Annotated in this window: 456 protein-coding genes, 3 tRNA genes and 4 pseudogenes (2 of these 463 only partly in view); 224 read left to right on the forward strand and 239 right to left on the reverse strand. The window is 67.0% G+C overall.

The window, feature by feature from the left end; genetic code table 11:
- Positions 1-35, forward strand: partial view of an N-formylglutamate amidohydrolase gene (locus OF829_RS01365; protein ID WP_406701397.1) — the 3' end only. The gene continues 814 nt to the left of window position 1, outside the view; 35 of the gene's 849 nt are visible here — the last part of the coding sequence; its start codon lies beyond the left edge, outside the window; it ends in the stop codon at positions 33-35.
- A 310-nt stretch (positions 36-345) separates the two neighbouring features.
- Here OF829_RS01365 and OF829_RS01370 read toward each other — a convergent pair whose 3' ends face one another.
- Positions 346-1,122: a SapC family protein gene (locus OF829_RS01370; RefSeq protein ID WP_264938153.1), complete on the reverse strand. Its 777-nt coding sequence runs from the start codon at positions 1,120-1,122 to the stop codon at positions 346-348.
- Positions 1,123-1,171: 49 nt separating this feature from the next.
- Entirely contained in the window at positions 1,172-2,614 is a 1,443-nt protein-coding gene (locus tag OF829_RS01375; protein WP_264938154.1) for an FAD-binding oxidoreductase, read from the reverse strand.
- Between the two features lie 97 nt (positions 2,615-2,711).
- Between OF829_RS01375 and OF829_RS01380 the strand changes: the two genes are divergently transcribed.
- The 4 genes from OF829_RS01380 (at position 2,712) to OF829_RS01395 (ending at position 5,510) form a co-directional block, all read left to right on the forward strand.
- Positions 2,712-3,185, forward strand: a complete 474-nt coding sequence (locus OF829_RS01380; RefSeq protein ID WP_264938155.1) for a hypothetical protein — start codon at positions 2,712-2,714, stop codon at positions 3,183-3,185.
- A 136-nt stretch (positions 3,186-3,321) separates the two neighbouring features.
- A complete protein-coding gene (locus OF829_RS01385) occupies positions 3,322-4,725 on the forward strand; it encodes a DEAD/DEAH box helicase (protein ID WP_264938156.1) in 1,404 nt (467 codons plus the stop codon).
- Positions 4,726-4,809: 84 nt separating this feature from the next.
- A complete protein-coding gene (locus OF829_RS01390) occupies positions 4,810-5,325 on the forward strand; it encodes a thioredoxin family protein (RefSeq protein WP_264938157.1) in 516 nt (171 codons plus the stop codon).
- Positions 5,313-5,510, forward strand: a complete 198-nt coding sequence (locus tag OF829_RS01395) for a DUF1289 domain-containing protein (RefSeq protein ID WP_264938158.1) — start codon at positions 5,313-5,315, stop codon at positions 5,508-5,510. Before OF829_RS01390 ends, OF829_RS01395 begins: the two co-directional genes overlap by 13 nt.
- Before the next feature lie 48 nt (positions 5,511-5,558).
- On the opposite strand, the gene OF829_RS01400 is transcribed toward OF829_RS01395, so the two are convergent.
- Positions 5,559-6,185 carry a glutathione S-transferase family protein gene (locus tag OF829_RS01400; protein ID WP_264938159.1) on the reverse strand — a complete coding sequence of 209 codons (627 nt, stop codon included), beginning with the start codon at positions 6,183-6,185 and terminating at the stop codon, positions 5,559-5,561.
- Positions 6,186-6,248: 63 nt separating this feature from the next.
- Complete coding sequence (locus tag OF829_RS01405) at positions 6,249-7,121, reverse strand: dienelactone hydrolase family protein (RefSeq protein ID WP_264938160.1); 873 nt, start codon at positions 7,119-7,121, stop codon at positions 6,249-6,251.
- Between the two features lie 88 nt (positions 7,122-7,209).
- Here OF829_RS01405 and OF829_RS01410 point away from each other — a divergent pair, with 88 nt between their 5' ends.
- Entirely contained in the window at positions 7,210-8,025 is an 816-nt protein-coding gene (locus OF829_RS01410) for an arylamine N-acetyltransferase family protein (RefSeq protein WP_264938161.1), read from the forward strand.
- Positions 8,025-8,390, forward strand: coding sequence for a VOC family protein (locus tag OF829_RS01415; protein WP_264938162.1), 366 nt, complete (start codon positions 8,025-8,027; stop codon positions 8,388-8,390). Before OF829_RS01410 ends, OF829_RS01415 begins: the two co-directional genes overlap by 1 nt.
- A gap of 32 nt (positions 8,391-8,422) precedes the next feature.
- Here the strand turns inward: OF829_RS01415 and OF829_RS01420 are convergent, their stop codons facing one another.
- The 3 genes from OF829_RS01420 to OF829_RS01430 all read right to left on the reverse strand — a co-directional run bounded on the left by OF829_RS01420 (position 8,423) and on the right by OF829_RS01430 (position 11,089).
- Positions 8,423-9,094: a DUF1013 domain-containing protein gene (locus OF829_RS01420; RefSeq protein ID WP_264938163.1), complete on the reverse strand. Its 672-nt coding sequence runs from the start codon at positions 9,092-9,094 to the stop codon at positions 8,423-8,425.
- Between the two features lie 88 nt (positions 9,095-9,182).
- Positions 9,183-10,205: a glycosyltransferase family 4 protein gene (locus OF829_RS01425; RefSeq protein ID WP_264938164.1), complete on the reverse strand. Its 1,023-nt coding sequence runs from the start codon at positions 10,203-10,205 to the stop codon at positions 9,183-9,185.
- 14 nt (positions 10,206-10,219) lie between these two features.
- Positions 10,220-11,089 (reverse strand): UDP-2,3-diacylglucosamine diphosphatase, encoded by an 870-nt coding sequence (locus OF829_RS01430; protein WP_264938165.1) that lies wholly within the window; start codon positions 11,087-11,089, stop codon positions 10,220-10,222.
- 180 nt (positions 11,090-11,269) lie between these two features.
- Between OF829_RS01430 and OF829_RS01435 the strand changes: the two genes are divergently transcribed.
- Complete coding sequence (locus OF829_RS01435) at positions 11,270-13,198, forward strand: acyltransferase family protein (RefSeq protein ID WP_264938166.1); 1,929 nt, start codon at positions 11,270-11,272, stop codon at positions 13,196-13,198.
- Here OF829_RS01435 and OF829_RS01440 read toward each other — a convergent pair.
- The 3 genes from OF829_RS01440 to OF829_RS01450 all read right to left on the reverse strand — a co-directional run bounded on the left by OF829_RS01440 (position 13,195) and on the right by OF829_RS01450 (position 15,782).
- Positions 13,195-13,824 carry a glutathione S-transferase family protein gene (locus OF829_RS01440; RefSeq protein WP_264938167.1) on the reverse strand — a complete coding sequence of 210 codons (630 nt, stop codon included), beginning with the start codon at positions 13,822-13,824 and terminating at the stop codon, positions 13,195-13,197. The two genes, OF829_RS01435 and OF829_RS01440, sit on opposite strands and share 4 nt — an antisense overlap.
- 370 nt (positions 13,825-14,194) lie before the next feature.
- A complete protein-coding gene (locus OF829_RS01445; protein WP_264938168.1) occupies positions 14,195-14,794 on the reverse strand; it encodes a hypothetical protein in 600 nt (199 codons plus the stop codon).
- Positions 14,772-15,782 (reverse strand): NAD(P)H-quinone oxidoreductase, encoded by a 1,011-nt coding sequence (locus OF829_RS01450; protein WP_264938169.1) that lies wholly within the window; start codon positions 15,780-15,782, stop codon positions 14,772-14,774. Before OF829_RS01450 ends, OF829_RS01445 begins: the two co-directional genes overlap by 23 nt.
- A gap of 111 nt (positions 15,783-15,893) precedes the next feature.
- Here OF829_RS01450 and OF829_RS01455 point away from each other — a divergent pair, with 111 nt between their 5' ends.
- From OF829_RS01455 to OF829_RS01470, 4 genes are all read left to right on the forward strand, one after another.
- Complete coding sequence (locus tag OF829_RS01455; RefSeq protein ID WP_264938170.1) at positions 15,894-16,091, forward strand: DUF1192 domain-containing protein; 198 nt, start codon at positions 15,894-15,896, stop codon at positions 16,089-16,091.
- Positions 16,092-16,222: 131 nt separating this feature from the next.
- Positions 16,223-18,544 (forward strand): ATP-dependent Clp protease ATP-binding subunit ClpA, encoded by a 2,322-nt coding sequence (clpA, locus tag OF829_RS01460; protein ID WP_264938171.1) that lies wholly within the window; start codon positions 16,223-16,225, stop codon positions 18,542-18,544.
- A gap of 69 nt (positions 18,545-18,613) precedes the next feature.
- Positions 18,614-18,832, forward strand: coding sequence for a CopG family transcriptional regulator (locus OF829_RS01465; RefSeq protein WP_264938172.1), 219 nt, complete (start codon positions 18,614-18,616; stop codon positions 18,830-18,832).
- Between the two features lie 3 nt (positions 18,833-18,835).
- The gene (locus tag OF829_RS01470) at positions 18,836-19,102 is read left to right on the forward strand and encodes a type II toxin-antitoxin system RelE/ParE family toxin (RefSeq protein WP_264938173.1); all 267 of its coding nucleotides are present in this window, start codon (positions 18,836-18,838) and stop codon (positions 19,100-19,102) included.
- On the opposite strand, the gene OF829_RS01475 is transcribed toward OF829_RS01470, so the two are convergent.
- Positions 19,099-20,289, reverse strand: a complete 1,191-nt coding sequence (locus OF829_RS01475) for a DUF418 domain-containing protein (protein ID WP_264938174.1) — start codon at positions 20,287-20,289, stop codon at positions 19,099-19,101. The genes OF829_RS01470 and OF829_RS01475 overlap by 4 nt on opposite strands.
- 67 nt (positions 20,290-20,356) lie before the next feature.
- On the opposite strand from OF829_RS01475, the gene OF829_RS01480 reads away from it, so the two are divergent.
- The 14 genes from OF829_RS01480 (at position 20,357) to OF829_RS01545 (ending at position 31,987) form a co-directional block, all read left to right on the forward strand.
- The gene (locus OF829_RS01480) at positions 20,357-22,042 is read left to right on the forward strand and encodes a sensor domain-containing diguanylate cyclase (RefSeq protein ID WP_264938175.1); all 1,686 of its coding nucleotides are present in this window, start codon (positions 20,357-20,359) and stop codon (positions 22,040-22,042) included.
- A 40-nt stretch (positions 22,043-22,082) separates the two neighbouring features.
- Positions 22,083-22,289, forward strand: coding sequence for a hypothetical protein (locus tag OF829_RS01485; RefSeq protein ID WP_264938176.1), 207 nt, complete (start codon positions 22,083-22,085; stop codon positions 22,287-22,289).
- Positions 22,290-22,326: 37 nt separating this feature from the next.
- Positions 22,327-24,033: an AMP-binding protein gene (locus OF829_RS01490; RefSeq protein ID WP_264938177.1), complete on the forward strand. Its 1,707-nt coding sequence runs from the start codon at positions 22,327-22,329 to the stop codon at positions 24,031-24,033.
- Positions 24,030-24,404, forward strand: coding sequence for a plastocyanin/azurin family copper-binding protein (locus OF829_RS01495; RefSeq protein ID WP_264938178.1), 375 nt, complete (start codon positions 24,030-24,032; stop codon positions 24,402-24,404). Before OF829_RS01490 ends, OF829_RS01495 begins: the two co-directional genes overlap by 4 nt.
- Before the next feature lie 48 nt (positions 24,405-24,452).
- Positions 24,453-24,698, forward strand: a complete 246-nt coding sequence (locus OF829_RS01500; protein WP_264938179.1) for an exodeoxyribonuclease VII small subunit — start codon at positions 24,453-24,455, stop codon at positions 24,696-24,698.
- A gap of 12 nt (positions 24,699-24,710) precedes the next feature.
- Positions 24,711-25,610 (forward strand): polyprenyl synthetase family protein, encoded by a 900-nt coding sequence (locus OF829_RS01505; RefSeq protein WP_264938180.1) that lies wholly within the window; start codon positions 24,711-24,713, stop codon positions 25,608-25,610.
- Positions 25,611-25,732: 122 nt separating this feature from the next.
- Entirely contained in the window at positions 25,733-26,287 is a 555-nt protein-coding gene (locus tag OF829_RS01510; RefSeq protein WP_264938181.1) for a GH25 family lysozyme, read from the forward strand.
- A gap of 69 nt (positions 26,288-26,356) precedes the next feature.
- Positions 26,357-26,860 (forward strand): pantetheine-phosphate adenylyltransferase, encoded by a 504-nt coding sequence (coaD, locus tag OF829_RS01515; protein WP_264938786.1) that lies wholly within the window; start codon positions 26,357-26,359, stop codon positions 26,858-26,860.
- A 69-nt stretch (positions 26,861-26,929) separates the two neighbouring features.
- Positions 26,930-27,649 (forward strand): peptidylprolyl isomerase, encoded by a 720-nt coding sequence (locus OF829_RS01520; protein ID WP_406701384.1) that lies wholly within the window; start codon positions 26,930-26,932, stop codon positions 27,647-27,649.
- A 15-nt stretch (positions 27,650-27,664) separates the two neighbouring features.
- Positions 27,665-28,690, forward strand: a complete 1,026-nt coding sequence (gene queA / locus OF829_RS01525; RefSeq protein WP_264938183.1) for a tRNA preQ1(34) S-adenosylmethionine ribosyltransferase-isomerase QueA — start codon at positions 27,665-27,667, stop codon at positions 28,688-28,690.
- A 13-nt stretch (positions 28,691-28,703) separates the two neighbouring features.
- A complete protein-coding gene (locus OF829_RS01530) occupies positions 28,704-29,216 on the forward strand; it encodes an EF-hand domain-containing protein (protein ID WP_264938184.1) in 513 nt (170 codons plus the stop codon).
- A 182-nt stretch (positions 29,217-29,398) separates the two neighbouring features.
- On the forward strand, positions 29,399-30,310 hold the full coding sequence (locus OF829_RS01535) for a cation diffusion facilitator family transporter (RefSeq protein WP_264938185.1): 912 nt from the start codon (positions 29,399-29,401) through the stop codon (positions 30,308-30,310).
- A complete protein-coding gene (locus OF829_RS01540; protein ID WP_264938186.1) occupies positions 30,303-30,965 on the forward strand; it encodes an HAD hydrolase-like protein in 663 nt (220 codons plus the stop codon). The genes OF829_RS01535 and OF829_RS01540 overlap by 8 nt, the downstream gene beginning before the upstream one ends.
- A 122-nt stretch (positions 30,966-31,087) precedes the next feature.
- Positions 31,088-31,987, forward strand: coding sequence for a bifunctional helix-turn-helix transcriptional regulator/GNAT family N-acetyltransferase (locus OF829_RS01545; RefSeq protein WP_264938187.1), 900 nt, complete (start codon positions 31,088-31,090; stop codon positions 31,985-31,987).
- 116 nt (positions 31,988-32,103) lie between these two features.
- On the opposite strand, the gene OF829_RS01550 is transcribed toward OF829_RS01545, so the two are convergent.
- A complete protein-coding gene (locus OF829_RS01550; protein ID WP_264938188.1) occupies positions 32,104-32,418 on the reverse strand; it encodes a cupin domain-containing protein in 315 nt (104 codons plus the stop codon).
- Positions 32,419-32,595: 177 nt separating this feature from the next.
- Between OF829_RS01550 and tgt the strand changes: the two genes are divergently transcribed.
- From tgt to OF829_RS01565, 3 genes are all read left to right on the forward strand, one after another.
- Positions 32,596-33,735: a tRNA guanosine(34) transglycosylase Tgt gene (gene tgt, locus OF829_RS01555; RefSeq protein ID WP_264938189.1), complete on the forward strand. Its 1,140-nt coding sequence runs from the start codon at positions 32,596-32,598 to the stop codon at positions 33,733-33,735.
- Positions 33,736-33,768: 33 nt separating this feature from the next.
- Positions 33,769-34,089, forward strand: coding sequence for a hypothetical protein (locus OF829_RS01560; RefSeq protein WP_264938190.1), 321 nt, complete (start codon positions 33,769-33,771; stop codon positions 34,087-34,089).
- 158 nt (positions 34,090-34,247) lie between these two features.
- Positions 34,248-35,237 (forward strand): cell wall hydrolase, encoded by a 990-nt coding sequence (locus OF829_RS01565; protein WP_264938191.1) that lies wholly within the window; start codon positions 34,248-34,250, stop codon positions 35,235-35,237.
- A gap of 262 nt (positions 35,238-35,499) precedes the next feature.
- Here OF829_RS01565 and OF829_RS01570 read toward each other — a convergent pair whose 3' ends face one another.
- Positions 35,500-35,913, reverse strand: a complete 414-nt coding sequence (locus OF829_RS01570; protein WP_264938192.1) for a hypothetical protein — start codon at positions 35,911-35,913, stop codon at positions 35,500-35,502.
- A 255-nt stretch (positions 35,914-36,168) separates the two neighbouring features.
- A complete protein-coding gene (recN, locus tag OF829_RS01575) occupies positions 36,169-37,824 on the reverse strand; it encodes a DNA repair protein RecN (RefSeq protein WP_264938193.1) in 1,656 nt (551 codons plus the stop codon).
- 103 nt (positions 37,825-37,927) lie between these two features.
- Here recN and OF829_RS01580 point away from each other — a divergent pair, with 103 nt between their 5' ends.
- Complete coding sequence (locus tag OF829_RS01580; protein ID WP_264938194.1) at positions 37,928-38,545, forward strand: hypothetical protein; 618 nt, start codon at positions 37,928-37,930, stop codon at positions 38,543-38,545.
- Positions 38,546-38,548: 3 nt separating this feature from the next.
- Here the strand turns inward: OF829_RS01580 and OF829_RS01585 are convergent, their stop codons facing one another.
- Positions 38,549-39,349 (reverse strand): outer membrane protein assembly factor BamD, encoded by an 801-nt coding sequence (locus OF829_RS01585; RefSeq protein ID WP_264938195.1) that lies wholly within the window; start codon positions 39,347-39,349, stop codon positions 38,549-38,551.
- 273 nt (positions 39,350-39,622) lie between these two features.
- Between OF829_RS01585 and OF829_RS01590 the strand changes: the two genes are divergently transcribed.
- Together OF829_RS01590 and OF829_RS01595 are read left to right on the forward strand one after the other, a co-directional pair.
- Entirely contained in the window at positions 39,623-40,447 is an 825-nt protein-coding gene (locus tag OF829_RS01590; protein WP_264938196.1) for a class I mannose-6-phosphate isomerase, read from the forward strand.
- 99 nt (positions 40,448-40,546) lie between these two features.
- Entirely contained in the window at positions 40,547-41,116 is a 570-nt protein-coding gene (locus tag OF829_RS01595) for a glycine zipper 2TM domain-containing protein (protein WP_264938197.1), read from the forward strand.
- A 73-nt stretch (positions 41,117-41,189) separates the two neighbouring features.
- Here the strand turns inward: OF829_RS01595 and OF829_RS01600 are convergent, their stop codons facing one another.
- The gene (locus OF829_RS01600) at positions 41,190-41,411 is read right to left on the reverse strand and encodes a hypothetical protein (RefSeq protein WP_264938198.1); all 222 of its coding nucleotides are present in this window, start codon (positions 41,409-41,411) and stop codon (positions 41,190-41,192) included.
- 45 nt (positions 41,412-41,456) lie between these two features.
- Positions 41,457-42,068: an SOUL family heme-binding protein gene (locus OF829_RS01605; RefSeq protein WP_264938199.1), complete on the reverse strand. Its 612-nt coding sequence runs from the start codon at positions 42,066-42,068 to the stop codon at positions 41,457-41,459.
- A 155-nt stretch (positions 42,069-42,223) separates the two neighbouring features.
- Here OF829_RS01605 and OF829_RS01610 point away from each other — a divergent pair, with 155 nt between their 5' ends.
- The 8 genes from OF829_RS01610 to OF829_RS01645 all read left to right on the forward strand — a co-directional run bounded on the left by OF829_RS01610 (position 42,224) and on the right by OF829_RS01645 (position 47,223).
- Complete coding sequence (locus OF829_RS01610; RefSeq protein WP_264938200.1) at positions 42,224-42,955, forward strand: hypothetical protein; 732 nt, start codon at positions 42,224-42,226, stop codon at positions 42,953-42,955.
- Positions 42,956-43,013: 58 nt separating this feature from the next.
- Positions 43,014-43,388, forward strand: coding sequence for a fluoride efflux transporter CrcB (crcB, locus tag OF829_RS01615; protein ID WP_264938201.1), 375 nt, complete (start codon positions 43,014-43,016; stop codon positions 43,386-43,388).
- Positions 43,385-44,482, forward strand: coding sequence for an RluA family pseudouridine synthase (locus OF829_RS01620; protein ID WP_264938202.1), 1,098 nt, complete (start codon positions 43,385-43,387; stop codon positions 44,480-44,482). Before crcB ends, OF829_RS01620 begins: the two co-directional genes overlap by 4 nt.
- Positions 44,483-44,581: 99 nt before the next feature.
- Positions 44,582-45,097: a hypothetical protein gene (locus OF829_RS01625; RefSeq protein ID WP_264938203.1), complete on the forward strand. Its 516-nt coding sequence runs from the start codon at positions 44,582-44,584 to the stop codon at positions 45,095-45,097.
- Positions 45,098-45,156: 59 nt separating this feature from the next.
- Entirely contained in the window at positions 45,157-45,666 is a 510-nt protein-coding gene (locus tag OF829_RS01630) for a hypothetical protein (protein WP_264938204.1), read from the forward strand.
- A 28-nt stretch (positions 45,667-45,694) separates the two neighbouring features.
- Complete coding sequence (locus OF829_RS01635; RefSeq protein WP_264938205.1) at positions 45,695-46,297, forward strand: FMN-binding negative transcriptional regulator; 603 nt, start codon at positions 45,695-45,697, stop codon at positions 46,295-46,297.
- Between the two features lie 18 nt (positions 46,298-46,315).
- The gene (locus OF829_RS01640) at positions 46,316-46,537 is read left to right on the forward strand and encodes a hypothetical protein (RefSeq protein WP_264938206.1); all 222 of its coding nucleotides are present in this window, start codon (positions 46,316-46,318) and stop codon (positions 46,535-46,537) included.
- Complete coding sequence (locus OF829_RS01645; RefSeq protein WP_264938207.1) at positions 46,534-47,223, forward strand: ATP12 family chaperone protein; 690 nt, start codon at positions 46,534-46,536, stop codon at positions 47,221-47,223. The genes OF829_RS01640 and OF829_RS01645 overlap by 4 nt, the downstream gene beginning before the upstream one ends.
- Here OF829_RS01645 and OF829_RS01650 read toward each other — a convergent pair.
- The 6 genes from OF829_RS01650 to OF829_RS01675 all read right to left on the reverse strand — a co-directional run bounded on the left by OF829_RS01650 (position 47,220) and on the right by OF829_RS01675 (position 52,077).
- On the reverse strand, positions 47,220-47,786 hold the full coding sequence (locus tag OF829_RS01650) for a hypothetical protein (protein ID WP_264938208.1): 567 nt from the start codon (positions 47,784-47,786) through the stop codon (positions 47,220-47,222). The genes OF829_RS01645 and OF829_RS01650 overlap by 4 nt on opposite strands.
- Before the next feature lie 22 nt (positions 47,787-47,808).
- Positions 47,809-48,459, reverse strand: a complete 651-nt coding sequence (gene gmk, locus OF829_RS01655; protein WP_264938209.1) for a guanylate kinase — start codon at positions 48,457-48,459, stop codon at positions 47,809-47,811.
- Between the two features lie 51 nt (positions 48,460-48,510).
- Positions 48,511-49,899 (reverse strand): class II fumarate hydratase, encoded by a 1,389-nt coding sequence (fumC, locus tag OF829_RS01660; RefSeq protein ID WP_264938210.1) that lies wholly within the window; start codon positions 49,897-49,899, stop codon positions 48,511-48,513.
- A gap of 49 nt (positions 49,900-49,948) precedes the next feature.
- The gene (locus OF829_RS01665) at positions 49,949-50,704 is read right to left on the reverse strand and encodes a sulfotransferase-like domain-containing protein (protein ID WP_264938211.1); all 756 of its coding nucleotides are present in this window, start codon (positions 50,702-50,704) and stop codon (positions 49,949-49,951) included.
- On the reverse strand, positions 50,701-51,471 hold the full coding sequence (locus OF829_RS01670) for an aminotransferase class IV (protein WP_264938212.1): 771 nt from the start codon (positions 51,469-51,471) through the stop codon (positions 50,701-50,703). Before OF829_RS01670 ends, OF829_RS01665 begins: the two co-directional genes overlap by 4 nt.
- Before the next feature lie 123 nt (positions 51,472-51,594).
- Positions 51,595-52,077, reverse strand: a complete 483-nt coding sequence (locus OF829_RS01675) for an SspB family protein (RefSeq protein WP_264938213.1) — start codon at positions 52,075-52,077, stop codon at positions 51,595-51,597.
- Between the two features lie 130 nt (positions 52,078-52,207).
- Here OF829_RS01675 and hisB point away from each other — a divergent pair, with 130 nt between their 5' ends.
- From hisB to OF829_RS01720, 9 genes are all read left to right on the forward strand, one after another.
- Positions 52,208-52,795: an imidazoleglycerol-phosphate dehydratase HisB gene (hisB, locus tag OF829_RS01680; protein WP_264938214.1), complete on the forward strand. Its 588-nt coding sequence runs from the start codon at positions 52,208-52,210 to the stop codon at positions 52,793-52,795.
- On the forward strand, positions 52,792-53,064 hold the full coding sequence (locus OF829_RS01685; RefSeq protein WP_264938215.1) for a YciI family protein: 273 nt from the start codon (positions 52,792-52,794) through the stop codon (positions 53,062-53,064). Before hisB ends, OF829_RS01685 begins: the two co-directional genes overlap by 4 nt.
- Entirely contained in the window at positions 53,061-53,663 is a 603-nt protein-coding gene (gene hisH / locus OF829_RS01690; RefSeq protein ID WP_264938216.1) for an imidazole glycerol phosphate synthase subunit HisH, read from the forward strand. The genes OF829_RS01685 and hisH overlap by 4 nt, the downstream gene beginning before the upstream one ends.
- Positions 53,660-54,382 carry a 1-(5-phosphoribosyl)-5-[(5-phosphoribosylamino)methylideneamino]imidazole-4-carboxamide isomerase gene (gene hisA / locus OF829_RS01695; RefSeq protein WP_264938787.1) on the forward strand — a complete coding sequence of 241 codons (723 nt, stop codon included), beginning with the start codon at positions 53,660-53,662 and terminating at the stop codon, positions 54,380-54,382. The genes hisH and hisA overlap by 4 nt, the downstream gene beginning before the upstream one ends.
- Before the next feature lie 109 nt (positions 54,383-54,491).
- A complete protein-coding gene (gene hisF, locus OF829_RS01700) occupies positions 54,492-55,250 on the forward strand; it encodes an imidazole glycerol phosphate synthase subunit HisF (protein ID WP_264938217.1) in 759 nt (252 codons plus the stop codon).
- Between the two features lie 133 nt (positions 55,251-55,383).
- The gene (locus OF829_RS01705) at positions 55,384-55,575 is read left to right on the forward strand and encodes a hypothetical protein (protein ID WP_264938218.1); all 192 of its coding nucleotides are present in this window, start codon (positions 55,384-55,386) and stop codon (positions 55,573-55,575) included.
- A 31-nt stretch (positions 55,576-55,606) separates the two neighbouring features.
- Entirely contained in the window at positions 55,607-55,921 is a 315-nt protein-coding gene (locus OF829_RS01710; protein ID WP_264938219.1) for a phosphoribosyl-ATP diphosphatase, read from the forward strand.
- A gap of 109 nt (positions 55,922-56,030) precedes the next feature.
- Positions 56,031-56,408, forward strand: a complete 378-nt coding sequence (locus tag OF829_RS01715; RefSeq protein ID WP_264938220.1) for a histidine triad nucleotide-binding protein — start codon at positions 56,031-56,033, stop codon at positions 56,406-56,408.
- 85 nt (positions 56,409-56,493) lie between these two features.
- Entirely contained in the window at positions 56,494-58,053 is a 1,560-nt protein-coding gene (locus OF829_RS01720; RefSeq protein ID WP_264938221.1) for an amino acid permease, read from the forward strand.
- Between the two features lie 72 nt (positions 58,054-58,125).
- On the opposite strand, the gene OF829_RS01725 is transcribed toward OF829_RS01720, so the two are convergent.
- Complete coding sequence (locus tag OF829_RS01725; RefSeq protein ID WP_264938222.1) at positions 58,126-58,602, reverse strand: Hcp family type VI secretion system effector; 477 nt, start codon at positions 58,600-58,602, stop codon at positions 58,126-58,128.
- Between the two features lie 9 nt (positions 58,603-58,611).
- On the reverse strand, positions 58,612-59,610 hold the full coding sequence (locus OF829_RS01730; protein WP_264938223.1) for an adenosine kinase: 999 nt from the start codon (positions 59,608-59,610) through the stop codon (positions 58,612-58,614).
- Between the two features lie 55 nt (positions 59,611-59,665).
- Here OF829_RS01730 and OF829_RS01735 point away from each other — a divergent pair, with 55 nt between their 5' ends.
- Together OF829_RS01735 and OF829_RS01740 are read left to right on the forward strand one after the other, a co-directional pair.
- Positions 59,666-60,364, forward strand: a complete 699-nt coding sequence (locus OF829_RS01735) for an EI24 domain-containing protein (RefSeq protein WP_264938224.1) — start codon at positions 59,666-59,668, stop codon at positions 60,362-60,364.
- The gene (locus OF829_RS01740; protein WP_264938225.1) at positions 60,364-60,738 is read left to right on the forward strand and encodes a hypothetical protein; all 375 of its coding nucleotides are present in this window, start codon (positions 60,364-60,366) and stop codon (positions 60,736-60,738) included. The genes OF829_RS01735 and OF829_RS01740 overlap by 1 nt, the downstream gene beginning before the upstream one ends.
- Here OF829_RS01740 and queG read toward each other — a convergent pair.
- Entirely contained in the window at positions 60,725-61,777 is a 1,053-nt protein-coding gene (gene queG / locus OF829_RS01745) for a tRNA epoxyqueuosine(34) reductase QueG (RefSeq protein WP_264938788.1), read from the reverse strand. The genes OF829_RS01740 and queG overlap by 14 nt on opposite strands.
- 37 nt (positions 61,778-61,814) lie before the next feature.
- Between queG and OF829_RS01750 the strand changes: the two genes are divergently transcribed.
- The 4 genes from OF829_RS01750 to msrB all read left to right on the forward strand — a co-directional run bounded on the left by OF829_RS01750 (position 61,815) and on the right by msrB (position 65,796).
- Complete coding sequence (locus tag OF829_RS01750) at positions 61,815-62,744, forward strand: ABC transporter ATP-binding protein (RefSeq protein WP_264938226.1); 930 nt, start codon at positions 61,815-61,817, stop codon at positions 62,742-62,744.
- On the forward strand, positions 62,741-63,982 hold the full coding sequence (locus tag OF829_RS01755; protein ID WP_264938227.1) for an ABC transporter permease: 1,242 nt from the start codon (positions 62,741-62,743) through the stop codon (positions 63,980-63,982). The genes OF829_RS01750 and OF829_RS01755 overlap by 4 nt, the downstream gene beginning before the upstream one ends.
- A gap of 37 nt (positions 63,983-64,019) precedes the next feature.
- The gene (locus OF829_RS01760; protein ID WP_264938228.1) at positions 64,020-65,252 is read left to right on the forward strand and encodes a cytochrome P450; all 1,233 of its coding nucleotides are present in this window, start codon (positions 64,020-64,022) and stop codon (positions 65,250-65,252) included.
- 64 nt (positions 65,253-65,316) lie between these two features.
- Entirely contained in the window at positions 65,317-65,796 is a 480-nt protein-coding gene (gene msrB, locus OF829_RS01765) for a peptide-methionine (R)-S-oxide reductase MsrB (protein ID WP_264938229.1), read from the forward strand.
- A 182-nt stretch (positions 65,797-65,978) separates the two neighbouring features.
- On the opposite strand, the gene OF829_RS01770 is transcribed toward msrB, so the two are convergent.
- On the reverse strand, positions 65,979-66,494 hold the full coding sequence (locus OF829_RS01770) for a CHAP domain-containing protein (protein WP_264938230.1): 516 nt from the start codon (positions 66,492-66,494) through the stop codon (positions 65,979-65,981).
- A 468-nt stretch (positions 66,495-66,962) separates the two neighbouring features.
- Here OF829_RS01770 and OF829_RS01775 point away from each other — a divergent pair, with 468 nt between their 5' ends.
- The gene (locus tag OF829_RS01775; protein WP_264938231.1) at positions 66,963-67,517 is read left to right on the forward strand and encodes a hypothetical protein; all 555 of its coding nucleotides are present in this window, start codon (positions 66,963-66,965) and stop codon (positions 67,515-67,517) included.
- A gap of 78 nt (positions 67,518-67,595) precedes the next feature.
- Here OF829_RS01775 and OF829_RS01780 read toward each other — a convergent pair whose 3' ends face one another.
- The 8 genes from OF829_RS01780 to OF829_RS01815 form a co-directional block, all read right to left on the reverse strand.
- Positions 67,596-68,030, reverse strand: coding sequence for a hypothetical protein (locus OF829_RS01780; protein ID WP_264938232.1), 435 nt, complete (start codon positions 68,028-68,030; stop codon positions 67,596-67,598).
- Between the two features lie 36 nt (positions 68,031-68,066).
- The gene (locus OF829_RS01785; protein ID WP_264938233.1) at positions 68,067-69,449 is read right to left on the reverse strand and encodes an RNB domain-containing ribonuclease; all 1,383 of its coding nucleotides are present in this window, start codon (positions 69,447-69,449) and stop codon (positions 68,067-68,069) included.
- Positions 69,446-70,177 carry an extensin-like domain-containing protein gene (locus OF829_RS01790; protein ID WP_264938234.1) on the reverse strand — a complete coding sequence of 244 codons (732 nt, stop codon included), beginning with the start codon at positions 70,175-70,177 and terminating at the stop codon, positions 69,446-69,448. Before OF829_RS01790 ends, OF829_RS01785 begins: the two co-directional genes overlap by 4 nt.
- A complete protein-coding gene (locus OF829_RS01795) occupies positions 70,174-70,932 on the reverse strand; it encodes an NUDIX hydrolase (RefSeq protein WP_264938235.1) in 759 nt (252 codons plus the stop codon). The genes OF829_RS01790 and OF829_RS01795 overlap by 4 nt, the downstream gene beginning before the upstream one ends.
- A gap of 131 nt (positions 70,933-71,063) precedes the next feature.
- Positions 71,064-72,080, reverse strand: coding sequence for an SMP-30/gluconolactonase/LRE family protein (locus tag OF829_RS01800; protein ID WP_264938236.1), 1,017 nt, complete (start codon positions 72,078-72,080; stop codon positions 71,064-71,066).
- Between the two features lie 10 nt (positions 72,081-72,090).
- The gene (locus OF829_RS01805; RefSeq protein WP_264938237.1) at positions 72,091-73,437 is read right to left on the reverse strand and encodes a GntP family permease; all 1,347 of its coding nucleotides are present in this window, start codon (positions 73,435-73,437) and stop codon (positions 72,091-72,093) included.
- The gene (locus OF829_RS01810) at positions 73,434-75,713 is read right to left on the reverse strand and encodes a glycoside hydrolase family 3 N-terminal domain-containing protein (protein ID WP_264938238.1); all 2,280 of its coding nucleotides are present in this window, start codon (positions 75,711-75,713) and stop codon (positions 73,434-73,436) included. Before OF829_RS01810 ends, OF829_RS01805 begins: the two co-directional genes overlap by 4 nt.
- Positions 75,710-76,837, reverse strand: a complete 1,128-nt coding sequence (locus tag OF829_RS01815; protein ID WP_264938239.1) for a Gfo/Idh/MocA family protein — start codon at positions 76,835-76,837, stop codon at positions 75,710-75,712. The genes OF829_RS01810 and OF829_RS01815 overlap by 4 nt, the downstream gene beginning before the upstream one ends.
- 150 nt (positions 76,838-76,987) lie before the next feature.
- Here OF829_RS01815 and OF829_RS01820 point away from each other — a divergent pair, with 150 nt between their 5' ends.
- A complete protein-coding gene (locus OF829_RS01820; protein ID WP_264938240.1) occupies positions 76,988-78,247 on the forward strand; it encodes an endo-1,4-beta-xylanase in 1,260 nt (419 codons plus the stop codon).
- Positions 78,248-78,277: 30 nt separating this feature from the next.
- On the opposite strand, the gene OF829_RS01825 is transcribed toward OF829_RS01820, so the two are convergent.
- The 3 genes from OF829_RS01825 to OF829_RS01835 form a co-directional block, all read right to left on the reverse strand.
- Positions 78,278-79,618 carry a sensor histidine kinase gene (locus tag OF829_RS01825; protein WP_264938241.1) on the reverse strand — a complete coding sequence of 447 codons (1,341 nt, stop codon included), beginning with the start codon at positions 79,616-79,618 and terminating at the stop codon, positions 78,278-78,280.
- Between the two features lie 13 nt (positions 79,619-79,631).
- The gene (locus OF829_RS01830) at positions 79,632-80,363 is read right to left on the reverse strand and encodes a response regulator (RefSeq protein ID WP_264938242.1); all 732 of its coding nucleotides are present in this window, start codon (positions 80,361-80,363) and stop codon (positions 79,632-79,634) included.
- Positions 80,364-80,431: 68 nt separating this feature from the next.
- Positions 80,432-81,775 carry a dicarboxylate/amino acid:cation symporter gene (locus OF829_RS01835; RefSeq protein ID WP_264938243.1) on the reverse strand — a complete coding sequence of 448 codons (1,344 nt, stop codon included), beginning with the start codon at positions 81,773-81,775 and terminating at the stop codon, positions 80,432-80,434.
- A gap of 62 nt (positions 81,776-81,837) precedes the next feature.
- On the opposite strand from OF829_RS01835, the gene OF829_RS01840 reads away from it, so the two are divergent.
- From OF829_RS01840 to OF829_RS01850, 3 genes are all read left to right on the forward strand, one after another.
- A complete protein-coding gene (locus OF829_RS01840; RefSeq protein WP_264938244.1) occupies positions 81,838-82,326 on the forward strand; it encodes a YbaK/EbsC family protein in 489 nt (162 codons plus the stop codon).
- A gap of 41 nt (positions 82,327-82,367) precedes the next feature.
- A tRNA-Leu gene (locus OF829_RS01845) sits at positions 82,368-82,454 on the forward strand.
- 229 nt (positions 82,455-82,683) lie between these two features.
- Positions 82,684-83,889, forward strand: a complete 1,206-nt coding sequence (locus OF829_RS01850) for a tyrosine-type recombinase/integrase (protein ID WP_264938245.1) — start codon at positions 82,684-82,686, stop codon at positions 83,887-83,889.
- 186 nt (positions 83,890-84,075) lie between these two features.
- Here the strand turns inward: OF829_RS01850 and OF829_RS01855 are convergent, their stop codons facing one another.
- The gene (locus OF829_RS01855) at positions 84,076-84,357 is read right to left on the reverse strand and encodes a hypothetical protein (RefSeq protein ID WP_264938246.1); all 282 of its coding nucleotides are present in this window, start codon (positions 84,355-84,357) and stop codon (positions 84,076-84,078) included.
- Complete coding sequence (locus OF829_RS01860; RefSeq protein ID WP_264938247.1) at positions 84,341-84,808, reverse strand: hypothetical protein; 468 nt, start codon at positions 84,806-84,808, stop codon at positions 84,341-84,343. The genes OF829_RS01855 and OF829_RS01860 overlap by 17 nt, the downstream gene beginning before the upstream one ends.
- 132 nt (positions 84,809-84,940) lie before the next feature.
- Between OF829_RS01860 and OF829_RS01865 the strand changes: the two genes are divergently transcribed.
- Positions 84,941-86,215 carry a phospholipase D family protein gene (locus tag OF829_RS01865; RefSeq protein ID WP_264938248.1) on the forward strand — a complete coding sequence of 425 codons (1,275 nt, stop codon included), beginning with the start codon at positions 84,941-84,943 and terminating at the stop codon, positions 86,213-86,215.
- Between the two features lie 105 nt (positions 86,216-86,320).
- On the forward strand, positions 86,321-87,268 hold the full coding sequence (locus OF829_RS01870) for a DnaJ domain-containing protein (RefSeq protein WP_264938249.1): 948 nt from the start codon (positions 86,321-86,323) through the stop codon (positions 87,266-87,268).
- Positions 87,269-87,274: 6 nt separating this feature from the next.
- On the opposite strand, the gene OF829_RS01875 is transcribed toward OF829_RS01870, so the two are convergent.
- The 4 genes from OF829_RS01875 to OF829_RS01890 all read right to left on the reverse strand — a co-directional run bounded on the left by OF829_RS01875 (position 87,275) and on the right by OF829_RS01890 (position 90,464).
- Entirely contained in the window at positions 87,275-87,811 is a 537-nt protein-coding gene (locus tag OF829_RS01875) for a hypothetical protein (RefSeq protein WP_264938250.1), read from the reverse strand.
- A 537-nt stretch (positions 87,812-88,348) separates the two neighbouring features.
- The gene (locus OF829_RS01880) at positions 88,349-88,555 is read right to left on the reverse strand and encodes a helix-turn-helix transcriptional regulator (RefSeq protein WP_264938251.1); all 207 of its coding nucleotides are present in this window, start codon (positions 88,553-88,555) and stop codon (positions 88,349-88,351) included.
- A 209-nt stretch (positions 88,556-88,764) separates the two neighbouring features.
- Positions 88,765-89,796 carry a nucleotidyl transferase AbiEii/AbiGii toxin family protein gene (locus tag OF829_RS01885; RefSeq protein ID WP_264938252.1) on the reverse strand — a complete coding sequence of 344 codons (1,032 nt, stop codon included), beginning with the start codon at positions 89,794-89,796 and terminating at the stop codon, positions 88,765-88,767.
- Positions 89,793-90,464, reverse strand: coding sequence for a type IV toxin-antitoxin system AbiEi family antitoxin domain-containing protein (locus OF829_RS01890; protein WP_264938253.1), 672 nt, complete (start codon positions 90,462-90,464; stop codon positions 89,793-89,795). Before OF829_RS01890 ends, OF829_RS01885 begins: the two co-directional genes overlap by 4 nt.
- 163 nt (positions 90,465-90,627) lie before the next feature.
- Here OF829_RS01890 and OF829_RS01895 point away from each other — a divergent pair, with 163 nt between their 5' ends.
- Complete coding sequence (locus OF829_RS01895) at positions 90,628-90,837, forward strand: helix-turn-helix domain-containing protein (protein ID WP_264938254.1); 210 nt, start codon at positions 90,628-90,630, stop codon at positions 90,835-90,837.
- A 218-nt stretch (positions 90,838-91,055) separates the two neighbouring features.
- On the opposite strand, the gene OF829_RS01900 is transcribed toward OF829_RS01895, so the two are convergent.
- From OF829_RS01900 to OF829_RS01915, 4 genes and pseudogenes are all read right to left on the reverse strand, one after another.
- On the reverse strand, positions 91,056-91,271 hold the full coding sequence (locus tag OF829_RS01900; RefSeq protein WP_264938255.1) for a DUF2274 domain-containing protein: 216 nt from the start codon (positions 91,269-91,271) through the stop codon (positions 91,056-91,058).
- A 10-nt stretch (positions 91,272-91,281) separates the two neighbouring features.
- Positions 91,282-92,481 carry a TrbI/VirB10 family protein gene (locus tag OF829_RS01905; RefSeq protein ID WP_406701398.1) on the reverse strand — a complete coding sequence of 400 codons (1,200 nt, stop codon included), beginning with the start codon at positions 92,479-92,481 and terminating at the stop codon, positions 91,282-91,284.
- 5 nt (positions 92,482-92,486) lie between these two features.
- Positions 92,487-93,392, reverse strand: coding sequence for a P-type conjugative transfer protein TrbG (gene trbG / locus OF829_RS01910; RefSeq protein WP_264938257.1), 906 nt, complete (start codon positions 93,390-93,392; stop codon positions 92,487-92,489).
- Between the two features lie 5 nt (positions 93,393-93,397).
- Positions 93,398-94,018, reverse strand: a pseudogene (locus OF829_RS01915) (type IV secretory system conjugative DNA transfer family protein); the annotation flags it as partial.
- 258 nt (positions 94,019-94,276) lie between these two features.
- Between OF829_RS01915 and OF829_RS01920 the strand changes: the two are divergent.
- Both OF829_RS01920 and OF829_RS01925 read left to right on the forward strand, forming a co-directional pair.
- Complete coding sequence (locus OF829_RS01920; protein ID WP_264938258.1) at positions 94,277-95,191, forward strand: hypothetical protein; 915 nt, start codon at positions 94,277-94,279, stop codon at positions 95,189-95,191.
- Positions 95,192-95,563: 372 nt separating this feature from the next.
- Positions 95,564-98,548: an NERD domain-containing protein gene (locus tag OF829_RS01925; protein WP_264938259.1), complete on the forward strand. Its 2,985-nt coding sequence runs from the start codon at positions 95,564-95,566 to the stop codon at positions 98,546-98,548.
- Here OF829_RS01925 and OF829_RS01930 read toward each other — a convergent pair.
- From OF829_RS01930 to OF829_RS01965, 8 genes are all read right to left on the reverse strand, one after another.
- Positions 98,511-99,314 (reverse strand): hypothetical protein, encoded by an 804-nt coding sequence (locus OF829_RS01930; protein WP_264938260.1) that lies wholly within the window; start codon positions 99,312-99,314, stop codon positions 98,511-98,513. The genes OF829_RS01925 and OF829_RS01930 overlap by 38 nt on opposite strands.
- Before the next feature lie 43 nt (positions 99,315-99,357).
- Complete coding sequence (locus OF829_RS01935) at positions 99,358-99,579, reverse strand: hypothetical protein (protein ID WP_264938261.1); 222 nt, start codon at positions 99,577-99,579, stop codon at positions 99,358-99,360.
- Positions 99,580-99,708: 129 nt separating this feature from the next.
- Entirely contained in the window at positions 99,709-99,885 is a 177-nt protein-coding gene (locus OF829_RS01940) for a hypothetical protein (RefSeq protein WP_264938262.1), read from the reverse strand.
- Positions 99,886-99,947: 62 nt separating this feature from the next.
- Positions 99,948-100,457: an Hsp20/alpha crystallin family protein gene (locus OF829_RS01945; RefSeq protein WP_264938263.1), complete on the reverse strand. Its 510-nt coding sequence runs from the start codon at positions 100,455-100,457 to the stop codon at positions 99,948-99,950.
- A 68-nt stretch (positions 100,458-100,525) separates the two neighbouring features.
- Positions 100,526-101,020, reverse strand: a complete 495-nt coding sequence (locus tag OF829_RS01950) for an Hsp20 family protein (protein ID WP_264938264.1) — start codon at positions 101,018-101,020, stop codon at positions 100,526-100,528.
- A gap of 144 nt (positions 101,021-101,164) precedes the next feature.
- Positions 101,165-101,554, reverse strand: coding sequence for a hypothetical protein (locus tag OF829_RS01955; protein WP_264938265.1), 390 nt, complete (start codon positions 101,552-101,554; stop codon positions 101,165-101,167).
- Positions 101,551-101,820 (reverse strand): usg protein, encoded by a 270-nt coding sequence (locus tag OF829_RS01960; RefSeq protein ID WP_264938266.1) that lies wholly within the window; start codon positions 101,818-101,820, stop codon positions 101,551-101,553. The genes OF829_RS01955 and OF829_RS01960 overlap by 4 nt, the downstream gene beginning before the upstream one ends.
- The gene (locus OF829_RS01965) at positions 101,817-102,056 is read right to left on the reverse strand and encodes a hypothetical protein (protein WP_264938267.1); all 240 of its coding nucleotides are present in this window, start codon (positions 102,054-102,056) and stop codon (positions 101,817-101,819) included. The genes OF829_RS01960 and OF829_RS01965 overlap by 4 nt, the downstream gene beginning before the upstream one ends.
- A 267-nt stretch (positions 102,057-102,323) precedes the next feature.
- Between OF829_RS01965 and groES the strand changes: the two genes are divergently transcribed.
- Positions 102,324-102,638: a co-chaperone GroES gene (gene groES, locus OF829_RS01970; RefSeq protein ID WP_264938268.1), complete on the forward strand. Its 315-nt coding sequence runs from the start codon at positions 102,324-102,326 to the stop codon at positions 102,636-102,638.
- 51 nt (positions 102,639-102,689) lie between these two features.
- Positions 102,690-104,309 (forward strand): chaperonin GroEL, encoded by a 1,620-nt coding sequence (gene groL / locus OF829_RS01975; RefSeq protein WP_264938269.1) that lies wholly within the window; start codon positions 102,690-102,692, stop codon positions 104,307-104,309.
- Between the two features lie 834 nt (positions 104,310-105,143).
- Here the strand turns inward: groL and OF829_RS01980 are convergent.
- The 4 genes from OF829_RS01980 to OF829_RS01995 are packed head-to-tail and all read right to left on the reverse strand — an operon-like array spanning position 105,144 to position 110,611.
- Positions 105,144-106,346, reverse strand: coding sequence for an NnrS family protein (locus tag OF829_RS01980; protein WP_264938270.1), 1,203 nt, complete (start codon positions 106,344-106,346; stop codon positions 105,144-105,146).
- A 31-nt stretch (positions 106,347-106,377) separates the two neighbouring features.
- A complete protein-coding gene (locus tag OF829_RS01985) occupies positions 106,378-108,603 on the reverse strand; it encodes an adenosylcobalamin-dependent ribonucleoside-diphosphate reductase (RefSeq protein ID WP_264938271.1) in 2,226 nt (741 codons plus the stop codon).
- Positions 108,600-109,850, reverse strand: a complete 1,251-nt coding sequence (locus OF829_RS01990; protein WP_264938272.1) for an MFS transporter — start codon at positions 109,848-109,850, stop codon at positions 108,600-108,602. The genes OF829_RS01985 and OF829_RS01990 overlap by 4 nt, the downstream gene beginning before the upstream one ends.
- On the reverse strand, positions 109,847-110,611 hold the full coding sequence (locus OF829_RS01995) for a helix-turn-helix domain-containing protein (RefSeq protein ID WP_264938273.1): 765 nt from the start codon (positions 110,609-110,611) through the stop codon (positions 109,847-109,849). Before OF829_RS01995 ends, OF829_RS01990 begins: the two co-directional genes overlap by 4 nt.
- A gap of 153 nt (positions 110,612-110,764) precedes the next feature.
- On the opposite strand from OF829_RS01995, the gene OF829_RS02000 reads away from it, so the two are divergent.
- The 9 genes and pseudogenes from OF829_RS02000 to OF829_RS02040 all read left to right on the forward strand — a co-directional run.
- Complete coding sequence (locus OF829_RS02000; RefSeq protein WP_264938274.1) at positions 110,765-114,493, forward strand: nitrate reductase subunit alpha; 3,729 nt, start codon at positions 110,765-110,767, stop codon at positions 114,491-114,493.
- Complete coding sequence (narH, locus tag OF829_RS02005) at positions 114,490-116,025, forward strand: nitrate reductase subunit beta (RefSeq protein ID WP_264938275.1); 1,536 nt, start codon at positions 114,490-114,492, stop codon at positions 116,023-116,025. The genes OF829_RS02000 and narH overlap by 4 nt, the downstream gene beginning before the upstream one ends.
- A 2-nt stretch (positions 116,026-116,027) precedes the next feature.
- Complete coding sequence (gene narJ, locus OF829_RS02010; RefSeq protein ID WP_264938276.1) at positions 116,028-116,732, forward strand: nitrate reductase molybdenum cofactor assembly chaperone; 705 nt, start codon at positions 116,028-116,030, stop codon at positions 116,730-116,732.
- Positions 116,733-116,742: 10 nt separating this feature from the next.
- Complete coding sequence (narI, locus tag OF829_RS02015; RefSeq protein ID WP_264938277.1) at positions 116,743-117,480, forward strand: respiratory nitrate reductase subunit gamma; 738 nt, start codon at positions 116,743-116,745, stop codon at positions 117,478-117,480.
- Positions 117,477-118,628 (forward strand): peptidylprolyl isomerase, encoded by a 1,152-nt coding sequence (locus tag OF829_RS02020; protein ID WP_264938278.1) that lies wholly within the window; start codon positions 117,477-117,479, stop codon positions 118,626-118,628. The genes narI and OF829_RS02020 overlap by 4 nt, the downstream gene beginning before the upstream one ends.
- Positions 118,629-118,772: 144 nt before the next feature.
- Positions 118,773-119,132, forward strand: coding sequence for a carboxymuconolactone decarboxylase family protein (locus OF829_RS02025; RefSeq protein ID WP_264938279.1), 360 nt, complete (start codon positions 118,773-118,775; stop codon positions 119,130-119,132).
- An 87-nt stretch (positions 119,133-119,219) separates the two neighbouring features.
- Complete coding sequence (locus OF829_RS02030; protein WP_264938280.1) at positions 119,220-120,383, forward strand: ATP-binding protein; 1,164 nt, start codon at positions 119,220-119,222, stop codon at positions 120,381-120,383.
- Positions 120,384-120,829: 446 nt separating this feature from the next.
- A pseudogene (locus OF829_RS02035) lies at positions 120,830-122,062 on the forward strand (tyrosine-type recombinase/integrase).
- Between the two features lie 107 nt (positions 122,063-122,169).
- A pseudogene (locus OF829_RS02040) lies at positions 122,170-122,538 on the forward strand (nucleotidyl transferase AbiEii/AbiGii toxin family protein); the annotation flags it as partial.
- Positions 122,539-122,592: 54 nt separating this feature from the next.
- Here OF829_RS02040 and OF829_RS02045 read toward each other — a convergent pair.
- The 3 genes and pseudogenes from OF829_RS02045 to OF829_RS02055 all read right to left on the reverse strand — a co-directional run.
- Positions 122,593-122,877: pseudogene (locus OF829_RS02045) on the reverse strand (TrbI/VirB10 family protein); the annotation flags it as partial.
- Between the two features lie 155 nt (positions 122,878-123,032).
- The gene (locus OF829_RS02050; RefSeq protein ID WP_454877238.1) at positions 123,033-124,376 is read right to left on the reverse strand and encodes a glycoside hydrolase family 130 protein; all 1,344 of its coding nucleotides are present in this window, start codon (positions 124,374-124,376) and stop codon (positions 123,033-123,035) included.
- Positions 124,369-125,034, reverse strand: a complete 666-nt coding sequence (locus tag OF829_RS02055) for a DUF998 domain-containing protein (RefSeq protein WP_264938281.1) — start codon at positions 125,032-125,034, stop codon at positions 124,369-124,371. Before OF829_RS02055 ends, OF829_RS02050 begins: the two co-directional genes overlap by 8 nt.
- Positions 125,035-125,161: 127 nt before the next feature.
- Here OF829_RS02055 and OF829_RS02060 point away from each other — a divergent pair, with 127 nt between their 5' ends.
- Positions 125,162-125,626, forward strand: a complete 465-nt coding sequence (locus tag OF829_RS02060; protein WP_264938282.1) for an NUDIX domain-containing protein — start codon at positions 125,162-125,164, stop codon at positions 125,624-125,626.
- Between the two features lie 39 nt (positions 125,627-125,665).
- Here OF829_RS02060 and OF829_RS02065 read toward each other — a convergent pair whose 3' ends face one another.
- Genes OF829_RS02065 through OF829_RS02075 form a run of 3 tightly spaced genes read right to left on the reverse strand, consistent with a single transcriptional unit; the run spans position 125,666 to position 131,415 of the window.
- A complete protein-coding gene (locus OF829_RS02065) occupies positions 125,666-127,144 on the reverse strand; it encodes a CYTH and CHAD domain-containing protein (protein ID WP_264938283.1) in 1,479 nt (492 codons plus the stop codon).
- 57 nt (positions 127,145-127,201) lie between these two features.
- A complete protein-coding gene (locus OF829_RS02070; protein WP_264938284.1) occupies positions 127,202-130,423 on the reverse strand; it encodes an efflux RND transporter permease subunit in 3,222 nt (1,073 codons plus the stop codon).
- Positions 130,420-131,415 carry an efflux RND transporter periplasmic adaptor subunit gene (locus OF829_RS02075; RefSeq protein WP_264938285.1) on the reverse strand — a complete coding sequence of 332 codons (996 nt, stop codon included), beginning with the start codon at positions 131,413-131,415 and terminating at the stop codon, positions 130,420-130,422. The genes OF829_RS02070 and OF829_RS02075 overlap by 4 nt, the downstream gene beginning before the upstream one ends.
- A gap of 171 nt (positions 131,416-131,586) precedes the next feature.
- Between OF829_RS02075 and OF829_RS02080 the strand changes: the two genes are divergently transcribed.
- The 11 genes from OF829_RS02080 (at position 131,587) to OF829_RS02130 (ending at position 140,169) form a co-directional block, all read left to right on the forward strand.
- Complete coding sequence (locus OF829_RS02080) at positions 131,587-132,918, forward strand: NAD(P)/FAD-dependent oxidoreductase (protein WP_264938286.1); 1,332 nt, start codon at positions 131,587-131,589, stop codon at positions 132,916-132,918.
- The gene (locus tag OF829_RS02085; RefSeq protein ID WP_264938287.1) at positions 132,915-133,118 is read left to right on the forward strand and encodes a YgaP family membrane protein; all 204 of its coding nucleotides are present in this window, start codon (positions 132,915-132,917) and stop codon (positions 133,116-133,118) included. The genes OF829_RS02080 and OF829_RS02085 overlap by 4 nt, the downstream gene beginning before the upstream one ends.
- A gap of 61 nt (positions 133,119-133,179) precedes the next feature.
- Positions 133,180-134,076 carry an MBL fold metallo-hydrolase gene (locus OF829_RS02090; RefSeq protein WP_264938288.1) on the forward strand — a complete coding sequence of 299 codons (897 nt, stop codon included), beginning with the start codon at positions 133,180-133,182 and terminating at the stop codon, positions 134,074-134,076.
- Between the two features lie 28 nt (positions 134,077-134,104).
- Complete coding sequence (locus OF829_RS02095; protein ID WP_264938289.1) at positions 134,105-134,539, forward strand: TIGR01244 family sulfur transferase; 435 nt, start codon at positions 134,105-134,107, stop codon at positions 134,537-134,539.
- Position 134,540: 1 nt separating this feature from the next.
- Entirely contained in the window at positions 134,541-135,323 is a 783-nt protein-coding gene (locus OF829_RS02100; protein WP_264938290.1) for a sulfite exporter TauE/SafE family protein, read from the forward strand.
- A gap of 211 nt (positions 135,324-135,534) precedes the next feature.
- Entirely contained in the window at positions 135,535-136,185 is a 651-nt protein-coding gene (locus OF829_RS02105) for a BON domain-containing protein (protein ID WP_264938291.1), read from the forward strand.
- Positions 136,186-136,319: 134 nt separating this feature from the next.
- Positions 136,320-137,660 carry an erythromycin esterase family protein gene (locus tag OF829_RS02110; protein ID WP_264938292.1) on the forward strand — a complete coding sequence of 447 codons (1,341 nt, stop codon included), beginning with the start codon at positions 136,320-136,322 and terminating at the stop codon, positions 137,658-137,660.
- Between the two features lie 3 nt (positions 137,661-137,663).
- Complete coding sequence (locus OF829_RS02115) at positions 137,664-138,314, forward strand: dienelactone hydrolase family protein (protein WP_264938293.1); 651 nt, start codon at positions 137,664-137,666, stop codon at positions 138,312-138,314.
- Positions 138,315-138,324: 10 nt separating this feature from the next.
- Positions 138,325-138,993, forward strand: a complete 669-nt coding sequence (locus OF829_RS02120) for a phosphoribosyltransferase (RefSeq protein WP_264938294.1) — start codon at positions 138,325-138,327, stop codon at positions 138,991-138,993.
- Between the two features lie 4 nt (positions 138,994-138,997).
- The gene (locus tag OF829_RS02125; RefSeq protein WP_264938295.1) at positions 138,998-139,177 is read left to right on the forward strand and encodes a hypothetical protein; all 180 of its coding nucleotides are present in this window, start codon (positions 138,998-139,000) and stop codon (positions 139,175-139,177) included.
- Complete coding sequence (locus OF829_RS02130) at positions 139,174-140,169, forward strand: prenyltransferase/squalene oxidase repeat-containing protein (protein ID WP_264938296.1); 996 nt, start codon at positions 139,174-139,176, stop codon at positions 140,167-140,169. Before OF829_RS02125 ends, OF829_RS02130 begins: the two co-directional genes overlap by 4 nt.
- A gap of 42 nt (positions 140,170-140,211) precedes the next feature.
- Here OF829_RS02130 and OF829_RS02135 read toward each other — a convergent pair whose 3' ends face one another.
- The 4 genes from OF829_RS02135 to OF829_RS02150 are packed head-to-tail and all read right to left on the reverse strand — an operon-like array spanning position 140,212 to position 145,873.
- The gene (locus OF829_RS02135; protein ID WP_264938297.1) at positions 140,212-141,423 is read right to left on the reverse strand and encodes an efflux RND transporter periplasmic adaptor subunit; all 1,212 of its coding nucleotides are present in this window, start codon (positions 141,421-141,423) and stop codon (positions 140,212-140,214) included.
- Between the two features lie 2 nt (positions 141,424-141,425).
- On the reverse strand, positions 141,426-143,804 hold the full coding sequence (locus tag OF829_RS02140; RefSeq protein ID WP_264938298.1) for an ABC transporter permease: 2,379 nt from the start codon (positions 143,802-143,804) through the stop codon (positions 141,426-141,428).
- Entirely contained in the window at positions 143,798-144,547 is a 750-nt protein-coding gene (locus tag OF829_RS02145; RefSeq protein WP_264938299.1) for an ABC transporter ATP-binding protein, read from the reverse strand. Before OF829_RS02145 ends, OF829_RS02140 begins: the two co-directional genes overlap by 7 nt.
- Before the next feature lie 27 nt (positions 144,548-144,574).
- Entirely contained in the window at positions 144,575-145,873 is a 1,299-nt protein-coding gene (locus OF829_RS02150) for a glycosyltransferase family 4 protein (protein WP_264938300.1), read from the reverse strand.
- Positions 145,874-145,998: 125 nt separating this feature from the next.
- On the opposite strand from OF829_RS02150, the gene ppsA reads away from it, so the two are divergent.
- Positions 145,999-148,455: a phosphoenolpyruvate synthase gene (ppsA, locus tag OF829_RS02155; RefSeq protein WP_264938301.1), complete on the forward strand. Its 2,457-nt coding sequence runs from the start codon at positions 145,999-146,001 to the stop codon at positions 148,453-148,455.
- Positions 148,452-149,420: a 1-phosphofructokinase family hexose kinase gene (locus OF829_RS02160; protein WP_264938302.1), complete on the forward strand. Its 969-nt coding sequence runs from the start codon at positions 148,452-148,454 to the stop codon at positions 149,418-149,420. Before ppsA ends, OF829_RS02160 begins: the two co-directional genes overlap by 4 nt.
- Before the next feature lie 6 nt (positions 149,421-149,426).
- On the opposite strand, the gene OF829_RS02165 is transcribed toward OF829_RS02160, so the two are convergent.
- A complete protein-coding gene (locus OF829_RS02165; protein WP_264938303.1) occupies positions 149,427-149,792 on the reverse strand; it encodes a host attachment family protein in 366 nt (121 codons plus the stop codon).
- A gap of 185 nt (positions 149,793-149,977) precedes the next feature.
- A complete protein-coding gene (locus tag OF829_RS02170; RefSeq protein WP_264938304.1) occupies positions 149,978-150,628 on the reverse strand; it encodes a BON domain-containing protein in 651 nt (216 codons plus the stop codon).
- A 196-nt stretch (positions 150,629-150,824) separates the two neighbouring features.
- Between OF829_RS02170 and OF829_RS02175 the strand changes: the two genes are divergently transcribed.
- On the forward strand, positions 150,825-151,823 hold the full coding sequence (locus OF829_RS02175; protein WP_264938305.1) for a zinc-dependent alcohol dehydrogenase family protein: 999 nt from the start codon (positions 150,825-150,827) through the stop codon (positions 151,821-151,823).
- 52 nt (positions 151,824-151,875) lie between these two features.
- Here the strand turns inward: OF829_RS02175 and OF829_RS02180 are convergent, their stop codons facing one another.
- Positions 151,876-152,022 carry a hypothetical protein gene (locus OF829_RS02180; RefSeq protein ID WP_264938306.1) on the reverse strand — a complete coding sequence of 49 codons (147 nt, stop codon included), beginning with the start codon at positions 152,020-152,022 and terminating at the stop codon, positions 151,876-151,878.
- A gap of 266 nt (positions 152,023-152,288) precedes the next feature.
- Between OF829_RS02180 and OF829_RS02185 the strand changes: the two genes are divergently transcribed.
- Positions 152,289-152,609, forward strand: a complete 321-nt coding sequence (locus OF829_RS02185; RefSeq protein ID WP_264938307.1) for a hypothetical protein — start codon at positions 152,289-152,291, stop codon at positions 152,607-152,609.
- A gap of 482 nt (positions 152,610-153,091) precedes the next feature.
- On the opposite strand, the gene OF829_RS02190 is transcribed toward OF829_RS02185, so the two are convergent.
- Entirely contained in the window at positions 153,092-155,167 is a 2,076-nt protein-coding gene (locus OF829_RS02190) for an alpha-L-arabinofuranosidase C-terminal domain-containing protein (protein WP_264938308.1), read from the reverse strand.
- Between the two features lie 166 nt (positions 155,168-155,333).
- On the opposite strand from OF829_RS02190, the gene OF829_RS02195 reads away from it, so the two are divergent.
- Together OF829_RS02195 and OF829_RS02200 are read left to right on the forward strand one after the other, a co-directional pair.
- Complete coding sequence (locus OF829_RS02195; RefSeq protein ID WP_264938309.1) at positions 155,334-156,407, forward strand: alpha/beta hydrolase; 1,074 nt, start codon at positions 155,334-155,336, stop codon at positions 156,405-156,407.
- On the forward strand, positions 156,404-158,302 hold the full coding sequence (locus OF829_RS02200; protein WP_264938310.1) for an NPCBM/NEW2 domain-containing protein: 1,899 nt from the start codon (positions 156,404-156,406) through the stop codon (positions 158,300-158,302). Before OF829_RS02195 ends, OF829_RS02200 begins: the two co-directional genes overlap by 4 nt.
- Before the next feature lies 1 nt (position 158,303).
- Here OF829_RS02200 and OF829_RS02205 read toward each other — a convergent pair whose 3' ends face one another.
- The 3 genes from OF829_RS02205 to OF829_RS02215 all read right to left on the reverse strand — a co-directional run bounded on the left by OF829_RS02205 (position 158,304) and on the right by OF829_RS02215 (position 162,944).
- Positions 158,304-159,080: a FadR/GntR family transcriptional regulator gene (locus tag OF829_RS02205; RefSeq protein ID WP_406701385.1), complete on the reverse strand. Its 777-nt coding sequence runs from the start codon at positions 159,078-159,080 to the stop codon at positions 158,304-158,306.
- 71 nt (positions 159,081-159,151) lie between these two features.
- On the reverse strand, positions 159,152-161,758 hold the full coding sequence (locus OF829_RS02210) for a glycoside hydrolase family 3 protein (RefSeq protein WP_264938312.1): 2,607 nt from the start codon (positions 161,756-161,758) through the stop codon (positions 159,152-159,154).
- A gap of 127 nt (positions 161,759-161,885) precedes the next feature.
- Complete coding sequence (locus OF829_RS02215; RefSeq protein ID WP_264938313.1) at positions 161,886-162,944, reverse strand: LysR family transcriptional regulator; 1,059 nt, start codon at positions 162,942-162,944, stop codon at positions 161,886-161,888.
- Positions 162,945-163,030: 86 nt separating this feature from the next.
- On the opposite strand from OF829_RS02215, the gene OF829_RS02220 reads away from it, so the two are divergent.
- The gene (locus OF829_RS02220) at positions 163,031-163,342 is read left to right on the forward strand and encodes a PqqD family protein (RefSeq protein WP_264938314.1); all 312 of its coding nucleotides are present in this window, start codon (positions 163,031-163,033) and stop codon (positions 163,340-163,342) included.
- A gap of 51 nt (positions 163,343-163,393) precedes the next feature.
- Here the strand turns inward: OF829_RS02220 and OF829_RS02225 are convergent, their stop codons facing one another.
- The 4 genes from OF829_RS02225 to OF829_RS02240 all read right to left on the reverse strand — a co-directional run bounded on the left by OF829_RS02225 (position 163,394) and on the right by OF829_RS02240 (position 167,303).
- Complete coding sequence (locus tag OF829_RS02225) at positions 163,394-165,091, reverse strand: Dyp-type peroxidase (RefSeq protein ID WP_264938315.1); 1,698 nt, start codon at positions 165,089-165,091, stop codon at positions 163,394-163,396.
- Entirely contained in the window at positions 165,088-166,062 is a 975-nt protein-coding gene (locus OF829_RS02230; protein WP_264938316.1) for a hypothetical protein, read from the reverse strand. The genes OF829_RS02225 and OF829_RS02230 overlap by 4 nt, the downstream gene beginning before the upstream one ends.
- A complete protein-coding gene (locus OF829_RS02235) occupies positions 166,055-166,921 on the reverse strand; it encodes a hypothetical protein (protein ID WP_264938317.1) in 867 nt (288 codons plus the stop codon). The genes OF829_RS02230 and OF829_RS02235 overlap by 8 nt, the downstream gene beginning before the upstream one ends.
- A 306-nt stretch (positions 166,922-167,227) precedes the next feature.
- Positions 167,228-167,303: transfer RNA gene (locus OF829_RS02240), tRNA-Ala, on the reverse strand.
- 216 nt (positions 167,304-167,519) lie between these two features.
- Here OF829_RS02240 and OF829_RS02245 point away from each other — a divergent pair.
- Positions 167,520-168,326, forward strand: a complete 807-nt coding sequence (locus OF829_RS02245; RefSeq protein WP_264938318.1) for a DUF2171 domain-containing protein — start codon at positions 167,520-167,522, stop codon at positions 168,324-168,326.
- A gap of 43 nt (positions 168,327-168,369) precedes the next feature.
- On the opposite strand, the gene OF829_RS02250 is transcribed toward OF829_RS02245, so the two are convergent.
- The 3 genes from OF829_RS02250 to OF829_RS02260 are packed head-to-tail and all read right to left on the reverse strand — an operon-like array spanning position 168,370 to position 169,894.
- Positions 168,370-169,278 carry an alpha/beta fold hydrolase gene (locus OF829_RS02250; RefSeq protein WP_264938319.1) on the reverse strand — a complete coding sequence of 303 codons (909 nt, stop codon included), beginning with the start codon at positions 169,276-169,278 and terminating at the stop codon, positions 168,370-168,372.
- Positions 169,275-169,484: a helix-turn-helix transcriptional regulator gene (locus OF829_RS02255; protein WP_264938320.1), complete on the reverse strand. Its 210-nt coding sequence runs from the start codon at positions 169,482-169,484 to the stop codon at positions 169,275-169,277. The genes OF829_RS02250 and OF829_RS02255 overlap by 4 nt, the downstream gene beginning before the upstream one ends.
- Entirely contained in the window at positions 169,481-169,894 is a 414-nt protein-coding gene (locus OF829_RS02260) for a hypothetical protein (RefSeq protein ID WP_264938321.1), read from the reverse strand. Before OF829_RS02260 ends, OF829_RS02255 begins: the two co-directional genes overlap by 4 nt.
- A 430-nt stretch (positions 169,895-170,324) precedes the next feature.
- Here OF829_RS02260 and OF829_RS02265 point away from each other — a divergent pair, with 430 nt between their 5' ends.
- Complete coding sequence (locus tag OF829_RS02265; RefSeq protein ID WP_264938322.1) at positions 170,325-170,510, forward strand: hypothetical protein; 186 nt, start codon at positions 170,325-170,327, stop codon at positions 170,508-170,510.
- On the opposite strand, the gene OF829_RS02270 is transcribed toward OF829_RS02265, so the two are convergent.
- Positions 170,507-171,892 carry a glutamate ligase domain-containing protein gene (locus OF829_RS02270; RefSeq protein ID WP_264938323.1) on the reverse strand — a complete coding sequence of 462 codons (1,386 nt, stop codon included), beginning with the start codon at positions 171,890-171,892 and terminating at the stop codon, positions 170,507-170,509. The genes OF829_RS02265 and OF829_RS02270 overlap by 4 nt on opposite strands.
- A 181-nt stretch (positions 171,893-172,073) precedes the next feature.
- Between OF829_RS02270 and OF829_RS02275 the strand changes: the two genes are divergently transcribed.
- From OF829_RS02275 to OF829_RS02300, 6 genes are all read left to right on the forward strand, one after another.
- Positions 172,074-172,895, forward strand: a complete 822-nt coding sequence (locus tag OF829_RS02275; RefSeq protein WP_264938324.1) for an LD-carboxypeptidase — start codon at positions 172,074-172,076, stop codon at positions 172,893-172,895.
- Between the two features lie 277 nt (positions 172,896-173,172).
- Complete coding sequence (gene thrS, locus OF829_RS02280; RefSeq protein WP_406701386.1) at positions 173,173-175,167, forward strand: threonine--tRNA ligase; 1,995 nt, start codon at positions 173,173-173,175, stop codon at positions 175,165-175,167.
- Positions 175,164-175,823, forward strand: a complete 660-nt coding sequence (locus OF829_RS02285) for an AraC family transcriptional regulator (protein ID WP_264938326.1) — start codon at positions 175,164-175,166, stop codon at positions 175,821-175,823. Before thrS ends, OF829_RS02285 begins: the two co-directional genes overlap by 4 nt.
- 26 nt (positions 175,824-175,849) lie before the next feature.
- Entirely contained in the window at positions 175,850-176,977 is a 1,128-nt protein-coding gene (locus tag OF829_RS02290; protein WP_264938327.1) for a hypothetical protein, read from the forward strand.
- Between the two features lie 179 nt (positions 176,978-177,156).
- Positions 177,157-177,693 (forward strand): translation initiation factor IF-3, encoded by a 537-nt coding sequence (gene infC / locus OF829_RS02295; RefSeq protein ID WP_264938328.1) that lies wholly within the window; start codon positions 177,157-177,159, stop codon positions 177,691-177,693.
- A complete protein-coding gene (locus OF829_RS02300; protein ID WP_264938329.1) occupies positions 177,690-178,550 on the forward strand; it encodes a glycoside hydrolase family 16 protein in 861 nt (286 codons plus the stop codon). The genes infC and OF829_RS02300 overlap by 4 nt, the downstream gene beginning before the upstream one ends.
- Here OF829_RS02300 and OF829_RS02305 read toward each other — a convergent pair.
- From OF829_RS02305 to OF829_RS02350, 10 genes are all read right to left on the reverse strand, one after another.
- The gene (locus OF829_RS02305) at positions 178,547-179,110 is read right to left on the reverse strand and encodes a hypothetical protein (RefSeq protein WP_264938330.1); all 564 of its coding nucleotides are present in this window, start codon (positions 179,108-179,110) and stop codon (positions 178,547-178,549) included. The genes OF829_RS02300 and OF829_RS02305 overlap by 4 nt on opposite strands.
- The gene (locus OF829_RS02310) at positions 179,107-179,493 is read right to left on the reverse strand and encodes a glyoxalase superfamily protein (RefSeq protein ID WP_264938331.1); all 387 of its coding nucleotides are present in this window, start codon (positions 179,491-179,493) and stop codon (positions 179,107-179,109) included. The genes OF829_RS02305 and OF829_RS02310 overlap by 4 nt, the downstream gene beginning before the upstream one ends.
- Positions 179,490-179,879 carry a VOC family protein gene (locus OF829_RS02315; protein WP_264938332.1) on the reverse strand — a complete coding sequence of 130 codons (390 nt, stop codon included), beginning with the start codon at positions 179,877-179,879 and terminating at the stop codon, positions 179,490-179,492. The genes OF829_RS02310 and OF829_RS02315 overlap by 4 nt, the downstream gene beginning before the upstream one ends.
- Before the next feature lie 11 nt (positions 179,880-179,890).
- Positions 179,891-182,641 (reverse strand): [protein-PII] uridylyltransferase, encoded by a 2,751-nt coding sequence (locus tag OF829_RS02320; RefSeq protein ID WP_264938333.1) that lies wholly within the window; start codon positions 182,639-182,641, stop codon positions 179,891-179,893.
- Between the two features lie 79 nt (positions 182,642-182,720).
- Entirely contained in the window at positions 182,721-183,113 is a 393-nt protein-coding gene (locus OF829_RS02325) for a hypothetical protein (RefSeq protein WP_264938334.1), read from the reverse strand.
- A complete protein-coding gene (gene grpE, locus OF829_RS02330) occupies positions 183,110-183,670 on the reverse strand; it encodes a nucleotide exchange factor GrpE (protein WP_264938335.1) in 561 nt (186 codons plus the stop codon). Before grpE ends, OF829_RS02325 begins: the two co-directional genes overlap by 4 nt.
- Positions 183,671-183,691: 21 nt before the next feature.
- Positions 183,692-184,735, reverse strand: coding sequence for a heat-inducible transcriptional repressor HrcA (gene hrcA, locus OF829_RS02335; protein WP_264938336.1), 1,044 nt, complete (start codon positions 184,733-184,735; stop codon positions 183,692-183,694).
- A gap of 38 nt (positions 184,736-184,773) precedes the next feature.
- On the reverse strand, positions 184,774-185,274 hold the full coding sequence (locus tag OF829_RS02340; RefSeq protein WP_264938337.1) for a hypothetical protein: 501 nt from the start codon (positions 185,272-185,274) through the stop codon (positions 184,774-184,776).
- Positions 185,271-185,789, reverse strand: a complete 519-nt coding sequence (locus OF829_RS02345; RefSeq protein WP_264938338.1) for a DUF6438 domain-containing protein — start codon at positions 185,787-185,789, stop codon at positions 185,271-185,273. The genes OF829_RS02340 and OF829_RS02345 overlap by 4 nt, the downstream gene beginning before the upstream one ends.
- Before the next feature lie 14 nt (positions 185,790-185,803).
- On the reverse strand, positions 185,804-186,325 hold the full coding sequence (locus OF829_RS02350) for a hypothetical protein (protein ID WP_264938339.1): 522 nt from the start codon (positions 186,323-186,325) through the stop codon (positions 185,804-185,806).
- A 94-nt stretch (positions 186,326-186,419) separates the two neighbouring features.
- On the opposite strand from OF829_RS02350, the gene rph reads away from it, so the two are divergent.
- From rph to OF829_RS02365, 3 genes are all read left to right on the forward strand, one after another.
- Entirely contained in the window at positions 186,420-187,133 is a 714-nt protein-coding gene (rph, locus tag OF829_RS02355; RefSeq protein ID WP_264938340.1) for a ribonuclease PH, read from the forward strand.
- Positions 187,130-187,765: an RdgB/HAM1 family non-canonical purine NTP pyrophosphatase gene (gene rdgB, locus OF829_RS02360; protein WP_264938341.1), complete on the forward strand. Its 636-nt coding sequence runs from the start codon at positions 187,130-187,132 to the stop codon at positions 187,763-187,765. Before rph ends, rdgB begins: the two co-directional genes overlap by 4 nt.
- Before the next feature lie 96 nt (positions 187,766-187,861).
- The gene (locus tag OF829_RS02365) at positions 187,862-188,029 is read left to right on the forward strand and encodes a hypothetical protein (RefSeq protein WP_264938342.1); all 168 of its coding nucleotides are present in this window, start codon (positions 187,862-187,864) and stop codon (positions 188,027-188,029) included.
- Between the two features lie 59 nt (positions 188,030-188,088).
- Here OF829_RS02365 and OF829_RS02370 read toward each other — a convergent pair.
- Positions 188,089-188,174, reverse strand: a tRNA-Tyr gene (locus OF829_RS02370).
- A 124-nt stretch (positions 188,175-188,298) separates the two neighbouring features.
- Between OF829_RS02370 and rlmB the strand changes: the two genes are divergently transcribed.
- Together rlmB and OF829_RS02380 are read left to right on the forward strand one after the other, a co-directional pair.
- Complete coding sequence (gene rlmB / locus OF829_RS02375) at positions 188,299-189,048, forward strand: 23S rRNA (guanosine(2251)-2'-O)-methyltransferase RlmB (RefSeq protein WP_264938343.1); 750 nt, start codon at positions 188,299-188,301, stop codon at positions 189,046-189,048.
- 20 nt (positions 189,049-189,068) lie between these two features.
- Positions 189,069-189,803, forward strand: a complete 735-nt coding sequence (locus tag OF829_RS02380; protein ID WP_264938344.1) for a hypothetical protein — start codon at positions 189,069-189,071, stop codon at positions 189,801-189,803.
- Positions 189,804-190,051: 248 nt separating this feature from the next.
- On the opposite strand, the gene OF829_RS02385 is transcribed toward OF829_RS02380, so the two are convergent.
- Positions 190,052-190,369 carry a 2Fe-2S iron-sulfur cluster-binding protein gene (locus tag OF829_RS02385; protein ID WP_264938345.1) on the reverse strand — a complete coding sequence of 106 codons (318 nt, stop codon included), beginning with the start codon at positions 190,367-190,369 and terminating at the stop codon, positions 190,052-190,054.
- Between the two features lie 63 nt (positions 190,370-190,432).
- Between OF829_RS02385 and OF829_RS02390 the strand changes: the two genes are divergently transcribed.
- Positions 190,433-191,056: a DNA-3-methyladenine glycosylase family protein gene (locus OF829_RS02390; protein ID WP_264938346.1), complete on the forward strand. Its 624-nt coding sequence runs from the start codon at positions 190,433-190,435 to the stop codon at positions 191,054-191,056.
- On the opposite strand, the gene OF829_RS02395 is transcribed toward OF829_RS02390, so the two are convergent.
- The 3 genes from OF829_RS02395 to OF829_RS02405 all read right to left on the reverse strand — a co-directional run bounded on the left by OF829_RS02395 (position 191,049) and on the right by OF829_RS02405 (position 196,527).
- Positions 191,049-192,374 carry a glycoside hydrolase family 27 protein gene (locus OF829_RS02395; RefSeq protein ID WP_406701387.1) on the reverse strand — a complete coding sequence of 442 codons (1,326 nt, stop codon included), beginning with the start codon at positions 192,372-192,374 and terminating at the stop codon, positions 191,049-191,051. The genes OF829_RS02390 and OF829_RS02395 overlap by 8 nt on opposite strands.
- A complete protein-coding gene (locus tag OF829_RS02400; protein ID WP_264938347.1) occupies positions 192,371-193,255 on the reverse strand; it encodes an ROK family protein in 885 nt (294 codons plus the stop codon). Before OF829_RS02400 ends, OF829_RS02395 begins: the two co-directional genes overlap by 4 nt.
- A 95-nt stretch (positions 193,256-193,350) precedes the next feature.
- Positions 193,351-196,527 (reverse strand): TonB-dependent receptor, encoded by a 3,177-nt coding sequence (locus tag OF829_RS02405; RefSeq protein ID WP_264938348.1) that lies wholly within the window; start codon positions 196,525-196,527, stop codon positions 193,351-193,353.
- 318 nt (positions 196,528-196,845) lie between these two features.
- Here OF829_RS02405 and OF829_RS02410 point away from each other — a divergent pair, with 318 nt between their 5' ends.
- The 3 genes from OF829_RS02410 (at position 196,846) to OF829_RS02420 (ending at position 200,175) form a co-directional block, all read left to right on the forward strand.
- Positions 196,846-197,880, forward strand: a complete 1,035-nt coding sequence (locus OF829_RS02410) for an aldo/keto reductase (protein ID WP_264938349.1) — start codon at positions 196,846-196,848, stop codon at positions 197,878-197,880.
- Between the two features lie 99 nt (positions 197,881-197,979).
- Positions 197,980-198,528 carry a dihydrofolate reductase family protein gene (locus OF829_RS02415; protein ID WP_264938791.1) on the forward strand — a complete coding sequence of 183 codons (549 nt, stop codon included), beginning with the start codon at positions 197,980-197,982 and terminating at the stop codon, positions 198,526-198,528.
- Between the two features lie 150 nt (positions 198,529-198,678).
- The gene (locus tag OF829_RS02420) at positions 198,679-200,175 is read left to right on the forward strand and encodes an alpha/beta hydrolase (protein WP_264938350.1); all 1,497 of its coding nucleotides are present in this window, start codon (positions 198,679-198,681) and stop codon (positions 200,173-200,175) included.
- Here OF829_RS02420 and OF829_RS02425 read toward each other — a convergent pair.
- The 3 genes from OF829_RS02425 to OF829_RS02435 are packed head-to-tail and all read right to left on the reverse strand — an operon-like array spanning position 200,172 to position 202,340.
- Positions 200,172-200,639 (reverse strand): DUF1203 domain-containing protein, encoded by a 468-nt coding sequence (locus OF829_RS02425; RefSeq protein ID WP_264938351.1) that lies wholly within the window; start codon positions 200,637-200,639, stop codon positions 200,172-200,174. The two genes, OF829_RS02420 and OF829_RS02425, sit on opposite strands and share 4 nt — an antisense overlap.
- Complete coding sequence (ada, locus tag OF829_RS02430) at positions 200,636-201,676, reverse strand: bifunctional DNA-binding transcriptional regulator/O6-methylguanine-DNA methyltransferase Ada (protein WP_264938352.1); 1,041 nt, start codon at positions 201,674-201,676, stop codon at positions 200,636-200,638. Before ada ends, OF829_RS02425 begins: the two co-directional genes overlap by 4 nt.
- 49 nt (positions 201,677-201,725) lie before the next feature.
- Positions 201,726-202,340: a hypothetical protein gene (locus tag OF829_RS02435; RefSeq protein WP_264938353.1), complete on the reverse strand. Its 615-nt coding sequence runs from the start codon at positions 202,338-202,340 to the stop codon at positions 201,726-201,728.
- A 116-nt stretch (positions 202,341-202,456) separates the two neighbouring features.
- Between OF829_RS02435 and OF829_RS02440 the strand changes: the two genes are divergently transcribed.
- The 4 genes from OF829_RS02440 (at position 202,457) to OF829_RS02455 (ending at position 207,270) form a co-directional block, all read left to right on the forward strand.
- On the forward strand, positions 202,457-202,987 hold the full coding sequence (locus OF829_RS02440) for a TetR/AcrR family transcriptional regulator (protein ID WP_264938354.1): 531 nt from the start codon (positions 202,457-202,459) through the stop codon (positions 202,985-202,987).
- A gap of 116 nt (positions 202,988-203,103) precedes the next feature.
- Complete coding sequence (locus tag OF829_RS02445) at positions 203,104-204,090, forward strand: glucokinase (RefSeq protein WP_264938355.1); 987 nt, start codon at positions 203,104-203,106, stop codon at positions 204,088-204,090.
- A 100-nt stretch (positions 204,091-204,190) separates the two neighbouring features.
- A complete protein-coding gene (locus OF829_RS02450) occupies positions 204,191-205,642 on the forward strand; it encodes an MFS transporter (RefSeq protein ID WP_264938356.1) in 1,452 nt (483 codons plus the stop codon).
- Positions 205,639-207,270: a glycoside hydrolase family 43 protein gene (locus tag OF829_RS02455; protein WP_264938357.1), complete on the forward strand. Its 1,632-nt coding sequence runs from the start codon at positions 205,639-205,641 to the stop codon at positions 207,268-207,270. The genes OF829_RS02450 and OF829_RS02455 overlap by 4 nt, the downstream gene beginning before the upstream one ends.
- 5 nt (positions 207,271-207,275) lie before the next feature.
- On the opposite strand, the gene OF829_RS02460 is transcribed toward OF829_RS02455, so the two are convergent.
- Positions 207,276-207,734: a PilZ domain-containing protein gene (locus tag OF829_RS02460; RefSeq protein WP_264938358.1), complete on the reverse strand. Its 459-nt coding sequence runs from the start codon at positions 207,732-207,734 to the stop codon at positions 207,276-207,278.
- Between the two features lie 46 nt (positions 207,735-207,780).
- Positions 207,781-208,710, reverse strand: a complete 930-nt coding sequence (locus OF829_RS02465; protein ID WP_264938359.1) for a 3-keto-disaccharide hydrolase — start codon at positions 208,708-208,710, stop codon at positions 207,781-207,783.
- A gap of 136 nt (positions 208,711-208,846) precedes the next feature.
- Between OF829_RS02465 and OF829_RS02470 the strand changes: the two genes are divergently transcribed.
- The 4 genes from OF829_RS02470 (at position 208,847) to OF829_RS02485 (ending at position 211,875) form a co-directional block, all read left to right on the forward strand.
- Positions 208,847-209,302 (forward strand): hypothetical protein, encoded by a 456-nt coding sequence (locus OF829_RS02470; protein WP_264938360.1) that lies wholly within the window; start codon positions 208,847-208,849, stop codon positions 209,300-209,302.
- Complete coding sequence (locus OF829_RS02475) at positions 209,299-209,898, forward strand: hypothetical protein (protein WP_264938361.1); 600 nt, start codon at positions 209,299-209,301, stop codon at positions 209,896-209,898. The genes OF829_RS02470 and OF829_RS02475 overlap by 4 nt, the downstream gene beginning before the upstream one ends.
- Before the next feature lie 3 nt (positions 209,899-209,901).
- A complete protein-coding gene (locus OF829_RS02480) occupies positions 209,902-210,075 on the forward strand; it encodes a hypothetical protein (RefSeq protein WP_264938362.1) in 174 nt (57 codons plus the stop codon).
- A 183-nt stretch (positions 210,076-210,258) separates the two neighbouring features.
- Complete coding sequence (locus tag OF829_RS02485; RefSeq protein WP_264938363.1) at positions 210,259-211,875, forward strand: DEAD/DEAH box helicase; 1,617 nt, start codon at positions 210,259-210,261, stop codon at positions 211,873-211,875.
- 117 nt (positions 211,876-211,992) lie between these two features.
- Here OF829_RS02485 and OF829_RS02490 read toward each other — a convergent pair whose 3' ends face one another.
- The 4 genes from OF829_RS02490 to OF829_RS02505 all read right to left on the reverse strand — a co-directional run bounded on the left by OF829_RS02490 (position 211,993) and on the right by OF829_RS02505 (position 215,041).
- Positions 211,993-212,667: a dienelactone hydrolase family protein gene (locus OF829_RS02490; RefSeq protein WP_264938364.1), complete on the reverse strand. Its 675-nt coding sequence runs from the start codon at positions 212,665-212,667 to the stop codon at positions 211,993-211,995.
- A gap of 5 nt (positions 212,668-212,672) precedes the next feature.
- Positions 212,673-213,317: a hypothetical protein gene (locus OF829_RS02495; RefSeq protein WP_264938365.1), complete on the reverse strand. Its 645-nt coding sequence runs from the start codon at positions 213,315-213,317 to the stop codon at positions 212,673-212,675.
- 11 nt (positions 213,318-213,328) lie between these two features.
- Entirely contained in the window at positions 213,329-213,976 is a 648-nt protein-coding gene (locus OF829_RS02500) for a hypothetical protein (protein WP_264938366.1), read from the reverse strand.
- 141 nt (positions 213,977-214,117) lie between these two features.
- Positions 214,118-215,041, reverse strand: a complete 924-nt coding sequence (locus OF829_RS02505; protein ID WP_264938367.1) for a tetratricopeptide repeat protein — start codon at positions 215,039-215,041, stop codon at positions 214,118-214,120.
- 115 nt (positions 215,042-215,156) lie between these two features.
- Here OF829_RS02505 and OF829_RS02510 point away from each other — a divergent pair, with 115 nt between their 5' ends.
- The 6 genes from OF829_RS02510 to OF829_RS02535 all read left to right on the forward strand — a co-directional run bounded on the left by OF829_RS02510 (position 215,157) and on the right by OF829_RS02535 (position 220,616).
- Entirely contained in the window at positions 215,157-215,405 is a 249-nt protein-coding gene (locus tag OF829_RS02510) for a hypothetical protein (protein WP_264938368.1), read from the forward strand.
- A 132-nt stretch (positions 215,406-215,537) separates the two neighbouring features.
- Positions 215,538-216,092, forward strand: a complete 555-nt coding sequence (locus tag OF829_RS02515) for a F0F1 ATP synthase subunit delta (protein ID WP_264938369.1) — start codon at positions 215,538-215,540, stop codon at positions 216,090-216,092.
- Positions 216,093-216,103: 11 nt separating this feature from the next.
- Positions 216,104-217,633, forward strand: a complete 1,530-nt coding sequence (gene atpA / locus OF829_RS02520; protein WP_264938370.1) for a F0F1 ATP synthase subunit alpha — start codon at positions 216,104-216,106, stop codon at positions 217,631-217,633.
- A 101-nt stretch (positions 217,634-217,734) separates the two neighbouring features.
- The gene (locus tag OF829_RS02525; protein ID WP_264938371.1) at positions 217,735-218,619 is read left to right on the forward strand and encodes a F0F1 ATP synthase subunit gamma; all 885 of its coding nucleotides are present in this window, start codon (positions 217,735-217,737) and stop codon (positions 218,617-218,619) included.
- A 24-nt stretch (positions 218,620-218,643) separates the two neighbouring features.
- Positions 218,644-220,194, forward strand: coding sequence for a F0F1 ATP synthase subunit beta (gene atpD / locus OF829_RS02530; protein ID WP_264938372.1), 1,551 nt, complete (start codon positions 218,644-218,646; stop codon positions 220,192-220,194).
- A gap of 167 nt (positions 220,195-220,361) precedes the next feature.
- A complete protein-coding gene (locus OF829_RS02535; RefSeq protein ID WP_264938373.1) occupies positions 220,362-220,616 on the forward strand; it encodes an ATP synthase F1 subunit epsilon in 255 nt (84 codons plus the stop codon).
- Here the strand turns inward: OF829_RS02535 and OF829_RS02540 are convergent.
- Both OF829_RS02540 and OF829_RS02545 read right to left on the reverse strand, forming a co-directional pair.
- On the reverse strand, positions 220,613-221,140 hold the full coding sequence (locus tag OF829_RS02540; protein WP_264938374.1) for a hypothetical protein: 528 nt from the start codon (positions 221,138-221,140) through the stop codon (positions 220,613-220,615). The two genes, OF829_RS02535 and OF829_RS02540, sit on opposite strands and share 4 nt — an antisense overlap.
- A gap of 62 nt (positions 221,141-221,202) precedes the next feature.
- Positions 221,203-221,661, reverse strand: coding sequence for a DUF6265 family protein (locus OF829_RS02545; protein ID WP_264938375.1), 459 nt, complete (start codon positions 221,659-221,661; stop codon positions 221,203-221,205).
- An 84-nt stretch (positions 221,662-221,745) separates the two neighbouring features.
- Between OF829_RS02545 and OF829_RS02550 the strand changes: the two genes are divergently transcribed.
- Complete coding sequence (locus tag OF829_RS02550; protein WP_264938376.1) at positions 221,746-222,456, forward strand: AraC family transcriptional regulator; 711 nt, start codon at positions 221,746-221,748, stop codon at positions 222,454-222,456.
- Positions 222,457-222,497: 41 nt separating this feature from the next.
- On the opposite strand, the gene OF829_RS02555 is transcribed toward OF829_RS02550, so the two are convergent.
- Positions 222,498-222,926, reverse strand: coding sequence for a hypothetical protein (locus OF829_RS02555; protein ID WP_264938377.1), 429 nt, complete (start codon positions 222,924-222,926; stop codon positions 222,498-222,500).
- 222 nt (positions 222,927-223,148) lie between these two features.
- Between OF829_RS02555 and OF829_RS02560 the strand changes: the two genes are divergently transcribed.
- On the forward strand, positions 223,149-224,723 hold the full coding sequence (locus OF829_RS02560; RefSeq protein ID WP_264938378.1) for a CpaF family protein: 1,575 nt from the start codon (positions 223,149-223,151) through the stop codon (positions 224,721-224,723).
- A 134-nt stretch (positions 224,724-224,857) separates the two neighbouring features.
- Here OF829_RS02560 and OF829_RS02565 read toward each other — a convergent pair whose 3' ends face one another.
- The gene (locus OF829_RS02565; RefSeq protein ID WP_264938379.1) at positions 224,858-225,043 is read right to left on the reverse strand and encodes a hypothetical protein; all 186 of its coding nucleotides are present in this window, start codon (positions 225,041-225,043) and stop codon (positions 224,858-224,860) included.
- A gap of 50 nt (positions 225,044-225,093) precedes the next feature.
- On the opposite strand from OF829_RS02565, the gene OF829_RS02570 reads away from it, so the two are divergent.
- The 3 genes from OF829_RS02570 to OF829_RS02580 are packed head-to-tail and all read left to right on the forward strand — an operon-like array spanning position 225,094 to position 227,548.
- On the forward strand, positions 225,094-225,900 hold the full coding sequence (locus tag OF829_RS02570) for a class I SAM-dependent methyltransferase (RefSeq protein WP_406701388.1): 807 nt from the start codon (positions 225,094-225,096) through the stop codon (positions 225,898-225,900).
- Positions 225,897-227,105, forward strand: coding sequence for an aspartyl protease family protein (locus OF829_RS02575; RefSeq protein WP_264938380.1), 1,209 nt, complete (start codon positions 225,897-225,899; stop codon positions 227,103-227,105). Before OF829_RS02570 ends, OF829_RS02575 begins: the two co-directional genes overlap by 4 nt.
- A 50-nt stretch (positions 227,106-227,155) precedes the next feature.
- Entirely contained in the window at positions 227,156-227,548 is a 393-nt protein-coding gene (locus OF829_RS02580) for an SseB family protein (RefSeq protein WP_264938381.1), read from the forward strand.
- On the opposite strand, the gene OF829_RS02585 is transcribed toward OF829_RS02580, so the two are convergent.
- From OF829_RS02585 to phaR, 3 genes are all read right to left on the reverse strand, one after another.
- Positions 227,545-227,808: a hypothetical protein gene (locus OF829_RS02585; RefSeq protein WP_264938382.1), complete on the reverse strand. Its 264-nt coding sequence runs from the start codon at positions 227,806-227,808 to the stop codon at positions 227,545-227,547. The genes OF829_RS02580 and OF829_RS02585 overlap by 4 nt on opposite strands.
- 11 nt (positions 227,809-227,819) lie before the next feature.
- Positions 227,820-228,161 carry a DUF6481 family protein gene (locus tag OF829_RS02590; RefSeq protein ID WP_264938383.1) on the reverse strand — a complete coding sequence of 114 codons (342 nt, stop codon included), beginning with the start codon at positions 228,159-228,161 and terminating at the stop codon, positions 227,820-227,822.
- 76 nt (positions 228,162-228,237) lie between these two features.
- The gene (phaR, locus tag OF829_RS02595; protein ID WP_264938384.1) at positions 228,238-228,813 is read right to left on the reverse strand and encodes a polyhydroxyalkanoate synthesis repressor PhaR; all 576 of its coding nucleotides are present in this window, start codon (positions 228,811-228,813) and stop codon (positions 228,238-228,240) included.
- Between the two features lie 89 nt (positions 228,814-228,902).
- Here phaR and OF829_RS02600 point away from each other — a divergent pair, with 89 nt between their 5' ends.
- The 3 genes from OF829_RS02600 to OF829_RS02610 all read left to right on the forward strand — a co-directional run bounded on the left by OF829_RS02600 (position 228,903) and on the right by OF829_RS02610 (position 234,641).
- Complete coding sequence (locus tag OF829_RS02600) at positions 228,903-229,895, forward strand: alpha/beta fold hydrolase (protein ID WP_264938385.1); 993 nt, start codon at positions 228,903-228,905, stop codon at positions 229,893-229,895.
- Positions 229,896-229,928: 33 nt separating this feature from the next.
- Positions 229,929-231,110, forward strand: coding sequence for an acetyl-CoA C-acetyltransferase (locus tag OF829_RS02605; protein ID WP_264938386.1), 1,182 nt, complete (start codon positions 229,929-229,931; stop codon positions 231,108-231,110).
- A gap of 132 nt (positions 231,111-231,242) precedes the next feature.
- Positions 231,243-234,641 (forward strand): TonB-dependent receptor domain-containing protein, encoded by a 3,399-nt coding sequence (locus OF829_RS02610; protein ID WP_264938387.1) that lies wholly within the window; start codon positions 231,243-231,245, stop codon positions 234,639-234,641.
- A gap of 194 nt (positions 234,642-234,835) precedes the next feature.
- Here the strand turns inward: OF829_RS02610 and alr are convergent, their stop codons facing one another.
- Together alr and OF829_RS02620 are read right to left on the reverse strand one after the other, a co-directional pair.
- Positions 234,836-235,864 (reverse strand): alanine racemase, encoded by a 1,029-nt coding sequence (alr, locus tag OF829_RS02615; RefSeq protein WP_264938388.1) that lies wholly within the window; start codon positions 235,862-235,864, stop codon positions 234,836-234,838.
- Positions 235,865-235,903: 39 nt separating this feature from the next.
- Positions 235,904-237,265, reverse strand: a complete 1,362-nt coding sequence (locus tag OF829_RS02620) for an MFS transporter (RefSeq protein ID WP_406701389.1) — start codon at positions 237,263-237,265, stop codon at positions 235,904-235,906.
- A 101-nt stretch (positions 237,266-237,366) separates the two neighbouring features.
- On the opposite strand from OF829_RS02620, the gene OF829_RS02625 reads away from it, so the two are divergent.
- Positions 237,367-238,776, forward strand: a complete 1,410-nt coding sequence (locus tag OF829_RS02625) for a transglutaminase-like domain-containing protein (RefSeq protein ID WP_264938389.1) — start codon at positions 237,367-237,369, stop codon at positions 238,774-238,776.
- Here the strand turns inward: OF829_RS02625 and OF829_RS02630 are convergent.
- The 3 genes from OF829_RS02630 to OF829_RS02640 are packed head-to-tail and all read right to left on the reverse strand — an operon-like array spanning position 238,763 to position 240,203.
- The gene (locus tag OF829_RS02630; protein ID WP_264938390.1) at positions 238,763-239,227 is read right to left on the reverse strand and encodes a hypothetical protein; all 465 of its coding nucleotides are present in this window, start codon (positions 239,225-239,227) and stop codon (positions 238,763-238,765) included. The two genes, OF829_RS02625 and OF829_RS02630, sit on opposite strands and share 14 nt — an antisense overlap.
- Before the next feature lie 12 nt (positions 239,228-239,239).
- Positions 239,240-239,701 carry a hypothetical protein gene (locus OF829_RS02635; protein ID WP_264938391.1) on the reverse strand — a complete coding sequence of 154 codons (462 nt, stop codon included), beginning with the start codon at positions 239,699-239,701 and terminating at the stop codon, positions 239,240-239,242.
- 49 nt (positions 239,702-239,750) lie between these two features.
- Entirely contained in the window at positions 239,751-240,203 is a 453-nt protein-coding gene (locus tag OF829_RS02640) for a hypothetical protein (protein WP_264938392.1), read from the reverse strand.
- 112 nt (positions 240,204-240,315) lie between these two features.
- Between OF829_RS02640 and OF829_RS02645 the strand changes: the two genes are divergently transcribed.
- Positions 240,316-241,680, forward strand: a complete 1,365-nt coding sequence (locus tag OF829_RS02645; RefSeq protein ID WP_264938393.1) for a GGDEF domain-containing protein — start codon at positions 240,316-240,318, stop codon at positions 241,678-241,680.
- Between the two features lie 31 nt (positions 241,681-241,711).
- Here the strand turns inward: OF829_RS02645 and OF829_RS02650 are convergent, their stop codons facing one another.
- Positions 241,712-242,158: a hypothetical protein gene (locus OF829_RS02650; RefSeq protein WP_264938394.1), complete on the reverse strand. Its 447-nt coding sequence runs from the start codon at positions 242,156-242,158 to the stop codon at positions 241,712-241,714.
- A gap of 150 nt (positions 242,159-242,308) precedes the next feature.
- Here OF829_RS02650 and OF829_RS02655 point away from each other — a divergent pair, with 150 nt between their 5' ends.
- The gene (locus tag OF829_RS02655; RefSeq protein ID WP_264938395.1) at positions 242,309-242,608 is read left to right on the forward strand and encodes a fucose-binding lectin; all 300 of its coding nucleotides are present in this window, start codon (positions 242,309-242,311) and stop codon (positions 242,606-242,608) included.
- Between the two features lie 35 nt (positions 242,609-242,643).
- On the opposite strand, the gene metH is transcribed toward OF829_RS02655, so the two are convergent.
- From metH to OF829_RS02675, 4 genes are all read right to left on the reverse strand, one after another.
- Positions 242,644-245,250 carry a methionine synthase gene (gene metH, locus OF829_RS02660; RefSeq protein ID WP_264938396.1) on the reverse strand — a complete coding sequence of 869 codons (2,607 nt, stop codon included), beginning with the start codon at positions 245,248-245,250 and terminating at the stop codon, positions 242,644-242,646.
- 100 nt (positions 245,251-245,350) lie between these two features.
- Positions 245,351-246,397, reverse strand: coding sequence for a homocysteine S-methyltransferase family protein (locus OF829_RS02665; protein WP_264938397.1), 1,047 nt, complete (start codon positions 246,395-246,397; stop codon positions 245,351-245,353).
- The gene (gene metF / locus OF829_RS02670) at positions 246,394-247,314 is read right to left on the reverse strand and encodes a methylenetetrahydrofolate reductase [NAD(P)H] (protein ID WP_264938398.1); all 921 of its coding nucleotides are present in this window, start codon (positions 247,312-247,314) and stop codon (positions 246,394-246,396) included. Before metF ends, OF829_RS02665 begins: the two co-directional genes overlap by 4 nt.
- Complete coding sequence (locus tag OF829_RS02675; protein WP_264938399.1) at positions 247,311-248,270, reverse strand: ArsR/SmtB family transcription factor; 960 nt, start codon at positions 248,268-248,270, stop codon at positions 247,311-247,313. The genes metF and OF829_RS02675 overlap by 4 nt, the downstream gene beginning before the upstream one ends.
- A 107-nt stretch (positions 248,271-248,377) precedes the next feature.
- Here OF829_RS02675 and OF829_RS02680 point away from each other — a divergent pair, with 107 nt between their 5' ends.
- The 6 genes from OF829_RS02680 to OF829_RS02705 all read left to right on the forward strand — a co-directional run bounded on the left by OF829_RS02680 (position 248,378) and on the right by OF829_RS02705 (position 252,132).
- On the forward strand, positions 248,378-249,286 hold the full coding sequence (locus tag OF829_RS02680; RefSeq protein WP_264938400.1) for an IS1595 family transposase: 909 nt from the start codon (positions 248,378-248,380) through the stop codon (positions 249,284-249,286).
- 243 nt (positions 249,287-249,529) lie between these two features.
- Positions 249,530-249,661, forward strand: a complete 132-nt coding sequence (locus tag OF829_RS02685; protein WP_264938401.1) for a hypothetical protein — start codon at positions 249,530-249,532, stop codon at positions 249,659-249,661.
- A 357-nt stretch (positions 249,662-250,018) separates the two neighbouring features.
- A complete protein-coding gene (locus tag OF829_RS02690; protein WP_264938402.1) occupies positions 250,019-250,483 on the forward strand; it encodes a DUF4145 domain-containing protein in 465 nt (154 codons plus the stop codon).
- A gap of 262 nt (positions 250,484-250,745) precedes the next feature.
- Complete coding sequence (locus OF829_RS02695) at positions 250,746-251,012, forward strand: lipoprotein (RefSeq protein WP_264938403.1); 267 nt, start codon at positions 250,746-250,748, stop codon at positions 251,010-251,012.
- The gene (locus OF829_RS02700; protein ID WP_264938404.1) at positions 251,009-251,179 is read left to right on the forward strand and encodes a hypothetical protein; all 171 of its coding nucleotides are present in this window, start codon (positions 251,009-251,011) and stop codon (positions 251,177-251,179) included. The genes OF829_RS02695 and OF829_RS02700 overlap by 4 nt, the downstream gene beginning before the upstream one ends.
- On the forward strand, positions 251,176-252,132 hold the full coding sequence (locus OF829_RS02705; RefSeq protein ID WP_264938405.1) for an aldo/keto reductase: 957 nt from the start codon (positions 251,176-251,178) through the stop codon (positions 252,130-252,132). The genes OF829_RS02700 and OF829_RS02705 overlap by 4 nt, the downstream gene beginning before the upstream one ends.
- Here OF829_RS02705 and OF829_RS02710 read toward each other — a convergent pair.
- Together OF829_RS02710 and OF829_RS02715 are read right to left on the reverse strand one after the other, a co-directional pair.
- Complete coding sequence (locus tag OF829_RS02710; RefSeq protein ID WP_264938406.1) at positions 252,129-253,007, reverse strand: AraC family transcriptional regulator; 879 nt, start codon at positions 253,005-253,007, stop codon at positions 252,129-252,131. The genes OF829_RS02705 and OF829_RS02710 overlap by 4 nt on opposite strands.
- A 71-nt stretch (positions 253,008-253,078) precedes the next feature.
- Positions 253,079-253,483: a GFA family protein gene (locus OF829_RS02715; protein ID WP_264938407.1), complete on the reverse strand. Its 405-nt coding sequence runs from the start codon at positions 253,481-253,483 to the stop codon at positions 253,079-253,081.
- Positions 253,484-253,573: 90 nt separating this feature from the next.
- On the opposite strand from OF829_RS02715, the gene OF829_RS02720 reads away from it, so the two are divergent.
- Genes OF829_RS02720 through OF829_RS02735 form a run of 4 tightly spaced genes read left to right on the forward strand, consistent with a single transcriptional unit; the run spans position 253,574 to position 255,885 of the window.
- Positions 253,574-254,275: a helix-turn-helix transcriptional regulator gene (locus OF829_RS02720; RefSeq protein ID WP_264938408.1), complete on the forward strand. Its 702-nt coding sequence runs from the start codon at positions 253,574-253,576 to the stop codon at positions 254,273-254,275.
- The gene (locus OF829_RS02725; protein WP_406701390.1) at positions 254,272-254,673 is read left to right on the forward strand and encodes a nuclear transport factor 2 family protein; all 402 of its coding nucleotides are present in this window, start codon (positions 254,272-254,274) and stop codon (positions 254,671-254,673) included. Before OF829_RS02720 ends, OF829_RS02725 begins: the two co-directional genes overlap by 4 nt.
- Positions 254,670-254,984 (forward strand): DUF1905 domain-containing protein, encoded by a 315-nt coding sequence (locus OF829_RS02730; protein WP_264938409.1) that lies wholly within the window; start codon positions 254,670-254,672, stop codon positions 254,982-254,984. Before OF829_RS02725 ends, OF829_RS02730 begins: the two co-directional genes overlap by 4 nt.
- A gap of 4 nt (positions 254,985-254,988) precedes the next feature.
- A complete protein-coding gene (locus OF829_RS02735) occupies positions 254,989-255,885 on the forward strand; it encodes a serine hydrolase domain-containing protein (RefSeq protein WP_264938410.1) in 897 nt (298 codons plus the stop codon).
- On the opposite strand, the gene OF829_RS02740 is transcribed toward OF829_RS02735, so the two are convergent.
- Both OF829_RS02740 and OF829_RS02745 read right to left on the reverse strand, forming a co-directional pair.
- A complete protein-coding gene (locus tag OF829_RS02740) occupies positions 255,867-256,526 on the reverse strand; it encodes a hypothetical protein (protein ID WP_264938411.1) in 660 nt (219 codons plus the stop codon). The genes OF829_RS02735 and OF829_RS02740 overlap by 19 nt on opposite strands.
- Positions 256,523-256,993, reverse strand: coding sequence for a DUF1801 domain-containing protein (locus tag OF829_RS02745; protein ID WP_264938412.1), 471 nt, complete (start codon positions 256,991-256,993; stop codon positions 256,523-256,525). Before OF829_RS02745 ends, OF829_RS02740 begins: the two co-directional genes overlap by 4 nt.
- A gap of 144 nt (positions 256,994-257,137) precedes the next feature.
- Between OF829_RS02745 and OF829_RS02750 the strand changes: the two genes are divergently transcribed.
- The gene (locus OF829_RS02750) at positions 257,138-257,896 is read left to right on the forward strand and encodes a hypothetical protein (protein ID WP_264938413.1); all 759 of its coding nucleotides are present in this window, start codon (positions 257,138-257,140) and stop codon (positions 257,894-257,896) included.
- Positions 257,897-258,096: 200 nt separating this feature from the next.
- On the opposite strand, the gene OF829_RS02755 is transcribed toward OF829_RS02750, so the two are convergent.
- On the reverse strand, positions 258,097-259,473 hold the full coding sequence (locus tag OF829_RS02755; protein WP_264938414.1) for a helix-turn-helix domain-containing protein: 1,377 nt from the start codon (positions 259,471-259,473) through the stop codon (positions 258,097-258,099).
- Between the two features lie 256 nt (positions 259,474-259,729).
- Here OF829_RS02755 and aceA point away from each other — a divergent pair, with 256 nt between their 5' ends.
- On the forward strand, positions 259,730-261,013 hold the full coding sequence (gene aceA / locus OF829_RS02760) for an isocitrate lyase (protein WP_264938415.1): 1,284 nt from the start codon (positions 259,730-259,732) through the stop codon (positions 261,011-261,013).
- Between the two features lie 12 nt (positions 261,014-261,025).
- Positions 261,026-261,181, forward strand: coding sequence for a hypothetical protein (locus tag OF829_RS02765; RefSeq protein ID WP_264938416.1), 156 nt, complete (start codon positions 261,026-261,028; stop codon positions 261,179-261,181).
- A gap of 126 nt (positions 261,182-261,307) precedes the next feature.
- Here the strand turns inward: OF829_RS02765 and OF829_RS02770 are convergent, their stop codons facing one another.
- Positions 261,308-262,744 (reverse strand): MFS transporter, encoded by a 1,437-nt coding sequence (locus tag OF829_RS02770; protein WP_264938417.1) that lies wholly within the window; start codon positions 262,742-262,744, stop codon positions 261,308-261,310.
- Positions 262,745-262,887: 143 nt separating this feature from the next.
- Between OF829_RS02770 and OF829_RS02775 the strand changes: the two genes are divergently transcribed.
- Together OF829_RS02775 and OF829_RS02780 are read left to right on the forward strand one after the other, a co-directional pair.
- Positions 262,888-264,033: an acyl-CoA dehydrogenase family protein gene (locus OF829_RS02775; RefSeq protein ID WP_264938418.1), complete on the forward strand. Its 1,146-nt coding sequence runs from the start codon at positions 262,888-262,890 to the stop codon at positions 264,031-264,033.
- A gap of 125 nt (positions 264,034-264,158) precedes the next feature.
- Positions 264,159-264,947, forward strand: coding sequence for an SDR family oxidoreductase (locus OF829_RS02780; protein WP_264938419.1), 789 nt, complete (start codon positions 264,159-264,161; stop codon positions 264,945-264,947).
- Here the strand turns inward: OF829_RS02780 and OF829_RS02785 are convergent.
- Both OF829_RS02785 and OF829_RS02790 read right to left on the reverse strand, forming a co-directional pair.
- Entirely contained in the window at positions 264,944-265,258 is a 315-nt protein-coding gene (locus tag OF829_RS02785) for a hypothetical protein (RefSeq protein WP_264938420.1), read from the reverse strand. The genes OF829_RS02780 and OF829_RS02785 overlap by 4 nt on opposite strands.
- A gap of 62 nt (positions 265,259-265,320) precedes the next feature.
- Positions 265,321-267,582, reverse strand: a complete 2,262-nt coding sequence (locus OF829_RS02790; RefSeq protein WP_264938421.1) for an NADP-dependent malic enzyme — start codon at positions 267,580-267,582, stop codon at positions 265,321-265,323.
- A 125-nt stretch (positions 267,583-267,707) separates the two neighbouring features.
- Between OF829_RS02790 and mutS the strand changes: the two genes are divergently transcribed.
- On the forward strand, positions 267,708-270,287 hold the full coding sequence (gene mutS, locus OF829_RS02795) for a DNA mismatch repair protein MutS (protein WP_264938795.1): 2,580 nt from the start codon (positions 267,708-267,710) through the stop codon (positions 270,285-270,287).
- Between the two features lie 2 nt (positions 270,288-270,289).
- Here mutS and OF829_RS02800 read toward each other — a convergent pair whose 3' ends face one another.
- The 10 genes from OF829_RS02800 to uvrB all read right to left on the reverse strand — a co-directional run bounded on the left by OF829_RS02800 (position 270,290) and on the right by uvrB (position 279,905).
- Positions 270,290-270,592, reverse strand: coding sequence for a hypothetical protein (locus tag OF829_RS02800; protein WP_264938422.1), 303 nt, complete (start codon positions 270,590-270,592; stop codon positions 270,290-270,292).
- Positions 270,593-270,700: 108 nt separating this feature from the next.
- Positions 270,701-271,459 (reverse strand): Stf0 family sulfotransferase, encoded by a 759-nt coding sequence (locus OF829_RS02805; protein ID WP_264938423.1) that lies wholly within the window; start codon positions 271,457-271,459, stop codon positions 270,701-270,703.
- A 522-nt stretch (positions 271,460-271,981) separates the two neighbouring features.
- Positions 271,982-272,131 carry a hypothetical protein gene (locus OF829_RS02810; RefSeq protein WP_264938424.1) on the reverse strand — a complete coding sequence of 50 codons (150 nt, stop codon included), beginning with the start codon at positions 272,129-272,131 and terminating at the stop codon, positions 271,982-271,984.
- A 47-nt stretch (positions 272,132-272,178) separates the two neighbouring features.
- A complete protein-coding gene (locus OF829_RS02815) occupies positions 272,179-272,946 on the reverse strand; it encodes a class I SAM-dependent methyltransferase (RefSeq protein ID WP_264938425.1) in 768 nt (255 codons plus the stop codon).
- A gap of 59 nt (positions 272,947-273,005) precedes the next feature.
- Positions 273,006-273,551: a hypothetical protein gene (locus OF829_RS02820; protein WP_264938426.1), complete on the reverse strand. Its 546-nt coding sequence runs from the start codon at positions 273,549-273,551 to the stop codon at positions 273,006-273,008.
- 60 nt (positions 273,552-273,611) lie between these two features.
- Entirely contained in the window at positions 273,612-274,040 is a 429-nt protein-coding gene (locus OF829_RS02825) for a hemerythrin domain-containing protein (protein ID WP_264938427.1), read from the reverse strand.
- 150 nt (positions 274,041-274,190) lie between these two features.
- Entirely contained in the window at positions 274,191-275,333 is a 1,143-nt protein-coding gene (locus OF829_RS02830; protein WP_264938428.1) for a glycoside hydrolase family 5 protein, read from the reverse strand.
- A gap of 11 nt (positions 275,334-275,344) precedes the next feature.
- Positions 275,345-276,457 carry a glycoside hydrolase family 5 protein gene (locus tag OF829_RS02835; protein ID WP_264938429.1) on the reverse strand — a complete coding sequence of 371 codons (1,113 nt, stop codon included), beginning with the start codon at positions 276,455-276,457 and terminating at the stop codon, positions 275,345-275,347.
- Between the two features lie 26 nt (positions 276,458-276,483).
- Positions 276,484-277,515, reverse strand: coding sequence for a glycoside hydrolase family 5 protein (locus OF829_RS02840; protein ID WP_264938430.1), 1,032 nt, complete (start codon positions 277,513-277,515; stop codon positions 276,484-276,486).
- 197 nt (positions 277,516-277,712) lie between these two features.
- On the reverse strand, positions 277,713-279,905 hold the full coding sequence (gene uvrB, locus OF829_RS02845) for an excinuclease ABC subunit UvrB (protein WP_264938431.1): 2,193 nt from the start codon (positions 279,903-279,905) through the stop codon (positions 277,713-277,715).
- Between the two features lie 77 nt (positions 279,906-279,982).
- On the opposite strand from uvrB, the gene OF829_RS02850 reads away from it, so the two are divergent.
- Positions 279,983-280,525 carry a DUF3617 domain-containing protein gene (locus OF829_RS02850; protein WP_264938432.1) on the forward strand — a complete coding sequence of 181 codons (543 nt, stop codon included), beginning with the start codon at positions 279,983-279,985 and terminating at the stop codon, positions 280,523-280,525.
- A gap of 1 nt (position 280,526) precedes the next feature.
- On the forward strand, positions 280,527-280,913 hold the full coding sequence (locus OF829_RS02855) for a VOC family protein (RefSeq protein ID WP_264938433.1): 387 nt from the start codon (positions 280,527-280,529) through the stop codon (positions 280,911-280,913).
- 25 nt (positions 280,914-280,938) lie between these two features.
- On the opposite strand, the gene OF829_RS02860 is transcribed toward OF829_RS02855, so the two are convergent.
- Positions 280,939-281,385 carry a hypothetical protein gene (locus OF829_RS02860; RefSeq protein WP_264938434.1) on the reverse strand — a complete coding sequence of 149 codons (447 nt, stop codon included), beginning with the start codon at positions 281,383-281,385 and terminating at the stop codon, positions 280,939-280,941.
- Positions 281,386-281,538: 153 nt separating this feature from the next.
- Between OF829_RS02860 and OF829_RS02865 the strand changes: the two genes are divergently transcribed.
- Positions 281,539-282,054, forward strand: a complete 516-nt coding sequence (locus tag OF829_RS02865) for a DUF3617 family protein (protein ID WP_264938435.1) — start codon at positions 281,539-281,541, stop codon at positions 282,052-282,054.
- Positions 282,055-282,057: 3 nt separating this feature from the next.
- On the opposite strand, the gene OF829_RS02870 is transcribed toward OF829_RS02865, so the two are convergent.
- The 3 genes from OF829_RS02870 to OF829_RS02880 are packed head-to-tail and all read right to left on the reverse strand — an operon-like array spanning position 282,058 to position 284,188.
- Positions 282,058-283,230 carry an MBL fold metallo-hydrolase gene (locus OF829_RS02870; RefSeq protein WP_406701391.1) on the reverse strand — a complete coding sequence of 391 codons (1,173 nt, stop codon included), beginning with the start codon at positions 283,228-283,230 and terminating at the stop codon, positions 282,058-282,060.
- Positions 283,227-283,763 (reverse strand): hypothetical protein, encoded by a 537-nt coding sequence (locus OF829_RS02875; RefSeq protein ID WP_264938437.1) that lies wholly within the window; start codon positions 283,761-283,763, stop codon positions 283,227-283,229. The genes OF829_RS02870 and OF829_RS02875 overlap by 4 nt, the downstream gene beginning before the upstream one ends.
- A complete protein-coding gene (locus tag OF829_RS02880; protein WP_264938438.1) occupies positions 283,718-284,188 on the reverse strand; it encodes an SAM-dependent methyltransferase in 471 nt (156 codons plus the stop codon). The genes OF829_RS02875 and OF829_RS02880 overlap by 46 nt, the downstream gene beginning before the upstream one ends.
- 59 nt (positions 284,189-284,247) lie before the next feature.
- Here OF829_RS02880 and ligA point away from each other — a divergent pair, with 59 nt between their 5' ends.
- On the forward strand, positions 284,248-286,380 hold the full coding sequence (gene ligA / locus OF829_RS02885; RefSeq protein ID WP_264938439.1) for an NAD-dependent DNA ligase LigA: 2,133 nt from the start codon (positions 284,248-284,250) through the stop codon (positions 286,378-286,380).
- A 211-nt stretch (positions 286,381-286,591) separates the two neighbouring features.
- Positions 286,592-289,384 (forward strand): TonB-dependent receptor, encoded by a 2,793-nt coding sequence (locus OF829_RS02890; protein WP_264938440.1) that lies wholly within the window; start codon positions 286,592-286,594, stop codon positions 289,382-289,384.
- 221 nt (positions 289,385-289,605) lie between these two features.
- Here OF829_RS02890 and OF829_RS02895 read toward each other — a convergent pair whose 3' ends face one another.
- Positions 289,606-290,211, reverse strand: coding sequence for an HD domain-containing protein (locus OF829_RS02895; protein ID WP_264938441.1), 606 nt, complete (start codon positions 290,209-290,211; stop codon positions 289,606-289,608).
- A 127-nt stretch (positions 290,212-290,338) separates the two neighbouring features.
- Here OF829_RS02895 and OF829_RS02900 point away from each other — a divergent pair, with 127 nt between their 5' ends.
- The 7 genes from OF829_RS02900 (at position 290,339) to OF829_RS02930 (ending at position 297,139) form a co-directional block, all read left to right on the forward strand.
- Positions 290,339-291,427, forward strand: a complete 1,089-nt coding sequence (locus OF829_RS02900) for a sensor histidine kinase (RefSeq protein WP_264938796.1) — start codon at positions 290,339-290,341, stop codon at positions 291,425-291,427.
- Positions 291,424-292,227, forward strand: a complete 804-nt coding sequence (locus tag OF829_RS02905) for a LytR/AlgR family response regulator transcription factor (protein ID WP_264938442.1) — start codon at positions 291,424-291,426, stop codon at positions 292,225-292,227. Before OF829_RS02900 ends, OF829_RS02905 begins: the two co-directional genes overlap by 4 nt.
- Positions 292,228-292,462: 235 nt before the next feature.
- Positions 292,463-293,383: an ABC transporter ATP-binding protein gene (locus OF829_RS02910; protein WP_264938443.1), complete on the forward strand. Its 921-nt coding sequence runs from the start codon at positions 292,463-292,465 to the stop codon at positions 293,381-293,383.
- Positions 293,380-294,144, forward strand: coding sequence for an ABC transporter permease (locus tag OF829_RS02915; protein ID WP_264938444.1), 765 nt, complete (start codon positions 293,380-293,382; stop codon positions 294,142-294,144). Before OF829_RS02910 ends, OF829_RS02915 begins: the two co-directional genes overlap by 4 nt.
- A gap of 75 nt (positions 294,145-294,219) precedes the next feature.
- The gene (locus OF829_RS02920; protein ID WP_264938445.1) at positions 294,220-294,663 is read left to right on the forward strand and encodes a hypothetical protein; all 444 of its coding nucleotides are present in this window, start codon (positions 294,220-294,222) and stop codon (positions 294,661-294,663) included.
- A 63-nt stretch (positions 294,664-294,726) separates the two neighbouring features.
- Entirely contained in the window at positions 294,727-295,491 is a 765-nt protein-coding gene (locus OF829_RS02925; RefSeq protein ID WP_264938446.1) for an isocitrate lyase/PEP mutase family protein, read from the forward strand.
- Positions 295,492-295,627: 136 nt separating this feature from the next.
- Complete coding sequence (locus OF829_RS02930) at positions 295,628-297,139, forward strand: DUF4153 domain-containing protein (protein ID WP_264938447.1); 1,512 nt, start codon at positions 295,628-295,630, stop codon at positions 297,137-297,139.
- Positions 297,140-297,154: 15 nt separating this feature from the next.
- On the opposite strand, the gene OF829_RS02935 is transcribed toward OF829_RS02930, so the two are convergent.
- The 3 genes from OF829_RS02935 to OF829_RS02945 form a co-directional block, all read right to left on the reverse strand.
- Positions 297,155-299,413, reverse strand: a complete 2,259-nt coding sequence (locus tag OF829_RS02935; protein ID WP_264938448.1) for a TonB-dependent receptor — start codon at positions 299,411-299,413, stop codon at positions 297,155-297,157.
- A gap of 209 nt (positions 299,414-299,622) precedes the next feature.
- The gene (locus tag OF829_RS02940) at positions 299,623-299,907 is read right to left on the reverse strand and encodes a DUF3297 family protein (RefSeq protein WP_264938449.1); all 285 of its coding nucleotides are present in this window, start codon (positions 299,905-299,907) and stop codon (positions 299,623-299,625) included.
- Between the two features lie 20 nt (positions 299,908-299,927).
- The gene (locus OF829_RS02945; RefSeq protein ID WP_264938450.1) at positions 299,928-301,583 is read right to left on the reverse strand and encodes an FAD-dependent oxidoreductase; all 1,656 of its coding nucleotides are present in this window, start codon (positions 301,581-301,583) and stop codon (positions 299,928-299,930) included.
- Positions 301,584-301,635: 52 nt separating this feature from the next.
- Here OF829_RS02945 and OF829_RS02950 point away from each other — a divergent pair, with 52 nt between their 5' ends.
- Positions 301,636-302,037, forward strand: coding sequence for an EVE domain-containing protein (locus OF829_RS02950; RefSeq protein ID WP_264938451.1), 402 nt, complete (start codon positions 301,636-301,638; stop codon positions 302,035-302,037).
- A 186-nt stretch (positions 302,038-302,223) separates the two neighbouring features.
- Here OF829_RS02950 and OF829_RS02955 read toward each other — a convergent pair whose 3' ends face one another.
- The 7 genes from OF829_RS02955 to OF829_RS02985 form a co-directional block, all read right to left on the reverse strand.
- Positions 302,224-303,099 (reverse strand): rhamnogalacturonan acetylesterase, encoded by an 876-nt coding sequence (locus OF829_RS02955; protein WP_264938452.1) that lies wholly within the window; start codon positions 303,097-303,099, stop codon positions 302,224-302,226.
- A gap of 206 nt (positions 303,100-303,305) precedes the next feature.
- Positions 303,306-303,908, reverse strand: a complete 603-nt coding sequence (locus OF829_RS02960; protein ID WP_264938453.1) for a hypothetical protein — start codon at positions 303,906-303,908, stop codon at positions 303,306-303,308.
- A 63-nt stretch (positions 303,909-303,971) separates the two neighbouring features.
- Complete coding sequence (locus OF829_RS02965; RefSeq protein ID WP_264938454.1) at positions 303,972-304,361, reverse strand: DUF805 domain-containing protein; 390 nt, start codon at positions 304,359-304,361, stop codon at positions 303,972-303,974.
- A 47-nt stretch (positions 304,362-304,408) separates the two neighbouring features.
- Positions 304,409-306,733, reverse strand: a complete 2,325-nt coding sequence (locus OF829_RS02970; protein ID WP_264938455.1) for a glycoside hydrolase family 95 protein — start codon at positions 306,731-306,733, stop codon at positions 304,409-304,411.
- A gap of 96 nt (positions 306,734-306,829) precedes the next feature.
- A complete protein-coding gene (typA, locus tag OF829_RS02975) occupies positions 306,830-308,650 on the reverse strand; it encodes a translational GTPase TypA (protein ID WP_264938456.1) in 1,821 nt (606 codons plus the stop codon).
- A gap of 73 nt (positions 308,651-308,723) precedes the next feature.
- Positions 308,724-309,218: a hypothetical protein gene (locus OF829_RS02980; RefSeq protein ID WP_264938457.1), complete on the reverse strand. Its 495-nt coding sequence runs from the start codon at positions 309,216-309,218 to the stop codon at positions 308,724-308,726.
- Positions 309,215-310,786: a hypothetical protein gene (locus OF829_RS02985; protein ID WP_264938458.1), complete on the reverse strand. Its 1,572-nt coding sequence runs from the start codon at positions 310,784-310,786 to the stop codon at positions 309,215-309,217. Before OF829_RS02985 ends, OF829_RS02980 begins: the two co-directional genes overlap by 4 nt.
- A 122-nt stretch (positions 310,787-310,908) precedes the next feature.
- Here OF829_RS02985 and OF829_RS02990 point away from each other — a divergent pair, with 122 nt between their 5' ends.
- On the forward strand, positions 310,909-311,478 hold the full coding sequence (locus OF829_RS02990) for an NADPH-dependent FMN reductase (RefSeq protein ID WP_264938459.1): 570 nt from the start codon (positions 310,909-310,911) through the stop codon (positions 311,476-311,478).
- 265 nt (positions 311,479-311,743) lie between these two features.
- Here OF829_RS02990 and OF829_RS02995 read toward each other — a convergent pair whose 3' ends face one another.
- On the reverse strand, positions 311,744-312,466 hold the full coding sequence (locus tag OF829_RS02995) for an AraC family transcriptional regulator (RefSeq protein WP_264938460.1): 723 nt from the start codon (positions 312,464-312,466) through the stop codon (positions 311,744-311,746).
- Between the two features lie 98 nt (positions 312,467-312,564).
- Between OF829_RS02995 and OF829_RS03000 the strand changes: the two genes are divergently transcribed.
- Together OF829_RS03000 and OF829_RS03005 are read left to right on the forward strand one after the other, a co-directional pair.
- A complete protein-coding gene (locus tag OF829_RS03000) occupies positions 312,565-312,951 on the forward strand; it encodes a VOC family protein (protein WP_264938461.1) in 387 nt (128 codons plus the stop codon).
- A gap of 49 nt (positions 312,952-313,000) precedes the next feature.
- Positions 313,001-313,333, forward strand: coding sequence for a hypothetical protein (locus tag OF829_RS03005; protein WP_264938462.1), 333 nt, complete (start codon positions 313,001-313,003; stop codon positions 313,331-313,333).
- Between the two features lie 126 nt (positions 313,334-313,459).
- On the opposite strand, the gene OF829_RS03010 is transcribed toward OF829_RS03005, so the two are convergent.
- The 3 genes from OF829_RS03010 to OF829_RS03020 are packed head-to-tail and all read right to left on the reverse strand — an operon-like array spanning position 313,460 to position 316,612.
- Complete coding sequence (locus OF829_RS03010; protein WP_264938463.1) at positions 313,460-314,680, reverse strand: glycoside hydrolase family 27 protein; 1,221 nt, start codon at positions 314,678-314,680, stop codon at positions 313,460-313,462.
- Positions 314,681-314,738: 58 nt separating this feature from the next.
- Positions 314,739-315,689, reverse strand: coding sequence for a hypothetical protein (locus OF829_RS03015; RefSeq protein WP_264938464.1), 951 nt, complete (start codon positions 315,687-315,689; stop codon positions 314,739-314,741).
- The gene (locus tag OF829_RS03020) at positions 315,656-316,612 is read right to left on the reverse strand and encodes a tetratricopeptide repeat protein (protein ID WP_264938465.1); all 957 of its coding nucleotides are present in this window, start codon (positions 316,610-316,612) and stop codon (positions 315,656-315,658) included. The genes OF829_RS03015 and OF829_RS03020 overlap by 34 nt, the downstream gene beginning before the upstream one ends.
- 151 nt (positions 316,613-316,763) lie before the next feature.
- Here OF829_RS03020 and OF829_RS03025 point away from each other — a divergent pair, with 151 nt between their 5' ends.
- Genes OF829_RS03025 through OF829_RS03040 form a run of 4 tightly spaced genes read left to right on the forward strand, consistent with a single transcriptional unit; the run spans position 316,764 to position 320,105 of the window.
- Positions 316,764-317,966 (forward strand): toxic anion resistance protein, encoded by a 1,203-nt coding sequence (locus tag OF829_RS03025; RefSeq protein ID WP_264938466.1) that lies wholly within the window; start codon positions 316,764-316,766, stop codon positions 317,964-317,966.
- Between the two features lie 6 nt (positions 317,967-317,972).
- Positions 317,973-318,686 (forward strand): HAD family hydrolase, encoded by a 714-nt coding sequence (locus tag OF829_RS03030; protein WP_264938467.1) that lies wholly within the window; start codon positions 317,973-317,975, stop codon positions 318,684-318,686.
- Between the two features lie 31 nt (positions 318,687-318,717).
- Positions 318,718-319,125: a DUF7674 family protein gene (locus OF829_RS03035; RefSeq protein WP_264938468.1), complete on the forward strand. Its 408-nt coding sequence runs from the start codon at positions 318,718-318,720 to the stop codon at positions 319,123-319,125.
- 2 nt (positions 319,126-319,127) lie between these two features.
- Positions 319,128-320,105 carry a hypothetical protein gene (locus tag OF829_RS03040; protein WP_264938469.1) on the forward strand — a complete coding sequence of 326 codons (978 nt, stop codon included), beginning with the start codon at positions 319,128-319,130 and terminating at the stop codon, positions 320,103-320,105.
- On the opposite strand, the gene OF829_RS03045 is transcribed toward OF829_RS03040, so the two are convergent.
- From OF829_RS03045 to ubiA, 4 genes are all read right to left on the reverse strand, one after another.
- On the reverse strand, positions 320,102-320,512 hold the full coding sequence (locus OF829_RS03045) for a hypothetical protein (protein ID WP_264938470.1): 411 nt from the start codon (positions 320,510-320,512) through the stop codon (positions 320,102-320,104). The two genes, OF829_RS03040 and OF829_RS03045, sit on opposite strands and share 4 nt — an antisense overlap.
- Positions 320,513-320,588: 76 nt before the next feature.
- Complete coding sequence (locus tag OF829_RS03050; RefSeq protein WP_406701392.1) at positions 320,589-321,371, reverse strand: 3'(2'),5'-bisphosphate nucleotidase CysQ; 783 nt, start codon at positions 321,369-321,371, stop codon at positions 320,589-320,591.
- A complete protein-coding gene (locus OF829_RS03055) occupies positions 321,364-322,710 on the reverse strand; it encodes a TldD/PmbA family protein (RefSeq protein WP_264938471.1) in 1,347 nt (448 codons plus the stop codon). The genes OF829_RS03050 and OF829_RS03055 overlap by 8 nt, the downstream gene beginning before the upstream one ends.
- Positions 322,711-322,741: 31 nt before the next feature.
- Entirely contained in the window at positions 322,742-323,653 is a 912-nt protein-coding gene (gene ubiA, locus OF829_RS03060) for a 4-hydroxybenzoate octaprenyltransferase (protein ID WP_264938472.1), read from the reverse strand.
- 126 nt (positions 323,654-323,779) lie between these two features.
- On the opposite strand from ubiA, the gene OF829_RS03065 reads away from it, so the two are divergent.
- Positions 323,780-324,181, forward strand: coding sequence for a DUF2147 domain-containing protein (locus tag OF829_RS03065; RefSeq protein ID WP_264938473.1), 402 nt, complete (start codon positions 323,780-323,782; stop codon positions 324,179-324,181).
- A 123-nt stretch (positions 324,182-324,304) separates the two neighbouring features.
- Here the strand turns inward: OF829_RS03065 and OF829_RS03070 are convergent, their stop codons facing one another.
- The gene (locus OF829_RS03070) at positions 324,305-325,309 is read right to left on the reverse strand and encodes an NAD-dependent epimerase/dehydratase family protein (RefSeq protein ID WP_264938474.1); all 1,005 of its coding nucleotides are present in this window, start codon (positions 325,307-325,309) and stop codon (positions 324,305-324,307) included.
- A gap of 47 nt (positions 325,310-325,356) precedes the next feature.
- Between OF829_RS03070 and OF829_RS03075 the strand changes: the two genes are divergently transcribed.
- Positions 325,357-326,103 (forward strand): 16S rRNA (uracil(1498)-N(3))-methyltransferase, encoded by a 747-nt coding sequence (locus OF829_RS03075; RefSeq protein WP_264938475.1) that lies wholly within the window; start codon positions 325,357-325,359, stop codon positions 326,101-326,103.
- 65 nt (positions 326,104-326,168) lie between these two features.
- Positions 326,169-327,545, forward strand: coding sequence for a glutamate--cysteine ligase (locus tag OF829_RS03080; protein WP_264938476.1), 1,377 nt, complete (start codon positions 326,169-326,171; stop codon positions 327,543-327,545).
- An 84-nt stretch (positions 327,546-327,629) separates the two neighbouring features.
- Here OF829_RS03080 and OF829_RS03085 read toward each other — a convergent pair whose 3' ends face one another.
- The gene (locus OF829_RS03085) at positions 327,630-328,937 is read right to left on the reverse strand and encodes a methyltransferase family protein (protein ID WP_264938477.1); all 1,308 of its coding nucleotides are present in this window, start codon (positions 328,935-328,937) and stop codon (positions 327,630-327,632) included.
- Between the two features lie 294 nt (positions 328,938-329,231).
- On the opposite strand from OF829_RS03085, the gene OF829_RS03090 reads away from it, so the two are divergent.
- From OF829_RS03090 to OF829_RS03110, 5 genes are read left to right on the forward strand one after another with little or no spacing between them, the layout of a single operon-like run.
- On the forward strand, positions 329,232-331,121 hold the full coding sequence (locus OF829_RS03090; RefSeq protein ID WP_264938478.1) for a M61 family metallopeptidase: 1,890 nt from the start codon (positions 329,232-329,234) through the stop codon (positions 331,119-331,121).
- A gap of 30 nt (positions 331,122-331,151) precedes the next feature.
- On the forward strand, positions 331,152-331,691 hold the full coding sequence (ppa, locus tag OF829_RS03095; protein WP_264938479.1) for an inorganic diphosphatase: 540 nt from the start codon (positions 331,152-331,154) through the stop codon (positions 331,689-331,691).
- Positions 331,688-332,380, forward strand: coding sequence for a hypothetical protein (locus OF829_RS03100; RefSeq protein ID WP_264938480.1), 693 nt, complete (start codon positions 331,688-331,690; stop codon positions 332,378-332,380). Before ppa ends, OF829_RS03100 begins: the two co-directional genes overlap by 4 nt.
- Before the next feature lie 10 nt (positions 332,381-332,390).
- Positions 332,391-333,041: a DUF1345 domain-containing protein gene (locus tag OF829_RS03105; RefSeq protein ID WP_264938481.1), complete on the forward strand. Its 651-nt coding sequence runs from the start codon at positions 332,391-332,393 to the stop codon at positions 333,039-333,041.
- 6 nt (positions 333,042-333,047) lie between these two features.
- Entirely contained in the window at positions 333,048-333,746 is a 699-nt protein-coding gene (locus OF829_RS03110; RefSeq protein ID WP_264938482.1) for a hypothetical protein, read from the forward strand.
- Between the two features lie 174 nt (positions 333,747-333,920).
- On the opposite strand, the gene OF829_RS03115 is transcribed toward OF829_RS03110, so the two are convergent.
- From OF829_RS03115 to OF829_RS03145, 7 genes are all read right to left on the reverse strand, one after another.
- On the reverse strand, positions 333,921-334,277 hold the full coding sequence (locus tag OF829_RS03115) for a TfoX/Sxy family protein (protein WP_264938483.1): 357 nt from the start codon (positions 334,275-334,277) through the stop codon (positions 333,921-333,923).
- Between the two features lies 1 nt (position 334,278).
- A complete protein-coding gene (locus OF829_RS03120) occupies positions 334,279-334,755 on the reverse strand; it encodes a GNAT family N-acetyltransferase (protein WP_264938484.1) in 477 nt (158 codons plus the stop codon).
- Positions 334,756-334,768: 13 nt separating this feature from the next.
- Positions 334,769-335,671 (reverse strand): DMT family transporter, encoded by a 903-nt coding sequence (locus tag OF829_RS03125; protein WP_264938485.1) that lies wholly within the window; start codon positions 335,669-335,671, stop codon positions 334,769-334,771.
- Positions 335,668-335,991, reverse strand: coding sequence for a hypothetical protein (locus OF829_RS03130; RefSeq protein WP_264938486.1), 324 nt, complete (start codon positions 335,989-335,991; stop codon positions 335,668-335,670). The genes OF829_RS03125 and OF829_RS03130 overlap by 4 nt, the downstream gene beginning before the upstream one ends.
- A 60-nt stretch (positions 335,992-336,051) precedes the next feature.
- Positions 336,052-337,176 carry a flavodoxin-dependent (E)-4-hydroxy-3-methylbut-2-enyl-diphosphate synthase gene (ispG, locus tag OF829_RS03135; RefSeq protein ID WP_264938487.1) on the reverse strand — a complete coding sequence of 375 codons (1,125 nt, stop codon included), beginning with the start codon at positions 337,174-337,176 and terminating at the stop codon, positions 336,052-336,054.
- A gap of 32 nt (positions 337,177-337,208) precedes the next feature.
- On the reverse strand, positions 337,209-338,480 hold the full coding sequence (locus tag OF829_RS03140) for a sensor domain-containing phosphodiesterase (protein ID WP_264938488.1): 1,272 nt from the start codon (positions 338,478-338,480) through the stop codon (positions 337,209-337,211).
- Between the two features lie 83 nt (positions 338,481-338,563).
- Positions 338,564-339,334, reverse strand: a complete 771-nt coding sequence (locus OF829_RS03145; protein ID WP_264938489.1) for a LytTR family DNA-binding domain-containing protein — start codon at positions 339,332-339,334, stop codon at positions 338,564-338,566.
- A gap of 134 nt (positions 339,335-339,468) precedes the next feature.
- On the opposite strand from OF829_RS03145, the gene OF829_RS03150 reads away from it, so the two are divergent.
- The 3 genes from OF829_RS03150 to OF829_RS03160 all read left to right on the forward strand — a co-directional run bounded on the left by OF829_RS03150 (position 339,469) and on the right by OF829_RS03160 (position 342,909).
- Positions 339,469-340,668 carry an acyltransferase family protein gene (locus tag OF829_RS03150; RefSeq protein WP_264938490.1) on the forward strand — a complete coding sequence of 400 codons (1,200 nt, stop codon included), beginning with the start codon at positions 339,469-339,471 and terminating at the stop codon, positions 340,666-340,668.
- On the forward strand, positions 340,668-341,651 hold the full coding sequence (locus OF829_RS03155) for an isoaspartyl peptidase/L-asparaginase family protein (protein WP_264938492.1): 984 nt from the start codon (positions 340,668-340,670) through the stop codon (positions 341,649-341,651). The genes OF829_RS03150 and OF829_RS03155 overlap by 1 nt, the downstream gene beginning before the upstream one ends.
- 409 nt (positions 341,652-342,060) lie before the next feature.
- Positions 342,061-342,909, forward strand: a complete 849-nt coding sequence (locus OF829_RS03160) for a S1/P1 nuclease (protein ID WP_264938493.1) — start codon at positions 342,061-342,063, stop codon at positions 342,907-342,909.
- Here OF829_RS03160 and OF829_RS03165 read toward each other — a convergent pair.
- From OF829_RS03165 to OF829_RS03225, 13 genes are all read right to left on the reverse strand, one after another.
- Positions 342,906-343,865 (reverse strand): alpha/beta hydrolase, encoded by a 960-nt coding sequence (locus tag OF829_RS03165; protein WP_264938494.1) that lies wholly within the window; start codon positions 343,863-343,865, stop codon positions 342,906-342,908. The two genes, OF829_RS03160 and OF829_RS03165, sit on opposite strands and share 4 nt — an antisense overlap.
- Positions 343,862-344,134, reverse strand: a complete 273-nt coding sequence (locus OF829_RS03170; RefSeq protein WP_264938495.1) for a hypothetical protein — start codon at positions 344,132-344,134, stop codon at positions 343,862-343,864. Before OF829_RS03170 ends, OF829_RS03165 begins: the two co-directional genes overlap by 4 nt.
- 107 nt (positions 344,135-344,241) lie before the next feature.
- Positions 344,242-344,499, reverse strand: a complete 258-nt coding sequence (locus OF829_RS03175) for a hypothetical protein (protein WP_264938496.1) — start codon at positions 344,497-344,499, stop codon at positions 344,242-344,244.
- 16 nt (positions 344,500-344,515) lie between these two features.
- Complete coding sequence (locus OF829_RS03180; protein WP_319951527.1) at positions 344,516-344,827, reverse strand: PF20097 family protein; 312 nt, start codon at positions 344,825-344,827, stop codon at positions 344,516-344,518.
- Complete coding sequence (locus OF829_RS03185; protein ID WP_264938498.1) at positions 344,734-344,937, reverse strand: toxin-antitoxin system HicB family antitoxin; 204 nt, start codon at positions 344,935-344,937, stop codon at positions 344,734-344,736. The genes OF829_RS03180 and OF829_RS03185 overlap by 94 nt, the downstream gene beginning before the upstream one ends.
- Positions 344,938-344,945: 8 nt before the next feature.
- On the reverse strand, positions 344,946-345,716 hold the full coding sequence (locus tag OF829_RS03190; protein ID WP_406701399.1) for an SPFH domain-containing protein: 771 nt from the start codon (positions 345,714-345,716) through the stop codon (positions 344,946-344,948).
- A gap of 253 nt (positions 345,717-345,969) precedes the next feature.
- On the reverse strand, positions 345,970-346,479 hold the full coding sequence (gene pal, locus OF829_RS03195) for a peptidoglycan-associated lipoprotein Pal (RefSeq protein ID WP_264938500.1): 510 nt from the start codon (positions 346,477-346,479) through the stop codon (positions 345,970-345,972).
- Between the two features lie 62 nt (positions 346,480-346,541).
- Positions 346,542-347,918 carry a Tol-Pal system beta propeller repeat protein TolB gene (gene tolB / locus OF829_RS03200; RefSeq protein ID WP_264938501.1) on the reverse strand — a complete coding sequence of 459 codons (1,377 nt, stop codon included), beginning with the start codon at positions 347,916-347,918 and terminating at the stop codon, positions 346,542-346,544.
- A gap of 5 nt (positions 347,919-347,923) precedes the next feature.
- A complete protein-coding gene (locus tag OF829_RS03205; RefSeq protein ID WP_264938502.1) occupies positions 347,924-348,388 on the reverse strand; it encodes a hypothetical protein in 465 nt (154 codons plus the stop codon).
- A gap of 6 nt (positions 348,389-348,394) precedes the next feature.
- Positions 348,395-349,192: a hypothetical protein gene (locus OF829_RS03210; RefSeq protein WP_264938503.1), complete on the reverse strand. Its 798-nt coding sequence runs from the start codon at positions 349,190-349,192 to the stop codon at positions 348,395-348,397.
- Between the two features lie 4 nt (positions 349,193-349,196).
- Entirely contained in the window at positions 349,197-349,634 is a 438-nt protein-coding gene (tolR, locus tag OF829_RS03215; protein WP_264938504.1) for a protein TolR, read from the reverse strand.
- Positions 349,635-349,640: 6 nt separating this feature from the next.
- Positions 349,641-350,318: a protein TolQ gene (tolQ, locus tag OF829_RS03220; RefSeq protein ID WP_264938505.1), complete on the reverse strand. Its 678-nt coding sequence runs from the start codon at positions 350,316-350,318 to the stop codon at positions 349,641-349,643.
- Between the two features lie 7 nt (positions 350,319-350,325).
- Positions 350,326-350,772, reverse strand: a complete 447-nt coding sequence (locus OF829_RS03225; RefSeq protein WP_264938506.1) for a YbgC/FadM family acyl-CoA thioesterase — start codon at positions 350,770-350,772, stop codon at positions 350,326-350,328.
- A gap of 83 nt (positions 350,773-350,855) precedes the next feature.
- Between OF829_RS03225 and OF829_RS03230 the strand changes: the two genes are divergently transcribed.
- Together OF829_RS03230 and OF829_RS03235 are read left to right on the forward strand one after the other, a co-directional pair.
- Entirely contained in the window at positions 350,856-351,593 is a 738-nt protein-coding gene (locus tag OF829_RS03230; RefSeq protein WP_264938507.1) for an ABC transporter ATP-binding protein, read from the forward strand.
- Between the two features lie 11 nt (positions 351,594-351,604).
- Positions 351,605-353,050 carry a hypothetical protein gene (locus tag OF829_RS03235; RefSeq protein WP_264938508.1) on the forward strand — a complete coding sequence of 482 codons (1,446 nt, stop codon included), beginning with the start codon at positions 351,605-351,607 and terminating at the stop codon, positions 353,048-353,050.
- 246 nt (positions 353,051-353,296) lie between these two features.
- Here the strand turns inward: OF829_RS03235 and ruvB are convergent, their stop codons facing one another.
- From ruvB to OF829_RS03275, 8 genes are all read right to left on the reverse strand, one after another.
- On the reverse strand, positions 353,297-354,319 hold the full coding sequence (gene ruvB / locus OF829_RS03240) for a Holliday junction branch migration DNA helicase RuvB (RefSeq protein ID WP_264938509.1): 1,023 nt from the start codon (positions 354,317-354,319) through the stop codon (positions 353,297-353,299).
- A complete protein-coding gene (locus tag OF829_RS03245; RefSeq protein ID WP_264938510.1) occupies positions 354,316-354,825 on the reverse strand; it encodes a hypothetical protein in 510 nt (169 codons plus the stop codon). The genes ruvB and OF829_RS03245 overlap by 4 nt, the downstream gene beginning before the upstream one ends.
- The gene (gene ruvA / locus OF829_RS03250) at positions 354,822-355,415 is read right to left on the reverse strand and encodes a Holliday junction branch migration protein RuvA (protein WP_264938511.1); all 594 of its coding nucleotides are present in this window, start codon (positions 355,413-355,415) and stop codon (positions 354,822-354,824) included. The genes OF829_RS03245 and ruvA overlap by 4 nt, the downstream gene beginning before the upstream one ends.
- Before the next feature lie 158 nt (positions 355,416-355,573).
- Positions 355,574-356,059 carry a crossover junction endodeoxyribonuclease RuvC gene (gene ruvC / locus OF829_RS03255; RefSeq protein ID WP_264938512.1) on the reverse strand — a complete coding sequence of 162 codons (486 nt, stop codon included), beginning with the start codon at positions 356,057-356,059 and terminating at the stop codon, positions 355,574-355,576.
- A 151-nt stretch (positions 356,060-356,210) separates the two neighbouring features.
- A complete protein-coding gene (locus OF829_RS03260; RefSeq protein ID WP_264938513.1) occupies positions 356,211-356,954 on the reverse strand; it encodes a YebC/PmpR family DNA-binding transcriptional regulator in 744 nt (247 codons plus the stop codon).
- A 31-nt stretch (positions 356,955-356,985) separates the two neighbouring features.
- Positions 356,986-357,225 carry a DUF2312 domain-containing protein gene (locus OF829_RS03265; protein WP_264938514.1) on the reverse strand — a complete coding sequence of 80 codons (240 nt, stop codon included), beginning with the start codon at positions 357,223-357,225 and terminating at the stop codon, positions 356,986-356,988.
- 78 nt (positions 357,226-357,303) lie between these two features.
- Positions 357,304-358,638, reverse strand: a complete 1,335-nt coding sequence (locus OF829_RS03270; RefSeq protein ID WP_264938515.1) for a metal-dependent hydrolase family protein — start codon at positions 358,636-358,638, stop codon at positions 357,304-357,306.
- Between the two features lie 24 nt (positions 358,639-358,662).
- The gene (locus OF829_RS03275) at positions 358,663-359,040 is read right to left on the reverse strand and encodes a DUF1244 domain-containing protein (protein ID WP_264938516.1); all 378 of its coding nucleotides are present in this window, start codon (positions 359,038-359,040) and stop codon (positions 358,663-358,665) included.
- Positions 359,041-359,114: 74 nt separating this feature from the next.
- Between OF829_RS03275 and pyk the strand changes: the two genes are divergently transcribed.
- A complete protein-coding gene (pyk, locus tag OF829_RS03280) occupies positions 359,115-360,596 on the forward strand; it encodes a pyruvate kinase (protein WP_264938517.1) in 1,482 nt (493 codons plus the stop codon).
- Here pyk and OF829_RS03285 read toward each other — a convergent pair whose 3' ends face one another.
- From OF829_RS03285 to ykgO, 4 genes are read right to left on the reverse strand one after another with little or no spacing between them, the layout of a single operon-like run.
- Positions 360,597-360,992, reverse strand: coding sequence for a type II toxin-antitoxin system VapC family toxin (locus OF829_RS03285; protein ID WP_264938518.1), 396 nt, complete (start codon positions 360,990-360,992; stop codon positions 360,597-360,599). It abuts the gene before it with no gap.
- Complete coding sequence (locus OF829_RS03290; RefSeq protein WP_264938519.1) at positions 360,989-361,294, reverse strand: type II toxin-antitoxin system Phd/YefM family antitoxin; 306 nt, start codon at positions 361,292-361,294, stop codon at positions 360,989-360,991. Before OF829_RS03290 ends, OF829_RS03285 begins: the two co-directional genes overlap by 4 nt.
- Positions 361,295-361,341: 47 nt before the next feature.
- Positions 361,342-361,956, reverse strand: coding sequence for an HAD family hydrolase (locus OF829_RS03295; RefSeq protein ID WP_264938520.1), 615 nt, complete (start codon positions 361,954-361,956; stop codon positions 361,342-361,344).
- A 7-nt stretch (positions 361,957-361,963) separates the two neighbouring features.
- Entirely contained in the window at positions 361,964-362,089 is a 126-nt protein-coding gene (ykgO, locus tag OF829_RS03300) for a type B 50S ribosomal protein L36 (protein ID WP_264938521.1), read from the reverse strand.
- A 157-nt stretch (positions 362,090-362,246) separates the two neighbouring features.
- Between ykgO and OF829_RS03305 the strand changes: the two genes are divergently transcribed.
- The 5 genes from OF829_RS03305 (at position 362,247) to gpmA (ending at position 365,795) form a co-directional block, all read left to right on the forward strand.
- Positions 362,247-362,840, forward strand: a complete 594-nt coding sequence (locus OF829_RS03305; protein ID WP_264938522.1) for a hypothetical protein — start codon at positions 362,247-362,249, stop codon at positions 362,838-362,840.
- Positions 362,837-363,955, forward strand: coding sequence for a M14 family metallopeptidase (locus OF829_RS03310; RefSeq protein ID WP_264938523.1), 1,119 nt, complete (start codon positions 362,837-362,839; stop codon positions 363,953-363,955). The genes OF829_RS03305 and OF829_RS03310 overlap by 4 nt, the downstream gene beginning before the upstream one ends.
- A gap of 54 nt (positions 363,956-364,009) precedes the next feature.
- Complete coding sequence (locus OF829_RS03315) at positions 364,010-364,468, forward strand: GNAT family N-acetyltransferase (RefSeq protein ID WP_264938524.1); 459 nt, start codon at positions 364,010-364,012, stop codon at positions 364,466-364,468.
- A gap of 145 nt (positions 364,469-364,613) precedes the next feature.
- The gene (locus OF829_RS03320) at positions 364,614-365,069 is read left to right on the forward strand and encodes a GNAT family N-acetyltransferase (RefSeq protein ID WP_264938525.1); all 456 of its coding nucleotides are present in this window, start codon (positions 364,614-364,616) and stop codon (positions 365,067-365,069) included.
- A 39-nt stretch (positions 365,070-365,108) separates the two neighbouring features.
- Positions 365,109-365,795, forward strand: a complete 687-nt coding sequence (gene gpmA / locus OF829_RS03325) for a 2,3-diphosphoglycerate-dependent phosphoglycerate mutase (RefSeq protein WP_264938526.1) — start codon at positions 365,109-365,111, stop codon at positions 365,793-365,795.
- A gap of 260 nt (positions 365,796-366,055) precedes the next feature.
- On the opposite strand, the gene OF829_RS03330 is transcribed toward gpmA, so the two are convergent.
- Positions 366,056-366,547, reverse strand: coding sequence for a hypothetical protein (locus tag OF829_RS03330; RefSeq protein ID WP_264938527.1), 492 nt, complete (start codon positions 366,545-366,547; stop codon positions 366,056-366,058).
- Positions 366,548-366,659: 112 nt separating this feature from the next.
- Here OF829_RS03330 and purE point away from each other — a divergent pair, with 112 nt between their 5' ends.
- Together purE and OF829_RS03340 are read left to right on the forward strand one after the other, a co-directional pair.
- On the forward strand, positions 366,660-367,145 hold the full coding sequence (purE, locus tag OF829_RS03335; RefSeq protein ID WP_264938528.1) for a 5-(carboxyamino)imidazole ribonucleotide mutase: 486 nt from the start codon (positions 366,660-366,662) through the stop codon (positions 367,143-367,145).
- A complete protein-coding gene (locus OF829_RS03340) occupies positions 367,142-368,209 on the forward strand; it encodes a 5-(carboxyamino)imidazole ribonucleotide synthase (RefSeq protein ID WP_264938529.1) in 1,068 nt (355 codons plus the stop codon). The genes purE and OF829_RS03340 overlap by 4 nt, the downstream gene beginning before the upstream one ends.
- A gap of 190 nt (positions 368,210-368,399) precedes the next feature.
- Here OF829_RS03340 and OF829_RS03345 read toward each other — a convergent pair whose 3' ends face one another.
- Positions 368,400-368,702 (reverse strand): hypothetical protein, encoded by a 303-nt coding sequence (locus OF829_RS03345; protein WP_264938530.1) that lies wholly within the window; start codon positions 368,700-368,702, stop codon positions 368,400-368,402.
- 18 nt (positions 368,703-368,720) lie between these two features.
- The gene (locus OF829_RS03350) at positions 368,721-371,552 is read right to left on the reverse strand and encodes a M16 family metallopeptidase (RefSeq protein WP_264938531.1); all 2,832 of its coding nucleotides are present in this window, start codon (positions 371,550-371,552) and stop codon (positions 368,721-368,723) included.
- A gap of 156 nt (positions 371,553-371,708) precedes the next feature.
- On the opposite strand from OF829_RS03350, the gene OF829_RS03355 reads away from it, so the two are divergent.
- On the forward strand, positions 371,709-373,349 hold the full coding sequence (locus OF829_RS03355) for a M20/M25/M40 family metallo-hydrolase (protein WP_264938532.1): 1,641 nt from the start codon (positions 371,709-371,711) through the stop codon (positions 373,347-373,349).
- Positions 373,350-373,502: 153 nt separating this feature from the next.
- Here the strand turns inward: OF829_RS03355 and OF829_RS03360 are convergent, their stop codons facing one another.
- The gene (locus OF829_RS03360; protein ID WP_264938533.1) at positions 373,503-375,635 is read right to left on the reverse strand and encodes a penicillin acylase family protein; all 2,133 of its coding nucleotides are present in this window, start codon (positions 375,633-375,635) and stop codon (positions 373,503-373,505) included.
- Positions 375,632-375,853 (reverse strand): ExbD/TolR family protein, encoded by a 222-nt coding sequence (locus tag OF829_RS03365; protein WP_264938807.1) that lies wholly within the window; start codon positions 375,851-375,853, stop codon positions 375,632-375,634. Before OF829_RS03365 ends, OF829_RS03360 begins: the two co-directional genes overlap by 4 nt.
- A gap of 151 nt (positions 375,854-376,004) precedes the next feature.
- Between OF829_RS03365 and clpB the strand changes: the two genes are divergently transcribed.
- On the forward strand, positions 376,005-378,581 hold the full coding sequence (gene clpB / locus OF829_RS03370; protein WP_264938534.1) for an ATP-dependent chaperone ClpB: 2,577 nt from the start codon (positions 376,005-376,007) through the stop codon (positions 378,579-378,581).
- Between the two features lie 27 nt (positions 378,582-378,608).
- Here the strand turns inward: clpB and OF829_RS03375 are convergent, their stop codons facing one another.
- A complete protein-coding gene (locus OF829_RS03375; RefSeq protein WP_264938535.1) occupies positions 378,609-380,063 on the reverse strand; it encodes a 2OG-Fe(II) oxygenase family protein in 1,455 nt (484 codons plus the stop codon).
- Entirely contained in the window at positions 380,060-381,016 is a 957-nt protein-coding gene (locus tag OF829_RS03380; RefSeq protein WP_264938536.1) for a TauD/TfdA family dioxygenase, read from the reverse strand. Before OF829_RS03380 ends, OF829_RS03375 begins: the two co-directional genes overlap by 4 nt.
- Before the next feature lie 47 nt (positions 381,017-381,063).
- On the opposite strand from OF829_RS03380, the gene OF829_RS03385 reads away from it, so the two are divergent.
- Positions 381,064-382,005 (forward strand): hypothetical protein, encoded by a 942-nt coding sequence (locus tag OF829_RS03385; protein WP_264938537.1) that lies wholly within the window; start codon positions 381,064-381,066, stop codon positions 382,003-382,005.
- Here the strand turns inward: OF829_RS03385 and OF829_RS03390 are convergent.
- From OF829_RS03390 to OF829_RS03415, 6 genes are all read right to left on the reverse strand, one after another.
- Positions 382,002-383,867 (reverse strand): tetratricopeptide repeat-containing sulfotransferase family protein, encoded by a 1,866-nt coding sequence (locus OF829_RS03390; protein ID WP_264938538.1) that lies wholly within the window; start codon positions 383,865-383,867, stop codon positions 382,002-382,004. The genes OF829_RS03385 and OF829_RS03390 overlap by 4 nt on opposite strands.
- Positions 383,864-385,333: a 2OG-Fe(II) oxygenase family protein gene (locus tag OF829_RS03395; protein WP_264938539.1), complete on the reverse strand. Its 1,470-nt coding sequence runs from the start codon at positions 385,331-385,333 to the stop codon at positions 383,864-383,866. The genes OF829_RS03390 and OF829_RS03395 overlap by 4 nt, the downstream gene beginning before the upstream one ends.
- Positions 385,330-386,811: a putative 2OG-Fe(II) oxygenase gene (locus OF829_RS03400; RefSeq protein ID WP_264938540.1), complete on the reverse strand. Its 1,482-nt coding sequence runs from the start codon at positions 386,809-386,811 to the stop codon at positions 385,330-385,332. Before OF829_RS03400 ends, OF829_RS03395 begins: the two co-directional genes overlap by 4 nt.
- Entirely contained in the window at positions 386,808-387,959 is a 1,152-nt protein-coding gene (locus OF829_RS03405) for an aspartyl/asparaginyl beta-hydroxylase domain-containing protein (RefSeq protein WP_264938541.1), read from the reverse strand. Before OF829_RS03405 ends, OF829_RS03400 begins: the two co-directional genes overlap by 4 nt.
- Complete coding sequence (locus OF829_RS03410; protein ID WP_264938542.1) at positions 387,956-389,566, reverse strand: tetratricopeptide repeat-containing sulfotransferase family protein; 1,611 nt, start codon at positions 389,564-389,566, stop codon at positions 387,956-387,958. Before OF829_RS03410 ends, OF829_RS03405 begins: the two co-directional genes overlap by 4 nt.
- Positions 389,567-389,651: 85 nt before the next feature.
- The gene (locus tag OF829_RS03415) at positions 389,652-392,792 is read right to left on the reverse strand and encodes a TonB-dependent receptor domain-containing protein (RefSeq protein WP_264938543.1); all 3,141 of its coding nucleotides are present in this window, start codon (positions 392,790-392,792) and stop codon (positions 389,652-389,654) included.
- A 213-nt stretch (positions 392,793-393,005) separates the two neighbouring features.
- On the opposite strand from OF829_RS03415, the gene OF829_RS03420 reads away from it, so the two are divergent.
- The gene (locus OF829_RS03420) at positions 393,006-393,506 is read left to right on the forward strand and encodes a hypothetical protein (protein WP_264938544.1); all 501 of its coding nucleotides are present in this window, start codon (positions 393,006-393,008) and stop codon (positions 393,504-393,506) included.
- 166 nt (positions 393,507-393,672) lie between these two features.
- Here OF829_RS03420 and OF829_RS03425 read toward each other — a convergent pair whose 3' ends face one another.
- Genes OF829_RS03425 through xseA form a run of 3 tightly spaced genes read right to left on the reverse strand, consistent with a single transcriptional unit; the run spans position 393,673 to position 396,199 of the window.
- On the reverse strand, positions 393,673-394,587 hold the full coding sequence (locus OF829_RS03425; protein ID WP_264938545.1) for a M23 family metallopeptidase: 915 nt from the start codon (positions 394,585-394,587) through the stop codon (positions 393,673-393,675).
- Between the two features lie 5 nt (positions 394,588-394,592).
- Positions 394,593-394,790 (reverse strand): DUF2093 domain-containing protein, encoded by a 198-nt coding sequence (locus tag OF829_RS03430; protein ID WP_264938546.1) that lies wholly within the window; start codon positions 394,788-394,790, stop codon positions 394,593-394,595.
- A gap of 29 nt (positions 394,791-394,819) precedes the next feature.
- On the reverse strand, positions 394,820-396,199 hold the full coding sequence (gene xseA, locus OF829_RS03435; RefSeq protein WP_264938547.1) for an exodeoxyribonuclease VII large subunit: 1,380 nt from the start codon (positions 396,197-396,199) through the stop codon (positions 394,820-394,822).
- Here xseA and purD point away from each other — a divergent pair.
- Entirely contained in the window at positions 396,198-397,463 is a 1,266-nt protein-coding gene (gene purD / locus OF829_RS03440; protein WP_264938548.1) for a phosphoribosylamine--glycine ligase, read from the forward strand. The genes xseA and purD overlap by 2 nt on opposite strands.
- Here purD and OF829_RS03445 read toward each other — a convergent pair.
- Positions 397,460-397,864, reverse strand: coding sequence for a hypothetical protein (locus tag OF829_RS03445; protein ID WP_264938549.1), 405 nt, complete (start codon positions 397,862-397,864; stop codon positions 397,460-397,462). The two genes, purD and OF829_RS03445, sit on opposite strands and share 4 nt — an antisense overlap.
- A gap of 96 nt (positions 397,865-397,960) precedes the next feature.
- On the opposite strand from OF829_RS03445, the gene OF829_RS03450 reads away from it, so the two are divergent.
- Both OF829_RS03450 and OF829_RS03455 read left to right on the forward strand, forming a co-directional pair.
- Positions 397,961-399,835: a vWA domain-containing protein gene (locus tag OF829_RS03450; protein ID WP_264938550.1), complete on the forward strand. Its 1,875-nt coding sequence runs from the start codon at positions 397,961-397,963 to the stop codon at positions 399,833-399,835.
- A 68-nt stretch (positions 399,836-399,903) separates the two neighbouring features.
- Entirely contained in the window at positions 399,904-400,977 is a 1,074-nt protein-coding gene (locus OF829_RS03455) for a helix-hairpin-helix domain-containing protein (protein ID WP_264938551.1), read from the forward strand.
- A gap of 7 nt (positions 400,978-400,984) precedes the next feature.
- Here the strand turns inward: OF829_RS03455 and OF829_RS03460 are convergent, their stop codons facing one another.
- Together OF829_RS03460 and OF829_RS03465 are read right to left on the reverse strand one after the other, a co-directional pair.
- Positions 400,985-401,470: a hypothetical protein gene (locus tag OF829_RS03460; RefSeq protein WP_264938552.1), complete on the reverse strand. Its 486-nt coding sequence runs from the start codon at positions 401,468-401,470 to the stop codon at positions 400,985-400,987.
- 20 nt (positions 401,471-401,490) lie between these two features.
- Complete coding sequence (locus OF829_RS03465; RefSeq protein WP_264938553.1) at positions 401,491-402,789, reverse strand: hemolysin family protein; 1,299 nt, start codon at positions 402,787-402,789, stop codon at positions 401,491-401,493.
- 118 nt (positions 402,790-402,907) lie between these two features.
- Between OF829_RS03465 and OF829_RS03470 the strand changes: the two genes are divergently transcribed.
- Positions 402,908-403,570 (forward strand): OmpA family protein, encoded by a 663-nt coding sequence (locus tag OF829_RS03470; RefSeq protein WP_264938554.1) that lies wholly within the window; start codon positions 402,908-402,910, stop codon positions 403,568-403,570.
- Here OF829_RS03470 and OF829_RS03475 read toward each other — a convergent pair whose 3' ends face one another.
- The 3 genes from OF829_RS03475 to OF829_RS03485 all read right to left on the reverse strand — a co-directional run bounded on the left by OF829_RS03475 (position 403,571) and on the right by OF829_RS03485 (position 404,635).
- Positions 403,571-404,002 carry a nucleoside deaminase gene (locus tag OF829_RS03475; protein WP_264938798.1) on the reverse strand — a complete coding sequence of 144 codons (432 nt, stop codon included), beginning with the start codon at positions 404,000-404,002 and terminating at the stop codon, positions 403,571-403,573.
- A gap of 176 nt (positions 404,003-404,178) precedes the next feature.
- On the reverse strand, positions 404,179-404,352 hold the full coding sequence (locus tag OF829_RS03480; protein WP_264938555.1) for a YqaE/Pmp3 family membrane protein: 174 nt from the start codon (positions 404,350-404,352) through the stop codon (positions 404,179-404,181).
- A gap of 1 nt (position 404,353) precedes the next feature.
- Positions 404,354-404,635, reverse strand: coding sequence for a hypothetical protein (locus tag OF829_RS03485; protein ID WP_264938556.1), 282 nt, complete (start codon positions 404,633-404,635; stop codon positions 404,354-404,356).
- A gap of 162 nt (positions 404,636-404,797) precedes the next feature.
- Between OF829_RS03485 and rpmB the strand changes: the two genes are divergently transcribed.
- Complete coding sequence (rpmB, locus tag OF829_RS03490) at positions 404,798-405,097, forward strand: 50S ribosomal protein L28 (protein ID WP_264938557.1); 300 nt, start codon at positions 404,798-404,800, stop codon at positions 405,095-405,097.
- Between the two features lie 185 nt (positions 405,098-405,282).
- Here rpmB and OF829_RS03495 read toward each other — a convergent pair whose 3' ends face one another.
- From OF829_RS03495 to OF829_RS03515, 5 genes are all read right to left on the reverse strand, one after another.
- On the reverse strand, positions 405,283-406,269 hold the full coding sequence (locus OF829_RS03495; RefSeq protein ID WP_264938558.1) for an esterase-like activity of phytase family protein: 987 nt from the start codon (positions 406,267-406,269) through the stop codon (positions 405,283-405,285).
- Positions 406,270-406,471: 202 nt separating this feature from the next.
- Positions 406,472-406,783 (reverse strand): hypothetical protein, encoded by a 312-nt coding sequence (locus OF829_RS03500; protein WP_264938559.1) that lies wholly within the window; start codon positions 406,781-406,783, stop codon positions 406,472-406,474.
- Positions 406,784-406,866: 83 nt separating this feature from the next.
- Positions 406,867-407,589 (reverse strand): acetoacetyl-CoA reductase, encoded by a 723-nt coding sequence (gene phbB, locus OF829_RS03505; RefSeq protein ID WP_264938560.1) that lies wholly within the window; start codon positions 407,587-407,589, stop codon positions 406,867-406,869.
- A 31-nt stretch (positions 407,590-407,620) separates the two neighbouring features.
- Positions 407,621-408,628: a ferrochelatase gene (gene hemH / locus OF829_RS03510; RefSeq protein ID WP_264938561.1), complete on the reverse strand. Its 1,008-nt coding sequence runs from the start codon at positions 408,626-408,628 to the stop codon at positions 407,621-407,623.
- Positions 408,625-410,871, reverse strand: coding sequence for a xanthine dehydrogenase family protein molybdopterin-binding subunit (locus OF829_RS03515; RefSeq protein ID WP_264938562.1), 2,247 nt, complete (start codon positions 410,869-410,871; stop codon positions 408,625-408,627). The genes hemH and OF829_RS03515 overlap by 4 nt, the downstream gene beginning before the upstream one ends.
- Before the next feature lie 152 nt (positions 410,872-411,023).
- On the opposite strand from OF829_RS03515, the gene lgt reads away from it, so the two are divergent.
- The 6 genes from lgt to OF829_RS03545 all read left to right on the forward strand — a co-directional run bounded on the left by lgt (position 411,024) and on the right by OF829_RS03545 (position 416,519).
- The gene (lgt, locus tag OF829_RS03520; RefSeq protein WP_264938563.1) at positions 411,024-411,911 is read left to right on the forward strand and encodes a prolipoprotein diacylglyceryl transferase; all 888 of its coding nucleotides are present in this window, start codon (positions 411,024-411,026) and stop codon (positions 411,909-411,911) included.
- 4 nt (positions 411,912-411,915) lie between these two features.
- Complete coding sequence (locus tag OF829_RS03525) at positions 411,916-413,013, forward strand: class I SAM-dependent methyltransferase (RefSeq protein ID WP_406701393.1); 1,098 nt, start codon at positions 411,916-411,918, stop codon at positions 413,011-413,013.
- A complete protein-coding gene (locus tag OF829_RS03530) occupies positions 413,010-413,519 on the forward strand; it encodes a GNAT family N-acetyltransferase (protein ID WP_264938564.1) in 510 nt (169 codons plus the stop codon). The genes OF829_RS03525 and OF829_RS03530 overlap by 4 nt, the downstream gene beginning before the upstream one ends.
- A complete protein-coding gene (gene pgeF / locus OF829_RS03535) occupies positions 413,516-414,289 on the forward strand; it encodes a peptidoglycan editing factor PgeF (protein WP_264938565.1) in 774 nt (257 codons plus the stop codon). The genes OF829_RS03530 and pgeF overlap by 4 nt, the downstream gene beginning before the upstream one ends.
- Before the next feature lie 62 nt (positions 414,290-414,351).
- Positions 414,352-415,668: a cystathionine gamma-synthase family protein gene (locus OF829_RS03540; RefSeq protein ID WP_264938566.1), complete on the forward strand. Its 1,317-nt coding sequence runs from the start codon at positions 414,352-414,354 to the stop codon at positions 415,666-415,668.
- Positions 415,669-415,760: 92 nt separating this feature from the next.
- Positions 415,761-416,519 (forward strand): hypothetical protein, encoded by a 759-nt coding sequence (locus OF829_RS03545; protein ID WP_264938567.1) that lies wholly within the window; start codon positions 415,761-415,763, stop codon positions 416,517-416,519.
- Between the two features lie 168 nt (positions 416,520-416,687).
- Here OF829_RS03545 and OF829_RS03550 read toward each other — a convergent pair whose 3' ends face one another.
- A complete protein-coding gene (locus tag OF829_RS03550) occupies positions 416,688-417,710 on the reverse strand; it encodes an SGNH/GDSL hydrolase family protein (protein ID WP_264938568.1) in 1,023 nt (340 codons plus the stop codon).
- Between the two features lie 112 nt (positions 417,711-417,822).
- Here OF829_RS03550 and OF829_RS03555 point away from each other — a divergent pair, with 112 nt between their 5' ends.
- Both OF829_RS03555 and OF829_RS03560 read left to right on the forward strand, forming a co-directional pair.
- Entirely contained in the window at positions 417,823-419,406 is a 1,584-nt protein-coding gene (locus tag OF829_RS03555) for a DUF1800 domain-containing protein (protein WP_264938569.1), read from the forward strand.
- A complete protein-coding gene (locus tag OF829_RS03560) occupies positions 419,403-420,812 on the forward strand; it encodes a DUF1501 domain-containing protein (protein WP_264938570.1) in 1,410 nt (469 codons plus the stop codon). The genes OF829_RS03555 and OF829_RS03560 overlap by 4 nt, the downstream gene beginning before the upstream one ends.
- A gap of 141 nt (positions 420,813-420,953) precedes the next feature.
- Here the strand turns inward: OF829_RS03560 and OF829_RS03565 are convergent, their stop codons facing one another.
- Positions 420,954-422,156 (reverse strand): diguanylate cyclase, encoded by a 1,203-nt coding sequence (locus OF829_RS03565; protein ID WP_264938571.1) that lies wholly within the window; start codon positions 422,154-422,156, stop codon positions 420,954-420,956.
- A 113-nt stretch (positions 422,157-422,269) separates the two neighbouring features.
- Positions 422,270-422,713: a copper chaperone PCu(A)C gene (locus OF829_RS03570; RefSeq protein ID WP_264938572.1), complete on the reverse strand. Its 444-nt coding sequence runs from the start codon at positions 422,711-422,713 to the stop codon at positions 422,270-422,272.
- A 64-nt stretch (positions 422,714-422,777) separates the two neighbouring features.
- On the opposite strand from OF829_RS03570, the gene OF829_RS03575 reads away from it, so the two are divergent.
- The 6 genes from OF829_RS03575 (at position 422,778) to OF829_RS03600 (ending at position 429,638) form a co-directional block, all read left to right on the forward strand.
- Positions 422,778-423,833 carry an ABC transporter substrate-binding protein gene (locus OF829_RS03575; protein WP_264938573.1) on the forward strand — a complete coding sequence of 352 codons (1,056 nt, stop codon included), beginning with the start codon at positions 422,778-422,780 and terminating at the stop codon, positions 423,831-423,833.
- Between the two features lies 1 nt (position 423,834).
- On the forward strand, positions 423,835-424,476 hold the full coding sequence (locus OF829_RS03580) for an SCO family protein (RefSeq protein ID WP_264938574.1): 642 nt from the start codon (positions 423,835-423,837) through the stop codon (positions 424,474-424,476).
- 8 nt (positions 424,477-424,484) lie between these two features.
- The gene (locus tag OF829_RS03585) at positions 424,485-424,931 is read left to right on the forward strand and encodes a cupredoxin domain-containing protein (RefSeq protein ID WP_264938575.1); all 447 of its coding nucleotides are present in this window, start codon (positions 424,485-424,487) and stop codon (positions 424,929-424,931) included.
- A gap of 210 nt (positions 424,932-425,141) precedes the next feature.
- Positions 425,142-425,912 (forward strand): ABC transporter permease, encoded by a 771-nt coding sequence (locus OF829_RS03590; RefSeq protein WP_264938576.1) that lies wholly within the window; start codon positions 425,142-425,144, stop codon positions 425,910-425,912.
- Between the two features lie 255 nt (positions 425,913-426,167).
- On the forward strand, positions 426,168-426,905 hold the full coding sequence (locus OF829_RS03595) for an ABC transporter ATP-binding protein (RefSeq protein WP_264938577.1): 738 nt from the start codon (positions 426,168-426,170) through the stop codon (positions 426,903-426,905).
- 279 nt (positions 426,906-427,184) lie between these two features.
- Entirely contained in the window at positions 427,185-429,638 is a 2,454-nt protein-coding gene (locus tag OF829_RS03600) for a glycoside hydrolase family 9 protein (protein WP_264938578.1), read from the forward strand.
- A gap of 25 nt (positions 429,639-429,663) precedes the next feature.
- Here the strand turns inward: OF829_RS03600 and OF829_RS03605 are convergent, their stop codons facing one another.
- On the reverse strand, positions 429,664-431,688 hold the full coding sequence (locus tag OF829_RS03605) for a putative bifunctional diguanylate cyclase/phosphodiesterase (RefSeq protein WP_264938579.1): 2,025 nt from the start codon (positions 431,686-431,688) through the stop codon (positions 429,664-429,666).
- Between the two features lie 114 nt (positions 431,689-431,802).
- Positions 431,803-432,450: a PilZ domain-containing protein gene (locus OF829_RS03610; RefSeq protein ID WP_264938580.1), complete on the reverse strand. Its 648-nt coding sequence runs from the start codon at positions 432,448-432,450 to the stop codon at positions 431,803-431,805.
- Positions 432,451-432,634: 184 nt separating this feature from the next.
- Here OF829_RS03610 and OF829_RS03615 point away from each other — a divergent pair, with 184 nt between their 5' ends.
- The gene (locus tag OF829_RS03615; RefSeq protein WP_264938581.1) at positions 432,635-434,104 is read left to right on the forward strand and encodes a GH1 family beta-glucosidase; all 1,470 of its coding nucleotides are present in this window, start codon (positions 432,635-432,637) and stop codon (positions 434,102-434,104) included.
- A 9-nt stretch (positions 434,105-434,113) separates the two neighbouring features.
- Here OF829_RS03615 and OF829_RS03620 read toward each other — a convergent pair whose 3' ends face one another.
- Complete coding sequence (locus OF829_RS03620) at positions 434,114-435,091, reverse strand: hypothetical protein (protein ID WP_264938582.1); 978 nt, start codon at positions 435,089-435,091, stop codon at positions 434,114-434,116.
- Between the two features lie 108 nt (positions 435,092-435,199).
- Here OF829_RS03620 and OF829_RS03625 point away from each other — a divergent pair, with 108 nt between their 5' ends.
- Positions 435,200-435,673 (forward strand): MarR family winged helix-turn-helix transcriptional regulator, encoded by a 474-nt coding sequence (locus OF829_RS03625; protein ID WP_264938583.1) that lies wholly within the window; start codon positions 435,200-435,202, stop codon positions 435,671-435,673.
- Here the strand turns inward: OF829_RS03625 and OF829_RS03630 are convergent.
- Entirely contained in the window at positions 435,670-436,263 is a 594-nt protein-coding gene (locus OF829_RS03630; protein ID WP_264938584.1) for a TetR/AcrR family transcriptional regulator, read from the reverse strand. The genes OF829_RS03625 and OF829_RS03630 overlap by 4 nt on opposite strands.
- Before the next feature lie 96 nt (positions 436,264-436,359).
- On the opposite strand from OF829_RS03630, the gene OF829_RS03635 reads away from it, so the two are divergent.
- The 3 genes from OF829_RS03635 (at position 436,360) to OF829_RS03645 (ending at position 440,298) form a co-directional block, all read left to right on the forward strand.
- The gene (locus OF829_RS03635; protein WP_264938585.1) at positions 436,360-439,206 is read left to right on the forward strand and encodes a DUF2339 domain-containing protein; all 2,847 of its coding nucleotides are present in this window, start codon (positions 436,360-436,362) and stop codon (positions 439,204-439,206) included.
- Positions 439,207-439,246: 40 nt separating this feature from the next.
- Positions 439,247-439,663 (forward strand): response regulator transcription factor, encoded by a 417-nt coding sequence (locus OF829_RS03640; RefSeq protein WP_264938586.1) that lies wholly within the window; start codon positions 439,247-439,249, stop codon positions 439,661-439,663.
- Between the two features lie 89 nt (positions 439,664-439,752).
- The gene (locus OF829_RS03645) at positions 439,753-440,298 is read left to right on the forward strand and encodes a DUF4199 domain-containing protein (RefSeq protein ID WP_264938587.1); all 546 of its coding nucleotides are present in this window, start codon (positions 439,753-439,755) and stop codon (positions 440,296-440,298) included.
- A 148-nt stretch (positions 440,299-440,446) separates the two neighbouring features.
- Here OF829_RS03645 and murA read toward each other — a convergent pair whose 3' ends face one another.
- Positions 440,447-441,742, reverse strand: a complete 1,296-nt coding sequence (gene murA / locus OF829_RS03650; protein WP_264938588.1) for a UDP-N-acetylglucosamine 1-carboxyvinyltransferase — start codon at positions 441,740-441,742, stop codon at positions 440,447-440,449.
- A gap of 150 nt (positions 441,743-441,892) precedes the next feature.
- On the opposite strand from murA, the gene OF829_RS03655 reads away from it, so the two are divergent.
- Entirely contained in the window at positions 441,893-442,597 is a 705-nt protein-coding gene (locus OF829_RS03655; RefSeq protein WP_264938800.1) for a Crp/Fnr family transcriptional regulator, read from the forward strand.
- Positions 442,598-442,601: 4 nt separating this feature from the next.
- On the opposite strand, the gene clpS is transcribed toward OF829_RS03655, so the two are convergent.
- The 3 genes from clpS to OF829_RS03670 all read right to left on the reverse strand — a co-directional run bounded on the left by clpS (position 442,602) and on the right by OF829_RS03670 (position 445,757).
- Positions 442,602-442,937 (reverse strand): ATP-dependent Clp protease adapter ClpS, encoded by a 336-nt coding sequence (gene clpS / locus OF829_RS03660; RefSeq protein WP_264938801.1) that lies wholly within the window; start codon positions 442,935-442,937, stop codon positions 442,602-442,604.
- A 175-nt stretch (positions 442,938-443,112) separates the two neighbouring features.
- A complete protein-coding gene (locus OF829_RS03665; RefSeq protein WP_264938589.1) occupies positions 443,113-443,907 on the reverse strand; it encodes a phasin family protein in 795 nt (264 codons plus the stop codon).
- 116 nt (positions 443,908-444,023) lie between these two features.
- Positions 444,024-445,757, reverse strand: coding sequence for a PHA/PHB synthase family protein (locus OF829_RS03670; protein WP_264938590.1), 1,734 nt, complete (start codon positions 445,755-445,757; stop codon positions 444,024-444,026).
- Positions 445,758-445,871: 114 nt separating this feature from the next.
- On the opposite strand from OF829_RS03670, the gene OF829_RS03675 reads away from it, so the two are divergent.
- Positions 445,872-446,121: the beginning of an LL-diaminopimelate aminotransferase gene (locus tag OF829_RS03675; RefSeq protein WP_264938591.1), read on the forward strand. It continues 959 nt past the right edge of the window; the window shows 250 of its 1,209 coding nt (coding positions 1-250); it begins with the start codon at positions 445,872-445,874; the stop codon falls past the right edge of the window.

Raw genomic sequence — 446,121 nt, forward strand, 5'->3', positions numbered from 1 at the left:
ACGAAGCGCTCCCCGCGGCGATCGCCGCGGAGTGATCTGATCGGCTACGCCGATGGGCGCCGCCTTTTGCCGAAGCAGGCACAAAAAAACCGCCCGGTGTTTCCACCGGGCGGCCAAGGTTCAGGGAGGAGACACGCCCGGAGGCGTGTCGCACGATCCCGCGAAAGGGGGGACACGAGACCATGCAAGAAGGGATATACGTAACAGGGCCTTAGGTTTCAAGACCATGCCCCGCACTGCGGCAAAACGCGCAAGGCCCGGGTTCAGCCGTGGCGGCGCGTCCGAAAAGGAAACGGCGCGGCGAGGATGGTCCCTCGCCGCGCCGTCCTGTCTCCAGCTAGCCGATCAGCTCACCAGCTGCGGCACCGGCGTCTTGCCCTGCTGCTGCTGGCGCGCGAACACGTCGCGCATCATCGAGAGCGAGAAGAGATGGGCGTAGATGAGCGGCAGCATGCCGTTCTGGACGATCTTGCGCAGCTGATCGCCGCGCAGCTCGTTGAGCTTCGCCTCGTCGACCATCAGGAAGCCGCGATAGATGAACGGCTGCGCCGCGCCCTCGGGCTGGATGGTGACCTCGCCGTCGATCAGGATGTCGAGCTCCTTGAGGTCCTTGATGAACATCGCGGTGCGCTGGCCGGCCTGTTCGAACTGCTCGTTGAAGCCGAGGATCGCCTTGGTCGCCTCGCTCGGCTGGCCGTCCTCGAACAGCCGCTCGCCCTCGTCGAACTTGCCGATCAGGTCGGTGGTCGGATCGAAGCACAGCGACAGCTCGTCATTGTCCGGGTTCAGCCGCGCGAGCAGATAGGGGTAACGGCGGATATAGGCGGGGACGTAGAACGGGTCCTGGGTCAGCTTGCCCTCTTCGTCGAAGAAGACGTTGACGCCCTCGTTGAGGCCCATCAGCGCCAGCGGCACCGGCTCGTCGCCCACCGAGAAGACGATCGGCATGTGGCGCTGCGCGACCGGGAACTCCTCCACCGTCAGCGGAATCGCGTGGACGTTCGCCACGAACGGCGCGCGATCGGCGCCGCGGATGCGGAAATCGGCATGCTCTTGGGTCGAAAGCGGCATGAGGTCCTTGTAGAACAAGGGAAGTGCCTGCTGCTGCGGCGCGCTGGCCATTGGAATCTCCTGGAGAATCTTCGTCGGGATGCGAAATGCGGGTGGGGGTCTATGGCCCCCGGCGCCCGGGCGCAAGCGTGACAAGCTTTCCCGGATTGAGAATCCCGTGCGGATCGAGCGCGGACTTGATCGCGCGCAGGGCGGCGATGCGCGACGGCGGGCCCAGCCGTTCCAGTTCGGCACGCTTCATCTGGCCGATTCCATGCTCCGCCGAGATCGATCCGCCCGCCGCCACGACCATGTCGTGGACCAGCCGCGTGATCGCCGGCGCCTGCTCGGCATAGAAGGCGTCGCGGTCGGCCCCGATGGGCGCGCGGACATGGAAATGGACATTCCCGTCGCCCAGATGACCGAAGGCGGTCGCATGGGTGCCCGGGAAGCGCGCCTCGGCCTCGGCCGCGCCCTCGATCATGAAGCGCGGCATGTCCGCCACCGGCACCGAGATATCGTGCTGGACCGCGGGCCCGCTCGCGCGCTCGGCTTCGGAGAGCGAATCGCGGATCCGCCAGAAGGCCTCGGCCTGCGCCTCGCTCGCCGCGACCACCGCGTCGGCGATCAGCCCGGCCTCCAACGCTTCGCCAAGCAGGGGCTCGAGCATCGCCGCGGGCGGCTCGCCGTCCGGATCGCTCGACACCGCCTCGATCAGCACGTGCCAGGGATGCCTGCCCTCGAGCGGCGAACGCGTGCCCGGTATATGCTCGAGCACCAGCGCGAGCGAATCGCCGGGAACGATCTCGAAGCTTTCGATCGCGGGGCTTTCGATCCGCCGCAACAGGTCGAGCGCGGCCTGCGGACTCGCCAGCCCCACCCATGCCACCGCCCGCGCGGCGATGGCGGGGACGAGACGCAGGCTCGCGGCGGTGATCACCCCCAGCGTCCCCTCCGCCCCGATCAGCAGCTGGTTGAGGTCGTACCCCCGATTGTCCTTCTTGAGCGCGGCGAGCCCGTCATGCACCGATCCGTCGGGCAACACCGCCTCCACCCCCGCGACGAGGCTGCGCATCGTCCCGAAGCGCAGCACCTGCGTGCCCCCGGCATTGGTCGAAACCAGCCCGCCCACCGTCGCGCTTCCCTTGGCCCCCAGGGTCAGCGGAAAGCGCCGCCCGGCCGCCAGCGCGGCCGCGTGCAGATCGGCAAGGATCACCCCTGCCTCCGCCACGGCGAGGTTGGCGGCCGGATCGAGCGTGCGGATATGATTCATCCGCCTGAGCGACAGGATCAGCGCCGATCCGTCCGCCGGCGGCGTCGCCCCGCCCACCATCGACGTATTTCCCCCCTGCGGCACCAGCGGGACGCCGCTTTGGTTCGCCAGCCCGACGATCGCCGCCACTTCCTCACGCGAAGAAGGCGCCAGGATCGCAGGCGAAGCACCCGCATAACGCCCCCGCCAATCGCTCAACCAGGGCGCGATCGTGTCCGCGTCGGTTATCGCCGCCTTGGGCCCGAAACGCGCGGCGACGGCATCGATCAGGGTCTGCTGGGCGGGTGTCATGGCCGCGGGCGTTAGCATGCGCGTCCCGAACCGGCCAATGCACACATGAAAATCAGTTCATCCACCGTTCAAACCTGTGCGATAGAACCGCGCGTTCATGCTGAAGCCGTTCCTCGTCTCCGCAGCCGCCCTGACGCTGCTCGCCGCGCCCGCGGCGCTGATTGCGCGCGGCATTTCGGGGCCCGACGCGGTCGCCGAAGGCGAACAGCATTATGTCATCCATGTCCCCCGCATCACCATCACCACCACCACGGTGGTCACCCGCACGCGCGCCGCGCCCGCCGCGCTTCCGCCGCCGATGGTCGAGCGCAAGGCGGACGATTGCCTGCGCATGCAGCGCGTCGTCGCTTTCGCGGTCACCGAGCGCGACAGCGTCGATCTGATGCTCAACGACGGCTCGCGGATGCGCGTCAAACTGGGCAGCAACTGCCCGTCGCTCGGCTTCTATTCGGGCTTCTATGTCCGCCCCAACCCAGACGGAAAGATGTGCGCCGGCCGCGACAGCATCCGCTCTCGCTCAGGGGGTTCCTGCGAGATCAAGGCTTTCAGGAACCTGGTTCCCGCCCGTTAGTTTGCTCGCCTCGCGGCGAGGTCGCGGCACCGGCCCGCTGTCGGTGCAGCCGACACAACTTGACAATCCACCCTAAATCCGCAAGCGCGCGGCGTAGCTAACGCCCGCCTTTCGCCCGCGTTTTCCGGACATCCGCATGAGCTTTGCCGATCTCGGCCTTTCCGACGAACTGTTACGTGCCGTGGACGAGTCCGGGTACAGCGAACCCACGCCGATTCAGAAGCAGGCAATCCCCTCGGTCCTGATGGGCCGCGACCTGATCGGTATCGCCCAGACCGGCACCGGCAAGACCGCCGCCTTCGTGCTTCCGATGATCGATATCCTTGGCGAGGGCCGCACCCGCGCGATGATGCCGCGCTCGCTGATTCTCGAGCCGACGCGTGAGCTCGCCGCGCAGGTCGCCGAGAATTTCGACAAATATGGCAAGTACCACAAGCTCTCGATGGCGCTGCTGATCGGCGGCGTCTCGATGGGCGACCAGCAAAAGGCCCTGCAAGGCGGCGTCGATGTGCTCATCGCCACGCCGGGCCGGCTTATGGACCTGTTCGGCCGCGGCAAGATATTGCTCACCGGCTGCAACCTGCTCGTGATCGACGAGGCGGACCGGATGCTCGATATGGGGTTCATCCCCGATATCGAGGAAATCTGCACCAAGTTGCCCAAGCAGCGCCAGACGCTCCTGTTCTCCGCGACGATGCCGCCGGTGATCAAGAAGCTGGCCGACAAGTTCCTCGACAATCCCAAACAGGTCGAGGTCGCGCGCCCCGCATCGGCCAACATCAATATCCGCCAATGGGTGGTCCCCACCGCCTCGGCGAAGAAGCGCGAAGTGCTGCGCGAGCTGCTGCGGCAGGAAGACGTCACTAACGCGATCATCTTCTGCAACCGCAAGACGATGGTGCGCGATTTGAACAAGGCGCTCCAGAAAAGCGGCTTCCGCTCGACCGAGATCCATGGCGACATGGAGCAGCCCCAGCGCATCGCCGAGCTCGAGCGATTCAAGGCGGGCGAGGTCAACATCCTCGTCGCCTCGGACGTCGCCGCGCGCGGGCTCGACATCAAGGGCGTGAGCCACGTCTTCAACTTCGACGCGCCCTGGCACCCCGACGATTATGTCCACCGCATCGGCCGCACCGGCCGCGCGGGGGCGACGGGTGTTGCCTACACGCTGGTGACCCCCGAAGACGCCGAGAATATCGACAATATCGAGAAGCTGACCGGCCAGAAGATCGAGCGGCTGACGACGGTCGGCGGCGGCGAGGCGGCGGATGAGCGCCCGGCGCGCGAGGACAAGAAGCCGCGCCGCGGCGAAAAGCCCAAGCGCGAAGCCGAAAGGCCGAAGGCGGAAGCTGGGCGCGAAAAGACCGAGGCCAAGCCCAGGCCGGCGCCGGCCCCGCGCGAGGAGCCCCGCCGCGAGCCGCGCGACGACAGCCGCAACCGTCCGCCGAAACGGCGCGAACCGGCGCCCGCCGACGAAGGTCCCGATGACGGCTGGAACGGGCCGATGCCCGATTTCCTGCGCTTCACGCTGGGCGAATAGCCGCTTCGGCTCCGCCAAGCTGTTCTTCGTTTCCAATCCCTGCGCGCGCCCCTATCTTGGCTGCGATTCCATGGGGTTGAACCGATGATCCATCGCCGCTCGCTGCTTGCCCTGCCGCTCATTGCCTTCCTGCCCGCGTTCCGCGCCCCGGGCAGCCCGGCGCCGCGGGTGAGCATCGGCACGGTCGCGCAGCTCCCCCGGCCGCTGCCCGCGCCATATGACGCGACCGCCGATGCGACGTCGCAGGTCGATGCCGCCCTCAAGCGCGCGCGCCGGTCGCACAAGCCGCTGCTGATCGATTTCGGCGCGAACTGGTGCGCCGATTGCCGCGTGCTCGCCGGCGTGCTCGAACTGCCAGAGATGCGCGGCTGGGTCGCGCATAAGTTCGAGCTGGTCCAGGTCGATGTCGGCCGGTTCGACCGCAACCTCGACATCGCCAAGCGCTTTACCGGGCAGGCGCTGGGCGCGATCCCCGCCGTGTTCATCGTCGATGCGAAGAGCAGCAAGCTGCGCAACGCGGAATCGATCCTCGCGCTGGGAGATGCGAGGGTGATGCGCCCGCAGGCGATCGCCGACTGGCTGGCGCAATGGACGAGCTGATCGAGTTCGTCCCGCCGATCCCCAGCCCCTGCATCAATGTCTGCCGGATCGACCGCGGCAGCCGCTGGTGCGCGGGATGCGGGCGGACCAACGCAGAGATTGCGCGCTGGGGCTATACCGACGACGCCGATCGCGACGCGGTGATGGCCGAACTGCCCGCGCGGCTGGCGGCGATGGGGAGCTGAGCTCCCCAGGCGTCATCCCGGCGAAGCGGGGAAGACGCCAGGAGCCGCTCAAGCCGGCGCCAGTTCCGCCGCCAGTGCGTCGTCGAGCTCGTTGCCGCGCTTGTACGCCTCGCGCGCGCTCACCCGGCCATAATAGTCGGCAAAGGCATCGCGCTTGGGCAATGTTCCGAACTGCACGCCCCAGCCCACCGCCGACCCGACATAGACGTCCGCCGCGGTGAAGCGGTCGCCCGCGATATAGGGATGCGCCGAGACCGCCTTTTCCAGCGTATCGACCGCGAGATCGTAATTGCCATAGCCGAACATCCGGCCCTGCTCGGGGCTGGGCACGAACTTGGCGAAATTATTGGTGACCGCCTGCTCCAGCGGCCCGGCGGCGAAGAACAGCCAGCGATAATAATCGGCCCGCTCCGCCTCGGTCGGCGCCAGCCCCGCCTCGGGGAAGGCGTCGGCCAGATAGGCGCAGATCGCCGCGCATTCGGTCACCACCTTGCCCTTGTGGACGATCGCCGGGACCTTCCCCATCGGATTGATCGAGAGATAGGGCTCGGCCTTCATCGTCGAGGCGTAGTCGACCAGCTCGGTGCGATATTCCGCCCCGCTCTCCTCGAGCATCCAGCGGATGATCCGCCCGCGCGATTGCGGGTTGGTGTAGAAAACCAGTTCGTCAGCCATGGTTTCGCTCCTCCGATTCGTTGGAACATATCATGAACGATATGACCGCCGCGTCAAGCACGGTCAAAGCGTCGAGAAGGTCGCCAGCAGCCGCGCCCACGCCTTCTCCGCCTGCGCCTGATTGTAGACCCGGCTGTCCGGCGGGCACCAGCCATGGTTCGCCCCGGCATAGACTTCGATCTCGGCGGGGACCTTCGCGGCGACGAAAGCCGCGCGGAGCGTCTCCTTGTCCTGCGGTGCGCGCTGGTCGTCATTCTCGGCGACCGCGAACAGATAGCGCCCCTTCATCTGCGGCACGAGCAAGTGCGGGCTATCGGGATTGGGGGTCACCAGCCCACCGCCATGGAAGGACCCGCCCGCACGCACCCGCCCGTTCACCGCCGCGGCGGTGCGCATCACCAGCGGCCCGCCCATGCAATAGCCGGTGGTGCCGATGCCGCGCTTCCGGTCGGTCTCCTTCTGCGCGTCGATGAACTTGATGAAGGCCGTCGCATCGCCGATCGTCGCATCGGGCGTGAGCAGCTTGCGATATTCCATCGCGCGCGAGCGGATCTCGGGGGCGTCGGGCGCCTCGCCCTCCTTGGTGTAGGGCGGCTTGGCCGAGCGGTAGAAGGGATTGACGGTCAGCACCGCATAGCCCGACTCGGCGAGCCGGTCGGCCATCTGGCGAAAGGCGGGGCGCAGACCGCCAATGTCCGGCCATACCAGCACGCCGGGATGCTTGCCGCGCGCGGGCGCGACGAAATAGGCATCGCACACGCCGTCGGGCGTGGTGATGGTGACGTCCCGGCCCTTGACCGGCATCGCGTTGGCGGCGCGCGGCAGCAGCGCCATCAGCCCCGCGGCGGCGGTTCCGGCGCCGAAGGCCCGGCGCGAAATCCCGCCGGTCGTGGCGAGGAAGCGATCATTGTCGGCGGCGGTCAGTTCATCGCACATGCTCGTCTCTCCCTATCCCGACCTCGCCCGAGTCTAGCGCCCGCGCCGCCCCTTCCAAAGCGCGATTTCGTCTGCTCTACCCGCAACGATGCAACTCGCCGCCTATCTCGACCGCATCGGCCATACCGGCCCGATCGCGCCCGATCTCGCCACGCTCGAATCGATCGTGCGCGCGCATATCGCCACGGTACCGTTCGAGAATCTGGATGTGCAGTTGGACCGGCCCGTCGGGATCGGCCTCGACTCGATCTTCGCCAAGATCGTCGGCGCACGGCGCGGCGGCTGGTGTTTCGAACAGAATGGCTTGCTCGGCTGGGCGCTCGGCGAGATCGGGTTCGAGGTGCGGCGGATTTCCGCTGGCGTGATGCGCGTCGTGCGCGGCGACATGGCGCTCGGCAATCACCTCGCGCTGATCGTCATGCTCGACGGGCAGCCCTGGCTGGTCGATGTCGGCTTTGGCGGATCGCAGGCAGCACCGCTTCCGCTTCGGGAAGGCGAGCGGCTCGACACTCCCTTCGCCGTCTCGCTGACCGAGGCCAATGGCTGGTGGCGCTTCGCCGAACGCGCGGGCGAAGGCGATCCGTTCAGCTTCGATTTCCGCGCCGAGCCGGCCGACGAGGCGCTGCTCGCGGCGCGGTGCGCGGCGCTCCAGGCCGATCCCGAATCGGTCTTCGTCCAGAACCTCGTCGTCCAGCAACGCCAGGGCGACCGGCACCTCACGTTGCGCGGACGGGTATTCAGCATCCGATCGGCCGAGGGCGAGGAGAAGAAGCTGGTCGATAGCGCCGACGAGTTCGTCACGCTGCTGGGCGACCGGTTCGGGCTCAACCTTCCCGAAGCCGCCGGGCTGTGGGACAAGGTCTGTGTGCGCCACGAGCTGTTGTTCGCCAAGGAGGATCGGTGATGGACGACCCCACCGCCATCGCCCGGCCCTTCGTGCCCGCAAAGGATTTCGCGCTGAGCAAGGCATTCTACGACGCGATCGGCTTCGAGAAGCAGCATGACGGCGAGGTCGCGATCTACCGGATCGGCGCGACCAGCTTCATCCTGCAAAACTATTATGTGCCCGACTGGGCAAACAATTTCATGATGCAGCTGCTGGTCGATGATCTGGACGGCTGGTGGGCGCACCTCGACGCGCTCGACCTGCCAGCGCGCTTCGGCGTGCCGACGCTCCGCGCGCCTGCGATGCAGCCCTGGGGGTTGCGCGTGGGCTATCTGGTCGATCCGTCGGGCGTGCTGTGGCACGTGGCCCAGCGTTCCGAATGATTCCCCTCCCTGCAGGGAGGGGAACTTAAGGCTCAGCGGAACAGATTCTCCGCGGTCGGCTCGGCGTTCGGGTCGCCATGCTCGGCGATCTCGGCGGCGTGCGCCGCGGCGGTGCGCTCGGCGCGCAGCTCCTCGATCAGCGCCTCGCGGTCGCCCTCGAGCCTGTTGTCGACCGGCGCCTCGATCCCCGCCAGCTTTGCGGCGCGCGCGACGATCGCGTCGAGCTCGCGCTGCGAGGTGAGGCCGAGCGTCACCGGATCCTTCGGCACGATATTGGCGATGTTCCAATGGCTGCGGTCGCGGATCGCGGCGATGGTGGTCCGGGTGGTGCCGATCAGCTTGCCGATCGCGCCGTCCGAGATTTCGGGATGGTGGCGCAGGATCCAGGCGATGCCGTCGGGCTTGTCCTGCCGCTTCGAGACCGGCGTGTAGCGCGGGCCCTTGGTGCGGCGGATCTGGTCAGGGCCCTTGAGCATCTTGAGCGAATAGTTCGGGTCGTTCTGGCCCTTCTCGATCTCGTCCATCGTCAGCTCGTGCGCGCGGACGGGGTCGCGGCCGGTGAGCTTGGTGGTGGCGGTGTCGTCGGCGATCGCCTGGACTTCGAGGATGTGCAGACCGCAGAATTCGGCGATCTGATCGAACGAGAGCGAGGTGTTGTCGACCAGCCAGGAAGCGGTCGCATGCGGCATCAGCGGCTGGGCCACGATAGTCTCCAGAAATAGAAAGGGCCGCCCATCACGGGCGGCCGGTCACGGGGCTGACTTAATGCGACAGCGCTCCAAGGGCAAGGATTTAAGCCGCCACTTCTTCCTCGTCGAGCGGAACCAGCGCGTTGAGGAACTGGCGGGCGCTCGCTTCCCAGGTGAAGGTGCGGCCATAGGCGGCGCATGCGGCGCGGTTCTTCTTCAGCGCCTCGCCGATCGCGACGGTCAGATCCTCGTCCATCGCGCCGGTCTCGGGGGTGACGATGTCGATCGGGCCGGTGACCGGATAGGCCGCGACCGGCACGCCGCATGCCAGCGCCTCGATCATCACCAGCCCGAACGTGTCGGTGCGGCTCGGGAAGACGAACACGTCCGCCGCCGCATAGGCCGAGGCGAGCTCGTCGCCGAACATCGGCCCCATGAACCTGGCGTGCGGATAATGCGTCTCGAGCCAATTGCGCGAAGGGCCGTCACCGACCACGACCTTGGTGCCCGGATGCGAACTCTGCAGGAACGCCTCGAGATTCTTCTCGACCGCGACGCGCCCGACATAGAGCTGGATCGGCCCCTCGAACCCGGCGATCACCGGATGCGGCGCGAGCCCGGGATGATAGTGCTTCAGATCGACCCCGCGCCCCCAATGCACGACCTGGTCGAGCCCGTGATCGACCAACGACTGGCGGATCGACGGGGTCGAGGCGAGGATCGCCGCGCTCGGCGAATGGAACCAGCGGATATAGCGCCAGATCCATTCGGCCGGCACGCCCGAGCGCGCCGAGACATAGTCGGGAAACTGGGTGTGATAGGCGGTGGTGAAGGGCCGTTCCTCGCGCAGGCACCAGCGCCGCGCGGCGACGCAGAGCGGACCCTCGGTCGCCAGATGGATCGCGTGCGGGGCGAATTCCTCGATCATCGCGCCGACGCTCTTCACCCGGGTGATCGCGAGGCGGATCTCGGGATAGGTCGGCATCGGCAGCGAGTAAAAGAGATCGGGCGAGATCACGATCACCTTGTGGCCATAGCGCTCGAGCACCTCGCGCACCGACTGGAGCGTGCGGACGACTCCGTTGACCTGTGGCTCCCAAGCGTCGGTGACGATGGCGATGCGCACAGGGTCGTGTCCCGTCAGGCTGCCGCCAGCCGGGCTTGGGGGGGATTCTCCCGTTCCTTCATCACTTCCGCCCAGTGCAGAATCTCCATCCGCCCATCGAAATGCTCGACCAGCGCCGTACAGCCTTCGACCCAATCGCCGTCGTTATAGTAGGATACGCCGTGGATCATACGCATATCGGCGGCATGGATGTGACCGGCAACCACGCCGTCCACCCCGCGCGCGCCCGCGGCCTTGGCGACCACCTCCTCGAAGCGGGTGATGAAGGCCACCGCATTCTTGACCTTGCTCTTGGCGTATTTGGAAAGCGACCAATAGGGCAGGCCGAACCAGCGCCGGACATGGTTCATCATCCGGTTGAGCGCCATCGTCGCTTCGTAGGCGGCGTCGCCCAGATGCGCGAGCCAGCGCTGCGAGAGCATCACCGCGTCGAACTCGTCGCCATGGATCACCAGCAGGCGGCGACCGTCGGCGGTCTCGTGGATCGCATGGCGGCGGATTTCGACCCCGCCGAAGTTCAGCCCGGTGAATTGGCGGAACATCTCGTCGTGATTGCCGGGGACATAGACGATCCGATCGCCGCGCTTGGCACGCTTCATCACGCGCCGGACGATGTCGTTATGGGTCTGGGGCCAATAGAATTTCTTCTTCAGCCGCCACCCGTCGATGATGTCGCCGACCAGATACAGGGTGTCGCTGTCGACATGGTCGAGAAAGTCGATCAGCATCTCGGCATTGCAGCCGCGCGTGCCCAGATGGACGTCGGAGATCCAGATCGTGCGGTAGCGGGTACGCTCGCCGACCGGCTTTTCGGGGACCGCCAGATGTGAAGAAGCGAATTCCGCCGGATCGAGTCCGAACGGAAGCCTGGTAACCGTCGCCATCGCGAACCCCGGTATTGCCCTTGCCTGATGGGCCTATGACGGGGAATTGTTACAATCGGAATCGCGGCTCGATTTTTCGGAAATCGCAACCTGTATTTCTTCGTAATGACCGGAAACATACTGGAACTATCTCGTTAATACTCCGGATCGGCGCCAGCGGGGTGCACCCGGGGAACAAGTTTGACCGAGGCAGGGCGCTACCGACCCGAAATAGATGGCTTGCGGGCGCTGGCGGTGCTGCCGGTAGTGCTGTTCCATTCGGGCATCCCCGGCTTTTCGGGGGGCTATGTCGGCGTCGACATCTTCTTCGTCATTTCGGGCTTCCTGATCACTCGGATCATCTATTCGGAGCTGATCGCGGGCAGCTTCTCGATCGTCCATTTCTACGAGCGTCGCGCACGGCGCATCCTCCCCGCGCTGACCGTGGTGCTGATCGCGGCGACCGGGGTCGCGGCGCTGCTGATGTCGGCGACCGACATGATCCAATATGCCAAGGCGCTGACGGCGACCGTGTTCTTCGCGTCCAATTTGTGGTTCCGGAATCAGACGGGCGGCTATTTCGAGCCCGATGTCGAGACGCATCCGCTGCTCCACACCTGGAGCCTCGCGGTCGAAGAGCAATTCTACATCGTCTTCCCGCTGCTGCTGATGGCATGCGTGCGTTTCTTGCCGGGGCGCGTGAAGCCGATCGTGCTGCTCGGCACCCTCGCCTCATTCGCCTTCGCGGTGTGGCAGGTGCGGGCGAGCCCGAACGCCGCCTTCTATCTCGCCCCGGCGCGCGCCTGGGAGCTGGGACTGGGATCGGTGCTCGCGCTCGGGCTGGTCCCCGCGGTCCGCCATGGCACCACGCGCGAGGTGCTGGGCTGGAGCGCAATCGCACTGATTGTGATGCCCGTATTGCTCTACACTAGCGCCACGCCCTTTCCGGGCCTGGCGGCGCTCCCGCCCTGCCTCGGCGCGGCGCTGATCATCCAGCTTGGCGACAGCGGCGCGGGCCGCATGCTCGGCTGGCGACCCCTGATCTTTATCGGCCTGATTTCCTATTCGCTCTATCTATGGCACTGGCCCGTGATCGTGCTGCTCAAGGGCGTACTGGCGGTATCGGCCCTGCCCGCGAGCTGGGGCGCCATTGGGATCGCCGTCTCGCTGGTCCTCGCGACGCTGAGCTGGCGCTTCGTCGAGCAGCCCTTCCGCTCGCGCGCGCGCATCGGACGGCGCAGCATCTTTCTTCTCTCGGGCTGCGCCATGGCAGGCCTTGTGGCGCTGGCCGCCGGATTATGGATCTCGCGCGGTCTGCCGGCGCGTTTCACGCCCGCCGAACGGGCGCTGATCGAAGCGCGCTTCGACGGCAATCCGCGGCGCAATGAATGTCTCGACCGCCTGCCTGGCGCGCTTTGCCGGATCGGCGCGAGCAACGCGACCCCCAGCTTCCTCTTCTGGGGCGATTCGCATGCGGACGCGCTCCAGCCCGGGATCGGGCAGGCCGCCGCGAGTGCGGGCCGCGCCGGCTATGCCGCCGCGCGGCGCTCCTGCGCGCCGCTGATCGGCGTCGGGCAGACCGAACCGGGCTGCACCGAGGCCGGCCGCGGGACGATCAACTGGCTGCGCGCGCATCCCGAGATCCGCACCGTGGTGATGATCGCGCGCTGGCCCTTGTGGCGGAGCGGGCATTATTACGCCGCCGAGCCCGGCCCACCGCACCCGCTGCTCGCGCTGACGCCGGGGCAGAGGGGCCTCGATCGGCCTGCACTGTTCGACGATGCGATCCGGCAAACGGTGATCGCACTCCGGATGATGAACCGGCACGTGGTGATCTTGGGCGACACGCCCGAGATCGGCTGGGACGTTCCTACCCGCCTGTTTGCCGCGCATCGTTTCGGCACCGCCGCCCCGGCCCCGCCGACCGCCGCCGAGGCCCTGGCGCGCCAAGCCGATGCCGATCGCGTGCTGGGCGCACTGGGTGTCGACTATGTGCCGTTGCTGCCGCGCTTCTGCGACACCGTCTGCCGCACCGCGGCGGGCAGCGTGCCGCTCTATGTCGATGACGACCATGTCTCGGCGGCCGGCGCGCGGATGATAGCCCCGCTGCTGGTGCCGCTCCTCCGCTAGGCGTCGATCGCGACGTGCCCCGGCTGCGCCGCGACCCGCGCCAGCCAGGCCTGGACATTCGGATAGCACGACAGCTGATAGCCGCCTTCCTCGCAGACATGGGTATAGGCGTAGAGCGCGATATCGGCGATCGTGAAACGCCCCGCGGCGAACCAGTCCGCCTTCGCCAGATGCTCGTCCATCAGCTCGAGCGCGGCGAGCCCCGCGGCGCGCTTGCCGGGCAGGTTGACCCGCTGAACCTCGCTGAAATTGGCCTCGCCGATCCAGCCATACCAGAAGCGGAGCGTCGCCACGTTGGGCTCGTGATTATACTGCTCCCAAAACAGCCAGCGCATCATGTCGGCATGATCGAACCGGTCGCCGGGGATCAGCGAGGTGCCGTGCGCGAGATAGAGGCAGGCGGCGTTGCTCTCCGGCAGGAAGCGCCAAGAGTCTTCGGCGCCGATCTGGAGCGTCGGGATGCGGCCATTGGCGTTGACCCGGGACAGGAATTCCGGCGTGCGCGTCTCGCCCTTCATGATGTCATATTCGCGCCGTTCGAGCGCGGCGCCGACATGCGCGGCGGTCAGGCGGATCTTGTAGCAATTGCCCGAGCGGGCATATTCGTGAAGCACCAGTCCGGCCATCGTCCCTCTCCCTTGGCGATGGCCTCCTCATGCGCGGGGCGGGGCATTTGTCCAATCGAAAGCGGGTGCGGGCCGATAAGCCGGCCTTATCGATCGTCGTCGCGACCATGAAGGCCAGCCCCATGCCCAGGGTTGTCCCAGCATGTGAAAGTTGACACTAGCTTCACACTATCGCGCATGTTTTGCGCCGCGCAGTCTCCCGGGGAAAACGCGTCGTTCGCCAAATGCGGATCGACAGGGTCAAAGAGCGGCCGGATCGACCGGCTCCGCGAGCAAAGCAGGCGAAATCCTACATTTCAAGGGCTTGGGTAATCGCCCCGGGGTCGGGTCCCGTCCCGCGATCGCGTTCCGATCCGCGCGTGGCAAGCGATCAGTCGATCAGCCCGAGTTCCTCGCGCCGGCGCGCATTGCCGCGGTTCCACAGCCACCCCGCGAACAGCCCGCCCAGCACCATCAGCCAGCCCCAGGTGTGCGTCCAGAAGGGATAGAGGGCGGCCTTGGTCACGTCGCGCCCATTGGCCTTGTTGACCATCTCCCACGCGCCGGGCTTGAGCCCGGTATAGACGATGCCCCAATCGTTGCGCACGAACATCACCGCCGGGTCTTCCTCGGACACCCAGCCGAACGGCAGCCCGAGGAAACTCCATTCGCGAACCGCGTTGCCCACCGCCGGAGTGGCCTTGATCTTGGTCATCTCCTCCCAGGTATCCGCGCGGGGCGGATGGCCGAGCACCGTGTTGGCGGCGGCGAGCATGATCTCGAACTTGGTGTGCGGACGCGGCGTATGAACGCCGTAATCGTCGAGAAGCTTGGTCATGTCGCCCACCTCGGGCGGCACCTTGGCTTCACCGATATAATCGATCGTCGGGCTGCTCATCAGCACGATCGGACGCGCAGTCCCCAGGAGCGCCGCGATCCAGATCAGTACAAGCACGCCCGTCACGAGCCTAAACGGCAGAAAATGTCCCATCGATGCCCTCCCCCACGAGAAGGACGATCTTACCGATATGCTCGCCCGAATCCATCCGCGCATGTGCGGAGGCTGCGTCCACTAACGGGAAGGTCGAATCGATCACCGGCTTGAGCTTGCCCTCCTCGACGAACGGCCAGACGGTGCGTGCAATCTCGTCGGCGACCAGGCTCTTGAAGCCGCTGTCCCGGGGCCGAAGCGTCGATCCGGTCAGCGTCAGCCGGCGGCGCATCACCTCGAACACCGGGATCGTCGCCATCATCCCGCCCTGCACCGCGATCGAGATGTGGCGGCCGTCATCGGCAAGGCATTGGAGGTTGCGCGGCACATAGTCGCCGCCGACCATGTCGAGCACCACATTCGCGCCCTTCCCGCCGGTGATCTCCTTTACGCGGGCGACGAAATTCTCGGTCCTGTAGTTGATCGCGTGCGTCGCGCCATGCGCGCGCGCGGCGGCGCATTTGTCGTCCGAACCGGCGGTGACGATGATGTCGAGCCCGAACAAATTACACAGGCTGATCGCCATCGTGCCGATGCCCGACGTGCCGCCATGGACGAGGACCGTGTCGCCGTCATCGGCCCAGCCGCGCTCGAACAAATTGCTCCAGACGGTGAACAAAGTCTCGGGCATCGCCGCAGCCTCGACCATGGTCAGCGCCTCGGGCACCGGCAGGCACTGGCCGGCATGGACGGTCACATATTCGGCATAGCCCCCGCCCGCCAGCAGCGCACAGACCGGCTGGCCGATCAGCTCACGCGGCACGTCGCCCCCCGCCGCGACGATCTCCCCCGACACTTCGAGCCCCGGGATGCTGGGCGCGCCCGGCGGCGGCGGATAGAATCCCATGCGCTGGATCACGTCGGGCCGGTTCACCCCCGCCGCCGCGACTCGGATCAGCACCTCCTCCGGCCCCGGCACGGGCACCGGCCGCTCGACCACGGCAAGCACCTCCGGCCCTCCGGGCTTTTCCGGATCGATCGCGCGCATTGTCTCGGGAATCCCCACCAGCCGCCGCTCCGCGTTAAGGACCTTTGCGGGGCCCGTACGAATCCGGGTGTTATTGACATCGCTCCGGCCCCGGTCAACGCTGCTCACGCGATGGACGCCGACGAAAATCTTCCGCGTCGCAAGGACGATCTCGCTGCCCAGCTGGGCAAGCAGGACCTCGATCCATTCTCGGTCGAGGAGCTGGAGGAGCGCATCGCGCTGCTCGAAGCCGAGATCGCCCGAAGCAAAACGCGGATTGAACGCGCCGTTAACCATCGCGCAAGCGCTGACGCCCTATTCAAGCGATGAGCGTTGCGCCGGAGAGAGGGGCAGTAGCCACGAAACTCCGGTGTTGGACCGCGATGCTTGATGCGGGGCCACTGCCTTCCGACATAGGGGAAGCGGGCCGCGTATCCGATGGCCCGCCTGGAGTAACCTGAATGCCTTCATTTGCCTCAGCGCTCGAATCCACGCTCCACAAGGCCCTCGAGGCCGCGTCGTCGCGGCGCCACGAATATGCGACGCTCGAGCATCTGCTGCTCGCGCTGATCGACGACGAACATGCGTCGAAGGTGATGAGCGCGTGCGGCGTCGATCTCGAGGAGATCAAGAACACCGTCGCGCATTATCTCGATACCGAGCTCGAAGCGCTCAAGGTCGAGGCGGCGACCGATCCCTCGCCCACCAGCGGCTTCCAGCGCGTCGTCCAGCGCGCCATCCTTCACGTCCAGTCCTCAGGCCGCGACGAAGTGACCGGCGCGAACGTGCTCGTCGCCCTGTTCAGCGAGCGCGAGAGCTACGCCGTCTATTTCCTGCAGCAGCAGGATATGAGCCGCCTCGACGCGGTCAGCTTTATCTCGCACGGCGTCGGCAAGGGCAGCAGTCCGACCGAAATCTCGACCCCCAAGGGCGCGGACGAGGAGAAATCGGCCAAGCCCGAGAGCAAGTCGGGCAAGGGCGAGAGCGCGCTCAAGCAGTTCACCGTCGATCTCAACGAGAAGGCCAGGAACGGCAAGGTCGATCCGCTGATCGGTCGCGGGCCCGAGGTCGACCGCACCGTCCAGATCCTGTGCCGCCGCAGCAAGAACAATCCGCTCTATGTGGGCGATCCGGGCGTCGGCAAGACCGCGATCGCCGAGGGGCTCGCGCGCAAGATCGTCGAGGGCGACGTGCCCGAGGTGCTCAAGCCCGCGGTCATCTATTCGCTCGACATGGGCGCGCTTCTCGCCGGCACGCGCTATCGCGGCGATTTCGAGGAGCGGCTGAAGCAGGTCGTCAACGAGCTTGAGAAGCTTCCCGACGCGATCCTGTTCATCGACGAGATCCACACCGTGATCGGCGCGGGCGCGACCAGCGGCGGCGCGATGGACGCGTCGAACCTGCTCAAGCCGGCGCTTTCGGGCGGCACGATCCGCTGCATCGGATCGACCACCTACAAGGAATTCCGCAACCATTTCGAGAAGGACCGGGCGCTGCTCCGGCGCTTCCAGAAGATCGACGTCAACGAGCCGACGGTCGAGGATACGATCAAGATCCTTTCGGGCCTGCGCTCGGCATTCGAGAACCACCATTCGGTGAAATACACGCCCGACGCGATCAAGTCTGCGGTGGAGCTGAGCGCGCGCTACATCAACGACCGCAAGCTGCCCGACAAGGCGATCGACGTGATCGACGAGGTCGGCGCGATGCAGATGCTGGTGCCGCCGTCGAAGCGGAAAAAGGTCATCACGCCCAAGGAGATCGAGGCCGTCATCGCGACGATGGCGCGCATCCCGCCGAAGAGCGTGTCGACCGACGACACCAAGACGCTCGCCAATCTCGAAACCGACCTCAAGCGGGTCGTGTTCGGGCAGGACCGGGCGATCCAGGTGCTCGCCTCGGCGATCAAGCTGAGCCGCGCGGGGCTGCGCGAACCCGAAAAGCCGATCGGCAACTATCTCTTCTCGGGGCCCACCGGCGTCGGCAAGACCGAAGTCGCGAAGCAGCTCGCCGATCTGCTCGGCATCCCGCTCCAGCGCTTCGACATGTCCGAATATATGGAGAAGCATTCGATCAGCCGCCTGATCGGCGCCCCTCCGGGCTATGTCGGCTACGATCAGGGGGGTCTGCTGACCGACGCGGTCGACCAGCAGCCTCATTCGGTGCTGCTGCTCGACGAAATCGAGAAGGCGCATCCGGACCTGTTCAACATCCTGCTCCAGGTGATGGATAATGGCCGGCTGACCGACCATCACGGCAAGACGGTCGATTTCAGGAACACCATCCTGATCATGACCACCAATGCCGGCGCGTCGGACATGGCCAAGGAATCGATCGGCTTCGGGGCGAGCAATCGCGACGACGTCCAGGAAGAGGCGGTGAAGAACCTCTTCACCCCCGAATTCCGCAACCGTCTCGATGCGATCGTGCCGTTCGGCTATCTGCCGCCGGAGATCGTCGCGCGGGTGGTGGACAAGTTCATCCTCCAGCTCGAACTCCAGCTGGCCGACCGCAACGTCCATATCCGCCTCGACGACGAATCGAAGGCGTGGCTCACCGAGCGCGGCTACGACAAGCTCTATGGCGCGCGCCCGATGGGCCGCCTCATCCAGGAGAAGGTCAAGCAGCCGCTCGCCGAGGAGCTGCTGTTCGGCAAGCTCGTCCATGGCGGCGAGGTGATCGTGAAGCTCAAGGACAATGAACTGGCCTTCGAGATCACCCCGGCTGCGCCCAAGCCCAAAAAGGGCGGCGGCAAGAAGAAGGTCAGCGCGAAGGCGAAGTAAGGTCTGGAATGGAGACAGATGGGGCCGGAACGGATGTTCCGGCCCCTTTTTCGTGGTAGGGTGGCGGACATGGATGAGCCGAAGGACGACTGGAAACGCGCGCAGGGCTTCGACCCCTCGGAGCCGGGCATTTTCGACAACGTCGATCAGGCGGCGATCGATGCCGCCGATGCGCGGGGCATGGCGGATCATGCTGCCGGACGTACGATCAGCAACACGGCGGTGATCCGCTGGCTGACCGACTATATCAACGGAAACAAACGCCCCCGTCCCCAGCCCGGCGAGTAACCGGTGCGCGTCACGTGGAGCGACGCCGCGCTGGAAGAGTTGACGGCGATCATCGAATATATCGAGCTATTCGATCAACCCGCCGCCTATCGATTGGCTGGGCGCATGGTGGCTTGCGCACAGTCCCTGGAGCAATTCCCCCATCGCGGCACGCCGCTCGGCGACGGGCGACGCCAGATGTCGATCGTCTATCCCTATCTGATCCGATACCGGGTGCTGGACGACCATGTGGAAATCGACTCGATCCGCCACGGCGCCCGCGCTGGCTAGGCTGCCTTCCGCCTGAACGGAATCTCCGTCGTCATATAGGTGAGCGCGCGCCATACCCATTCGATCGGGCCGTACTGGAAGTGCGCGAGCCACCACGCCGCGAGCCCCATCTGGATCGCGACCGCGCCGATCCCGACGCCCAGCCGCGTCGCCTGGCTCCAATCGTCCCATAGCCCCAGCCCGAAGCTGTAGAAGATCGGCACGAACACCAGGCTCTGGAGGATGTAGAGCGTCAGCGTCAGCCGGCCGAGCGCCGCGAAGGGCAGGATCAGCGCCCGCCGCGCGCTCTGGTAGAGCGCGCACAGGATCAGCGCCCAGCTGCTCATCCCCGCAAGCTCGAACCAGCTGCCGAGGATATAGCCCGTGTCGCGCCCTGCCGCCTCGCCATGGTTCGCGCCGACCCAGCCCGACAGGTCGCCGCGCACGAAATAGAGGATCGCCGCGGCGCCCAGCGCGAGCGACAGCCCGATCCACCGCCCCTTGGCGAAATCGGCCAGCCGCCCGAAAAAGCCGATCCGGCCGAGCACCATGCCGGTCAGATACAGCCCCATGATCTGCATGATCCGGCCGCTCTCGATCATGAAGAACCATTTCGACCATTGCCCGCCCCACAGATTGACCTGGAGCGTCTGGGCGAGGGTGCCGCCGATATAGATGTCCATCCCCGGGTCCTGATAATGGAGCGGGAGCTGGTTCGCCCAGGCCGCGCCGCTCGCGTCGGCGATCAGTTTCACGAACAGCCAGGGCTGGGCGAGGAAAAGCACCGCGAGCGCGATCAGCAGCCGGTTGTTCTTGATCCGGTGGAACAGCAGCAGCACGAATCCCATCGCCGAGAGCAGCTGGATGATGTCCCCGCGATAGATGAGCGCATGGAGCGTGCCGATCGCGAACAGCACGATCAGCCGCCATGCGAAGCGCGCGGTGAAATCCACCCCGCGCCGCGCCGCGCGCTCCATCAATATGTAGAAGCTGAAGCCGAAGCAGAGCGCGAGCAGCGAGAAGCTCTTGCCCATGAAGAGCAGATAGACGGTGTCGCCGAGCGGGGTGCTGTCGGGCTTCTTCCAGTAGAGCTCGTAGCTCTCGATCATATGGACGAGGAACAGCCCCGTCAGCGCGAATCCGCGCAGGATATCGACCACCTCGAGCCGCGCGCTCACATCGCCCGCGGGCGATCCCCCTTCCGCCATGCATCCCCTCCCTCAAAACATTGTTTCGTTTACGCGTTGTTTGGCATCTAACATCTAGAAAAGGCGCATGTCGCGCGGGATCGTTACACTGCTGAGCCTGATCTGTGTGTGCCTCGGCATCGCACTTTCGCGTCCGGCGCATGCCCAGACCGGTGTGGCGGGCCGCGAGCTCAAGGTCTGCGTGCTGCGCGATACCGGCGGGATGAACCCGGCCGAACTGATCCGGCATCCCGAACGCTTCGACTGCACCACCCCGCAGTATAAAATGGGTGCGGGCAATTTCTGGATCATCTCCGAGGACATCCTCCAGAAATCCAGGCCCCGCGCCCCGCTCAACGCGCGCGTCGCCAGCCTTTGGCAGGACAGTCTGTCGCTTCATATCCTCTATGCCGACGGCATGATGCGCTCGACCATCACCGGGCCGCGCGGCGTGACCCCGCTGCTCCAGCTCGGGGCGATCGTCGAGCATCCCCTGCCGATGGCCAAGGCCAAGATCGTCCGGCTGATGTGGCACGTCCAGGGATCGGCGAGCGTGCGCGGCATCCTGCTCGGCGCGCGGCTCGCGACCGACAAGGAGAGCGCCCGTGCCAATCTGGTGATGGCGGCGATGTATGCGGCGTTCGGCGGGCTGTGCCTCGCGCTGATCTGCTACAATCTCGCACTGTGGGGCGCGCTTCGCCACCATTTCCAGCTCTGGTATTGCGCGATGGTCCTGGGGCTGTTCGCCTATGCCTTCTCCTCCTCTGGCACGCTTGTCTGGGTATGGCCGGAGATCGCGAACAACGATCGCCTGAGGCTCAACTATCTGACCCTCGGACTGATGGGCGGCGCCGCATTGATGTTCGCGCGGGCCTTTTTCGAGGAGCGGATTTTCGCGGGTTGGCTGGGGCGCCTGGCAGTCGGAGTCGCCTGCGTGCTGGCAGGTGCGGGCCTCTTCGTCTTCCTCACGGCGCCGATCGCGGTCCGTGTGGGCGACCTGATCTTCACCAGCGTCTTCGTGGCGCTGGCGGGCGTCATCCTACCGACCCTGTGGCGCGCATGGCGGCTGCGCAGCAACTATCTCTGGCTGTTCGCGCTGGCATGGGGCGCGCCGATCCTGACCTCGATCCTGCGCACGCTCGGCAACCTCCATGTGCTGCCGTGGAACTTCTGGCTCGACAATTCGACGGTCCTGTCGATGTCGGCCGAGGCTTTGCTGTCGAGCCTCGCCATCGCCTATCGCATCCGCCTGCTCTCGATCGAGCGCGACGAGGCGATCACCGCGGAGGAAATCGCGCGCCGCCTCGCCGATGCCGATCCGCTCACCGGCCTGCTCAACCGCCGCGCCTTCCTCGAACAGGCGATCGGGCGCGAGGGCGAGCAGACGCTCCACGTCGCCGATCTCGACCATTTCAAGAGCGTCAACGACACGCTCGGCCATGACGGCGGCGACGAGGTGCTGCGCGTGTTCGCGCGGATGCTGCGCGCGTCGGCGCCGGCAAGCGCGCTGATCGCCCGGATCGGCGGCGAGGAATTCGCGATCCTCACCCGTGCCGGCGAGCCGGTCGATCCCGACCGCATCCTCGCCAAGCTTCGCGCGACACGGATGCCGTTCGACATGCAGGTGACCGCGAGCATCGGCACCTGCACCGGGCCGCTCACTACCGAACCCGAATGGAAGAAGCTCTATCGCGGCGCCGACAAGGCGCTGTTCCAGGCCAAATCCGCCGGCCGCGACCGCGTCCGCGCCGCGCCGGACCGCGAGGCCGCCTGATTCGCTTGCCGCGCCGCCGCGGCGGGCCTATTCAGGTCGGATGGACAAGGGGCGTTTCCGGATTGCGGTCGCGGGGCTGACGGCCCTGGCGCTGCTCGCGCTCTGGTCGCCGCACAACCGTGCCGACATCCGCATCCTCACCCACGAGCAGGGCGACCGTAACCCGCACGAGATGCGTGCCGCGATCGATATCGGCCTGGTCGCGATCTCGGTGCTGATCACCTGGACGCAGAAGCTGACGCGGTGACTTGCCTGCCTCCGGACCGCTGCTTACACCCCTGTAAATGAGCGACCCCGAGCAAATCTGGCGCAGTGATTTCCGCCACCCCGGCGTTTGGGATCAGCCCTTCCCCCCGCAATCGATGGTCGATCTGTTCGAAGCGAGCGCCGCCGCGCATCCGGAAGCGCCGCTGATCGATTTCATGGGCCGGCGTTACAGCTATGCCGAGACGCTCGACGGCGCGAACCGGGTGGCGCACGGGCTAAAGGCGCTCGGTTATGGCCCGGACGACCGGATCGGGCTCTTCCTGCCCAACGTGCCGCACTATGTCGCGGCCTATTACGGCGTGCTCAAGCTCGGCGCGACGGTGGTCAATTTCTCGCCGCTCTATTCGGTCGACGAACTCTCCGCGCAGGTCGCGGATTCGGGGACCAGACTGCTCTTCACCCTCTCCGCCTCCGCACTGTTGCCCACGGCGCTCGCGGTGCTCGAGAGGAGTGATCTCGAGCGGCTGGTGGTGGGATCGGTCGCGGGGGCGCTGCCCTCGGCCAAGTCGCTCTTCTACCGGCTCTTCCGCGGCGCCGAGGTCGCCAAGCGGCCGGACGACCCTCGCATTCTCGCCTTCTCCTCGCTGATCCATAATGACGGCTCGGCCGCGCATCCGAAGATCGACCCCGAGAACGACCTCGCGCTGATCCAATATACCGGCGGCACTACCGGCACCCCCAAGGGGGCGATGCTGACGCACCAGAATCTCTCGGCCAATGCGCGCCAGGTCGCGCTGCTCGATCCGGAGCGCGGGCAGGCGAAGGACAGCGTGCTCGGCGTGCTGCCGATGTTCCATGTCTTCGCCAATACCTGCGTGCTCAACCGCACCGTGCTGGCCGGCGGCGAGATCGTCATGCTGCCGCGCTTCAACGCCAAGCAGGCGATCGCCGCGCTCAAGCGTACCGGCGCGCGAGCGCTTCCCGGCGTGCCGACCATGTTCCAGGCGCTGCTCGATTCGCCCGACATGACCGCCGACAGCTTCGCCTCGGTGCGCTACTGCATCTCGGGTGGCGCCCCGCTCCCCGAACAGCTCAAGAGCGTGTTCGAGAAGCTCACCGGCTCGCGGTTGATCGAGGGCTATGGCCTTTCCGAAAGCTCGGGCGTGGTTTCCACCAACCCGTATGACGGGCTCAACAAGCCCGGCACGATCGGCCAGCCGCTCGCGGGCACGCGCGTCAAGCTGGTCGACAAGGAGAATCCGAAAAGGGCCGTGCCCAAGGGGGAGCCCGGCGAGCTGGTGGTCGCGGGACCTCAGATCATGAGGGGCTATTGGAACCGGCCCGATGCCGACAAGCAGGTCTTCGTCACCGATCGAAAGGGCGTGCGCTGGCTGCGCACCGGCGATGTCGCGACGATCGACGAGGACGGCTATATCCGCATCGTCGACCGTCTCAAGGACATGATCGCGGTCGGGGGGTTCAAGGTCTTCCCCAGCCAGATCGAGGATGTGCTCTATCGCAATCCGGCGGTGAAGGAGGCGCTGGTGATCGGCCTGCCCGACGCCTATCATGGCGAACTGCCGCATGCCTATGTGACGCTCAACGAGGGCGCGAGAACCACGGGGCCGGAGCTCTGCCAATGGCTGAACGGCAAGCTCGGCAAGCATGAGCGCGTGGCGGAAGTTGTCGTGCGCGACAATCTGCCCAAGACGATGATCGGCAAGCTCAGCCGCAAGGACCTATTGGCCGAGGTACGGGTTTCGCCACCACGAGAAAAACCATGATCCTCCGTTCCACCGCGCTCGCGCTGACCCTGTTGATCGCCCCGCCCGCGCCCGCCGCCGAAACGCGGATCGACGTGGCGATGAGCAACTTCAAATTCACTCCCGACACGATCCGGATGAAGGCCGGCCAGGCCTATGTCCTCCATCTGACCAGCACCGGCGGCCACAGCTTCGGCGCCGCCACCTTCTTCGCCGCGGCGAAGATCGCCCCCGCCGACCGCGCGAAGATCAGCAAGGGCAAGATCGAGGTCGGCGCCGGTCAGCCCGTCGACATCCACCTCACCGCCCCCGCCGCGGGCAGCTATCCGGTGCGCTGCACCCATTTCCTCCACGCCAGCTTCGGCATGACGGGCAAGATCGTGGTGAGTTGAGGCCCAATCCGGTTGCATTCGCCCGCCGCCCTGCCGCATAGGCTGGGCATGGCCGAAGACACCGACATCGCCGCACTTTCGTTCGAGGAAGCGCTCAAGGAACTCGAGCGGATCGTCGGGCGGCTCGAGAGCGGCGAGGCCGCGCTCCAGGAAGCGATCGACCTGTACGAACGCGGCGACCGGCTGCGCAAGCAATGCGCCGCGCGGCTCGATGCGGCGCAGGCGCGGATCGAGGCGATCCGGCTCGATGCCGAGGGGAGGCCCTCGGGCACGGCCCCTTTCGCCGCGGGCTGACCCTTGCCTGACATGGCGCATGCGAGCCTCGCGCTCCAGGCCGCGCTCAAGCAGGTATCGTCCGAGATCGACCGGCAATTCGATCTGCTGCTGACCATCCCCGACGATCCCCGCGCCGATCTCTACCGCGCGATGCGCCACGCGGCGATCGGGGGCGGCAAGCGGCTCCGCCCCCTGCTCGTCTTCGCCACCGCACGGCTGTTCGGGGTCGACCGCAGCTGCACCGCGCGCGTCGCCACCGCGGTCGAATGCATCCATGTCTATTCGCTGATCCATGACGATCTGCCCGCGATGGACGATGACGATGTCCGTCGCGGCAAGCCCACCGTCCACCGCGCCTTCGACGAGGCGACCGCGATCCTTGCCGGCGATTGCCTCCACGCGCTCGCCTTCGAGGTGCTCGGGCACGAGGCGACCTATCCCGACCCCTTCGTCCGCACCGAACTGAGCTACGAGCTCGCCCGCGCCTCGGGCCCTTCGGGCATGGCGGGCGGGCAGATGATGGATCTCGAGGCCGAGAAGGCGAGCTTCGACCTGCCAACCGTCACCCGGCTTCAGGCGATGAAGACCGGCGCGCTGATCGCCTGCGCGGTCGAGATGGGCGCGATCCTCGGCCGCGTGCCGCCCGAGGGCCGTACGGGACTGCGCGGCTATGCCCGCGATGTCGGCCTCGCCTTCCAGATCGCCGACGACATCCTCGACGCCGAGGGCGACGAGGATCTTGCGGGCAAGAAGCTCCGCAAGGACGGCGCGCGCGGCAAGGAGACCTTTCTCTCGCTGCTCGGCCTCGACCGCGCCCGCGCGCAGGCCGAGATGCTGGTCGATCAGGCGATCGCCCATCTCCACCCCTATGGCCCCGAGGCGGACCTGCTGCGCGACATCGCCCGCTTCACATTGGAACGCGACCGCTGAGCACGCCGCTCCGCTGGACGGCGATCATCCTGCTCGCCGCGACCGGCCTCGCCATCGCGGCCTGGCTCTACGCGGTCCATTGGCGCCCCTCGGAAGAAACCTGGCCCCGCCAGGGCATCGACGTGTCGCACCATCAGGGCGTGATCGACTGGACCGCGGTCGCCCGCCAGCGCCAGGTCGACTTCGCCTATATCAAGGCGAGCGAGGGCGGGACCTCACGCGATCCGATGTTCGAGGTGAACTGGAAGGGCGCGGGCGCAGCGGGGATCGCGCGCGGCGCCTATCATTATTTCTCATTGTGCACGCCGGGCGACGTCCAGGCGGCCAATTTCATCGCCGCGGTGCCGGGCGACGGCAATATGCTCGCCCCTGCGGTCGATCTCGAATTCGGCGGCAATTGCGCCGACCGGCCCGAGCCCGAGGCATTGTTCGTCGAACTGATGATCTTCATCCGCGCGGTCGAGACGCGCTACCGCCAGCCGGTGGTCCTCTATCTCACCCGCGAGTTCGATTCGGGCTATGGAGTCAGCGCCCGCATCCATCGCCGCCTGTGGCTGCGCAGCATCTTCCGCGAGCCAAAATGGGGCGCCCGCCCCTGGGCGATCTGGCAGGCATCGAGCTTCCGCAGCGTGCCCGGGATCGAGGGCCGGGTCGACTGGAACGTGTGGCGCCCCTGAGTCACCGAGCTTGACACCTGCCTTTCGCACTTGCAGCACAGCCGCCCGATCAGGGAGAGCCCTATGACCATCCGCACCGGCGTCTATCCCGGCACCTTCGATCCGATCACTCGCGGCCATATGGACATCATCCGGCGCGGCGCGAAGCTGGCCGACCGGCTGGTGATCGGGGTCACCACCAACCCGAGCAAGAACCCGATGTTCTCGATCGAGGAACGGATGGCGATGGTGAAGCGCGAGACGGGCGGGATCGAGGGCGAGATCCACGTCGTCAGCTTCGATTCGCTGCTGATGGACTTTGCCGAGCGCGAGGGGGCGAGCATGATCGTCCGCGGCCTGCGCGCCGTCGCCGACTTCGAATATGAGTATCAGATGGCCGGGATGAACCAGCAGCTCAACGACCGGATCGAGACCGTCTTCCTGATGGCCGATGTCTCGCTCCAGCCGATCGCGAGCAAGCTGGTCAAGGAAATCGCGCTCTATGGCGGCGCGATCGGCAAGTTCGTCTCCCCCGCAGTGGAAGCCGATGTCGTCGCGCGCGTGTCCAAGATTGGCCGCAAAGGCGGTGCATAGCGGGGTTTGCGCGGCGGCAGGACTGCTCTAGACCCGCGCCACAGCCCGATAGACGCGAGTGGAGAGTCGATGCGTTTCGTTGCACTTATGGCCGCCCTGGCCGTTTCCCTGGTCGCGATGCCCGCCGCCGCACAGCGCGGCAAGCCGGCGCCCGCCCAGCCTTTCCGTCCCGATCGCGTAGCGTCGACGCCCGCCTCCAACCAGCCCGCCGCGCTGGTGGTTGCGCCAGATCCCGAAAATACCTGGGTGCTCGATCTCTCCTCGGGCGGCCGCGTCACCATCCGGCTGCGCCCCGATGTCGCGCCGCAAATGGTCGAGCGGATCAAGACGCTTACCCGCCAGCATTTCTATGACGGCACGATCTTCCACCGCGTCAACGACGCCCCTGAAGGCATGGCGCAGGGCGGCGATCCCAAGGGCAATGGCACCGGCGCCTCGGCGCTCCCCAATCTCCCCGCCGAGTTCAGCCGGCTGCCGCACGTCCGCGGCACCGTCTCGGCGGCGCGCGCCGAGGATGTGAACAGCGCGAACAGCCAGTTCTTCATCATGTTCAGCCCGCGCCTCGGCTTCGATCACAACTATACCGTGTTCGGGCGCGTGACCTCGGGCATGGAATGGGTCGACAAGATCGAGCGCGGCGAGCCACCCGCGCATCCGACGCGCATCCTCCACGCCTATATCGAGTCGGATAGCCCCCCGCCCTATCAGGCCGCGACGCCGGGTACCGTCGCGCTGCCCGCGGGCGAGGAAGCGGTCACGCTGCCGGGCGCCCCGCCGCCGAAGCAGTAAGCCGGGGAGAGGCCGGTGGACGTCGGCCTTTTTGATTTCGAGCTCCCCCCCGAGCGGATCGCGCTGCGGCCCGCTTCCCCGCGCGATTCGGCACGGTTGCTCGTGCTGGACGGCGCGGAGACGCGCGACCTGCTGGTCTCGGACCTGCCCGGCCAGCTCCGCGCGGGCGACTGCCTCGTCTTCAACGACACGCGCGTCATTCCGGCGCAGCTCGAAGGGCTCCGGGGTGAGGCGAAGATCGGCGCCACGCTCCACAAGCGCGAGGGGCCCCGCCGCTGGCGCGCCTTCATCCGCAACGCCAAGCGCCTCCGCGAGGGTGACACGATCGATTTCGGCGCGGGGGTGAGCGCCACCGCGAGCGACCGCGCCGAGGATGGCAGCTTCGCGCTCGATTTCGCGGGCGACGAGCCGGTCGAGCTGCTGCTCGAACGCTGCGGCCGGATGCCGCTCCCCCCTTACATCGCCTCCAAGCGCGGCACCGACGAGCGCGATGCCGAGGATTACCAGACGATGTTCGCCGCGGATCCCGGCGCGGTCGCGGCCCCCACCGCCGCGCTCCACTTCACGCCCGGACTCATCGAATCGCTCCAGGCTGCTGGCGTGGCGCATACGACGCTCACCCTGCATGTCGGCGCGGGCACCTTCCTGCCGGTCAAGGCCGAGGATACCGACGACCACAAGATGCACGCCGAATGGGGCCGGATCGACGCCGGCACCGCCGACCGCCTCAACGCCGTGCGCGCGGGCGGCGGCCGGGTGATCGCGGTCGGCACCACCAGCCTGCGCCTGATCGAGAGCGCCTGCAGCGAGGACGGCGTGATCCGCCCGTTCGAAGGCGACACCGCGATCTTCATCACCCCGGGCTACCGGTTCCGGGGGATCGACGGACTGATCACCAACTTCCATTTGCCCAAATCGACGCTGTTCATGCTGGTGAGCGCGCTGATGGGGCTGGAGCGGATGCAGGCGGCCTATCGCCATGCGATCGACACAAAGTATCGCTTCTACAGCTATGGCGATGCGAGCCTGTTGCTGCCGTGACCAAGGAATCCCGATGCGCCTGTTGCTGACCCTCGTCGCGATGCTGATCGCCCTGCCCGCCTATGCCCAGCAGACGCCCACGCCGCCCGCGCCCGGTGCGCCCGCGGGCCCGGGCCAGCCGCCCGCCAACCTGATCGCCGAGCCGGTCGCGCTGATGATCGCGGCGTTCGACAGCGATGGCGACGCCCGCGTCACCCGCGCCGAATTCGACGCGGGGCTGCGCCACAGCTTCGATCTGGCCGATCCCCAGCACAAGGGCAACCTCAGCTATATCGGCTTTTCCGACTGGGCCGAGACCTGGCTCGGCAACCGCAACGCGCTGCCCAGCCCGTTCGAAGCCGATGCGGACGGCGACAACCGCATCACCTTTGCCGAACTCTCGGACCGGTTCGCGCTGTTCTTCGCGCGCTTCGATGCGAACAAGGACGGCGTCATCGTCCGTTCGGAGCTGGTCCGCGTCGGCCCGCCGCAGATGATCCGCTTCGACGGCCGCCGCCGCCGCGACGGGCAGCAGCACGACGAGTAGCTTTTTTTGCTCGGCTCACGCCGAGGTTGCGGCGCCGGCCCGCTCCTCCACCCGGCCTCCCATAGAATACTAAAGTAAGGGAGGCCGGGTGGAGGAGCGGGCCGGCGCCGCATGTTTCAGCGAAGCTGAAACCCGACTCTATGTCCTAGCATCTCACGCCCCGGCCCCGCTAAGAGGGGGCGATGGCCGCGCATCACGACCACCATGCCCCCGCCGATTTCGGCCGCGCCTTCGCGATAGGGACCGCGCTCAACCTCGCCTTTGTCGCGGTGGAGGGTGCCGCGGGCTTCCTGACCGATTCGGTCGCGCTGCTCGCGGACGCGGGGCACAATCTCTCCGACGTGCTCGGGCTGCTCGTCGCCTGGGGCGGCGCCGAGCTGGCCAAGCGGCCGGCGTCGAAGCGCTTCACCTATGGACTGCGGGGCTCCTCGATCCTCGCCGCGCTCGCCAATGCGCTGCTGCTGCTCGTCGCGGTCGGCGCGATCACGCTCGAGGCGGTGCAGCGGCTGGGCGCTCCCCCGCCGATCCAGGGCGGCGCGGTGATGGCGGTCGCGGGGGTCGGCATCGTCATCAACACCGCCACCGCCCTGCTCTTCGCGCGCGGGCACAAGCATGACCTCAACATCCGCGGCGCCTATCTCCACATGGCGGCCGACGCCGCGGTCTCGGCGGGGGTGGTGATCGGCGGCGGGCTGATCCTGCTGACGGGCAATGCCTGGATCGACCCGGCGATCAGCCTGGTCATCGTCGCGGTGATCCTGTGGAGCACCTGGGGGCTGCTCACCGAATCGCTCGGGCTCGCGCTCGGCATGGTGCCGCCGCGGATCGACGCCGACCGCGTCCGCGCCGCGCTCGAGTCGCTCCCCGGGGTCACCCGCATCCACGATCTCCATATCTGGCCGATGAGCACCACCGAGGCGGCGCTGACCGCGCATCTGGTGATCCCCGAAGGCCATCCCGGCGACGCTTTCCTGATCGATCTGCAACACCGGCTGGCGCACGACTTCGGGATCGACCATACGACCGTCCAGATCGAATTGGGCAACGGGGCGGAATGCCGGATGCACGGGAATGGGGACCACAGGCATGACTGACCCCGCGGCTTCGGCCGGCGGGCGAGTCCGGCTGGTGATCTTCGATTTCGACGGCACGCTGTCGGACAGCGGCGACTGGTTCCTCTCGGTCGTCGACGATCTCGCGCGCACCTTCCGCTTCCGCACCGTCCAGCCCGACCAGGTCGAGATGCTGCGCCGGCGCAGCTCGCGCGAGGTGATCGAGTTTCTCGGCATCTCGAAGTGGAAGCTGCCCTTCATCGCCTGGTATGTCCGCCGGCTGGTCGGGCGCAATGTCGGGCAGATCGAGCTGTTCCCGGGCACGCCCAACCTGCTCGAGCAGCTGAAGACGACGGGCGTGAAGCTCGCTTTGGTCACCTCCAATTCGGAGGACAATGCCCGGCGCATCCTGGGCCCGGAGAATGCCGCGCGGATCGAATATTATGCGTGCGGCTCCTCGCTGTTCGGCAAGGCGCCCAAATTCCGCAAGACGCTCAAGAAGCTCCGCGTCGCGCCGAACGAGGCGCTGGCGATCGGCGACGAGACCCGCGACGTCGATGCCGCGCGCGAGGTGGGGATGCGCGCCGGGTCGGTGCTGTGGGGCTATGCCGCCGAGGACCTGCTCGCGGCGCTCAAGCCCGACGCGCTGTTCCGCGAGCCGCAGGACATTCTCGACTACGTCGCCGCGCACCGCTGAGCGGGGTCCGGTTCGCGAGGCCGGACCGTCCCAGCCTGTGAAAGTTGACACTAGCTTCACACTATCAAGGTTCAGACCGACCATATACTTGACATCGTCAACTATAGGCGTACGCCGATGCCATGACCGATGCCGTCGAGAGCTTCCGCGCCTTCAACCGGGTGCACACCCGCTTCGCCGGGGTACTCAAGCCGCGCTACATGGGCAGCGATCTGAGTGTGATCGAGGCGCGGCTGCTCTACGAGATCGCGCAGCGCGCGCCGGTGCTGGCGAGCACGCTGCAGGCGCTGCTCGATCTCGACCCGGGCTATGCCAGCCGGATGCTGCGCCGCTTCGAGCAGCATGGCTGGATCGCGCGCGGGCGCGGCGCCGACGCGCGCGAGCGGCCGATCGTGCTGACCGAGGCGGGGCGCGCGGCGTTCGCCGAGCTCGACCAGGCGACGCGCGAGGAGACCGCGCGCCAGCTTGAACCGCTCGGCGAGGCGGGGCGCGCGGCGCTGACGCAGGCGCTCGATACCGCGCGGCTGCTGATGGCGGGGGAGGACGAGCCCTGGACGCTGCGCACCTTCCGGACCGGCGACATGGGGCTGATCGCGGCGCGCCAGTCGATCCTCTACCATGAGGGCTATGGCTGGGGGCGCGGCATGGAGGTGCTGATCGGCGAGATCGTCACCGATTTCCTGCGCGACTTCGTGCCCGGCCGCGAGCAATGCTGGGTGGCCGAGCGCGGCGGGCGGATGCTGGGCTGCGTCTTCCTGGTCGAGGATGCGGGCGTGGCGCGGCTGCGGCTGCTCTATGTCGAGGCCGAGGCGCGCGGGCTGGGGATCGGCAAGGCGCTGGTCGATGCCTGCATCGATTTCGCGCGGGCCGCGGGCTATCCCAAGATCGTGCTGTGGACCCATACGGTGCTGACCAGCGCGCGGAAAATCTATGCCGGGGCGGGGTTCCGCATCGTCTCCACGCAGGTGCATGACGAGTTCGGCAAGCCCGAGCAGGGCGAGACCTGGGAGCTGGAGCTTTAGGGTGATTCCCTTTTCCGTTCGTGCTGAGCTTGTCGAAGCACAGTCCTGGTTTTGACCGGCGGAAGAATGAACGGCCCTTCGACAAGCTCAGGGCGAACGGATTTAAAGGGATCGCTCTAGCCGAGGTGCAGCGCGAGCCAGACGGTCGGGCGGTCTTTCGCGGTCCAGGTGACCCAATGCTTCCGCCCGGCTTCGATCAGCAGGTGATCGCCGGGCGCGAGCGTCACTTCCGAATCCCCGATCCGCAGCCCTGCCGCGCCTTCGAGCAGCAGCACCCATTCGTCGTGCGCCTGCACCATCGGCGCATCCTCGGGTGTCGATTGGCCGTGCGAGACGATCCGCTCAAGGCGGACGCCGGGGCGCGACAGAAGCTCGTCGAACAGCTCGCCGGCACTGGTATCGGGAAGCGGGGCGAGGAGGTTCGTGAGCATGGTTTCGACCTAGCAAATCCTCCCCCGGAGGGGGAGGTGGCAGGCGCAGCCTGACGGAGGGGTATTCTCCTCAGGCGACACCGCTCGTGGCGACTACCCCTCCACCAGCTTCGCTGGTCCCCCTCCCCCTCCGGGGGAGGATTTGATTGGGGGCAACCTCGCCGCTAGAGCCCCGCCATGCCTCCCCGCTTCCACTTCACCATCCACGCGACCGACGGCAAGGCCCGGCTCGGCGAGATCGCGATGCAGCGCGGCAATATCCGCACTCCGGCCTTCATGCCCGTCGGCACCGCCGCGACGGTCAAGGCGATGAAGCCGCAGGATGTGCGCGCGAGCGGCGCGGACATCATCCTGGGCAACACCTATCACCTCATGCTGCGCCCCGGCGCCGAGCGCGTCCACCGGCTGGGCGGGCTGCACGGCTTCATGGGCTGGGACCGGCCGATCCTGACCGATTCGGGCGGCTATCAGGTGATGAGCCTTTCCGAGCTGACCAAGCGCAGCGAGGAAGGCGTGGCGTTCAAATCGCATCTCGACGGCAGCAGGCACCTGATCACGCCCGAGCGATCGATGGAGATCCAGCGGCTGCTCGGCTCGAACATCGTGATGGCGTTCGACGAGCTCGTCCCCACCACCTCGGCGCGCGAGGTGCAGGCGGCGGCGATGGAGCGCTCGATGCGCTGGGCGAAGCGCAGCCGCGACGGCTTCGATGCGGGCGGCGAGCATGCCGCGGGCAACGCGATCTTCGGCATCCAGCAGGGCGCGCTCGACGAGGGGCTGCGCAAGGCATCGGCGGACGCGCTGCTCGATATCGGTTTCGACGGCTATGCGGTGGGCGGGCTCGCGGTCGGCGAAGGGCAGGAGGCGATGTTCGGCGTGCTCGACTATGCGCCGGGCCAGCTCGACGCGCGCAAGCCGCGCTATCTGATGGGGGTGGGCAAGCCCAACGATATCGTCGGCGCGGTCGAGCGCGGGATCGACATGTTCGATTGCGTGCTGCCGACGCGCTCCGGGCGGACCGGGCAGGCGTTCACGCGGCAAGGGCCGATCAACATCCGCAACGCGAAGTTCGGCGAGGACCAGGGACCGCTCGATCCGGCCTGCGCCTGCCCCGTCTGCGCCGGCTCGAGCCGCGCCTATCTCCACCATCTGGTCCGCGCCGGCGAAATCCTGGGCGCGATGCTGATGACCGAGCATAACCTCTATTTCTACCAGGCGCTGATGGCGGACCTGCGCATGGCGATCGGCGAGGGCCGTTTGTCGAGCTTCGCCAATGACTTCCGCGCCGCCTATTGCGGCGCCCCGGAAAGCGGCTAATCCCCGGTTGACCAACTTTCCAGGGAGACCGCCATGCTGCCGATCCTGAGACTGCTTGCCGCCGCCGTCGGGGTGATCATCGCCTATCGCGTGCTCAACGGCACCATGACCAATTCGCTGTTCAAGGTCCCCGATCTGATCGCGGGCGGGGCGCTCGTCATCGCCGCGGTCTTCCCCAAGGGGCTCGCTAATTCGGCGCTGGTGATCGCCAGCACCTATGCGCTGGGCGTCTGCTCGGTCGCGCTCTCGGGCTATCTGAGCGCGGGGCGCCCGGCCGATCCGCTGCTGATGGCGACGATGGGGATCAACATCCTCACCATCCTGATGCTCGCCGCGAAGGGCGCGGATCACTAAAATTACATTAACTATCAAGTGTTTCACCCCGGCACGCTTGAAAATCGGGGGCAGCAATCAGCGCCGGAATCGGCTATTCGCGTGGCTACCGGGGAAGCCTTTGTCGAGGCTTCGGGTAGCGGGGCGTAGAGCGCTTGTTCTGGCGGCGTTTCACACGGATGCAGGCACGGGGGCTGGCGGCGGCGGCGATTGCATCGCTGATCGGCGCCGGCTTCTCCGCCCAGGCGCTCGCGCCCAGCACCGGCGCGGTGGCCGTCAAGGTCGAGAAGCGCGGTTATGAGGCCGACGATCACTTCCCCGGCGCGCTCTATGAAACCGCTGTGGACGACAATGCGGCGATGGCGGCGGGCATGACCGGCACCGCCGAGCTGCCCGACATGCCGATCCCGGCTGGCGCGGCCGACGGCGTCAGCGATTCGTCGATCCAGCCGGCCAAGCCCTTTCTCGAAACGGGTTCGAGCGTCGATCGCGCCCGCGCGCTGCAATGCCTGACCACCGCCATCTATTACGAAGCCGCGACCGAACCCGACGAGGGACAGCGCGCGGTGGCGCAGGTGATCCTCAACCGCGTCCGCCACCCCGCCTTTCCGAACACGGTGTGCGGCGTGGTCTATCAGGGATCCGAGCGGCGCGGCTGCCAGTTCAGCTTTGCGTGCGACGGATCGATGGCGCGCGCGCCCTCGCGGCAATATTGGGCGCGGGCCGAGAAGGTCGCCGAAGCCGCGCTCTCGGGCAATGTCTTCGCGCCGGTCGGCCTCGCGACGCACTACCACACCTATGCCGTCACCCCTTCGTGGAACCGCAGCCTGGTGATGACCGGGACCTGGGGGGCGCATTTCTTCCACCGCTGGAAGGGCTATTGGGGCACCGCCGCAGCCTTCTCCCAAGCCTATCGCGGGCACGAGCCGCTCCCCGCCCCGCATGCGCGCGCCGAGCCGGCCGCGACCACGCCCGCGACCGCGCCCGCCGCCATGCCGCGCCCGGCCCAGACGCCGAGCGAGCTGATCCAGCCGCGCTATGCCGATAGCGGCACGCCGACCGCCCAAGCCCCGCGCGCGGTGGCCGCGCCGGCGCCGTCGAACCCGAAGATGGGTGACGAATCGCAGATCGTCGATCGCTGGCGCGACAGCGGGAAGCCGCTACGCTGAAACCAAGCTCCTTCTCCCCTTGTGGGAGAAGAGTGTCGGGCCGGCCATGCCCCCGGCATGGCCTAAACAGCGCGGGGCGCTGTTTACCCGACACTGGGCCCGCTCGCGAAGCGAGTGGAAAGGATGAGGGGGACTCGCGCGCCTCGCCCGATTCCCACTCACCCTTCCGGCGACTTCGTCGCCTCCCTCCCTCTCCCACAAGGGGAGAGGGAAAAAGAAGGGCCCCGCCTTTCGGCGGAGCTCTTCGTCGCTGGCAGGCGGCTCAGTAGCGGTCGTGGCCGCGATGGTCGCGGCCGCGATGATCGTCGCGGTCGCCGCGATAGTCGTTGTCGTGCTTCTGGATGCGGATGCTCCGCTCCAGCGCGTCAAAACGGCGGTCGAGATCGCGGCGCTCGCCCAGCGTCAGGCCGGGACGCGAGGCGCGATAACGGGCCTCGAGATTGGCGATCGCGCGGAACTGCGCACGGAGCTGCACCGCCTCGCGGCGAGTGAGCGCGCCCGAGCGGATGCCCTGGTTGATCCGCGCCTCGATCCGCGCCTGACGCGCATTGACGTTCTGCCACGCGCCGCCCTGGTAGCTGTAGCCATAGTCCGGCGCCGGCGCGGCGGTGGCGATCGCGGGCATGGCGGCCGCTGCGGCGGCAACGCCGGCGAGCAGGATGGTGAATTTCTTCATGGGTAACACTCCTCGATAAACTGGACCGTCCCGTTGCGGTCGAAGGGCGTTATCGAACGCCCGTGTCGCGCGCTTGTGCCATCCAACCGGCTTTTGTGTCGCAGTGTGTCGCGGGGCCGAAAGCTTCGTTCAGCTTCGTTGACGCCGGTCTCCCTCGGGCCGCTGAGAAGGCTCGTTTCACGCCTTTGACGAGCTAATTTGATTTACTTCGGCTCAGGCCCCTCTCCCAACCCTCTCCCCAGAAGGGAGAGGGCTTTAGGCAAGCTCGAGCAGCCGTTCGGCCTGCGCGCGGGCTTCGTCGGTGATCGTTGCGCCCGAGAGCATCCTTGCGATTTCCTCGCGGCGCTGGTCCGCATCCAACGGGGTGACGCCGGTGCGGGTGACGATGCCGTCATGGCTCTTGGCGATGAGCAGGTGGCTACCGCCGCGCGCCGCGACCTGCGGGCTGTGCGTCACCACCAGCAGCTGCGCGCCGCCCGCGAGCCGGGCGAGGCGATCCCCGATCGCGCTCGCCACCGCACCGCCGACGCCGCGGTCGATCTCGTCGAAGATGAGCGTGCGCGCGCCGCCTTCCTCCGCCAGCGCTACCTTGAGCGCGAGGATGAAGCGCGACAGCTCGCCGCCCGAGGCGATCCGGGTCAGCGGCGCGAAGGGGGCGCCGGGGTTGGTCGAGACCTCGAACTCGACGCGGTCCATGCCGGCGGCGCTCCACTGCGCTTCGTCGAGGGGCTCGACCATGGTGCGGAAGCGCGCGGCGTCGAGCTTCAAGGGCTTGAGTTCGCCCTCGACCGCGAGATCGAGCCGGGTCGCAGCCTCGGTACGCGCGGCGGAAAGCGCGCGGGCAGCTTCGGCATAGGTGCGGTGCGCTTCCGCGACCGCCATCTCCAAACGGGCGATCCCCGCCCCGCCGCTTTCGACATTGTCCAGCCGGGTCGCGAGTTCGTCGAGCAAGGCGGCGAGGTCGTCGGGCTGGACGCGGTGCTTGCGGGCGATCCCGCGCAGCTCGAACAGCCGGGCCTCGTCGGCCTCCAGCGCGGCGGGATCGAAAGCCAGCGCGTCGGCGGCGCGATCGACATTGTCCTGCGCCTCGGCGGCGTCGTTGATCGCGCGGTCGATGGCCGCCAGCGCCTCGGCCAGCATCGGATGCGCGTCGGACACGCGTTCGAGGATGCGCGCGGCCTGGCGCAGCCTGGCCAGCCCGCCCTCGGAACCGTCGAGCAGATCGGCGATCGCCTGAAGGTCACCCGCGACCTTCTCGCCGCGCTGCATCGTCGCGCGGCGCTCGGCCAGCGCCTCTTCCTCGCCGGGCTCGGGCGCGAGCGCGCGCAATTCGGCGACGCTATGGTCGAGCCAGTCGCGGTCGCGCTCGGCCAGCGCCTGATCGGCGAGCGCGGCCTCCAGCGCCTCCTGCGCCGCGCGCCAGCTGCGATGCGCCACCGCCACCGCCGCGCCGTCGAGCCGCCCGAACGCGTCGAGCAGCGCGCGATGCCCGCGGGGATTGAGCAATCCGCGATCGTCATGCTGGCCGTGGATCTCGACCAGATGCTGGCCCAGTTCGCGCAGCAATCCCGCAGAGGCCGGCTGATCGTTGACGAACGCGCGGCTGCCGCCGTCCGACTTGACGATGCGGCGGATGATCAGCGGCTCGCCCGGTTCGAGCTCGAGCCCGTTCTCGGCCATCACCGCGGCCGCGCCCGGCGGCGGATCGAAGCTCGCGGCGACGCTCGCCTGCGCCGCGCCCTGGCGCACCAGTCCGCTATCGGCACGCACGCCCAGCGCCAGCCCCAGCGAATCGAGCAGGATTGATTTGCCCGCGCCGGTCTCTCCGGTGAGCACGCCCAGCCCGGGGCCGAATTCGAGGTCGAGCGCCTCGATCAGCACCACGTCGCGGATGGATAATGCGGTCAGCATGCCACGGCCTCTAATACAGGAACGAAGCGGCAACGGAAGCGGGCGTGTTGCGCCGGGGCAGCGCTCCGCGCATGCTGGCCGGAATTCCGGGGGAGTGCGCAACATGAAGCCAGTGACGATCGCCGCCGCCGCCATCGCCATTCTGGCCGCCACGCCCGCGGCGGCGCAGCGCTGCTGGGGGGTGACGCGGATCGGCAGCAACCATCTGTTCGTCGATCTCGATCGCGGCTTCTACATCGAATACCGGCTCGCCACGCCCTTCATGCCGGGCGACGGGAATCCCGGCAATTACCGCATCCATTATTCGCTTCAGGTCCATCACGACCTGAAGACCGACGCGGTGATCACCACCGCGCTGACCGCCGAGACGCGCGACGGCGAGACCGGCAAGGTCGTGCTCCCGCGGCCCGACGACGAGGAGATCATGGTGCGGCTGGACGGGGGCACGGCGCTCACCGACAAGGCCGACACGCTGTATCTGGTCGATAACGGGCTGAAGGCGTCGGCGCGCGCCCGCGCGATCCATGACCGCGCGATGGCAGGCGGGCCGGTGACGATCCGCTATCGCCGCGACGCGCTGGGCATCGTCACCAATGTCGAGGCGACCGTCACCTTCCCCGTCGATCCGCAATATCAGCGCGAGGTTCGCGATCAGGCGCTCGCCGCCGCGGTCGCGCGCGACAAGAGCGGCAGCTGCCCGTTCGAGAACCGAGACAATTGAGGCTTATTTGGCGGCGGGAGCCGGGTGCAGCTTGTCCTGGTTTTCCTGCATCAGCTTGTAGGCGCGGGCATACCAATCGGTGCCGGGATAGTTGACGCCGAGCACCGCCGCCGACTTCTGCGCCTCTTGCGGCACGCCGAGCGCCAGATAGCTTTCGGTCAGCCGCATCAGCGCCTCGGGCACATGCGTGGTGGTCTGGTAATTCTCGACCACGTTGCGGAAGCGGATCGAGGCGGCGAGCCACTGGCCGCGCTTCTGATAGAAGCGGCCGACCTCCATCTCCTTGCCCGCGAGGTGATCGCGGACCAGATCGATCTTGAGCCGCGCATCGGCGGCGTAGCGCGAATTGGGGTAGCGCCGCGTGAGCTCCCCAAGGGCATCGAGCGCCTGCTGGGTGATCTTCTGGTCGCGGGTGACGTCGCTGATCTGCTCGTAATAGCTGATCCCGATCAGATAATAGGCATAGGGCGCGTCGCGGTTGCCCGGATGGACCGCGAGGAAGCGCTGTGCCGATTCGATCGCCTTGGGATAATCCTTGGCGAGATAATAGCTGAACGCGCCCATCAGCTGCGCGCGGCGCGCCCAGACCGAATAGGGATGCTGGCGCTCGACCTCGTCGAACAAAGCCGCGGCGAGCTTGTACTGGCGCTTGTCGAGCCGCTCCTTCGCCGCGCTGTACAGCGTGCCGACGTCGCGGGCGACATAAGGCAGGTCGCCCTTGGCCTTCTTGCCGGCGCAACCGGCGAGGGGAAGGGCCACAAGGGCGATCAGAGCGAGGGCGAGCGGCCGGGCAGAAATACGCATGGTGCGCGGCATAGACCGGACGTGGGGCCGCAAACAATCCTTTTCGCGGCGGCTTTGTGTCAGGGACGGCACGGGTTTCTTCTTGATCCTCCCCCGCCAGGGGGAGGTGGCGCCGAAGGCGACGGAGGGGGCGGACACGAAACAGGCGTGGCCGCCGTCCTCCCCCTCCGTCAGGCTGCGCCTGCCACCTCCCCCTGGCGGGGGAGGATTGAGAAAGTCAGGGATCGTGGCGAAGCATCCGGCGTTGCGCTAACGCAGCCTGAGAGGGATCCGATGACCGCGACACTGCTAGCCACCCACCGAGTCGAAAAGCCCTGGGGCCGGCACCGGCTCTACCCCGGATTCGCCGACCCCGCTCCCGATGGCGAGCCGGTGGGGGAGATCTGGTTCCAGACGCCGGGCGACGCTGCGCCCGACCTGCTGGTCAAATATCTCTTCACCAGCGAGAAGCTGTCGGTCCAGGTCCATCCCAATGACGAGCAGGCGCACGCCGCGGGGCTGCCGCGCGGCAAGGACGAATGCTGGGTAATCCTCGACGCCGAGCCCGATTCGACGATCGCGCTGGGCACCAAAGCGCCGGTCGATCGCGACACGCTCGAGGCCGCGGCGCTCGACGGGTCGATCGAGGAGCTGCTCGACTGGAAGCCGGTGAAAGCAGGCGATTTCTTCTATTCGGGATCGGGGACGATCCACGCGATCGGCGCGGGGATCACGCTGATCGAGGTGCAGCAGAACAGCGAGACCACCTATCGCCTCTATGACTATGGCCGCCCGCGCGAGCTGCATCTGGAGGAAGGGATCGCGGTTTCCGATCCCGTTCCCTTCGTGCCGCATCCGATGCCGGGCCGCGTCGCGGACGACCGGGTGATCCTGGTCGAGGGGCCGAAATTCGTGCTCGAGCGCTGGCCCGGCGGGCATCGCCGGATCGAATTGCCGGCGGGCGTCACCGGCTGGCTGGTGCCCATTTCGGGCGAGGGCGTGGCCGACGGGATCGCCTGGCGCGCGGGCGATTGCCTGACGCTGGAAGGCGTCGCCGAGATCGAGGCAGAGGCGGGCAGCGACCTGCTGTTCGCCTATCCGGGAGCGGCGCGGATCTGATGCCTGAACGCCACATGAACCGGGGGTAGTTTTCGGTTCACGCAACCCTGTCCCGCTTCGATACGTTATTGGCGCACCTGCAAAAACAGGAGCTGTACAATGCGTATCATGATCGCCGCGGCCATTGCCGCGGTTGCGCTGCCGGCCATCCCGGCCATGGCGCAGACCCCCACCCAGGAATATCGCGACGAGGTTCGCGATGCCCAGCGCGACTATAACCGCCGCGTCCGCAACGCGGACAGCCCGCGCGACATCTACGAGGCGCGCCGCGCCTATGAGCACGACGTCCGCGACGCCCAGCGCGACTATCGCCAGGATCGCCGCGAGCGCCGCTGGCGGGGCGATTGGCGCCGCTATCGCTACTATGACTATAACCGCCTGCCCCCGGGCGAGAGCGCCTATTGGGCCGACGATTATTATCGCGACGGGCGCTATTATCGGGAGCGCCGCCTGACCCGGGACGACCGGATCTATCGTGGCCGCGACGGGCGCTATTATTGCCGCCGCAGCGACGGCACCACCGGTCTGGTGGTCGGCGCGGTTGCCGGCGGGCTGTTCGGCAACGCGATCTCGGACGGCCGCAACGCGACCATCGGCACGCTGCTCGGCGCGGCAGTCGGCGCGACGATCGGCGCTTCGGTCGATCGCGGCCAGGTTCGCTGCCGCTAACGGCTGATAGCCGACTTGCCACGCAGGCAGAGAGGGCCCGGCGGGAAACCGCCGGGCCCTTTTCGTCAGGCGATCAGAAGATCCCGCCGGTCAGGAACAGCCGCAGGCCGCTGATCGCGAGGACGACCAGGTTGAGGTTTCGCCCGCTCGTGCGATCGGACATCACGCCCAGCGCCAGGCCGACCAATGCGATCGGGAAGGCGATCCAGTTCACCAGCGAGATGATCGGGATGATCCCGATAAAAGCCAGGAGACCGGCGACGAGGCCCACGAGAATGGAGAGGATGTTCAGCATGGCCCTATTATGGGGACGAACGAGTGTGTTGGCAAGATAATACAGCTACGCAGCAAGCGGAATCAGCACCTCGTTCCGCCGCAGCAGCCCCGGCGTGAAGGGTGGATTGTAGAAGGCATGCTCCACCGGCCCCGCCGCGCGGAGGCGATGGCCGCGCATCCAGCCGCGGAGCGCATCCTCATGCGCATCGAGGACCGCGTCACTCGCCTCGCCCGCGAAGCGCACCGCGGCGATCCGGCGCGCGGGGAGGCTGCGGATCGCCACCTCCTCGCCCGGTGCCGGAAGCGTCTCGACGGTGTAGCGCGCGGGCATCACGAAGCGGGTGCGCCAGCCGCGCCCGTCATCGTCGCCATCGAACAGCACCGGCACCGTCATCGGGATGCGGGCGCCATCGCGATCCTTCCCGCAGATATAGTCCGCGAGCGCGAGGAAGCCCCGCGACAGCGCCGATTCGCGCATGCCCAGCGACACCGTCTCGGCGACCAGCAACCGCGGATAATCGCGCACGCTGAACGCGCCCTCGCGCTCGAGCGTCTTGAACTCGGTCTCGTCATCCTGTGCGGCAAGGAGCGCATAGCCCAGGCCTGCCGCGATCGCGGCGGCGACGCCGGCGCCGACGAGTTTCGGGTTCAATTGCATGAAGGCCCCCTCCTGCATGTCCGCTTGATGACGGATCGATGACGATCGGGTGGCAACGCGCCGAAGGGCGCCAGGGTTCCTTATGGTTAACGGGATATTTGCCGTTTACCGTCTTCCCCAACGCTTCCTTAACCCAATTCGGCGATGACGGAGGCTCACATCGGAGCGCCCGAATGATCCGCCGTCTCGGCTTCTATCTGCTGGTTTTCGCGCCGCTCGCGCTCGCAGCGTGCAGCAGCGCGGGCAATGACGAGGACGCGTCGAATGGCGCCAATGGCGTCGATCCGGCACTCGCCAGCGCGCTGCAGGACCAGATCATGGTCGATCCGGCGCTCAGCCAGCAGGCGAACGGCGATTCGGTGCGCCCGCCGGGCCAACCCTATTCGGGCGGGGTCCCGACCGACGGCGTCGCGGCGAATACCGACGCGGTGAACAATGGCGACCTGATGCACGCCCCCGCCCCCACCACCGCGGACAAGAATTGCACCCAGTGCGAGGCCGGGCGCGAATCGAATACGCTGGGCGGGCTCGCCGCGCGCCAGAAGGACGGCCGCACCTCAGGCTGCGCCGCCAATGTCCAATATGGCGCAGGCTGGGCGCAGCGGCTGCCCGCCGACCTGCCCCTCTATCCGCAGGCGCGGGTGACCGAGGCGGCGGGCACCGATGGCGGCAAGTGCCAGCTGCGCGTGGTGAGCTTCTCGGCGGCCCAGCCGCTGAACGTGATGGTCGACTGGTATTACACCAAGGCGGTGCGCGCGGGGTATACCGCCGAGCATCAGATCGATGGCGAGCAGCATATCCTGGGCGGCACGCGCGACCGCGATGGCGGGGCGTACGTCATCTACCTGACATCGCGGCCCGATGGCGGGACGGATATCGATCTGGTGGCGAATAACGGGGTCTAACTCCTTCCGGGAACGGGGAGGATTTCCTTTCCGAGCCATTCCGCGCTAACCGCGCCCGATGTTCAACCTTCTCCTCGTCATGCTCGGCGGCGCAGTCGGCGCGGGTGCGCGGCATCTGACCGGCCGCGCGACGTTGGCGTTGCTCGGGCCGAACTACCCCTGGGGGACGCTGACGGTGAACCTGATCGGCGGGCTGCTGATGGGGGTGCTCGCGGGCACGGTGTCACGGCTCGGCGGGGGTGAGCAGTGGCGGCTGCTGCTGGGCGTCGGCGTGCTTGGCGGTTTCACCACCTTCTCGGCCTTTTCGCTCGATGCGATGGCGATGATCGAGCGCGGCGATTGGGCGCCGGCGCTGGGCTATATCCTCGTCTCGGTGATCGGATCGATCGCAGCGCTTGCAGTCGGCCTCCAGATGACGCGAGCGATCGCATGAGCGAGGCAACCACCGAAGTCCGCCAGTTCACCGTCGGCGAGGATGACGATGGCATCCGGGTCGACCGCTGGTTCAAGCGGCACATGCCCGATACGAGCTTCAACCTCGTCTCGCGCTGGGCGCGCACTGGGCAACTGCGCGTCGATGGCGCGCGGGCGACGCCCGGCGACCGGCTGACGGTCGGCCAGGTGCTGCGCGTGCCGCCGGCCGAAGCGCCCAAGGCAGCGACGGCGCGGCCCAAACTCAATCGCCCGACGCTGAGCGAGGACCAGATCGCGTTCGCGCGCGAGCTGGTGATCCACAAGGACGCCAGCGCGATCGTGATCAACAAGCCTCCCGGCCTCGCCACCCAAGGCGGCACCAAGACCCACGAGCATGTCGACGGGCTGCTCGACGCGCTCCAGTACGAGCTAGAGGGGCGGCCCAAGCTGGTTCACCGGCTCGACAAGGATACGTCGGGCGCGCTGCTGCTCGCGCGCACCAGCCGCGCCGCGGCCTATTTCGCCAAGAGCTTTTCGGGGCGCACCGCGCGCAAGCTCTATTGGGCGCTGGTGGTCGGCGTGCCCGAGGTCGAGGACGGGTTCATCGACCTGCCGATCGCCAAGCAGCCGGGCACCGGCGGCGAGAAGATGCATGTCGACATGGAGGAGGGTCAGGCCGCGCGCACCCGCTACCGTGTGATCGAACAGGCGGGCGCGCGCACCGCCTGGGTCGAGCTTCAGCCGCATACCGGGCGTACCCACCAGCTGCGTGTCCATATGGCGGCGATCGGCCATCCGATCGTCGGCGACGGCAAATACGGGCTGCAGGACGCGTTCCTGACCGGCGGGATCAGCCGCAAGATGCATCTCCATGCGCGCCGCATCCGCATCGATCATCCCGATGGCGGCAAGCTCGACGCGACCGCCGAGCTGCCGCACCATTTCGCGGAGAGCATGGCGACGCTCGGCTTCGATCTGTCGCTGGGCGAGCAATTGCCGATGGACGAACCCCCGCCGCCGACCAAGGCCCTGCTCAAGCAGCGCGCCAAGGCGCATGCCAAGACCGTCCGCAAGGAGCGCCGCGGCGAGCGCCGGAGCCGCGGGCGGAAATGATCCGGAGAACTTAATCGGGACAGTCCGGTGCGTTAGCCGGTTGATCCGTGGCATCATCCTCGCATAGGCTCGCAGCCGATCCCCGGGGGAAGCTTCGACATGACCCTTGTCCGTATCGTTTTCGTTGCCGTGCTGATGCTCTTCGCGAGCAGCACCGCGGCCTTTGCCCAGGGCGATGACGGCACCCGCGTCGGCGACTGGACGATCTTCAAGAAGCAGGACAATTGCTCGGCCATCTCGACCTTCGAGGGCAATGCCACCGCCTGGCTCGGCTATTACAAGGATGGCGACAAGCTGGTCCTGATGATCCTCGACAATACCGCCTTCGCCGCGGTGACCGACGGCAAGCGCTATGACGGGCAGCTGATGTTCGTGAACAACAGCACCGACAAGCAGATCACCACCGATTGGGCGAGTCTGCCGATCAACGGCGCGGTGCTGGAGAACGGTGCGCACGGCATCATCATCCGTGGGCCCGCCGACGGGATGCTCAAGACCTTCTCCGACTCCGAATTCTTCGCGGTCGTCAGCGGCAGCGATGTCGTGATCAGCCTGAAGATGAAGCAGGGCCAGGACGTGATCGGGACGCTGCGCAAATGCGTCTCCTCGCTCTGAACCGATTGCGCCTGGCGCCCGGCCTCGACTCAACCTCCTCCACTTAGGGAAATCGACTGATGATGATGGTTCGCAAGATCGCCGCCGCCGCGGCCCTGTTCCTCGCCGCCGGCACCGCCCATGCCCAGTCGCAGCAATCGAACAAGATCGAGGTGGGCAACTGGACCATCTACTCGAACGCCGACAATTGCCGCGCGATCACCGATTTCGAGAAGGGCACGGTCGTCTCGATCGCGCTCTATGCCAAGAATGCGCGCACCTCGATGATGATCCTCGACAGCAATGTGTTCAGCGCGGTCACCGATCTCCAGCCGTTCGATGCCAAGCTCGCCTTTGTGAAGGGCGAGGATCTGGATACCGCCTGGCTCGGCCTGCCGGTCATGGGCGCGGTGTTGGAGAACGGCACCAAGGGCGTGTTCATCACCTCCACCGGCGATGCTCTGCTGACCAGCTTCGGCAAGTCGGAAATCGCCGGGCTGCTCCAGGGCGACAAGGCGCTGGTGAGCTTCAAGACCGATCCGGCTGCGGACGTCGCCGCGGCGCTGCGCAAGTGCGTCGCGGGCAAGTAAGCCGCAAGGTGACGGGGGTGCGTCGCTGATGCACCCCAACCGGCTGTTCCGCTGGGAAGACCGTGACGCGATGCGGGATTTCGTCGCGCAGGCGGGGTTCGGCGCGCTGTTCGCGGCGACGCCCGATGGGCCGCGCGTGGCGCATGTGCCGGTGGTGTGGCTCGACGGCGAGACGCTCGGCTTCCACCTGGCGCGCGGCAATGGGCTTGCCCGGCATCTGGACGGGGCGGGCGCGCTGTTCACGGTGCTGGGCCCCGACGCCTATGTCAGCCCCGACTGGTATGGGCTGGGGCCCGACGAGGTTCCGACCTGGAACTATGTCAGCGTCGAGCTGGAGGGCCGCGCGGTGCGGATGGACCGCGACGCGCTGACCGCGCAGATCGATGCGCTCAGCCAGGTCAACGAGGCGCGGCTCGCCCCCAAGCCCGAATGGACGCGGGCCAAGAGCGATCCCGCCAGGATCGAGAAGATGCTCGATGCGATCATCGGGTTTCGGCTCGAGGTGCAGGCGTGGCGGGGAACGCTCAAGCTCGGGCAGAACAAGCCCGACGCCGCGCGCGAGAGCGCCGCGCACCATCTCGACACACAAGGGCGCAGGGCAGTGGCGCATTGGATGCGAAACATTAAATAGGGGAACAGGAGACACGCCATGAGCCCCGAAGACGCCCTCGCCCGCCGCCGCTATTACTATATGACCGGAGTCCATCTGATCGCCACCGCCGGTGCGATCTTCGGGCTGGTGATCGCGGGCCGCGCGAACAACTGGTACGGCACGCTGCTGGGCGGCGCGATCATCGTCTCCGCGCTGTGGGTGATGGCGATCGTCCCGCGTGCGATGGCGCGCAAATGGCGCACCCCGCCCGAGGCATGAAGCGCTTTTGGAAAGAGGTTACTGTCGAGCGCGAGGAGGGGGGCTTTGCGCTGAAGCTCGACGGGCGCCCGGTGAAGACGCCGGGGCGCACCGCGCTGCTGCTCCCCGATCCGGACCTGGCCGAGGCAGTCGCGTTCGAATGGCGCGCGGTCGAGGAGACGATCGATCCGCGTGCGATGCCGCTCACCGGCCTCGCCAACGCCGCGATCGACCGGATCGGTCCGGCGCGGGCCCAGTTCGCGGCGAGCCTCGCCGCCTATGGCGAGACCGACCTTCTCTATTACCGCGCCGAGGGCCCCGCCGAGCTGGCCGCGCGCCAGGCGGCGGCGTGGGACCCGCTGCTCGACTGGGCGCGGTGGCGCTACGATGTGCATTTCGAGACCGCTACCGGCGTGATGCACCATCCCCAACCCCCCGCCACCGTCGCCAAGCTGGCGGAAGCGGTTGCGGTGCTCGACGCGTTCCAGCTTGCGGGCCTTTCGCCGGTGGTGACGATCGGCGGATCGTTGATCGCCGCGCTGGCGTTGCTCGAGGGCCATGCCGGGCGCGACGCGGTCTGGGCTGCGGTCGAGACCGACGAGGATTGGCAGGCCGAGCAATGGGGCGATGACGATATCGCGATTCATGCGCGCGCGACCCGAAAGGCCGATTTCGACGCGGGCGCGCGGTTCCTCTCGCTGCTCTAGTCGTACTCGGGCGGTCCCTCGGGATAGTCCATGAACCGCGCGAGGACCGCGCCGGCCGCGACCCAGGTCAGCACATGGCTGACGAAGAGATAGAGGAAGAAGCCCCAGGGCGCGTGGTTGAAGATGGGCTGGCTGAGGTCCGAATAGCCCGCTACAGCCACCGCGAAGAAAGCCACCAGCCGGATCCGCTCGGCGAAACCGAGCCCGCCCGCGACTATCCGCATCGCCAGCGCCCCCGCGAACGCGCAGCCCATCGCGAGCACCATGCCCCAGATCAGCGACGCGCTGTCGAGCGCCGGGAAGCCGCGATTGGTGAAATGGACGATCGCCACCGGCCCGTTGGCCTGGAGCACCGTGCCCGCGGTGGTCGTCGCGGAGGGGATGATATAGGTGCCGGTGCCCAAGGGACCGAGATTGGCCCCAAGCGCCTGCTGGACGAGCTGGGCCTTGTCGTCGGGGATGGCCGCGAGCGGGATCCAGCTGAGCAAGGGGCTCCAGAAGATGAACCCGACGAGCCACATCGCGACCCCTGCCGCCAGGCTGCCGAGCATCAGTCGCCGCATCGCCGCTCCCCCTATGCCGCCCCTATTTGTTCAACCCGCGGATGAACCCGATCAACCCCGTCTGGCGCGACCGCTTGAGCCGCTCGGCCTTGAGGATGGTGTGGACCTTCTCGAAACAACTCTCGGCATCGTCGTTGACGATGACATAGTCGTAACCGTCCCAATGGCTGACCTCGCGCTCGGCACGATCCATGCGGGCATTGATGACCTCGAGCGTATCGGTGTTGCGGCCGGTGAGGCGGCGGCGCAACTCCTCCATCGAGGGCGGAAGGATGAAGACGCGGACGACATCGCCGCCGCGGAGCTGATAGAGCTGCTGCGCGCCCTGCCAGTCGATATCGAACAACACGTCCTGGCCCGCGGCGAGCATCTCGTCGACCGGCGCCTTGGGCGTACCGTAGCGATGGTTGAAGACATGCGCCCATTCGAGAAACTCGCCCGCCTCGCGCATGCGGCGGAAGGTCTCGAGATCGACGAAGCGATAGTCCCGGCCATCCTCCTCGCCGGGCCGCATCGGGCGCGTGGTCGCCGAAACCGAGACGCCGAGATCGGGCTCTTCGCGGAGCAGCCGTTTGGCGATGGTGGACTTGCCGGCACCCGAGGGCGAGGACAGCACGAACAATACGCCCCGTGGCTTGAATCCGTGCGGGTCTTCCAGGAGGCGATTGGGCATAGGCCCAATGGCGTGGCCTGCCCCCTCGCGTCAAGCGGCTAGCGGTGCGGCCTAACGGCCCACCATCGTCTCGGGCCGGACATATTGATCAAAGGTCGCTTCATCGACCAGCCCGAGCGCGAGGCCGCTCTCCTTGAGCGTCAGCCCTTTTTCATGGGCGTTCTTCGCGATCTTGGCGGCGTTGTCATAGCCGATCGCGGGGGCCAGCGCCGTCACCAGCATCAGCGAGCGGTCGACCAGGGCCTTGATCTGCGCCTCGTTCGCTTCGATCCCATCGACGCAACGCTCGGCGAAGCTGACCATGCCGACCGACAACAGATCGATCGAGCGCAGAACGTTCGCGCCGATCAGCGGCATGAACACGTTGAGCTCGAAATGCCCCTGCATCCCGCCGACGGTGACGGCCTGATTGTTGCCGATCACCTGCGCCGCCACCATCGTCAGCGATTCGCACTGGGTGGGATTGACCTTGCCCGGCATGATCGAGCTGCCCGGCTCGTTTGCGGGGAGCGACAGCTCGCCAAGCCCCGAGCGCGGGCCCGATCCGAGGAAACGGATGTCGTTGGCGATCTTGTTGAGCGCGACCGCCAGCGTGTTGAGCGCGCCCGAGAAAAACACCAGATCGTCCTTGGCCGCCAACTGCTCGAACTTGTTGGGCGCGGCGCTGAAGTCTGACTGCGCGATGTTCGAGATGGCGAGCACCATGTCACGTGCCCAGCCCTCGGGTGCGTTCAGGCCAGTGCCGACCGCCGTGCCGCCGATGGCGAGCTGCCGCAGGCCGTCCGACGCATCCCTGATCCGTTCGCGGCAGCTGGCCAGCTGCGCCGCGTAGCCCGAGAATTCCTGGCCTAGCGTCAGCGGCGTCGCGTCCTGGGTATGGGTGCGGCCGATCTTGATGATGTGGTCCCAGGCCTCGGCCTTGGCGGTCAGCGACGCGGTCAATTGCGCGAGCGCCGGAAGCAATGCCGCCTCGGTCGCGCGCACCGCGGCGATATGGAGCGCTGTCGGGAAGCTGTCGTTCGACGACTGGCTCATATTGACGTGATCGTTGGGGTGGACCGGCGATTTGCCGCCCTTCTTGCCCGCGAGCACCTCATTAGCGCGGCCGGCGATCACCTCGTTGACGTTCATGTTGGTCTGGGTGCCGCTGCCGGTCTGCCAGATCACCAGCGGGAACTGGTCGTCGAGTTTCCCTTGCGCGATCTCGGTCGTGACCTGCTCGATCACCGCGGCGATCTTCGGATCGAGCCCGTGCTTGACGTTCACCCGCGCCGCAGCCTGCTTCACGATCGCCTGGGCATGGACGATGCCGAGCGGCATCCGCTCCATCTCGCCGAACGGGAAATTCTCGATCGAGCGCTGCGTCTGCGCGCCCCAATAGCAGTCGGCAGGCACTTCGATCGCGCCGATCGAATCGGTTTCGGTGCGGGTGTTCGTCACGGGAATCTCCTCAAGCGCGCGCTGCCAATGGGCGCGGGAGGAGCGCGGATCAAGTCCTGAGGCGATACTGCGCCATACGCTCATAATAGGGCCGCGCGGCCTCGGCGAGGGGTTTGAGGGTGTCGGGCAGGTCGTCGAAGGTCGCGAACCGATCGGGCCGGGTGAAGCCCGTCGAGCGCTCGACCGCGTCGTACCAGGCCGGGGCCCAGACGCCGTCCGAGGCACGGCGGCCGGCGGGCCAGCTGAGCATCTTCGCCGAGAAGGGGATGCCGAGCGCCTGGCATAGCCCCGACAATGCCTTGCGCGGATCGGCGAGCACCTGCGCGCCCTCGATCACGGGCGGCGCCTTGCCCAGGCGATCCGCCACCCGGTCGAAAATCTCGTTCTGCCGGACCACGCCGATATCGCTGAGCGTCACCAGGGTGCGCTTGGCGAGATAGGAGGCAAGCACCTGTTCGGGCGGGCGGATCAGGAAGGCGTTGGTGCAGGCGTCCATCCAGTCCAGCCCGAAATCGGGGAGCATGTGGTGGCACATCTGCTTCTGGTACCAGATCGGGGTGCCGGGGCCCGGCCCCGCCATCGCCTTGGCCACGTCGCGCCAATCGGTCGGCTGCGTGGCGATCACCTCCTCGCGCATCGGGTGGATATCGCCGGTCGCGGCAAGGAAGGCGGCGTAGAAGGGCTCGTCGGTGACTTCGACGTCCTCGCGATTCTCGAAGGCGCGCATCATCGCGGTCGAGATGTTGCGCGGGCCGCTCCACATCGCAATTTTGATCGCTACGCGATCGGGGGTGATGCGCGTCACCATAGCGGGTTCGCGGCGGCATCCGCGTTCTTCATGGCGGCATAGGCAGCGGCGATTCGCGCGGTGACCAGGCCGCCGGGGAGCGCGCGGCCGTCGATCTCGCGTACCGGCGTGACGCCGCCCATCGTGCCGGTGACGAACGCCTCTTCGGCATCGGCGAGGTGCCCCAGCGGGAAATCGCCCTGTTCGACCGGCACCGCGGCGATGATGTTTCCGCGGGTGATGCCGTTGAAGCAGTAGGTGTCGCCGCTGGTGAACACCCTGCCCCCCTTCACCCAGAAGAAGTTGGTCGCGTTGCAGCTGGCGATATTGCCATGGGGATCGAGCATCAGCGCCTCGTCCCCGCCCAGATCGATCGCCTCGAGCAATGCGCGGATCAGCGGCAGGCGGCTGTGCGAGTTGAGCCGCATGTCGAACATCTCGGGACCGGTGGTACGCGTCGGCACGCTGCGCAGCGCGAGGCCGGGGCCGGGAACCGAGGTCTTGTACTCGGCGGTGATCGCGATCGTCGCTGCGCCAAGCGCGTTGCGAGGATCCTGGTTGATCGAGGCCTTGCGCCCGCGGGTGACCATCAGGCGGAGATGCGCGCCATCGGTCATGCTGTTCGCTTCGAGCAGGTCCTTGAGCGCCGCGACCATCCCGGCGCGCGACAGGCCGATATCGATCCGGATCGCCGCCGCCCCGGCATAAAGCCGGTCGAGATGGGCATCGAGGAACAGCAGCGCGCGGTTGTGGAGCCGCAGCCCTTCCCACACCCCGTCGCCCATCCCGAAGCCCGCGTCGAAGATTGAGACCTTCGCGTCCTCGGTCGGGACCAGCGTGCCGTTCAGATGGACAAGCAGCTTCGCGTTTCGAGGGTCCGCGGCAAAGTCCTGGCTACCGGCCAGGGCTCACTTCTTCCGCTTGAAATCGACCGACACCACGTTCGACCCGTCATCGGCGGGCTTGGCGGTGGGGCCGTCATTCTCGGCCTCTTCGTGCGGCTCGGGGCCGTCCGGGCCTTCCTGCGCCTGGAAACGCAGCTCGAAATTGACCGCGGGATCGTGGAAACCGGTGATCGCCGAGAAGGGGATGGTGAGCAGCGCCGGCACCTGGTTGAAGCTCAGCCCCACCGAGAAGCGCTCGGCATCGACGGTCAGGTCCCAGAAACGGTGCTGGAGGACGATCGTCATCTCGTCGGGAAAGCGCTCGATCAGCCGCGCGGGGATATCGACGCCCTGCGCGTGCGTCTTGAAGGTGATGTAGAAATGATGGTTGCCGGGCAGCCCGCCCGTCGCCGCCACCGAACCCAGCACGCGACCGACGACCGCGCGCAGGGCCTCCTGCACGATTTCGTCATAGGGAATCAAACTGTCGGGCACGGATCCGCTCATGCGCTTGGGTTAGCGCGTCCGGTGCGAGGGTCAAGCGGCTCAGGTTAACGCGGGCAGCTTGGGCGGGGCCAAGCAAGGCTATTTTGCTTGGGAAGCCATGGGCGCTATGGGGACGCCCAAGGAGCTAGCGATGCGCACCGCCACGATCAGCCGCAAGACCAGCGAGACGTCGATCGACGTCAGCGTCAATCTCGACGGCACGGGAGCCTATGCCATCTCCACGGGCATCGGCTTTTTCGACCATATGCTCGAGCAGCTCAGCCGGCATTCGCTGATCGATCTCGACGTCAAGACCGTCGGCGACCTGCATATCGACCAGCACCACACCGTCGAGGATACCGGCCTCGCGATCGGCGCGGCGGTGGCGCAGGCGCTGGGGGACAAGAAGGGCATCCGCCGCTACGCCGACGCCTTGTCGCCGATGGACGAGACGCTGACGCGGGTGGCAATCGATATCTCCGGGCGGCCCTTTTGCGTGTTCAAGACCGAATTCAGCCAGAAGCGGCTCGGCGAGATGGACACCGAGATGTTCGAACACTGGTTCCAGAGCTTCGCGCAAGCCGCTGGAATCACGCTGCACGTCGAGACGCTCTACGGATCGAACAACCACCATATCGCCGAAAGCGCGTTCAAGGGCCTCGCCCGGGCGCTGCGCGAGGCGGTCGAGATCGATCCGCGCAAGGCCGACACCATCCCCTCGACCAAGGGCGTGCTATGATCATCGTGCTGCTGACTTACACGGGCGACGTCACCCCGTACCGCCCGGCGCATATCGACTGGCTGAAGGAAGCGCTGGCGTCGGGCCGGCTGATCACCGCCGGGCGCCAGCCCGAGACGGGCGGGGTGCTGATCGCGCGCGGCGAGCGGGCTGAAGTCGAAACCTGGTGGGCGAACGATCCTTACTGCCTTGGCGGGGTGGCGACTGCCAAGTTCGTCGAGTTCACGCCGAGCATGGCCGCGCCGGGGCTGGAATCGCTCGTCCCGTGAGCATCGCGCTGATCGATTATGGCGCGGGCAATCTCCATTCGGTCCATAACGCGCTCAAGGCCGCGGGGGCGGATGGCATCGCGGTGACCGCCGATCCGGAAACGGTGCTACACGCGGATCGCGTGGTCCTGCCCGGCGTCGGCGCGTTCGGGGCATGTGCGGCGGGGTTGCGGGCGATTCCCGGCATGGCCGAGGCGCTCGATGCCCGGGTACGCGAGCAGGGGGCGCCGTTTCTCGGCGTCTGCGTGGGAATGCAGCTGATGGCGCGCACCGGCGAAGAGATGGGAGAGCATCCCGGGCTCGGCTGGATGGACGGGGTGGTGCGCCAGATGATCCCGGCCGAGGGCGTGCGCGTGCCGCATATGGGCTGGAACGACGTGGTGCCGCTGGTCCCCCATAAGCTGATCGAGCCGGGCGAGGCCTATTTCCTCCACAGCTTCGCCTATGAGGGCGAGGGGGTGATCGCCGGGAGCGAACATGGCGGCCCGCTGACCGCGGCGATCGGGCGCGACAATTATGTCGGCGTCCAGTTCCACCCCGAGAAGAGCCAGCGCTACGGAATCGCGCTGATCGAGAGGTTTCTGCAGTGGCGCCCCTGATCATCTTCCCCGCGATCGACCTCAAGGGCGGGCAGGTCGTGCGCCTGGCGGAAGGCGATATGGACCGCGCCACCGTCTATGGCGACGATCCCGCGGCGCAGGCGCGCGGCTTCATGGGCGCGGGTGCCGAATGGCTTCATGTCGTCGACCTCGACGGCGCGTTCGCGGGGGAATCGGTGAACGGCGCGGCGGTGGGCGCGATCCTGCGGGATTTTGCCGGGAAGGTGCAGCTGGGGGGCGGCATCCGTTCGCGCGAATCGATCGAGCGGTGGCTGTCGCTGGGCGTGGCACGCGTGGTGATCGGCACCGCCGCGCTCGAGAATCCCGATCTGGTCCGCGAGGCCGCGCGCGATTTCCCCGGGCAGATCGTGGTGGCGGTCGATGCCCGCGACGGGATGGTCGCCACGCGCGGCTGGGCCGATGTCTCGACGGTGAGCGTGACCGAGCTGGCGAAGCGCTTCGAGGATGCGGGCGTCGCAGCATTGCTCTTCACCGATGTCGGCCGCGACGGGCTGCTCAAGGGCTGCAATGTCGAGGCGACGGTTGCGCTCGCCCGCGCGGTTGCGATCCCGGTGATCGCCAGCGGCGGCGTCACCGACGTGGGCGACATCATCGCGCTTCGCCCCCATGTCGCCGACGGGATCGAGGGCGTGATCACGGGCCGTGCGCTCTATGACGGGCGGCTGAGCCTCTACGAAGCGCTGAGGGCGGCCGAATGAGCAGTTTACCCACCCGTTCGTTTCGAGCGAAGTCGAGAAACATGGGCGAAGTGCCTCGTGGCGGTTTCTCGACTGCGCTCGAAACGAACGGTTGGGGAGAGGCGACCCGATGACGGTCCGCGCGCGCGTCATCCCCTGTCTCGACGTGGCGGGCGGGCGCGTGGTGAAGGGCGTCAATTTCGTCGATCTGATCGATGCCGGCGATCCGGTCGAGCAGGCGCGCGCCTATGACGCGGCGGGGGCGGACGAGCTCTGCTTCCTCGATATCGGCGCGAGCCATGAGGGGCGCGACACGATCGTCGATGTCGTGCGCCGCACCGCCGAGGTGTGCTTCATGCCGCTGACGGTGGGGGGCGGCGTGCGCAGCGTCGAGGATGCGCGCGCGCTGCTGCTCGCCGGGGCGGACAAGGTGGCGGTCAATTCGGCCGCGGTGGCGCGGCCCGAGGTGGTTTCGGAGATCGCCGAGCGGATGGGGAGCCAGTGCGTCGTCGCCTCGATCGACGCGCGCCGCACGGGTGCGGGATGGGAAGTCTTCACCCATGGCGGCCGCCGCGCCACCGGGATCGACGCGGTCGCACACGCGCTCCGGCTCGCCGAGCTGGGCGCGGGCGAACTGCTGGTGACGTCGATGGACCGCGACGGAACGCGCGACGGCTATGACCTCGAGCTGATCCGCACGATTGCCGACCGGGTGACGGTGCCGGTGGTGGCGAGCGGCGGCGTGGGCAATCTCCAGCATCTCGTGGACGGGATCGTGCAGGGCCATGCCAGCGCCGTGCTCGCCGCCTCGATCTTCCATTTCGGCGAGGCGAGCATCGCCGACGCGCATGCGGCGCTGGCAGCGGCGGGGATTCCGGTTCGGTCCTGACTCCAGCCCGTGCTCCGGCGAAGGCCGGAGCGCTGGCGTTCGAAGGGCGTCGCTTGAGGCCAACGCTCCGGCCTTCGCCGGAGCACGGTGAAGCTTAACGATTTGGCGAACCCGTCGCGCTAAACCCCACCCCATGATCCGCATCGCACTCCTCCTCCTCATCGCCACCCCGGCGCTTGCCGAGGAGCCGCCGCATACCGGCCGGGCGGGATCGCGATCGATGCCCGAGACGTCGGACTTCCTCCTCTTCGCGGTCGCCGCGGGCGGGGTGTGGTTCGTCCGGCGGGCAATGCGGCAGCGCTTCCGCAAGGCGCCCAAGGATTGACTTGCAGCCCGGGCTACTACAGCCCGCGCCCATGGACTCGCTCGACACCCTCGAAGCCATCATCCGCGACCGCCGCACCGGCGATCCCGCATCCTCCTATGTCGCGAAGCTGACCGCCAGGGGCCGCCACAAGATCGCGCAGAAGCTGGGCGAGGAAGCGACCGAAACCGTGATCGCCGCGATTGCGGACGACAAGGCGGGCATCGTCAGCGAATCCGCCGACCTGATCTTCCACCTGCTCGTGCTGCTAGCCGATGCCGGGCTGACGCTCGACGATGTCCGCGCCGAGCTGAAGCGGCGCGAGGGGGTTTCGGGGATCGATGAGAAAGCCAGCCGGATCCCTTGAAATCCGTTCGCCCTGAGCTTGTCGAAAGGCCGTTCTTCCTTCTAACGCAACGCTGAGGAAGGGCGGGGCTTCGACAAGCTCAGCCCGAACGGTGAGAGGTTCGACCCCGATGCCCATCGACGCCACCCTGCCCTATGATCCCGACAATATCTTCGCCCGCATCCTGCGCGGCGAGATTCCGTCGAAGCGCGTCTATGAGGACGCGCATGCGATCGCCTTTCACGACATCAACCCGCAGGCACCGCACCATATCCTGGTGATCCCGCGCGGGCCCTATGTCTCGTGGGACGATTTCTCGGCGAACGCCTCCGAGGCCGAGATCGCCGGTTTCGTCCGTGCGGTGGGCGCGGTCGCGCGCGAGGCGGGGTTCGTCGAGCCCGGTTACCGCCTGCTCGCCAATACCGGCATGGATTCCGGCCAGGAGGTGCCACACCTCCATGTCCATATCTTCGCAGGCGCCCGGCTCGGCCCGATGCTCGCGCGATAAGGGCTTGCCCCTACTCGATTTGCGGTTAGGCTCCCTCGCTTCAACCAATGGGGCGGCCGCAAGCGCCGCGGTTAGGGGACCAACCATGTTCGGGCGCATCAAGCCACTCGACGCCATTCTGGCGACCGCCAAGAAAAAATCTCTGCACCCTACGCTCGGCTGGTTCCAGCTGACGCTGTTCGGCATCGGCTGCGTGATCGGCACGGGCATTTTTGTGCTCACCGCCGCCGGCGCGCAAAAGGCCGGGCCCGGACTGCTGCTCGCCTTCGCGATCGCGGGCGTGATCTGCATCGTCGCGGCGCTTTGCTATGCCGAGATCGCGGCGATGATTCCCGTCGCGGGCTCCGCCTACACCTATACCTACGCGACGATGGGCGAGTTCCTCGCCTGGACGGTCGGCTGGGCCCTGATCCTCGAATATGCAGTCGCGGCGAGCGCGGTGTCGGTCGGGTGGTCCGGCTATTTCTCTGGCACGATATTGGACAAGACATTGGGGATACACCTCCCCGACTTCTTGAAGACCGCGCCGCTGGCGCTGGGCGGTGCGCCCGGCGGGTTCATCAACCTGCCTGCGGTGGTCATCGCGCTGCTCGTCACCTGGCTGCTGATGATCGGCACCAGGGAGAGCGCACGCGTCAACGCCGTGCTGGTGCTGGTCAAGGTGACGGCGCTGACCGCGTTCATCGCGCTAACCTACACCTCGCCCCAGTTCGACATGCAGCAGTTCAATCCCTTCCTCCCCGCGGGCGTCTTCGGCGGCTTCGGCACGGGCGTGGGCGCTGTCGGTGCGGCGGCGACGATCTTCTTCGCCTATGTCGGCTTCGACGCGGTCTCGACCGCGGCCGAGGAAACCAAGAACCCCCAGCGCAACGTGCCCATCGGCCTGATCGGCTCGCTGCTGTTCTGCACCGTCTTCTACATGCTGGTCGCGGGCGGCGCGGTCGCCACCATCGGCGGCCAGCCGATCATGGGCCCGGGCGGCATTCCCTTCCCGGCGGGTTCGGAAGAGCTCGCCCGCCAGTGCGCGCTGCCCGAATACAAGGAGATGCTGGTCTGCTCGAACGAAGCGCTGGCGCATGTGCTGCGCCAGATCGGCTTCGGCACGGTCGGCAATTTCATGGGCTATGCGGCATTCATCGCGCTGCCTTCGGTCATCTTGATCCTGCTGTTCGGCCAGACGCGCATCTTCTTCGTGATGAGCCGCGACGGGCTGCTTCCCGAGGGGCTGTCGAAGATCCATCCGAAGTGGAAGACGCCCTACGTCGTGACTGCCCTTACCGGTGGCGCGGTGGCGTTTGCTGCAGCGTTTTTGCCGGTGGGCAAGCTGGCCGACATCGCCAATGCGGGCACGCTTTATGCCTTCATGATGGTGGCGATCGCGGTGATGATCCTGCGCAAGACCGCGGCCGGCGTGGAACGCAAGTTCAAGACGCCGATGCTGTGGCTGATCGGCCCGGCGACGATCGCGGGCTGCGTGTTCCTGTTCTTCAACCTGCCGATGGAAGCGATGCTGGTGCTCCCCGCTTGGGGTGCGGTCGGCGTGGTGATCTACTTCGCCTACAGCTTCCGTGCCAGCCATCTGGGCAAGGGCGTGGTCGAGGTGGTCGAGCCCGAAGCTTATGAGGACGTGCCTGGCACGACCTGAGCCGGTTCGCAGGCCGACAAAAAAGGGCCGGAGGGGCGATCCTCCGGCCCTTTTTCATGCGCCGCGCTGGCTTCAGCTGACCATGTTCTTGATCAGATCGTGCGAGGCCTCCGCCGCCCGGCCGGACGCCGGATAGTAGCGATACGCCACCACCCCGTAATCGAGCGCGATCGTCTCGACGGGCAGGTCGCCCGGACCCCCGCTCACGCTGAAATTGCTGATGATGACGTGGCTGAGCTCGATCTCGAGATAGCGCACCGCCGCGCCCGCTTCGTCGCTGCGGTAGCAGCTGAGCAGCGCCTTCCCGATCTGCTTGCCGTTCCAGCACAGCTTGAGCAGCTCGGTCGAGGCGGAATCGGGATATTTGCTGAAGGTCAGGTTCGTATGGCTGGCCTGCTCGACGGTGCCCGGTCCGGAGCGGGTCGGCGAGGCCGGCTGCGAGAAGCCGTGACTCCATGACAGGACCTCGATCTCGCCGACATGGCCCGGATTGTGCGAGCCGCCGGCGATGTCCGGCTTGCGGAGCTTGAGGTACATCGTCGCGGCCATCCTGCCCTCCTACCCCAGCTTCGCCTCGACCAGCGCCTTCAGGTCGCATTCGGGCCGCGCACCATAATGCTGGATGATTTCCGCCGCGCAGATCGCGCCGAGCTTGAGCGAGGCCTCGGTCCCCAGCCCCCTGGCCTGTCCGAACAGGAAGCCCGCCGCGAACAGGTCGCCCGCGCCGGTGGTGTCGACCACCTTGGCGATCGGCTCGGCCGGCACGGACACGCGCTCGGTCCCCACCAACGCGATCGCGCCCTTCTCGCTGCGCGTCACCACCAGCACCGGCACCTTGCCGTGGATATGCGCCACGGCGCTCTCGAAATCCTCGTGCTCGCACAGCGCCAGCAGCTCATTCTCGTTGGCGAAGAGGATGTCGATCAGCCCGTCGGCGATCAGCTGGCGGAAGTCGCCGCCATGGCGCGAGATGCAGAAGATGTCCGAAAGCGTGAAGGCGACCTTGCGCCCATGCGCGCGCGCCACCTCGATCGCCTTGCGCATCGCGGCGCGCGGCTCTTCGGGGTCCCACAGATAGCCCTCGAGATAGAGGATCGCGCCCGCCGCGATCAGATCGAGGTCGAGCGCCGAGGCGGGCAGGAACTGCGAGGCGCCGAGAAAGGTGTTCATCGTCCGCTGGCCATCGGGGGTGACGAAGATCAGGCAGCGCGCGGTGCTGGGGTCGCCGGCACGCGCCGCGGTGCCGAAATCGACCCCCGCCGCGCGGATATCGTGCGCGAACACCTCGCCCAGCTGGTCGTCCGCCACCTGACCGATGAACCCGCACTTCGCGCCCATCGCCGCCATCCCCGCAACGGTGTTCGCCGCGGAGCCGCCCGAAACCTCGCGCCCCGGCCCCATCTTGGCATAGAGCGCATCGGCATCGGCGGGCGAGAACATCAGCGCCATCGAGCCCTTGGTCATCCCCTGCTCCACGATGAATTCGTCGTCGGACTGCGAGAGGATGTCGACGATCGCATTGCCGATCGCGACCACGTCATAAGTGGCTTCGCTCACGAAAAACTCCATTTGGGTTGTGCGGAAGCCCTAAGGCCAGGCTAAAGGGAGCGCAATGATCCAGGCGCTCTTCCTTTCGATCGGGCAATTGTTCGACCGCCGCGTGGCGATGGTGTTCGTGAAGTCGTTCGCGCTCACGATCGTGCTGCTCGGCGCGGTGTCGGTGGCGATCTGGTACGGGATGCACCAGATGCTCGACTGGATCGCGCTCAAGCTGGGCGGCACAGGCTGGCTCGGCTGGGCCGAGAACACCGCCGATATCTCGACGATCGTGCTCGTGCTGCTCGCGCACCTGCTGCTGTTCCGCGCGGTGGCGATCGCGGTGATCGGGGTGTTCGCGGACGAGGTGGTCGAGGCGGTCGAGCTGCGCCACTATCCCGGCGCGCATGCCTCGGCGCGGAGCGTGCCGTTCGCGCGGTCGATTTCGATGGGGCTGGGATCGGGGCTGCGCGCGGTGCTGGTCAACCTGCTCTTCTCCCCCATCTACCTGATCCTGCTGCTCACCGGCATCGGCACGCCGATCGCCTTCTTCCTCGTCAACACCTGGCTGCTCGGGCGCGATCTGGGCGACATGGTCGCGGTCCGGCACATGCCCTACGGCAATCTGCCGCGCTGGCGGCGGCGGACGATCTTCACGCGCGCCATGCTGGGAGCGCTCGGCACCGGGCTGTTCCTCGTTCCCGGTCTCAACCTGCTCGCCCCGATCCTCGGCGCGGCGATGGCCGCCCATGCCTTTCACCAGGGACGCAGGTGATGTGGCGCCTCCTCCCCTTGAGCCTGTTGCTGGCGCTGGCCGCGTGCGGCGAGGGTGGCGCGCGGCCGGCCCAGATCGCCCCGGCGCCGCACGTGCCGGTGCCCCAGCCGCCAAGCCCCACCGCGCTCGCCGCCGGGGTCGCCAAGGTCCAGGACCAGACCGGACCCATACTGATTGCCCAGTTCGGCAAGCCCCGCATCGATCTGACCGAAGGCCCCGCGCGCAAGCTCCAGTTCGCCGGGCCGATCTGCGTGCTCGACGCCTATCTCTACGCCAGGGGACGCGATGCGACGGTCACCCATATCGACACCCGCCAGCGCGACGGCAGGCCGATCGATCAGGCGAGCTGCATCGCGGCGCTCAGCAAACGTTAGGCAATCGCGCCAAGGCCCATTCGGCGGCGTCCCGCACGACTTCGTCGGGATCATCGAGCAACGCCCGCACCGGCCCCACCAGCGCCGCGCTTCCGCTGTTGCCCGCGGCGATCAGGCAGTTGCGCACCATCCGGTCGCGGCCGATGCGCTTGATCGGGGAGCCCGCGAAGACCTGCCGGAAGCCGGTATCGTCGAGCGCGAGCAGGTCCGCGAGCTGCGGCGCGGCCAGTTCCGCCCTCGGCGCGAAGGCCAGGTTCGCCTGCGCGGCGCTCGCGAACTTGTTCCAGGGGCAGACGGCGAGGCAATCGTCGCAGCCATAGATGCGGTTGCCGATCGCTTCCCGGAACTCCGCCGGGATCGGACCCTTATGCTCGATCGTGAGGTACGAGATGCAGCGCCGCGCATCGAGGCGGAAGGGTGCGGGGAAGGCATCGGTCGGACAGGCCGACTGGCAGGCGGTGCACGAGCCGCACGTCTCTTCGCCCGGGGCGTCGGGCTGCAGATCGAGCGTCGAGTAGATCGCCCCGAGGAACAGCCAGCTACCATGCGTCCGGCTGACGAGATTGGTGTGCTTGCCCTGCCAGCCCAGCCCCGCCGCCTCGGCCAGCGGTTTCTCCATGACGGGCGCGGTATCGACGAAGACCTTGATGTCGGCGGACGACTGCTCGACCAACCAGCGCCCGAGCGCCTTGAGCGCGCGCTTCACGACGTCGTGATAATCGGCGCCCTGCGCATAGACCGAGATGCGCCCGCGCTCGCCCTCCCCCGCCAATGCCAGCGGATCGGCCGCGGGGGCATAACTCATCCCCAGCGCGATCACCGATCGCACCTCGGGCCACAGCCCGGCGGGGCTCTCGCGGTGATGCGCGCGCTCCTCCATCCAGATCATCGAGCCGTGCTTGCCCTCGGCCAGCCATTCGCGCAGCCGCTCGCCCGATCGCGGCGCGGCATCGGCGCGCGCGATTCCGGCGTCCGCGAAGCCCAGTTCGGCGGCTTTAGCCTTTATTCGCTCTTCGAGTGTCTTGTGTTGCTGCACCAGTCCCCGCTACCACGGCGGCATTAGGGAGGCATCCTGTTTGAGCAGCACACTGGCCGTGAGCGCCAAGGGCCTCGTCAAGCGCTTCGGCGAGCGGCGGGTGGTCGATGGAGTCGATATCGCGGTACCCAAGGGGCTGGTCTATGGCGTGCTCGGTCCCAACGGCGCGGGTAAGACCACGACGCTGCGCATGCTGCTCGGCATTATCGAGCCCGATGAGGGCGAGCGTAACCTGCTCGGCAGCGCGCATCCGCGCGAGGCGAGCGACCAGGTCGGCTATCTGCCCGAGGAGCGCGGCCTCTACCCCGCGATGACGTGCCGCGAGGCGATCGCCTTCATGGGCGCGCTGCGCGGGCTGCCCTGGAAGACCGGGCGCGAGCGCGCCGATGCCTTGCTCGATCAGGCGGGGCTCGGTCATGCCAAGCACGAGCGGATCCGCAAGCTCTCCAAGGGCATGGCGCAGCTCGTCCAACTGCTCGGATCGGTGGTGCACGAACCCGAGCTACTGGTGCTCGACGAGCCCTTTTCGGGGCTCGACCCGGTCAATCAGGAGAAGCTCGAGGCGCTGATCCTCGGGCAGCGCGACCGGGGGGCGACGATCCTCTTCTCGACGCATGTGATGGCGCATGCCGAGCGGCTGTGCGACCGGCTCTCGATCATCGCGGGCGGCAAGGTGAAGTTCGAAGGCACGGTGGCACAGGCACGCGGGATGCTGCCGATGAAGGCGCATTACACGCCGCACCATGCGCATGAGGGGCTCGAGGCGCTGCTGCCCAGGGATGCCGAGCGCGAGAATGGCAGCTGGACCTTCACCGTCCCGCGCGAAGGGATCGAGGCGCTGCTGGTCGAGCTGATCAATGCGGGGCACGGCATTTCCGGGCTCTCGATCGAGCGGCCGGGGCTGCACGACGCGTTCGTCCGCATCGTCGGCGCCCAGGCGATCGCCGCGAGCGAGGAGGCCGCGGCATGAGCGGCTTCCGGCGCGGCCTCCGCCAGGCCTTCACCGTCGCGCGGCGCGACCTCAAGGCGACCGTCCTCACGCCGACCTTCCTGCTCTTCCTGCTGAGCCCGCTCTTCCTGATCGGGCTCAGCGTGGGTGCCGGAATGGGCGCGCGGGTCGCGACGAAGAGCAGCGAAGCGAACCAGCGGATCGTCGTGATCGCCCCGCCCGGGCGCGCCGCCATGCTCCGCGCGATCGACCGGCAGCTCCGTCCGATTTTCCGGGGCGATTCCGCGCCGCCGCAGCTCCGGATCGATACGCCGCGCGAGAATGTCGCGGCTCAGGCGCAGGCGACGATCGAGAATGATGCCGACGAGGTGTCGGCGGTCCTTTACGGTCCGCTCGAACGGCCGCACATCCTGCGCACCCCGACCAGCTTTGGCGAAGCGGTCTATCTTTCCCAGCTCGCCGAGGAGGTGTTGCGCGCCGAGCGCGCGGGGGGGCCGGCGCAGCTGAGCGAAGCCGAGGTTACGGTGGTCTCGCATGGCCAGACGACCAATAGCGGGCGCAGCGCGGTCGCCCTTTTCGCGGCGTTCGGCGTGTCTCTCCTCACCCTCATGCTCTCGGGCCAGGCGGTCGGCGCGATGGCCGAGGAGCGGTCGAACAAGGTGATCGAGGTGCTTGCCGCCGCGATCCCGCTCGAAAGCGTCTTTTTCGGCAAGCTGCTCGGCGCGTTCGGATCGGCCTTGCTGTTCATCGTCTTCTGGGGGGGGCTGCTCGCGGCGCTGCCAAAGCTGGCCCCGCCGGCCCTGGCGACGGGTTTTGCCGATATGGGCGCCGCGGTGGGCCCGATCTTCCCGCTGCTGTTCGTCGCCTATTTCACCATGGCCTATATGCTGCTTAGCGCCGTGTTTCTGGGCATCGGCGCGCTCGCCTCAAGCCAGCGCGAGCTCCAGATGCTGTCGCTGCCGGTCACCGTCCTGCAGATCGCGATCATGAGCTTCGCGACGATCGGCGCCGTCGATCCGAACGGCTGGATCGCCTGGGTCACCGCGGTGTTTCCGCTCAGCAGCCCCCACGCGATGGCCGCGCGTGCCGCCGTCGAGCCCGAACTCTGGCCCCATGCGCTCGCGCTCGTCTGGCAGGCGCTGTGGGTCGGGATCGTCATCACCGTCAGCGCGCGGGTCTTCCGCCGCGGCGTGCTCAAGTCGGGCAGCCCGAAGACCCGTTTCAAAAAGCCACGGACTATTGACATGAGTGTCAGTTAAGGCTCTGCTCGCGCCACAAGATCGGGAGAGATTCGAGATGGCGACCCTGGCAACCGGCCCCGAGCCCAAGATCGTCGATCCGCTCGATATGAGCCGTCCGGAGCTGTATCGCGACGATACCTGGCACGCTCCGTTCCGCGAGCTGCGGGAGAAGGCGCCGCTCTACTATACCGAACATAGCGATTTCGGCCCCTTCTGGTCGGTCTCGACCTACAAGCCGATCGTCCATATCGAATCGCTGCCCGAGATCTTCTCGTCCGAAATGGGCGGCATCGTCATCGCCGACCTGAAGGAAGGCGATATCAAGATGCCGATGTTCATCGCGATGGACCGGCCCAAGCACACCGCCCAGCGCCGCACCATCGCCCCGGCCTTCACGCCGAGCGAGATGGTGCGGATGAGCGACAATATCCGCGCGCGCACCGCCGAGATCCTCGATTCCTTGCCCGTGGGCGAGGAGTTCGACTGGGTCGACAAGGTCTCGATCGAACTGACCACCCAGATGCTGGCGATCCTGTTCGATTTCCCCTGGGCGGACCGCCGCAAGCTCACCTACTGGTCCGACTGGGCGGGCGACATCGAACTCTCCAAGGACGAGGTGCTAAAGGAGCAGCGGCGCGAAATCCTGTTCGAATGCGCCGCCTATTTCGGCAACCTCTGGCAGAGCAAGATCGGCAAGGATCCGACCCCCGACCTGATCTCGATGATGATCCATTCGGACGCGATGGCGGAGATGGACCAGTTCGAGTTCCTCGGGAACCTGATCCTTCTCATCGTCGGCGGCAACGATACCACGCGCAATTCGATGAGCGCCTATGCCTGGGCGCTCGAGCAATTCCCCGACGAGCGCGCCAAGCTGGAAGCCAATCCGGGGCTGATCGCCAACGCCACGCAGGAGATCATCCGCTGGCAGACTCCGCTCGCGCATATGCGCCGGACGGCGACGCAGGATGCCGAGGTGGACGGCGTCAAGATCCGCGAGGGCGACAAGCTCGCGCTCTGGTATCTCTCCGCCAACCGCGACGAGAGCATCTTCCCGCAAGCCGACAGGATCATCGTCGACCGCGAGAATGCGCGGCGCCACCTCGCCTTCGGCCACGGCATCCATCGTTGCGTCGGCGCGCGGCTGGCGGAGCTGCAAATCGGCATCCTGATGGAGGAAATGGCCAAGCGTCGCCTGCGCGTGAACGTCACCGGCGAGCCCGAGCGCGTCGCGGCCTGCTTCGTCCATGGCTATCGCAAGATGGCGGTCGAACTCAGCCGTTATTGAGGGCGCGCGCATCCGCTTGGCATGGGCTCGCGTAGTTCCCACATTGCCTCCAGGAGTTTCGCCCATGCAGATCGACCGTCGCACGCTTTTGACCGCCAGCGCCACGGGCGTGCTCGCCGCGTGCAGCGGGGGCACGGCGGAGGCGGCGCAGAAGTTCGAGTTCACGCTGAGCGACGCCGAATGGCGCAAGCGGCTGAGCCCGGCGGCGTACCAGACGCTCCGTCACGGGGCGACCGAATATCCGGGGACCAGTCCGCTCAACAAGGAGCATCGCGCGGGGACCTTCTCGTGCGCGGGCTGCGCGCTGCCGCTCTTCGCATCGACGACCAAGTTCGACAGCGGCACGGGCTGGCCGAGCTTCTACGCCCCGCTCCCCAAGGCGGTGATCACCAAGGACGATTCGACGCTGGGGATGTCGCGGGTGGAGGTACTATGCCGCCGCTGCGGCGGGCATCTCGGCCATGTGTTCGACGATGGGCCCCAGCCCACCGGCAAGCGCTACTGCATGAACGGCGTCGCGCTGAGCTTTACGCCGAAGGGGTAGCTCTCCCTCACAATCGTTCGTGCTGAGTAGAGACCGAGTAGCCGAAGGCGTATCGAGCGCTCGTATCGAAGCATCCCGCCATCACCGTCCTTCGATACGCCCCCGTCGATACGCGGCTGCGCCGCTACTCGATGGCTACTCAGGATGTACGGGAGTGGGAAACCTCAACCCCAGAAGCCAGGTTACTCGTCGAGATCGGTCTCGAGCACGAGATCGCTGAGATCGAGTTCAAGCGAGGGCTGGCGGTCGAGCGCGGGCGCGAAGCCCTCGCCATTGGGATAGATGAAGCCGTTGACCGGATAGACCGAGGTGCCGAGATCGCCGGTCGGCGCGAACCAGACCTTGACCTGGCTCCAGTCGCCCGCCGCCGACACGTCGATCGCGCGGACATTGCGCTCGATCCCGCCGCGATACGACCAGTTGGCATGGGTGAGCAGCACTTCGCGGTCGCTGACGATCTTCGAGACCATCGCGACATGGCCGAGCGGCATCTTCGCGGTGCGCTGGAACGACATAACCGAACCGACCTTGGGATCGTTGCCGCGCTCGTAGCGGCCCTCGGCCTGGGCCCACCAGGTCCAGGCATTGCCGCGAATCTCGATGCCCGAAACCGAGCGCGCGAACGGCACGCACTGCAGGTATCCGCTCCGGGCGGCGGCATAGGCCGGGGTGGCTGCCGTCAGGCAAAGCGCCGCCACCAGCGCAAAACGCGCTGCGAGATATCGAAGAAGCAAGAAAACCCCCCGGTCGAAATGGATCGGTGGATGCTGATGACCAGATCGCGTTTCGTCCGTCTACCGCGATCCGACGAACCGTTGCCTCGGGGCGGTGGATGGGAGGGCCGAGTCGGAACCTTTCGGCGAGTCGAGCCGTGACGCCGACGAACTGAAACCGACCGGTCGTTTCGGCGGGTTACCGAATCCTTTCGGCTGCCATGCGGATTCGCACGGGTGGGGAAGCCCCTGAATCGACAGCTTTGTTGCTCAAGCGCATCACTTCACAACCTTTTCCGATTGCGGGACTCGGTTCGTCGCAACCCATGTTGCAACGCAAAAGCCGATGGGCTCGAATGCTGAACAGGGGACGACAGGGGGTTAAGCGCGGCGTTAACCATTTGCGCGCATGATCTCCCGGTAAGCAGTTGAGTGGGGTGGGAGTGGTCTAAAATGAGCGCGAGGATGAAGCCGGCCGAAGGAGCAATGACGCTGGCAGAGATGAAGGAATTCGCAGGGTTCAGCGCGGCGACGCAGCGCTATGTGCGCCGCTCGCTCGATATCGGACTGGAGCGCGAGGACGCGATGACGCGCTGGTCGCGCGACGTGGTCGAAGCCGCCAGCATCCGCGCCCAGGCCCGCATGTACGACCGTCTCAACGAAATCCGCGCGCTGCTTCCGGACGATAGCGGCCTCGACGCGATCGAGCCGTTCATGGCGCCGCTCGTCACCGTTTCGGCGTTCGACCTGTCGCAGGGCCGGCTGACCACCTTCTCGGCCTATCGCTTCCTCTACGAGCGCCTGGTGGGCGCCGAGGTTCGCCCCTGGCTGCCTTCGGCCTTCTGCTCGGCCGCGGCGCTCCCGCATCTCCATCCGGACCTGCGGCGCAAGCTGCTCCAGTCGATCAGCGAAGCCGCGGCCACCGCCTCGGGCTGGTCGAACCGCCAGCCGGCCTTCTACCCGCAATGGGTGGAGAAGGTCGACGGCGCGGCGTCGCTGCCGAACTGACACGGTTCACGTCGGAGGACTGAAGAAGCCGGGGCGAAAGCTCCGGCTTTTTCATTGGGGCTTTGGGAGGGGCGCCGGCTAGGCGTCGCGATCGGCGGCGATCGCGTCCGGACCGCGTCGATTGGCCACGGTGGCCAGGGCGATCAGGCTGGCCGCGGTGATGGGAAGCGGTGAGAAGATCATCAGCAAGCCAAGGCCGATATTGGCCCCGCCGCCTTCGTACGGACGCGTGATCACGAACAGGTAGAAGCCCCAGAACGCCGCCGTCAGGCAAAGCGCCACGATCCACGGCCTTCGGGCGCCGACGCCGAGCAGCGCGAGCAGCAGATAGGGCGCGGCGGCGATCACGATTTGCGCCCAGACCGCGTCGTCTTCCCAAAGCGTCGTGACGGGCACGCCCTCCACGACGGCCCACACCGTGTTGCAGGCGGCAATCACGGCAAATCCGATGGCGACTGCCGCCACCAGCCCGATGGCCGCCCGCGCCGGATAAGGCTTTGCAGTCCGGTTCATTGTCAGAACCTAGAACGCCCCACGGACTTCCGCAAATCAGGTGCGCTCGAAGGTAATTGCGCGCTTGGCCGGATCGGCGTCGGTCAGCCGCAGCAGCAGCCCTTCCCCGGGCTCGACGTTCCCCGCCGCCACGCGCGCCCGGACCGGCAGGTCGCAGAGCTGCACCTTCGCCCATTTCTCGACCACCTCGGTCGCAACCGCGTGGAAGGTCTCGCCTTCGCGCCCGGAGAGCAGCACCGCCTCGGCCAGGTCGAGCACCGCGCGCTCGATCCTGCCAGCCAGCGCGTCGGCGCGGGCCATCACTTCGGGAAGCCTCTCGAAGGCGGCGGCGACCGGCTCGGGTACCGCGCGCCCGTTCGCCACCGCCAGCGCGGCCTGGACGACATAGCGGTCGGCGAGGCGGCGCAGCGGGGCGGTGGCATGGGCATAGGTCGCCGCCATCGCGCTGTGCCACGGGACGACGCCCTCGCGGTACGGCGCATAGCTCGCCCCCGGCCCAGCGCGGCGGATCGCGAGCATCAGCGCGGCCTGGTGGGGGTCGTGCTGGTCGAGCCGGCGCTCGAAATGATCGAGGTCCATCCCCGTCGGCCAATCGATCCCCAGTGCCCGCGCGGTGAAGCGGAGCCGCTTGACCGCCGCTTTCTCGGGCCGGGCCATGACGCGGAACAGGCCGGTGCGGTGCGTCTGGAGCAGGTCCGCGACGGCGAGGTTGGTCGCGAGCGAGAGCGCGGCATTCTGCGTCTCGGAATCGAGATGCGGGCGGAAGACGAGCGTGTACGAGCCGTCGCCCCGGGGTTCGAGCTGCTGCTCGGGCGGCTCGACCCGCGCCGCGCCGCGCTCGGCCTCGGCGGCCTGGATGCGGCGGGCGAGTTCGCCGAAATCGGGCGGCAGATCGGCGGCGGTCACCCCGTCATAGGCGAGCTTGGCGCGGCTGTGGACGACGGCGCGCTCGGCGCCGTCGAGACGGACGCTGCCGTCGGGCCGCACGCGCACGATGAAGATCACCGCGGGGCGCGGGCCGCCCGGCAACAGGCTCGCGGCGCCCTCGGCGAGGACGGGCGGATAGAGGCCGGCCTTGCCGTCGGGGAGGTAGAGCGTCTCGCCCCGGCGCCACGCCTCGGCGTCGATCGGCCCGCCATCGTCAACGAACCAGGCGGTATCGGCGATCGCATAATGGAGCAGCAGATCGGCCCCGCTCGGCTCGATATGGAAGGCCTGGTCGAGATCGGTCGAACTGGCGGGATCAAGCGTGACGAAGGGCAAAGCCGTGCGATCGACATGCTCAGTGGGCACGCGTTTCGCCGCTGTCTGGGCCGCCGCCAGCACCTCGGGCGGAAAGCCGGCGGGCACCTGGAATTCGGCGCGGATCGCCGCAAGCCCCTCGGCCAGCGCATTGCCGGGATCGGCAAGCGTCTTCACCAGCAACCCCGCCAGCCGAATTCGCCGCCGGGCGATTGGTCCATATGGAGGTGATCGGCGTGCGCCGCATTGTAATCGGGCGAGAGCACGATCGTGAACAGCCGGCACGCGCCGCTGCGCACCTCGCGCAGGAACGCTTGCTTCGCCGGATCGCCGCCCTTCCAGTCCTTCTTGACCGTGATCCGCGTCGCGTCCGAGAGGCGGAAGGCCGCGATGTCGATGGCATCGGCGGTCGCGTGCTGGCTCCAGCCCTCGCCGCCCTTCCCCACCATGTGGCGGCACGAATAGCTGCCATAATGCTCGATCGCGCTCACGCGCTTGCCGAAATGCTTGAGCGCAGCGGGCTGGACGACATTCCATTCCCATAGCGTCAGGGCGGCGGCGACGGGGCAGGCGATTTTGAGGTCAGCGGGAAGGAAGTCGATCCGCCGCGGCCCGCCGGAGGCGAAGCGGACGCCGTCCGAATAGCCGCAATGCTCGCCGTCGCTGAGCTCGGGGACGGTGGTGTAGCGCACCCCCGCGCGCTGCATCAGCGCCTGACAACGCGGGAAATCATGGGTGAGCCCGGCGAGCTTGCGTCCGGTGAAGAGACCCAAGGGCTCGGCGAGATCGAGCGGGGTCCAGGGCAGATCCTGCGGGCGGCCGCGCAGCATCGCGTAAAGCAGGAAGGCGCCGGCGAGCAGCAGCAGCGCGCCGAACCCCAAGGCTACCCAGCGCACGGCCTTCATCCGCGCATTGCTTCGCCGAGCGGCTGCCAGGTTACCGGATAGCCGAGATCGTCGGGGATACAGAGCCGGTCGCCATCCTCGCGCCGCTCGATCCAGGGGGTGATGATGCGCGGCTCATGCGCGAGCGCATCGGCCACCGCATCGTCCCAGCTGCCGAACAAGGCGAGGCGCTCGAGATTGCGCCGCGTCGGGAAGATGATGTGCGCCCGGCCTGCATCGGCCTCGGCCAGCACGTCCGCCGCACTCATCCAGAAGGCGCGGACATTCTCGTTGCCGTCGACCACCGGTTCGGCATCGGCGGGTGCGCGGGCGAGATAGAAGCGGGTGTCGAACACGCGGTGATGGACGCCGCGGGGAAGCCAGCGGGTGAAGGGGACGAGTTGCTCGGGACGCAGCGTGGCCCCCGCCGCTTCGATCAGCGCGCCCAGCGGTTCGCCCGCATAGGCGGCGCGGGCAAGTTCGGGGATCGCCTCGTGCGCGATATCCAGCCCGACCGCGACCCCCGCTTCTTCCAGCGTCTCGCGGATCGCGGCGATGCGCGCGGCCATGTCCCAATTATCGTTGGATTGATCGCCCTCCAGCGTCGCGGCGAGGGCATGATCGCCGGGATCGACCCTGCCGCCGGGGAATACCAGCGCTCCGCCCGCAAAGCGCATCGCCGCCGCGCGCTCGACCATCAGCAATTCGGGCGGGCCCTCGCCGCCTTCGCGCATCACGATCACGGTTGCGGCGGGAATCGCCTCTTCGTCGGCCATGCTGGGAGCCTAGAGCATTGGGCCCGCGGCTCAAACACACCGTCATCCCGGCGAAAGCCGGGACCCAGGGTCACGCAGGACATCGCTTGATAACTCTGGGTCCCGGCTTTCGCCGGGATGACGGCTTTGATTTACCAGCCGCCGATCTTGAGCCGCACCTTGGCGATCATGTCGCTCGACGTCAGGAACAAGGTCTTGCCATCCTCACCGAACGCGCAGTTGGCGCAGGCCTTGCCGGTCGAGATCACGCCCAGCAGCTTGCCGCCGGGCGTATAGACATGGATGCCCCCCGGCCCGCTCGAGAAGACGGTGCCGTTCTTGGCGACCTTGATCCCGTCGGGCAGCCCCGGCTTCTTCGCCGCGACATCGGCGCGCATCTCCGCGAAGACGGTCGGTTCGTCCGACGCACCGCCCTCGATATCGAGCGGGTATTTGAGGATCTCGGGCCGCGCGGGATCGGAGATGGTGACGTAGAGCCATTGCTGATCGGGCGAGAGCGTCACGCCGTTGGGGCGCGTCAGCCGGTTCTCGATCAGGTGGACTTCGCCGTCGGGCGCCAGGCGATAGACGCCGTTGAAGGGCTGCTCCTTCAAGGGCGACGTATCGCCGTCGGTGAAGCCATAGGGCGGATCGGTGAAATAGATCGTCCCGTTGCTATGGATCGCGACATCGTTGCAGCTGCTGAAGCGCTTGCCGTCATATTTGTCGGCGAGGATCGTCTTCTTCTTGGTCTTGAGATCGACCGCGGCGACGCAGCGCGTGCCGCTATCGGCCATGATCAGCCGACCCATGGCGTCGATCGCGAGCCCGTTCGCCCCCGCCTCGCGCACGCCCTTGGGGATCGGCCCGGCGAGCCCTGAAGGTTCGAGGAACTTGGTCGTGGCCTTGCCGTCCCATTTCCAGATCACGTTTTTGGGCACGTCGGAGAAGAGGAGATAGTCTCCGTTCTTCACCCAGACCGGGCCCTCGGCCCATTGGAAGCCGGTCGAAAGCACCTCGATCGGCGCGTTCGCATCGACGATCGCGTCGAGCGCCGGATCGATCCGGGTGACCCCGCCCACGCCCGCCGCCCGGGCGAACCCCGGCACGAAGGGCGCCGCGGCCATCCCCGCGAGCACCGCGCGGCGCGAAACCTTCCAGTCGATCATCCATCCCTCCTCACGCGAAATTCCACAAGAGCAGCGCCATTGCGAGCATCGTCGATCCCGCAATCGTCGCACAGATCGTCCAGCTGCGCAGCGTCTGCGCCTCGGTCAGCCCCAGATATTGCTTCACCAGCCAGAAGCCGGTGTCGTTGACATGGCTCATGATCGAGGCACCCGCGCCGATCGCCACCGTCACCAGCGCGACCTGGCCGGGCGTCAGCCCCGCCGCCGCCACCATCGGCGCGGCGAGCCCCGCGGCGGTGACCATCGCGACGGTCGCCGACCCTTGGGCGATCCGCACGAACGCCGAGAGCAGGAAGGCGAAGAACAGCACCGAGACATTGGCCTGGGTCATCGCCGCGGTGATCTGCGCACCCGCGCCGCTTTCGATCAGCACCTCCTTGTACGCCGCGCCCGCGCCGATGATCAGCACCATCACGCCCGCGGGTTCGAGCGCGCGGGTCATGATGCTGGAGATGGTCGCGAGCGGCGCGCCCTTCACGACGCGCAGCCAGATCAGGACGAGCAGGCAGGCGACGACCAGCGCCACGAAGGGGTGGCCGATGAAGACGAGCGCGGTGCGGAGCGAGCTCGCCGCCATCGTCTTGTCGGCGACGGTGCCGGCGATGATCAGCACCAACGGCACCAGCATCGCCAGCAGCGCGAACCAGAAGCCGATCGGCTTGGTCTGGGGCGCACCCTCGTCGAGCATCGGGGGCGGGCTGGTGTCGCCCCAGCCGGGAGCCGAGTGGAAATATTTGGCGTAGAGCGGCCCGGCGATGATCGCGGCGGGAATGCCGCAGACCAGGCCATAGATGGCGAGCATCCCGTAATCGGTCTTGAGCAACTCCGCCGCCGCTACCGGGCCCGGATGCGGCGGCAGCAGCGCGTGCATCGCCATCAGGCCGGCGAGCAGGGGGATTGCGAAATAGACGACCCGCCGCTCTGCGCGGACCGCCAGCGTCGCCACCAGCGGGGCCAAAATGATGAAGGCGACGTCGAAGAAGAGGGGAATGCCGACGATGATGCCGACCACAAGCAGCGCCCAGGGGATGCGTTTTTCACCGAAAGCCGCGAGCAATTTGTGCGAGATAGCGGTGACGCCGCCGCTCGCCTCGAGCATGCCGCCGAGCAGCGCGCCAAGGCCGATCACCACCGCGACGAAGCCGAGCGCGTCGCCCGTGCCCTTCTTGACCGCGGCGATCACCGTGGCCGGCTCGCCGCCGAACGCCAGGCCGGTCACCAGCGCCACCACGAGCAGCGCGAGGAAGGGCTGCATCTTGAGCTGCAGCACCATGAACACCACCGCGGCGATGCTCACGCCGACGATCAACAGCGTATGCCAGGGCTCACCCATCATGCGACCTCGAACTTGGTTGGGATCGACGCGGCGGGATGCTTCCCCTCGCCGCGGCCGGTGACGCGGAAGCTGGCCTTGCCGCGAATGTCTTCGGAGGAACTGCCAACCATCACCTCGATCAGCCCCGGCTCGATCAGCCATTTGCCGGCATGCCAGATCGCCAGCTGGTCGGGGGTGAGGGTGAAGGTGACGCGCCGGCTCTCGCCGGGCTTGAGGCTCAGCCGGACGAATCCGCGCAGTTCCTTGACCGGCCTGGCGACCGAGGCGACCGGATCGTGGATATAGAGCTGGACCACCTCGTCGGCGGCGACCTTGCCCGAATTGGTGACGGTCACGCCGATCGTCTGGGAGCCATTGGCGGGTACCGCCTCGGCCCCCAGCGTCACCGCACCATAATCGAACCTGGCGTAGCTCAGCCCGTGCCCGAACGGGAACAGCGGCCCGATCGCGGTATCGTGATAGCGCGCGCTGTCGATCAGCAGATCGGCGTTGGCGGGCCGTCCGGTGGGGACATGCGCATAGGTCATCGGGGTCTGGCCGCCATGGCGCGGAATGCCGATGGGGAGCTTGCCGCCGGGCGACACCTCGCCGGTGAGCACATGCGCGATCGCCGGGCCGCTTTCGAGGCCGAGATACCAGGTCTCGAGCACCGCAGGGATGCCCGCCAGATCCTTCTCGAGCCCCAGCGGTCGCCCGTTCATCAGGATCGCGACGATCGGCTTGCCGGTCGCCTTGAGCACGGCGATCAGCGCCTCCTGCGGACCCGGCAGGCCGATATCGGCATAGCTGCGCGCCTCGCCGGAAAAGTCGTAATCCTCGCCGATCGCGAGCAGCACGACATCGGCCTCCCTGGCCAGCGCGACCGCCGCCGGGATGCCCGAGACATCGTCGCTGCGCGTGGTCACGCCCGGCGCATAGCCGGTAATGACATTCCCTTGCTCCAGCGCCGCGCGAAGCGTCACCGCCTCCTCGGCCTGCCCGCGCGCGCGCCACGAACCGAGCGTCGACATGGCGTCGTCCGCCAGCGCGCCGATCAGCACCACCTTCTGGCCCAAGCGCAGCGGCAGCACATCGCCCTCGTTGCGCAGCAGCACCATCGCCCGCTTCGCCAGATCGCGCGCGATCGGGCGGTTCTTCGCGGGCACCGCCTTTTCGGCGACGGGATCGCCAAAGCCATAGGGATCGTCGAACAGCCCCAGCCGCGCCTTGGCGGTGAGGATGCGCTCGACCGCCTCGTCGATCAGCGGGAGCAGCGACTTGTCCTCGGCAACCGCGCTGCCCAGATGCTCGGCATAGCTGTTGCTCGTCATGTCCATGTCGACGCTGGCCTTGAGCGCCAGCACCGCGGCTTCCTTCTGGTCGGCGGCGACGCCGTGCGCGATCAGCTCCTTGACCGCGTTCCAGTCGCTGACGATCAGCCCCTGATAGCCCCATTGTTCGCGCAGCTGGTGGCGGACCAGATCGGCATTGCCCGTGGTCGGCACGCCGGCAATATCGTTGAACGCAGTCATGAAGCTGCCCGCCCCGGCGCGCGCCGCGGCATAGAAGGGCGGCATATTGACCTCGGCGAGCGTGCGCTCGGACACATCGGCGCTGTCATAGTCGCGCCCGCCCACCGCCGCGCCGTACGCGCCGAAATGCTTGGCGCAGGCCATCACGCGGCGGCCCTTGGCGAGATCGCCGCCCTGGAACCCCTCGACCTGCGCGACCGCCATCCGCGATCCGAGATAAGGGTCCTCCCCCGCCCCCTCGACCACCCGGCCCCAGCGCGCGTCGCGGGCGATGTCGACCATCGGCGCGAAGGTCCAGTGCAGCCCCGCGGCCCAGGCCTCCTCGGCGGCGGTGCGCGCGGCAAGCTTCATCGCCTCGGGATCCCAGGTCGATGCCAGGGCGATCGGGACCGGCAGCGTGGTCCGGAAACCATGGATCACGTCCATCGCGAACAGCAGCGGAATCTTGAGCCGCCCCTCCTCGACCGCGACGCGCTGCAACTCCCTGAGCGCATCGGCGCCCGCGACATGGAGGAACGACCCGACCTCGCCCTTGCGGACCCGATCGAGCATCGTCGCATCGAGCCGCGAGTTGAGCGCCTTTTGCCGCCCGCCCGGGATCTGGGTCATCTGGCCCAGCTTCTCGGCGAGCGTCATCTGGCGGATCAGGCCCTTGATCTTCGCCTTGTGATCGGGGCCGATCTCCGCCCGCGCCAGTCCGGCAAACGGCATCGACGCCGCGAGCAACGCGCCCGCGGCAACAACACTCCGCCGGTCGAGATTCATGCGCCGACCTTGATCGCGCGGCCCTCGCGTGCGGAGCGGTAAATCGCCTCGATCAGGCGCATGTCCTTCAGCCCCTCCTCACCCGCGACGATCGGCTCCTTGCCCGAGACGACGCACTCGGCGAGGTGATCGAGCTGACCGGCCCATTGGTTCTTGGACGGCGGCGGCAGCGTCACCTGCTCGGTCTTGCCGCCCTTGCGGACCCAGAGCTGGTGCCCGGTATAAGGCGTCGCGGGCTCCATCCCGATCCAGCCCTTCTCGCCGGTCACGCGGAAGCTGTTGTGCCCCGTCGAATAGCTCGACACGCAATTGGCGATCACGCCCGAGGGGAATTTGAGCTGGAAGTCGATCTGGTCCTCGACATTCTTGAAGCGCGGATCGGTGCGGTCGGTCGATTCGGTCGCGGTAACCAGCACCGGCTCCTCGCCCGAGAGATAGCGCGCCGCATTGAGGCTGTAGATGCCGATATCCATCATCGATCCGCCGCCCGACAGGGGCCGGTCGAGCCGCCACTGACCCGGCTGGGCGTAGAAGCCATGCTCGGCGGTGATCACGTGCGGCTTGCCGATCAGCCCCGAGCGCACCTGCTCGATGACGTGGAGGTTGTACTGCTCGAAATGGCAGCGATAGCCGATCATCAGCTTGACCTTGGCCTTGCGGCACGCGGCGATCATCGCTTCGCATTCCTGCGCGGTGTTCGCCATCGGCTTTTCGCACATCACATGCTTGCCCGCCTTCGCCGCGCGGATCGTGTACTCGGCGTGCATCGAGTTGGGCAGGATGATGTAGACCGCGTCAATGTCCGGATTGTCGGCGATCTTGTCGTAATTCTGGTAATTGTAATGGTGCGTGGCGGGGATGTTGTACTGCGCGCCATATTTCTCGAGCTTGGCGGGCGTGCCGCTCACCAGCGCGACGAGTTCGCAGCTCTCGGTATCCTTGAAGCGCGGCATGATCTGGTTGACGGCATAGTTGCCGAGGCCGACCACCGCGTAGCGCAGCTTCTTGACCGGCGCCGCAAGCCGCTTGCTTCCTGCCAACGCTGTCATGGGGGTTGCCGCAGCAACCAGCCCGGCGCCCATTCCCGCCAGCACATTGCGGCGGCTTTGCTCGTCCCAGCCCATCGGAATCCTCTCCTTGGCTCATGTCCGGGGCCGCATGTCTCGGGTTGACTCGACCCGGCTGCCGCCTCCACGCTGTTAGCGCTATCAGCAAAAACCGGACCGGCAAAGACCGGTTATGGTCGTAGAGACCCGTTCGGGCGTGGAGAGAAGATGTCTCAGGATTCGTCGCGCCGCGAAGCGCTGCAATGGCTTGCGGGGGCTTCCGCCTTGGCGCTCACCGGCTGCAGCGGCGGCGGGGGCTATGGCGGCGGAGGTGGCGGCGTGATCGTCACGCCCACCCCGACGCCGACTCCGACCCCCACGCCGACGCCGACGCCCACCCCGACCCCCGCGGCGGTCTTCACCCCCGGCACGCCGATCAAGACGCAGGCGACCCTCAAGAATATGCGTTTCGGCTCGGCGGTCGCCTGGTCGACGGTGGGCGCCGATGCCGGCTCCTTCGCCAATCCCAACTATGCCGCGATGCTCGAAAATGACTGCTCGATCCTCGTCCCCGAGAATGAGCTCAAGTGGCAGGCGATCCGGCCCAACGCCACGACCTTCGATTTCACCCGCTTCGACGCGATGCTCGCCTATGCCGATTCGAAGCTGATCGCGATGCGCGGCCACACCCTGCTGTGGCACCAGCGCCGCTGGATGCCCGCCTGGGCCGAATCGCACCCCTATGGCACCGGCGCGGCGGGGGTGGCCGAGGCGACGCGCATCCTGACCGAGCATATCCAGACCGTGTGCCGGCGCTATCGCGGCAAGGTGATGAGCTATGACGTGGTCAACGAGGCGGTCGATCCCGCAACGGGCGCGCTCTACGAGACCGCGCTCTCGACCGCGCTCGGCGGGGCGCAGGCGACGCTCGACCTCGCCTTCCAGACTGCGGCGACCGAGGCGCCGGGCGCGACGCTCGTCTATAACGACTATATGGGGTTCGAGGGCGGCGCGACGCACCGCGCGGGCGTGCTGACCCTGCTCCAGGGGTTCAAGGCGCGCGGGATTCCGTGCCATGCGCTCGGTATCCAGTCGCATCTCGGCATTTTCTCGAACACCTCGGTCGCGACCCTGATCGCGAACCAGAGCCCGAGCTGGCGCACCTTCCTCGATGCCGTGGTGGCGCTCGGCTTCAAGCTCGTCATTACCGAGATGGACGTGCGCGATGACGGCGTGACCGGCACGATCGCCCAGCGCGACCAGGCGGTGGCCGATTATGCGCGCGGCTATCTCGACCTGATGTTCTCCTATCCCGAGCTGAGGGACGTTCTCTTCTGGGGGATGTGCGATAAATATAGCTGGTTGCAGGGTTTCGCCCCGCGATCGGACGGGCTGCCGCAACGGCCCAATCCCTATGGTTCGGACTTCGTCTTCAAGCCCTTGCACACCCAGATTCGCAACGCCTTCGTCGCGACGACGATGCGCTAATTTGATCGCCTGACGGCGATGCGTACGGTTTCAGGCGGGAAGGGTCGCTCGGGCGAGCAATCCCCCTTCGGGGCGGTTCTCGACCGTGGCGTCGCCGCCATGCGCACGCGCCACCGCGCGGACGCTGGCGAGGCCGAGCCCGATCCCGCCGGTATCGCGGTTGCGCGAGGGCTCGCTCCGGAAAAAGGGCTCGAACACGCGGTCGACATCCTCGGGGGCGATACCAGGGCCGGAATCGCGCACCTCGATCACCGCCTGCCCATCCTCGCGCGCGAGCGACAGCTGCGCGCTGCCGGCATATTTGACCGCATTGCCGACCAGGTTCGAGATCATCGCCTTGAGCGCGGCGGGATTGCCGTCGAGCACGATCGCCTCGCCGGGATCGAGCGTCACGTCATTGCCCAGATCGGTCATGTCGTCGGTGACATTCTCGGCGAGCGAGCGCAGGTCGAGGGGGCGGCGGCCCTGCGGACGCGTCGTATCGCGCACGAATGCGAGGGTCGCGGCGAGCATCGATTCCATGTCGCGGATATCGGCCTCGCAGGCGCGCCGGATCTTCTCGGGCGCATTCTCCATACGCAGTTCGAGCCGCATCAACGGCGTGCGCAGATCGTGCGCGATCGCCCCGATCATCGTCGCGCGATCGTCGACATAGCGGTTGAGCCGCGCCTGCATCTGGTTGAAGGCGGAGGCCGCCTCGGCGAGCTCGGGCGGGCCGGAGAGTGCCAGCGGCTCGGCGCGCGGATCGCGCCCCAGCCGCTCGGCGGCCTCGGCAAAAGCGCTGATGGGCTTGGCGAGCCGGTGCGCCAGCCCCCAGGCGAAGGGGACCACCGCCGCCGCAGTACCGATCAGCGACAGCAGCGCCAGCCACCGCCAAAGCTCGAACGCATGTCCCGCCGGCCGCACCGTCACCCAGCTGCCGTCGGGCCGCTGATAGGAGGCGACGAAATCGTCGAGCACGAGGAACCCGCGCGCCCTGGAAACCGACCCCGGGATGATGGGTGGCGGCAGCTTGCTGCGGTCATAGGAGGGCGCGCGCTGCGGGAAGGGCGGAGTCACGAAACCGAACTCGACCCGGCTAGTCGGCACCCCCAGCACCATCGCCAGCGCCGGCCGGAGGCGATCGGCGCGCGGCGCCAGGATTGCCGGATCGGTGGGCACGCGTTCGGTGAATTCCAGCTCGCCCGTGGGGTCGCGCCCTTCCTGGAGCACCTTGGCGATATCGCCCACCAAATAGGCGCGCGGCGTCGGCGGCTGGACGAGCGCCAGCAGCGCGAAGTTGAGCAGCTGGACGACGCCCACACACACGAGCATCAGCAGGAAGATCCGCACGAACAGCGGCGATTCGGCGGCGCGCCTCGACAATTTCATCGGCGCCGCGGCCTCATGCGCGCGTCACGCGGGGCACGAACAGATACCCCTCGTTGCGCACGGTGCGGATGATCTCGTCGCCGCCCGGGCCGAGCTTGCGCCGAAGACGGCTGACCTGGACGTCGATCGCGCGGTCATAGGCATCCGAATCGGGCCCGCGCGCAGCGGCAAGCAGCGCCTCGCGGCTGAGTACGCGCCGGGGGCGTTCGATGAAGACGCGCAGCACCGCGAACTCGCCATCGGTGAGCCCGACGAGCACGCCGTTCGGATCGAACAGTTCATGCGCGTCGAGATCGATCCGCCAGCCCTCGAAGCTGTAGCTGTGCGATTCGGTGGCGGGCGCCCCGCCCCGCCGCCGCAGCGCCGCGCGCACCGTGGCCAGCACCTCGCGCGGGCTGCACGGCTTGGTGAGGTAATGTCCGGCGCCGACCTCGAGCCCCAGGATACGGTCTGGCTCTTCGCCCAGCGCGCTCAGGAAGATGATCTCGGGCCCGTCGGACCGCGCGATGCGGCGGCATGCGGACAAGCCGTCCTCGCCGGGCATCATGATGTCGAGGATGACGAGATCCACGGCCATGCGCGCGAGCACCCGGTCCATGTCGCGCGCGTTCGACGCGGTCTCGACGCGGTAACCGCGCGCCTCGAGGCTGCTCGCGAGCAGCTGGCGGATATCGCGGTCGTCATCGACGACGAGAAGGGTCGCGGAAGGCTCCGGGGCGGGCACGGCGATGGCGGCGGTCTGCATATGTCCGGCTTTGCGCCAAAATGTGTGCGGAGTGTTTCCGATCTGGGTAAAGTCCTGCAACATTCAAGTCAGTCTGGATCCGCCTCCGGCCCGATCGCGGCGGGACGAAGGTCGGGCGCCCCGGCAAGCGCCCGCCGCAACGCCTCACGGTCGAGTGCGCCTTCCCAACGCGCCACCACCAGCGTCGCCACCGCATTGCCGACGAAATTGGTGAGGCTGCGGCATTCGCTCATGAACCGGTCGACCCCCAGGATCAGCGCCATCCCCGCCACCGGCAGCGAGGGTACGATCGACAGTGTCGCGGCGAGCGTGATGAATCCCGCGCCGGTCACGCCGGCGGCACCTTTCGACGTCAGCATTGCGATCCCGAGCAGCGCGATCTGATCCCCCAGCGACAGATGCGTGCCCGTCGCCTGCGCGATGAACAGCGCCGCCAGCGTCATATAGATGTTGGTGCCGTCGAGGTTGAACGAATAGCCCGCGGGAACCACCAGCCCCACCACCGGCTTGGCCGCGCCCGCGCGCTCCAGCTTGTCGATCAGCGCGGGCAGCGCGGCTTCCGACGACGAGGTGCCGAGCACCAGCAGCAGCTCGGCCTTGAGGTAGCGCAGCAGCGCGAAAATCGAGAAGCCCGAAAGCCAGCCGACCACCCCCAGCACCCCGAGCACGAAGATCAGCGAGGTGAGGTAGAAGGTACCGACCAGCGCCCCCAGGCTCACCAGCGTTCCGATCCCGTATTTGCCGATCGTGAACGCGATCGCCCCGAACGCCCCCACCGGCGCCGCCCACATCACGATCCGCACCAGGCGGAACACCACCAACGCCGCGCGCTCGAGCAGATCGGTCACCGGCCGCGCGGGCTCGCCCACCAGCGCGAGCGACACGCCGAACAGGATCGCGACCAGCAGCACCTGCAGGATCGACCCCTCGGTGAAGGCCGAGACCAGCGTCGTCGGGATGATCGCGAGGATGAACCCGGTCACCGACTGGTCGTGCGCCTGGTCGACATAGCCATGAACCTTCACGGCATCCTTGCCCGCCGCGAGCGTCGCCGGATCGACATGCATCCCCGCCCCCGGCTGGACGAGATTGCCGACGACCAGCCCGACGATCAGCGCCAGCGTCGAGAAGAAGATGAAATAGGCGAACGCCTTGACCGCCACCCGCCCGACCGAGCGCAGCTCGGACATGCCGGCGATCCCCGTGACGATCGTCAGGAAGATGACGGGCGCGATGATCATCTTGACCAGCTTGATGAAGCCCGTGCCCAGCCATTCGAGCGCCACCCCCTGCGCGGGCTGATAGAAACCGAGCAAGGTCCCTGCGACGATCGCGATCAGCACCCAGAAATAGAGATGCTGCCAGAAGGCCGATGCCCGCCGAGGCTCGCTCCCAATCGCGCTCACCGCCATGCCACCCTCCCTGTTTGCGCTCCGCTATAGTGCGCGCGCGCGACTATGATAAGCGGCTGACCATGACCCTTGAGACCGCCCGCGCCTGGCTCGCCGAACATGCCCCCGATCTCGGCCTGATCGATCACGGCGTCAGCACCGCCACCGTCGCCGAAGCCGCCGCCGCGCTCGGCGTCGAGCCCGCGCGCATCGCCAAGACGCTGGCGCTGCGCGTCGGCGACCGGCTGATGCTCGTGATCGCCCGCGGCGACGCCCGGATCGACAATGCCAGGACCAAGGCCGAATATGGCGGCCGCCCGCGGATGCTCTCCCCCGACGAGGCCTTCGCAGCGACCGGCCACCCCGTCGGCGGCGTCTGCCCCTTCGGCCTCGCCACGCCGATCCCGGTGCATTGCGACGTCTCGATCCGCGGCTTCGACACGGTCTTCCCGGCGGCCGGATCGCTCACCAGTTCGGTCGAGGTGGCGCCCGAACGCCTGTTCGCGCTCGTTTCCCGGCGCTGGGTGGATATCTGCAAACTACCCGACGAAATCGCCGCCGCACCCGGTTGACAAGCCAAGGACCCCCACGTAGTGCCCCGCGCCTACCCCGTGCCCAGATGGCGGAATTGGTAGACGCACCAGCTTCAGGTGCTGGCGGTCGCAAGGCCGTGGAGGTTCGAGTCCTCTTCTGGGCACCATTTGTTCCCCTCGGAACATCCCAAAAGCATCGACAAAACGGCAGAAATCTGCCATTTTCTCACTGGTTTCGTCTGATGGCGTTCCAGTTGATTTCGGTCGATCCCGGCTAGATTCGGGCCACCGCCTGGGTCACCGTGGCCCGGTTTTGAGCGGTGGCCCGCGGGCCACCGAGGAGGAGATCAGCGGACGCCTTCGATTGCGGACCAGTCGAGTCGAAGGATGCGTGCCATGCCCTTGAAAGACCAAGAGATCCGCGCCCTCAGACCGCAGGATCGGATCTACAAACGAACCGACGAGCGCGGCCTCTATATCGAGGTGCGCCCCAACGGCTCGAAGCTCTGGCGGTTCAAGTACAGCTATCTGGGCAAGGACAAACGGATCGCTTTTGGCAGCTATCCGGAGGTCGGGTTGGCCGAGGCACGGCGCAAGCGCGACGAAGCCCGGCAGAAAGTTCGGGATGGCGTAGACCCGGTGACCGAGCGCAAGCGCGAGAAACTCGTCGCGATGTACAACGCGGCCAACTCATTCGAAGAGGTCGCGAAGGAGTATATCGACAAGATGGTCCGCGAGGGCCGCGCGGACACCACGACGACGAAGGCGAACTGGCTGCTGGAACAACTCGCGCCGATCGCCGCCCGTCCGGTCGCCGATCTGAAGCCAGTCGACGTTCTGGGCGCGCTCAAGCGCATCGAAGCGAAGGGCAAGCACGAGACCGCGCGGCGCTGCCGCTCCTTCGCCAGCCGCGTGTTCCGCTATGCCGTCGCGACCGGCCGCGCTGAGACGGACCCGACTTCCGTGCTCCGCGGAGCGCTGGTCACGCCGAAGACGAAGCATCACGCTGCGATTCTCGATCCGAAGGCCGTGGGCGAGCTGCTTCGATCGATCGATGCCTATTCGGGCCATTTGATCACGCGGATCGCCATGCAGGTCTCGCCGCATGTGATGGCCCGGCCGGGCGAACTCAGACAGGCTCTGTGGCCCGAGATCGACCTCGAGAAGGCAGTGTGGAAGATTCCCGCGGAGCGGATGAAGATGCGCCGTCCGCACGCCGTGCCCTTGTCACGGCAGGTGATTGCATTTCTGACGCAGCTCCATGAGCTTACCGGTCCGGACGGCTTCGTGTTTCCGGCATTCCACACCTCGCGGAGGCCGCTAAGCGAGAACACCGTCAACCAGGCGTTCCGTCGCATGGGCTACGCCGTAGGCGAAGTCACCGCCCACGGCCTAAGGACGACGGCATCCACCCTGCTCAACGAGAGCAGCAAGTGGAGCCCCGACGCAATCGAGCGCTCGCTGGCGCATGCCGACGCCGATTCGGTCCGAGGCACGTACAACCGCGGCTTCTATTGGGAGGAGCGAGTGGCGATGCACCAATGGTGGAGCGACTATCTCGATCAACTTCGGGCGGCGGTGCCGCTTTCGAAAACCGCCTAAACAACCTGGCGTTGGGGATTAAGGCATAAGGGTGCCGCTTGGGGCGCTTCGCAATACGGCCCGCAACCACGACCTTGTCCTCGTGACGCGCAACATCAAGCACATGGTCGGCCGTGATGTTCTCGTCCTCGATCCGTTCGTCAGCCCGTCGGTGATCAAACGCGTAGCGCGCCGGCGGGCAGCGTCTCACCGCCGCGGCGGGATCGAATAGCGAAAGCCATAGCCGGTCACTGGACGAACCGTCGACGCTTTCATCGTTCCGTCCGGTTGTTCGGCCAGCTCAAGACGCGGCACTGTCAGATTAAGCGGAGGAATCTCGAGCGGGTCGCCGTCGAACCGGGCGATCGTCCGCAGCAGCGCATCAAGGCACTGGACCAGGAAAAGCTGGACGGTCGGGATCGGGGATGAATGGCGGAGCGGGCGCGCACGGTGCTTTGGCCATGGCAGGCGCCTAATAATACCGCTCATAGTCGCCCTGCAGGCCTGTCTGGCCGGCAAGGTCGTCGAGCGCCTTGATCGTGATCGTCAGCAAGTCGCGCATGCGGTCGGGCTCGTCCCAATAGTCGCTGCCATGCTTGCCGCCATGGAAGAGATTGTTGCGGACGGTGTTGGCGAGCCGCACCACTCGTTCGAAATCGCTCGCGCCGACGTTGAAGCCGACATCGCGGAATTCGAACCCGTCAGCTCCGACGATCTGGCGCTGCGGCTTCGTGTCGATCAGCGCCTGGCCCGCGGGGGTCAGGTGATAGGCATCGCGATATTTTGCGATGAACAGGTCCCAGCTGACCTCCGCCTTGGCGCCTTCATCCTCGGATTTGAGACACCGCGCTTCCTTCAGCGCGAATTCGAAGCGTGAGAACCAATAAAAGAAATCGAACGCCAGCCGCTTGAGGTCGTCAGGGATGTCATCATAGCGCATGCCCCATCCTCGAAGCACTGCGCCTGATTGGCAAGCGGCGTCATGTCGAGCGAAGGCCGGTGGAAGTCGGTCGGGAGTCGCGGGACGTCACCTGCGTTGACGGTGAACGCCCGATGCTCGCACACTGATGCGATGAAGCTACTCGACGAAACCGACGCGCTCTCTGAAATCCGCGACCTGCTCAGGCAAACCGATAGTGCGCGTCTCGCGGTCGCTTTCTGGGGCAAGGGCGCGATCGAGCGGCTCGGGCTCGACCGTTTGGGGCTCACCGCCGACATCCTCTGCAACCTCGATTCCGGCGCATGCAATCCGGCCGAGCTGCGCCGCATCCGCGCGTTGCCCGGCATCACCCTCAAGTCGCACCCGTCGCTCCACGCGAAGGTCTATTGGACTCCGCAGGGAGCGGTCATCGGCTCGTCCAACGCATCGGCCAATGGGCTTGCGCTCGAAGGCGATGCCGCAGGCGGATGGCGCGAGGCCAATGTCCGGCTCGACGGTACCGCGATGCTCGACGATATCGTGACCTGGTTCGACACGCTGTTCGCGCAGGGCAACGCCATTCTCGACGAGGATCTCGAGCGGGCCGAGCAGATCTGGAAGACGCGCGCGAAAATGGCGCCGACCGGCACGCGGCTAGTCGACGACCTTGTCACAGCATTCACCAACGCGCCCGCCCATCCGGTCTGGAGGCAGATCAAGCTCGCTTACTGGATGGACGGACTTCCAGAGGAAGACGAAGCCTGGCTCGAGGCCGAGCGCAGCGACGGGCATCTGGCGTCAGGTATCTCGGCTTATGGCCAGTGGAACGACCGAATCGCGCCGCAGGACTGGGTCATCGACTTCGATGTCTCGGGCACGGCGCCGCGTTACGATGGAATCTGGCGCGCGCTCCCCGAAGAAGCCAGCCGGCCAAGCCTGCGGCTGGTCTACAAGGCCAAGCAGATCCGCTTCCCGGCGCTCGGTCGTCTTACGCTCGCCCGCGCCGATGCGGCAGCGCTCGCGGCAATAGCGCCGGGGGTGCTTGCCGCGCACTCGGACGATGGCGGGCGTAACGCGCTGATCGACTTGGCCACCGCGCTAGGGCTGATTGCGGCGGCGCGCACCGTGCCGAGCGAGAAGGGCTTCACCAAAGCGATGGAGCAAATCTACGACGATGCCGTCGCGATCGGGTATCGTCCGTCCACCTTCCGCCGGATGCTAGCCGAACATGGCGGGGTCGAGACTGCGCGGCGGCTGATCCGGGGTGCGGCGACCTCGGGGTTCGAAGCTCTGTGGGAGAAAAAGCGACTCGATCTTTCGGTCGAGGCGCTCATGCTGAAGCCCGGCTGGCGTGTGCTGTTCCGCCCAGAGGAGCTGGCGATGGCGCGCAAGCGGCTGCGCGATGTCGGTTATGCGCCTGAGGAATAATCGCGGACGACCAGCGTTGCCCGGCATCGCGTGCGTGGCTGGAATTGACGAACGCGGGCTTACGCAGAGCGGGGAAGTCTTCATCGCTGCATGCCGGGGAGCGCTATGAACTATTACGAGATTCTGGGGGTCGATCGCGGGGCGGAGCAGGAGGTCATCGACGCTGCCTTTCGCGCGATGATGCGCCGCTACCATCCCGACATATTCGCGGGACCGAAGGCCGAAGCCGAGCGTCGCGCAAAGCAGCTGAACGAGGCATATGCCATCCTGCGAAATCCCGAGCGTCGGCGCGCCTATGACGCGACGCTCGGGCCCGCAGCGCCACCACCGCCGCCGGTTTACGAGATCTTGCCCAATCCCGACTCCGGCCGGGCCATCCCTCGCGTCACGCTGATGCTGGCCGGAATCGCGGCGGTCGCCGCTGTTGCTTTCATCATCTATCAGAACCAGCCGGAGACCCCGATCCCGGTGGCTCCAGTCGCGGTGAGCGACGCGGCAGCTTTGCCCGCGGAACCGCGAACGGCACCGGCGCCCATACCGTCTCCTGCTCTAACGCCGACGCCGACTGCGATCGCGGGATGCCGTGGCATAGCCTGCCGGGTGATGACGCCATTTGGATGGGGCGGGATCGAAGCCGGCGTCACCACCGACAGCGCCCAGCAGGCATCGGGCATGAAGATCCGCGACAATGGCCATTACACCGAAGCGGGCGACGGAACCTGTCTCGCTTATGAAGTGATTGGCGGCCCGAAGAATCTGCAGATGCTGGTCGAGAGAGGTGAAGTCACGACGGTTGAGGCCTATCTCGATCCGGCGGCGCCCGTGTTCATGACCGATCGCGGCGTCAAGCTCGGCGACCCGGAATCCGCGGTCCGCAAGGCATACAAGGGACTAAAGCAGCTTCCCGACATCTATTCCGAACCGCCCGACAAGAAGCTGTTTCACTACGAGCCGGGCGGCGAGCGCGGCATCAAATTCTCGATCAATGGCGGCAAGGTCACAGGCATCTCGGTCGGCGCGCGCAGCATCGAATATGTCGAGGGCTGCCTCTGACGGCGTCTAGGCCGGCTGAGACATCTCGCGTCGGACCTGGCCGAGCGCGGTGGAGACGCGGCGCCGGTCGTCGATAAGCTGCTCCAGTCGCGCGCCGGCGTCGTCTTCCTCGAGCGTGAGCTTGTCGGTCATGGTTTGGCTCGCCTTGAAGCTCACCATGGTCATCAGCGCGACCCATTGACCAGCACGGTCGACCGCGACCTTGGCAACGCCGTGGCACAACATCGTACGCAGGGCATCGTGGGTGCGGAACCGCTCGAGTGCGGTGAGGGCGATCTTGCGATGCCCGCCGGGCTGCGACGGCGTCGAAAGCAAGGCGGCGAGGCGATCGTAGCGCTGGCCGACCAAATGCGGGAACTTGGCGCCCTTCACGTCTTGCACGGTCGTACCGGTGCCGTTTAGCAGCGCAAGGGTTTCGGTCACGGCCTGCTCGCAGCGCGCGAAATTCTCGACCATCTGGCCGCGCCATTGATTGAGACGTGCGCAGGCCGCGTCGAAATCGAGCGTGTGCCCGCCAGCAATGATCGGTGTTTGCGCGTTCATGGCTGCGGCATAGCGCCCCCTGGTTGAAATTGGGTGAGTGCCTGGCCTTCCCGAGGCCCCGCACGGGCGGTGGCTCACCGAATGTTCTTGCATCGGGCCCGTGCCACAAAACCTCCCGGAGTGCCGCGCCCGGCACCCCTGAGTCCGGCCTGCGGGAAGCATAAGGCATTCGAGCACAACGCGGCCGTTTATAGAGGGCGCACTGGCTGCTTGACGAAGCCGCCAAGGGTCGTGCGCCTTTGCTTCTGCTGCGGCGCACCTGCTCTGCCTGGGGGTGGCGGCGGCTGGCCCACTGGCCCGCGCGCACACCGCCGGGCCGGCCGGTCCACGCAGGGGGTCCTCGCCTGCACAGATGCCAACGATCCGCCATCTCGACACCCATTCCTGCTGGCCGAGTTCGGACGGGATCATGCATCGCGTACGCGAAAATCCGCCTATTTGGGCGCGCCGGAGCCGCCGCTCCGTTCCGCGGGGCTGCAGAATTCCCTCAATGTCAGCATGAAATCATGCCCTCTAGTTTGCACGCGGGTCGTCGCGTTAGTGCTCCGCGTCGGCCGAATAGCGCATCGGACTGCTCATCCAGGCGTCGACTGCGGACTGGCGCCAACCGATGCAGCGGTCGCTGATCTGGATGTTTTTCGGGAAGCTGCCGTTCTGCATCTTCCGGTACATGGTCGATCGGCTGAGGCCGGTGCGTTCGAGCACCGCCTTAAGGCGAAGGATACGGTCGGGTGTCTGGGACATGGCATGGATCCTCATTGTGTTGCATCGGCTCCCCTCAAGCAGCTTGGGCCTGCGGCTTGGCGCCGCAAGAGGGTCGGGCTCGACGTGCATCAGCGAGTACCCTTCGTGCCTCATTGAGGACCCGTCGCAGACGATCGCCCGATCGAGATCGGGCATGACTGCGATCTCGCGTTGACCGGAGTCTGGCCGGGAATGCGGAGATGAGTCGATCAAAGCCGCCGTGCAATCGCCTCGACCTTTTCAATCACCCACTCGAATTTGGGGGCAACGCCCAGGATCATATCCGCCATGCGGACATAATCGCGCCGCAGCGCTTCGCGTAAGCCGCCCTCGGGTACGACCTGGAGTTCGCCGGCTTCCGCCTCCTCGAACCTCGCCCATCCACTCGGGAAAGCAAGGCGGCTGTGCCGGATCACGTCGGCCCGCAAGGCCCCATCGGCGAGCGCGCGATCGGCCAGCGGCTGGTCCGCCATCATGGCGACATCGTAATAGTGGCGCGATTCCCGGTTGGCGTCCCGAAAGACCGTTCCGCGGTCGCGGTAATGGCATTGCCGGCTGTGGAGGATCAGCAGCTTGTCCAGGAACGTCCGTTCGGCGTCGATGGTCGTCACGCCTGCCACCGTGAAGTCATATCGGTCGAGCGCGTCGGCGACATAGGGATGGAGTTCGCCAGCATGGGCGGGAAGCGTCGCGCTTCGCGCCCCGCCTTCGATCTTCACCACTGTCTCGACATAACCGGGGCCGCGATCGACGGCGCTGTCATAGGCGACCAATAAGGTCTGCCCGCCCTGGCCGGGATCTGGATCGATTGTCACGCGCGCTCCGAACGGGGCGAATAGTTCCGTCAGCCGAGGCTGCAGGACGGTTCCGACATGCTGTGCGGCGGCTTGCTTCAGATCCTCGGTCAGCCGGGCTCGCGCCTTTCCCGAGAGATCGGCGTCGGGGTTCATCGGATCCCGATCGCCGGTGAAACCGAGCTGCTCGCGTACGATGACCAGATCGATGTCTTCGGAGAACCGCCGCGTCAGCCCGTGAACTTTGCTGAGCGACGTACCGCCTTTGAATACGAGGTCGCGCGTTTCCGGTGCAATGTCGTTGAACAGCGCATCGAGCACCGCGCAGACCCAGAGATCCTTCTCGATGAACTGGGTCGTGGTCGGCCAATGCACGGTCGCCTCGGCATACACCTGCCGTCGGTCAGCGGGCCGGAGCCCGAGCAGCTCGGTGAACGCCGGCTTCATGCGCTGATCCGTCCGGCGATGTCGGCGGCCCAGGCGGTCATGACCGGCCGCGCCTTGGCGAGGTCGCGCTTGACCGTGGCCGGCAGCTGGCGCCGCAGCCGGTCGATCACATCATCGCTGCGCGCGATGTCGGGCCCGAGCCAGTGTAGCGCGCGGACGACGTCGCCGGCGGGCTGGTTCTTCAACGCCATCAGCTTGGGGCCGGCATGACGAAGGTGCAGCGAACGGTTGCCGATCCGGATAGTCCGGCTCGGGCCGTCGGTAAGATAGTCGTTCTTCGACGAGACCGCGGTGGTAAGCCCCAGGCGGTTGGCGCTCACCAGCGCGCTCGGCACGATCGTCACGCTATCACGCCGGGCGATGGCATCCGCCACCGCGTCCAGGTCGGGCGCGGCCGGACGGGCGAGCATCGGATTGATTCGGGGCATATCGTAGAAGCCGTGGCCAATGCGGCGCAGTTTTCCGTCCTTTGCCAGTCGCGACAGCGCCTGATCGATTGCGGCGCGGCTGCCAAGGTCGGCGAAGTCTTTTGGCGTGAATACACGAGCATCGCGCGCCGAGGCGCCACGCGCGCGGCGCAGAATGTCAGCTGCAATCCCGGCCATGACGCATTTCCCTTCTGTCAGAAAATATAAGGTATTTTTCTGACAGATCAACATGCCGCTCATAGGCGCTCCTCCGGCTCCAGGAGGCTTTGACGCCAGGACCGCGATTTCCCCCCGGATTTCACCGTCACGGGCGGCCGTGCACGACCCGGGACGAGCCGAGGGGTGGCCCGAACCCGTACGTCGTCATTCGTTTCGAGGGCCGGGACAGGAAGGAGAGATGGAAATGGCGATTGTCAGGAATGCGCGCGATCTCGCCGAGCACGAGTGTATCGCCGTGCGGATCCCCACGGCTGCGAGGATGATCGGGATCAGCCGTTCCAAATTCTACGAACTGCTCAGCTCCGGAGATATCGAAGCCGTCAAGCTTGGGAGGAGCACCCTCATCCCGGTCGCGAGCCTCAAAGCCTTCATCGAGGCCTTGCGCGAACCGTAGCGAGCTCGGCGTGCCGCTCACGAGCGAGGTTCCTATCGCTCACTTACCGCCAGATCCTGAGTTATAAGGCGCCTCGTTATAGCTCAGATCAATCGGTCGACCCGAACCGGTCTAAGCCGAGGCTGGAATCGTCGTGAGCTCGACCGCGGCGGCATGCGAACCGACAACAGCTTGGCCGGCGTACTGCAGCGGCGGCACCTCGTGGCGATCCTCGAGGCTCATGGCTTCTGCCGCGCGCGTGCGAAGGCGCGATCACTCTCGAGAAAGCTCTGCAGCATGTAGGGGATGAGGTCGGCGACGGTTTCGGCCTGGCCATAGGCCGCGCGATACGCCTCCGCATAGTCGTTCAGCGCCTGGTGAAGGTTGGGCAGGACCGAGATGGTGATCTTGACCGGCGTTCGATCCGGAATCCGGGATAGACGTAGGTCGGGCATGGCGTGCTCCTTAGGAATGCCAAGGCTTGAGGATGAGGTCGCGGTGGACGACGAGCCGCACGGGCGCGCCGGGGCGAATGGTGATGGTCGGCTGGACCTGGAGGTTGCGCGAGGTGATCTGATCGCCTGCGCGCGCGACATTGTCCTGGCTCGAGCGGCGGATCGCATCGACGAGGTCGCTACCGCCCGACAGCGCCAGCTCGGGCGCGACGCCGAGCAGCGTCGAGAGCGCGATGCCCTTGAGCAGCGACCAGGTGTGGAAGTCGACCTTGTCGGCAAGCCCCGCATAGCCCGAGGGGTCTGTCGCCGGCACATTGTCGATCCGGCTCGAAGCGCCGTCGGGCATGACGATCCGCTGCCACACGACGAGCGCGCGCGACTGACCATAGGCGATGACGCTGTCGTAGGTGCCGATCAGGCGCGCCCCCTGTGGAATGAGCAGGATGCGGCCGGTCGCGCTGTCGAAGACATTCTCGGTGACCTGCGCGGTCACCAGCCCGGGCAGGTCCGAGCGGATGCCGGTGATGAGGCTGGCGGCGATGACGCTGCCGGCGGAGAGCATGTAGGGCGATGCGGGCCGCTCGAGCAGATGGGGATTGACCGCGTCGCCGGTGTCGCGGCCCGACGCGAAGTCGATCTTGCGCTGCTGGGAGTTGGGGTCGCGGGCCGGATCGAGCGGGAGACGATCGCTGGCGGCGCCGGTCGCGGCCGGCGGGGCGTTGGCCGGATTCGGGGGTGTACCCTGATTGGCGGCCGGTGCCGCCGGTCGCGCACCGGCCGCCGCCAGCAGCGGGGATTCGCGCGCGGCCCTGGCTTCGGCGAGGCGGCGGTCGTGCTCGGTCGAGTCCGGCGCTTGGGGCGTCGGCGCGCCGTCGGCGGCAATCGCGCGCCGCTGGTCGAGGATTGGCTTGCCGAGGTCGCCGGGCAGTGGCGGGCCGAGCCTGGGCGCGTCGCCATAGGAAGAAGGCAGCCCGCTCAGCGTGTCCGCCGGCGCGCGGCCGTCGGTGCGGACGCGCTCCTCGGGGGCGCCGGCGCCGGTGAAGCTCAACGGCTTGAGTGCCATCCACGCGATCGCCATCAGCGACAGCGAAGCGATCGCCGCGGCGGCGATGATCACGCCACGCCGGAAGCGGATCGCGCGCGCCGGCCGCGCCCGGATCACCAGCGTCTCGGGGTCGGCCTTGGGCGGGGCCTTCGCGGTGTCGGGGATCTCGCTCACGACCGCCTCCCCCGCTTCGTGCCGCGGACGATCCGCACGACCTTCTGCTTCTTCGTCCCGAGGCGGAGCTCGGCGCGGTCGAACAGCCGGTCGACGATGTAGAAGCGGCCGCGGACGCGATAGTTGACGAGCTGGGCATCGCCTTCGGTGCCGATCACGAACAGCGGTGGGGCCTCGCCGACCGCGATGCTCTCGGGAAACTCGATGAAAGTCTGCCGCCCGTCGTCGAACGCGCGCAGCGGCCGCCAGTCCGGCTTGTCGCCGCTGATCGCATAGTCGAACCGGAGCTGGTCGACCGCGAGCCCCTGCGCAACCGGTGCGGCGGCTTGTGTCTCGGCTGCGGAACGCTGGAGCGCAATCAGCGCGTCCGCGGGATAGGTCCACGACAGGCTCGCCATCGCGGCGCCGCGCGTGCTCGACAGCGAGAGATAGTAGCTGCGCCGGTCGGTGGTGATGACGAGATTGGTGGCCAGCCCACTCGAGAAGGGCTTGACCAGCACATGCGTGCGCCGCTCGGCGCCGCTGCCGCTGGTTGTGTCGCCGATCACCCAGCGCGCGGTGTCGCCCGCTGCGACCGCGACCAGCGTCTCGCCCGGCTGAAGCGCGATGTCGGTGACGCGCTCGGGCGCGGCATAGACCTGGTAGATCGCCCCGTCGCTGAACGGATAGACCTGCATCGCATTGACGTAATTCTCGCGGACCGGCTCGCGCACCGCCGCGGCGTTGGCGGCGGCGACGCGCGCGGGGCCCGGACGCGCCGCGCGGCGCTTGGGCGCAGGACGCGCCGCAGCGCGGGGCGGGGCCGCTTTCGGGACGGCGGCGCCGGCCTCCGGACGGGATTGCGCCGGCGCTGGCGCCGGTGACGGCGCCGTCTGCTGGAGCGGCGCTGCGCCGAGCAGCATAGGCAGGCCGAGCGTGCGTCGGTCGGATTGAACAGCAGGCAGTGCGAGAAGCGCGCGCGCCAGCCAGCGGTCAACTGCCAGTTCTCGCCCTTGATGTCGTGGATGACGGCCGAGCCGGTCCAGCCGAGCAGCGTCGGCACGACCAGCCCGACGCCCTTGCCCGAGCGGGTCGGCGCGAATGCCATGACGTGCTCCGGCCCGCTATGGCGCAGATAGCGTGCGCCGGTTCGCCCGAGGAACACGCCCGTGTCGCGGAAGAGGCCGGCCCGCTCGATTTCGCGGGGTGTGGCCCAGCGAGCCGAGCCGTAGGTCGTGACGTTCCGGCGCTGCCGCGCGCGCCACAGCGATCCGGCGATCGCCGTCCCGCAACCGACGAAACCGCTCGCCCCCGCAATCGTACCCGCGCGGTCGAAGACGTGGGGTGCATAGGCGTCGAAATGATACCACCAGGGGAAGATCGCCCAGGGCCGATAGATCGGCCGGCCGAAGAGCGTGAACCACGCCGGCCCCAGCTCAGGCTGATACGCAAGCTCGGCCGCTGCCCATTGGGTTGCGAACCAGATTCCCGCGACCACGATCGCGAAGACAAGGAGGATCTGACCGAGGAGCAGTTTGGTCGGGGTCATGCGGGCCTCCGCCCGCGCGACTCATTCGCTCGGGCTCAGCCGTGAATCTCCGGGAAACTGCAGCCGAAGATCAGACACTCGCTGGGGCACGCGAGCGCCTCTCCGGGGAAACTCAGTCAGCTCGGCTAAACGCGTCTCTCGTCTGCTCGTCAGTCGTTAGGCGACAATCAGCTTTCGGGCGGCACGACATCTTGCCGCGGTCAATGTCATCGTCCGATCACCATATCCGCGCTGACGGGTGCGGGCAAAACACCGATCTTGGCCCAAGCCGTCTCGCTTATCCGGGCACACCTATCGGCGGAGCCGATCGTCTTCTGGATGTCAAAAGCCAAGCCGGTCGTGGCGCAGACCGGTACGATCATCGGAGACTTCCCGGTATTTCAGGAAGGCGACGTCAATACAGTGGGCGAAGCCTATGTCGGCTCGCAACTCGTCAATTTGAATGAGCTTGATGGCGCTGGCGCCGTGAGCTGGAAGGTGGAAGGTCATACCAATCCGGTTCGCCTTCGCTGGCTGGTCAGCACCGCAATAAAAGCGCGCTCGTCACGTGCACTGGCGATCGTCGATCTGAAGGATCAGAAGTTTGACGTCCGGGTGCAAATCGCGAGCAAGGCGGACAAGCTTGCGGACAAGTTTGCGCAGGAAGTCGTCGAAGCTTTCTACAACCTATCCGATCTCGCCTACGAGAGCGTGAAGCCGTTCAAGTTCGGAGCCATGCGTGTTCCGAAGAATGCACCCGCGTTCTCGAACGGTTTGTACGAACGATATTCCGGCATGAATAAGTTTGAGCTGGCGTTCGCGCAGGCGTTGGACAGTTCAGGGGAGCTTTGGCACCGCAATCCGTCGGCCGGCGGATTCTACATTCCGCTCCTCTCTGAGGGCGATACGTCATCATTTTTCCCCGACTTCCTCGTTTGGAAAAAGGGGTTAGTCTACTGCCTGGATACAAAGGGTAGCCATCTGCTTTCCGATGCGGTGGCGCGTAAGCTTTTCGATATCAAGGAAGACAACAAGACGAAGGCGCTGGTCCGCTTCATCACTGAGGGTAGGCAGACGGCCCTGCGGGAGAAGCCCACGAAGGGCGGCTATACCGTGTGGAAGATGAAAGCCGGCTCCCCCACGGCAGTGCATGTAGCTGATCTGACAAAAGCCGTAGTCGAGTGCCTAAAGTAGTGGGCCAGAGCACAACCCCAGACATGCCTTCGGCCTGACATCTTCTTCGAGTGCCATCTCGCGAATTCACTGCGGCGTAGCGAATCGAATCGCCGCCAATAAAGGCGTAACTATACCGCCCTGCCGGATATGGGGGTCGGATACCGAGATTGCACCGATCCCGATTTATCCGCTCTGACGGTACGGGGAAATTTATGGCGGCCGACGGCAGTTCGATCTGAATTCTCATCCCTGACAAACTTTCGAACGCAAAGTTGACCCTCCGCGTCGTAGGCTGCGATACTCGCCCATAACCGGACTCACCGGCCGATTGGGGGGAAGATGGCCTGTAAGGTTCGGTATCTTAGCAGCGCGGGTATTCACCATCGGGAAGTGAAGGGCCTGGAAGCCCTTGCGCAGTCCCTGCCCATAAACTGGCTAATCTATGCCTCCCTGAACGCCTACCCGCCGAACGACAAGCCGATAGAGATCGACGTCATTGCTGTGATGGACGACCGCATCGTCCTACTTGAGCTCAAAGACTGGAACGGTGTTCTCACCTCCAATGGTGACAACTGGGTGCTGGGGAAATCCCGCCGTGGCCGCTCCCCTGTAACAGTGATCACCGAGAAGGCGCGCAAGCTCAAGACCCTGATCAGCAACCAGATACCTTCGCTAGGCCGCTTTTGGGTCGATGGTCGCGTGATCCTGACCGGCTCGGCGACGAACGAGTTCTTGCCCGATGCCGAAAAACCCTTCGTGCTGTCACTCTCGGAAGCGAGGCTGCTCGGCAACCCAGCGGAGCGAAACCGCATCCTCGGCAAGGTCCAGCTCACCAAGGTCCGTCCCAATATGCTCGTTAAGGACTTTGAGCGGCTCTTCGGCAACACGAAGTACTTTCAGCCCTGCAAGATGACCTGGGACGGATACGAAGTCAGCGAGGAAGATTTCTACAAGCATCGGCACGATGTCTGGCGCGAACACAGGGCGCATCGCGCCCGCGACGAACGGGTGAAGGCGCTTTTGCGCCTATGGCGCTTCGATCACCTGCCGACCCTACTCAACGAGCCCGACGGACGGCGCACGATTGCCGAACGAGAGTCGAACGTGCTCGCCCATCTAGGCGAGGAGCGAAGTTGGATGGCCGAGCGGGGAATCTTACAGGAGATCAGCGCGCCGGCGGAAGAAATCCTGACCCAGCACCACCAGCTCGTGTCCATCCCAAACGGCTGGACCACGCTACGGCGATACTTGGGCCGCGAAGGTGCCAACGTCACGGGTGAGCAGCGCGTCGACATCGCGCACGCGCTCGCTTCAATGACGGCGGAACTCCATGCAAAGGGCGTGGCGCACCGCGACATAGGAGGGGACTGCGTCTGGATTGGGGATCCCACCAACATGAAGATGACGGGCTTCTTCTCCGCGAGGCTGCCCGGCGAACGGTCTGTGTGGCAGTTTAGCGACGCCCTCGCCACCTATGCCGAACCGGAACCTGACTGGGGCGTGGAGCCGACCGCGTTCGAGCGCGACGTGAGGAGCCTTGGGCTGCTGATGCGTGATCTGGAGGCCTTCGATGGCGGCAATGGCGGGTTGCCTCCGGGATGGGAGGATGTGGTCGACAAGGCGCTTGCCCCGCCTTCCGAGCGCTATCCAGACGCGAGACTTCTCGCCGAAGCGCTCGGCGAGCTGAAGACGCCGTCGGGACCGGAAGTGGACCAATCACGCCTCGACGGGTTCGAGACCTCGGCCATCCCCTACGTGGCATACCCAAGCGCCGGCGAGGTCCAGACAAAGGGTCGCGCCTCGCGGTACGAGAGCGGGCCGAAGCCAAAGGGATTGGTCGTCAAGATATGGAACGGCGTTACTCGGGGTGACGCCAAACGCGACCACGCACTGCTCGCCATGCTTGAGACGGCCGCCGAGTTGCGGGCGCTCCCGGCGCGCGGCGTCGCACCGGTCGTAGACTGCGGCTTATCCCAGGTTGGCCCCTTCGTCGTAACTCGCTTCGTAGAGGGCACGACGCTCGAGACCCCGGCCGACCGGTCGGAAGGCGATTTGCTCGCGCTGCTCGCTGCTGTGATAGACACCGTGGCAGAGCTCCACCAGCGCGACCTCTCGCACGGTGACCTCCACCCGGCGAACGTCGTGGTGAGTGACGACGGGATAGTAACGCTAATTGACCTGCTCGACGTCGCACCGCTCGGAGAAGGCCGGTTGCGAAGTCCCGGCTGGGCACCGGCAGATTACGAGCGGCGCTCCGAGAAGCAAATCGACCGGTTTGCCGCGGCCAAGATGGTGTTGCAGTTCACGGCGGGTCGACCCGAGGTCTCGGCGCGCAACATTGCGGACGCTGCGCGCACGGAGCTGGCAAGACCCGCGATTGAGACGCTGGACCCGTTGGCCGAGGCCATCGACATCGAACGCCGGCGGCTCCTCGCGCCGCCTCCTCGCGAGTTCCGCCTTGCTGCCCGCAACCTAGCCGATCAAGTGCTGCAGGGTGACGACGGCCACTTGTGGGTGAAGTCATATCGAAGCGCGTCCGGAGTCGAATCATATTTCATCACAGGGCTCAATCAGCGTCTGTTGATCCGGTTCAAGCATGGCGAGATCGATCACATCGAACTCAACGATAGCCGGCTTCAGGAATTGGCGCAGGGCGTCCCGCTGCGGATGACGCTCTCGCTGACGCGGGGAGAGCCCGGCGGCGGCCAGGCGCTCGTGGAATTTCTGCGCGTAGCGGTTCCGCCGTTGGAGGCCGATCACCAGCCCACCGCTCCTATCGTTGAGGACGACGACGCGGATGACGCATGGGAGGACAGCCAGGATCTCGGCACCGGCGCAGAGCCGGACCTTGGTGCGAACGCCGCCTTGCCGCAATTCCCGCTCGACACCATTGACGTGAGTAGGCTCTGGTTGAGAGCTGCGGAGATCGAGGAGGATTCCGTGCTGACGGTCCGGCTCGACACGCGACTGCCAGACGTGGGGACGGCTGCGATGTTCCGCTACGCGACGCCGCGTCCCTTGGAGTTTGAGGATGACGACACCGTCGAGGTGAGGCTCGCGCCCGGCGCCGCAGGCAGGCGGCTCGGCTTACTCGATCTTGCAAGGAGCGACGACACCCAACTGGCGATACGCGACATGCGCAACCCAATAATGGGTGGCGGGGAGATGGTCGCACTAATCGACCGGCGTGACCGCGTATCGAAGGAGCGCCGCCGGAGGGCAGTCGAGCGGGTGACCGCCCGGAAATCAGTTATCCCCCACCTAATCGACTACTTCGATTCGACCCAGGAAGCACCTGAGACAGACTATGACCTCAAGGCAGCCGAGGAGGATCGCCTCATCGTGCCCATCTTCCGACAAGCCTCAGCAGCGTGAACGCCGAAGCAGCCGAGGCCAGAAGCAGGAGAAGGCAAAGCACCGCACCAAATGGCCAGTTTGCCGTATCCTTGATCACTGTACCGATCGCGACAGGGAGATTTGCTCCTCGGGCGCCGCCGAGCGCGTCTGCGGGGAGCGCGCTGGTGAAGCCGGCGATCAGGACTACGACAAAGCTCGCGGCCACCGCGGGTAGGTTCAGAGGAAGGAGGATCCTGCTTATGATGTGGCCGGGGCGCGCGCCCAGACTTGCGGCGATCGCTTCATATCGGCCCAGTGTGTTGCTAAGGCTCGCGTAGCAGAGGATTACAGGGACAGTTACCCACGATTGAACGATGCCCAGAGCAGTCGCCTGATCCGAGAACATCAGCCAACTCGGATAGGTGTAACCCCAAGAGTGGATCGCAGCTGCGAACGCGCTCGCCGGATCGAGCAAGCCGCGCAATCCGACTAGGCGGAGTACCTCACCAACTAGAAAGGGCGCCGCGAGTGCGATCAGTACGGGCATGCGAACCGGTTGAGGCAGGCGTAGTATCGCGTAAGCGCTTGCTCCACCAAGCGCGGTAGCGGCCGTCGCCGCGGCAGCGGAAACCGCTACGCTCTGAAGAAGGAGAGAGAAATAGGTGTCATCCTCGATGAGCCGCGCGTAGTTCGAAAGCGTCAAGGCGGGCGTCATGTCATAGTCGGCATATCGCCAGAACGAAATGATGATGAGAAAAAACGTCGGGATCACAACGACGGCGAGTAGCAAGGCGGCGACGACCATCCCCGAAAGGTTCAAGCGTAGTCGCATCATTCGCTCACCGGAATTAACGAATCTGGGTCGAGCTGGAACGTGACCACCGCCCCGACGCTTGGTGCCTGACCACCGCTGGCGATACGCGCTCGACGAGCGGTGCAAGCGTCAAGCGGCTGAGCGGCACCGTGTCGACGGGGATCGACTGCGCAGTCGCGGCGCGCACTTCGCCGGCGTTGGACAGCAGGTTCGCAGTTGCGCCGCCGGCGACGCCGCCGGCCAGCGTCAGCGCCACCGCGAGCGCGGGGCGGAGCAAGGGCTGTCGCGAAGGACCCGGCATCAGCACTGCACCCCGAAGAAAGGGCCGCCGATCGGCCCCGTGGTGGAAATTGCCTCGTCCCGCATCACTCGTTCCTCCGTTTCGTCAGTTCCAGCTGCGCACGACGACCCGGTCGAGTTCGTCATGCCCGTCGGCCACCCATCGCCCGACGCGTTCCGTGCTGGCCTCATAGCTGTTGTCCGCGACGCTTCGTTGCTCGGGCGCGGCAATACCGCCGTCCTGCAGCGCCGCATCCGGCCGATTCGATTGCTCCTGTTTCATTTTCACGCTTGGAAGATGCTGGAGGGAGCGCGCCGAGGTTCGGCGCGCTCCGGCAGTTCGGGTCAGTGGCGCGTGCCGCTGGTCCCGATCGGAATCCTGCGGCCGCGGCTCGCCTCCTGCGACTTCGGCATCCGGACGGTAAGCACGCCGTCGCGGAAATCCGCCTCGCATTTTGCCTCGTCGGCGCCGTCGGGCAGCGCGATCGAGCGCTCGAAGCGGCCGTAATAGCGCTCCGACCAGCCGCGATCCGTGTCTTGGTGCTCGCTCTTCTTCTCGCCGCGCAGCGTCAGCACGCCGTCGTGGACGGTGAGCTCGACGTCCTTCTCATTGAGGCCGGGCAGCTCGGCGGTGATGGTGACCTGGTCCTCGCTGTCCTTCACCTCGAGGCTCGGCCAGCCGACGCTGGTGCCGGCGAGCGTGCTTCCGCCGAACAGCGGCGCGCGGAAGAAGTCGTCGACCAGCCGGTCCATCTCGCGGCGGAGCTGGACGAAGGGGCTGCGCTCTTCCTCGCGGAAGAGGGCGGGCGCCGTGTTCTCCGGCCGGCGCCACGGAATCAAATCACGTATTGCCATGATTCATCTCCTTGGGTTGCTGGCGAAGAGGTCCGCCGCCCCTGGTGGCGCGGCGGACACGGTTCGTCTTACGCAGCTTCGAGCTGCTTGGCGCCTTCGCCCGTGTTCGAGGACGAATCCTCGATCCGGCGGGCATTGTCGCCGCTCGAGCCGATCGCGATCTTCCTGGGCTTCATCGCCTCGGGAATCTCGCGCGCCAGCTCGATCGAGAGCATGCCGTCGGCGAGCTCGGCATTCTTCACCTGGACATAATCCGCCAAGCCGAAGCGGCGCTCGAAGTCGCGCGCGGCAATGCCGCGATGGATGTAGCGGCTGTCGTCGCTTTCCTTCTTGCGGCCGGTGACGACGAGAATGTTCTGCTGCGCGGTCACTTCGACTTCGTCGGGGCGGAAGCCCGCTACCGCCATGTTGATGCGGTAGCGGTCCTCGCCGTCGCGGACGAGGTCGAACGGCGGATAGCCGTCGGTGATCTGGGTCGTGAGACCGTTCTCGAGCAGGTCGAACAGCCGGTCGAAGCCGACCGTCGAGCGCCGGAACGGCGTGAAGTCATAGTTGGTCCTCATATCCAAGTCCTCCGTTGAGCAACGAGTCTATGAAGATGCGTCCGAGAGAGCGGACGCTCTCCATACCGGATCCGTGCCGGCATCCGGCGGCGCTTATCTGGTTCAAGGTGAACGCGTTTCAAGGCCCCTAGCCATGCGTTTTTTTCAACGCTTGTGCGGCGTTCCGGCTACCGGTGCGATGCGGCGTCCAGCGCCGCCAGCACGCGATCGAGCATTGCCGGCATTGCTGGCCGCCTTGGGCAGCTCGCGCCGAGCGAACCGCTGAAGCCGGTCGACATCGCGCTGCGGAATGGCAAGCTCGACGGGAAGCGCCGGCAGCTGCTCCGGGGGCGTTCCCTGCGCCACTTTTCCCGAGGCGAGGAAATGGTCGAGCAGCCGCTTGCGATCGGCGAAGGTCCAGCCGAGCGTTTCCAGCTCGGCGGGCGTAACCGACAGCAGCGCCAGCGCGAACTCCATGATGTCGTCGAACGGCAGCACGATGCGCGCGATGCGGCCACCGCGCTCACGCCAGCGCCGGATCGGACCGCGGTTCACTGGATCGAAATGACGCCGTCGACCGCGCGCCACTCCGCCGGCCGGATCAGCCGCTCGTGCGCGATCCGGACCGAATGGAGCGCAGCCTCGATCTCGCGCCGCCAATGGTCGAGGAAATCGAGCAGCATCGGAAAGTCCGGCGCCAGATCATATTGCTGCCAGACGAACAGCTGCAGCAGCGACGGCGCGTCGGGGCGATAATAGTGGATTTCGGCGAATGTCAGCCCATAGCCCTCCAGCTGCGCGAGCAGCGCGCGATCGCTCATTGCCGCGTCGCCTCACCGGCTCCCGGCTGGCCGTCGAGTGAGCGCAGCGCGGCGAATACGTCATCAACCGGAATGGCTCGGCGCACGCCCGGCGGCTTGCGCAAGGCGGGCTTGCCTGCGACCGCGGACCGGTCGGACGCCCAGCGGGCGAGGATGGCGCGCTTCACCTCGGGCTCGAGGCTCGGATGGCGCGCAACGTCGAAGGGATGAAGAAAGCGGGAGACTGGCTGCGACACGGCTGTCCTCCTTTCCTTGATGCCGCTCCTTTCTCATGGGCCTATGAGCCCGCTGCCAAATCTTGGTCGGCGACGCATTGCCGTCAAGGGCCTCGCGCACGTCCCAAGCCGTTCAGATCATGGACTTTGGCACTGTGTGCCAACGAGTGCCAAAAATTTGCGTTCCGGGTCTTGAACCGAAAAATCGGCTTTCCTAATTCGCCCGCGCCTGTCGTTCGCGAGAACGCCAGGGACATCACATCCACGTTTTGCAACTGGAGGTTATGCATGCATTTCCGCCCCTTGCACGACCGTGTGGTCGTCCGCCGCATCGAAGCCGAGGAGAAGACCTCGGGCGGCATCATCATCCCCGACACCGCCAAGGAAAAGCCGCAGGAAGGCGAAGTCGTCGCTGTCGGCCCGGGCGCCCGGGATGACAGCGGTTCGCTCGTCGAGCCGTCGGTGAAGACCGGCGACCGCATCCTGTTCGGCAAATGGTCGGGGACCGAGGTCAAGATCGAAGGCGAGGACCTGCTCATCATGAAGGAGAGCGACATCCTCGGCGTAATCGAGGTCCAAGCCCAGCTCAAGCAGGCGGCGTGATCGCCGCATTTCCCAACCTCAGCAAGGACATACGAAAGGAGTTTAGCCAAGATGGCGGCCAAGGAAGTGAAATTTGCGTCGGACGCGCGTGACCGCATGCTGCGCGGCGTGGATACGCTTGCCAACGCGGTGAAGGTGACGCTGGGCCCCAAGGGCCGCAACGTCGTGATCGAGAAGAGCTTCGGGGCGCCCCGCATCACCAAGGACGGCGTCACCGTCGCCAAGGAGATCGAGCTCGCCGACAAGTTCGAGAATATGGGCGCGCAGATGCTGCGCGAGGTCGCGAGCAAGCAGAACGACAAGGCCGGCGACGGCACGACCACGGCGACGGTGCTTGCCCAGGCGATCGTCCGCGAAGGATCGAAGGCGGTCGCCGCGGGGATGAACCCGATGGACGTCAAGCGCGGCATCGACCTCGCGGTGAACGCGGTCGTCCACGACCTCGAGGCGCATGCCAAGAAGGTCTCGGCCAACAGCGAGATCGCGCAGGTCGCGACCATCTCCGCCAATGGCGACGAGGAAGTCGGCCGCATCCTTGCGGAAGCGATGGAGAAGGTCGGCAACGAAGGCGTGATCACGGTCGAGGAGGCGAAGAGCCTCGAGACCGAGCTCGAGACGGTCGACGGCATGCAGTTCGACCGCGGCTATCTCTCGCCCTATTTCATCACCAACACCGAGAAGCTGCGGGTCGAGCTGGATGACCCCTATATCCTCATCCACGAGAAGAAGCTCGCCAACCTCCAGGCGCTGGTGCCGCTGCTCGAGAAGGTCGTGCAGTCGGGCCGTCCGCTGCTGATCATCGCCGAGGACGTCGAGGGCGAGGCGCTCGCCACGCTCGTCGTCAACAAGCTGCGCGGCGGGCTCAAGGTCGCGGCGGTCAAGGCGCCGGGCTTCGGCGATCGCCGCAAGGCGATGCTCGAGGACATTGCGATCCTCACCGGCGGCAACGTCGTGAGCGAGGAGCTCGGCACCAGGCTCGAGAATGTCACGATTGGCATGCTCGGCCGGGCAAAGAAGGTCTCGATCGACAAGGACAACACCACGATCATCGACGGCGTCGGCGCCAAGTCCGACATCGACGGCCGGGTTTCGCAGATCCGGCAGCAGATCGAGACGACGACGTCCGACTATGACCGCGAGAAGCTGCAGGAGCGCCTCGCCAAGCTTGCCGGCGGCGTCGCGGTGATCCGCGTCGGTGGGGCGACCGAGGTCGAGGTCAAGGAGAAGAAGGACCGCGTCGACGACGCGCTCCACGCCACCCGAGCGGCGGTTGAGGAAGGCATCCTTCCGGGCGGCGGCGTGTCATTGCTGCGCGCGCTCAAGGCCCTGGACGGCCTTAAGGCAGCCAATGACGACCAGCAGTCGGGCATCGACATCGTCCGCCGGGCGCTCCGCGCTCCGGCGCGGCAGATCGCCGAGAATGCAGGCGAGGATGGCGCCTGGATCGTCGGCAAGCTGCTCGAGGGCGAGGACTATAACTGGGGCTTCAACGCCGCGACCGGCGAGTATGAGGACCTGGTCAAGTCGGGCGTGATCGATCCGGCCAAGGTGGTCCGGACCGCTCTGCAGGATGCCGCGTCGGTCGCATCACTGCTGATCACCACCGAAGCGCTCGTCGCCGAGCTGCCCAAGGAGGAGAAACCCGCGCCGATGCCGGCGATGGACTATTGATCAAGCTGAGGGGCGCAGCATCGCTGCGCTCCTCAGTTCGCCGGCGTTACCGTTAGGGTCCCGCGGAGGGTAACGGAAGCCTGCCACGGGTTTTTTGCAAAGCGCGTTGCCAATACACCAAATTGCGAACGTCAGCTAACGGGTCGCGAGTCGTCGGGCCGCAATGACCGACTCTGGGGCGCATATGAGACGTGATGGATCGGATTGCTCATGTTTGGCGTAGGAGCAACTATCACGAATCGTGCATGACGATTTTCGCCACCTGGGTGCCTGGACCTCTGTAAGGCAATTCAATCGTCGCATATTTTGGGGCGATCCTATTCGCCGCTAAGCCTCGGCCTTGGAGATGCGCAGGGCGTCGAGCGATAGCCCCTCCCTTGGGAAGGAGCCATCGCCGCCCTTGTTAGTCGTTATCAAGATACTTGCATCGCGGAGGGTCATTCGCTACGGTCTTGTCAGTAACCAGAAGATACCAATAAGACTCGAACCTCTGCTATCTTATATTTGTTGGGCCATATTTCGGGCCATCTTCAAAACCAAATCTTATATTGTCTGGACTAATCAATAGCTTAACTTAAGCTATTGAGTCCTCTTCTGTCTCAGGGGCGTTCATACGGCTCCAGGAGCGCGAAGTCTCGCTACGCAATGCGTCCTAGTCGTCGGGGTGTCCTGCCGCCAGCCTAACGGTGTAAACTAACAACCGGCGCCGCATCCGATCTTGGGTCAAATTGATTGCGCGCCGGCCTCGATATCTCCGCGCGTTTGTGGATCGTGAATCGAGTCTTCTGCGAGGTTCGCGAACCCTCAGATCCCTCGCAGCGAGCCGGGACGCGTTCAGAGCTTCCCGTCCGTCCGCGGCAAGGCGAGCATAGGGCCATAGGCGACGATGAAAAGAACGAACGCGCCGATCCAGGCGAGCGCGGCGGCGTGAATCCCCGTCAGATAGTCCACCGGCAGCACCGGCGCGGCGACGCGGATCGCGGCTGCGAACGTGATCAGCCCGTAAAGCGCGACCGTCATCGGACCCGCGACAAGATCGCGCCCCGTGTGACCGCGTGTCGCCCGGGTCATGACCGCAAGCGTCATCCCCGCCATCGCCCCAGCGGTCAGCGCATGCAGCGCCGCCGAAGCCTGCACTGCCTCGGTCACGATGCTCAGACCGAGCAGCGCGAGGCCCACCGGAATCCAGAGATAGGCGACGTGAAGGATCAGCACGATCGGCTCGCGCACGGCACGCCAACCCTGCCAGCGCGCCAGCCGCGCCGCCTGCGCCGCCCCGGCTAGCAGCAGCGCCCAGCCGCTCGCCACGGCATCCGGCGCCGCGACCCAGGCGACCAGCGCGAGAGCGGTCACCGCAATCACCGCCATGTCGAACCGTGTCGGCTGCCCGGGCAGCGCGGTGGAGGCGCTTTGCTTGGCCAGCCAGTTGCGGGTGAACGAAGGAATAATGCGGCCGCCGATCAGCCCGATCATCATCACGATCAGCCCGACCGCGAAGCGGTAGCCGAGCCCGGCGGGAAGCGGCGCACCCATCGCCTCGGCGTGGTCGAGTCCATTCGCGACGGCCAGCAGCAACACCAGGCCCACGACGGGCAGATTACGGTTGCGTGCGGCGAGCACTTCGCGCCCGGCGACGAAGGCGAGCGTGAGCAGGAAGCCGACATCGAGCGCCGCCGCGACCGGCGCACCGATCACGGCCGAGCACAAAATGGCGATCCGCCCCGCGAGCCAAAGCCCGGCCAGCGCCGCCAGGGGGGCGCCGGCGATCGGCAGGCGACCGGTCCAGTTGGGGATTGCGGTCAGCAGGAAACCGGCGATGACAGCCCCGAGATAGCCGAACAGCATCTCGTGGCGATGCCAGCCGACGATGTCGAACGCCGTGGGGAGCGTGATCGCGCCGCTCAGCGCGCACACGAAGAGTATGAGCACGACCATCGCCCAAATTGCGCCCCCCAGAAAGAAGGGGCGAAAGCTGCCGCGAAACAGCGCCGGGCTGGCGGCGAGGCGGGCACGGCGAAGGGTTGCACCGTCGGTCATGGTCGCTCCTGGCGTGTCGTGGGATCGCGAGTCATCCGCATTTCGAGTGCCCGCATTCGAGGCAAGTCTCGCAGCCTTCCGAGCGCATCATCGCCGCGGCGCCGCAGCGCGGACAGCTGCGCGGCGGCCGGCGCATCGCCGGGGCGTCGGGCAGGTCGATCGGCAGTTCCGCCTCGCGCGCGCCGATATGACGCTCGATTATGCCGCCGATCGCCGCGTGCAGCGACGGAACGTAGCGGCCCTGCATCCAAGCGCCGCCGCGCGGGTCGAACACCGCCTTGAGCTCCTCCGCGACGAATGACGCGTCGGCGGAGCGGCGGAACACCGCCGAGATCATCCGCGTGAGCCCGACGCTCCAGGCATAGTGTTCGGTGTTCTTCGAGTTGATGAAGATCTCGAACGGGCGGCGGACCCCGCCGGTCTCGATGTCGTTGATCGTCACATAGATGGCATGCGCGCTGTCGGGCCATTTGAGCTTGTACGTCGCGCCCTGCAGCGCCTCCAGCCGCGTCGCGAGCTGGCCGTCGTCAAGCGCGGCGGGCGTCGGAGACACCTCCGCTTCGGCCTCCACCGACAGGATCGCGCCCGTCACGGCATTTGGCCGATAGGTGGTCATGCCCTTGCACCCCAGCCGATAGCCTTCGGCATAGATGTCCGCGAAGTCGGCGAAGGCGATGTCCTCGGGAACGTTGATCGTCTTCGAGATCGAGCTGTCGATCAGCTCCTGCGCCGCCGCCTGCATCGTGAGGTGATCGGCGGCGCCGAGCGTCTGCGCGCTGACGAACAGTTCGGGAGGCGGGGTTTCGTTGCCGCGTAGCCGCTTCCACAAGCGGAAGGCATGATCCTCGACCGGTTCCTCGCGTGTGCTGCCGTCGGGCTCGCGAATGCGGCGCGTGTAGGAATAAGCGAACACCGGCTCGATCCCCGACGAGACGTTGCCGGCCAGCAGCGAAGTCGTCCCGGTCGGCGCGATCGAGGTCAGGCAGCCGTTGCGAAGGCCGTGCTCGGCGATCAGCGCGCGCGTCTCGTCGTCGAGGTCGCGCAGATTGGGCCGGTCGAGCATCACCGGGTCGTAGAGTGGGAAGGCACCCTTCTCGGCGGCGATCAGCGCCGAGGCGCGATACGCTTCGCGCCTGATGATTCCGAGCCACTTTCGCGTGAACTCGAGCGCGCGTGACCCGCCATAGGCCGCGCCGCAGAAAAGCAACGCGTCCGCCAGGCCCGTCACGCCGAGCCCGATCCGCCGCTTGGCCTTGGCCTCGGCCTCTTGCTGGGGAAGGGGGTAGCGCGAGATGTCGATCACGTCGTCGAGCAGACGGACCGCGGTGCGCGTGAGCTCGGCGAGCGCGGCTTCGTCGAGCGCCGCATCTTCGTCGAAGGGACGTTCCACCAGCGCTGCCAGGTTGATCGATCCGAGCAGGCACGCGCCATAGGGCGGCAGCATCTGCTCGCCGCACGGATTGCTCGCCGCGACCGTTTCGCAATAGGCGAGATTGTTGCGCGCGTTGACGCGGTCAATGAAGATCACGCCGGGCTCGGCGCAATCATAGGTCGCACGCATCAGCCGTTCCCAGAGCGCGCGCGCCGAAACGCGCCGGACCTCCGCGCCGCCGAAAACCAGCGGCCATTCGACATCGGCCTCGAGCGCCGCCATGAACGCATCGGTCACGAGCACCGAAAGATTGAAATTGCGCAGCCGCTGGGCATCGCGCTTGGCGTCGATGAAGGCTTCGATATCGGGATGGTCAATGCGTAGACACCCCATCATCGCGCCTCGCCGTTGACCGGCCGAAAGGATGGTGCGGCACATCGCGTCCCAGCAATCCATGAACGAAAGCGGCCCCGACGCATCCGCTGCGACGCCCTTCACCGGGCTGCCGTTGGGCCGGATCGTCGAGAAGTCCATCCCGACCCCGCCGCCCTGTTGCATCGTCAGCGCGGCCTCGCGCAGCTGAGCGAAGATGTCGCCGAGACTGTCCTCGATCGTGCCCATGACGAAGCAATTGAAGAGCGTGACGCTGCGTCCGGTCCCAGCTCCGGCGAGGATCCGGCCGGCAGGGAGCAGGCGGAAGCCGGTCAGCGCGGCCTTGAACTTGTCTTCCCACTCGACGCGGACGGCGGGCAGTTCCGCTTCGCCGACAGCGGAGGCGACCCGAGCGATCGTGTCGGCATAGCTGCGGTCCTCGGTATGCCGGTATTTGGCCGACCAGATCTCGTGCGCCAGCGCGCTTTCGAATTCCACGTCAACCACGGTCATCCCGCCGCCTTCGCGCCCATCACCGGAAAGCGCCGGACTTCGGTCAGGTAGGAGAGGATCAGCGAGACCCAGACGATGCCGTAGAGCAGCATGAAGCAGCTCGACGGAATACCCAGCACGTCGAGCAGTGCGCCGAACATGATCGGCAGCAGGAAGCCGCCGAGACCGCCCGCCATGCCGACGATCCCCGAGACCGCACCCATGTTGGTGGGGAAATCGTCGCCGATATATTTGAAGGTCGAGGCCATGCCGCAGGCGAAGCAGACGCCGAGCACGAACAGCAGCGCCGCGAACATCCAGGCCGGCAGGCCGATGTGGAAAGCGAGCGGTCCGCGCACGGTCTGGATGATCAGGTCGGTCTGCGGATAGGACAAAAGGAACAGGCAGACCCACGCGACCCACAGCACCCACCACGTCACATTGTGCGCGCCGAACCGGTCCGAGAGCCATCCGCCGACCGCGCGCAGCACGCCGCCGGGAAGCGAGAAGCAGGCCGCCATCAGCGCGGCCGTCGCTATCGGGAAATGATATTGATTGAGGAAATACTGCGGCATCCAGATCGACAGTGCCGTGAACCCCCCGAACACGATCGAATAATATTGGCAGTATTTCCACACGCGCGGATCGCGCAGGATGCGCAATTGGGTGCGCATCGAAGCTGCATTCGCGTTCTTCCCAGGGTCGGGCAGCGCGATGAACCAGAACAAAGCGGCCACTACCAACAGGCTGACCGCATAGACTCGCGGCACGCTCTGCCATCCGAATGCGTTCACCAGTTGCGGCGCGACGAACATGTTGATCGCGGCCCCGCTAACCCCCGCACCGAACACGCCCATCGCGAAGCCGCGGTTCTTGGGGAAGAAGCGCGCGACATAGGGCGTGCCGACCGCGAACACCGCGCCGACCATGCCGAGCGCGAGGCCGATCGCGAGGAACTGCCAAAGCTGGGTCGCATAGGAGGAAAGCCAGAGCGGAATGGCGCTGGCGGTCAGCAGCAGCGTCATGACGATCCGGCCGCCGAACCGGTCGGTCCAGATGCCGAACGGAAGCCGCAGCAGCGCGCCGGTCAGGATCGGCGTGGCAGTCAGGAGGCCGAATTCGGCGCCGGTGAGGCCAAGCTCCTTGCGGATCGGAATGCCCGTCACGCCGAACATCATCCAGGCCGCGAAGGACACCGCGAAGGCGAGAGTCGAGACGAGCAGCACCGTCAGCGCGCGTGCCGGGGTCGGAGTGGCATTCGCGGTCATTGCAGTCCCCCTGGAGCGGCCAGCGGCGTGATCTCGTCGCGGCCATCGATGAGCGGGTCGTAAGGGAAGGCCGTGCGGGCGGCGGCGAGGTCGTCGACGAACAGCCGGTCGCCTGCGACGCGCAGCCCGTGGGGGGCGAGCACGGGGAGGACGCGCGACAGCGTCTCGCGGGTCATGCCAAGCTGCGACGCGATCTGGCGCTTCTCGATCGGCAGCCGGATTTCGTTCGCTCCCGGTCGAGCCTTCGCCAGCGCCAGCAGGAAAGCGCCGACCCGCTCCTCGGCCGAGCGCAGTCTTATCGCCTTGGCGAGCTTCATCTGGCGCCGGAACTGGGTCGCCTGGCAGGCGAGCACGGCCAGGCACAGCGCATGGTCGGCGGCGACCGCGGCACGAAACGCCTCGGCAGGCACCAGCAGCATCACGGCGTCGTCGCGCACGCGTGCCCGCACCAGATAGGGCAAAGCGCCGAGCACGGCGGCGGGCAATAGTGCATCCACGGGTCGCAGCAGCTCGACCAAGGTCTCCTCCTCGCCGCGCACGGCAAGCAGCTCGATCGAGCCCGCCAGCAGGAATTGCGCGAAGGTGGGGATCTCGGCCTGATCGAAGATCTGCGCACCGCGGGGCATCCGCATAACCATCGCCTGAGCGGCGAGCCGTTCGATCGTCGAGGGCGCGACCGCGGCGAGCCAACCGATCGACCGGAAGGCATCCAGCGCCGTCGCGGGGCCCGTCGCAGGTCGGGGAAGGTCGGTCACGAACATGCAGCGCATCCTTGGATTTGGCTGCGCCTTTCTCGTGATCCTGGTCACATCAGACCATTGGGAACATCACGTAATGCCAGTGATCAACGTCAACACTAGCGTCCGAGCCTGACCGCAGAGTCGAGGTGACCCTGCTCAGGTTCGGGATCGCAGATGAGTCACACCCTCGACCGCCTCACCTTCTTCACGCGGAAGACCGAGACCTTCTCGGACGGTCACGGCGTGATGAACCGCGACGACCGGACCTGGGAACAGGCCTATCGGGACCGCTGGCAGCACGACAAGATTGTCCGCTCGACGCACGGCGTGAACTGCACCGGCTCCTGCTCGTGGAAGATCTACGTCAAGGGCGGGATCGTCACCTGGGAAACCCAGCAGACCGACTATCCGCGCACGCGCCCCGAGCTTCCCAATCACGAGCCGCGCGGCTGCGCGCGCGGCGCCAGCTATTCCTGGTATCTCTATTCCGCCAACCGCGTGAAATATCCGCTGATTCGTGCCCGCCTGCTCAAGGCGTGGCGCGCGGCGCGGGCGACCATGGCTCCGGTTGCCGCCTGGGCATCGATCCAGGCCGATCCCGAGCAGCGCGCCTCCTATACCAGCATGCGCGGCTCGGGCGGGATGGTGCGCGCGACCTGGGACGAAGTCACCGAGATCATCGCTGCCGCCAACGCGCACACGATCAAGGCGTGGGGGCCCGACCGCATCTTCGGCTTCTCGCCGATCCCGGCAATGTCGATGGTGTCTTATGCCGCCGGTGCGCGCTATCTCCAGCTGATCGGCGGCGTCTGCGGCTCCTTCTACGACTGGTATTGCGACCTGCCGCCGGCATCGCCCCAGACTTGGGGCGAGCAGACCGATGTCGCCGAGAGCGCGGACTGGTTCAATTCGGGCTTCCTGATCCTGTGGGGCTCAAACGTCCCCCAGACCCGCACACCCGACGCGCATTTCTACACCGAAGCCCGCTATCGCGGCGCCAAGTCGGTGGTGATCTGCCCGGATTATTCCGAGGCCTCGAAATTCTCGGACCTGTGGCTGGCGGTCAAGCAGGGCACCGACGCGGCGCTCGGGCTCGCCTTCGGCCATGTCATCCTCAAGGAATTCCACGTCGATCGCGAGGTCCCCTATTTCCGGGACTATCTGCGCAAGTACAGCGACCTGCCGATGCTGGTCCGACTCGTCGAGCAGGACGGCGCCTATATCCCCGAGCGCCTGCTGCGCGCTTCCGAGTTCGATGCCGCGCTCGGCGAGACCAACAATCCCGAATGGAAGACCGTCGCGCTCGACGACACGACCGGCGAGGTCGTGGTGCCCAACGGCTCGATCGGCTTCCGCTGGGGTGAGGACGGCAAGTGGAACCTCGAGGAGAAGGCCGCCGGGCGCGAGGCCGTGCTGCGGCTCGGCCTCAAGGGCGTGCATGACGATATCGCCCCGGTCCGTTTCCCCTATTTCGGTGGCGCCGCGACCAACGGCTTCGCGATGACCGATCACCCCGACGTGCTGGTGCGCAATGTGCCGGTCAAAAGGATGATGCTCCCCGAGGGCGAGACCTTGGTCGCCTGTGTCTATGACCTGCTGCTCGCCAACTACGGCGTCGATCAGGGTTTCGGCGGCGAGCATATGCCGGCGAGCTACGACGACGTGCAGCCCTATTCGCCCGCCTGGGCCGAAGCGATCAGCTCGGTTCCCCGCGACCAGATCGTCGCGGTCGCGCGCGGCTTCGCTGGCAATGCCGAGAAGACCAATGGCAAGTCGATGGTGATCATCGGGGCGGCGATGAACCATTGGTACCACATGGACATGAACTACCGCGCCGCCATCAACATGCTGGTGATGTGCGGATGCATCGGCCAGTCGGGCGGTGGCTGGTCGCATTATGTGGGGCAGGAGAAGCTCCGCCCCCAGACGGGATGGGCGCCGCTCGCCTTCGCGACCGACTGGATCCGGCCGCCGCGCCAGCAGAACTCCACTTCCTTCTTCTACGCGCACTCGGATCAGTGGCGCTACGAGACGGTCGCGATGAGCGAGGTCGTGTCCCCCACTGCGCCCGAAGGCGTGTGGGACGGCTCGATGATCGACTTCAACGCCAAGGCGGAACGGATGGGCTGGCTGCCCTCGGCGCCGGCGCTGCAGTGCAATTCGCTCGATCTCGCGCGCGAAGCAGCCGCGGCGGGAGTCGACGCCAAGGCGCACACGCTCGAGGGCCTGAAGAGCGGTGCGGTCAAGATGTCGTGCATGGATCCCGACGATCCTGCGAACTGGCCGCGCAACATGTTCATCTGGCGCTCGAACCTGCTCGGCTCGTCGGGCAAGGGTCACGAATATTTCCTCAAGCATCTGCTCGGCGCGGCGCACGGGCTGCAGGGCAAGGATCTCGGCGAGACCGACGGCCAGAAGCCCAAGGACGTCGTCTGGCACGACGAGGCGCCCGAGGGGAAGCTCGACCTGCTGGTCACCCTCGACTTCCGCATGTCGACGACGGCGGTCTATTCCGACATCGTCCTGCCGACCGCCACCTGGTACGAGAAGAACGACCTCAACACCTCGGACATGCATCCCTTCATCCACCCGCTCGGCGCGGCGGTCGACCCGGCCTGGGAAGCCAAGTCGGACTGGGAGATCTTCAAGGCGATCGCCAAGGCCTTCTCCGAGGTCTCGCCCGAAGTGCTCGGCGTCGAGCAGGACATCGTCCTGACTCCGATCCAGCACGATAGCGCCGCCGAATTGGCGCAGCCCTTCGACGTGCGCGACTGGTCGCTTGGCGAATGCGAGGCGATTCCCGGCAAGACCATGCCGCAGATCAGCGTGGTCGAGCGCGACTATCCCAATACCTACAAGCGCTTCACCGCATTGGGCCCGCTGCTCGCCAGGGCCGGCAACGGCGGCAAGGGCATCGGCTGGCAGACCGGGCACGAGGTCGATCTGCTCAAGGCGCTCAACGGCGAAGTGCTCGAGCCCGGCCAGACGCACGGAATGGCGAAGATCGATAGCGATATCGACGCCTGCGAGACGATCCTGATGCTCGCCCCCGAAACCAACGGCGAGGTTGCGGTCAAGGCATGGCACGCGCTCGAGAAGCAGACCGGGCGCGAGCACGCGCATCTCGCGCTGCCGAAGGAAGACGAGAAGATCCGCTTCCGCGATCTCGTCGCCCAGCCGCGCAAGATCATCACTTCGCCGACCTGGTCGGGGATCGAGAGCGAGCATGTCTGCTACACCGCGGGTTACACCAACGTCCACGAACTGATCCCGTGGCGCACGCTCACCGGGCGCCAGCAGCTCTATCAGGATCATCTGTGGATGCGCGCGTTCGGCGAGGCGCTTTGCGTCTATCGCCCGCCGATCGATCTCAAGACCACCTTCATACAGGGCGGCAAGCCCAATGGCGAAACCGAGATCGTCCTCAACTTCATCACCCCGCACCAGAAATGGGGCATCCATTCGACGTACAGCGACAATTTGCTGATGCTCACGCTCAACCGCGGCGGACCGGTGGTCTGGCTGTCCGAGGTCGATGCGAAGAAGGCGGGGATCGTCGACAACGACTGGATCGAAGTGTTCAACGTCAACGGCGCGCTGACCGCGCGGGCGGTCGTGTCGCAGCGCATCCGTGAGGGTACGACCTTCATGTACCACGCGCAGGAAAAGATCGTGAACACCCCGGGATCCGAGATCACCGGCCGGCGCGGCGGCATTCACAATTCGTGCACGCGCACGGTGCTCAAGCCCACGCACATGATCGGCGGCTACGCCCAACTCGCCTACGGCTTCAATTACTACGGCACCGTCGGTTCGAACCGCGACGAATTCGTCATCATCCGCAAGATGAAGACGGTGGACTGGCTCGAAGAAGCCCATGCCGACAAGGAGTTCGCGAAATGAAGATCCGCGCCCAGATCGGCATGGTGCTCAACCTCGACAAGTGCATCGGCTGCCACACCTGCTCGGTCACCTGCAAGAACGTGTGGACCAATCGCGAAGGCGTCGAATACGCCTGGTTCAACAACGTCGAGACCAAGCCCGGTGTCGGCTTCCCACGCGACTGGGAGAATCAGAGGCGCTGGAACGGCGGCTGGCGGCGAAAGGCCAACGGCAAGATCGAGCCGCGGATGGGCGCCAAGTGGCGAATCCTCTCGAAGATCTTCGCCAACCCCGACCTGCCCGAGCTCGACGATTATTACGAGCCGTTCGATTTCGATTACGGCATCCTCCAGACCTCGCCCGAAGTGAAGAATTTCCCGACCGCGCGGCCGCGCTCAAAGATCACCGGCCAGCGGATGGAGAAGATCGAGCGCGGTCCCAACTGGGAGGAGATCCTCGGCGGCGAATTCGCCAGACGTTCGGAGGATTCGAACTTCGAAGGGATCGAGAAGGAGATCTACGGCCAGTTCGAAAACACCTTCATGATGTATCTGCCCAGGCTGTGCGAGCATTGCCTCAACCCGACCTGCGTCGCGGCCTGCCCGTCGGGAGCGATCTACAAGCGCGAGGAGGACGGCATCGTCCTGATCGACCAGGACAAATGCCGCGGCTGGCGGATGTGCGTCTCGGCCTGCCCGTACAAGAAGATCTACTACAACTGGAATTCGGGGAAGTCGGAGAAGTGCACCTTCTGCTTCCCGCGCATCGAAGTCGGCCAGCCGACCGTCTGCTCGGAAACCTGCGTCGGTCGCATCCGCTATCTCGGCGTGCTGCTCTATGACGCCGACCGGATCGAAGCGACCGCCTCGACCCCCGACGAGAAGGACCTGTACCAGGCCCAGCTTGACGTCTTCCTCGATCCCTTCGATCCGGCGGTGATCGCCCAGGCGCGGGCGGACGGGGTGCCCGAGGCGTGGCTCGAAGCCGCGCGGCGGAGCCCGGTCTACAAGATGGCGATCGACTGGAAGGTCGCCTTCCCGCTCCACCCCGAATACCGGACGCTGCCGATGGTCTGGTACGTGCCGCCGTTGTCGCCGATCCAGAATGCGGCGGCGTCGGGCGCGCTGGAGGTCGACGGCGACATGCCCGACGTCAAGTCGCTGCGGATTCCCGTCCGCTATCTCGCCAATTTGCTGACCGCGGGCAACGAGCCGCCGGTAGTGCTTGCGCTCGAGCGGATGCTGGCGATGCGCAGCTTCATGCGCGCCAAGACCGTGGACGGCCGGATCGACCATCCGATCGCCGAGCGGGTCGGGCTGACCGCGGCGCAGATCGAGGACATGTACCGCTACATGGCCATCGCCAATTACGAGGATCGCTTCGTCATCCCGACCACGCACCGCGAAAATGCCGAGGACGCCTATGGGCTGCGCGGCGGGTGCGGCTTCACCTTCGGCAACGGTTGTTCGGACGGGCACACCAAGATCGGGATGTTCGGCCCCAACAGGCGCCCAGGCAAGCTGGTCCACGCCAAAACCCCGATGGAGCTCTGACGATGGCCCTCACCTATCGCGCGCTCGCGCTGCTGCTGCGCTATCCCACCCCCGAGGTGCAGGCACTCGCCCCGGCCGCGATCGAGGCGATCGAGGCCGAGGCGCTGGTCCCCGCCCCGATCGGGCGCGCACTCGCGCGGCTCGCGGCTGATCTTGCGGAAGGCGACATCTTCGATGTCCAGGAACGCTATGTCTGGCTGTTCGACCGCACGCGATCACTGTCGCTCAACCTTTACGAGCATGTCCACGGCGAAAGCCGCGAGCGCGGCCCGGCGATGGTCGCGCTGCTTGAGCTGTATCGCGGCCGCGGCCTCGAACTCTCCGCCAATGAGTTGCCCGATCATCTGCCGGTGTTCCTCGAATTTCTATCGATCCTGCCCGACGCCGAAGCGGCGTCGCTGCTCGGCGAGGCCTCGCATGTGCTCGCCGCGCTTGGGGAACGGCTGCACAAGCGCGACAGCCCCTATCGCGCGGTCTTCGGCGCGCTGAGCGCGCTCGCAGGCGATCCGGCGGATGCCGAGGCGCTCGCGGCGCTGATGCAGGAGCCCGACGACGATCCGGGCGATCTGGAAGCGATGGACAAGCTCTGGGCCGAGACCGCGGTGACCTTCGGTCCCGCCGAGACAGGCTGCCCCCAGGCCGAGGCGCTGGTGAGCGCGATGGCCGTCCCTCCCACGTCGCGCCACGGCGCCGGCGCGGTCGCCTGAGGAGGAAGTGATGGACCTCAATCAGATCCTGTTCGGCATCTATCCCTATATCGCGTTGACGGTGCTCGCGGTGGGTTCGGTCATCCGCTTCGATCGCGAGCAATATAGCTGGCGATCGGGGTCGTCGCAGCTGCTGCGCCGCAAGCAGCTCGTCGCGGGCTCGGTGATGTTCCACGTCGGCGTGCTGACCATCTTCGCCGGGCATTTCGTCGGCCTGCTCACGCCGATCTGGGTGTTCGACGCGTTGGGCGTGCCGCACGGCGCCAAGCAGATTCTCGCGATGGCGGCGGGCGGCATTGCCGGTCTGCTCTGCCTCGCCGGCGGTCTGCTCCTCCTCCACCGCCGGCTGTTCGACGCGCGCATCCGCAAGACCTCGAGCTTCAGCGACATCGCCATCCTGGTGCTGCTGATGCTCCAGCTCAGCCTCGGTCTCGCGACGATTCCCGTCTCCGCCCAGCACCTCGACGGACATGAGATGCTCAAGTTCATGGTCTGGGCGCAAGGCGTGTTCACCTTCCAGCCCGGCATCGCCGATGTCGTGTCCGACGTGCATCCGATCTTCAAGATGCACCTCGTGCTCGGGATGACGATCCTGCTGGTGTTTCCGTTCACCCGTCTCGTTCACATGCTTTCGGCGCCGGTCTGGTACCTCGGCCGCCGCGGGTGGCAGGTCGTCCGCACGAAGCGGCCGATCCCTTCGCGCCCGCTGGCGGCGGCACCCGTCTATCCCGAGGCTGGAGCAAGATGATGCGCGCGATCGTGGTCCACGGCGTCGAGATTCCCGAGGCGCTGATCGCCAAGGAAGCCCAGAACCATCCCGGGCGATCGATCGCGGAGTCCCGCACCGCCGCGGGCCATGCGCTGGCGACCAAGGCGCTGCTGCTGCACCGCGCGACCGAGCTTGGCCTGGAACCCGAGCCGGAACTCGACGAGGACGGCCGCGAGGAAACCGCGGAAGCCGCACTGGTCCGCGCGGTGCTCGAGGCGGAAATCGAGATCACGCTGCCGACCGACGCCGAATGCCGCAGGGTCTATGATGGACAGCGCGCAAAATTCCGCAGCCCTGCGCTTTACGAGGCCGCGCACATTCTGATCGAGCCGCGCTCCGACGCCGACGAGGATGTCGCGCTTGCCCGCGCTACCGCGGACCGGCTGTCGCGTATCCTCGCCGAGGACGTCAGCACCTTTGCGGAGCTTGCGCGCGATCACTCCGACTGTCCGTCTGCCACAACCGGTGGGTCGCTCGGCCAACTGCAACGCGGCGATCTCGTAGCGGAGGTCGAGGATGCACTGCTCGGCCTCGCCCCCGGCCAGGTTGCCGCCGAGCCGGTTCGCTCGCGTTTCGGCTGGCACATCCTCAAGCTCGAACGCCGCATAGAGGGACGCGATCTGCCGTTCGACATCGCCGCCGAACAGATCCGGCTCCACCTCGAAAGTCGCGCCTGGACCGTCGCTGCCTCGCGCTACGTCGCCGCGCTTGCCGAAGCGGCGAGCGACAAGGGGATCGCGCTGGCATTCGACGAACGCGGTGGCGTGACGGAAGGCTCGGCCTGTCTCGGCGATTTGATCGGTAATGGATTGGCGGCCGAACGGCTGGTGCCCTGGCTCGAAGCGACGGACCCGCACGTCGCGCACCAGCTTCGCGACACGGCCTCGGCGACCGGCATGGAGCCTTCTGCCTATGTGCGCGCGGTCGTGGCCGACTTCGTCGATCGCGCGACCGACGAGCATTGGACCCGGCTGATTTCCGCGGCGCGCGATGCATCGGACCCGGCACAGGCGGCACTCGCCGAGATCATGAAGGCCAATCTCGCGGCCGAATGCGGTGGTAGGTGTACGTCGAACCACACGCCTGTCGCCGATTCCACGGCAAGGACGCGTGACCGGATCGGATAGACACCGATTTCACCGACGCGGCTCAAGTTGATTCACCGCGCCATTGGGTTATGCCAACCGACCTGAGCTTGCGGCCATCTTCGCCGCAAGCTTGAAGCGTCGCGACGCGATGCCAGCAAGCCGACGCGAGCGAGGAGCGCAACCATGACGCAGATCAGACCGAGCGAGCTTACTGATGCTCCGGAAGTGAGGCTGCCCGGCGCGGCCGGCGGCGTGGCTCGCGACAAGCCTGAGCTATGGGAGGCCTTTCAACGACTGGGTGCAGCGGCCAGCGACGCCGGGCCGCTCGACGAACGCACGCGCCGCCTGGTCAATCTTGCGCTCGCGATCGGTGCCGATTCGGAGGGCGCGACACATTCGCACTGTCGGCGCGGGCTGACCGAGGGATTGACGCCCGAGGAACTCGAGCATGTCGCCTATCTGGCAATCACCACGCTTGGCTGGCCGCGCGCGATCCGAGCGCTGACCTGGATTCGCGATGTGACCCGGCGTGATTCGGCATGAAGCGGGAATAAGGCCCCGCGGATCTGGTTGCCAACATCGCCGTGCGGAATCCTTGCAAATCTGGAGTTATACTCCATAAATGCAAGGATGATCGGACGTCGCATAGCGACCGACCTAGTCGAAAGACTGGACTCGGCACCCGCGGTCGCGCTGCTTGGACCGCGCCAGGTGGGCAAGACCACACTGGCACGCATGATCGGTGCAGAGCGCCCTTCGCTCTATCTCGATCTCGAATCCGACGCGGATCGTGCACGGCTGGCGGAGCCGGAGCTCTATCTCGCAAGCCAGGCGGACAAGCTCGTGATCCTCGACGAGGTTCACCGCCTGCCCGGCCTGTTCCAGAATTTGCGCGGCCTCATCGATGAGGGAAGGCGCAAGGGATTGCGTGCCGGCCGCTTCCTGCTGCTTGGATCGGCCTCGCTGGACCTGCTTCGACAATCCGGGGAAAGTCTGGCGGGACGAATCAGCTATCTCGAAATGGGGCCGGTCGACGGCCTGGAAGTCGCGGCGGAGGACCTTCCCGAACTGTGGAGCCGCGGAGGCTTTCCCGACAGCTTCCTCGCCGCGGACGAACGGCTCAGCCAGCGCTGGCGCCAGGACTTCATCCGCACCTATCTAGAGCGCGATGTGCCGATGCTCGGGCCGCGTGTCCCGGCCGAGACGTTGCGGCGCTTCTGGACGATGCTCGCGCATCACCAGTCGAGCCTCCTCAATGCCGCCGAATTCGCGCGCGCGCTCGGCGTCGACGGCAAGACCGTCGCGGCTTATCTGGACCTGCTGGTCGATCTGCTGCTGGTCCGGCGGCTGGAGCCCTGGCACGCCAATACCGGCAAGCGGCTGGTCAAATCGCCGCGAATCTACGTTCGCGACAGTGGCCTCGTCCACACGCTGCTGGGCCTTGCCACGCTGGAGGATGTGCTCGGCCATCCGGTTGCGGGTGCGAGCTGGGAAGGTTTCGTCATCGAGACGATGATTGCGGCCGCGCCCGAGGGAAGCCGAGCCAATTTCTACCGTACCGCGGCTGGCGCGGAGATCGACCTGCTGCTGACGTTGCCGGGCGGAGCGGTCTGGGCAGTGGAAATCAAGCGAAGCCTCACTCCGACCGTGGAACGCGGCTTCCATCAGGCATGCCTGGATCTGAAGCCCGAGCGGCGCATGGTGATCTACCCCGGATCGGAAGGCTATCCGCTACGCGAGGGGATCGAGGTCATGCCACTTCAAGCCGCGGGCGCAGCATTGCTCGGAAGCTGAGATCGGGATCGAATGCGTCGGGAGACCGTCCACCCTTCTCTTCGGCTTGGCGCCCACTCGATTTTGCCGTGTCATTGCGTGAACTCCAATAAACAATTTGCGCCTATGGCGGGAATTATGTACGGTCTCAACAGTAATCATGCGATGCCAATAAGACTCGAACCCCTACTATCTCATATTTGTTGGGTCATATTTCGGGCCATCTTCAAAATCAAATCTTACATTACCCAATCTACTCAATAGTTTAACTTAAACTATTGAGTACTCTTCTGGCACCATTTTCCAGTCCATGGACGTCCGCCAACGTCCCGTAAGTGGCTCGAAAATAAGCGCTTTCCCTGCTATCTCGTCCGACGTGGTTCGGGCCGATCCACCCACAGATACCATCGATTGTTGGTATTTTTTGGGGTCTTCGATCTGCCCGGTTTTTGGACGGAGATACCAACATGTCCCTGACCGCTCTCGCAGTCGCGAATGCCCGGCCGAAGGCCAAGCCCTACAAGCTCACCGACGAGCGCGCGCTCCGCCTGCTGGTGATGCCCAACGGCGGGAAATACTGGCGCATGCACTATCGCTATCTAGGCAAGCAAAAGACTCTGGCGCTCGGCGTATGGCCGGATGTGAGTCTCGCGGCGGCTCGCGAGAGGCGCGACGCGGCGCGCACGCAGGTCGCCGAAGGCCTCGATCCGCTTGCGGAGAAAAAGCTGAAGAAGATTCGCGCGCAGATCGACTCCAACATCACCTTCAAGTCGATCGCCGAGGAATGGGTGCTCAAGTGCGAGCGGGAGGGTCGCGCCGAGATCACGCTCGAGAAGGTGCGGTAGCTGCTCGACAAGGCCATCCGGTCCTTGGCGCGTCCGATCAACCAGATCCGGCATCCAGGAGGTGCTCGTCGTCCTGCGCAAGCTGGAGGCGACGGGGCGCTATGAAAGCGCCCGGCGCATGCGCAGCGTCATCAGCCGCGTCTTCCGGTACGGGATCGCGACGGCCCGTTGCCAGCGGGACGTGGCCGCCGATCTCCGCGGCGCGATCGTCGTCCCCAAGACGAAGCACTTTGCCGCGATCACGACGCCCAAGGAAGCCGGCGAGCTGCTGCGTGCGATCGAGGAGTATTCCGGTCAGGCGATCACCAAGTTCGCGCTCCAGATGACGCCCCATGTGTTCGTCCCGCCGGGCAGCTTCGGCGGGCGGAATGGTCGGAGTTCGATTTCGAACGCTCGGTCTGGTCGATCCCCGCCGAGAAGATGAGGATGCGCTGGCCGCACAAGGTGCCGCTGTCGCGCCAGGTGCTGGCGATCCTCGGGGAACTGCGCCCGCTCACTGGCCACAGCCCCTATGTCTTTCCGGCCTTCCACACGTGGAAGCGATCGATGTCGGAGAACACCGTCACCTTCGCGCTCCGGCGCATGGGGTTCGGCCAGGACCAGATGACCGCGCACGGCTTCCGGGCAATGGCGGCGACGCTGCTCAACGAAATGGGCATCTGGAACCCGGACGCGATCGAGCGGCAACTCGCGCACATGGAGAACAACGGCGTGCGCCGTGCCTATGCCCGCGGGCAGTATTGGGATGAGCGCGTGCAGATGATGCAGCACTGGTCCGACTATCTCGACGCACTCCGCGAGGGTGGGAAAGTCGTGACCGTCGAGTTCGGAAGGCGATCCGATCGCGGGGGCTGATCGACGCCTGGCACGTCTCGGATGGCCGGGGATTTCAGGTCGCAGCGCGCCAACTCTTCTATGACGATCTCGCTGAGCGCATCGCGATCCCTGGCTTCCAGCCAGCGCTGCGAGACACCGAATTTGACGATGTCCGCTATTTCAGGAGCGCGGGCATTCGCTTGCCGTACACCGAGCTCAATGCGCTCCCAGCTGGCGTCAAGACTGGCATCTTGCTCGAAGCCGGCTTCGATCAGGTTGCTCCGAACCGGCCGTGTCTCATCACCTCATGGGCATATGAGCAGGCTGTCGCGAGTGGCCTCGAAGGCCTGACCGACAATCGGGCGCCGGATGTGCTCTGCTACGAGCCGGGCTACACGCTGGTGGAGAAGCTGCAGACCATCTCGACCAAATATCGCATGCAGCAGCAAAGCGGTCAGATGCCAGCGAACTTCATGCGCCACTATTATGATGTGTACTGCCTGCTCGATGCTTCGGACGTCCAAGCATTCATCGGCACCGAAGCCTATCACACGCACGAGAAACTGCGCTTCCGCGCCGCCGGCGTAACCCGATGCGTCGGTCGCCGGAACGTTGTCGATCCGAAGCGAGCTTCCGTCGGGCAGAATGATCCGCTGCCACACGATCAGCGCGCGTTTTTGCCCGAACGCGCCGACGCTGTCATAGCTTCCGACCAGGCGGGCGCCTTGCGGGATGAGTAATATCCGTCCCGTGGGGCTGTCATAGACCCGTTCGGTCACCTGTGCCGTGACGAGACCAGGAAGATCGGACCGGAGCCCGGTGATCAGGCTGGCCGATATGACGCTGCCGGCAGAATCGAACGGGGACCGCGTTTCTGGATCGGGCGGAAGGAGGAAGATGCGGCGCTTCTCGCGCCTGCGTCGACGATCGTCGTCTCGAGCCGGATGGAGTATCTGAAATGGCGGCGCGGGCAGCCAGAATCAAGTGGGCGGGCCGCGGGCCGGGGCCGTCAGGTCATCGAAAGAAGCAGCCGGTCGAGCGGAACGCTGGCAAAGGCAGTGAACGAGTCCGCGACTCCGTACGGCAGCAGCAGGGTGCGCCCGACGACGATCGCGCCGCAGCTATAGACGACATTGGGAACATAGCCGTCGCGCGTGTCACTGCCCGGGCGAATGAGCGGGTGGGTCGAACGGGCGATCAGCCTCGACGGATCCTTCTTGTCGAGCAGGCAGGCGCCGAGGCAATAATTCCGGATCGGCCCTACGCCATGCGTGATGACCAGCCAGCCTTCGTCGATTTCGATCGGGGAGCCGCAATTGCCCATCTGGACGAATTCCCAGGGCCAGCGGGGCGACACGATGATCTCGCCGCTGTCCCAGGCGTACAGGTCGTTCGACTTGAGCAGCCAGATATTCTCGTGGTCGTGGCGCCCGAGCATCGCATAGCGGCCGTCGATCCGACGCGGGAACAGCGCCATGCCCTTGGTGGCGCTCAGCCTGCCGCGTAGCGCATTGAGCTCGAACGTCACGAAGTCGTCGGTCCGCAGCAACTCCTGGCGGACCGCCTCGCCGCTGAACGCGGTATAGGTGCCGAAATAGCTGACGTGCCCATCCTCTTCGCTGAAGCGGACGAGTCGAAGATCCTCGATTCCATGGCGCTGATGGAAGCTGATCGGGAAGATCACGACCTGCGACAGATCGTCGTGCTGACCATAGAACAGCCTCAGTCCGGGATCGTCGGCCGCACCGCCGGGTACGGTTTCGATCGTCGGCGAGGTGGCCCAACGGCTCGGGGGATTGACGGTGATCTTTCCCTCAGCGGTGATTTCTCCCGTCCGGAAGCTGATCGACGATACATGGCCCTCGCCGACACCGCGCAGCGATAATACGAAGCGTGCAGCGCCGGCGGGCAATCCCGTCTGATCCGGATGCGGGACGATGCTGGGATTGAACAGCGCAGCCGCCTCGAACGAATATTCCTCAGCGAAGTACGCGCCGGCCAGGAGCGCCTGCTCGGGGCTGACGGTCCTGCCACCGAGAAACCGGTCGCTCATGTCGTAGAAGCGGCGCTGGAGCAGGCGCTCGACATCGCGGTGGCGGTCGGCGAGGCTGGAGACGGCTCGGTCGAGCTCGACTCGCAGGTCCTGCTCGCCGAGCGCCAGCACGCGGTCCAGGATTCGCTCGGCACGCGATTTCATGTGCTGCCCCTCCACAGATCCGTTCTCGGCGGGGATGAAGGGCCTCAGCACGACGCGCGCCGGCTCGGGCCGCAGCATCAAGTCCAGCCGCTTGGCGAGACCTGCCTGACCGGCCGGGTCGCTGAGCAAGGCGGCGGGTCCCACGCCGTCAGCCACGGCGGATCACGGTCTCTGCAGGCCCGGTATCCGCATCCCGTCCGGCGGCGCGCGTGCCCAGCAGCAGGAGCGCCAGAACCGTCGTCCATAGAAGATAGGCGCCAATGTTGATGCGCTCGGTGATCCCGAGAAAGGGTGTCGGCAGATTCGCGCCGACGCGAGGCCCATCGAGTCCCGTGAGAACACCGAACACCACCAGGATCAGGATCGTCGCGATCGCGTAGAGGCGGAACGTCTTGCCGAACGCTCTGGCGCTGGTTCCGATGGCGGCGACGATGCACAGCACCGTCACGGCTGTCAGTACGATGTGCATCGTATCGCTGAAAGTCCGCCCAGCGCCACGAAGATGCATTGGGAACAGGATCGCAGCGAGCCCCACCAAGCCGATCACGATCAGGCATGCACCGGTGGTCCGGAGCGCATGGCTCGCTCCGGCTGACGATCGCACGCCAAATCCGAATGCGATCACGAGCAGATCATAAGCGACCATGGACGGGAGGACATAGGGCCGGGTCGGCGCGCCGACCGCGCTGAGTTCGCTGACCGCCTGCGAGGCATAATGGTAGCCCTCCCAACTCAGCGCCGCGAGAATATCGGTGAAGGCGTAGACGAGCGACGACAGGATTCCGCAGACAAGCAAGGCGGTTCTGGGCATCATGGGCTCCGCGGCCGGTGAAGGTCCGCATCATGCTGCATCAGCGATCGGAGGGGCGCACTGCGTAGAAGTACGAAGCGGCTGGCGCGCCGGGCAGGCCTATCCTCGGCCGGCATAGGAGGGTGACAGGATGCCGCAGCGCAGTGCCGGGATTCTCCTCTACCGCCGCGGCGAGGCGGGCATCGAAGTGCTGCTTGTCCACCCCGGAGGGCCGTATTGGGCCCGCAAGGACGCCGGCGCCTGGCAGATTCCCAAAGGCCTGATCGAGGACGGCGAGGATGCGCTGGCCGCCGCGCGGCGCGAGACCGAAGAAGAACTGGGGATCGGGCTGGCCGGCACACCCCAGCCGCTCGCGCGCATTCGCCAGAGCGGCGGCAAGACCGTCGAAGCCTTCGCGCTCGAACAGGATGTCGATCCCGAGGCAGTCAGCAGCAACCAGTTCGAAATGGAATGGCCGCCAGGCAGCGGGACGCTTCGATCGTTTCCCGAAATCGAGGCGGCGCGGTGGCTGACTCTCGATGCGGCAAGGCAGGCCATGCTGGCAAGTCAGCGCCCGCTTATCGATGCTTTGGAAGGTCTGCTGAGGGGCTCATGAAGGGACGGCGCGACCCGCTTCTCTTTTCCCATGTGCGGATCACCAGAAGTGCTTGGTCCGAAGCAACGCCCGAAAGGCATTGTCGGCGCGGTCCAGCAGCCCAGAAACGGCGTGCTTGCCGGCATTCGGCAATTCCGCGTCGATACCCAGCTTCGCCAGCAACTGAGGGCCGACGACCAGATCGTTCAACTCCCCGAGCTGGTCCTGCAGCGCTTCGAGCGCCTGGAGAAAGTGTTTGTGCCGGCGACGATCTCTGTCGCCGGTGTAGAGCGAAACAAAGAACTCACTGGCATATCGCAGCTTCTTCGCCTCGATGCGGACCCTGTGCCAGTGTTCGCGATCCATTTTCGATAGTCCCTCGCCCCGGCGGCGGAGGCGGCCGCATCGTTTCTCGAGCACGTTGCGGGCGAACGCGCCCACCTCCCTGTGCAGCCGCGCGGGGTGCGCGGGTTCGGTTCGCCACGCTCCCGCCGTCAGCCATTCGGTCAAGTCGATCATCAACAGCCGCGTGCGCGCGCCGGCGAGTTCGGCGCGTACATGTTCGAACAGCCGGTCGCGTTCCATTCTCAGCATCGCGCCCGCTTCCTGGCCGACGCGTGGAATGAGGACGTCGATATTGCGCACCTCGCCCAATTCGGCGGCGAGCCAGCGCAGTTCTGCACGCAGCAAATCCGTCCGGGGATCGTGGCTGAGAAGGGAGGCGTGGATCGTGAAGGCGGAGCGAAGCCGGCGCAGCCCGACCCGGGCCTGGTGGAGGGCCTCGGCGGCGCCCGTCTCCAATAGCCGGGTTTCATTGAGCCTGAACTGACGGATGCAGGCCCGTGCGATCGCGCCGAACGCGTCGGCGGCATCGCTCTCGGGATCGAGCTGAATCGGCTCGGCCTTGAATGCGTCGGGCCTTTCGTCGTCGGCCAGTGCAAAGCCCCGCTCGGCCTTGGAGCGGACCCCCAGCCGCAGCGGCACTTGCTCGTTCAGCGACCGCGCAAGGTCGAACAGCACCCGTGGCGTCCCGCAGCGCAGTTCGAGCTCGACCTCGCACAGCCTCTCTGCCCCTCCGGCCGTTCGCACCTCGCCATCATCGACCGCGACGTCGAACGCCGAACCGGCGTCATCGAACCGGAACAGGGTTCGTCGCACGTCCGTGACGAAGACGGGTGCGATGCGACCGAGCACCGCGGCGTCAAGGACCTCGGCCAGTGGTCCGCTATGGTGGTCGAGGCGCGGGACATCCCCGCGGACCGGATGTTCCCACTCCCCTCGCTGGAACAAACCGGCGTCCGCAGTCACCGCCTTGACCGTCTGGATCCGTCGCCCGCCGTCCCGGCGCACCCGCAGCGTGTAGCCGGCCCGGCCGATGTCTCGCGCGGGAGTGTCGAAATAGGTCGATACCAGCTGGTGCGCGCTACCGGCGCGGGACAAGGCGCCGAGCGCGGCCAGCAGACGGTCCCGGTCGAGGCCGTCATAATCGAACTTCAGCTCGATCTCGCGTGGGTCACCAGTGAATTCGGGCGTCGGCATCTCCCATCCTCTTTAGCGCACGGCACCCCGCGGCGACGCCCCTTCGGGCCGTATCCGCTATGCAGCCTCCGCCTCCCCCGCAATCCGGCCGTCATCGCGCAGCAGCACATAGATCGCCGGGATCACCAGCACGGTGAGCAGGGTCGAGGAGGCGAGCCCGAACAACAGCGAGATCGCCAGCCCCTGGAAGATCGGATCGGTCAGGATCACGCCCGCGCCGATCATCGCCGCGAGCGCGGTGAGCAGGATCGGCTTGAAGCGGATCGACCCCGCCTCGATCAGGACCTCGCGGAGTGATTTCCCGTCGCTCCCGCTGTGGCGGATGAAATCGACCAAAAGGATCGAATTGCGCACGATGATGCCGGCCAGCGCGATGAAGCCGATCATCGACGTCGCGGTGAAGGGCGCGCCGAAGAGCATATGGCCTGCGACGATGCCGACCAGCGTCAGCGGAATCGGCGTCAGGATCACCAATGGCAGCCTGAAGCTGCGGAACTGCGCGACCACCAGGAAATAGATGCCCAGCAAGGCCGCGCCGAAGGCCGCGCCCATGTCTCGGAAGGTCACCCAGGTAATCTCCCATTCGCCGTCCCACAGCAATGTCGGCTTGCTCTCGTCCGCGGGCTGGCCGTTTAGGCGGATGACGGGCTTGGTGAGCCCTTTCGCGGCCCAGTCGTTGGCGTCGATCGCCTTCTGGACGGCGAGCATGCCATAGATCGGCGCCTCGTATGTGCCGGCCAGCTCGGCGGTGACCATGTCGGCGGCGAGACCGTTGCGGCGGAACAGCGAATAGCTGCCGGGTTCGGTCATCGCATCGACCACTTCGCCAAGTTCGACGAGGCGGCCCGCACCCGCGCCGCGGGCCACAGCAACGGGGGTCGATGCGAGGCTCTGGTCCCACCGCCGCGCGGATTGCGGCAGCTCGAGCGTGATCGGCAGCGGCGTGCGCCCGTCCCCGCGCGGCGCATAGCCCACGGTGCGGCTGCCGAGCAGCAGACCGATCGAATCGAACATCTCGCGTTCGGACAGGCCGTAATAGTCGAGCTTCTCGCGATCGGGGACGAGCCTGAGCCGCGGACGCGGCTGGCCGAAGCTGGTATCGACATCGACGATATAGGGCACCGATTTGAACAGCCGCTCGACCTCGCGCGCGGTCGCCCGGCGCGTCGCCTCGTCGGGACCATAGATCTCGGCGAGCAACGTCGCGAGCACGGGAGGGCCGGGCGGCGTCTCGACCACCTTGATCGAGCCGCCCGGGGGGACGGTGAGGCTCTTCAGCTTCTCGCGCAGGACCAGCGCGATCTCATGGCTCGACCGGCTGCGCTCGTCCTTGGGAAGCAGGGTCACCATCACGTCGCCCATCTCAGGCTTGTCGCGCAGGAAATAATGTCGGACGAGGCCGTTGAAGTTGAACGGCGCCGAGGTGCCGACATACAGCTCCATCGCCGAGGCCTCGGGCAAGGTGCGAACCACCGCCGCGACCTGCTCCGCCATCCGGCCCGTATCCTCCAGGCTGGTGCCCTCGGGCAGGTCCATCACCACCTGTACTTCGGACTTGTTGTCGAACGGCAGCAGCTTCACCGTCACCAGCTCGAAATAGAACATCGAGCAGGCGAGCAGCGTCGCCACGCCCACCGCCGCGAGAAAGATCCCGGCGTTGCGGCGCGTCGCGATCACGGGGCGGGCGACGCGGGCATAAAGCATGCCGAGCTTGCCGCCGCCCTCTGCCTCATGACCGTGCGCGAGCGTCTTGCGGGCGAAGCGGATCATCAGCCAGGGCGCGATCACCACGGCGACGAAGAAGGAGAAGATCATCGCCGCCGAGGCGTTGACCGGGATCGGCGCCATATAGGGCCCCATCAGCCCCGAGACGAACAGCATCGGCAGCAGCGCCGCGACCACCGTGAGGGTGGCGATGACGGTGGGATTGCCGACCTCGGCGACCGCATCGACCGCCGCGTCGATGCGGCTCCGTCCGTCCTGCATGCCCCAGTGGCGCGCGATATTCTCGATCATCACGATCGCATCGTCGACAAGGATGCCGATCGAGAAGATCAGCGCGAACAGGCTGACGCGGTTGATCGTGTAGCCCATCAGGTTCGATGCGAAGAGGGTGAGCAGGATCGTGGTGGGAATGACGATCGCGGTGACGCCCGCTTCGCGCCAGCCGATCGCGAAGCCGATCAGGAGGACAATCGAAAGCGTCGCCAGCCCGAGATGGAATAGCAGTTCGTTCGCCTTGTCGTTGGCGGTCGCGCCATAATCGCGCGTGACCGCGAGTTCGAGACCCGGGGGGATGAGGCTGCCTTTGAGCGCCTCTGCCCGGGCGATCACGGCACCCGAAACCGTCACCGCGTTCGCGCCCGCACGCTTGGCGACCGCAATGCTGATCGCTGGCGCCGCGCTCCACTGCCCGCCGTTGCGCGTCCAGCGCGCCACCCGGGTCTGCGCCTCGCGGGGTTGCTGCGTCACGTCGGCGACATCGCGGACATAGACCGGCGCGCCGTTCACGGACGATACGGTCAGCATGCCCACATCCTCCGCGCGCGCCAGCGTCCTGCCGGCGGTGACGGCCACTGCCTGGCCCTTCTCGCGAGCGCTGCCGGCCGGGAACGCGCGGTTCGCCTGCCCGACCACGTCGGACAGCGCCGACAGCGGCACGCCATGGAGCGCGAGCCGGGCCGGGTCGGGCGCGATGCGGATTTCCTCGGCCGCGCCGCCGGTGATGAAGGTGAGGCCGACATCATCGACCTTGGCGATCTCGGCGCGCAGACGCTCGGCCAGGTCACGCAGCGAGGCGCCGTCCCAACGGTTTGCGGCGCCGGCCCTCGGCGAGAGCGTGAGCACGACGATCGGCACGTCGCTGATGCCGCGCACGGTGACCAGCGGCTCGGCGATGCCGACAGGGATGCGATCATAGTTGGCGCGCAGCTTTTCGTGGATGCGCACCGCTGCGTCATCGGGATCGGAGCCGACGAGGAAGCGCGCGGTGACGAGCACGCCGTCATCCTCGGCCTGGGTATAGACATGCTCGACGCCATCGACCGAACGGACGATCGTCTCCAATGGCTTGCCGACCAGCTCGATCGCGTCCGCGGCACTCAGCCCCGGGACCGCGACGCGGATATCGGCCATCGGCACGCTGATCTGGGGTTCTTCTTCCCGCGGGATCGAGATCAGCGCGAGCAGGCCCAGCGCGATGGCCGCGAGCAGGAACAGGGGTGTCAGCGGCGACTGGATCGTCGAGCGGGTCAGCCTCCCGGAGATGCCGAGACTCATCGCGCGGCCTTGCCCGCCACGAGCACGTCACCCGCCACCACGCCCGACAGAATCTCGACCGTGGCCGGATCGCCGGTGGGTGCGGTCTGGACGACCATTGAGGTAACGCCGTCCTTGCCCGCAACATCGACGTAATCCACGCCGTAGCGCGTCGAAACGAAGCGGCGGGGCACGACGATGCCGGGCCGGCTGCCGACATCGAGGAGCACCGACACGCGACGGCCGATGAGATCGGTGGCGAGCTGCGGCATCTCGGCCTCGGCGCGCACCCGCCCGCCCGAGGCCGCCGGATAGAGCTGCGTGACCGTGCCGGCAGCGTCGGGAAGCCCCGCCTGGTCGCGGATCATGAACCGCGTGCCGACGCGCAACTGTTTCGCGAGCGATTGGGGGACGTCGATCCGCAACACGGGCGGACCCGAGGTGACGGTGGCGACCGACATGCCCGGGGCCACCACCGATCCCTGTGGGATGTCGGCGCGCAGGATGCGGCCGGTCGCAGGGGCAAGGATCGCACCCTGACGCGAAGATTCGGCGCTCGCGGACATCTGGGCCTGCGCCGCCTTCACCTGCGCATCCGCGGTTCGCGCGGCAGCCTGGGCCTGATCAAGCCGCGCCTTTGCGACCACGCCCTTGCCGTAGAGATATTGGGCGCGGGCCAGGTCGGCGCGGGCCTGATCCGCCTGCGCGGATGCGGCGCGCACCTGCGCGGCGAGCGCGTTGGTTTCGTAAGCGATTCGCGTATCGACCACCCGGCCAATCAGCTGGCCCTTACGGACCTCGTCGCCTTCGCGCACGGTCAGCTCGACGAGCGTCCCCGGGATCCGCACCAGCGCCTCGGCCTGATCGCGCGTCGCGATCTCGGCGGCGAGCGGCTTGAGCTGCGCGATCTCGGCGCGAACCACTGTCAGGCGCTCGCCCTGAACTGCGGCGGACTGGGGCGGGAGGGCCTTGTCGGCGGAGCCACACGCCGCGAGCGCCAGCGCGGCCAGCATGATCAACCCCTTTTGCTGCATGTTCATTGCTTCCGCGGTTGGCATCTCCCACCAGCAAGTATCGGCCCGCGGCAGTCCGCCGAATTGGGAAAACTCCTTATGGGCACGGCCCGCGAACTTCCCGAAACTTGATTTTGCCCGACGCGCGGTGCGTCGCGAGGAGTGACCGAAATGCCGAAAGCAAAGCCGCGGATCATCGTCCTGGGCGCCGGATTGGGCGGCACCCTCACTGCCTTCGCCTTGCGCGAGCGACTCAGGAATCGCGCCGAGGTCATGGCGGTCTCCGACAGCGAGACCTACACCTTCGTGCCCTCCAACCCGTGGGTAGCGGTGCGCTGGCGCGACGTCGCGGATGTGCAGGTGCGTCTGCCCCCTGTCTTCGCGCGCGAGGATATTGGCTTTTCCGCCGCGGGCGCGAAGCGCGTCCACCCGCAGGAGAGCCGCCTCGAACTCGGCGACGGCACCAGCCTGACCTACGACTATCTCGTCATCGCGACTGGCCCCGCGCTGGCGTTCGACGAAATCGAGGGGCTCGGACCCGAAGGCTTCACCCAGTCGATCTGCACCGGCAAGCATGCCGGAGGCGCGGCCGAAGCGTTCGACCGCTTCGTCGAGAATCCCGGCCCCGTGGTGATCGGCGCCGCGCAGGGCGCGTCCTGCTATGGCCCGGCCTACGAATTCGCGATGATCGTCGATACCGAGCTCCGTCGCCGCCGCATCCGCGACCAGGTGCCGATGACGTTCGTCACTGCCGAACCGTATATTGGCCATCTCGGCCTCGACGGCGTGGGCGACACCAAGTCGATGCTCGAGAGCCGGATGCGCGACCGCGACATCAAATGGATCACCAGCGCGCGCATCGCCAGGGTCGAGGACGGCACGATGCATGTCGAGGAAGTCGCCGGCGACGGGTCGGTGGCGAAGACGCACGCGCTTCCCTTCCGCTACTCGATGATTCTCCCGGCGTTCCGCGGCGTGCCGGCGGTCCAGGGCATCGAGGGCCTCAGCAATCCGCGCGGCTTCATCCTGGTCGACAAGCACCAGCGCAACGCCGCCTTCCCCAATGTCTACGCACTCGGCGTCTGCGTCGCGATCCCGCCGACCGGTCCTACCCCCGTGCCGGTGGGCGTGCCCAAGACCGGCTTCATGATCGAGAGCATGATGGCGGCGATCGTCGAGAACATCGCCGAGGAGGTGGAGGGCCGCGAGCCCAACAGCGAGGCGAGCTGGAACGCGATCTGCCTCGCCGACTTCGGCGACGGCGGAGTCGCCTTCGTCGCCCAACCGCAGATCCCGCCGCGCAACGTCAACTGGGCGGTCCAGGGCAAATGGGTCCACCGCGCCAAGGTGCTGTTCGAGCGCTACTTCCTCTACAAGATCCGCCACGGCCAGGCCGAGCCATTTTACGAGAAGCTCGCGCTCAGGATGATGGGCGTCGGCAAGCTCAAGATCCGTCCCACCCGTACCAAGCCCACCAACCCCAGCATCGGAGTTCACCCATGAGCATTGACCGTGCCGTCTTCGTCTTCGCGGGCTTTGTCGTCCTGCTCGGCATCGCGCTGTCGCTCGCCGTCCATCCCTGGTGGATCGCGCTGTCGGCATTCGCCGGGCTCAACATGATCCAGGCCGCGTTCACCGGCTGGTGCCCGGCGGCGATGCTGTTCAAGGCGCTCGGCCTACGGTCCGGCAATGCGTTCCGCTGATCTGATGACCGCCCAGACGGGATCCTGTCCAATCTGCGACCGTGCCCTCGACCGGGCGGGCATGATCGTCGCTTCTGCGCTGGACGCCCCCTCGGCGCGGCCGCGGGTACGCGCCTTCTTCGACGAGGCGACCTTCACCGCGAGCTATGTCGTCCACGATCCCGCGACGCGGCGCGCGGCGATCATCGACTCGGTGCTCGATTACGACCCCGCCTCAGGGCGGACCTCGCACGCCTCGGCCGATGCGATGGTCGCTTATGTCGAGGCCGAGGGATTGACCGTCGACTGGCTGCTCGAGACCCACGTCCATGCCGACCATCTCTCGGCGGCGCCCTGGCTCCAGCAACGTCTCGGCGGTCAGCTCGCGATCGGCCGCGCGATCACGGTCGTGCAAGAGGTGTTCGGCAAGATCTTCAATGCCGGCACCGAGTTCGCGCGCGACGGCTCGCAGTTCGACCGGCTGTTCGACGACGGCGACGCCTTCGCGATCGGGAAGCTGCAGGCCGCGGTGCTCCATGTTCCGGGGCACACCCCCGCCGACCTCGCTTATGTCATCGGCGACGCAGTGTTCGTGGGCGACACCCTGTTCATGCCCGACTATGGCACTGCCCGCGCCGACTTTCCGGGTGGCGACGCAGCGACTCTCTACCGCTCGATCCGCCGCTTGCTCGAGCTGCCGCGCGACGCACGGCTGTTCCTGTGCCACGACTACGAGGCGCCGGGGCGCGAAACCTACGCGTGGGAGACCACGGTCGGCGCCGAGCGCGACGCCAATGTCCACGTCCATGACGGCGTGAGTGAAGCCGAGTTCGTGGCGATGCGCGCCGCGCGCGACCGCACGCTCGGCATGCCGCGGCTGATCCTCCCCTCGATCCAGGTGAACATGCGTGGCGGGCACTTCCCCGAGCCCGAGGCGAACGGCGTTCGCTACCTCAAAATTCCCATCGATGCGCTCTGAGCGCGACCTCAGCGAAAAGGCGGTCCCGATGACTCCCAAGCCCCTCGCCCCCGGCATCAGCGTCACCACCCAGATCACGCCTGCCGCGATTGCCACCGCCAAGGCGGCAGGCTTCCGCGCGATCGTCAACAATCGCCCCGATCGCGAAGAGCCGGGCCAACCCTCCAGCGCCGAGCTGGAAGCCGCGGCCAAGGCGGCGGGCCTCGAATATCGTCACATACCGGTGGTGCCGGGCCAGTTCAGCGACGCCCAGATCGACGCCTTCCGCGACGCGATGAGCGCTTGCGCCAAGCCGGCGCTCGCCTTCTGCAAGTCGGGCATGCGCGCGACTTCGCTGTGGGCGTTGTCGCAGGCCGGCAGGCTCACCACCGACGAGATTTTGCGCCAGGCGAGCGCATGCGGTTACGACCTGACCCCGCTCGCCCCGCGCATCGAGGCGCGCGCCGGGACCACCCAGGCCTGAAATGCTCGAGCCGCTCCAGTATCTGCTCGCGGCGCTGTCGGGCGGACTGGTCGGGTTCACACTCGCGCTGGTCGGCGGCGGCGGATCGATCCTGGCGGTCCCGCTGATGGTCTATCTGGTCGGGGTCCCCAGCGCCCATGTCGCCATCGGGACGAGCGCGCTGGCGGTCGCCGCGAACGCCGCGACCGGGCTGGTGAACCACGCGCGGGCCGGCACCGTCAAATGGCGCTGTGGCGGCATGTACGCCGCGGCGGGCGTGCTCGGCGCGCTTGCCGGCTCGACGTTGGGCAAGGCGATCGACGGGCAGAAGCTGCTGCTGCTGTTCGCGCTGCTGATGATCGTCGTCGGCGCGCTGATGCTTCGCAGGCGCAGCTCCGAGGACATGCCGGACGTACAGTGCAATCGGACCAATGCGCCCAAGGTGCTGGGGTTCGGCTTTGGCACCGGTGCCTTCTCCGGCTTCTTCGGGATCGGTGGCGGGTTTCTGATCGTACCCGGCCTCATCGCCTCCACGGGCATGCCCATGATCAACGCGGTCGGCACATCCCTGATCGCGGTTGCCGCGTTCGGGGTGACCACGGCGCTCAACTACGCGCTGTCCGGCTTGATCGACTGGCCGCTCGCGGCCGTGTTCATTGCCGGGGGCATCGCCGGTGGAATGGCCGGTTCGATCGCAGGGCGGCGACTCGCCGCGGCCGGTAGCCTCGTCAAGGTCTTCGCAGGGATCATCTTCCTGGTCGCCGGGTATATGCTGTGGCGCGGCATTCCCGCGCTCCTGGCCTGAAGCGAGCGACCCCGGCGCTCCTGCCTCGATGGGCGGAATGGAAAGGCAAAGAAGCCGGGATCGGATGCATTGTGACGAGGCCGGAAACGACGACGAAACCCCGGGCGTGACGAAGTCTCCGTCGCCATGCAGCGGGGTGCGGACATTTACGAGGTCCGGCGAGTGTCCGTGCAGGCTAGAGCTTTCCCTCCCTTCACTCGGGAGATATCTCATGCTGCAACCTGACGCCCAATTGCTGCGCGACGTCCGCCGGGAACTTGGAAGCGACCATAGCATCGACGCTTCCGCGATCCATGTCGCGGTTCAGGATGGCGTGGTGGTACTGTCCGGTTCCGTCGCCAATGTCGGTGCGAGGGAGGCAGCCGCCTCCGCCGCACGGCGGGTTCCTGATGTCCGCCGCGTCTTCGAGAAGATTTCGGTGCGGCCGGTGGATCCCGCGCTCGACGATGCGGCGATCGCGGCGCGCGTACACGCGATCCTCGACCTCGACGCCGCGGTGCCCACGGGTGCCGTGGATGTCGCGGTCGACAAGGGGTTTGTAACGCTCACCGGCGAGGTCGACTGGCCCTATGAACGCGAGGCGGCACGCAGCGCCACCTCGCGCATTGCAGGGGTCACCGGCGTTGCCTGCCGGATCGAGACGCGAGGCCCGCCCTCCGTGGCCGATCTGCGCGGCCGGATACTGGCCGCCCTCGAAGGCCTGGTCGAGGCGCAGGCAGCCGCGATCGAGATCGCGGTCGAGGATGGTGTGGTGCAGCTCGCCGGAATGCTCGGCGGCACGGCTTGTCGCGACGCGGCAGAGCGGGCGGTGCGGGAGGCCCCCGGCGTCCGGTCTGTCGAAAGCCATCTGACAGGCGGTTGACCGACCGCGCCGGACGAGACGCCGCGACTCCGTAAACATCCCAAATGCGGCTCACGGCAAAACGGCCGAATCCTTGCGAGACATCGCCCGGCTTTGATCGCTGATGCGGGGCGAGGCTGAAGACGGAGAGCGCCGTGCAATATGTCGATCTCGATCGCGAGGACCGGGAGGCATCGCCCGAGCTGGTGCACGCGCTGACGCTCGCCGCCGAGCCGCTCCCGCACCCGGCCGACGCCGAGAAGTTCGGCGCGATGTTCGATCGCTTCGGCGATGCTCAAATCGTCCTCCTTGGAGAAGCCACGCATGGCACTTCGGAATTCTACCGCGCGCGCGCCGCGATCACGCGGCGGCTGATCGAGCGGCACGGCTTCACGATGGTCGCGGTCGAGGCCGACTGGCCCGATGCCGCGCGGATCGACGACTATGTCCGCCATCAGGCACCGCGGCCGCGCCGCGGCGATGTCGTTCCGCGTTTCCCGGCCTGGATGTGGCGCAATCAGGAAGTGCTCGATTTCGCGGACTGGATGCGGGGCCATAATGCGCCGCTTGCCGAAGCCGAGCGTGCCTCGTTCCACGGGCTCGATGTCTACAGCCTCGGAGAGTCGATTCACGCCGTGCTCGCCTATCTCGACAAGGTCGATCCGGATGGCGCGGCACGCGCGCGGCGGCGCTATGGCTGCCTCACCCCCTGGCAGGACGAGCCCGCGCATTACGGGCGAGCCGTCGAACGCGGCGGACGCGGCAGTTGCGAGGATCCCGTCGTGGCGCAGTTGCGCGATCTGCTCGAACATCGCCTCACCTATCTTCGCGACGATGGCGAGCGCTGGTTCGACGCGGTCCAGAACGCGCGCATCGTCCGGGCGGCCGAACAATATTATCGCGCCATGTATCGCGGCGCGGCCGAAAGCTGGAATCTGCGCGATCGCCACATGTTCACGACGCTGCAGGCGTTGATCGCGCACCGGGGCAACGATGCGAAGGCGGTCGTCTGGGCGCACAATTCCCATATCGGCAACGCCGCCGCGACGGCGATGGGCTGGCGCGGCGAGTTCAACATCGGCGAGCTGTGCCGGATGGCCTATGGCGAGGCAGCGGTGCTGATCGGCTTCGGAACCGACCGCGGCACGGTCGCCGCCGCCAGCGACTGGGGCGCCGGCATGGAGATCAAGACGGTGCGCCCGGCCCGCCCGGACAGCTACGAGCATGCTTTCCGCCGCACCGGCCAGGCGCGCTCGTTGACCGACTGGCGCTCGCCCGAGCGGCGCGGCCTTGCCGACATGCTGCGCAGCCCGCTGCTCGAACGCGCGATCGGCGTCGTCTATCGTCCCGAAACCGAGCTGCTCAGCCACTATTTCCAGGCAATGCTGGGCGAGCAGTTCGACGCCTGGGTGTGGTTCGACGAAACGCACGCGGTAACGCCGCTCGGACCCGAGCATGTCCGTGGCGCGCCCGAAACCTGGCCCTTCGGACTCTGAGCCATGACCGTCGCCGATATCGAGCCGCGCGAAATCCTGATCCATCCCGATGGCCTTGAGGCCATTCTGGGCGTCCCCGGCGATGCCCGTGGCCTGGTGATCTTTGCCCATGGCAGTGGCAGCGGGCGGCTGAGTCCGCGCAACAATCATGTCGCCGAGGGGCTGCGCGAGGCCGGGCTCGCAACGCTGCTGCTCGACCTGTTGACGCCGGTCGAGGAAACCGATCGTGGCAATGTGTTCGACATCGGGCTGCTCGCGTCGCGTCTGATGCGCGCGACGCACTGGGCCAGGGCCGACCCGCGCACCTTCAACCTTCCGATCGGCTATTTCGGCGCCAGCACCGGAGCCGGGGCGGCGTTGCTCGCCGCCGCCGCGGCCGCGCCGATGGAGATCGGCGCGATCGTATCGCGCGGCGGCCGGCCGGACCTTGCCGGCGCCAACGCGCTCGCGCGCGTGCGTGCGCCGACCCAGCTGATCGTCGGCAGCCTCGATACGAGCGTGATCGCGCTCAACGAGCACGCGATGCGGCACCTGCGCTGTCCGCATGAGCTGGTGATCGTGCCCGGCGCAGGACATTTGTTCGAGGAACCCGGGACGCTCGACCAGGTGATCGCGCATGCCCGCCGCTGGTTCCTCGCCCATCTCAAGGCCTGAGGAGGTCCCGATGATAGACGGCGCAATGTTCCCGGATCGACGAGCGGCCGGCCGGTGCCTCGCGCAAGCGCTCCTGCACCTGCGCGGCCGCAATCCCCTGGTGCTGGCGCTCCCGCGCGGGGGCGTCCCGGTCGCATTCGAAGTTGCGACGGCTCTGGGGGCCGAACTCGACCTGCTCTTCGTGCGGAAGCTTGGCGCTCCGGGACACGAGGAGTTCGGTATCGGCGCGGTGGTCGATGGTGCTGAGCCTCAGCTCGTGGTTAACGAGGCGGCGATGCGCCAGCTCGGCGTCGATCCCGCCTATCTGCGCGCCGAGCTGACGCGCCAGCTCACAGAGATCGAACGGCGCCGCCGTGCCTATGTCGGCGAGCGCCCGCCCAAGCCCCTCACCGGCCGAACCGTGATCGTCGTCGACGACGGTATCGCGACCGGCGGCACTGTCACCGCGGCGCTCATGGGAATTCGAAAGAACCTCCCCGCCTATCTCGTCCTGGCCGTGCCTGTCGCACCCCCCGATGCCATCGCGGCGCTACGCGCCCAATGTGATGAACTTGTCTGCCTCGAAGCGCCCGATCCCTTCTATGCGGTGGGCGCGCATTATGCCGATTTCACGCAGACTGGCGATGCCGAGGTCATCGACCTACTCGCCCGCGCCAATGCGATCGGTCAGGCTGCGTAGTCCCATGCGGATCCGCTCGCCGCACCGTCACCTGAAGAAGGGGCTGACGCATCCGAACCGCCTCGTCGCGGCGGCAACCTGGTTGCTCGTGCTGCTGCTTGGTTGGGTGCTGGTCCGTCTCGTGATGGCACTGGTCGACGATTTCTGGCTGCTCGTTATCGTGTGGTCGCAGCCATGGCGATGACGGCGGCCGATCGAACCGAGCGAGAACCGGCCGGGATCGCATTGCCGGGCACGTCGCCCGCCGGCGGCGGCAAGGACGCGTTGGAGACGGGGCTGCGCGCCTGGCTGCTCGGGGGCGATGTCTCGATCCAGTATCAGGTTCGACGCGACCTGCTCGACGAAGATGATCCCCTTTTGCGCGCGAGGATCGCCAACCAAGGCTGGGGTGCGCGTTTCCTGGCGTGCCGGAACCCTGACGGCTCGTGGGGCCGCGGCTTCTACCAGCCCAAATGGACCAGCTCGCATTATACGCTGCTCGACCTGAAGACGCTGGGGATCGCCCCCGATCATCCGGTTCCGCGCGAAAGCGTGAACAGGATTCTCGCCGCGCAATGGTTCGCCGACGGCGGCATCGGCCCCGCCCGTTCCATCGGAGTCAGCGACGTCTGTGTGAACGGCATGTTCCTGAACTATGCCAGCTATTTCGGCGCACCCGAGGCATCGCTGCGGCGGATTGTCGACTTCATCCTTGCCCAGTGGATGGAAGACGGCGGCTTCAATTGCTGGCGGAATCGCTCGGGCGCGCGCCACAGCTCCATGGATTCGACCCTCTCGGTGCTGGAAGGTCTCCATGAATATGCCGCCAACGGCTATGGCTATCGGCGGGAGGAGCTGGAACGCGCGTCGGCGGCCGGGCGTGAGTTTCTCTTGCGGCATCGGCTGTTCCGCTCGGAACGCAGCGGGGAAGTGATCCGCGATGACATGCTCCGGTTGTGCTTCCCGCCACGCTGGAAATTCAACATCCTCAGGGCCCTGGACTATTTTCGGTCCGCGGCAGCCTGGGACGACAGGATGACGGAGGCATTGGCGATCGTCCGATCGAAATGCAGGGAAGGACGCTGGCTGTTGCCCGCGCCTCATCCGGGGCAGGTTCATTTCGTCATGGAGCAGCCGGGCGCGCCGAGCCGATGGAACACCCTGATCGCGCTTCGGGTGCTGCGCGCCTGTCGGTGAAGCAGTCGCGCGCTCGGATATCCACCAGCGCCTGTCCCTGGCTCAAGAGCCGTCCGCAATCCGCACCTTCACGCCGTCGGCCACCTTGTCGCCGGGATGAAGGATCACCCGATCGCCCGGTGCGAGCCCGCCGAGCACCTGGGCCGCGTCGGCGTTCATCCGGCCGATCCTGACGGATACCGCCCGGGCGACGCCGCCGCTGATCCGGAAGACCTGCCAGTCGCTGCCGCTGCGAAACAGCGCGCTGATCGGGACCAGCACCGCATCTTCCGCCCGCCATGTCTCGATCCGGACCGTCGCGCGAAAGCCGTGACCCAGCCGGGTCCATGCCTCGCGGGGCTCCGCGAAATCGATGACGACATTGACGCGCTGTTCCTCCACGCCGAGCGCCGAGACCTTGAGAAAGCCAAAGGGCTCGACCAGCCGGACTCGTCCCTTGAGCGGCCGCGCGCCACCCCAATCCTCGATTGACACGGCCGCGCCGGGCCTGACCTGCACCGCATCGGCGGAAAGCAGGTCCGTCACCATCTCGAGCCCGGCGGGATCCCCAACGGAGACCAACGGCGTACCGGCCACCACCACACGCATGCTCTCCTGCGGCACCGTCAGCACCGTTCCCGATACCGGCGCGCGGACTTCGACCACGCCGCGACCCGTCGTGCCGCTCCCCGGCGCGATCAGGCCGGCGCGTGCGGCGTTGACGCTCTCGCGCGCGGCCCACTCACCCTGGCGCGCCGCATGCACTGCGGCGCGGGCGCGGTCGCGGGTGGCGCGCGCCGCATCGAGCGCGGCCTGCGTCACGAACCCGCGTTCACGCAGCGTGGCGGTGCGGGTCAGTTGACGTTCGGCGAGATCCTGGGCCGCGAGCGCATCTTCCACCTGTGCATGCGCCGCCGCCGCCTGCGCCTCGAGCATGCGCACATTGGCCTGAATCTGGGCAAGCGCGCGCGCGTCGAGCGCGCCCGGCTCGGCCGGCCGGATGCGCGCGAGCAGGGTCTCGCCGGCAACCACGCGCGCGCCGGGCTTGAGCGGCACGCGCAGCAGCTCGCCGGTGATCGGCGCGGAGACCATATAGAGATCCCGTACGCGCGTTTCGGCAAGGTCGTCGATGGTGACCGCCATCGGCCCACGCGCGACTTCGCCCGCCTCGACCTCGACCGCCGGGGTCCGGGTCGCGACGAACAGCGCTATCGCGAGGACGACCGCGATCAGCAGGACGAGGATCCTGGGCCCGGTGACAAGTTTGCGTCGCATGGTCATTCCCTGGTCTTGAGCGCGCGGATCAGGTCGAGCCTGTCGACGCGGTAGCGGATGAGGAGCGCGGTGCCGGCCGCGGCGGCGGCGACGAGGAGAATGCTCCGGGCAAATACGCGCGGGTCGATATCGAAGGGGATCGTGAACATCTCGGTGCTGAACTGGCCGATCAGGAACCGCCACAGTTCGACGCCCGCCCAGATACCGAGCGGAAGCGCGAGCAGCACGAGCAGCGCCTGCTCGCCGAGCAGGACGAACGCGACTTCGCGGCGACGAAAGCCGAGGACCCTGAGCGAGGCAAGATCGCGGGCGCGCTCCGAAAGGCTGATGCGCGCGCTGTTGTAGACCACGCCGACGACCACGAGCATCGCGAGGCCGACATAGAAGAAGGTCTGGATCGCGAAATTCTGCTCGATCGTCTCGTTCATCGTGCGCAGCATCGCCGTGCGCGCCGAGACGCCGGCGACCATCGGGCTCGCCTTCAGGCGCGAATAGACCCTGGGCAAGGCGATCGGATCGACCTGCAGATAAGCGCCCGACAATGTGTTTCCTTCGCGCAGCAGACGGTTCAGGCTGGCGCGGTCGACGCTCGCGGCGCTCCCGAAGGGACTGTCGAGCACCGCTGCGACGTGCAGCCGGAAACGGGGCCGCTCGCCTTCGGTCACTGCCGCCTCGATCGTATCGCCGACACCGACGCCGAGCCGGCGAGCGGTGCGCCCGGACAGGACCGCGCCAGCGGCGGGAGGCTCGTAGGTGCCGCCATCGAGATCGATCAGGCGCGACAGTCCGCCGCCCTGCTCTACTCCCGACAGCGCTTCGCGGACCTCGTGCTGGCGCGAGCGCAGGCGCGCGCCAACGGCGCGGAAGGGCTGGACGCGGAGCACGCCGGGAATCCGCTCGAGTTCGTGAAGCGCGCGCGCGTCGCGCGGCTCGGCGAAGGTGACGATGAGATCGGACCGGTCGGCGACGCCGAAGCCCAGGTCGATCATCCGGCCAATGCTGGCGGTGGGACTGGCCGAAGAGACGTAGAGCATGGTCGCGGCCGCGAGGCCGAGCACGGTCAGTCCGGACCGGATCGGCCGGCGCAGCAGCCCGCGGACGATGATCCGGCTCGGCTCGTCGGGGCCGACCGCGCCCGCCAGCCAGGTCACGGCGCGGCTCGAATAGTCGGGCGGCGCCTCGGGCCGCATCGCATCGGCCGGCGACAGCCGCGCCGATCGCCAGACCGCGGTCGTTGCACCCAGCACCACCGGAATCAGCGTGGCGGCGCCGGCGAGCAGATAGGCGTTGCCGTCGATCCGGAACTCGAGGAAGGGAAAGGCGAAAAAGCGCTGGTAGATGCCGGCCATGCCGCGCCCGAGCCAGGCGCCGAGCGCGATCCCGAGCGCCAGCCCGCCAATCGAGAGCAGCGTGGCGAGCTGAACATAGTGGAGCATGATCGCCCGAACGGGGAAGCCAAACGCCTTGAGGAGGCCGATCACCTCGCGCTCGGTATCGACCAGCCTAGCGAGCACGATGTTCAACAGGAAGGCGGCGACGAGCAGAAATACCGGCGGCAACAATGTCGCCATGGTCGTCAACTGGTCGATCTCGCCGGCGACGAACCGGTCCGAAATCTGCTGCTCGCGCGAATAGGCGCCGATCCCGCCATAGGGGCCGAGCAGCAGGTCGAGACGCCGTTCGACCTCGGGAATGCTTGCCCCCGGCGCCAGCCGCACGAGCACGTCGTTGAAAGCCTGATTCAGATCGAGCGCAGCCGCGAGCTGCTCGCGGCCCATCCAGATGATCGCCGAGCGGCGATTGTCGGGAAAGATCTGGCCCGCCGACAGGACATAGACATATTCGGGCGAAAGCACCGAGCCGACGAGGCGCAACTCGACCTGCTTACCATAAAGCACGGCCTTGACCGGATCGCCGATGGAGAGCCCCGCTGCCTTCACGAACGCCTCGTTGGCGACGATTTCCTCGGGATGGCGCGGATCAGGAAGACGCCCCTCGCGCAGCACCAGCTGGTGAAGCGCCTCGGGGCGTGGGGACGGCAGCGAATGGACCTGCGCCGTCACCGGTTCGGCCACCTGTGCGACGTCGAGCGTCGCCCGCGTCGTGATCCTGCTGTCCGCTGCTGCAACGCCCGGCAGCAGGCGAACCTTCGTCATGACCGTCTCGGGCGCGCGCACGAGCGGCGCGAACACATCGGCGAAGCGATAGCGGTCGTAATAGGCGTCGCGGGTCGCCTCGAGCGAGCCGATCAGCCCGACCGCCATCACCATCGTGCCCACGCCCGCCGCGATCACCAGCGCGATCGCCACGGCCTGGCCGCGCAGGCGCCAGAAGTCGCGGAACAGCTTGACCGTCAGCGTCGAGCGGAAGCGCCTCACCATGTCAGTCCCATCGGGGAGGCGCGGACGGCATTGTGCCGCCGGCCGGTGATCCGGCCGTCCCCGAACAGCAGCACCTCGTCCGCGATGTCGGCGATCACTGCATTGTGAGTGATGACGAAGGTAGTCGTGCCGAGCTCGCGGTTGACCTGGTCGAGCGCGGCGAGGACGCGTGTGCCGGTCTGGCTGTCGAGCGCGCCGGTAGGCTCGTCGCACAGCAGCACCTCGGGCCGCTTGGCGATGGCGCGCGCGATCGCCACGCGCTGCTGCTCGCCGCCCGAAAGCTGCGCCGGAAAATGATCGAGCCGCGCCTCGAGCCCAACCATCGCGAGCGCGTCGGCGGGGTCCATCGGATTGTCGGAAATCTCGGTGATCAGCGAGACATTCTCGCGCGCGGTCAGCGACGCCACCAGATTGTAGAACTGGAACACGAAGCCGACGTTGCGGCGGCGATACTCGGTAAGCGCGTCGTCATCGAACGCGGTGACGTCGCGGTCGTGGAACCAGGCATGGCCCGAAGTGGCGTGGTCCAGCCCGCCGAGAATGTTGAGCAGGGTCGACTTGCCCGATCCCGAAGGACCGAGCAGCACGATCATCGCGCCCGCGGACGCGACGAGATCGACCCCGCGCAGCGCATGCACGGCGTTCTCGCCCTCGCCATAGGTCTTGGTCAGGCCCTCGACGCGATAGACGAGTGATCGCTGCGCGTCCGCACGCTCATCAGCTTCGGGCGCCAGCCTTGTCATCTCTGTCCCCCACCTGGCTCGGGCGGCTCAGCCGGCGGTGGCCATCTGGCGGACCGTAACCGCCGCGTCCCCAGGACAAGCGGAAACCCAGCGCATCGCACCGCAGGTCGCCGGACGTTCGCCGAGCATCTCGCCGAACGCGGCCATCGACCGCTCGGCCATCCGCGCCCAGATCATCGAGCGGCCATGCGCATAGGCCGCCGCCGCGCCGCGGGCGCGCCTCACGTCGTTGCTCAGCAATGTGCCGATTGCGTCCGCGGTTGCCGGGACGTCCCCGAACCCGACGAGCGTGCCCCGCCCTTGAGCGAGGAGCTCGGCGGCATGGGCGTAGGGTGTCGAAACGATCGGCTTCCCGAGACCCAGCGCGTAGGCGAGCGTTCCCGAAGTGATCTGCGCCGGGTTCGCATAGGGCGTCACGTAAACGTCCGCCGCGGCGATGCGGTCGAGCAGTTCCTGCTCGCCGAGGAAGCGATTCTCCCAGCGTAGCGCATGATCGACCCCCAGCCCGGCGGCGAGCGTCTGAAGCCGCTCGCGATACGCCTCGCCTTCGTGCGCGATGAGGTGCGGATGGGTGGCGCCGACGATCGAATAGAGCGCGTCGGGGCGGCGGCGGAGGATCGCCGGCAACGCCTCGATCACAGTCTCGATACCCTTGCCGGGCGACAACAGGCCGAAGGTCAGGATCGTCGGCCGATCCTCCAGTCCGAAGCGACTGCGCGCCACGCCAGGATCGACATAGGCGCGGTCCGGCACGCCGTGGGGGATGACGGCGACTTCGTTGCCCCGGATGCCATAGACGCGCTCGAGTATCTCCCGCCCCCGCTCGGCCATGACGATCAGTAGCGACGCGCGCGCCGCCAGCCGCTCGATCACGCGCCGCTGCTCGGGATCGGGGGTTTCGAGCACCGTGTGCAGTGTCACCACCAGCGGCGCGGAAATGCGGTCGACCAGCTCGAACAGATAGCTGCCGGCCGGCCCGCCGTAGATGCCGAACTCGTGCTGGACCCAGACCAGGTCGGGGCGGCTCGCCTCGATCGCCCGCGCCGCATCGCGATAGCTTGCGCGGTCTTCCTGCGCGATGGCGCGCGTCACGCTGGGCGGAAAGCGATAGCTGCGCCCCGGATCGACCATCGCATAATGGTCCACGGCCACGGCCGGGAACCGCTCACGCAACGCGTCATGGACGTGGCTGGTGAAGGTGGCGAGGCCGCACAGCCTGGGCAGTGCATTGCCGATCAAAGCGATCCGATCGACATGCGAGCGATGAAGGACGGTGCCGGCACCAAAGCCGGACGAAAAAATGCGGGCGGTGTCGGGGCGCATCATCGTCTCCCTGGGAAGATTGCCCCCTTGCCTATCGATACCGCCGCCGGGCGAGGATACGGAATTGTCCCAATGCGCCTCGGGACATTGCGTATCGTCACGCGCGCCGGAACGTTCAATTTGAGCCGATGACCGAGACAGCCACCCTGCCGCCGCCAGGCGAAAGCCCTGCGGCTCAGTCCAGCCCCTCGCCGCAGCATGAAGCGGCATGGGTGCTGCCCCTTGAAGCGACCAGCATGAGCGACGTGCCGCAGGTCGGCGGCAAGAACGCCTCGCTCGGCGAGATGATGCGGCATCTCGCGCCGGCGGGCGTCCGGATACCGGAGGGCTTCGCGATCACCGCCGCGGCGTATCGCGCCACGATCGCCGAAGCCGGCCTCGACAGCGCTTTGCGGGGCGCGATCGAGGAATATCGTGGCGGCCGCAGGCAGCTTCACCACACGGGTGAAGCGATCCGGTCGATGATCGCGAACGCCAGTCTCCCCGCCCGCCTCGTCCAGGCGGTCCGCGAAAGCTATCGCGATCTCTGCGAGCGAACGGGCGTCCCCAACGTCGCCGTCGCGGTCCGGTCGAGCGCGACTGCGGAAGACCTCCCAGACGCGAGCTTCGCCGGCCAGCAGGAAACCTTGCTGAACGTCGCGGGCGAGGAAGCCCTGCTCGCGGCGTGCCGCACCTGTTACGCGTCGCTCTTCACCGACCGCGCGATCAGCTATCGCGAGGCCAAGGGATTCGACCATTTTGCCGTCGCGCTATCCATCGGCGTCCAGCGCATGGTGCGCGCCGACAAGGGTGGATCGGGCGTGATGTTCTCGCTCGATACCGAAACCGGCTTCCCCAACCTCATCTCGATCAGCGCGGCGTGGGGCCTCGGCGAGCCGGTGGTGCAGGGATCGGTGGACCCGGACCTCTATCGCGTCTTCAAGCCCCTGCTGGCGAACCCGAGCCTCGCGCCGATCGTCGAGCGCAAGCTCGGCGGCAAGGCGCGGAAGATGCGCTACGCCCGCAAGGGCACACGGATCGTCGCGACCAGCCGGGCCGAACGCCGTGCCTTCGTGCTTCGGGATGAAGAGGTGCTGACCCTGGCGCGCTGGGCCGTCGCGGTCGAGGCGCATTACGGGCGGCCGATGGATATGGAATGGGCCAAGGACGGCGTGACCGGCGAGCTCTTCATGGTTCAGGCGCGGCCGGAAACCGTGCATGCGCTCCGCTCCGCTTCCACGCTTCGCAGCTGGCGGCTCGACGGAACGGGCAAGCTGCTCGTCACCGGATCGGCGGTTGGTCAGGCGATCGCTTCCGGCCCCGTCTGCCTGATCCGCGACGCGCGGGACATCGAGCGCTTCCCCGACGGCGCGATCCTGGTCACCGAGATGACCGACCCCGACTGGGTGCCGGTGATGCGCCGCGCGGCGGGCATCGTCACCGATCATGGCGGCTCGACCAGCCATGCCGCGATCGTCAGCCGCGAGCTTGGCGTTCCCGCGGTCGTCGGCACCGGTAGCGCTACCCGGCTGCTGCGCGACGGTGACCAGATCACGCTCTCCTGCGCACAAGGGGAGGAGGGCCGCGTTCTCGAAGGCCTGATTCCGTTCAGCAGCGAGACGATCGAGATCGACGCGCTGCCCCGGACGCGCACCGAGCTCATGCTGAACCTCGCCGATCCCGATGCCGCGCTCGCCTGGTGGCTCCTGCCCGCCAGGGGGGTCGGCCTCGCGCGCATGGAATTCATCGTCAGCAACCATGTCCGCGTCCATCCAATGGCGCTGGTCCATCCGGAGCGCGTTTCCGATCCGCGCGAGCGCCGCAGGATCGCCGAACTGACCCAGGGCCATGCGGATCCACGCGACTATTTCGTGTCCAGGCTGGCCCTCGGTATCGCCAAGATCGCCAGCGTCTTCCATCCGCATCCCGCGATCGTCCGGCTGAGCGACTTCAAGACCAATGAATATGCCGGGCTGCTGGGCGGCCGCGACTTCGAGCCGCGCGAGGAGAATCCGATGCTCGGGTTCCGCGGCGCCTCGCGCTATTATCATGAGCGCTACCGCGAAGGCTTCGCGCTCGAATGCCGCGCGCTCAAGCAGGTGCGGGAGACGATCGGGCTCAGCAACGTCGTAGTGATGGTGCCCTTCTGCCGCACGCCCGAAGAGGCCCGCCTCGTCCTCGCCGAAATGGCTGCGAACGGACTGGTGCGCGGCGAGAACGGGCTCGAAATCTACATGATGTGCGAGATTCCTTCGAACATCGTCCTCGCCGAGGAATTCTCCGCGCGGTTCGACGGTTTCTCGATCGGCTCGAACGACCTGACCCAATTGATGCTCGGGATCGACCGCGATTCCGATGTGCTGGCGCCTTTGTTCGACGAGCGCAGCCCCGCTGTCACGCGGATGATCGCCGACTTCGTACGACGCGCGCAGGTTTGCGGCGCCAAGGTCGGAATCTGCGGTCAGGCGCCGAGCAACTATCCGGAGTTTGCGCGGTTCCTGGTCGAACACGGGATCGACTCGATCTCGCTCAATCCCGACAGCTTCGTGCCCACGCTGCGGCGGCTGGCCGAGGTCGAGCAGGCATTGGATGCGGAACGAACATGACCGAGATCGCCACGCTCACGATGAACCCAGCGCTCGACGTCACCACGGCGACCGAGACGGTCCGTCCCGGGCACAAACTGCGCTGCGGCGCCCCGCAGTTCGATCCGGGCGGCGGCGGCATCAATGTCGCGCGGGTGGTGACCGCGCTCGGCGGCGCGGCGACTGCGATTTTCCCCAGCGGCGGCCCTCCGGGGCAGCGCATCGAGCAGCTTCTCGGTCAGGCGCAGGTGCCGTTTCGCGCGGTCGCGATCGCCGACATCACGCGCGAGAGCTTCACGGTCGACGAGAGCGGGACGGGCAACCAGTTTCGCTTCGTGCTGCCGGGCCCCGAATTGTCCGAGGCGGAGCAGGCATGCTGTCTCGAAGCGCTGAAGGCCTTGCCGCACCGCCCGCGCTGGCTCGTCGCCAGCGGCAGCCTGCCCCCCGGCGTGCCGGATGATTTCTACCTGAGGGTAGGCGGCATATGCCGATCACTGGACATTCGAATGCTGCTCGACAGCTCGGGACCCGCGCTCGCCGCATGCGCGGGTCTCAACGCTGCGCTCATCAAGCCGAGCCTGCGCGAGCTCGAGGACCTGGTTGGTCACCCGATCGGCAGCGACGAGGCCGAGGTAGCCGCTGCCCGCGAGCTGATCGGGCGCGGCTTTGCCGAAACCGTTCTGCTCTCGCTGGGTTCGCGCGGCGCCCTGCTGGTCACCCAGGATAGCGCGGAGCGGTTCCAAGCGATCGCGGTGCCAGTCCGCAGTACGGTGGGGGCCGGCGACAGCATGATGGGCGGTGTCGTACTCGGCCTCTCGCGTGGAATGGCGCTTCGTGACACCGTCCCGCTCGGTATCGCGGCGGGCGCCGCGGCGTTGATGGCGCCCGGAACCGGGCTCGCGCACGCGGAGGATGTCGCACGGCTTCACGCCCAGCTGACCGGCGGATCGCCGAGCGGCACCATGAGCGCGAGCCCCTCCGGCTGAGCGCCGCTACGCGGCCACGAGGTGCAAGCGGTGCGCGAGTTCCTGCGGTGCGCAACCGGCGAGGTCCTTTGCGATCTCACCGACGATGTGGCGGCGGACGCGCTTCGGCACCTCGGCACGCAGCTCTCCCAGCCGCTGTGGCGGCGCGACCAGGATCAGTGGCGTGCCGCCCGCGAGGAGCGGATCGACCGCAGCGATCACATCTCGCGCAAACCTGTCTTGGTGCCGGTCATCGGTGCGTCCGGCACAGCGAGGGATTTGATCGCCCGGCACGGCCTCGAGGTCCGGCACGACGTCGCCGCCCCGGTTGCGGAGCAACTGAACATGCGCACCATCGAGCACGAGGACCAGGGCACCATGCGGAACGAGCATCGAAACCTCCGTCATCCGGGCCGCAGACCCGGTCGAGGTCTTTGGATGCGGGAGATGGGCTCGCGGCGAAATGCGGAGTTTTCCGTATCCGAGGTCCCTCCGCGCACACAAAAAGGGGGCGCCGCGTGGACGGCGCCCCTTCTGGCAACCGCCGGACCGATCGCAAGCGACCGGCCCTCAGTTGATCAGGCCAAGACGATCTCGTCTTCGACCTTGGTCACGCCCGGCGCCGCCCATGCGGCATTCTCGGCGATACGCCGCTCGTTCCAGCCATGGACGTTGCCACGCAACTTGACCGTGCTGCCCTGCACCTTGACGTCGATCGACGCGGCGTCGAGCGCGGCCGAGCGCTTGATCGCCGCCATGATACGATCGCGCACGTCGCCCGCGGAGGCGCGAGCGCGCACGGTGATGGCATTATAGACGCTGCGCACGCCGCTGATGCGCGCCGCGGCCGCCCTGGCCGCTTCCTTCTGATAGTTCCAGTCGACTTCGCCGGTGAGCGTCACCATGCCCTTCGAGACCACCACCTGGATGCGGTCGTCGGGCACGCTGACATCCCAGCGGAACAGCTGGACGATGCGCGCCGCGATCTCGTCGTCCGAGGTCTTGGGATCGAACGCGAAGCGCACCTCGATTTCCTCGGCGACCGCCTTGACGCCCTTGACGCGCTTGGCGGCGCGCTCGGCCGCGATCTTCTGGAGATAGCTCGGCACATGGCCGGTGAGCGTCACCACACCCTGATTCGCGGTCACGCCGATATGCGCGTGCTCGACCTCGGGCTCCCAAGAGAGCTCGTCGAGCACATCACGCTGCAACTGGCTGTCGGTTTTCATTGCTGTCACTCCTGTGTAATCGTTCCGAGCGGGGACTCGGCGGGGTGATTTTCGACCTGCGCAAGACATCCGAGAATTGGGAGAATCCCTAATTCGACCGTTCGGCGAGGGAACGCAGCATCGTGTTCTGCACAACGGGGCCGCCTCGCGTCTTTCCCGTATATCGCGGCGCCGTGCTGCGCTTCAGGAACGCGGCATGACACGATCCTATGCCATGCAGCTCGACCGCCCTGGCGCGGCGCTCCGCGCGGTCGAACGGCCGATCCCATCGCCCGGGCGCGGCGAAGTCGTGCTCGAGGTCTCGGCCTGCGGCGTCTGCCGCACCGACCTGCATATTGTCGACGGCGAGGTCGCCGCGAATTTTCCGATCGTGCCCGGCCACGAGATCGTCGGGCGGATCGTGGCCATCGGCGCCGGTGTGGATGGGGTATCGGTGGGACAGCGGCTGGGCGTGCCCTGGTTGGGGGGCACGTGCGAACGGTGCTTCTACTGTCGCTTGGGGCAAGAGAATCTCTGCGACCTGCCGGTCTTCACCGGCGCCTCGCGCGACGGTGGCTATGCGACGCACGTGGTTGCCGATGCCCGCTTCTGCCTCGAAATCCCGGCGGCCTTCGGCGATGTCGAGGCCGCGCCTTTGCTCTGCGCGGGCCTGATCGGCTACCGCGCGCTCGCGATGGCGGGCGACTGCCGCAGCATTGCACTCTACGGCTTTGGCGCGGCCGCGCACATCATCGCGCAGATCGCGCGCTGGCAGGGCCGAGACGTCTATGCCCTCACCAAACCGGGCGACGTGGCGAGCCAGAATTTCGCCAGATCGCTCGGCTGCGCTTGGGCCGGAGGTTCGGATCAGGCGCCGCCGGAATCGGTCGATGCCGCGATTCTCTTCGCCGCGGCCGGAGAGCTTGTCCCGGAGGCGCTCCGCATTGTTCGCAAGGGCGGCCGGGTCGTCTGCGCCGGCATCCATATGAGCGACATCCCGTCATTCCCGTACGCTGACCTTTGGGGGGAGCGTTCGATCCGCTCGGTCGCCAATCTCACCCGCGCCGACGGCAAAGCCTTTTTCGAGCTCGCCGCCCGGGTACCGCTGCGAACGACCACGCAGGTCTATCCATTGGCACAAGCCAATGAAGCGCTCGACGCATTACGAACGAGCCGGATCGAAGGCGCTGCAGTCCTTGTGCCCGAGCACCGCTGAGGGTTCCGCAGCGTCCATTCGCTGCCTGGATCGCGGGCGAATGAGGCCCGCTTCAATCCGCCGGCTGCTTGTAGATAATTCCACCCTTTGCGCGTTCGGCGTCCAATAGGCTCTGGAGGCGAGCGCGCTCCTTCGCGTCCGGCGCGGCGGCGATCAGTCTCTCGAATTTCTCAATGTTTTGGCGTATAACCCAGTCCATGTGACTGCCCCCTCGAAAGGTGGCTCGGTCCATCCGAGTCGCGATGAGATCGTATCACAAGCCGTGCGCAGGATTGAGGTCAGGAGAAGCACTAATCCCAACCTAAGTATATAACCCGATTCCCGGACTGTTTTCCGACGATCACCATGTTTCAACTGGGGTACGGGGAAGTCGCCCGCGACGCAGCTTCCCACGGTGAAGTATCAAGTTCGGAGTGTCTCGTGACGAGTTTATGATCGGCAGCTAGTTGCCGCGGGAGATCAAACATGTCGAACGGCGAACGGCGATATTTCAGGCGACGAGCGCTCCAGGAAATCGAGGCTGCGATGCGCGCGAATTCGATCGAGGCAGAGCTTTCACACAGCGGACTCGCGCAACTGCACCTGCAGAATTGCGTTGGGTGTGTGGAGCGCAGGACTCGCGAATGCCTCGATTGTCCAATGTGGCGCGTCTGCGATCTTGCACTTGCGGCGCGGCACATGGCGCAAGAGGGGGAGTCGAAAATTCCGACCGCTGATCCGGTGGCCTACAGACAAAGTTTTACGGCCGACGGTTCGAATGCGCGCCAGATGCTGTTGTCTCACTAGGGCATCCGCACTCCGCGCCAAATGGAGTTCGCTGTGCGTAGCGCCATGCCACCTAGGCCCACTACCCCGCCAAGGGCCCCAAACTTCGAAGCTCAAACCTCGAATAGCGACGCACGAGCATTGATTGCCGACTCCAGCGCCGCATCTCCGTGCCACTAGCGCTAGGCATTCAACTGCCTCGATCTTGCGCGTAGGATAGTCAGTGTAGCTAGTACGGGCGAGTGCGCCAGGATTTAAGTGGACACCGAAGACAAATTACAGTAAGAGTTTGCCTGTTGGACGTATTAGCAGAATTACCAGTTGAAGGACTCGAACCATCGCCCAATATTTTCAGGAATATTTTTGAGGGTATATTTCAGAAGCTGGAATGACATTGATTTTATTGTCAAATTCTTGCTTTGAATTTTCGAGAAATCTTCTGGCACCATTTCCCCGCCCCGCCGCGGCCTTGCTGCCAAGGGCGGTGGAGCGGGCGCTGCTCCTTATCGGTCGATCGGGAACTCGAAGATCGAGGTGGAAATCGCCGGCACCGTCAGTTGCCGCCCAAGGGCCGGCACTTTCGTCTCCGCGATGCTCACCCCGGCCGCGGCGCCCACCTTGTTCGCCGCCTCGGGCGAGGCCCCGCTGAGCAACCACCGCGTGCCGCCTCCGCGGGTGCGCAGGTTGCGCAGATCGACGGCGAAGCGCTGCGGCATATAGGTCGCGTTGACCACGGCGATCCGCAGGAACTTTCCGTCGGGGCTGATCCCCGCGATCACGTCGAGCGGCCAGGTCGGGCTGCCCGCATTCACGCGCTTGTGCGCATAGCCGACGAGAAATTGCGGGTCGCGCTGCGGCGCGTTCCCGCCGACCGCCAGCGGCACCGTCCCCGCCCCGAAATGCTCACCATAGAGCTTGAAGACCATTCCCGTCGAGTTGAGCACCGAGGCGGTGGGGGTGATGTCCATCGTCGATGCGCCGGTCGTGAAGGCGCTCATCTTCAGGAAATCGGTGTGCCGCAGCATTTCCTGCATCACCATTGCGTAAGCGAGCGCGTTCTTGAGCGTGGCCGGCCCGAAATAGGCATATTCGTCGATCGACAGGAAGATGCCCTTCTCGCGGAGCCCCGGGAAGCGCTGCTCGTAGATCTTCCAGACCTCGGCCTTCATCCGGACCTGGTTCGACGGCGACCGGACATATTCGAGCAGCTCGGCATCCTTGGGCGCGTTGGGGCGCTGTTCGGGCCGGTCATACCAATGCTCGCTGATCCCCTCGAACGTGCCCATCGCCTTGGCGAAGAACGCGCCGGTCCAGTCCTCCTCGGTGCCGAAGCGGGGCTGGATGTCCTGGAGCGTGACATTTTCCTGCACGCCCTTGGGATGCAGCTGGTCGGGCATCGCGCCCGACGCGATCAGGACGATCCCGGGATCCACCTCGCGCATGCGCTCGGCGAATTCGCGGTGCTTGATCAGGTAATAATCGAGGCTGGTCTTGCCGATCTGCCACCAGCCATAGGGTTCGTTGCCGATGTTCCAGTATTTGACGCGATAGGGTTCGGGATGGCCGTTGGCGGCGCGCTTTGCACCCCAATAGCTGGTCGCGGGCCCGTTGAGATACTCGACCTCCTCTGCCGCCGAATTGGCATCGCCCAGCCCGGCGTTGACGGTCACATAGGGCTCGGCGCCGACCAGGCGGGCAAGCTCCATCCATTCGTCCATGCCCAGATCGTTGGTCTGCATCGCGCTCCAGGCATAATCGAACATCGGCGCGCGCCGGTCGCGCGGGCCGATCGCGCCGTGCCAGTCCCAGTCGGACAGGAAATTGCCGCCCGGCAGGCGCCAGAAGCCCGAATGGAGCGAGCGGGCAAGCGCGGTCGTATCGGCGCGCCAGCCATTGATATTGTCGGACGGCATCAGCGATGCCGCCGCGACGCGGAACCTGCCGGTGCCGGTCCCGACGATCTCGATCCGGGCACCGCTCGAATCCGCGCCCGGCGTGAATTCGAACGTCACGCGCTGCCAGCCCGCGCCGGGAGCCGGCAGCGTCACGCTCTGCCGATCGTTGGGGCCGTCGCCCCAGATCAGCGACACGGTCACGCGCGCCCCCGCATCGCCGCTCAGCCACAGCGAGCCGTCATACCGCTTGCCGGCCGCGACGCCGAAGCCCGACTGGCCGAGCCCGCGCGGCGTCTCGCCCGCCACCGCGACGCTCGCGCACTGCTTGCCGGCGAACGGATCGCGCGTGTCCATCGTCACCGCGTCGTCGCCGCCGATCGGGCGCCACTTGCGCAGGGTCACGCCCGGGCGGCCCTCGGCATTGGCGGGGGGCGGGGTGTCCCGGGACGCGGGCACCACCGGGAAATAGAATTTGCGGTCGTCGAGCATCTCGGCCCACAGCGTGCGCGCGACGAGGCTGCCGATCGGCTCGATGAACATGCCATATTCATGCGGGGTGACCGCGTCGGACCGCTTGGCGGCGTCGATCGTCACCTGCACTTGCTGCGCATGCCCGTCGAACGCGCCGACCAGCGCGCAGAGCGCCACACCCAGTCCGACGATCCTGTGCTTGAGACCGCTCATGCCGATCCTCCCTCTCCAGATATACTCGGTGTATTAGCGTGCGAACCGCCGCCGCGCCAATAGCCTCACGCTGAGCGATTCCGCCCTCAGTCTGATTGACTCGCTCCGAAAATACACTGACAAATTGGCGGTGCGCGAGCAGTCAAGCGCGAAGGGGAGCATCCTGATGAGGCTATTCAAGGCACTTGGCGCGGCCGCCGCGCTGATCGTGTTGGCGAGCGCCGGCGCGGCTTATGCGCAAGTCGCCACGATCGTTCCCGATCCGGTCGCGGGCGCGAGGCCGGTGACGGTCGAGCGGATCAAGGTCCACTCGGCGGCGATCCAGGGCAATCTCGAGGGCGAGAGCGCGGATCGCGACGTCATCGTCATGCTGCCCCCCGGCTATGCCGCGAATCGCCGCCGCCGCTATCCGGTGGTCTACGCGCTGCACGGCTATTCGATCGGCGCCGAGCAATGGATCAAGGAGATCCACGCGCCGCAGACGGTGGAAGGCGCGTTCGCCAAGGGCGCGAACGCGATGATCATCGTCTTTCCCGACAGCAAGACCGTCCATAACGGCTCGATGTATTCGAGTTCGGTGACGACCGGCGATTTCGAGACCTTCGTTGCGCGCGAGCTGGTCGCCTATATCGACGCGCATTACCGCACGATCGCGCGGCGCGAGAGCCGCGGGCTCGCCGGCCATTCGATGGGCGGCTATGGCACGAGCCGGATCGGGATGCGGCATGCGGATGTGTTCGGCGCGCTCTACATGATGAGCCCGTGCTGCCTGTCCCCGCGCGATCCGGCGAGCTTCACCGCCGAGGCGAGCGCACCGCTCGAAGCGGTCACCTCGCTCGATCAGGCGACCAAGCTGGGATGGGGCCAGCGCGCCCAGCTCGCGACCGCCGCGGCCTGGTCGCCCAATCCCAACAAGCCGCCGCTCTATCTCGATCTCCCCTTCAGCAACGGCAAGCTCCAGCCCGACGTGCTCGCGCGATGGACCGCCAATGCGCCGCTCGTCTTCGTCCACCAATATATCGCCAATCTGCGGCGCTACCGGGCGATCGCGATCGATGTCGGCGATCAGGACGGGCTGCGTTTCGACGCCGAAAAGCTGCACGGCGTGCTCGACGCCTATCGCATCCCCAACAGCTTCGAAATCTATCCGGGCACGCATACCAGCGCGGTGGCGGTACGCTTCCAGGATTATGTGCTTCCCTTCTTCAGCCGCAACCTCGTGATGGGAGCCGCACGATGAGCGTACGCTTCGCCTGCTGCATCGCCGCCCTGCTCGCTACGGTCTCGCCGCTCGCCGCGCAGGCGGGTCCCGACCCGCTCGCCCCCACCGGCCGCTGGAGCGCCTATACGCGCGGCGCCGCGGCGCGCCCGCCGATGGGCTGGAACAGCTGGAACGCCTTCGGCAGCGGGATCGACGAACGCAAGCTGCTGGCGTCGGCGCAGGTGATCGTCGACACCGGGCTGGCCGCCAAGGGCTATCGCTATATCGACCTCGACGACGGCTGGTGGCTCCGCCGCCGCACCGCCGACGGCCGCATCGTCATCCGCACCGCCAACTTCCCCTCGGCAGATATCGGCGGCGGCGAGACGAGCTTCCGTCCGCTCACCGACCGGCTGCACGCGATGGGGCTCAAGGCCGGCATCTATTCGGATATCGGCCGCAACAGCTGCGCGCAGATGTACAGCAGCGACGGGCTCAACCAGCCCGAGGGCAATCTCGCCGAGCGCGAGGTGGGCCTTTACGACAATATCGACCGCGATATCGGCCTCTATTTCCGCGACTGGGGCTTCGATCTGATCAAGGTCGATGCGTGCGGCATCCGCGGGCTGACCCCCGACAGTCCCTGGGTCAGCTCGGGCAAGATGCGCGCGCTCGGGCCGTTCATCGACAGCGAGTCGCTCGGCCGAACCGATATCTCGACGGTGCGCAGCCTCTATGGCCAGGTGCGGCAGGCGCTCGAAAAGTACAATCCCGACAACGACTTCATCTATTCGCTCTGCCTCTGGGGCTCGGCGGACGTCCGCTCCTGGGCGAAGGACACCGGCAACATCTCGCGCACCAGCGACGATATCGCGCCGACCTGGGGCCGGATGCTCCACAGCCTCGACAGCGCCGCCCGCCGCCCGCTCTACGCGCATCCGGGCTCGTGGAACGATCCCGACATGCTCTATATCGGCACCGGCGATTTCGACGCCGACCATTTGACCGAGGCGCGCGCGCACTTCGCGCTCTGGGCGATGCTGAGCGCGCCGCTGATGATCGGCTATGATCTGAGCAAGGCGCCGCCCGCCCTGCTCGACATTTTCGGCAACAGCCGCGTCATCGCGGTCGATCAGGACCCGGCGGGCAACCAGGCGGTGCTGGCGTTCGATACCGACGATCTCCAGATTTTCGTGAAGACGCTCGCGAACGGGGACAAGGCGGTGGCGGTGGTCAACCGCACCGGCGGGCCGATCAGCGGGGGCTTCACTGCCGATCAGCTCAAGCTCCTGAAGGACGCCGATATCGCGCTCACCGATCTCTGGACCGGCGAGCAGCACAGCTTCCGCGGCGAATACAAGTTCAAGCTCGCCGCGCACCAGACGCTGATCTTCACCGCGCACGGCACCCGCCGGCTCGCGGGCGGCTTCTACCTGTCCGAAACGCCCGGCATCGTGAACCCCGCCGCCGACGGCGTGCTGGTGCCCGAGGAGGAGCCGCTGGTCTATCGCCCGATCTTCTGGGCGGGCACGCACGGCAGCGGCGAGCATCCACGCTATGGCGGCTGGGGCGGCGCACAGCCGGACCAGACCCCCTATGGGCTCAATCTCGGCATCGGACGCCAGCGCTTCGACACCGGAATCGGCATCCTCGCCAATTCGCGGCTCGAGGTGCGCAACCAGGGGCATGCCCGCTTCAGCGCCCAGGTCGGCATCGACGATTCGGCGCGGATGCTCAGCGCACCCGCGACCTTCTACGTCTATGGCGACGGCAAGCTGCTCGCCCGGTCGCCGCTGATGCGGTTCGGCCAGGCGCCGTTCGCGCTGTCGGCTGATGTGCGCGGGGTGAAGCTGGTCGAGCTGGTGGTGCGGACGCCGACGCCGGGCATTCAGGGCAGGCCGGTCACCTGGGGCGAGGCAGCACTGCTCGACTGAGCTACATGGTGATGCGCGTGTCCTCGAGCGCGAGGTCTATCAGCAGGCGCATCGCCGCGCCGGCACTCTCCACGTCGCCCGCGACGATCGAGTCGCAGACGCGCACGTGATCGGGCACCGGATCGCGCGGCAGCGCACGGGTGCGCTGCTTGAACTGCGTCGTCCAGGTCACGGCGGCGCCGATGCTGGCGCTGAGCGCCATCAGCGCGTCGTTATGCGTGGCGGTGAGCAATGCATCATGAAAATCGCGGTCCGCCGTCCGGCCCGCGTCGGTGGCCAGCGTGTGCCGTCGCATCCGCACCAGCGCCTCTTTCATCGCCCGGATATCGGCCTTGTCCCGGCGCTCCGCCGCTAGCCGCGCCGCGGCCGGCTCGACGATCGCGCGCAGCTCGAAAATGTCGCGCACGAAATCCTTGTCGGGCTCGCCCGAAAATGCCCAGGAAAGGACCGCGGGATCGAGAATGTTCCACCGGCTGCGGGGGAGCACGCGCGTGCCGGCCTTCGGCTTGCTTTCCACCAGCCCCTTGGCGGTGAGCACCTGCACGGCTTCGCGATAGGCGCTGCGCGAGACATCGAGGGCTTCGGCGTTGGCAACCTCCCCCGTCAGCCTCTCCCCCGGCTTGATCTGCCCGGAAACGATCGCGGTGCCGAGGAAATGCGCGACCGCCCCGCGCAGGCGCCGGCTCGAATCCTTGGGCGAACGCGTCAATGCCGAAGCGAACGCCTCCTCTGGATCCGGCTCCGCGGACGTCGCTGGTGGCAGCCTCTCATGTCCCATTACCGCAACAGCATATCGCTGACGAATACTCATGCAATTGCAATCGGTGTGCGGCCCCTGGCTGGCCGCGGCTATTCGGGCAAGATCGCCGGGCTCGTGATCTGGAAAGAGGTCTGCGCTCCGGCGGCTTTCGCCAGGCCAGCCCGTCCGCCGGGTTGGCCGCCGCCGACCCACAGATCCACCTTCCCCGGCACGATCCGCCTGACGCCGGCGCTGTCGACGATGCTCAACGCGCGGTCGCCCAGTGCGAAGGTGACGCGGCGGGTCTCGCCCGCGGCGAGATGGACGCGCTGCACCCCGGCGAGCGAGCGGATCGGCGCCCCCGCGACTCCGGGCCTGCTGACATAGAGCTGGACCACCTCGTCGCCGTCGCGGCTGCCGCTATTGGTGACATCGACCGCGACCTGGGCGGCCTCGTCCGCCCGCAGCTTCGGCTTGGAGACGCGCGCGCCCGAATATCGGAAGCTGGTGTAGGACAGCCCATAGCCGAAGGGATAGAGAGCCTCGCCCTTGAAGTAGCGATAGGTCCGGTTCGACATGGCATAGTCGCCGAATGCGGGCAGATCGTCAGCCGACCGGTAGAAGGTGACCGGCAGGCGCCCCGCAGGACTGAAATCGCCCGCGATCGCCCGGGCGACCGCATCGCCGCCCTGCCCGCCCGGATACCAAGCCTCGATGATCGCCGGGATGTTCTGGTCCGCCCAGTTCACGCTGAGCGCGCTGCCGTTCATCAGCACGAGCACGACCGGCGTGCCGGCCGCATGAACCTGTTCGAGCAGGCGCTGCTGCGACCGCGGCAGATCGAGCGACGTGCGGTCCCCGCCCATGAACCCATCCACCTGAAAGCGCATCTCCTCGCCCTCGAGCTGGGCAGTGAGGCCGCCGACGAAGATGACGACATCGGCGTTCTTCGCGGCCGCCACCGCCGCGGCCGCCGGAGGATCGCTCGGGACGCTCCACATCAGCCGCTCGGAGCCTTGCGCCTGGCGCTGGAACGCCTCGACACGAACCGCATAGGTCCGGCCCGCCTTGAGCGTCACCTTGCCGCTGGCGATCGACGGCCGCCAGTCGACCGCCCAGGCATCGACGACCGGCTTGCCGTCGATCCAGATCCGGTAGCCGCCATTGGCGACATAGCGGAACGTATATTCACCGTCCTCGGGCGCCTTGAGGTAGCCGGTCCAGCGGATCGCCCCGCTCTGCATCTCCCCCGACCAGTCATAGCCGGCCTGCGGCACGATCGCCGAGCGCTTGGCCGTGCCCTTGAATTCGCGATTGTCGAACGTCTCCGCCTTCACCCCGCTCCGGCTGCAGCCTTCATCGACGCACAGCGCCGCCGCGGGCACCGCCTCGAGCGAACGGTCGATCAGCCCCGAGCCTTCGACATAGGTCACTTGCGCATCGGGAAAGCGCCGCTTGATCCCGCTCAGCACGGTGACGGGATGCGAGGGCTCGCCGCTGTAATTGCCGACCAGCGCGGCCTGGCTGTCGGCGTTCGGGCCGATCACCGCGATCCGCCGGGGCGCCTGGGTCAGCGGCAGCAGGCCCTTGTCGTTCTTGAGCAGCACCAGCGACTTCTCGGCGGTCGCCTCCGCGAGCGCGCGGTTCGCCTCGGTATCGTAATCCTTCGCGGTGATGCCCGGGAACACCTTCGCCGAATCGTCGAACTGGCCGAGCCGCATCCGCGCGGTGAACAGCCGCACCAGCGACCGGTCGACCACGCTCTCCTCGAGCACCCCGGTCTTCACCGCGCTGACGATATGGCCGATCTCCTCGGGCCCGCCGCAGATCAGGTCCATGCCGGCATGGAAGGCCGCGGCCACGCCCGCCTCGGGCGAGGCGCTGTAGCCGTGATGATCCTTGCGGTAGATGTCGCCGACCGCGTCGCAATCGGACACGACATAGCCGCCGAAATTCCACGCATTCCGAAGATAATGAGTGAGAAGCTGGTCGCTCGCGCACGCCGGCGCGCCGTCGATCGCATTATAGGCGCACATCACCGATTGCGCCCCGCCCTCCATCACCGTCGCGCGGAAGGCCGGGAGATAGGTGTCGACGAGGTCGTGCTTCGACGGATGGACGTCGTCGCGGTGGCGGCTCGCCTCGGGGCCGCTATGGACGGCGAAATGCTTCGGCGTCGACACGGTCCGCAGATATCTGGAATCGTCGCCCTGAAGCCCGCGAACGAAGGCGACGCCCATATGCGCGGTCAGCCAGGGATCCTCGCCATAGGTCTCCTGGCCCCTCCCCCAGCGCGGATCGCGGAAGATGTTGATGTTGGGCGACCAGACGGTGAGCCCGCCGAACCAGTCCGAACCGCCGAAGCGGTGGCGCTCGGCGAGATATTTCGCGCGGAACTCGATGCTGATCAGGTTAGCGACCTGCCCGATATGCGGCACGTCGAAGGTTGCCGCCAATCCGATCGCTTGGGGAAACACCGTCGCATAGCCCGCGGCCGCCACGCCGTGCAGCCCCTCGTTCCACCAATTATATTCGCGGATGCCGAGCCGCGGGATCGCCGGTGCGTCGTTGACGAGCTGCGACGCTTTCTCCTCCAGCGTCATGCGCGAGACGAGATCGGCGGCGCGCGCCTCGAACGGGCGGTCAGTGTCGCGATAGGTCGGAAGGCTGGCGCCGGGCAGCTGGGCACCGACGCCCGTCGCTCCAAACGATGCCAACACCGCGCATATGCCAATGACGATCCGCCGTCCCATCGCGCGTTCCCCTCCGCCTCGTTGCCTGCCTGTGATTCGACCGTTTTATAGTCCGACTATTGGGCAAGCCTCAACGGGGCACGGGCCCACTTTAGTCAGACAATTTGGGCGCGCCCGCCCCCGCCGATCCGCGAAAGAAAATCCGGGTGAATGCCACGCCCGCATCGCTATCGGGAAAGTCGCGCGGATGAATGAACCGGTCCGCGAACCAAGGATAAAGCTCGGTGGAAAACGCCTCTTTCAGCCAGGCGATGGTGGTCAGGATCGACGGTGAGCGCTTCGCGTTCGCGTGATAGAAATAATAGAGTTCGAAACGTAGCCGTAGCGGCGCGCTGAGCGGGACGATCTGGTCGGACAGCAGCGTCACATAGGTGGGGAATGCGCCGACCCCCACGCCCCGCGCGACGGCCCAGAATTGCGTGATCGCGGAATTGGAGCAGATCGGCACGAAGCCGTTCGGGCGGTTCGGCCCGATCAGATGATCGACGAGCCTCGAATTCACGCCGTTACTCACCTGCTCGACGAAGCGATGCTCGCGCAGATCGTCGAAGGTCTGCGGATCGCCATGCTCGGCAATATAGTCCGGCGAAGCAAAGAGCATCATGTGCATGGTGGCGAGGCGCGCGACGATGATGTCCGGATCGGTCGGCAGATGGTAGGTCAGCCCGACATCGTGATCGCCGCTTCGATCCCGCGCCAGATCATAGCTGAGCTGCAGGTTCAGGCGGAGCCCGGGCAGCAACCGGGAAAGCGCGTCGAGCCTGGGAGTCAGCCAGAGCGACCCCAGCGCCTCCGAGCAGGCGATGCGCAATTCGCCCGGCTGCACCAGCACGTCGCCGTCCGCCGCGCCATCGAGCGCGGCCGGCTCGAAATTGCCCATTTTCCGGATCTGCTCGAGCAGCTGGGTTCCCGCGTCGGTCAGCTGGATGCCGTCGCGCGATCGCCGGAACAGCACCGCGCCGACCTCTTCCTCGACCCGGGCGAGCGACGCGCGCACGGTGTTCACCGACACCCGCCGGGCCTCGGCCGCGGCGCGCAGGCTGGCATGCCGGGCCGTGGCCGAAAAGGCCTTGAGATCGTCCCATCGCAGGTTCGACGGCGCTTTCGAATCGGTGTTCAGCGCCTGAACACCGTGTTCGGAATTTGGCATCGCGGTCCTCGTCGCCCTTCCGGTTACCATAGCTCCCCAACGCTGCAAAGCAGCGCCAAGCCTGTTTCCGAGGAGCGGGTTGAGCCATGGATACGCTGAAGGACGCGCCCCAAACGCTGGACATGGCCACGATCGTGCGCTGTTCGCCGGACATCTTCTACAGCGAGATCGCGGAGGAAATCGTCCTGCTGAACGTCAAGACCGGCGTCTATCACAGCGTCGATGCGATCGGGGGCGAGATCTGGCGCGCGCTGGCGTCGGCGCAGCCGATCGAAGCGGTCTGCGACGCGATGATCGAGGCCTATCCGCGTCACCCGGATATGGTGCGGGACGACACGCTGGAATTCATCATCGAACTCGCCGATCGCGACCTGCTCGTGATCGGAGAGACGCGCTGAGCGCACGCCGCCGCACGCGTTGCACCTTCGGCGCATCATCGGGGGAGCGCCTCAGGTCGGATCGATGATCCCCATCCCGATCATCCTGAGCGCGGTCATGCTGGGGATGAAGAAATAGTCCCCGCCGCGCGGCTCGACGAGCTGGGGCAGCTTGTCGCAGATGAAGGGGATCTTCCCCGCCTGCGTATCGACCGGAATCACCAGCTTGGGATCGTCCTTCGCGGGATGGTTGCCGATCACGGGGCAGGTATCGCTGCCCGCGTTGAAATCGAGGCTGTACTGCATCCATTGCTGCTGGACGAACTCGAACTGGCGGAACAGGCTGGTACAGATCGCCATGAAGATGATGCCGTGATCGCCGCCGTCGCCGGGCGCCTGCGGGTCATACTGGCCATAGGGCAGCCCGCGGCGCAGGATGCGGCGGCGGTTGATGATCCCCGATCCGGCGTTCGACTTGCCGGTCTTGTCGTTGAAGGTCGGCCCCAGCCCGTCGCGCGGATTGGCGCGGCGCAGGTGCGAGGTCACCGGGCATTTCGCGCCCGAGGCATCGCCGGCATAGGTGAAGTTGGTGAACTTGAGCGCGATCTCGGCGAGCCTGGGCTTGTCCTGCGCGGCGCGGGCCTGGTCGAGTTCGGCCCTGAACTTCTGCCAGTCGGCATAGGTGGGCGCCACGGTCAGCGGCACGCCGTCCTCCCAGCGGCCGACCATCTTGGCCTTGATCGTATCGACCGCCTCGATCTGCGGTACCCCGAACATCGCGGCGTAGCGCGTCGCCTGCGCGTCGATATAGGCGTTGAAGGTCCCCACCGCCTCGTGGAGCTTGCGATAGGCCATGAAGGTGCCGTTGCGGCTGAACGCGATCGGCATCGCCGCGCCGGGGATTTCCTGCGCCTCGTCGGGATAGCCGAGCAGGAATTCGCCGGTCGCCAGTGGCTCCCAGCTGTAATCGGGCATCAGCTTGCCGCCACCCGCGACGCGCAGCCGCTCGGCCTCGCCCGAGAACTGGCCGGAGAAGACCGGGTCGCCGAACCCGTCCGAGAGCTGGAAATGCTCCTTGTTGGTCGGCCAGTAGCGGTCGCCGTCCTGGCGCAGCACCGCCGACAGCTCCTGCCAGGGCGACTTGTCCGGCCCGACCCCGTCGAGCAGCACCACCCCGCCCTTCGACGCCTTGCACAGGCGGACGATTTCCTTGGTCTCGTTCTCGAGTTCGGCGCAGGGTGTGCCGTCGGGCTCCATCTGGGCATACATGGTGACGAGGATGTGGACGCGCTTGTCGCCCCGCGAATCGCGCCACACCGCGTCGCGCTGGTCGAGGAAGGGATCGTCGCCCAGCAGCGCCGCGCGCACCTCCATCCCGTCGATGAACTCGTCGGGCATGCCGCGCAGCGTCCGCGTCGGCACGCCGAGCGCGAGCAGCCCGGGGAAGGTGAAGCCGATATTGAGCGTCACCTTGGGCTTGATGAGCTGGACGCGGCCCGGATAGTCGGGAACGCCCTCGGCGCGGGCGATGTCCTTGACGCGCGGGTTGCGCGTGCGCAGCAGCGGCTCCTCGCGATTGGGGTCCTTCCAGCGCGCCGCAGTGGTGATGCGCGGCAGCAGCGCCTCGACAAAGGCGCGGCCCTTCTTGCCGTCGCGGACGGTCAGGTAGAAGTTGCGGCCCTTGGGAAAGCCGTCGCCATAAGTGCGCAGGATCCCGCCCTGGATATCGGCGAGGTCGAGCAAAGTCGGGCTGGGCGTGGGGTTGGTCATGCCGCGTCTCCCGGCAGGCGGCTGCGGATCACGCCGGGCGGCTGGGTGGGCCCATCGAGATCTGCCGGGCGGTTGGCGTCGAGGAAGGCGCGGAACGCCTTGCCCCAATCGGCGGGATCGCGGTGCTGCTGCTCGATCGCGAAGCGGGTGAAGGCCTGCTGGAGATAGAGCCCCTTGAGCACGTTGCGCAGGTTCGCATCGGGGGTCGCGGGATAGGGCTGGTTGCCCTTCCACATGATCCACCCATAATCGATCAGCAGCCCGACCGGCAGCATCGCCCACAGCGCAATCGTCCAGCCCCGGCTGAGTGGCTCGGTCCAGCCCAGCCAGGCGCCGATGCCCGCCAGGATAGCGATCGCGGGCCCCGCCAGCGCGATCGCGGCGAGCAGCGGGACCGAGATCGAGCTGAGCTTGGGCGGCAGATACCAGTAATCGTGGAACGGCATCGTCGTCTCGATCTGGCATTTGAGCATGTAGGCAGCGAAGCCCGCCGCATCGCCGACGCTGTCGAAGCCGTAGCAATATTGGAAGATCGACCGGAGTTCGGGCTCCATCAGCCCCCACAGCTCCTCGAAATAGCGGCGCGGCTCGCCCGTCCCCTTCGGATCGGGCAGGTCGAAATCGAGCATCACCAGCAGATAGGGACAGGTCAGCTGGTCGACCGGCTGGGGATCGAGCAGGTCGGTGCCCTTGATCGCGTTGACCAGCGCATTGCTGTGATCGCGGCCGTTGAAATTGGGCTGATCGATCACGACGAGCCGCGCGAAATGCGTCCTGAGGCTGCGCGAAAAGGGGCTGTTGAGCCCGATCTCCTCGGTCGCGTGCGACTGGAGCGCGGTGGGCAATGTCTCGAGCACCTCGCGCATGACATGGATCGGCGAACTCTTCATGCCGTCATGCTCGACAATGCCGTCGTTGCAGACCGGCACCGCCGCGGTGAAGAAATAGCTGCTGACGTCGATATTAGGCATCTGGCGTCTCCGGGGGCTTCTCCGGCGCGGGGCCAGGTTCGGCGACCTTGGGGGCCTCGGCGATGCGCGAGGCGGTGCCGAGCACGGCGCTGACCGCGGCGCGCACCGCCTGCTTCTCGGCCTCGCCATCCTCGTTCGCGGCGGAGGCGATGATCGTTTCGGCGGGCAGCGGCTGGGTTTCGCGTTCGGCATCGATCGGGCCGGTGCCGCCATCGCCCCAGCGGCCCAGCTCGGCATCGGCGCGGTTGCGGTCGGCCGCGGCGGTGTCGCAGCTCGCGACCGGCGCATAGCCCGGCGATCCGAGCCCGCCCTGATTGTCGATCAGCAGCTTCTGGAACGCCGCGCCCAGCCCCGCATCGTCGAGCGACGAAAGCTGTCCGGCTACGCCGCGCAGGTCATAGGCGAGCTTGAGCGCCAGCTTGATGTCGCGCTGGCCGCTGCCCGGCGTGGCGTTATAATAATAGTTGGTATCGACCTGATTGGCGCGGATATAGCCCTTGAAGGGCTCGACCGGGATCGAGTTCGGATATTTGGTGCTCGAATACCAGAAGAGATCGAGCCCGCCCGGGATGCCGTCGGCAAAGGCGTCGATATACTGGTCCCAGGTGCCGTTGAAATTGCTGCAGAAGAGCATGTAGTCGTTCGAGAGCTTCGCGGGCGGCTGGCCCAGCTGCGGCCATTGATCGCGGCGGATCATCACCCAGCGCGCGAAATGGATGAAGCCGAGGCCGAGCAGGCCCGCCAACGTCTTGGGCATCGCGCGGGAGACCATGAACAGGAAGGTGTTCACCCACGTCATCCCCGGCCGCATCGGCGTGACGACGTTCATCCCATAGGCTTTGCCGGCTACGTTGCTCATCGCGACTCCCCCTGAAGGGCAAGCGATATTCCATTCCATTTCATCGGGCAACGCGGTCAGGTGAAGAAAAGCAGCGATGACTTCATGGCGTCTATCGAATTAAAATCGCACCATTGTGGATGAACCGGGGATAATCAAAGAAAACGATACTTTGATTTACTGAGCGGAAACATCCCGCCGGCGGAGAATACGCGGCTTCAGCGGGATCGACGGGTGGTGAGGGCCCTCCCACGCTCCTGCGGAGCTTCGGCGGGCAGCCTCCGCTAAATCCCCGGCTGGCTTGCCAGCCGAAGCTTTAGCGGAGGCTGGTGGAGCTGAGGGGAATCGAACCCCTGACCTCTGCAGTGCGATTGCAGCGCTCTCCCATCTGAGCTACAGCCCCGCCACCGTCCCCGGCGTGCCGGGAGGGGCTCCATTAGCGACAGCTTTCCCCCGATGCAACCGGCTTGAGACACGCGGACCCAGACGCGTTTCGCCTGCGCCGAACCGGCTGAAAACCCCGGTGATTTTCAGGAACCATCCGGCGCGCTCGACCGCTGAATCGCCGAGGACGGGCCGTCCGCGCCCGCCCCCGGCAACGCGATCCTGGAGAGACGAGATGGACGACCGCACCCCCGGCTATGGCACCGGGCACCTTTATTATGGCCCCCACGACCAGGAGCAGCTCGCCGGCCCCCAGCCCGGCCGCACCTCGGGCTATTCGAGCGCGCGCGATTATGCCGCGGCCGGCGAGTTCGGGAGCGACTGGCGCCGCGAGCCGCGCGGCCGCGACGCCTATGGCCAGCGCGGCGACTATCATGGCGAGCGCTATCGCTATGACGATGGGCGCCATGACCGGCGCGGCGATCCCGACCGCGGTTTCTTCGATCGTGCCGGCGACGAGGTCCGTTCCTGGTTCGGCGACGACGAGGCCGAGCGCCGCCGCCAGCGCGACCTGCGCTACGACGCCCAGCGCGAGCAGGACAGCCATTATGGCGCGTGGCGCCGCGAACGCATCGCCGAACTCGACCGCGACTATGACGAGTATCGCCGCGAGAATGCCGAGCGCTTCCACCGCGAATTCACCGGATGGCGTACCGAGCGCCAGGGCCAGCGCGAGGGGCTGGGCCGGGTGAGCGAGAATATGGAAGTGATCGGCTCCGACGGCACCCGGATCGGCGCGGTCGACAAGGTCCGCGGCGACCGGATCATCCTCAACCGGAACGATCCCGATTCGGGCGGCCACCACCATTCGATCCCGTCGCGCTGGATCCAGTCGGTCGATGACAAGGTGACGCTGCGCAAGACCGCGGACGAGGCGAAGGCCGCATGGAAGGACGAGGAGCGCGGCGCCTTTTTCGGCGGCGACCGCGACGAGAGCCGCGGCCCCCATATCCTCAACCGCAGCTTCTCCGGCACCTACTAGGCCGTAAGCGGGGGCCCGGGCACGATCGGCCCGGGCCCCAACCTCATTTGAGGAACGCGGTCAGCGCGGCGGCGAACGCCTCGGGCTGATCGAGCATGATGAAATGCCCGCTGTCGGCGACATTGACGAAGGCGACATGCGGCGCCTTCGCATATTCGCCGCGGTAGAGCGCATCGGCGCGTTCCTTGGGCAGCATGGCCGAGGACGGGTAGAGCAAGGTGACCGGCACGCCGATTCCCGCCATGTCGCCCCTGAGATCGGTCGTCATCACCTCGTACATTGCCTCGGCGACGACGCGCATGTCGACATTGCGCGTCCAGCCGGCGATCTTCGCCTGCGACTCGGGCTTGAGCGCGTTCGCCGATGCCATGGCCTGCACCGCTTGGTCGGGCAGCGGCGTGCCATGGGTCGCGGCGATCTGGTCGCGCATCACCTTCGCCTGCGGTTCGACCATCGCCACGGTGGCGTTCGGCACGAACAGCGCGCCGATATAGGGGAGCGAATCGACGATCATCAGCCGCCCGATGTCGCCCGGATGCGCCCTGGCAATCATCAGCCCCAGAAAGCCGCCCATCGAATGGCCGACCATCGCCGCCCCGGCGATCTTCTCGTCGGCGATCAGCCTGTGGAGGTCGGCGACGATCCCGTCGAGCACGCCGGGGGCGAGGTTGGCCCGCGGATCGTCGCCGCCGAAGCCGTTGACCTGCACGCGATAGACGCGGTGCCCCCTGGCGAATTCGGGCATCACCCCGTCCCACACCGCGCGCGGGCTGGAGAGGCCGGGGACCAGGATCACCGCCGGCCCCTCGCCCACCACCTCGACCGAGATATGGTCCATCTGGATCAGCCGCGCCGCGGCGGGCGCAGGGGCGCTATGGGCCGGCACCGGCAGGAGCACGGCGGGGACGGTTACCGCCAGCGCGGCGGCGGCGAAGAGCAAACGAACGATCATTGCGGGGTCTCCTTGGACGGATTCTGGAAAATATCCTCGATCGTCATCCCGAACAGGTCGGCGATGCGGAAGGCGAGCGGGAGCGAGGGGTCGTAGCGGCCGGTCTCGATCGCGTTGACGCTCTGGCGCGAAACCTCGAGCCGCTCGGCCAGGTCCTGCTGGCTCCAGGCGCGTTCGGCGCGCAGGACGCGGAGGCGGTTGTTCATGCCGCCCCTCCCGCGCCGCGCTCGCGCAGCTTGAGCACGCATTGCGCAATCCCCCAGCCGGCGCACCAGGTGACGAAGGCCCAATAGGCCTTGACGTGCGGCACCGCGCCCGCTTCCTCGAGAAAGCCCCAGACGCTCGCCAGGGCGAGCATGAAGCCGAGCCCGATCAGCATCCCCTGCACCGCCTGGGCGCGCTGATATTCGTCGTTCTCCTCGAGGATGTAGAGCCCGATCACCGCGATCACGCCGACGATCGGCAGCGCGGGCAGGATCGCGAGCGCGACCAGGGTCGCGCCTGTGGGATGCCACGTCTCCATCGCCCAGTTCGCGCCGAACAGCGCGATGAAATAGGCGATCATCGTCGGCGCGAAGCGCTTCAGATAGCGGCGGGCGGCGGGTGTGGCGGCCATGATGTCAAGCTCCCTTTCTCTTCAGTCAAGGTCGCTTTACGCCGAGTCGCGCGATTTGTCAATGGTGCTTTCCATATGGGAAAGCGACCACGACATCGAGGCGCGGCAATGGGGCTGCTAGCGGACCGCTTCCCAATATTGGCAGTCGTGGCAGCGGGCTTCGCTGGTGCAATGGGGAGTGTCGCAAACGGGGCGCCTCCCGAGCGCCAGGAGGAGCCATCGCAGGAATCTTCCGACCAACATGGATCAGTGCCATATCGCAATGATCGCCATGCCCAATTGCGGTGGAATACTTAACCGCCGCATCCCCGGGGCGCCCATGGCGAAAATCTCCAAGGAAACGGTCCAAAATGGCGTAATATCGCCCCCGATTCGCTCGTGCGCGTTCCTGCACCGGTCATCCAATAAGACATGATCCGAGGTTCGGCAGATGAAGCTTCTGCAATTGGCGGCGTGCGCGTTCGGCACACATCGGCGCGATCGCCGGCGGGTATGGCATGACGGTTACGACTATCGCGCCTATTGCGCGGGATGCGGCAAGCCGATGCTGCGCGAGAATAGCGGGTGGAAGATCGTCGATGCGCACCCGGCGCCGCCCGACCGAACCGGCAACTAGCGGCCGAGCGCCGCCACCATGTCCGCGGCGAGCTGGCTGAGCGTATCGTCGCGCGCGCCCATCACCACGATCCGGTCGCCGGGGCGCGCCTGCTCGACCAGCCAGGCGGCGGCGGCATCGCGATCGGCGATATGGTGCGCCTGGCCACCGATATCGGCGACGATGTCCGCGCTGGTCACCTCCCGGCTGGTGGTACCGCCGAAATAGGCCGGATCGGGGATCACCAGCAGATCGTCGGGACCGAGCTTCTCGCGGAACATCTCGCCCAGTTCGCGCCGCATCACCTTGAGCGGACCATAGCCGTGCGGGCGGAACATCAGCAGCAGCCGCCCCGGAAAGGCGTGAAGCGTATCGAGCGTCGCCGCGATCTTTTCGGGATTATGCCCGAAATCGTCGATCACGCTGACCCCGGCGACCGTGCCCACCAGCTCGAAGCGGCGCTTGAGCCCGGTGAAGCCCTCGATCGCGCGGCAGGCCGCATCGACCTCCACCCCCGCCGCCATCGCCGCGCCGATCGCCGCCAGCGCATTGGCGACATTGTGCCGGCCCGGTACCGACAGCCGCACCCGCCGCGTCTCGCCTCCCAGCACCAGGTCGAAGCCGATCGCGAAGGGCTCGGGCGCGAGGTTCTGCGCGGCCATGTCCGCGGGGACCTCGACCGCGAAGGTCACGCATTTCGCACGCTCGAGCCCCGCCGCCAGCGCCGCGCTCTCGGGATCGCCGACATTGACCACCGTCGTCATCGCCTTGGCCGCGAAATCGCCGAACAGTTGGCGCAGCTCCTCGAGCGACTTGTGATCGAGGCTGACATTGTTGAGCACCGCGATCCGCGGGCGATAGAGCGCGATCGATCCATCGCTCTCGTCCACCTCGCTGACAAAGGCGTCGCCCGCGCCCACCAGCGCGCTGGCGAAGGGCGCGTCAGGCGCCACGAAATTCTTCATCACCGCGCCGTTCATCACCGTCGGATCGCGTCCCACGGCGTGGAGGATCCAGGCGATCATCCCCGTCACGGTCGATTTGCCGCTCGTCCCCGCGACCCCGATCGAGGTCCCGGCGGCGTTGAACAGGCTCGCGAGCAGCTCCGCGCGCGACATCCGCGCCGCACCCACGCGCTCGGCAGCGACGATATCGGGCACGCTCGCTTCGACCGCCGCGGAGGCCACGACGATCTGATCGGCGGACGCGATCCCGCTCCCGTCCTGCGCAAACAGCGCCACGCCCCGGTCGCGCAGGAAACCGAACTTGGCGGGCAGCGCGCCCGAATCGAGGCTGCGATCCGATCCCGCCACCGTCGCGCCCTGCCCCGCAAGGATCATCGCCAGCGGCATCATGCCGGACCCGCCGATGCCGACGAAGAAGTAGGGTTTGCCGTGCTGCATGGCGACGCGCTATCGGCTGCGGAGAGCGGGGGCAAGTCATCACCCCCACCGTTCGCCCTGAGTAGGGGCTGAGCTTGTCGAAGACCCGTATCGAAGGGTCCTTCGATACGCCATTTCGGTACGCCCCTTCGGGGCTACTCAATGGCTACTCAGGACGAACGGGAGAAGAAGGAACGCGGGAATGCGCATCGGAGTTGTCGCACCGGGCAGGTCGGTCAGTCACGAGGGGTCGCTCCGCCTCGCCGCCTTCATGGCGCTCACCTGGCCGCAGGTGGAGATCGTCTTCCACCCGCAATGCTATCTGTCTGAAGGCCATTTCGCCGGCCCCGATGCCGCCCGCGCGACCGCCTTTCTCGACTATGCCAACGACCCTTCGTTCGATGCGATCTGGTTCGCGCGCGGCGGTTACGGATCGAACCGCATCCTCGAGGCGGTGCTCCCGCACCTCGGGCCCGCGGCGAACCGCAAGACCTATATCGGCTTCTCCGACATGGGTTTCCTGATGGGCGCGCTCTATGCCCGCCGCATCGGCAGGCAGCTCCACGGCGCGATGGCGAGCAGCATCGGCATGAACGACAAGGGCGATTCGGCCGCCTGGGTGCTCGGCTGGCTGATGAACGGCGACAAGCAGGGCCTCGAGCCCAGCCTCCTCACCGACAAGCGCCCCGCCGCCGCGTTCAACCTCGCCATCCTGACCACGCTGATCGGCACGCCCTATATGCCCGATCTCACCGATCATGTGCTGATGATCGAGGATGTCGGCGAGCCGCTCTACCGGATCGACCGGATGCTCTTCCAGATGGCGCACGCGACCCAGCTCAAGGGCATCGCCGGCATCCGGCTGGGGTACGTCACCGACGTCCAGGAAAACGACCCGCCCTTCAATGAAACGCCGGAGCAGATGATCGTGCGCTGGTGCCGGGAGATGGGGGTGCCGTATCTCGGCCGCGCCGAGATCGGGCATATCGAGCTCAACCGCGTGGTGCCATTCGGGGTGATTTGATCCCCGAGACCATTCGCCCTATATCCCTGCCCATGCAACGCCGTCCGGCCCTCACCACGACTAGCACCACCCCGGTTTTCCGGGGAGCAGTCGTGCGCGCCTGACGCTCGCGGCCGCTCACCCGGGAACGGGTGAGCCGGCGCTTCTCACTCGCTCCCGTCCCAGCCCGTAGCGCCGCGAGCGAAGCACCATGTCCAATCCCTTGCCTAACGCTCACGGGCGCGGGCATAAGCCGCGCCATTCCTTCGATCAGAGAAAGTCCATCCCCGTGTCCGAGATGTTCCGCATTACGCTGCCCGACGGCTCCGTCCGTGAGGTAGCCCCGGGGACTACCCCGGCGGACATCGCACTCGCGATCGGTCCGGGGCTGGCCAAGGCGGCGATGGCCGCCCGCGTCGATGGCGAGGTGCGCGACATCATGCGCCCCTTCGAGGGCGACGCGACGCTCGCGCTGATCACCGCGAAGGACGAGAAGGACGCGCTCGAGCTCGTCCGCCACGATTATGCGCACATCCTCGCCGAAGCGGTGCAGAACCTGTTTCCGGGGACGCAGATCACTTTCGGTCCGTCCACGGACGACGGCTTCTATTACGACTTCGCGCCCAAGGACCGGCCCTTCACCGAGGAAGATTTGCCCGCGATCGAGGCCGAGATGCGCAAGATCATCGGCAAGGATGAGCCGCTGATTCGCGAGGTCTGGTCGCGCGCCCAGCTGATCGAGCGCTGGAAGGCGCAGGGCGAAAGCTTCAAGGCAGAATGGGCCGCCGAGCTGCCCGAGAATGAGGAGCTGACGGTCTATCGCGCCGGCAAAAGTGACGACGCCTGGCTCGACATGTGCCGCGGCCCCCACCTCGCCTCGACGGGCAAGGTCGATCCGAACGCCTTCAAGCTCACGCGCGTCTCGGGCGCCTATTGGCGCGGCGATCAGAACAATCCCCAGCTCAGCCGCATCTACGGCACCGGCTGGCTCAGCAAGAAGCAGCTCGACGAGCATCTGCTCCGCCTCGAGGAAGCCGCCAAGCGCGACCATCGCCGCATCGGGCAGGAGATGGACCTGTTCCACCTCCAGCAGGAGGCGCAGGGCTCGGTCTTCTGGCATCCCAAGGGCTTCGTCCTGTGGCGCCAGCTTGAAGCCTATATGCGCCGCCGCCTCGACGCCTCGGGCTATAACGAGGTCAAGACGCCCCAGCTGATGGACGCCCGCCAATGGGAGCAGAGCGGCCATTGGGGCAAATATCGCGAGAACATGTTCGTCGTCCCCGACGAAATCCCAAGCGGCGAGGACGAGGGACCGATCCTGTCGGGCAAGAGCGACCTGATGGCGCTCAAGCCGATGAACTGCCCCGCGCACATCCTGATCTTCAAGCAGGGCATCAAATCGTACCGCGACCTGCCGATCCGCATGGCCGAAATGGGGTGCTGCCACCGCAACGAGCCGCACGGCGCGCTGCACGGCATCATGCGCGTCCGCCAGTTCACCCAGGACGACGGCCATCTCTTCGTCCGCGCCGACCAGCTGATCGAGGAAGTGAAAATCTTCTGCGACCTGCTCGACAGCGTCTACAAGGACCTCGGCTTCGACAAATACGCCATCAAGCTCGCGCTGCGCCCCGAGAAGCGTTTCGGCAGCGAGGAGATGTGGGACTGGTCCGAGCAAAGCCTGCGCGACGCGGTCGCCGCCACGGGCCGCGACACCGAGGAATATGGCTGGGAGGAACTCCCCGGCGAAGGCGCCTTCTACGCGCCCAAGCTCGAATTCCACCTGACCGACGCGATCGGGCGGACCTGGCAGGTCGGCACGATCCAGACCGATACGGTGCTCCCCGAGCGGCTCGACGCCTCCTATGTCGGCGATGACGGCGAGCGGCACCGCCCGATCATGCTCCACCGCGCGATCCTCGGCACGTTCGAGCGCTTTATCGGCATCTTGATCGAGCATCATGCCGGGCGTTTCCCGCTTTGGCTGTCGCCGGTGCAGGCTGTGGTGGCGACGATCGTCTCCGACGCCGATGATTATGCGAAGGAAGTAGCGGAAGCGCTGGGCAAGGCCCGCATCCGCGTCGAGACCGATCTTCGCAACGAGAAGATCAACTACAAGGTCCGCGAGCATTCGGTCGCGAAGGTCCCGAACCTGGTGGTGGTCGGCAAGCGCGAGGCCGAGGAGCGCACCGTTGCCCTGCGCCAGCTCGGCAGCGACCGCCAGCAGATCCTCAAGCTCGACGATCTGGTGGGGATGCTGGTCGCGGAAGCGACCCCGCCCGACCTGAGATGACCCGCCACGGCATCGGCGCGCACGCCGCGGGCGAACGCCTGCCGCGTCATCGCCATGCCGAAGGCTATATCGCGGTCGTGCTGGATGGCGGCTTCGAGGAAGCGGGCGATGACGGCCGCTTCACCGCCCGCGCGGGCATGGTCGTCGTCCACGGCCTCTACGAAGCGCATCAGGACCGGTTCGAGGCCCGAGGCGCGCGCGTCCTCAACCTGCCCGGGATCCCCGGACTCGCGCCGGGCGCGGGCAGCATCGCCGATTCCGACGCCGTGGCGCGGCTCGCCGAACGCGATCCGCTCGCCGCAGCGCATCTGGTCCGCGAGACCTTCATCCCCGGCGCGCGCCAGGCCGCCGACTGGCCCGACCTGCTCGCCGAGGCGCTCCGCACCGACCCCGATCTCGCCCTCGGCCCCTGGGCCGATGCGATGCGGCTCGATCCCGCCTCGGTCAGCCGCGGCTTCGCGCGCGCCTATGGCGTCAGCCCCAAGCGCTTCCGCCTAGAGGCGCGCACGCGCCGCGCCGTCCTCGCGCTGACCCAATGGCACGGCAGCCTCGCGATCTTCGCCGCCGACCAAGGCTTTGCCGATCAAGCACACCTCACCCGCTCGATCACAGCGCTGACCGGCCACACCCCGGGCAAAGTCCGTTCAATCCGCTAGGCGCAGCCTGGGCTAAACCCGGCCATATGGACCGCCGCCTCTTCCTCGCCGCCACACTCGGCACCCTCGCCGCTCCCGCCTTCGCCCAGAACGCGCCCTATACGCGCTGGAAGGTCACCACCTCCGAAGGTCATGACGCGATCGCATTCCTCGGGCCCCTGTCGGGCGAGCCGCTCTACCAGGACTATTACGCCGCCGACGCCGCGGCCTTCGCCCCCAAGCTCCCCGAGCCGATCCGCGCCGACATCCCCAGGCTGTGGAAGGAGGCGGGCGAGAGTTTCGGCCTGCTCGGCCCCGGCCTGTCGAGCAAGATTTCCGGCGCCGATGTCTCGACCATCGATGGCGTGATCGCCGCGCTCGCCGATCCCGAAGCCCGCATCCGCCCGACCCTCCAGAAGACCCCCTATTGGGACGAGGGCGACTGGCGCTGGCTCACCGCCGCCGCCCCGCGCCTCCACGCCGTCTTCATCGCGATGCGCGATGCCGGTTTCGCCGCTTTCCGCACCGAACGAATCGGCGAGCTCACAGCACGCGCCGCCCAGCTCCAGCGCGACCTCGCCCCGTACGATGTGATCCGCCTCCAGCAAAAGCTCACCGGCCGCGTCTTCGAGCCGCAGATCGAGGTCGTGCTGCTCCAGTTCTGCAAGCCCCACGGCATCAAGGTCCAGGGCCAGACCTTCCTCCAGGCCGCCGACTGGAGCCTGTCGATCACCGTCCGCAACGCCGCGCACGAGATGCTCCATCCGCCCATCCCGATGGACGGCGCGGTCGCGAAGGCCATGCTCGCGGTGCTGGCGAAGGACCCGCTCATCCCGCGCATCGTCCGCGAGCATGATCCCAAATGGGGCTACACCTCGCTCGACGGCTATTTCAACGAAGACCTGGTCCAGGCGCTCGACCAGCTGATCGGCGAAGCGTTCGGGGTTGGCCGCAACCCCGCCGACCGCTGGCGCCTCTCCGACGACGGCATCCACGTCCTCGCCGCCGCCTTCTACGGCATGCTGCGCCAGGACAAATGGATCGAGACGGGCGGCAATATCGAGGCGTGGCTCGGCGATGCCGTCCGCACCGGCCGCCTTTCCCACTCGATGCTCCATGCGACCGCCGCGCGCGTGCTCGAACGGCCAATGGAGAAGCTGTGGCCGCTCACCTGATCCCTTGCCACGGAGTTCATTAACCCCGATATGCAATGGCATCCGCGCCACAGCGCGCGGCAAAATCGCCGGAACGCGCGGCCCGGGCTACCGGATCGCGCTTTCTTGCGTTATTCGTGCATGTCCACGCGAAGACAATGGTAGCAACAACCACAGGAGCAGTTTCTATACGTCCTCCCATGACCCGGCGCCCGATGGCGCCGCCCGTGCCGCTCAATGGTCCGCGGTTCAACGAATTCATCCAGTCGCCCAAGGTCCGCGTGATCGACCATGAAGGCGAGAACTTGGGCGTGATGTACACGCGCGAGGCGATTGAACAGGCGCAGGAGCTCGGGCTCGATCTGGTCGAAGTGTCCCCCAATGCGGACCCGCCGGTCGCCAAGTTCCTCGATGTCGGCAAGTTCAAGTACGAGGCCCAGAAAAAGGCCAACCTCGCCCGCAAGAGCCAGAAGACGCAGGAGATCAAGGAGATCAAGATGCGTCCCAACATCGACGATCATGACTATGATACGAAGATGAAGGCGATCCACAAATTCCTGGGCGAAGGCGACAAGGTCAAGGTCACGCTGCGCTTCCGCGGCCGCGAGCTTTCGCACGGCCAGCTCGGCATGGCGCTGCTCAAGCGCGTTCAGGACGATACGGCCGAAGACGCCAAGATCGAATCCTATCCGCGCATGGAAGGCCGTCAGATGCTGATGGTGATCGCCCCCAAATGAAGCCTGTCCTCGCCCTGGCGGCGGCGCTCGCCGCGCTGCTGCCGGGCGCGGCGCTGGCGCAGCAACCGGCCGCCGCAACCGCTCCCGGCAATGAGCCGATAGCGCTTCCCGCGGGCTATTCGCTGGTCTGGTCGGACGAGTTCGACCAGGGCAGCGCGCCCGATCGGCGCAAATGGCGCTTCGACACCAGCCGCAACAAGGCCGGCTGGTACAATAACGAACTCCAATATTACGCCGCCGACCGGCCCGAAAATGTCCGCATCGAACATGGCGTGCTGGTGATCGAGGCGCGCAAGGAGCGGCTCTCCTCGATGGCCGATTATGGCGGGCAGCATTACAGCTCGGGCAAGCTCGTCACCCAGGGCACGGCCAATTGGCAATATGGCTATTTCGAAATCCGCGCCAAGCTATCGTGCGGCAAGGGCATGTGGCCGGCGATCTGGATGCTCGGCAGCGACGGCGGCGCCGGCTGGCCCGGCCTCGGCGAGATCGACATCATGGAGATGGTCGCCTGGGACCCGACGACCGTCCACGGCACGATCCACACCGCCGCCTATAATCATGTGAAGGGCACCCAGAAGGGCGCCCGGACGACGATCGCGGACACGTGCGGCTCTTTTCACACCTACCAGCTCGACTGGAATGCCGACCGCATCCTGATCGGCGTCGACGGCCATGCCTATATGCGCTTCGACAACGACCATAAGGGCAACCACGACACCTGGCCCTTCGCGAGCCCGCAATATCTCATCCTCAACGTCGCCATCGGCGGCTGGGGCGGGCAGCAGGGCGTGGACCCCGCCGCCTTCCCGTCGAAGATGGAGGTGGATTATGTGCGGGTGTACCAGAAACGCTAGGCGGCGCTCGCGCTTCGCGGCAATCGCGCCGTCAGCCATTCCTCGATCGCGTCGCCATCGTTGCCGGTCGCGTCCATCGCGATGAAGATCCGGTCGGAGCCATAATCGAAAGCGACCTCGCCCCTGGCCGGTCGGGAGAGTAGCGGCACCCATCCCCGCCCCCGCGTAAAAAAGCCGTCATCCTCATAGCAGCGCGACAAATGGCGAATTTCGCCGCCGCGATAGCGCCAGCTGCGGCGCAAGGGTCCGATGCGGTGAATCACCTCGAGATCGCCGCCTTGCACGCGCAATATCTCCGAGCCGACAAGCATCGCGGCGAACGCGCTCGCCGCAGCGACCCAGCCAAAGGCCCAGCCACAAAGCCAGACCGCAAGAAACAGATTCGGCTCATCCATCACCTCGGTGATGGCGTCGGCGCCTCCTATCGTCCATCCCGTCAGCCAGAACGGCAGGAACAGCAGCGCTAAAATATGGCGGCGCACTGGCAGGCGCAGCTGCTCGACGCCACCAACATATTCGATCCGATGCCGCATGCGCCTTGGCTCGACATAGCCGCTCATTCGCCCGGCCCGTAACGAACGAACGAGACCACATTCCCGTCCGGATCGCGGACATGGAAATCGGTCCCGCCCCAGTCATGGCGGGTCAGCGGCTGGGCGATCTCCGCCCCGCGCTCCGACAGCTCCTCGAACAGCTCGGCCACGTCGCTCACCTCGACCGACGCCGCGATCAGCGATACCTCCTGCGCCGCCATCTGCGCGAACAGCGGCTCGTGCACGTGCCGCAGATGCAGGCACACCCCGTCGCGCGACACCGCGCCGTAAAAGGGCGGACTCCCGTGGAGAAAATCGACCGCAAAGCCCAGCCGCGCCTCGAACCAGGCCGCGGTCGCGCTCACATCGCGGACATGCAGGATCGGAACGACGCCCTTGAGCATCGTCATGCAGGCTTGGCCGCCGGCTCCCACAGCTCGATCGCATTGCCCTCGGGATCATGGATGCGCGCGAACTTCCCGACCTCGGGCATGTCCCACTCCGCCTTGGTGATCACCTCGATCCCCTTGGCGTTCAACTGCTCGCACAGGCTGTCGAGATCGCTCACCCGGAAGTTGAACATGAACGCCTTGTCCGCCTCGAAATAGTCGGTCGTTGCCTTGAAGGGCTGGAACACCATCGGCCCGGGCTCGGGATAATAGAGCCACTCGTTGGTCTCGCCATTCTCGTCGGTGCCGCAGCCGTTTCCGACGCCCAGATGCTCGCGATACCAGCTCGCCAGCCCCTCGGGGTCCTGCGCGCGCCAGAAGAAACCGCCCAACCCCAGAACCGGCATGTGAACCTCCCTTATTCGGCCGCCTGCGCCACCACGCCATCGCCGCTCGCGGCATCGAGCAGGCGCCGTTCGATGGTCTTCAATCGCGACCCGCTCTCGATCTTATCGCCGATCAGGTCGGTCAGATAGAAGGTATCGACCGCGCGCTCGCCATAGGTCGCGACATGCGCCGAATGGATCGTCACCTTCGATTGGAACAGCGCGTGGGCGAGGTGATAGAGCAGGGCCGGCCGATCGCGCGCGTTCACCTCGATCACCGTGAAGCGGTTCGAGGCCTTGTTGTCGATCAGCACATTGGGCTCGATCGTGAAGGCCTCGGCGCGCAGCCGCGGCGCCGGGCGCGTCTTGAGCCGCTCGGAAAGCTTCGCCCGGTTGGCGAGCGCATCGGCGATGCCCAGCTTGATCCGCTGCAGCCGCGCCTCGTCGTCGAACGGGCGGCCGAACGGGTCCTGGATCAGGAAATTGTCGAGCGCCATGCCGTCGCGCGTGGTGTGGATGCGCGCGTCGATGATGTTGCCGCCCGCGACATGGATCGCCCCGGCGATGCGGTAGAAGAGGCCGGGATGGTCCGAGGCATAGACGGTGACGAGCGTCGCGCCGCGATCGGGATAGACCTGCGCCTCGACGAGCAGATTGGCGTCCCCCGCCGCCCCGATGATCCGCGCATTGCGCTCGAGCACGTCGAGCGGCTCGGCAACCCAATAGCTCTCGGGCAGCCGCTTCATCAGCACGGTCATGCGCGGTTCGGGCCAGCCCAGCGCCTCGGCGAGCAGCGCCTGCTTCGCCGCGACCCGCTCGGTGCGCCCCTTCTGCTTGTGCCCGAGCCGGAGCACCTCCTCGGCGCTCTCGTAGAGATTGGTCAGCAGCTGGCGCTTCCAGCTGTTCCACACCCCCGGCCCCACCGCGCGGATATCGACCACCGTCAGCAGCAGCAGCAGGCGCAACCGCTCGGGGCTCTGCACCGCGCTCGCGAAATCGAGGATCGTCTTGAAGTCGGAAAGGTCGCGCTTGAACGCGGTTGCCGACATCAGCAGGTGCCAGCGCACCAGCCATGCCACCGTCTCGGTCTCTGCCGGGGTCAGGCCGAGCCGCGGGCAGAGCCGCTCGGCCACCTCCGCCCCCAGCACCGAATGATCCCCACCGCGCCCCTTGGCGATATCGTGGAGCAGCACCGCGATGAACAGCACGCGCCGCGACACGACCTGCTGGAAGATCCCGCTCGACAGCGGATGATCCTCCTTGAGCTCGCCCTTCTCGATCTGGTTGAGCAGCCCGATCGCGCGGATCGAATGCTCGTCCACCGTGTAGTGGTGGTACATGTCGAACTGCATCTGCGCGACGACGCGCCCGAAGTCCGGCACGAACCGCCCGAACACCCCCGCCTCGTTCATCCAGCGCAGCACCGTTTCGGGATCGCGCGGAGAGGTGAGCACGTCGAGGAACAACGTGTTGGCTTGGCGGTCATTGCGAACATCATCGACCAGCTTGGCATCGCGCGAGGCGGCGCGCATCGCGGTCGGGTGGATCTCCAGCGAATGGAGATCGGCAAGCTGGAACAGCTCGATCAGCCGGACCGGGTCCTCCTGGAAGAATGTGTCGCGCGGGAGGGTGATCCGCCCGCGATCGAGCGTGAAGCCCTTCAGCTTGCGCGGGGAGCGCCACAGCGTGGGAAAGCCGAACCGACTCCCGCGCGCCGCGAACTTCTCGTCGAGATGCGCGAGGAACACCCCGGTCAGGTCGCCCACCACCTTCGCCTGAAGGAAGTAGAAGTGCATGAAGCGCTCGACCTTCGATTTGCCCGGCCGGTCCGAATAGCGCATCCGCTCGGCGATCTCGCGCTGCAGGTCGAAGGTCAGCCGGTCCTCGGCGCGCCCGGCGATGACATGGAGGTGACAGCGCACCGCCCAGAGGAAATTCTCGGCGCGGCGGAACTGGCCATATTCTAGCTTGGTGAGCAGCCCGGCCTCGACCAATTCGGCCGGCTCGCGGACATTGTACGCATATTTGCCGATCCAGAAGAGCGCGTGCAGGTCGCGCAGCGCCCCCTTGCCCTCCTTCACGTTGGGCTCGACGACATAGCGGGTGTCGCCCATCCTTTTGTGCCGCTGGTCGCGCTCGGCGAGCTTCTCGGCGATGAAGGCGCGCGCGGTCCCGGCCTGAACCTCGGCCTTGAAGCGTGCCGCGGCCTCGTCATAGAGCGGCACGTCGCCCCAGACATAGCGCGCCTCGAGCAGCGCGGTCCGCACCGTCACATCGCCCTTGGCCTGGCGCACCATCTCGTCGAGCGAGCGCGACGAATGACCGACCTTCAGCCCCATGTCCCACAGCGAATAGAGCATCGATTCGATCACCTGCTCGCACCAGCCGGTGACCTTCCAGGGCGTCAGGAAGGCAATGTCGATGTCCGAATGCGGCGCCATCTCGCCGCGCCCGTAGCCGCCCACCGCGATCAGCGTCATCCGTTCGGAGGTGGTGGGGTTCGGATTGCGATGCAGCCGCTCGACGGTGAAGTCCCATAGCAGCCGCAGCAGCTGATCGGTCAGGAAGGCGCCCGCCGCCGCGATCTCATGCCCGCGCGCGGGATGTTCGGCCAGCCGGTTCTCGATCTCGCGCCGCCCGGCGTCGAGCGCGCCCTTGAGGATTTTGGTCCCCGCCTGGCGCAGCTTCGCCTGATCCTTGGCCTCGACGCTCCCCAGCGCATCGGCCAGCGCGCGCCGGTCGATGATGGCGCGGCGGTGGGGGACGGAATCGAAGCGCGACATGGAGGCGGAGATAGGCGAAGGCGGCGCCGGGTGCCACCTTCTTGCTCCTCTCCCTGCAACTGAGGGGAATGGCGATGGCTCAGCGGTCGGCGATCGACACGATGCGCGGCGAATCGAGGATCACCCCCGGCGGCTCGCGGCTGCCCGGCGGCGGCGGGAACAGCCGCACCCGGCCGGTGATCGTCACGCGGCGCCGGTTCACCGGATCGGTGGCGCGCTCCCACTCGGTGCCCTGGCCATAGCCATCCCTGCCGAGGAACACCGCGAGTGAGGGGCAGCGGGGCGACCAGAGGTACAGGTCATGATGATCCGACTGGACCATCCCCTCGACGCTGACGTCGCGGCCGCGGAAATTCACCGGCTGATCGGCGAGCAAGCAGACATCGATCCGCTCGGGCGCGGCCTGCCGCGCCGCCGCGGGGGCGCTCAACGCCACCGCCAGCGCGGCGAGAGCCCCCGCCCGCCGGATCAATCCGCCGCCTTCGCCACGCCCACCAGGGCGGGCCGCAGCAGCCGGTCGCGGATCATGTAGCCGGTCTGGATTTCCTGGACGATCGTGCCTGCGGGCTTCTCGCTCGGCACTTCCATCATCGCCTGGTGGCGATTGGGGTCGAGCATGTCGCCCATCGCGACGATCTTCGAGATGCCGTGGCGCGCGAACACCGAATCGAGCTCGCGCCCCGTCGCCTCGAGGCCCGTCACCAGCCCCTTGAGCTTTTCGTCCTCGCGCAGCTCTGCGGGGATCGCGTCGAGCGCGCGCGTCAGATTGTCGGCCACCGAGAGAATGTCGCGCGCAAAGCCCGTCGCGGCATAGGTGCGCGCGTCGATCGCTTCCTTCTCGGCGCGGCGGCGCACATTCTGCGTCTCGGCCTGGGCATAGAGCACCGCCGACTTGGCCTCGGCCAGCTCGGCCTGCAGCTCGGCGAGGCGGTCATGCTCGGCAACCTCCTGGGCGCCCTCGGCGGTTTCCTCACGCAGATCCGTGTCTTCGTTCGCTTCCGCCGTATCCATCTTCTTGTCTTTCGCCATGGTTCCTGTTTCTTGCTCTGATTACGCCAGCAGCCGGGCGAGCGTCGCTGCGGTGAAATCCACCATGGGCACGACTCGCGCATAGTTCAACCGTGTCGGTCCGATGACACCCACCACGCCGACCACGCGCCCGTCCAGCGCGCGCACCGGTTTGGCGATCACCGACGAACCGGATAACGCGAACAGCTTGTTTTCCGATCCGATGAAGATGCGCGTCGCCTCGCCCTCGCGCGCGCTGTCGAGCAGGCGCGCAAGCTCCTCCTTGCCCTCGAGCTCGTCGAGCAATTGGCGGACGCGGTCGAGATCCTCGGCAGCCGCCGCGTCGATCAGCTGCGCCTGCCCGCGCACGATCAGCACCGGGCGGTGCCCGCTATCCTCGCTCCACACCGCCAGCCCGCGCTCGACCAGGGTGCGCGCCGCGCCGTCGAGCGCCGCGCGCTCCTCGCGAATCTCGCGTTCGATCCGCGCCCGCGCCTCGCTCAGCGTCAGCCCCGAAAGCGTCGCGCTCAGATAATTGGCCGCCTGCTGGAGCGAGGCGGGGTCCATGCCGGGGGGCAGATCGACCACGCGATTCTCGACCGATCCGTCGCTCCCCACCAGCACCGCCAGCGCGCGGTCCTCGGCGAGCGGCACGAAGCCGAACTGGCGCAGCACCGGCTCGCGCTTGGGCACCAGCACCATCCCCGCGCAGGCCGAAAGCCCGGAAAGCGCGAGCGTGGTGTTCGCCAGCGCCTCTTCGATCGGCCCGGTCGAACCGGCGCGCGCCTCGATCGCGGCGCGCTCCTGTGCGGAGGGCTCGCTCGCCTGCATCATGCCATCGACGAAGAGGCGCAGGCCGCTCTCGGTCGGCATCCGCCCCGCGCTGGTATGGGGTGCTGCGAGCAGGCCCAACTCCTCCAGATCCTGCATCACGTTGCGGATCGATGCGGGCGAGAGATTGAGTCCCGAAATCTTGGAGATCGTCCGCGATCCCACCGGCGCGCCGCTGTCGATGTACGATTCGACGAGAATGCGGAACACATCGCGCGCGCGGTCGGTCAGCTCGTGGATCGGCGGCGTGGTCATCCGGATGATCTAGGGATCGGCGTCGCCACCCTCAACGGCTAATCCCTCCTCAGGCTCGCGAGCAGCTTTTCCGGAGACAGGCCCAGCCGCTCCGCCGCGTTTCGCAGGTCCAGCGCGCGGGCAGTTTGCGCGCTGTAATCGCAGCTCACGCTGAACCGCAACGTCGCGGGTGGCGCCGTGCCTCCGGACCATGCGACCTGCAGGACGTCCGCATCGTCATCATATTCGGCGCATGTCTCCGGCGTACCGAGTTCGAGATGTCCCGCCGGGCGATATTTGCCGAGCTGCGCACGAAAGGCGGCGAACTGACCGGCGGTGACATGGATGCGCCGGTAGCTCGTCCGCCATTGGCCGTGATCGCGATATTCGAGCGTCATCACGCCTTCGCCCGTCGATGCCACGACGATCTTGTAGCCGCTCGGCACCATGAAACCGGGTTGCATGTCATAGCTGATGACCTCGATCGCGGGCGTCGCCCGCGGCGGCGGGATCGCGGCGCATCCACCCAATGCGAGCGCCAGCAGAAGCGCGCCCTTCACGGGATCTCCCCCACCAACGCATCGAGCGGCAGCGCGTCGGTCGCGGTCCCCAGCGCCTCGCCCATCGTCATGTTCTTCTCATTGTCGCAGCCATAATAATAATAGAGCCGGCGGCTCCGCGCGCCCTTGCGCAGGCTGATATCGACGCTCGGCAGGTCGGTCGCGACCTGTTTGCACAGCGGCGAGCCCGGCTGGTAGAGCTTCTCGCCGCTCTCGGGCAGCCAGGGCGCCAGCTGTTCGCGAAAGGTCAGATATTGCTGCGGCGTCACCGCGAAGCGGCGCTCGCCGATCACCTGGGTGTGGCGGATGCCCGTGAACACCGCCTTGCCGTCCGACGAGACGGTCACCCGAAATACGGGGCAAGCGCCGAAACAGGGGCCGGTCTCATAGGTGATCGTCTCGATCCCTGCCGCGTCGACGGGCGGCGTTCCGCCGGCATTGCCGGGCTTCACCCCGGCATGCCCGCAGGCGGAAAGCGCCAGCGCCGCCGCAATGCCCAGGATCAATCGCCGCATTGCTCTGCTCCCGCTCATGCGCACCTGCCAAACTCCTTCATGGTGGCGCGCACCGCATCGACATCACGCCGCGCCAGCGGCGTCCCGCCAAGCGGATGGATGCCCAGGTCGATCAACGCCATATAGACCGCGCAATCGAACGCCCGGTCGTCGTCCTCCGGGCACGACACCCGACGCACCGCCGGCTCGTTGTCACGATACCAGATAACCTCGGTCATCCCGCCAAATTCGATTTTGGCGCACCGGCGCGCATTGTCGTGCATGTCGGCGGGCCGGAACGCCGCCATCCGATCGCGAAACCGCCGATATTGAGCGGGATCGAGGCGCAGTCGAACCGGCTTGAGCCCATGGATGGCGGAGAAGCCGATCACCCATCCACGCGAAACGTCGAACTGATATTTGCGGCAAAGCCCGGTGCAGACGCCCCATCCGATCCATTCGGCCCGGATCGTGACGGTTTCGCCCCGCTCTTCCTCGTCCTGCGGCCCGGCCCCAATCAGCGCAAGGCTCGCCAACGCCAACGCAATCCGCCGCATCGCCACCTCTCCCTCATCGGATCGTCCGCCAAGACTGGCGCGTTCCGTTCCCACCGTCTAGGTGCGCGGATCACGATTGCAGGAGAATGAACCGATGCGCCCATCCGGCCGCGCCCCCGATCAGATGCGCGCGATCAGCATCGAGCCCAATTTCACCCGCCACGCCGAAGGCTCCGTCCTGATCGGCTTCGGCGACACCAAGGTGCTGGTGACCGCGTCGATCGAGGAGCGGATTCCGCCCTGGCTGCGCGGCAAGGGCGAGGGCTGGGTGACTGCCGAGTACGGCATGCTCCCCCGCGCCACCCATACCCGCGGCCAGCGCGAGGCGGCCAAGGGCAAGCAATCGGGCCGCACCCAGGAGATCCAGCGGCTGATCGGCCGCAGCCTCCGCGCCGTCACCGATCTCAAGCTGCTCGGCGAGCGCCAGATCACGCTCGATTGCGACGTGATCCAGGCCGATGGCGGCACCCGCACCGCCGCGATCTCGGGCGCCTGGGTGGCGCTGCGCATCGCCACTTCCAAGCTGCTCGCCGCCGGTCTGCTCGAGCATGACCCGATCCAGCAACAGGTCGCCGCGGTCAGCTGCGGCATCTTCAACGGAACCCCGGTGCTCGACCTCGATTATGACGAGGACAGCAATGCCGATGCCGACGCCAATTTCGTCCTCCTCGCCGACGGCAAGATCGCCGAGGCGCAGGCCACCGCCGAGGGCGCCTGCTATGACGAGGAGGGCCTGCTCCGCCTGCTCCGCCTCGCCCGGATCGGCGCGCGCGAGATTTTCGAAGCCCAGCTGAAGGCGATCCAATGATCGGTGAAGACGAAGAGATGCCGCGCCAGGCGATCCGCAAGCTGGCCCCGGGCAAGCTGGTGATCGCCAGCCACAATGCCGGCAAGGTCCGCGAGATCCGCGAACTGCTGGGCCCTTTTGGCATCGAACCCGTCTCCGCCGCCGAGCTCGACCTGCCCGAACCCGAGGAAACCGGCACCACCTTCGTCGCCAATGCCGAGCTCAAGGCGCTCCAGGCTGCCGATCTCTCGGGCCTCCCCGCGCTCGCCGACGATAGCGGGCTGTGCGTCGAGGCGCTGGGCGACGAGCCCGGCATCTTCTCCGCGCGCTGGGCCGGCGAGACCAGGGACTTCGCCATCGCGATGCAGCGCGTCGAAGACCGCCTCGCCGCGCTGCCCGAGGGCACCGCACGCGACGCCCATTTCGTCTGCGTCCTCGCGCTCGCCTGGCCCGACGGCCATCTCGAATGGTTCGAGGGCCGCGTCGATGGCACCCTCGTCTGGCCGCCGCGCGGGGGCAACGGCTTCGGCTACGATCCCGTTTTCCAGCCGCTCGGCCATGCCGAGACGTTCGGCGAAATGGACCCTGTCGCCAAGACCCCGCTCACCCACCGCGCCCGCGCCTTCGCCCAGCTGGTCGAGGCGGTGCTCTGACCGAATAATATGGCTAACGCGCGTTAACCGCCAATTTCAGGGAACCGCAGAGTCACGGCCCCGTTGTCCGGCCAAGCGTGAAGCATGGGGGGAAGAATGGGTTCGTTGCGTCAATTCGCCAGAATGATCGAACATAGCTGCGGCACGGAACGATCCGAGCCGCTTGTTGTCGCCCTGTTCGGCGATGACGATGCGCCGGAGGCGATTCCGTCCGAAACCGGGCCAGCCGGCGCGATCGAAGAAATCACGCCCCCCGCTTCCTGAGCGTCGAGGTCAGCCTTTCAGCTGGCTTGTCAGCCGTAGCTCCCGCAGGGAGCGAAGGCTGGTGGACAGGGCTGGATTCGAACCAGCGTACGCTCTCGCGGGCAGATTTACAGTCTGCTGCCATTAACCACTCGGCCACCTGTCCCTGGTGCCCGCCAAAGGCGAGCGGGCCCATTGCCGCCCCGCCGCCGCCCTGTCAACGCCTTGCGCGCCCGTTCAACGCCGCATAGCGTCCCATCCATGCAAAACCCCGAAAAAAGCGCCTTCTGATGGCCCGCCGCGGACACCGCCCGAGCCAGGCCCCGGCCTCGCGCCCGCGCTTCTATGGCCGCCATGCCGTGTTCGCGGCGCTCGACAATCCCGAGCGCCGCGTGCGCAAGCTGTGGGGTACGCGCGAGCTGATCAGCCAGCTGGTGATGCCCTATGACATCCCCGTCACCTATGCCGACGCCGCCGATCTCGGCCGGCTCGTCCCCGGCGACGCGCCGCACCAGGGCATCGTCGCCGAGGTCGATCCGCTCGAGGATATCTGGCTGGGCGACCTGCTCGCGCAGGGGAAGGACGGCAACCGCCCGCTGCTGCTGCTCGATCAGGTCACCGATCCGCACAATGTCGGCGCGATCCTGCGCTCGGCGGCGGCGTTCGACGCGTTGGGCATCATCACCCAGGACCGCCATGCCCCGCCCGAATCGGGCACCGTCGCCCGCGCCGCCTCGGGCGCGCTCGAGACCGTGCCCTGGGTCCGTGTCGTCAACCTGGCGCGCGCGCTCGACGAGATCCGCGACGCCGATTTCTGGCGGATCGGCCTCACCGGCCATGCCAAGGGGACGCTTGCGCAGGTAATGGGCGACGCCCCCCGCATCGCGCTCGTCCTCGGTGCCGAGGGCGAAGGGATGCGCCAGAATACCGAGGCGCATTGCGACGAGCTTGCGCGGCTGCCGATCAGCGATAAGGTCGAAAGCCTGAACGTGTCCAATGCGGCGGCGATCGCGCTCTATGCGGTCGCGGCGCGCGGCTGAACGCTCCGGGGAGGGAAGAGATGAAACACTGGATCCGCGCCGCTGCATTGCTGCTCCCGCTGGCGCTGCTCAGTGCCTGCCTGTTCCAGCCCGGAAAGTTCGAATCGACGCTGACCGTCCACAAGGACCGCAGCTTCACCTTCACCTACAAGGGCGAGGTGGTGGCGCTCGATCTGGAAGGGATGAATGGCCTGCCCGGCATGAGCGCCGGCGACGCCGCCGCCACCGATGGCAGCACGCCGGACAATACCGCCGCGGCCGAGGAAGAGCAGACCCCCGAGCAGAAGGCCGCCGCCAAGGCCGCCAAGGACGAGGAATATCGCGAACTCGCCGCCAATCTCGCCAAGGAATATGGCTACAGGACCGTCGAATATCGCGGCGACGGCGTCTTCTATGTCGATTATGCGATCAGCGGCGTGCTGACCCATGAATTCGTCTATCCGTACAATCAGGATGCGGCGATGATCTTCCCCTGGGTGACGGTCGAGCTGCGCGGCGGCGACACGCTCAAGATCAAGGCGCCGGGCTATGCCAAGCAGGACATGAGCGGCATGGGCGCGGCCGGCGGCGGCTCGGGCGGCGACATGCCGAGCAAGACCCAGGGCAGCTTCACCCTGATCACCGATGCCGAGATCGTCAGCCAGAACAACGAGAATGGCGCGGCGAAACAGGGCGCCAACAGCGTCGTCGTCTGGCGCGTCACCCCGCGCACGACCGACGCGCCGATGGCCGTGCTGCGGGTGGCGGCGCGCTGAGCCAGGAAAGATTCCCCTCCCTGCAAGGGAGGGGAATTTGATGCCCTTGCAATGTTGGATTTCGCCTGCTTGACTCAGTGCGCAGGACCGGGCGGCCCGCCCATCCGACCGTTCTTTGACATTGCGAGACCCATCCGCGCGAACAGTGCGCGATAGTGTTACCCTGGTGTAACCTTCCGCTCGTCGGACCAGCGAACGAAACTGCGCACAGGCCTAACCTTCGCCTAACTTTCCGGCGGCGCGCGCCCTTAATCCTCCTCGGCGATCGTCACCTTCAGCCCGTCCAGCGCATCGCTGAACAGGATCTGGCACGAGAGCCGCGAATAGGCGTCGCGGCCCGCCGAGCTCTCCAGCAGGTCGTTCTCGTCCTCGCTCATCGGCTTCAGTTTGGCCGCAAATTCCGGATCGATATGAACATGGCAAGTGGCGCAGCTGCAGCAGCCGCCGCACAGGGCGAGCAGCTCGTCAAAGCCGTTCTCGCGGATCACCTCCATCACGCTCAGGCCCGCCTCGCCCATGACCTCGCGTTCTTCCCCTTCCCTGGTCACGACGATAAGCTTGGGCATGACGATCTCCTGTTGTGCCGGCCGCCATGCCGCCGATCCTTTCCAGTTTCAAGGAACTACCAAATGGGCCTGAGCGCCGAACAGCTTCGCAAGGGCATCGATGCGCTGTGCGAACGCGAGCCCGCCTTCGCAGCCGGCCTCGCCCGCGCGGGCTATCCCGAGCCGCGAATCCGCGAACGGGGATATGAGACGCTGCTTCGCACCATCGTCGGCCAGCAGGTCAGCGTCGCCGCCGCGCAATCGATCTGGAAGAAACTCGAGGCGGGGATCGGCGACCTGACCAACCCCGCCATCGTCGCCGCCGCCTCGGACGAAGCGCTCCGCGCCGCGGGGCTGTCGCGCCAGAAGGCCAGCTATGCCCGCAGCCTCGCCGAAGAGGTGACCAGCGGCCGGCTCGATCTCGCCAACCTGCCCGAGGAGGACGAGGAAGCGATCGCCGCGCTCACCCGGATCAAGGGCATCGGCCGCTGGTCGGCGGAGATCTACCTGCTCTTCGCCGAGGGCCGCGCCGACATCTGGCCCGCAGGCGACCTCGCCGTCCAGATCGAGATCGGCCGCCTGCTGGGCCACGCCGAGCGCCCGAGCGAAAAGGCGATCCGCGAGCTCGCCGAGCAATGGCGCCCCCATCGCGGCGCCGCGGCGATCTTCGCCTGGCATCATTACAAGGTGGATATGGACGTCATCTGACCTTCAGCAGATCGGCTCCATGCGGCGGCAGCGTCCGGACGAGGCGCCGCCCGTCGATCGCCACCGCCTTGCGCTCCCACAGATCGCGCACGCCCGAAACCTTCGCGATCCCGATCTTCCCCAGATCCAGCTCAACCATCCGCGCCTTCGCGCCGGTGTTGAATAGCGCGACATAGCGCCCGCCATCGCTCGCCTGCGATGACCAGATCTTCGCGCCGTCGTCGACATAATGCGGCCGGCCCCCGCTGCCGTGCTGGTTGACCGCGATCACCTCCGGGTTGGTCAGCAGCGCCAGCGTCGCCGCATCGAGATGCCGCAGATCGCCGCCCATGATCAGCGGCGAGCGCGCGATCGACCAGAGCGTCATCAGCATGCGCTGCTCGTCGGGCGTGAAGCGCGTGTCGCGCTCGCCCAGCGCCAGCCGCCCGAGCGGGAGCATGTCGGCGTCGGGCCAGCTCTCGGGCCCGGCATAGCGCGACCAATTCTCGAGCCGGACGAACTGCGCCTCGAGCAGCGGCCATTCGTCCCAGAAATCGTCGCTGATCCGCCACATCTGGGCAAAGCGCCGGACATGCTCGGCGCGCGCGACCGGGGTTTCGCCCGGCGACAGGCTGAGCACCATCGGGCGGCCGCTCGCGAGGATCGCCTTGTGCGCCGCCTCGATCTCGGCGGCATGGGCGTCATAGGGGCGGCTCATATCGTCCATCTTGACGAAATCGACGCCCCAGGACGCGAACAGCGCGAACACGCTGTCATAATAGGCCTGCGCGCCCGGCCGGGTCATGTCGACGCCGTACATGTCGGGGTTCCAGGCGCAGGTGCTCGACATGTCGGCGATATCCTGCGCCCGCAGCTTCGTGCCCAATACCGGCAGGTTCGCCTTCACCGCCGCGCGCGGAATCCCGCGCATCAGATGGACGCCGAAGCGTAGTCCCATCGCATGGACCTGCCCGGCCAGCGGCCCGAACCCCTTGCCGCCCGCGCTCGACGGAAAGCGGTTGGGCGCGGGCAAGAGCCGCCCGAGCCCGTCCATCGCCGGCTGCGGATTGTCGTTGTAGCGATAGCTGCTCGCCTCGGGCTCATACCATTGGATGTCGATGGTGAAGACGTCATAGCCCGCGGGCAGCAGCTTGGCAGCCTGGATCCGCGCGACCTCCAGCGCCTTCGCCTCGTCGATCGTCGTGGCGAAGCTGTTCCAGCTGTTCCACCCCATCGGCGGGGTCGGCGCCAGCGGCTTGGCGCGCTTGGGCAATTTCGCGGCAGCCAGCGCGGGAACCCCCAATGCTGTCGCGCCCAACATCCCTCTCCGATCGATCATGCCTTCAATGCCTCCAACCCCATCGCCACCGCGCCCATCGGTCCCGCCATTGCGCCGAGCCCCGGCGGGCCGACGAGCGTATCCATGTCGAGCGTGGCGAACGAGCCATAGCCGCCGATGCTCTCGGCCAGCCGCTTGCGCAGCGGCGCGAACAGGCGCGCATGCGCGGTCATCACGCCGCCGCCGATCGCGATCCGCTCGGGCGCGAGCATCGTCACCAGATTGTGCAGCAGCCCGCCCAGATCATGGACGAACAGATCCCATAAAGGCCCATCCGTGGGCAGTTCCTCGCCCTTGCACCCGAAGCGCTTGGCGAGCGCCGGGCCCGCGATCAGCCCCTCGACGCAATCGCCATGGAAGGGGCACCAGCCTTCGAACGCGTCCCCCGGCATCCGCGGCACGCGCATATGTCCGGCCTCGCCATGCGCGAGCCCCTGCACCGGCCGCCCGCCGGTCACCAGCCCGACGCCCACGCCGGTGCCGATGGTGATATAGGCATGGCTCGTCAGCCCCTGCGCCGCGCCCCAGCGCGCCTCGGCGAGCGCGGCGCCGTTGACGTCGGTCTGGATCGCCAGCGGCGCGGGGAAGCGCGCGGCGAAGCGCTGGGCGATGTGCGTGCCGGTCCAGCCGGGCTTGGTGGTCGCGGTAATCGCGCCGAAATCGGGATGGCCTGCATTGAGTTCGAGCGGGCCGAAGCTCGCCACCCCGATCGCGTCGAACGTCCAGCCCGCGAGCACCGCCTCGAGCGCCGCAAGCGTGGTCTCGGGATCGCTGGTCGGCACCGTCACCTGCTCGCGCACATCGCCGGGGCCGGTGGCGAGCAAGGCCACGCATTTGGTGCCGCCCAGTTCGAGTCCGGCGATCAGCGGTGCATCGGTCATGGCGCGGCGCTAGCGCACCCCGCGAACACTGCCCACAAAAAACAGCGGCGGCCGGTTATCCCGGCCGCCGCCCCCCTTTATTGGACGAAGGGGTGTCAGAAGCGCCCGCGCAGGCCGATCATGACCACGCGGCCCGGATCGTAGAGCGTGAACGCAGCGTTCGGGAACTGGAAGTAGCTGCGCTGCTGCTCCTTGGTGATGTTCTGTACATCGAGCGTCAGCTCGGGCAGGCCCTTGCTGTCGAAGACCTCGCCCAGATCGACCGCGGCGCTCAGATCGAACTGCTGATAATCGTCGCCATAGAGCGCCGCCGCGGTGATGCCGTTCTGCGGCGCCGTCGCGGTGATGCCGCCCTGGGTGAAGGTCGTCGAGCCGCGCAGCGTGATGCCGCCCCTCTCATAATAGACCGTGACATTGTAGGTCAGCGGGGCAACGCCCGTGGCCACCGCGGGCGCGGCACCCGAACCGGTCTGGCTGATCAGCGTCAGGTTAGCGTTGAAGCCGAAGCCGTTGAGCCCCAGGTAGCGGCCGAGCAGGAAGTCGAGCGGCTGCATCCAGTTGAACTCGAGGCCGTTGACCTTGAGCACGCCGGTCGCGTTGACCTGCTGGTTGAGCACCACCGTCGCCGAGGCAGGGCCGCCGCGCGAGTTGATCGCGGTCTGCTGCGTCGGGCTCAGCGTGTTGAAGGTCACGCCATACGCCGCCAGATCGGAGAAGGGCACGGTCACGCCCGTGGTGACGGTGAAGCCCGTCACCGCCTTGCGGAACGCGGTGACGCCCACATAGCCCTCGGCCCCGGTATAATATTCGAAGCCGACATCGATATTGTCCGAAATGAACGGCGAGAGCGCCGGGTTGCCGACCGATCCGACGTCCGCCGACGGGCTGGTGAAGCTCAGGCCCGGCAGCATCGAGTTCGGATTGGGCCGCGTCATCGTCCGCGAGACCGAGGCGCGCGCCACGGCATGCTCGCCGATATGGAACGCCCCGCTCGCCGACGGCAGCCAGTTGTCATAGTTGGTGTCGGTGTAAACGAAGTTGACGATGTTCGGATAGCAGCTGCCGTCGCGCGGGAAGGGCGAAGCGCCCGGGCAGTCCGCGGGAAGCGGGCCCGCGCCGTCCGGATCGGTGTTGTTGCGCGGATCGGGGATCGAGACGCGGCCGCCGATGCGCTGCTTGGTCTGCACCCAGCGGATGCCCGCGTTGAACACCAGCCGGTTGTCGCCGATGTTCACGTCGCCATTGACTTCGCCATAGATGCCGAGCGTTCGTTCGCGGACATAGCCGCCATTTGCGCCGGTATTGGCCGAACCGGCCTCGCCCGCGGCATCATGGAACTGCTGATAGTTGGACGCCGCCTTGAACTTCGCCCAATCGACCGTGATGAACCCGCTGGGCCCGGGCTTGAGCACCGCGGCGAGCGGGGCGCCGGTCGGGATCAGCGAGCCGGCATAGGTCACCGGACCCGCCGCGCCCGCGGTGAAGCCGGTGCCATAGGCCGGATAGGTCGGATCGCCCGCCGCCGCCGCGCCCGGCGCATTGAGGCCGTTGCAGTTGGGCTGGCGGTTGGGGCCCGGCAGGAACACGCTCGGCCGGTTGCCGCACACCGCATTCTGCCACGCCTGGCTGTTGTCAAAGGCGCGGATCGTGCGCGAGACGTCGTCATAGGCCGCGCCGACGCGGGCGTTCAGATGATTGTCGCCCCATTGCAGATTGCCCCGCACGCCCTTGGTATAGGTCTCGCGGCGCTCGTCCTGGATGTTCACGCGGCCGCCGGGCCAACCGAAGCTCGCCGGGTTGTTGAGGTCCACATTGGTGGTGACGTGCGGCAGATTGCCGTCGCTATTGTCGTACGTCACCGTCACGCCCGAATTGCCCGGGGTGATCACCAGCACCGTTGGGGATTCGCGGTGGAACTGGCTCTTGGTGTAGTTGGCGTTGATGTCGAACTTGAGATTGTCCGCCAGCTCGACCTCGAGGCCGGGGTTGATCCCCCAATATTGCACATGCTCGATATGCGGGCGGTATTCGAGAAACCACTGCGCATTGTAATAGGTGCCCTTGGTCACCACGCAGCCGTTCGAGCAGTCGCTGCGGTCATATTGGGTGTTGACCGGGATCACGCCGCCGTTGCGGCCCACCCAGTTCATGTCGATGCGCTCGAGCTGGTTGAGCTTCCGGCCGAACATGCCGTCGATATAGATGTGCAGCCCCTCGCCCTTATATTCGAGGCTGGCGATGAAGTTCAGCCGCTCCTTGGTGCCGAACTCGTCCGAGGGACGGCCGAGGCGCGGGATGATGCCGTTGTCGATCTGGCCGATATTGGCGCCCGGATTCTGCGCGAGCAGGAAGGCCTCGTTGATCACGGTGTTCGCCGCGACGCCCGGAATGTTGGCATTGCTCGGCACGTTCGCCGGGATCGTCCAGTTGCCGCCGCCGGTCGAATTGAGCGTGCCGCTGGTGCGCTGCGCGGCGCTGAGGTTCGGGTTGGTCCAGCCGATCGTCTCATAGCCCTTGACGCGCACTTCGTTGCGCACGCCGGCGACGCCGAGCAGGATACCGAACTCGCCCGAGGTGTAGCTGGCAAGCACCGAGCCGCGATACCCCCATTTGCTGCCCGCCTGGCTGCCATTGGTCAGCTGGCCCGAATAGGTGATGTGGGTGCCCGGATTATCGAACGGACGCGCGCTGCGCATGTTGACCGTGCCGGCCGCACCGCCCTCGATCATCTCGGCGGTCGGGCTCTTGTTCACGGTCAGCTGGGTGAAGAGCTCGGTCGGGAACAGGTCTAGATCGACCTCGCGGTTGGTGCTCTGCTGGTCGGTGCGGCCCGTCGACGAGATCGTCACGGGCGCATTGTTGAGCAGCACGCGGGTGAAGTTGGTGCCGAGGCCGCGGATCGTGACCTGCAGACCCTCGCCGGTGATCTCGCGGCTGATCGTGATGCCGGGAACGCGGTTGAACGATTCGGCGATGTTGGTGTCGGGGAACTTGCCGATATCCTCGGCGAAAATCGTATCCGTGAAACCAGTCGCGTTGCGCTTGGCGTTGGTCGAGCTTTGCAGCGATCCGCGATAGCCGGTGACGATGATTTCCTGGCCGTCCTGGCTGTCGCCGTCCTGCGGCGCGGCGGCGGTGGCCTCCGCGGTCGGATCGGCGCCGGTCGGATCGGACGCGGCGGCAAGCGCGGGCCAGGCCGTGCCCGCGAGAAGCACCGCCCCCAGCATCGCGGCGCGGCGCGCGGAAAACGGGCGTGAAGTACGAGTGGTCATCGGTCCCCTCCTCAAAATGCCTCTGTCGGGCTTGTCCGTGTTCATCGCCCCACGCGATGTTAGCGGTCACATTAGAGATATTTCTGGTCTGAGTTAGTGTCAACTCATACATTTGAGACAAATAATATCGGCCTATTACAACAGCTTCCTCTACTCGGAAACATTTCAGACGCATAAAATCATTTGTCTAAGTTAGCTGAAAACGTTGCCGCGGCGGATCGAATCACGGGCGCGATGTTACGGTTCGGGGCTTGCCGCGGGGCATGCGCGCGCACATCTGAAGCGGGCTGCCGCGCCCGCGGCTTCCCGGAGGTCCCCATGCGCTACAATAGTCTCGGCCGCACCGGCCTGATCGTCTCCGAACTCTGCCTCGGCACCATGACCTTCGGCGGCACCGACGCTGGCATCTGGGGCCATATCGGCCGGCTCGACCACGAGGCATCGGCGGCGCTGGTCAAGGCATCGCTCGATGCCGGAATCAACTTCATCGACACCGCGAACGTCTATTCGGAAGGGAGATCGGAAACGATCCTCGGCGCCGCGCTCCAGACGCTCGGCGTGCCGCGGCACGAGGTGGTGATCGCCACCAAGGCGCTCGGGCGGATGCACCCGGGACCCAATGGCGCGGGCGGATCGCGCGGGCATATCCTGGCGCAGGTCGAGGAGAGCCTGAAGCGGCTCCAGACCGACCATATCGATCTCTACCAGATCCATGGCTGGGACGCGACGACGCCGATGGAAGAGACGCTCTACGCGCTCGACCTGCTCGTCCGCTCGGGCAAGGTCCGCTATGTCGGGCTGTCGAATTGGGCGGCGTGGCAGGTCGCCAAGGCGCAGGGCATCGCGACTGCGAAACATTACGCCCCGATCGCCTCGCTCCAGAGCTATTACACGATCGCGGGGCGCGATCTGGAGCGCGAGGTGGTGCCGATGCTCCAGTCGGAGGGAATCGGGCTGATGGTGTGGAGCCCGCTCGCGGGCGGCTTCCTGTCGGGCAAGTTCACCCGAGAGGGCGAAGGCGAGGGCCGCCGCGCGACCTTCGATTTCCCGCCGGTCGACAAGGCCCGCGGCTACGACATCATCGATCTGCTGCGCCCGATGGCCGAAGCCAAGGGCCGCAGCGTCGCCCAGCTCGCGCTCGCCTGGCTGCTCCACCAGCCCGCGGTCTCGACCGTGATCATCGGCGCCAAGCGCCCCGACCAGCTCACCGACAATCTCGCCTCGGTCGAGGTCGAGTTCACCGCGGACGAACTGGCCCAGCTCGACGCCGCCAGCAAGCTGCCGAGCGAATATCCCGGCTGGATGATCGAGCGCCAGAGCGGCTATCGCGGCGGGCCTTCACCCAGGCGGTGAACATTCCCCGGTTCCCCGGCGTGCGTTCACAGCGAATTCCCCCCGTCCCGGTTTGAAAAAAGACCATGGGAGATAAAAGTGTCTGCATCAGTGCTCTTCATGTCCATGTCACTGGACGGGTATATCGCGGGCCCCAACGATGAAGTGGGCAATCCCGGTGGCGACGACTTTATGCGGTTGCACGAGTGGTACGGGGATTTTTCCCGACCGGCCGGACCGGTCGGACAATTGTGGGACGAATGGAACGCGCCAGGTGCGATTCTGGCGGGTCGGCGAACCGTGGAGCAGGTCGATCACTGGGGCGGTGACAATCACGGGGTCGCGATCTTCGTACCCAGTCACAGGCCGCCCGGGCCATCGGTCGCGAATTATCCGTTGGTCAAATATGTGAGCGACGGGATCGTGAGCGCAATGGCGCAGGCGAAGGCCGCCGCCGGGGACCGGGACGTGTTGATGCTTGGCGCGTATACGGCGCAGCGGGCGCTGGAAGCTGGCGTGCTCGACGAACTGCAAATACACCAGATTCCGGTCTTGTTCGGGCGAGGCCGCCGAATGTTCGAGTTCTTGCCATCGCGCGTCGAGTTGGAGATCGTTCGGGTGATCGATACGCCCGAGGCCACGCACATCCGCTACCGCGTCCGCCGCTGAGTCCGCCGACGCTGATTGCCCGTAACGATGTATTCCCGTCATTTCAGGGCGAAGGCCGGGGAACTGCCGAGCAGGCTCGACCTGCTTAAACCTCGGGTCTAATCTGATCCTCTGACAATTCGGGGGACAGCGATGTTGGCGAGACTGTTTGTGGCAACCGCCGCACTCCTGCTGGTGGCGGCCTCCGCCGCGCCGGTGACCATTCCCGTGCGCCTGCAGGCGGGCCTCGCCAATCAATCGGGCCGGCTGCTGATCTTCGCCAAGCGGATCGAGCCCGGGGCCAAGCCCGAGACCGCGATCGACACCTCGCCCTTCGCCCCGCAGGCGGTGGCGATCGCCGGGCGTGAGGTGGAGGATATGCGCAGCGGCGGCGTGGTCACCGTCGATGGCGAGACGGGGAGCTTCCCCACCGCCTTTTCCGCGCTGCCCGCCGGCACCTATCGCATCCAGGCGGTGCTCGACCGCAATCACGACTATAATTATGGCGGGCGCGGCGCGGGCGACATGGTTTCGAGCGTCGTCGAGGTGACGCTGCCCGGGCCGGTTCCGGTGCTCGAACTGGCGAACGCGCTTCCGGAGCCGCCCCCGCCGGCGGTCGCGGACCGTCCCGATCTCAAGCCGGTCGATTTCACCAGCCCCGCGCTCTCGATCTTCTGGGGCCGCCCGGTCCATATCCGCGGCTGGATCGCGCTGCCGCCCGGTTACGGCAAGGGCGCGACCTTCCCCACCGTCTATTCGACCGGCGGCTTCGGCAGCAACCTGCGCTACGCCGAGCAACAGGCGGCTGAGATGAGCGCGATGATGAAGGACGGCAGCGCGCCGCCGATGATCTGGGTCTATCTCGACGAAAGCTCGCCCACCGGCACGCACGAGTTCGCGGATTCGGTCAATAACGGTCCCTGGGGCAAGGCGCTGACCACCGAGCTGATCCCCGCGCTCGAAAAGCAGTACCGGATGGATTCGCGCGCCAGCGGCCGCTTCCTCACCGGGCACAGCTCGGGCGGCTGGGCGACCTTGTGGCTCCAGGTCCGCTATCCCAAGGTCTTCGGCGGCACCTGGCCGACCTCGCCCGATCCGAGCGATTTCCACGATTTCACCAATGTCGATCTCTATGCGCCGAACGCCAACATGTACGCGCCGGCCGGGGGCCAGCCCTACCCGCTGGTGCGCGATCATGGCCGGGTCATCTCCTCGCTCCAGGATTTCGCGCGGATCGAGGCGGTGCTGGGGCCCTATGGCGGCCAGTTCGCCTCATTCGACTGGGTCTTCTCGCCCAAGGGCGCGGACGGCCGCCCGATGCCGATGTTCGACCGGGCGACGGGCAAGGTCGATCCGTTCGTGGTGAGCTATTGGCGCGACAATTACGACATCGCCAATATCGTCGCGCGCGACTGGAAGGTGATCGGGCGCGATCTCGACGGCAAGATCCATCTGACCGTGGGCACCGCCGACACCTTCTATCTCGACGGCCCCGCGCACCGGCTCCAGGCGGTGCTCGACCGGCTGGGGGCGAAATCGCAGTTCCGCTTCCTGCCCGGCAAGACGCATTTCGACCTGCTTGAGCGTGGGGGAGACCGCGAGGCGCTGATGAAGGATTTCGCCTGGGAAATGTACGCGGTCGCGCGGCCGAGGTTCAAACGGCCCTAGGCGCGGTCGACCCGGGCGGAATAGCAGCCATGCGCGGCGTTGTGCGCATGGATATAGGCGATTTCGGGCCGGTCGAAGAGCTCGCGGAGGCGCGCGTCGGCATCGTCCGCCAGGGCGAGGCTCGCCCCGCGCAGCATCCCCTCGGCGTCGAACGCGCGGAATGCGATCGGCCGTCCGGCGAACACCGGCGGCAGTGCATCGTCGAGCACCAGCGCCTCGTCCGCGCATTCACGCACATAGATGGCGTAGCTGCTGCGAAACGGCGTGTCGGCGGCGTGATCCTCATGGTTGAGCAGCAGCAGCGTCTCGCCCTCCGCCGCGTCCTCCAGCGTGATCCGGCACGGGAAACCCCGGCTCGCGGTCGCCCGCACGCGCCGCACGCCATGCTCGGCCAGCACTTCCTCCGAAGCGCCGAACAGCGCGCGGAACGGCTCGGGCGAGAGCCCTGAAATCCGATAGGTCATTCGCTCACTCCTTCGCGTTTCCTGAGGGCCCGCTTGCGATCGACGCCATAGGCATAGCCGCCCATGCTCCCGTCGGCGCGCTGGACGCGGTGGCAGGGGACCAGCACCACGACCGGGTTCATCCCGCACGCCGTCCCCGCCGCGCGCACCGCGTTCGGGCTCCCGACCGCGGCGGCGAGCTGGGCGTAGCTGCGCGTCTCGCCCGCGGGGATTTCGCGCAGCGCCTGCCACACCGCCTCCTGGAAAGCGGTGCCCTGCACATCGACGGGCAGGTCGGTGTGCCGTCCGGGCGCCTCGACCTCGCTCACCACCCGTGCCCCCAATTCGGCCAAGGCCGCGCCGCCCGCGACGATCTCGGCGGCGGGGAAGCGCTGCGCCAGCGCGAACTGATCCTCGTCGAACGCCACGCGGCACAGCCCCTTGTCGGTCGCCGCGATCAGCAGCGGGCCGAGGCTGGTTTCGGCGATCGTCCAGCGGATCGTCACCCCCGCCCCGCCGCGCTTCCACGCGCTCGGCGTCATGCCGAGGCGCGCATTGGCGGTCTCGTAGAAGCGGCTCGGCGCGGAGTAGCCGGCCTCGTAGATCGCCCCGGTCACCGTCTCCTCGCGGGTCAGCGCCTGCGCCGCGCGCTGCGCCTTGAGCCCGCGGGCATAGGCAGCGGGGGTAACGCCCGTAGCGCGCTTGAACATGCGGTGGAAATGATGCGGGGCATAGCCAACCGCGAGCGCCAGTTCCTCGAGGTCGATCCCCTCCTCCGCCGCCTCGATCAGCGCGACCGCCCTGGCCACCGCGATCCGGTCGCGCCCCACCTCGTCGGGCTTGCAGCGCAGGCAGGCGCGATAGCCCGCCGCCCGCGCGCCCTCGGCATCGGGATAGAAGACGACATGCTCGCGCCTGGGCCGCCGCGCCGGGCAGCTGGGCTTGCAATAGATGCGCGTGGTGGTGACCGCGCCCACCACGCGCCCGTCAAAGGCGCGGTCGCGGGCTTCGAACGCCGCCCAGGCGGCATCGTCGGAAAGGGTGTCTTGCGTGCTCATGGGCCCGATATAGGCCGCCGCGCGGACACTCACATCCCACGACTTGCGCTCAAACCGAAACCTCCGCCCGCATCCGCCCCGACCAGAGATAGAGCCCGGCCAGCGCCATCCACGCCGCCTGCCCGCCATAGATCAGGATCGCGCCGTGCAGATGCATGTTCATCAGACCGGTCCCGAGCAGCACCATCGGCGCCAGCCCCGCGACTATCCCCAGCGCGCCGATCGCTTTCCCGGCCCAGCCGCCACGCGTCACCGGCCTGATCGACCACAGCATGAATGCCACCCCGGTCGCCACCACCCCCAGCCGCGCGAGTGCCTGATTCGCCTCCCAGGCGAGCGCGAAGACATCGCGGTCCTCCACGCCGCGCGCAACCAGATTGGTCACGACGAAACCGTCGATCACCGCCGCGCCGACATCGCCGAACAGCGCGATGCCATAGGCGATCAGCCCGGCGAGCACGGTCAGCCGATCGAGCCCCAGTACCCGCGCGAACTGGATCAGGCCCAGCGTCATCGCCCCGACGATCGTGATCATCGCGCCATGGACGAATTGGCCCATGGCATAGTCATGCGCGTCGCTGGGATGGTGCGTCATCATCAATACGCTCGCCAGCGACGCCGCGACCAATATTCCGCCCGCGATCCGATCATTTTTTCCGCCCATGCCACCCTCCGATTTGACTGATCGGCGCTTGCTTGTACGCCTTGGGCTCACGCGCAAGGCGGCAAGCGGCGTTCCCGGACTCGGGCGCGATCTTGTCCGGAAACGAGGTGTCCAGAGTGCCCGATCGCCGCATCACCCGCACCCGCGAGGCGCTGATGGGGGCGCTCGACCATCTCGTGCTCAACCGCCGCCAGCGGCACATCCGCGTCGCGGACCTGGTCGCCGAGGCGGGTGTCGGCCGTTCGACCTTCTACGAACATTATTCGAGCGCGGACGAGGTGCTGCTCGAATCGCTCGCCCGGCCAATCGCCGCGCTCGCCGATGCGGGGGCGGGCAAGGGCGACCCCGCGAAGGTGACCTGGCTGCTCACGCATTTCTGGGAGAACCGCCAGCGCGCCCGCGACATGATGCGCGGGCCGATGAACGAGCGGATCGTCCGGCTGCTCGCCGGGATGATCGAGGAACGGCTGACCGCCCGCGGCTTCGCCCCCGCCATCCCGATGAAGCTCGCCGCCGCCCAGCTCGCCGAGGCCGGGCTCGCGCCGGTCCGCGGCTGGGTCCTCGCCGAGGCGCCGTGCACGCCCGATATACTCGCCGCCTCGATCTGCCGCTGCGGCGCGGCAATGGTCGAGAGCCTTCGCCTTTGACCCTAGGGGCCGGCCCTTAGGGTCAAACCCCGATGCGGCTATTTCCTGAGGCATCCATTACCGCATTCGAAGCCACGACTCCCTCAAGACACAGGAACAACGAGGGGTATGACTGCATGTATCTGACCGACAATCCGGTCGATTCGAAGCTCGCGGTGATCGCCGATGTCGGCCGCCGCGCCGTCCGGCTTTGCCTGACCGATCATCAGGGCCAGCTGCGCCCCGAGACGCTGCGCGAATATGAGCCGTCGGAACAATCGACCATCTCGGGGGCGCTCAGCGCCTTCGGCGGCCAGAGCGAACTGCGCACCTTGCCGCGCCGCTGCGCCGTCGCGGTCTCGGGGCCGACGGTCGGCGACATCATCTCGGTGACCAACAGCCGCTGGTTCGTCTCGCGCTCGGGCCTGTCGGCGATGCTCCAGGCGCCGCCGCTGATCCTCAACGATTTCGCCGCCAAGGCCTGGGCGATCAGCGCCGCCGAATCGGGTTCGCAGATCGAAACGATCGCGGGCGCTTCGCTCGATCTCTCCAGGCCCGGCACGCGTTGCCTGATCGGCGTGGGCTCGGGGCTCGGCGTCGCGGTCATCACCCGCGATGCGCGCGGGGCCGTGAGCGTCCTCCCCACCGAAGCCGGCCATTGCCACTTTCCCGGCGACATCCCCGAACTGCGCGAGATCATGCCCCGGCTTCGCGCCAAGGGCGCGGTCAGCGCCGAGGACATGATCTCCGAACGCGGCCTGTTCGCCATCTACCAGGCGGTGATCACGGTCGAGAGCGGCGTCGCCCGCGCGACCGACGCGGCCGGCGTGATCCGCCTCGCCCTCTCGAACGATGCCCTCGCGCGCAAGGCCGCCGATCTCTTCTGCCACGCGCTGTGGCATTTCGCCGGCAATATGGCGCTGGCGTTCGGCGCGTGGGACGGGATCATGTTCACCGGCGGTGTCGCCAATGCGCTGCGCGGCCTGATCCGCCTGCCCGAACTCTCGGCCGATTTCGTCGTCGCCGGCCCCTATCAGCGTCAGCTCCGCGAGATCCCGCGCGCGCTGGTGACGCTGGACCATGCCGAACTCTACGGCGCGGCGCGGGCGCTCTTGCTGCAATAATAACTCATACAAACCCCAGGCGGCTTGCCTTCTCGCCCGGTTCGCGCCACCGTTAGCGCTAACAGGCACCCAAACGACCGGGCGGCCGCGGGAGAGGGCTATGGGTTTCTGGCAACGCACGCGGGCGCTCCGCTGGTGGATCATCGCGATCGTGATGCTCGGCACGATCCTCAACTATCTCGTCCGCCAGACCCTGGGCGTCGCGGTCGCCACCGACGCGTTCAGCGCCGACGTGCCGATGACCAAGGAGCAATATAGCTGGGTCACCGGCGTCTTTCAGGCCTTCATCATGCTCCAGCCGGTGGTGGGCTATATTCTCGATCGCATCGGGCTGCGCGTCGGCATGGCGATCTTCGCGACCGCCTGGGCAGTGCTGATCGCCGCGCATGGCTGGGTGACGAGCTGGCAGGGGCTGGCGATTCTGCGCGCGCCTTTGGGCTTCGCCGAGGGCACCTCGCATACCTTGGGTCTCAAGGTCGTGTCGGAATGGTTCCCGGCGAAGGAGCGCGGGCTGGCGGGCGGCATCTACAATCTCGGCGCATCGGCGGGAATCGCACTGGCGGGACCGCTGGTCGCGGTCGCGATCGCCTGGTGGGACTGGCGCGCGGCCTTTTACGCCGCGGGCGTACTCGCGCTCCTCTGGGTGGTCCTTTGGCTGCGCTGGTACCGTACCCCCGATACGCATCCGGATCTGTCGCCCGAGGAACGGGCGACGATCGAGGGCGGCCAGGAAGCCCATCTCCAGGCCGCGCCCGGCGAGAAGCCGCCGGTCCTCTCGTTGCTTGGCCGGCGCAATTTCTGGGGGATCGCGATCCCGCGTTTCCTCGCCGACCCGACCTGGGCGACGCTCACCTTCTGGCTGCCGCTCTATCTCCATGACACGCGCGGGCTCGATCTCAAGAACCTCGCCATCGCGGTCATCGTGCCGTTCGTCGCCGCCGATCTCGGCTGCCTGTTCGGCCCCGCCGTGGTGCTGTGGCTCGAGCGGCGCGGCATCGCGTTGATCGACGCACGGCGCTGGGTCTTCACCCTCGGCGCGCTGTTGATGACCAGCATGGCGTTCGTGGGATCGGTGACCAGCCCGATGGCGGCGGTCGCCCTGCTCAGCCTCGGCGCCTTCGCGCACCAGACCCTGTCGGTCACCTGCATCACCATGGGCAGCGACCTGTTCCGCAAGAACGAGATGGGCACGGTCGCGGGGATGGCGGGGACGATGGCCAATCTGGGCGTGATGATGTTCACCCTGCTGATCGGCGCGCTGGTGACCCGGATCGGCTTCGAACCCTTCTTTATCGCGCTGTCGGTCTTCGATCTGATCGCTGCGGCGGTGCTGTGGACGCTGGTGCGCAAGCCCGGTACCGATCCCGGACGCGAGAGCGGGATCATCCCGATCCTGCTCGGCGGTGCCGCTTCGGGCTATTTGTGGTTCGGATCCGGCATCGGCGCGGCGGGGATCGCGGGCTATGTCGGCTTCGGCTTCGGCGTGTTGCTGTTCGTGCTCGGCATCGCCATCGAAATCCGCGCCCGTAGCCAGAGAGCCATTACCGCATGATTCGCAACCCGATCCTTCCCGGCTTCAATCCCGATCCGTCGATCTGCCGCGTCGGCGACGACTATTATATCGCGACCTCGACCTTCGAATGGTTCCCGGGCGTCCAGATCTTCCACTCGCGCGATCTTGCAAACTGGCGCCTGCTCACCCGCCCGCTGGTCCGCAAATCGCAGCTCGACATGCGCGGCGATCCGGACAGCTGCGGCGTCTGGGCGCCCTGCCTCACCCATGATGGCGAGCGGTTCCACCTGATCTATACCGACGTGAAGCGCTATGGCCGCACCACTGTCGGCGGCGCATCGGGCGCCTCGCTGCGCGACTTCCATAATTATCTGGTCACCTGCGAGACGATCGACGGCGACTGGTCCGATCCGATCCATCTCAACAGCTCGGGCTTCGACCCCTCGCTGTTCCATGACGAGGACGGCCGCAAATATCTGGTCAACATGCTGTGGGACCACCGCCCGGGCAGGAACCGCTTCGCGGGCATCGTCCTCCAGGAATATTCGCCGTCCGAGCAGAGGCTGATCGGCGAGCGCACCAATATCTTCGCCGGCACCCCGCTGGGCCTCACCGAAGCCCCGCACCTCTACAAGCGCGAAGGCTATTATTATCTGCTCACCGCCGAGGGCGGCACCGGCTGGAACCATGCGGTGACGATGGCGCGCTCGCGCAACCTGCGCGGCCCCTATGAACTCCACCCGCAAACCTATATCCTGAGCAGCAGCGCGCGCCCGGACACCCCGCTCCAGCGCGCGGGCCATGCCGACCTCGTCGAGACGCAGGACGGCTATACCTATATGGTCTATCTGTGCGGCCGGCCGCTGCGGAACCGGGGCCGCTGCGTGATGGGCCGCGAGACCGCGATCCAGCCGATGGGCTGGGCGGAGGATGGCTGGCTCTACACCTATGACGGCTATGGCCTGCCCGCCTTGGGCATCGACAATCCCGATCTGCCCCTCGCGCCCTGGCCGCCCACGCCCGTCCGCGCCGATTTCGACGGGGCCGAGCTGCCGATCGATTTCCAATGGCTGCGCACGCCCGAGCCCGAGACGATCTTCAGCCTCACCGCCCGCTCCGGCCATCTGCGCCTCCATGGCCGCGAGACGATCGGCGCGCTGTTCACCCAGGCGCTCGTCGCGCGGCGGCAACAGGCTTTCTGCTATTCGGCGTCATGCGCGATGGAGTTCGAGCCGCGCCACTTTCAGCAGGCCGCGGGGCTGGTCGCCTATTATAACGGCAACAAGTTCCATTACCTCCACGTCACCCATGACGATCAGATCGGCCGCCACCTCCGCGTGATGTCCGCCCTGCCCGATTCGCCGCAGGCCGACGCCTTCACCGCGCCCGTACCCGTGCCCGAGGGCCGGATCGAGCTGCGCGCCGAGGTGGATCACGAGCGCCTCCGCTTCGCCTGGCGCACCGACGGGGAGGCGTGGAACTGGCTCCCCGAGCAATTCGACCAGTCGATCCTCTCGGACGAAGCCAGCGCGCCGGGCCTGCCCAACTTCACCGGCGCGTTCATCGGCATGGCGTGCCAGGACATGTCGGGCGCGGGCCTTCATGCCGATTTCGACTGGTTCGACTATCGCGAACGGGATTATCGCGCCGACCCGACCGAGGATTGATCCGATCAATCCCGCAACGAACGGCGCAACGCTTCGAGCAGGGCCTTGACGCGATTCAACGGCTTGTTCCGCTCCCCCTCCACAAAGGCGAAACGAGCCTCCAGCGCCGAGGATATCTCGGCCAGGATCGCTTCCTGCCCCTTGAAGGCACGCCCTATTTCCTCATCGGAAAGCGCCTTCATGAAGGCGCAGCCATAGCCATTGTCGCGCCGCCGCATGACCTGCGCCGCGCGCGAGCCCGCGCCCGAAAGGCCGAGCGAGACGAGCGTGCCGATCGGCAGATCGACATTGGCGGTGAAGTGAAAGCCGGTCCGGGAGAAATCGTCCACGATCACGTCGATCGGCTGGCCGTCGGGCGCGCGCAGCGTGCTCGGGCTGTCGGCGTCTAGGCGGATCGCACCACGCCGATCGATATCGCCCAATATTTCAAGCTTCGCGACCAGCATCGCTCCGGCCCCCTGCATCGCACAGCAAGGCTAGGCGCGGCTCGTTAACGAGTCCTTGCCGCGGCTATTGCGCCGGTGCGAAGCGCGGCATCGTCCCGATCTGCTCGATCCTGATGTTGCGGAAATAGGTGGTCGCGCCTTCCGCCTGCAGCTGGATGCGTCCCCGCATCAGCGGCACGCGTTTGCCCGCGGCATCGATCTCGGCCACGTCGCGAAGGAACATCACCACCACGCCGTTGACGACATGGATCGCCTGATTGCCGACGACGTACAGATCGATCCGATTCCACTCGCCGATCGGCTTTTCGGCGTTGACCGCGGCGCCCACGCTATAGGCGGGATTGCCGTTGGCGAGGTCGATCTCGCGCCCGCCGAACCAGAAGCGCCGATGGGGATATTCGATCCCCGGATCCTGCGCGACATTGGTGCGGGTGCGGATCATGTTGCCCATCGGGATCGCCATCCCGTTATTGCCGAGCTGGAGCTGGAACTCGACCCCCGCCCGCCACGTCCCGAACACCCCGCCGGGATTGCCGTGCGAGAAATAGACCACGCCATTGTTGCGCTGCTGCCCCGGCTCGAGCCCACCCCAGCGATATTCGAGGCTCAGATGATAGTCGGCAAATTCCTCCAGCGTGGCGAGGCTCCCCCAATAGCGCCCGCCCGCGCGGATAACGGGCCCGCCATCGACGCTTTCGACGCTGAAGATTTCGGCGGTGTTCACGCTGGTGCCGAGCGGCGTCGCCCCCGGATTGCCGCGAAAGGTGAGCGCGGTATCGGCGTAACCCAGCCATGCCTCCCAGCCGGTGAGGTCGCGCCCGTTGAACAGCGCGCGCGCCGGGCCCTTCGGCCTGGGCAGGCTCTGGATCTCGTAGCGCTCCCCCGTCCATTTGGGATCGCCCTTGATGATCTCGGCCCGCTGGTCCGTCTCCTGCGCACAGGCCGTGCCCGCAACCAGCAGCGCGCACGCGCCCAAATATGCCCCGATCCGCATCGCACCCTCTCCTCTTTTGTTAGCGCTAACCTGCCTGCAAATTCCGGCATGTGCCAGAGTGGATTGGCCAACCTTCAGATTCGCTCTGGCCCGCCCGCCCGGCGCGGCTATGCTGCGCGCAAGGGGAGCGAATCATATGCGCGTATTTGCCGGTCTCATTCTGTGCGTCCTCGGCGCTGCCGCCGCCTCGGCGATGCCGCCCGCCGACGATGTGCTCGGCAACACCACGGCGCTGAGGGACTCCCCCTCGATCGCCGGACGGCCCGACGAAACCCGCGGCCAGCCCGCCGACGCCGCCGATCTCGCCCAGACCCAGCCCGAGCTCGCCGCGATCATGGACAAGATCGAGGGCCCCGGCCGCCTGCCCGATGGCGCCGCCCCGCTCGCCGCCTATGCGCGCTATTATGCCTGGGCCGATATCCAGAAGACCAAGGTCACCGCCGTCTATGTCCGCGGCGACACGCAGGGCCGCCGCTGGGTCGAGTTCGACGACCTGCCGATGATCTTCGACGGCGGCTGCGGCGTGATCGAGCTGGTCTATGACGTGAAGCGCGGCGGGCTCGACGAAATCTATTGCCACGGGCGGGGATGATGCCGCTCCGGCCCCTCCACGCCGCGCTGCTGCTGATCGCGGCGCCGGCGATTGCGGGGCCGGCCTGGGCGGTGTTCAGCTACAAGCCCGCGGTTGAACTCGCTGTTGAAAACCCCGGCGAGCGGCCCGTGATTTCGGAAGGCGACATCCCCTATCTTCAGCAGCTGGCCGAAAGGTCCTGCAAATGCGCCCGGACGAAATCCGATATGGCGGGCAAGGACCAGTGCTGGGACGGGTTCAAACGACGCACCGGCGCGGGTCCCCACGAGGCGGATCTGGCAGGCTGTTACCCGATAGCGCCGTTGGTGATTTCCGTGGGCGGAAACCGCAGCATCTTTCTCAGCTATTCCGTCCTCGCCGATCCTCATGCCCATGGCGCCGCCGCGCTGTGCTCAAGCGCCGAGGCGATCACCGCAGAGGCCGTCTATGAAAGCGCAATGGAGGACCCCCGCTTCAAGGGCGATCTGCGGGGCCAGCAGCGGCACGCCGACGCCGCCGCCGTCAACTTCGCACATTCGATACTCCGCGGCGAATCCTTCAAGCCGGCCCCGCCGGCCGGCGGCTGCGTGAGCATGGAAGCGACGAGGCAGGATTGACCCATGCGCGCGCGCTGGTCGATCCGCTTCCTCACGCTCCTCATCGCGCTCGCCGCGATCGGCGCGCCCGGCGCGCTGATCCTCAAGCTCAAGGACCCCGCGCGGTTTCAGTCTCTCGTCGATCAGGGCCGCGCGCTGATCGATCGCGGCATGGCGATGCTGCCCCGCCAGTCTTGACTTAAGTCAGCCCTTCTGCCATATCGCCGCGCATCGAGGCATCATGCAGCGTGATCGGCGGTACCCCGCCCGGCTCTGCCTCGGTTCAATTTCCGGCTTCCCTAATCACGCGGGTTGTCATTTTTGACACCGCTTCCGCGCGCCCTTTCGGTGCGCGCGTCGGCCGATTCACAAGGTTACCCAATGCAATTCAACCAACTCGGTCTCTCGAAGACCGTGCTCTCCGCGCTCGATGCGAAGGGCTATACCGTTCCGACTCCGATCCAGGCGCAGGCCATCCCCCCCCTCCTCGAGGGCAAGGACCTGCTCGGCATCGCCCAGACCGGCACCGGCAAGACGCTCGCCTTCATCGCCCCCTCGATCGACCGCCTGATCGCCAGCGCCAAGCGCCCCCAGCCGCGCGGCTGCCGCATGCTCGTGCTCGCGCCGACGCGTGAACTCGCCGCGCAGATCGCCGAGAGCGCCAAGGCCTATTCGAAGGGCGCGGCGATCAGCGTCGCCACCATCTTCGGCGGCACCTCGGTCCACAAGAACAAGGTCGATCTCGCGCGCGGCGTCGACATCCTCGTCGCCACGCCGGGCCGCTTGGTCGATCTGCTCGATCAGCATTACATGATCCTGATGGGCATCGAGATCTTCGTCCTCGACGAGGCCGATCAGATGATGGACCTCGGCTTCATCCACGCGCTCAAGCGCATCGTCCGCGAACTGCCTGCCAAGCGCCAGTCGCTCTTCTTCTCGGCGACCATGCCCAAGACGATCCGCGATCTCGCGAGCCAGTTCCTGCGCAGCGATCCGGTCGAGGTGAAGGTGACGCCCGTCGCCACCACCGCCGAGCGGGTCGAGCAGTCGGTCACGTTCGTCAACCAGGCCGAGAAGCAGTCGCTCCTCACGCTGATGGTCCGCGATCCGTCGGTCGAGCGCGCGCTGATCTTCACCCGCACCAAGCACGGCGCCGACCGCATCGTGAAATTGCTCGCGGGCAACGGCATCGCCGCCAACGCGATCCACGGCAACAAGAGCCAGCCCCAGCGCGAGCGCGCTTTGGGCGAGTTCAAGGCCGGCAAGGTAAAGCTGCTGATCGCGACCGACATCGCCGCGCGCGGCATCGACGTGTCGGGCGTCAGCCATGTCTTCAACTTCGAGCTGCCCAACGTGCCCGAGCAATATGTCCACCGCATCGGCCGCACGGCGCGCGCGGGCGCAACCGGCATCGCCATCAGCTTCTGCGCCGATGACGAGCGGCCCTATCTGCGCGACATCGAGAAACTGACCCGCCAGAAGGTGACGATCGTCCCGCTTCCGGCGGACTTCGTCAACGAATCCGCCAAGATCAAGTCAACCCGCTCGCCGGTGTCGATCAGCCGTGACGAGGCAAATGGCCGCAACGGCCGCGCGATGCAGAACCAGCGCACCCGCCCAGCGGGCGGCAACGGAAACGCGCGTTCGCAAGGCCAGGGCCGTCCGCAGGGCGACCGCGATGGCCAGCGTTCGGGCGGCAACCGCTATCCCGATGCGCGCGCCGGTGTGCACCAGGCGCGTCCCGCCGGCGAGCGTCCCGCCCGCCCTGCCGCCGAGCAGCGCCCCCAGCAGGCCCGCCCCGCCGGTAGCGACAAATGGGCCCATCTCGACCAGCGCCCCGCCCAGGGCGAGCAGCGGCGGAGCGACGCCCCGCGCGGCGCCCCTCATGGCGATCGTCCGCAGGGCGACGCGCCCCGCAACTATGCCCGCCCCAAGGGCAAGTTCCACGGCCGTCCGTCGCAGGGCGGCCAGCGTCAGGGCGGCAACCGCGCGCGTTGATGGGCGACCTGGCTCGGCGGGCTTCCCTTTGGATGCCCGCCGGACCTAATGCTTCGGGCGAATCCGCTCGGCGAGCATGCGGGCGAAGCGCAGCTGCCGCCGCCGGCCAACGCGCCTTTACCCCCCATTCGCCCGGAACAGCGCCAGCGTCCGTTCCCGCGCCAGCGCCGCGCTTGCCGGATCATAGTCGGCGCGCTGGTCGCAGTTGAAGCCATGCCCGGCGTCATAGATGAACACCTCCAGCTTCGGGTGCCCCGCCGCGATCGCCTTCTCCAAGCCCTCCATCGGGATGCCGGCATCGTGCCGCCCGAAATGGAGGATGGTCGGGCACCGCGGCACCTCGTCCGCCGCACCGGGGATCAGGCTGCCATAATAGCCCGATGCCGCTGCGACCCCGTCCATCCGCGTGGCGGCAAACCAGGTCACCGACCCGCCATAGCAATAGCCGGCGACGAATACTGGCCCCTTGGGCCTGAGCGCATCGATGCAGGTCTGCGTATCCGCCAGCGTCAGCGCAAACGGATGCTCCTCACGCGCAAGCCTGCGCCCCGCCGCGATGCCCGCCTCGTCATACCCGACCTCGAACCCCGGCGCCTCGCGGTCGAACAGGGCGGGTGCCAGCACCTCATAGCCCTCGCCCGCGAAATCCTCGCACACGCTACGGATATGATCGTTGACCCCGAAAATCTCCTGGATCAGCACCAGCCCGCCGCGCCGCTCGCCTGCGGGCTCGGCATGATAGACGGCAACCTCCGCACCATCGGCCATGGCCATGCGGATGAAGCTGCCCATCGCGCTCAGTCCGGCTTGACGTGGATCGTCAGCGCGAAGGCCCGGGCTTTCGCCTTGAGCCGGGCGATATCGGCCGGATCGTCGCCCGGGGCGGTGAAGATCACCATCACCATGCGCTTGCCGGCCACGGTCATGCATCCGCCGAGCGAGACGCGGCGCTCCTGGCCGATCTCGACCGACACGGTCCCGCCCATATAGCCGCACACATCGTCATGGCCCATCAGCCGGATATCGGTCCGCACGGTCGCGTCCATGCCGGTTTCCCGCTTCACCACATCGGCCATTTCCTGGTCGTCGATCTGGGCGTCCTTCTCGGGCGCATTGAAGTCGGGAAGGTCGAGCACGTCGCGCAGCGTCACCGGCAGCTCGACGGCCTGATAGGGAGTCTTGACGACGAAATAGCTCAGGGGGTTGGCGGCGGAACCGCACGATATCACCGATAGCGCCGTCATATTCTCGCGGTCGGCCACGGCGATCGCGCGCATCCGCTCGACCTCGGCGGCGCTCGCCGGCAGGCAATAGCCCGCCGGGACCGGCGCGGTATAGTTCACCCCGCCGATGCCGAACGACGCCGTCCCGCCCTGCTGGGCCCAAGCCGGCGCGGCCACCGCCAGCGCCGCAACGGCAAGCCCGATGCCAAATCCCCGCATGTTTCCGCTCCTCATTCGCGCGCCTGGATCGATTGGGCGAGCCGCTTGAGCCCGGGCAGCGCCGCCACCCCCGACGCCTTGTCGGTCCCGCTGCTATAGTGGAAGACATAGACGGCATGCCCGCCGACCGCAGTGATGCAGCCGGTCAGCATGATGTCCACCGATCCGGCCCCTTCGACCTGATAATGGATGATGCCCGCCAGATAGCCGCAAAATTCGTCCATCCCTACCGGCTGGATACCCGCGTCGATGGTGACGTTGCGGGCGAACGCATCGCTCAGATCCCGCTCCTGCTCCTTGCGCGCGGAATCGGTGAGCAGCGACCTCGCATGCATCGCCTGGGGCAGCGTGTCGCGCAGCTGCTTCTGCATCTCCGGCAGCGTCATTCCCCCATCGCGCACCACCATCACCGCGAAGAAATCGAAGGGCTGCAGCGACACCGCGCCGCACCGCGCGAACACGGCGTCGGGCACCTTGTCCGGCGCGGCTCCGCGCTGGGTCCTCATATAGGTGTCGATCGCCGGGCCGGTGGAGCAATAGCCCTCGGGCGCGGGCACGGCATAGCGCGTGCCGCCCACGCCGAACTCGGCGGTCTGCGCCGGCGCGGGCGCCGCCCATGCCAGCAACACCGCCGCCGCCGCGCCGATCAGATTACGCATCCCGTACTCCCCGAAAAACGAATATATTCAAATCATTGTCTAGCCAGCCGCACGCTCGCCGCAAAGACGGGCGCTCCCACCTTCAACTGCGGGATGGCGCCGCCGCCAGCGCAAGCCCGGCCGCTGTGAGCATCGTGCCCCTCATCGCAGCCGCCGCGCCCGCTCGGCATCGTCGGCATCCGCCGCCATTCGGCTCTGCATGCGTCCGATGCCCTCCTCGGCCTCGCTGCGGCGCCCGAGCAGGGGCTGGGCACGCTGGTACCAGGCCAGCGCGCCCCTCAGGTCGCCCGCCGCCTCGGCGCACAGGCCCAGGTTGAACAGGATCGAGGCATGGTTGGGCGCGCGGCCGTTCATCGCGGTAAAGCCCGCACAGGCCGAGCGCAGATCGCGCTGGGTGAGCCTGATCAGATCCTTGAACGGCTTCACCTCGGGCTTGGGCAGGTCCTTGGTGCTTTCCCGAAATCGAATGCGATAAGTGTCGGTGCGCGGGACGATGTCATTGCGCACCGATGCCGCCACCTCGTTCGCCATCGCCGATATCATCTCCTCGGCGGTGCGCGGCGCGCTCTGCCCCTCGCACCAGTCGATCTGCTGACGCAGCGGCTTGTTCGCCGAATAGACGATTTGCCCATCATAGCGGACGATCCGGACATCCACGGTCAGGTTCGCAACCCGCTGAGTGCAGCGGATTTCAAACTCCTGCTCCCGGATGCATTTCTTGTTGGCGTCGCGCTCGACGCAGCGCTTCTCCTTGCGCCGGTAATAGCTGTCCTCGACCCCGCTCGAAACGCCGCCGCTCAGCATGCCGTCGGCATTGCCGCCGCTGCGCCGCCCGCCCTGCAGGTTGAAATAGCCGGTGCTGGCCAGCGCGCGCTCGATCGCCGATCCGACCTGGTAGCCGTCGCGCCCGTCGATCCGCCCGACCGACAGCGAGCCCAGCATCGCCGCCTCGCGGTACGGCGCGGGGAAGCGCCCCGTCATCGTCGCGGTCTCGGCAATCGCCGCCGTCGCCACCAGCCCCGCGACCGCCGCCGCGGCCACCCATTTCACCCGATTCGCGCGCATGCCCCATCCCCCTCTCGATGCCGGGGCGGAACCTGTCTCAGCCGCGCGCCCTGCACAACCCGATTCATGCCTTGCCCGATTCGCGCTTCGCGCCGGTCCTGATATGGTGCCGGCCATGACGCTGCCCGTCCCAACCGAACCCGACGAGAGGAAGAGGGCCGTCGCCGCCGGCGCAACCGCGATCGGCGCCGCGACCATCGGTGCGCTCTCCTTCGTCGCGGGCGCGGTCGGGGCGCTGGCGATCGGCGCGCTCGCGATCGGCAAGCTGCGCATCGGCAAGGCGCGTATCGGCGAGTTGGAGATCGACACGCTCAAGGTCCGCCACCTCGAAATCGAGGACAGGGCCGAGGCCTCCGACCCCTGAGACTCGTCCGGGTTGCATCGCAGCAACTCCGATGCTAACCGCGCCGCGACCCATCGGGGGCGCCTCCTTAGCGGGAGTGCAGCCCCTTTTTCGAATGGGGCCAACTCCTGCTCCCAAGAGGAACTTAATCGCGTGGAGAATTCCGGCGGTATCCAGGCCAGCTTAAGCGGACGCTATGCCACCGCATTGTTCGAGCTCGCCCGCGATTCGAAGACCCTCGCGACGGTTGAGGCGAGCCTCGGCACGGTGCGCGACGCGCTCGCCGAATCGGTCGACTTCAAGGCGCTGACGACCAGCCCGCTGATTGCGCGCAAGGACGCCGCCAAGTCGGTCGCCGCGGTCGCGAAGCTGCTCGAGCTCGACGCGACCACCGCGAGCTTCCTCGGCGTCCTCGCGGAGAATCGCCGCCTCGCGCAGCTCCCCGCGATCATCAAGTCGTTCCGCGCGCTCGCGGCGAACTTCCGCGGCGAAACCAGCGCCGAAGTCGTTTCGGCGCATCCGTTGACCGCCGCCCAGGTGACCGAGCTCAAGCAGCAGCTCCGCACCCGTATCGGTCGTGACGTTTCGGTCGACCTCGCGGTCGATCCCTCGCTGCTGGGCGGCCTGGTCGTGAAGATCGGCTCCCAGATGATCGACAGCTCGATCAAGACCCGTCTCAATACCCTCGCGCACGCGATGAAAGGCTGAAGGCTTAGACAATGGATATCCGCGCCGCTGAAATCTCGAAGGTCATCAAGGACCAGATCGCCTCGTTCGGCACCGAAGCCCAGGTTTCGGAAACCGGCCAGGTGCTCTCGGTCGGCGACGGCATCGCGCGCATCCACGGGCTGGATAACGTCCAGGCCGGCGAGATGGTCGAATTCTCGAACGGCATCCAGGGCATGGCGCTCAACCTCGAGGCCGACAATGTCGGCGTCGTGATCTTCGGGTCGGACTCGGAGATCAAGGAAGGCGACACCGTCAAGCGCACGGGCACGATCGTCGACGTCCCCGTCGGCAAGGGCCTGCTCGGCCGCGTCGTCGACGGTCTCGGCAATCCGATCGACGGCAAGGGCCCGATCGTCGCCGAGAAGCGCAGCCGCGTCGAGGTGAAGGCGCCGGGCATCATCCCGCGCAAGTCGGTCCATGAGCCGATGCAGACCGGCCTCAAGGCGCTCGACGCGCTCGTCCCCGTCGGCCGCGGCCAGCGCGAGCTGATCATCGGCGATCGCCAGACCGGCAAGTCGGCGGTCGCGATCGACACCTTCATCAACCAGAAGGAAGCGCACAAGGGCAAGGACGAGAACGCCAAGCTCTACTGCGTCTATGTCGCGGTCGGCCAGAAGCGCTCGACCGTCGCGCAGCTCGTCCGCACGCTCGAAGAGAATGGCGCGATGGAGTACTCCATCGTGGTCGCCGCGACCGCGTCGGAGCCCGCGCCGCTCCAGTTCCTCGCGCCCTATACCGGCTGCGCGATGGGCGAGTATTTCCGCGACAACGGCATGCACGCGCTGATCGTCTATGACGATCTGTCGAAGCAGGCGGTCGCCTATCGCCAGATGTCGCTGCTGCTGCGCCGTCCGCCGGGCCGCGAGGCCTATCCGGGCGACGTCTTCTATCTCCACTCGCGCCTGCTCGAGCGTGCGGCGAAGATGAACGACGACAACGGCAACGGCTCGCTCACCGCGCTCCCGATCATCGAGACCCAGGCGGGCGACGTTTCGGCGTACATCCCGACCAACGTGATCTCGATCACCGACGGCCAGATCTTCCTCGAGACCGACCTGTTCTTCGCGGGCATCCGCCCGGCGATCAACGTCGGCCTCTCGGTGTCGCGCGTCGGTTCCGCGGCGCAGACCAAGGCGATGAAGAAGGTCGCCGGCTCGATCAAGCTCGAGCTCGCCCAGTATCGCGAAATGGCCGCCTTCGCGCAGTTCGGTTCGGACCTCGACGCCTCGACCCAGAAGCTGCTCAACCGTGGTGCCCGTTTGACCGAGCTGCTCAAGCAGGCCCAGTTCGCGCCGATGCCGTTCGAGGACCAGGTCGTCTCGATCTTCGCGGGTACCCAGGGCTTCCTCGATGCCGTCGCGGTGACCGACGTGGTCCGCTACGAGCAGGCGATGCTCGCCGACATGCGCGCGAACCACAAGGACGTGCTCAAGGCGATCCGCGACAGCAAGGACCTCTCGGACGACACCCGCGCCAAGCTCAAGGCCGCGCTCGAGGCGTTCGCGAAGACGTTTGCATAACCAACACCGTCACCCCGGCGAAAGCCGGGGCCCAGAGCCACAAGCGGCTCGCTCGAAACCCTGGGTCCCGGCTTTCGCCGGGATGACGAAAAAGGAAGAAGATGGCTTCTCTTAAGGCCCTCAAGATCCGCATCGGCTCGGTGAAGTCGACGCAGAAGATCACCAAGGCGATGAAGATGGTCGCCGCCGCGAAGCTGCGCCGTGCGCAGGAAGCGGCCGAGGCCGGGCGTCCCTATGCCCAGCGCCTCGAGGCGGTCGTCGCGTCGCTCGCCGGCAAGGTGAGGGTCAGCGAATCCAGCCCCAGGCTGCTCGCGGGCACCGGCAAGGATCAGGTCCATCTGCTGGTGGTCGCCACCTCGGACAAGGGCCTGGCCGGCGCGTTCAACACCAACATCGCCCGCCTGGCACGCAAGCATGCGCGCGACCTCGTCGCCGCCGGCAAGACGGTCAAGATCTACACGATCGGCCGCAAGGGCCGCGGCGTGCTCAACCGCGAGTTCCGCGCCAACATGGTCCATGGCATCGAGCCGGGCGATCTCGGCAAGCTGAGCTTCGCCGATGCCCGCGGCTATGCCGACGACATCATCGCCCGCTTCGAGGCCGGCGAATATGACGTGGCGACGCTCTTCTATTCCAACTTCAAGTCGGTCCTGACCCAGGAGCCGACCGCGCAGCAGATCGTCCCGGTCTCGATCCCCGAGGCCGCCGCCGCGGCCGAGACCGGCGTCTCCGCCGCGACCGAATACGAGCCCGAGGAGGAGGAGCTTCTCGCCGACCTGCTCCCGCGCAACGTCGCGATCCAGCTCTACCGCGCGATCCGCGAGAACGCCGCATCCGAGCAGGGCTCGAAGATGACCGCGATGGACAATGCCACGCGCAACGCGGGCGATCTGATCAAGCGGCTGAGCATCCAGTATAACCGCGCCCGCCAGGCCGCGATCACCACCGAACTCGTCGAAATCATCTCCGGCGCCGAAGCGCTCTAAGCAGATCGAAGCAAGGAAGAACCCATGGCTACCGCAGCACCGAAGACCAAGGCTCCCGCGAAGAAGGCCGCCCCCAAGGCAGCGGCGCCGCGCGCCGCCAAGGCTCCCGCCGCCACCAAGGCCGCCGCTCCGGCGACCACCAACAATGTCGGCCGCATCTCGCAGGTGATCGGCGCGGTCGTCGACGTCGCCTTCGACGGCGGCAATCTGCCCGCCATTCTGTCGGCGCTCGAGACCGATAACAACGGCAACAAGCTCGTCCTCGAGGTCGCGCAGCATCTCGGCGAGAACACCGTGCGCACCATCGCGATGGACGCGACCGAGGGCCTGACCCGCGGCCAGACCGTCACCGACACCGGTTCGCAGATCCGCATGCCGGTCGGCCCCAACACGCTCGGCCGCATCATGAACGTCATCGGCGAGCCGATCGACGAGCGCGGCGCCATCGGCCACACCGATACGATGCCGATCCACGCTTCGGCGCCCTTGTTCGTCGATCAGTCGACCGAGACCAGCATTCTGGTCACCGGGATCAAGGTGATCGACCTGCTCGCGCCCTATGCCAAGGGCGGCAAGATCGGCCTGTTCGGCGGCGCCGGCGTGGGCAAGACCGTGCTCATCCAGGAGCTGATCAACAACATCGCCAAGGGCCATGGCGGCACCTCGGTGTTCGCGGGCGTCGGCGAGCGCACCCGCGAGGGCAACGATCTCTATCACGAATTCCTCGACGCCGGCGTCATCGCCAAGGATGCCGACGGCAACCCGACCCCCGAGGGCTCGAAGGTCGCGCTGGTGTTCGGCCAGATGAACGAGCCGCCGGGCGCGCGTGCTCGTGTGGCGCTGTCGGGCCTGACGATCGCCGAATATTTCCGCGACGTCGAAGGCCAGGACGTGCTGTTCTTCGTCGACAACATCTTCCGCTTCACCCAGGCGGGTTCGGAAGTGTCGGCGCTGCTCGGCCGCATTCCTTCGGCGGTGGGCTATCAGCCGACCCTGTCGACCGATATGGGCGCGCTGCAGGAGCGCATCACCTCGACCAACAAGGGCTCGATCACCTCGGTGCAGGCGATCTACGTGCCCGCCGACGACTTGACCGACCCCGCGCCGGCCACCTCGTTCGCCCACCTGGACGCGACGACCGTGCTCAACCGCGCCATCTCGGAGCTGGGCATCTATCCGGCGGTCGATCCGCTCGACTCGACCTCGCGCGTGCTGACCCCCGCGGTCGTCGGCCAGGAGCATTACGACACCGCCCGCCGCGTCCAGGAGACGCTGCAGAAGTACAAGTCGTTGCAGGACATCATCGCAATCCTGGGCATGGACGAGCTTTCCGAAGAGGATAAGATCACCGTCGCCCGCGCCCGCAAGATCCAGCGCTTCCTGTCGCAGCCCTTCCACGTCGCCGAAGTCTTCACCGGCATCAGCGGCAAGTTCGTGTCGATCGAGGATACGGTGAAGTCGTTCAAGGCCGTGGTCGACGGCGAGTATGACCATCTTCCCGAGAGCGCCTTCTACATGGTCGGCGGCATCGACGAAGTCGTCGCCAAGGCCGCGAAGCTGGCCGAAGACGCGTAACCTACTTTCCTTCTCCCCGTGGGAGAAGGATACCAAGACTTGCCAGCTTGCTGGCTAGTCGGAGTTGGATGAGGGTGATCGGCCAGACTTGGTCACCCTCACCCTCCCACCGCCTTCGGCGGCGGGCCCCTCCCTCTCCCAAAGGGAGAGGGGTATAGGACAGGAAAATGCTGCACTTCGAACTCGTCACCCCCGAAAAGCTCGTCCGTTCGGAAGAGGTGTACATGGTCACCGTCCCCGGCACCGAGGGCGATTTCGGTGTGCTCCAGGGCCACGCCCCCTTCATGTCGACCGTCCGCGACGGCAACCTCTCGATCTACCGGACCGACAAGGGCGAGCCCGAGACGATCCGCATCGAGGGCGGCTTCGCGGAAGTGAATGCCAAGGGGCTCACCGTCCTCGCCGAGAAGGTCGAGGGCTAGGACCGCGGTTTCGCCAGCCGATAGCTCGAGCTGTACAGCTTGCCGTCGATCCAGCTTTCCTCGAGGGTCAGCACGTCGCCCTCCCGCACGAAGCGGGAGCGAAACCGCCCGCGCGCGAACGCGACCTGGGTCGGCCCTCGCGAGACTTCGCGCATCCGCTGTTCCGCCCCCGGGCCCCGGCCGAAGCCCTGATCGACGCGAACGCCGTATTCCAGCCGGCCGCGCTTCTCGCCGATCCGCATGAAGACGAAGCTGTCGTTGCGGCCGCTATAGGCTGTTCGTTGCTCGCCCAGCATCACCCCATCCTTCACCACCCAGGTAACGCATTGCGGACCCAGCCAGGGCTGCATGCTGTGGCCGGTGATCGTAACGGGAAGCGCCGGGTCCGCCGGCGCGATAGTGGTCAGCTCGGGCTCGGCCCCGCGTGGGCACCATGTTCCCGCCAGCCATAACGGCAGATCCTGCGCCCGCGCCCCGGCGGGCATCAGCGCCAGCAACCCCGCAATCGCCCACATCACGCGCACCGCAGCCTCCCGGAACCTTGCGGAGGATGCTGACACCATGCACCCCGCGCGGCAACCGTCCCTCAATCGAGCGCGATCGCCCGGTACTTCCAACGCATCGCGTGGCTGCCGTCCTTGAGCGAGATCTCCGCCATCAGAAACTCGCCCTCGCGCCAATAGCGGATCCGCTGGGGGTAATCATGCGCGGGATTTTCGAACACGACCTCATGCTCCCCGCGCGAGGTCTCGCGGAAATCGACCGGCGGCGCGCCATCCGGCGAGGCGCGGAACACCGCGACCGTGCCGTCGAAGCGGATCGACATCGTCTCGGTGCCGGTCAGCTTGCCGTCGCTAAAGTTGCGGCTGACGCCGGTCATCACCCCGTCATGGATCGGCCGCCAGCGCTCGGCGACTTCGGGGGTCACGCCCGTCTCGGTGTGCCAATTGCCGACCATCCAGTCGAGCGGCCCACCCTGCGCCGCCAGTCCAGCCAGCGGCGTCAGCATCAGCGCCGCTGCGATCATCGCTACTATCCCGCGCATCCCCGGTCTCCTGTCCTGTCGGTGCCGCGATAGCCTCCAGCGCCCATACTGGCTTGAACCGACACGACATGCCATCCTTCCCGTGTGCGCTACGCCGAACTTCCGCTGCCGCCCCAACTCGCCGGCCTCGTCGCCGCGGTCTGGACCATGTCGGTCGAGGGCGAAGGCGGTTGGGCCGAGCATGAGGCCGTTCCGGACGGCTGTATCGAGCTGATCCGCCGCCATTCGGGCCGCTCGGTGTGGCGCGACGAGCAGCCGCCGCTCTTTGCCGCCGGACTCGCGCTTTCCCCCGCGAAGCTCGCCTTCAGCCCCGATGCGAGCTTCACCGGCATCAAGCTCTGGCCCTGGGCCTGGCATGCGCTCGGTGGCGCGCCCTGCCCCGGCTTCGCCGACCGCTGGACCGCGATTCCCGAAAGCTCGCCCCTCGCCGCGCTCCTGCCCGACGCCGGCGATCCGATCCCCCGCCTCCTCGCCGCCAACCTCCAGCCCAATCCGCTCGGCACCGCGATCCTCGCTTCGACCAGCGTCGGCGAGATCGGCGCCCGCTCGGGCCTCCCCCACCGCCAGCTCCAGCGCGTCTTCGCGCGCGACCTGGGGCTAACGCCCCGCGCCTATCTCCGCCTGCGGCGCTTCCGCGGCGCGATGATCGAGGTCCAGGCGAGCGCCGCCACCCTCGCCGATGCCGCGGCGGGCCAGGGCTATGCCGATCAGGCGCATATGGCGCGCGAGTTCCGCAGCCTGGCGGGCGTTGCGCCGCGGGAGGCGCGGGCCCGCGCCAAGGGGCCGTTCCTCTAACGCATCGGCATCATCGCCCTGGCGGGTGATCCAGGGCCGGCTCACTTCTTCAAGTGATACACGGTCCGCTGCGGCTCGGGGCGATCCTTGATCCAGATGTCTTCGATCAGATCGTCGCCCACGCGCACGATCCGGAACTTGAGCACCAGGCCATCCATGCGATTCTCGAACACCACCTCCTGCGGCCCTCGCGAGACTTCGCGGAAATCGAATTTGACGGCGCCGTCCACTCCGCCGCGCATCACCAGCCGCCCCTGCTCGATCGCGATTTCCCCGGTCGATCCATCGTCGGCCACACCGCTATCCTCCGCAGGGCGAAGCCGATTCTGCAACGTCCCGCCCTCCCCGACCGCCCAGGAATCGCAAAGTCGGGGACCAACCGCGCCAAGCTCGCCGCACCAGGTGCCCACCAGCCAGACCGGCAGGCCGGTCTGCTGCGCGTGCGCGGGCGCCGCGGTGGCCAGTGCCATCAGCAATAGGATCAACCAGCGCAACATCCGTCGAGCCCCCTCGCGATACGGCACCCAGCGTAGCACGATATCGATACGCGCTTAACTGGATTGGTCCGATTACGGCCTCCCGCGCGGAGGAGGAAAAGCGCAGCGCCGGAGGGTGTGGTTAGTCAATTGTCAAACCTTGTCCCCTAACCCTGTGCGGTGGGCGAGCGAATTCGGGGGTTTGAAGGTCAGTCGATGAGTGCTTTCGGTCGACGCAGCGGATTGGGCGGTGGCGCAGGCGGTAGCCGGCCGGCGTTCGGTGTCGCGCGCCCGATGCAGGGAGGCGGCTCGGCCCGCCCCGTCGATGCACCGAGCGGCCCGGGTGGCGGCGAGCAATTTCCCCCGCTCGACATTCCCCTTCCCGGCGCGGCCTTTCAGGAACCCGGGCCCCCGCCGCCGTCCTCCGACGGCGCTCCCGCCCCCAGCGCGAACACCGCCGACGCGATCCAGCGCCTCGCCGACCGCCAGGCCGCGTCGGGCGATGCCGGCGCTTCGCGCATGGAGGGCTTCGAGGCTTCGGTCCACCGCATCAAGGAACAGGTGCTCCCGCGCCTGCTCGAACGCGTCGATCCCGAGGCAGCGGCTACGCTCAGCAAGGATGAACTCGCCGAGGAATTCCGCCCGATCATCGGCGAGGTGCTCGCCGAGCTGAAGCTCACGCTCAACCGCCGCGAACAGTTCGCGCTCGAAAAGGTGCTCGTCGACGAGCTGCTCGGCCTCGGGCCGCTCGAAGAGCTGCTGAGCGACACCGCGATCACCGACATCATGGTCAACGGCCCCGAGCAGACCTATATCGAGCGCAAGGGCAGGCTCGAGCTGGCCAACATCCAGTTCCGCGACGAGGAGCATCTGTTCCAGATCGCCCAGCGCATCTGCAACTCGGTCGGCCGCCGCGTCGATCAGACCACCCCGCTCGCCGACGCCCGCCTCAAGGACGGCTCCCGCGTCAACGTCATCGTGCCCCCGCTGAGCCTCAAGGGCACCGCGATCTCGATCCGCAAATTCTCGGCCAAGCCGATCACGCTCGACATGATGGCGCAGGGCGGATCGATGTCGCAGAAAATGTCGACGATGCTCAAGATCGCCGGCGCCAGCCGCTTCAACATCGTCATCTCGGGCGGTACGGGCTCGGGCAAGACGACGATGCTCAACGCCCTGTCGAAGATGATCGACCCGGGCGAACGCGTGCTGACGATCGAGGACGCCGCCGAACTCCGCCTCCAGCAGCCGCACTGGCTCCCGCTCGAAACCCGCCCGCCCAACCTCGAGGGCCAGGGCGAGATCACCATCCGAGACCTCGTCAAGAACGCGCTGCGTATGCGGCCGGACCGCATCATCCTCGGCGAAATTCGCGGCTCCGAGTGCTTCGACCTGCTCGCAGCGATGAACACCGGCCATGACGGCTCGATGTGCACGCTTCACTCCAACTCTCCGCGCGAATGCCTCGGCCGTATGGAGAATATGGTGATGATGGGCGACATCAAGATGCCCAAGGAGGCGATCAGCCGCCAGATCGCCGATTCGGTCGATCTGGTCATCCAGGTGAAGCGCCTGCGCGACGGCAGCCGCCGCGTGACCAACATCACCGAGGTGATCGGCATGGAAGGCCCGGTCATCGTGACGCAGGAGCTGTTCAAGTTCGAGTTTCTCGACGAGAGCGCCGACGGCAAGATCATCGGCGAATATCGCTCGCTGGGCCTGCGCCCCTACACGCTCGACAAGGCCCGGCAGTTCGGCTTCGACCAGGCGATGCTCGAGGCTTGCCTCTGATCCCAATCCTCCCCCGCCAGGGGGAGGTGGCGCACGAAGTGCGTCGGAGGGGGAGGGCACGAAACCGAAGTGGCCGCCGTCCTCCCCCTCCGTCAGGCTGCGCCTGCCACCTCCCCCTGCGGGGGAGGATTGAGTCAATTCTGCATCGCCAGCACCGCCATACCCGCCGCGGCGATCAGTGCGACCACCTGGATCAGCGCCCAGGGCATGAACCCCACGGCGTCGAAATCTCGCCGCTTGCGCCGGCGCCACTCGCCGAGGCCCGCCGCCACCGCGAGCAGCAAAAGCGCAACGGTCGCGATCCACAAATAGTCTTGCATCGTTTCGATTCGGCCCCACAGTCCGTGCTTCAGATAGGTACGGAGAGGATATGCGCCAGACCCTTGTCGCTGCGATGATCGCCGCCACCGCCATCGCGGGCGCCACGACCGCGATCGCGACCAAGCCGACCACGATCGCACAGGCGGTCGCCGCCTCCACGCGCACCCCGGCCAATGTCCAGCGCGACAAATACCGCCACCCGGCTGAAACGCTCAAATTCTTCGGGGTGAAGCCCAACCAGACGATCGTCGAGATCTGGCCCGGCGGCGGCTGGTATACCGAGATCCTGGCGCCCCTCACCAGGGGATCGGGCACCTATTGGGTCGCCAGCCTCTGGCCCGACGGCAACAAGGGCGTCCAGAACATGGCGACGCGCGACGCCGCCACCTATGGCCATATCAAGTTCGCGGCCTTCCCCTGGGCGGAGGGCCAGCCCAAGGTGCCCGACGGCAGCGCCGACGTCGTGCTCACCTTCCGCAACGTCCATAACTGGCGGATGGGCTATCAGCGCGGCGGGGTGGATTATTCGGCCGATGCCTTCGCCCAGATGTTCGCGATGCTGAAGAAGGGCGGCATCCTCGGCATCGAGGACCATCGCCTCCCTGAAAACGCCAGCGACGACCGCGAGAAATCGAGCGGCTATATCAAGGTCTCGACCGTCCGCCGCCTCGCCGAAGCCGCGGGCTTCAAATATGTCGGCAGTTCGGAGGTCAACGCCAATCCCAAGGACACCGCCGACTGGCCCAACGGCGTCTGGACGCTCCCGCCCAGCCTGCGCCTCAAGGATCAGGACCGTGACCGCTATCTCGCGATCGGCGAGAGCGACCGCATGACGCTCAGGTTCCGCAAGCCGTGACACGCCGCTTCCGCCTGCTCGCAGGCGGGCTGTTCGCACTGCTGCTCGCCTCCCAGCCCGCGCTCGCCCAGCAGGAGCGGGTGACCGGCTGGGGGCGCGGCATTACCGGCCAGACCTTCTTCGCGGCGGGCGAGTCCGAGGAATGGCTTCCCTTCGTCCGAACCCAGGGAGGGCAGATCGCGCTGCACGGCACGGTCAACGGCAAGCCGGTGCTCGCGCTGATCGATACCGGCGCGCCCTATACCGCGATCGACACCCGCTTCGCGCGCGAGAACGGCATCAGGCTCGTCCAGACCATGGCGCCGGGCAAGAACCAGCTGCGCGTCTTCGCCGCGGCGATCGATTCGATGCAGATGGGCCCGATCACCCAGCAGGGCGGCCGCCTCTCGTCGATCGACCTGTCGCCGATGGCCCGGGTGATGAACCAGCCGCTGACGATGGTGCTCGGCGCCGATTATCTGCGCAACGTCGCGCTCGAGATCGATTTCGACCGCGGCCGGCTGCGGCTGCGCGCGAGCGGCAGCAAGGGGCCGGAGGGCGTCGCGGTAGCGCTCAGCATCTGGGGCATCGCCAATCGCTTCCTCATCTCGATGAAGGTCGGCGACGTTTCCATCCCCCGCGTGCTGATCGATACCGGCATCAACGCGACGCTCAGCGTCACCACGCCGATCTGGAAGCGCCTGCCGCTCGATCCCGCGCGGGTGACCAGCGCCCAGGCCTATAGCCTCTACGGCCCCGAGACCTGGCCGCTCGCCCGGCTCGAGGGCGTGGCGATCGGCGGCGCGACGATTCCCGGCAGGATGGACGTGCTCGCCGATCCCGACGGCATCCTCGATTCGCCGGTCGAGGGGCTGATCGGGATCGAGGGGCTGCGCGTCTTCAACCTCTTCCTCGATGCCAGGGCGCATGTGATGATCCTGTCGCCGCGACTCTATCCGCACCGTTTCCCGGCGCCCAGCACGCTCGGCGTGCTCGGTTTCCGCGTGCCGGAGGGTTTCTCCGCCAAGCACATCATGGTCAATTCGCCCGCGGCAAAGGCCGGGATGGTCGATGGCGACGTGATCTGCCGCGTCAACGGCCAGTCGATCGCGAGCGGCGAGCCGATGGCGCGCGAGGATTGGGCGGGCAAGCCGGTGGGCACCAGGCTCGAACTCGGCCTGTGCTCGGGCAAGACGGTGGCGGTGACGCTGGCCGAGTTCTACTAGCCGCCGCGCCTGCACTTGCGGAGGGCGGGCGGGTCCGCCACTAGGCCGCGATGACCGACACACCGCTCAACCCGCTGGAAACCGTGATCCGCGACGGCATGGCCGGACGCGCGACCGCGGCCGAGCTTCACGCCGCCGTCCTGCAATCGACCCTGTTCGTGCCCTCGGCCAACGAAGCCCGGGACCTGGCCGGCCTTTCGCCGATCCTCCTCCCGACGCCCCGCAGCGAAACCGGCATGATCGCCGTCTTCACCGACCCGAGCCGGATCACCCCCGAGGCGGCGGGGCACGCACCCCATTGCCTCCAGATCGCGGGAAGCGGGCTCGTCGCGCTGCTCGCCACCGGCCTCGGCGTCCTGGTCATCGCAGGGCCGGACGCTGCCGCCGAACTCGACCCCGTCACGCTCGCCGAGATGCGCCAGTCGCTGCTCGAGCAGGGCTAATCGCGCTCCAGCCGCCAGGCCGCGCTCAAATACTCCTCCGCCGCGCGCTTGAGCCCGGGCTCCTTCGCGAACGCCTCGGCGGGCAGCGGCGCGAAGCCGAACGCCTCCATCAGCGTCCACAAGGCAAAGCGCCGTCCGGGATCGCGCTCGGTCCCGAAATCGACCGCGAGTTTCTCCTTGGCCGCCGCCAGCGCCTCGGGCGCGATCGCGTCCGGGTCGTCGGTGCCGAAATAATGATGGAGCAGCGTGTCGAGATCCACGCAGCTGAGCCTTACTTGCCCTTGCGCGCCTTCCGCGCGGCATAGCGCGCGTCGCGCTCGGCCTTTTTCTCGGCTTCGGTCTTGGGCTTGTTCGCCTCGGCGCGTTCGGCGGCTTCGGCCGCGGCAGCCGCCGCGCGCTCGCGCCTCTCGGCGTCGGCCGCTTCCTTCTCGGCCTTCTTCGCGGCGCGGCGCTCGGCCTCGGCAGCCTCCTTCGCGGCGCGCGCGGCCGCGCGTTCGGCGAGCACCGCCGGATCGACCGGGGCCTTCGCCTTCAACTTCTCGAGCGCCGCCTTGCGCGCTTCGACCGACGCCGCCTGGCGATCCTTGAACGTGGGGAGCTTGAAACCTGCCATGCGCGCGCTTTCCCGCGTGCGGACGAAAAGATCAAGAGGGCGTGGCTAGACTCCCCCCGCGCGCCGCGGCCACGCCTTACTTCGCCAGCTTCTCGATCTTGTCCTGCAGCCGCGCCAATTCGGCCTTGAGCGCGGAGACATCGTCGTTGGCACGCGCTTCCGGAGCCGCGGCGGGCGCCGCCGGCGCCTCGGGGGCGGCATCGGCCGTGCCGGGCTTGAACGCCTGCGTCGCCGCTTCGAACATCTGCATGTTGCGCTTGGCCAGCTCGGCGAAGGGCGAATTGGCGAAGGCGCCCTCGACCGCCGACTTGAACTGTTCCTGGTTGCGCCGGAAGCTCTCCATCGAGGCCTCGAGATAGCCCGGCACCATCGCCTGCATCGAATCGCCGTAAAGCGCGATCAGCTGGCGGAGGAAGTTGACCGGCAGCATCGTCTGGCCGCGCGATTCCTCTTCCATGATGATCTGCGTCAGCACGTTATGGGTGATGTCGTCCTCGGTCTTCGCATCGACGACCTTGAAGTCGCGCCCCTCGCGCGTCATCGCCGCGAGATGGTCGAGCGTGATGTAGGACGACGTCTCCGTGTTATAGAGGCGCCGGTTCGCATATTTCTTGATGATGACCGGGCCAGTGCCGGGAGTCGCTTTTTTCATGGGGCCCCTCGCGTGTGACTGATTTATGTCTATCACCATTTCATTCTGCACCGCAACACGGACCACGCCCTCTTCCGCTGTTTCTTGAGTTGCTGCGCAGCGAAACTGCAGCAAGCCCCGAGCGGCGTGCTGCGGCGCTGGCCGGACTTCGCGCCTATCAGCATGCCGAACGCGCGCCGGAGCGCGTCCCTAAGCCGGTCGTCGCCCGTGCGGGCCGGGCCAGCCTGCGCGATTATGGCGGCAGCGGCCAAACCGTTGTTTTTGTCCCTTCTCTGATCAATCCGCCGCTCGTCCTCGATCTCGCGCGCGGCAATTCGCTGCTGCGCTGGCTGTCGCGCCAGGGCGTGCGACCGCTACTGGTCGACTGGGGCACGCCCGGACCCGCGGATCGCGATCTCGATGTTGCGGGGCATGTCGAGCAGCTGCTCCTCCCCTTGCTGCGCACGCTAAGGCGCCCGCCGGCGCTCGCGGGCTATTGCTTGGGCGGCACCATGGCGGCGGCCGCCGCAGCGCTCACCGAGACCGCGGGCCTGGCGCTGATCGCCACGCCCTGGAACTTCGCCGGCTATGGCGACGCGCTCGCGCCGATGTCGGCGCTGTGGGACGCCGCGTTCGAACCCTGCGAGAAGCTCGGCCTGGTCCCAATGGAGGTCCTCCAGTCGGGCTTCTGGCAGCTCGACCCGCGCCGCACGATCGCCAAGTTCGAACGCTTCGCCCAGCTCGCGCCCGGCAGCGCCCCCGCCCGAGCCTTCGTCGCGCTCGAGGACTGGGCGAACCAGGGCGCCCCGCTCACCTTCGCCGCCGGCCGCCAGATTTTCGACGATTTCCTCGTCGCCGACCTGCCCGGGCGCGGGAAATGGGAGGTCGGCGGCAAGGCGATCGACCCGCGGGCGATCGGCGCTCCCACCCTTTCCTTCGTCTCGACCACCGACCGTATCACCCCCGCCGCGACCGCCGCCGATATCGGCACGCGGATCGAAACCTCGCTCGGCCATGTCGGCATGATCGTCGGGAGCCGCGGCCGCGCCGCGCTGTGGCAGCCGCTCGCGGACTGGCTAAGCGCGCTCCCCGTCCCTAGATAGCGCGCCGAACCCGAGTCTCGCCAGGAGCCATTCATGTCCCCCAATGACGTCGTCATCACCGCCGCCAAGCGCACCCCCGTGGGCAGCTTTCTCGGCGCCTTCGGCAGCACCCCCGCGCACGAGCTGGGCCGCGTCGCGATCGAGGCCGCGCTCGAACAGGCCGGGGTGAAGGGCGAGGACGTCAGCGAAGTCATTCTCGGCCAGGTGCTCACCGCCGCGCAGGGCCAGAACCCCGCGCGCCAGGCCTCGATGGCCGCGGGCGTGCCCAGGGAGGTTCCGGCCTGGGGCGTCCAGCAGGTCTGCGGATCGGGCCTGCGCGCCGTCGCGCTCGCGGCGCAGGCGGTCCAGACCGGCGACGCCACCATCGTCGTCGCGGGCGGGCAGGAATCGATGTCGATGTCCACCCACGCCCAATCGCTCCGCCCCGGCACCAAGATGGGCGATCTCAGCCTGGTCGATACGATGATCAAGGATGGCCTGACCGACGTGTTCAACGGCTATCACATGGGAATCACGGCGGAAAACCTCGCCGAGCAATATCAGGTTACCCGCGGCGAGCAGGACGAGTTCGCCGTCGCCAGCCAGAACAAGGCCGAGGCCGCGCGCGCATCGGGCCGCTTCAGGGACGAGATCGCCCCGGTCACGATCAAGGGCCGCAAGGGCGACACGGTGGTCGCGGACGACGAATATATCCGCGCCGGCGCCACGCTCGATTCGGTCGCCGGCCTGCGCCCGGCCTTCAAGAAGGACGGCACCGTCACCGCCGCCAATGCCTCGGGCCTCAACGACGGCGCCGCCGCTCTCGTGGTGATGAGCCGCGCGGAGGCGGAAAAGCGCGGGAGCCCGATTCTCGCGCGAATCGCCAGCTGGGCCTCGGCGGGCGTCGATCCCTCGATCATGGGCATCGGCCCGGTCCCCGCCTCGAAGAAAGCGCTCGAAAAAGCCGGCTGGACCGTCGCCGATCTCGACCTGATCGAAGCCAACGAAGCCTTTGCCGCACAAGCACTTTCCGTCGGCAAGGAGCTGGGCTGGGACGCTTCGAAGGTCAACGTCAATGGCGGCGCGATCGCGATCGGTCACCCCATCGGGGCAAGCGGCGCGCGCGTGCTCACCACCTTGATCTACGAGATGGCCAAGCGCGACGCCAAAAAGGGCCTCGCGACACTTTGCATCGGCGGCGGCATGGGCATCGCAATGTGTGTCGAGCGCGACTGACCCTGGACGCAACAATCTTCCGAATCGCACCGTCCAGGCCGTTTTGGCTTCGGCGGTGCGGCGCGGCATCGGGGCCCGCTGCGCCCCCCGGCCTTAACCGGTAATACCCGCACAAATCTCCCAATTCGGGACATGAGTGTCGCATTCCTGCAACACCTTTCGCACAAAGGCCATGCTGCGGTGCGATGCATCTTGCAACACAGAAGCAGTTACGTACGCATGCCATCTTCAGGCATTCCGCCTGGCAGGGGCATACCTATGAAGATTTCTCGCTTGCTGGGCGCAACGGCGCTGGCCGGGTCGCTGCTCATGACCCCCACGATCGCGTGGGCGCAGGACACCACCACTGCAACGGACGACGCGGCCCAGGAAGGCCCGATCGTCGTTACGGGCTCGCGCATTCGCCGACCCAATCTCGAATCCACCGTGCCGATCACCTCGATCGCGGGTGAGCAGTTCTTCCAGCAGGGTCAGACCAACATTGGTGACACGCTGAACGACCTGCCGCAGCTGCGCAGCACCTTCGCCCAGCAGAATCCGGGCCTCGGCATCGGCATCGCGGGCCTCAACCTGCTCGACCTTCGCGGTCTGGGCACGCAGCGCACCCTGGTGCTGGTCAACGGCCGCCGCCACGTCCCTGCCGACATTCTGAACAACGCGGTTTCGGTCGATACCAACTCGATCTCGACCGACCTGATCGAGCGCGTCGACATCGTGACCGGCGGCAACTCGGCGATCTACGGTTCGGACGCGATCGCGGGCGTCGTCAACTTCGTGCTGAAGCGCAATTTCGACGGTCTCCAGGTGCGCGGCCAGGCCGGCATCACCCAGGAAGGGTTCGGCGGCAACCAGCTGATCTCGGCCATGTTCGGCAAGAACTTCGATGGCGGCCGCGGCAACATCACGCTGCAGGCGGAATATTCGCGCAGCGACCGCGTGTTCGCCTCGGACGTCCCGGCGTTCCGCAGCAATGACAACTTCCTGGTCGTCGACGCCGATGGCGGCGCGGGCCTCGTGAACGGTGGCGACGGCGTTCCCGACCGCAACTACTTCACCAACATCAGCAGCACGACGATCCATTATAACGGCCTCGTGCCGATCAACCAGAAGGGCGATAATCCCGCTACGCCGGGGTTCGAGTCGGGGGTTTGCGGCAATGCGACCACCGCCAACAATGGCGGCCCGAACTCGCTGGGTTCGGCCTTCAGCTGCACTTACTTCTTCAACAATGAAGGCCGTCTGGTTCAGCAGACCGGCGCCCGCTTCGGCACCGGCATCAACAGCGCGATCATCAACTCGAACGGCCAGACCGGCCGCGAAGGCATGACCGTCTCGGTCCTGCCTTTCACCGAGCACTACAACCTCAACCTGCTCGCGCATTACGAGGTTTCGCCGGCGCTCGAGTTCTTCGTCGAAGGCAAGTGGAACCGCGTGAACGCGCTCGGCAACAACGCCGGTCCGTCGTTCAACCAGGGCACCGGCGGCACGACCGACTTCCGCGAGCGCCCGCGCCTCGACAACCCGTTCCTGAATCCGCAGGATGCGGCGGCGATTGCCAACATGATCCTGGTTTCGCAGTGCAACAGCTCGCTGACGGCGGCCTGCCCGGCGACGACGGACATCGACCCCGGACCTGGCGTGACGCTCATCCCGGGCAACCTGACCGCCGCCAACATCGCGGCGATCAACAACGGCAGCTATCGCTTCGTGAACGCCCGCAACCTGCTCGACGTCGGTCTGCGCGACGAGCATTTCTCGCGCGACACGTGGCGCGTCGTCGCGGGTATCCGCGGCACGTTCAACGACGACTGGAACTACGAACTGTCGGTGAACTACGGCAAGTTCTCGGAGCACATCACGACCGACGGCTTCATCGATCGCCAGCGTTTCGCGCTTGCGATGGACGCCGGCCGCGATCCGGCCGACGGCAAGATCAAGTGCCGGTCGCAGTATGACGCCGCCTCGGCGGTTCCGCTGGTGGGCTTCGCGGCGGATCCGGCCCGCAACGCGGCCCGTCTGGCTGCGGACATCGCGGCCTGCGTTCCCTACAACCCGTTCGGTTCGCCGGACAACAGCGCGTCGGTGAAGTATTTCGCGCGCGAATTCACGGCGTCGTCGGGTCTGGACCAGTTCGTGGTCTCGGGCTTCGTCGCGGGCGACCTCAGCCAGATCTTCGAACTGCCGGGTGGCCCGGTCAGCTTCGCGGTCGGCGCCGAGTATCGTCGTGAAACGGCGTTCTACACCCAGGATCAGTTCGTCGTTGACGGGTTCACCAACGGCGTTTCGATCCCCTCGTTCGCCCCGCCGGCGTTCGAAGTGAAGGAAGCGTTCGGCGAGCTTCGCATTCCGCTGCTGAAGGATGTTCCCTTCTTCGAGGAACTGACGCTCAGCGGTGCCGGCCGCGTCGCCCAGTATCAGGGCAATGTCGGCACGGTCTACGCCTATAACGGCGGCGTGGACTGGGCTCCGGTGCGCGACATCCGCTTCCGCGGCAACTACAGCCACGCGGTTCGCGCGCCGAACGTGTCGGAAACCGGCTTCCCGCTGGTCCCGAACTTCTCGAACGGCTTCGTCGATCCCTGCAACGTGATCCAGATCCAGGCCAATGCGGTCCGTCAGGCCAACTGCAACAACGCGATCACCGCCGCGAACCGGCCCAACCTGACCAATATCACCTATTCGCTGCCGATCGTCAGCGGTTCCAACCCGAACCTCGAGGTCGAGACCTCGAACTCGCTGACCCTGGGCGCCGTCATCCAGCCGCGCTGGGTGCCGGGCTTCAGCCTTTCGGTCGACTATTACGACATCACGGTGAACGGCATCATCGCCACCGTGGCGCCGCAGACGATCGTCAACCTGTGCTACGACTCGCCGCAGCCGAACATCTTCTGCGGCCAGTTCACGCGCTGGAACGGTCCGGGCACCGGTCCGCTGGGTGAGCTTCCGGGTGCGATCCTGGGCAACTCGCTCATCAATGCGCCGCTGAACTTCGCCAAGCGCGTCCGTCGCGGTATCGACGTCAACCTGAGCTACCGCCATGACTTCGGCGCGGTCGATTTCGACACGAGCCTCATCTATGTCCACGTGTTGAAGAACAGCAACTACCAGGACCCGACGAACCCCGCCTTCGAAACGCGGGTTCTGGGTCAGCTCGGCGATCCGGGTGACGAGTTCCGTTGGGACTTCGACTTCGGCTACAAGCCGTTCACGCTGGGCTATCGGGTCCACTATATCGGCCCGATGTACTATAACGGCTACGCCACGCTGTTCCCGCTCAACGGGCAGAACCCGACCGACGTCGATGCTTTCCCGACCCAGCGTTTCGGCGCGATCACCTATCATGACCTTCGCCTCGACATCGATGTCGCGGGTGATGAGGCCAGCGGTGGTTCGCTCAAATTCTACATGGGCGTGGACAATGTGTTCAACGAAGGCGTGCCGCGCGGCGCCACCACCGCTACCGGTGCTGGCAGCGCGATCTACAGCTTCCGTGGACGCAACTTCTACGCGGGCTTCCGCAGCCGGTTCTGATCCGGTCGCGATTGCTGCAAAAAATCGGGGACGGTGGGAAACCACCGTCCCCCCTTTTTTCGTCGGAACGCAGCCAGCATTGACGAAGCTAATGCCGGACTCGCGCCCAACCGGCCGGCAGGTCACGCCCGTCCGACGACAAGCCTCGACTTTGCCGAGGCGATTCAGCGCAAATTATTGAGGAAGCGGGCCCCTCAGCCCCAGACCCGGTCGAACCTCTGTCCCAGCCCGGTCAGCAATTCATATTGCGAAAGCCCGCTCAGCGCGGACGTGGCCGGCAGGTCATAATCGAGCGACACCCAGTCGCCCTCCGCCAGCCCCGGCGCGGCATCGACCCCGACCGCGACCAGGTCCATCGAAACCCGCCCCAGCACCGGCAGCGTCATGCCCCCCATGTGCGCGGTCCCTATCCCAGAAAAACAGCGCAGATAGCCGTCGGCATAGCCGATATTGAGGATCGCAACCTCCATGTCCGCCGCGGCGGTGAAGGTCGCGCTGTAGCCGATCGTCTCGCCCGCGCGCACGCGCCGCCGCTGGAGGATCTGCGCCTCGGGCGTCACCACCTGGCGGATCCGCCCCGCGAACGCCGCCACCTGCACGCCGCCATAGAGCGAGATCCCGGGCCGCGTCAGATCGAAGGCGTAATCGGGGCCCAGCGCGATCCCCGCCGAATTGGCCAGGCTCAGCCGCTTCGCCGACGTCCGCCCCTTGAGCCCCGCCAGCGCATCGCGCTGCCGCGCGTTGAGCGGCACATCCTCGTCGGCGCAGGCGAGATGGCTCATCAGCGTCTCGATCGCGAGACCGTCGAGCAGCCCGTCGGCCACGTCCTGCACCGAGAGCCCGAGCCGGTTCATCCCGGTATCGATCATCACGTCGCATGGGGCCCCGGTCTCGCGCCACCGCAGCACCTGCGCCGCGCTGCTCAGCACCGGCCGCGCATTGCCCGGCCGCTCGCCCGCCATATCCTCCGCCCGCACCCCGTGCAGCACCGAAACCGGCGCGCCCAGACCGGCGAGTTCGCCCGCCTCGGCCCAAGTCGCGACGAAGAAATCGCGGCACCCCGCGTCGCGCAGCCGTTCGGCCACGCCGGGTGCGCCGAGCCCATAGCCATCGGCCTTCACCGCAGCGCCGCACGCCGCCGCGCCGCTCATGGCATCGAGCGCGCGCCAGTTGCCGACAAGCGCGGCGGCATCGAGGCGGAGACGGAGCGGAGACACGGTCATCCGCGCGGCGTTAGCGAGACACGGAGCCCCGCGCCAGTCTCACGCGCGCTTCGGCGGGTTGGTTTCCTTGAGCCCCCACAAACTCACCACCAGCGCCATCGCCACCACGCCCCAGGTGTACCACAGCCCCGAATAGGGATCGTGGGTCCGGCTGACGATGTAGGCGCTGATCAGCGGCAGGAAACCGCCGAAATAGCCTGTGCCGATATGATAGGGGATCGACATCGAGCTGTAACGGATCCGCGCCGGAAACATCTCACTGAGCAAGGCCGCGACCGGCCCATAGGTCATGCCCGAAAGGCACATCATCACCACCAGCGCGCCGACGATCCAGGCGATATTCTCCGGCGTCGGCACCCCGTTCACCGCCAGCGCCGGATCGGCATGCTTGCCGACGATCCAGAACATCGGGAACATCAGCACCAGCGTCAGCGCATAGCCCCACACGATCGACGGCTTGCGCCCGATCCGGTCGGAGAGCCCGCCGAAGATGATGAAGAACATCAGCCCGATCGTCGCCGAGGCCCCGACGATCAGTTGCGCTGCGGTCTGGTCCATCTTCATCGCCTTGGCGAGGAACTCGAGCGCGGTGAACATCGCGGTGTACCAAATCACCGTCAGCCCCGCCGCGATCCCGAACAGCGCGACGAACAGCCGCTTGAAATTGCCCGGATAGGTGAAGCTCTCGATGAACGGGTTGGCCGCCATCTGCCCTTCGGCCTTCATCGCCTTGAAAACAGGGCTCTCGGCGAGCTTCAGCCGCATCCACAGCGACACGGCGAGCAGCACGATCGAGAAAAGGAAGGGCACGCGCCAGCCCCATGCGAGCCATTCGGCGGCGGGCAGCGGCAGCTTGACCGCGAGCACCACGATCAGGCTCAGGATGAAGCCGCCGACCACGCTCGCCTGGATATAGCTGGTATGATAGCCGCTGCGCCCGTCGGGCGAATGCTCGGAGACATAGATCGCAGCCCCGCCATATTCGCCCCCCAGCGCGAGGCCCTGGAGAATCCGCAGCACGATGATCGCCAGCGGCGCGGCTATGCCAATCGCCGCGTAGCTGGGCACCAGCCCCACGCCTGCCGTGGCCAGGCCCATCAGCGTGATGGTGACGAGGAAGGTATATTTGCGCCCGAGCTTGTCGCCCAGATAGCCGAACAATATCGCCCCCAGCGGCCGGAAGCCGAAGCCGACCGCGAAGCCCGCCCATACCATCAGCGTCTTGAACGTCTCATCGCCTGCCGGAAGGAAGGTGTTGGCCATGATGCCGGTCGTCGCCAGCGTGCCGTAGATGAAGAAGTCGTACCATTCGAAGATCGTGCCCAGCGACGAGGCGCTGACCACCAGCCGCATGTCCTTGGCGCTGGGCTCGGCGGCCCCTTCCGCGATGTTCCCCATCATCACTCCCCCATCTATTGCGCGAACCTGTAACAAGTCGCGCCGCGCGGCAAGGGAGACGGATTAAGTCACTGTTCAGGGAGGAACCGCGCTACTCTCACCCCATGCTCGTGCGCGCCTTTCTGTGCCTCGCCATCGCGGTCCTTGCCGGCCCCGCCACCGCGCAGGTCGCGCCGGCGCCCGCGACGAACTGGTTCCGCGTCCTCACCGAATACGGCACCCAGATCGGCCACCGCTCGCAGCAGGTAACCCAGAGCGCCGAGGGCCGCGAAACCGTCAGCCTCCAGGAACTGCTGCTCCAGGAACCCGGCGACCCCGTCAGCCGGGCGGCCAGCCAGACCGTCGTCACGGAAGACAGCACTGGCCGCGTGATCGCGATCAGCGATTACAGCCAGACCGGACGCAGCTGGACGCGCACCACCGCGAAGATCGAGCCCGGCCGCGCGATCATCACCCGCGCAACCAAGTCGGACACCCACACCACCACAATCCCCCTGCCCCCCGGCACCCGCTTCGATGCCGGGGCGGGCCTGCTGCGCAACTGGGACGGCAAGACGATTCTCGAGTTCCGGAATTTCAGCCTCGACGCCCAGGCGGTCGAGCGGATGACGATCGAGCCCGCGCCGGGCGGTGCGATCCGCAAGCGCTATGACGGCGATCAGCTCCGCGGCGCGGCCCGGCTCGAGCTTGGGACCGACGGCCGCGTCACCGCGATGATCCAGCCGATGTTCGGCTCGCGCATCGCCATCGTCCCCGCCACCCGCGAGGAGGCGCTCGCCGGCCACCCGCCCTTCCGCATGTTCGCGACGGTGATGATCAAGTCGCCCGTCCGCATCGCCGAGCCCGCGGCCCAGGGCCATATCCGCTACCGCTTCGGCTTTCGCGACGGCATCGTCTTCACGCCCCCCGAAACCGGCGAGCAGCGGGTGACGATGGCGGGGGGCGAGGCGACCGTCGACATCTGCGATAGCTGCGGTCCCGGCTTGCCGACCGACCCAGCCTTTCTCGCCGATGCACGGCGCGCGACCCCCTGGCTCCAGATCGACCATCCCAGGATCCGCGCGATCACCGGCCGCACCGCGCGGCTGAAGATCGGCGACGCGCGCAAGATGGAGCTGCTCACCGCCGAGGCGATCGGCCATCTCGGCAAGATCGACTTCACCGGCCATTATTCGGCGCTCGAAACGCTCGAGCGCGGCGCGGGCGATTGCACCGAGGCCGCGGTCCTCCTCGCCGCCTTCGGCCGCGCGGTCGGCATCCCCACCAAGGTCGTCAACGGCCTCGTCTATTCGCGCGAACGCTATCACGGCGTCAGCAACGCCTTCATGCCGCACAGCTGGGTGCTCGCATTCGTCGGCGGCAAATGGCGCAGCTACGATGCCGCGCTATCTACCTTCGACTCCACCCATATCGCGCTCTCGATCGGCGATGGCGACGCGCGCTCGCTGACCGCCGCGGGGCAGCTCGGCAGCCTGTTGACCTGGCAATCGATGGCGGAGGTCAGGACCCGCTGACGGGTTCCTTGGGCTTCACCGCGACGGCGGGCGCTTCGTAGACGACCGGCATCTCGGGCAAGGTCGCGTCCGCCGGATCCTCGGTCAGCGCGGTGTTCTTCGGATCCTTGATCCCGCCCATCCATATCTCGGTATCTTCATCGACGGGCACATCGCCGGAGACCAGCTGCACGCCGGGCGTCTCCGTCGCAGGCGCATCCTGCGCCGCCGCCGGAAGCGCAGCCACCGCGGCCGCCAGCGCCGCCGCGGCCAGCGCCGGGCGGATCGGCAGGCGATAGCTCACGCACACCTCGGTCTCGCAGCTCGCGAGGAACGCCGCGCGCTCGCCGTCGCTCCACGCGGTCAGATCGACCACGTTGCGCTTGCACATCCGGCAAAAATCGCCGTCGAATATCGCGGCGCGATTGTCCTTGTAGGGGCAGGGACTGTCGATCTTCGGAAAGCGGGCCATGATCGTTCCTCCTCAATCGCGCTTCGCCGGCTCGGCCGGCTTGGGGGTTTCATAGACGACAGGCAATTCGGGCAGCTTGGCGTCCTCGGGCGTTTCGACGAATTCGACATTGCGCGGGTCGTGGATCCCGCCGCCCATCACGATGATCTCGTCGTCGAGGTTCGCCGGCTCGGCCATCGCCGCCGCAACGGTCACCTCCTGCGTCGGCGGCGGAGCGTCCTGCGCCGCCGCGGGCAGTGCCGCCACCGCGGCCGCCGCCAATGCCGCCGCGCCCAGCGCACTGCGCACCGGCACGCGGTACGACACGCACACCTCGGTCTCGCAATTCTCGAAAAAGGCGATCCGTGCGGCATCGTCCATCGCGGTCAGGTCGGTCACCTGCCGCTTGCACATCCGGCACAGATCGCCGTCCATGATCGCGGCGAGGTTTGCCTGATAGGGGCACGGGCTCTGGATCTTCGGAAACAAGGCCATCGCATTTCCCTCCTACGCCATTCCAACCCATTCACGTCACGTCACAAAATCACCGGGGCCGCGCTATCCGCCCACGAACCCGCTGGTCGGTGGGCCGGGGGTGTCGCACTGGCCGGGTCCGGACGGCGTTCGGAGAGCCGGTCAGTTCTGCGACTGTCACCACCACCACCGGCTCGGCGCTCGCGGTGAGGGTAGGCGGACGCATCCGCCCGCCCGTCACCACGATCTGCGCGTCATCGTCATCCACATCCTGCGCCATCGCCGGCGCAGCCCCGCCCAGCGCCGCGAGCAGCGCGGCCGCCGCCAGCGCGGGCTTGATGCGATAGGTGATGCAGACATCCTTGCCCTCGGTGCGCTTCACGAATGCCCGGCGTTCGCGTGGCGCCATCGCGTCGAGGTCGAACACGGTGCATTCGCAGGCCCTGCAGAAATCGCCGTCCATCACCGTATCGAGCCGCCCGGCATAGGGGCAGGGGCGGTCGATCGTCGGAAAATCGGTCATCTGCGCGCCTCCCGTCGCGGGGCATTCCCATAGAAGCGCATTAACCTCCCGCTAGCCTTGCTCTTCTATGAACGGAGTGGGGGCGAACCACGCCTTGTGAACGAGGTCGAAGATGGAATCGCAGCCCGCCAACCGCACAAATGCGTCCGAAACGGTCGCCCGGCGCGGTTTGAAGCTGCTGTCGAACGCCAAGTTCGAAATCATCCTGTTCGTGCTGCTGCTGCTCACCGTCGCCGCGGTCGCGTGGCAGGACCGCATCCTGGTGCGTTCCACCGTGCTGACGCCCCAGAGCATCGCCAGCTATCCCAGCCTGATCCACACCGACAACAACCCCGAGATCAAGGGCAAGTCCGGCGGCACACTGATCGCGCCGATGCGCTGGACCTGCGATCTGCGCGCCGGCTTCGACTATCCCTATTGCGGCTATGAGGTCTTCTTCAACCAGCCCGGCACCACCAAGGGGCTCGACCTCACCAATTTCCGCTCGCTCTCGATCCGCTTCACCTATCGCGGCCCGGGCAAATCGGTCCGCGTCCACCTCAAGAATTTCGATCCGCGCTATTCGAAGACCGTCGAGGACGACACCTCCAAGTTCAACCGCGTCGAGGCCGACGTCACGCCCGGCCGCGTCCAGCAGCTCGATTTCAGCCTGGCCGATTTCGGCGTCGCCGACTGGTGGCTGTTCAAGCACAAGGTCGCGCCCAAGTTCAGCCATCCGCAGTTCGACAACGTCACCTCGGTCGATATCCAGACCGGCACCGAGATCGCGCTGGGCCACCACGAATTCGAGGTGCAGGAGATCGTGCTGCGCACCGCGATCATGAGCGTCGCGCAATATTATCTGTCGCTGCTTGGCATCTGGGTGGTGCTGATCGGCATCTATCTCGCCTATCGCCTGCGCAATCTGCGCGGCGAGCTCGAACGCCGCCAGACGCTCCAGGCGCTGACCTTGCGCCAGGCGCAGGAAGCCGAGGAGGAAGCGCGCCGCGACCACCTCACCAAGCTGCTCAACCGCCGCGGCGTCGCCGAACGGTTCGAGACGCTGCCCGAGGATGCCCCGCCCGCCGGCCTCGCGGTGATCCTGATCGATATCGATCACTTCAAGTCGCTCAACGACCGCTTCGGCCATAGCTATGGCGACGAGGTCCTTTCGACGATCGCGACGCTGATCAAGCGCAACGTGCGCGGCGGCGATTTCGTCGGGCGCTGGGGCGGGGAGGAATTCCTGGCCGTCTGCCCCGGCATCGACGCGCTCGAGGCGCAGCATGTCGCCGAGAAGATCCGCCGCCGCATCGAGCATTTCCACTTCGGCGACTGCGAACAGGTCACCACCAGCGTCGGCGTCCACTGGACTCCGGCGACCGGCCCCGAACTCACCGAGCTGGTCGGCCTCGCCGATGTCGCGCTCTATTCGGCCAAGCGCGGCGGCCGCAACGCCTGCTGCCTCTATCGCCCCGGAATGGCCAAGGCGGCCTAGAAATTTCCTCCCCGTTCCGGGGAGGAGTTTCTCAATCCCGCTTCGTCTGCGTCCCGCGATCCGGCGCCACCACCGGCTGCACCGGCTTGGGCGGCTCCGGCGGCGGCACCGGCTCTCCCGCCAGCACCACCGGCACCTCGACCGGAGGCGGAACCCCACCCAGAAGCACGGGCACGTAGGGCGGGTTCAAAGCGCGCGGCGGGATCGGCTCGTGCCGCTGCGCCATCGCTGGCTCGGCCACCAGCACCGCCGCCGACGCCGCGACCAGCGCCGCCGCGACCGCAGGCCGCACAAAGGCGGTGTAGCGCACGCACGCATCGCCTCCGCACGCCGCCAGGAACGCCGCCCGCTGGGGATCGGTCATGCCGGTCAGGTCATACACGTTGCGCTTGCACATCCGGCAGAAATCGCCGTCCATCGCCTCGTCCAGCCGGTCGAGATAGGGGCAGCTGCGCTCGATCTTCGGGAACAGGGGCATGGCCATCCTCCGATGTGATATGTTGTCACATAACATTTTTGTGCTCTCTCGGCAAGCGGAAGCGCGAACGGGCCGATCATGGTAAAGGCAGATCATAACGGGTCCGAATCGGAGCAACGACTCCCCGCAACTTCAACGAGGGGAAATCAAATGGCCGACGGTGTTTTCATGACTGCGACCGCAGCAGTAAACTGGTTCGACAAGAATGGCGGGTTGCACATCCGTGTCTATGGCAGCGACGGAGAAACGATCAGCGAACGCTGCGCCGATGCCGGCGGTTCGGGCTGGACGACCGGCACCTTCAGTACCGGCGGCTCGCACGTTTCGGCAACCGTCTGGACCGTGAACGGCAATCCCAGCATCCGGGTCTATTGCACCGGCGACAACGGCACGACCGAGTGGTGCAACGACGGCGCGGCCTGGTACCAGGGCACTTACACGCCCTATTGATGGCCGCGACTAACCCCTCCCCCTCCGGGAGGGGTTCAATCCAGGTTCGGCCGCAGCCAGCGTGTCGCCTGCTCGATGCTCACCCCGCGCCGCGCGGCATAATCCTCGAGCTGATCCTGCCCCACGCGCGCCACGCCGAAATACTCGGCCTGCGGGTGCCCGAAATAGAAGCCCGAGACCGCCGCGGTCGGCAGCATCGCGAAGCTTTCGGTCAGCGTGATCCCTGTGCGGTGGTGCGCGTCGAGCATCTTGAACAGGATCGGCTTGAGGCTGTGCTCGGGGCAGGCCGGATAGCCCGGCGCCGGGCGGATGCCACGATACTGTTCCTTGATCAGCGCCTCGTTGGTCAGCTGCTCGCCCTCGGCATAGCCCCAGAGCGCCGTGCGCACATAATGGTGCAGCCGCTCGGCGAACGCCTCGGCGAAGCGGTCCGCCAGTGCCTTGAGCAAGATGTCCGAATAATCGTCGATCGCCGCCTTGAAGCGCGCCAGATGGGGCTCGATCCCATGGATCGACACCGCGAACCCGCCGATCCAGTCGCCGTTGCGGTCGATGAAGTCCGCCAGGCACATATTCGCCCGGCCTTCGCGTTTCGCGATCTGCTGGCGCAGCATCGGCAGCCGGACATGCTCCTCATCCTCGACATGGACGATGATATCGTCGCCGTCGCGCCGGCACGGCCACAGCCCGACCACGCCGCGCGCGGTCAGCCATTGCTCGTCGACGATCCGGTCGAGCATCTTGTTGGCATCGGCGAACAGCGACCGCGCGCTCTCCCCCACCACCTTGTCGTCGAGGATCGCGGGATAGTTCCCCGCCAGCTCCCAGGCGCGGAAGAAGGGCGTCCAGTCGATATAGTGGCGCAGGTCCTTGAGGTCCCAGCTCGGAAAGTCATGCAGCCCCGGCAGCTTGGGCCGCCCGGGCTTGAGCGTCATGTCCGCCTCGAACGCATTGTCGCGCGCCTTGCCGATCGGCAGCAGCTCGCTCTGCCCGCGCCCCTCGCGCGCGGCGCGGATGCCGGCATATTCCTCGGCGACCTTGGCGACATAATCGTCGCGGATCGTCTCGGAGACGAGCGTGGTCGCCACCCCCACCGCGCGGCTTGCGTCGAGCACATGGATCACCGGTCCCTTGTACGCCGGCTCGATCCTGAGCGCGGTGTGCACGCGGCTCGTCGTCGCCCCGCCGATCAGCAGCGGCATCGTCATGTTCAGCCGCTGCATCTCCTCGGCGACGGTCACCATCTCGTCGAGGCTCGGGGTGATCAGCCCCGATAGCCCGATCATGTCGGCATCATTCTCGTTCGCCGCCTCGAGGATCCGGGTCCAGGGCACCATCACCCCCAGATCGACCACCTCGAAGCCGTTGCACTGGAGCACCACGCCGACGATGTTCTTGCCGATATCATGCACGTCGCCCTTGACGGTCGCCATGATGACCTTGCCCTTGCCCTTGGCGCCCGGCTCCTTGGCCGCCTCGATATAGGGGAGCAGGTGCGCGACGGCCTTCTTCATCACGCGCGCCGATTTCACCACCTGCGGCAGGAACATCTTGCCCGATCCGAACAGGTCGCCCACCACGTTCATCCCGTCCATCAGCGGGCCTTCGATCACCTCGATCGGCCGGGCGAAAGCCAGCCGCGCCTCCTCGGTGTCCTCGACCACCCATTGGTCGATCCCCTTGACCAGCGCATGTTCGAGCCGCTTGGCCACCCCCCAGCCGCGCCACTCCGCCGCCTGCTTCTCGGCGACCGCATCGGTCCCGCGATAGCGTTCGGCGAGCGCCACCAGCCGTTCCCCGGCCTCGGGATCGCGGTTGAGGATCACATCCTCGCACGCGGTGCGCAGTTCGGGATCGATCGTATCGTACACGTCGAGCTGGCCGGCATTGACGATCGCCATGTCGAGCCCCGCGGGGATGGCATGATAGAGGAACACCGAATGCATCGCCCGGCGCACCGGCTCGTTGCCGCGGAAGCTGAACGACAGGTTGGAGAGCCCGCCCGAGAAATGGACGTGCGGGCAGCGGCGCTTGATCTCCTTCACCGCCTCGATGAAGTCGACGCCGTAATTATTGTGCTCCTCGATCCCCGTCGCCACCGCGAACACGTTGGCGTCGAAGATGATGTCCTCGGGCGGGAAGCCGATCCCCATCAGCTCCTGGTACGCCCGCTCGCAAATCTCGATCTTGCGCGCCTGGGTGTCCGCCTGGCCGACCTCGTCGAACGCCATCACGACCACCGCCGCGCCATAGGCCATGCACTTGCGGGCATGATCGAGGAACTGGGGAACACCCTCCTTCATGCTGATCGAATTGACGATCGGCTTGCCGCTGACGCATTTCAGCCCCGCCTCGATCACGTCCCATTTGGACGAATCGATCATCACCGGGACGCGCGCGATATCAGGCTCGGCTGCGATCAGCTTGAGGAAGGTCGTCATGGCGTGGTGCGCGTCGAGCAGCCCCTCGTCCATGTTGACGTCGATCACCTGCGCACCATTCTCGACCTGCTGCCGCGCGACCTCGACCGCCTTGGCATAGTCGCCCGCCATGATCAGCTTCTTGAACGCCGCGGAGCCCGTGACGTTGGTGCGCTCGCCGATATTGACGAAATTGGTGGAAGCGGTGGGGGTGGTGTTCATTTCATTCCTAAGTTCGTCATCCCGGCGAAAGCCGGGACCCAGGGTCACGGGCGACGCCGCTCTTGGCTCTGGGTCCCGGCTTTCGCCAGGATGACGGCAACTATGCCGCCATCGTGAACGGCTCGAGCCCGGCGAGCCGCGTCACCACCGGCAGCTCGGGCGTCACCCGCGGCTTCGCCCCCGCTACCGTCTTCGCGATCGCCCCGATATGCTCGGGCGTCGTCCCGCAGCAGCCGCCCACGGCGTTGACCAGCCCGTCGCGCACCCATTCGTCGATCAGCTCGGCGGTGCGCTCGGGCAGCTCGTCATATTTGCCGAGCTCGTTGGGCAGCCCCGCATTGGGATAGGCGAGGATCAGCGTGTCGCAGCTCTTGGCCAGCTCGATCAGATAGGGCCGCATCAGGTCCGCGCCGAACGCGCAGTTCGCGCCCATCGTCAGCGGCTTGAGGTGCCTGAGCGCGAACCAGAAGGCCTCGATCGTATGCCCCGAAAGGTTGCGGCCGGACATGTCGGTGATCGTGAAGCTCACCATCAGCGGCACCGCGCGGCCCGAAGCCGCCTCGGCCTCGCGCGCCGCCATCCCCGCCGCTTTGGCATTGAGCGTGTCGAAGCAGGTCTCGACCAGCAGGAAATCGACCCCGCCCTCGATCAGCGCATCGCATTGCTCGCGATATTCGGCCTTGAGCGCATCGTAATCGATCTCACGATAGGCAGGATCGTTGACGTCGGGCGACAGCGACAGCGTCTTGTTGGTCGGCCCGATCGCGCCCGCGACGAAGCGCCGCCGCCCGTCCTTCGCCTCGGCCTTGTCCGCCGCCGCACGTGCGATCTTCGCCGCGGTCAGGTTGATCTCGCGCACCAGATGCTCGCACCCGTAATCGGCCATCGCGATCCGCGTGCCCGAAAAGGTGTTGGTCTCGACCATGTCCGCCCCCGCCTCGAAATAGGCGGTGTGGATGCCCTCGATGATGTCCGGCCGCGTCAGGCAGAGCAGGTCGTTATTGCCCTTCTGATCGTGGCTGAGGTCGAGGTCGCCGCGATAATCGGCCTCGGTCAGCTGGAAGCGCTGGATCGCGGTGCCATAGGCGCCGTCGAAGATCAGGATGCGCTCGGCAGCGGCGGCGCGAAAGGCGGCTTCGGCGTTCATGCGGCAGTCTCCAGCGCCGGCACCGCGGGACGCACCCCCAGCAGGTGACAGATCGCGTAGCTCAGCTCGGCGCGGTTGAGCGTGTAGAAATGGAAGGCGCGCTCGCCCCCGGCGTAAAGCTTGCGGCACAATTCCGCCGCCACCGTCGCCGCGACCAGCTGGCGCGCCGCGGGATGATCGTCGAGCCCCTCGAACAGCCGCCCCATCCAGTCCGGAACCTCGGTCCCGCACATCGCCGACATGCGCACGACGCTGGCATAGTTCATCACCGGCATGATCCCCGGCACCAGCTCGGCGTGGATCCCCGCCGCCGCCGCTTCGTCCCGGAAGCGGAAGAAGCATTCGGGCGTGAAGAAGAACTGGGTGATCGCCCGCGTCGCGCCCGCATCGATCTTGCGCTTGAGATTGTCGAGATCGGCCGCCTTGTGCGCCGAATCCGGATGACATTCGGGATAGGCCGCGACCGAAATCTCGAACGGGTGCAGCTTCCTGAGCCCCGCCACCAGATCTGCGGCATTCTCATACCCGCCCGGATGCGTCTGATATTTCTCGCCCGCACGCGGCGGATCGCCCCTGAGCGCGACGATATGCCGCACGCCCGCATGCCAGTAATCGTTCGCCACCGCGTCGATCTCGTCGCGGGTCGCCTCGACGCAGGTAAGGTGCGCCGCCGCCGGGATGCTCGTCTCGCGCACGATCCGCGCCACCGTGTTGTGGGTCCGCTCGCGAGTCGATCCGCCCGCGCCATAGGTCACGCTGACGAAGCGCGGAGCCAGCGGCGCGAGCGTCTGGACCGACTCCCACAACGTTTCTTCCATCTTCTCGGTCTTGGGCGGGAAGAATTCGAACGACACCTCGATATCGCCCGCCACATCGGCGAACAGAGGCGCGCCTCGCGGGTCCACCAGACTACTCATGCCGCCTTCACTTTCTCTTTGATCTCGCCGGTCTTGCGCCCCAGCCACAATTTCACCGTCAGCTCGCCCCCGCCCAGCGTCTCGACCAGCACCGGGCTCAGCCCCTGCGCCTCGAACCAGCCGAGGATCTGCTCGTCCGAAAAGCCGAGCCGGGCATGCGCGTCCTGCGTCCGCAGCTCCTCGCGCTCATGCGGCGCGAAATCGGCGATCAGCAGGCGGCCGCCGGGGCTCAGCACCCGCGCCGCCTCGGCAATCGCCGCGCCCGGCTGCTGCGCGAAATGGAGCACGTGATGCAGGATCGCGGTATCCGCCCCGCCATCGGGCAAGGGCAGCGCATAAAGGTCCGCCTGCCGCAGCTCGGCATTGCCCACATCGGCCAGCTTGGCGCGCGCCAGCCGCAGCATCTCCGACGACCGGTCGATCCCCAAAGCCGTCTCCGCGCGCGGCGCGAACAGCTCGAGCATCCGCCCGGTGCCGGTGCCGATATCGATCAAGGCACCCAGCGAATCCTCGCCCAGCACCCGCCCCATCTCGGCCTCGACCTCGCTTTCGGCGACATGGAGCGAGCGGATCGCGTCCCAGTCCCCGGCATGCGCCTCGAACCATTCGTTCGCAGCACTCGCCCGGTCGGCGCGCACCGCCGCGAGCCGCGCCTCGTCCGCCGCAGTCCAGTGATTGGGCCAGTGATCGACCTCGCGCCACGCATCGAGCGCCGCGAAGACGGGCGCCACGCGCTCGGCCTCGCCCAGCGCCACGAACACCCAGCTGCCTTCCTTGCGCCGCTCGGCCAGCCCGGCGTCGCACAATATCTTCACATGGCGGCTGACCCGCGGCTGGCTCTGTCCCAGCACCTGCGCCAGCTCGCCGACCGACAGCTCCATCGCCCGCAGCAGCGCAAGGATGCGCAACCGCGTCGAATCCGCCAGAGCGCGGAAAATGCCGAGAGCCTGATTCATGTGGGATATAGATATAAAGATATCTTTATATCAGGTCAACGCGGGGCAATTATATACTTGACGTACTAGCCCGGTTTTCGTAGGGTCGCACCATAAGGAAGCGACCAATGAACCTGACGAACCCGATCTACAGCGATAGCGAACTGGCCCGCGAGCATCTTGAGCGGCTGCACTGGCCGGAAGGCCCGGTATGTCCGCACTGCGGCTGCATGGATCGGATTACGAAGCTTCAGGGCAAGAGCACCCGCCCCGGCGTGTACAAGTGCAACGACTGTGAGAAGCCTTTCACGGTGACGGTCGGCACGATCATGGAGGACAGCAAAATCCCGCTCAACAAGTGGCTGATGGCGTACGCCCTGATGGCCGCGAGCAAGAAGGGCATCAGCGCCCACCAGCTGCATCGGTCGCTTGGGATCACCTACAAGTCCGCATGGTTTCTCGCCCATCGCATCCGCGAGACGATGACCGATGAAGGCGGCCACCTTGGCGGCGAGGGAAAGATTGTCGAGGCCGATGAAACCTTCGTCGGCGGAAAGGCTCACAACCGCGCCTTCCGCAAGCCTGCCGCGAAGAAGATGGTTTTCGCGCTAGTCGAGCGTGACGGTCGCGCCCGCTCGTTCCACGTCGCGAATATCACCGGCAAGACGCTGCGCCCGCTTCTGGTGCGCAATGTTAGCCGCGAAAGCATGCTGATGACCGACACCGCCGCTGTCTATCGCACGGTCGGTCGCGAGTATGCCCGCCACGGCATGGTGAACCACGGCATCAGCCAGTACGTCACGATGGACAAGGTGAAGCACAGCAACACCGCCGAAAATTTCTTCTCGATCTTCAAGCGTGGCGTGATCGGCACCTATCACCACATGAGCGAGGCGCACCTGTCGCGCTACTGTCGCGAGTTTGATTTCAGGTACAACACCCGCCTACTGTCGGACGGCGAGCGCACCGCCGTTGCGGTGAAGGCTGGCCGTGGCAAGCGCCTGACGTACCGGCAACCTAGTGGACTCCCTGCCTGACATTAAGCAGCCGGAAGAACGCCCGATGGGCGAGCGCCGGAAGCGATATTACGGATGACGCCCACATAAGGATTTCCTTATGTGCGTTCTTTATCCGTTCTTCGTCACGAAACTGTAACAAAGACTCGGAATCAGGGACTTGGGCCGAAAGCTCGGTCGTTTCGCAAGCCTTTGACAGCGGGAGGCGCGTGAGGCGCTTTCCGGGCGAGCGGCCCAACCGCTCCTGAGTCAAAGGAGGCCAAGATGGCTTACCCGATTCACGAGCGCGGCAGGGACGCTGACAATGGTCAGTTCATCCCCGCCGACAAGGCTCGCAATCGCCGCGACGCGATTGTTGAGACCTACAAGGTGGGCAAGAAGGGTCCGCGCAACTAAGCGCCCTTCAAGCCGCTGAGGGGGGCCGTCGGGAGCAATCCCGGCGGCCCTTTCGCTCTTGAATCAGAGCGATTCCAACACGTCAAGCTCGTTTCGAGTGAGACTCTTTGGACCGCTTTACGATATCCTCGTTGCTGATCGGGGGGGTTGCCAGGGCACGGCGCAGCAATTCGTCGCGTTGAGCATCGGAGGAGGAGGATGGCTGGTCGTCACAAGAATCGGAAGCGCCCCCCGAAGGGGACTGGGCAGCCTTCGGGGAAGGATCGGACCGCGCATGAGGCAGCGCGAGGCTCGGGGGAGAAACTTCCATCGCTTCGTGACCTTTCACGTGAGCTACCTAACGATTTACAGGCCCTCATGGAAGCGATTGGACTTCAGTCCGACCGGGGCGCGGCTGTGATGCTCGCCACCATGGTCGAAAAGGCCCTCTGGGTGGCCTTGATGACGAGGATGCCCAAAGTTGACAAGATCACCCACGATGGGTGGTTTGAGGGTGCACACGCCCCATTCCAGACGTTTTCTGCCAAGATCAAACTTGGGCGCGCATTTGGCATCTACGGCCCCCGGACAGAGGAATTGCTCAACACCATCCGAGAGATTCGAAACGCCTTCGCCCACGCTTTAACGCCGCTAGGTTTCGACAATCCCACAATCGCGAATGCGTGCCTTGGCATGGTCGATCGCCCACCATCGGAGCCGGTGGAAGGCGAAGACCATCCCATGCGGACACGCTATCACGCCTCGTGCATATGGGCGTTCGAGAAGCTTATGGATGACGCGAAGGAGAATGGTGATCAGCCCATCCTCATTAAGCTTCCGTAGCGTATCCCCCCGCGACTAACGCAGCCCGTACGATCCGCAGCGCGCCTTCTCGCGGTCGCTCGTATTCCTCGTGATACCCTGCAAGCTCCGCCGCCCCCGCCTCGATCATCTCGGGCGTGATTTCAATATCTTCGGAGCGCCGGCCTGTCGCCGAATCATCTACCACAGGAAGTCCAGTACGTCAGGTATATAATTGCCCAACGCGGTTGCCGGAGTCCACCTCCCGCTGTAGCGCATGCGCATCACTTTCAAAGGGAATCCGATGCGCAAGGCCCTTCTCATCCCCGTCCTCACCCTCACTGCCTTCGGCCTTTCGGGCTGCGGCAAGAAGGCCAAGAACGAGGCGCTCGAAGCCAATGAATCGATCGCGGGCGACAGCAATGCGATGGGCGAGGCGGTGAGCGACCAGCAGGAGGCGCTCAACGCCGCCTTCTCGAACCAGGAAGAGGCGTACGACGCCGGTCCCGCGCCCAATGTCAGCAGCGGCGGCGGTAAGAATGTTCCCGAAGAAGGCAGCGGCGACGAATGATGCGGGCCGCGCTCGCCCTTGGCCTCCTGCTGACGCTCGCCGCCTGTCAGTCGGACAGCGATCCCGGCCCTGGCGAGGTCACGCGCGGCGAGGCGCGCCAGCTCAACGAGGCCGCCGCGCAGACCGATATCAACGCCGCCATCGAACCGGACAACGCCGCGCAATGACCGAGACCCGCCCCCTCGGCGCCTCCGGCCTTGCGCTCACCCCGCTCGTCCTCGGCGGCAATGTCTTCGGCTGGACCGCCGACAAGGCTGAAAGCTTCCGCATCCTCGATCGCTTCGCCGAGGCCGGCGGTGTGATGATCGACACCGCCGATGTCTATTCGGCCTGGGTCCCCGGCCATAAGGGCGGCGAATCCGAGACGATCATCGGCGAATGGCTGCGCAGCTCGGGCAAGCGCGACAAGGTGCTGATCGCCACCAAGGTCGGCATGCTCCCCTGGGACAACACCGAAAAGGGCAAGATCAGCCCCGAGCGCATCGCCGCCCAGGCCGAGGCATCGCTCGCCCGGCTCGGCATCGATACGATCGACCTCTATTTCATCCACCAGGACGATCCCGATACGCCACAGGCCGACGTGCTCGGCGCGCTCGCCCAGCTGATCGGCGCGGGCAAGGTCCGCGCGGTCGGCGCCTCGAACTTCTCGGCGATGCGCCTCAAATCCGCGCTCGACATCGCCGACCGTCAGGGCCTGCCGCATTACCGCGCGCTCCAGAACGAATATAATCTCGTCAGCCGCCACAAGTTCGAGGGCGAGCTGCAGGATCTCTGCATCACCCACAATATCGGCACCGTGCCCTTTTACGGCCTCGCTTCCGGCTTCCTGACGGGTAAATACCGCAGCGCCGCCGATTTCGGAAAGAGCGTCCGCGGCGGCCGGATGCAGGCCTATCTCGACGGCAAGGGCCCCGCGGTCCTCGCCGCGATGGACGCGGTCGCCGCCGAAACCGGCGCCACCCTGGCACAAATCGCCCTCGCCTGGCTCGCCGCGCAACCCGGCGTCACCGCCCCCATCGCCAGCGCCACCAGCGCCGAACAGCTCGACGAACTGCTCGGCTTCTGGGAGGTCAACCTGACGCAGGACCAGCTCGACCGGCTCTGCGACGCCGGCGCCTAGCGGATCGGCAGATAGAGGTCTGTCACCGCCTCATGCTCGGGCACGTCGGGCATGAAGCTCACCCGCTGCGCGAAGAACGGAAAATCCCGCAATTCGCACCCGCTGCGCGGCAGCCATTCGCGATAGAGAAAGGTCGCCGACGCCGCCAGATCGTCGCCCGATCCGATCTGCCGCAGCACCGCGCAGCGCCCCGCGGGAATCAGGCCCTGGATCACCTGGTCGCGATTGGGCTCGACCGCGCGATCGGTCGCCGCGCACAGATCCATGCGGTAGTCCTCGCCCTCGTCGGGGCCCGAGTGGAAGACGTTGAAGGTCGCGCAGGTCCGCGGCGACACCCCAGACGCCTTGCGCCAGGCGATGAAGCGCCGCAGCGTATCGCCGATCCGTGTCGGATCGCCGCGATGCTCCATCACCGCGACCGGGGTGGCGGGAAAGTCGATGATCCGAACCTGATCGTCGGTGAAACTCTGGGTCATGATGCTGCTCCGTGCTTGGTTGAGCGGCTCGAATGCCGCGTGCCACGGGCCCCAGTCCGGATCGCTCCTGAACCCGCTCGGGCTCTGGTCGAAACGCTGGCGAAAGGCGCGTGCGAACGCCTCCGGGCCTTCATATCCGCTGTCCAGCGCGATCGCGAGGATCGGCTGATCCTCGCGATAGGCGAGCCGGTACGATGCCCGTTTCAGCCGCGCGAGCTGGACATAGCGGTGGATGCCGATCTCAAACGTCGCCGAGAATTGGCGCTGGAAATGAAACTTCGAAAAAGCCGCGACGCCGCTCAGCACATCGACGCTCAAATCATCCTCCAGATGCGCGTCGATATGGTCGATCACGCGCATCATCCGCGCATGATAATGGCTGGCCGCGTCGCGTTTCATCGTCTCTCCCATGGCGGGATGGCGATTAGCCCGCTTGGCGGCAAGCGCGCCTTGCCGATCATGCGGTTCGGCTAGAGGATCGCCTTTCCGGCGGGCTCGGTCCACCAGCTATTGTGCCGCCCGTCGCCATAATTGACCGGCGCCGCCGCCAGCTCCTCATAGCCCGCATCGTCGAGCGACATCACCTGCACCGATACGAATGCACCGCCGATCTCGGGCACATTCCCCTCGCTGAACGGCGCGCAGCCGCAATTGCCGCAGAAGCGATGCGTGCCCTGCATCGTCCCGAAGCGATAGTCGCGCAACACCTCCTCGCCCGCGAGCAGCCGGAACTGCTCGGGCTTGAGCAGCGCGCCCCAGTTGCGCCTTTTGGTGCAGATCGAGCAATTGCACTTGCCCGTCCCCGCGGCGAGATCGATGTCCGCCTCGAACTTCACCGCGCCGCAATGGCAGCTTCCCTGATAGGTCTTCATCATCGCCCGTCTCCTCGTTTCGTCTGAGGAGGCTGGACCTACTGCCATGCTGCTGCCAGCATGGTGTCAGCAGCATGGCAGTAGGGTCTCGAAATGCGCAAAGCCGATCGCCTCTTCCAGATCGTCCAGATCCTCCGCCGCACCAGCCGGCCGGTCACCGCCGACGCGATCGCCGAGGAGCTCGAGACCTCGAAGCGCTCGGTCTATCGCGACATCGCCGCGCTGATCGGCCAGCGCGTGCCGGTCCGCGGCGAAGCAGGGGTCGGTTATGTCCTCGAGGGCGGGTTCGACCTGCCGCCGCTGATGCTCACCGCCGACGAGATCGATGCCGTCGCGCTCGGCGTTCACTGGGTCGCCGGCCATGCCGATCCGGCGCTCGCCCGCGCCGCGCGCGATGTGCTCGCCAAGATCGAAAGCGTGCTGCCCGAGGAGCTGCGCCCCTGGCTCGGCGACCCGGCGGTGCGCACCGTACCCAGCTGGGAAAGCCTTCCCGACGGCCTCGATCCGGCCCAGCTCCGCCGCTGGATCCGCGCCGCCAGGAAGCTGCGCCTCGATTATGCCGACGAGAAGGGCGCGGTGACCACGCGCACCGTCTGGCCGCTGCTGATCGGCTATCTCGACGCGCGCCGCATCCTGGTCGGCTGGTGCGAGCTCCGACAGGACTATCGCAGCTTCCGCCTCGACCGCATCCGCGCCGCCGATTTCCTCGACGACCCCATTCCCGGCCGCCCCGCCCATATGCGCGCCGAATGGCTCAAGCGCGTCCAGCGCGAACATGATAGGGAAACGCGATGACCGCCCCCCTGAACGCGCAAGCCGAACTCGCCATCCGCATGGCGCGCGCCGCCTTCAACCGCGCGCTGGCCCAGGCCGATCTCGCCGCGATCCGCCCGATTCTCGCCCCCTATGCCGTGGTCGTCACCGGCACCGACAGCGCCGTCCGCACCGATCGCAAGGCGCAGCTCGATATCTGGAAGGCGAACTTCGCCTCCCCCGACCGCGCCATCTACACCCGCACCCCCGACACCATCACCGTCTCCCCCGTGGAGCCCATTGCGATGGAGCATGGCCATTGGCAGGGCGTCACCGCGGCCAGCGGCGAGGTCTTCGCCTCGGGCGTCTACACCGCCAAGTGGCGCCAGACCGGCACGGACTGGGTGATCGAGGCCGAACTCTATCTGACGCTGGCATGACCGAGATCTTCGCCGATATCACCTTCGACGCCGAAGTCATCGAATGGCGCGGCCCCTCGCCCTTCTACTTCGCCGCCGTCCCACCCGAGCATATCGGCGAAATCCGCTACGCCGCGCAGATGGCGAGCTATGGCTGGGGCGTGGTCCCGGTGGAGGCGGAGGTGCGCGGCGTCATCTTCCGCACCTCGCTCTTCCCCAGAGACGGCGGTTATCTCCTGCCACTCAAGGACAAGGTGCGGCGCGAGGCCGGGATCGTGCCCGGCGGCTCTCTCCATATCCGCATGCGGGTCACCGGCCCGCGTCCAGGCTGAGCCCATGCGCGTCGTATCGATCCGTCCGGCATCCGGTCCCGCCACGGGCAGCGATGGCAGCGCCGATCTGCCCTGGTGGAGCTTCGGCAAGACCATTCTCGCGATCGCGGCGCTGCGGCTCGTCGAGATGGGCCAACTCCAGCTCGACACCCCCATCGCGGACAAGCCCTATACGCTGCGGCAATTGCTTCAGCACCGCTCCGGGCTCGGCAATTATGGCAGGCTCGCCGACTATCACCGCGCCGTCGCCGCCGGCGAGCCGCACTGGCCGGTCGCCGAGCTGCTCCGCCGCACCGCGGGCGATCGATTGCGCTACGCGCCCGGCACCGGCTGGCTCTATTCGAACCTCGGCTATCTCGAGATCCGCCGCCTCATCGAGCAGGCAAGCGGCCTGGCGTTGGGCGCGGCGCTCCACGATCTCGTCCTCGCCCCCGCCGGCGCCCAGCGCGCCCGGATCGCCAACGCTCCCGACGATCTCCACGACGTCGAAATGGGTGGACAAATCTATGACCCCGGCTGGGTCTATCACGGCCTGATCGTGGGTCCGCTCGACGACGCGACCCTGGTCCTCCACCGTCTCCTGTCCGGCGCATTGCTGTCCCCCGCGATGCTGGAGGCGATGCGCACCGCGCACCCGCTGCCCGAGCATCGCAGCGCCGCGCTGACCGATCCCGGCTATGGACTCGGCCTGATGACCAACCGGACCGCGGCGGGCGCGCGCATCGCGGGCCATGGCGGCAGCGGCCCCGGCAGCAATGTCGCTGTCTTCGTGCTCGAACGCGGGGAGGGCGTGGCGACGGGCGCGATCTGGAGCACGGACGACTCCCCCGAAACGCTCGAAGCTCAAATCATCGCGATGCTCGAAAACCCCGCCCCGGAACTTCAATCTCCCACCAGATAGTCCGCGACGCTGTAGCAATGACTCGCCTGATAGGCGTTACGCCCCCGGTTCATATGCGTCAGATTGAAGGTCCGAATGGCGCGCAGCGCGCGCGGGGCCGCGAGGAACTCGCGGATCGACGCGGCGCCCCGCACATTGATGCCGAACATGTCCGCGCCGCGCGGGAAGAAATGACCGACATCTTCCGGAGTCGTGACGCACTGCTCGGGAAAACCCTCATCCAGATGGCCCGGGATGGGGGTGCCGTCGGCGGTGAAATCGGAAAGATGGAGGATGAATCTCGCGCTTATGTCCTCGCCATCGGCATAGAGCGTAAAAAGCTCCATCCAGCTCGCGCTGACGCGGACAAGGGGCTTGTCGGAGGTCGAGGGCAGGCACGAGACCGACCAATAATAGCGCTCGGTCCTGCGCGGCATGGGGATGCAGCTTTGGCCGTAACGGGCGAGAATCTCCAGAACGTCCTGCGCCTGCGGACGACGAAGAAATTTCTGGAAGCGCGCGGCATATTTGAACCGCAGTTCGAGCGACTCCGATCGCTCGTCGGCATCGCGCAAGTCCGCCCTCCCCTCGATCCAGTCGCGCTGCCGGCCAAGGCTCACAAAGGCGCGCACCCCGGTGGCGCTGGGGGGATTCGCGCTCATTTCAGCAATCCGAACCGGATAATCTCTTCGAGCACGTCGATATCGATATCGCCCAGGGCCCTGAACTTGATGCAATAGCCGGTCACGCTCGCCTTCCCCAGCCGCTCGCCATAGGTTTCAGCCAGGTATTTCTTGTCCTCGATGCCCATGACGTAGATCGAGATTCCGGTCGTATTGCCGCTCAGGCCGATCCGGTAAAACTCCCTGGTCTTCCCGCCGGCATAGTGGATCAGCTGCGATCCATAGCCGATGTTCGGATTGGAAACGACCTTCCCGCTTTCGTCCCTGCCATCGAGGTACCAGAGCCTGGATGCCGGTGCGATGCCGAGGATGAGACGGTGCAGTGCGCGCATTTCATCGCGTTTCGGCTCGGCCTGGCCGGCAATACAGCCCTCGATCTGCTCCGCTACGTCCATGCTGGAGTCCCCTTTTCCCGCCGTCACCGCGCCGGGCGCGGTGACGCCCACACCATACTCGATCGCCCGCGAATCCGAATGGCGCCTGCCCGGCCTCGCATTCGCTCACCCGCGTCGCCCGCGCGCAGGCGCCATGCCTTGACAATCCTGCCTTCCCTCTCTCCATCTCGGTTCCGGGAAGAGGGGGGATGGGGCATGTCGGGCACGGACACGGCGCCGCGGGTTTTCGCGCCGCATCATCGGCACGATCGGACCATGATCGCGGCGGTCGTCCTGGCGATCTGGCTGGCGATCGTGCTCGGCTTCGGACTCGATCTCGTCGAGCGCGCCCGCAACCACGCGCTGGACTTCGCGCTGGTCGTCCACCTGCACGTCATCGCCTATACCGGCTGGCTGGTGCTGTTCGCGGCACAGGCATGGCTGGTGCGCACCGGCCGCGTCGCCTTGCACCGGCGGCTGGGGCTCGCCGCACTGATCCTGCTGCCGGCGATGCTCCTGCTCGGCCCGGCCACCGCCTATTTCGGGGTCGCCAACAATCCCTACATGCCGGACAAGTGGATCGCCTGGCTGAGCGTCAATTTCACCAACGCGCTGGGGGCGATCGTGCTGCTCGCTGCGGGCTTGCTGATGCGCCGCGATCCCGCCGCGCACAAAAGGCTGATGGTGATGGGCACGATCGCCTTGACCGAGCCGGGCTTCAGCCGGATCTGGCTGGCATCTCTCGAGGCCAGCCTCGGGCAGGGCTATGTGCCCTTCTATTTCGCCACCTATATCGGCACCCTCGTGCTGGTGATCGCGGTCGGGGCCTATGATCTCGCGACGCGGCGGCGGCTCCACCCCGCCTATATCGCCGCCGCGCTGTGGATCTTCGCGAACGAGGCGCTCGCGGACTGGCTGTTCCATCAGCCCTTCTGGCTGGCCGCGATGAAGGCGATGACCGGGCACCCGGCCTAGGACGGATCGACATTCAGCACTCGTGACTCCCCTCCCTGCAAGGGAGGGGCAGGGGGTGGGTGGCGAGCGCAGCGAGCGCTTCGAAACGTCGCGGAAAAAGAAAAGGCCGGGCATCGAACCCGGCCTTTTCTAACCCATCCCTAACCCCTCCCTTGCAGGGAGGGGAATCCCGAATGTCGATACAACCCCGCCCCCGCCTCTCAATCCCCCGCGAACCCGAACGGCGTCAGCCCGGTCTCGCGCTCGCTCACCACCATCGCGCGGCCCGCGGGCGCCGCCGATCGCTGCGGGCAATCGGGCCGGGTGCACGCGCGGCACCCGAGCCCGATCGGCACCGCGCCGCCGCCCAGGTCCATCCCGCGCGCCGCCGCCAGCGTGCCGGCATCCTTCGCCGCCACCCCCAGCGCAATCGCGAACCGCGCCCGCACGCCCCCGGCGCGCGAACCCTGCGGCTGGACGGTGCGCGACAGGGTCAGCCAGCGCGTTCCATCCTCCAGATCGGCCAGCTGGCTCCCCAATTCCCCCGCTCGCTCGAACGCATCGAACACGCCCCAGAGCGGGCATACCCCCGGCGCTTCCGCCAGCGCCGATCCGCTCGCCCCCGAATAGCGCTTCGAGACCTGCCCGGCGCGGTCGAGCCGCAGCATGAAGAAGGGCAGCCCGCGCGCGCCCACGCGCTGCAGGGTCGTCAGCCGGTGCGCCACCTGCTCGTAGCCCGCGCCGAAGCGCCGCATCAGCAGCTCGATGTCATACCCCGTCGCCTCGCACGCCCGCAGGAAGCGCGCATAGGGCATCACCAGCGCCGCCGCGAAATAGCCGGTCAGATGCCGCCGGTAGAGGCGCTCCCCCACCCGGTCCAGCTCGGCGCCGCGCACCAGGCCATCGATCTCGCCGCGCGCCTCCTCGGCCAGCTGCTGCGCCAGTGCGAAGCTGCGCGACGAGGCGTCGAGCAGTTCGGAGAGCTGCAACTGCCGCGCATGGAGATCGAGCCGCTTGAGCCGGTCGGGCATCACCTCGACCGGCAGGATCCGCACCGAGAGCTGGTGTTTGACCCGCAGCCGCTCCGCCATCGCACTGTAGAGATCGCCCGATCCCAGCCGCAATTCGTCCGCCAGCGCTTCGGCCGCGGCGTCGAGGTCGGCGAAATGATTGCGCCACCGCTCGATCTCGCGCCGCACCGAACCGGAGGGATCGGGCGTCTCCGCCGCGGCCGGACCGCCGCCCATCCGGTCATAGGCGCGTGCGAACGCCTCTGCCCCGCCCGGCGCCCCGGCCAGCCATTCCTCGACCTGCGCCCGGTCGACCTCGAGATCGGCGAACATCGGATCGGCCAGCCGCCGCCGGATCGCCTCGGCGCCGCCGCCGGGCTCGCTCGCGGCAAGCGCGCGCGGATCGAAGTCGAACGTCTCGGCCAGCCGCAGCATCAGCACCGCGGTGATCGGCCGCTGGTTCTTCTCGACCAGGTTCAGATAGGAGGGCGAGATCCCCAGCATCTCGGCCATCGCCGCCTGGGTGAGCGCCGCCCCGCGCCGGAGGCGGCGAACGGCATGTCCGGCGAAGAGCTTCTGATCGGCCATCAACCCTCGGCCAGTGGGTACGCGGGCGCGAAGACCTCGCACCACACCTTGGGACTCGCGCCGGGGGACGCGGGAGGCAGGGGGAGGCCTTCGCTGACGCCTTCATGGCAGCGCCGATTACTCATGTAAAGAAAATTACATCACGACAGAAAAGCGGCCGCCAGAGGTGACAGCCAGACCCCCTAAACACCCCATACCCCCTAACTTTCCTAACTTTCGGCGCGTATCCGGCTCACATCTGTAAAGGAGCCGACACATGACCACCGCCTTCGAAGACCTGATCCCCGCCCCCAAGGGCCGCTTCGAGGGTATCGTCCGTCCCTACACCGCGGAGGACGTGGCCAAGCTCCGCGGCTCCTTCCCGATCGAGCACACGCTGGCCCGCAAGGGCGCGCTCAAGCTGTGGGAGCTGCTCCGGACCGAGCCCTATATCAATTCGCTCGGCGCCATGTCTGGCAACCAGGCGATGCAGCAGGTCCGCGCCGGCCTCCAGGCGATCTACCTCTCGGGCTGGCAGGTCGCGGCCGACGCCAACACCGCGAGCTCGATGTATCCCGACCAGTCGCTGTATCCTGCGAACGCAGGTCCTGAGCTGTGCAAGCGGATCAACAACGCCCTGCAGCGCGCCGACCAGATCGAGCATTCGGAGGGTGGCGCTACCCGCGACTGGTTCGCCCCGATCGTCGCCGATGCCGAGGCCGGCTTCGGCGGGCCGCTCAACTGCTTCGAGATCATGAAGGCCTATATCGCCGCAGGCGCCGCCGGGGTGCATTATGAAGACCAGCTCGCATCGGAAAAGAAATGCGGGCACCTCGGCGGCAAGGTGCTGATCCCGACCCAGGCGCATATCCGCAACCTCGACAGCGCCCGGCTCGCCGCGGACGTCTGCGGCGTCCCGACGATCATCTGCGCCCGCACCGATGCGGAGTCGGCCAGGCTGATCACCTCGGACATCGACGAGCGCGATCACGAGTTCCTCACCGGCGAGCGCACCGCCGAGGGCTTCTACCGCCTCGAGGACGGCACCGGCGTCGATCACTGCATCAAGCGCGGCCTCGCCTTTGCGAGCCATGCCGACCTGCTGTGGTGGGAGACGTCGAAGCCCAATCTCGACGACGCCCGCCGCTTCGCCGAGGCGATCAAGCGCGAGCATCCGAACAAGATGCTGGCCTATAATTGCTCACCCTCGTTCAACTGGGAGAAGAATCTCGACAAGGACGATATCGCCCGCTTCCAGCGCGAGATCGGGGCGATGGGCTACAAGTTCCAGTTCGTCACGCTCGCGGGCTTCCACCAGCTCAATTACGGCATGTTCGAGCTGGCGCGCGGCTACCGGGATCGGGGCATGGCGGCCTATTCGGAACTCCAGCAGGCCGAGTTCGCCGCCGAAGCCAATGGCTACACCGCGACCCGCCACCAGCGCGAGGTGGGCACCGGCTATTTCGACCTGATCGCGACCATCGCGGCGGGCGGAACCAGCTCGACCACCGCGCTCGCCGAGAGCACCGAAGCCGACCAGTTCAGCAAGCAAGCCGCGTAAAGGAGTAAGGCCATGACCAACGAACCGCAGCGCAGCCGCGCCGTCTTCTCGACCGAGGATTTCCGCCTGATCCGCGAAGCCGTCGGCGCGCACCTCCAGAAGGTCAAGGATTCGCCCGAATCGGTGAAATATTCGAACCTCTATCACCGCCTCGGCCGCGTCGCCTGAGGGGATCTTTGTGGATCGCATTGCGGAAAGCGAAAACCGGTTCCCACTTTTCGCGCAATGCTCACGCCTTTCCTGGGGAGGAAAGGGCGCCCGCCGGAGTTCACGCTCCGGCGGGCGCTTCCCGGTTCAGGCGGAAAGCGCCTCGATCCGCGCTTCATGCTCGGCCTTGCCGAACGGGAAGAAGCGGTAGAGCAATGCCGCCCCCGCCCCCAGCGCGAGGTAGAGCAACGCGAAAATGATCGTCAGATCGTCGATCGTTGCGCCGGGCACCTGGCCGGGCTTCGCGCCCTCGGGAAAGCCCACCGCGGACAGAATCCAGCCCGAGGCGAAGATGCCGATGCCGGTGGTGCATTTCTGGACGAAGAAGGCGCCCGCGAAGAACACGCCCTCGGACCGCCGCCCGGTATGCATCTCCGAATGCTCGACGACATCCGCCATCATCGATGCGCCGAGGATCGTCGAGGAAACGCTGCAGGTGGCGTTGAGCGTGAAGATCGCGAACAGCAACGGCAGCATCACACCGCTGCCCGGATCGGGGAAGAGCCCCGCCAGCCGCAGCAGATAGGGCGCCGCGATCAGGATCGCCGCGCCCGTCATCGTCGTCATCGCCGCCACCGGCTTGCCCACGCGCTTGGCGAAGCGCGGTGCCAGCACGAACGCACCGATCACGCCCACGAACAGCGCCCCCGCCAGGTACATGAAGTCCGCCCCCCGCATCCCCCACACATAGGTGTAGAGATAGTTGGACAGCGAGAAACTGATCCCCTGCGCCGAATAGAAGCAGATTCCCGCCCCCATCAGGATCAGGAAGGCGCGGTTGCGCACCGTCTCGCCCAGTTCGCGAAAATGCCCGCCCACGCTCTGGGGCGCGATCTCGGGTCTGGGCAGATGCTTGATCTCATGGTGCGTGCCCAGCGCCGAGACGAGGATCGCGATCATCATCGCCACCGCCCCGCAGATCGAAAAGCCGATATAGCTCTCCCGGTTGAGCAGCCCCGTCTCCTGCCCGGGATGGGGAGCAAGGAAATAGCCATAGGAGGCGACCAGCATCGCCATGCCGCCCGCCCAGCCGAACAGATAGCGGTACGCCATGATCCGCGTCCGCTCGTCATAATCCGCGGAAAGCTCTGGGCTGAGCGCCTGCGAGGGCACTTCATAGGCCGAGACGGCGCTGCGCACGAGCACCGAGAAGGCGAACACCCAGATCAGCATCGGCCCGTTCGCCAGCGCGGGCGGGTTCCACAGCAGCAGCCATCCGATCGCGATCGGTATCGCCGAGGCGTACATCCAGGGATGCCGCCGCCCCCATTTGCTCCGCGTCCGGTCCGACAGCGTGCCGATCAGCGGATCGATCAGCGCGTCGAGCAGCAGCGCGCACAGGATCGCCAGCCCCACGTCCGACGCGGGCAGCCCTATCACCTGGTTGAAGAAGAAGAGGAGGAAGGTCGAAAAGCCGAAATCCTTGACCCCATACGCCACCGCGCCGAAGCCATAGGCCAGCATCGTCGGTTGCCCGAGCCTGCGGACCGGCGGCAGATTCCCGGCCTCATGCGCCTCGGACATTCCACTCTCCTACTATTCTGGGCGCAGCATGGGAGGGGCCCGGCGTCGCGTCAATCGAAAGCGGTTGGAAGATCGGGTATGGTCTTGCCCGGCGCGCGTGCGGCGGTATAGCGTCACCGCTTCGAACGGAAAGAACGGTGAGGATGGCGCTCGATCCCGAAATCTTCGACACGTTGATCGAGACGATCCGCCGCTTCGTCGCGGAGCGGCTCCGCCCCCTCGAGGCCGCGGTGGAAGAGGCCGACGCGATCCCCGAAGACCTGGTCGAGGAGATGAAGGCGCTCGGTCTGTTCGGCCTGTCGATCGCCGAGGATTATGGCGGGCTCGGCCTCACCATGAGCGAGGAATGCCGCGTCGCGATCGAGCTCGGCCGCACCACCCCCGCCTTCCGCTCGACCTTCGGCACCAATGTCGGGATCGGATCGCAGGGCATCGTCCTCGCGGGCACGCCCGAGCAGAAGGCCGAATGGCTCCCGAAGATCGCCAGCGGCGAGGTCATCTCGAGCTTCGCGCTGACCGAGCCCGATGTCGGATCGGACTCGGGTGCGGTGAAAACCCGCGCGGTCCGGGACGGCGATATCTATCGCATCACCGGCACCAAGCGCTTCATCACCAATGCCGACAAGGCACATGTCTTCACGCTGATGGCGCGCACCGGCGACGAACCCGGCGGGCGCGGCGTCTCCGCCTTCCTCGTCCCCCGCGACCTGCCCGGGCTCAGCATCGGCGAGCCCGAGAAGAAGATGGGGCAGAAGGGCGCCAAGGTCGCGGACGTGATCCTCGACAATGTCGCGGTCCCCGCCAGCCTGCGCCTCGGCGGCGAGGGCGAGGGCTTCAAGATCGCGATGCAGGTGCTCGATCGCGGCCGGCTCCACATCTCGGCGGTCTGCGTCGGCGTCGCCGAGCGGCTGATCGCCGATTGCGTCGCCTATGCCAGCGAGCGCAAGCAGTTCGGCAAGCCGATCGCCGAGCACCAGCTGATCCAGGCGATGATCGCCGATTCCAAGACCGAGGCGCTCGCCGCCAAGGCGCTCGTGCTTCAGACCGCGGCGGCCAAGGATGCCGGCGAGAATGTCGTGATGGAATCGGCCGCGGCGAAGTACTTCGCCAGCGAGATGGTCGGCCGCGTCGCCGACCGCGCCGTCCAGATCTTCGGCGGTGCCGGCTATATCGCCGATTACGGCATCGAACGGCTCTACCGCGACGTGCGGCTGTTCCGGATCTACGAGGGCACCAGCCAGATCCAGCAGCTCATCATTGCGCGGGAAACGATCAAGCGCGGAGGATAATCAAAGCCCTCTCCCCTCCGGGGAGAGGGTTGGGAGAGGGGCAGTCGTCACACAAACAACGGGCCGGGATTAGGGAGACTGCCCCTCTCCCCGGCCCTCTCCCCGATGGGGAGAGGGAGAAGAAGATGGACACCAGCAGCCTGTTCCGCCTCGATGGCCGGATCGCGCTCGTCACCGGCGGCTCGCGCGGGATCGGGCGGATGATCGCCCAGGGCTTCATCGAGTCGGGCGCCAAGGTCTATGTCTCGTCGCGCAAGGCCGAGGCGTGCGAGGAAACCTCGGCCGAGCTCGGCGCCAATTGCATCGCGCTGCCGATGGACATCTCGACGGTCGAAGGCTGCAACGCGCTCGCCGCCGAGCTCGCCCGGCGCGAGAAGCGCCTCGACATCCTCGTCAACAATGCCGGCGCCGCCTGGGGCGCCGCCTTCGGGCAATTCCCCGAAAGCGGCTGGGACAAGGTGATGGACCTGAACGTCAAATCGCCCTTCTTCCTGACCCAGGCGCTCCACGAACTGCTCAAGGCCGGTGCGAGCGCGCGCCAGCCCGCCAAGGTGATCAACATCACCTCGGTCGACGGCCAGCGCGTCAATCCGTGGGAAACCTACAGCTATCAGGCGTCGAAGGCGGCGCTGATCCACCTCACCCGCCGCATGGCCGCGCGGCTGATCCAGGACCAGATCGTCGTCACCTCGCTCGCCCCCGGCGCCTTCCCCAGCGACATGAACCGCGCCGCGCGCGACCATGGCGACGGCGTCGCCAAGCGCATCCCCGCGGGCCGCGTCGGCTATGACGAGGACATGGCGGCGGCGGCGATCTACCTCGCCAGCCGCGCGGGCGACTATGTGGTCGGAGAAACGCTCACCGTCGACGGCGGGCTGGTCAACGCCAGCCTGGCGGGGAGCATCGACGCCTAGCCGAGGTGGCGGTCGCACTCGGCGAGTGCGTCCGCCAGGTCCCATCCGTCGCCGGCCGCGATCATGTAAAGCGCACGCGCATCGCGCCACCGCGCCTTGTCATCGTCGAGCAACGCGCGCAGCCGGACGGTATTGGCGAGCCCGAGCCGGTCGTCGACCTCGCCGCGATACAACCGCTCCGCCTCGTCGAGCGCGGCGCGGGCCGTCTCGGCGTCGCCGGTCTCGCGGGCAAGGTCGCCGACATGGCGCAGGCAATGCGCCAGCTCGGCAGGTTCGGCAGCCAGGCCGGCCGCCTCACGGTAGAACGCCAACGCGCCCGCCGCATCCCCTGCCCGGCGCGCCTCGCGCGCCTGCGACACGAGATCGGCGGCGCTCAGCGCGCAATCCCCCCCGCCGCCAGCACCGCCAACGTCACCAGCTCGCTAGCGGTCGCGGTCATCGGGGCGATCTGCACCGGCTTCTCCATCCCCAGCAGCATCGGCCCGATCGTCGCGTCGCCGCCCAGCTCGCGCAGCAGCTTGGCCGAGATATTGGCCGACTGGAGCCCCGGCATGATCAGCACGTTCGCCGGGCCCGAAAGCCGCGCGAACGGATATTTCGCCAACTGCTTGGGATTGAGCGCGACGTCGGGCGCCATCTCGCCCTCATATTCGAACCCGACATTCTCGCGCGCGTCGAGCACCTTCACCGCGCCCCGCAGATTCTCGAGCCAGCGCCCCGCGGGATTGCCAAAGGTCGAATAGCTGAGAAACGCCACGCGCGGCTCATGCCCCATCCGCCGCGCGACCTGCGCCGCGCCCTCGGCGATATCCGCCAGTTCCTCGGCGGTCGGGCGCTCGTTCACCGTCGTGTCCGCGATGAACACGGTGTGCGACTGGCCGACCATCACATGCACGCCGAACGGCGTCCGGCCCGGCGCGGGATCGATCACGCGGCGCACCTGGCGCAGCGATTCGGCATAGGTACGGGTGACGCCGGTCAGCATCGCATCGGCCTCGCCCAGCTGGAGCAGCAGCGCGCCGAAGATGTTGCGGTCGCGATTGACCATGCGCTCGCAGTCGCGGCGCAGATAACCGCGCCGCTGAAGCCGCTGGTAGAGAAACTCCACCATCTTCGGCACCAGCGGCGAATTGACGCTGTTGTGCAGCTCGAACTCCGCCGGATCGGCGCCGAGCCCAGTCAGCCGCTCATGCACCGATTCGCGCCCGACCAGCACCGGCGTGCCGTAACCGCCCTCCTTGAAGGCGATCGCCGCACGCAGCACCACCTCTTCCTCGGCCTCGGCGAAGATCACGCGCTTCGGGTTCGCGCGCGCGCCCTCATAGGCCAGGCTGAGCACCGACGTGGTCGGATTGAGCCGCGCCTTGAGCGTTTGGCGATACGCCGCCATGTCGGTGATCGGCTTGGTGGCCACCCCCGAATCCATCGCCGCCTGCGCGACCGCGACCGGCACGATCTCCATCAGCCGCGGATCGAACGGCGCCGGGATGATATAGTCGGGCCCGAAGCTGTGGTGCACGCCATAGGCGACCGCGACTTCCTCGGGCACCTGCTGGCGCGCCAGCTCGGCGAGTGCCTTGGCCGCGGCGATCTTCATCGCGTCGTTGATCGTCGTCGCGCGCACGTCGAGCGCGCCGCGGAAGATGAAGGGGAAGCCGAGGACGTTGTTGACCTGGTTCGGATAGTCCGAACGCCCCGTCGCGATGATCGCATCGGGCCGTGCGGCCTTGGCCTCGGGCGGGCTGATCTCGGGATCGGGGTTCGACATGGCAAAGATGATCGGCTTGGGCGCCATCGTCTTGAGCAGCTCCGCCGGCAGCGAATTGGCCGAGGCGAGGCCGAGGAACACGTCGGCATCCTTGAGCGCATCGGCGAGCGTGCGGCGATTGGTCTTCACCGCATGCGCCGATTTCCACTGGTTCATGCTCTCGGTGCGGCCCTGATAGATCACGCCCTTCTGATCGAGCATCAGCAGATTGTCGTGCGGCAGTCCCATCGCCTTGATCAGCTCGGCGCAGGCGATCGCCGCCGCGCCGGCGCCCAGCACCACCACTTTCGCGGTCGAGATGTCGCGGCCCGTCAGATAGAGCGCGTTGATCATTCCCGCCGCGGCGATGATCGCGGTGCCGTGCTGGTCGTCATGGAAGACCGGGATCTTCATGCGCTCGCGAAGCGTCTGCTCGATCACGAAGCATTCGGGGGACTTGATATCCTCGAGGTTGATGCCCCCGAAGCTCGGCTCGAGCAGCGACACGCAATCGATGAAGCGTTCGACATGCTCGGTATTCACTTCGATATCGATCGAATCGACATCGGCGAAGCGCTTGAAGAGCACCGCCTTGCCCTCCATCACCGGCTTGGAGGCCAAGGCGCCCAGATTGCCCAGGCCCAGGATCGCCGTCCCGTTCGAGATCACCGCGACCAGATTGCCCTTGGCGGTATAGTCGTACGCGGCCGCCGGATCCTCCGCGATCGCGCGCACCGGCACCGCGACGCCGGGGGAATAGGCCAGCGCCAGGTCGCGCTGGGTCGCCATCGGCTTCGACGCGACGATCTCGATTTTGCCCGGGCGGCCTTCCGAATGGTACAGTAGCGCCTCGCGCTCTGAGAACTGGACGTTGGCGTCTTCGGACATTGTGCTCTCCCGGGGATCGGCCCTCCCTTAGGGCGGACTTGTCCCCAAGAAAACCCGCTCCGGCGGTTGATCGGCAAAGCCGTTGCGCTAACCCGGAACAAATGTCCGCCTCCACCGCCACTCCGATGATGCAGCAATATCTGGCGCTCAAGGCGGAGGCCGAGGATTGCCTGCTCTTCTACCGGATGGGCGACTTTTTCGAGCTGTTCTTCGACGATGCCAAGGTCGCGTCCGCAGTGCTCGACATCGCCCTCACCGCCAGGGGGGAGCATGACGGCGACCGCATCCCGATGTGCGGCGTCCCCGCGCATGCGATGGAGGGCTATCTCGCCCGGCTGATCAAGGCCGGCCACCGCGTCGCCATCGCCGATCAGGTCGAAACGCCCGAGCAGGCGAAGAAGCGCGGCGGCTCCAAGGCGCTGGTCGCGCGCGCGGTGATCCGCGTGGTGACCGCCGGCACCCTCACCGAAGAGGCGCTGCTCGACAGCCGCTCGGCGAATTGGTGCGCGGCGATCGGCGAGGCGGGCGGCCAGGTCGCGATCGCCTGCGCCGATGTCTCGACCGGCCGCTTCGAAGTAGTCGAAAGCGATGCCGACCGGGTCGGCGCCGAAGTCGCCCGGCTCAACCCGGCCGAGACCATCGTTTCCGAAGCCTCCTCCTTTGCCGAGCTTTCGACCCTTCAGCGCCCCCGCATCGATTTCGACAGCGGCGCGGGCGAGGCGCGGCTCAAATCGCTGTTCGGCGTGGCGACGCTCGACGGTTTCGGCCAGTTCAGCCGAGCGGCGCTCGCGGCAGCAGGCGGGCTCGCCGCCTATCTCGAACATAATGCAAGGGGCTCGCTCCCCTTCCTCCGCCCTCCGCGCATCACCCGCACCGACGCCTGCATGGCGATCGACGCCGCCACCCGCGAGAGCCTCGAACTCACCATCAGCAGCTCAGGGACGCGCAAGGGCAGCCTGCTCGACAGCGTCGATCGCACCGTCACCGGCGCCGGCGCGCGCCTGCTCGGCAGCGATATCGCAGCACCATTGATGGACAAGGCCGCCATCGAGGCGCGGCTCGATCTGGTCCGCCGCTTCGCCGATGATTCGGGCCTGCGCGACATGGTCCGCGGCCAGCTTCGCGCGCTCCCCGATATCGGCCGCGCGCTCGGCCGCATCGCCGCCGGGCGCGGCTCTCCCCGCGACCTCGGCCAGCTCCGCGACGGGCTCGACGGCGCGTGGCGCCTCGCCGAACGCCTCTCGACCCTCGCTGATAAGCCGGCACTGCTCGCCGGCCTCGTCCCCCAACTCCAGGGCCATGGCGCCCTTATCGACCTGCTCTCCCGCGCGCTCGTGCCCGAGCCCCCGATCGACGCCGACAAGGGCGGATATATCGCGGAAGGCTATGACGCCGCGCTCGACGATCTCCGCGATGCCGGCGCCGGCGGCCGCCGCGTGATCGCCAGCCTCGAGGCCGACTACAGGGCGCGCACCGGCATCGCCTCGCTCAAGATCCGCCATAACGGCGTGCTCGGCTATCATATCGAGGTCCCCGCGCGGAACGCCGACCCGCTGATGAAGCAGGACAGTGGCTTCACCCATCGCCAGACGCTCGCGGGCGTGGTGCGCTTCAACGCCCCGGATCTCCACGAGGCGGCGCTCAAGGTGACCCAGGCCGGCGCCCACGCCCTCGCCGCCGAGGCCGCGCATCTCGAAGAGCTGACCACGCAGGCGCTCGACCGCCGCGAACCCATCGCCGCCACCGCCGACGCGCTCGCCCGGATCGACGTCGCCGCCGCGCTCGCCGAACGCGCCATCGAAGGCGGCTGGACCCGCCCCTCGCTGGTCGATCATGCCTGTTTCGAAGTCGAGGGCGGCCGCCACCCGGTCGTCGAGGACGCCGTCGCCAGATCCGGCGCGCGCTTCGTCGCCAACGACTGCACCCTCTCCGAAGCCTCGCGCCTCTGGCTCGTCACCGGCCCGAACATGGGCGGCAAATCGACCTTCCTGCGCCAGAACGCGCTGATCGCCGTGCTCGCCCAGGCGGGCAGCTATGTCCCCGCCGCGCGCGCCACGCTCGGACTGGTCGACCGCCTCTTCTCCCGCGTCGGCGCCTCGGACAATCTCGCGCGCGGCCGCTCGACCTTCATGGTCGAGATGGTCGAAACCGCCACGATCCTGGCGCAGGCCACCCCGCGCAGCTTCGTCATCCTCGACGAGGTCGGGCGCGGCACCTCCACCTATGACGGCCTCGCCATCGCCTGGGCAGTGGTCGAGGCGATCCATGAGGATAATCGCTGCCGCTGCCTGTTCGCGACGCATTATCACGAGCTCACCCGGCTGGCGGAGCGCTGCGACGCGCTCACCCTCCACCATGTCCGCGCACGCGAATGGAAGGGCGATCTCGTCCTGCTCCACGAGGTGGCCGAGGGCCCGGCTGACCGCAGCTACGGAATCGCGGTCGCCCGCCTCGCCGGCCTGCCCCCCATCACGATCAAGCGCGCCAAGGCCGTGCTCGACAAGCTGGAGGCCGGCCGTGCCAAGACCGGTGGCCTTGCCGCGGGCCTCGACGACCTGCCCCTGTTCGCTGCGACGATGGAAGCCGAAGAAGCAGCCGCCGATCCGCTGCGCACCGAACTCGAGGCGCTGGACGTCGATGCGCTCACGCCACGCGAAGCGCTGGAGTCGCTGTACCGGCTGAAGGCCCTCGCCAACCAGGCCTAGCGTCAGAACATCAGGTCGCGCACCGGCAGCGTTATCGACATTTCGCCGGGCACATCGATCGTATCGCTGATGATATAGTCGCCGTCCGCGAAGACGATGAACGCGATGTGGAAGCCGGCGGTTACGTCGGCCGTGCAGCTCGAATGCGCCGGCGCCGCGCACGCAAAATCGCCATCGACATAGAGATCAGCCGACATCGAACTCCCATTGTCGAGGATCATCTGTCCCATCGGCGCCTCCTGCGCGGCGGCCGCGGCGGGAATCAGCAAGAGCGCAAGCAGCGCGGCAATCGATCTGGCATGCATCGTCGAACCCCTTCGCGCCGCACCCTGCGCTGAAAGGTCCTCGATCGGGATAAGGAATGTTCCGATGGGGAAACTACGAAGTCCCCCATCGTTGCGTTGGCATGGACGTCAGCCCGCACCCTTCACCTCGGCATATTTCTTCGCCCATTCGAGCGCGCCCGCTTCGGACTGCTTCCGCACCGCCGGCACTTCGATCGCGGCGGCGCGGTCGATCTTCACATCGAGGAACCTCGCCACCCGCGTCATCGCAGCCGGAGGATTTGCCACGATATCCTCGTACCACAGCCTGAGCGGCTCGATCCTCAGGTCGCGAAACATCTCTTCCCACGCCGTCCGTTCGGCGTCGATCCGCCGCTCGGCCTCTGCGAGCATTTCGGGCGAAAAGTCGGGGCGGATATTGTCGCCCGTCTCCTGCTCCTGCCGCCACACGCCGGACATCGCCGCGCGCGCGAGCGAGATCGCGTGCGCCACCCGGTCGCGCCGTTCGAGATAGACGATGCGCGGACGCGCCATCACCGCGCTCATCACCGCCTGCATCAGCCCCGGATTTTCCGCCTGCAACACCTCGAGCTGGAGCGGGAAGGCCTTGAAGCCGAACACGCCATTGGGCGAGGTCCGCCGGCGCAGCACGGATCGCCAAGTCTGCGCCTGCAATTCCGGCACGCCATGCGCGAAGCCATAGGGGCCGGCCGCGTCGAAGTTCAGATATTCGAGCGGCGCGCCTAGGCACCCGGTCGCCCACAGCAAATGGCTGAACCAGCTGCTGCCCGTGCGCGGCACCGTCGCGAACAGATAGAAGGTCGAGGGGCTGCCGCAATTGCCGGGAAAGTCGAACTTCCCCTCATATCCCGTTTCGAAATCGAGCATCGATCCTCCGCGCCCGCACCTTCATCCACATGGGCCCCAAATGAAAGAGGCCGCCGGATCCCTTCAGGGACCCGGCGACCTCCGACATGGTCAGCGGCCGGTGTGCTCCAGCCCGGGAGACCAGTCGGGCCGCTTCACTGTGGCGGTGGGCGTTGATTGGAGGAGGATACCTCCCGCGCACCCTATGGACGGAGGGCTTCCGTCCACTGCCTTCAGCTCAGCGGCGCGTCTCCCGAACGAACTGAACCGACCCCATTGCTGAACCATGAGACATCGGATCACCTCCTTTCGCTTGTTAAAACGGCGTACCCTCGCCGGGCACATCAACTGTTTGAATCACCGCGAGTCGCAGAACAAGTCTTGTAATGATTTTTATTTTGGACGATTCTCGCCGCCCTGCGCATTTTGGTTGGCTGCGCCGATTGCGGCACCAGCCCGCTCCCCCACCCGGCCTCCCATAGGCTAGCCTATAGTAAGGGAGGCCGGGTGGGGGAGCGGGCTGGTGCCGACCTTGCCGAAGCATCAGTGCCGCTTGAAATATTGCACCTCGCGCTCGTGCTTTTCCGCGCCCGCGCGCGTGTCGAACGTGCCGAGATTGCGGCGCTTGCCGGTCCTGGGATCGGGTTTGCGCGAATAGAGGCGGTATTCGCCCGATTTGAGCTTTCGGATCATGGCCCATCTCCTCGCGCCGATAACGCGCGAGGAGATGGGCGGGATGCTCAGCGCCGGGGCTTGCGGAAGCGGTAGACGAACCGGTCGGTCCGGCCCCGGATCGCCGGATCGAACACGCCCTTCGAATGATCGTCATCGGCCATGCGCAGCACCTGGCTTTCGGCCTCGAGCACGAAGCCCGCCGCGGTGAAATCGGCCTTCACCACCGCCGGATCGATCCGGTGATATTTCTCGACCGTCGCGCGCGCGTCCCCGGGCAGCGCGACATGGTCGATCACGCCCACGATCCCGCCCGGCTTGGTCGCAGCGAACAGGGTCCGCACGAACCCCGACGGATCCATCCGCGGCACCTTGTACTGCGCGCTCTCCCAATAGAGATCGTGATAGACGAGGTGGAGCAGGGTGAAGTCGAGGCTGTTCGGCGCCGCCGCGAACTGGTCCCACGGATAGGGCGTCAGGCTGACATTGGGCGCACGTCCGGTCAGCGCCGCCCACAACGCCTTGGCCTTGTCATTTTCGTAGAACTGGCTGGGCTCGAACGCGATCACCTTGCCCTTGGGGCCAACGATCCGCGCCATGATCTCGCTGTAATAGCCCGCCCCGGCCATCACGTCCGCGGCGGTCATCCCCCTCCTGAGCCCCAGGAACTGGAGCACCGCGGCGGGCTTGCGGCCGGCGTCGAGCTTGATCTGATCGTCGGGCCGGCCCGGCGCCGAAACGGCGGCGGCATAGTCCGCGGCTTTCTGCGCGAGCGCAGGGGTGGTGGTGACGCACATCGCCGCGCCGATCAGCGCGGCCTTGATCCAGTGACGCATCGAATCCTCCGATTAGCAATATGCGCATCCTGCGCCATTGCCCCGTAACGATCAAGCGATCAGCGGCAATCCTCGATGACGCGCAGGATTTCGCCCCAGGCGGGGATCACCAGAGGCGGCAGCCCCGCGCCCTCGATCACAAAGCGCCCGCGGCTGAACCCCATCGCGTCGAGCAGCGGATCGCGCGGGGCGAATTCGATCGCGAGATAGGGCGGCGTCCCCCCGGTCGGCTGCGCGGCGATGCTGCGCAGCGTGCTGCTCGTCCGGATGGTGAGCGCGCCGCTCCCCTCGCCGCGCCGCGAGAGGTAGATGCGCCCACGCGCCGTGTCGCAGCGCAGGGTCAGATCGGCCTCCCCGCCCAGCGGCCCGAACAGCGCGATGCTGCCGCGTGCATCCTGGCGATAGACCCAGCTTCCCGGCGTCATGGGCCAGTCGCGCCAATCGGCAGCCACCGGTGTGGGAGTCGGCGTCGGCGCGGGGGCAGGCCGCGGGACGGGCGTCGGCGTCGGGATCGGCACCGGCCGCGCCGGTTCGGGCGCAGGCGGCGCGGCGCACGCGGCGATCGTCAGCAGGGCGGAAAGGGCAAGCAGGGACCGGTTACGCATCGCCCTGTTATGCGGGATGCGGCGGTCCGGCTCAACCGCGATCCGGCTCGGGCGTGGAATTCAGGCGGCGCGGCGCCGCGCGGCGATCCGCTCGGCATGGGCATAGAGTTCGCTTTCCTCGCATTCGATCCGCGCGAGGATCCTGCCCATCATCGTCTCGGTATCGGCGCGAAAGCCGATCCAGTTGCGGTTGATGCGATCGACGGGCCAGTCCGAGATATAATGGGCGAACGCCGCGCCCAGCGCGCCGAATTCCTGCCGGTAGCGCCAGGCGAGCGCCGTCGCGGCGGCGTCGCCCGAGGCGAGCAGCCGGTCATAGACGCTGCGGTCCTCGGCCGCGCAATGATCGAGCAACGCCTGCGCCATCCGCCAGCGGATCCCCGCGATCGCGGCCGCGTCGGCCACCCGCCCGGCGACGATCGCCAGCATCTGCCCGGCCAGTGCCTCGAGCTTGCGATGCTCATCATACAGTTCGCGAATCGTCGCCATCGTTGCCTACGCCACGCATACTTGATCTAGATCAAACTATGCACGGCAGCCATGGTTCCGGCCATTCCGTAATATCCCCAGTTACGGGTCCGTAATTTCCCTCATCATGCCCCGAAAAGGCGCAGTAACCGAAAGGTGTCTGCGGCGTTTCTAAAGTGTCGTCGTGGTCTTGATGGCGTCAACCATACCCGGCAACCAATCGCCGGTCTGGTCGCGTAGTCGAAAGGTATTGGTATAGCCCCAGGCGCAGCTCTGCACCCCGATCGATGCATAGGCGGACGTGATCTGGCGATAGTAGAGAATACGCTGGGCAAGCGGGATGCCGGTATCGTCGATCGCGCCATATTCGCCGACAAAGGGCACCCGGCCGGTGCGCGCGATATAGTCGCGCACCTTCTGCAGATTGGCGTCGAGCTCGCTATAGTCGGCGGCGCTGCCGAACACGCGCCCGAGCGGCGGCGTGGGCGTCACCCAGGTCGCGCCCTGATGGGTGAAGTTGAACGGATCATAGGTGTGGATCGTCGGCACGATATAGGGATCCGCCGGGAGAGCGAGCGTCGCGAGCGAATTGACCCCGCTCCAGTCCTGCCCGCCCTGGATGATCGGCCGCGTCGGATTGGTCGCGCGGATCGCCGCGATCGCCGGGGTGGTCACCGTGACCAGGTTCGCGTTGGTCAGGCTGCCATGCGGCTCGTTGATCAGCTCGAACCACACGGTCGACGGCGCCGATGCGAACGCCACCCCGATCTGCCGCCACATCTCGGTAAACCGCACCGTATTTGCGCTCGGATCGGCAAACAGCTCGTCGAAATTGTGCATGTCGACGATCACGTTGAGCCCCGCCAGGCTCGCCGCATCGGCGACGTGACGCGCCCGCGCCATGAAGGTCGCGTCGATCGTATAGGGCGCGCCCGTCATCGCATGGCCCGAGAACCAGACCGGCACGCGGATCGTATCGAAGCCCGCATTCCTGATGATCGTGAAATCGCCGTCGACGATCGCGCGGCCCCAGCTCCCCTCGTTCGGCTGCGCCTCGAGCATATTGCCCATGTTGACGCACTTGCCCACGGGCAGGTGGATCCCCGTGGTCGGCACCGCCGCCGCGGTGGGCGTATAGGTCGGCGTCGGAGTGGGCGTGGGTGTGGGTGTCGGCGTGGGCGTCGGAACCGGCGTGGGAGTCGGGGTCACGATCACCGGACCGCCGCCACCCCCACCCGAATAGCCGCCAGCCCCGCCGCTGCACGCCGCCAGCGCCATCGCCGCCATGCTTGGGATCAGCATCGCCTTCATCATACGCACTCCTCTCAACCCGGCGGCAGCGTCGTCGTGGTGACGATCGCATCGGCGATCCCCGGCTCCCAACCCGTGGCGTCGCGCCAGAGATGGAAGGTGTTGGTATAGCCCCAGGCACACCCCTGGATCCCGATCGACGCGAAGGCCGAGGTCACCATCCCGTAATAGGTGACGCGCGCCGCATTGGGCTTGCTCTCATGCGCGCCGATCTCGCCCGCAAAGGGCACGCGGCCGGTGGCGGCCATATAGTTGGTCAGCTTGGTCAGCACCGCGCGCAGATCGGTCACGTCCTGCGCCGTCCCGAAATCGGTGCGCGTCGCCGGGGTCATCCACGGCGCGGTGTCGAAGCCGAAATTGGCCGGATCATAATAATGGAAGGTCGGCACCACATTCGCGTCGGACGGATAGGTGGTGGTCAGCATCGAATCGAGCGACGCGTAATCGGGGCCGTCGATCACCACCTTGCGCGTCGGATTGCTCGCCCGCACCGCCGCCAGCGCCGGGTTCTGCACCGTCAGCAAATTGCTCGCCCTGAAATTGTCGTGCGGCTCGTTGATCAGCTCGAAATAGACGCTCGCGGGCTGCCCCTGGAACGCCACTCCGATCTGCCGCCACAGCTCGGTGAAGCGCGTGGTGTGGCCCGAAGGATCGGCGAACAGCTCCTCATAATGGTGCATGTCGATGATCACCGCGAGATTGTTCGCCACCGCCAGATCGACGACATGCTTCACCCGCGCCATGAAGGTCGCGTCGATCGTATAGGGCGCGTTCGCCAGCGCGTGCGCCGAGAAGCGCACCGGCAGCCGGATCGCGGTGAAGCCCTTGTCCTTGATCCGCGTGATGTCCGCGTCCTGGATGCCGCGTCCCCAATCGCCCTCATTGGGCGCCTCGAGCTGGTCGGACATGTTGACGCACTTGCCGAGCCGCAGCGTCGCGCCGGTGGTCGGCGTCGCCGCGGCGGCGGCGGTGAAGGTCGCGCTCGGGGTCGGCGTGGGTGTCGGCGTTGGAGTCGGTACCGGCGTGGGCGTCGGCGTGACGATCACCGGCCCGCCGCCGCCGCCGCCACCCGAATAGCCACCCCCACCGCCGCCGCACCCGGTCAGCGCCAGCGCCGCCACACTCACCGATATCCCCAGGCCACGCATAGCGATCACTCCGGCAAGGTTGTGGTGGTCATCATCCCGTCCGCGATGCCCGGCTCCCAGCCGCTGCCGTCGCGGTAGAGCTGGTGGGTATTGGTGTATCCCCAGGCGCAGCTCTGCACGCCGATCGAGGCGAAGGCCGCGGTGTTAACGCTGTAGAAGTTCGCGCGTTGCGCCACCGCACGCGCCTCGTTCGCGCCCAGCTCGCCGACGAACGGCACCCGGCCGGTGCGCTTCATCCAGGCCTGCACCTTCCCCAGCACGCCACGCAGCTCGGCGATGTCGGCGGCATTGCCCCAGGTCTCGCGCACCGGCGGGTTCATCCAGGGCGCCTTGTCGAACCCGAAATTGGCGGGATCGTACCAGTGGAAGGTCGGCACGATATACGGGTCGTCGGGAAAACTGGTTGTGATCATCCCGTCGAGCGAGGCCCAGCCGGGTCCGTCGATCACCACCGGCCGGGTCGGGTTGCTCTCGCGCACCGCCGCCAGCGCCGGCCCCTGCACCGCCCACAGATTCGATCCGTCGAACCTGTCGTGCGGCTCGTTGATCAGCTCGAAATAGACCGTCGCGGGCGCATCCTTGAACGCGACGCCGATCTGCCGCCACATGCCCGCCAGCCGCGCGGTATGGCCGGCAGGATCGGTGAACAGCTCCTCATAATGATGCATGTCGACGATCACCGACATGCCATTCGCCGTCGCCAGGTCGGTGATGTGCCTCACCCGCTTCATGAAGGCCGGATCGATCGCATAGGGCGCGGTCAGCCGGGCATGGGTCGAAAAGCGCGCGGGCAGCCGGATTCCGGTGAAGCCCTTCGACTTGAGATTGACGATATCCGAATCGCGGAAGCCCCGGCCCCATTGGCCCTCCTGCGGCGCCTCGAGCATGTTCGAGATGTTGACGCATTTCCCGAGCCGCAGCGTCGCGCCCTTGGCCGGCACCGCCGCCGGCGCAGGGGTGAAGGGCCCCGCGGCCTGAGCGGCGCTCGCACAAACCAGTCCCGCCAGCGCCAGGCCGGCCAAGATCCGCGGACCCATAATCTCTCCCCTGTCCGGCGCTGTGCCGCGCCTGTCCTGTCAACGTTGACGGTTTGCACTGGCGGGCGCAGTTTGCGCAAGCGAATGTTCGTTGCTGCCGTGTTGCGGCGGCACAGCGAGAGGATAATGACGACGTCCCGCCGTGAGGCGAGCGGCGAGAGAAGCGCGCGGTTTCGGGGGTTGAGGTACCGGGCGCGCTAGCGCCGTCCCCCACCCCATTTCGTCCGGCTCTGCTTTCCGAACCGCCCCTTCCGCGTCCCCGGCTTGCCCTCGTTGCTCCGCCCCATCACCGGCGCCTTCCGCTCATCCACTGGCAGCCCCAGCTCCTCCGCCTCCAGCGCGCGAATCTCGTCGCGCAGCCGGCCAGCTTCCTCGAACTCGAGGTTCGCCGCCGCATCGCGCATCTTCTTTTCGAGCTCCTCGATATACGCCCGCAGATTGTGGCCCACCATGTGCGGCCGGTCGGCATCGATCTCGACGGTCACCTGATCCTTCGACGCGACATGCGCGATGATGTCGCCGATGTTGCGCTTGATCGTCTCGGGCGTGATGCCGTGCTCGGTGTTGTAGGCGACCTGCTTCTCGCGCCGCCGCCCGGTCTCCGCCAGCGCGCGCTCCATCGATCCGGTCACGCGGTCGGCGTACAGGATCACCCGCCCGTCCACGTTACGCGCCGCGCGCCCGATCGTCTGGATCAGCGAGGTCTCGCTGCGCAGGAACCCCTCCTTGTCGGCATCGAGGATCGCGACCAGCCCGCACTCGGGAATATCGAGCCCCTCGCGCAGCAGGTTGATCCCGATCAGCACGTCATAGACGCCCATCCGCAAATCGCGGATCAGCTCGATCCGCTCCAGCGTCTCGGTATCCGAATGCATGTAGCGGCACTTGATCCCCGCTTCGTGCATATATTCGGTCAAATCCTCCGCCATCCGCTTGGTCAGCGTGGTGACGAGCGTGCGGTATCCCGCGGCGGTGGTCTTGTTGCACTCCTGGATCAGGTCCTGCACCTGCTCCTCGACCGGCTTGATCTCCACCGGCGGGTCGATCAGCCCGGTCGGGCGGATCACCTGCTCGACGAACACGCCCCCGGTCTGCTCCAGCTCCCAGCCCCCGGGTGTCGCGGAGACGCACACGGTCTGCGGCCGCATCGCGTCCCATTCGTTGAAGCGCAAAGGCCTATTGTCGATGCAGCTCGGCAGCCGGAAGCCATACTCCGCCAGCGTGATCTTGCGCCGATGATCGCCGCGCGACATGCCGTTGATCTGCCCGATCGTGACATGGCTCTCGTCGACGAAGAGCAACGCGTTCTCGGGCAGATATTCGAACAAAGTCGGCGGCGGTTCCCCCGGCAGGCGTCCGGTGAGGAAGCGCGAATAATTCTCGATCCCCGCACAGCTTCCGGTCGCGGCGATCATCTCGAGGTCGAAGTTCGTCCGCTGCTCGAGCCGCTGATGCTCGAGCAATTTGCCCTCGGCCTCCATCTCCTTGAGCCGCTCGGCCAGCTCGTGACGGATGCCCTCCATCGCCTGCTTGAGCGTCGGCCCCGGCGTCACATAGTGCGAGTTGGCATAGACCCGGACATAGTCGAGCGACGCCACCTTGCTGCCCGTCAGCGGATCGAACTCGGTGATCTCCTCGATCTCGTCGCCGAAGAAGCTGATCCGCCACGCGGTATCCTCATAGTGCGATGGGAAGAGCTCGAGGCTGTCCCCCCGCACCCGGAAATTGCCCCGCGCGAATGCCTGGTCGTTGCGCTTGTACTGGAGCGCGACCAGCTTGCGGATGATCTCGCGCTGGTCGACCACCATGCCTTTCTTCAGGTCGAAGATCATCGCCGAATAGGTCTCGACCGATCCGATGCCGTAGATGCACGAGACCGACGCCACGATGATCACATCGTCGCGTTCGAGCAGCGACCGGGTCGCGGCGTGCCGCATCCGGTCGATCGCCTCGTTCACGCTCGACTCTTTCTCGATGTAGGTGTCGGAGCGGGGCACATAGGCTTCGGGCTGGTAATAATCGTAATAGCTGACGAAATATTCGACCGCATTCTCGGGGAAGAAGCTCTTGAACTCGCCATAGAGCTGCGCCGCCAGGATCTTGTTGGGCGCGAGGATCAGCGCGGGGCGCTGCAGCTCCTCGATCACCTTGGCCATGGTGAAGGTCTTGCCGCTGCCGGTGACCCCCAGCAGCACCTGGTCCTTCTCGCCCGCCCGGGCCTGCTCGACCAGCTCGGGAATCGCCTGGCGCTGGTCTCCCGAAGGCTGGTAATCGCTCACCAGCTTGAATCGCTTGCCTCCTTCCGCCTTCGCAGGCCGCTCGGGCCGGTGGGGTACGAAGGCCGGCCCGGTCTCGGGTTCGGCCAGGCTGGTGCGAATCTGGATTGCCATAGTCCAACGTTATGGTGATTCTATCGCCAGCCTGCAACAAATCGGGAACAGCCCCGCGCAGCACAGGGAGAGAAACCATGCGTATCACGCTGCTCATCGCCGCCGCATTGCCGCTTGCCGCCTGCAACCAGGCCAGCGTGACGCTCACCAACGCCTCGCCCGAAGAGGTCGCCAAGGCGGCGTCGGACAGCGGCATCCATTTCAACCCCGGCAAATGGGAAACCACGATCGAGGTGACCGACGCCCAGCTCCCCGAAATGCCGAACATGCCCAAGGGAATGGGCGACCTGATGCTCGCCAGGATGAAGGAGCCGCAGAAGCACAGCTATTGCATGTCGGCGGAGGAGGCGGCCAAGCCCGGCGGCAATTTCCTCACCGGCGACGCCAGGAGCAAATGCACCGTCGAGAAATTCTCGATGAACGGCGGCCATATCGAGCAGACCGTTTCCTGCCCCGATCGCAACGGCAAGGAGGGGATGCGGATGGTGACCTCGGGGACCTACACCGGCGACTCGATGACGGGTACCGCCGACATGCAGATGGGCGGCCCGGCACCGATGAAGATCAAGGCGAACATCTCGAGCCGCCGGATCGGCGATTGCGCCGCAGGGGAGAAGTGAGGTGATCGGCTACGCGCTCGTGGGCACCAACGATTACGACGCCGCCCGTACCTTCTATGACGGCCTGTTCGGCGCGATCGGCGTCGGCCGGCTGATGGAGTTCCCCAACTCGACCGCCTGGGGCGCGGCATGGGACAAGCCCGCGCTCGGCGTCACCCGTCCCTTCGACGGCCAGCCCGCCACCGCGGGCAACGGCACGATGATCGCGGTGGTGCTCGACGAGCGCGCCAAGGTCGATGCGCTTTACGAGAAGGCAATGGCGCTGGGCGGCCGGGACGAAGGCCCGCCCGGCGTCCGCGGCGACGAGGGCCCGCAAGCCTTCTACGCCGCCTATTTCCGCGATCTCGACGGCAACAAGCTCTGCGCGTTCCGGGTAGGGCCGGCCTAGAAACTCCTCCCCGGAACGGGGAGGATCAAATCTGCCGCCGGTACGCGATCCGCCACATGATCACCCCGATCAGCGCCGCCGCCACCGCCAGCACAGCGCTGACCGCAAGCGCGCTCAGCCAGACATAGAGCCAGGTCCGGTTGTCCATGATCGGCACCTGGAACAGCCCGAAGCCCCAGGTCTGCGCGCCCACGAACACCACCAGCGCCGCCAGCGCCCCGATCAGCGCGGCATGGCGCGCGCGCCGCAGCCCCGCGACATGCATGACGAGCCAGAGCGGCCCCACCACCGCGGTGATCCCGATCGCGACGAACACCGCGCCGAACAGCCAGCTGCCGGTCAGGTACATCGGATTGCGCTCCCCCGCGATCAGCCGCAGCCCGACCACCAGCGCGCCCCCCAGCGCGCTGCCCGTCGCCAACGCCAACCCGACGCGATCCAGCGTCGCGTCATAGACATGCAATGCGCGCACGGCGCCCTCTCTCACGGTTTTCGACCCTTCCCCGGACTTGCACAAAATAGCCGCTGCACCCCTCTCGCATCAAGCGCCTCTGCACACGCCATTTAACCGATTTGAAACGCCGCCCCGTCATGCTGGCATCTCACCGCGAGGGGGCCTTCCGCGATGCGCTATCATTTGCCCGCCATGCTGCTGACGGCCGGCCTGCTCGCCGGCTGCGGCCCGATGACCGACAATCCCGCCAATGCGCCGCGACTCGGCCAGTGGCAGAAGGAATCGAAGCTGCTCACGCTGATCGCCAACGATGTCTGGGTCGATCGCCAGGACGCGCCCTTCAGCCTCCCGCCCGATTCGACCGAGATCAAGGACTGCATCGAGCCCACGCTCAAATCGGGGCGCGAGATCAACCGCGACATGCTCGCCAATTCGGAAAAGCTCTGCCATCTCGAAACCTTCGACGAGAAGGGCGGCAATCTCACCAGCACCGGCACCTGCGGCCCCAGCGACAAGATGGGGATGGAGATCAGCGGCACGGTCGAGTTCGAAGGCCATGAGCGCGAGGAGAGCGCCGACGCCAAGGTCGCGGTCAACATGAACGTCAAGGACAAGAGCGGCGCCACCGAACGCGTCCGCGTGGCGTATCAGACGAAGTGGACAAGGCTGGGCGACTGCAAGCGGTGAAGCCTAGCGCAGGTCTCTGAATTCCCCCAGTTTGTTGCAATAGTCGATCCCCGCCATGTCGGGCCGCGGCTGGGCCCAGCCTTTCAACGGGGGAACGGTCACCGGCTTCCCGATCGCTATGTCGGCGAACACGCCCGGATATTCGCCCGCGCACCGGAGCATCCGTTCCAGCATGGTCGGCGGCGTCCGATACCCCTCCCGGCTCAGCCGGAAGGTCCCCCAATGGATCGGGATCGCGAAGGGCCGCCCCAGCCCGTTCCACACGCGGATCGCGTCCCACGGCCCGATATGGCTCCCCGCCCCCATCTGGCCTTCCTCGAAACGGAAGGCCCCGATCGGAATCGCCGCCAGCCGGATCGGCCCATAGGCCGCCGCCTCGGCGGGCCATTTCCCGTCCCCGATCCCGGTGTCGCCAGAGAAGAAGAAATTGCCGTGGGGCAGCCGCACCACGAAGCTCGACCAGAGCGCGCGGTTGCGGTCGGTGAACCAGCGGCTGCCCCAATGATGATTGCGCGTGACATGGACGGCGGCGATGGGCCCGGCAGGGATGGTCCCGCCCCAATCGGCCACTTTCGCTTCGATTCCCGCCGATCGCAGGATCGCGTCATTGCCGAGCGAGGTCACGATCAGCGGCCGGTCGCGATCCCACAGCTTCTTGAGCGTCGCGACATCCATATGATCATAGTGATTGTGGCTCACCAGAATGACGTCGATCTTCGGGAGGTCCTTCAGCCCTATCCCCGGCTCGGCCACGCGCCGCGGCCCGATCCCGAACGGGCCGACGGTCTCGCTCCACACCGGATCGGTCAGGATGTTCACCCCATCGGCCTGCACCAGCAGCGTCGCATGCCCCACCCAGGTCGCCAGCATCGCCGCGCCCATCACGCGCGCCGGCGGCCTTGTCGGCGTCACCGCGACATGATCGGGCCAGGCGGGCCGCGTCGGATCGCCGAAGATCTGCCGCGTCAGCAGTGTCCACCGGCTGTTGGCGCCGGTCAGCCTCAGCCGGTCGTCATCGCCATCGGGATTGAAGAAATGCTGCCCGTCGAAATGCGCGCTCGCGGGGCCGCGATAATAGATGCGGTCGAGGAAATGCGGGACGACGGTCACGGTCAGGCACAGCGTCACCACCATCCACAGCAGCACCGCCCCGGCCAGCCGCAGCACCCGCTTCATTCGGCGCATACCCTCATTATGGCACCGTGAATCCGCTCCCAGTCATCGTCGGCGGCAGCGGCATAGGCGAACAGGAAGGCCCAGACAGCGACCAGGAACCCGGCAGGAAAGACAAGCCGCCACGCCAACCCCGCGTCCCAGGCGGGCGCGTCACGGATCATCACGCCCGCCATGCCCAGTATCACCCCATGAAAGACCACGAGCACGACCAGCGACGTCAGCGACCGGAAGCTGCCGATCAGCCGCGTGCCGCCGTCATGCGCGATAAGCCGCGCTTCCAGTCGCGCATGTTCGCGCCGGTCCACGAGAAAAGAGCCGACATAATGGAGATTGACCCAATCGCCCTCGACACGGCCCAGCAGCCGGCGGTGCCCGATCGGCAGGTCGTGCGCCGGCACCAGCGTCCTTAGTCGCGCCGCGCAGGCCTCGGGCGGCAATGGGAGCGCCAGATCGACCCGCTGCCCCAGCAGAAAGTCGCCGATCCGCATCAGCCCTCCCGATCCCAATAGCCCGCCATCAGCTCGCCAGCCCATTCGGGCTCGCGCAATTCGCCGCGCGGCAGGAAGCCCCGCATCACCGGCTTGATATCAACCACCGGCGTCCCATCGACCGCGTCGAGCCCGCGCACGTGCAGCCGCGTCCCCTCGACCCGCTCGATTGCGCAGACCGTCACCCCCAGCCGGTTGGGCCGGTTCTTCCCCCGCTGCGCGAAGATGCCGACCAGCGGCCAGTCCGCGCGTCCCCGCGGATGCCGCGCGCCCGTCTCGATCTTCTCGTCCGGCACCCGGTGGAACACGAACACGATCTCGGCATGGCTGAAGTCGCCGAGCCCCGCCAGGGCCTCCGCCCCGAAGCGCGGCGCGAGTTCGATCACCGCCGTCTCGCGATCCCAATCGTCGTCGATGGCCTCGGCACGGCCACCCCGGACGACTCCAATCGGTTCGAGATCGAAACGCATCGCCGCTCCCATGCGCCAATCGGTGGACTTGATCCATCCCCCGGATTAGCGAGATGCCCATGCAGCCGCTCCCCCAGACTCCGGACGAAGCCGCCGCCGAACTCGAAGCGCTCGCCGCCGAGATCGCGCACCATAACCGCCTCTACCATGATGACGACGCCCCCGAGATCAGCGACGCCGATTACGACGCGCTGATGCGGCGCAACAGCGCGATCGAGGCCGCCTTCCCCGATCTGGTCCGACCCGATTCGCCCTCGAAATCGGTCGGCGCCGCGCCATCTTCCGCGCTCGCCAAGGTCGCCCATGCGCAGCCGATGTTCAGCCTCGACAATGCCTTTGACGAGGAGGAGGCGGCGGACTTTCTCGGCCGCGTCCGCCGTTTCCTCAAGCTCCCCGACGACGAGGTGATCGCGCTCACCGCCGAGCCCAAGATCGATGGCCTGTCCTGCTCGCTCCGCTACGAAGGCGGCCGCCTGGTCCGCGCGCTCACACGGGGCGACGGACGGATCGGCGAAGACGTGACCGCCAATGTCTGCACCATCGGCAGCATCCCCAAGACGCTCCCCGACGGCGCGCCGGAGGTGTTTGAAGTGCGCGGCGAAATCTACATGGAAAAGTCCGCCTTCCTCGCGCTGAATGCGCGCCTGCTCGCCGAGGCGGACGATCCGGAAAAGGCGCGCCAGTTCGCCAATCCGCGCAACGCCGCGGCGGGTTCGCTGCGGCAAAAGGACGCGGAGGTGACCGCCTCGCGCCCGCTCAGCTTCTTCGCCTGGGGCTGGGGGGACCATAGCGCGCTTCCCGGCGACACGCAGGCCAGCGTGATCGCGGTGATCCGCGATTGGGGCTTCCCCGTCTCCGGCCTTTTCAGATCCTGCGCCGATCTCACCGAAGCCCTGGAGCAATATCGGGCCATCGAACGCGCGCGGGCGGATTTGAACTTCGACATCGACGGCGTGGTCTACAAGTTGAACCGGCTCAAATATCAGGAACGCCTCGGCTTTGTCGGGCGGGCTCCGCGCTGGGCCATCGCGCACAAATTCCCGGCGCAACGCGCCGAGACGACGCTCGAGCGGATCGACATCCAGGTCGGCCGTACCGGCAAGCTCACCCCGGTCGCTCGCCTCAAGCCCGTCACGGTCGGCGGCGTCGTCGTCACCAACGCCACCCTGCACAATGCCGACGAGATCGCCCGGCTCGGGGTCCGCCCCGGCGACCGCGTCGTCCTCCAGCGCGCCGGCGACGTCATCCCCCAGATCGTCGAGAACCTCACCCGCGATGAAGTGCGCGACTCCTTCGTCTTCCCCGATCGCTGTCCGATCTGCGATTCCGAAGCGGTGCGCGAGGAGGGCGAGGTCGATATCCGCTGCACCGGCGGGCTGATCTGCGCGGCGCAGCGGCTCGAACGGCTCAAGCATTTCGTCAGCCGCGGCGCGCTCGACATCGAGGGGCTGGGCGAGAAGACGCTGATCGAATTCCTCGATCTCGGCTGGATCGCCGAACCCGCCGACATTTTCCGCCTCGCCGCGCACCGCGAGGAACTGCTCGGCCGCGAAGGCTGGCAGGAGAAATCGGTCGACGCCCTGCTCGCCGCGATCGAGGCCAAGCGCGCGCCCGACGGCGCCCGCCTCCTGTTCGGGCTCGGCATCCGCCATATCGGCGCGATCACCGCGCGCGACCTGCTCAAGCGCTACGCCACGCTCGACGCGATCCGCACCCTTGCCGACGACCTCATCGCGCTGCGCGACGCGACCCCGCCCGCGCTCGGCGAGAGCGACGCGAAACACCGCGCCCGCCTCGACAAGGCGATCACCGAGCAGATCGGCGTCGAGAATGCCGGCGGCGCGGTCGGCCAGGCGCTCGCCGACTTTTTCCACGAGGAGCATAACCGCGCGGCCTGGGCCGATCTGCTCGCCGAGGTCGCCCCGCCGCCCTTCATCGTCGAGACGCGCGAGTCGGAAGTCAGCGGCATGACGCTCGTCTTCACCGGCAGCCTCGAGACGCTCAGCCGCGACGAGGCCAAGGCGCAGGCAGAGGCCCTGGGCGCCCGAGTCGCGGGATCGGTTTCGGCCAAGACCGACCTCGTCATCGCGGGCCCGGGCGCCGGATCGAAGCTCAAAAAAGCCGCCGAGCTGGGGATTCGCGTCATCGACGAAGCGGGCTGGGCCGATATCGTCGCAGGCGCAACTAACTGAGCTTTTTCAGTCGCTTGGCATGGCCCTACGTAACTCTACGGGCGTGGCCTTTTTGCAACGCAGCATGGCTGAATCTCGGCTTAGGACATCCTGGCATTGACTGTAACATTCTGGCCATATTCAGTCGCCAGAGGCGGCTAAGACGGTGAACCACACCGCAACGTTCCGCACTGTTTTGTTTTACGGGCACCACCCAACGAAGGGGAAGACCATGCGCACCAAGCTTTTCGCGAGCGTGGCATTTGCCGCGCTCATTCTGCCGTCCGCGGCCTATGCACAGTCGACCGGCTCGACCGATTTCGAAGGCGAGACCGAGATCGTCGTCACCGGCACCGCGACTGCGCGCAGCGTCGGCGGTGTCCAGCTCCCCGACACGCCCAAGTCGAAGGTCACCATCGACAGCGAGCTGATCCAGCGTCAGCGCCCCGGCCAGACCGTCAACGACATCATCAACCTGTCGCCCGGCGTCAGCTTCCAGAACAATGACGCGACCGGCGCGGCCGGCGGTACCTTCACGATCCGCGGCTTCGATTCGACCCGCATCTCGCAGACGATCGACGGCGTTCCGCTGAACGACACCGGCAACTACGCGATCTATTCGAACCAGCAGCAGGATCCCGAGACCCTCGAGTCGGTCACGGTCAACCTCGGCTCCACCGACGTCGACAGCCCGACCGCTTCGGCTTCGGGCGGCACCGTCAACATCCGCACCCGCGTTCCCGGCGAAGAGCTGGGCGCGCTGTTCAGCGGCATGGTCGGCACCTATGCGGCCGAGGGCAGCCCGGCAGGCAAGCGCAACTTCTATCGCGGCTTCGCGATGATCGACACGGGCAGCCTGACCAGCTTCGGCACCCGCGCCTTCGTCTCGGCCTCGTGGGTCAATGGCGACAATCCGTTCAACAATTACGGCCAGCTCCAAAAGGCCCAGTGGAACGGCCGCATCTATCAGCCGATCGGCTCGAACGGGGACTTCATCTCGGTCGCGGGCCATTACAACCAGAACCGCAACAACTTCTTCGGCTCGGCGCCGCTGCGCACCGATCTGACCTCGGTTCCGGTGAACGGCACGCCGCGCGTCGTCGGCACGGGCACGGCAAACCGCTTCCCGACCACCCGCAACGAGCGCTTCTACAACATCAACTATCCGTGCGCGACCACCACGGCCCGCGCCGGCCTGGTCGACAACGCCAACACCTGCGGCATCGAGTTCGACCGCCGCTACAACCCGTCGAACACCGGCAACATCCGCGTGGCCTCGCGCTTCACGCTGGCCGAAGGGCTAACGCTGACCACCGACGCCAGCTTCCAGTACGTCAAGGCCAATGGCGGCGGCGTCGTCGGGGCGCGTGAAGGCTGCACCACGCTGGGCAACTCCCCGACGGTGGGCGCCTGCGGCGCGAACACCTACACCGGAGTCCTCAACGCTGGCCCGAACGGCGGCAATGCCTCGCCTGGCGGCTTCGGCACCTATGTCGGCCGTGACCTCAACGGCGACGGCGACACGCTCGACACCGTCGAGCTCGGCAACCCGAGCGAGACCACCACGCGCCGCTATGTCGTGGTCAGCACGCTGGCCTATGACATCAACGACGATAACCGCATCCGCATCAACTACACCTATGATCGCGGCCGCCATCGCCAGACCGGCGAGCATGTCCTGCTCGCGCCGAACGGCGAGCCCTATGACGTCTTCCCGATCAATCAGCCGGTGCTCGACGGCCAGGGCAACCCGATCCAGAAGCGCGATCGTCTGTCCTACGCCACGCTGCAGCAGCTTTCGGGCGAGTATCGCGGCCAGTTCGGCGGGCTCACCGTCGTGCTCGGCATCACCAACAAGTGGTTCACCCGCGACCTCAACCAGCATTGCTTCACCGTCGCGGCCAACGGCAACGTCGCCTGCGTCGATCCGGCGCAGGTCGCCGCCTATGCCGCTGCGAACCCCTACACCTATTTTGGTCCGGGCGTGACCACGGTCGGCGCCGTCACGCGTCCGGCGGGCGTGTGCACCACCTCGGTCACCTGCGTCGTCGGCTTCGCGCCGCCGTCGTCGCGCACCTACACCTACAGCAAGCTGCTGCCGAGCGTCGGCCTGACCTTCGACGTGACCGGCGATCTGAGCCTGTTCGCCAGCTACACCAAGGGCATCTCGGTTCCGGGTACGGACATCCTGTACAACGCCTTCTATTTCCCGGTGGGCGCCGATCAGGCCAAGCCGCTCGCGGAAGGCACCGATAGCTTTGACGGCGGCTTCCGCTATCGTCACGGCCGTCTGACCGCGCAGCTCTCGGGCTGGTACACCGCGTACAAGAACCGTATCGCGACCGCGTACGATCCCGAGCTCGACCAGACGATCACCCGCAACCTCGGCGACGTGACCAAGTGGGGCTTCGACGGCAGCATCGCCTACAAGCCGACCCCGGATCTCCTCATCTATGTGTTCGGTTCGTACCTGCACTCGGAGATCAAGGACAATCTGCTGATCGGCAACTTCGATACCGACTTCAACGGTGCCACGCCGAACGTGCCGGTCTATTATCTGACCGCCGGCAAGCGTGAATCGGGTGCGCCGGTCTACACCTTCGGTGGCCGTATCCAGGGCACCCTCGGTCCGGTCGATATCGGCCTGCAGGTCAAGCGGACCGGCAAGCGCTACGTCAACGACGAGAATCTGGCCGTCTTCCAGTGCTTCAACACCGCGGGCACGGGCAACGGTTCGGTTCGCAACGGCGACTTCTGCGCGAACAGCTCGAGCACCACGGGTGCGGGCCGCCTCGTCCAGGTCTATAACGCCGCCGCTCCGGCCTATACGCTCGTCGACCTCGACGTCCGCGTGAACATGGAGCAGTGGGGCCTCAGCAAGACCTATCTCCAGTTCAACGTCACCAACCTGTTCGACCAATTCTATGTCGGCGGTTTCGGTGGTTCGTCGAACCGCTTCAGCGTTCCGAACGTCCAGTTCGGCGTGCCGCGGGCGGTCACGGCGGCGCTGGTGGTCGGTTTCTAAGCCAACCGCCTCACGGCCAACAGAATGCCGCCGCTCCGGAAACGGGGCGGCGGTTTTCGTTTGTGGGACAAGGGCGGCGCCACCTTCTCAATCCTCCCCCGCCAGGGGGAGGTGGCGCCGAAGGCGTCGGAGGGGGCGGACACGAAACAGACGTGGCCGTCGCCCTCCCCCTCCGTCAGGCTGCGCCTGCCACCTCCCCCTTGCGGGGGGAGGATCGGGGGTCAGCCCTCCGCCTCCAGCGCCTTGGCGTACATGCTGTTGACCGGCCGCGCGAACACGCGCCGCACCATCGGCTCGAAAAAGCTCAGCGGCTCGCTCGCATAGTCCGGATCGAACGCCGCCTGATCATATTTCTCGCAAAACTCGCGGCACGCCTCGAAATGCGGCGAATCCCGGAAACGCTCGCGGATGTCGCGGTCCATCCCGAGGAAGTGGAAATAATAATAGCCCTGAAAGGCGCCGTGATTCTGGCAGATCCAGTGGATCTCCTCGCTCACGAAGGGCTTGAGGATCGCCGCCGCCACCTCGGGATGGTTATAGCTCCCCAGCGTGTCGCCGATATCGTGGAGCAGCGCCATCACGACATAATCCTCGCCGCGTCCGTCGCGGTGCGCGCGCGTCGCGGTCTGGAGCGAATGTTCGAGCCGATCCACGGGAAAGCCCCCGAAATCGCCATCGAGCAGCTTGAGGTGCGTCAGCACCCGATCGGGCAGCCCATGCGCGAAGTGCCGAAACTGCCCCGCGATGATCGCCCAGTCCTCGGCGCTGCCCTCCGCCATCGCGGTAAAGCCGGCGCGTTCCTGCCCGCCAAGAGCCTGGTCGTCCATGTCCCTCTCCTGTCTTTCCCCCATCCTAACCCTCTTTGCCGTGCTCTGTCAGCGGTGTTAGAGCGGATCCGTGGCCAAGCTTCTCGACCCCCGGCAGCGCTTCGTGCCTGCGGCGATCGCCCAGCCGATGGTGCTGTCGCGTCCCTTCTTCGAAGACAAGGCCCGCGCCTTCTGGATGCTCCAGGCGGCGGGATGGAGCGGCTATTTCGTGCTGCGCACGGTCTCGAACGTGTCGAACAGCTTCGAGTTCGAGGGCGTGATCGGCGTCATCATCGAAACCATCATCGGTTATTGCCTCACCCTGCTGCTCTCGACCCTGTACGGCTACTACCGGCGCCTGCCGCGCATCTCCGGCGCGCTGCTCACGCTGGCGACCCTCGCGCTCGCGACCCTGATCTACGCGGTGCTCGAGGCCTTCACCTTCTCGCTCGTCAGCAAGGTCGTCGATCCCGGGATCAGCCTCAGCCGCGTCGTCGGCTATCTCTTCCTCACCTTCACCGTGCTCGCGGGCTGGTCGGCGCTCTATTTCGGCATGAACTTCTATCTGATCGTCGAGCAGCAGGCCGATCAGATGGAACAGCTCGAACACCAGGCCAGCTCGGCCCAGCTCGCGATGCTGCGCTACCAGCTCAATCCGCATTTCCTGTTCAACACGCTCAATTCGATCTCGACCCTCGTCCTGCTCAAGCAGACCGAGCGCGCCAACGTCATGCTCAGCCGCCTCAGCTCGTTCCTGCGCTACACGCTGGCGAACGAGCCCACCGCGCACGTCACCCTCGCGCAGGAGGCGGAGACGCTGAAACTCTATCTCGAGATCGAGAAGATGCGCTTCGACGAGCGGCTTCGCACCCATTTCGAGATCGATCCGCGCGTCGCCAAGGCGCGGCTGCCGTCGCTTCTGCTCCAGCCGCTCGTCGAAAACGCGATCAAATATGCCGTCACCCCGCAGGAAGAGGGGGCCGATATCACCGTTTCGGCTCGGCTCGTCGGCGAAAGGGTTCTGATCGCCGTATCCGACACCGGACCGGGATTGATCGAAATGAAAGCACGGCCGACCCTTTCAACCGGCGTGGGGCTCGCCAATATCAGGGAGCGTCTGGCGCAGTCCTTCGGGGCTGACCATCGTTTCGAAACGCAATCGAACCCCGGGGAAGGGTTCAGCGTTGAGATCGAGATACCGTTCCAGATCGACGAACCGAACCGAGAGGCCGCATGACCATCCGCACCATCCTAGTCGACGACGAACCGCTGGCGATCCAGGGGCTCGAACTGAGGCTCCAGGAACATGACGATGTCGAAGTCATCGACAAATGCTCGAACGGCCGCGAGGCCATCCGCAGCATCAAGACCCACAAGCCCGATCTCGTCTTCCTCGACATCCAGATGCCCGGCTTCGACGGCTTCTCGGTCGTCCAGGGGCTGATGGAGGTCGAACCGCCGCTCTTCGTCTTCGTCACCGCTTATTCGGACCATGCGATCCGCGCGTTCGAGGCGAACGCGGTCGATTATCTGATGAAGCCGGTCGAGGAGACCCGCCTCGCCGACACGCTCGACCGCGTCCGCCAGCGCCTGACCGAGAAGCGCGGTGCCGAGGAGGTCGAGAAGCTCAAGGAAGTCCTCACCGAGGTCGCCCCCGAAGCGGCCGAGGAATTCGAGGCCGCGGACGGCGGCGAAATGGCCTCGAACCGCTTCGAAAAGCTCATCAACATCAAGGATCGCGGCCAGATCTTCCGCGTCGATGTCGACACGATCGAGCGGATCGACGCCGCGGGCGATTACATGTGCATCTATACCGGCGACAACACGCTCATTCTCCGCGAGACGATGAAGGACCTCGAAAAGCGCCTCGATCCGCGCCGTTTCCAGCGCGTCCACCGCTCGACCATCGTCAACTTGGACCTGGTCAAGCAGGTCAAGCCGCACACCAATGGCGAATGCTTCCTCGTGCTCGATTCGGGCGCCAGCGTGAAAGTCAGCCGCTCGTACCGCGACGTGGTGGCGAGGTTCGTTCACTAGGGTCGATCGGCATCCAGAATTCCCCTCCCTGCAAGGGAGGGGTTAGGGGTGGGTTAGAAAAGGCGGGGCTCGATGCCCCGTCTTTTCTTTATCTCGGGCCTAACGGCTCGCTCGCTACGCTCGCCACCCACCCCCTACCCCTCCCATACAGGGAGGGGAGTCAAAAGGGGCCGCACTCCCCCTTCCCACCCTCCGCAAAGGTGCTATAGTCTACTAAGACAGTGGGAGGCGGGGCGTGTCGGAAGCGGCGATCGAAGTGCGCGGCCTGACCAAGGCTTATGGCAAGGTCCAGGCGGTCGCCGGGGTCGATCTGACGATCGCCGCGGGCGAGATCTTCGCGCTGCTCGGCCCCAATGGCGCGGGCAAGACGACGACGGTCGAGATTCTCGAAGGCTATATCAAACGCGATTCCGGCAGCGTCCGCGTGCTCGGCCATGATCCCGCCAAGAACGCGATCGCGCTCAAGCGGCGGATCGGCATCGTCGCTCAGGAGAATTCGCCCGATCCCTTCCTCACCGTGCGCGAGATGGTGCGGATGATCGCGGGCACCTATCCTGCGCCGCGCCCCGCCGACGAGGTGATCGAGCTGGTCGGCCTCACCGACAAGGCCAGGACCCGCGCCGGCCGGCTTTCGGGCGGGCAGCAGCGGCGGCTCGACGTCGCCTGCGCTTTGGTCGGAGACCCCGATCTGCTCTTCCTCGACGAGCCGACCACCGGCTTCGATCCCGATGCCCGGCTCGAAGCCTGGGCGATGGTCCGGGGCCTGCGCGATCTCGGCAAGACCGTGCTGCTCACCACCCATTATATGGACGAGGCGCAGCAGCTCGCCGACCGCGTCGCGGTGATCGCGAGCGGGCGGATCATCGCCGAGGGCACCCCCGACACGCTCGGCGGGCGCGGCCATGCCGCCAGCCGCATCCGCTTCCGCCGCCCAACCGGCGGTCCGCCTCTGCCCGACACGGTCGCGGCGCGCGCCACCGAGCAGGAAGGCCAAGTGACGCTGAGCATCGACGATCCGGTTCCCCTGCTCAACGCGCTCACCGGCTGGGCGATCGCCCACAGCATCGCGCTCGAAGGGCTTGAAGTCACGCGGCCCAGCCTCGAGGATACCTATCTCGCACTGATCGGCGCCGACCGGGCGGGAGGCACGGCATGATCGCCTGGCCCGGCAGCGTGCTGCACCATCTGCGCTTCATCAACCTGTCCTTCTGGCGCAATCCCGGCGCGGCCTTTTTCGGCGTGGTCTTCCCGCTGATGATCCTGACGATCAACAGCCTGGTGTTCGGCGGCGCCAAGATCCCGATGCACGGCCACACTGTCACCGCGGCCTCCTTCTATGTCGCGGGCATGTCGGTGTTCGCGGTGGTGATGACCTGCTTCACCAACCTTGCCGTGACGATCCTGTTCGACCGCGACATGGGCCGGCTCAAGCGCATCCGCGGCACGCCGACCGCGGTTTCGGCCTATGTCACCGCGCGGCTGCTGTTTGCGATGGCGATGGGGCTGCTCGCCTCGATGCTGTGCGTCGCTGAAGGCGTGGCGTTCTTCGGCGTGACGATCGCGCTGCCCGATCTCGGCGCGTTCGTGGTGACGGTGCTCGCCGGGTCGGCGTGCCTTGCGGCGCTGTCGCTCGCGGTCGTATCGGTGATCCCGAACGCCCAGGCGGGCCCCGCGATGCTCAACGCGGTCACCTTCCCGATCCTGTTCGTCTCGAACGTCTTCTATCCCGTAGACCGGTTGCCGGCCTGGCTCAACGCCATCGCCAACGCGCTCCCGATCCGCCCGCTCGCCACCGCGACGGTCGGCGCCTTTTTCGGCGGCGGCATCTCGTTGCCGAGCCTTTCGGTGCTCGGCATCTGGGGCGTGGTAGGCGCGGTGATCGCCGCGGCGCGCTTCCGCTGGCAGCCCCGCCGCTGACCCCACCCAAATGGGGGTGCGAAACAAGCCGAGCTGGCCCCATGGTGCGGGCATCGACACCGATTGGGGAAGTTCATGCGCATCCACGGCCACCTCGTCATCGCGGGCCTGCTCTGCGTCGCCGCCCTGCCCGGCATCGCCGAGGCCAAGGACCGCGCCGAGGGCTGGCGCAACTGGACCGAGCGCGCCGAGCGCATCCTCGCCGCGATGCAGAGCGGCGAGAGCGCCCGGCTCGACAGCGCCTGCACCGGCGTCACCCGCACCGTGATCGGCCAGGGCTTCGCCTTTCCCGGCTGGGCACAATCGCTGATCCAGGTCTGCACCGTCACCCAGGCCGCCTATCACGGATCCGAGAACAGCCGCCGTTCGAAGCGGATCTGCAGCGACCTGCGCAGCGTCTCGAAGAAGATCGGCAAGGCCGCGCCCGTCCCCGAAAGCCCCGACGCCCACCGCATCGCACAGCGCATTTCGCGAATCATGATCGAAATCCGCAACCAGGCCTGTGTCAATTTCATGTGACTCCCGCTTGCCCCGGGCGGGCGGTTTCTCTATCGGAACAATAGAGGAACGAAGGGGTCCGTGATGAGCAAGTTCGAGACATTCGCCGCACTCCATGTGCCGGGCAATCCGCTGATCCTGTTCAACGTCTGGGACGCGGGCAGCGCGCGAATCGCGGCGCGTTCGGGCGCGAAGGCGATCGCGACCGGCAGCGCCTCGGTCGCCGCCGCGCACGGCTTCCACGATGCCGAGGCGCTGCCGATGCCGCTGGCCTTGGGCAATGCCGAGCGGATCGTCCAGTCGGTCGATCTGCCCGTGACGATTGATTTCGAGGGCGGCTATGCGGTCGATCCGGGCAAGCTCGCCACGAATATGGGCCTGCTCGCCGCCACCGGTGCGATCGGCTGCAATTTCGAGGATCAGGTCGTGGGCTCGAAGGAGCCGCGGACGATGCACCATATCGCCGCCCAGTCCGAGCGCATCGCCGCGGTCCGCGCCGCTTTGGGCTCGGCCTTCTTCATCAACGCGCGCACCGACATCTTCCTGATCGAAAAGGCCGGCACCCACGACGCCGCGATGGCCGACGCCGCGATCGAGCGCGGCCATGCCTATGCCGATGCCGGCGCGAGCGGCTTCTTCGTCCCCGGCCTCGCCGACCTCCGCCTGCTCGAGCGCGTGTGCAAGGCGGTCAAGCTGCCCGTCAATTTCATGGCCTTCCCCGGCGCGCCCTCGGCCAAGCAGGTCGCCGAAACCGGCGTGGCCCGAATCAGCCACGGCCCCTTCCCCCACATGATCGCCCTCAAGGCATTCGAGGCGGCGGCGAGCGACGCGTTCAACGAACGGTTCTAATAGGCCGTCATCCCGGCGAAAGCCGGGATGATGGCGTTGCACATCTTCTGCACAACCCATCCCCCGAAACCCCTCCGCCCCCACCGCCTGATCTCCACACGCCCCCGCCAAAGCGCGCGGACCAAGGGAGACCCAGATGCGCGCCAAACTCATCCTCGCCGCCTTACTCGCGATCCTCGCCGAGCAGCTTTTCTACTGCCAGTGGATCGGCTCGACGATCGGCGGTTTCGCGTTCGCCTGGATCGTCGCGCTGATGGCCGCGGTGCCCGCCGTCCGCCGCAGGCCCGGCGCGCGCTTCGCGCTGCTCGTCGCCACCCTGTTCGCCGCCACCCTCGTCTACGATCCCGGCCTGCTCGGCTGGGCCCTGTTCTGGGCCGCCATCTCGAGCGCGGGCCTGCTCGCCCGCGCGCGTTTCGGCGATATGCTGCGCTGGAGCGTGCGGCTGCTCGCGCACCTCTTCATCGGCTGGATCCGGTGGTTCGGCGACGGTGTCCGCATCCTCCGCATCCGCAGCCCCAAAAGCGGGATTGCGGGCGGGCGCAGCCTCGCCGCGCTGATCAGCCTGCTCGCGCTGCCGCTGATCGGCGGCGGCATCTTCCTCACCCTGTTCGCCAGCGCCAACCCGCTGATCGCCGACGCGATCGACAGGATCCGCATCCCCTCGCCCGTCTCGATCGTCCCGCAGCTCGCCTTCGCCGGCTTGGCCTTCTTCGCGGTCTGGCCGAGCCTGCGCCCGCACCCGTTCGTGACCCGCCCCGCGATCGGCGCGCCCAGCTTCGCCGGCGTCCTCCCCCAGGTCCCCGCCGCCTCGATCATCCTCTCGCTGCTCACCTTCAACGCGGTGTTCGCGCTCCAGAACAGCCTCGACATCATCTTCCTGTGGAGCGGCGCGCGCCTTCCCGGCACGATCACCATGGCCGATTACGCGCATCGCGGCGCCTATGCCCTGATCGCCACCGCCCTGCTCGCCGCGCTCTTCGTCCTCACCGTCCTCAGCCCGCGCAGCCCGACCTCGAAGCGCGCCTCGGTCCGGCTGCTCGTCACCCTCTGGGTCGCCCAGAACCTGTTGCTGGTCGCGTCGAGCATCCTGCGCACGCTCGACTATGTCGGCTCCTATTCGCTCACCGTGATGCGCATCGCCGCGCTCGCCTGGATGCTGCTGGTCGGCCTCGGACTGGTGCTGATCCTCTGGCGCCTGCTCACCGGCCGCTCGACCGCGTGGCTGATCAACACCAACGCCTTCGCCGCGGGCGCGATGCTGCTGATCGGCTGCGCGGCCGATCCCGCCGCGATCGCCGCCGACTGGAATGTCCGCCACGCCCGCGAGGTGGGCGGCCCTGCCCAGCCGATCGACCTCTGCTATCTCCGCAACCAGGGCGCCTCGGCATTGCTCCCGCTGATCGAGCTGGAGAGCGCCGCGCGCGATCCTGAATTCCTCGATCGGGTACGCACCGCGCGCGAGGAGGTGCTGCGGATCACCGTGCTGGGCCAGTCGGACTGGCATAGCTGGACCTGGCGCAACGCCGGTCGCCTTGCCGCCGCCCAGGCCGCACTCGGCGCAAACCCGCCCCGGCCGCGTACGGCCTATGGGACGAGCTGCACCGGCGACTCCTATCGCGAGGACCCGCTCAGCTCCTCCGGAGACTGAGCGGGCCTCTTCGCCTCAGAATTTGAACTTCACCGCCCCGCCGATGATCCGCGGATCGTTGATCATCCCGGTCAGGTTGTTGAAGTCGATGCCGCTGATACTGCGGATCTGGTTGGTGATGTTGCGCCCGAACACGCTCAGCTCGACATCGCCGTAGCGGATGCCGGCCCTCAGCCCGCCCTCGAGCAGCGGACGCCCCCGGAACTCCTTGGAGTCGTAGAGGAAATAGTTGATCGAGCTGCGATAGGCCCAGTCGGTATAGATGAACAGCACCGTGCCGCCGCGCACCTCGTGCGAATAGCCCGCGGTCAGATTGCCCACGAAGCGCGGCGCCTGGGGCAGGTCGTTGCCGTTGATCACCGCCCGGCCGCTGACGATCGGGTCGAGCACGGTGCAGTTGTTGCACACGCCGACGCTGATGCTCGGGTCGCGGATCTCGGTGAAGTTGTAGCTGGCGCTCGCGGTCAGCACGAGCCCGGCGAGCGGCCGCCAGTCGAGCTCACCTTCGAGGCCGTAGCCGACCGCATGATCGGCGCTCAGCAGCCGCGCCGAGTTGCTGGCCCCCCCGACCGCGGTGATCTGCAGGTCGTCGGTGCGGAACCAATAGCCGGTCACCGCGAAGTTGAGCGAATGGTCCGCCAGCGCGCCCTTGATGCCGCCCTCGGCCGAAATGGTGTTCTGCTTGGGCGCAGTGGTCTGGCGGCTGCCGAAGGTCACGCGGTCCTGGATCGCCGGGCCCTGATAGCCGGTGGCGACGCGGGCATAGACGTTGATCTCGGGCGTCACCGCATAGGTAGCGCTCGCATCCCAGGTCACCGCCGATCCGCGGACCTCGGCGCGCACCGGCAGGACATAGCCGAACAGGTTCGGCGAGAAGCCCGAGACCCGGTCATGCTTGTGGTCCGACGAGTAGCGCAGGCCCGCGCGCAGCGTCAGCGCATCGGTCGCCTTGAACTCGCCCGAGGCGAAGACGCCCCAGTTCTCGTTCGAATTGTCGTGGAAAATGTCCTGGTTCCGATCGGCGCCACGCTGACCGGTCCCCTGGAAATAATTATATTCGTGATAGGTCAGGGTCTGGTAGAAATAATAGACGCCGCCCTGCACACGCACGCCGTTCATGTCCTCGCTCGCGAAGCGCAGCTCCTGGCTGAACTCCTCGGGCTGGGTCAGGCCGCCGGTGTTCACCGGGAAGGCCGCGACATTGAGGTTGCCGAGCGTGCAGCCGGGCAGGAAGGCGTAGCAATTGCCGCCGTCGATATCGCCGGTGCTCTCGACCACCGCCTTCTCGAACGCGGTGACGCTGTAGAGCGTGCCCAGGCCTTCGAAATGATAGTCGATCCGCGCGTTCGCGCCCCATTGCTTGAGGCTCTGGCTGGTATAGCCGTCGAGCGCGACCTTCGAGGGATCGAAATTGGGGACGAACCGGTTGTCGCTGCCCTTCTGGAAGATGCCCGCGCGGAAGACCCGCGGCGTGCCGACCAGGTCGCGGATATGGAAGTTGAGCAGCAGGTTGAACCCGTTGTTCGTATAGCCGAGCTGGAGGCGCGCGGCGCGGTCGTTATAGCCTTCGAGCTTGCGGTCGGCGACGCCGCTCGTCGCGGTGTTGGTCACCCAGTCCGAGCGGTACTGGAGCAGCCCGGATCCGCGCAGCGACAGGCCCTCGGCCAGCGGCACATTGACCGCACCCTCGATATTGATCGTGTCGTAAGTGGCGTAGGAGGCATTCACATAGCCGCCGCCGACATCGTTCGGCTTGGCTGAATCGAGCTTGATCACGCCCGCCGGGGTGTTGCGCCCGAACAGGGTGCCCTGCGGCCCGCGCAGCACTTCGACGCTGTCGAGATCGAACACCGGGAACGACTTGAGCATCGGGTTTTCGAGCGCGACATCGTCATAGACGACCGAGACCGGCTGCGCCGCGTTGGGATCGAAGTCGGTGTTGCCGAGGCCGCGGATATAGAAGCGCGGGAAGGTGCGCCCGAACGAGCTTTCGACCTGGAGGCTGGGGGTGCGTGCCGACAGGAAGCGGATGTCCTGCCCGCCGGAATTGAGCGTATCGAGCTTTTCGCCGCCGATCGCGGTCACCGCGACGGGCACGTCCTTGGCGCGCTGCTCGCGGCGCAGCGCGGTGACGACGATCTCGCCGTCATCCTCGGTCGCGGCGGGCTGGGTGTCCTGCGCCTGGGCAGTGCCCGCGCTTATGGTCAGCAGCGCAAAGGCCATGCCGCCGAGCAGCGGGCGGGTGATGATCCGGAGTCGGTTGGAATAGGCCATGAAGGGTCCCCTTGGGTTGGTGTCCGCGCACCCTCTCCCCGCGCGCCGTCTGCACGGCGTCGCTGCGATGCGACAATGCCCCAGTCCCGATCTGGGGCAAGGCCATTTCAGCCGATTCGGCGCGCGGAAATGAGGAATGTGTCCGCGGCGTTGCACCGCGATCACAGTTTTACTTCCCCGCTCCCGTCGGGAGAGGGAGGGAACTGAAGTCAGTCCTCGGAGGCGCCTTCGCCGCCGGTTTCGGTCGCGTCCTCGCCACCGCTCTCGAACCAGGCCTCGACCGGCCCCTTGAGCGTGATCGTCAGCGGCTGCCCCTTGCGGTCCATCTTCTTGCCGACCTGGACCTTGATCCACCCCTCCGACATGCAATATTCCTCGACGTCGCGCCGCTGCACGCCCTTGAAGCGGATGCCGATGCCGCGCATCAGCGTGGGCTCGTCGAAATAGGGGCTGCTCTGGTTGACCGAGAGCCGATCGGGAGGGGTGTCGCTCATGGGGCGCCCCTTTGCCCGCCCTATTCCACCGTGTCCAGATACTGATGGATCGCCGACACCACCACCGATCCCTCGCCCACGCCCGACGCCACGCGCTTGACCGATCCCGCGCGGACATCGCCCACCGCGAACACGCCCGGCCTGGACGAGGCGAACGGGCTCGCGCCCTCCCCCGTCTTCACGAAGCCCGCCCCATCGAGCGCCAGGCAATCCCCCAGCCAATCGGTATTGGGCACCGCCCCGATCATCACGAACAGCGCGCCGACCTCTTGCGTGGAGCTCGCCCCCGACTCCCGGTCGGTCCATTCGAGCGCCTCCAAATGGCTCTCGCCTTCCAGCCCCGTCACCTCGGTAAAGGGGTGCAGCGTGATCTTCTCCGACGCCTCGATCCGCTCGATCAGATAGGAAGACATGGTCTCGGCCAGCCCCTTGCCCCGCACCAGCATATGGACATGCTTGACCGTGCGCGCGAGGAAGATCGCCGCCTGCCCCGCCGAATTGCCGCCGCCCACCACCACCGCGACTTGGCCCGCGCACAGCCCCGCCTCCATCGCGGTCGCCGCATAATAGATGCCGTTGCCCTCGAACTCGCAATAGCGCGGCAGATCGAGCTTGCGGTAGCGCGCGCCCGTCGCGACCACCACCGCGCGCGACCGGATCACTGCCCCGTCGTCGAGCGTGATCGCGTAAGGCGCGGAATCGCACGCCATCGATTCGACCGAGCGCGACACCAGCAGCCGCGCCCCGAATTTCTGCGCCTGGACCTGCGCGCGCCCGGCCAGCGCCTGCCCCGAAATCCCCGTGGGGAAGCCCAGATAATTCTCGATCTTGGAGCTGGTCCCGGCCTGCCCGCCGGGCGCCATCGCCTCGATCACCACCGTGTCGAGCCCCTCGGACGCGCCATAGACCGCCGCCGCCAGCCCGGCGGGCCCGCCGCCGACCACCGCGAGGTCGTAAACCGCATCGGGGTCCAGCGCGACCGTCAGCCCCAGCGCGTCGGCCAGGCTCGCATTGCTCGGATTGCGCAGCGCCCGCCCCTCGACCACCACCACCGGCAGATCGGCCTCGGTCAGGTCGAAACATTCGAGAAAGCCCCCCGCCTCCACCTCGATCTCGGTGTCGATCCGGCGGTGCGGATAGCCGTTGCGCGTCAGGAAGGTCTCGATCCGCCCGGTCCCCGCGGCATGTCCCGGGCCCACCAGCGTCACCCCGCCCTGGCCATGCTGCATCAGCCCGATGCGGCGCAGGATGAAGGCCCGCATGATGATCTCGCCGATATCGGGCTCGCTGGTGATCATCCGCCGGAAATTGCGCCGCCGCACGCGCAGCACCCGCGTCCCCGGCGTCGCGCGCCCGGTGACCAGGATCTTGCGGTCGTTGAACAGGTCGAGCTCGCCGGTGAACTGGCCGGGCTCATGGTCATGGACGATCTCGAGCGTGCTCGCGTCATCCTCAGCGAGGATCTCGATCGACCCCGACAGGCACAGGAAGAAATCGACGCTCCGCTCGCCGCGCTCGAACAAGGTCGCGCCCTCGGGCCACACCTCCTCCTCCCCGAACGCCGCCACCCGCGCGATCATCTCGGCGGACAGCACCGGAAAGGTCTGCGCCGGCCGCGCATAGGGGTCCGAAGGGTCGAGCGCGTCGCCCGGGGCGGGGGGTGATTCGGTAGCCATGGCCCTCATCTTAGTATGGCCAGCGCCGATTTGCCGAGCTAATCGGTCCTTCATGAACCTCTGGCTGATGAAATCCGAACCCGACGTGTTCGGCTGGGACGATCTGGTCAAGGACGGCAAGACCGAATGGGACGGCGTCCGCAACCATACCGCCGCGCAGAATCTCCGCGCGATGAAGGTCGGCGACCAGGCCTTTTTCTACCACAGCAATATCGGCCTCGCGATCGTCGGCATCATGGAGGTCAGCCGCGAGGCGAGGAAGGACGGCGAAGAGGGCAATTGGATCTCGGTCGAGATGAAACCCGTCCGCCCGCTCGCGAACCCGGTCACGCTCAAGGCGGTCAAGGCCGAGCCGCGCCTCGCCGCGATGGACCTGGTCAAATTCTCCCGCCTCTCAGTCGGCAAGGTCACCCCCGCGGAATGGAAGGTCGTGCTGGAGATGGCGGAGGCGTAATTCCCCTCTCCCGTCGGGAGAGGTGGCGCAGACTTAGTCTTCGCGAAGCGAAGGCTTAGTCGGAGCTGGGTGAGGGGATCACCCTATCGATAGCGCCTAACCCCTCACCAACTTCGACTAGGCAGCAAGCTGCCAAGTCTTCGTATCCTCTCCCGATGGGAGAGGGAGAAAAGGTGCGACACTTCGCTAGGGCAACAGGAACCGCCGCATCTTCGGCACCTTCACCGCCAGCTCGCTCGCCACGATCGCCGAGAAGAAATCGGCCCCGTCATGCCCCAGATGGGTATAGTCGAACGACCATTTGGGATCGCCCATCGGCTCCACCGCCGCGACCGGCGCGGCGGACGCTCCCGGCGCCGGCACAGCCGGCGGAGGATTGCCGATCGTCGTGCCCGTAAGCGCCGCCGCGGCCTGTTCGCGCGAGGGCGGCACCTGCGCGTAGCGGTTCGCCAGCGACGGCCCCATCCCCTCGACCGCGGCTTCGCTGCGCGCGAGCAGATCGACCACGGGAACGTCCATCTCCTTGCCCACCGCGCGGATCGCCTCGCCCCAGGGATCGAGGTCGCGCTGCAGCTTGCTGTCGACGAACGACCGCCGGGTCAGCGGCGTCACCAGCACCGGGATCGCCCCCGCTGCGCGCACGTCGCGGATATAGTGGCGCAGATTCTCGGGGAATTCGGTCGCGAGATCGGTCGATCGCCCCGGCTTGCCCGGCTGGTCGTTATGCCCGAACTGGATCAGCACCCAGACCTGCTCGTACCCCGGCGTCTTCATCTCCGCGAGCGCGATGTCCCACGATCCCTCGGCGCGATAATTATACGTGCTCCGCCCCCCGCGGGCGAGATTGACGCAGGCGAGGAACGAGGTGACGTGCTTCGCGCAAAAGGCCCCGCCCCAGCCGCTCATCTGCTGCACCGTCGAATCGCCGACCAGGATCAGCTTGGACGGCTTGATCCGCGCGACGGGCGGCCGCTCGCCGACTCCCGCGGGCGCGGTCTGCGCGACGGCCGGCGAGGCCAGCCCCAGCGCCAAAACCAGCATCATCCACCAGCGTGCCCGCATCGTCTCTCTCCCGAACCTGTTTGGCCGGAAGCTATTAGACACCGGTGTCAATGACAAGCGCCCGCTTACTTCCTTCTCCCGATGGGAGAAGGAAGGGGCCCGCCGCGAAGCGGTGGGAAGGATGAGGGTGACGAGCGATTGCCCAAATCACCCTCACTTTTCCGCGAACTTCGTTCGCTCCCTCCCTCTCCCAAAGGGAGAGGGAATCAAGACCCGCTCGCCGGCGGCCTCCAGTTCGGATCGTCGAGCGGAATCGGAATCCGCTTCGACCGGTCGGGCCGCCGCTTGAAGATCCGCCCGATCCCCGATGCGATATCGCCGATCAGCCCGGCCGGATTGGTCGCTTCCCCCGGCGTCTCGCAGCAGCTGCCGGGATCGACGGCCTTGCCCATCAGCCGCACCAGCGCGGTCGCCCCGCCGAACAGGTCGATCCCCGTGGTGCACCCCTGGCTCAGCGTCGCGCAGGGCGGCACGGTCGCGGCCAGCGCGCCGCGTCCGGTCACATAGGGGTTGCTCGGCATCGGCCGGTCGGGCGGCCCGCGCTCGGCGGGCAGCGGCAGCCGCGGGCTGCCCGCGGCGGCGCTCCCGCACACCACGATCTCGTCGCGCGTCGGATCGCCCGTCACCGCTGCGCAGGGATCGGCCAGGATCGACCAGCGCTGCGTCCCATCGGCATCGACATGCGGCCGCGTGAGGGTCGCCCCCGGCGGCGCATCGGGCGCCTCCTCGATCCTGGGCGCATCCTGCACCGGCGGCGCGTCCTGCGGCGCGGCGAGCATCAGCAGCGTGGCGAGGATCATGGCCGTCATCCCGTGCAATCAGGCAGACAGCCAAGCACGGGACTGAAGCGGAATTGCGGCAATCAGCCCCCGCTAGATCTTGCCGAAATAGTCCGAAGGCACCCCGGCCTCATCGCCATAGTTATTCTCGCCGCGCGTCCCCGGGATCAACGAGAGCAGGATAAGGAACAAGAAGTTGAGCCCCGGGATGAACGCGCCCAGCACCAGGATGCCGCCCGGCAGGTTGATGTCGTGCATCCGCCGCACCGTGATCGCCCAGATCGGCACCGCGAGCGCGAGCATTCCGACGAAGAATGCAATGATCGCCCAGTCCGGAGGCGGGTTCCCGAAGAACCGGTTCAGTGCGACATAGGCAGCGACGATCAATCCATAGATCGGATAGATAAAGCTGATATATTCGCGCCGCCCGGAGCGCCCGCCGAAATCGCTCCAGCGCCGGAAGCCAAGAATCGACCAGTTCATATCGCCTCCCCCCGCGACGCCATTGCCGCAATGCTAGGGATTGCCCGTCAGGAAGCAAGCGGCCAGCGCCACACCCCATTCGGGCCGAAGCTGCAGTGCTCCAAATGCGCGCCATAGGCGATCCGCCGCGTCACCGGCCCACTCGCCCGCAGTTCCGCCGCGACCAGCTTTCCCTCGGCCCAGCTCAAATCCGCCACAAGTCCCCCGCGCAGCCGCACGCCCTTCACGCTCCCCTTCGCCCAGGCCCTGGGCAAGGCGGGCAACAGCACCACGCCCTGCGGCTGATCGCGCACCAGCATCTCGACCACCCCCGCCGCGCCCCCAAGATTCCCGTCGATCTGGAACGGCGGATGCGCGTCGAACAGGTTCGGATAGGTGCGGTCCGGCCCCAGCAATTTGCGCAGCACGCTCCAGGCATGGTCCCCGTCGCCCAGCCGCGCCCAGAGATTGATCCGCCAGCCAATCCCCCAGCCGGTCGCATCGTCCCCGCGTATCTCGAGCGACCGCCGCGCCGCGGCGAAGCTCTTCGCCGTATCGGGCCTTATCTCGTGCCCGGGAAACAGCGCGTACAGGTGCGACACGTGCCGGTGGTGCAAATCGACCGCGTCCATGTCCCAATCGTCGAGCCATTCCTGCAGCTGCCCCTCGCGCCCGATCCGGTCCGCGGGGATCCGCGCCAGCGCCTTTTCGAACTCGCCCCGGAGCACCGCATCCTTCCCCAGCAGCGTCGAGGCCGCGATGATATTGCCGAACAGCTCGCGGATGATCTGCCGGTCCATCGCCGGCCCGGCGCAGTTGCTCGTGCCCGCATGATGGTCGTTCTCGGGCGACATCGAGGGACAGGTCACCAGCCCCGATCCATCGGGATGCTCGACCATCGCGTCGAGGAAGAAGACCCCCGCGTCGCGGATCAGCGGATAGATGCGCGCCAGCGTCTTTCTGTCGCGCCCATAGTCCCAGCGGTCCCACAAATGCTTGCACAGCCACGCGCCCCCGGTCGGCCACATGCCCCAGGCCGCCCCGTCGATCGGCGCGGTCGCGCGCCACAGATCGGTGTTATGGTGGCACACCCAGCCGCGCGCGCCATAATTCGCCCGCGCGGTCCGCGCTCCCGTCACCGCCAGATCCTCGACCATCGCGATCAGCGGCTCGACGCACTCGGCCAGCCCCAGCGGCTCGGCGGGCCAATAGTTCATCTCGGTATTGATATTGACCGTATATTTCGATCCCCAGGGCGGCCGGTTGTTCTCGTTCCACAGCCCCTGCAAATTCGCCGGCTGCCCCCCAGGCCGCGACGACGAGATCAGCAGATAGCGGCCATATTGGACATAGAGCGCGGCGAGATACGGATCGCCATTCCCGTCATGGCTGAAGCGGATCCGCTCATCGGTGGGACTGTCGGTCCCGGTATCGGGACCGAGATCGATCTCCAAGCCCGTGTAGAGCCGCCGGTAATCGTCCAGATGCCGTGCCTTCCGGTCGATGTCGGCACGGCCCGCCGCCGCGTCGAGATCGCGCTTCACCGCGGTCACCGGATCGCCGCTCACGTCCTTCCAGTTCACATGGGAGGTGCGGATCGCGATCAACAGGGTCGCCTTGCCACGGCCTGAAATCCGCAGCGCATCGCCCTCGCCGGCAACGGAGCCGCCCGGCGCCATGCCGCGCACCGCGGCGGCAAAGCTCAACGCGCCCGCGACGCCGTTCTGCGCCTCGTTCCTGCCGGTCAGCATCAGCGTGCCGCCTGCCGCATCCGCGCCGGGCCTGGCAAAGCGCAGCGTCGCGTCGAATGGCCCGCCATCCTCGGCCTCGATCTCGATCGCGATCACCTGATCGGGCGCGGAGGCATAGGTGGTGCGGCGATAGGCTCGTCCGTGGCTGGTCCAGACGACGACATGCTCGGCGCGCTCGAGATCGAGCCAGCGCCGATAGCCCGAGGGCGCCGCCTCCTGTCCCGCCATCTCGAGCACCAGCTCGCCGATCGTCGCGTACGACATTTGCCGGATCGGCACCGCCATCATCTCGGCCTGTACCAGCGCCTGCGCCTCGGCATATTTGCCCGCCCAGATCAGCTCGCGCACCCGCGGCAACGCTGCCAGCGCCTTCGGGCTGGAGGGGTCATACGGCCCCCCGCCCCAGAAGCTGTCCTCGTTGAGCTGGATCCGCTCGGCGCCGACGCCGCCATAGAGCATCGCCCCCAGCCGCCCATTGCCGATCGGCAGCGCCTCCACCCACCGCCGCGCCTCTGCGGCGTACCACAGCTTCCAGCGGCTATGGGGGACGGGCTCCCGCGCCGCACCCCGCGCGCCCATGGCCGGCAGCAATCCCGCCGCAAGCCCGGTCAGCAAGGCTCCGCGCCGATCGATCCCCATCATCCCCTCCATGCCGTTGCCCGGAAGGTTCGCGCATACGCCGCCGATTGGCAATTTGTTTTTACAGATGCGAGCTAAGTCACATATGTAAAATCCGGGTCAGGCCGCCACCTTCGCCCGCGACGCCTTCTTCCGCTCATGCGGATCGAGATACCGCTTGCGCAGCCGGATCGTCTTCGGCGTCACTTCGACCATCTCGTCATCGTCGATATAAGCGATCGCCTGTTCGAGCGTCATCTTCCAGGGCGGGGTCAGGCGGACCGCGTCGTCCTTGCCGCTCGCGCGGAAGTTGGTCAGCGCCTTGGACTTCATCGGGTTGACCTCGAGGTCCTCGGGCTTGGCATTCTCGCCGATGATCATGCCCTCATAGAGCACCTCGCCCACGCCCACCATCAGCACGCCGCGCTCCTCCAGGGGCCCGAGCGCATAGGCATTGGCCTCGCCCGATCCGTTCGAGATCAGCACGCCATTCTTGCGGCCCTCGATATTGCCCTTGTGGGGGCCATATTTCTCGAACAGCCGGTTCATGATGCCGGTGCCGCGGGTATCGGACAGGAATTCGCCATGATAGCCGATCAGCCCGCGCGACGGCGCGCTGAAAGTGATGCGCGTCTTGCCGCCGCCCGAGGGGCGCATGTCGGTCAGCTCGGCCTTGCGGATCGCCATCTTCTCGACGACCGTGCCCGAATATTCGTCGTCCACGTCGATCACGACCGTCTCATAGGGCTCGGTCCTGTTGCCCGCCTCGTCCTCGCGGAACAGCACGCGCGGGCGGCTGATCCCCAGCTCGAAGCCCTCGCGCCGCATCGTCTCGATCAGCACGCCGAGCTGAAGCTCGCCGCGCCCCGCGACTTCGTACGAATCGCGGTCGGCCGCCTCGGTCACCTTGATCGCGACATTGCTCTCCGCCTCGCGGAACAGCCGGTCGCGGATCATCCGCGACGTGACCTTGGTCCCTTCGCGCCCCGCCATCGGCGAATCGTTCACCGCGAACCGCATCGACAGCGTCGGCGGATCGATCGGCTGGGCGTGGAGCGGATCGGTGACGCTCGGATCGCAGATCGTGTTCGAAACCGTGGTGTGCGTCAGCCCCGCAAGGCTGATGATGTCCCCGGCCTGCGCCTCGTCGGTCGGCACGCGCTCGAGCCCGCGAAAGGTCATGATCTTCGACGCGCGGCCGGTCTCGACGACATTGCCGTCATTGTCGAGCGCATGGATCGCCTGGTTGGTCTTGATCGAGCCCGAAAAGACCAGCCCCGTCAGGATGCGGCCGAGGAAATTGTCGCGGTCGAGCAAAGTCACGAGGAACTTGAACGGCCCGTCCGGATCGGCCGAGGGCGCCGGCACATGGTCGACGATCTTCTGGAAGAGCGGCTTCAGCGTGCCTTCGCGGAGGGTATAATCCTCATTGGCATAGCCGTTGCGGCCCGAGGCATAGAGCACCGGGAAATCGAGCTGCTCGTCGCTCGCCTCGAGGCTCACGAACAGGTCGAACACCTCGTCGAGCACTTCCTGGATGCGCTCGTCGGGCCGGTCGACCTTGTTGACCACCACGATCGGCCTGAGCCCCAGCGCGAGCGCCTTGCCGGTCACGAACTTGGTCTGCGGCATCGCGCCTTCGGACGCATCGACCAGCAGGATCACCCCGTCGACCATCGACAGGATCCGCTCCACCTCGCCGCCAAAATCGGCGTGGCCCGGCGTATCGACGATATTGATCCGCGTGCCCTCCCACTCGACCGAGGTGCACTTCGCCAGGATCGTGATCCCGCGCTCCTTTTCGAGATCGTTCGAATCCATCGCGCGCTCTTCGACGCGCTGATTGTCGCGGAAGGTGCCGGATTGACGGAAAAGCTGGTCGACGAGCGTGGTCTTGCCGTGATCGACGTGGGCGATGATCGCCACGTTGCGAAGGTTCATGATCTATCCTGGATGCCGCATGAGTGCGGTTCGGGGGCGCGCATAGCGGAAATGGTGCGGTGCGGGAAGGCCTCTAGCGCACCAGATTACGGCGAAACGCCTCGAGCCTGTCCAGCAACGCGTCAAGCAATTGCTGCTCCTTCCTAGCTCGCCGACTCCGCACTGTCACAATAGCAGCTCCCGTAAGTGGGATCATAGCACCCATGACCTGCGCACTTGGAAAGCACAAAACCACCGCAACGCCCGCCGCCGCGGTCGCAAGATCGATCAGTTCAACCTCGGAACGAGTAGAAATAACTCTCTGCACAGTCAGCGCATAATGGAGCAATTCGTCCCGCACTCTTTGGTTTTCGCCCGTCGATAAGAGATTGATCTGAGGAACACACTCTAGATGCTGATTTAACTGATCATGGAATTTCGCCTTCAAGAGCTTCCGCTCTGACGGCATCGCAGGAAAATCTGATATCCATTGGCCCCATTCTCCATTCTTCACAGGAGGGTGCACCGCAAGATTGCCCTTTGGAATAAGGGGATTCGAAGAAGCGCCCAAGTTCGGCTCTTTTTTCATCTCCTCGCGTCATCGTCCAGCATCGCGGATAGACGAGATTTAGATCTAGCCGTATTTTTCCATGAAGACCACAGTTGAGCTACTATTAAAATAGTAGAAATTCCCGCACTGACCCCGATTAATACAGGATTTGTTACGATAATCCCAATAATTGCCCCAATAGCCGAGGCACCCAACGCCTCCGGCGCATATGAATTCAAAGCATTCACTATAACGCGCTCTAAATTAACCAAAATATCCGTAAGTTGCCTTGATCGGCGATTGTGGTGATCGGGAACATTCGGGGCTAACGACGCTGCATCAGCAATTGCCTCCCGCGCAGCAGGCGTCAATATTCCCATTTCATCGATAGATGATGCTATTTCCAGAGCCTCTTGGGGCGAGATCAGCACTCTGCGAGAATCGGGGCCTGCCATCGCTTCGTCACGCCTCGACAAAGACAAATCAAGTGCAACTAACTGATTATGGGCTGACACGACCGCCCTTAGAGCCAAAAGAGCAGTATAAGGAATTGGAGGCAGATCGCTATCTAAATCATTCTTAATTCGAGCAGAGAGCTCTTGGCGAAGAACCTCACCACGCTGAATTATCTGACTTGGACGCATGTCTTCAATGGAATAACCCAATGAGTCACCGTATCGTTCAAGTGCGTGTCGCGTTGCGGTCGCCGCATTGCCCCCACATTGATCTATGGCGTAACTAACAGATGCTAAAACTTCTCCATGTATTTCTCGAGCCTCTTCGTCTCGATTGAGGTCCACATTGCCAGCGGACGTATCAATATCTATTTTTCCCTCGGAATTAATAAGAAAGATTGTTGCGAGCGGATTCTGAGGTTCGAGATTAAAACTGCGGGATGCCGCCTCCTTGATCCAATGAGCTATATCCGCATTTACCTCGCTCGAATCGCGATTCCAGAATTCATCTTCTTGAATCGCAAGCTGGAGGCCTATTATTTCATCTTCAGTGGGATTAATAATGAAGCCGCTATCGGATCCGATGAGGCGGCGATCATACCAAATTCGCCACACCCACGCATTTGGATCGCGAGCGAGCATGGCTGAAGTCAAGCGGGCCCAGCTGTCAACTATTTGATTGGGTGCCGAAGCCTCCCACAAGGGAAGGCATAGGAGTGCTCCAGCCTCTCTACTACGTTCAAGTGTCGCAATATCAGCGTTAAGCGCTTCCCAAAGATCAATGGCGGGAACCGCATTCACAGCGTGTTCTGTGGCCGCGCTAGCGGACAATGTGACCTCAAAGCCCGCCGCACAACGCGCAGCGTCGCTCGCTGCTGCTGCTGCGTCGCCGGCTCTACCCGGCGCGACTTCAACTGAAGCCGCCCGTAATGTTGTCGACGTTTGCGCAAAGTCATATACGCGACGGCGGCATGCGACCCAAGATATGACCAACGCTCGAAATGCGGCTAAATGCAGACGCGAGTTGTCTTCATCGCCTACGATAGGAAGCACTCGCAGCGCCATACGGAGGGCAAGCGTTTGGGCCCATTCACGCGGTCGGCTTTCAAGCCAAGCTCTTAAGCTAGCTGACTGTACGATCGTGTCGGGCATTGTCAGACGACACGGTGAGCGAATAGAAAACTAACCACAAGCAAAAAAGAGTGTCGTTCGACCCGCGTCCAACGCTCCCTGAGTCTCGCGATCCATCATCAAGAGTTAGGGAGGTTTATTCTATGCTCCAAATCCCCATCATCCTGGGCTCCGTCCGCGAAGGCCGCACCGCGCTCCCCGTCGGCAACTGGGTCCTCGCCCAGGCGGAATCCCGCCCCGATCTCGCCCCCGAGATCATCGACCTCGCCGACTGGAACCTCCCTTTCTACCCCTTCTCGAAACCCCCGGCGGCCGGCAACTACACCGACCCCCTCCAGCTCAAATGGGCCGAAAAGATCGCCGCCGCGGACGGCTTCATCCTGATCTGCCCCGAATATAATCACGGGCCCCCCGCGGTCCTCAAGAACGCGCTCGACTTCGTCTATGCCGAGTGGAACCGCAAACCGTGCACCTTTGTCGGCTACGGCGGAAATGGCGGCGCGCGCTCGATCGAGCAGCTGCGGCTGGTGACGAGCGAGCTCCAGATGGCGCCGCTCGAGGCTTCGGTCCACATCATGGGGGTGTGGGGCAAGATCCACGACGGCATCTTCACCCCCGACGAGCGCGACGCCAAATGGCTCGCCCATCTGTTCGACGAGCTCGCCTGGTGGGGCCACGCCCTCAAGGCCGCGCGCGAGCGCCAAATCGCTTGAAATGTTGGATTTCGCCTGCTGAGGTCACCGCGCCGGAGCAATCCGGCCGCTCTTTGACACCGTCGAATCAGCCGTGGAGCCACAAAGCGCGAAGCGCCGCATTGGCCTAACCTTCCCCTAACCTTCCGCACCCGCCCGCACCGCCACCAGCATGCAGACCAGGCTTACCCTGGTGCCACCTTTCGGCGCGCGCGGTCCGCAAAAAACACGCGGACCAGTGTCAAGTTCGTGTCAACTTTCGCGTCCCGCGCTCCGCACACGAAACCTAATCCGCCGCGAAATAGCGCCCCGGCGTCTCCCCGAACTCCGCGCGGAACGCCGCGACGAACGCGCTCGGCGTCGCATAGCCCGCCGCCCCCGCCGCCGCCTTGACGCTCGCCCCCGCCGCCAGCCGCTCGATCGCCGCGAGCATGGCGCCGCGCCGCCGCCACCGGCCCAGGCTCATCCCCGTCTCGGCGAGGAAGCGCCGTTCGAGCGTGCGCGGGCTCACCCCCGCCTCCTTCGCCACCGCCGCCAGCCCGGTATCGCCCCCCGAAAAGACCTGGTCGACCGCGCGCCGCGTCGCCTCGGTCCGCGGCTCGGGCAGGCCGAAGGGCGGCACCGGCGAATGGCGGATCTCGTCGAGCAGCACCCAGGCGATCGAGGTCTCGACCGAATCGCGCCGGTCGAGCATCCCCAGCGCCACCACGCGCAGGATCAGCTCGCGCAGCAGCGGCGACACGGTGATCGCCGCGCAGCTTTCCGGCAGGCCGGGCGCCACCCCCGGCGCCACATAGACCGTCCGGAACTTCGCCGCCCCCGCCGCGCGGATGCGGTGCCGCACCCCGGCAGGCACCCACACCGCCCAGCTCGACGGCACCACCCAGGATCCGCCCCCGGTGCTCACCATCAGCACCCCTTGCGAGGCATGGATCAACTGGTGCCAGCCATGGGCATGCTCCTCGATCGTCTGGCCGGCCGCGAGGTCGCTGGCGGAGCTTCGCACCACCAGGAAAGGCTCATCGGCCGCGACTCGTCGTTTCTGCAACATATATTGTCCGGATAGCGCTATTGCGGCAGCGGTACGAGCGGGATTAGCTTGCCGCTATGCCAGCCAATCTCGCCTCCTTCGCGATCCATGTCGACGATATCGATCGCGCCCGCGCCTTTTACGAGGCCGTGTTCGGCTGGGAATTCGAGCCCTGGGGACCGCCCGGCTTCTACCTGATCCACACCGGCGACGAAAGCTCGCCGGGCATCCAGGGCCTGATGCACAAGCGCCAGGTCCCGCGCACGGGCACCGGCCTCAACGGGGTCGAGCCGAGCTTCGCGGTCGACGATGTCGATGCCATCGCCGCGCTCGTCACCGCGAACGGCGGCACGATCACCATGAGCAAGGCAGTGATCCCCACCGTCGGCGCGCTGATCCGCTTCCTCGATCCCGAGGGCAACGATATCGGCGCCATGGCCTACGAGACCCCGCCACACACTTGAGCCGCGCGCCCGTGTCTTATAGTGTTAAGACACAAACGGGAGTCGGACGATGCGCTGGACGGTGGTGGGGTTGGCGTTGCTGGTGGCGGGCTGCGGCGAGAAGGTCGACAGCGATATCTCGGCAATGCTCGAAACCGATTTCCAGAAGGGCACCGTGACGATGACATGCCGCGAATCGAGCACCGGCAGCTGTCACGCGCTGTTCGTGTTCAAGGACGATGTGAAGCGGCTCGAGGTGGCGAAGGGCAGCGCCGCGACCGCGACCGACATCGTCGATTTCACCCGCTACTGCCTCGACGTCTCGGCCCCCCAGAATGGCTGCAAGCTGGCCCCCCTGGTCGAGGGCCAGCAGATCGTCCGCCGACACAGCAGCCATAACTAGGCAGCCAACCCCAAGCCTCCCCGTTCGCCCTGAGCCTGTCGAAGGGCGCCCCGCCACGATCGGCTCGGCTTGTGGCTACGATCCCTTCGACAAGCTCAGGGCGAACGGTGAAGAGGATCTCCGCCGCTAGGGCGTCACCCGCAGCATCACCGTGCCGTGAGGCGCGACCGTCGCGGCATAGCGACCCTTGGCCTTGCCCATGTCGCGATGCGCCCACAGGTCGCGCACCTGGGCGGAAAGCGTCGCCGGATAGCCGATCTCGGGCCAGTTCACCGCGATCTCCGCGGGCGCGGCGCTGCGGTTGAACAGGATCACCGCCCGCCCTCCATCCGCCAGCGGCCGCGACCAGACCTCGAGATCGCCCTCGTCGCGCACCCGCCGTCCCTGGATCCCCAGCGCGTCCTGGTCGACCGCGATGACCTCCTTGTTGAGCAGGATCTCGCGCGTCGCCTCGCTCATGCCCGCAACGTCGTTCCCCGCCATCAGCGGCGCCGCCATCATCGCCCACAGGCTGAAATGGCTGCGATATTCGGCATCGCTCATGCCGCCATTGCCCACCTCGAGCATGTCGGGATCGTTCCAGTGCCCCGGGCCCGCATAGGGCCAGAGCGGCTCGTTCTGGTCGACGATGACGAGCATGTTGTTCGCCCAGCTATGCTGCTGGTCCTGCTTGTCGAAGCTGTCCCAGATATCGCCGGTGGTGCGCCACAGGTTGCCGATCCGGCTCGCCCATAGCCAAGGCTTGTTGTTGCCCCATTCGCAGATGCTCAGCACGATCGGGCGGCCCGTGGCCTTGAGCGCGTCGGACATCAGCGCATAGGCCTCCTCGGCATCGCGCGACCCCGTCGAGCACCAGTCATATTTGAGATAATCGACCCCCCAGCGCGCATAGGTCAACGCGTCCTGAAACTCGTGCCCCTGGCTTCCGGGACGCCCGCCACAGGTCTTCATCCCCGCGTCCGAATAGATGCCGAATTTGAGGCCCTTCGAATGGATATAGTCGGCCAGCGCCTTGATGCCGGAGGGGAATTTCTGCGGGTCGGCGGTGATGAACCCATTCTCGTCGCGGGGCCCGTGCCAGCAATCGTCGATCACGACATACTGATACCCCGCATCCTTCATGCCGCTCGAGACGATCGCGTCGGCGACCCCGCGCACCACCTTCTCGTCGATGTTGCACGCGAACTTGTTCCAGCTGTTCCACCCCATGGGCGGGGTCAGCGCGAGCCCGTTGGCCACGCGCTTCGGATCGCGCGAGGGGGCCAGACGGTTGGGGTCGTCCTGCGCATGCGCCACGGTCGGTATCGTCAGCAGCAGCGCCAGCAGCGCGCGAATCACCGCCCTCATGTCCCTCTCCTCCGGTTTCGCGCAGCTTGCCCCGCGACGGCGCCGATGCAAACCGCTTTCAGTCCTGAACGAGAAGCCGGGCGAGGCGATCGCGATTGTAGAGCGACTGCGGCTCGCCGCGGCGAAGCAGCGCGGCCAGCCGGGCGGGAAGCCGCCACACCGCGATCCGCTTGCCGATGCCGGCTGCCCCCGCATCGATCGCCAGCTGGAGATCGAGCAGCTGCCGGTCGGCCTCGCGCAGCCCCTTGCGCGCCGCTTCGAGGCCGGTGAGCGCATAGCGCTCGTCGATATCCCCCAACGCCGATCGCGCGCCCGCCAGCATCAGCCGCGCGCTGCCCCGGTCGCCGAGCCCCAGCGCATGCGCCGATGCAGCCACCGCCGCCTCGACATCGCCGAGCGCCTGTTCGAGCGTCACCGCCTCGGCGCCCTCGGCCGCGCACGGCCGGATCGCGCGCAGATAGGCGAGCAGCCCGCTCGTCGCCGCCGGACCGGGCTCGGCACCGTCGAATTCCTCGGTGACGAGCCCATGCACGAAGATCCCGAGCGCCGGGCTCCCGGGAGCGCGGCTGATCTTGCCGGGCAGCGCGAGATCGGGGATCGGGCGCGGATCGGCCACGCCATTGCCGCGATGCGAGCTCATCAGCGACGAGGTGACATCGGCGGTCCCGGGCGGGCCCGAAAGGCCGGGAAAGAAGAAGCCGGGATTGCCGCGCCCGTTGCGATGGCAGCTCGCGCAGCTCATCCCCGCCTTGGCCGCCTGTCCGCCGAGCAGTGCCGGGGTGCGGAACGCGGTTCGCCCGATCGCCACCAGGGCGCGGTCACCGGAGGATGCCAGGCATTCGCGCGGACGCGTCGAGAGCGCATCGAGCCGCGCCTCGGCGGTAAGCCAGCGCTCGGCGCGCAGCCTCGGACGATCCGCCCTCGCAAAAGCGGCGGCCGCCAACAGCAACAGGAAAGCGGCGCTCAGCGCACCCTTCAGCCTTGGGGTGAGTGGCCCAGCGCGATCCAACGGCGCAGCTCCTCCGCCTCGTAGCAGCCGAATGTGCAGCTCCGGTCGAGCAAGGCGAGATTGGCGCGCGCGCCCCTCAGGTCGCCCCGCTCGACCTTGAGCTCGCCATAATATTCGAGCGCGCCGCGATGCAGCGGATAGACCCGAAGCGCTGCGCGGTAATAGCCCTCGGCGACATCATAGCGCCCCAGCTTGCGGTTCGCGAAGCCGAGATAGGTGAGGATGTCCGGGTGCGGGCCGAAGCTCAGCCGCGCCGCCTCGAGCGACACGATCGCGTCGGCATAGCGATGCTCGTTGATCAGCGAGACCGCCTCCAGATAGTCGAGATCGCCGCGCGCGGCGTCGGGCAGCATCAGGCCGAGGCCCGGAGGCGCTGCGGTCGCCGGGGCGGCCGGCGCTGCCTCCGTGGCGGCGGGCGCGGCGATCGCGGCGTCGATGTCAGCGATCGCTGCCTTCAGCGCGTCGGCATCGGCGCAGCCCTCGCCACAGGCCGTAAGCTTGCCCTGCAACCAGTCGCGCTGCGCGGCCGCCCCCGCCGTGTCGCCCAGCTTCGCGCGGGTCAGTCCCAATTGGCGCCGCGCCGGGATCATGTTCGCGTTGTAGCGCACCGCCTTCTGGAAATAGCTCGAAGCCGCCTTGTCGTCGCCCGTGCCCGCCGCGGCGAGCCCGGCGAGAAAATTGGTGTTGGCATCGTTGGGCGCGACGGTCAGCACGTTGCGGAAGGCCTTGAGCGCGCCCTTGAAATCATTGTTCTGCAGCGCCGCGATGCCCTTGCGATATTCGGCCGCGGCATCGTAATTGCCCGCGCTCGCGCTCGGCGACATGCCCCCGCCTCCCCCACCGCCGCCGGTGTCCGAGGCAATGGCCGGCATGCCGATGAACAAAAGGGCGGCGAGCCCGGCGGAAAGATGCAGCTGGCGCATGGGAAGGCTCCTCTCGCGAGCGGTACGCGCGTGTTAGCATGCCGGGCGAGTCGCTCAAAGCGGCGATGCTCGACACGTGTATTATTCATATGATACACTTGAAGGTGGCGGCGATCCTCGTATCTAGGTCCCGCAGCGTGGAGACAGACAGATGGCGAGCCAGGTGGAAACGGTCGAACAGGAGCTGGTGCTCACCCCACCCGAACCCGTAGCCGTGGTGAAACCCGAAAAGGCGGCGGGCCTCGTGCCCGTCGAAGACGCCAAGAAGACCGAGCTGCAGAGCCGCGTCGAACAGTTCATCAGCGACCTCGTCGCCGAGGATGTCAACTCGCCCGAATTCGGCAAGCGCGTCGATGCGATCACGAACATGGGCCAGAAGGAGATCCGCGACGCCGCCGGCCAGTCGAACCGCTTCCTCGACAAGCCCGTGCGTTCGCTGGGGTCGGACACCGGCGTCGGCGCCGACCTGCTGGCGCTGCGCCGCACGGTCGAGGATCTCGATCCCTCGAAGAACGGCCGGCTGATCGGCGGCAAGAAGGGCATGTTCGAATGGCTGTTCGGCTCGGGCCTCAGCCAGTATTTCCAGAAATACCAGTCGTCGCAGACCCATATCAACTCGATCCTCAAGTCGCTCGGCAACGGCAAGGACGAGCTGCTGATGGACAATGCCGCGATCGATGTGGAGCGCGCCAATCTGTGGAACGCGATGGGCCGGCTCGAGCAGATGATCTATCTCTCGAAGGAGATGGACGCCCGGCTCGAGGACAAGGCGCTCGAGCTCGACGCGACCGACCCGGCCAAGGCCAAGGCGATCCGCGAGACCGCGCTCTTCTATGTCCGCCAGCGCACCCAGGATTTGCTCACCCAGATGGCGGTGACGGTGCAGGGCTATCTCGCGCTCGATCTGGTCAAGAAGAACAATGTCGAGCTGGTGAAGGGCGTCGACCGCGCCTCGACCACCACCGTCTCGGCGCTGCGCACCGCGGTCACGGTCGCGCAGGCGCTGACCAACCAGAAATTGGTGCTCGATCAGGTCACCGCGCTCAACACCACCACCGCGGGCCTGATCGATTCGACCGGCAAGCTCTTGAAGACCCAGTCGGCCGCAATCCACGAACAGGCCGCCAGCTCGACGATTCCCGTCGAGACGCTCCAGCGCGCCTTCCAGAATATCTACGATACGATGGACGCGATCGACACCTTCAAGCTCAAGGCGCTCGACAGCATGAAGACCACGATCACGACGCTGTCGGGCGAGGTCGAGAAGTCGAAGGGCTATATCGCCCGCGCCGAGGGCGCCGCGCAGAACCAGCTCGGCGGCCCATCCGAAAGTTACAAGCTGGAGGCGCTGTAAGCCGCCATGCCCAGTGATGTCGACCGGCTGAGCGAACGCGCCAACGAGCTCATCGCCCGCTCACGCGCACAGCGTCCGGAGACCGCCGCCGACAAGCGCAACCGCCGCCAGCGCGAGGTCGAGATCGGCACGCGCATCGGCCGCATCGCCGCGGCGGACGGGCTGATCATCGTGGGCGCGATCATCGCGGGGCTGATGACGCCCGCCGGGATCGGCGTGTTCGGCGCGTTCGTCGTCATGATCCTGCTCGCGGTCGCGACGCTCACCTTCGCGATCTTCCCGCTGTCGAGCCCACCCAGTCTCGAAACGCTTTCCGAAACACCGCTCAAGGCCCTCCCGCGCACCACCGAGCGCTGGCTCGAAGCCCAGCGCCCCGCCCTCCCCGCGCCGATGAACAGCCTGATCGATTCGATCGGGGTGAAGCTCGAAACCCTCGCCCCCCAGCTCGCCGCGCTCGACGAACGCGAGCCCGCCGCCGCCGAGGTCCGCAAGCTGATCGGCGAGCAGCTCCCCGAACTGGTCAAGGGCTATCAGCGCGTCCCCGAGCCGCTCCGCACTGTCGAGCGCCACGGCCTCACCCCCGATCAGCAGCTCGCCCAGGGCCTCCAGCTGATCGACGACGAGATCGCCGAGATGACCGAGCAATTGGCGCAGGGCGACCTGGACAGCCTCGCCACCCGCGGCCGCTACCTCCAGATCCGCTACAAGGACGAGGATTGAGGTGGCGGGAGCGCCCATCGCACGCGGGCGCATGTTCGAGCCTGTGCTGGAAGCCGATCCCGGCTTTGCGCCGGCCTATGCTGCGTTCCTGGAGGAATATCGCGACGAACCCGACCTCCCCGAATATCTCGCGCTGTCGGATTTCGCACGGCACCTGTTCGCCCGGGTTGAAACGGGCGACACTGCTGGCTTCGACGCGATCTTCGACGTTGTCGAGCGCTGGCACATCGATGGGGATGATTATGTGCGCGAGGCGGCGTCGATCGGGCTGCTCGAAGATCTGCAGAATGGAAACCTGCACCGGACCACGCGCCCTGAAGACTTCATCCCCTGGCTGAGGCCGCACTCCAGAAAATGGTGGAATTTCGTCAATCGCTACTGGGCCGAGGGGGCATGGCCTCCCGAAGCACTGATGGCCATGCACCCGCAACGAGACTAGGCGTGTATGGCTCCACCATCCTGGCGCTCGCCGCCACGCTCCTCGCCGCCACGCCCGCCGCCGCCACCCCCCCGGCCGCCACCCCCGCCGCCGCCGCGCCGCTCCGGAACTTCCTGTACATGGGGCAGGACGATCTCGACGTCTCGCTCAAGCTCCTCGACCGGCCGGATATCCAGGGCGTGCAGGTGCTCTACATCTGGAAGAATCTGGAGCCGCAGAAGGGCGTCTACGACTTCTCGATGATCGAGCACGACCTCGCGCTGGCCCAAAAGCGCGGCAAGCAATTCTGGCTCCAGATTCAGGACCGCTCCTTCCGCCCCGAAGCGCGCTGGTTCCCCAAATATCTGCTCGAAGGCCCCGAATATGGCGGCGGGATCGCGCGCCAATATGACGATCGCGGCGGGACCCAGGTCGCGGCGGGCTGGGTGGTGCGGCAATGGGACCCGCAAGTCCGCGCCCGCTACCAGGCGCTGATCGCGGCGCTCGCGAAGCAGTTCGACGGCCGCATCCTCGGCTTCAACACCGAGGAGAGCGCCGCCGATGTCGGCAAGGACCCGCCGGAGGGCTATAGCTGCGACGCCTATTTCGAGGGGTCGAAGGAAAACATCCTGTTCGCGCGGGGCGCATTCAAGCGCAGCCACGTCGTCCAATATGTCAATTTCTGGCCGTGCGGCTGGGCCAATGCCAATGGCTATATGAGCCGCTTCTTCGAATTCGCCGCCGCCAACCGGATCGGCGTCGGCGGACCCGACATCGTGCCCAACTGGCGCCCGCAAATGCGCAACTCCTATCCCTTCATCCACGATTACCGCGACAAGGTGCCCGTGGTCGCGATGGCGATCCAGGAACCGACGCTCGACTATATCAACCCCGTCACTCAGAAGCCCTTCACCAAGGACGAGTTCATCGCCTTCGCGACCGACTATCTCGGGGTGGACGTGATCTTCTGGGCGCGCAGCTCACCTTGGCTGGCGAACTAACCCCACTCCCGCCCAAACCCCTTGCGGCAAATCTCCCCCACGAAGCGCCGCGTCGTCCCCGGGCCCGTCGCGGCGACCGGAAACCGTCCCAGCACCGCGCGGGTCCGCAGGTCGACGATCTCGATCCGCCCGCGCAGCAATTCGGATCCATGGTTGCGGTCGACATGCAGCCGCAGCTGCACCGGCCGCGTCCCCCCGCCCGCGCAATTCTGCATGCCGAGCTCGAGCGCGTCCCCGAACCCCTGCGGAAAGGCCGGCCGCACCACCGACCATTTCCCCGTCGCCACCACCCGCTCGACCTTGAGTTCGCCCTGGAGCGTGGGCGGCATCGCCAGCTCCGGTCCTTCGCGCACCGCCGCGCTGCACCCGCCCAACACCAACGCCATTCCGGCGACCATCATCCGCATACGCCCAACTCCCCGCACCCCAACGTGCAGGGAGACCGTTACGCCAGCGTATCGGCACCGGCGCTGAACACGCCGTTCAGCGCGCGGAAAGCCCCGCGGCGGCGCGCTCGGCCAGCCGCTCGACCGCGGCGGCATGGATCCCCCGCGTCGTGGCGAGCACGCCGAACGCCTCGCCATCGGGACTGTTGAAGCTGATCCGGCGCCCGAACGCGTTAGTCACGCGCGCGCCGGCCTCCTGCAGCAGCAGCACGGCGGCCGCAATGTCCCACTCATTGCCCCAGCGCAGCGTTGCGAGCAGATCGGCGTCGCCCGCCGCGACCATCGCCATGCGCAGCGCGATCGAGTTGGGCTTTTCGACCATCACCAGATCACTATCGACCTTGGGCAGCTGATCCGCCGGCACCCGCGCGCCCGCGAGCTCGTCGCGAATCGCCGCCTTGAGCTTCACCCCGTTGCGCCAAGCCCCCTTGCCGCGCTGGGCGATCCACACCTCGCCCCGCGCCGGCGCATCGAGCGCGCCGATCACCACCCGGCCATTCTCGACCAGGGCTATCGAGACGCACCAGCCCGGCCGGTTGCGCAGATAGTCGCGCGTCCCGTCGATCGGATCGACCACCCACACCCGGTCCGCCTCCAGCCGGTCGCGATTGTCCGCGGTCTCCTCGGAGAGCCATCCCGCATCGGGCAGCAGCGCCGACAGCCGCTCGCGCAGCATATGGTCGAGCTCGAGATCGACATCGCACACCGGGCTCCCGGGCACCTTCTCCCAGCGGTTGAAGTCGCTCGTCCAGCGATCGATGGCGATCCGTCCCGCCTCCGCCGCGATCATCGCGACCTGTTCGGTCAGCCGTTCAGTCACCCGCCACCGTCATGCCGTCGATGCGCAGTGTCGGCGCGTTGATTCCGTAGCGGAAGACCAGGTCGTTCGCCGGGGTGAGCGCCAGGAACATGTCCTTCAAATTCCCCGCGATGGTGATCTCGGAAACCGGCGTGGTGATCTCGCCCTGCTCGATCAGGAAGCCCGAGGCGCCCCGGCTGTAATCGCCCGTCACCCCGTTGACGCCCTGCCCGATCAGCGAAGTCACATAGAGCCCATGCCCCGTCTCGCGCACCATCGCCTCGGGCGAGATGCCGCCCGCCTCCATGTAGAGATTGCCCGGCGACACCCCCGGCGCCCCCGCCACCCCCCGCGCGGCATGGCCGGTCGGCTCGAGCCCCAGCTGCCGCGCCGAGGCACTCTCCATCAGCCAGGTCTCGAGCATCCCGTCCTCGACGATCGCGGTGATCGATACCGGCAGCCCCTCGCCGTCGAACGGCCGCGAGCGCAGCCCCCGCGGCCGGTGCGGATCGTCGATGATGCGGATGCCCCGCGCGAAGACCTGCGTCCCCAGCGCGTCCTGCAGGAAGCTCGTCTTGCGCGCGATCGCGGCGCCGCCGATCGCCCCCATCAGGTGCCCGAGCATTCCCGACGAGACGCGCGGATCGAAGATCACCGGCATCGCGCCGCTCGGCACCCGGCCCGGGTTCAGCCGCGCCACCGCGCGCTCGCCCGCCTCGCGCCCGATCGCCTCGGCGCCGTCGAGCATCGCGGCGTGGCGGGCCGAGTGATACGCATAGTCGCGCTCCATGCCCGATCCCGTGCCCGCGAGCACGCTCGCCGACAGCGAATGGCTGGTGACCGCATAGCCGCCCGCAAACCCGTGACTCGTGGCCAGCGCGCTCACCCCGCGCGAGGCGCTCGCGCTGCCGCCCTCGCTGTTGGTCACGCCCGACACCGCGCGCGCCGCATCCTCGGCCGCCAGCGCCAGGTCGCGCAGCGCCTGCGGCTCGGCCTCGGCGCCGTCGTCGAGATCGAGCTGGGGCACACCGCCGCGCATCAGCATCGCTTCCGGCGCCAGCCCGGCCCATTCATCCTCGGGCGCCTCGCGCGCCATCGCGATCGCGCGCTCGACCAGCGCATCGAGCGACTCGCTGCTCAGGTCCGAGGTCGAGACGCTCGCCGATCGCGTCCCCACGAACACGCGCAGCCCCAGTTCCTCGCTCTCGGATCGCTCGACATCCTCGAGCGCCCCCATCCGCACCGACACGGCGAGCGAACGGTCGGCGGAGAAGACGGCATCGGCGGCATCGGCGCCCGCGGCGCTGGCGCGCGCCACGATATCATGGGCGCGCTCGCGGGCCTGATCGGAATTCAGCATCGGCGCGACTTAGGTAGCCCGGACCCGAACGTCAAAGAGTCGTTCCCACCACGAAGCAAGCGGCGAACATCAGCAGCCCCGCGAACCGGTTCGAGCGGAACCGCGTCAGCGCGTTTTCCCCGTCCGCGGGCTCGAGCGTCGCCACCTGCCAGCCCAGGTGCCAGGTCACCGGCAGCAACGCCGCGAGCGCCAGCAGATCGGCGCGCAACAACCAGAAGGCCGCGCCCCACAGCAGCACCGCCGCCGCGTAGAAACCCGCCACCCCCGGCTTCACCCGCGCGCCCAAGGCCCGCGCCGACGACCGCACCCCCACCAGCGCATCGTCCTCGACATCCTGCAGCGCATAGATGGTGTCGTATCCGATCACCCAGGCGATGCTCCCCGCATAGAGCAGCAGCCCCGGCACCCAGCCCAGGTCGCTCGTCTGCGCCCAACCGACCGGCGCCCCCCAGGAAAACACGAGCCCCAGCCAGACCTGCGGCCACCAGGTGATCCGCTTCATGAAGGGATAGGCCGCGACCAGCGCCAGGCTCGCCACCGCCACCCCCGCCGCGATCCAGTTGAGCTGGAGCAGCACCACCAGCCCCACCAACCCCAGCACCCCCATCCACAACCACGCCGCGCGCCCGCTTACCGCTCCGCTCGCCAGCGGCCGCGCCGCGGTCCGCGCCACCTTGCGGTCGAGATCGCGGTCGACATAGTCGTTATAGACACACCCCGCCCCGCGCATCGCGATGCTGCCGAGCAGAAACCACAGGATCAGGTCCCAGCGCTCGATCGCCCGCCCCGACAGCGCCACCGCCCAGGCGCACGGCCAGAAGAGCAGCCACCAGCCGATCGGCCGGTCGAACCGCGCCAGCAGCGCATAGGGCCGCGCCCGCGCCGGCAGGAGGCGCATCAGCCCGCGATATTCACTGTCCGGGACGGTCTCGGCCTGGGTCATCCCGCATGCCCTATCCCCTCGCGGCGCTTCCCGGCAAGCAACGGTTCAGCCTGATCCTGCCACGTTTAGGCCCTCGAAACGGCATGATGCACCCCCATCTGCCCCGGGCAACCTTACGGAGTGCGTGTGATTCGCCTGTTCGCCTTAGCCACCTGCGCCGCCCTGCTCGGCGCATCCGCCCCAGCCCCCGCCGATGGCGGGCTGCAGGGCGATTGGCGCAACACCAAGAACACCGTCCATCTCCGCGTCGAGCCCTGCGGGCAGGCGCTGTGCGGCACGGTGACCTGGGCCGCCGACCAGCAGCGCGCCGACGCCAGGAAGGGGAGCGGCAAGGACCTGATCGGCAGCGCCCTGCTGCGCGACCTGCGCCGCGGCGGCGACGGCAAGTGGCGCGGCAAGATCTACATCCCCGATATCGACACGACCGCCTCGGCCACCGTCACCCAGATCAACGACGACCAGATCCTGGTATCGGGCTGCACCTTCCTGGGCGTCATCTGCCGCAGCCAGCACTGGCATCGGATTTAAATTCCCTCTCCCTTTGGGAGAGGGAGGGAGCCGACGAAGTCGGCGGAAGGGTGAGGCCGATCCGCCCTCATCCTTCCCACCGCTTTGCGGCGGGCCCCTTCCTTTTCCCAACGGGAGAAGGAGCTAAACCGCCCCCTTCGCGATCAGGCTCTCCGCACAATCCACGATCGACTCCTCCACCGGAATCGGCGTCCACCCCAGCACCGCCCTCGCCTTGGCCGAGCTGAAGCTCCCCGACCGCCCCAGCCCCGGCGTGACGAGCCGCAGCGTTCTGTCGAACATCGCCATGAAGCGCAGCACGAAACTCGGCAGGTTGCGCGTCGGCACCTTCGCCGCCTTCGCCCCCAGCCGCTCGCGCAGCACCTTCGACACGTCGGCCATCCACATGAACCGGTTCGCCGCGATGAAGCGCCCGCCCTTCGCCTCGGGCGCCGTCATCGCGCGCAGATGGACGTCGACCACGTCGCGCACATCGACGAGCGTGAACCCCAGCCGCGGATTCCCCGGCACCTTCCCCGCCATCAGCCGCCAGATCAGCTGCACCGACCCCATATTCTCCGGCGTCAGCACCGGCCCGATCACCAGGCTCGGCAGCACCGTGACCAGCTCCAGCTCGGGATGCGCCGCGGCGAACTCCCACGCCGCCTGCTCGGCCAGCGTCTTGGACTGGCTATAGGCATCGGCAGTCGCGACATCGGTCCACACCGCCTCGTCGGTAATGGTCTCGCGCACCGCCGGGCTCGCCGCCGAGACCGACGAGGTCAGCACCACGCGCTTCACCCCCGCCTTCGCCGCCGCGCGCAAGGCCCTGAGCGCGCCCTCGCGCGCGGGCACGATCAGCTCCTGCGGGTCCTTGGGCTGGTGCGTCCCCAGCGGCGACGCCACGTGCAGCACATAGTCGCACCCGGCCACCGCCTCGTCCCACCCGGCATCGCTGGTCAGCTCCGCGGCGAAGAAACGCAGCCTATCCTCCGGATCGACCTCAGCCGCGATCGCCGCGCGCACCGCCGCCTCCTTCGACAGGCTGCGCACCGTCGTCCGCACCTCATATCCGCGCCGCAGCAATTCGACGACGCACCAGCCGCCGATATAGCCGCTCCCGCCCGTCACCAGCACTGTCTCGGTCATGGCAATTCCCCTCGCCCTCAGCCTAGCGCGCCGCTAGATCGAACGCCATGCCCGCCACTCCCGCCTGGCCCCCCGACTCCACCCCCCGCCTGTTCGTCGAGACCGAACTCGCGCTCGGCACCCAGCGCCGCATCGATGGCGGTCAGGCGCATTATCTCGTCTCGGTGATGCGGATGAAGTCCGGCGATCCGGTCAAATTGTTCGACGACAAGACCGGCGAATGGCTCGGCATCGCCGCGCATGTCGGCAAGCGCGACCTCGTCCTCGATGTCACCCAGCAGCTTCGCCCGCGCGAACCCGTCCCCGATCTCTGGCTCTGCGCCGCGCCGATCAAGAAGGGCCGGATCGACTGGGTCGCCGAGAAGGCGTGCGAACTGGGCGTCGATCGCCTCCTTCCCGTCCTCACGCGCCGCACGATCATCGACCGGCTCAACCTCGATCGCCTGCGCGCGCACATGATCGAGGCCGCCGAGCAATGCGGGCGCACCGCGCTTCCCCGGCTCGACGAGCCCGTCAAGCTCGCCGCACTCCTGCGCGACTGGCAGCCGGCACGCACCCTGTTCTTCGCCGACGAGACCGGCGGCCTCCCCGCCGCGCAGGCGATGGCCGCGCACCCTGGCCCCGCCGCGATCCTGATCGGCCCCGAGGGCGGCTTCGACGCGCAAGAGCGCGACGCCATCAAGGCGCATCCGCAAGCCGTCGGCATCGCGCTCGGTCCCCGCATCCTCCGCGCCGAAACCGCCGCCGCCGCCGCAGTCGCCTTGTGGATGGGAGCCGTGGGGGATTGGTCATGACGCTTATGGAACCATAAGCGCATCCCCACTGGCGGACCGCCCCGCACATCACTAAATGGCGCGCCATGAGCACAAAGACCGTTTCAAACAGCAACGCAGCGGTCATCGAGGACCGGAGCCAGCTCATCAGCTATTTCGCCCGCGGCGAGAAGCCGAAGGAGCGCTGGCGGATCGGCACCGAGCATGAGAAATTCGTGTTCTGGAAGGACGGCAGCCACCGCGCGCCTTCGTACGAGGAGCCGGGCGGCATCCACGCGCTGCTGATCGGCCTCACCAAATATGGCTGGAAGCCCGTTTACGAGGGCGACAACATCATCGCGCTCTCGGGCGAGGACGGCGCGATCAGCCTCGAGCCCGCGGGCCAGTTCGAGCTTTCGGGCGCCCCGCTCGACAATCTCCACCAGACCTGCGCCGAAACCGGCCGCCACCTCGAGCAGGTCAAGGCGGTCGGCGACCGGCTCGGCATCGGGTTTCTGGGCCTCGGCATGTGGCACGACAAGACCCGCGCCGAGCTGCCGATCATGCCCAAGGGCCGCTACGCGATCATGCTCAACCATATGCCGCGCGTGGGCAGCCTCGGCCTCGACATGATGCTGCGCACCTGCACGATCCAGGTGAATCTCGACTACGCCTCTGAAGCCGACATGGCGAAGAAGTTCCGCGTCGGCCTGGCACTCCAGCCGCTCGCCACCGCCCTCTTCGCCAACTCGCCCTTCACCGAAGGCAAGCCCAACGGCTATCTCAGCTACCGCAGCCATATCTGGTCGGACACCGATCCGGCGCGCACCGGCATGCTGCCCTTCGTGTTCGAGGACGGTTTCGGTTACGAGCGCTACGCCGATTACGCGCTCGATGTGCCGATGTACTTCGTCTACCGCGACGGGAAGTATATCGACGCCGCAGGCCTCAGCTTCCGCGATTTCCTCGACGGCAGGCTCCCGGTCCTCCCCGGCGAAAAGCCGACGATGGAGGATTGGGCCGACCATCTCTCGACCGCCTTTCCCGAGGTCCGCCTCAAGACCTTCCTCGAGATGCGTGGCGCCGATGGCGGGCGCTGGGGCCGGATCTGCGCGCTCCCCGCGCTCTGGGTCGGGTTGCTCTACGACCAGCCGGCGCTCGACGCGGCGTGGGACCTCGTCAAGGACTGGGACATGGCCGAACGCCAGACGCTGCGCGACTCGGTCCCCAGGCTCGCGCTCGACGCCCCGCTCCCCGGCGGCGGCAAGCTGCGCGACATCGCCGGCGAAGTGCTCGACATCGCCTCGTCGGGCCTCGCCGCCCGCGCGCGGCAAAACTCGTCGGGCGACAACGAAACCGGCTTCCTCGATCCGCTGCGCGAGATCGTCCGCACCGGCAAGGTCCCCGCCCAGGTGCTGCTCGACCGCTTCAACGGCGATTGGGCGGGCGACATCACCCGGGTGTACGAAGAGGCGAAGTTCTAGCCCTCACCGTGCTCCGGCGAAGGCCGGAGCCCTGGAGGTTATCGTCAGCGGCCAACGCTCCGGCCTTCGCCGGAGCACGGTTGATTATTTGGAAAACCCCACCACTCGCCCAGCCCAGGCAAAGGCCCGCGGCACCGGCCCATTCCGCGCCATCCACGCATCATATTCCTGATACGCCGGGTCGAGCCGCAAATGCCGCTCCTCGGTCTTCGCCCGCCAGTAATAGACCCCGCTCACCAGCCCCATCACGAAAGTGTTGCGCGCGGCATCGGTCCAGTCGCCGGTGGTCGCGAGCATCGGGATCGTCGAGAGCCACCAGAAGCTGTTCTTCGCCAGATACGCCGGATGCCGCGTCCAGGCGTACGGCCCGTGCGTCAGCACGCCGCGGTGCGTGAGGTTCGAGAAGCGCATCCCGAACGCCACCGTCGCCCAGGCATAGATGCCCGTCAGCACCACCAGCACCGCGCCGAGCGTGCCGAGGATCCAGGGATGCCCCGCGAACCAATAGGTCCAGTCACCGGTCCCCTGATGATAATCGAGCGGGCCCCCATCGGCCATCAGCAGGAAGGGCGGATAGCAGATCAGCGCCGCCAGCCACCCCGCCGCGAACGGGTTCGCCGTCCGGATATGCGAATCGAGCGGGCGGAAGGTCAGGATGTACCCCGCGGTCGCGAACGCCACGTCGATGATGAACATGAAGGTGATGCAATAGCTGGCCAGCTCGACCGGGTTGCTCAGCAGATTGCTGGTATCCCAGCGCACGAACTCGCCGAACCCCGGCGGCACGATCGCCACCATGAAGGCGAGGAAGAAGCCCTTGACCGCCCAGCTGCGCAGATGGTTGGGGATCAGCTTCGCGCTCTCGGCATCGCCCGTGCCCATCAGTGCCGCGCCGAGCGCCCAGGCGCCGTCCTTCGGCTCCACCAGCCGCCGGTCGAGCCACAGCACATAAGGCACCGAGGCGACGAACAGCCAGGGCGCGACCATCTCGAAGCACCACATCGAGAAGGGGAAGTTGGCGAAGCGCGTCTCCCACCAGAAGCGCCCCATCCCGTAGACCAGGGCGATCCCGCCCCAGGTCATCCACAGGCCGGCCAGCTTGGTCAGGCTGATCTCCAGCGTCTCGCGCCAGGGCTTGACGTTGGCCCAGTCGATCCCCGTGCTCGGATTGCGATGCACCTTGTCGACGAACACCGACCACAAGACCATCGGCAGCGCGCAGGCCAGGACGTTGACCAAAGCCGCATAGGGCCCGTCGAGCCCATAATGCCCCGCCACCGCCAGCCACGCGGTCATCCCCGCCAGCCCGGTGAACCCCACCGCGCTGCTCACCGCCGATGCGGGTCGCGGATCGGCCTTGGCCTGCAGGGCGAGTTCGACGTCGTGATACATGGGAGAAACAGATAGGCGGGAATGGTTAGCGCGCGGTGAAGGATGGCCCCTAAACTCCCTCTCCCATCGGGAGAGGGAAGGGGCCCGCTCGCGTAGCGAGTGGGAAGGGTGAGGGTGACCGGACGAAATGAGAGTCACCCTCACCCTTCCGCCGACTTCGTCGGCTTCCTCCCTCTCCCAATGGGAGAGGGATTTCAGATTCCCCACTCGTCCCAGATTCCGCGCGCCTGCTTTACCTTCCGCAATACGACCGCTTACACACCCGCCATTCCCGTCTCAGCCGAGAGGCCCAGCATGACCCGCGCCCGCATCCTCACCGCCCTGCTGCTCACCGTCGCGGTCCCCGCGCTCGCGCAGAACAGCGCGCCCGATCCGGTCTCCTTCCACGACACCATCCCAAGCCCGCGCGACACCGCCTATCCGGGCGTCATCGCGCTCCATGTCGACGCGACCAACGTCCAGCAGGGCATCTTCCGCGTGAAGGAGACGATCCCCGTCGCCAAAAGCGGGCATATGGTGCTGCTCTACCCCAAATGGATCCCCGGCAAGCACGGCCCCCGCGGCGAGATCGACAAGCTGGCGGGCCTCCAGATCTTCGCGAACGGCCAGCGCCTCGCCTGGCGGCGCGATCCGGTCGACGTCTTCGCCTTCCATGTCGAGGTGCCAAAGGGGGCGAAGGCGCTCGATCTCGAATTCCAGTTCCTCTCGGCGACCAAGCCCGATCAGGGCCGCATCGTGATGGCGCCGTCGATGATGAACCTGCAATGGTATTCGATGAGCCTCTATCCGGCGGGCTATTACACCCGCCAGATCCCGGTCGTCGCCACCGCGACCTATCCGGAAGAGTGGAGCGCCGCATCGGCGATCCCGGCGAAGAAGGAGGGATCGACCTACACCTATGACAAGGTGAACTACGAGGTCCTCGTCGACAGCCCCGTCTTCGCGGGCCGCTATTACCGCGAGTTCAACCTGGGCGAGCGCGTCGATCTCAACGTCTTCGCCGACAGCCCCGAGGAGCTCGAAGCCAAGCCCGAACAGATCGAGAAGCACCGCAACCTGGTGACGCAAGCGATCAAGCTGTTCGGCGCCCAGCATTATGACCGCTACGAATTCCTGTTCGCGATCAGCGGCGAGATGGGCGGCATCGGCGTCGAGCACCACCGCAGCTCGGAGAATGGCACGGGCCTGGGCTATTTCACCAAATGGGACGACGGCAACACCTCGCGCAACCTGCTCGCGCACGAATATTCGCACAGCTGGGTCGGCAAATATCGCCGCGGCGCGGACCAGATCACCGCCGACTTCCGCCAGCCGATGCGCAATTCGATGCTCTGGGCCTATGAGGGGCACGACCAGTTCATCGGCTATGTCCTCGGCGCCCGCTCGGGGCTGATGACCAAGGAGGATACGCTCGAGGTCCTCGCCTCCTATGCCGCGCTCCAGAACACCCGCCCCGGCCGCCAGTGGCGCTCGATCCTCGACACCACCAACGATCCGGTCATCACCGCCCGCGCGCCCAAGGCCTGGCTCAGCTGGCAGCGCTCCGAGGATTATTATGTCGACGGGCTGATGACCTGGATGTGCGTCGATTCGATCCTGCGCGAGAAGAGCGGCGGCACCAAATCGATCGACGATTACGACCGCGCCTTTTACGGCATGCGCGACGGCGATTACGGCGTGCTGCCCTTCACGATCGACGATATCGTCAAGACGCTCAACGCCATCGTCCCCTATGACTGGCGCAAGCTGCTCGACGAGCAGGTCTATGAGACCACCGATCATGCCCCGCTCGACGGGTTCGAGCGCAACGGATACCGGCTGGTCTTCACCGACAAGCCCAACAAGGCGAGCCCCAAGACCGGGCTGGACCTGATGTATTCGCTGGGGCTCAGCATGGGCGCCACCGGGATCGGCCAGGTGATGTGGGGCAGCCCCGCCTTCAACGCCGGCATGGACCTTGGCGACGAGATCCTCGCGGTCAACGGCCGCGGCTATACCAACGACCGGTTGAAGGCCGCGGTGGTCGCCGCCAAGGACGGCAAGGAGCCGATCCGCCTGCTGCTCAGGAGCGGCGATCATTACCGCGAAGTCGCCATCGACTATCACGGGGGCCTGCGCTATCCGCACCTCGAAAAGATCGGCACGGGAGAGGCCGGTCTCGACAAGCTGCTCGCACCCAAATGATGGGCGGGCCGCGCAGCCTCAGGTAGACCAATGCGTATTGATTTGATCCCCGTTGGGGATGATCCGCCCAACAGCCTCAATGTCATCATCGAGGTCCCCGTCGGGGGCGAGCCCGTGAAATACGAGTTCGACAAGGCCAGCGGCGCGCTGTTCGTCGATCGCATCCTGCACACGCCGATGCGCTACCCGGCGAATTACGGCTTCGTGCCGCACACCCTCTCGCCCGACGGCGACCCGCTCGATGCGCTCGTCATCGCGCGCTCGCCCTTCGTCCCCGGCTGCGTCGTCCGCGCTCGGCCGATCGGCGTGCTCAAGCTCGAGGACGAGCATGGCGGCGACGAGAAACTGATCTGCGTCCCCGTCGATTCGACCTTCCCTTATTATTCGGACATCGGCGAGCGGCAGGACCTGCCCTCGATCGTGCTCCAGCAGATCGAGCATTTCTTCAAACATTATAAGGACCTCGAGTCCGAAAAATGGGTCCGCATCGGCCAATGGGGCGATGCCGAGGAGGCGAAGCGGATCGTGCTCGAAGCGATCGACGCCGCAAAGGCCAAGGCCGAGGCTTGACCCCCGCGCTCGCCTGGCGGCTCTGTGCACTCGCCGGGCTGGCGACGCTGGTCATTTCGACCGGCTTTGGCTGGATCGCGGGGCTCACGGCATGCGGGCCGAGCGGCGGGGTGGGGCCGATCCTCGCCTTCGAGCTCGCCCGCACCCCCGAACAGCTCGCCGCGCTGTTCGGCCACGAACCCTGTACCTCGACCCTCGCCGCCGCCCAGCGCACCGGGCTGTGGCTCGACATGCTCGGCTTCATCCCGGCCTATTCGGCCTTCCTCGCGCTCGCCGGTGCCGCGCTCCGGCCGGCATGGCGGCACCTCGGCACGCTCGCGATCGCGGCCGTCCTGCTCGCCGGCCTGTGCGACTGGCTCGAGGGGGTGGTGATGTTCTCGCTGCTCGGCGATCTGCCCGGCCAGCCCTGGCAATTCGGCCTGCTCTTCTGGACCGTCCGCCCCAAATTCGCGCTGCTCGGCCTCGGCGAGATCCTGCTCGCGGTCCTGCTGCTCCGCCATGGCTGGCTGGGCCGGATCGCGGCATTGGTCCTGGGCGTATGCGGCGCCATCGCGCTCTTCCTGATCCTCATCGATCCGCACGACCCGCTGATGATGAAGGCGCATAGCTGGGGCTGGACCGCGCTCCTGATCCTCGCGATGATCGCCGCGATCCGGCCCTCACTGGCGGCGGCGCGGCAAAGCGCGTAGCATCGCCGCCATGGCTGCCCGCAAGCACCGCTGGACCATCGGCAACCTGATCGCGCCGCCGCGCTTCATTGCCTTCGTCCTCGCCTTTGCCGGAGGCGTCTATCTCGCCGTCCCCCAGCTCGGCATCCGCTACGGCGTGATGGCCGCGTTCGACGCCGCCGCCTTGATCTTCTTCCTGCTCTGCCTGCCGTTGCTGCGCCACGAATCCGACCGGATGCGGATCGCCGCCTGCCGCAACGACGCCAACCGCGTGCTGCTGCTCCTGCTCACGCTCGCGGTCAGCTTCGTGATCCTCGCCTCGATCGCCTCGGAGCTGATGCACCACGAGGCCTCGGCGCCCTGGACGCTGCCGCTCATCATCGCCACTCTGGTGCTCAGCTGGACCTTCTCCAACGTCATCTACGCGCTCCATTACGCGCATCTCTTCTACAGCGACGCGGACGGCGGCGACGCGGGCGGGATCGATTTCCCCGGCACCAACGAGCCCGATTACTGGGACTTCATCTATTTCGCCTTCTGCCTCGGCATGACCTTCCAGACGAGCGACGTGACGATCAGCAACGGCCGCGTCCGCCGCGTGGTGACGCTCCACTGCCTCGCCGCCTTCGTCTTCAACCTCGGCGTGATCGCCTTCACGATCAACGTGCTGGGCGGGGGCTGAGCCGGAATGGCCTGGCGCTCGCTTCCCGCCATCCTGCTTTTCGGCCTGGCTGCGTGCGCCGGCCAGTCGATCGGCGGCGATATCAGGGCAGGACAGGACGGCGGCGAGCCGATGGGACAACCGATCATCGGCTGGCAATGCCGGGTCGGGAGGATTCTGCCCGGGGCACGGCGCGCGGCCTTGCATGCGCCAACGGTGGCGGTGCCAAGCACCGGAGATACCGCCGGCCCCTATGAATTCATTCTCTACAAGGACGACCCGGTTCCCGTCGATGCCTATGTCAGCTGGAGCGTGCCGGGCGACACGCTCGACGAATCGCCGAACCGGATCACCCTATATTTCACGCTGCATGACAGCGCCCTGCGCGACGGCGAGCTGATCCTCGAATCCGAAGATGGGGCGCGGATTCGAGTCCCGGTGAACGCGCAATCCGCGACGGTCGTGAATACCAGCCCCAAATCCACCGCGATCAACATTACCGACATGCGGCTCGCCAACGCGGTGCTGAAGCACGGGCGCTATCGTGTTTTCCATCAGCGGGGGCCGGATCTCATTGCCCTGAAGCCGGTCGAGCTCTTCTCATTCGCCGAGGCCGTCAGCTTGTACGCGGAGCTGCTTCCCGCGCTCAAACGCGAGATGCGCGTTCCCGAACAATCCTGCGGCGCGGTTCGGGCGCCCGAGGACGACCCCGGGGCCATCGTGTAACGCCGGGCTTAGAGGGTTGAAATGTAGGATTTCGCCTGCTTGGCTCCGCGAGCCGGCCGCTCCGGCCGCTCTTTGAAACCGTCGATCCCGCTCGAAGCTGGCGCCCCCCAATTCCCAACATTTGCGCATTCCACGCTGGGGAAAAGGTCACGAATGAGGCGCGGTTGCGCGACCTTAAGCCTTGCCCTTGCGCTTCTTCTTCGGCGCCCGCTGCCCCGCCTCGACCCCCAGCGCGGCCCATCGCCGCAGCGCATCGGGATCGTCATACACGTCCGCCGGCGCCCGCCGGTAGTTCATCGTCTCGATATTGGTCGCGCTGAAGGCGATGGTGAAGCGCTCGGCGCCCTCGGCATCCCATTCCGCGTCGCTCACCTTGTCGGCCTTGAACCAGATCTCGCCGTCATCGACGATCGCGAAGATCGTCCCGTCGAGATAGAGCGTCGCCGCCCCCATCATCCGGCGCATGCTCACCGTGCCGACCGGCGCCATCGCCTCGGTCACCAGTTCGACCAGCCCCGGATCGTACGCCATCCTATCCTCCCGCCAGCGCGCCCAGGGCCGCGCCCTCGACGCGCCACCGCTCCCAGCCCGACACCTCCGCCGCGCCGATCGAGCGGTAGAAGCCCTTGCCCAGCTCGTTCCAGTCGAGCACCGACCATTCGAGCCGCGCCCCGCCGCGCTCGACCACCAGCGCGGCGAGCTTGGCCAGCAGCGCCCGCCCGAGTCCGCTCCCGCGCGCATGCGGCTCGACGAACAGATCCTCGAGATAGATGCCCGGCCGCCCCTCGAAGGTCGAGAAGGTCTGGAAATAGAGCGCGAAGCCCGATGCCACCCCGTCAATCTCCCCGATGATCACCTCCGCCGCCGGCCGCGGCCCGAACAGATGGCGCCGCAGCGTCTCGGGATCGAAGCGCACCTCGTGGAGCAGCTTCTCATAGTCCGCCAGCTTGCGGATGAACTCCGCCACCAGCTCGAAATCTCCCGGCCCCGCCTCTCTTATGCTGATCATGGCCCAATCTTCCTCAAGGTAACGCCGCCTCCGTATCCGCCGTGCCCGTTTTCCGCCGCGCCCCCCAGATGCACCCGCCGATGATCAGCGCCGCACCGCCCACGGTGAAGAGCGACACATGTTCGCCGAACACCAGATAGCCGAGCGCCATCGCCCAGAGGAACGAGGTATATTCGGTCGGCGCCAGATAGCTCGCCTCGCCCCGCGCATAGGCCCAGGAGAGGAGGAACAACGATGTCACCGCCAGCGCCGCGCCGAGCAGGATCGCGGGAACATGCTTCACGTCGGGCACCACCGCGTACCAGGGCGCGGCGAGCAGGAAGACCAGCGCGACCACCGCGCTCTGGAAAAAGGCGATCTCGGCCGGCCCCGCGACCTGGGCCTGCTGCCGCATCAGGATGATGTTCCACGCATAGCAGACCGCCGAAGCAAGGATCGCCGCCGCGCCGATCAGCGCCTCGTCGCCCAGGTTCGACCGCGCCTGCACGATCATGATCACGACCACGCCTGCGAACGCCACCAGCGACGCAAGCACGGTCCGCGGTCCGATCCGCTCGCCGAGCAGCAGCCCGGCGAGGAACAGCGACAGCAAGGGCGCGATGTAAGTGAGCGCGATCGCCTGCGCCATCGGCACCCGCGCCAGCCCCCAGAAGAACAGGAACGCCATCAACGCGCCGAGCACGCTGCGCACCACATGGACCTTCATCACCGCCCGGCTCGGCCAGACCGGCTTGCGCAGCGCCCAGATGACGCCGCTGATCACCAGCGCCGCCAGGAAGCGCCAGAACAGCGCGTTATAGGTGCCGAGCGCCAGCGCCAGCCCCTTCATCACCGCGTCCATCAGCGAGAAGGTGAAGATGCCGAGCGCGCCCACGGCGAAGGCGAAGAGCGGGGAGGACTTCATGCCGGCGTTCATTGGCGCCGCCGCCGCGCCCAGGGCGCGAGCACGCCCATCAGGATCGTATCGACCATCAGCACCGCCGCGCTCGCCGCGAGGATCGACACGGTCACCCACAGCACTGGCGTGGCGATCTCCGGCCGTCCCACCGCGATGCTGATCAGCCGCAGCGCCAGCAGGATCATCGCCACCACCGCGATCCGCCGCGCCCAGCGCACCGCGAACCCCGCCCAGCCCGCCTCTCCGGCGAGCGCCACGACCAGATAGCGCGCCGCGAACAGCGCGGTGATCAGCATCACCGAGTCGCCGAACGCGACGATGGGTTGGGGCGCGGACATGGAAGGCCGGTTAGCCGGGTGCGGAGCGAAAGACGAGGGGTCGCTTGACGTGCCGCCGAGCTATTCAGCGGCCTCCGCGCTGGTTGCATTCCCCGCCTCGATCTCGGCCGCCTTGGCCTCGACCAGCCTGACGATATGCTCGATCATGTCGGCGTCCTGGACGTGATGGTCGGTGACGCCGCTCAGATAGACCATATGCTTGCCCGCGCCGCCGCCGGTGATGCCGATATCGGTCTCGCGCGCCTCGCCGGGGCCGTTGACCACGCAGCCGAGCACGCTGAGCGACATCGGCGTGCGAATATGCTGGAGCCGCTCCTCGAGCGCCTGCACCGTCCGGATCACATCGAACCCCTGCCGCGCGCAGCTGGGGCAGCTCACCACGCGAACGCCACGGTTGCGGATGCCGAGCGCCTTCAGGATCTCGAAGCCGACGCGCACCTCTTCCTCGGGCTCGGCCGAGAGGCTCACCCGGATCGTATCACCGATCCCGTACCAGAGCAGGCTGCCGATCCCGATCGCGCTCTTCACCGTCCCGCCGACGAACCCGCCCGCCTCGGTGATCCCCAGATGCAGCGGGCAATCGACCTGATCGGCGAGCTGCTGATAGGCGGCGACCGCGAGGAACAGGTCGCTCGCCTTCACCGCGACCTTGAATTCGTGGAAGTCGCGGTCCTGGAGCAGCTTGATATGATCGAGCGCGGATTCGACCAGGGCCTCGGGGCAGGGTTCGCCATATTTTTCGAGCAGATCCTTTTCGAGGCTGCCCGCATTGACCCCGATCCGGATCGCGCAGCCATTGGCCTTGGCCGCATTGACCACCTCGTTCACGCGCTCGGCGGAGCCGATATTGCCCGGATTGATCCGCAGGCACGCGGCGCCCGCATCGGCCGCCTCGAGCGCGCGCTTATAGTGGAAATGGATATCCGCGACGATCGGCACCCGGCTCGCGCGGACGATCTGCTTGAGCGCCGCGGTACTCTCCACATCGGGGCAGGAGACGCGGATGATGTCGACCCCGGCATCCTCGCAGCGGCGGATCTGGTCGATCGTCGCCTTCGCATCGGAGGTCGGCGTATTGGTCATGGTCTGCACCGTCACCGGCGCATCGCCCCCGACAGGGACATTGCCCACCATGATCTGGCGGCAGGATCGACGCGCGATATCGCGCCACGGACGAACGGACATGGCCGCGATATAGCCCTGCGCGGGAGCCGAGGCTAGGCGGCGTCGCGGTGTTTCGGTGCAGGAACCGTGCGTTTTTCGGGTGCGGCCTGCGCACAGCCCAGCATCTGCTGCTGCGCCGCGACCAACGGCATCGGGCGGCTGAACAGATAGCCCTGGCCGTAACTCACGCCGAGATCGCGCAGCACGTCGCGCTCCTCGGTGCGCTCGATCCCTTCGGCGACGAGCCGCGCGCCCACACGCTCCGCAAAACCCACCATCGCGCCCGCCAGCGCGCGCTTCGCGGAATCGCGGTCGATGTCGCGGACCAGGCTCATGTCGAGCTTGAGGATATCGGGCTGGAGCGCGAGGATATGGCGCAGGCTCGAATAGCCCGCCCCGAAATCGTCGATCGCGATCCGCGCATAGGGCCGGAGCGCCGCGAGCGCCGCTTCGAGCGCGGCATAATCCTCGATCCCCGAATGTTCGGTGACCTCGAGCACCAGATTGTCGAGCCGCGATCCGGCGAGCAACGGCAGCAACTCCTCCGACAGCGCGCTCTCGGGCGAGACGTTGATCGACAGATAATGGCCCGGCGGCACATAGGCCGCGGCGGCCAGCGCGTTGCGGATCGCCGCCAGCTCCAGCTCGACGCCCATGCCGACTTCGAACGCATCGTCGAACCATTCGTTGGGCGGCCGCTGCGAGGCATCGACGAAGCGCGCCAGCGCCTCGGCTCCCGCGCTCAGCCCGGTGTCGAGCGAATGGATCGGCTGGAGGAAGATCGCCGGCTGACCTGAATCGATCGCCCCCCGCACCCGCGCGACCAGCCCGTCGCGCCGCGCATCCTGCGCGAGCTGCTGCTCGATCTGGCCGATCGCCAGCTCTGCAAAGGCGCGCACCGTGTTGAGGTCGCGCTCGGTCAGGCTGTAATCGGCGGTCTGGCTGAGGCAGCAGAAGCTGCCATAGACGCTGCCGTCGCGCAGCCGCAGCGGCACGTTGATATGCGCGCCCACCGGCAGCGCCTGGACGATCGGTACCGTCATCGCGAGCTCGTGATCGGGCGCGTTGTGGATCAGCTCGGGCAGCCGGCCCTCGCGCACATAGTGGCAGATGCTGTGCTCGAGCGGCTCGCAATCGCCGGGCCTGGACGGGAGGTCGAGCTCCGAATTGATATGGGTGAATTGCCGCTGATCGCCGACGAAGCGCGAGGCGAAGGCGATGTCCATGCCGAGATGGAGCCGGACGGCCTCGAGGATCGCATCGATCTGCGAGCGGCCCGGCTGCGCCCCGGCGCTGAGAAACCCCGCAAGGGGACTGGCTGACATGGGAATTTCGCCTCCACCCGTTGGGCGCATCATCGGGCCAGTCCCCTTGCGAAAGGGTGAAGACGGCCCGCCCGTACAGGAGGTCACAGCGCCGCGCGATACCGCCGGCTGCCGCGCAATTCGGTGCCGTTCCGCAGCGTCACGGCGAAATCGCCGCTGCGGTCGGTCTCGATCTTCTCGACGGCGGCCTTGCGGACGATGCGGGTGCGGTGGATCCGCGCAAAGCCCGGCCCCAACCGCTCGGCCAAAGCCGCCAGCGTCGAGCGGTGCAGCAAGGTCCGCCCGCCCCAGCTGATCTCGACATAATTGCCCGCCGAGGACGCCCAGTCGATCGCATCGACCGGCACGCGGTGGGTGACGCTCCCGTCGCCGATCAGCAGCACGTCCACCTGCGGCTCGGACACCGGCCGCGCGAGCAGCCACTGCGCGAAGGCGACGAACGCCAGCACCATCAGATAGGTCGCGACGTCCTTGCGATATTCGTAGAGCAATTCCCCCGGCCAATCGCCGAAGTCATAGCTTTGGCCGGTGGCGGCATAGGCGAGCTTCCGGATCGCCACCATCGCCAGCACATGGACCAGCGACACCGGCACCGTCGCCAGCGCATGCAGCCCCGCGGCGACGGGCCAGGTGAAGCGCGGCGGGCGCAAGGCCGCGGCCAGCCACCAGAGCGGCGCGATCAGCGCAATCCAGACCGCGGCGCTGCTGAGCTGCCAGATCCAGACATTCGCCGCACTTTCATGCCGCCCCAGCCGGGCAAAATCCGAGAGCGTCGATTCGACATTCGCGACCGACTGCGCCGCGATGAACAGCAATGCCCCGAGCGCGAGCCACAGGATGCGGCGGCGGCGCACGCCGCTCGTCCCTCTCCACCCGCCGCTCGTCCCAGCCGCTGTTCCGCTCATCCCAGCCTGTCCGCCACCTCGCACAGTTCGATACCGGGCCCGAAGCCACCCCGCTAGCCATCCAGCTATCGACGGAGAGAAATATGGATCGCCATTACGGCATGGACTGGCTCAGGATCGGCGCGTTCGCGCTGCTGATCTTCTATCATATCGGCATGTTCTTCGTGCCCTGGGGCTGGCACGTGAAGACCGCGCACCCGCTCGAATGGGTGACCGTGCCGATGCTCGCGAGCAATGCGTGGCGGCTGCCTTTGCTCTTCCTCGTCTCGGGCTATGCCAGCGCCGCCATGCTTGAAAAAGGAAATGGGCTCGGCAAGGGCGGCGGACTCGGCCGCTTCCTCGGCTCGCGCAGCGCAAGGCTGCTGATCCCGCTGGTCTTCGCCGCGATCGTCATCATCCCGGTCCAGCCCTGGATCGAGCTCCAGTTCAAGCACGGCTACACCGCCGGCTTCTGGCATTTCTGGGCCCACAACTATTTCCGCTTCGGCAAGCTCGACGGGATCGTGATGCCGACCTGGCAGCATCTCTGGTTCGTCGTCTATCTCTGGGTCTACACGCTCGCGCTGGTGCTGCTCCTCGCGGTCACTCCCCGGCGGCTACGGGAATGGCTCACCCGCATCGCCGACCGCGTCTTCGCCGGGCCCGGCGTGCTGCTGGTCCCCATCGCCCTCTTCCTCGTCCATCTCGGCCTCAGCTGGCCCGGACAGGAGGAGACCCACGCGCTGGTCGATGACGGGATGGCGCACCGCATCTATTTCAGCGTCTTCCTGTTCGGCGTGTTCCTCCGCAACGCGCCCCTCACCTGGGAGGCGGTCCGCCGCTGGTGGAAGGCCGCCGCCATCGCCGCGCTGGCGGGGTTTGCCGTGGTCGCCGCGGTCGACCTCAGCCTGCTCGACCCGATCCTGCCCGGCGCCGCGCCCCAGCATGTCCTGTTCGAAGTCGCCCGCATCTTCCAGGGCTGGGGCACCATCGTCGCGCTGATCGGCATCGCCGACCGCTGGTGGAACCGCGATCATCCGCTCCGGGCGATGCTCACCGAGGCGGTTTTCCCCTTCTACATCATCCACCAGACGATCATCGTCGTGACCGGCTGGTACCTGCTCCCCCTCGCTTTGCCCGCGCTCGCCGAGTTCGCCATCCTGCTCCCCGCAACCGTCATCGGCTGCTGGCTATTCTACTGGATCGGCCGGCGCATCGTCCCGCTCCGCCCGCTGATCGGGCTGCGGCTGGCAAGCCCGCAGCGATCTGCTAAGGCGGCGGCGCAACCCCCGGGAGTGCCGTGATGCGCCTCTTCCTTTTGCTGCTCGGAGCCTTGCTGATGTCCTCGCCCGCCAACGCCCAGGTCCGCCCCAAATGGACGCTGGTGATCCATGGCGGCGCCGGGATCATCGAGCGCGACCGCGTCACCCCCGAGCAGGAAACGGGCGTCCGCGCCGGGCTCCAGGCCGCGCTCGACGCGGGAACCAAGGTGCTCGAAGCGGGCGGCAGCGCGGTCGACGCGGTCGAGGCGGCGGTGAAAATCCTCGAGGACGACCCGCACTTCAACGCCGGGCGCGGCGCGGTCTTCACCTGGGACGGCAAGAACGAACTCGATTCGGCGATCATGGACGGCCGCACCCGCGCCGCCGGTGCGGTCGCGGGGAGCACCACCACCCGCCACCCGGTCAGCCTTGCCCGCGCGGTGATGGAGGCGGGCCCGCACGTCATGCTCTCGGGCGCCGGTGCCGACCAGTTCGCGCGCGAGCACGGCCTCGAACAGGTCGACAACAGCTTTTTCGGCACCCCCGAGCGCCGCCGCCAGCTCGAAGTCCTCAAGTCGCAACAGTCCAACTGGTTCGACGTCGATCTGAAGTACGGCACGGTCGGCGCGGTCGCGATGGACATGCACGGCAATGTCGCCGCCGCCACCTCGACCGGCGGGCTCACCGGCAAGCGCTGGGGCCGGATCGGCGATTCCCCGATCATCGGCGCGGGTACCTATGCCGACAACCGCGCCTGCGCGATCTCGGCCACGGGCGCCGGCGAATTCTTCATCCGCGAAGGCGTCGCGCACGAAATCTGCGCGCGCATCCGCTTCAAGGGCGAGACCGCGAAACAGGCCGCCGACACCGTCATGGCCGAGACCAAGGCGCTGGGCGGCAGCGGCGGCGTGATCGTGGTCTCGCCGACCGGCGAGATGGCATGGAGCTTCAACACCCCCGGCATGTACCGCGCCAAGGCGTCGGCGGGCGGTGAACGCGTCATCGCCTTTTACGGCGAGGACTAGCGCGGATCGACATTCGGCCTTCTTGACTCCCCTCCCTGCAAGGGAGGGGTAGGGGGTGGGTGGCGAGCGAAGCGAGCGAGCCGTTCGGTTGAAGCTAAAGAAAAGGCGGGGCATCGAGCGCCGCCTTTTCTCACCCACCCCTAACCCCTCCCTTGCAGGGAGGGGAATCCCGAATGTCGATACAACCTACCCCAGCCCTTGAAATGTTGGATTTCGCCTGCTTGGCTCGCCCAGCCGGAAGCCCGGCCGCTCTTTGACACCGTCGATCCGCGCCGGACGTTGCCGGCATTCCCCTCCGGGACCGTGGAGCGAAAAACACGCATGGGGCTAACTTTCGCCTAACCTTCCACATGCTGGGACGGACGGCTCCCGCTTTCGCCGCGATGCCGACCGGAGTAGGCCTGACGTCATGATTCGTCGCATCCTCCCCCTCCTCGCCGCGCTCGCCGCGCTCCTCCCCTCGCCGGCCATGGCCTATTGGGAGTTCGGCCACGAGACCGTCGCCGCGATCGCCTACAGGAACGTCACCCCGCAGGTGCGCGCCGCGATCGACCGGATGCTCGCCCGCTCCGCGCTGATGCAGACCCCCAAATGCCCCGCGCGCACGATCGAGGAAGCCAGCATCTGGGCCGATTGCATCAAGACGCTGGGCCCGCGCTTCAGCTATGCGTTCAGCTGGCACTATCAGAACGTCAATATCTGCAAGCCCTTCGACCTGAAAGGGGCCTGCAAGGACGGCAATTGCGTCTCGGCGCAGATCGACCGCGACGTGAAGATTTTGAAGGACGCGGGCATTCCCCTGAGCGAACGCATCCAGGCGCTCGCCTTCCTCGTCCATTTCGTCGGCGACCTGCACCAGCCGCTTCACGCGGGCGACCGCGGCGATCTGGGCGGCAACCAGGTCAAGGCGGCCTACGGCATCTACGCGCCCGAGCGCTTCAACCTGCACAGCGTGTGGGACGGCCCCCTCGCCGAGCGCGCGATCACCGACGGCCCCCCCTTGGTCCGCGCCTATAGCGATGCCGAACGTGGCCCGGTGTGGATCGGCACCACCGAGGACTGGAGCCGCGAGAATTGGCAGGTCGCGCACGACTTCGCCTATGCGACCGCGGCCGGGGGCGATCCGTGCGGCCCGCTCCCGCCGCGCGCCGTGCTCGACGATGCGACGATCGCGAAGCTGGTCCCCCCGGCGCGGCTCCAGGTGCTGCGCGGCGGCCTGCGCCTCGCCCGGCTATTGGACGAGGCGCTCGGCTCCTAGCGTTTCACGAACCCGGCGATGGCATCGACCAGAACGGGCGCGGCCGGCAGCGCGGCGTTGCGATAGGTGGCCACGCTTGCCGCGGGCCCGGGTCCCGACGCGATCCGCAGCACATGCGTCATGCCGGGAATGATCGCCAGCTTCGCCCCCGGCGCCGCGGCAGCGAGCGCCTTGGCATCGCCGACCCCGATCTGGATATCGGCATCCCCCTGCACGACGAGCACCGGCAGGTGCAGCTTCGCCGCGAGCGCGGCGGGGTCGTAGCGCATCTGGTCGATCATGAAGTCCTGCACGCTCTCGGGAAAATACTGCCCCAGCGGCGGGGTCAGCGTCGCCGGATCGACATGGCGCCCCGCCTCGAGTGCGTCGATCATCCCCAGCGCGCTGGCGAGGATCGGTGCGTTGGCGGGATTGGCGCGGAACTGCTCGCGCATGATCGTCCCCACCGGGCGGCCCGCCGCCGCGATCAGCACGATGCCGCAAATGCCCTGCGGGTTCTGCGCGGCGATCAGCGTCACCAGCCCGCCTTCGCTATGCCCCGCGATCCAGACGCAGGCGCGCCCGGTGCGCTTGCGCGCCGCCTCGACCCAGGCATGCGCATCGGCGGCATAGTCGGCCATCGTCACCTGATTGGCGTTGGCGATGGCGGCGCCGCTGCCGAACATGCCGCGCTTGTCGATCCGGAGCGTCGCCACGCCGCGCGCGGCCAGCGCCTCGGCGAGCTGGCGATAGGGTCCGCCGGCCACGCCGAGCGGGTTGTTCCCGTCGCGATCGGTCGGCCCCGAGCCCGGGATCAGCAGCACCAGCGGCCCCTTCGGATCGGGATCGAGCAACGTGCCGGCGAGCGGCCCCAGCGGGCCCGGCGCGGCGATCTCGACACCTGCCGGCGCGGTCTGGGCATGGCCCTGGGCGGCGAGGAGCAGCCCGGCAAGCCCGGCGATGAGCGCGCGGATCATCGCCTGGCTCCCCAGCGCCACTTCCACTCCCCGTCGGTCATCGCCCAGCTCAACCGGGTGAAGCCGATCACGAGCGGAACGATCAGCACGAGCAGCAGCAGCCCCCGCGTCGCCGCGAGCCTGGCCACCGGCACCGCCACCGCGACCAGCCCCAGCGTCAACAGCCAGCCCTGCCACGTCACCGGCACCGCGCCCCAGCCGAACAGTTTGGGCCGGAACCAGTAACCCTCGCGCACGCGATACCAGTCGCGGATTTCCTGTCGGGTCATGACACCAGCACTCCCACGCCGACGAGCAATGCGATCGAAAAAGCGCCGATCAGCCAGGGTACGTGCCTGCGATCGGCATAGACGGCGATGAACATCGCGCTTTCCTCCTAGTTATCGTTCCCGCCCGAGCGCGTCTCGGCGGGGATCGAATTTCGATAAGCGGTGACGACGAAGACAGTGGTCAGCGCGGCGATGGCGATGGCCCAGAGATACCAGTGCGGATCCCTGCGCACCGCGGCGAAGGTCGCGATCACCGTGACGAGCACCGCGTAGCCGAGGGTAATCAGCCATCCCATCAGGCCGCTCGGCTGGAGCGAGATGAAGAATCCCGAACCGTAGCGGACGAACCATGCGCCTTCGTTCATTGCGCGTCCTCCTGTCTCAGCCCTTGGCGTAGCTTTCGAGAAAGCCGCACCGGCCGCAGCGCCACGTCTGGATTTCATACCTGGTCTTCTTGCCCAGCTTGACGCCGGTCCACCGGCTCTTCTCGGGGGCGCCTTCGACCCAGATGGCGACCTTGCGCACCGCGCTATCGGTGTGGTCGGGAATGAAGCCTTCGGTCATCGATCCCTGGCATCGGGGGCAGTCGTTCGATCGCATCACTTCGTCTCCTTGGGCGGCCTGCCGCGCTTGGCGCGGACCGGATCCGCAAGCTTGACCCCGCGCCGCCCCAGCGCCTCCCGCAGCAGGCATTCGACCTGGGCGTTGACGCTCCTGAGGTCACTCGCCGCCGCCCGCTCGATCGCGGCGTAGAGCGCGGGATCGAGGCGGAGCGGGAACGCCTTTTTGGGGGGAGCGGACACGGCCGGCCTTACTGGTAAAGCGAGCCCGTGTTCACCACCGGCTGGGTGTCGCGCTCACCGCACAGCACCACCATCAGGTTCGACACCATCGCGGCGCGGCGCTCGTCGTCGAGATGGACGACGTTCTTCTCGCTGAGCATCTCGAGCGCCATCTCGACCATGCCGACCGCGCCCTCGACCAGCGTCTTGCGCGCCGCGACCACCGCCTGCGCCTGCTGGCGCCGCAGCATCGCTCCGGCGATCTCCTGCGCATAGGCGAGGTGCGTGAAGCCGCATTCGTCGACGGTGATCCCGGCGACCTTGAGCCGCGCGATCAGCTCCTGGCGCAGCTCGACGCCCACCTGATCGTGATTGCCGCGCAGCGTGACCTCGAGATGCTCGAAATCGTCGTAAGGGTAGCGCGAGCCGATGGTGCGCACCGCGGCCTCGATCTGGACCATCACGAACGCCTTGTAGTCGTCCACGTCGAACAGCGCCTGCGCGCTGTCGGTCACGCGCCACACCACCTGCGCCGCCATCTCGATCGGGTTGCCGCGCAGATCGTTGACCTTGATCTTGTCCGAAATGATGTTGTTGGCGCGGACCGAGACCTTCTTCTTGCCGATCCACGGCCAGGTCCAGCGCAGCCCGGTGGCGCGGTCAGTGCCCTGGTACGAGCCGAACAGCGTCAGCACGACCGCCTGGTTGGGCTGGAGCAGATAGAAGCCGATCGCGATGAAGACGAAGGAGATCGCGCCGATCAATCCCGTTACGCCCGCACCGGCGTCATAGCCGCTCATTCCGAACCAGATCGTGAGCAGGGGCGCCCCGATCATAACCAACAGCAGCAGGAACAGCATCACATAGCCGCTCATGGTGCTCGCAGGCGCTTCGCTGCTCTGCCTGAGCGCAGGTGTGCCAGTAACGTCCGTCATCTTGACCTCCAGAAATTATGATATCGTATTTATATCGCTTCGAAGGCCACCGCAAGCGGAATCGAAAAGGGGCGAGCCTTGCGGCCCGCCCCTTCGAAAAACCTGCCGATGCAGGGATTTAGTTGATGACGATGGTCACTGCGCGGCGGTTCAGCGCCCAGCTCCGCTCGTCCGAGCCGAGCGCGACCGGGCGCTCCTTGCCATAGCTGATCGTGGTGATTCGGGCTGGCGAGACGCCGCGGGCGGCGAGATAGTTCTTCGCCGCATTGGCGCGGCGGTCGCCCAGCGCGAGGTTGTACTCCCGCGTGCCGCGCTCGTCGCAATGCCCCTCGATTGTGATCCGCGTATTGGGATGCGCGATCAGCCAGCGCGCCTGGCTGTCGAGGATCGAGCGCGCCTCGGGATCGATGTCGTACTGATCGAAGGCGAAGTGGATCGTGTCGCTCGTCACCTCGCGCTTGAACTGCTCGTTGAGCGGGCTGGTATCGGCATCGCCGCTCCCGGTATCCCCGGTGGTGCTGGTAGGGCCATCGCCCGGCGGCAGCACAGTCTCCGGCCGCTTCTTCGTGCACCCCGCGGTGGCGATCAGCGCCACGCCCAGCACGACGCTGGTCAGAATCCTAGCCATACAATCTCCTCCTTGGCTGACTCGGCCCTATCGGGACCCATAACACACCCTCGTGCAACGTTTCAGGGACGAATCGGTCCCCAACTGGGATCGGATCCGTCGAGCGGTGTCGGGATCTTGCGCGAATGCCCCGACAGGTCGACCGACCAGAGATCGGGACGACCCGATCCGCTCGCCGCGCGGAAGAACATCAGCACGCGGCCATTGGGCGCCCAGCTCGGCCCCTCGTCGCCCCAGCTTTCGGTCAGCAGATTCTCGCCGCCGCCGCTCGGGTTCATCACGCCGATGCGAAAGGAACCGCCGCCGGTGCGGGTGAAGGCGATCAGGTCGCCGCGCGGGCTCCAGTTCGGCGTCGCATAGCGGCCGCCGCCAAAGCTGATCCGGTGCTGGTTGCCGCCATTGGCGTCCATCACATAGAGCTGCTGGGTGCCGCCGCGATCGCTTTCGAACACGATCTTGCTGCCATCGGGCGAATAGCTGCCGCCGGTATCGATCCCCGGCGAATTGGTCAGCCGCACCGGGGCGCCGCCGCCGGCGCTCACCCGATAGAGGTCGGTATTGCCCGCGGTCGCCATCGAGAAGAGGATCCAGCGCCCGTCCGGCGAGAAGCGCGGCGCGAAGTTCAGATTGACCTCCTGCACCAGCAACCGCGAGGTCCGCGCACTCATGTCGTAGACATAGATTGCCGGGCGGCGGTTCTCGTAGCCCATATAGACGATCGAGCGCTGGTCCGGGCTGAAGCGCGGGGTGAGCACGATCCGCTGGCCGTTGGTCAGGAAGCGATGATTGGCACCGTCCTGATCCATGATCGCCAGCCGCTTGATACGGCGGTTCTTCGGGCCGGTCTCGGAGATATAGACGACCTGACTGTCGAAATAGGGCCCGTCGCCGGTGAGGCGCGTGTAGATGACGTCAGCGCATTTGTGCGCGGCACGGCGCCATTCGCTGGGCTGCACCTCCCAGCCTTCCCGGATCAGCTGGCGCCGCGCGGCCACGTCATAGACGTAGCAGCCGATCGTCAGCGTGCCGTTGGGATTGGCGCGGACATAGCCCTGCACCAGCGCCTGCGACGAATAGGCACCCCAGCTTTCGTAATCGGGGGCGTTGACTTCGGAATAGGCGATTGGCCGCGCAGCATTGGGGCCGACCGTCTTGAACAGGCCGGTATTGCGCAGATCGTCATCGATGATCGCCGCGAGCTGGCGGCCGAGCGCGTCGGTCGAACCGGCGGGGGTGCCGGCCACCTGGTTGGTCGGCATCACCGGGATGATGATCGGGAGCGCGGATTCGCGTCCACCTTCGAGATCGGTGATCGGCTCGTCATCGCCGTCCTGCCCCGTGGGCGTCGGCGTCGGCACGGGCGTCTGCGCAAGCGCAGGCCCCGCCGTGACCATGAACACCGCCGCGGTGGCGATCGCCAAATATCTACGCATCATCATCTGCCTCAAGCTTTCAACCGGTAACGGAATTTCAGCGAGCGCCAGCCTCGCGGAACATCATAGAGCTCCGGCGGCAATCCCCGGAGTGGCGTGCAGCCGGTGAAAATCGCCTCGACCGCTGCGTCCACCTGCGGAACATAGCGCTGATTGGCCTCGGTCACCCCATTGTGATCCAGAATCCGGAAACTGGCCAGCGATCCGTCCCGATTGAGGTTCAGCTGAACCACAGCGATGATCTCCCCAGCTTCAGGTGCGGGAACGATCTGACGATCGGCGCAGGGCTGCAGTTGACTGCTCACCGACGAGACAATGGTCATCAGCGCAGCGGGGGTCATCGGCCCGATGCTGGCCATCGCCATCTGCGGCCTCGGGGCCGGCCCATCCCGGGAAGACGAGGTCTGGGCGAGCGACGGACCCGAGACCGGCAGGATCGCTGCGATGGCGATTGCCAGGAGGCTGCGCGTCAACATCTGCCCTCAACTATTCAATCGGTAGCGGAATTTCCGCGACTGCCAGCCGCCCGGCACGTCGTAGAGCTCGGGCGGCAGACCCCGTATCGGTGTGCATCCCCGAAAGATCGCCTCGACGGCATCGTCGACCCGGGCAACATAGCGCTCATTCGAGTCATTGGTACCCTCATGGCCGACGATCCGAAGACCCGCGAGGCTGCCGTCGCGATTGAGCCTCAGTTGGACAATGACCCAGATTTGCCGCGCCTCGGGCGCGGGGATCACCTGCTGGTCCGCGCAAGGCTGAACGGCGCGCTTGATCGCCTGTCCCAGGTCCATCTGCGGCTTGCCGGTGGTCGAGGCCTGCGACTGGTTGCCGGTACCGTTGGTCTTCTCCGGGGCCGGGCCGTCATTGGCGGACAGATTGAGGTTCAGCCCCGGGCGCGGCCGGCCGTTCGAATTGGGCTGGGTCTGCTGGTTGGTCCGCTGCCGGTCCGGGCGCTGGCGTTCCGAGGCGTCCGGGTTCGGACGCGGTGGCGCCGGCTTGGGCTGGGTCTCGGGGTCGGGCTGCGGCTCGGGCGGCGCGATCTCGGTATCGGGCGGGGCTTCCTCGCCCGCGCTCGCCGATGCCGGCGGCTGGTCGCTCGGATCGGGCGCGGCGCTGATCAGCCCGACATCGTCGGCCAACGTCACCATGATCGGCGCGTTGGAGGGCACGAACGGCTTGGACGGCCCCTTGGGCGCGAAGAACAGGATCGCCGCGAGCAGTCCGGCATGGCCCACAATCGCCCCGGCCAGCCCGAATATGTCGCGCCGATCGATCACGCCCTCACTTCTTGTCCGGATTGGTGACGAGCGACACGCGATTCAGCCCCGCGCGGTTGAGTTCTCCCATCACCCGCATCACCCTGCCGTAGCCGAGCTGCTGATCGGCGCGCAGGAAGACCAGCGGCGGCTTGCCGTCCGCGCCGCGCTGGCGCCCGACTGCCGCCAACACCTGGCCGAGCTCCGCATCGCTGGTGAGGATGGTGTCGATATAGACGTCGCCCTTGTTGTCGATCGCGATCGTCACCGGCTTCTGCTGGGTGTCGAGCGCCTTGGCCTTGCTTTCGGGCAGGTTCACCGGGACGCCCGCGGTGAGCAGCGGCGCGGTCACCATGAAGATGATCAGCAGGACCAGCATCACGTCGACCAGCGGCGTGACGTTGATCTCGGCCATCGGCGCGCGGCGGCCTTTGCTCTTGTTCGAGGGGAGGTGCATCGCCATCGGCGGCTATGCCTCGTTCTCGAGACGGCGGCTGAGCGTCGCGTGAAAGCCGTCGGCGAAGCGATTGAGCCGCGCCTCGATCCGGTTCACGCCATTGCTATAGATATTGTAGAAAATGACCGCCGGAATGGCCGCGAACAGGCCGATCGCGGTGGCGAACAGCGCCTCGGCAATCCCCGGCGCCACGATCGCGAGCGAGGTGTTCTGCTCCTGCGCGATGCCGATGAAGCTGTTCATGATGCCGAGCACGGTTCCGAACAGGCCGACGAATGGCGTCACCGCGCCCACGGTCGCGAGGAAGTTGAGCTGCCCGGTCAGCCGGTCGATCTCCTGCGCGACCGTCGCGCCCATCGCCGTCGCGAGCCGCTCGCGCGTGCCCTCGCGGTCGATCGCCTTGCCCGAGGTCGAGCGGCGCCATTCGGTGACCCCGGCCGAAAAAACGCGCGCGATGGCCTGGTCGCGGCCCGCGGCGCGCCGGTGGAACTCGTCGATATCGTCGGCCTCGCGATAATCGCCGTCGAACTTCTCGATCGCCTTGCGTGCGGCGCGCAGCCGGAAGCCGAAGCCGATGATGATCGCCCAGCTCCACAGGCTCGCAATGAGGAGCAACCCCATCACCACCTGCACCAGGATATTGGCGTGCAGAAACAGTCCGACCAGCGACAGATTGGGATCGATTTGCATCAGGTGTTCAGCTTCCCTTCCAGACCAAAGGCTCGAACGCCGCCATCCATTCGCGCGGCTGGCGCCGCGGCCGGCCGGAAGGGGAGACGAACGCCGCCTCCACCTCCGCTTCGGTCACTATGGTCTCCCTACGCATGACTCGTTGATGAATATCCACCGATGCGGCGCGCAGGCGCAGCAGCCGGCTGACCACCACCAATTCGTCACCGAGACGCGCCGGCGCGCGGTATTTGATGGCGAGCGAGGCGACCGCATAGGCCCCTTCCCCGCCCTCGTGCGCCGCGCGCTGGTCGATCCCGGCGGCGACGAGCATATCCGAGCGGGCGCGCTCCATGAACCGGAGATAGTTGGCGTGATAGACCACGCCGGTCAGGTCCGTGTCCTCGAAATAGACACGCAGGACAAAATGATGCTCGGGGCCGATGAAGTGGCCGAGGGCTGGCAGGGTGTCCATTCATCACGCCCCTAACCCAGCGAGTCCCGCCGCGAAACCCCATTGGCTCTGGACGAAGCCGTGCCGCGCACTAGGTTCGCCGCATGACCAGCGCGCTTCGCCTCACCGGCATCCACAAGAGGTTCGACAAGCCCGTCATCACCGGGCTCGACCTCGACGTTGCCTCGGGCCAGCTCTATGCGCTGCTCGGCCCCAATGGCGCGGGCAAGACCACGACGTTGCGCATGGCGGTGGGGCTGACCGAGCCCGACCGCGGCGAGATCGAAATCTATGGCATCGACGCGCTCCGCGATCCGCTCGCGACCATGGCGATCACCGCCTGGCTGCCCGACGAGCCGATGCTCTACGACAAGCTGACCCCGTCCGAATATCTCGGCTTCGTCGCGGGGCTGTGGCGCATCCCGCCCAAACAGGCGGCGCCCAAGGCCGAAGAGCTGCTGCGCTGGCTCGAGCTGTGGGACGTGCGCGACACGCGCTGCGAAGGCTTTTCGCGCGGCATGAAGCAGAAGGTCGCGCTCGCGGGCGCGCTGATCCACGATCCCCGCCTGCTGATCCTCGACGAGCCGCTGACCGGCCTCGACGCGGCGATGGCGCGTTCGGTCAAGGATGCGCTCCGCGCCGCGGTCGATCAGGGCAAGACCGTGATCGTCACCACCCATATCCTCGAGGTCGCCGAGCGGCTCGCCGACCGGATCGGGATCATCGCGGGCGGCCGCCTGCTCGCCGAGGGGACATTGGCCGAGTTGCGCGAACTCGCCGGGGGCGAGGACGAGACGCTCGAGGACACCTTCATCCGCCTGACGAGCGCGCCTGCTTCATGATCGGCCGACTGATGGCCCGCTTGCCTGCCGGCAGCTTCGCCTGGCTGGCACTGCACGAGCTGCGGCTGGGCATCCGCAACAGCAGCACCAAGCCCTGGATCCTGCAGCTCGGCATCGCGCTGCTCGTGATCTGGACGCTGATCGGGGTCGGCACCGGACTGTTGCTGCGCGGCATCGAAATCGTGCCGGGCCCCGAAGCCTATGCCGGCGTCACCGTCGCGGCGATCGCGGTGTTCAGCTTCATGGCGACCCAGGGCATGCTCGCCAGCCAGCGCACTTTGTACGAAGCCGGCGATCTCGACCTGCTCTTCTCCGCGCCGATCCGGCCGCGCGTGGTGATCGCCGCCAAGCTCGCCGGGATCATCGCGATGATCGCCTGGACCTATGCGCTGCTGGTGCTGCCGATCGCGATCCCGATCGCCGCGCTGGGCCATCCCGAGCTGTTCGGCGTGCCCGCCCTGCTCGCGGCGCTGGCGCTGGCGGCGGGATGCATCGGGCTGGCGGTCACGCTGATGCTCGCGCGGATCGCGGGGCCCCGCGCGGCGCGGACGGTGGGCCAGATCGCGGCGGCGCTGGCGGGCGGCGCGCTGTTCCTCTTCAGCCAGCTCTGGTCGCATAGCGACGACCGGTCGCGCTCGGGGCTCGGACGGTTGTTCGACCAGATCCTCGCGAGCCGCGCCGCGTCGCACGGGATCGGCGCGCTGCCCGGGCGCGCCGCGTTCGGCGATCCGGTGGCGATCGCGCTGGTGCTCGGCATCGGCGCCGGGCTGTTCCTGCTCGCGACGCTGGGCATGCAGACCTGGTTCCTGTCGAGCTATCGCGCCGGGGGCATGAAGCTGGGCGGCAAGCGCAAGGCGAAGAGCCGGGTGGCCGGGCATTTCCATGCCAGCCTGTTCGCCTCGGTCTTCGCCAAGGAGTGGCGGCTGCTGGCGCGCGATCCCAGTCTCGCCTTCCAGATCGTGTTGCGGCTCATCTATCTGGCGCCCCTGTTCCTCCTCGCCTTCCGCGACAATAGCGGGCTCCCGTTCGGCCCCTCGCTCGCCTTCGGCGGCGTGGTGATCGCGGGCCAGCTCGTCGGCAGCTTCGCCTGGCTGGCGGTCGCGGCGGAGGACACGCCCGACCTGATCGCCATCGCACCGGTGACCAAGGCGGAGGTCGAGCGGGTCAAGCTGCTGGCGGCGCTGGCGATGGCGCTGCCGCTGATCGTGCTGCTGCCGATCGCGATCGCGCTGGAGACGGTGCCGGGCGCGGTGGTGGCGCTGGCGGCGACGATCGCGGCGGGCTGGCTGAGCGGCAAGATCGAGGTCGCCCATGCCGAGCCCGCACCGCGATCCGCCTTCCGCAAGCGCCGGTCGGGATCGTGGATCGCGGGCTTGCTGACCATGATGGTCAGCGTCGGTATCGGCGGCAGCGCCGCGGTCGCGGTCTATTTCCTCGAGCGGCTGCCCGGGCTTTAGGGTCCGGGCTCGATCGCGCACCAGGCTGGACAGTCCCAGCATGTGAAAGGTGACACTAGGGTAACACTTGCCGCGCATGTTTTCCGCCGCGCGGTTCCCGGGAGAAAAGACCTGGTTCGCCGGGTGCGGATCGACAGGGTCAAAGAGCGGCCGGAGCGACCGGCCTAGCGAGCCAAGCAGGCGAAATCCTACATTGCAAGACCTGGGCCCCGATGCGCCCAAGCCAAAGCGAATGGCGTACAGATTCTAGTCGAACAGCCCATCCTGCCCGCCTGCGGGCGGATCGAGTCCGAGATGCTTCCACCCCGCCGGATTGAGGCAGCGCCCGCGCGCCGTCCGCGCGATCAGGCCGATCTGGATGAGATAGGGCTCGATCACCTCCTCGATCGTGTCGCGCGGCTCGCTGAGGCCCGCGGCGAGCGTTTCCACCCCGACCGGACCGCCGCGATAGATATCGGCGATCATCGTGAGGTAGCGCCGGTCCATGCTGTCGAGCCCCAGCCCATCCACTTCGAGCCGGGTAAGCGCGGCATCCGCGACCCTGGCATGAACCGTCTCCTCACCCAGCACATTCGCGAAATCGCGCACCCGGCGCAGCAGCCGCCCGGCGATGCGCGGGGTGCCGCGCGAGCGCCGCGCTATCTCATGCGCGCCATCGGCGGCGACATGGAGATCGAGCAGCGTCGCGGCGCGGGTCACGACCTTTTCGAGTTCGTCGACCGTGTAGAATTGGAGCCGCACCGGAATGCCGAACCGGTCACGCAAGGGCGTGGTGAGCAGCCCCTGCCGCGTCGTCGCGCCGACCAAAGTGAAGCGCGGCAGATCGATCCGCACCGAGCGCGCCGACGGCCCTTCCCCGATCATCAGATCGAGCGCGCGGTCCTCCATCGCCGGATAGAGCACCTCCTCGACCGCAGGCGCGAGCCGGTGGATCTCGTCGATGAAGAGGACGTCGCCGTCCTCGAGATTGGTGAGCAGCGCCGCGAGATCGCCCGACTTGGCGATCACCGGGCCCGAGGTGGCGCGAAACCCCACCCCCATCTCGCGCGCGACGATCTGCGCGAGCGTGGTCTTCCCCAGCCCCGGCGGCCCGAAGAACAGCACATGATCGAGCGCCTCGCCGCGTGCCTTGGCGGCCTGGATGAAAACGCGGAGATTCTCTCTCGCGCCCTTCTGTCCCACGAATTCGTCGAGCGATTTCGGACGCAGCGCCGCGTCGATATCCTCGGGCTTGCGCGCGGGGGCGAGGATGCGGTCGGCGTCGGTCATTGCGAGCCCTGCCCGGTATCGTGCGAGCAGGCAGCAATCTTCGCGACCAGCGAATTCCACCGCGCCTTCTCCGCTTCGGGATAGACGAGCCGAAACGTCACGAACCGGCCACGGCTGAAGCGCGTCCGCTGATAGTAGATCATCGTTCGCCGCGTGCCGGACAGCACGAACCAGTCGCCCCCCTTGGCTTCATAGGTAACGATAACGCCTTCGTTCCTCAGATAGCCCCGCCAGCGCTCGGCGGCGGTGGCGATCGTGTCCTCGAGCGCGTTGTACTCGCCCCATATGATCAGCTCCGTGCCCGCCCCGTTCGAATATCTCCGCCCATCTCCGTTCACCGGATCCTGGCCGACCTGGCGGAACTCGCCCGGAAAGCAGATCGAATATTCGAAGCGCGGATTGACGTAGGTCTGCCACCCCCGCTGCGCGGCAAGCTCAGGGGCGTAGAGCATCGCGCAGAGGACCAGCAGGCCGCGGAAGAGGAGCGCCTGCGCCGAACTGATCACTTCGCCGCCTTTCGAAGCGCCAGCCGCACGAGCGCGTCGAGGCTCGCGCTCGGGCCCAGCTCGTCATTGGCGGCGCTCACCGCACCCGATGCCTCGGCGGGCTTAAACCCGAGATTGAGCAGCGCTGAGACCGCATCGGCCTGCGCGCCGCTGACCGGGGCAATGGCCCCTGCGCCGCCGATCGCGATGCCGCCAGCCTTGTCCTTGAGCTCGTTGGCGATGCGCTGGGCGAGCTTGGGACCGACGCCGCTCGCTCGAGCGATCATCGCGGAATCGCTGCGCGCGATCGCGGTCCGGAGCTCATCGGGGACGAAGATCGAGAGGATCGCCAGCGCGACCTTGGCGCCGACGCCCTGCACCGAGGTCAGCAGCCGGAACCAGTCGCGCTCCTCGGCGCTGGCGAACCCCATCAGCCGGATCGAATCCTCGCTGACCAGCATCTCGGTATGCACCGTGACCTGATCGCCGGTAACGCCGAGCGCCACGAGCGTCTTCGCCGAAGCGCCCACCAGATAGCCGACGCCGTTCACGTCGATCACCGCGTGATCGGCGCCGGTGGCGGCGAGGCGGCCGTGGAGATGCGCGATCATTCGAGCCCTCCAAGAGTCACAAGAGTCATGCTCTTACGCGCGCGTGCGCACGCCCCTGCGCGAAAAACGCGGTTGGGCGTGGCAAAGATCGGGGAGAAAGAGCTGGATGCGCGCATGACCGGTACATAAGCGGAACGGCCGCGCGTAGGAAAGCGATTTCAGCCCGTGCGTCGCGCCGTCGCCAGATGATGCGCGTGACAGATCGCGACCGCGAGCGCGTCGGCGGCGTCGGCGCCGTCGATCTTCACGCCGGGGAGCAGGCGGGCGACCATCGCATGGACCTGGGCCTTTTCCGCAGCCCCGGTCCCGACCACCGCCTTCTTGACGAGCGTCGGGGCGTATTCCCCCACCTCCAGTCCCGCTCGCGCCGCCGCGCAGAGGACGACGCCCCGGGCCTGACCCAGCTTGAGGGTGGACTGGGCATTGGCGTTGACGAACACCTCCTCGCACGCGGCGCCCTGGGGCGCGTGGTCGGCGATCAGCGCGGTCAGCATCGCATCGAGATGCGCGAGGCGGCGGGGGAGCGGGGCCCTGGTGTCGGTGACGAGCCGGCCATTGGCGATGTGGCTCAGGCGGTTGCCCTCGGCGCGGATCAGGCCCCAGCCGGTGGTCCCGAGGCCCGGATCGAGGCCGAGGATGATCACGCTCAAATTCCTCCCCGGAACGGAGAGGGGGACCGCCGCGAAGCGGTGGTGGAGTGGGCCCCGCCCTCCGCAAACGATGCGCGGGTGGAAAGGTGGGCCCCCTCCACCAGCCTGCGGCTGGTCCCCCTCCCCGTTCCGGGGAGGAATTGGATCAACCCAGCCTCTCCATCACGTCGTCGGCGATCTCGTAATTGCCCCATACGGTCTGGACGTCGTCATCGTCGTCGAGCACGTCGAGCAGCTTGAGCAAGGTCGCGGCGTCGGCTTCGTCGACATTGACCATCGTCTGCGGGCGCCAGGCGAGCTTGGCGCTCTCGGCCGCGCCGAGCACCGGCTCGAGCGCCTTGGCGACTTCGTGGAGATCGCCCTGCGCGGTCCAGATCTCATGGCCGTCCTCGGACGAGCTCACATCCTCGGCGCCGGCTTCCAGCGCGGCTTCGAACACCTTGTCCGCATCGCCCGCGCCCGCCGGATAGGCGATCAGCCCCATCCGGTCGAAGCCGTGGCTCACCGATCCGCTCGCGCCCAGATTGCCGCCATTCTTGGCGACCGCGGTGCGCACGTTGGTGGCGGTGCGGTTGCGGTTGTCGGTCAGCGCCTCGATGATCAGCGAGACGCCGCCCGGGCCGAAGCCCTCATAGCGGATCTCCTCGTAATTCTCGGCATCGCCCCGGCTCGCCTTGTCGATCGAGCGCTGGATATTGTCCTTGGGCATCGACTGCGCCTTGGCGGCGTTGACCGCCGCGCGCAGCCGCGGGTTCATGTCCGGATCGGGGAGCCCCATCTTGGCCGCGACGGTGATTTCGCGGCTGAGCTTGGAGAACATGCCCGAGCGCTTCTTATCCTGCGCGCCCTTGCGGTGCATGATGTTCTTGAATTTGGAATGGCCTGCCATGGTCCAACCTTAGATCGATAGGGCGCGGGGCTTAGGCCAGCCCGAGCGCCGCCTTGTAGGTGTCGAGCAGCGCCTCCGCCTCGTCGCGGTGATGCTTCTCCATCTTCCTGAGCTTGACGATCGCGCGCATCGTCTTGGTGTCGAAGCCGGTCGATTTCGCCTCGGCATAGACGTCCTTGATGTCGTCGGCGATGCCCTTCTTCTCTTCCTCCAGCCGCTCGATGCGCTCGATGAAGAGCCGCAATTGTTCGGCCGAGATGCTGTCGCTCATAATGTGTCTTGCCTTCGGATTCGGGATTGAGCCGCGCGTCTAGGCGATCCCCGGCAAGGGCTCAACCTCGCATCAGGGTCATTGGGGCGGGAAAGGCTGGCGCAGCCCGCCAAGCTTGTGGACAACGCCGCGCCGCATCACGAAATCGACATGCTCGAGCCGGGTGACGTCGCTCAGCGGATCGCCCGTCACCGCGATGATGTCCGCCCATTTGCCGGGCTCGATCGAGCCGATCTGGCCCTTGCGGTCGAGCGCGTCGGCTGCGTCGATCGTCGCAGCCCTGATCGCCGCCATCGGGGTCATGCCGGCATTCACCATCAGCGCGAACTCGCGTGCATTCTCACCGTGGCGCGACACGCCGGTATCGGTGCCGAAGGCGATGCGCACCCCCGCGCGGATCGCGCGGCGGTGGCTGTCGATCGCCGCCGCGGCGGCGGCCTCGGCCTTGGGGAGGGTCGCGGGCGGGGTGCGGCCGGCGCGGGCATTGGCGAGCGCGGTCTGGGGGGCGAGCATGGTCGGGACCAGCCACGTGCCGCGCTGCTTCATCAGCGCGATCGTCTCGTCGTCGAGGAAGGTGCCGTGCTCGATCGTGTCGGCCCCGGCGAGCACCGCATTGCGGACGCCCTCGGCGGCATGGGCATGGACCGCGACCTTGCGGCCGAAGCTGTGCGCGGTCTCGACGATCGCGCGCATCTCGTCGGGGGTCATCTGCATGCCCAGCCCCCCGGCGACGTTCGAGAGCACGCCCCCGGTCGCGGCGAACTTGATCACCTGCGCGCCCAGCCCGATCTGCTTGCGGACCGCACGGCGGCAATCGTCGGCGCCGTTGCAGGTGTTGATCTGGCGCTCGGCGATGGCCTCGGCATAGGGCGCGGCGACGCCGTTGGTGCCGTCGCCATGCCCGCCCGAGACCGAGATCATCTGCCCGGCATTGACGACGGTGGGACCGGCGACCGCGCCGCGCTCGATGCCGTCGCGAAGCGCGCGGATCTGGCGCGGATCGCTGCCGAGGTCGCGCACGGTGGTGAACCCCGCCTCGAGATCGAGCCGCGCGCTTTCCTCGCCGATGATCATCTCGTCGCCATCGTCGCGGCTGAGCGCCTCGAGCCGCGCCTTCATCGGATCGCCCTCGTTGAAGAGGTGGACATGCATGTCGATCAGCCCGGGAAGGACGAAGGCGGTGCGCAGGTCGATCAGGCGGGCACCCGCTTCGGGTTCGACGAAGCCGTCGCGGACCTCGGCGATCTTTCCGTCGCGGACGATGATCGTGCTGGGGCCGCGGGGCTTCTCGCCCGGCCGATCGAGCAGGGTGCCGGCCTGGATATAGGTGACCTGGGGCTTGGGGGGTGCGACCTGCGCGAGTGCGGGTACGGCGAACAGCAGCGCGACGGCTGCGATCAGAGTCCTCAGCATTCTCTTCCCCCTGTTCGCCCGACTCTAGCGCCCCGGCTCGGTCATCGCCGGTGGATCGCTCGCCGGGAAGCTTTCGTCCAGTGCCTCGTCGAGCGCGGCCTCGTTCTTCGCGACGCTTTCCTTCATCCGCGCAGCCTGTTCCGGAGTTGCCGGAGGCGCGTATTTGGCCTTCCACTCGGCATAGGGCATTCCGCAGACGATGTCCCTGCCCTCGCCCCAATCCATCTGCTGCGGCGTGCCTTCGCTAGCATCGGCGATCCATTCTCCCAGGCAGTTGCGGCAGAAGCCGGCATACCCCATCAAATCGATGTTCTGAACGTCGGTCCGGTGCTGCAAATGACGCACCAGCCGGCGGAAAGCCTCTGCCGCGATGGCATCATCGAGCGTCTCAAGCGTTTTCACCTATGCCTCCACGGTTGATCCCGCAGCATTAGTGGCTAAGGGCAACGGCGTACAGTTCGAGGGATATGACAACGATGACAAAGGCCATCAGTCCGAGATCCCGCAAGGTGCGCGTGCTCGCCACGCTGGGACCGGCGAGCAACACCGCCGAGATGATCGAGCGGCTGTTCGATGCGGGCGCCGACGCTTTCCGCATCAATATGAGCCATGGCGACCAGGAATCGAAGCGCCCGGTGTTCGAGGCGATCCGCGGCCTCGAGAAGAAGCTCGGGCGGCCGACGACGATCCTCGCCGATCTTCAGGGACCCAAGCTGCGCGTCGGCAAGTTCGCCGAAGGCAAGGTGATGCTTGTCACCGGCCAGGAGTTCATCCTCGACCGCGATCCGGCCCCGGGCGACGCGACGCGCGTCGAGCTGCCGCACCGGGAGATTTTCGAGGCGGCCGAGGATGGCGCCCGGCTGCTGCTCGACGACGGCAAGCTGGTGCTGCGCGTGCTGAGCCACGGGCCCGACTGGATGAAGACGCTGGTCGAGGTCGGCGGCGCACTGTCGAATTCGAAGGGGCTCAACGTCCCCGACATGGTGCTGCCGCTCGCCGCGCTGACCGAGAAAGACCGCAGCGACCTCGCCTTTGCCTGCGAGATGGGCGCCGACTGGATCGCGCTGAGCTTCGTCCAGCGGCCCGAGGATCTGATGGAGGCGCGCCGGCTGATCGGCGGCAAGGCGGCGCTGCTCGCCAAGATCGAGAAGCCCTCCGCCATCGCCCGCCTCGACGAGCTGCTCGAGCAGTGCGACGGCGTGATGGTCGCGCGCGGCGATCTGGGCGTCGAGCTGCCGCCGCAATCGGTGCCGCCGATGCAGAAAAGGATCGTCGAGAGCGCGCGCCGCCTCGGCCGCCCGGTGATCGTCGCGACGCAGATGCTCGAATCGATGATCGAGAGCCCCTCGCCCACCCGCGCCGAAGTCTCCGACGTCGCGACCGCGGTTTACGATGGCGCCGATGCGATCATGCTCTCGGCCGAGAGCGCGGCGGGCAAATGGCCGGTCGAATCGGTCGCGATGATGAATTCGATCGCCGACGCGGTCGAGCGCGACCCGACGCATGGCGACCGCGTCCATTTCACCATCACCCGCCCCGATCCGACCACCGCCGACGCGCTTTCCGAAGCCGCGAAGAATATCGCCGCGACCGTCTCGGCCTCGGCGATCGTCTGCTTCACCTCCTCGGGATCGACCGCGCGCCGCATCGCCCGCGAGCGTCCCGCCGTGCCGATCCTGGTACTCACGCCCAAGCTCGAGACCGCGCGGCGTCTGGGCCTGCTCTGGGGCGTCCACGCGGTCCATACCCGCGATGTCGGCTCGTTTGAGGAGATGGTGGCGAAGGCCAAGCGCATGACGCTGCGCCATCATATCGCGGGCGCCGGGGACCGGGTGATCGTCTGCGCGGGCGTGCCGTTCGGGACGCCGGGATCGACCAATGTGCTCCATGTGGTCCGCATCCTGGGCGACGAGCTCAAGACGTATAGCGGGAAGAGCGATACGCCCGAGAAGGAGTGATCAGGCCAGCCCGAGCGCCAGCGGGTGGCCGATGAGTTGGCGGTCGCGCGTTAGGAGCTTCGCGCCCAGCCGCTGCGCGTGAATCAGCAGTTGTTCGTCGAAAGGATCGCGGTGGCGGGGCCTCACCGCCAGCGAGGTTGCGCAATCGGCTGGCGCGAGCGTGGCGAGTTCCAGTCCCTGCTGCTCGGCAAAGGCAATGGCGGCCATTGGCTCCAGCAGCTCATCGCGCGCTTCAGGCCTGGTCCGGTTCCACTTGATCCGCAGCTCCCAGAAATTGATCGAGGACACGAATGCACGGGTGCTCCGTCGGGCAATCAGCTCGGTTGCCTCGCTGCTCAACTCATCCGGAGCGCGGCTCATCCAGATCAGGACGTGCGTGTCGAGCAGCAGCCTCACTCGTTGGCGGGCTCATCGTCGAAATATTCGGGACCGAAGATTTCGCGCGTCCATGCCGGATCGTTGAACTCCTCGAGCCATTTGTCGTCGAGCGGACGACTGAGTGGCTTGTCGAGCCCCATCTCCTTGCGAATGCGTGCGTTGCGCTCCCAGAATCCTTCCTCGGGAACGGCTGGCTCGCGTGGTGGCCCAATTTCAGCGACGGCCTTGCCGTTCTTGGTGATGGTGACATGCTCGCCACGTTCGGCCGCATCGATCGCTGCGGCGAAATTCGCGCGGGCTTCGCGGACGGACATTTTCATGGAATGGGGCTCCAAATCGTGTACACCGTGTACACAACGGGCCTCGATCAGTCAAGGAGCCCCAGCCCCGCCAACTCCGCCCGGAGCGCCTCGGCACCGGTGAAGTGGATGCCCCGGATCCCCGCCCGCGTTGCCGCCTCGGCATTGGCGGGGACATCGTCGATGAACACCGCCTCGCCCGGGGCCAGCCCGAATCGCTCGAGCGCGAGCGCATAGATGGCGGGGTCGGGCTTGATCAATCTCTCGGTGCCCGAAACGATGATATCCCGAAAGCGGTCGAAGACCGCCGCCTCGCGGTCGCGGAACGGACCCCAGAACTCGCCCGAGAAATTGGTGATGCAGAAAAGCGGCACGCCCGCCGCATCGAGTTCTTCCAGGATCTCGACCGTTCCCGGCACCGGCCCCGGAATCGTTTCGTTGAAACGCTCCTGCCAGACCGAGATCAGGTCCGCATGCTCGGGAAATTGCGCGATCAGCTCGGCCGAGGTCTCGGCGAAGGGCCGCCCGCAATCATGCTGGAAATGCCATTCGCGCGTCAGCACGGTTGCCAGAAACGCGTCGAGCGCCCGACCGTCCTCGATCAGGCGCTCGTAGAGGAACCGGGGGCTCCACTGGAACAGCACCCCGCCGACATCGAAGATGACGGCACGGGGCCGGGTCACGCGGTCTTCAGCCCTGGCGGGCCTTGAAGCGGCGATTGACCTTGTTGATGACATAGATGCGCCCGCGGCGGCGGATCACGCGGTTGTCGCGATGCCGGTCCTTGAGCGACTTGAGTGAATTCACGATCTTCATGACCGATTCGCTTCTCGAATATTGGTGCTGGAAAAGAGGGGGTGCCCCTAAGGGCCATGTACGCCCAAGTCAAGGCAGCAAGGACGTTACGGAACCGACTCGGATGGACTCGTGTTTCAGCCGTGGAACGATCGTTCGCAGGACAGGAGACGCCCCGATGAAAGCCAGCCTCGCCATCCTTCTTGCCGCCGCGTTGCTCCCGGGCTGCACGAGCAGCGTGCGCCCGGGGCCGATCGACGTCACCCGCTTCCATCTCGGCACGCCGATCGCGGGCGATTCGATCGCGGTGGAGCCGCTCAACAGCTTCGCCGGGGTCAGCCCCGAGGACCAGCTCTATGTCGGCGCGGTCTCGGGGGAGCTGACCAGGCTGGGCTTCAGGCCCGGCGGGGGCGAGACCTCCGCCTTCATCGCCGGCGTCTCGTACAAGCATGTCTCGCACGGCACCGTCCGCACCCCGCCCCCGGTGACGATCGGGATCGGCGGCGGCAGCTATAGCGGCGGACGGCGCGGCGGCGTGGGCGTCGGGGTCGGCGGCGATGTGGGGGTGGGGATCGGCAGCCGCACGCTCCAGCTCGTCTCGACCGAGCTGACCGTCCAGATCAAGCGCCGCAGCGACGACACCGTCGTCTGGGAAGGCCATGCGATCACCGAGGAAGCGGGCGTCCAGCCCTCGGATACCGCCGCGCGGCTCGCAAAAGCATTGTTCAAGGGCTTTCCCGGCGAAAGCGGCATTACTATCAGGGTCAAATGAGCATCCAGATCAATTCCGGCTTCGACAGCGGCAATATCCGCGTGATCAAACAAGAGGGCGACCGCATCGACCTCGAGATCGCCAAGGATCACCTGTCGGACTTCTACCAATGGTTCCACTTCCGCGTTTCGGGCGCGAAGGGGCGGACGCTCACCTTCCGCATCCTGAACGCCGGCGGCGCGGCCTATGCGTTCGGCTGGCCGGGCTACAAGGCGCGCTGGAGCACCGACCGCGAGGCGTGGCGGACGACCGATTCGTCCTATGAAGACGGCGTGCTGAGCTTCACCAAGGCGATCGACACCGACCTGGTCTGGTTCGCCTATTTCGCCCCCTATTCGATGGAGCGGCACCATGATCTGGTGAGCCGCATCGCGCTCCAGCCGGGTGTGACGCTGCGCCAGCTCGGGGCCACGCTCGACGGCCAGCCGCTCGATTGCCTGACGCTCGGCACCGGGCCCAGGACCGTGTGGCTCTATGCCCGCCAGCATCCCGGCGAATCGATGGCCGAATGGTGGGCCGAGGGCGCGCTGGAGATGCTGACCGATGCGGGCAACGCCACCGCGCGGCTGCTCCGCGAAAAGGCGACCTTCCACATCGTCCCCAACATGAACCCGGACGGCTCGCGCCGCGGGCATCTGCGCACCAATGCGGCGGGGATCAATCTCAACCGCGAATGGCATGCGCCGAGCATGGAGAAGAGCCCCGAGGTCTTCCTCGTCCGCGCGGCGATGGACGAGACCGGAGTCGATTTCGCGATGGACGTCCATGGCGACGAGGCGATCCCGGCCAATTTCCTCGCCGGGTTCGAGGGCATCCCGAGCTGGACCGACGCACTCGGCGAGAAATTCTACGACTTCGCGCGGCGGCTGGCGGCGGCGACGCCCGAATTCCAGCTCGATCTGGGCTATGAGAAGTCCGCGCCCGGCCAGGCGAACCTGTCGATGTCGACCAACCAGCTGGCCGAGCGTTTCGGCGCGGTGTCGATGACGCTCGAGATGCCGTTCAAGGATCACGAGGCCAATGCCGACGCGGAATTCGCGTGGAGCCCCGAGCGCTGCAAGGTGCTGGCACGGGCCTGCCTCGAGACGCTGGCGGGGATGATCGACGAGATTTGAGATCAACCGCTTACGCCGACTTGCTCATCATCCAAAGATCGTTACGTTAACGTCATGGACATTCGCGAAGGCGGGCTCGATGACCCGCAAGTGATCGACCTGCTCCGCCTGCATGCCGCGGGAATGCTGGCCAATTCGCCGCCCGACAGCTGCCATTTCCTCGATCTGTCCGGGCTCAAGCGGCCCGACGTCACCTTCTGGTCGGCCTGGGAAGGCGGCGAGCTGCTCGGGATCGGCGCGCTCAAGCAGCTCGATGCCGGGCATGGCGAGATCAAGTCGATGCGGACCAGACCCGAGCATCTCGGCAAGGGCGTCGGCGCCCATCTGCTCCAGAAGATCATGGCGACCGCCCGCGAGCGCGGATATCACCGGCTGAGCCTCGAGACCGGATCGGGCGAGGCGTTCGACGCAGCGCACGCGCTCTATCGCAAGTTCGGCTTTTCGGAATGCGGGGCGTTCGGCGATTATCCCGAGGGCGATCCGTTCAGCCGCTTCATGACGCGGGCCCTCTAAAGGGCGTGACGTTTTTGCCGCACTGCAGCAATTTTTCGCGAGTGCAGTCGACAAGCGCGAATCCCGAATTCTAGGATAGCGCATTCATGCCGGGGGGCCGCTTGACCATCATCACCTTCTCACGCGCCACGCGCCGCACATTCTGATGGAAATTCGGGAAGGAGGGCTCGACGAGCCTGCGGTGCGCGATCTGCTGCGGATGCATCTGGAGGAGGTGCGCGCCAAGCCGACACCGGGCGGCGCGCATGTGCTCGACGCGATCGGGCTCAGGCAGAAGGACGTGACCTTCTGGAGCGCGTGGCGCGACGGCGAGCTGCTCGGCTGCAGCGCGATCCGAGAGCTCGATCCGGCGCATGGCGAGATCAAGTCGATGCGCACCGCGCCCGACCAGCTCCGCCGCGGCGCGGGCGTTGCGCTGATGACGCATATGCTGAGCATCGCCCGCGCGCGCGGCTATCGCCGGCTGAGCCTCGAAACCGGCGCGACCCCCGAATTCGATGCCGCGCAGGCGCTCTACCGCCAGCTCGGCTTCACCTATTGCGGCGCGTTCGGCGACTATCGCGAAGATCCGCTCAGCCGCTTCATGTCGCGGCCAATCTAGGGTAGCGGGACCCCGCACCGCGCGCGCCAAGGAGTTCCCATGCCCAGCCTCGTCCTGATCCGCCACGGCCAGTCGGCCTGGAACCTCGAGAACCGCTTCACCGGCTGGTGGGACGTCGACCTGACCGAGCAGGGGGTGAAGGAGGCCTGGGCGGCGGGCGAGCTGCTCAAGGCGAAGGGGCTCGATTTCGACCTGACCTTCACCAGCTTTCAGAGCCGTGCGATCAAGACGCTCAACCTCGCGCTCGAGGCGATGGGCCGGCTGTGGCTGCCGACCGAGAAGAGCTGGAAGCTCAACGAGCGGCACTATGGCGGCCTCACCGGGCTCGACAAGGCCGAGACCGCGGCGCTGCACGGCGAGGACCAGGTCAAGATCTGGCGCCGTAGCTTCGATATTCCCCCGCCGCTGCCCGAAGAGGGTTCGCCCTGGGACCTCGCCAAGGATCCGCGCTATCACGGCGTGCCGATCCCCCAGACCGAGAGCCTGAAGGACACGATCGCGCGCGTGCTGCCCTATTGGGACGAACGGATCGCCCCCGAGCTCAAGGCGGGCAAGCGCGTGCTGATCTCCGCGCACGGCAATTCGCTGCGCGCGCTCGTGAAACATCTGTCGGGGATTTCGGATGCGGAAATTGCGAGCCTGGAGATCCCGACCGGGCAGCCGATCGTGTATGAACTCGATGCCGGGCTAAACGCGACCGACCGCTATTATCTGAGCGAACGCTAGGGTCCAACGCCCCGGGCCGGCAACCGTCCCGGGATGTGAAAGTTGACACGAAGTTGACACTGGTCGGGCCCTTTCGCTCGCGGATATTGCGAAACGGAAAGTTAGGCGAAAGTCAGCCCAATACGCATATTTTTCGCGGCGCGATTCCCGAGGCTGTGCGCTTCGTTCGCTTCGTGAAGATCGACGGATTCAAAGAGCGGACGGACTGACCGGCAGCGCGATTCAAGCAGGCGAAATCCAACATTGCAAGGGCGCGGACCCTAGACCGACATCAGCGCGTCCAGGCTTGCGCTGCGCCACGTCACTTCGCGGGTGACCTTGATCTCCACCGCCTGCACCGGCTCGCCCGGACGGACCTGGATCAGCACCCGGTACCGCAGCGGCGCGCCCGAAGCGGGGAGCGGTGCGGGCAAGCGGGCATAGCACCAATGCGGATCGCTGCTCGATGCGCAGCCCTCGGCGCGATAGCCGGTGCCTGGGTCGATCAGCGTCATCGCCGCGGGCCGCTGGCCGATGACGCCCCCGCACTCATAGATTGCGACGCCGGCCTCAACGGGTTCTTCCAGCCGCTCGACATTGAGTGCGGAGGGCGCGCCATCGGATTTCCAGCCCGTCGAATTCTGGACGTTGATCACGCATCCGGTGCGGTCGTTCTCGATCACGCCGATAACGCGCTCGCTGCGATAGGGCCAGGCGAGCGCCACACCCCCGAGCACGAAGAAAAGCGCGATCCCGATCAGCAGCTTGCGCATCGCTCCACTCCCTTTCGCGCAAGGTGGCGTTGCCCGCGCGATAGTTCAACCGGCGTTGCCCTGAGCGCCCTCCCCCGCTAGGCAGCAGCCTCGTCTCGCGGGGAGCAGCGAAATGGCCGAAGCGCCGCTGGTCGGCATCATCATGGGCAGCACTTCCGATTGGGAGACGATGCGCCATGCCGCCGATCGCCTGGCCGAGCTGGGCGTGCCGCACGAGACCAAGGTGGTCTCGGCGCACCGCACCCCGCAGCGGCTGTTCGACTATGCCAAGGGCGCCGCCGGGCGCGGGATCAAGGTGATCATCGCGGGCGCGGGCGGGGCGGCGCATCTGCCGGGGATGGCGGCATCGATGACGCATCTGCCGGTGCTCGGCGTGCCGGTGGAGTCCAAGGCGCTCAAGGGGATGGATAGCCTGCTCTCGATCGTGCAGATGCCCGCGGGGATCCCGGTGGGGACGCTGGCGATCGGGCCGGCGGGCGCGGCCAATGCCGGGCTGCTCGCCGCGGCGATCCTCGCGGGCAGCGATGCTGCGCTCTCCGAACGGCTCCAGGCGTGGCGCGCGCGGCAGACCGACGGCGTCGCCACAGACCCTCAATGAAGGTGATTCCCCCGGGCGCGACGATCGGCATCATGGGCGGGGGCCAGCTCGGGCGGATGCTCGGCATGGCGGCGGCGCAGCTCGGCTATCGCATCCATGTCTTCGCCCCCGAAAGCGGGCCCGCCAACGATGTCGCCTCGGCCTTCACCCAGGCGGACTATGACGACGTCCCCGCGCTGATGGCCTTCGCCGCGGCGTGCGACGTGGTGACCTATGAGTTCGAGAATGTCCCGCTCGAGCCGCTGCGGCTGATCGCCGACACGGTGCCGGTGCGGCCGGGGATCAAGTCGCTCGAAATCGCGCAGGTGCGCAGTGCCGAAAAGGCGTTCGTCCGCGGTCTGGGCGGGCGCACCGCGCCGTTCGCGCTGGTCGAGACGGGCGCGGACCTGCCAGCGGCGCTTGCCGAAACGGGGGTGCCCGCGATCCTCAAGACGCTGCGCATGGGCTATGACGGCAAGGGCCAGGCGCGGATCATGACGCCGGGCGAGGCGGAGGCGGCGTGGGAGGCGGTCGCCAGCCAGCCCTCGATCGCGGAAGGCTTCGTCACCTTCAGCCACGAATTCTCGATCCTGATCGCCCGCCGCGAAGATGGCGCGGCTGCGGTCTATCCGGCGCCATGGAACGAGCATCGCGGCGGCATCCTGCATCGTTCGAGCGTCCCCGCGCCGCCCGAGATCGCGGCGCAGGCGGACGAGGCGACCGCGCTCGCCGGGAAGGTCGCCGGGGCGCTGGGCCATGTCGGCGTCCTCGCGCTCGAATTCTTCGCGACGGCGGACGGCCCCGTGTTCAACGAGATGGCCCCGCGCGTCCACAATAGCGGCCATTGGACGATCGAGGGGTCCGAGACCTCGCAGTTCGAAAACCATATCCGCGCGATCTGCGGCCTGCCCCTGGGCTCGACCGCGCTGGCGGGAAGCTGTGCCGAGATGGAGAACCTCATCGGCGAGGACGCCGCGCGTTGGGAGGAACTCCTCGCCGAACCCGGCGCGCATCTGCATCTCTATGGCAAGCACGAGGCTCGCCCGGGGCGCAAGATGGGGCATGTGACGCGGGTGGGGCGGTAGGTCCAGACCAGGTTACCCCGATTCTCCCAGTCTGCCGTCATCCTGAACTTGTTTCAGGATCCATTTCTCCAATCGCGATACCGCCGCTTGCTGCACCGTGGATGCTGAAACAAGTTCAGCATGACGAAAAGAAAATGGGCCCGCCTCCTTACGAAGGCGAGCCCCTTTTCGAACCCCGAGCGGGTAACCCTCAGCCCACCCGCGTCCCCGTCAGCGGAAACGCGCCGAAGGCGCCCGCGGTCACGGTGCCGGTGATCGTGTCGCCGTCCACCGTCGCTTCGCCGTCCAGCGTCATCGGCATCGGCACGGTGATGTCGAGCTTCCAGGTCAGCTTGTCGCCATCGACCTTGCCGTCCTTCACCTCGGTCGTGCCCATCGCGCCCGAATAGGTGCCGGTGAAGCTGTCGCCCGAGCTGGCGATGGTCAGCGTCGCCTTCTGGTCGCCCATCGGCGATTTCACCAGCGTGTCCCAGGTGCCGTCAACATTGGCCATGATCATTCCCTCTCCGAATCAGTGAGGCTTGGCGGGGGCCAAAGCCGTTGCCGGGATGACCTCCACAGGCAGGCCGAGGCTGTCAAGCTGCGGCTTGACCTTCGCCGCGTCGCCCACGACCACCCAGACGAACCGGTTCGGGTCCAAAGTCCCGCGTGCCGCAGCGTCAAGCTGGCCCGGATTCATCGCGCGATAGCGGCCGGCGAGCGTTTCATAATAATTGTCCGGCCGGTGGCGGATGTCGTTGGCCTGCATCGCGCCCAGCACCGCGTCCGAGGTTTCGAACGATCCGGCCAGCTGGCGCGTGTCGCCGTTGATCGTGCGTTCGAACTCGGCCTGGGTGATGCCCTTGGTCGTCAGGAAATTGGTCACCTCCATCCTGAGTTCGACGATCGAGGCCCCGGTCTTGTCGGCCTGGACCGGCGCCGAGATGACATAGGGCACGGCATGCTCGTACCAGTTGAAGCCGCCGCGCGAGCCATAGGACCAATGCTTGCCCTCGCGCAGGTTCATGTTGATCCGCGAGAGGAAGCCCGAGCCGAGCACCTCGTTCGAGGTGATCACGTCGAGCAGGTCCCCGGTCGGGGTCAGCGAGGTCAGCTGCGCCCCCATGATCAGCGACTGGGGCGAATCGGGCCGATCGATCAGGATGATCCGCGGGCTCACCTGCACCGGCGCGGTTTCGAACGCCTTGGTGCCCGGCGCGCCGGTCCCCTGCCACTTGCCGAAGCGCGCCTCGAGCGCGGGCTGGACCTCGCTCAGCGGGCGATCGCTGATCACGAAGATCTTGGCCTTGTCGGGCCGGATCCATGCCTGGTGGAAGCCGACCAGATCCTCGCGCGTCAGCTTCGCCACCGCCGCCGGATCGCCGCTGCCCGCCGCCAGCTTGGCATAGGGCGAATTGCCGTAGATCAGCTTGGGCAGCTGGCGCCCGGCAAGCCCCTGCGGCCGGGTCAGCTCCTGCTGGATCCCCGCCAGCAGCTGCCCGCGCACCCGCTCGATCTCCGCCGGGGCGAAGGCCGGATGCTGGACGACATCGGCGAACAGATCGAGCGAGCCCGCCAGATTGGGGCTCGGCGTGAACAGGCTGACATAGGTTCGGTCAGCCGAATTATCGGTGCTGATCCGCGCGCCCAGCCGCTCCTTCGCCTCGGCGATGCCGATCGAATCGAGGCTGGTCGTGCCCTCGTCCATCACCGACAAGGCGAGCGACTGGAGCCCGAGCTTGTCGTCGGGATCGGCCACCACGCCCGCGTCGAAGCTGATCACCACCTGTGTGATCGGCACCGCGGTGCGTTGCGCATAGATGACCTCGACGCCGTTGCTCAGCCGGGTCCGGGTGATGTCCGGAAAATCGAGATCGCCGATCGTGCCGACCCCCGGAAGCGGCCCGCGCGTGCCCTTCACGGCCGGCGTGTTGTCCACCGCCGCCTTCGCGACCGGCGCGGCCTCGGTATAGGCCTCGCGCGCGCCGGGCTCGACGGTGAGCGTGTAGCTGGGCTTGGTCAGCCAGCGCTTGCCCGCGGCCTGGACCTGCGCCGGGGTGACCGTCGCGAGCCGGGCCAGCACCTTCTTGTAGAAGCCCGGATCGTTCGAATAGAGCGCGCCCGAGGCGAGCGCGACGGCCTTGCCGCCGAACCCGCCGACCGATTCCAGCCCGGCGATGCGGCCCGAAATGCTGTTGGTCGCGACGCGCTTCACTTCGTCCGCGGTCGGCCCCTTGGCGAGCAGATCGGCGACGATCTCGTCGAGCCGCCTGATCACCAGCGCGGGATCGACCCCCGCCTTCACATCGACCACGATGCTGAAGATGCCCGCCTGCGACAGCGCCTGGTTGCCCGCGCTGACCTCGACCGCCAGCTTCTCCTTGCGGACCAGCGCATTGTCGAGCCGCGAGCTCGAAAGCCCGCCGAGAACGCCCGCGAACACGTTGAGCGGCACCGCGTCGGGATCGTTGAGGCTCGGCACCGGCCAGGCGCGATAGATGCGGGTATTGGCGACGCGGTCCTTCATCGTCTCGGACCTGGGCGCCGCAAGCGGGGTGACGGTGACGCTGGGCAGCACGCTTTCGGGCCCGCGCGGGATCGCGCCGAAATATTTCTCGACCAGCTTGCGCGCGGTGGCGGCATCGATATCGCCCGCGAGCACCAGCACCGCATTGTTCGGCCCGTAATGCGAGCGGAACCAGTTCTTCACATCGTCGAGGCTGGCGGCGTCGAGATCGGACATCGAGCCGATCGGCGAATGGCTGTACGGCGTACCCTCGGGGAAGATGCCCTTGAGCAGGCTGTAATAGACGAGGCCATAGGGGTTGTTGTCGCCCTGGCGCTTCTCGTTCTGGACGACGCCGCGCTGCTCGTCGAGCACGCTCTGGGTGATCGCGCCGGTGAGCCAGCCCATCCGGTCGCTTTCGAGGAACAGCGCGCGGTCGAGCGCGGGGGTGGGCACCGTCTCGAAATAATTGGTGCGGTCGAAATCGGTGGTGCCGTTGAAATCGGTCGCGCCGACCTGGCGCAGCGGCTCGAAGAAATCGTCGGGTGCATTCTCCGAGCCGTTGAACATCAGATGCTCGAACAGATGCGCGAAGCCGGTCTTGCCGGCGGGCTCATGCTTGGAGCCGACATCGTACCACACCGAAACCGCGACGATCGGCGCCTTGCGGTCGGTATGGACGATCACGCGCAGGCCGTTGGGCAGCGTGAATTGCTGATACGGGATGTCGATCGCCTTCGCGAGCACCGAGACCGGCACCGGCTTGGCGGCGGGGCGCGCGGTCTGGGCCTGGATCGGCGTGGAGGCGACGGCGAGCGCGCAGGCGACTGCGCCGCAGAAGGTCAGGAAGGATTTCATGCGAGGGAATCCCGGAAAGGCTGTGATTGGGACGGAGAATAGCGCCGCGCCGGGGGTCCGCAATCGAAACTGTGTTGCCGGAACATGTCGCCTTCCCGGCCTTGGGCTTTTGCTCTAGCCTCGCCCGGTTCTCGCGTTCCTCCCGGGGGTCCATCGATGCGCATCTCGTTGTTTTTCGCTGCTCTTTCGTTCGCCCTCGCTCCACTGGCCGCCCATGCCCAGGTCGCTCCCGACGAGCCGGTGTTCAGCCCGCTCGCGGTCAAGGCGCATGTCGATTTCCTCGCGAGCAACGAGCTGGAGGGCCGCAACGCCGGCACGCGCGGGCATGAGGTCGCGGCGCGCTATGTCGCCACCCGCTTCGAGTCGATGGGGCTCAAGCCCGGTGGGCCCGACGGCAGCTGGTACCAGATGGTGCCGCTCGCCGATTATGCGCTCGATCCGGCCAAGCCCGCGACGCTGAGCGTCGGCGGCAGGAACTTCGCCAACGGCACCGACGTGCTGATCGCCCCCTCGCCGCGAAATGGCAACACCACCCAGACGGTGAGCGCGCCCGCGGTGTTCGCGGGGTACGGGCTCGAAAGCGACTATGCCGGGCTCGATGTGAAGGGGAAACTCGTCGTCGTGCTGTTCGGCGTCCCCAAGGGGCTGAGCACCGAGGCGGCGCGGGCCGCCGCCCAGACCGAAAAGGGTCCGATCGCGGGCAGGCACGGCGCTGCCGGCCTGATCTACGTCCTCACCCCGCAGGACGAGAAGCGCGTCTCGTGGAATTCGGCGCGCGGCTATTTCCTGGGGGCACAATCGACCTGGCTCGGGCCCAATGGCTTCCCGCAGGGAGTGGATCCGGGCGTGGCGATCGGCGCCTATGCCAATGCGGGCACCGCGCGCGCGATGTTCGAGGGCGCCGCGATGAGCGCCGACCAGGTCTTCGAAGCCGCGGCCGCGGCCGACGGCAAGGTGACGGGCTTTCCGCTCAAGCAGCCGATCAGCCTCTCGCGCACCAGCAAGGTCACGATCGTCAACAGCCCCAATGTGATCGGCATCCTCCCCGGATCCGATCCCAGGCTGAAGAGCGAATATGTCGTGCTCTCGGCACATCTCGATCATGAAGGGATCGACTCGACCCTGCCGGGCGAGGACAAGATCTATAACGGCGCGATGGACAATGCCGCGGGCGTCGCGACGATGCTCGAGGCTGCGCGCGCGTTCGCGGAAAGCAGGAAGCCGCCCAAGCGCTCGATCCTGTTCGTCGCGCTCACCGCCGAGGAGGACGGGCTGATCGGCTCGCAATATCTCGCCAAATATCCGGTGGTGGGGCCGGGCGGAAAGGTCATCGCCGACGTCAATCTCGACATGCCGATCCTGCTCTACGACTTCAAGGACGTGGTCGCGTTCGGCGCCGAACATTCGACGCTGGGCCCCATCGTCGAGCGCGCGGCGGCGCGGATCGGGGTGACGCTCTCGCCCGATCCGATGCCCGAGGAACAGCTCTTCGTCCGATCGGACCATTACAGCTTCGTCAAGGCGGGCGTGCCCTCGGTGTTCCTCGTCACCGGCTTCGCCAATGGCGGCGAAAAGGCGTTCCGCGATTTCCTCGCGCACAATTATCACAAGGTTTCGGACCAGACCGACCTGCCCTTCGACTGGGCGGCGGGGGCCAAGTTCGCGCAGATCAATTATCTGATCGCCCGCGAGATCGCCGACGGGCCCGAAGCGCCGCGCTGGTATGAGGGAAACAGCTTCGGCGACCGCTTCGCGCCGGGGCAGCCGCGGGCGCCGCGGCCGGCGGCGAAGCCGTAACTCCCTCTCCACTTGGGGGAGAGGAAAGGGGCCCGCGCCGAAGGCGTGGGAAGGGTGAGGGTTAGGTCGGGAAGGTGGCGAGGTCGCTCTACCCTTCGCGCCTTCCCGACCTAACCCTCTCCCCAGCCCTCTCCCCCAAAGGGGAGAGGGAGTTTAGGGCCGATACCGCCGCTCAACATGCCCCTTCAGCTGGGCGGGGAAGAACCGCACCGGCTTGAACCGGTGCCCGACGAACATCGCCGCCTGATCGGTATAGTGTTTCGACCCCGGCCGCGTGACCGCCGCCCCGAAGGGCTGGACCGATTCCGAATTGACCCGCCCCGAACGGTCCCAGGTCACCACCATGATGAAACTGTCGCCATGCTTGATCAGCAAGCGCCCGTCGGGTGCCTCGTCATAGCTGGTCGCGGCGCGCAGCGCGTCGGGGCCGCCGTCCATCGGCAGGTCGACATTCCCCTGCCGCAGCCGGATGAAATCGCCCAGCGGCACGTCGAGCCGCCCGAAATGCTTCTCCAGATAGCTCGCCGCCTCGGCCAGCACGGTGCGCGGATCGGGTTTGGGCTTGCGGTCGTAATGCCAGCGATTGGGGACGCGCAGGATCGAGAAGGCGAGACTGTCGGCGGGGCCCTTGCCGTCATAGTTCCAGTCCCACCGCGCCAGCAGGTCGTGCGCCTTTTGGAGCAAGGGATCGCCCTTGGGATCGACTGTCAGCAGCTCGGCATACCAGCGCCCGAGATAGCCGGTCCGCGCGACGCCGCTGTCGAACTTGATCGCGATCAGATCGGCATAGGAAATCGACCCGTCCGCCCCCATCAGCTCGAGCGCGCGGCTGCCGCGGTTGGTGGTGTCGGTCTCGACCCCCAGCAGCGGCGGCTGTGGCGGGATTTCGAACCCCTCGCCCGCCGCCTGATAGGGCGAGTTGTTGGCGTTGATCAGGAAGCCCGAACCCGGGTTGATATTCCGCGGGATCATCGTCCACGGCACCGTCCCCGGCAAATAGGCCTTCGAGGTGTCGCCGGGCAGCACCTTCGAATAGTCGAATCCCGGCTGCCGGTTCGGGAAGGCCGCGTTGTAGAAATAGGCGATGTCGCCCTCGGCATCGGCATAGAGGAAATTGGTCCCCGGCACCCCCTGGATCGCCATCGCCTGCTGCCACTCGGCGAAATTCCGCGCGCGGTTGATCCGGTAATATTGCTCGACCATTTTCAGCTGGTCCGCCCCGGCGTAGCGGAGCGCCCAGGCACCGCCGGCATTCTCGACCACCGGTCCCTGCACCGCGCGATAGACGGTCTTGGGCACCGGAAGCACGAACGGCCCCCACAGCTTTACCGGCAACCAGACCGTATGTTTTTCGAGCGGCCGCCACGCCCCGTCATAGCGATACTGGTCGCCCGCCGGATTGAGCACGAGCTTGTAGACGTCGATCAGATCGGGCCGGTTGACCGTATTGGTCCAGCCGAGATGCTCGTTGTGCCCCATCAGCGGATAGGGCGCGCCGGGGAAGGTCGCACCCGCGAAATGCCAGCCCGTCTTCGACTCCACCACCAGCTCGTACCAGGCGGCGCCCCCGCGCCAGGGCTGGTGCGAGTTCGAGACCATCCGCGTCGTCCCGTCCGCCGAGCGCTTCGGCGCGACGAGGAAGGCGTTCGAGCCATTGTCGGTCCCGTTGGGCCCGATCGGCGTGACATTGGGCGCATCGGGCGCAGGCCCCGCGCTCTCGACCGGCAGCGGCTTGTCCCCCGCGAGCGACCCGAGCACCGCGTCGAGCCCGAAGAAGAAGGGCGAGCGCACCACGAATCCCGTCGCGACATCCTCACCATTGACCGGAAACAGTTTGGCGAGGCGGATCTCGCCCGGATGCTTCTCGGCATAGCGGTTGAGCCCCGCCGCATAGCCGTCGAGCAGCGCGCGCACGTCCGCCGGCTGCTTCATATAGTCGCGCTTCACCGTGTCTCGCGCGCCGAGCAAGGCCACCACGAAATCGGTCTTGGCGCCGTCCGCCCCGTTCATCGCGCCGAGCCGTCCGCGCGTCATCGCGAGCACTTCCTGCAGCGTCGCGAAATCGTCCTCGGCATGGGCGTAGGCGATGCCGTAGGCGACATCGGGATCGGTCGCGCCGAAGATATGCGGCACCCCGAACTCGTCGCGGACGATCTCGACATCGTATTTGTGCTCGGGCGGCGGGGCCATGCGCGTGGCAAGCAGCGGCTCCCATGTGGCGAGGCCGAGCCCTACGAGGAAGAGCAGCGCGACCAGCGTCAGGCCGATGCGGCGGAGCCATTTCACCGCGGTTTCTCCGGCGCATCCGCGCTATATTGCTCGTTGCCGATGAAGCCGAGCTTGCCAACGCCGCTCCGTTTTACAACCCGCAGCACCCGATCGACGCATTGATAGCTGGTGTCGGGATGCGGCTGGAAATAAAGCTCGCGCCCCTCGCGGCCGACCTGCACGAGCAGGGGGCGGAGCTGAGCAAGCGTCACCACACGCCCTTCGAACCGAACCACGCAGCCTGGTTCGGTCGTTAGCGATACTGGCTTCGCCTCAGAGGTTTGCATCGCCAGCGATAGCGCCGCAGATATTAGGAACATTCCGCATCCCCCTTGTGTTGCCATTGTGCAACACCATCTCTTGGCCGCAAGCGTAACAGGGACCGCCATGAATCTCGACAAATTTACCGACCGCGCCAAGGGCTTCCTCCAATCGGCGCTGACCGTCGCGATCCGGATGAGCCATCAGCGGATTTCGCCCGAGCATCTGCTCAAGGCGCTGCTCGAGGACGATCAGGGCATGGCCGCCGGGCTGATCCAGGCCGCGGGCGGCGATGCAAAGACCGCACTCGCCGAGACCGACGCTGCGCTGGCGAAGATCCCCGCCGTCTCCGGCGGCGGCGCGCAGCAGCAGCCGGGTCTCGACAATGATTCGGTCCGCGTGCTCGATTCCGCCGAGCAGCTCGCCACCAAAGCGGGCGACAGCTACGTCACCGTCCAGCGGCTGCTCCAGGCGCTTGCCCTGTCGAACGGCGCCGCGGGCAAGGCGCTCGCCGCTGCGGGCGTCAAGTCGCAGCCGCTCAACGAGGCGATCAACAAGATCGGCGGGGGCCGCCCGGCCGATACCGCCTCCGCCGAGGACCGCTACGACGCGCTCAAGAAGTTCGCGCGCGACCTCACCGCCGATGCCCGCGCGGGCAAGCTCGATCCGGTGATCGGCCGCGACGAGGAGATTCGCCGCACCATCCAGATCCTCGCGCGCCGGACCAAGAATAACCCGGTGCTGATCGGCGAGCCCGGCGTCGGCAAGACCGCGATCGCCGAGGGCCTCGCGCTGCGCATCGTCAATGGCGACGTGCCCGACGGGATCAAGGATCGCACGCTGATGGCGCTCGATCTGGGCAGCCTGATCGCGGGCGCCAAATATCGCGGCGAATTCGAGGAGCGGCTCAAGGGGGTGCTCGACGAGGTCAAGGCCGGCGAGGGCGACATCATCCTGTTCATCGACGAGATGCACCAGCTGATCGGCGCGGGGAAGACCGAAGGGGCGATGGACGCGGGCAACCTGCTCAAGCCCGCGCTCGCGCGCGGCGAGCTGCATTGCATCGGCGCGACCACGCTCGACGAGTATCGCAAATATGTCGAGAAGGACGCCGCGCTCCAGCGCCGCTTCCAGCCCGTCTTCGTCGGCGAGCCCACGGTCGAGGACACGATCTCGATCCTGCGCGGGCTCAAGGAGAAGTACGAGCTGCACCATGGCGTGCGGATCACCGACGGCGCGATCGTCGCCGCCGCGACGCTCTCGAACCGCTACATCACCGACCGTTTCCTGCCCGACAAGGCGATCGACCTGATGGACGAGGCGGCAAGCCGCATCCGCATGGAGGTCGAGTCCAAGCCCGAGGAGATCGAGACTCTCGACCGCCGCATCATCCAGCTCAAGATCGAGCGCGAGGCGCTGCGCAAGGAGAAGGACGATGCGTCGAAGGACCGCCTCGCGACTCTCGAAACCGAACTCGCCAATCTCGAGCAGCAATCGGCCGAGCTGACCACGCGCTGGCAGGGCGAGAAGGACAAGATCGCGGGCGAGTCCAGGCTCAAGGAGCAGCTCGACGCGGCGAAGCTCCAGCTCGAACAGGCGCAACGATCGGGCGATCTCGGCAAGGCGGGCGAGCTGCAATATGGCACCATCCCCGCGCTCGAGAAGCAGCTCGCGGATGCACAGCAGCACACGAGCAACGCGATGCTGCGCGAGGAAGTCACCGCCGAGGATATCGGCGGCGTGGTCAGCCGCTGGACCGGCATCCCGATGGACAAGATGATGGAGGGCGAGCGCGAGAAGCTGCTCCACATGGAGGAGGAGCTGGGCCGCCGCGTGATCGGCCAGGCCGATGCGGTGAAGGCCGTATCGACCGCGGTCCGCCGTTCGCGCGCGGGTCTGCAGGACCCGAACCGCCCGCTCGGCTCGTTCCTCTTCCTCGGCCCCACCGGCGTCGGCAAGACCGAGCTGACCAAGGCGCTCGCCGAATTCCTGTTCGACGATCCCAGCGCGATGGTCCGCATCGACATGAGCGAGTTCATGGAGAAGCACAGCGTCGCCCGGCTGATCGGCGCGCCTCCGGGCTATGTCGGATATGAGGAAGGCGGGGTGCTGACCGAGGCCGTCCGCCGCCGCCCCTATCAGGTCGTGCTGTTCGACGAGGTCGAGAAGGCGCATGGCGACGTGTTCAACGTGCTGCTCCAGGTGCTCGACGACGGGCGGCTGACCGACGGGCAGGGCCGCACCGTGGACTTTTCGAACACGATCGTGATCCTGACCTCGAACCTGGGCAGCCAGTTCCTCACCAATCTGGGCGAAGGCCAATCGGTCGAGAGCGTCGAGCCGCAGGTAATGGAGGTCGTGCGCGCGCATTTCCGCCCGGAATTCCTCAACCGGCTCGACGAGATCATCCTGTTCCACCGCCTCGCCGCCGAGCATATGGCACCGATCGTCGACATCCAGATCGCCAGGCTCGGCAAGCTGCTGGCGGACCGCAAGATCCGCATCGAGCTGACCGACGCCGCGCGCGCCTGGCTCGGCCGGGTGGGTTACGATCCGGTCTATGGCGCGAGGCCCCTGAAACGGGCCGTGCAGCGCTACCTTCAGGACAAGCTCGCCGACCGCATCCTGCGCGGCGAGGTGAAGGACGGATCGACAGTGACGGTTGATGAAGGCGATGGCGAGCTGAAGCTCAGCGTCGCCTGACCCTTGCTTCTGCTCCAGGAAGGGACGTTACCGGGGCGGCGCGACGTCGAACGCCACGGTCAGGCGCTCGCCCTGGGCGAACGACACGGTGCCGTGCCACAGGGTCGAGGGGAAGAGCACGAGCCGCCCCGGCCTGGGCTCGATCCAGCGCAGCGGTGGCAGGTCGAGCCCCAGCGAGGCCTGCGGCGCGCCGAGCTGAAGCCAGCCTTCATGGCCGGGGCCCGGCTCGGGCAGGGCGATATAGAGCGCCGAACTCAGCCAGCCCATCGGATGGACATGGTTGATATGGCGCCCTGCCCCGCCAAGCCGCACCGACCAGCTGCCCGAGAAGCGCACCCTCCGGTCGCGCCGGAGCGCGAGCACCGGGTGCGCCGGATCGGGCGGCGGCAGCCCGGCGATATGCGCCTCGACCGCGTCCACCATCGCCGCCCTGAGCGCGCATATCTCGGGTTCGATGCGGGTGAACAGCATGCCGTCGGTCTGGGTACCGCCACGCACCGACTGGTCCATCGGCGCCGCGCGCGCGAGGTGCAGACCGCGCAGCAGCCCGGCCAGCCGGTCGAGCGGCGGAAGCTTGTCGGCCAGATCGATCACCGACACGAGCCGCGGGTCCTCGAGCCAGCCGAGCCGCGGATCGCCCGCGAGCCGCCAGCCGATCGCGGCATAGGGCCACATTAGCGCCGCCCCCTCCCGCACCGCCCAGCGCTCGATCAGCGGCAACGCCGCCTCCACGCGCCCCGTCCTCAGGAAATGGCGCACGCGGCGCACCGCCACGACCGGGTCATCGCCATCGGGAATCCGTGCGAACAGCGCATCGGCGCCGGCCGCGTCGCCGGTTTCGGACAGGGCGATCGCCTCGCCAAGGTCGAAGCCATGCTCTCCGGCCGCTGCCCGCGCCCGCCGCGCGGCCTCGCCCATCTCGGTAAAATGCTCGCCTTGGCTCAAAGTGTCGATCAGCGCCTGCCAGAGGGTGACGTCGCGCGGCCGGGCGGCGAGCGCGCGCTCGATCGACGCGGTGGCCGCGTCGCGCTGCCCCATCATGCTGCGGATTCGCGCAAGAGCATGGTGCCCGTGGAGCCAGCCGGGGCTCTCCACCAGCACCGCGTCGAGATCGGCGATCGCGCGCGCGCCGTCCCCCGCGGCGACGCGCGCCGCCGCCATGCACTGGAGGACCTCGCTGTTCCGCGGCACGAGCCGGTCGGCGGCCTCGAACAGCGCCACCGCATCGAGCCCTGCCTCGAAGGCGACGAGCGCGCGGCCAAAGGCGATCGACGGGTCGTCCGGCGCCAGCGCCGCCGCCTTGGCGAAGGCCGCCAGTGCGAGCGCATATTCGTCGAGCGCGCGATGGAGCGACCCGCTCCATTGCCACAGCCGCGCATCGGTCCGCGCCCGCGCCGCCGCTTCGGCGAGCACCGGCGCGGCCTCCGCCTCCTCGCCGCGCTCCAGCGCCTGCCGCGCCAGCACTGCCAGGTCCTCGGTCATGGCTGGCGCGGCGGCTCGAAATTCTCGCGGCGCCAGATCGGGTCGGCGGGCTCCTCGGGATCGGGGATGGCGAAATCGAGATAGCCGAAATGGGTCGCGATCCGCCGCTCGCCCGGATCGGTGATCGCGGTCCGCCCGTGCATGAAGCGGGTGTTGTCGAGCATCACCAGATCACCCGCCTGCCAGCCGACCGGCACGCTCAGCCGCTCGCCCGCCGCCTGGATCGCCTGCAGCCATGCCTCGGGCACCGGGCGGCCATCGTCGAGTACGGGATGATCGCGGATGCCGCGGGTGAAGCGCGCGAAGAGCAGGAAATTGCCGAAGGCGGGCGCGGCCGCGAACATCGGCTTGTGGAGCGCGGGACGCGTGAAGAAGCGAAGCACGCCGCCATCGGGAAGCCGGCGGAATTGATAGGGACAGCCCGGCGGGGGCGAAGCCAGATCGGCGTCGCCGGGCGTCGCGGTGCCGAGCCAATAGGCGAGCAGTTCCGGCCAGACGGGCTTGTAGTAGACGAGTCGGCGGCCCTCGAGCCCTTCGCGGACCTCCGCGGGAAGTTCGCGAACCATCGCGATGCCGTCGCACAGGGTCGTCTGCCCGCCATGGCTGGGCGCCGCGAGACAGGCGAAGAAGGCGACGTCCGGCTTCCATGGTTCGCGCGACAGCTCGGGATGGAGCGCGAAGGGGCCTGTGCCGCCATCGACCGAATGGATATTCGCCGCCATGTCGATCGGCGTGCGGCCGCGGCTCTCATTGACGACCGAGGTCCTGCAATATTGCTGCGCAAAGGCGCCGAACTGCGCGACATCGACCCCGAAGCCGCGGAAGAGCAGCGCGCCATGCGCCTTGTAGAGATCGGTCACTGCGGCCGGATCGAGATCGAGGATGCCGCCCTCTCCCGCCGCTTCGACGATCACGTGCGGCTGGCCGGGGGCGGGCAAATGGACGACGGGCATGGCCGCACGGATAGCCGCCCCGCCGCGCCCAAGCTATAGCCTCGGCCATGTTCCCGACGCCCGACCTGCTCTTCGGCTCGCCCGACCATTATCTCCATTCGTTCGACGGGCCGAACGCGGTGTTCGTGCCGATGGACCGCGCCGCCTATCGCCGCTCGATCTTTCTCGACCGGCGCATCTCGCCCGCGCCGGGGACGCCCTTTGCGATGCCGGCGGCGGCGCTGCCCGCCCGCCCGGCCGCGCCCACCGCGTGGATCTTCCACATGGCGCATTGCGGCTCGACCCTGCTCGCCCGCGCGCTCGACGATCCCGAGGCAAGTCTGGTGCTTCGCGAGCCCCTCGCGCTCCGCCAGACCGCGCTCGCGCCCGATCCCGCGCGGCTGGCGCTCGTCCTCGCGATGCTCGGCAAGCGCTACCGCGCCGACGCGCCGACCCTGGTCAAGGCGAACGTGCCGGTGAACTTCCTGTTGCCGCAGATCGCGGCGGCGGACCCGGATGCCCGCGCGATCCTGCTCCACCTGCCGCTGCGCCCCTATCTGCTCGCGATCCTGCGCAGCGACCAGCACCGGACCTGGGTCCGCAACGTGACCGGCCAGCTCGCCCGCTATCTGGGTGATCTCTCGCAGTTGAGCGACGCCGAGCGCGCGGCGGCGCTGTGGCTCGCGCAGGTCGAGGCATTTGCGGGAGCGCTGGCGGCGATGCCGAATGCACGCACGCTCGATGCCGAGGCCTTTTTCGCCGGGCCTGCCACGGCGCTCAAGGCGGGGGCGCGTCATCTGGAGGTGCCGATCGCCGATGCCGCGCTCGACGCCAGCGTCGCGGGTCCGCTGTTCGCCACCTATTCCAAGGATCCCACGCGCGCGTTCGACAACGCCGCCCGCGTCGCGCGCAATGCTGAGCTGGAGCGCGCGATCGCCCCCGAACTCAACGCGGCCGAAATGTGGATTGCGGGGCGCACGGTCCCCGCGCTCGCACGAGGCCTGATCTAGACCCGATACCCCATCTTCTCCGCCCAGGGCGCGAGCACGGGCAGCACCGGCGCCATCTGCGCGCGATACCGTTCCCAGCGTCCGGCCGAGCGCGTGTAGATCGGCTCGGTCACCTGCGCGTAGCTCGCGGTTCGGATATGGTCGCGCTTCGCCGCGGCACCGCGATTGTCGAGCACCTTTTCGTCCCACGCGATCCCAAGGAAGCCGAGCAGCGCGCGCATCTCCCCCTCCAGATCCTCGACCATGCGCTCGTAGCGGATGCGGTGGACATTGACCGGCAGCAGCGCCTCCGCCCGCTCCCAGCAGGTGAAGGCGCGGTCGTAGAGCCGCGCCGCGCCCTCGAGCGTCACGAACTCGCGCATCGCCTTGTTGAGCTGGAAGTTCGACATGAAGCAGCTGAGCACCGCATCGCACGGATGGCGCTCGACCAGGATCAGCTTGGCATCGGGGAAGGTGCGGTGGATCAGCGGCACCCGCGCCATGTGGAGCGGATACTTATCGACCACCGTCATGCCCGCGCGCGGCGGCGGGGCGATCAGCCCCAGCGCCTCGAAATAGCGCGACCGGAGCGCCTGCACCTGCGCGCTCGTCAGCCCCGCAAGCACATTCGGATCGAGCCCGCCCTCCACCTGCCGCATCACCGGCAGCTCCTCGAGCACGTGCAGATCGGGGATGTTCATCAGCAGCGTATCGAGCAGGGTGGTGCCCGAGCGCGGGAAGCCGGCGATGAAGACCGGCGCGGGCGGCTCCGGCACGATCTCGACCGTCGACCAGGCCGCAACCTTTTCGGGCGTCAGCCGGGCGATCTCGCCTTCGACCTCGGCCAGGTAATTCTCGGCCGTGGGCGGCGCCGCGGCGATCGAGGCCTGGTTCATCGCGACGAACGCCGGGAACGCCTTGTCCGCATCGCCCAGCCGGTCGGCGAGTTCGGCGATCAGCTGGTTGCGGCGGATCGGGTTGATCGTGTCGGGCGCGGCTTCGGCAAGCACCATCGCCTCGGCAAAGGCCCCGCGCCGGCGCAGCACCCAGGCGCGCAGATAATCGATCTCCGCCGCCTCGACCCCGCGCCGCGCCGCCTCTTCGACGAGCGATTCGAGCGCCTCGATCCGGTTGAGATTTTCGAGCAGCAGCCCCAGCTCGACATAGGCCGGTGTGAAGCCCCGCGTCCGCGCGATCGCGCCGCGGAACGCCGCTTCGGCGGCAGCGCGATCATGCGCACCCGCCTCCGCCAGACCGAGCTCGTAGAGCACTTCGGCATCGTTCGGCGCCACCCGCGCCGCCTCGCGCATCGTCGTGCGGCGCGGCTCGGGCTGGTCGAGATCGGCGAGCAGCTTGGACAGATTGATATAGAGCGCGGGCAGATCGCGCCTCAGGTTGATCGCGCGTTCGAGCGCGGCGATCGCGCCCTCGCTGTCGCCCAGCGCGGCGCGGGCGTTGCCCAGATTGTTCCAGCTCTCGAAATCCTGCGAGTCGGCGGCGAGCACCGCCTCATAGCCCGCCACGGCGTCGCCCAGCCGGCCTTGCTCCTGCGCGATCCACGCCCCCAGCCGCCCGAACCGCGGATCGTCGCCATCCGCAACCAGTTGCGCCGCTTCGTCGAGCGCGCCGGTCGCGGCGAGCGCCGAGGCGAGGTTGAGACGCGTGGCCTTGTCCTCGGGCGCGGCGGCCAGCGCGATGCGCAGATGCGCCGCGCCGCCGGCGGGATCGCCCATCTGGCACGCGATCATCCCGGCGAGCGAGCGCAGCGGCAACAGGCCAGGGTTCGCCGCCAGCCCGGCTTCGGCGGCGACGCGCGCGCCGGGCAGGTCGCCGGCGCGGTAGCGCTCGATCACGGGACCGAGTTCGGGCGGGGGCACGCTCATCGCGGCGGCGCCACGTCGAAGGCGATGGTCAGCCGTTCGCCGGCCGCAAAGGGAATCGTTCCGTGCCACATGGTCGAGGGGAATAGCACCAATCTGCCTGCCTTGGGTTCGATCGTTCGGAAGGGTTCGAGCCCGAGCCCCAGATCCTCGCGCGGTTCGCCGAGCTTGAGCCAGCCCTGCTGGCCTTCGGGTTCGGGGAGCGAGACATAGAGTGCCGAGCTGAACCAGCCGAGCGGGTGGATATGGTTCGAATGATGGCCCGCATCCGCAAGCCGGACCGACCAGCTTCCCGAGAAGCGCACCGGCCGGTCGTGCCGGGGGCCGAGCGTCGGGTGGCGTGGATCGGGCGGGGGGAGCCGTGTGATATGGCCCTCCACCGCCGCGACGATGGCGGCGCGCACCGCCGCGATCTCGGGCTCGATCCGCGCGAACAGCGGCCCATCGGTCTGGGTGCCGCCGCGCACCGACTGATCGAGATACTCGCCCTGCGCATGGTGGAGCCCGCGCAGCACCTCGGCGAGGCGATTGAGCGGGGGGAGCTTGTCGGCAAGGTCGATCACCGAGACGAGGCGCTCGTCCCCCTCCAGCCATTGCCAGCGCGGATCGCCGGCGATCCGCCAGCCGAGCGCGGCATAGGGCCATATCAGCCCCGCGCTCTCGCCCTGCAGCGCGCGCTCGATCCTCTCGAGCGCCGCCTCGATCCGGCCGTTGCGCAGCAAATGCCGGACGCGCCGTACCTCGAGCGTGGGGTCCTGCGCCTGCGCGACCTTGGCGAACAAGGCATCGGCCGCGGCGACCTCGCCGCGTTCGGAGCGCACCACCGCTTCGTTCGCATCGAAATAGAGGCCGTCGCCCATCGCCTTGCGCGCGCGGGCGATGGCGTCCCCGGCATCTTCCCAGCGCTCGCCCTGCACCAGCGTCGCGATCAACCCCTGCCACAGCGAGAAATCGCGCGGGAATGCAGCCAGCGCGCGCTCGAACGAGGCGGTCGCCGCCCCCGCATTTCCCGTCACGCAGCGCAGCTGGGCCAGGCGGCTATGCCCATCAACCCAGAGCGGATTGGCCGCGAGCAGCGCATCGAGATCGGCCACCGCCCGCGCGCCCTCGCCGACCGCCAGCCGCGCCGCCGCGAGCCCGAGCAAGATCTCGCCATTGGCGGGCTCGAGCCGCGCCGCCGCCTCGAACGCGCTCACCGCGTCCTTGCCCGCTTCGAGCCGGATATGGGCGAGGCCCTGGGCGATGCGCGGATGACCGGGGGCGAGCCGCGCCGCGGTTTCCGCCGCCGCCAGCGCCTCGGCATTGCGGTCGAGCGCGCGGTGGAGCAGCGCGCTCCATTGCCACAGCAGGGGATCGGTGCGGAAGCGCGCGGCTGCGGCGGCGAGCACCGGCGCGGCCTCGGCCTCGTCGCCCTGCTGCTGCGCCGCCAGCGCCCAGCGCTGAAGCCCGACCGAATCGCTCGGGATCATCGCGGCGGCGCCACGTCGAACGCGACCGTCAATCGCTCGCCCACATCGAACGGGAGGGTGCCGTGCCACAGGGTCGAGGGGAACAGCACGAGCTGGCCGGGCCTGGGCGCGATCGTGCGCAGCGGCGCCAGATCGAGCCCCAGCTCGGCGGGCGGCGCGCCCAGAGTCAGCCAGCCCTGTTCGCCCTGCGCCTCGGGCAGCGCGACATAGAGCGCCGAGCTGAACCAGCCGAGCTGGTGGATATGGTTGACATGGTGCCCGCCCCCCATGAGCCGCACCGACCATCCGCCGCTGAAACGGATCGGCCGGTCGCGGCGGAGGCCAAGGATCGGATGCGCCGGATCGGGCGGCGGCAGCTGGGCGATATGCGCCGCAACCGCCTCGACGATCGCCGCACGCAGCGCCACGATCTCGGGCTCGGTGCGGGTGAACAATATTCCATAGGTCTGGGTGCCGCCACGCAGCGACTGGTCGAGCGGCTGATCTTTGGTGATATGCATCTCGCGCAGCACCTCGGCGAGCCGGTCTAGCGGCGGCAAGCGATCGGTAAGATCGGTCACCGAGACCAGCCGCGCGTCACCCTCCAGCCACTCCCAACGCGGATCGCCCGTGATCCGCCAAACCAGCGCGATATAGGGCCAGAGCAGGCTCGCCCCGGGTTCGCCGATGCAGCGCTCGATCAGCGGCACCGCCTCCGGCGCGCGGCCGGTGCGCAACAGATGGCGGACGCGGTGGACCACATAGTTGAGATCGCTTGGCGCCTCGACCGCCGCGTAGCGCGCATCGGCGGCATCGGCCTGGCCGAGTTCGGACAGGATCAGCACTTCGTGCGCCGCGAACGCATGCCCCCCCAGCACCCGCCGCGCACGCAGCAGCACCTCATGCGCCTCGGCGAAGCGGCCCGCGCGGAACAGCAGGACGATCAGAGCGTCCCACAGCTGGCGGTTGTCGGGCTGTACGCCGAGCGCGGTTTCGAACGACCGGGTCACCAGATCCCGCTGGCCGAGCTGCCCCCGCAATTGCGCCAAGCCGCTATGGCCGGGAACCCAATGCGGATTGCGCGCCAGCAGCGCCTCAAGCTCGTCCGCCGCCTGTACGCCGTCTCCAGCGCCGAGCCGCGCCGCCGCGAAGCCGAGAATGGAGTCACCATTACCCTGATCGAGCATCAGCGCGCGACCGAACAATGCCCTCGCGTCCCCCCCCGCCTCCATCATCGTTTGGGCATGGCCGTAGGCGATCGAGAGATCGGCCGGGTCGAGCGCCGCGGCGCGCTCGAACGCCGCGAGTGCTTCCGTATGGCGGTGCAGCGCACGGCGCAGCAACGCGGTCCATTGCCAGAGCCGGGCACTGTCCCTCGCGCGCTCGGCCGCGGCGGCGAGCAGCGGCAGCGCGCCTTCCTCCTCGCCATTGGCCAGCGCCTGGCGCGCGCGTTCGTCGAGCGCGACGAGGTCCAGCGTGGGGCTGTTGCCAGCGGTCACAGCCCGGCCGCCGCGCCGCCTTCGGCCTCCATCATCGCCTTGACCGCGGCCTGCTCGACCGGACTCAGCCCCGGGTGCCAGACATCGATGATGAAGACGACGCGCAGCGCCTGGCTGGGGTTCATCGCCTCATGCTCGATCGTATCGTCGAACACGAATGCCTCGCCGCGCCGCCATTCGCGCGTCTCGGCGCCGCAGCGGAACCAGCAGCCCGGCGGCACGACCAGCGGCAAATGGCAGACCAGCCGGGTATTCGCCACGCCGACATGTGGCGGGATATGCGTCTCGGGCGCGAGCAAGGAGAACATGGCATTGGGCGAGCAGCCCGCGATCTTGGGCTGGGGAATACGCTCGAGCAGCTTCATCGTCCGGGGACAATGCCGGGCATTGGCCTCGATCGTGCGGCCATTCTGCCAGAGATGGATCGCGGTCCAGTCGCGGCTATGGTTGAGCGGGCGCCACTGGCGCAGCGGCTCATGCTCGGCATATTGGATATAGGGGACCAGCTCGGCGCGCTCGGCCACCATCACCGCGTCGAGTTCGGCGGCGATGCTGTCGGTCGCGGCCTCGAGTTCGGCGATCCAGGGGAAGTCGGCGCGGTCGTGGAACTCGCGTTCGACCAGGCCGGGGAAATGAAAATGGGTCGGCTCGGAGTGATAGACCCGGGTCTTGCGCAACGCGTTGCTGCGGAAGCGGGCGATGCGAGCCGCTTCCCCGGGTGCCGCCAACGCCTCGGCCTCGGCCATCGCCGCAGCGAGTTTCGCTTCATTCGCGGCAATATGGGCGGCGTAAAGTGCTTCGCCATGCGCCACCGCCGCGGCCACCTGGGGCGCAAGCGCACCTTCCGGACGCTGCGCGATCGCGCGGCCATAGGCTTCGCCCGCACCCGCGTCGCCCAGCCGTTCGAGCAGGCTCGCGCGCATCAGCAGCGCCATGAAATCGAGCGGCTGAGCCGCCAGCGCCTGATGGACCGCGCCGAGCGCCCCCGCCGCATCGCCCCCGGCGCGGCGCATCGCCGCGAGCTTGATCCAGAGTTCCGCGCTGTCGGGTGCCTCGCCCGTCGCCTGCTCCAGCAGCGCCCGCGCCCGCGCGACATCCCCCGCCGCGGCGGCGCGATCGGCCTCGGCCTGGAGGCCGGCGGCGGTCATTTCCCCCAGGGCTCGAGCAGCGGCAGCACCGGCGCCATCTGCGCCGCATAGTCGCGCCACTTGCCGACGCCCTCGGCATTGAGCCCGCGCGCGAGCTGCGCGCCGCTGGGGGTGAAGACCCCGCGCTGCGCGACATTGGCCGCGAAATCGCGCATCTTCGCCGACCATTCGACCCCCAGATGCGCGCAGACCGCGCGCGTGGTGCCGTCGAAATCGCCGATCATGTCCTCGAGCCGGCAGGTCTGCGCGTGCATCGGCAGCGCCGCCTCGCTCGCGGCGCGGAGTTCCATTGCCGCCGCGAACAGCTCGGCCGCGCCCGCCAGCGTCAGCATCTGATAGTTCGGGTCGTTCATCCTGAAGCGGCGCCGGAAACAGCTGAGCACCGTGTCGCGCGGATCGCGCTCGGCGAACAGGATGCGCGCGTCGGGAAAGAGCCGCGCGATCAGCGGCAGCTTGAAGCTGTGGAACGGATGCTTGTCGACAAAGACCTTGCCCGCCGGATCCACACCCTGTTCGGCCACCCGGCGCCAATAGGCGGCGCGATATTGGTCGAGCCCGGCATCGGGCAGCGCACAAAAGGCCGCGAACTTGTCGCGGTCCGCGAGCAACGCGCGAGCGCCGTCGACCAGGCACTCCTTTTCGGCGAGCGTGACGATTTCGTCATGCTGCTCAAGTACTTGCTCGAGCAAGGTCGTGCCCGAGCGCGGAAAGCCGACCAGGAAGACATGCGTCTTCGCCGGCCCTTTGCCCGCGCCTTCGACCGTGGCAAAGCTTCGCCGGTCGAGCAGGGCGGTCATGTCGCGCACCGCCGCCAGCGTGCCGGGACGGCCGCCGAACTGCGGCGCATGGGCCGCGCGGGCGGTTTCGCCCGCCTCGGTCCAGGCCTCGAATGCCTCCGCGTGGCGGCCCTGCGCGTCGAGCGCGTCGCCGAGCAGGCCGGTCGCGGTCGCGAGATCCTGTGGCGGCAACGCCCCATCCTTGATCAGCGCCCGCAGCCGCGGCTCGGCGCCGCCATCGCCGAGCGCGACCTCGGCCTCGGCGAGGATCAGCTGGGTCGGTGGAAAGCCCGGCGCGCGCTCGAACGCCTGCGCGGCGAGGCTGCGCGCTTCCTCGGGCGCGCCGCGGCGGATCGCGAGATGCGCGAGACCGTTCAACGCCACCGGATTGCCCGGCTGGAGGCCAAGCGCATGCTCGAAATCGCGCCGCGCATCGTTCAGCCGCGCCAGCCCCATCAGCGAGACCGCGCGGTTCGACCAGGCCGGGGCGAACCCCGGCTCGGCCGCGATCGCCGCATCGAATTCGGCCAGCGCCTCTTCCATGCGGTCGAGCCGCTGGAGGATCAGGCCATAGGCGTTGCGGATGCCGGGCGCCTGGGGCGCCATCTCGGCCGCGCGGGCGAGCAGGGCGCAGGCCTCGTCGAGCCGTCCCAACCCCTCGAGCCGGCCCGCCGCGAGATCGAGCACCATCGGATGGACCACGCCGTCGGCGAGCGCGTGCGCCGCCATCGCCTGGGCGCGGGCGACATCGCCCCCGGTGAGCGCGGCATGGACGGCGCGCAGCGTTGCCCGGTCGGCTTCAACATCGCGGCTGGCGGAAGTTACTGACAAATCTTGGTCTTTTCGAAGTTCGCGAAATCAAAAAAGGGGCCGGCAGATCGCTCCGCCGGCCCCATATTCGTAGGCGAGTGCTGGCTTAGAAGTCCAGCGTCACGCCCGCATAGATGTACCGGCCCAGCGCGTCATAGACGACCGGATAGGTATTGCCGTTGCAGAACACGCTCGAGCAGGCGTTGATCACGCCGCTGGTGCCGTTCGAGCCGATGATCGGCGGCTCGCGGTCGAGCAGGTTCTGCACGCCCAGGCGGAAGCTGTAATGCTCACCCACCGTGGCGCTCAGCGTCAGGTCGATATAGCTCTGCGACGGGATCCGCGCGTTCACCAGGGCGTAGTTCGGGCGGCCGCCCGAATCGACGCCGCCGGTGAGCGACGGGTTCGAGCTCGAGCGGTCGATATCGACGGCCGAGAAGTAACGCCACTGGGTCGAGACACCGATGCCCCACGGCGTCGTCCAGGTCAGACGGGCCTTGTGGCGCCACTCGGGGCTCGGGGTGGTGCAGATCAGGCCGTAGAGGCCGGCGCAGTCATACGGCGTCGACACACCATTGTCGGTGATGATCTCGTTCAGCCAGGTGCCGTTCGCGTTGAGCGCGAGCGAACCGAGGCCGCCCAGGTCATGCGAGTAGCTGAGGCCCACGTCGATACCGGTGGTCTTCAGGCTGCCGAGATTCTGGTTGGTGTCGACGACATAGCCGTTGCTGGTGCGCCACAGCGACCCGAACTGATCGCGATGGATCAGGCCGCAGAAGCCGGGATCGCCCGTGATCATGCAGGTCTGGAGCGTGGTGTCCTGACCGATGGTCGCAACGGTGTTCTCGATCTTGATGTTGAAGTAATCGACCGTCAGCGCGAACTTCGGAATGAAGCTCGGCTGGATCACCGCGCCCACCGTCCAGGTGTCCGCGATTTCCGGCGTCAGGTTCGGGTTGCCGCCGATCAGGCCGTTATACTGGCCCGCCGGGTTACCCGCGATCGTGCCGAACTGCGCCGCGGAAACACCGGTGCGGGCGCACTGCGCCTGCGTGTTGCCGTTGACGGTGCCGCCGGAGATCGAACCCGCGCACGGATCCGAGTTACCGTTGAGCGCGACGCGATTCGGCGCGAACAGCTCCTGGATGTTCGGCGAACGGACGGCGCGGTTGTACGCCGCACGGAAGCGGATGTCACGGATCGGAGCGAATTCGGCGGCGACCTTGTACGTATCGGTGTTCACCGAACGCGCGCCGATCGAATAGTCCGAATAGCGATAGCCGGCTTCGAGCGACAGATCCTCGATGAAGCCGTTCTGCACGATCGGCAGACGGAATTCGGCGAACGCTTCCTTGACGGTGAACGAGCCTTCGATCGGCAGCGTCGGAGCACCCTGGCCGGCGAGGTCGCCGGTCTGGAACTCGAGGTCGGTGACCTCCTGCAGATGCTCCTTGCGGTATTCGAAGCCGACGTTCATCGCCAGGCCGCCATCGGCCCAGGGAGTCTTCACGCCATATTCGCCGAGCAGGCCGGTCAGCGAGACCGACGCGACGGTCTCATCGGTGACGCCGCGCTTGAAGCCAGGGGTCGTGATGTAGTTCACCGCGGCCGGGCTGGCGCCGTTCTGGACGAAGATATCCCACGGCACGCAGTTCGGATCGGTGCCGTCGAGGACCGAGCGGCAGATCGGATCCACGCCCGCCGTGCGCGGATCGTCGATCACGTCGAGCGCCTTGGTCATGCGCGAGACCGAGACGTCGTTATAATAGGTCTCGGCGAAGTTGGTGCGGCCATACTGGTAATAGGCGTCGTAGCTGAAGCCGCCACCCAGATCGCCCTTGACGCCCGCCACCAGGCGATAGCTGGTGTGCTGCAGGTCGTCGCGGCGCGGACCGCCCTCGATGTTGCGGCGCAGGATCTGCGCGAAACCCCGGAAATAGGGCAGGCCGGTGGTCGGATCGATGAAGACCGCGGGGGCCGTGATGCGGCCGGCCTTGGCTTCAGCGGTAACCGAGTTGCCGTTCGGCGTGATCAGGTTCTGCGGGTGGCAGACGATCGAGCGCTGCTGCGCCGACATCAGCGGGTTGTCGCAGTTGAGCGTCAGCGTGTTGCCGAAGTCGCCCGACGGCGCGATCTGGGCGACCGAACGGTCGTCCATGAACATGCCTTCGAGATAGGGCTTGATCGCGTCGTTGATTTCATAGTTGGCGAAGAAGCCAGCCGTGTAGCGCTCGTCCGGACGCTGATAATAGTTGGTCGGCGCGAAGTTGAACGGGGTCGAGCCGGGGACCAGGGTGCGGTTCGCACCGACCTGGTACAGCGTCGAGGTGCCGTCCGAATAGGGGATCGGCGCCGCCGGGTTACCGAAATCATAGACGATGAACGTGCCCTGGGGCGACGTCGCCGAACCGCCGCAGGTGAAGAGCAGCGCGGGGTTGGCCGCGGTCTGCGCAGGAGTACGCGCCTGCGTGGTGCAAGCCGAGTAATCGCGCTTGTCCTGGGTCACCGCGTTGATCTTGCGATAGCCGACATAGCCGACGACATGGCCGCGGCCGTCGTCGAACGAGGCGCCGATCGTGGCGGTCGTGTCGGTCGTGCCGCCATCGGTCACCGAACCGTCGGGATAGGTGAAGCCGCGCGCGGTGAGCGCGTTGCGGATGCCCGTCTTCGAACGGTTGTTGTGCTGATAGAAGCTGTACTGGCTGTCGATGCGGAAGCCGGTGAAATCGGTATCCATGATGAAGTTGACGACGCCGCCGACGGCGTCTGCACCATAGACCGACGAAGCGCCGCCGGTGAGCACGTCGACACGGCTGATCAGCGCGGCCGGAACCGCGTTAAGATCGGCCGACGGGGTCTCGGGATCGCCCGGGAGCAGACGGCGGCCGTTGATCAGCACCAGCGTGCGGTTCGAGCCGAGGCCGCGCAGGTTGACGGTGGCGGTGCCCGACGCGCCGTTCGACACGTTACCGCCGAATTCGGCGAAAACCTGCGGCAGCGAGTTGATCAGGTCTTCCGCGCGGGTCGTGCCCTGCAGCTTGATCTCGGTGGCGTTGACGACGGTGACCGGGCTGGTCGAGGTCAGGTTCGGCTGCGGAATGCGCGAACCCGTGACCAGAATCTCCTGATCGTCACTGGCAGTCGTCGTCGTGTCGTCCTGCGCGAAGGCCGGCGACGCGATCAGCGCAACGCCGATCGCGAGCGGGGCCGCGCTCTGTCGCAGGAGACCTGCGAAATTCTTCTTCATGGAACGTCCTTTCCCTGAATCCTGGGCGGTTTACCCGCCGGATTCTGCCGACAAAGCAGGCGGCGAGGCTACTGTAAATCTCCTTAGTAGTCCCGTAGTGAGAAGGCCGTGTGACTGTGGAATTTTTGCAACACAGCATAAGTTGCGCGAACACAGGGTTTGCTTGACATAAAGATGCGTCGCCCGATCGGCGCGCCACAGGAGGAAGGCCCCATGCGGCTCGTATATTCACTGCTCCCGCTTCTGGTTCTGGCGACCCCGGCGCTGGCGCAGGAGCGCTCGAAGCGGCTCGACGCGGTGGTCGAATGCCGCAAGCTCACCGACTCGGCCGAACGGCTGGCCTGTTACGACAAGGCGGTCGCCGACCTCGATTCCGCCGAGAAATCGCGCGAGGTGGTGGTGGTCGACAAGGAGCAGGTGCGCGAGGCGCGGCGCGGCCTGTTCGGCCTCAGCCTGCCGCGCATCCGCCTGTTCGACAGCAGCGACGAGCCCGACCTCGACGAGGTCACCTCGACGGTCAAATCGATCTCGACGCAGGGCGACGGGCGGGTTTTCTTCGTGCTCGAGGACGGCGCGCGCTGGGTGCAGACCGACAACCGCACCGTGGTCAATGTCCGTCCCGGCACCCAGGTGACGCTCAAGCGCGCCGCGATGGGGAGCTTCTTCGCCAAGTTCCACGGATCGATCTCGGTCCGGGTGAAGCGCGTGAATTAGCGCCCAACGTGACAAAATGAACCGTTCGCCCTGAGCCTGTCGAAGGGCAGCTCTCCACAAAGGATTCGCTTGCGGATAGGCGCCCTTCGACAGGCTCAGGGCGAACGGGAATGGAAGTCGCGGTTTGCGCCCGCTTGAGCAAGCGCAGCAAAGGTCCCCTCCGGCCCTATTCGGTGACCGGCATCGGCCCCGCCATCAGCAGCGGGTCCACCCGCGCGTCGCGCCATTTCATCCCCCAATGGAGGTGCGGCCCGGTCGCACGCCCGGTCATGCCGACCAGCCCGATCGGCTGGCCGCGCCGGATATGTTCGCCCACCTTCACGTCGATCCGCGAGAGATGCATGAAGGCGCTGTTGAGCCCCATGCCGTGATCGACCATCAGCAGATAGCCTTCGAGCGTGAAGGGTGTCGCCGCGGCAAGCACCACCACCCCGTCGGCGGGCGCGAGCACCACCGTTCCCACCGGGCGGGCGATATCGACCCCCGAATGATAGGCGCCCGCCTCGCCATTCTGATAGATTCGCTGCGACCCGAACAGGGTCGAGATCCGCCCGGTCACCGGCCAGAGAAAGGGCTGGCGCCAGCCCGCCGCGTCGGTCTGCATCGCGCGCGCGGCGCCGATCTGCTGGAGCTCGCCGGGGCGGCGCTTCTCGAATTCGGGCTGGGGGACGGGATATTTGGGCAAGGTGTCGAGCCGCGAAATATCCCAGGCCCGCGGCGCCACGGTCAGCGCCTGCGTCACCTGCCCGCCATCGCCCAGCGTAGCGACGAGGGTCGCGCCGGGGCCGGCATCGCGGTCGAAGCCGATCACGAAACGGCCATCGCCCGAAAGCGGGACCGACGCGCCGTTGAAGCTCAGCATCGTCGTGCCCGCGGGCGCGGCGCCGATCACGACGCCGCCCTGGATCATCTGGCCCTGGAACTGGAAGCGGCCGGGCACCGGCCTCAGATCGGCAGGGCTCGGCGTGGGGGCCGGCAGCGGCAAGGCGGGCGCCGCGGCGGCGGGCTGCTGCGTGGCGGCGGGAAGCGTGCAGGTGCCCAGCAGGGCGACGAAAAGCGAACCGGTGAACAGGCGGCCCATCAGCCTCACCCGAGCATCGCCTTGAGGGCGATCTCCGCGCTGGCATAGGGTTCCTGCCGCGCGACGCTCCAATAGCGCAGCGCGTCGAGCGGGATCGCCTCGCCGCTCACCGCGCAGGTGACATGGCCGCCGGGCGTCAGCACGCGGAAGCCGTTGGCCAGATAGTGCAGCCGCGCGGGGCGGTCGGTGTTGGACATCAGCATTTCATGCGACCTTCGAACTCGGGTGCGGCTTACAAGAGGCTCGGTTGTTCCGGCTTGTTCCCATCATAGGATTTGCCGCCCGCGCGCTCAACCCGGGCATCTACCGGACCGTCCCTGAACTGGAGCGTAACCGCCCCTGCCGCGCGCGCCTCGGCGGCGGTGGTGACGACCTTGCCAGAGGCCTTGGCGCCGACACGGACATAGCCGCGCTGGAGGAGGTTGTCCGGATTGACCGACTCGAGCAGCCGCGAGGCGCCTTCGAGCCGGTGCCGCGCGGTCGCGAGGCGCGCTTCGAGCGCCGCGGGACGCAGCGCCCCGCCCGAACGTTCGAGTGCCCCCCGCGCCACCGTCACCCGGCGTTCGAGCGCACGGTCGAGCCGTCCGCCCAGATCGTCCATCTTCTGCCGCTGCGGCCCGAGCAGCGCATCGCGGCGCGGCAGCACGCGGACCAGGGCCGCCAGCCGCTCTCCCGCGCGCTCGTGATAGCGCCGCGCGCAGCGCTCGGAGCGGAGCGCCAGGCTGGCGATGCCGTTCCGCAGATCGGCGAGCACCGGCACCGCCATCTCGGCGGCGGCGGTGGGGGTCGGCGCGCGCAGATCGGCGGCGAAGTCGGACAGGCTGGTGTCGGTCTCATGCCCCACCGCCGAGATCAGCGGGATCGAGCAGCCCGCGATCGCGCGGACCACCGCCTCCTCGTTGAACGCCCACAAATCCTCGATCGAGCCCCCGCCGCGCGCGACGATGATCAGGTCGGGCCTCGGCACCGGCCCATCGGCGGCCATCGCGTCGAACCCCCGGATCGCCGCCGCGACTTCGCCCGCGGCGCCCTCGCCCTGCACCTTGACCGGCCAGACGATCACATGCGTCGGGCAGCGGTCCTCCAGCCGGTGGAGGATGTCGCGGATCACCGCGCCGGTGGGCGAGGTCACCACCCCGATCACCCTGGGCATATAGGGCAGCGCCTGCTTCCGCTCGCGGTCGAACAGCCCCTCGGCGGCGAGGCTCGCCTTCAGTTTCTCGAACAGCGCCATCAGCGCGCCTTCGCCCGCCAGCTCCATGCGCTCGATCACGATCTGGTATTTCGACCGCCCCGGATAGATGGTCAGCTTGCCGGTCGCGACCACCTCGATCCCGTCCTGCGGGCTGAACGGCAAAGCGCTCGCGGCGCCGCGCCAAATCACCCCGTCGATCACCGCATCACTATCCTTGAGGCTGAGATAGGCATGGCCCGAGGCCGCCTTTTTCCACCCCGAAATCTCACCGCGCAGGCGCACATGGCCGAACTCGCCCTCGACGGTGCGCTTGAGCCGCTGCGACAGCTCGCTGACGCTCCACGCCGCGGCGTTGTCGCCGGGGGTCTCCTCGGCTACGAGCCGGCCAGATGGTGCGTCGGAAAAGGGATCGGGCATGAACGTCCTGCTGGTGGGATCGGGAGGACGCGAACATGCGCTCGCGTGGAAGCTGGCGCAATCGCCGCTGCTGACGAAGCTGTGGGCGGCGCCCGGAAATCCGGGGATCGCGCGCCATGCCGAGATCGCCGATATCGCCGCCAATGATCATCGCGGGCTGATCGATTTCTGCCTGCGCCACTCGATCAGCTTCGTCGTGGTCGGGCCCGAGGCGCCGCTGGTCGAGGGGCTCGCGGACAATCTGCGCACCATGGGGATCGGCGTGTTCGGCCCCAATAAATTCCCCGCCCAGCTCGAAGGCTCGAAGGGCTTCACCAAGGATTTGTGCGCGCGCGAGAATATCCCGACCGCCGGCTATGTCCGCTGCGAGACACGCGACGGGGCGCTCGCCTGCCTCGAGGATTTCGGACTGCCGGTGGTGGTCAAGGCCGATGGACTGGCGGCGGGCAAGGGCGTGACGGTCGCCTTCACGACCGAAGAGGCCGAGGGTGCGATCGCCGACATCTTCTCGGGCCACGGCGCCAGCGTGGTGATCGAGGAGTTCCTCGAGGGCGAGGAAGCCAGCCTGTTCGTGCTGACCGACGGCACCAGCCTGATGCCCTTCGGCTCCGCCCAGGATCACAAGCGCGTCGGCGAGGGCGATACCGGGCCCAATACCGGCGGGATGGGCGCCTACAGCCCCGCTCCGGTGCTCACCGCCGAGCTGGAGGCCCGCGCGATCGACGAGATCGTCCGCCCCACGGTCGAGGCGCTGGCGCGGCAGGGCAATCCCTATTCGGGCGTGCTCTATGCCGGGCTGATGCTCACCGCCCAAGGCCCCAAGCTGATCGAGTATAACGCCCGCTTTGGCGATCCCGAATGCCAGGTGCTGATGCCGCGCCTTCAGAGCGACCTGCTCGATTATTTCATCGCCTGCGACCGCGGCACGCTCGGCACCATGGCCGCGCCCCGCTTCTCCGACGAGACCGCGCTGACCGTGGTGATGGCCGCGCAGGGCTATCCCGGCACGCCGCAGACCGGCGGCGCGATCGGCGGGCTCGATGCGGCGGAAGCGGGCGGTGCGCGGGTCTTCCAGGCCGGCACCCGGCTCGATGACGGCAAGCTCGTCGCCTCGGGCGGCCGCGTCCTCGCGGTCACCGCGACCGGGCCAGACGTCCGCGCCGCCCAAGCCGCCGCCTATCGCGCGGTCGATGCGATCGACTTCCCCACCGGTTTCTGCCGCCGCGACATCGGCTGGCGCGAGGTCGAACGCGAAGAGGCCTAGGACGGGTCGGCGAAGGTCATGCGCCGCGCGGGATCGAAGGCGATCGTGTCGATCAGCAGATAGGGAAAGCCCCCGCGTGTCTTTTTCACGGTCCCGCTGAAGCTGCCCCAGATCGATCCGCCGCCGAACATCTTGCCCGGATAGGCCGATGCGAGGAAAGCACTGACCCGGTCCGACGCCTTCGAGGTGAGCGAGACGAACAGCGTCTCCTCGGCACAGCCATCGGGATGGATCTGCTGATAGTGGATGTCCCAATCATAGCGGCCCGTGACGCTCACCCGCTCGCCGATCCGCGACACCAGCAATCCGGGCTCCGCGGCGATCTCGCAGGCCGAGGGACCGTGCTGGACGGGAGCAAGGGCGAGAAACAGCGCGAGTCCGATCATATATGCATGATACATTATATCTCGTTCATCCGCCAGTCATAACGGGCGCGCGACATTCCCCGTTCGGGCCGCCGGGAGAGGGCCGCCCGCAATCATTAGGGGAGTCAGCCTATGTCGCGTTCCGCCCTGTTGATCGGCAGCGTTTCGCTCCTTCTCACCTCCGCCGCGCCCCCGCCCCTGCTCGCGCAGGACGGCCCCCGGATCGCCCGGCAGGACCGCTCGCCGGTCCGCTGCCATGACGGCGACAATGATCGGGAGCGATACCGCCCCGCCCCGCGCGGCCGCCCGGTGCCGGTCTATGCCCCGGCACCCCCGCCGGCCCCTACCCGGGTCCAGCCCCAGTCCCAGGAGGTCACCGTCACCGGCGTGCGCGCCTCGCTGTCCAATTCGCCGAATGCGAAGGTCAATAGCGGCCAGACGGTCGATGCGATCACCGCCGAGGATGTCGGCGCGCTGCCCGACCGCTCGGTCACCGAATCGGTCCAGCGCGTCCCCGGCGTCGCGATGAACCGCTCGGGCCAGCTTAGCCAGGGTTTTACCGCCGCGCCCCAGAGCGAACCCTATGGCGCGCCCGGCAATACCGAGCGCTACCAGGGCCAGTCGGTCGCCTCGATCCTGTCGGTCCAGACCCAGCCGATCTCGACCTTCTCGGTCGATGTCGACACCGGCGCCTATTCGAACGTCCGCCGCTTCCTCAACCAGCGCCAGGCGGTCCCCGCCGAAGCGGTGCGCACCGAGGAGATGATCAACTATTTCCGCTACGATTATCCCCGCCCCACCAGCCGCGACGTGCCGTTCAGCGTCACCACCGACGTGTCGCGCACCCCGTGGAACAAGAACACCCGCCTGCTGAGGATCGGCCTGCGCGGCTATGACGTCAGCGCCAAGGGGCGCCCGCCCGCGAACCTCGTCTTCCTCGTCGATGTCTCGGGATCGATGGACGAGCCCGAGAAACTGCCGCTCGTCAAACAGGCGCTCAGCCTGCTCGCCGACCGGCTGACGCCCAACGACAAGGTCTCGATCGTCGTCTGTGCCGGCGCCGCGGGCGTCGTGCTCGATCCGACCTCGAACCCCCGCTACATCAAGCAGGCGCTCGATTGCCTGGAAGCCGGCGGCTCGACCGCGGGCGGCGAAGGCATCAAGCTCGCCTATGACGTCGCCCGCAAGAATTTCATGCCTGGCGGAATCAACCGGATCATGCTCGCCACCGATGGCGACTTCAACGTCGGCGTAAGCGACAACAAATCGATGGAAGCGCTGGTCAAGCGCAACCGCGAGAGCGGGATCACCCTCACCACGCTCGGCTTCGGTGACGGCAATTACAACGAAGCGATGATGGAGCGGATCGCGGACGTCGGGAACGGCAATTATTGCTATATCGACAGCCCGATGGAGGCCCGCAAGGTGCTCGACGACGAGCTGTCGGCGACGCTCTTCACCATCGCGAAGGATGTGAAGGTCCAGGTCGAGTTCAACCCCGCCCAGGTCAAGGAATATCGCCTGATCGGCTATGAGAACCGCGCGCTGGCGAACGAGGATTTCGCCAACGATGCGGTCGATGCCGGCGATATCGGCGCCGGGCACCAGGTGACCGCGCTCTACGAGATCGTCCCTGCGGACGGCGCGGGCTGGCTGCCCGAACGCCGCTACGACGCGACCCCGCCGCTCGGCCGCGGCACCGCGCCCGAGGCCGCCTTCGTCAAGCTGCGCTACAAGCTGCCCGGCGAGCGCGAGTCGCGGCTGATCTCGCAGCCCGTCTGGGCCCGCCAATTGAGCGGCGCGATCGAGCCGCAGGGCGATATGGCCTTCATCGTCGCGGTGGCGGCGTTCGGCCAGCGGCTGCGCGGCGACAAGTATCTGAACGGGTTCAGTTTCTCGCAGATCGGAATGCTCGCGGGCGACTCGAACGACTATTGGCGGAGCGAATTCGGCCGGCTGGTCCGTCTCGCAGATGCACAATATCCGCGCCAGAGGCGTGGGGATTGACTCGACTGCGTCCAATCCGGCGCTATTCATCGGGACGAAGACTCGCTGAATAGCGTCGGGAGGGCGCCATGATGAACCTGCAGTCGACCGCGCCCCTGGTGGCCGGCGGTCCGGAGTGGCTGACGCTTCCTTTCGCGCTGATGGCCGCGGGCCTTCTGGTCGTGCTGCTGTTCCTGTGGTGGATCGCGGCCCTTGCCGGGCGCAAGGCGCGCGAGGCCCGCGAGCTCAAGGACCGCGACGATTATTTCTACGCCGCGCCCGAGGCGGAGACCGCACGCCCGATCACCCCGCCGCCGCCCGCGCCGATCCCGGTGGCCGACGCGCCCGAGCCCGAGCCCGTCGTCGAGGCCGCTCCCGAGCCCGAACCGGCCGTCGAGGCCGAGCCGGAGCCTGAACCCGTCGCCGTCGAAGGTGCCCCGGCGCGCGAACCCGAGCCCGAGCCGCTCCCCGAAGCACCGAGCGCCGAAGCCGAGCCGCTCGACGCCTCGCCCGCGGGCGAAGCGCATGCGATCGCCGAACCGCCCGTCGCCGCCGAGGGCGAACCGCCCGCCGAAACGGTGATGGACGCGGTACATGAGCCCGCGCCCGAACCGGCCGCCGAAGCCGCGCCGGAGCCCGAACCGGTGGTCGAAACGGCGCCCGAGCCGGAGCCGGCCGTGGAAGCCGCGCCCGAACCCGCCGCCGAAGCGGCCCCCGAGCCAGCGCCGCTCGCCGACGAACCGATCGCCGCCGCCGCGCCGCTGGAGGCCTCGCCGGCCGCGCTGGCCGCCGATCTCGCCACCCCCGCGCCGGAACCCGCGCCCGAGCATGTCGCGGTCGAAACCGCGCCCGAGTTGGCCGCCGCCGAGCCCGCGCCTGAGCCTGCCCCCGAACCCGAACCGGCCCCTGCGCCCGCCGCCCCGGCCGCGGACGAACTCACCCGCATGAAGGGTGTCGGCCCGCGCCTCGCCGACCGGCTCAATAGCGTCGGCATCACCAGCTTCAGCCAGATCGCCGCGCTGACCCCCGACGAAGCCGCCGATCTCGATTCGAAGCTCGGCGATTTCCAGGGCCGGCTCGAGCGAGACCGCTGGATCGACCAGGCCCGCTTCCTCGCGGAGGGCGACATCGCCGGGTTCGAGAATACGTTCGGGAAGCTCTAGCGGGCGATCAGCGCGCCACTTCGAGCTTCAGGATCGCGCCGTCGAAGTTGCACAGCCGCACCTGCACGCCCTCGTGCAGCGGCCCGCCGCGCGCCGCGATCCGGCGGAAGCCCCATAGCTGGCGTGGCGTATAGGCGAAGTGCGTGCCGTTCAGGTCGAACGCCTCATAGCCCCGCTCGAACGGCTGCGGGCGGAAGTTGCGGACCTTGCCCTCCATCACGGTGCAATTCCCCGCCAGCAGCGCCTTGCGCGAGAGGATCGCTGCGCCGATCGGCCCGCTTGCCAGGAAGGTGAGGACCAGCACGATGAAGGGGAAGACGATCCGCGCCACCGTGCGGCTGGGGCCCTGCCATGGCTGCTGGCCCGGAATGCGATGGTCGCCATAGATTGCCGGACCGGCGGTCGCGACGAACAGGGCACCCATCAGCAGCGACAGCCATTCGCGCGTCATCGCGCTCCAGCTGGCGGCGTCGAACACGGTCACATAGTGCATGTCCGCCGCCTCTCGCCGCCCTACTCCGCCTCGCGCACCAGCAATTTGTCGATCTTGCGCTCGTCCATGTCGACGATCTCGAAGCGCCAGCCCTGTTCGGTGAAACTCTCGCCCTCGACCGGCAGCTTCTTGAGCACCGCCAGCGCGAGCCCCGCAACGGTCGCATAGTCGCGGTCCTCGGGCAGGTCGATGCCGATCCGCTCGGCGAGCGAATCCGCCGCCATCTGGCCCGAGACGAGCAGCGATCCGTCCTCGCGCACCACCACATTGGGATTCTCGCCGGGCACCGCGTCCGACGCCAGCTCGCCAGCGATCGCCGCGAGCAGGTTGGCGGGGGTCACGATCCCTTCGAAATGGCCATATTCGTCATGGACGAGCCCCATCGGCACTTCCGCCCGGCGCAGCGCCCCAAGGGCGTCCATCGCATCGACCGTATCGGGCAGGATCGGCGCCTCGCGCATCAGCTTGCGCAGGTCGAGCGCCTCGCCGCGGAACAGCGCCCCGACGATATCGCGCGCCTGTACCACGCCGATGACGGCGTCGATCGATCCCTCGCCCACCGGCAGCCGCGTGTGCGGCGTCGCCAGCAGCGCCTTGCGGATCCCGGCATCGTCGAGCCCGACATCGACCCAGTCGCAATCGGTGCGCGGCGTCATCACCTCGCGCACCGGCCGGTCCGCCAGCCGCACCACGCTCGAGATGATCGAGCGCTCATGCTCCTCGATCACCCCGGATCGCGTGGCCTCGGCGACGATCAGGTGGAGCTCCTCGGCGGTAACGCGATTTTCCGATTCGCGGTTGAGCCCGATCAGGCGGAAGATCAGCCCGCTGCTCTGGTCGAGCAGCCATACGATCGGCGCGGTTATCCGGCTGAGCCACAGCATCGGTACGGCCATCGCCACCGCGATCGGCTCGGGCGAGCGCAGCGCGAACTGCTTGGGCACCAGCTCGCCCACCACAAGGCTGGCGAAGGTGGTGATGCCGATCACCAGCACCAGGCTCACGGTCTGCGCGGTTTCCGCGCTCAGCCCCAGCAGCTCGATCCGCTTGGCCACCGGCTCGCCCAGGCTGGCGCCCGAATAGGCACCCGCGATGATGCCGATCAGCGTGATGCCGATCTGGACGGTCGAGAGGAACTTGCCCGGGTCCGCCGCCAGCGCGATCGCGGTGCGCGCGCCATGCTTGCCGACCCGCGCCAGCGCCTCGAGCCGCGCGGGGCGCGCCGAGACGATCGCCAGCTCGGACATCGAGAAGACGCCGTTGAGCGCGATCAGGGCGAGGATGATCGCGACGTCGATCCAGGGGAAGGGTGGGACCATGGGCTGGGTCCTCATACAGCGGGTTCCCCGTGGTTCACAACAGGCTGCGGCATCAAACGACCCGCAACCGGAACAAGCGCTAGCCGCGGTCTGTTTGACCGTGCCTAAGGAGATTATCATGAACCGCTATCCGCCCCTGATCGCCCTCACCGCGCTGACGCTGCTCACCAGCGCGTGCGTCACCGATCCCAACACCGGCGAACGCCGCGTCTCGCGGGCCGCGATCGGCGGGATTGGCGGAGCGCTTGGCGGCTATCTGGTCGGCGATATCGTCGGCGGCCGGAACGATCGGACCGAAAAGCTGATCGGGGCCGGCATTGGGGGGCTCGCGGGCGTCGCCGTCGGTTCGTATATGGACCGGCAGGAGCAGGATCTGCGCCGCCGCACGGCCGGAACCGACATCCAGGTGATCCGCAACGGCGACGAGCTGATCCTGCGCATGCCCTCCAGCATCACCTTCGCGACCGACAGTGCGGCGATCGACCCGCGCTACGCCCCCACGCTCGATCAGGTGGCGATGGTGCTACGCGACTATGAACAGACCTATGTCGATGTCTACGGCCACACCGATTCGCGCGGATCGGACGACTATAACCAGTCCCTTTCGGAGCGTCGCGCGGCCTCGGTCGCGGACTATCTCGCGGCGCGCGGCGTTCGCAGCGTCAGGCTCGGCACGCGCGGCTTCGGCGAGACCCAACCGGTCGCCAGCAACGAAACCGACGCCGGCCGCGCCGCCAACCGGCGCGTCGAGATCAAGCTCGTGCCGATTCGCCGCGACTGATCAGCCGCGCCGGTCCCTGAAGAAGTCCCGCAGCAGCCCCGCTGCCTCGCCTTCGCCGATGCCGGAATAGATTTCGGGCCTGTGGTGGCAGGTCGGCTGGGCGAAGAAGCGAGGGCCATGCTCGATCGCGCCGCCCTTGGGATCGCTCGCGCCATAATAGAGCCGCGCGATCCGGGCGTGCGCGATCGCGCCTGCGCACATCGCGCAGGGCTCGAGCGTCACCCACAGGTCGCAATCCTCGAGCCGTTCGCGCCCGAGCAGCGCCGCGCCCTCGCGGATCACCCGCATCTCGGCATGCGCGGTCGGATCGGCGAGCCCGCGCGGCGCGTTCCCCGCCGCCACGATCACCCGTCCGCCCTGCACGAGCACCGCCCCTACCGGCACCTCGCCCGCTTGCGCAGCGCCACGGGCGGCCTCCAGCGCGGCGCGCATCGGTTCGGGGAGCGGGAACATGGGTGGGGGTCTAGGATGGATCGACATTTAGTCCAGACCGAGTCGAAAATGGTGGTTTTGCGTGACCCGGAGCGCAGCGTGCTAAAGGCACGTGAGCACCGGAAGCGCGCGGAACCGCCATTTGCAGGCCGGTATGGGCTGAATGGCGATCCATCCTAGCCCGCCGCGCCCCTCAGCACCACCCACAAGGCATAGGCCATGCCCGGCACGAAGCCGAGCAACGTCAGTCCACAGGCAATGGCGAACGCGCGCGAACCGCCGCGGGCGAGATACACGCCCAGCGGCGGCAACAGGATCGCCGCGGCTATCTGCCCCGGCGACCCGACCATCCTATTTCTTCGCGGCCGGCGTCGCCCCCGGCGCCGGCTTCACTTCGACCGTCGGCAGCGTGACGACGGTGTTCTTCATCTCGACCGTGGGCGTCACGACGGTGACGTTGGTGGTACCGGTCTCGACCGTCCCGGTCTGGACCGTCGGCAGCTTGCCGCCATCCATCTTGAATTCGAACGACGGCATCTGGCCCGCCTTCCAGTCGATCTTCAGCATGCCGAGCGAGATCAACACCACGGCGGCCAGCACCAGCAGGCCCAAAAGCACCAGGATTCCACGCATCGTTTCAGCTCCCCTATTGATTCCGTCTGCGTAATAACGCGCCATTCACCATGCGAGTTGCACGCGCACAAGCGGAATAACGGGCGAATCGGTTGACGCCCCGTCCCATAACGGTTATCGGCGCGGCCTTTCCGGCTCCGGCCAAACTCAGGATTTACAGCAATGTCGCGCATTTGCGAGCTGACCGGCAAGGGCCGGCAGGTGGGCCACAATGTTTCCCACGCCAACAACAAGACCAAGCGGACCTTCCTGCCCAACCTGCAGAATGTCACGCTGATCTCGGACGCGCTGGGCAAGAGCGTCAAGCTGCGCGTCTCGACGCACGGCCTGCGTTCGGTCGAGCATGTCGGCGGCCTCGACAATTGGCTGCTCAAGACGAGCGACGAGGATCTGTCGCTGCGCTGCCGCCGCCTGAAGCGCGACGTGCGCAAGGCGAACGCCGGAACCGCCGCAGCCGCCTGAAGGCGATTCGCGGCAAGGCTGACGGCCCGTTCTCCACCCGGAGAGCGGGCCGTTCGCGTTTTCCAGCAGCCGACCCCATCCCCGTTCGCCCTGAGCTTGTCGAAGGGCTGCTCTTCTTCATTCCCATGGCCGGAAAAGAAAGACAGGGCTTCGACGAGCTCAGCGCGAACGGGGTTAGAAGGGAATCAATCCAGCCGGAACTTGAGCAGCAGCGACTGCTCCCACCACTCCCGGTTGTCATCCGACGCGATCCACACGATCGTCGCCCCGCCCTCCCGCGTCACCGCCAGCGCCTCGAAATTGTCGCGGATCAGGGGCGCCTCGAAGGTCGCGATCTCGCGTCCCTCCACGAACGCGCCCGGCCGAACCGCGCCGCGGCCGATGATCACCAGCTTGGCGGTAAACAGCGCCGGCGGGAGGCCGAGTGCGCGGTGGAGGATCAGCAGCCGCCCGTCGGGCAGCTCGGCCATGTCGGTCGGATCGTATCCCGGGGGCGGGCGATAGGCGAAACGCTGGATCTCCGTCTTCGGATCGGTCGGATCGCCGCGGAACAGCAATGCCTCGCGCGCCGAGCGGGTCTTGTCGTCGATCGGGCGCATCACCTCGCTGATCACGATGAAATTGCCGTTCGCGAGGCGCACCATCGCCTCGGGCCCGCCATTGGCCGCCCAGCGCACCATCGGCAGCGGCGCCAGATGCGCCTGGGCCTTGCCCGAAGCATCGTAGCGCCAGATCTCGTTCGATTGCTCGAACCCGACCCAGAAGCGGCCTGTCTTCGGGTCCGCCGTCATCGATTCGCTGTCGCGGTCGCCCTTGAGCCAGCCGGTACCGGGCCCGTCCGCGAGCTCGGCAAAGGCGGGAGCGCGGACCCGGAACCCCGCATCCATGTCGAACCGCACGAGATGCCCGCCGTCGCTGAGCAAGGTGAAGCGGTTGCCCTCGATCCGCATCGAGGAAAAGCCGCCGAACGCGGGCGCCGGGCTGCGCAGCCGCACCCCGCCCAGATAGGTCAGCGACCCGATTTTCACCCGCGCGGGATCGCCCGGATCGATCGCCACAGGGGTCGCGCTCATCTCCGCCGCCCCTCGAAAATGCTCCGCGGGCTCCTCTCCCGAATAGGAGGGCGCGGCGAAGAGAATCAGCAGGGCGGAGAGCAGCAGGCGCCGGGACATCGCGCCGACCATAGCCGCTGCCGCGCGCCGCGATAGCCGCCCCCGCAAAGATGAACGCCGGATAACCACATCGTTCAGCGAGCGATCAATGGAACCGCTTTATGGTTATCCACGTTGTAGGCGTAAGAAATACCCTCGGGTTGCGTATCGAGGGGCTAAGGGCCGGTCCCCCCGCGGGACCGGCCCTTTTCGCGTCTTGGGGTCATATCCCATGGTGCGCATTGTCGAACAGCCACGTCCCGGCCCAGGCGGCGAGCAGCAGCACCGCAATCGCAGCCGAACACCAACCCTGCCGCCGCCACAATCTGACACCGAGCCAGCCCAGGTTCGCGAGTATGAACAACGCTGCAATTGGCGCCGCGAAGACAATCCAACCGAATGCGGCACCCCCGCTCGCACCCGGAATATCCGCCACCTCGGGCTCGATCCAAAAACGCGAAGCGCTGGTCAGGAAGGCGGCAATGCCGAACGCATTGGCCGCGATCCATCGCAGCGGAAAATCCCTGACGCGCATCCCGCCCCCTTCGTTGCTGGATGGCATAGCGGGGCGATGCGCAGGGCGTGTGGAGAAACCGTTCCTTATTGGCAGAGCGGCGGTCAATACATATGCTGCCCACCGTTGATCGACAGCGTCGAGCCGGTCACGAACCCGCCCTCTTCCGAGCAGAGAAAGGTTACCCCACGCGCGATCTCGCTCGCCTGGCCGAGCCGCCCCACCGGAATCTTCGCCACGATCTTCTCGAGCACCTCGGGCGGCACTGCGGCGACCATATCGGTGTCGATATAGCCCGGCGCGATCGCGTTGACCGTCACCCCGGCCCGGGCGCCTTCCTGCGCCAGCGCCTTGGTGAAGCCATGGATGCCCGATTTGGCCGCGGCATAGTTGACCTGGCCATATTGGCCCGCCTGCCCGTTGATCGAGCCGATATTGACGATCCGCCCCCATTTCCGGTTGCGCATCCCCGGGAAGGTCGCGTGCGCCATGTTGAAGCAGCCGCCCAGATTGATGCGGATCACATCCTCCCACATCTCGCGGGTCATCTTCAGGATGGTGCCGTCGCGGGTGATGCCGGCATTGTTGACCAGGATATCGACCGGCCCCAGCTCGGCCTCGACCTGTGCCACGCCCGCCGCGCACGCGTCGAAATCGCCGACGTCCCAGGCATAGGCCTTGATGCCCGTCGCCGCGGTGAAGGCGGCCGCCTTTTCGGCATTGCCGGCATAGTTTGCGGCGACAGTGACGCCCTGCTCCTTGAGCGCGAGGCTGATCGCCTCCCCGATTCCGCGGGTTCCGCCCGTCACGATCGCTACGCGTGCCATTGCATCATCTCCTGTTCTTGTTGCCCCGACGCTAGGAAGTAGCCGCCCAGCCCGCAAGTTCCCGTCCGATTATATTGCGCAGCATTTCCATGCCCGGTTCGCTTGCATTCAGGCAAGGCAGATAGGCGAAATCGGTTCCGCCCGCGGCGAGGAACTGTTCGCGTCCGCGGATCGCCAGCTCCTCCAGTGTCTCCAGGCAGTCGGCCGAAAAGCCGGGCGCGACCACCGCGACCTTCTTCACCCCCTCCGCCGCCAGCCGGGCGAGCGTGATGTCGGTCGCGGGCTCCAGCCATTTCGCGCGCCCGAAGCGCGACTGGAACGCCGCCGTCAGCGGCCTCCCCAGCGCCTCGGACAGCATCCGCGCGGTCTTCTGGCAGTGACAATGATAGGGATCGCCCAGCTCGAGCGTCCGCTGCGGCATGCCGTGGAAGCTCGCGACGATGGCTTCCGGCTCGAAATCGAGCGCAGCGAGGCTGGCCTCCACCGACGCTTTGAGCGCGCCGATATAGGCGGGATCGTCATGATAGGGCGGCAGCGTCCGCACCGCCGGCTGCCAGCGCATCGCCGCGAGCACCGCGAACGCCGCATCGTTCGCGGTCGCGGTCGTCGCCGAACAATATTGCGGATAGAGCGGCGCGATCAGGATGCGGTCGCATCCCGCCGCCTTCATCGCCGCCAGCCGTTCGCCGATCGACGGGTTACCATAGCGCATCGCCCAATCGACGACGACCTCTCCCCAAAGATCGGCGGCGCCGAGCGCCTCGGCCTGCGCCCGCGTGATCGCGGCGAGCGGCGATCCCTGCTCGGTCCACACCTGCGAATAGGCATGCGCGGACTTTCGCGGCCGCGTGTTGAGGATGATCCCCCGCAGGACCGGTTGCCAGACGAGCGGCGGGATCTCCACCACCCGCCGGTCCGACAGAAACTCGGCCAGATAACGCCGTACCGCCGCGCTCGTCGGCGCATCGGGCGTACCGAGATTGACGAGCAGCACGCCGATCCGGCCATGCTGCACGTCAGGATGCCCCGCCGGCCTCACTCCACTTCCGAAAGCAAGGGCAGCCGCCGGAAGCGCACGCCCGTCGCCGCCTGGAGCGCATTGGCGATCGCCGGCGCCACCGCGGGCACGCCCAGTTCGCCCACCCCGCCCGGATCGGATTCGCTGCGGATCAGCTCGACCGTGATGTCGGGCGAATCGGCCAGGGTCGGCAGCTTGAGCGCGTCGATCGTCCGCACCTCGGCGGCATTGTCGGCAAAGCCGGTCGAGCAGCCGACCGCCGCCGCCATGCCGAAGATCAGCCCGCCCTCGATCTGCTGCGTGACGAGGTCCGGGTTCACCACCCGCCCGACATCCGCCGCCGCGACCAGCCGCTCGACCTTGATCTTGCGCCCCGCCAGCCGCGCCTCGGCCATCACCGCGATATAGCTTCCATTGAAGGCATGGCAGGCGATCCCCTGCCCGCTCCCCGGCTCGCCGCCCTGCCAACCACCCAGCTGGGTCACCGTCTGGAGGCAGCGCGCGAGCCGCGGGTTGTTGCCCAGCATCGCCATGCGGAACGGCAGCGCATCGAGGCCCGCGACATGCGCCAGCTCGTCGATGAAGCTTTCGGTGAAGAAGGCGGTGTAGCTGTGCGCCCCCGACCGCCAATGCCCGAACTGGAGCCCCAGATCGGCGACATGATGGTCGATCGCGTAATGGGGGATGGCATAGGCCGGCACCGCGCCCGCCACCGCCGAAGCGTCGCCCGCGCCCGGCAGCGCCAGCCCCGCCGCAACCAGCGGATCGCCCCCCATCAGCCGCTCGGCGAGCGCGCGCCCCGTCGCCGGCGCGGCGATCTTGGCGAGCCAGCCCGCCACGCTCGCCGGCTCTCCCAGCCGCGCGGTCAGCCGCGCGGCGGCGGCGGCGCGATAGCGGTCGTGCCGGAAATCCTCGGTCCGCGACCAGGTGAGCTGCACCGGGCGCCCGACCTGCCTGGCGATCACAGCGACCTGCCCGGCGACGTCATTTTCGAGCTTCGCGCCGAACGATCCGCCCGCCATCATCGAATGGACGGTGACGCGCTCCTCGCCCAGTCCGATCGCGCGCGCCGCGGCGGCACGGGCAAGGCCCGGCGCCTGGGTCGGCATCCACAGGCTCAACCGGCCATTCTCGTACGACGCAGTCGCGGTCATCGGCTCGAGCGCGGCGTGGAGCGCGACGCCAACGCGATATTCTGCGCTCACCACCTTGGCGCCCTTGAAGGTCGCCGCCAGGTCGCCCGCGCTGGCGATCCGCGCGCCATCGCCGTCGAGCGCCTTGGTGAGCGCCTCCTCGATCGTGTCGCTGGTGACGACTTCCTTGGGGATCAGGAAGCGCGGCCGCATCGCGTCGAGCGCGCGGTCCGCCGTCCACCAACTATCCGCGACCGCGGCGATCCATTTCTCGCCACTCACCACCGCGCGCATGCCGGGCAGCTTCTTCGCCGCCGCCTCATCGGCCCTGACCAGCCGCGTCTCGCCGAGCGGCCCCTGCCGGATCGAGGCATGGACCATATTCTCGAGCCTTATATCGGCCGCGTAATTGGCGCTGCCATCGACCTTGCCCGGCACGTCGAGCCGCGGCACGGCCTGTCCCGCCAGCCGGTTCGCCTCTTCGCCCCTGAGCGGCACCGTCTCGGGCAGCTCCTCGTCCGCCGCCAACGCCGCGATCTCGCCGAAGCCTATCCGCTGGCTGCCGTGCACCACCGTGCCGTCGATCGTCCCGCTCGACTGCCAGTCGATCCCCCATTTCCGCGCCGCCGCCTTGCACAGCATCACCCGCGCCGCCGCACCGGCCTGGCGCAGCTCGCCTTCGAAGTTGCGGATCGACGAGGAACTGGCGGTGAGCACCAGCGCGGTCCGTGCCGCATGGGTGCGCTGGAGCTGGTCGGACAAGCTGCCGAGCGCGACCTCGAACAGCTCCGAGGCGCCCAGCGGATTGGCGTAGAGCGGGTTGAGCGGCGCCGGCTCGACCCCCACCATCTTCCAGTCCGCGCCCAATTCGTCCGCGATGATCTGCGCAAAGGCGGTGAACACGCCCTGCCCCAGCTCGGCCTGCGGCACCGCGACGGTCACATGCCCGTCGGTGCCGATCTTGAGCCAGGCGCCGAAGATCGTCTCGCCCGCCTCGGCGGTGAGATTGGGCAGATAGGTGCGCGGCCATACTGCCCAGGCGACCAGCAGCCCCAGCCCCGCGCCGCCCCCGATCAGCAAGGTCCGCCGGCTCGGCCCGGTCTTCAGCAGCGCATGGATATCGTCCGCCATCGGGGCTGCTGTATCGTGCCGAAACCAGCGACGCCAGATACCCTTTCCTGCCCTCGCCTCCAGAAAGGGGGGAGTGGAGAATGGGACCTTGGGTTTGCCGCACAACCGCATTAGGAAGGCGACACACCACCGCCCCGGGGGACCCCGTTACCGTGCTTATCGAAACCCTCGCCGCCGCCGGATCGCATCTTCGCTTCGCCGATATCGGCCTCAATCCGGTCGCGCTCGATCTCGGCTTCTTCCAGATCAAATGGTATTCGCTGGCCTATATCGTCGGCATCCTGATCGGCTGGTGGTATCTGCTGAGGCTGCTCGCCCAGCCCGGCGCGCCGATGTCGCGGCGCCATGCCGACGATCTGGTCTTCTATGCGACGCTCGGCGTGATCGTCGGCGGGCGGCTGGGCTATGTGATCTTCTACCAGCCCGAAATGCTGCTCTCGCCGCTGCAGGTGCTCAAGCTGTGGGACGGCGGCATGTCGTTCCATGGCGGCGTGATGGGCGTGACGCTCGCGATCCTGTGGCTGGCGCGGCAGCACAAGCTCAACTGGCTGCGCGTGCATGATTATGTTGCCTGCGTCGCGCCGTTCGGCCTGTTCTTCGGCCGGCTGGCGAACTTCGTGAACGGCGAGCTGTGGGGCAGGAAGACCGACGTCGCCTGGGGCATCGTCTTCAACAACACGGTCCCCGCCGGCATGGCCGAGCCTGCGCGCCACCCGAGCCAGCTCTACGAGGCGGGGCTCGAGGGAATCCTGCTGTTCGCGATCCTCTGGTTCCTCTTCTGGCGGACCGATGCGCGCTACTATCCAGGCCGGCTCGTCGGTACCTTCCTGCTCGGTTACGGGTCCTTCCGCTATTTTGTCGAATTCTTCCGCGAGGCGGACGGCCAGTATCTCGACAATGCGATCCTCGGCACGCCCGGGCTGCACATGGGCCAGTTGCTGTGCCTGCCGATGATCGCCGGTGGCCTCTATCTGATCGCGACCGCGAAGAAGCGCCGCGAGCGCGTCGAGCCGGTCGCGGGCGGCGAGAGCGTCGCCTGAACCAGTGACCGACGACCATCCCCTCTCCGCCACGCCAAAGGAGCGGGCGGAGAATGCCGCCGAACCGCTGCTCCCCGAACGTCTCGCCCGCGCGATCACGCTGGGCGGGCCGATCCCGCTGTCGCAGTTCATGGGCGCCGCCAACGCGCATTATTACGCCACCCGCGATCCGCTGGGCGCGCGCGGCGATTTCACCACCGCGCCCGAGGTCAGCCAGATGTTCGGCGAGCTGATCGGGCTGGCGCTGGCCGATCTTTGGGACCGCGCGGGGCGGCCGGCATCGCGCTATGTCGAGCTGGGTCCCGGCCGCGGCACGCTCGCCGCCGATGCCTTGCGGGCAATGGCCAAGGCCGGGCTCGACCCCCCGGTCCATTTCGTCGAGACCAGCCCGATCCTCCGCGCCGTCCAGGCCGAGGCGGTGCCCAACGCCGAATGGAGCCTCGACCTGTTCGGGGTCGAGGACGACCTGCCTTTGCTCGTCGTCGCGAACGAGTTCTTCGACGCCCTGCCGATCCGGCAATTGGTCAAGACGGACATGGGATGGCGCGAGCGGCTGGTCGCCTGCCAGGACACGCTATTCCTGCCCGTGGTCGGCGACCGCGGTTTCGACCAGATCATTCCCGGGGGCCTGCGCGAGGCCGATCCCGGATCGATCCTCGAAACCTCGCCCGCCGGGGTCGCGATCCTGCGCGCGCTCGCCGCGCGGCTGCTCGCCCAGGGCGGCGCGGCGCTGATCATCGACTATGGCTATCAGGGGCCCGCGATCGGCGACACGCTCCAGGCGGTGCGCGGGCATGCCTATGCCAACCCGTTCGACGAGCCCGGCGAGGCGGATCTCACCGCGCATGTCGATTTCGGCACGATCCGCGAAGCCGCCGAGATCGAGGGCCTGACCGTCCACGGACCGGTCACGCAAGGCGAATTCCTCACCGCGCTCGGCATCGATCAGCGTGCCGCGGCGCTGGCAAAGGCGTCGCCCGAACGCGCCGACGCGCTCGCCGCCGACCGCGACCGGCTGGTCGGCGACGAGATGATGGGCGAGCTGTTCAAGGTCATCGCCCTGACGGCCCCCGGCTGGCCGGTGCCGGCGGGGTTCGCATGATCAGCTATCGCGACGCCGTCCCCGCCGATGGGCCCGAGCTCGATGCGATGGCGCAGAAGATCTGGCTCGAGACCTTCGAGCATTCGGCCCCGCCCGAAAATATCGCCGCCTATCTCGCGCACGCCTATGGCCCCCACGGGCCCCTGATCCGCGAACTCGGCGATCCGGAAAGGCGCACCCACCTCGCCTTGGATGAGGGCCGGATCGTCGGCTACACCAAGCTGATCCCGCCCTGGCTCCCCGACGCCGAGCCCGGCGCGCGCCAGCTCAGCCAGATCTATGTCGCATCCAGCCATCATGGCCTGGGGATCGCGCAGGTGCTGATGGACTGGACCATCGCCGCCGCGCGCGCTGCCGGCGCTTCCGCGCTCCTCCTCACCGTCTGGGAGAATAACCACCGCGCCCGCCGCTTCTACGACCGGCTCGGCTTCGTCCATATCGGCGATTACGGCTTCCCGGTGGGCGATCAGATCGACACCGATCATATCATGCGGCTCGCCCTGTGAACGACGGCGCGAGCGTCGAAACCATCCAGGCCAGGGCGCTCGAAGGCGTCGCGCACGGCTTTCTCGGCCGCCGCGGCGGCGTTTCACAGGGGGTGGTCGAGGGCCTCAATGTCGGCATCGGCACGCGGGACGATCCTGAAGCCGTCGCCGAGAATCGCCGCCGCGCGGCCGACGCCGTCCTCCCCGGCACTCGCCTCGTCACCCTCTACCAGGTCCATTCGGCCGACGCCGTCGCCGTCGTCGAGCCTTGGGATGACCGGCTGCGCCCCCGCGCCGACGCGCTGGTCACCGCCACCCCAGGCCTCGCGCTCGGCATCCTCACCGCCGACTGCGCCCCCGTCCTCTTCGCCGACCGCGAGGCGGGCGTGATCGGCGCCGCGCATGCCGGCTGGAAGGGCGCGCTCGGCGGGGTCACCGATTCGACCCTCTCGCTGATGGAGACGCTCGGCGCCCGGCGCGACCGCGTCGCCGCCGCGATCGGCCCGTGCATCGCCCGCGCCAGCTATGAGGTGGACGACGGTTTCCTCGCCCGCTTCGCCGAGGCCGATCCGGCGAACGAACGCTTCTTCGCCGCGGGGAAGCCGGGCCATCACCAGTTCGACCTCGAAGCCTATGTCGCGCACCGCCTCGCCGCGGCCGGCCTCACCCGGATCGAAATGCTCGGGCTCGACACTTATGCGGCGCCTGCGCGTTTCTTCAGCTTCCGCCGCGCCACCCATCTGGGCGAGCCGGACTATGGGCGCCAGATTTCGATCATTGGTATCAATTGAAACTTTATTGCGCGTGTCTCTTCGTCTAGGGGGACCGCAAACCCCGCATCCGGAGACCCGCAATGACCGACGAAACCGAAGCCGAGCTGTCCGGCGCCGCGCCCCGCCGCCGCCCCAAGCCCTCGGCCGAGAAGATCGGGAATCGCAAGCTCAAGCCCAGCACGATGATGATGGGCTATGGCTATGATCCGACGCTGTCGGAGGGGTCGCTCAAGCCGCCGATCTTCCTCACCTCGACCTTCGTCTTCCCCAATGCCGCCGCGGGCAAGCGTCATTTCGAGGGCGTCACCGGCAAGCGCCCGGGCGGCGCCGAGGGCCTGGTCTATTCGCGCTTCAACGGCCCCAACCAGGAGATTCTCGAAGATCGCCTCGCCGTGTGGGAAGAGGCCGAGGATGCGCTCGCCTTCTCCTCGGGCATGTCGGCGATCGCCACGCTCTTCCTGTCGATGGTCAAGCCCGGCGACACGATCGTCCATTCGGGTCCGCTCTATGCCGCGACCGAGACGCTGATCGCGCGCATCCTGGGCCGATTCGGTGTCCATTGGCTCGATTTCCCCGCAGGCGCCACGCGCGCCGAGATCGACGCGGTGATGAGCAAGGCCGCGACCGGAAACGTCGCGCTGATCTATCTCGAATCGCCCGCCAACCCGACCAACGCGCTCGTCGATGTCGAAGCCGTCCGCGCCAGCCGCGACGCGATCTTCACCGGCGCGAACAAGCCCCCCATCGCGATCGACAACACCTTCCTGGGGCCGATCTGGGCGCAGCCGCTCAAGCAGGGCGCCGAATTGGTCGTCTATTCGCTCACCAAATATGCGGGCGGGCATAGCGATCTGGTCGCGGGCAGCGTCGTCGGCGGCAAGGATCACATCAACACGATCCGCATGATGCGCAACACGATCGGCACGATCTGCGACCCCAACACCGCCTGGATGCTGCTCCGCTCATTGGAAACGCTCGAACTGCGCATGAGCCGCGCGGGCGAGAATGCCGCCAAGGTCTGCGAATTCCTGAAGGGCCATCCCAAGGTCGAGAAGGTCGGCTATCTCGGCTTCCTCGAAGGCGGCGACGATGCGCGCCAGGCCGATATCTACCGCCGCCACTGCATCGGCGCGGGCTCGACCTTCTCGCTCTATCTCAAGGGCGGCGAGACCGAAGCCTTCGCCTTCCTCGATTCGCTCAAGATCGCCAAGCTCGCCGTGTCGCTTGGCGGCACCGAGACGCTGGCCTCCCACCCCGCGGGCATGACCCACCTCTCGGTCCCCCAGGCCCGCAAGGATGCGCTCGGCATTTCGGACAATCTGGTCCGCATCTCGATCGGCGTGGAAGACGCCGACGATCTGATCGCCGACTTCGAGGAGGCGCTGAAGGCGGTCTAACCCCTTCGCTTGCGCAACCCGGGCCATGGGTTCATGGTCCGGGCAGGGGCCAGAGTATCGCGGTCACCGAATTCCTTCCGGGAGGCTTCGCGATGACTCATCTTCGTTCGCTATTGATCGCGCTCGTGCTGGCAGCCTGCGTCTTCCCCGCCGCCGCGTTTGCGCAGACCCCGATCGACAATCGCCTGAAGGCGATGGCGGCAAGCGACCGCGTGGACAAGGCGTTCGGCTCCGCCGCGATCATCGTGCTCGGGCGCACCGTCAACCCGAACGAAATCTATCCCTGGCTCGTGCTGATGGGCACGCCCGAATATGGCATGTCGGACGAGATCGCCAACGAGGTGGACCTCAACGGCGCCGTCAAATTCCTCAAGGCGTTCATCGCCAAGCCCGCCGGCGCGGGGCTTCGCGCCGAGCTGATCGATCGCGCGTTTCTCGAGGTTCACGGCCGCAACTCCACGCCGCTCGAACAGGCGAGCTGGGATGCCGAGGTCAAGGCAGGCAAGGCCTATTACGCATCGATCGTGGTCAAGGAGAGCGCCAAGCTCAACGCCTCGCCCGCCTTGCGCAAGGAGATGATCCAGCGCGCCTATCTATTCGCCGAAGGGCGGCTGCCCTATCCCGGCGACCTGGCATTCTGGGGCGGGAAGCAGGAGCATTACCGCGAGATCGTCGAGGCCGAGCGCAAATGGCTCTATTCGCCGGGCGGCGCGAAGGAACTGGTCGAGGTCGCCAAGCGCGCGTGGAAGGCCGCCTATGGCACCGTGCCGTCGGACGAAGCGCTCAAGGCGGTGCTGGTCAGGGCGACGCAGGGCAAAATGGTCTACGCCGAACTCGCCAAGGCGCTCTGAGCCGAGGCGGGCCGGGCATCAGATGGGCGCCGGCCTGCCGGAACCGGATCAAATCAAATCGTCACCCCGGCGAAAGCCGGGGCCCAGGGTAACGGGCGCAGCGCTTGCGGCTCTGGGTCCCGGCTTTCGCCGGGATGACGGAGATGGCTTAACCAATCGAACGCCACGCTAGTCCCACAGTCCCTTTATCCCCCCTATCGCCTTCTCGATCTGATCCGCCACCGTGCGGTCGTCCTTGAGCGAGGGGTGCCAGTCGCACCCGGTCAGCTCCATATCGACCGTCCGGATCACCGGAATGTCGCGGCCCGCGGCGGCCGCCACCGCGCGCACATCCTCGATGAACGGGTCGTGCGCCATCAGCAGGAAATGCGCCTTGGGGTGTCGCGCGATCAGCATGGCAAGGAAGCGCGAATAGCTCGCCCGGTAATCGGCATGGAGCGCCGCCTGGTCGGCCCATTTCTCGCCGGCATGGAGCGGAGTCGAGAAGTCGTTCGAACCCAGCTTGATGACGATCAGCTGCGGCTGCCAGCCCGCATCGTTCGCGGTCGACGCCTCCTCGCCCGGGATCGCCCGGGCATAGAGGACCGGGAGGTTCTGCTGCGGCGCGACGCCGTTATAGTTCCGCACGATCCCCGCGCCCGAATAGGCATTCACCCGGTAATCCGCGTCGAATCGCTTCGCCACCAGCGGGCCGAACGCCTGCTGCGTGTCGGTGGTGTCGTGGATTTCCTTCTGGGTACACGTGCGGCTTGTCGACGTGTTGCCATAGCCCGCGCTGTGCGAGTCCCCGATGAACTCGATCCGGCGCGCGCGATGCGGGGTCGCCAACGGCACGCCGTCGAACTTGAACCCGCCGAATACCGCCCCGCCCGACTGGCTCTCGGTCAGCTTCTCCAGCCGAACTACATGCTCGCCCTGCGGCAGCCCCTTCACGCCCAGGGTCAGCGCACCGGGCCGGATCGTCCCGCGATCCTTGCCATCGACATAGAGGCGGAAGATCTCGGTCTCGGTCTGCACCGTCGCGACCACCCCGGTGCCCTTGAAACGCTGCTCGAAATAAATGGCGGGCCAGCCGAACCGCATCCCCCCATCGGCCTGCTTCACCACGCGTCCGCCGACATTCATTTCGGGTGAGGAGGCGGGCGCCGCCGCCATCAGCGCCAGCGCGCCAAGCATCCACAATCGCCGCATATTCTCTCTCCCGTTCCGTCCCGTCCTGCCGCCTTGACTCGGGCGCGTGCATCCGGCCCAATGCCCTTCCGGAGGGGCGCGAATGAAAACACAGGCTAACAGGCCGACAACGTTGGCTGCAATCACCGATGCGGAGGCCGCGCGCTTTTTGCTGCGCGCGAAGTTCGGCGCGACCGATGCGGACATCGCCGCGGTCAAGGCGCAGGGCTATGCGGGCTGGCTCGACGCCCAGGTCAAATCGGCGCGCGGCCAATCGGGCGCGGCATGGCTCGATTCGCAGGGCCACAACGCGATCACCAAGGAGGCCGAATACTTCAACCCGACCGCGGGCGATTTCATGATCTGGAATCAGCTGCTCGCCCAGCCCGACGAGATGCGCCAGCGCTGCGCCTTCTCGCTCTCGCAATTCTTCGTGGTCTCGCTCAATCCGATCGACGGCTATTGGCCGCCCTATATCATGGCCGCCTGGTGGAATATCCTGCTCGACGAGGCCTTCGGCAATTTCCGCACCCTGCTCGAGCGCGTGACGCTCAATGCCGGCATGGGCATGTATCTCAACACCAAGGGCAATCTGAAGGAGGACCCCAAAACGGGCCGCGCGCCGGACGAGAATTACGCGCGCGAGATCATGCAGCTCTTCACCATCGGCCTCTATCAGCTCAACCCCGACGGCACCGAGAAGAAGGATACCGCGGGCAAGCCGATCGAGACCTATGTCCAGGCCGATGTGACCAGCCTCGCCAATGTCTTCACCGGTTATGACCATGACATGAGCCGGGTGAAGTTCCTGCGCGTCGCGTGGCAGAATTTCCCGGTGGTGACGGCCGAATTCACCAGCGATCCGATGCGGCTCGAGGCCAAGAACCATTCGAGCCGCGAGGTCAATTTCCTCGGCCTCACCATCCCCAAGGGCACGCCCGCGCCGGACCAGCTCAAACTGGCGCTCGACCACCTCTTCGCGCACCCCAATGTCGGCCCCTTCTTCTGCCGCCAGATGATCCAGCGCATGGTGACGAGCAATCCGAGCCCTGCCTATGTGAAGCGCGTCGCGGATGTCTTTGCCGACAATGGCCAGGGCGTGCGCGGCGACCTCAAATCGGTGTGGCGCGCGATCCTGCTCGATCCCGAGGCGCTTGCCCCGGCGGATCCCGGGGACAGCATGTCGGGCAAGCTGCGCGAGCCCGTCCAGCGCATCCTCAGCTGGGCGCGCACCGTCGGCGTCGATCCCGGCGACGGCAAGTACAAGATCTACAATCTGTCGCGCGAGGATACCGGCATCGGCCAGAGCCCGTTGCGCAGCGCGTCGGTCTTCAACTTCTTCCGCCCCGGCTATGTCCCCCCGCACACCGCGATCGCCAAGGCCGGCAAGCAGGCCCCCGAATTCCAGATCACCAACGAGACCAGCGTCGCCGGCTATATCAACTTCCTCCAGACCGCGCTGCGCTTCGGCAACTGGCAGTTCAAGCCCACCTATCTCGCACTCAAGCCGATCGCGCATGATCCGGCCGCGGTGGTCGACTGGTTCAACCTCCATCTGACCGCGAACCAGCTCTCGCCCGCGACGGTGACGCTGATCGCGACCGCGCTGGCGAGCAAGGGCATCACCCCGGCGGGCGACGACAAGGACAAGCTCGACATGATCGCCTCCGCCTGTCTGCTCGTGATGAGCGCCCCCGAATATCTGGTGCAGAAATGACCAACATCATCACCACCCCTGTCAGCCGCCGCGCGATGCTCAAGCGCGCCTCGGAGATCGCGGGAATGGGCGCCGCCGCCCCGCTCGCGCTCAACCTTGCCAGCATGGGCGACGCCGCCGCCGCGACCGCGCCCGGCAACGACTATAAGGCGCTGGTCTGCGTCTTCCTCTACGGGGGCAACGACCATCCGAACACGCTGATCCCCTTCGACAAGATGAACCATGCGCGCTACCTCGGCATCCGGGGCGGGGTGTCGTTCCAGCGCAAGGACCTGATCCCTACCGCACTGACGCCGATCCAGCCGCAGACGCTGACCGACGACCTCCAATATGCCTTCGCCCCCTATCTGCCGCGGCTCAAGGTGCTGTTCGACGGCGGCAAGCTCGCGCCCCTGCTCAATGTCGGCTCGCTGATCACGCCGGTCACCCGCGCCCAGTTCGACGGCTCGAACCGCGCCCTCTATCCGCTCCCGCCCAAGCTGTTCAGCCACAACGACCAGCAAACCTATTGGCAGGCGCTGGGCAGCGAGGGTTCGACGGTGGGCTGGGGCGGCCGGATCGGCGACTATGCGCTGTCGAGCAACGATCAGGCGCTGCTCACCTGCATCTCCGCCTCGGGCAACGCCGTGTTCGTCTCGGGCGACAAGGCGCTCCAGTACCAGATCAGCCCATCGGGCGCGATCCCGGTCAAGGGCATCAAGGAGGCCGGCTATGGCTCGCCCCAGATCATGGAGGCGCTCCACCAGCTGATCACCGCGCAAAGCAAGCACGCCTTCGAGAACGAACTCACCACGATCATGCGCCGCTCGATCGAGATGGAGGGGATCGTCAACGGCGCGCTGTCGAAGGTGAGCCTCAACACCAATTTCGACCTCGTGCCCGGCGAGAACAGCCTCGCCGACCAGCTCAAGATCGTCGCCCGGCTGATCGGCGCGCGCAAGGAATTGGGGTCGCGGCGGCAGATCTTCTTCGTCAGCCTCGACGGGTTCGATCACCACTCGAACCTGTCGCAAAAGCATAACGAGCTGATGAGCAAGGTCGACGAGGCGGTCGCCGCCTTCTACGTCGCAACGGTCGAGATGGGGGTCCAGCGCGACGTCACCACCTTCACCGCCTCGGATTTCGGGCGCACCCTCGTCAACAATGGCGACGGGTCGGACCATGGCTGGGGCAGCCATCATTTCATCATCGGCGGAGCGGTGAAGGGCGGCCGCTATTACGGCACCGCGCCGCACGTCTCCGCCACCACCGACGACCAGGTCGGCCAGGGCCGGCTGCTGCCGAGCACCTCGATCGACCAATATGCCGCGACGCTCGCGCACTGGTTCGGCGTGCCCGACAGCGAGATGGCGACGGTGCTGCCCAATATCGGCAACTTCCAGGGGCGGAATCTGGGGTTTCTTTGAATCCCTCTCCCCTCGTGGGAGAGGGAGGGAGGCGCGAAGCGCCGGAAGGGTGAGGGGGAGTGGGACTCGATCCCCCTCATCCTTCCCACGCCTTCGGCGCGGGCCCCTTCCTTCTCCCACAAGGGGAGAAGGAGATTAAAATCAAGCCGCCAATCTCACCTGATTCCGCCCGCCCTCCTTGGCGGAGTAGAGCGCGTTGTCCGCGCGCTTGACCAGCTTGTCGCGGTCGTCCCCCGGCACCAGCAGCGCGATCCCCGTGCTCAGCGTGATCGCGATCTTCTCGCCGCTCGGCAACCGGATCTCGCGCCCCGCGATCGCCCCGCGCAGCCGTTCGCATGCGATCCGCGCCTGGATCTCGTCGGTATCGGGCATCAGGATCGCGAACTCCTCGCCCCCCAGCCGCCCGACCACGTCGCCCGTGCGCATGATCGCCTCGAAGATCCGGGCGAGCGCGCGCAGCACCTCGTCGCCCCCGCCATGGCCATAGCGGTCGTTGACCCGCTTGAAATGATCGACATCCGCCACCGCGACCGACAGCGGCGCCCCGCTGCGCCGCGCGCGCGCCACCTCGATATCGAGCGAATGCATGAAGAAGCGCCGGTTGGGCAGCCCGGTCAGCTCGTCGGTGGTCGCGCTCAGCCGCAATTGCTCGGCGATGATGCGCACGCGCTTCTGCGCCTTGGCGGTCGAAACGCCCACCGCCGCGGCAACCAGCAACAGCACCAGCCCGGCGACCACAAGCGCATAATAGGAAGTCTGGGTCGCGTCGTTCGCCCGCTCGTTCGCCGCCGATCGTACCGCGAGCAGCCTTTGCTCCTCGGCCTCGATCGTCCCCAGCGCGGCAAGCACGGCATCGGTCGCGCCTATCCCCGCGCCGCTGCGCACCAAGGCCACTGCGCCCGCCTCGTCGCCGGCGCGGCGCAGCGCGATCGCGCGCTCCATCACCTTGTAGAATATCGCAGCCTGCGCGCGCAGCGCCGCGATATTGCGCCGCTGCGCCGGATTGTCGCGCGTCTGCGCCGCGATCCGCTCGAGCGCGACCGGCGCCTCACGCGCACCCGCACGATAGGGCTGGAGGAACTTCGGATCGCCGGTGATCAGGTAGCCGCGCTCGCCGCGGATCGACATATTGACCGCCGACTTCATCGTCGCGGTGGTGAGGAGCACCTCGAGCGTATGGACGTGCCATGCCTGCGCTTCGCGGCGTTCGGCGGCGGCATGATTGGCGTTGATGACGATCCCGGCGAACAGCGCTGCGAGGATCAGCAGCGCACCGAACCCGAAGACCAGCCGCTGCCCCCGCCCGCCCGGGACGGCATCCTGATCATGCGGGTTCTGCACCATACGCTCACTCCGGCCACCCTCCTGGGTGCCCGAGTCGATCATAGATTGATGCAGGTAAATGAAGCCCTTAACGACCCTATGGGATTCCCCTCAGTCGCCGTTCTCGGGCCCGGTTACGTCCCGGACACCGGCGGCGCCTCGGCCGGCTTGATGATCCTCACGGTGACCTGGCGCTCGCCCGCCTTCTCGAACTTGAGCGTCAGCGGGAAGCTCTGGCCCGCCTTGAGCGGTTGATTCAGCTCGGCCAACCAGACGTGAAGCCCGCCGGCATTCAGGCTCACCGGAGTATTGGCCGGAAGATCCACGGCTTTGACATAGGACATGCCCATCGCGCCGTTGCCGGTTTCCATCGTCATCAGATCGGTCTTCTTCGCGACGGGCGAGGACGCGCCGACCAACCGGTCCGCGGCCGGAGAGGTGATTGTCATGAAGACAGCCGCGTTCGCGGTGCCGCCGACGGTGTCGCGCGTCCACACGTCCTTGACCTGGGGTGCCGCCGGTTGCTGGCAGGCCGTGACCGGAAGCGACAGCAACAACGCGAAAGCCAGCCGTCTCATGATCGTCACCCCAGCGCTTGAGCAGCCCTTGTGCCACCCGACGGCGGTTTGCTATTGCGGCGCCATGGAAAGCAAGCCCCCTTCTCCCGCAGGCCTCGGCCCGAGCATCGATCGCCGCAAACTGATCGGCGGCGCGATCGGCGTCGGCGCGGTCGCCGCCGGGGGCATCCTCGCCACGAAATTGCTCACCTCCCCCGCCGCAGCCAAGCCCTTGACGGTCGGCGGCCTGGCGGTGACCTGCAACCTGACGCTGCCCGTCGCCTGCGCCGCCAATGCGGCTGCCAACCGCGGCGGATCGCAGTTCGAGTACCGCAAATATAGCGGCTGGCCCGAGGTCAAGGAATCGCTGATGTCGGGCGATCTTCAGGCGGCCTATATGCTGGCGCCGCTGGTGATGGACCTCGCCGACAAGAAGGTGCCGGTTAAGATCGTCTCGATCGGCCACCGTTCGGGCGCGGTTATCATGGTCCGCACCGATTCATCCTACCGGGATTTCCGCAGCCTCACGGGCAAGCGCGTCGCGATTCCCAGCCGCTTCGCGGTCGACTTCCTCTTCCTGCGCAAGATGCTGGCGCGCGAGGGGATGACGCCCAAGGACGTCGAGATCGTCGAGATGGCGCCCGCGGACATGCCGGCCGCCCTTTTTGCGAAAAGCGTCGATGCCTATTGCACCGGCGAGCCGTTCGGCGCGGCGGCGCAGCGCGCCGGCTATGCCCGGCCGCTCACCATGACGCGCGACGAATGGCCCCGCTATATGTGCTGCGTCCTGACGGTGCGCGAGGAGCTGATCGCGTCGAACCGGCCGCTGGTCCAGACCCTCGTCAATCACGTCCTCGGCGCGGGCACCTGGCTCGACACGCGGCCGCAGAACCGCGAGACCGCGATCCAGATCGCGGCGGGCCGCAAATATTTCAATCAGGATCCGAACATCCTGCGCTTCGTGATGAAGGAGCCGCCCGACCGCGTAACCTATGGCGACCTGCGCATGGTCCCGCAGGAGTTCGACGATCTGATGAACATGTCGGTGGCGGCGGGCACCCTCAAGCACCCCGTTCCCTACGCGAAATATGTCGATGACAGCTTCGCGAAGACGGCAAAGCCCGTGACGATCGCGCTTTGAGGTGGGTTCGAACCCGAGGTTCCTGACCCTCGCAGGGGTCGTGCTGCTGCTGTTCGCGGGTGCGGCGATCACGTTCCTCTCGCGCAATGCCGCCCGGCCGGAGGTGAAGCCCGTACAGGCTCCCGCGCGGCCGGCGGGGATGATCGCCGGCATCTTCGATCCGCCGCACCCGGCGCCCGACTTCTCGCTGCCCGGCTCCGACGGGTCCGAGGTGACGCTGGCGCGCTATCGCGGCAAGGTCGTGCTGCTGAGCTTCGGCTTCACCTATTGCGCCGCGGTATGCCCGACCACGCTGGCAACGCTCGCCCAGGTTCGGAGCAAGCTCGGCAAGGCGGCGGCATCGGTGCAGGTAATCTTCGTGACGGTCGATCCGGCGCGCGACGACGCGGCGCACATGCGCGATTATCTCAAGGCCTTCGATCCTGGCTTCATCGGCGCCACAGGCACCCCGGACGCCCTGGCGGCGGTCCGCGAGAAATATGGCGTTACGGCCGTCAGGCGCGGCGAGGGTCCCGATTATGCCATGGACCACACCTCGTCGATCTTCCTGATCGACCGCGCCGGCAAGCTGCGCGCGATGATGCCGTTCGGGCATGATCCTGCCGATTTCGCGCATGATATCCGGCTGCTGTTGGCGGAGTGAGCCAGAATATGCAGCCGCCTTCATGGATCCTGCCGCTGCGCCGCCACCCGATCGCGGCGGCGCTGGCGGCCGTCCTGCTCGCCGGGCTCGGCTGGGCCGCGCTGGCGCCAATCGAGCTGGCCTCGCACGAGGCGGTGTTCGAGATTCCGCGCGGCACCTCCGCCCGCCACATGGCCGGCGAGAAGATCGACATCCTGCCGCAGACGATCCGGCTGACGCTCGGCCTCAACGACATCCTCGTCTTCAAGAACGCCGATACCGCGCCGCACATTTTCGGGCCGACGCTGATCATGCCGGGCCAGACCTTCCGCCTGCCCTTCTCGCAGGCATCGACCTACAGCTTCCAGTGCACCGCCCATGCCAATGGCCAGCTCAACATCATTGTCGATCCGAATCCCGCGCCGGGCTGGGAAAGACTCAGCTGGCGTTTCCGCAAGCTCATGGGCGGCGCCTGACGCGTTTCGGCGCGCTACACTTCAGCTCCGGATTGTAACTACGTTACTACCTTGTTGCCCTCGCGCAACACAATGCGCCCACCGCACGAAAAACTGAGGCGCGGCACCGTGCCGGCCGCGGTTTCGAGGTTGTGAAATCCGTCCGCGATGCCGCAACACTGCCGGGCTGCGGCGGCAATTACCCGACCGGCGCGGCCTTTGGGGGAAGCGTTGAGGGAAACCGACAGCAAGCTGGCAAGGGTCGTGCCGCCGGTGCTCGTGATCGCGCTGCTGATCGCGGTCTGGTGGGCGGTCGTCGCACGCAGCGACAGCCCGATCTTCCCGACGCCGTGGCAGGTCGTCACCGGCGCATGGGACCTCGCGCAGGACGGCACGCTATGGGACCATATCCAGGCGTCGCTGGTCCGTGTCGGCATCGGATTCGGGCTGGCGTTTCTGGTCGCCGTCCCGCTGGGCCTGTGGATGGGGTGGGTTCCCGGCGCCTATTACACGCTGAACCCGCTCTTCCAGATGCTCCGCCCGATCTCGCCGATCGCCTGGATCCCCGTCGCGATCCTCTGGTTCGGGGTCGGCAATCTGTCGCCGGTCTTCCTGATCTTCATCGCCTCGGTCTTCCCGATGATCGTCCAGACCACCGTGGGCGTGCGCACGATCGACCGGCGCTATCTGCGCGCGGCGGCGAATTTCGGGGTCTCGCGCTCGGTGCTGTTCCGCCGGGTCGTGTTCCCCGCGGTGCTGCCCGAGATCATCGTGGGGATGCGGATCGGTCTCGGCGTGGCGTGGCTGGTCGTGGTCGCGGCGGAGATGATCGCGCTCAATTCGGGCCTTGGCTATCTGATCATGGACTCGCGCAACGCCGGCAACCGCTATGACCTGGTGATCGCCAGCATGATCATCATCGGCGTGATCGGCCTGCTTCTCGACGGCGCCACCCGCCTGCTCGAGCAGATGAAAACGGTGAAGTGGCGCTATGTCCGTTAGGGTGTGTACTCATTCCCCGCGATGCCCGGGATCGCCCGGAGAAGGCCGCTGGCAAGGAGCGGTGCGCAGCCGCGTAGCTGAAGCTACGCGCAAGCAGCGGCGACGCAGCCAGCGGCCTTCTCCGGGCGACCGCGAAGCGGCGGGCGCATTTTGGCGCACAGCGGCGTCGTTCGTCGGTCACGATGGAAATCCATCGCTCCACTCCTCACTCCTAGCCGTGCGCCAAAATGCGCTCCGTCACGGGCGTCGCGGGGAATGAGTACACACCCTCACAAGATCACGGTCGATGGCATCGGCAAGTCCTTCGGCGATCTGTCGGTCGTCGGCGGAGTGAGCTTCGACGTCCGCGACGGCGAATTCGTCGCGATCGTCGGTCCATCGGGTTGCGGCAAATCGACCCTGATGAACATCATCGCCGGGTTCGAGCGCGCGGATCGCGGCACGATCCGGATCGACGGCGTCGAGCGCAGCGGGCCGAGCCGCAACGGGATCATGATCTCGCAGCAGGGATCGGTGTTCCCCTGGCTGACCGTCCACGAAAACCTGATGTTCGCGCTGAGCGGCACCCGCCATGGCGACAAGGAGGCGCGCGCCCATCGCTATATCGAGTTGGTCGGGCTCGCCGGGTTCGAGAAGGCCTATCCGCACGAGCTGTCGGGCGGGATGCTCAAGCGCGTCGAGATCGCCCGTGCGCTCGTGGTCAAGCCCGAGATCCTCTATATGGACGAGCCCTTCTCGGCGCTCGACGCGCTGATGAGCCTCAGGATGCAGACCGAGCTGCGCCGCATCCTCGACGAAGAGCGCCATACCGTGCTGCTGATCACGCATGATGTCGAGGAAGCGATCTTCCTTGCCGATCGCATCCTCGTCCTGTCGCCGCGCCCGACGGTGATCCAGACCAGCTTCCAGGTCGATATGCCGCACCCGCGCAAGCTCTCCGACCCCAGGGCGCAGGAATTGCGCGAAGCGATCCTCAAGGAACTCGGGCTCTAGCGCCAAAGTACTTGAAATGTTGGATTTTGCCTGCTTGGCTTCGCGCGCCCGGGAGCTTGGGGCCGCTCTTTGACATCGCGAAGCACTGGCGCGGCAATAGGCGCGATCAGTGTAACCCTGGTGTTACCTTTGCTTCCCGCGCGCCGCGAACGAAGGCGCCGATCAGTGTCAAGTTCGTGTCAACTTTGAGCCAATCCGATCCCGGCTTTCGCTCCGCGCGCATTCCATGTTAGCGCTAACTTTCGAGCGGGAATCACTCGCCGCCGGAGAGGAAACCGCATGAAGCGCATCGCCGCCGCCCTGTTGCTTGCCACTGCCGCCATGCCTGCCAGCGCCCAGACGCTGAGCCTCAGCCCGCAAGGCTATTTCGAGGCCCGCGGGGCCAACGTCCTCGTCTTCTCCAACTGGTATGACGGCCTGTTCGCGGACTCCAAAATCTCGGGCGTGGAGATCGTTCAGCAGGACGTCCGTACCGCCACCAACGGCGATGTCCGCCTCTCCGCCACGCCGGGCCAATGGGACCCGATCGGCGCGCTCGTCAGCCGCAATGTCGATGCCACGAGGGGCGCGATCGAGGCGGTGCTCGAATACAAGGATTACGGCTTCCGCTACCGCATCCGCGCCGAGCGCCGCGGCGAGGCAGTGGTGATCGCGGTCATCCTCGACCAGCCCCTCCCCGCCGCCCTCGCGGGCAAGGCCGGGTTCAACCTCGAATTTCTCCCCTCGGCCTATTTCCACCACAGCTATTTCGCCGACGGCCAGCCCGGCACCTTCCCGCTCCACCCCTCATCGGACATGCGTTCGGGCGGCGAGCGCAACGCCGCCAGCGGCCGCAACATCGGCGCGGGTGCCGAACCCCTCCCCCTCGCCACCGGCAGCAATTTCGTCCTCGCCCCCGAAGACCCCAACCGCCGCGTCACCATCACTGGCAACGCGCCTATCAACCTCTATGACGGCCGCGACCAGGCGCAGAATGGCTGGTTCGTCCTCCGCTCCGAACTCCCCGCGAACAAGACCGGCCGCGTCGTCGAATGGACGATCGCGCCCAACAGTGTCGCCGATTATGTCCGCAAGCCGGTGATCGGCCATTCGCAGCTCGGCTACACCCCCGAACAGGCCAAGGTCGCGGTGATCGAGCTCGACCGCAACGCCACGCCCACCGGCCCCGCCAAGCTGCTGCGCGTGAACGCCGATGGCGGCTTCACCGAAGCCGCCGCCGCCGAGCCCAAGCCTTGGGGCGACTATCTCCGCTACAGCTACCGCATTTTCGACTTCAGCCAGGTGAAGGCCCCCGGCCTCTACTGCCTGGAATATTCCGGCACCCGCACCGCGACCTTCCGCATCGCGCCGGACCTCTACGCCAGGGCCTGGTACCCCACCAACGACGTCTACATGCCCGTCGCGATGGACCATATGTTCGTCAACGAGGCGTACCGCGTCTGGCACGGCGACCCCCACCGCGACGACGCCAAACAGGCCCCGCTCAATCACGATCATATCGACCTCTACGCCCAGGGCCCCACCACCGACACCAGGTTCGCGCCCGGCGAACATATCCCCGGCCTCAATGTCGGCGGCTGGCTCGACGCGGGCGATTTCGACCTGCGCACCCAGACCAATTACGGCGTCGTCCGCGAGCTGGTCGATATCTGGGAGACGTGGAAGCCGCTGCGCGACCAGACCCTCGTCGACCAGTCCAAACGCCATGTCGAGATCCACGTCCCCGATGGCTCCCCCGACATCCTCCAGCAGATCGAGCATGGCACGCTCCAGCTGATCGCCCAGTTCGGCGCGGTCGGCCACGCGATCCACGGCATCGTCGAACCCGATGTCGCGCAATATACCCATCTCGGCGACGCCGCGTCGAAGACCGACGGCGTGCCCGGCACCGACGACGACCGCTGGGCCTTCACCACCAAGGTTTCGGCGCTCAATTACGGCTCAATCGCCGCGATCGCCGCCGCGTCGCGCGCGCTCAAGGAGTTCCGCCCCGAGCTATCGGCCAAAGGCATCGCGCTCGCCAGGCGCATCTGGGACGAGGAGCACAGCCATGCCCCCGATCTCTATAGTCATGGCAACACCACCGGCGGCCCGATCGATTCGGAGGAATTCGGCGCCGCGGTCGAATTGCTCGTCGCGACCGGCGACAAGAAGTATGAAGACCGCGTCGCCGCCCTGCTCCCGGCGATGGCCAAGCGCTTCCCCTTCGGCCTCACCACCGCGATCGACGCGATCCCGCACATGCCCGCGAGCTACAAGGCCGCGATCCGCGCCGCGATCGTCGATTTCCAAAAGCGCCCGCCCTTCGGCCGCGCCAATCCCTATGGCGTGCCGATCACCGAAGGCGGCTGGGCCGGCAACGGGCTGGTCGTGAACCTCGGCATCACCGACTACGCCATCCACCGCGCCTTCCCCGATCTCTCGAACGGCGACACGGTCTTCCGCGCGCTCGACTATCTCCACGGCACCCATCCGGGCTCGGACATCTCGTTCGTCTCGGGGGTCGGCACCGTCTCGAAGGAAGTCGCGTACGGCAGCAACCGCGCCGATTTCAGCTACATCGCCGGCGGCGTCGTCCCCGGCGTGCTGATCATCAAGCCCGACTTGCCCGAGAATAGCGAGCAATGGCCCTTCTTCTGGGGCGAGAACGAATATGTCGTGAACCTCGGGCCGAGCTATATCGCGCTGGTCCATGCCGCGGATGACGTCGCGAAGGAGCGGGGGAAGCGCTGATTCCCTCTCCCTCCGGGAGAGGGAGTTAAGCCGACTTCCGCTTCCTCGCCACCGCCGCCGGCTGCGCCTGCGGCTGCCCGAACAGGAACCCCTGCACCTCGTCGCACCCCTCGCGCCGCATCACGAGGAGCTGGCGCTCGGTCTCGATCCCCTCGGCGAGGATCGGGATCGACAGGCTCTTGCCCAGCGCCAGCACCGCGCGGATGATCGCGATCGCCTGCGGGCTGTCGAGCTCGGCGACGAACAGCCGGTCAAGCTTGATCTTGTCGAACGGGAAGGCGCGCAGCGTCTCGAGTGACGAATAGCCCGTCCCGAAATCGTCGAGCGCCACGCCCACGCCCAGCGCCTTGATCTGGCGCAGCACATGGAGCGCCTGGTCGCGATTGGTCATGATCGCGGTCTCGGTCAGCTCGATCTCGAGCCGGCGCGGCGGCAGCCCGGTCTCGAGCATGATCTGATGGAACAGCGCGGGCAGCCCCGCATGCCCCAGCTGCGCGGGCGAGACGTTGACCGCCACCTTCCACGGCTGCTCCCAGGTCATCGCATCGCTGCAGGCGCGCCGCATCACCCATTCGCCGAGCGCCGGGATCAGCCCATATTCCTCGGCCAGCGGCACGAACATCTCGGGCGAAACCGGCCCGCGCTCGGCATGCGTCCAGCGCACCAGCGCCTCATAGCCGCTCACTTCGCGCGAATCGGCATGCGCCTGGACCTGATACTGGATCTCCAGCCCATTCTCCTCGATCGCGCGGCGCAGATCGGCGGCCAGCTCGCGCCGCTCGCGGATCGCCTCGTCGATCGGCGCGTCGTAGAAACAGGGGCCCGAAACCCCCGCGGTCTTGGCGCGATGCATCGCGAGATGCGCGTTGTTGGTCAGCGTCTGCGCATCGCCGGCATCCTGCGGATAGGCCGCCACGCCGATGCTCGCCGCGATCCGCGCGTTGAGCGATCCGATCGTGACGGGCGCCACCAGCGCCGCCTCGATCCGCTCGGCAAAGCCGGTCAGCTGCTGGGGCAGGTCGTAGCGGATCACCGCGACGAACTCGTCCCCGCCGAAGCGCGCGACCAGCTCGTGCCGCCGCATCTGTCCGCGCATCCGCTGCGCCAGCGTCGCGAGCACCGCATCGCCCGCCTTGTGACCATGCGCGTCGTTGATTTCCTGGAACCGGTCAACGTTGACAGCGACGACGCCCAGATGCGCGCCGCTGGTCCGGGCGATCTCGATCTGGCGCGTCAGCTCGTCGATCAGCGCGGCCCGATTGGGCAGTCCGGTCAGCGCGTCGTTGGTCGCCATATGGTGCAGGCGGCGCTGCACGTCCGATCGGGTCGAGCGATCGATCGCCGCCGCCGCCACGCCCGCGGCAATCACCACCAGCCCGACCAGCGCGGTCGCCAGCCCCAGCGCCTGCATCTGCCGCGTGTCGAGCGGCGCCTCGCTCAGCGTGAGCGGCGTGATCTTGAGCGCGGTCATCGCCACGAAGTGCAGCGCCGCGATCGCCACCACGAGCAACCCCGTCGCCGCCGCCATCCGATGCCGCGCCAGACGCGGCCATTGCAGCGCCCCGAGCGCCAGCGCCGCGAAGAACGACGCCGCCAGCTCCGAGACGGCGACATAGCCCGCACGCCATTCGACCAGCCCGTCGATGCGGTACGCCGCCATGCCGGTGAAATGCATCGTCGAGATCGCCACGCCGACGATCGCCCCGCCGAGCAGCGACCAGAGCATCCCCGGCCGCCACACCGCGATCCAGAAGCCCGCGCCCGTCCCCACCACCGCAACGATCAGCGAGACGATCGTCAGCACCGGATCGAGCGTCACCGGCACCCCGGCGCGATAGGCGAGCATCGCCACGAAATGGGTGCACCAGATCGTCGCGCCCGCACCGACCGCGGTCAGGAACAGCCAGCCGAGCCGCTGCACCCCGTGGGTCTCGCGCGCGAGCCCGAGCATCTGCACGACCGCGAACGCGCCGACGCAGCACACGAAAACGGCAAGCAGGACCAGCCAGGGATCATGTTCGCGCCCGATGCACAATGCGACGTCGATCATGACCGGCCTTCACGGGGCACTGACCGGCACGATGCCGATACCGCCATATTGGACCGACTCGTACACCGATCGCAGTTAATATGCCGTGAAATTGCGCGAACTTGCGGGCCTTGCTCAGGCAGCCGGCTGGGTCGCGCCGCTCCCCATCCATTCGGCAAGCACGTCCATCTGCACCGGAATGTCGAATTCCATCCCCGCATGGAGATCATGGCACCAGCGCACCCGCCCGGTCAGCGGCGGCAGCCCGTCGACGAACAGCGCCACCTCCATATCGGTGGACAGCGCCGCCTCGGTCTCGAACTTGGCGCCGTTGAGCGACAGGTCGCACAGCGTCACTTCGCTTTCGAGATCGTCGGTGTGCATCGTCGCGGCGCGGCGGATCCGCAGCCGCGGCGTGCGCGCGACGCGGCGATAGGGGCCCATCCGGCTCGCCCCGCGCAGTGCCTCGACCACGTCGATCGACTCGGCAAAGGCGACGCCCGCCAGGTCGTCCTGAACCCAGATCACGGTCGCGGGGACCGGGCAATCGGGGGTCACTTCGACCTCCACATCGGTGCCTACATCGATCGGCTGATAGAGGCGCAGCATTGCGCCCGCGCTCGAGATATTGCGGATCATGCACAGCCGCTGTTCCAGCCCGACGATCAGCTTGCCGACGCGCAGCAGCGAGGTTTGCCGCTCCTCGGCCCGCCGCTCGGGCGGGCTTGGAACCACCTCGCCGAAAAACACCGAGGTCAGCTCATGCGCTTCGTAATTATCCACTGTGCCCCCTCTTCCCGCAACGCGGGAAAACGATCCCTGGCCCAATACTGGAGGCTGCAGCCTGCCCTAAACCTGCTTCCGCTTGCTCAACGAAAAGGGTTATCGTCGCGGTTAGACAGCGTTGTCAGTTGCTGCTAGGCTCAAGCTGCTATTCAAATGCCCAGAACAGAATCGGGAGAGGACCATGACCAAATTCTCACGCCGCGATATCGGCAAGACCCTGGGCGCCGCCGCGGCGGGCGCGGTGGCCGCCAATCTGGCGACCGGCACGGCCGAGGCGAGCAAGGCGCCTGCGGCGGCATCCGGCCCGACGCTGCACGACCGTCCCTTTCCCCAGGATTTCAAATGGGGCTGCGCCACCGCTTCCTATCAGGTCGAGGGCGCCGCCACCGAGGATGGGCGCGGGCCGACCAATTGGGACGTCTTCTCCCACACCCCCGGCAAGGTCCATGACGGCGACACCGGCGACGTCGCGAACGACAGCTATCACCGCTACAAGGAAGACCACCAGCTGCTGAAGAATCTGGGCGTCGATATGTACCGCATGTCGATCGCCTGGTCGCGCATCTTCCCCGAAGGCCGCGGCAAACCCAACCAGAAGGGCGTCGATCACTACAAGGCGGTGCTCGACGATCTGCTCGAGCAGGGCATCGACCCTTATGTCACCATGTTCCACTGGGACTATCCCTCCGCCCTCCCCGGTGGCTGGCAGAATCGCGACACCAGCTACGCCTTCGCCGATTATGCCGGCTACATGGCCGGCCAGATCGGCGACCGCGTCCAGCATTTCATGACCACCAACGAGATCCGCTGCTTCACCGATTTGAGCCACAAGCAGGGCCTCCACGCCCCCGGGCTCAAGCTCGGCGACAAGGACGCCAACCAGGTCCGCCATCACGGCGTGCTCGCGCACGGCCTCGCGGTCCAGGCGATCCGTGCCAAGGTGCCCGCCCGCACCCAGATCGGCCTTGCCGAGAACCCGACCTTCTACGTGCCGGTGATGAACACCCCAGAGCATATCGCCGCCGCGCGCACCGCCACCCGCGACGCCAACGCGATGTTCCTCGGGGTGATCATGGAGGGCAAATATATCGACAGCTACGTCCGGTCGGAGGGCGCCAACATGCCCGTGATCAAGGACGGCGACCTCAAGATCATCTCGAGCCCGCTCGATTTCGTCGGGCTCAATTGCTACCAGCCCAACTATGCCCGCGCCGACGCCAATGCGGCCTCGGGCTACAAGCTCCTCCCGCATCCGACCTCGGCGCCGCGCATGGCCTCGCCCTGGCTCTATGTCGGGCCCGAGGTACTCTACTGGGCGGTGCGCACCGTCACCGAGCTTTACGGTCCCAAGGCGATCTACATCACCGAAAATGGCTGCTCGTCGGACGACAAGCTCGTCGACGGCCGGGTCGAGGACACCGACCGGCTGATGTACCTCCGCAACTATATCGGCGAACTCCAGCGCGCGGTCGCCGAGGGCTATCCCGCGGTCGGCTATTTCCTGTGGAGCCTGATGGACAATTTCGAATGGGCCGACGGCTATTCGAAGCGCTTCGGCATCCATTATGTCGACTTCCAGACCCAGAAGCGCACGCCGAAGCTCAGCGCCGAATGGTATAAGGAGCTGATCAAGCGCAAGGCGATGCTCTGAGGCCCTGGTTCAGCCGGCCATCCTGTCGCTGCGCGCCGCGTTGCGCCCGGCAAGCAGCGCGAGCGCAAGAGCCAGGATGGCCACCAGACTGTGCGGGACAAGATCGGCGGCGCCGTGCAATTCGCGGTCGGTGAGGAAGCCGAACACGCCATAGACGGCGAGCCCACCCGCCATCAGCGCGAACCGCTGCCGGTCATTCCATCGCCGCCCCCGCGTCCAGAGCGCCATCGCCCCGACGAAAGCCGCTTCGATCGCGATCATCGCCGCCACGCTCAGCTGCCACGGCCAGGCGAGCAGGGCATGACTGAAATGCTCGAGCAGCATCAGCGCCGATCCCGCGCCGAAGGCGAGCGCGAACAGCGCCGGCGATGGCGGAGCGGGCCGCTCGGCCGCCTCGGTGCGGAAGCGCGGCCAGGCAAAGGCGGCGGCGATCAGCGCTGCGACCGCCAACCCTGCGCCCGCAAACTGACCCGGCGAAGCCATGAAGGGCAAGGACTGATAGGTGAAACGCGCCACCACGGCGGCCCCGGCCAGAAAGATCAGCGCGAAGACGCCGACGCCGACTGGTCCCAACCAGCTTTGCTCGCGCCGCGCGGGAAACAGCGCCTCGGCGAAGCCGATCGGCACCGCGATGCTCCACACGGCGTGGATCGTCACCACGAACACCAGCCAGGGCAGCCCGGTGCCGAGCGCGGGGACATAGCCGAAGTCGAGCAGCCGCAGATGGAGATAGTTCGGATTGAACAGCGACTGGGTGATGAAGCCTTCCTCGATCAGGCCATAGGCGATCCCCAGCAGCGCGATCGTCACCCATCCGCCGCCGCTGCGCCGCGCCCCCTCGCGGATCAAAAGCGCCGCCGATCCGTACATGGCAGCCATCACCGGCAGCGCGCCGATCAGCGACACCGGCATCGAGCCGAGCAGATATTCGGCGACCAGCGGCGACAGCAGCCAGAGCGAGATTACGGGCAGGATTCGGCGTAGCATCGTTCCATCCCTTGATCGGACGACTCGATATAGTCTAATTATAGATAATATTTCAATCTATAATCTAACATCCTTGCACCGAGCCTTTTGACCGCCTACGCATCGCCCATGAACAGCCCACGCGACGAGATCGACGCCTTTCATGCCCAGAACTTCGGCTATGCGCTGGCGCGGCTGCACCGGCTGTTCCACGACAGCCTCGCCGCGACGCTCACGGGTACTGGCTTGCACATGGGGCATGTCCTCATCCTGGCGACGCTGCGCGCCCAGCGCGAACTGCACGGCGAAAGCACATTGACCCAGACCCGGCTCGCCGAGGCGACGGGGATCGAAAAATCCTCGCTGGTACTGCTCCTCGACATGCTCGAACGCGAGGGTTGGGTCGAGCGCGGCCGCCACCCCACTGACCGGCGCGCGCATATCATCCACCTGACCGAGGACGGGGCTCGGCGCTTCGAACAGGTCGGCCAGGGACTTCACGTCCGGCAAAGCGCCAATCTGTCGGTGCTCAGCGCGGCGGAGCAGCGGACGATGCTCGACATGATGCACCGGCTGCGCGCGCATCTGGAAGCGCAGGCCTAGCCCCCCGCCGCCGCCAGCGTCTCGCGTACCCGCGCCAGCGCGGCGCCCATCGGATCCTCCTCGCCCAGCAGCGCGAAGGTGCCCGTCAGCGCGAACGCGCAATGTCCGTGCACCGTCGCCACCAGCGAGCGCGCCAGCGCCGCGGCGCGGCCGGCACGCTCAGGCGGGAGCACCCGGATAATCTCCGCCTCGACCATGCCCGTCAGCCCGGCGCGCTGCTCCCGGTCGCGTTCGGGAATCTGCTCGCCCTCGGGCAGGCGGTGATCATAGATCGCCATCCACAGGTTCGGATTCTCCGCGGCGAAGCTGAAATAGCTTTCGACCAGCACCGCGATCCGGTCCGCCGGGCCCGCGTCGAGCCGTGCGCGCATCGCCTCGGCCCAGAGCGTGAAGGTGTGGCTGTTGATCGCCATCACCAGCCGGTTGTGGCTGCCGAAGACATTGTGGATCGTCCCGATCGAATAGCCGATCCGCTTGGCCACCTCGCGCGCCGAGAAGCGCGCATAGCCGACCTCGGCCATGAGGCGGTGCCCCTCGGCGAGGATCAGCGCCTCGAGCTCGGCGCGGCTATGGTCCGATCGGCGACCCATAAGCCCCGGTATAAGCGAAATTGATCACTGTCCAATTATTTTATTGAACACTGATCATTTCATGCTATGCAGGCCGTGTACCCGAGGAGAATCACGATGACTGCGCTGGTCCTGTTTCTGCTGATCGTCGCCTGCGCCATATTGTGGCAGCGCGTGAGCACGCTCGAGAAACGGCTCGAAAATCTGCGCGAGCTCCTCTTCGCCGGCGCGCCGCGCCACTACGAGCGCCCCGCCGCGCCTGCCCAACCGCTCGCGGCCGCCCCGGCCGAGGTCCGGACGGCGCTCGAACCCGAACCGCTCCCGGCACCCGCCCCGCGCCCGGCTCCGCCGCCCCCTCCCCCAGCGATCCCCGTGTTCGAGGACGAGCCCGAACGAGCGCCGCGCCGCATGCTGGGCTTCGAGGATATTTTCGGCCGCTACCTCCCCATCTGGGCGGGCGGGATCACGCTCGCGGTCGCGGGCTTCCTGATCGTCAAATATTCGATCGACGCCGGGCTGCTCTCGCCAGCGATCCGCGTCGTGCTCGGCCTGCTCTTCGGCACCGGCCTGATCGCCGCCGCCGAAGTCGCGCTGCGCAGCCACCGCTTCGTGATCGACGACCGCATCCGTCAGGCGCTCGCGGGCGCCGGCATCGCCACCCTCTACGCCTCGATCCTGGTCGCGGCGAACCTCTACCACCTCGTCGATCCGATGACCGCCTTTGTCGGCCTCGCCCTCGTCACCGCGCTCGCCGCCGGTCTGTCGCTCCGCTTCGGCGCCCCCAGCGCGGTGCTCGGCCTGGTCGGCGGCCTCGCCGCGCCCGCGCTCGTCGGCGCCGAATCGCCCAACGTGCCCCTGCTCGCCACCTATCTCGCCCTCACCGTCGGCGGCCTGTGCGCGCTCGGGCGCAACCAGCGCTGGTGGTGGCTCGGCGCGCTCGCGGTGCTCGGCGGCTTCGGCTGGGGCGCGCTGCTGATCCTGGGCGGGCTGCACGATACCGCCTCGGTCCTTGCGGTCGGCACGCTTACCCTGCTCTTCGCGATCGCCTTCCCGCTGCTGCTGGTCGGCAACCGCTCCGCCACCTTCCGCCTTGCCGCCGCCGTCGCCGGCTGCGCCCAGATGGCCGCAATCGTCGCGACCGGGAACTTCGCGCCGCTCGAATGGGGCATGTTCGCCCTCTTCTCGGTCGCGATCGTCTTCCTTTCGCGCCGCCAGAGCCTGCTCGCCCAGGCGCCGCTGATCGGCCTCGGCACCGGCGCGCTGCTCGCGATGAGCTGGAACCAGCCCGACCCGGCGATTCTCGCGCTCGTCCTCGCCGGTGGCACCGCCATCTATGGCGGGCCCGCCTTGTGGCGGCTGTGGCGCAGCGACGGCAACACCGGCGACGCGCTCCAGCTGGCGGGCCTGGCGCTCGCCGTCGCGCTGATCCCGCTGCTCCATTTCCATGACCGTTGGGGCTGGCAGACTTTCTCCACGCTCGCCTTTGCCGGTGCCGCGCTCGCGGCCTTCGCCGCCGCGCTCGGCTGGCGCCATCCCGATCGCCTCGCCGATCCGCGCTTCGCGCTCGTCTCGGTCCCGGCGATCGGTCTCGCCCTGCTCGCCGCCGCCCTTGCCCTGCCCGACTGGGCCCTCGCCCCGGCGACCGCGGCCGCGGCCGCCGCGACCCTGCTGCTCGCGTTGCGTTCGCAGGACAGGCGCATCGCCGCCGCCGCCCACGCCTTCGGCATGGCGGCCCTGATCTTCCTCATCTCGTGGCGCGGGCTGGAGGAGATGGCGCACGCCGCGGGCTTCACCCGCCCGGTCGCAATGCTGCTCCCTGCCATCCTCCGCTGGCTGGTCCCCGCCGCCGCCGCGCTCGCCTTTGCGCGCTGGTCGCCGAACGAGAAGGCGCGCGCGCCGATCCAGTGCCTCGCGGTCCTGCTCTTCTATATCGCCTTCGCCCAGCCGATCGCGGAGGACTATCTCGCCCTGCTCCCCGCGACAGTGATCGCCGGGCTCGCCCTCACCGCCCGCGACCGCGCAGTTCCCGCGCTCGCCACCGCCGGTGCGCTCTCGCTCGCCTGGGCGGTGCAGCCGCTCGCCGGCTGGCTCGTCCCCGGCTTCATGGCGCTGGTCGGGATCCCGCTCTACGTCACCGCGCTGCCCGATCTCGTCCCCGTCGCGATCCGCATCGCCGCACCCACGCTCGCGCTCGCGCTGGTCCTGTGGCGCACCCCGCTCCCGCCGCGCCTGCGCCGGATCGGCGCGATCGAGACGGCGGCGCTCGCCACCATCGCGGTCCATATCGTCTGGAAGCATCTCTTCGCGATCCCTAGCCCCGACGCCTTCATCGCCCATGGCCTCGCCGAACGTACCCTGTGGGAGCTGCTCCTCCTTGCCGCCGCCTGCGCCGCCTGGCGCCTCGACGCCCGCCGGATCGCCACCGGCCTCGGCCTGGCCAGTCTGCTCCACCTGACCTGGTTCAGCCTGATGCAGCACAACCCGCTCTGGGATCTCCAGGCGGTCGGCCCCTGGCTGGTCCCGCTCTACGGCACCGGTTTCGGCCTGATCTGGCTCTCGCGCCACGTGAGCAACGACGATCTGGCCCGGCGCGCCCGTGGCTTGGCGCAGATCGTCCTGATCCTGCTCTTCGCCCTCTCCGCGCTCGGCCAGGCCTTCCACGGCACGGTCATCATGCTCGGCGAAGTCGGCCAGGCCGAGGATATCTGGCGCTCGCTGCTCGCGATCGGAATCGCCATCGGCTTCCTGCAATGGGGCATTCGCACGAGTTCGCGCGACTGGCGGATCGCCTCGCTGGTGCTGATGCTCGCCGCGGTCGGCAAGGTGTTCCTGCGCGACGCCGCCGGGCTCGACGGGCTGCTCCGCATCGCCTCGTTCGCGGCGCTCGGCTTCAGCCTGATCGGGGTCGGCTGGCTCTACAGCCGCTATCTGCCCGACTCGCGGCTGAGGACCGGTAACGACTGACCCTTGTCCCGCGAGGCGCTTTTCTGGCAGCCTCGCGGGCATGGTCCGCACGATCCTCATCTATGCCGGCGCGCTCGCAATCGCCGCCCTGGTGCTGCAATGGCTCGAATATGGCCGGGTGATGCGCCTGTTCTCGACCGAATTCTATATCGTGCTGATCGCGATCGGCTTCACCCTGCTCGGGGTCTGGGCCGGCCATGCGCTCACCGCGCGCCCCCGCCGGCGGTTCGAGCGCAACACCGCCGCGATCGCCGCGCTCGGCCTTTCCCCACGCGAATGCGAGATCCTCGAGCTGCTCGCCTCGGGCCGCACCAACCAGCAAATGGCCGAGGCGCTCCATATCTCGCCCAACACGGTCAAGACCCATCTCGCGCGCATCTATGAAAAGCTCGAGGTCGAGCGCCGCGTCCAGGCGATCGAGAAAGCGCGCTTCCTGTCGCTGATTCCCGCCGCGTGACGGCGATTCCACGAAAATCACCCGTTCGGGCGATGGCGTGGGGGCACGCGATCGGCTGATCTCGCGGCACATCCATTCAGGGGGAAGCCATGACCTTCACGCGCTATTCGCTCATCTACGGCCTGCTCGTCGGCGCCGTCATCGCCGGCATCATCTCGACCCTGCTCGCCATCTTCGGCGAGGAAGGGCCGTTCGCCACCTACTGGTTCGGCTATCTGGTGCAGCTCGTCGGGCTCACCTTCGTCTTTGTCGGCGTGAAGCGTTACCGCGACGTCGAGCGCGGCGGGGTGATCAAATTCTTCCCCGCGCTGGGCCTCGGGCTCGCGATCGCCCTTACCGCCGCCATCGCCTATGCGCTGGTCTGGGAAATCTATCTCGCGCTCACCCATTACAGCTTCATGGCGGACTATATCGACAAGGTCCGCCACGGCCTCGAGGCCAAGCACACGCCGCCCGCCGAGATTGCGAAGCAGATGGCCGAAATGCAGGCGATGGCCGAGGCCTACAAGAACCCGCTCTTCCGCATCCCGATGACGATGGTCGAGCTGATCGTGCCGCTGGGCCTCGTCGTGCCGATCTTTTCGGCGGGCTTGCTGTGCTTTCCGAAGATCCTGCCAGCGCGCGCCGCGCAGTAGCGCCCAGCTTGCGTCGAGATTCAGTTCAGGGTGCGGCGAAAATGGTGGTTGGCCGCGACCCGGAGCGCAGCGTGCTTAAGGCACGTGAGCACCGGAAGCGCGGACAACCACCATTTGCAGTCCGCCCTGGGCTGAATATCGATGCGAGCTAGCCGTCGCCGAGGCGCTCGATATCGGCGCCCACACCCTGGAGCTTCTCTTCCAGCCGCTCGTAACCCCGGTCGAGATGGTAGACCCGATTGACCTCGGTCCGCCCCTCGGCCGCGAGCCCCGCGAGGATCAGGCTCATCGACGCGCGCAGGTCGGTCGCCATCACCGGTGCGCCGACCAGGCTCGCATTGCCGTGCACCACCGCGGTCCGCCCGCGCACATCGATATGCGCGCCCATCCGCGCCAGTTCGGGCACGTGCATGTAGCGGTTCTCGAAGATCGTCTCGGTCAGCACGCTCGCGCCATCGGCCTTGAGCAGCATCGCCATGAACTGCGCCTGCATGTCGGTCGCGAAGCCCGGAAAGGGCGCGGTGCTGAGCGTCAGCGGCTTGAGCGGCCCGTCAGCGCTCACGCGGATCGCATCCTTCCTTTCCTCGACGCTCACCCCCGCCTCGATCAGCGCATCGAGCGTCGCGCGCATATCGTGCGCCGAGGCGCCGACCAGGTCGAGGCTGCCCCCGGTGATCGCCGCCGCGCAGGCATAGCTGCCCGCCTCGATCCGGTCGGGCATCACCCGGTACATCGCACCGTGGAGCCGGTCGCGGCCCTCGATCTCGAGCGTCTCGGTACCGATCCCGCTGATCGACGCGCCCATCGCCACGAGCAGGTTGCACAGATCGACGATCTCGGGCTCGCGCGCCGCATTCTCCAGGATCGTACCGCCCTTGGCGGTCACCGCGGCCATCAGCACATTCTCGGTCGCGCCGACCGAGACCACCGGGAAGCTGAACCGCCCGCCGGTGAGCCGCCCGACCCCGTTGATCTTTGGCGCCACCGCCTTCACATAGCCCGCCGCCAGCTCGATCTCGGCACCGATCGCTTCGAGCGCCTTCAGATGCAGGTCGATCGGCCGGTTGCCGATCGCGCAGCCGCCCGGCAGCGACACCGTCGCCTCGCCCGCGCGGCCCACCAGCGGCCCCAGCACCAGGATCGATGCGCGCATCTTGCGGACGATGTCATAGGGCGCGACCGTCGAGGTCAGCTGCTGCCCGCGCATCGTCATCACCCGCCCGAAATCGCTCGGGCGCCCGCCTTCGATCGTCGTCGAGACCCCGAACTGGTTCAGTAGATGTCCGAAGCTGTCAACGTCCGCCAGACGTGGCAGATTCCGTAAGGTAAGCGGTTCGTCGGTCAGCAAAGCGCAGGGCATCAGGGTCAGCGCGGAGTTCTTCGCGCCCGAGATGGCGATGCGACCCGAAAGCCGGTTTCCGCCGCGGATGAGGATACGGTCCATTGACGGGCTATTAGCCCCTCGCCGCGCGCGCGCAAGGTCAGCCGTAACGGGGATGGTTGATCGATTTTAATGCAATGATTTCACGGCACTGCTTTGCATTGCCCGTGGGGGGAAGCGAATAGCGTGGCCGGTAGTTGTTTCGCCGAAGTGTTGAGTGAACTCGTCGACCTGACGCAGGGGGAACGAACGGCGCTCGAAAACCTCGAAGAACGCCAGCGGAATGTACGCCGCGGGGCGATCCTTCAGCGTGAGAACGAAACCGGCGGCGAACTCTACATCCTCCGCAAGGGGCTGATGATGAGCTATGTGCTGCTCGACGACGGCAGCCGCCAGATCCTGCGCTTTCTCTTTCCCGGCGACATGCTCGGCGTATCGGGCCTGATCTATCGCGAGGCGCCCGAGACGCTCTGCGCGCTGTCGGACTGCGTGGTCAGCCCGTTCGACCGCGGCCAGCTCGCCCAGTTGATCATCAGCCATCCGCGGATTTCGGCAATGATCCTCGTCTATTGCCAGATCGAGCGCGTCTCGCTCACCGACCGGCTCGCCGCGCTCGGCCGCACCAGCGCCAAGGCGCGCGTCGCGGCGCTGCTGCTCGAGCTGCGCAATCGCCTGCGCGCCACCGACAAGTCGGTGGAGGACGATTTCACGCTGGGGCTGACGCAAGAGGAGGTGGGCGACGCGACCGGGCTCACCGCGGTCCATGTCAACCGCATGCTCCGCCAGCTCGAGGAAGAGGGCCTGATCGCGCGCGAGAATGGCCGCGTCACACTGCTCGACGAAAACTCGCTCTGCCGCGCCGCCAATTATGTGAACCGGTTCGAGCGGCTCGACCTGGGCTGGCTGCCGCGGCCTTAGGCGCTCACGCCTTCTCCAGCGTGCATTGCAGCGGATGCTGGTTCTGCCGGGCGAAATCGATCACCTGGCTCACCTTGGTCTCGGCGACCTCATAGCTGAACACCCCGCACACCCCCACGCCGCGCTGGTGGACATGGAGCATCACCTGGGTCGCTTCCTCCATCGTCATCTTGAAGAAGCGCTGGAGCACGAGCACGACGAACTCCATCGGCGTGTAATCGTCGTTGAGCATCAGCACGCGATACGGAGTCGGCTTCTTGGTGCGCGTGCGCGTCCGCGTGGCGATGCCGACCGAGGGGTCATCGCCCCCGCCGCCGTCCTGGTCGCCGTCGCCGGCCATCTTGCCGGACATGTTGAGTGTGATGGGAGGTGTCACGGTTCTGAAAATATGCCGCCCCCTCTGGCGAGGCAAGGCCGTTGCGCCGCAATAAACCGCGTTTTCGGTCCCGAACGTAGAAAGGGCGCCCGCTTCGCAGCGGACGCCCTTGCCACTTTGTCCGTTTTTCAAGTGGCGCTTAGGCGGCCAGCTTGGCCTTCTCGGCGGCAACCGCGACGCGGTTCGACAGCGGCTGCGCGGCGTCGCCGGCGAGCTTGATCAGCGCCTCGGTGTTCTTCGAAGCTTCGGCGACATAGGAGTCGAACGAGGTCTTGAAGAAGTCGCTCTGCAGCTTGAACAGCTCGGTCGGCGACTTGACGGCCGACATGCCCTTGAGCGCCGCGGTCGCGGTCTCGAACGACTTGCGGCTATACTCGGCGGCGTCCTGGCCGAACGACTCGAGGCCCTTGGCCGCGATCTTGCTCGACTCGACGACGGCCTCGAGGTTGCCCTTGGCGAACTCATTGGCTTCGGCGATCAGGACGGTCGACTTCTCGACGGCGGCCTTGGCGCGGTCGTTGAAGTCGGCGAAAAAGGCCTGCGCCTTGGCGACGTTGGTCTCGATGGTTTCCATGATCTTGGCTTCCTTGACGGTGGCGGTCGCGGCCTCGGGGGCGGCGACGGCGGTGGCGGTTTCGAGGACCGGCTCGGCGGCCTCGACGATGGTTTCTTCAATGATGGCCGGAGCCTCCTCGACGGCGGTTTCCACCGCTTCGATGACGGGCTCGGCCACGACTTCAACTTCCTGCGGCGTTGCTTCGGCGGCCGGGACCGGCTCGATCGCGATCGGGGCGACAAGCTCCGCTTCGACGACCGGCGCGGGCTTCTCAGCCGCGACGGCAACAACCTTCGGCTTCGGCGCGGTCTTGGGACGCGCACCGGCCTTCGAAGCGGCGGGCTTTGCCGTGCCGTTCTTGGGACCCTTGCTAGCCATTGGACTCACCTCAAAATGACGTTGTTGCGATGCAGCATATATGCCTGTGCGCCGCACAATGCAAGGGCATTATTGTGCACTGCAACATAACCGTAATTTGAAGCCGGATCAGATACTTAGCGTGTCCGCACATAGGTTCCGGGCGCGTCGCCCAGACCCTTGTACTTCCCCTTGCCCGGCGCACGCGCGCCCTTGGCGGGCACCTTCTCCGAGTCGAGCGCGGCGATCCATTCGATCCAGTCGGGCCACCAGCTCCCCTTGGTCTCCTTCGCGCCCGCGAAGAATTCGGTGAGCGTCTCGACCTTCTTGTCGTTGGTCCAATATTGGTATTTCCCCGCGGCGGGCGGGTTCACCACCCCCGCGATATGCCCCGATCCCGCGAGCACGAACTTGAGCGGCCCCTTGAAGTGGTGGGTGATCTTCCAAACGCTCGCCGCCGGCGCGATATGGTCCTCGCGTCCCGCCTGGACATAGGCCGGCGTCTTCACCAGCCCCAGATCGACCGGCGTCCCCGCAACCCTAATCGCCCCCGCCTGCACCAGCTTATTGTCGCGATAGAGATCGGTCAGATAGCCGAGATGCCATTTGGCGGGCAGGTTGGTGACGTCCGAATTCCAGTGGAGCAGGTCGAACGGCGCGTAATCCTTCCCCATCAGATAATTGTTGGTGACGTAATTCCAGATCAGGTCGCGCCCGCGCAGCAGGTTGAAGGTCGCGGCCATATAGCGCCCGTCGAGGAACCCCTCGCCGCCCAGGCTCTGGATCAGGGCGAGCTGGTCGTCATCGACGAACATGGTGAGGTCGCCGGCCTCGGAGAAATCGACCTGCGCGGTGAAGAATGTCGCGCTCTTCACCTTCTCCGCCTGCCCCCGCGCATGCAGCACCGCCAGCGTCGCCGCCAGCGTCGTCCCCGCGACGCAGTATCCGATCGCATGAACCGCCTCGACGCCCAACAGCGCGCGCACGCTGTCGATCGCGTCGATCTGCCCGCGCTCGATATAATCGTCCCATACGACGTCCTTCATGCTCGCGTCGGCGGACTTCCACGAGACGACGAACACCGTCAGCCCCTGCTCGATCGCCCAGCGGATGAAGCTCTTCTCGGGCGTCAGGTCGAGGATGTAGAAGCGGTTGATCCACGGCGGGAAGATCACCAGGGGCACCGTGTAGACGCTCTCGGTCGCCGGTGAATATTGGATCAGCTCGTAGAGATCGGTCCGCTTGACCACCTTGCCCGGGGTCATCGCCAGGTTGCGCCCCAGCTCGAAGGCGTCGGGATCGACCTGCGTCATCTGGCCCTTCTGGATATCGGCCATCATGTGGTTGAGACCCTTGAGCAGGCTCTCGCCCTTGGTCTCGATCGCCTTCTCGATCACTTCGGGATTGGTCACCGGAAAGTTGGTCGGGCTCACCGCGTCGATGAACCCCTTGGTCGCGAAGCGGATCTGCTCCTTCTGCCGCTCGTCGATGCCTTCAAGCGCGTCGACACCCTTGAGCATGTGATCGGCGATGGTGAGATAGCTCTGGCGGAGAAAGGCGAACACGGGCTCCTCGCGCCACTGCTTCGCCTTGAAGCGCTTGTCGCGCGCCTGCTCGGGGGTCTCCTCGAAGGGCTTGGCGTGTTCGGGATCGAGGAAGCGCTGCCACAAGGTCATTGTGTCCGCCCAGAAATTGGCGGTCGCGCGCACCGCCGCGGTGGGATCGAGCAACGCGCCGAACGGGGGCGCGGCGGGGGCGTGCTCGAGCACGTCCATGCCATGTTCGAGCATCATCTGCTGCGCGCGCCCGAGCACCCAGGTCCAGTGCTGCAGATCCTCGAGGCTGGGCGGTTCCGGGGGAGTTTCGGCCATCGCGATCCTCTAGCGGTTTTTCTGCATCGCGTCATTCCAGTGGCGGCGCATATGGCTTATCAACGTTTCCGGTGCACAGACGCACCATCCCTCCAACCCGAAAGAGCCGAGGACATGTCCGAAGACTTCTACCGCATCAAGCGCCTGCCCCCTTACGTCATCGCCGAAGTCAACGGCATGCGGGCAGCAGCGCGTGCGGCAGGGGAGGACATTATCGATCTCGGCATGGGCAACCCCGATCTGCCCCCGCCCCAGCATGTCATCGACAAGCTCTGCGAAGTCGCGGCCAAGCCCGACGCGCACGGCTATTCGGCGTCGAAGGGCATTCCGGGGCTCCGAAAGGCGCAGGCCAATTATTATGCCC

This window comes from Sphingomonas caeni (assembly GCF_026013415.1).
GTDB classification, from domain to species: Bacteria; Pseudomonadota; Alphaproteobacteria; order Sphingomonadales; family Sphingomonadaceae; genus Sphingomonas; species Sphingomonas caeni.

Excerpts from the sequence above, each read along its gene's own strand:
- OF829_RS02875 (WP_264938437.1), bottom strand. The coding sequence starts at position 283,763 with ATGGGCTGGCGAGCTGATGGCGGGCTATTGGGATCGGGAGGGCTGATG.
- OF829_RS03415 (WP_264938543.1), bottom strand. The coding sequence starts at position 392,792 with ATGAAGAAGAATTTCGCAGGTCTCCTGCGACAGAGCGCGGCCCCGCTC.
- OF829_RS03565 (WP_264938571.1), bottom strand. The coding sequence starts at position 422,156 with ATGGTGCAGAACCCGCATGATCAGGATGCCGTCCCGGGCGGGCGGGGG.
- OF829_RS02490 (WP_264938364.1), bottom strand. The coding sequence starts at position 212,667 with ATGGGCAGCTTCATCCGCATGGCCATGGCCGATGGTGCGGAGGTTGCC.
- OF829_RS02485 (WP_264938363.1), top strand. The coding sequence starts at position 210,259 with ATGCAATTCAACCAACTCGGTCTCTCGAAGACCGTGCTCTCCGCGCTC.
- OF829_RS03260 (WP_264938513.1), bottom strand. The coding sequence starts at position 356,954 with ATGGCAGGCCATTCCAAATTCAAGAACATCATGCACCGCAAGGGCGCG.
- OF829_RS03140 (WP_264938488.1), bottom strand. The coding sequence starts at position 338,480 with ATGTCAGCCAGTCCCCTTGCGGGGTTTCTCAGCGCCGGGGCGCAGCCG.
- OF829_RS03175 (WP_264938496.1), bottom strand. The coding sequence starts at position 344,499 with ATGAACGAAGGCGCATGGTTCGTCCGCTACGGTTCGGGATTCTTCATC.
- OF829_RS02030 (WP_264938280.1), top strand. The coding sequence starts at position 119,220 with ATGATCGGACGTCGCATAGCGACCGACCTAGTCGAAAGACTGGACTCG.
- OF829_RS02820 (WP_264938426.1), bottom strand. The coding sequence starts at position 273,551 with ATGCGTAACCGGTCCCTGCTTGCCCTTTCCGCCCTGCTGACGATCGCC.
- OF829_RS01485 (WP_264938176.1), top strand. The coding sequence starts at position 22,083 with ATGGACAAGGGGCGTTTCCGGATTGCGGTCGCGGGGCTGACGGCCCTG.
- OF829_RS03150 (WP_264938490.1), top strand. The coding sequence starts at position 339,469 with ATGGATCGCCATTACGGCATGGACTGGCTCAGGATCGGCGCGTTCGCG.
- OF829_RS01495 (WP_264938178.1), top strand. The coding sequence starts at position 24,030 with ATGATCCTCCGTTCCACCGCGCTCGCGCTGACCCTGTTGATCGCCCCG.
- OF829_RS03620 (WP_264938582.1), bottom strand. The coding sequence starts at position 435,091 with ATGCTACGCCGAATCCTGCCCGTAATCTCGCTCTGGCTGCTGTCGCCG.
- OF829_RS03330 (WP_264938527.1), bottom strand. The coding sequence starts at position 366,547 with ATGCGCAAGCTGCTGATCGGGATCGCGCTTTTCTTCGTGCTCGGGGGT.
- OF829_RS01950 (WP_264938264.1), bottom strand. The coding sequence starts at position 101,020 with ATGAGGACCAACTATGACTTCACGCCGTTCCGGCGCTCGACGGTCGGC.
- narH (WP_264938275.1), top strand. The coding sequence starts at position 114,490 with ATGAAGATCCGCGCCCAGATCGGCATGGTGCTCAACCTCGACAAGTGC.
- OF829_RS02320 (WP_264938333.1), bottom strand. The coding sequence starts at position 182,641 with ATGTCGCGCTTCGATTCCGTCCCCCACCGCCGCGCCATCATCGACCGG.
- OF829_RS02765 (WP_264938416.1), top strand. The coding sequence starts at position 261,026 with ATGACCAACGAACCGCAGCGCAGCCGCGCCGTCTTCTCGACCGAGGAT.
- OF829_RS02275 (WP_264938324.1), top strand. The coding sequence starts at position 172,074 with ATGCGCATCGGAGTTGTCGCACCGGGCAGGTCGGTCAGTCACGAGGGG.
- OF829_RS02825 (WP_264938427.1), bottom strand. The coding sequence starts at position 274,040 with ATGGCGACGATTCGCGAACTGTATGATGAGCATCGCAAGCTCGAGGCA.
- OF829_RS02220 (WP_264938314.1), top strand. The coding sequence starts at position 163,031 with ATGGATACGCTGAAGGACGCGCCCCAAACGCTGGACATGGCCACGATC.
- OF829_RS02070 (WP_264938284.1), bottom strand. The coding sequence starts at position 130,423 with ATGAGTCTCGGCATCTCCGGGAGGCTGACCCGCTCGACGATCCAGTCG.
- OF829_RS01980 (WP_264938270.1), bottom strand. The coding sequence starts at position 106,346 with ATGACCGACGGTGCAACCCTTCGCCGTGCCCGCCTCGCCGCCAGCCCG.
- OF829_RS01625 (WP_264938203.1), top strand. The coding sequence starts at position 44,582 with ATGACCCTTGTCCGTATCGTTTTCGTTGCCGTGCTGATGCTCTTCGCG.
- OF829_RS02690 (WP_264938402.1), top strand. The coding sequence starts at position 250,019 with ATGGAAGCGATTGGACTTCAGTCCGACCGGGGCGCGGCTGTGATGCTC.
- OF829_RS02090 (WP_264938288.1), top strand. The coding sequence starts at position 133,180 with ATGATCGTCGCTTCTGCGCTGGACGCCCCCTCGGCGCGGCCGCGGGTA.
- OF829_RS03125 (WP_264938485.1), bottom strand. The coding sequence starts at position 335,671 with ATGAACGCCGGCATGAAGTCCTCCCCGCTCTTCGCCTTCGCCGTGGGC.
- OF829_RS01775 (WP_264938231.1), top strand. The coding sequence starts at position 66,963 with ATGAGCGCGAGGATGAAGCCGGCCGAAGGAGCAATGACGCTGGCAGAG.
- OF829_RS01880 (WP_264938251.1), bottom strand. The coding sequence starts at position 88,555 with ATGTCCCAGACACCCGACCGTATCCTTCGCCTTAAGGCGGTGCTCGAA.
- OF829_RS02960 (WP_264938453.1), bottom strand. The coding sequence starts at position 303,908 with ATGACGGCCATGATCCTCGCCACGCTGCTGATGCTCGCCGCGCCGCAG.
- OF829_RS01990 (WP_264938272.1), bottom strand. The coding sequence starts at position 109,850 with ATGACCGCGAATGCCACTCCGACCCCGGCACGCGCGCTGACGGTGCTG.
- OF829_RS02965 (WP_264938454.1), bottom strand. The coding sequence starts at position 304,361 with ATGAACTGGTCGATTCTTGGCTTCCGGCGCTGGAGCGATTTCGGCGGG.
- ada (WP_264938352.1), bottom strand. The coding sequence starts at position 201,676 with ATGAGCACGCAAGACACCCTTTCCGACGATGCCGCCTGGGCGGCGTTC.
- OF829_RS01900 (WP_264938255.1), bottom strand. The coding sequence starts at position 91,271 with ATGCCCGACCTACGTCTATCCCGGATTCCGGATCGAACGCCGGTCAAG.
- OF829_RS03305 (WP_264938522.1), top strand. The coding sequence starts at position 362,247 with ATGAAAGCCAGCCTCGCCATCCTTCTTGCCGCCGCGTTGCTCCCGGGC.
- mutS (WP_264938795.1), top strand. The coding sequence starts at position 267,708 with ATGATGCAGCAATATCTGGCGCTCAAGGCGGAGGCCGAGGATTGCCTG.
- OF829_RS02755 (WP_264938414.1), bottom strand. The coding sequence starts at position 259,473 with ATGGCCGATCAGAAGCTCTTCGCCGGACATGCCGTTCGCCGCCTCCGG.
- OF829_RS02140 (WP_264938298.1), bottom strand. The coding sequence starts at position 143,804 with ATGGTGAGGCGCTTCCGCTCGACGCTGACGGTCAAGCTGTTCCGCGAC.
- OF829_RS02635 (WP_264938391.1), bottom strand. The coding sequence starts at position 239,701 with ATGGCCTTGTTTCCGAAGATCCAGAGCCCGTGCCCCTATCAGGCAAAC.
- OF829_RS02565 (WP_264938379.1), bottom strand. The coding sequence starts at position 225,043 with ATGCAAGACTATTTGTGGATCGCGACCGTTGCGCTTTTGCTGCTCGCG.
- OF829_RS03540 (WP_264938566.1), top strand. The coding sequence starts at position 414,352 with ATGACCGACGAAACCGAAGCCGAGCTGTCCGGCGCCGCGCCCCGCCGC.
- OF829_RS03420 (WP_264938544.1), top strand. The coding sequence starts at position 393,006 with ATGCGGCTCGTATATTCACTGCTCCCGCTTCTGGTTCTGGCGACCCCG.
- OF829_RS02730 (WP_264938409.1), top strand. The coding sequence starts at position 254,670 with ATGACCGAGATCTTCGCCGATATCACCTTCGACGCCGAAGTCATCGAA.
- hisF (WP_264938217.1), top strand. The coding sequence starts at position 54,492 with ATGACGGTCCGCGCGCGCGTCATCCCCTGTCTCGACGTGGCGGGCGGG.
- OF829_RS02695 (WP_264938403.1), top strand. The coding sequence starts at position 250,746 with ATGCGCAAGGCCCTTCTCATCCCCGTCCTCACCCTCACTGCCTTCGGC.
- OF829_RS02510 (WP_264938368.1), top strand. The coding sequence starts at position 215,157 with ATGACGCTGCCCGTCCCAACCGAACCCGACGAGAGGAAGAGGGCCGTC.
- OF829_RS02890 (WP_264938440.1), top strand. The coding sequence starts at position 286,592 with ATGCGCACCAAGCTTTTCGCGAGCGTGGCATTTGCCGCGCTCATTCTG.
- OF829_RS01735 (WP_264938224.1), top strand. The coding sequence starts at position 59,666 with ATGATCCAGGCGCTCTTCCTTTCGATCGGGCAATTGTTCGACCGCCGC.
- OF829_RS02435 (WP_264938353.1), bottom strand. The coding sequence starts at position 202,340 with ATGGGCGGAAAAAATGATCGGATCGCGGGCGGAATATTGGTCGCGGCG.
- OF829_RS01635 (WP_264938205.1), top strand. The coding sequence starts at position 45,695 with ATGCACCCCAACCGGCTGTTCCGCTGGGAAGACCGTGACGCGATGCGG.
- OF829_RS02990 (WP_264938459.1), top strand. The coding sequence starts at position 310,909 with ATGCTCCAAATCCCCATCATCCTGGGCTCCGTCCGCGAAGGCCGCACC.
- OF829_RS03025 (WP_264938466.1), top strand. The coding sequence starts at position 316,764 with ATGGCGAGCCAGGTGGAAACGGTCGAACAGGAGCTGGTGCTCACCCCA.
- OF829_RS01610 (WP_264938200.1), top strand. The coding sequence starts at position 42,224 with ATGATCCGCCGTCTCGGCTTCTATCTGCTGGTTTTCGCGCCGCTCGCG.
- metF (WP_264938398.1), bottom strand. The coding sequence starts at position 247,314 with ATGAGTAGTCTGGTGGACCCGCGAGGCGCGCCTCTGTTCGCCGATGTG.
- OF829_RS02680 (WP_264938400.1), top strand. The coding sequence starts at position 248,378 with ATGAACCTGACGAACCCGATCTACAGCGATAGCGAACTGGCCCGCGAG.
- OF829_RS01395 (WP_264938158.1), top strand. The coding sequence starts at position 5,313 with ATGGACGAGCTGATCGAGTTCGTCCCGCCGATCCCCAGCCCCTGCATC.
- murA (WP_264938588.1), bottom strand. The coding sequence starts at position 441,742 with ATGGACCGTATCCTCATCCGCGGCGGAAACCGGCTTTCGGGTCGCATC.
- OF829_RS02465 (WP_264938359.1), bottom strand. The coding sequence starts at position 208,710 with ATGCGGATCGGGGCATATTTGGGCGCGTGCGCGCTGCTGGTTGCGGGC.
- OF829_RS01795 (WP_264938235.1), bottom strand. The coding sequence starts at position 70,932 with ATGGCCGACGAAGAGGCGATTCCCGCCGCAACCGTGATCGTGATGCGC.
- infC (WP_264938328.1), top strand. The coding sequence starts at position 177,157 with ATGACCCGGCGCCCGATGGCGCCGCCCGTGCCGCTCAATGGTCCGCGG.
- OF829_RS01870 (WP_264938249.1), top strand. The coding sequence starts at position 86,321 with ATGAACTATTACGAGATTCTGGGGGTCGATCGCGGGGCGGAGCAGGAG.
- OF829_RS02290 (WP_264938327.1), top strand. The coding sequence starts at position 175,850 with ATGGACCGCCGCCTCTTCCTCGCCGCCACACTCGGCACCCTCGCCGCT.
- OF829_RS03450 (WP_264938550.1), top strand. The coding sequence starts at position 397,961 with ATGTCGCGTTCCGCCCTGTTGATCGGCAGCGTTTCGCTCCTTCTCACC.
- OF829_RS01810 (WP_264938238.1), bottom strand. The coding sequence starts at position 75,713 with ATGAATCTCGACCGGCGGAGTGTTGTTGCCGCGGGCGCGTTGCTCGCG.
- OF829_RS02645 (WP_264938393.1), top strand. The coding sequence starts at position 240,316 with ATGGAATCGCAGCCCGCCAACCGCACAAATGCGTCCGAAACGGTCGCC.
- OF829_RS01875 (WP_264938250.1), bottom strand. The coding sequence starts at position 87,811 with ATGAACGCGCAAACACCGATCATTGCTGGCGGGCACACGCTCGATTTC.
- OF829_RS01835 (WP_264938243.1), bottom strand. The coding sequence starts at position 81,775 with ATGGCGGTGAGCGCGATTGGGAGCGAGCCTCGGCGGGCATCGGCCTTC.
- OF829_RS02555 (WP_264938377.1), bottom strand. The coding sequence starts at position 222,926 with ATGGCACTGGCCACCGCGGCGCCCGCGCACGCGCAGCAGACCGGCCTG.
- OF829_RS02150 (WP_264938300.1), bottom strand. The coding sequence starts at position 145,873 with ATGATGCGCCCCGACACCGCCCGCATTTTTTCGTCCGGCTTTGGTGCC.
- clpA (WP_264938171.1), top strand. The coding sequence starts at position 16,223 with ATGCCTTCATTTGCCTCAGCGCTCGAATCCACGCTCCACAAGGCCCTC.
- ruvB (WP_264938509.1), bottom strand. The coding sequence starts at position 354,319 with ATGACCGACGCCGACCGCATCCTCGCCCCCGCGCGCAAGCCCGAGGAT.
- OF829_RS01545 (WP_264938187.1), top strand. The coding sequence starts at position 31,088 with ATGACCGATGCCGTCGAGAGCTTCCGCGCCTTCAACCGGGTGCACACC.
- OF829_RS02085 (WP_264938287.1), top strand. The coding sequence starts at position 132,915 with ATGAGCATTGACCGTGCCGTCTTCGTCTTCGCGGGCTTTGTCGTCCTG.
- OF829_RS03465 (WP_264938553.1), bottom strand. The coding sequence starts at position 402,789 with ATGGTCCCACCCTTCCCCTGGATCGACGTCGCGATCATCCTCGCCCTG.
- OF829_RS01455 (WP_264938170.1), top strand. The coding sequence starts at position 15,894 with ATGGACGCCGACGAAAATCTTCCGCGTCGCAAGGACGATCTCGCTGCC.
- OF829_RS02450 (WP_264938356.1), top strand. The coding sequence starts at position 204,191 with ATGGGTTTCTGGCAACGCACGCGGGCGCTCCGCTGGTGGATCATCGCG.
- OF829_RS03165 (WP_264938494.1), bottom strand. The coding sequence starts at position 343,865 with ATGATCCGCGCGCTCATCGCCGGGCTTGCCGGGCTGCTCCTCGCCGCC.
- OF829_RS02100 (WP_264938290.1), top strand. The coding sequence starts at position 134,541 with ATGCTCGAGCCGCTCCAGTATCTGCTCGCGGCGCTGTCGGGCGGACTG.
- OF829_RS01565 (WP_264938191.1), top strand. The coding sequence starts at position 34,248 with ATGCAGGCACGGGGGCTGGCGGCGGCGGCGATTGCATCGCTGATCGGC.
- typA (WP_264938456.1), bottom strand. The coding sequence starts at position 308,650 with ATGAACCTTCGCAACGTGGCGATCATCGCCCACGTCGATCACGGCAAG.
- OF829_RS02930 (WP_264938447.1), top strand. The coding sequence starts at position 295,628 with ATGCGCGCCAAACTCATCCTCGCCGCCTTACTCGCGATCCTCGCCGAG.
- tolB (WP_264938501.1), bottom strand. The coding sequence starts at position 347,918 with ATGATGATGCGTAGATATTTGGCGATCGCCACCGCGGCGGTGTTCATG.
- ykgO (WP_264938521.1), bottom strand. The coding sequence starts at position 362,089 with ATGAAGATCGTGAATTCACTCAAGTCGCTCAAGGACCGGCATCGCGAC.
- OF829_RS01620 (WP_264938202.1), top strand. The coding sequence starts at position 43,385 with ATGAGCGAGGCAACCACCGAAGTCCGCCAGTTCACCGTCGGCGAGGAT.
- OF829_RS02625 (WP_264938389.1), top strand. The coding sequence starts at position 237,367 with ATGCTCGTGCGCGCCTTTCTGTGCCTCGCCATCGCGGTCCTTGCCGGC.
- OF829_RS02145 (WP_264938299.1), bottom strand. The coding sequence starts at position 144,547 with ATGACAAGGCTGGCGCCCGAAGCTGATGAGCGTGCGGACGCGCAGCGA.
- OF829_RS01930 (WP_264938260.1), bottom strand. The coding sequence starts at position 99,314 with ATGGTCGTCGCCGCCTTGCTACTCGCCGTCGTTGTGATCCCGACGTTT.
- OF829_RS03405 (WP_264938541.1), bottom strand. The coding sequence starts at position 387,959 with ATGACCGCCGCCGGCCTCCAGGCCGAGGCCGATCGCGCCGCCGCGGCG.
- OF829_RS01490 (WP_264938177.1), top strand. The coding sequence starts at position 22,327 with ATGAGCGACCCCGAGCAAATCTGGCGCAGTGATTTCCGCCACCCCGGC.
- OF829_RS02630 (WP_264938390.1), bottom strand. The coding sequence starts at position 239,227 with ATGGCCCGCTTTCCGAAGATCGACAGTCCCTGCCCCTACAAGGACAAT.
- OF829_RS01375 (WP_264938154.1), bottom strand. The coding sequence starts at position 2,614 with ATGACACCCGCCCAGCAGACCCTGATCGATGCCGTCGCCGCGCGTTTC.
- OF829_RS02780 (WP_264938419.1), top strand. The coding sequence starts at position 264,159 with ATGGACACCAGCAGCCTGTTCCGCCTCGATGGCCGGATCGCGCTCGTC.
- OF829_RS03030 (WP_264938467.1), top strand. The coding sequence starts at position 317,973 with ATGCCCAGTGATGTCGACCGGCTGAGCGAACGCGCCAACGAGCTCATC.
- OF829_RS03425 (WP_264938545.1), bottom strand. The coding sequence starts at position 394,587 with ATGGGCCGCCTGTTCACCGGTTCGCTTTTCGTCGCCCTGCTGGGCACC.
- groL (WP_264938269.1), top strand. The coding sequence starts at position 102,690 with ATGGCGGCCAAGGAAGTGAAATTTGCGTCGGACGCGCGTGACCGCATG.
- OF829_RS02865 (WP_264938435.1), top strand. The coding sequence starts at position 281,539 with ATGCGCTATCATTTGCCCGCCATGCTGCTGACGGCCGGCCTGCTCGCC.
- OF829_RS01995 (WP_264938273.1), bottom strand. The coding sequence starts at position 110,611 with ATGTTCGTGACCGACCTTCCCCGACCTGCGACGGGCCCCGCGACGGCG.
- OF829_RS02095 (WP_264938289.1), top strand. The coding sequence starts at position 134,105 with ATGACTCCCAAGCCCCTCGCCCCCGGCATCAGCGTCACCACCCAGATC.
- OF829_RS03160 (WP_264938493.1), top strand. The coding sequence starts at position 342,061 with ATGATTCGTCGCATCCTCCCCCTCCTCGCCGCGCTCGCCGCGCTCCTC.
- OF829_RS03500 (WP_264938559.1), bottom strand. The coding sequence starts at position 406,783 with ATGCGCGTCAGGGATTTTCCGCTGCGATGGATCGCGGCCAATGCGTTC.
- OF829_RS03350 (WP_264938531.1), bottom strand. The coding sequence starts at position 371,552 with ATGAAATCCTTCCTGACCTTCTGCGGCGCAGTCGCCTGCGCGCTCGCC.
- grpE (WP_264938335.1), bottom strand. The coding sequence starts at position 183,670 with ATGGCGAAAGACAAGAAGATGGATACGGCGGAAGCGAACGAAGACACG.
- clpB (WP_264938534.1), top strand. The coding sequence starts at position 376,005 with ATGAATCTCGACAAATTTACCGACCGCGCCAAGGGCTTCCTCCAATCG.
- OF829_RS01755 (WP_264938227.1), top strand. The coding sequence starts at position 62,741 with ATGAGCGGCTTCCGGCGCGGCCTCCGCCAGGCCTTCACCGTCGCGCGG.
- OF829_RS02265 (WP_264938322.1), top strand. The coding sequence starts at position 170,325 with ATGAAGCTTCTGCAATTGGCGGCGTGCGCGTTCGGCACACATCGGCGC.
- OF829_RS01480 (WP_264938175.1), top strand. The coding sequence starts at position 20,357 with ATGTCGCGCGGGATCGTTACACTGCTGAGCCTGATCTGTGTGTGCCTC.
- OF829_RS03595 (WP_264938577.1), top strand. The coding sequence starts at position 426,168 with ATGAGTACACACCCTCACAAGATCACGGTCGATGGCATCGGCAAGTCC.
- OF829_RS03315 (WP_264938524.1), top strand. The coding sequence starts at position 364,010 with ATGGACATTCGCGAAGGCGGGCTCGATGACCCGCAAGTGATCGACCTG.
- OF829_RS03035 (WP_264938468.1), top strand. The coding sequence starts at position 318,718 with ATGTTCGAGCCTGTGCTGGAAGCCGATCCCGGCTTTGCGCCGGCCTAT.
- OF829_RS01540 (WP_264938186.1), top strand. The coding sequence starts at position 30,303 with ATGACTGACCCCGCGGCTTCGGCCGGCGGGCGAGTCCGGCTGGTGATC.
- OF829_RS02715 (WP_264938407.1), bottom strand. The coding sequence starts at position 253,483 with ATGATGAAGACCTATCAGGGAAGCTGCCATTGCGGCGCGGTGAAGTTC.
- OF829_RS02810 (WP_264938424.1), bottom strand. The coding sequence starts at position 272,131 with ATGATCCGAAAGCTCAAATCGGGCGAATACCGCCTCTATTCGCGCAAA.
- OF829_RS03270 (WP_264938515.1), bottom strand. The coding sequence starts at position 358,638 with ATGCTGAGGACTCTGATCGCAGCCGTCGCGCTGCTGTTCGCCGTACCC.
- OF829_RS02700 (WP_264938404.1), top strand. The coding sequence starts at position 251,009 with ATGATGCGGGCCGCGCTCGCCCTTGGCCTCCTGCTGACGCTCGCCGCC.
- OF829_RS01600 (WP_264938198.1), bottom strand. The coding sequence starts at position 41,411 with ATGCTGAACATCCTCTCCATTCTCGTGGGCCTCGTCGCCGGTCTCCTG.
- OF829_RS02840 (WP_264938430.1), bottom strand. The coding sequence starts at position 277,515 with ATGGGTCCGCGGATCTTGGCCGGCCTGGCGCTGGCGGGACTGGTTTGT.
- hrcA (WP_264938336.1), bottom strand. The coding sequence starts at position 184,735 with ATGACCACGCCGCCGATCCACGAGCTGACCGACCGCGCGCGCGATGTG.
- msrB (WP_264938229.1), top strand. The coding sequence starts at position 65,317 with ATGCAGATCGACCGTCGCACGCTTTTGACCGCCAGCGCCACGGGCGTG.
- OF829_RS03515 (WP_264938562.1), bottom strand. The coding sequence starts at position 410,871 with ATGGCGGACGATATCCATGCGCTGCTGAAGACCGGGCCGAGCCGGCGG.
- OF829_RS03320 (WP_264938525.1), top strand. The coding sequence starts at position 364,614 with ATGGAAATTCGGGAAGGAGGGCTCGACGAGCCTGCGGTGCGCGATCTG.
- tolR (WP_264938504.1), bottom strand. The coding sequence starts at position 349,634 with ATGGCGATGCACCTCCCCTCGAACAAGAGCAAAGGCCGCCGCGCGCCG.
- OF829_RS03265 (WP_264938514.1), bottom strand. The coding sequence starts at position 357,225 with ATGAGCGACAGCATCTCGGCCGAACAATTGCGGCTCTTCATCGAGCGC.
- OF829_RS02305 (WP_264938330.1), bottom strand. The coding sequence starts at position 179,110 with ATGAGCGGCTATGTCGAGCCAAGGCGCATGCGGCATCGGATCGAATAT.
- ispG (WP_264938487.1), bottom strand. The coding sequence starts at position 337,176 with ATGTCCGTTCGTCCGTGGCGCGATATCGCGCGTCGATCCTGCCGCCAG.
- OF829_RS02255 (WP_264938320.1), bottom strand. The coding sequence starts at position 169,484 with ATGAACAACCGCCTCCGCGTCCTGCGCGCCGAACGCGCCTGGAGCCAG.
- OF829_RS02455 (WP_264938357.1), top strand. The coding sequence starts at position 205,639 with ATGATTCGCAACCCGATCCTTCCCGGCTTCAATCCCGATCCGTCGATC.
- OF829_RS01720 (WP_264938221.1), top strand. The coding sequence starts at position 56,494 with ATGTTCGGGCGCATCAAGCCACTCGACGCCATTCTGGCGACCGCCAAG.
- OF829_RS03480 (WP_264938555.1), bottom strand. The coding sequence starts at position 404,352 with ATGGTCGGGTCGCCGGGGCAGATAGCCGCGGCGATCCTGTTGCCGCCG.
- OF829_RS03615 (WP_264938581.1), top strand. The coding sequence starts at position 432,635 with ATGACCAAATTCTCACGCCGCGATATCGGCAAGACCCTGGGCGCCGCC.
- OF829_RS03070 (WP_264938474.1), bottom strand. The coding sequence starts at position 325,309 with ATGACCGAGACAGTGCTGGTGACGGGCGGGAGCGGCTATATCGGCGGC.
- narJ (WP_264938276.1), top strand. The coding sequence starts at position 116,028 with ATGGCCCTCACCTATCGCGCGCTCGCGCTGCTGCTGCGCTATCCCACC.
- OF829_RS01605 (WP_264938199.1), bottom strand. The coding sequence starts at position 42,068 with ATGCAGGAGGGGGCCTTCATGCAATTGAACCCGAAACTCGTCGGCGCC.
- OF829_RS02365 (WP_264938342.1), top strand. The coding sequence starts at position 187,862 with ATGGGTTCGTTGCGTCAATTCGCCAGAATGATCGAACATAGCTGCGGC.
- OF829_RS03230 (WP_264938507.1), top strand. The coding sequence starts at position 350,856 with ATGACCAGCGCGCTTCGCCTCACCGGCATCCACAAGAGGTTCGACAAG.
- OF829_RS01430 (WP_264938165.1), bottom strand. The coding sequence starts at position 11,089 with ATGGCGACGGTTACCAGGCTTCCGTTCGGACTCGATCCGGCGGAATTC.
- OF829_RS02135 (WP_264938297.1), bottom strand. The coding sequence starts at position 141,423 with ATGCGACGCAAACTTGTCACCGGGCCCAGGATCCTCGTCCTGCTGATC.
- OF829_RS03090 (WP_264938478.1), top strand. The coding sequence starts at position 329,232 with ATGACCCGCGCCCGCATCCTCACCGCCCTGCTGCTCACCGTCGCGGTC.
- OF829_RS02105 (WP_264938291.1), top strand. The coding sequence starts at position 135,535 with ATGCTGCAACCTGACGCCCAATTGCTGCGCGACGTCCGCCGGGAACTT.
- OF829_RS03445 (WP_264938549.1), bottom strand. The coding sequence starts at position 397,864 with ATGTATCATGCATATATGATCGGACTCGCGCTGTTTCTCGCCCTTGCT.
- OF829_RS02880 (WP_264938438.1), bottom strand. The coding sequence starts at position 284,188 with ATGCGTTTCGATCTCGAACCGATTGGAGTCGTCCGGGGTGGCCGTGCC.
- OF829_RS01895 (WP_264938254.1), top strand. The coding sequence starts at position 90,628 with ATGGCGATTGTCAGGAATGCGCGCGATCTCGCCGAGCACGAGTGTATC.
- OF829_RS01400 (WP_264938159.1), bottom strand. The coding sequence starts at position 6,185 with ATGGCTGACGAACTGGTTTTCTACACCAACCCGCAATCGCGCGGGCGG.
- purE (WP_264938528.1), top strand. The coding sequence starts at position 366,660 with ATGGCCGAAGCGCCGCTGGTCGGCATCATCATGGGCAGCACTTCCGAT.
- OF829_RS01985 (WP_264938271.1), bottom strand. The coding sequence starts at position 108,603 with ATGACCGTGGTTGACGTGGAATTCGAAAGCGCGCTGGCGCACGAGATC.
- OF829_RS03290 (WP_264938519.1), bottom strand. The coding sequence starts at position 361,294 with ATGAAAATGTCCGTCCGCGAAGCCCGCGCGAATTTCGCCGCAGCGATC.
- OF829_RS02385 (WP_264938345.1), bottom strand. The coding sequence starts at position 190,369 with ATGCCCAAGCTTATCGTCGTGACCAGGGAAGGGGAAGAACGCGAGGTC.
- OF829_RS03155 (WP_264938492.1), top strand. The coding sequence starts at position 340,668 with ATGCGCCTCTTCCTTTTGCTGCTCGGAGCCTTGCTGATGTCCTCGCCC.
- OF829_RS02710 (WP_264938406.1), bottom strand. The coding sequence starts at position 253,007 with ATGAAACGCGACGCGGCCAGCCATTATCATGCGCGGATGATGCGCGTG.
- OF829_RS03670 (WP_264938590.1), bottom strand. The coding sequence starts at position 445,757 with ATGGCCGAAACTCCCCCGGAACCGCCCAGCCTCGAGGATCTGCAGCAC.
- OF829_RS03375 (WP_264938535.1), bottom strand. The coding sequence starts at position 380,063 with ATGACCGAGGACCTGGCAGTGCTGGCGCGGCAGGCGCTGGAGCGCGGC.
- OF829_RS01370 (WP_264938153.1), bottom strand. The coding sequence starts at position 1,122 with ATGGCCAGCGCGCCGCAGCAGCAGGCACTTCCCTTGTTCTACAAGGAC.
- OF829_RS02080 (WP_264938286.1), top strand. The coding sequence starts at position 131,587 with ATGCCGAAAGCAAAGCCGCGGATCATCGTCCTGGGCGCCGGATTGGGC.
- OF829_RS01670 (WP_264938212.1), bottom strand. The coding sequence starts at position 51,471 with ATGGGCGACGGGGTGTGGGAAGGGCTGCGGCTCCACAACCGCGCGCTG.
- OF829_RS02525 (WP_264938371.1), top strand. The coding sequence starts at position 217,735 with ATGGCTTCTCTTAAGGCCCTCAAGATCCGCATCGGCTCGGTGAAGTCG.
- OF829_RS02350 (WP_264938339.1), bottom strand. The coding sequence starts at position 186,325 with ATGCGGCGGATTGCGTTGGCGTTGGCGAGCCTTGCGCTGATTGGGGCC.
- OF829_RS02235 (WP_264938317.1), bottom strand. The coding sequence starts at position 166,921 with ATGAGCAACGTAGCCGGCAAAGCCTATGGGATGAACGTCGTCACGCCG.
- OF829_RS01595 (WP_264938197.1), top strand. The coding sequence starts at position 40,547 with ATGCGTATCATGATCGCCGCGGCCATTGCCGCGGTTGCGCTGCCGGCC.
- OF829_RS02800 (WP_264938422.1), bottom strand. The coding sequence starts at position 270,592 with ATGCATGCCAGATCGATTGCCGCGCTGCTTGCGCTCTTGCTGATTCCC.
- OF829_RS02270 (WP_264938323.1), bottom strand. The coding sequence starts at position 171,892 with ATGCAGCACGGCAAACCCTACTTCTTCGTCGGCATCGGCGGGTCCGGC.
- OF829_RS02775 (WP_264938418.1), top strand. The coding sequence starts at position 262,888 with ATGGCGCTCGATCCCGAAATCTTCGACACGTTGATCGAGACGATCCGC.
- OF829_RS01385 (WP_264938156.1), top strand. The coding sequence starts at position 3,322 with ATGAGCTTTGCCGATCTCGGCCTTTCCGACGAACTGTTACGTGCCGTG.
- OF829_RS02895 (WP_264938441.1), bottom strand. The coding sequence starts at position 290,211 with ATGGACGACCAGGCTCTTGGCGGGCAGGAACGCGCCGGCTTTACCGCG.
- OF829_RS01550 (WP_264938188.1), bottom strand. The coding sequence starts at position 32,418 with ATGCTCACGAACCTCCTCGCCCCGCTTCCCGATACCAGTGCCGGCGAG.
- OF829_RS02195 (WP_264938309.1), top strand. The coding sequence starts at position 155,334 with ATGAGGCTATTCAAGGCACTTGGCGCGGCCGCCGCGCTGATCGTGTTG.
- OF829_RS01590 (WP_264938196.1), top strand. The coding sequence starts at position 39,623 with ATGACCGCGACACTGCTAGCCACCCACCGAGTCGAAAAGCCCTGGGGC.
- OF829_RS02000 (WP_264938274.1), top strand. The coding sequence starts at position 110,765 with ATGAGTCACACCCTCGACCGCCTCACCTTCTTCACGCGGAAGACCGAG.
- OF829_RS02405 (WP_264938348.1), bottom strand. The coding sequence starts at position 196,527 with ATGACCACTCGTACTTCACGCCCGTTTTCCGCGCGCCGCGCCGCGATG.
- OF829_RS03460 (WP_264938552.1), bottom strand. The coding sequence starts at position 401,470 with ATGCACTATGTGACCGTGTTCGACGCCGCCAGCTGGAGCGCGATGACG.
- OF829_RS01885 (WP_264938252.1), bottom strand. The coding sequence starts at position 89,796 with ATGAAGCCGGCGTTCACCGAGCTGCTCGGGCTCCGGCCCGCTGACCGA.
- OF829_RS01805 (WP_264938237.1), bottom strand. The coding sequence starts at position 73,437 with ATGATGGGTGAGCCCTGGCATACGCTGTTGATCGTCGGCGTGAGCATC.
- OF829_RS03560 (WP_264938570.1), top strand. The coding sequence starts at position 419,403 with ATGACCAACATCATCACCACCCCTGTCAGCCGCCGCGCGATGCTCAAG.
- OF829_RS01440 (WP_264938167.1), bottom strand. The coding sequence starts at position 13,824 with ATGGCCGGACTGGTGCTTCACGAATATGCCCGCTCGGGCAATTGCTAC.
- OF829_RS03130 (WP_264938486.1), bottom strand. The coding sequence starts at position 335,991 with ATGTCCGCGCCCCAACCCATCGTCGCGTTCGGCGACTCGGTGATGCTG.
- OF829_RS03585 (WP_264938575.1), top strand. The coding sequence starts at position 424,485 with ATGCAGCCGCCTTCATGGATCCTGCCGCTGCGCCGCCACCCGATCGCG.
- OF829_RS02920 (WP_264938445.1), top strand. The coding sequence starts at position 294,220 with ATGCGCATCCACGGCCACCTCGTCATCGCGGGCCTGCTCTGCGTCGCC.
- OF829_RS02190 (WP_264938308.1), bottom strand. The coding sequence starts at position 155,167 with ATGAGCGGTCTCAAGCACAGGATCGTCGGACTGGGTGTGGCGCTCTGC.
- OF829_RS01715 (WP_264938220.1), top strand. The coding sequence starts at position 56,031 with ATGCCCATCGACGCCACCCTGCCCTATGATCCCGACAATATCTTCGCC.
- OF829_RS03495 (WP_264938558.1), bottom strand. The coding sequence starts at position 406,269 with ATGTCCCGGCGCCTGCTGCTCTCCGCCCTGCTGATTCTCTTCGCCGCG.
- OF829_RS03390 (WP_264938538.1), bottom strand. The coding sequence starts at position 383,867 with ATGAGCGTGCCCCCGCCCGAACTCGGTCCCGTGATCGAGCGCTACCGC.
- OF829_RS03625 (WP_264938583.1), top strand. The coding sequence starts at position 435,200 with ATGAACAGCCCACGCGACGAGATCGACGCCTTTCATGCCCAGAACTTC.
- crcB (WP_264938201.1), top strand. The coding sequence starts at position 43,014 with ATGTTCAACCTTCTCCTCGTCATGCTCGGCGGCGCAGTCGGCGCGGGT.
- rpmB (WP_264938557.1), top strand. The coding sequence starts at position 404,798 with ATGTCGCGCATTTGCGAGCTGACCGGCAAGGGCCGGCAGGTGGGCCAC.
- OF829_RS01840 (WP_264938244.1), top strand. The coding sequence starts at position 81,838 with ATGACCCTTGAGACCGCCCGCGCCTGGCTCGCCGAACATGCCCCCGAT.
- OF829_RS02980 (WP_264938457.1), bottom strand. The coding sequence starts at position 309,218 with ATGAAAAAAGAGCCGAACTTGGGCGCTTCTTCGAATCCCCTTATTCCA.
- rph (WP_264938340.1), top strand. The coding sequence starts at position 186,420 with ATGCGCCCATCCGGCCGCGCCCCCGATCAGATGCGCGCGATCAGCATC.
- OF829_RS02115 (WP_264938293.1), top strand. The coding sequence starts at position 137,664 with ATGACCGTCGCCGATATCGAGCCGCGCGAAATCCTGATCCATCCCGAT.
- OF829_RS02675 (WP_264938399.1), bottom strand. The coding sequence starts at position 248,270 with ATGAATCAGGCTCTCGGCATTTTCCGCGCTCTGGCGGATTCGACGCGG.
- OF829_RS02950 (WP_264938451.1), top strand. The coding sequence starts at position 301,636 with ATGAACCTCTGGCTGATGAAATCCGAACCCGACGTGTTCGGCTGGGAC.
- OF829_RS02985 (WP_264938458.1), bottom strand. The coding sequence starts at position 310,786 with ATGCCCGACACGATCGTACAGTCAGCTAGCTTAAGAGCTTGGCTTGAA.
- OF829_RS03545 (WP_264938567.1), top strand. The coding sequence starts at position 415,761 with ATGACTCATCTTCGTTCGCTATTGATCGCGCTCGTGCTGGCAGCCTGC.
- OF829_RS02500 (WP_264938366.1), bottom strand. The coding sequence starts at position 213,976 with ATGCGTAATCTGATCGGCGCGGCGGCGGCGGTGTTGCTGGCATGGGCG.
- OF829_RS01780 (WP_264938232.1), bottom strand. The coding sequence starts at position 68,030 with ATGAACCGGACTGCAAAGCCTTATCCGGCGCGGGCGGCCATCGGGCTG.
- gpmA (WP_264938526.1), top strand. The coding sequence starts at position 365,109 with ATGCCCAGCCTCGTCCTGATCCGCCACGGCCAGTCGGCCTGGAACCTC.
- OF829_RS01390 (WP_264938157.1), top strand. The coding sequence starts at position 4,810 with ATGATCCATCGCCGCTCGCTGCTTGCCCTGCCGCTCATTGCCTTCCTG.
- OF829_RS02580 (WP_264938381.1), top strand. The coding sequence starts at position 227,156 with ATGACCGACACACCGCTCAACCCGCTGGAAACCGTGATCCGCGACGGC.
- OF829_RS02945 (WP_264938450.1), bottom strand. The coding sequence starts at position 301,583 with ATGGCTACCGAATCACCCCCCGCCCCGGGCGACGCGCTCGACCCTTCG.
- OF829_RS02055 (WP_264938281.1), bottom strand. The coding sequence starts at position 125,034 with ATGATGCCCAGAACCGCCTTGCTTGTCTGCGGAATCCTGTCGTCGCTC.
- OF829_RS02905 (WP_264938442.1), top strand. The coding sequence starts at position 291,424 with ATGACCATCCGCACCATCCTAGTCGACGACGAACCGCTGGCGATCCAG.
- OF829_RS01535 (WP_264938185.1), top strand. The coding sequence starts at position 29,399 with ATGGCCGCGCATCACGACCACCATGCCCCCGCCGATTTCGGCCGCGCC.
- OF829_RS02655 (WP_264938395.1), top strand. The coding sequence starts at position 242,309 with ATGGCCGACGGTGTTTTCATGACTGCGACCGCAGCAGTAAACTGGTTC.
- groES (WP_264938268.1), top strand. The coding sequence starts at position 102,324 with ATGCATTTCCGCCCCTTGCACGACCGTGTGGTCGTCCGCCGCATCGAA.
- OF829_RS02225 (WP_264938315.1), bottom strand. The coding sequence starts at position 165,091 with ATGACCAACCCCACGCCCAGCCCGACTTTGCTCGACCTCGCCGATATC.
- OF829_RS02250 (WP_264938319.1), bottom strand. The coding sequence starts at position 169,278 with ATGATCGTTCGTTTGCTCTTCGCCGCCGCCGCGCTGGCGGTAACCGTC.
- OF829_RS03110 (WP_264938482.1), top strand. The coding sequence starts at position 333,048 with ATGGCCTGGCGCTCGCTTCCCGCCATCCTGCTTTTCGGCCTGGCTGCG.
- OF829_RS02380 (WP_264938344.1), top strand. The coding sequence starts at position 189,069 with ATGAAACACTGGATCCGCGCCGCTGCATTGCTGCTCCCGCTGGCGCTG.
- OF829_RS01505 (WP_264938180.1), top strand. The coding sequence starts at position 24,711 with ATGGCGCATGCGAGCCTCGCGCTCCAGGCCGCGCTCAAGCAGGTATCG.
- OF829_RS02605 (WP_264938386.1), top strand. The coding sequence starts at position 229,929 with ATGTCCCCCAATGACGTCGTCATCACCGCCGCCAAGCGCACCCCCGTG.
- OF829_RS03180 (WP_319951527.1), bottom strand. The coding sequence starts at position 344,827 with ATGCCTGCTGCGGGAGGCGCTGGGGCGGCGCGGGGTCAAGCTTGCGGA.
- OF829_RS02610 (WP_264938387.1), top strand. The coding sequence starts at position 231,243 with ATGAGTGTCGCATTCCTGCAACACCTTTCGCACAAAGGCCATGCTGCG.
- OF829_RS01940 (WP_264938262.1), bottom strand. The coding sequence starts at position 99,885 with ATGAAACAGGAGCAATCGAATCGGCCGGATGCGGCGCTGCAGGACGGC.
- OF829_RS01860 (WP_264938247.1), bottom strand. The coding sequence starts at position 84,808 with ATGCGCTATGATGACATCCCTGACGACCTCAAGCGGCTGGCGTTCGAT.
- OF829_RS01560 (WP_264938190.1), top strand. The coding sequence starts at position 33,769 with ATGCTGCCGATCCTGAGACTGCTTGCCGCCGCCGTCGGGGTGATCATC.
- OF829_RS03085 (WP_264938477.1), bottom strand. The coding sequence starts at position 328,937 with ATGTATCACGACGTCGAACTCGCCCTGCAGGCCAAGGCCGATCCGCGA.
- OF829_RS03470 (WP_264938554.1), top strand. The coding sequence starts at position 402,908 with ATGAACCGCTATCCGCCCCTGATCGCCCTCACCGCGCTGACGCTGCTC.
- thrS (WP_406701386.1), top strand. The coding sequence starts at position 173,173 with ATGTTCCGCATTACGCTGCCCGACGGCTCCGTCCGTGAGGTAGCCCCG.
- OF829_RS02915 (WP_264938444.1), top strand. The coding sequence starts at position 293,380 with ATGATCGCCTGGCCCGGCAGCGTGCTGCACCATCTGCGCTTCATCAAC.
- OF829_RS02970 (WP_264938455.1), bottom strand. The coding sequence starts at position 306,733 with ATGATGGGGATCGATCGGCGCGGAGCCTTGCTGACCGGGCTTGCGGCG.
- OF829_RS02740 (WP_264938411.1), bottom strand. The coding sequence starts at position 256,526 with ATGAGCGCGAATCCCCCCAGCGCCACCGGGGTGCGCGCCTTTGTGAGC.
- OF829_RS03170 (WP_264938495.1), bottom strand. The coding sequence starts at position 344,134 with ATGACCCGACAGGAAATCCGCGACTGGTATCGCGTGCGCGAGGGTTAC.
- OF829_RS02020 (WP_264938278.1), top strand. The coding sequence starts at position 117,477 with ATGATGCGCGCGATCGTGGTCCACGGCGTCGAGATTCCCGAGGCGCTG.
- OF829_RS01685 (WP_264938215.1), top strand. The coding sequence starts at position 52,792 with ATGATCATCGTGCTGCTGACTTACACGGGCGACGTCACCCCGTACCGC.
- OF829_RS02790 (WP_264938421.1), bottom strand. The coding sequence starts at position 267,582 with ATGTCCGAAGACGCCAACGTCCAGTTCTCAGAGCGCGAGGCGCTACTG.
- OF829_RS01465 (WP_264938172.1), top strand. The coding sequence starts at position 18,614 with ATGGATGAGCCGAAGGACGACTGGAAACGCGCGCAGGGCTTCGACCCC.
- OF829_RS03355 (WP_264938532.1), top strand. The coding sequence starts at position 371,709 with ATGCGCATCTCGTTGTTTTTCGCTGCTCTTTCGTTCGCCCTCGCTCCA.
- OF829_RS02230 (WP_264938316.1), bottom strand. The coding sequence starts at position 166,062 with ATGCCTAATATCGACGTCAGCAGCTATTTCTTCACCGCGGCGGTGCCG.
- OF829_RS03645 (WP_264938587.1), top strand. The coding sequence starts at position 439,753 with ATGACCTTCACGCGCTATTCGCTCATCTACGGCCTGCTCGTCGGCGCC.
- OF829_RS02130 (WP_264938296.1), top strand. The coding sequence starts at position 139,174 with ATGACGGCGGCCGATCGAACCGAGCGAGAACCGGCCGGGATCGCATTG.
- OF829_RS01820 (WP_264938240.1), top strand. The coding sequence starts at position 76,988 with ATGTCTCAGGATTCGTCGCGCCGCGAAGCGCTGCAATGGCTTGCGGGG.
- OF829_RS02025 (WP_264938279.1), top strand. The coding sequence starts at position 118,773 with ATGACGCAGATCAGACCGAGCGAGCTTACTGATGCTCCGGAAGTGAGG.
- OF829_RS03575 (WP_264938573.1), top strand. The coding sequence starts at position 422,778 with ATGGAAAGCAAGCCCCCTTCTCCCGCAGGCCTCGGCCCGAGCATCGAT.
- OF829_RS02870 (WP_406701391.1), bottom strand. The coding sequence starts at position 283,230 with ATGAAGCGGGTGCTGCGGCTGGCCGGGGCGGTGCTGCTGTGGATGGTG.
- OF829_RS02215 (WP_264938313.1), bottom strand. The coding sequence starts at position 162,944 with ATGCCAAATTCCGAACACGGTGTTCAGGCGCTGAACACCGATTCGAAA.
- OF829_RS02175 (WP_264938305.1), top strand. The coding sequence starts at position 150,825 with ATGACACGATCCTATGCCATGCAGCTCGACCGCCCTGGCGCGGCGCTC.
- OF829_RS01380 (WP_264938155.1), top strand. The coding sequence starts at position 2,712 with ATGCTGAAGCCGTTCCTCGTCTCCGCAGCCGCCCTGACGCTGCTCGCC.
- OF829_RS02925 (WP_264938446.1), top strand. The coding sequence starts at position 294,727 with ATGAGCAAGTTCGAGACATTCGCCGCACTCCATGTGCCGGGCAATCCG.
- OF829_RS02850 (WP_264938432.1), top strand. The coding sequence starts at position 279,983 with ATGCGTATCACGCTGCTCATCGCCGCCGCATTGCCGCTTGCCGCCTGC.
- OF829_RS02545 (WP_264938375.1), bottom strand. The coding sequence starts at position 221,661 with ATGCGCGGGATAGTAGCGATGATCGCAGCGGCGCTGATGCTGACGCCG.
- OF829_RS02705 (WP_264938405.1), top strand. The coding sequence starts at position 251,176 with ATGACCGAGACCCGCCCCCTCGGCGCCTCCGGCCTTGCGCTCACCCCG.
- OF829_RS03075 (WP_264938475.1), top strand. The coding sequence starts at position 325,357 with ATGCCCGCCACTCCCGCCTGGCCCCCCGACTCCACCCCCCGCCTGTTC.
- OF829_RS03665 (WP_264938589.1), bottom strand. The coding sequence starts at position 443,907 with ATGGCTAGCAAGGGTCCCAAGAACGGCACGGCAAAGCCCGCCGCTTCG.
- OF829_RS02830 (WP_264938428.1), bottom strand. The coding sequence starts at position 275,333 with ATGATGAAGGCGATGCTGATCCCAAGCATGGCGGCGATGGCGCTGGCG.
- OF829_RS02445 (WP_264938355.1), top strand. The coding sequence starts at position 203,104 with ATGTATCTGACCGACAATCCGGTCGATTCGAAGCTCGCGGTGATCGCC.
- OF829_RS02075 (WP_264938285.1), bottom strand. The coding sequence starts at position 131,415 with ATGCTGGCCGCGCTGGCGCTCGCGGCGTGTGGCTCCGCCGACAAGGCC.
- OF829_RS02315 (WP_264938332.1), bottom strand. The coding sequence starts at position 179,879 with ATGCCGGTTCTGGGGTTGGGCGGTTTCTTCTGGCGCGCGCAGGACCCC.
- OF829_RS03310 (WP_264938523.1), top strand. The coding sequence starts at position 362,837 with ATGAGCATCCAGATCAATTCCGGCTTCGACAGCGGCAATATCCGCGTG.
- tolQ (WP_264938505.1), bottom strand. The coding sequence starts at position 350,318 with ATGCAAATCGATCCCAATCTGTCGCTGGTCGGACTGTTTCTGCACGCC.
- OF829_RS02345 (WP_264938338.1), bottom strand. The coding sequence starts at position 185,789 with ATGCGGCGATTGATCCTGGGCATTGCGGCGGCGCTGGCGCTTTCCGCC.
- OF829_RS02425 (WP_264938351.1), bottom strand. The coding sequence starts at position 200,639 with ATGACCTATCGGATTTCAGGGCTCTCGCCCGAGCCGTTCCGCGCGCTG.
- recN (WP_264938193.1), bottom strand. The coding sequence starts at position 37,824 with ATGCTGACCGCATTATCCATCCGCGACGTGGTGCTGATCGAGGCGCTC.
- OF829_RS02410 (WP_264938349.1), top strand. The coding sequence starts at position 196,846 with ATGCGCTACAATAGTCTCGGCCGCACCGGCCTGATCGTCTCCGAACTC.
- OF829_RS01740 (WP_264938225.1), top strand. The coding sequence starts at position 60,364 with ATGTGGCGCCTCCTCCCCTTGAGCCTGTTGCTGGCGCTGGCCGCGTGC.
- OF829_RS03115 (WP_264938483.1), bottom strand. The coding sequence starts at position 334,277 with ATGGCGTACGATCCGGGGCTGGTCGAACTGGTGACCGAGGCGATGGCG.
- OF829_RS02245 (WP_264938318.1), top strand. The coding sequence starts at position 167,520 with ATGGACGACCGCACCCCCGGCTATGGCACCGGGCACCTTTATTATGGC.
- ppa (WP_264938479.1), top strand. The coding sequence starts at position 331,152 with ATGCGTATTGATTTGATCCCCGTTGGGGATGATCCGCCCAACAGCCTC.
- OF829_RS03235 (WP_264938508.1), top strand. The coding sequence starts at position 351,605 with ATGGCCCGCTTGCCTGCCGGCAGCTTCGCCTGGCTGGCACTGCACGAG.
- clpS (WP_264938801.1), bottom strand. The coding sequence starts at position 442,937 with ATGGCCGGCGACGGCGACCAGGACGGCGGCGGGGGCGATGACCCCTCG.
- OF829_RS02900 (WP_264938796.1), top strand. The coding sequence starts at position 290,339 with ATGGTGCTGTCGCGTCCCTTCTTCGAAGACAAGGCCCGCGCCTTCTGG.
- xseA (WP_264938547.1), bottom strand. The coding sequence starts at position 396,199 with ATGCCCGATCCCTTTTCCGACGCACCATCTGGCCGGCTCGTAGCCGAG.
- OF829_RS02170 (WP_264938304.1), bottom strand. The coding sequence starts at position 150,628 with ATGAAAACCGACAGCCAGTTGCAGCGTGATGTGCTCGACGAGCTCTCT.
- OF829_RS02390 (WP_264938346.1), top strand. The coding sequence starts at position 190,433 with ATGGGCCTGAGCGCCGAACAGCTTCGCAAGGGCATCGATGCGCTGTGC.
- OF829_RS03020 (WP_264938465.1), bottom strand. The coding sequence starts at position 316,612 with ATGCGCCAGCTGCATCTTTCCGCCGGGCTCGCCGCCCTTTTGTTCATC.
- OF829_RS02415 (WP_264938791.1), top strand. The coding sequence starts at position 197,980 with ATGTCCATGTCACTGGACGGGTATATCGCGGGCCCCAACGATGAAGTG.
- OF829_RS02940 (WP_264938449.1), bottom strand. The coding sequence starts at position 299,907 with ATGAGCGACACCCCTCCCGATCGGCTCTCGGTCAACCAGAGCAGCCCC.
- OF829_RS02125 (WP_264938295.1), top strand. The coding sequence starts at position 138,998 with ATGCGGATCCGCTCGCCGCACCGTCACCTGAAGAAGGGGCTGACGCAT.
- OF829_RS02165 (WP_264938303.1), bottom strand. The coding sequence starts at position 149,792 with ATGCTCGTTCCGCATGGTGCCCTGGTCCTCGTGCTCGATGGTGCGCAT.
- OF829_RS01530 (WP_264938184.1), top strand. The coding sequence starts at position 28,704 with ATGCGCCTGTTGCTGACCCTCGTCGCGATGCTGATCGCCCTGCCCGCC.
- OF829_RS03205 (WP_264938502.1), bottom strand. The coding sequence starts at position 348,388 with ATGTTGACGCGCAGCCTCCTGGCAATCGCCATCGCAGCGATCCTGCCG.
- OF829_RS01855 (WP_264938246.1), bottom strand. The coding sequence starts at position 84,357 with ATGAGCGGTATTATTAGGCGCCTGCCATGGCCAAAGCACCGTGCGCGC.
- OF829_RS01675 (WP_264938213.1), bottom strand. The coding sequence starts at position 52,077 with ATGAGCGGATCCGTGCCCGACAGTTTGATTCCCTATGACGAAATCGTG.
- OF829_RS01640 (WP_264938206.1), top strand. The coding sequence starts at position 46,316 with ATGAGCCCCGAAGACGCCCTCGCCCGCCGCCGCTATTACTATATGACC.
- OF829_RS01585 (WP_264938195.1), bottom strand. The coding sequence starts at position 39,349 with ATGCGTATTTCTGCCCGGCCGCTCGCCCTCGCTCTGATCGCCCTTGTG.
- OF829_RS02470 (WP_264938360.1), top strand. The coding sequence starts at position 208,847 with ATGCGCGTATTTGCCGGTCTCATTCTGTGCGTCCTCGGCGCTGCCGCC.
- OF829_RS03475 (WP_264938798.1), bottom strand. The coding sequence starts at position 404,002 with ATGCGCGCCGCGCTGGAGGCCGCCCGTGGCGCTGCGCAAGCGGGCGAG.
- OF829_RS02185 (WP_264938307.1), top strand. The coding sequence starts at position 152,289 with ATGTCGAACGGCGAACGGCGATATTTCAGGCGACGAGCGCTCCAGGAA.
- OF829_RS02735 (WP_264938410.1), top strand. The coding sequence starts at position 254,989 with ATGCGCGTCGTATCGATCCGTCCGGCATCCGGTCCCGCCACGGGCAGC.
- purD (WP_264938548.1), top strand. The coding sequence starts at position 396,198 with ATGAACGTCCTGCTGGTGGGATCGGGAGGACGCGAACATGCGCTCGCG.
- OF829_RS01790 (WP_264938234.1), bottom strand. The coding sequence starts at position 70,177 with ATGAAGGCCGTGCGCTGGGTAGCCTTGGGGTTCGGCGCGCTGCTGCTG.
- OF829_RS02505 (WP_264938367.1), bottom strand. The coding sequence starts at position 215,041 with ATGCGCGCGAATCGGGTGAAATGGGTGGCCGCGGCGGCGGTCGCGGGG.
- OF829_RS02560 (WP_264938378.1), top strand. The coding sequence starts at position 223,149 with ATGAGTGCTTTCGGTCGACGCAGCGGATTGGGCGGTGGCGCAGGCGGT.
- OF829_RS03120 (WP_264938484.1), bottom strand. The coding sequence starts at position 334,755 with ATGATCAGCATAAGAGAGGCGGGGCCGGGAGATTTCGAGCTGGTGGCG.
- metH (WP_264938396.1), bottom strand. The coding sequence starts at position 245,250 with ATGAACACCACCCCCACCGCTTCCACCAATTTCGTCAATATCGGCGAG.
- OF829_RS03385 (WP_264938537.1), top strand. The coding sequence starts at position 381,064 with ATGTTCCCGACGCCCGACCTGCTCTTCGGCTCGCCCGACCATTATCTC.
- ppsA (WP_264938301.1), top strand. The coding sequence starts at position 145,999 with ATGACCGAGACAGCCACCCTGCCGCCGCCAGGCGAAAGCCCTGCGGCT.
- OF829_RS01520 (WP_406701384.1), top strand. The coding sequence starts at position 26,930 with ATGCGTTTCGTTGCACTTATGGCCGCCCTGGCCGTTTCCCTGGTCGCG.
- OF829_RS01760 (WP_264938228.1), top strand. The coding sequence starts at position 64,020 with ATGGCGACCCTGGCAACCGGCCCCGAGCCCAAGATCGTCGATCCGCTC.
- OF829_RS03600 (WP_264938578.1), top strand. The coding sequence starts at position 427,185 with ATGAAGCGCATCGCCGCCGCCCTGTTGCTTGCCACTGCCGCCATGCCT.
- narI (WP_264938277.1), top strand. The coding sequence starts at position 116,743 with ATGGACCTCAATCAGATCCTGTTCGGCATCTATCCCTATATCGCGTTG.
- OF829_RS02460 (WP_264938358.1), bottom strand. The coding sequence starts at position 207,734 with ATGCAGGGGGCCGGAGCGATGCTGGTCGCGAAGCTTGAAATATTGGGC.
- OF829_RS02620 (WP_406701389.1), bottom strand. The coding sequence starts at position 237,265 with ATGATGGGGAACATCGCGGAAGGGGCCGCCGAGCCCAGCGCCAAGGAC.
- OF829_RS03045 (WP_264938470.1), bottom strand. The coding sequence starts at position 320,512 with ATGCGGATGATGGTCGCCGGAATGGCGTTGGTGTTGGGCGGGTGCAGC.
- OF829_RS01800 (WP_264938236.1), bottom strand. The coding sequence starts at position 72,080 with ATGATCGACTGGAAGGTTTCGCGCCGCGCGGTGCTCGCGGGGATGGCC.
- OF829_RS01830 (WP_264938242.1), bottom strand. The coding sequence starts at position 80,363 with ATGCAGACCGCCGCCATCGCCGTGCCCGCCCCGGAGCCTTCCGCGACC.
- OF829_RS02535 (WP_264938373.1), top strand. The coding sequence starts at position 220,362 with ATGCTGCACTTCGAACTCGTCACCCCCGAAAAGCTCGTCCGTTCGGAA.
- ligA (WP_264938439.1), top strand. The coding sequence starts at position 284,248 with ATGCAGCCGCTCCCCCAGACTCCGGACGAAGCCGCCGCCGAACTCGAA.
- OF829_RS02665 (WP_264938397.1), bottom strand. The coding sequence starts at position 246,397 with ATGAACGCCGAAGCCGCCTTTCGCGCCGCCGCTGCCGAGCGCATCCTG.
- OF829_RS02770 (WP_264938417.1), bottom strand. The coding sequence starts at position 262,744 with ATGTCCGAGGCGCATGAGGCCGGGAATCTGCCGCCGGTCCGCAGGCTC.
- OF829_RS01410 (WP_264938161.1), top strand. The coding sequence starts at position 7,210 with ATGCAACTCGCCGCCTATCTCGACCGCATCGGCCATACCGGCCCGATC.
- OF829_RS02955 (WP_264938452.1), bottom strand. The coding sequence starts at position 303,099 with ATGCGGGCACGCTGGTGGATGATGCTGGTTTTGGCGCTGGGGCTGGCC.
- OF829_RS01960 (WP_264938266.1), bottom strand. The coding sequence starts at position 101,820 with ATGAGCGATCGCGCGCTGCTCGCGCAGCTGGAGGGCTATGGGCTGACA.
- OF829_RS02590 (WP_264938383.1), bottom strand. The coding sequence starts at position 228,161 with ATGGCAGGTTTCAAGCTCCCCACGTTCAAGGATCGCCAGGCGGCGTCG.
- OF829_RS01865 (WP_264938248.1), top strand. The coding sequence starts at position 84,941 with ATGAAGCTACTCGACGAAACCGACGCGCTCTCTGAAATCCGCGACCTG.
- OF829_RS03605 (WP_264938579.1), bottom strand. The coding sequence starts at position 431,688 with ATGATCGACGTCGCATTGTGCATCGGGCGCGAACATGATCCCTGGCTG.
- OF829_RS02815 (WP_264938425.1), bottom strand. The coding sequence starts at position 272,946 with ATGCGTCACTGGATCAAGGCCGCGCTGATCGGCGCGGCGATGTGCGTC.
- OF829_RS02395 (WP_406701387.1), bottom strand. The coding sequence starts at position 192,374 with ATGATCGATCGGAGAGGGATGTTGGGCGCGACAGCATTGGGGGTTCCC.
- uvrB (WP_264938431.1), bottom strand. The coding sequence starts at position 279,905 with ATGGCAATCCAGATTCGCACCAGCCTGGCCGAACCCGAGACCGGGCCG.
- OF829_RS01825 (WP_264938241.1), bottom strand. The coding sequence starts at position 79,618 with ATGAAATTGTCGAGGCGCGCCGCCGAATCGCCGCTGTTCGTGCGGATC.
- hisB (WP_264938214.1), top strand. The coding sequence starts at position 52,208 with ATGCGCACCGCCACGATCAGCCGCAAGACCAGCGAGACGTCGATCGAC.
- OF829_RS02750 (WP_264938413.1), top strand. The coding sequence starts at position 257,138 with ATGTCGGGCACGGACACGGCGCCGCGGGTTTTCGCGCCGCATCATCGG.
- OF829_RS01815 (WP_264938239.1), bottom strand. The coding sequence starts at position 76,837 with ATGGGCTGGGACGAGCAAAGCCGCCGCAATGTGCTGGCGGGAATGGGC.
- OF829_RS03380 (WP_264938536.1), bottom strand. The coding sequence starts at position 381,016 with ATGCCCGTCGTCCATTTGCCCGCCCCCGGCCAGCCGCACGTGATCGTC.
- ruvA (WP_264938511.1), bottom strand. The coding sequence starts at position 355,415 with ATGATCGCGCATCTCCACGGCCGCCTCGCCGCCACCGGCGCCGATCAC.
- OF829_RS03640 (WP_264938586.1), top strand. The coding sequence starts at position 439,247 with ATGGTCCGCACGATCCTCATCTATGCCGGCGCGCTCGCAATCGCCGCC.
- pal (WP_264938500.1), bottom strand. The coding sequence starts at position 346,479 with ATGGCTAGGATTCTGACCAGCGTCGTGCTGGGCGTGGCGCTGATCGCC.
- trbG (WP_264938257.1), bottom strand. The coding sequence starts at position 93,392 with ATGCTGCTCGGCGCAGCGCCGCTCCAGCAGACGGCGCCGTCACCGGCG.
- OF829_RS03530 (WP_264938564.1), top strand. The coding sequence starts at position 413,010 with ATGATCAGCTATCGCGACGCCGTCCCCGCCGATGGGCCCGAGCTCGAT.
- OF829_RS01725 (WP_264938222.1), bottom strand. The coding sequence starts at position 58,602 with ATGGCCGCGACGATGTACCTCAAGCTCCGCAAGCCGGACATCGCCGGC.
- OF829_RS03455 (WP_264938551.1), top strand. The coding sequence starts at position 399,904 with ATGATGAACCTGCAGTCGACCGCGCCCCTGGTGGCCGGCGGTCCGGAG.
- OF829_RS01890 (WP_264938253.1), bottom strand. The coding sequence starts at position 90,464 with ATGAGCGGCATGTTGATCTGTCAGAAAAATACCTTATATTTTCTGACA.
- OF829_RS01450 (WP_264938169.1), bottom strand. The coding sequence starts at position 15,782 with ATGCGCGCGATCGATCCGGAAAAGCCCGGAGGGCCGGAGGTGCTTGCC.
- atpA (WP_264938370.1), top strand. The coding sequence starts at position 216,104 with ATGGATATCCGCGCCGCTGAAATCTCGAAGGTCATCAAGGACCAGATC.
- OF829_RS03430 (WP_264938546.1), bottom strand. The coding sequence starts at position 394,790 with ATGCTGATGTCCAACACCGACCGCCCCGCGCGGCTGCACTATCTGGCC.
- OF829_RS02480 (WP_264938362.1), top strand. The coding sequence starts at position 209,902 with ATGCGCGCGCGCTGGTCGATCCGCTTCCTCACGCTCCTCATCGCGCTC.
- OF829_RS02805 (WP_264938423.1), bottom strand. The coding sequence starts at position 271,459 with ATGCTCGATTTCGAAACGGGATATGAGGGGAAGTTCGACTTTCCCGGC.
- OF829_RS03005 (WP_264938462.1), top strand. The coding sequence starts at position 313,001 with ATGCGCTGGACGGTGGTGGGGTTGGCGTTGCTGGTGGCGGGCTGCGGC.
- OF829_RS01650 (WP_264938208.1), bottom strand. The coding sequence starts at position 47,786 with ATGCGGCGACTGATGCTCGGCAGCCTGGCGGCAGGGGTCGCGATGTGG.
- OF829_RS03630 (WP_264938584.1), bottom strand. The coding sequence starts at position 436,263 with ATGGGTCGCCGATCGGACCATAGCCGCGCCGAGCTCGAGGCGCTGATC.
- OF829_RS01580 (WP_264938194.1), top strand. The coding sequence starts at position 37,928 with ATGAAGCCAGTGACGATCGCCGCCGCCGCCATCGCCATTCTGGCCGCC.
- OF829_RS01945 (WP_264938263.1), bottom strand. The coding sequence starts at position 100,457 with ATGGCAATACGTGATTTGATTCCGTGGCGCCGGCCGGAGAACACGGCG.
- gmk (WP_264938209.1), bottom strand. The coding sequence starts at position 48,459 with ATGCCCAATCGCCTCCTGGAAGACCCGCACGGATTCAAGCCACGGGGC.
- OF829_RS03485 (WP_264938556.1), bottom strand. The coding sequence starts at position 404,635 with ATGCGTGGAATCCTGGTGCTTTTGGGCCTGCTGGTGCTGGCCGCCGTG.
- OF829_RS03105 (WP_264938481.1), top strand. The coding sequence starts at position 332,391 with ATGGCTGCCCGCAAGCACCGCTGGACCATCGGCAACCTGATCGCGCCG.
- OF829_RS03345 (WP_264938530.1), bottom strand. The coding sequence starts at position 368,702 with ATGGCCAATGTTGACGGCACCTGGGACACGCTGGTGAAATCGCCGATG.
- OF829_RS02495 (WP_264938365.1), bottom strand. The coding sequence starts at position 213,317 with ATGCGGGGATTTGGCATCGGGCTTGCCGTTGCGGCGCTGGCGGTGGCC.
- OF829_RS01705 (WP_264938218.1), top strand. The coding sequence starts at position 55,384 with ATGATCCGCATCGCACTCCTCCTCCTCATCGCCACCCCGGCGCTTGCC.
- OF829_RS02650 (WP_264938394.1), bottom strand. The coding sequence starts at position 242,158 with ATGCCCCTGTTCCCGAAGATCGAGCGCAGCTGCCCCTATCTCGACCGG.
- OF829_RS03000 (WP_264938461.1), top strand. The coding sequence starts at position 312,565 with ATGCCAGCCAATCTCGCCTCCTTCGCGATCCATGTCGACGATATCGAT.
- OF829_RS02475 (WP_264938361.1), top strand. The coding sequence starts at position 209,299 with ATGATGCCGCTCCGGCCCCTCCACGCCGCGCTGCTGCTGATCGCGGCG.
- OF829_RS03080 (WP_264938476.1), top strand. The coding sequence starts at position 326,169 with ATGAGCACAAAGACCGTTTCAAACAGCAACGCAGCGGTCATCGAGGAC.
- OF829_RS03055 (WP_264938471.1), bottom strand. The coding sequence starts at position 322,710 with ATGCTGAATTCCGATCAGGCCCGCGAGCGCGCCCATGATATCGTGGCG.
- OF829_RS03550 (WP_264938568.1), bottom strand. The coding sequence starts at position 417,710 with ATGCGGCGATTGTGGATGCTTGGCGCGCTGGCGCTGATGGCGGCGGCG.
- OF829_RS03010 (WP_264938463.1), bottom strand. The coding sequence starts at position 314,680 with ATGAGGGCGGTGATTCGCGCGCTGCTGGCGCTGCTGCTGACGATACCG.
- OF829_RS02640 (WP_264938392.1), bottom strand. The coding sequence starts at position 240,203 with ATGACCGATTTTCCGACGATCGACCGCCCCTGCCCCTATGCCGGGCGG.
- OF829_RS01645 (WP_264938207.1), top strand. The coding sequence starts at position 46,534 with ATGAAGCGCTTTTGGAAAGAGGTTACTGTCGAGCGCGAGGAGGGGGGC.
- OF829_RS02205 (WP_406701385.1), bottom strand. The coding sequence starts at position 159,080 with ATGGGACATGAGAGGCTGCCACCAGCGACGTCCGCGGAGCCGGATCCA.
- OF829_RS02570 (WP_406701388.1), top strand. The coding sequence starts at position 225,094 with ATGCGCCAGACCCTTGTCGCTGCGATGATCGCCGCCACCGCCATCGCG.
- OF829_RS02725 (WP_406701390.1), top strand. The coding sequence starts at position 254,272 with ATGACCGCCCCCCTGAACGCGCAAGCCGAACTCGCCATCCGCATGGCG.
- phbB (WP_264938560.1), bottom strand. The coding sequence starts at position 407,589 with ATGGCACGCGTAGCGATCGTGACGGGCGGAACCCGCGGAATCGGGGAG.
- alr (WP_264938388.1), bottom strand. The coding sequence starts at position 235,864 with ATGACCGTGTCTCCGCTCCGTCTCCGCCTCGATGCCGCCGCGCTTGTC.
- OF829_RS01415 (WP_264938162.1), top strand. The coding sequence starts at position 8,025 with ATGGACGACCCCACCGCCATCGCCCGGCCCTTCGTGCCCGCAAAGGAT.
- OF829_RS02285 (WP_264938326.1), top strand. The coding sequence starts at position 175,164 with ATGACCCGCCACGGCATCGGCGCGCACGCCGCGGGCGAACGCCTGCCG.
- OF829_RS03225 (WP_264938506.1), bottom strand. The coding sequence starts at position 350,772 with ATGGACACCCTGCCAGCCCTCGGCCACTTCATCGGCCCCGAGCATCAT.
- OF829_RS01445 (WP_264938168.1), bottom strand. The coding sequence starts at position 14,794 with ATGGGACATTTTCTGCCGTTTAGGCTCGTGACGGGCGTGCTTGTACTG.
- OF829_RS02260 (WP_264938321.1), bottom strand. The coding sequence starts at position 169,894 with ATGGCCGCCACACCCGCCGCCCGCCGCTATCTGAAGCGCTTCGCGCCG.
- OF829_RS01630 (WP_264938204.1), top strand. The coding sequence starts at position 45,157 with ATGATGATGGTTCGCAAGATCGCCGCCGCCGCGGCCCTGTTCCTCGCC.
- OF829_RS01500 (WP_264938179.1), top strand. The coding sequence starts at position 24,453 with ATGGCCGAAGACACCGACATCGCCGCACTTTCGTTCGAGGAAGCGCTC.
- rlmB (WP_264938343.1), top strand. The coding sequence starts at position 188,299 with ATGGCCCGCCGCGGACACCGCCCGAGCCAGGCCCCGGCCTCGCGCCCG.
- OF829_RS02310 (WP_264938331.1), bottom strand. The coding sequence starts at position 179,493 with ATGACGATGCTCAAGGGCGTCGTTCCGATCCTGCATGTCCGCGATGTG.
- OF829_RS01475 (WP_264938174.1), bottom strand. The coding sequence starts at position 20,289 with ATGGCGGAAGGGGGATCGCCCGCGGGCGATGTGAGCGCGCGGCTCGAG.
- OF829_RS02160 (WP_264938302.1), top strand. The coding sequence starts at position 148,452 with ATGACCGAGATCGCCACGCTCACGATGAACCCAGCGCTCGACGTCACC.
- phaR (WP_264938384.1), bottom strand. The coding sequence starts at position 228,813 with ATGAAAAAAGCGACTCCCGGCACTGGCCCGGTCATCATCAAGAAATAT.
- OF829_RS03395 (WP_264938539.1), bottom strand. The coding sequence starts at position 385,333 with ATGATCCCGAGCGATTCGGTCGGGCTTCAGCGCTGGGCGCTGGCGGCG.
- OF829_RS01850 (WP_264938245.1), top strand. The coding sequence starts at position 82,684 with ATGCCCTTGAAAGACCAAGAGATCCGCGCCCTCAGACCGCAGGATCGG.
- OF829_RS01570 (WP_264938192.1), bottom strand. The coding sequence starts at position 35,913 with ATGAAGAAATTCACCATCCTGCTCGCCGGCGTTGCCGCCGCAGCGGCC.
- OF829_RS02935 (WP_264938448.1), bottom strand. The coding sequence starts at position 299,413 with ATGGCCTATTCCAACCGACTCCGGATCATCACCCGCCCGCTGCTCGGC.
- OF829_RS02180 (WP_264938306.1), bottom strand. The coding sequence starts at position 152,022 with ATGGACTGGGTTATACGCCAAAACATTGAGAAATTCGAGAGACTGATC.
- rdgB (WP_264938341.1), top strand. The coding sequence starts at position 187,130 with ATGATCGGTGAAGACGAAGAGATGCCGCGCCAGGCGATCCGCAAGCTG.
- tgt (WP_264938189.1), top strand. The coding sequence starts at position 32,596 with ATGCCTCCCCGCTTCCACTTCACCATCCACGCGACCGACGGCAAGGCC.
- OF829_RS02400 (WP_264938347.1), bottom strand. The coding sequence starts at position 193,255 with ATGACCGATGCACCGCTGATCGCCGGACTCGAACTGGGCGGCACCAAA.
- OF829_RS03570 (WP_264938572.1), bottom strand. The coding sequence starts at position 422,713 with ATGAGACGGCTGGCTTTCGCGTTGTTGCTGTCGCTTCCGGTCACGGCC.
- ubiA (WP_264938472.1), bottom strand. The coding sequence starts at position 323,653 with ATGACCCAGGCCGAGACCGTCCCGGACAGTGAATATCGCGGGCTGATG.
- pyk (WP_264938517.1), top strand. The coding sequence starts at position 359,115 with ATGACAAAGGCCATCAGTCCGAGATCCCGCAAGGTGCGCGTGCTCGCC.
- aceA (WP_264938415.1), top strand. The coding sequence starts at position 259,730 with ATGACCACCGCCTTCGAAGACCTGATCCCCGCCCCCAAGGGCCGCTTC.
- OF829_RS03340 (WP_264938529.1), top strand. The coding sequence starts at position 367,142 with ATGAAGGTGATTCCCCCGGGCGCGACGATCGGCATCATGGGCGGGGGC.
- OF829_RS03190 (WP_406701399.1), bottom strand. The coding sequence starts at position 345,716 with ATGAGCGGCTATGACGCCGGTGCGGGCGTAACGGGATTGATCGGCGCG.
- OF829_RS02065 (WP_264938283.1), bottom strand. The coding sequence starts at position 127,144 with ATGCCGACGCCCGAATTCACTGGTGACCCACGCGAGATCGAGCTGAAG.
- OF829_RS01710 (WP_264938219.1), top strand. The coding sequence starts at position 55,607 with ATGGACTCGCTCGACACCCTCGAAGCCATCATCCGCGACCGCCGCACC.
- OF829_RS02200 (WP_264938310.1), top strand. The coding sequence starts at position 156,404 with ATGAGCGTACGCTTCGCCTGCTGCATCGCCGCCCTGCTCGCTACGGTC.
- OF829_RS02060 (WP_264938282.1), top strand. The coding sequence starts at position 125,162 with ATGCCGCAGCGCAGTGCCGGGATTCTCCTCTACCGCCGCGGCGAGGCG.
- OF829_RS02685 (WP_264938401.1), top strand. The coding sequence starts at position 249,530 with ATGGCTTACCCGATTCACGAGCGCGGCAGGGACGCTGACAATGGTCAG.
- OF829_RS02300 (WP_264938329.1), top strand. The coding sequence starts at position 177,690 with ATGAAGCCTGTCCTCGCCCTGGCGGCGGCGCTCGCCGCGCTGCTGCCG.
- OF829_RS02720 (WP_264938408.1), top strand. The coding sequence starts at position 253,574 with ATGCGCAAAGCCGATCGCCTCTTCCAGATCGTCCAGATCCTCCGCCGC.
- OF829_RS01405 (WP_264938160.1), bottom strand. The coding sequence starts at position 7,121 with ATGTGCGATGAACTGACCGCCGCCGACAATGATCGCTTCCTCGCCACG.
- OF829_RS03635 (WP_264938585.1), top strand. The coding sequence starts at position 436,360 with ATGACTGCGCTGGTCCTGTTTCTGCTGATCGTCGCCTGCGCCATATTG.
- atpD (WP_264938372.1), top strand. The coding sequence starts at position 218,644 with ATGGCTACCGCAGCACCGAAGACCAAGGCTCCCGCGAAGAAGGCCGCC.
- OF829_RS02120 (WP_264938294.1), top strand. The coding sequence starts at position 138,325 with ATGATAGACGGCGCAATGTTCCCGGATCGACGAGCGGCCGGCCGGTGC.